Source organism: Sorangium sp. So ce131, assembly GCF_051519095.1.
In the GTDB taxonomy this organism is placed as follows: Bacteria; Myxococcota_A; Polyangia; order Polyangiales; family Polyangiaceae; genus Sorangium.
Map to the genome: position 1 here is coordinate 13337990 of NZ_CP150455.1, position 461373 is coordinate 13799362.

Here is a 461373-nt window from a genome sequence, read left to right on the forward strand (position 1 = left end):
TTCCCGTGCTGCGTTCCGTCGCGCGGGGAGCTCTCGCGAGCATCCAGCCTGCTCGACGATAGGCTTGTCCCGCGTCGCTGGCAAGCCGGAGGGACTCGACGGCCCCGTCGTGTGGTGTCGTCGCGCCCTATCGACGCCGCCGAGCGAGCCGGTCATCGCGCGAGGGTGGTCAGGCCGTAATAATGAAACGACTTCCGGGGCAGGTCCTCGGCGGCGCTCCGCGTCGCCAGCGGTGGCCGCGCTGGCGCTCTGCCCGACCGCGGCGCCCCTCAGACCCGGCGCAGCCGCTCCGCCGCCGCCTCGAGCGTCTCGTCCCGCTTGGCGAAGCAGAACCGCAGGACGGGCCCGGGCTCCACCCCCTCGAGGAACGCGGAGGTGGGGATCGAGGCGACGCCGTGCTCGCGGATGAGGCGCAGCGCGAAGTCGGTGTCTCGCTCGGTGGTGATCGCCGAGGTATCGAGCAGCTGGAAATACGTGCCCTCACACGGCAGCGGGCGGAACCGCGAGCCCTCGATGAGCTTCAGGAACCGGTCGCGCTTCGCCTGGTAAAAGGGCGCGAGATCGGCGGGCAGCGGCTCGCGCGTCACGACCTCGGCATACGTGAGCTGGATGGCCGCGTTCACCGCGAAGGTCACGAACTGGTGCACCCGCTGGATCTCCGCCGAGAGCGCCCGCGGCGCCGCGCAATAACCCACCTTCCAGCCGGTCGTGTGGTACGTCTTCCCGAAGGAGCTGATGACGACGGAGCGGTCCGAGAGCTCCGGATACCGGGCGAGGCTCTCGTGCCGGCGCCCGTCGAAGAGGATGTGCTCGTACACCTCGTCGCCGACGACGATGACGTCCCGCCCGTCCAGGACCCGCGCGAGCTCGCGCAGGTCGTCCGCCGACAGCGCCGTGCCGGTCGGGTTGTGCGGCGAGTTGATGATCAGGAGCCGCGTCCGGGGCGTGAGCGCGCGCCGCACCTCGTCCCAGTCGACGCGGTAGTCCGGGAAACGGAGCGTGACGAACACCGGGGTGCCGCCGTTCAGCCGCACGGCCGGCGCGTACGAGTCGTAACAAGGCTGGAACAGGATGACCTCGTCCCCGGGCCGGACGAACGCGGTGATCGTGCTGAAGAGCCCCTCGGTCGCGCCCGATGTGATCGTGATCTCGGTCGCCGGGTCGTAGCGGCGGCCGTAGAGCCGCTCGATCTTCATGGCCAGCGCCTCGCGCAGGGCCAGCACGCCCTGCATGGGGGCATACTGGTTGTGGCCGGCGCGCATGTGGCGGGCGACGGCCTCGACGAGCTCCGGCGCGCAGTCGAAATCGGGGAAGCCCTGCGACAGGTTGATGGCGCCGTGCTCGTTCGCGAGGCGCGTCATCACGGTGAAGATGCTGACGCCGGTCGACGGCAGCTTCGAGGGGAGCGCGGGGGTGGTCATGGTGGGTCTCTCGGCCGGTCCTGACGGCCGGGACTCTACCACGATACCGCTTCAGCCGGCGATCCGGCCACGCTCCGGCCGCTCGGCGATGATCACCGAGTTGATCACCTCGTCGTGCGGATGGATCTCCAGGAGCGGCTCGAACGGCGCCATTCCATGGATGTCGACCTCGGGGTAGAGCAGCGCGCGCAGGCGCTGCGAGCTGCGGACGAGGAGCAGCGCGCCCGGGCGCATCGCGCCGTGGAGGTGGCGGAGCAGGCGGCCCTTCTCGCGCCGGTTCATGCCGACGAGCGCGGCGAGGAACACGCAGTCGAACTCGGAGAGGTCGGAGCAGGACAGGGCGTCGGCGCAGAGGAACTCGAGCCTGTCCGACAGCCCGAGCCGCCGCGCGAGCGTGCGCGCGGCGGCGCACGCCTCCTCGTCCACGTCGATGTTGCTGACCGGGAGGCCGTGGCGCCCCGCGAGCAGGATCGAGGTGAAGGGCAGCGGCCCGGAGCCGACGAACAGCACGCGCCGCGGCAGCTCGTCGCGCACGCCCCTCAGGCTGGAGAGCTCGAGCCGGGTCAGCTTCTCGTAGTTCGCGGCGTACGGGAAGCTCCGGAGCTCGGCCGCCGGGTCGTCCGCGGCGGCGATGCGCCGCGCCCAGTGGCGCTCCAGCTCGAACTCGCCGCGCGAGCAGACGCGCCACAGGCCCTCGCGGATCTCGCGCACGACCGGATCTCCGAGCACCTCGTCGACCTCCCCCCGCGAGCGAGACATGGAGATGCTCACGAGCTCGCCGAACAGGTGGTTTACCCGCTGGCTCGGCTCGAGGGAGCCCATGCTCGCGAGCTCGTTGTAGATGCGGTGAATGCGCGTCGAAAGCGAAGTGTCAGCGACCGTGTTCATGATGGCCTCCAGATCAGCGGAGCCGCTCGTCAGGATCGGTGTGCCAGGGGAGGGGCGGGACGCTCCCCTCGTACGCGGGCGGGAGCAGGGCGCGGAGCCGCGCCGCGACGTCGCCCGGGAGGCCCGGCGGCACGTACGGCAGCCGGTCATCCACCCCCGCCCGCAGCGTGTACCGGGCGCGGACGCACTCGGGGAGATCGCGACAGGACGGGGCGTACCAGAGGCTCAGCGCGGTGCGCTCCTCGCCGCTGTCGTTCGCGTGCGTGGCGTGCAGCAGGCGGACGTCGACGACCACCAGATCGCCCGCCTTGACCGGGAGCGAGACCTCGTCGGGATAGCTCTGGAAGACGGGCGAGCTCGGGTCGCGCATGCGCTCGAGGTCCGGAATGTTGGCGCCGCGCAGCGGCTCATGCAGGGCGTGGCGCCTCCTGTGGCTGCCCGGGATGACGCGGAGACAGCCGTTGTGGGGCGTCGTGTCGACGAGGTAATAGATGAGGATCAGCTCGTGCGGCGCCGGCTCGTACGCGACCGGGTGATTCCAGTTGATGCAGTCCTGGTGCCAGAAGGTCCGCGGCGTCCCCGGCAGCTTGTTGAAGACGATGCCGTGCTCGTAACGTGGCTCGTCGCACCCGAGGCGGCGGAGCGCGGCGAGGGCCCGCGCGTGCCCGATGAGATCGACGAACCCCGGCTCTCGCAGGATGTCGAACAGGCTGCCGATGGCGACGTGCCTCTCCTGGTACTCCCTGTCCTCTTGCGGCGCGAGGATCCGCCGCGCGAGCGCGCGGTAACGGCGCACCTCGTCGAGGTCGAGGACGCCGCGGATCACGGTGTATCCGTCCGAGAGGAGGCGATCCCGCTCGGTCAGCGGCGGGGGCGGCTCCGGCAGACGGCTGGCGTGCGGCTCATTCATCACATCCATAAGGATTCCCTCCTCGGGCGGCGCGCCCCGGCAGGCCCCTTATGTGATTTCAGAAACACAAAGTCAATTGCAAATGAGTTGCGATTGCGTCGCGAGGGATCGGCGCCTGGCCTGTCGTTTCTCGTGCGCCGCGGGCCGGCCCTGGATCAGGGGGTCCGCGACGGGGCCAGGTGCGGCGCCTGGCGCCGGAGGATGCCCTCCGCCGTGTACAGGCGCGAGAACAGGTTGCGTGTGGCCGGATCCGGATCCTCCCAGAGCCTCCTGAGATAGCCCTGGTCGATGAGGCCTGCGCCGCTCAGCACGCACCCCTGGTCGAAGAGGATGGCCGCCCTCTCCATGAACGGCCGCGAGAGCCACATCTCGGCGGGGATGGGGAAGCCTTGCTTCTTGCGCGAGGTGATGACCGGCGGGACGAGATCCGCGAGGGCCTGCTTGTAGATCCCCTTCTCGTGGCCATCGAGCTGCTTCAGCTTGCTCTGGAAATCGAAGGCGCTGCGGACGAGCCCCCTGCTCGCGAGGGGCGAGCGCGCCTCGACGCTGTGGCGCATGCTGAGGAGATCCATCTGCCGGAACTCATAGACGGCGAGCCGGCCGTGGAAGTGCAGGAGCTGCACGGCCTGCAGGCTGTCGAGCGGCCAGTCGCCGTAGAGCGAGAGGATCTCACGGTACTTGCCGGTCGTCAGGCGCTCGGCGTCGTGGCGGGGCATGAGCCGCCTCATGTCGGCCGTCCCGGACCAGCAGAACGCCGCGTAGTAGCGCTCGGGGAGCTCGGCGAGGGGCACGTCCGCCATCGCCCGGCCGTAGGAGTAGCCGTCGAAGATCTCGTCGGGCCCGCTGCCGGAGAAGATGACACGCGTCTCCCGCCCTGCCTCCTCGAAGAGCCGGAGGAGGCAGGGCGCCTCCTGGGAGCCCAGCGGCTCGCCGGCGGTCTCGATCCACCGGTCGAGGTACACGCAGTAGTCGGTGTCCGACAGGGCGATCTCGGTGTGCTGCGTGGCGAGCTCCCGAGAAAGCTCCCGGGAGTACGCGAACTCGTCGAAGACGCTGGTGCTGCGCGGGAGGAGCTGACCCGTCGGGCGAAAGCCGATCGAGAACGTCCTCATGGGCAGGCCTGCGCGGCGCGCGGCGACGAGGACCGCCGTCGAGTCGATCCCGCCGCTCAGGAGGAGGCCATAGGGGACCTCCAGGTCGAACGTCCTGCGGCAACCGTCGACGACAGCGTCCCTGATCTCCTGCTTGATCGCAGGGACGTCGGTCCTCGACAGGTCCCCGCGCGGGATCGTGTAGAAGCGCCCCGTCCGCTGCCGCTCGGGCGACCTGGTCAGCCAGGTGCCGGACTCGAGCTTGCGGATCTGCCGGACGTGCGTCGCGCCGCCGAGGATGAAGCGATGTGCGGTGAACTCCGCGAGGCCGTCGAGGTCCCAGTCCTTCCTGCGGTACGGGTCCTTGATGAGCGGGTCGATCTCCGAGGCGAAGACCAGGGCGTCGTCGTCCTCCCACAGGTAGACGGTCTTCTGCCCGGTGGGGTCACAGGCGATGAGGGCGGTCTGGCTCGCGCTGTCGAAGAGGGCGAAGGCGAACATGCCCTCGAGCCGCTCCAGGCAGGCGAGCCCCCAGGCCTCGTAGGCCGCGAGGATGACCTCGGTGTCCGAGGCGGTCCGGAACGGGAAGCGCGGAAGCCGCGCGCGCAGCTCGCGGTGGTTGTAGATCTCGCCGTTGTAGACGATGGCGAGGCGCTTATCGGCCGAGGTGAGCGGCATGTCCGCGCCCGTGTTCCCCGCGTCGGTGATGCGCAGCCGGTTGCTGCCGAGCAGGGCCCAGGGCGCGCATTGCAGGGCGCCCCGCGCGTCGGGCCCGCGGTGGTGCATGGCGTCGAGGAGCAACGCCATCTCGTCGCGCTGCGCGTCGGTGATGGCCCCGTTCGTGGGTTTGTTGAAGATGCCGGCGATCGAGCACATCGAGCACGCTCCTGGAGGTGGAGGGGACGGCGGCCCGCGCGGCTCAGGCGGCGACGGGCTCTCGCGCCCGCGCCGGGAACGCCAGCGGCACGAGCCTCGGCAGCGCCAGGTGGAGATAGACAGAGCGCGTCAGGCTGAACAGGAGGAAGGCCATCCAGAGGCCGTGATTGCCCCAGCGGGTCGAGAGGACGGGCCACGCGACGAAGAACACGAGGCTGGCGGTCAGCAGCGCGTTGCGGATCGGAGCGGCCCGGGTCGCGCCCGTGAAGACGTTCTCGAGGATCATGCTCCAGAAGATCGCGACCGGGAACAGGACAATCCAGACGTAGTAGCGGCCCGTCGTCTGCACGATGGACTCCAGCGGGGTGAACATCCCGAGGATCAAAGGCTGCGCGACGACACACGCGAGGCTGATGGCCAGCGCGGACAGCGAGGCAGTCCAGAACGAGAGCCGGAGCGCGTCGTGGAAGCGCCCCCGGGACCGGGCCCCGATCGCCTGGCCGGCGAGCATGCCCGCGGCGCTGCCGATCCCGCCCAGCGCGCTGGAGATGACGATCTGCATGTGCATGAGGATCGCGTTGACGGCCAGGACCTCGGGGCCGAGGAGCGCGCTCTGGCGGGTGATCCAGCCGAAGACGCCGAGCAGGCAGGTGGTGCGCACCAGCACGTCGCCGTTCACCCGCCACATCCGGGTGATCGCCTGCAGATCGGCGACGTGCCGCCGCTCGATCCGGACGCCTCGAAGGTGGCCTCTGCGCCAGATCACGAGGCAGCCGACGAGGACCTTCGTCACCTCGGCCAGCACCGTGCCCCAGGCGACGCCGCTCACCCCGAGGCCGAGCAGCGTGACGAATCCGACGGTCAGGACGAGGTTGAGCAGGTCCGTCCCGAGGGAGAGGAGCATCGCCCAGCGCACCTCGGCCATGCCGATGAGCCAGCCTGCGACCACGTAGCCCATCAGGACCGCTGGCGCCCCCCAGATGCGCGCCCCGTAGTAGGTGGCCGCGTGGGACTCGACCTCTCCGCGGGCCCCCATCAGATCGAGGGCGACGGCGCCGAGGGGGCCCTGCAGCAGCACGAAGGCGCAGCCGACCAGGGCGGCGAAGAGCAGGGGGCGGAGCAGCTGCAAGGCCGCGTCATGGCGGTCCTCCGCGCCGCGCGCCTGGGCGGCGAAGCCGCTCGTGCTGGTCCGGAAGAAGCCGAGGAGCCAGTAGAGGGTGTTGAAGATCTGGCTGCCCACGGCGACTCCCCCCATCGTGGCCGCGTCGCCGAAGTGCCCCATGACGGCGGTGTCGGTGGCGTTCATGATGGGCCCCGACAGGCCGGCGAGGGTCAGCGGAATCGCGAGCTTCCAGTACGACCCGAAGCTCAAGGGCTCCTGGTCGGGCTTCGTGTGCTGCTGGGCCATCGGTCGACTGCTCGCGCTCAGCGCGCGTCCAGGGTGAACGAGAGGAGGTGTGTCAGGATCTTGTCGTACGGCGCGGGCCAGGTCTTCCGCCTCAAGATCTCGGGCCTGAAGCCCCGGCGCAGCGCGTGCCCCACGACGCCCCGGAGGTTGCTCGCGTTGGAGAGCACCGTGATGACCCGGCCGCCCGGCGCGAGCAGCTCTCGAGAGGCGATCTCGTCGAAGAAGCGCACCATGATCGCCGAGCCCGAGAAGTTCACCCGCGCGAGGTCTGGATCGTCCGAGCGCAGCGGGTTCGCGGGCGGGTTGAAGACGATCACGTCGGCGCGCGCCCCGCGCGGGAGCGCGGAAAAGAGATCCGAGACCAGGAAGTGGTGCCGATCGGGGTCGCGCGGCCCGGTGTGCCGCTCGAAGCTCGCGAGGCTCGACGCGACGCTCGCTTCATGGATGTCCATGGCGTGGATCTCCCGGGCGCCGCGCTGCCGCGCGAGCACGGGCTCGACGCCCGCCCCGCACCCCATCACGACGACCGACGCGCCCTGCGTCTCGACGAGCCCGTCGTGGAGCGCGTCGAAGATCACCTCGCTCGTCCCGCCCGGCACGAGGACCCCGGGCGGGACCGCGAACGCGAGCCCGCGGTAGACGTAGTCTCCTCCCTGGACCTTGGTGCCCCGGTTGACCCGCTCGATCTCCGCGGCGGAGAGCATGGGCGGCAGCGAGAGAACCAGGCTGCCGAGCGGCTCGGGGAGCGCGGCTATCTCGTCCGGACTCAAGAGCAGACCGTGAACGTCCTCGATCCGCGGTGTTCGATCATCCATGGCTCACGTCTCCCGTGCTTTCTCGTCGCGGGTCAGGAGCACATAACGGTCGCTCGGCGGCTCCTGGTCGGAGGGCGGCCGGAGGGGCCTCGTGCCCGTGGAGGTCGCCTCTTCCCGCCGAGGCGCCCTGTCGATCCGGCGGACGGCGAGCGGGAGCAGGGCGCCGAGCAGGGCGAGGACGCCGAGCAGCCCCGCGAGCGCGGAGAGCTGCACGGGCTGCGCGGCGCCCTCGAAGCGGTGGCGCGGGACGGCGTCGATGTCGAACGCCGCGAGGCCTTTGTAGTTGAAGACGAGCGGATAGAAGTACTGCTTCAGCTGCTCGTGGTAGGCGGCGATGCTGTCCCTGAAGGCGAGCTCCGTGGCCATGTCCGTGCCGGCCATCCGGTCGAGCAGGAGCTGCAGGGCGAGGGGCGGCAAGGCGAGGGCGGCGCGCGCGGTCCACTGCTCCCTTCGCGCGAGCGCCGCGTGGTAGGCCTCGACCTCGCGGGCGACGTGCACGTCGCCCATCTCGTGCATGGCGTAGTACCAGGGCCAGGAGAAGTGGTCCTCGGGGACGGGGGTCGAGGCCCACTCGGGCCGCCGCGCGAAGAACGGATCGAGCACGGCGCGCTTCGGCCGGTCCCAGCCCGCGTTCTGCTCCTGCCGCTGCGCGAGCGTGAGCTCGACGCCGCCGCGCGCTGGAGCGGCCGTGAGGATCGCGAGGTTGACCAGCGCGGGCAAGAGGACACACCACGCGATCCAGGCGCCCACGAGCGCGACGGCGTTCCACGCGGACGAGCGCCGCAGCGAGGCCACGAGGAACACGAGGAGGAACCAGAGCGCGACGTACACGAGCGAGGCGAGCGCGAAGGCGCCGGCGCGCGCGTCGAGGGGGATGCCGAGCCAGGCGACGGCGAAGGCGAACAGCGCGAGCGCGACGGCGGAGACGAGCGCGGCGCGCAGCGCGAGCCGGAGCGCGAGCAGGCGCGACAGGCGCGTCGGCTGGGAGCCGACGAGCGGCTCGGTGCCGAGATCGTCGTCGCGCGAGCGGCCATCGTAGCTCACGCCGACGATGAACAGCGGGACGAGGAAGACGAGGACGAACCCGTAATCGAAGCTGCCGGCGAGCTGCTTGAGCGGGTTAGCGATGTCGGTCTGGTAGAGCTGAGGCACGAGGCCGATGAAGCGCAGGTGCCGGCTGTACGGGTGCACGTCGCGCAGCCCGGTCGACAGCGCGGTCCACGCGTTCGGCTCGTGCGCGACGGGCATCGCGAGGTAGTAGAGGACGAGGCCGAGGTCGTCGTTCGGCGCGTGGGTCTTGCGGAGGTAGCTCTCCTCCTCTTTGAGCGCCGGCTCGAGGGCCGCGATGACCTCGCGCTCCGCGGCCACGCGGGCCGCGCCGTCCACGATGGCGGCGACGCCGGCCACGAGCAGGAGCGACGCGACGACGAGGGGCACCCGCGCGCGGAGCAGCTGCCGGAGCTCCAGGCGAGCGCGGACGAGGAACGGGCTCATGACGTTTCTCCGTGGCGGCGGGTGAAGAGCGCGACGCCGAGCGAGAGCGCCGCCGCCCACGCGAGCACGGCGAGGCCCGCGGGCGCGACGCGGGACAGCGCCCAGGCGGCGGGGGGCCGCTTGGGCTTGAAGGGGGCGAACTGCGTCCATTCCGCCCGATCGACCCGCTGCGCCTTGTCGTCGTGCCAGCGGATCTTCGTGATGTGCAGCTGGTTCAGCTGCTGGATGAAGGCATAACGGTGCGCCTCCGCCTGCTGCTCGAAGTCGACGAGGTGGTGGGCGTCGGTGCCGGCGAGCCCCATCGAGAAGGACCGGATCGCGAGCAGCGGCGTGAACAGGCCCGCGCGGAGCGCGAGCCCGTCCTGGGCGCGGTGCGCGTCGAACAGGCGCGTGGTGTAGTCGTTGAACAGCGCGGTGGTGATCCGCTCCCCCTCGCGCATCACGACGCCGCCGTAGTTGACCGGGAGGTCCTCGACCCGCGACGCGCCGTGCTCGGCCAGCGTGCGGCGCTGCAGCTCCTGGAAACGGGGGTTCTGCGGATCGTGGCTGTCTCCGACCTCGCGGATCGCGCGCGCCAGGTCGAGCTCGACCTGGGCCCGCGAGGGCGTCGGGTGGAGGCGGCTCGCGGCCTGGGTGGCGAGCCGCGGCGCGACGATCCAGAGCGCGACCCACAGGCCGAGCAGCGTCAGGAGGGCGCCCTGCGCGCGGCGGTGGAAGGACGAGGCGAGCACGCCGAACGCCGTGCAGGCGGCGAGGTAAACGGCGTAGCCGCCCGCGAGGACGAAGGCGCGAGCGAGCGTGTCCACGGAGGCGTCGAGCACGCCGGCGAGCAGCGCGGCCGCGAACGCGAGCGCGAGGACCGGCGCGAGCCACAGCGCGACGGCGAGCAGCGCCCCGAGGGCCTTTCCGGCGACGAGGACGCGGGCGTCCACGCCCTGGGAGACGGCGAGGGCCCATGTCCCCGCCTCGCGCTCGCCGGCGACGCTGCCGAAGGTCATGCAGAAGATGAGCAGCGGCAGCAGCACCTGGAGGACGAAGGCGGCGCTCGGGGTCCCGAAGCGCGCGAGCTCGCTCGACTGCGCGGCCTCGCTGAAGCTCAGGGCGTTGCGCTGGTGCGGCTCGAGGAAGAGGGATGTGCCGGCGAAGGACTCGAGGCCTGGATCGAAGAAGCCGAGGGGGCTCGGCGGGCGGAAGGCGAAGGAGCCGTAGTGGGCGGCGCGGTGCGGGTGGCGGCCGGGCTGCTCGACCCACTGGCGGTGGACCAGCTCCTGGAGGGCCGCGCGCTGGCGGGCCTCTCCGGCGTGGCGCGCCGCCTCGAGCAGGAACGCCGCGGCGAGCAGCGCCGTGACGAGCGCGGCGGCGACGCGGAAGGTGCGGTTGCGGAACGCGCGGACGGCCTCGTGCCGCGCGGCTGTGAAGAGGGCTCTCATGCGCTGACTCCCCTGAGGGTCTCGTCGGACCGCGGCGGTCGCTCAGAAAGTGAGGGTGCCAGTCACGTACGCCGAGCGCGCGTCGCCCGGGTTGTGCTGCGCCCCGACAGCGCCGAAGTCCTTGTACCAGATGGACGTGTCGTACGGCTGGTCGAGCAGGTTGTTCACGTCGACGCCCACCGAGATCGCCTCGGTGACGTCGTAGGCCGCGCTCGCGTTGATGACGACGTGGTCGCCGACCTTCCGCGCGCCGTACTCCTCGGTGGAGTTGGCCTTGTTGATATAATAGCCGCCCTGCGCATAACAGAAGAGCGAGACGAGCAGCGCCTCCACGGGGTGAACGTCGATCCCGCCTTTCGCGCTGAAGCTCGGGACGTGATCGAGCTCCTTGCCCTTGTTCGCGGCGAGCGCCGGGCCCGGCTCGACCTGCTCGGAGATGGCGCGGCTGAACGCGCCCCACACGGAGAGGAGCTCGAACGGGCGCAGCGTGAGCTCGACGTCGAAGCCGCGCCGCAGCGTCCTCCCCACGTTCTCGGAGTCGCCGGAGCCGTCGCCCTTGTCCCGCACCTCGCCGCTCGCGCGCTGCTCCCAGTACGCGAGGTGGCTCGTGAGCCAGGGGAAGACGCTCGACCTGTAGCCGACCTCCCAGCCGTCGTTGATCGACGGATCGAGCGGCGTGCCCTGGACGGCGAAGGCGCCCTTGCCCGTGCCGATCTGGAACGTGCGCCCGTAGTTGGCGTACAGGCTCTGCCCCTTCACCGGCGTGACCATGACGCTCGCCTTCGGCTGCCAGATGAGGCCGTAGTCGTTGAGGTCGTGGTCGACCATCCGGGCCGCCTCGCCCTCGGGCTGCTCCAGGAAGCTGCCGGCGCCGGCCAGGCGATCGGCCCGCAGCGCGGCCATGAGCTTGATGGGCTTGATCGGGCTCGCGCTCGCCTGCACATAGGAGCCGGCCGCGTGGAGGGCGAAGTCCTCGTCGCGGAACGCGGGGCCCTGGCGCTCGCGATCGATCGTGGGGAAGCGCTGGTATCTGTCGTCCTGAAGCTGGTAGTCGACCCCCCACTCGACGGTGAGGCCGAGCGCCCGGGGATCGCGCGCCCGGTAGGTGAGCACCGAGATCGCGCCGTAGTGCTTGTCGTCCTCGACCCGCAGCTGCTGGGAGAGGTCGGGGTCGAACCTCACCCAGCGGTCCCGCAGGAACGCCTGTCCGTAAGCCTTGAGCTGCCAGGAGAGGTCGCCCGTGATCTCGTGATCCAGATGGACGCTCCCGTGGAGGGTCGCCTGCCGGCCGCCGTCGGTCGCCGCGTAGGCGGGAGAGGTGGTGGGGCGCGAGCGCGCCTCTTCACGGGACAGGTAGCCGGGGGCGTCGGCGTCGAGGAACATGCCGCGGAGGATGAGCCCGACCCTGAGCTGCCTCGACGGCTCGTAGAACCACTTGGCAGAGCCGGCGACCTTGTCGGTCCTCGCGTGATCGCGGTAGCCGTCCGACCCGCGGTAGCCGGCGAAGTAGGTCTGGCTGAGCGCGCCGCCCTCGGTCGCGACGAGCACCTGGGGCTCGACCGTCCAGAAGCTGCCGGCGAGGAGCCGGGCGACGCGCTCGTTCCCGCTTTTGCGCGTGACGACGTTGATGTTGCCGGCGACGTTGTTGAGCCCGTAGCGCGGGTCGTTCGTGCCCTTGACGACCTCCATCCGCTCCATCTCGAGCGGGAAGACGGCCTTCATGTCGGGGAGGCCGACGTGGTGGTTGCTCGGGATACCGTCGATGAGGAGCTTCGTGTGGGCGACGTCGCCCTGCGTGTTGAAGCCGCGGAGCCCGATATCGGCGCCGATGATGCCCTGGTTGTAGGACTCGACGTAGACGGCCGGCACGCGCCGGAGCAGCTCGAGCGGCTCGGCCGTGCTCTGACTCTGGATCTGCTCGCCGCCGAGGATGTCGACGGAGGTCAGGACATCGGCGCTGTCGAGCGGGCCCACCCGGTGGCCGATGACGACGACCTCCTCGCCGAGCGTGAGGGAGGCGTCGAGCGACGCGGCCTCGGGGGCGCTCGCGGGGGGCGCGGCGTCGGGGGGCGCGGCGTCGGGGGGCGCGGCGTCGGGGGGCGCGGCGTCGGCGGCGCGGGCCGAGAGGAGCGCGACGAGCGCGGTCGCGAGGCCGGAGGTGCGCGCGCGCGGGCTCATGAGCGGGCCTCCGGCGAGGCGGCGGCGGCCGCGCCGCGGCGCGAGGGGAGGGGGGGCGCCGCGTCGCCGGGAGGGTCGAAGTGCGCGCGGTACAGCGCGAGCACGTCGGCCTCGGACAGGCCGGCTGCGCTCGCGACCTCGACGAGCCGGCCCGCCTTCATGACGCCGATCCGGTGCGCGATGCTCGCGACCGCGCCGAGGTCGTGCGTCACGATCAGCACGGCGGCGCCGCGGTCGCCCTCGCGCCGGATCGCGGCGCAGAGCTCGCGCACGGCGCCCGGATCGAGGCCCGAGGTCGGCTCGTCGAGGAGCAGGGCGCACGCGTTCTTCGCCTGCGACAGGGCGAGGACGACCTTCTGCCGCATGCCCTTCGAGTAGCCGCTCGCCGGCCGGTGCACCGCGGCCTCGGGCAGCCCGGCCGCCGTGAGCAGCGCCGAGAGCGCCGCGGCCGAGGGGACGCGCGGCTGCGAGAGGCTCAGGAAATACGCGAGGTTCTCGCAGCCGGAGAGGTGGGGATAGAGCCGCACCTGCTCCGGGACGTAGGCGATCCGCTGGCGCGCCCGGATCGGATCGGGCTCGACGTGCGCGGAGGCCACGTAGGCCGCGCCGGAGGAGGGCCTGATGAAGCCGAGGAAGAGGTTCAGGGTGGTGGTCTTGCCCGCCCCGTTCGGGCCGAGGAGGCAGAACACCTCACCCGCCGGGACATCGAGATCGAGCGCGTCGAGCGCGGGCACGCCGCCGTAGGACTTCGAGAGATTCTTCGCAGTAAGCATGACGGGATCGCCGGGGGTCGCCGGCGGCGCAACGTATGCGACCGTAGAAACTGGAAGTCAATTGCAAATGTGATGCATTAACATTCCGGTCGCAGGAGTGCCTCCAGGCCGCCGCGGCGCCGGCCGCGGGGGCGCCGGCCGCGGGAGCGCCGGCCGCCGGGGCGCCGGCCGCTCGCCGTCCGCCGGGGCGCCGTCCGCCGGGGCGCCGGCCGCTCGGCGCGCGACACGCGCGATCGCCCGGGGCGATCCGGGTGGCGCAGGCGGCCGCGCCGAGGCGCGGCGCATCGTCCGCGATCCGCCCCGGCTCCGCGCTGGCGAGCCGCGCCCGTGATACGGTGCCCGCCGCCGGCCGGGGGGTGGCGACGACGTCTGTCCTCTGCGCGCGGCAGAGGAGGAAGGACCGTGCGGCTGAAGGACAAGATTGCGCTCATCACCGGGGCAAGCAGGGGAATCGGGAGGGCGTGCGCGCTCGCGTTGAGCCGCGAGGGGGCCGTCGTGATCGGCGCGGCGCGCACCGCGGCGGACCTCTCGTCGCTCGAGCGGGAGCTCCGCGCGGCGGGCGGCCGCGGGCTGATGATCGAGGTCGACGTCACCCGCGCCGCCTCGGTCGCCGCGTGCGTGGAGCGGGCGATCCGCGAGCTCGGCCGGATCGACATCCTCGTGAACAACGCGGGCGTCGGCGGCTACCGGCCCTTCCTCGAGTGGTCGGAGGACGACTACGACCGCATCATGGCGACGAACATGAAGGGGACCTGGCTGTTCTGCCGCGAGGTCATCCCCCACCTGCGCCGCCAGGGCGGCGGCCACATCATCAACGTCGCCAGCGTCGCCGGCCTCCAGGGGTATGCGGGCGAGGCCATCTACTGTGCGTCCAAGTTCGCGCAGGTCGGCCTGACGCAGGCGCTCGACCGCGAGTTCTGGCAGGAGAACATCAAGGTGAGCGCCGTCTGCCCGGGCGGCGTCGAGACGCACTTCGCGCTCGGCGACGGGCGCACCGCCGGCTCGGAGCGCATGCAGGGCTTCTCCACGGCGGAGGACGTGGCCGAGGCCGTCGTGCTCGCCGCGCTGCCGCGGGAGCGCTCGCGCATCGTGCAGATCGTGATGCGCCCGATGAACGAGGCCACCTAGCGGCCGCGGCGCGAGGCGCGGACCGTGCCACCGCGTCGTGACGTGCGTGTAACCGCCGTGCGAAGATGCCTTATCCAGTTAAGGCAAATCCTGGGTCGAGGAGAGCCGCGCTCTCGGGCAAGCTCGACGGGCCGGGGGCGGTCGCGCGCCCGTCGCGCCGCGCGATCGCGCGAGGTCCTCCCCGCGCCGGCGCGCTCCCCGACCGCGCGCCGCGTCGCCGCGCGGCCGGGGAGCGCGCCGTTGCGGGGGCGCGCGGCGGCGGCGTCCGCGCGGCGCCGCGAATCCTGTTGCCTTTGCCTCGACCGATCGGGATGATCGGCTACCCTAGTCGCCGCCCATCGCTCCGGGCGTCGAGCTGTCCCTCATCTCGCGGAGGTCGTGTGAAGCACAACGATGTGGTGGTCTTGATCCTCGGCGGAGGCGTTGGAAGCCGCCTTTACCCGTTGACCAAGCTGCGCTCCAAGCCGGCGGTCCCGACCGGCGGCAAGTACCGTCTGGTCGACATCCCGATCAGCAACTGCCTCAACTCGGGTTTCAACCGCATCCACATCCTCACGCAGTTCAACTCGGTCTCGCTCCACAACCACATCACGCAGACGTACCGCTTCGACGTCTTCTCCGCGGGCGCGGTGCAGATCCTCGCGGCCGAGCAGACGCCGACCCACAGCGACTGGTACCAGGGCACGGCCGACGCCGTCCGCAAGCAGCTGGTCGAGGTCAAGTCGCCGAACCCGCGCGACGTCATGATCCTCTCGGGCGACCACCTCTACCGCATGGATTACGAGCCTTTCCTCGAGCGCCACCGGGAGGCCCGGGCCGACGTCACGCTCGCCGTGCGCCCCGTCCCGACCGCCGAGGTGTCCCGCCTCGGCATCGTGGCCACCGACGATGACGGGCGGGTGGTGAAGTTCGTCGAGAAGCCGAAGGACATGAAGCTGCTCGAGAACGTGCGGCAGACGTCCGACCCGAAGAACCCGTGGCTCGCCTCGATGGGCGTCTACATCTTCAGCGCGAAGGCGCTCTACGAGATGCTCGAGCGCGACAACGCCTCCGACTTCGGCACGCACATCCTGCCTCGGGCGCTCGACACCCACCGGATGGTGACGTACACGTTCGACGATTACTGGGAGGACATCGGCACGATCCGGAGCTACTACGAGGCGAGCCTCGCGCTCACCGACCCCGATCCGCCGTTCTCGTTCTACGACCCGCAGCGGCCCATCTACACGCGCCCGCAGTTCTTCCCGCCGGCGCACGTGTCGGCAGGCTCGCGGCTCGACCAGGTGATCCTCGCCGAGGGGAGCCGGATCATCGACTCGAAGATCACCCGGTCGGTCGTGGGGCAGCTCTCGTCGATCGGGCCGGGCGTCACGATGTCGAACACGGTCATGATGGGCGCCGATTACGAGTTCCTGTTCCAGGCCCAGTCGCCCGAGAGCTCGAGAGGCTTGCCTGCGATCGGGATCGGCCGGGGCTGCACGATCGACGGCGCGATCATCGACAAGAATGCCCGCATCGGCGAAGGGGTGGTGATCCGCAACATCCCTGATCGGCCGGACACGGACGCCGAGTACTACGCGGCCCGGGAGGGCGTCGTTGTCGTCCCGAAGAACGCGATCGTCCCTCCCGGGACGATCATCTGATCCGCGGGCGCGGGGCGCGTCTCGCAGCGATCCAGACAAGCGCAGACCCTGCACCCGGACAAGACCCCGGCCTACCCGACTAGGACATTCCCCACAGCCGCACCATCCTGTGAATCAGCGCGCAGGGGAATGCCCCTTGACGCAAAGGCGCTGACGTGGCAGGCATTCGTGGGATGCTCTGGAAGAGCAACGGCTGGCCTCTCGAGGAGAAGATATGCCGCCTGGCGACGTGCGACCGCTCGTGTCGCCGGTCGCGGCAGCGTGCCTTATAAGCATGCCTCCCGGGTTCAACTCCCGGCGAGCGGACTGCCGGCCAGAGTTCCTTCGGTGAGCTGGTCCGCGCGCGGTATCGTGCGAACTTGCGATCCGGCCACCCCCCTCGAGCAGCAGCAGGCGGACGCCGAGCGACGGCATACGGCCGAAGCGGATCGTAGAATGGAGCCCGCGAGACCGATGCTGCCCCTCAAGCAACACCCCACCCGGTTGCATGTCCAGGCCGGCAAGGCCCCGGCGAACGCCGCCAACTTCGCGGTGGGCAAGAGCGCCTACGTCATCGACGTCGACGACTACGCGCTGTACCGCTCGATGCTGTACGCGCTGGGCGCCAAGAGCGTCGCCAACAAGATGATGGCGCACGTCGACCTGATCGTTCACGGCGGCGCCGAGGCGCCGCCGAAGGCGCGTGCCAAGTACCCGTCCGGCGAGTTCGTGCGCGCGGACGCGGTGCTGCCGCTGTTCCACCAGGAGGTGCCCTCGTTCGCCGAGTACGTGCGGTCGCTGCAGCGCCACGGCTTCACGGTGCGCAACCCGAGCGACGAGGGCGGCGCCACGCTCGACTTCTTCGAGATGCCGCTCTGCGACGGGTCGCTCCACGCGACGCTGCTGCAGTACCTCCGTGACTCGCCGTTCATCCGCAAGTTCGCCGGCAAACAGCACTTCCCGATCGACGAGCGAGAAGACGCCTACGTCCCGTTCGAGGTCCCGGGCAGCGGGGTCACCTGGTACTACGCGTGGGTCCGCGACGCGTGGAGCCGCGTCAGCGCGCAGCGCGGCGAGGGCGACTATCCGCTCGAGATCAAGGGCGAACAGCTGATGCGCGTCGAGCCGGTGTTCTGGACGCAGAGCACGGGGATGTACTTCTATGAGTACCCCCACGTCGACAGCATCAGCGGGCTCTTCATCCAGGCGGGCGTCGACGCGCTCACGGGGCAGGTCAATGGCGCGGCCATCTCGCGCGTGTGGACCTAACGTCGCCCGGTGGTCGGGCGCGACGCGCCCGACGCTTCCGAAGGCCGTGGGCGCTCAGGAGCGGTTCGTCGCGAGCAGCTCCCTGGCGTCGCTGACGACCGCGGCGCGGCGGATCCAGCGGTCCAGCTCGGCCAGGTCGGTGCTCGCGAGCACGCGCTCCCGGACCTCGGCAGGGACCTCCAGCCCGCGGGCATCGAGGACGGCGAGCACGTCGTGCGCCTTCGCTTCGAGGAGCCCCTGCTCCCGGCCCTTCTCCACGCCCTTGGCCACGTAGCTGCGCGCGAATTCACTCTGAAACTCGTATCCGCTCTTCATCATCGCCTCCAACGTCCGCCTCGCCGCTGCGTTCAGCGAGGATAGCACCAGGTCCCCGTACACGGCGCGCCGCTCCTCATCGAGCCCGGCGGCCGCCGCCAGGAACGCCACGCCGATCGCCTCTCCCGCCTCGCCTTGCCCGTGCGCCATGGCCGAGAGCACGACCACCTCGGGCGCCGCCCTCGCCTGCTGAGCGCTCCCTCGCCCCCGAGGGAGGGCCTGCCCATCAACGTCCTTGCCTTGGGGACGGCGCCTGGCGTGTGCTCGGGGAGGGCTCCACCTCTCTCGTGCTCACCTCTTGGCATCGGAGCCGCGACTCACGTACAAAGATCGCTGTCTCCTTACCTTTGATTGCACTTCAAACCGGCTTGAACCTGGCTCAAGACCACGAGGTTTCTTGCCTTGACAGACCGCCCCTCCATGTGATGGCGTGTTATGTAATTGACTATGTCCACGAGAATGCCTGCCGCCCTGCAAAGCTCCCATCGCCCCCGCACGTGGTTCGCTCGTCGCAGACGGCGCACGCGCGAGTTGCAGGCCGGGCTGCTCGTGGGGCTCGCGTCCCTGTCCTCGGCGTCATGCTCGCCGACAGCGACCGACCACCCCGATGAGCCGACAGCGCCCGAATACCCCGAGGATGCGGTCCTCCTGGGTAGCCTCCTGCCCCTCTCCGGCAGCGAGTCGGCCATCGGCCTCAACCTCGCTCGAGCGATGTCGCTCGCGGTCGAGGACGTGAACGCCGCGGGCGGGATCGACGGGAGGCCGCTCTATATCGTGAGCCGAGACAGCCACTCGGACTCCGAGCGTGGGCTCGAACAGCTGCTCGATCTGCTGTACAACGATCAGGTCGCCTACCTGGTAGGACCCGAGGAGAACGAGCTCGCCCGCACGATCGCGCCCGACGTGGAGGCGCTCGACGTGCTCCACATGATGCCGGGTTATGCCGCGCCCGACATCCCGCGCAGCGAGGCGAGCACGAACTGGATGCGGCTCGCCCCCTCCCCGTTCGCCGTCGGCTGCGCGCTGGCGAAGATCGCCGTCCGCGACGAGATCGAGACCGTGAACAGCCTCGCGGAGCGGAACGACTACGACACCAGCGTCAGCAGCAATTTCATGACCACCTTCGCGGCGCTCGGGGGCAGGATCGTCCCGTCGGTGACGTTCACGTCGGGCGAACAGACGTACACGAACCAGATCGAGTCCGCCTTTGCGTCACACGCCGGCCGCACGCTCTTGACGGCCTCTCCCGCCAACGCCGCGACCATCGTGACCGAATGGACCGCCGCCGGACGTCCGGGCACCTGGTTTCTCAGTCCTGCGTTGCGCGCCGACGTGCTCTTGGCCAGTATCCCCGCGGGCTCCCTCGACGGATACCGCGGGGTCTCGCCTTCGCTCAGCCTGCGGAGCGAGTGCCAGCCCGTGGACGAAGCCCAGGAGACGGTCGACTGCACGACCGGCAACGCCGCCGCCTTCGTCGAGCAGTTCTCCCGCCGGTCGAACGGCGAGGCACCTGTGCCCGCAGCACACTTCTACTACGACGGCGTCATCCTCATCGCGATGGGTCTCGTGTACGCCCAGGCGACGAGCGGGACGATCCCTGCATCTGGACATGAGCTGCAAGCGATCCTCCGCGAGCTGAGCAGCCCTGACCATGAAGCGGCCTCGTGGCGGGACCTGACGACGGCGATGACCAAGCTCCGCGCGGGGATCCCTCTCCGGTACGTCGGGGCCGCCGCCGAGTACGAGTTCGACAGTGACGGGGCGAGCAAGCACCCCTTCATGCAGGAGTGGACGATCGACGGTGACGCCTTCGTCGATCTCGCCACCGTCCCCGTGACGTGCCCCGCCTTGTGACGAGCTCGCAGCACGATCGAGCCTGACGCGGCGGAATCATGAGACGGGGCGAGCTCGCCTCGGGATCGGGCGCGGCCATGCGCCGCTGGCCGGCCCCCGCCGGCTCACGACGGTTCTGCGCCGGACCGCTGACCGCCCCTCGAACGTCCGCTCCTACCCCGCCGGCTCGGCCGCCATCTCCGGCCCGACGCGCGCCGCCCGCGCCGCCCCCTCGATCGCGCGCCCGCGCGCCGCCGCCGCCGTCCCGGCCGACGCCGGCGCCGCCGCCGCCGGCGGATCCCCCGTCGCGAGGTCGATCTCCCTCCTCGCCCCCGCCGGCCACGGCGCCCTCGAGTCGAGCAGCGTGATCCGCCGGTACCCCATCGCCTCCAGCTCGCGCGCCGCGACGGCGATCTCGAACCCCATCCCGCCCTCCGCGCCGGCCTCGCCCTGCTCCGCCGCCGCGGGCACGTACACCACCGCGCCGGCTCCGGCAGACTCGATGTCTCGCAGGGCGTCGAACAGGTCGCCGTCGCCCAGCAGATCCGACACGAGCGCCGCCCGGTGGGTGTACACGATCCCCGCGCGCTCCTCCCCGACCCCCGGCGCGCCGTGTGTCAGCAGGAGCAGCTGCCTCGCGCCCCGCAGCCGGTACGTGTGCGCCTTCCACTCGCCGCTCAGCCCTGCGGGCCGGAACGGCGCCGTCCGGGCGCGCGTCGCCACGTCCTCGCGCACCACCCGGTGGCGGATGACGTCGCCGATGCCGACGATCGGCAGCCCGTGGCGCGCCCCGAAGCGGGCCAGGTCCTTGCGGCGTGCCATCGTGCCGTCATCATTCATGATTTCGCAGATCACGGCCGCCGGCACCCCCCCGGCGAGCCGCGCGAGGTCGACCGCGCCCTCGGTGTGCCCCTCGCGCTCGAGCACTCCATCCCGCCGCGCCCGCAGCGGGAACACGTGCCCCGGTGACACGATGTCGCGCGGCGACGCCCCCCGCGCGATCGCGGCGGCGATCGTCCGCGCCCGGTCGCGGGCGCTGATGCCGGTGGTGACCCCCTCGCGCGCCTCGATGCTCACCGTGAACGCCGTCGTCCGCCGGGCGCCTGCCCGGGTGGCCATGAGCGGCAGCCCGAGCCGGTCCACCTGCTCTTCCGTGAGCGCGAGGCAGATCAGCCCGCGCCCGTGGGTGGCCATGAAGTTGATGGCCTCGGGCGTCGCGCGCTCCGCGAGCACCACGAGATCACCCTCGTCCTCGCGCGCCTCGTCGTCGACGAGGATCACCATGCCCCCGGACCGGAGCTGCTCGAGGGCCGCCTGCATGCGCGCTGTGGACGATGAAACTGCCATGGCGCGGTCCGCTGAGCACAGCCCGTGCCACCGCCGCCGCCACGACGGCCGCCGGTGGCGCTGGTGCCACGTTTTTGCGGGCGTCTGCTCCCAGGGCAGCACCCGGTGCTCCTCGAGTGCTGCTGGCGCAGCGGTTCCCACGAGGCCGGCGGAGCGCGGGCGGTCGGGACCACCTCCGGTCAGGAGCGCAGCGCCTGTCGCGCAGAACACATCATCCTCTACACTCCGCGCATGTACAGGAAGACCGCCATGCCCGCCTCGCTGCTCGCGCTCGCGGCGATGGGCGCCGGCTGCAATCTCATCTTCGGCATCGAGCCTGGCGCGCAGGAGACCTCGTCGACGGCGAGCACCGGGGCCGAGGGGGGTCTCTCGGCGACGTCATCCGCCGGGGGCAACGGCGCCGCGAGCGGGGGCGGGGGCGCCGGCGGCGCGGACGGGGGCATGGGCTCGTGTCCCAGGCCGAGCTGCGTGGCCGGCGAGTGTTCCGTGACGCCGGTGATCGGGGAGTTCGGGCACAACGCCAAGGGCATGGTCGTCGCCGGGGACTTCGTGCTCCTGGCCAACAGCGACACCATCGTCTCCATCCCGCGGGACGGCGGGGCCGCGGGCCCGCTGCTCGGCACGGCCGGGTTCGGCGATCCGGCGTGGGTCGCCTACGCGGAGGGGAAGCTCTACTGGTCCAACTGGAGCAACGCGAAGGTGTTCTCGATCTCCATCGATCCGCCGAGCACGAGCGCGATCCAGGTGGCCGACGTTCCCCCGCAGGATCCCATGCCGCAGTCCGCCTTCGGCCGGCTCGCCGCGGATCGCGACCACATCTACTGGGCGACCCAGGTGCCCGAGGCCCTCTGGCGGGCCAAGAGCGACGGCAGCGAGATCTACGGCGAGAAGGTCGCCGAGGGCAGTCCCATCGGCATCGCCGTCGACGAGACGCACATCTACTGGTCGGATTACGATGGCAGGCAGATCCTGCGCACGACGAAGGACCCGCTCGGGAGCCCCGAGAGGTTCGCGGAGACGAACGGGGCTCCGGCCACGCTCGTCCTCTCGAAAGGCGTCGTGTACTGGCTGACCGAGTATACCGGCGCGATCCAGTCGAAGCGGACGGACGCGCAACTCGCGGCCCCTCCCTTCACGATCACGGTCGACCCTGACGCCGTTCCCGCGTCGATCGCGGTGGACGACGAGTTCGTCTACTGGACCGTCGCCACCAACACCAACGAGGACCAGCGGGGTGAGGTGAAGAGGTCTCCCCTGGGCGTGGGCAACCCGGTCACCCTCGCGACCGGAGCCTCGTACTTCTTCGAGATCGCCGTCGATTGCGGCTACATCTACTGGAACATCAACGACTTGAACAACGAAGAGCCGACTGCGGTGTTCCGGATGCCGAAGCCCTCGAACTGACCTCCGCGGCGTCGCCGCTCGGTGTATCGTCGGTGGATGCAGTACCGCGACGAACGAGACGCGCTGCGCGGGCGTGTCGAAGGCCTCGAAGAGCAGCTCGCGGCGGCCAAGAAGGAGCTCGACGAGCGCCGGGACGACGACCGGGCGGCGCGCGTCGAGCAGATCGAGCGCCAGATGGCGGAGGCCCGGCGCGTGCTCGACCAGCTCGGCCGGGAGCTCGACGCCGTGCGCGGCCGCCCGAAGCGTTCCCTGGCCGTGCCGCTCCTGGTGGCCGCGGGCGTCCTGGCGGGCGCCGCGATCGCGGCGATGCTGCTCGGCCGCAGCGCGTCCCAGGCGACGTACGTGCCTCCGCCGCCGATGGCCCCCACGGTGGCCCCGACGCCGTCTCCGACCCCGCAGCCCCCGCCCGAGCCGGAGCCGCCGTCGCCGGCCTCGCCGCCCCCCGAGGTCCCGATGCGGACGGCGAGCGCGACCTGGAAGGCGACCGTCACCCGCGCCACGGGCCTCCCCCTCGCGCCCGGCGCCGCGTGCACGGTCGAGGCGAAGCTCGCGAGCCCGGGCCACCACGTCGACGTGTCCGAGCTCCAGGTCCTCTGCGGCGGCAAGCCGATCTACCACTCGACAGATCCGCTGAACGGCATGTCGATGTTCCGCAGCAGCGTCGAGGAGGACTCCGGCTCGTCCCCCGGCACCTATCTCTATGCGATCTCGTACGAGGACAAGGGCGATCGCGCCGGCTCGAGGGCCGAGATCTCGCTCGACAGCATCCGTAAGGTGGGCGCGGTCTGGAGCGACTCCGCGCCCGCGTACCGCGTCGAGCTGAAGCTGCCTTACCAGAGCGCGCCCGTGCGGGGCGAGCCGCTCCTCGACGCCACCTCCAGGTCGCTGCGCCGGTCCGCGCGTGTCACGGGGGCCACCGGCCCGAGCCCGGTGAAGGCCGGTGCGCGGTGCATGTTGCGCGCCTCTCCGCTCGCGCGCGCCGGCAAGTGCCTCACGCGCCTCGAGTGCGGAGGCCGCATGATTTACGGCGAGGGCACGACGGGCGTCTCCGAGTGCACGGTGGAGTCCGATCAGGTCGTCCGTGTCCACGACGGGAACACCACCCCGAACGGCGGCGACCCGGCGTTCGCTCTCGATCTCGCGACGGGGAAGGTGAGCGTGCGGGATGAAACGAAGTCCGGCGCGTGGACGATCTCCGTGCAGCTCGATCCGACCGGCTGACCCGCTTCCCTCACGCGCTCTTCGCGCACCTCTCCGGCGGCGACCACTGCGCCTCCGCGACCCGGATCGCCCTCGGGATCAACCTCAGCTTCAAGAACGTGTCCGCCACTTGCTGCTGCGACGCCACGAGCTCCGCGTCGAGCGCCTTCATCCCGAACTTCCTCCGCTGGAGCGCCGCGCAGATCGCCGGCTTCGACATCCCTTGGTGCGACGCGAGCAGCTCCGCCGCCTCCGCCATGTTCTCGTTCGCCCAGTGCCCCACCGCCTTGACCTCCGACAGGAAGATCTGCACGAGCTCCGGGTTCTCATCCGCGAACCCGCGCGCCCCGATGTAATACGCCGTGTTCGTCGCGAGCCCCTTCCCGTCGCGCAGCACGCGCGCCCCCGTGGCGTCCTTCACCGACGACAGCACCGGATTCCAGATCGCCCACGCGTCGACCTCGCGGCTCTCGAACGCGGCCCGGGCGCCCGACGGCGGGATGAACGAGAGGTTCACGTCCTCGTACCGGAGGTTCACCTCCTCGAGCGCGCGCATGAGCAGGTAATCGACGTTGGAGCCCCGGTTCAGCGCGACCGTCTTTCCCTTCAGGTCGGCCACGCTCCGGATCGGCGAGTCCTTGTGGACGATGATCGCCTCGCCCTCGGGCGCCGGCGGCTCCGCCGCGAGGTACACGATCGGCGCGTGCGCCGAGAGCGCGAGGACGGGGGGCCCTTCGCCCACCAGCCCGAGATCCACCTCCGACGCCCGGAGCGCCTCGACGAGCTGCGTCCCGCCGGCGAACTCGCGCCACGCGACCTTCACGCCGCGCTCCGCCATCGCGCGATCGAGCGCCCCTGTCAGCTTCACCAGCATCATGAGCAGCCCGAACTTCGAGCACCCGATCCTCACCGTCCGCACCGCCGGCCGGGCGCCTCCCCCCCGGCCCTCCTCGACGTCGTCCTCTCCCTCCGCGCCTTCGACGTGGCATGGCCCGCTCGAGATCGGCCCCGACTCGGGTGGCTCCGCCCCGCCCGCGCCCCTCGCGCGCGGCGAGCCCGCGAGCTCCCTGAACTGGATGAGCCGCGCCCGCACGATGTTCCTGCTGATGCCGAGCAGCCTCGCGGTCTGCAGCTGGTTCCGGTTGCAATACCGGTACGCCGTCCGCATGAGGACCTCCTCGATGTGCTCGTGCAGGTTTGGCAGGTTCTGCTCGAACAGCGCGAGCAGCGCGCCCTCCAGCCGCGCGATCGGCGGCTCGGCGCTCGCCCGCCCGCTCGGGGGCGGCATCGACCCCGCCTTCGGCTGGAGCGCCGTCAGGCGCAGATCCGCCGGCGCGATCCGGTGCCCCTTGCACACCAGGAACGCGTGGTGGATGGCGTTCTCGAGCTCGCGGATGTTCCCGGGCCACGGGTGCTCGAGCAGCCGCTCCGTCGCCTCCCGGGTGATCTCGGGCGCGGCGACCCCGACGCGCCCCGCGTGGATGGAGAGGAAGTACCGCGCGAGCGGGAGGATATCGCCCGGCCTCTCCCGCAGCGGCAGGAGCGACACCGTCGCGACGTTGAGCCGGTAGAAGAGGTCCTCGCGGAAGCGCCGCGCGGCCACGGCCTCCTCCAGGTCGACGTTCGTCGCCGCGATGAGCCGCACGTCGATGGGGATCGGCTGGCGCGAGCCGAGCCGCACCACCTCCCGCTCCTGCAGCACCCGGAGCAGCTTCACCTGGAGCTGCAGCGGCAGGTCGCCGACCTCGTCGAGGAACAACGTCCCGCCGTCCGCCGACTCGAACCACCCCGCCTTCGCCGTCGTGGCGCCGGTGAAGGCCCCCTTCTCGTGGCCGAAGAGCTCGCTCTCCACCAGCGACTCCGACCACGCGCCGCAGTTCACCGCCACGAACGGCCGCCGCGCGCGGTGGCTCATCTCGTGGATGTGGCGCGCCACGATCTCCTTGCCCGTCCCGGTCTCGCCGGTGACGAGCAGCGTGGCGTCGCTCGGCGCCAGCTGCCGGATGCGCTCGAGCAGCACGCGCGAGCGCTCGTCCTCGAAGACCACGGCCTTGGCGCGCGCCGTCATGGCCAGCGCGCCTGGGTTCGGAAGCGTGAGCAACGGACTTGTCATGGCGATGCGCCAGCTTAGCAGATGCTCATCCTATATAACGGATGAATCTGATCCTTGACGCGATGCGACGCGGTCAGGCTGGGGCGATGTGTTCTGGTGTAGGTGTAAGTAAGGAAGCGTCGGCGATGCGAGGCCGGGATCAGGCGATCGCCGTGAGGAAGGCGGCCGGCGGCGGGGAGCACCAGGGGGAATCGCCGGAGGAAGGTGGCCGGCGGCGGGGAGCACCAGGAGGATCGCCGGAGGAAGGTGGCCGGCGGCGGGGAGCACCAGGAGGATCGCCGGAGGAAGGCGGCCGGCGGCGGGGCTACATCCCGTACGGGTATCTCTGGAGGTCGACGAGGCCGCTCGCGCGGACCTGCGCCAGGGCCTTGCCGTACTCGAGCAGGATGCCTGTCGCGTAGCGGAGGCGCTCGCGGATGCGCTCGTCGTCGGTGGACTGCGGCGTCGCCGGATCGTTGATGAGGCTGCGGACGTTGCGCACGATCACGTGATCCGGGATGTAGCAGAGATACGTGTTCTTGTAGCTGCTCATGCGCAGCTCGGCCACGGGGTAGGAACCACCGAGGCTCGCCGAGACGGCGACGATGAGCGCGGGTTTATGGGCAAGCTCCCCGCGGGAGCAGAGGAGGAAGAAGTTCTTCAGTCCCGCGGGGACCATTCCGGCCCACTCCGGCGCCACGACCACGAAGGCGTCGGACGAGGCGAGCTCGGCGGAGATCGGGGACCAGACTTGCCCCCATTTCTCCGAGCCCGTCCAGATCTCCTGGTCCCAGAGCGGGAGCGGGTTGCCGCCGAGATCGAGCAGGTACGTGGAGGACACGTCGGCCCACGACGCCAGCTGCTGCTGCATGTAACGGGCGACCTTGCCCGACTCGGACTCCGTGCGGTGACTGCCTGAGATGATGGCGAGCTTCATGAGGGTTCGTGTCTCGCGGGCGCCGCGCTGCGCGGGCGCTCCTTTCTGATGGGGTTCGATGGATTGGGTGGTGTTGCGGGATGCTACATCGCCCGCGCGCCGCGGGTCGAGGTGTTCCTTGAGCGACCCTGCCCTACGACCGAGAATTGCTGTTGCAGAGACACACGCGGCACGGTCCCGCGACATCCGCTCGTCGCATGGCCGGAGCAGCGCGTCGCGGCGCTCCCGACGCCGTGGAGCCCGCGTCCGGCGGCCGCGCGAAAAGCTGGATCGATTCGATTCGTACGCTGCCGGCGCCGCGGCGTTGATCTAGGATGCCGGCGACGCAGCGCGCGCCCGTCCGGCATGACGGCGGCGCGCCGGGGGAGGCGTCCTTTTGGGGGGCGTGGGTGGGATCGACTCGAGAACGGCGAAAGAGCGCGGAAAAAGCAGCTTTGTCCGATGTGGCCCCCGGCCCCGCGGGGGCGCGCCGCCGCCCGGGAGGGCGTCGCGAGCAGGCGCTGCGCGACGCCGGCCGCCGCAAGGACGAGTTCCTGGCGGTGCTGGCGCACGAGCTCCGCAACCCGCTCTCCACGCTCCACTTCGCGCTCAGCGTCTCGCAGATGCCCTCGGTGCCCGAGCCGCGGCGGGCGTGGGCGCGCGCGGTCATGCAGCGGCAGCTGCGGCAGCTCACGCGCCTGGTCGACGATCTGCTCGACGTCTCGCGGATCACCCGCGGCAAGCTCGCCCTGAAGAAGGAGCCGCTCGATCTCGGCCAGGTCGTCCAGCAGGCGGCGGCGGCGGTCGCGCCGCTCATCGACGCCTCGAAGCACGAGCTCTCCGTCGATCTGGGCGACGGGCCGGCCTGGGTGCTCGGCGACGCCGCGCGCCTCGAGCAGGTGATCGTCAACCTGCTCACGAACGCCGCGAAGTACACCCGCGACGGCGGGCAGATCTGGCTTTCCCTTCGACAGGAGGGCGCGGAGGTCGTCCTCCGGGTGAGGGACACCGGGATCGGGATCCCCCCCGAGGTGCTGCCCCGCATCTTCGATCTCTACGAGCAGGCCCACCCGACGCTCGACCGCTCGCGCGGCGGGCTCGGGATCGGGCTCACGCTCGTGAAGCGGCTCGTCGAGCTGCACGGGGGCGAGGTGTCGGCGGCGAGCGAGGGCGAGGCCCGCGGCAGCGAGCTCACGGTCCGCCTGCCCGCGGCGAAGGCGGCCGAGCGCCCGCGCGAGGCGCCCGCGCCCGCGCGGCGCGCGCCCGCGCGACGGATCCTCGTGGTGGACGACAACCACGACCACGCGCGCGGCGTCGGGCTGCTGCTGGAGCAGGCCGGGCACACGATCGCGCTCGCCCACGACGGCGCCTCGGCGCTCGAGGCGGCGGATCGGTTCGCCCCGGACGTGGTCCTGCTCGACCTCGGGATGCCCGAGATGGACGGCTACGAGGTCGCGCGGAAGCTGCGCCGGGAGCGGGACGACGCCGGTGGCGCGGGCGCCCTGAAGATCATCGCGCTCACGGGGTACGGGCAGCAGGAAGACCAGCGCCGATCCAGGGAGGCCGGCTGCGACGCCCACCTGGTCAAGCCGGTCGACCACGACGCGCTGCTCGCGCAGATCGCGGGCGGGTAGCGCGGCGAGGCGCGCCGCGGGCGGGCAGCGCGGCGCGGGGCCAGGCGCCGCCCGGGGCGGGGGTCACTCGCAGGGGGCCGCGCCGGACGCCGCGTCGCACGCGCCCGGGTCGACGAACGCGCGGCTGACGTGGAGCAGCCGGCAATCGAGCGCGGTCTGCTCGGCGCTCACGACCGCGTAGCCGGTCTCGGGGCCCGCTCCCTCGAGGCCGCTGCAAGCGAGCTCGCACTCGGCGAGGTCGGCGAAGTCGTAGTCGAACGCCATCTTGCAGGCCGCCTCGAGCAGCGTGCAGTACGCCGTGCAGTCGCCCGTGCTCCCCGTTTCGGGGGCCGCGGAGGACCCGCAGTGGCCGTCGCCGCCCGGCCCCGCGTGGGTGCAGTGGGTGACCGGATCCAGGAGGGCGCTGTAGGCGTGGGACTTGCGGCAGCCCACGGTGTTCTCGGTCCGCTGATCGGTGCTGCCGGGCGGGAGCGCCTCGCAGACCGCGAGGCACTGCGCCGTGGACTCGTAGACCGCGTGGTCGCCCTGGCAGGCGGCCATCACGAGCTGGCAGTATTCCTCGCAGACGGGCGCGGTCCCCGCCGGATCGGCGCACGGGGCCACCGGGACGAGGCGCGCGTGCTCGCAGTGCTCCGCGGGCTCCACCGTCGCGGAGCTCACGTGCACGAGCCGGCATTGCAGCGTGTCGCCGTCGTGGTTGGCGATGACGTCGAACATCTCCGCGTCCTTGAGCCCCTCGCACCTCGCGATGCAGTCCTCCTGCGCGGGGATCTCGGGCGAGCACGCCCCTGCGTACAGCGCGCAGTAGCTCTCGCAGTCGCTCCCGCAGAACCCGTCGCCGCCCGGGCCCGAGCGCGGGCAGTGCACCGCGAGCTCTCGGGTGCTCGCCGCCAGCGAGGCCTGGTGGGCCCGGCAGGCGACCGTGTTCCCGGCGGGCTCGAGCGGATCGCCCGGATCGAGCAGCGCGCACACGCCCTGGCAGGTCTCGATCGTGGAGTACACCTGGTGCTCGCCCGTGCAGCTCTGCATCACGGTGGCGCAGTACGACGCGCACTGCTCGCTCACGGGGCTCGTGAAGGTGCGGTCCTCGATGCCGGCGATCACCTCGCAGCCGAGCCACGAGAGCGGCAGGCAGACGAGCGATAGCCACCTTGTCATGCGCCTCATTCGAAGGTCCCTCCCACGCGCAGCCCGATGTTCCGCGCGTCGATCAGCGGCGCCACCTGGACCTGCGGCTCCTGCCGCGGCGCGCCGACGAGGTAGAGCACGACGCCGCCGGCCAGCGCGGCCGCCCCGACCCCGATCGCGACGTTCGCCACGGTGGCGGCGCTCTGGGCCTCGTCCGTCAGCGTGACGCCGCGGGGATCGTCGCACGTGTTGCCGCGCGGGCAGTAGCCTTTCGCGTCGCTGTTCTTCGCGATCGCCTTCACGCCGAAGAACGACCCGAGCCCGATCCCCACGACGCCGACGCCGCCCGCGACGAGGCCGGCCAGGCGCAGCGGATTCATCTTGGATTCCGCGGGGTTACCGCTGCCTGGCCCGGACCCTGGGCGCTCCGCCGCGCGGGCGGGCGGCGGCGCGTCGGGGGCGGCGGCCTCCGCCTCGGCGCCCGCGGGCGGCGCGCTGGCCGCCCGCTTGAGCGCGGGCACGCTGACGGTCTCCACGGCCCCGGCGCGGATCTTCACGGTCGCCGTCCAGCTCTCGTGGCCTGGGGCGCTCGCCTCGATGGCGATGTCGCCCGGGTCCACCGGGATGGCGATGCCGAACAGCGCGCTGTCCACCGCCTTCCCGGCGACCCGCACCGAGAGCCCCTCGACGGCCTTGCCCTCGGCCGCGACCTCGACCTTCAGCTTCGGCAGGGTCGGCTCCAGCTGGGTTGCCCGCGCCTGGGCCTTGCGGGCGCGCTCGGTCTGCCCCGCGGCCCGCGACTCCGACATGGCCTGTCGGAAAGTGGCCCAGGCGCTCGCCGTGCGGCCGGTCTTCTCGTAGCACTCGGCCAGGTAGAGGAGCGTGCCTATCCCCGGATCGATACGCTGGCTCTGCTCCAGCCTCGGGCACGCTTCCGCGTGGCGGCCCTCTCTCATGAGATCGAGCGCCCCGTCGAAGAGCGCCTCCGCCGCCGCCTTCTCCGCGGCGGTCGCGTCTGCCCGCGCGGGGAGCGCCCCGGCGAGCCACGCCGCGCACAGGGCGAGTCCGATGCCCCGTGCGATGCTTCGCTGCTGACGTTTCATTCGCCCCGTTTCCTCTTTCCCTGGGCCTGGATGGGCACCGAAGGCACGTGTTCCGTGCGGCGCTCTCGCTTCGCTCAGCGCCGCCCGCCGAAGTCGCTGATCTCGTTGCTCCCGCGCGGCGGCTCGACGTCGTCCCTCGGCGTCGGCTGCGGCCGCGCCGTGGGCGCGCTGGGGCGCGGCGCGGCGCCCGCCTGCGGCGCGCCCGTCCGGGCGACGGGCGTTGCGGGCGCGGGCGGCGGCGCGGGCGTGGGCGGCGGCGCGGGCGTGGGGGCGAGCGCGGCGTCGCCGGCGGCAGCCGCGGAGGACGGCGCCGCATCAGGGCCCGCCTCGGGCGGCGGGGCGGCGGCGCCGGCGCCCGCCTCGGGCGGCGGGGCGGCGCCGCCGGCGGCCGCCTCGGGCGGCGGCGTCGCGCTGGGGCCCGCCCCCGGCGCGGCGGCCGGCGCGGGGCCGGGGGGGCCTTCCGTTTTCCGTGGCTCCGCGGCGCTCGCGGCCGGCGCCACGGCGGCCGCTGCGGGCTGTCCGTCGTCGGCCAGGGTCCTGGAGCGCAGGTAGAGCACGACGCCGAACGCGACCGTCGCCAGGGCGGCGCCGACGGCGATGGCCAGGCCCCAGAGCGCGCCCCTGCGCGCCGCGCGCTGCGCCCCGCCGGTGCTGCTCCACGAGCTCACGGTCGGCCCGGCGCCCGGCTGCGGCGCGACGATCGACCCGCCGCGCGGCGCCGGGCCCTGCGCTCCGCCGGCGAGCTCGGCCTCGCCCGTCGCGCTGCCCCGGCTGGGCATCGTCGGCCGCCAGCTCATCACGGGGACCGGGTTCGGGACCGTCGGCCGCCCGTTCACGTCCACCAGGCTGGGCCTCGTCGGCCGCCCGCTGATCGCGTCGGTCTGGCTGGGCGTCCGCCACCCGGCGTCCGACATCCCGAGCACGCGGCGCGCCCGGTCGGCGTGCACGCGGCACTCGGCCGGGGCGAACCAGAGGAGCGCATACGCCAGGTCGCCGACATTGCTCCACCGCTGGTCGCGCTCCTTGGCGAGACAACGCATCACCACCTCGTCCAGCTCGGGCGGGACGTCGGAGCGCACCTGGAGTATCGAGGCGGGCACCTCGTTGAGCAGCGAGGCGAAGAGCTGCGCGACCGAGTCGCCGAGGTGCGGCGGCTTCCCGGTCAATATCTCGTAAAGGATGACGCCGAGCGACCAGATATCGGTGCGCGCGTCCACGTCCTTGGCGGAGCGCGCCTGCTCCGGCGACATGTAGAGCGGCGAGCCGATCATGGCCGCTGTCCTGGTCAGGGACAGCTCGTCCATCGACACGCCGAGCAGCGACTTCGAGATGCCGAAATCGAGGATCTTGACGGTCCGGGACCCGCCCGGCTGGCGCGCCAGAAACAGGTTTGCCGGCTTGAGATCGCGGTGCACGATCCCGAGCGCGTGCGCCTCGGCGACGGCCTCGAGGGCCTGGAGGATGTACTCGAGGGCTTCCTCCAGCGGCAGCGGCCCTCGCTGCCGCAGCTCCTGCGCGAGGTCGTTCCCCTCCAGAAACTCCATCACGATGTAAGGAAGCCCGCCCTCGAGCACCCCGACATCCAGCACGCGCGCCACGTGCTCGCTCTTGAGCCTGGCCAGCGCGCGCGCCTCGCGGCGGAAGCGCTCCGCGGCGTCCCCGCTCTCGGTGAAGAGCGGGTTCAGGAACTTCATCGCAACACGCTGATCGAGCTCCAGGTGCCACGCGGCCACGACCACGCCCATCCCCCCCGCGCCAATGATCATCTCCACGCGGTACTTGCCCGCGAGGACGTCACCTACAGCGACGGGAGACTGCGCCATCGGACGCAGGCTAGCCGAACTCTCGACAAGACACACTCAGGGAGCGGCCCTCCGGGTCGACCGAGGACGTGCAGGTCCATCCGTGCGACCCGGATCGCGCCGTCCCTCACACCGGACTACAGTGGTAGCGGAAGTGGCACGGGCGGCGTTTCGCGCGTGCTTCAGCGTGGCCGTTCGCCGCGCGGCCCGTTGTTCTAGACGTAGCGCTGCGGCGGGGTCTTTTCGGCCTGCGGCGGGGTGGCGGCGCTCCCCGCGCCCGCGGCGAGCGGGGACGTGTCGAGGTGCGCGAGCAGGTCGGCCGGGCCGTCGTAGACCGCGATGGCGCCTTCGAGCCCCGCGTCGGTCCAGCCGCCGGAGCGGAAGCCGATGGTCTTCAGCCCGGCCCTGGCCGCCGCCTCGACGTCGTAGGGCGTGTCGCCGATCATCACGACCTCCTCGGGGGGGAGCCGCAAACCGTCGAGCGCCGCCTGCACGATGTCCGGGTCCGGCTTGGACCGCTCGGCGTCGCTCGACGAGGTGGCGCCCTCGACGACCCCGTCCGCGCCCGCGATCCGGAGCAGCTCGCGGAGCTTCTCCTTCTGGGCCGAGCTCGCGATGACGAGCTTGAGGCCGCGATCGCGGAGCGCCCTGAGCAGCTCCTTCGCGCCCGGCAGGGCGCGGAGCTCGGGCAGGAGCTGCTTCATGAAGATCTCCGAGCAGCGCGCGCTCACCTTCTTCCCTTCGGGGCTGTCGCTCTCCAGCCCTCCCGTCACCTCGGGCAGGAGCTTGTCGCCCCCCATCCCGATCCTCCGCCGCACCTCCTCGAACTGGACGGTGTGCCCGAACTCCTTCAGCGCATCGACCCAGGCGCGCGCGTGCGCGTCGTTGCTGTCGACCAGCGTGCCGTCGACATCGAATATCACGCCGCGAATCGCTGTCATGATCCTGGTCCTCTCTCTCCGTCGCGCCGATCGCCTCGACCCGGCGCTGTCGGCTGCAATGGCTCGTCCGGCGCCGCGCCGGCCGCCCGCCCTCGCCGGCGGCGCGGCCGCTCAGCTGCCTTTTTCGTAGCTCCTGATGGTCAGCATGTAAGCGATGATCGCGTCCACGTCCTCGTCCGGGATCTCTCTCTCGGAGAAGGACGGCATCGCGCCGAGCCCGCTCCGGATCTGGAGCCGGATGGCCGCCGCGGGCGCCGGCTTGTTGTTGAGCCCGGGCCCGAGCCCACCTGCTCCGCCCGGGTGGCACTGGTCGCAGAATTTCGCGAAGAGGACCTCGCCCCGCCGCTCCGGGGGCTCGTCGAGCGGGGGCGGCCCGAGCACCGGCTCGCTCCTCCGGGAGGATCCGCAGCCGACCGCGAGGCCGAGGGCCGCGCCGAGCAGAACACCGAGCACTGCGCGCATCGTCATCATCCCTCCTCGCCTCTCAGCCTGCCGTCGCCGCGCGGGTGATGCGGAAGAGCGCGCCCGTGCCCTGCTGGGGTTTGGCGCCCTTCTCATCCATGAGCAGGACGCCGAAATCGACGACATAGAGCGACCGCCCCGCGCGATCGAAGCGCACGGTGATCGGCCGCTCCAGGCCGCCGTTCTTCAGCCGCGACGCCGGGCCGTTGTCCTTGCCGCGGTTGACCGCGAAATCGCGGACGACGCCGGTCTTCAGGTCCACCCGGACGACCTTGAAGCCGACCGGGTGCAGGACCTTGCCCACGTCCGGCGCCTGGTCGCCGAACTGCGCGACGAACGCGTCGCCGACGTGCCCGAACGCGGGGGCGCGCGAGATGTCGATTCCGTTCGACGAGCTGTGCACGGCGAAGAACGCGGCGGGCTGCGGCGGCGGGTTCGGCGGCGCCTCGAGCAGGGGAGGGGGCGGCTTCTGGCCGGGCGGCGCGTACCGGTCCTGCGCGACCGGGCGGCCGTCGGCGTAATCGGGCCAGCCGTACCAGGTGCCCGGCGTCACGGCCCAGAGGGCGTCGGCGTTGCCCCAGACCGGGCGGCTGCCGCGATCGTCATAGCCGTTGTCGGTGACGAAGAGCTTGCCGTCGGGCGAGAACGCGATCCCGAACGGATTGCGGAAGCCCCACGCCACGAGGTGGAGCGTGCCCCCGCGCGGCGGAATGCGCATGACCGCGCCGCTGCAAGGCACCTTGCCCGGGATGACCTGCCCTCTCTGGGTCTGCGTGCCGAACGGGACGAAGGCGCCGGTCGTGGCCTCGTCGCCGTCGTCCTTCGTGAGCGGGTTCGGCCCGGTGAGCGCGGCGCCGGTCAACGTCACGTCCTTGCAGGGGACGTCGTGGAACTCGGGGTGTCGCTTCAGCCACCCGAACTTGTAGTTGTCCTCGCCCACGACACCGGAGTTCGTGGCCGTGCCCTGGCCGAAGTAGATGTTGCCGTCGGGCCCGAGCACGGGCCCGTTCGTGTGGTGGTCGCCCAGGCTGGGCAGCCCCGCCGCGAGCGTCTGCGTCTCGCCGTTCGGCGCGATCCGGAGGATCTTGCCCCCGTCGCGCACGCCGCCCTCCGAGACGATGAAGGCGCCGTCGGCCCACGCGACCCCGGTCCACGGCGGGTTCCTGCCCGCCGCGACCACCGAGGTGGCGCCGCCCGGCTCGATCCGGAGCAGCCGCGGGGTGGTGAACACCTCGCCGTAGGAGTAGCCGGCCTCGGTGACATAAACCTGCCCGGCGTCGTCGAACGTGACGCCCGTCGGGAAGGTGAGCCCGGTGGCGACCACCTCGATGACGTAGCCGTCGGGCACCTCGATGTCCGCCGTTCGGATCACCCGGGTGGGCGGCGGCGGCGCCGTCTCGCCGCCGCCGGAGGAGGAGCGCGCGCTGAAGCAGCCGGCCTGCGCCGCGGTCGCGGCGAGCCCGAGGAGGAGCGCCGGCCTGAGCCGCGAGCGCAGCGGCCGACGGAGCGTTGCTTGGCCTTTCAAGAGATCTCCCTGGCGTCGTTGCAATTCACGTCGTGCGGCCGCCCGCTGCGTCCCTTGAAGCGCGCTGCGAGCCAGGCGGCGTGGCGTCGAGCGCGGCTCGAGCAATGCACATGCCGGACGCTGCGGCGCCGCGACGGGGCGCCGCGCCGGCTGGGGACGTGGCAACCTGGCGGCGCTTGTGGCATTTCGCCACGCGGCACGGGGGCCTCTCCGGGTGGCTGCCGGGCCGCTTGCCATCCGGCGGCGCAGCCCTGATCCTGCGGCGCGCTGGAGCTCGCCATGGCCGACTGGGATCCTGCTCAATACCTGAAGTTCGTGGACCACCGGGCGCGTCCCGCCGTCGATCTGATCGGCAGGATCGCCCTCGACCGGTCGGGCGAGATCATCGATCTCGGCTGCGGCGCCGGCAACATCGCCCGCTTGCTCGCGCAGCGCTTTCCCGACCGGGGGATCGTCGGCGTCGACAGCTCCCCGGACATGCTGGCCCAGGCGCGCGCGGCCGTCCCCGGGGCGCGCTTCATCGAGGGGGACATCGGCCGTTTCGTTCCGGACGCGCCGCCGGCGCTGATCTTCAGCAACGCCGCGCTGCACTGGCTGGACGACCATGTGTCCCTGTTCCCCGCGCTGCTCGGGCGCCTCGCGCCGGGCGGCGTGCTCGCGGTCCAGATGCCCAGGAACCACGGCGCGCCGTCGCACACGGCGATGGTGGAGGTGAGCCGGATGGCTCGCTTCCGCGACAAGCTGGCGCCCGTCGTGCGGGAGAGCCCGGTCGCGGCGCCCGGGGCCTATTACGCCATGCTCGCGCCGCGCGCCGCGCACCTCGACGTCTGGGAGACGGAGTACCTGCACGTGCTCGAGGGCGCGAACCCGGTCGTCGAGTGGACGAAGGGGACGGCGCTCCGGCCGCTGCTCGCCGCGCTCGACGGGGCCGAGCGCGCCGATTTCCTGGAGGAGTACGGCCGCCGCGTCGCCGCGGCGTACCCGCCGGCGCCCGACGGCAAGACGCTGTTCCCGTTCCGGCGGCTGTTCCTCGTCGCCCGGGCGCGGTGACGCGCCGCCCGCTGCGGCGCGCGGGGGGTGCGCCGGTCAGCGGGTGTACTCGATGCCGCGGACGCCCTCGCCCTCGGGGAGCACGGTCACCAGCGCCTGGGCCCCGAACGACTGCGACGAGAGCGCGGAGCGGACGGCGACGAGCCAGGTCCGGTCGCTCCGCTGCGCGACGACGAGGACGCACCGCTCGCCCTGCGGCGTGCCGGCGCGCGCCGCGGCCTCGTCGACCACGCGCGCCGCGGCCGCGTCGCATCCGCGGACGTCGAAGCGGCGGTGCGAGAGCGCGGTGAGCGCCATGCTCGCCGCCCGCCTGGCGGCGCCGGCGTCGGTCGCCGGCGCGGCGGGGGGCGCGGGCGCCGGGCCGCACGCCGAGGCCAGCGCCGCGAGGAGAGGGGCCCACCGGGGGATCGAGCGCGTCACGGCCCTGTCCTATCGCGGCCTCGGCGCCACGGGAAGCCCTCGCGCTCGTCTGCGATCCAGGCGGTCGCCTCGGCGCCGGGCGGGGGCGCGCGGCTCGTCGCCGTCGCGCCGTGCCGCGCTGCGCGCCGCGCTACGCGCTTCGGGCCGCGGAGGTGATGTCCGCGATGGCCGCGAGCAGCGCGTCGTTCTGCTCGGGCGTGCCGACGGTGATGCGGAGCCGATCGTGGATGCGCGGCGCGTCCCAGTAGCGGACGAAGATGTTGCGGTCGTGGAGCGCCCGGTAGAGCGCCTGCGCGGAGAGGCCGCCCTTCGGCGGCGCGGCGAGGACGAAGTTGCTCTGGCTCGGCGCGACAGTGAAGCCCCGGGCCGCGAGCGCCGCGGTGAGCCGGGTCCGCTCGGCGATCACCTTCTTCCAGCTCTCCCGGGCCTCGTCGCGCGAGCGCAGCGCGGCGACGGCGGCGGCCTGCGAGAGGACGTCGGTGTTGTAGCTGTCGCGCGCCTTGTCGAGCGCCTCGATGATCCGCGGGTGCCCGAGGCCGTAGCCGAAGCGGAGGCCGGCGAGCGAGTAGCCTTTGCTCAGCGTCCGCAGCAGGAGCACGTTGTCGAGGCCCCGCGCCGGGTCGAGCAGCGGGATCGCGTCGGACTCCGCGAAGTCCACGTACGCCTCGTCGATGAGGAGCACCCCCCGGAACGCCCGCGCGACGCGCTCGAGCTTGTCGAGCGGCTCGAGCCGCCCCGACGGCGCGTGCGGGTTGACGAGGAGCGCGAGCCGGCAGCCGCGGTCGTTCAGCTGGGCCGCGAAGTCCTCGGGCACCGACCAGTCCTCGTCGAGCGGCACCTGGCTCACGGTGGTGCCGTGGATGCCCGCGAGCACGTCGTAGAGCGAGTAGGTGGGGTACGTCTCGCCGAGGCCGCGGCCGCCGGGCTCGCAGTACACGGTGATCGCCATGCGCAGGAGCTCGTCGCCGCCGTTCGTGGCGATCACCTGTTCGGGCGACAGGCCGTGGAGCTTCGCCGCCGTCTCGCGGAACTGCTGCGCCGTGGGCGGCGGGTACCGGCGCAGCTGATCGGCCGAGACCTCATGGATCGCCTCGAGCACGGCGCGCGGCGGCGGGTACGGGTTCTCGTTCGTGTTCAGCTTGACCACGTCGGCCACGAGCGGCTGCTCGCCGGGCGTGTAGGGCGTGAGGCGGTGGATGTTGTCGCGTTCGTACACCATGACGGGTCGACCTCTCGCTCAGCGTCGCGCCGGACACAAGCGCGCCGGGCGTGTGTGCCTCGTGCGTGCAGGAGGTGATGCCGTGCCGAGGCTGCGCTGAGGCTCCGGGCCCGCGCCGCGGGGGCGGGAGCTCGTCCTGCGCTTTCCGGGTCGCGGGGGCAGGACGTGCTCAAAGCGCTCATCCTCCAAGCTGCCGGAAATCGCACGCGATCGATGACGATTCCGACACGATTGGTTCCTCGTGTCGGTAAACGCATATGGTTCGATGCGCCGATGTGGTGCAGCTCGATCGGAACGGCCCGTCTCGACCATTCCTCCATGAGCGTCTTCGCATGGATCGATGGTGGCGTATGCATCGATGATGGATTAGGGGCATTCGCCGATGCACAACCGCTCTGACCAGTTCTCGAAGAACTTGCTGCGCGATGGGCTGAGCCTCGCCTCGGCGGCGGAGACCGAGGTCGAGGTGCTGGCGGCGACCCAGAAGATCGATGTGTACAGCATTCCTGATCCAGCTCGGGAGGCCGAGCGTGCCAGGATGGGCCTGCTCGGCGAGCTCTCGGCGGAGCCGAGCCTGTTCGAGCCGTTCCACGGCACGCCGAGCCTTCGTCAGGTCCGGCGGTGCCTGCGCAAGCAGCTCACGTGGCACCACGAGCTGGAGCGCCGCGCCCGCTCCGCAGCCGGCTCCATCGCGCCGGACGAAGACGCCGACGCGCCGCCGCAGCCGGCGGTGGAGTTCCCTGCGCTGGTCGTCATCAGCCCGGGGCGTCCCGAGACAGTGCTCGACGCCTACCGGTGCGAGCCGGTGCAAGCGGGCGTCTACCACGCTGTGCCGGGCCTGGTGATGCGGGTCGTGGTGCTCGCGGAGCTGCCCCGGACGCGTGCCACGCTGCTTCTGCGGCTGCTCGGCTCAGGCCGCCGCTTTCGTGAGGCGCTGGCGGATCTGGCGGCGCTGCCGGCCGATGCCTGGGAGAAGAGCATCGCCACGCCGCTGCTGGTACACTTCCGGCTCGGAAGCCATGAGCCGACGACCGACGAGGAGGACGATGTGAGCGCAGAGATCCGGGCGTGGTTCGAGGACTACCAGCAGAAGCTTCGGGCCGAGGCGCGCGCCGAGGAGGCGGCGCGGGCCGTGCTGACCGCGCTGCGGGTTCGCGGCATCGCCGTGCCGGACGTCGCGCGGGAGCGCATCCTGGCCGAGAAGGATCCGGAGACGCTGGAACGGTGGCTTGAGCGGGCCATCGTCGCCGCGTCGGTCGCCGAGGTGCTCGACGGGCTGAGCTGAGCGATGCCGGCCAGCGACGAGCTACCTAGCTCGTCAGGCTTCGGCCGCGGCGCTCCCGAGCGCATGGTCTGCCGCGCGGATGCCACCGGATACACGACAGGCACCTGGTCCCGGCGGAATCGACGGATCGCACCGCTTCGCCACCGCCAATTCGTCCTCGGGCGACAACCTACAAGCGTGCGGCGCGAAGCCGGAGGCGGGAGATGAGGAGCTTGCGGGAGCGGCTGGCGCACGTGCCGCAGGTCGGGCGGGTCGAGTGGCTCGGCGTGCGCCCCGCGCACGGCGCGCCGATGCAGCCGCTGCGCGAGGCGGAGCTCATCGCGTCGCGCGGGGTCGCGGGCGACTGCGCCGCCGCGGGCAGGGCAGGCGGCAAGCGGCAGGTCACGCTGATCCAGGGCGAGCACCTCCCGGTCATCGCGGCGCTCGCCGGCGGGCGGGCCGAGGTGAAGCCCGAGCTCCTGCGCCGGAACGTCGTCGTGTCCGGCGTCAACCTGCTCTCGCTCAGCGCGCTGCGCTTCGCGCTCGGGGACGAGGTGGTGCTGGAGGGCACCGGGCCGTGCGCGCCGTGCGGCGCCATGGATGAGGCGCTCGGCGAGGGCGGTTTCCAGGCGATGCGGGGGCACGGCGGGATCACCGCGCGCGTGCTGCGCGGCGGCGTCGTGCGTGTCGGCGACGTGGTGCGCGCGCTCTCGCCCGGCGAAGGTGCCCCCTCCCCGGCGGAGCAGGCCGGGGCGAGCTCGCCCGGGGAGCAGGGCGGACCCGCGACCGGATGACGCCGGACGGCGCTGCCGGGGCGCTCGTCGTCCTGGACGCCCGGCCGATCGGAGTGGCGCGCCGGCCCCTCGGATCGGACTAAGATGCGCCGCATGACGACGGCCGAGCCCGAAGAAACCTACCTGGTCCTCTCCTGCCTCGGCCCGGACCGGCCGGGCCTCGTCGCGGAGGTGACCCACTACCTGACCGAACATGGCGCCAACGTCGAGGACAGCCGGATGGCGGTGCTCGGCGGCGAGTTCGGCATCCTCCTGCTCGCCTCGGGCGCTCCTGGCGCGATCGCGGCGATCGAGCGCGACGCGGGGTCGCTCACCGCGGCGACGGGGCTGACGGTCCAGAGCCGCCGGACGAAGAGCCCCGAGTCGCACCGGCGCGCGGCGACGATCCCGTGCGTCATCTCCGTCGACGCGCTCGACCACGAGGGCATCGTGCGCGCGGTGTCGCGCGCCCTGCACGGCGCCGGCGTCAACATCGTCTCGCTCGAGACCTCGGCCTACGAGGCCCCGGTCACCGGATCGCAGCTCTTCCGGATGGAGGCCCGGGTCGACGTCCCCGCCGGGGTGACGCTCGCCCAGCTCCGCAAGGCGATGGACGCGGTCGCGGACGCCGAGAACCTCGACATCGAGGTCCGCTCGCTCATCAAGGGCTGAAGCCGGCCGGGGCATCCCCGTCCCGGCTTAGCGCTCGGGGTCCGGGGGGCCTCGTGGCGAGCGCGCGCTTGCAGCAGCGCCAATGCGCGAGGTTCAGGGCGGTATCACCTGGCAGTAGGTGCTGCCTCGCTGCGCCATCTCCTTGTCGAGCGTACACAAGGGGACCGCCTCGTGAGCCGCGAGCCAGACGTAGGCGGCGTCCGCTGCTCGGAGCTTCGACAGGATCGCCATGTCTCGAATCCTACGTGCCCGCAATGGCCCGATCGTGGCGACCGTGACCGCGACCGACATCAATGCGTCCACGTAGGCGCACACGGCCGCCGACGGCTCACCGACGCGAGCCAGCGACGCGCCGACCTCGATCGGAAAGATCGCCGGCACGACGAGCTCGTCATCGCCTGCGAGCGCCCGCGTGACCCGGGCCCGCGACACCGCATGATGAGGTTCGTTCGGCCGCGCGGCGGCGACCGCGACCGAGGCGTCGAGGACGAGCTTCATCGTCGCGCCGAGAGCAGATCGTCCACCGCGCTCTCCTGGGGCGCCGCCGCGCCGAGCCCCGCGAACAGCCGCTCGATCTCCACGTCGGACAGGCGAGGCTTCGGCGGCATGGCCACCTCGACCGGCACGATCGCGGCTGCGGGCTTGCCATGCCGCAGGATCAAGGTGCCCTTCTTGTGGTGCTCCGCTTCGTCCACCAGGGCGGAGAGGCCAGCCTTCGCTTTCGCGAGCGACGCCTTGCGCATATGACCAATATGACCAGAACGCCTCGCTCGCGCAAGCGCGGCTCCCGCTCGGCCTCCGGTCGGGTCCGGAGGCGACGCCCCGCGTAGGGCTCGCGCGCGCGGCGCTGCGGGCGGCCCAGCCAGAACGCCGTCCGCTCTCCAGCAAGAACCGGTATCCTCGCTGGCATGCCCTTCAGCAATCTCAGCTCCCCCCGCAAGGTGCACAGCCTCGACGCCGAGATCCGGGGTGCCGCGGCGCTCTCGAGCCCCGGTCTCATCGCCATGCTCTCGACCGATCCGGTGCGGCTCGCGGTCATCCCGGCGGGCGGCTCCGGCGTGAAGACGACGAACCTGTCGCTGACCTCGGCCGACGACGTCGCGCTCCTCTCGAAGGACGTCGCGGTGGTGCGGAGCGAGGACGCGGTCTGGGCGCTGCTCGGCATCACGCACGGCCCGAAGCTCGATCAGGTCGCCCGCGACGCGCGGCTCCTGGCTGCGCGCCCGTCGGGCGAGACGGCGCTCGCGCTCGGCTGGGACGGCGGCGCGACGGAGCTCAAGCTCGAGAAGACCGAGGTGGCCGCGCGCCCGTTCGTGCTGCGGGGGACCGCGCGGGCGTTCGACGTGACCGAGGCCGAGACGCACGTGGTCGTGGACGGCGCGGGCGAGGGGGGCGAGCTGCGCGTGCACCCCGGCGCGACGCCGGAGCCCGGCCCGACGCTGCGCGCGCCCTTGCCGCGCGCGGCCGAGGGGCTCGACCGCGTGCGCGGCGGCCCGAAGCTCACCGCGCTGTACAAGCGCGGCGCGGGCGCGGTGTGCGCCGTGGTCCGGTCGTCCGGCAAGCTCTCGGCCAAGCTGCTCGCGCTGGATGCCCCCGCCGCGGACATCGCCGTCATCGAGTCGAGCCTCTTCGTGGCCTTCCCGGACGGCCGCGTGGCGCTGTTCGACGGTGCGGCGATCGAGGGTGCCGGGGGCGCGCCGATCGCGCCGACGGCGAGCCTCAAGCTGGGCGCCCGCGGCGAGCCCACGGTGCTCGCGGTCTCGGGCAAGGCGTCGCCGACGCTCTGGGTGGGGACGAGCGCCGGGGAGATCTGGAGCCTCGCCGTCGTGCGCAAGCAGGGCGGCTGAGGGCGCGGGGGAGGCGCGCGGCGTGATGCGCGCGGGCGCGGCGAGGCCGCTGGCGTCTCCCACCGCCGCGCCCGGGGGTGCTACCCTGGATGGCCGTGCCGCCCGCCCGCACCGGGTCCCCCCTTCCTCCCCGCGCGATGCGCCTGCCGCGCGCGCTCGTCGTCCGCGAGCCGGCTCCCGAGGAGCTCCGGGCGGTGATCGACTGGTCGGACTGGTACCTCGACGACGCGGACGGCCTCGGCGCGTGGGGCGAGCACGACGAGATCGCCCGCGTGCTCCTGTCGTCGATCGCGCAGCTCGCGCGCGAGCGCGGCGCCGCCGACCACCACGCCGGCACGGGCCGCTTCTTCGCCTGGGTGCGCGAGGAGCCGCTCGTGCGCGTCTCGCCGGACGTCTACCTCCTCGACCACCGGCCGGCGCCGCCTTTGCCCAAGCAATGGCAGACGTGGCTGCCCGGCCACCGGCCGCCGCGCTTCGCGCTCGAGATCGTCGCGAGCGACTGGCAGAAGGCCTACGAGGACATCCCGCTCAAGTACTGCCAGCTCGGCTGCCCCGAGCTCGCGATCGTCGACCCGCAGGCCGCGGCGCAGCGGCCGCCCGCGGGCCGGGTGGCGCTCCAGACCTACCGGCGCGACCCCGACGGCGCCTACGTGCGCGCGCACGCGGGCGCCGGCCCGGCGTGGAGCGCCGCGCTCGACAGCTGGCTCGTCGTCGTGGGCGGCGGCGCCGAGGCGCGGGTGCGCCTCGCGCGCGGCGGGGGCAAGGGCGAGCTCGTGCCCACCCAGGAAGAGGCGGCCGCCCTCGAGTCGCGCGCCAGGGAGGCGGCCGAGGCGCGGGTGCGCGAGCTCGAGGCGCGGGTGCGCGAGCTCGAGGGGATGGCGCAGGGATAACGGACGCCGTGGGATCGGCGGTTACGCGAGCTTCGGCCCGCTTCCGCGCGACGCGTGCCATACGGCGCGCACGTCCACGACATCGGCGTCAGCGTGGTAAGAAAAGTAGATATGATAGCGGGATCGATGCAGAATGAGGCGACGTATCGTGACGCCGCGTCGCTCCGTGTAGAGCGTTCCTAGCGTGGGTGAATCGATCAGGGACTCGAGGGCTTCCGCAAGCTCGAATGAGAACAAGTCTGGCGCTTCAGGTCGGTTCGTGCGCCACCAGGCGTCTATCTGCCGGATCTGCGTGTCGGCTTCCTCGGCGACGCGCAGCCGGCTCACCTGGCGTTTCGCTTCAAGCGAGCGATAACCTCTTCTCCCGCGACATACCGGCCCGCGCTCAGCTGATCCTCGGCGCGGTCCAGCGCCGCATGGAGGCGGGCGCGATCCAGGTCGTCCAGATTGTCACCGTCCACCGCCCTGAGCTCCACCTCTGCCCCGTCCGGAAGGTCGGTCGGCTCATCCACGCAGAGGCGGCCGTTGCGAACTCGGGCGCGCACGGTCATCGTCATGACGTGAGCTTAGCAGAAACTTGGTGCTACGCAACTCCCATGCCACGGCTGTTGGCACGCGTGGACCGCGAAATACCCGGCCCGCCATGCTCTCCGCGATTGCGGGAGGCGAAGGGTGGTTGATCGAGCACGCTACCTCTCGCGCCGCGCGGCCGCCGCCGCGCTGCTCGCCTCGGCGCCGCTCGCCGGCGGCTGCGGCGGGGAGTCCCATTTCACGCCCTCGAAGGTGACGGGCCTCGCGCCGGCGGCGCAGATCGTCGCCGGCGCGCACCATACCTGCGCGATCCTCGAGAACGGCAACACCGCGTGCTGGGGCGGCAACGATGCGGGTCAGCTCGGCGACGCGGCGCTCGGCTCGCTGAGCACCTCGCCGAGGTGGGTGGAGCTCGACGCGGACCCCGTGGGCCTCGCGGCCGGCCCGCGGCACACGTGCGCGCGGTTCGCCGGGGGGAACGTCATGTGCTGGGGGGACGACGTGGGCGGGTTCCTCGGCGTCGCGCCGGCGGGCTGCCCCGGCTCGTCGGGGGATTCCGGCGCCGTCCCCGGCGCGCGCTGCCCGGTGCCGCCGCGCGACGTGCCCGGCCTCGCAGACGTGGTCGCCCTCGCGGCCGGCGGGCTCGTGGAGGACGAGGACCCCTCGCTCGGGTTCACGTGCGCGGTGCGCGGCGGCGACACCGTGGCGTGCTGGGGCGACAACAGGAGCGGCCAGCTCGGCGCCGGCGCCGACGCCGAGGTGAAGGCCGAGCCCGCGGAGGTCTTCGACGCGGACGGGTTCCCGCTGCGCGGCGTGACGCGCGTCGCCGCGGGGGAAGCGCACGTGTGCGCGCTCGACGAGCGAGGGGACGTGTGGTGCTGGGGGGACGGCGCGGCCGGGGCGGTCCGCAAGCAGGGCGTGAGCGGCGCGATCGACGTGGCGGCGGGCGGCCGGCACAGCTGCGCCGCGCTCGGCACCGGCGAGGTCCTGTGCTGGGGCTGGAACCTCAACGGGCAGAGCGGCGGCCGGCTCGTTTCGGAGGGGGAGGATTCCGTGGGCGTGACCCGGGTCGAGGGCGTGGCCGGCGCCCGGGCCGTCGTCGCCGGGGGCCGCCATAGCTGCGCGCTGCTCGACGACGGCGGCGTGATGTGCTGGGGCTCGAACCAGAGCGGCCAGCTCGGCACCGAGGAGGCGAGCCTGAGCTCCACGCCGGTGCGGGCGGCGCTCGGCGTGCGCGCGACGGCCCTCGCCGCCGGGAGCGAGCACACCTGCGCGCTCGACGACGAAGGTGGGGTATCGTGCTGGGGCAGCGACGGGTACGGTCAGGTCGGGACGGGGAGAGAGTGATGAGGTCAGCGTGGCTTGTAGCGGCGGCGGCAGCGGTGGGAGCCGCCCTCGCGCCGAGCGAGGTTCTGGCGGATCCGGTGCGACCCTGGCAGCTGGATCTCGACGTCGGCGTGCGCGCGGGAGGCAGCGTCCTGGTCAGTGAAGGCAGGCTGTTCCTCGGCTGGTGCGGGTCCGGGGACACCGGGGCGGAGAAGGTGGCGTGGCTGCCGTACTTCTCGGCGGGCCTCTCGGCGAGCGCCGGCGCCGCCTGGGTCGACGACCCCCGCGGGGTCGGCGGCGAGGTGCGCGTCGCGCGGTACACGCTCGGCCCCGAGCTCCGCGCCGGCCTTGCCGGCGAGAGCGGCACGATGGACCATTACCTCTATCTGGCCGTGGCGCCGGTGTACGTCTTCGCCGGGACGCTGAGCGATCGGCTCCCCGAGGCCGGCGGCGCGTTCGGCGCGCGCGTGGCCTTCGGCATCGGTCTGCCCGTGAAGTGGCGAAGGATCTTCGGGAGCCCGGACGAGAAGGGGTGTGACGGAACGAGCGAGTGTCTCGTGAGGGACGTCTTGTTGTTCGTGATACCCAACCACGGCGAGCTCGCGTACGAGAACGTGGCCGGGTCATCCCATCGGGTGGGCGGGGCGATCGGGTACAGCTTCTGAGGCGCGCGCCGGGTCCGCGAGCGCCGCGGCGGCCGGCTCGGTCGACGGGCTCGAGCGACCGCCGCCGCGCCGCGGAGGCCGTCGCCCGCGCGCGCCCGCCGCGCCGCGGAGGCCGTCGCCGGCCGCCTCGCGCGCGCTGTCGCCCGCGCGCTCCGCCGCGCCGTCGCTCAGCCGCGCTCGCGCTTCAATCGCGCGAGCTCAGCCAAGGCCTCGGCCAGCCTCTGCTCGGCCTCGTCGGCGCGCCGCCGCTCCTCGTCGAGGCGCTGCTCCGTCTGATTGAGGCGCTGCCGCTCCTCGTCGAGGCGCTGCTCCGTCTCGTCGATACGCGCCTCGAGATCGCCCACCATCGCCCCGAGCCTGGTGAGCAGCTCGTGGGTCTCCGGCAGCGGCGCGAGCCCGTGGAAGAAGCGCAGCCGGTCGCCCTCCAGGCCCAGGTCCAGGCCGAGCACGGCGCTCGTGAGCCGCCCCTCCTGCGGGACGATGGGCTGGTAGCGCGCGCTGCCCGCGGCGAGGCGGAAGCCGCGCAGCCGTCGGCGCCGGCGGTCGAAAACGAAGTACTCGGGGATGCCGAGCGCGGCGTAGCGGGTGACGTTGTCCTCGAGATCCTTCTTGCTGCTTCCGCTCCAGAGGACCTCCAGGGCGAGATCGACGCCCTTGCCTTCGGCGCTCACGGACCAGACGCTGCGCTCCTTGACCTGGACGTCGAGCACCGCGATGAGGTCGGGCGCGAACATGCGCTCTGCCGGGTAGTAGACCGGCAGCTCGCACGCGAGGTAGACGCGCCGGCCGATGCGCTGGAAGTACCCGCCCAGGGTCTCCTTGGCGGCCGCCTTCGGATTGAAGTGGAAGTCGCCCTCGGGCGGGCTCGCCTCGGATACCTCGAACTCCGACGGGAGCGTATCGAGGACGCGCTGCCGCTCGTCCGGCGTCATGCGATCCCAGAGGTCCTGCGGCGGGGCCCGCGGATCGTCGGGGTCGATCACCCACGAGGAGGGAGCGCGCTGCATGGTCCGAGCATACCGGACCAGCGCGGGCGGGACCACGCCGGCGCCTCCACGTCGCCCCGCGGCGCGCGACGCCGCCGCTCGGGGGAGCCGTCCGCCGCTCGCCGCCGGGGCGCCGCTCGCCGGCTTGCCGGTCCGGACGGTCGCCCGTTCCTCGATCCCGCGGTGAGCCGGCGGGTGTGCTCTGCGGCCTGCAGGGCGGTGCTACCGAGCCGCGGAGGGCACTCTGCTTTGTGTTCCGGAGGGGTCCGGACCCTCCGCGGGCGCTCTGCTCTGCGGTCCGGAGGCGGCTCCGACCGCTCGCGGGCGCTCTGCTCTGCGGTCCGGAGGCGGCTCCGACCGCTCGCGGGCGCTCTGCTCTGCGGTCCGGAGGGGTCCGGACCCCCCTTCTGGCACAAAAAGCGGACGACCCGCGGGGCTTCTGGCACAAAAAATCGGTGTGGAACGCGAATTTTGGCACAATCTTGCCCGCGAAGGCGCTCTGTCGAGTGGTCTCGAGGGGTCCGGACCCCGGTGTGCCGCAATGCATTGCGTTTGAGCCAGTGCCGGACCCCCCCTCGCATGGCACAGATTCCGCGACCTGGCACAGTTCCGGAGGCTGCTGGCTGGGGTAGGCAGAGCAAGCGGGACGGCACCCCGTGGCGCTCGGGGCTGCCACGCGGTGGAGGCGGCGCGTGCTCTTCCATCCCGGAGCCTGTGCGCTACCCATGTCGCTCATGGAGCCGATCACCTCGACGAGCGCTCAGGCGGATCCTTCACGTCCCGAGGATGACCGCGTGCGCTTCCTTCGCGCGGTGGCACAGGGGCTCGCCGACGATGCTGCGGACCGCGTGATGGACACGAAGGCGCTCAAGGAGTCGCTGGAGCGCGAGGTCGGGCCGATAACTTGGCCGTAGTCTGGACAGAACGCGCCCGCGACGACCTGGTCGACACCTTTCGTTTCATCGCACGGGACGGCGCGGAGACGTGGCTTCACGCCGTCGAGCGAGGCGGGGTGGAGACGGGCGGGGGTGGGGGGGGAGAGGGCAGCGCCGGCAGCGAGCGTGCGGCCTGCGAGCGAGCTCAGAGGCCGGACGGCAGGAGGTCGGCGCTCGGCACGTCGGGCGGAAGCGGCGGCGGGACGTCGTCCTCGGGCTTGCCGTTCTTCCGCGCCGCGCCCCGGCCGCTCGGCCCGACGCTCCAGCCCACGAGCGGCGCGAGCAGCTTGTCGGCGAGCTCCTGCGTCTCCGGCTCGTCGGGCTCGACCGCGCCCATCACCTTGATCACGTAGGCGCGCAGCGCCTCGGTGAAGGCGTCGAGCGCCTCGCGCACGCTCGGCGGCGCCTCGGCGGCGATGGCCGCGGGCGCGGTGACGCCGAGCGCCTTGCCGTACGCGGCGTGCGCGGCCTCCAGGGCGGCGAGGAACCGCTTGCCGCCGAGCGCCTCGATGCGCACGTCGAGACCGTTCTTGCGGATGCGCTGGATCCGGAGCTCGCTCTCGGACCATTGCAGCACATACGTGAGCTGGAGGAACTTGAGCCCTCCGGGGAAGAGCGTTGCCTTGAGCGAGCTCGCCTCCGCGACCTCGGGCGCGCCGGGCGGCAGCTTGGTGAACGCGGTCAGGAAGTCGTGGAGCCCGCTCCAGCAGCCGTCGAGGACGCGGTCGCACTGGACGGCATCCTCGCTCGGCTCCCCTTCTCCCGGGAGCGACACCTGATCGCGCAGCGCCGCCGCGAGATCGCCGTGCCGCGACGAGAGCGCGGCGAGCACCCGCGCGATGCCCTTCGAGATATGCCTCTTGAAGGGCTTCGCGGCCGAGAGCAGCTGCTCGCCGAGCGCCATGGCGCCCACCGCCGTGAGGCGGGGGAGCTGGATCACTTCCGATGCGGTGTACTTGGTCATGAGAACACCCTCGTCCGCGGCAGAGCGCGGGATTGCGCTGGAATGCCAGACGGGCAAGCGTCCTCTATTCATCAAATGAGGAGATGCGTCCAGAGGGATTTTGATGCGAAGACGAGCTGTAGAAGAGGGGAGGTGTCGAATTCCTGCCGTGCCGGGGGAGCGTGGCGGAAGAATTGGTGAGAAGAATGAGGGATACTGCGGGGCTCGCTGGGCTCGGGCGGATCCGGTCAGGAGCACGAATCTGACCGGGACGACGAGATGTGCCGCCGTCCGGCGGGGGCGGGGAACCTCGGCGAGGAGGCGCCGTCGGCGGGCCAGCAGCCCGGGGTGACGCGCGCGCAGGTCGAGCGCGACGGTCCGGTGCCGTGCGGCGTGTGATGTCGAGAACGACGGCGATCCTGCGTCGCTCGGCGGCCCGCCCCCGTCGGCGCCGGGCTGCTCCGGCACACTTCCCGAGCGGAGGAGCAGCTTGGCGCCGTGCGGCGGCGGCTGGGCGGGAGCGGCTCGAGCTGCCCCAGCTTCGCCCTCCGGTGGTCGACCCTTGTTAGGCGAGCCTGGCGCGGCTACCGTGCGGTGCCTCGCGTCATGCTCGCCTCGCTCGGAAGGGGAACTCGTTGAAGCTCGAGGACGTCACGAACGGCGCGACCATGGAAGGCGTGGACCGGTCGAGCCTCGTCACGACGATCGATCGGGCTGACGAGCCACGCCTCACGGCCGCGATGGCGTTGACGGCCGGCGGGGTGCCTGAGGAGAAGGATCAGCTCGACCTGCTTGAAGGCAAGACATGATCAGGTCACTTCACGTCAAGAACTTCACCGTCTTCAGCGAAGCGGAGCTCGACTTCGGAGAGCACCTGAACGTCTTCGTGGGGGAGAACGGCACGGGGAAGACGCACGCGCTGAAGCTCGCCTACGCGATCCTCGCGACGAGCTGGGAGGAGGGGCGAAAGCCCAGCGCCGCTCCGCCGACCAAGACCGCCGTGCAGACCCGGCTCGCGGACAAGCTCGTGAGCGTCTTCCGCCCCGAGGCCCTGGGGCGCCTCGCGCGGCGACGGCAAGGGCGCGAGCGCGCTGACGTGCGGATGGCCTGCTCCAACGAGGCCTGGGATATCTCGTTCGGCTTCTCGGCGCAGAGCAAGTCGGACGTGACGATCGAGACGCTCCCCTCGGAATGGGTTGACGTCGCGCCGGCCTACCTGCCGACCCGGGAGCTTCTCACCATCTACCCAGGCTTCGTGTCCGTGTACGAGAACCATTACCTCGAGTTCGACGAGACGTGGCGCGACACCTGCCTTCTCCTCGGCGCGCCGCTGAAGAGGGGCGTCAAGGAGAAGCGCGTCCGGGAGCTCCTTGGACCTCTGGAGGAGGTGATGGGCGGGGCGATCGAGCTCGACAAGAACGGCCGGTTCTACTTTCGCAGCGGAAGCGGCCGCATGGAGATGCCGCTCGTGGCAGAGGGCCTGCGCAAGCTCGGCATGCTCGCCCGCCTCATCGCGACCGGAGCGCTGCTCGACAAGGGGTGCCTGTTCTGGGACGAGCCGGAGGCGAACCTGAACCCGCGACTCATCAAGAAGGTCGCGAGCAGCATCGTCGATCTGAGCCTCGGCGGGATCCAGGTGTTCATCGCGACGCACAGCCTGTTCTTGCTGCGGGAGATCGAGATGCTGCTCGCCGCTCCAGACCGGGAGGTCGACGCCCGCTTCTTCGGCTTGCACCTGTCGGACGCAGGCGTCTCCGTGCAGCAAGGCCCGTCCGTGGACGATATGGGCGCCATCGCCGCGCTCGACGAGGAGCTCGAGCAGTCCGACCGCTTCGTGAGCGCGGGAGGCTGAGCGATGCCGACGGTCCGCGTGGAGAAGCTGGAGTTCGAGTTTCCGAGCTCGTGGAAGGTGAGCAAGTACGACGACTGGGAGTTCTACCGGCGCCAGTTCGCCAAGATATGGAACGGAATCAACTCGCTCGACCTGCTCGTCGTCGAACCCGACCGGACGGTGTGGCTCGTCGAGGCCAAGGACTACCGATTTCACCAGCGCACGAAGCCGTCCGAGCTGCACGACGAGGTTGCGCGCAAGGTCTTCGATACACTCGCCGCGATGCTTCCCGCGAAGGTCAATGCCAGCAGCGCGGAGGAGGCGAAGATGGCCGCGGCCGTGCTCGGCGCGAAGAAGCTGCGGGTCGTGCTTCATCTGGAGCAACCCAAGAAGCACTCGACATTGCGTCCGCGTGCCATCAATCCCGCGGATGTTCAGCAGGCCCTGCGGCGTGTGCTCAAGCCCATCGACGCCCATCCGTTCGTGGCGGAGACGAGTCGCATGGGCTCCCTCGCCTGGAGAGTGACATGACCACCACGAAGCGCTGGGGAGGTTCGCGTTCGCCCGGAGCTGTGAAGGGCAACAACCTGCGCCGGCTCGGAAGACCGAGGCCTGGCGCCCGACCGGCGTCACGATAACGCGGTCTTGGAGGGGAACTCAGCACAGCCGTACAGGTGGGGCTGGCGCGATGGCCGAAGCGGAGCGCAGTCGACGTGCTCGCCAGGGCGTTCCCCTCGTGGGGTCAGCGAGCTGAGCCGGCCCGGAAGACCGAGGTGTAGCGCCCGGAAGGCGTCACGATGACGTGGTCCTGAAGGGGGACACCGATCAGGTGGGCGGCGTGCTCGACTTCCCGGGTCAGCACCACGTCGTCGTCGGACGGCGCGGGGTCGCCGCTCGGGTGGTTGTGGGCCAACACGAACGCGACGGCGCCCAGCTCGATGGCGGCGCGAAGGACATCGGCGGGGCGCATGGAGCCACCCAGGAGGCCGCCGCGGCAGACCATGCGCGCGCCGCGGACGCGATCGCGGGCGTCGAGCGCGGCGAGCCAGACCTCCTCGTGGACGAGCGGCGCGAGCGTCGCGTGGAAGAAGCGGGCGACGTCGCGCGGGCGCCGCAGGCGCTTCGGGCGGCGCGTGCGCGCGGCGTGCAGGCGCCGGCCGAGCTCGAAGGCGGCAGCGAGGCGAGTCGCCGCCTGGAGAGCGACCTCGGCGCGCTCCGCCAACGCAGCGGGGGAAAGGCGAGCGAGGGCCGGGAGGTCCTCGGCGCGGAGCGCCGGCCGGCCCAGGTCGGGGACGGCGAGCACCAGCTCCAGCAGGGCCGCGTCCGGCATGGCGGGGACGTCGACGGGGGTGAGGCTCATCGGGCGCCTCCGCGTGTCGGAGGGCGGGCGGCCGGCGCGAGCGCCTGGTGGGCGCGGCGGCGGTGGGGCTTGAAGGGACGGGGATTTTGCCGGGGATCGGGGAGTGTGCGAACGATCTGCACGTCGGACCTCGCTTGACTCGGGGTTCGGCCACGCAGCCCGGGGCGTTGGCGCGCCCGCGGGCTGCACTTGTTTGTGCGCCTCGCAGCTTACCCGGCGCGTTCGGGCGCGGTCAATGGAACACGACCTATGAGTTGTTTTTAATCGGAGCGGCTGAAGGTACGCCGACCGCATGGAGCGCGACCATGCGGATGTGGTGCTCGAGTACATCGGAGCGAACGTCCATCGTCACCGCGTGCGGCTGGGGCTCACCCAGGACGCCCTCGCCGAGGCGGCGGAGATCAGCACGGGCTTCCTGCAGCGCGTCGAGAGGGGAAAGACGAACGTCGGGGTCGTCGTCCTGGTCCGGCTGGCCGACGCGCTCGGTGTCGAGCCCGGCGTCCTGCTGCGCCGCGCCGCCCTGCCCGCGGTGACGCGCGGTAGGCCGCCCAGCACGCGAGCGAAGCGCCAGCTGCAGAGGTAGGCCGACGGCGGCCAAGCTCTGACACCCTCGCCAGGAACCGAGCGCTCGCGGCGGCTTACGTGAAGCGCTCGCCGTTGATTGTCGATTCGGTGCGGTCGTAATCTGCTCGCACCGCATGCCGACCAAACGAGACCTTCTGACCCACCTCACCCGGGACGAGCTGCTGGCCTTGGTGGCCCGCTTCGAGCTCCCCGTGAGCGATCGCCGCGTCCGCGATCAGCTCATCGACGCCATCGTCGAGGCGCGCAGCGCCGACCTGTCCGAGGTCCTCCTCGGCTACCCCCGCGACCGGCTGAAGGAGCTGTGCCGGAAGCTCGGCCTCGACGACCATGGCAAGGAGAAGGCGCCGATCGTGGATCGGTTGCTCGGCAAGACCGCGACCGCGGCGGTCGAGGTACAGGGCGCGCTGCCGTTCGAGAAGGCGCCGCCGGGACCGAAGCCCAGGGCAGCTGAGAAGGCCAAGGGGAAGGCCGCCGAGGAGGTCAACGGGAAGGTTGCCGCCAGGCCGAACGGGAAGACGGCGAACGGCCACACCGGCGCGCTCGCCGCCGAGAGTAGCGGTGGCGACCTCGGCTTCGAACGCAAGCTCTTCCAGGCCGCGGACAAGCTGCGGAACAACATGGACGCGGCCGAGTACAAGCACGTCGTCCTCGGGCTCATCTTCCTCAAGTACATCAGCGACGCCTTCGATGAACTGCACCAGCGGCTGTCGGCGCAGGTCGACGAGGGCGCCGACCCCGAGGACCGCGACGAGTACCGCGCCGAGCGCGTCTTCTGGGTCCCGAAGGAGGCCCGCTGGGCAGCAGTCCAGGCCAACGCGAAGCAGGCCAAGATCGGCCAGCTCATCGATGACGCGATGGTCGCCATCGAGCGCGACAACCCCTCGCTTAAGGGCGTGCTGCCGAAGAACTACGGCCGCCCCCAGCTCGACAAGCAGCGGCTTGGCGAGCTGGTCGACCTCATCGGGACCATCGGCTTCGGCGCCAGGCAGAACAAGTCGAAGGACATCCTCGGCCGCGTATACGAGTACTTCCTGAGCGAGTTTGCGCTCGCCGAGGGCAAGAAGGGCGGGCAGTTCTACACGCCGGGCTCGGTCGTGCGCCTCCTCGTCGAGATGCTCGCGCCGTACAAGGGCCGCGTCTACGACCCGTGCTGCGGCTCGGGCGGGATGTTCGTACAGTCCGAGAAGTTCATCGAGGAGCACGGCGGCCGCGTCGGCGACATCAGCGTCTACGGACAGGAGTCGAACCCAACGACGTGGCGCCTCGCCAAGATGAATCTGGCCATTCGCGGCATCGAGGCGAACCTGGGCCCCGAGAACGCCGATACGTTCCACCGCGACCTGCACAAAGATCTCAAGGCCGATTACATCCTGGCGAATCCGCCGTTCAACGCGAAGGACTGGGGCCAGGAGCGCCTCAAAGAAGACGTACGGTGGAAATACGGCACACCGCCCGCCGGCAGCGCGAACTACGCATGGATCCAGCATTTCATTCACCATCTCGCGCCGGCGGGGCAGGCCGGGTTCGTGCTGGCGAACGGCTCGATGTCATCGAACCAGTCCGGCGAGGGGGAGATCCGGAAGGCTCTCATCGAGGCGGACCTCGTCGACTGCATGGTCGCCTTGCCGGGGCAGCTCTTCTACTCGACACAGATCCCCGTGTGCTTCTGGTTCTTCGCCCGCGACAAGAGGAGCGGTCGATTTCGCGATCGGCGAGGGCACATCTTGTTCATCGACGCCCGCAAGCTGGGGCGGATGATCGACCGGACGCAGCGCGAGCTGACCCAAGAGGACATTGCGCGCGTCGCCGGAACTTATCATGCATGGCGCGGTGACAAGGGCGCGACGAAGTACGAAGACGTTGCCGGTTTCTGCAAGAGCGCGACGCTCGATGAAGTGCGCGCGCATCAGCACGTCCTGACGCCGGGGCGGTACGTAGGGGCAGAGGATGTGGAGGACGACGACGAGCCGTTTGAGGAGCGACTCCCGAAGCTTGTCACGAGGTTGGAGGCACAGTTTGCGGAGGCTGCGAGATTGACGACGCTCATCAGCAGCAACTTGAGGAGGCTTCCGAGATGAGTAGCGAATGGGCCCAAATGTCTGTTGCAGAGCTTCAGCGACGTGGCGCGCTTCTCGTCGAAGACGGAAATCACGGGGAATATCGCCCTCGATCCAACGAGTTTTCCACGGAGGGCGTGGCGTTCATTCGCGCAGCCGATATGCATCATGGGCGCGTGCTATTCAACACGGCCGAGAAGATTAATGACGTCGCACATAGGCGCATTCGCAAGGGCATCGGTGCGAGAGGAGATGTTCTTCTCTCGCACAAAGGGACTGTGGGCAAGGTTGCCCTCGTCCACGACGATGCGCCACCATTCGTGTGCTCACCGCAGACGACGCTCTGGAGATGCCTGGACCTAGGAACGCTAAATCCACGATTTCTCTTTGCGCTTCTGCGTTCTGCGACATTCCAGTCCCGACTCGATGCACTCAAGGGCGAGACTGACATGGCAGACTACGTGAGCCTCACCACGCAGCGAACTCTTACAATACCCGTTCCGCCGATTCGGGAGCAACGCGCCATCGCTGATGTACTCGGCACTCTTGACGATAAGATTGAACTGAATCGACGCATGAACGAGACGCTAGATGCGATGGCGCGCGCGCTCTTCAAGAACTGGTTCGTCGACTTCGACCCAGTGCGGGTGAAGATGGAGGGGCGAGCTCCCGTCGGGATGGATGCGCAGACAGCGGCACTCTTCCCTGACAGCTTCGAGGAGCATCGCGATTTAACCGTGCCGAAACGATGGCGGACTCGAAGCCTTTACAATTCGGCCACATACATCAACGGAGCAGCCTATCGCGACTTTCACTTCACCACCGAGCCCGGTGCCTTGCCGGTAATCAAAATCGCCGAGCTTAAATCGGGACTAACTCAGCAGACGAAGTTCACAAGGACCATCATTGCAGAAAAATATCAAATCAACAACTCCGACATCCTCTTCTCTTGGTCAGGAAACCCAGACACATCGATTGATACGTTTGTATGGCACCGCGGCCAGGGCTGGCTGAATCAGCACATATTCAAGGTCGTTCCTCACCGCGATAATCAAAGATTGTTCGTGCTATACTTACTAAAATGGCTGCGCCCACGGTTCGCGGAAATTGCGCGCAATAAACAGACCACCGGTCTTGGCCATGTCACCGCGGAGGACATGAGGCGGATAACTGTAGTAGAGCCGCCGGACCCCGTTCTAGATGCCTTCAACATCGTAGCCGGCCCTTTGTACCAGAGGTGGTACGCCAACCTCCACGAGTCTGAAAGCCTAGCCGAGCTTCGCGATCTCCTCCTCCCTCGCCTCCTGTCCGGCGAGCTTCGCATCAAAGACGCCGAGAAGCTCGCCGAGGCTGCCCCGTGAGCCCCTCCGCCGGTATCCCCGCCGTGACCGAGTCGGACGTCGAGGAGCTCGCCCTCCAGACCTTCGCGCGCCTCGGTTACGAGTGCCTCCACGGCCCGGAGATTGCCCCCGGCGAGCCCGCTGCGGAGCGTGCCACCTACGCGGACGTCGTGCTCCGGGGCCGCCTCGACGAGGCGCTCCGCCGCCTCAACCCCGGCGTCCCGCCGACCGCCATCCACGAGGCGCTCCGCAAGATCCTCGTCCCAGACGCGCCCTCGCTCCTCCAGAACAACCGCCGCTTTCACGGCCTTCTCCGCGACGGTATCGAGGTCGAGATCGCGACGCCGGGCGACGAGGTCCACGGCGAGCGCCTTCGCCTCTTCGACTTCGACGACATCGAGGAGAACGAATATCTCGTCGTCAACCAGCTCACCGTCATCGAGGGACAGCACAACCACCGCCGGCCCGACATCGTCGTCTTCGTGAACGGCCTTCCCCTGGCGGTCATCGAGCTCAAGAGCGCCGCCGACGAGAACGCGACGCTCCAGGGCGCGTTCAACCAGCTCCAGACCTACAAGGCGCAGATCCCGTCGCTCTTCGTCTACAACGAGCTGCTCGTCATCTCGGATGGGATAGGAGCGCGCCTCGGGACCCTCACCTCGCCGTGGGAGCGCTTCGGCCCCTGGCGCACGGTGGACGGCAGCGCCGTGGCCGCGCCGGGCACCCTGGAGCTGAAGACGCTGCTCGAGGGCGTCTTCGACCGAAGGCGGCTACTCGACCTCATTCGCCACTTCGTCGTGTTCGAGGAGGATCGCGACGAGGTCGTGAAGAAGATCGCCGGTTACCACCAGTTCCACGCCGTGTGCACGGCCGTGGAGGAGACGGTCCGCGCCACGCGCCCCGGCGGCGACCGCAAGGTCGGCGTCGTGTGGCACACGCAGGGCTCGGGCAAGTCGCTGACCATGACCTTCTACGCGGGCAAGGTCGTGCTGCACCCGGCGATGGAGAACCCCACGCTCGTGGTCATCACGGACCGCAACGACCTCGACGACCAGCTCTTCGGGACCTTCGGGCGCTGCCACGACCTGCTCCGCCAGAAGCCGGTGCAGGCGCGCGACCGCAGCCACCTGCGCGAGCTGCTCCAGGTCGCCGCCGGCGGCGTCGTCTTCACGACCGTCCAGAAGTTCCTGCCCGAGGAGAAGGGCGACAAGTTCCCCGAGCTCTCCGCGCGACGGAACGTGGTCGTCATCGCCGACGAGGCGCACCGCAGCCAGTACGGCTTCAAGAGCAAGCTCGTCAAGACGAAGGAGGGCGGCTATCTCGTGCCCGGCTTCGCGCAGCACATGCGCGACGCCCTGCCGAACGCGTCGTTCATCGGCTTCACCGGCACGCCCGTCGACGCGGTCGACAAGAACACGCGCGCCGTCTTCGGCGACTACATCTCGGTCTACGACATCCAGCGCGCGGTCGAGGACGGGGCGACCGTCCCCATCTATTACGAGAGCCGCCTCGCGAAGCTCGACCTGAACGACGACCTCAAGAAGGTCATCGACGACGAGTTCGAGGAGGTCACCGAGCAAGAGGAGGAGTCGAGGAAAGAGCGGCTCAAGTCGAAGTGGGCGGCGCTGGAGGCGGTCGTCGGCGCGGAGAAGCGCGTGAAGATGATCGCCGAGGACCTGATACGGCACTTCGAGGCACGGATCGAGACGATGGCCGGCAAGGCGATGATCGTCTGCATGTCGCGCCGCATCTGCGTCGACATGTACGCCGCGCTGGTCGCGCTCCGACCCGAGTGGCACAGCCCGGACCACGACAAGGGCGCGATCAAGGTCGTGATGACCGGCTCCGCGTCCGACCCGCCGCACTGGCAGCAGCACATCCGGAACAAGGGACGCCTCGCCGATCTCGCCGATCGGCTGAAGGACCCGAGCGACCCCCTCAAGCTCGTGATCGTGCGCGACATGTGGCTCACGGGGTTCGACGCGCCCTGCCTGCACACGCTCTACGTGGACAAGCCGATGCAGGGGCACGGCCTCATGCAGGCCATCGCGCGCGTGAACCGCGTGTTCCGCGACAAACCCGGGGGGCTGGTCGTCGACTATCTCGGCCTCGCCGACAACCTGCGGAAGGCGCTCGGCACGTACACCGAGAGCGGCGGCGAGGGCAACCCCGCCCACGACCACGCCGAGGCCGTGCCGATCATGCTGGAGAAGGTCGAGATCTGTCGCGACCTGTTCCACGGGTTCGACGTCATGGCCTTCGTGAACGGCACGCCGATTGAGCGGCTCATGCTCCTCCCGGCCGCCCAGGAGCACATCTTCGGGCTCGACGACGGGCGCGACCGGCTGGTGAAGGCCGTGACGGAGCTGTCCCAGGCGTTCGCGCTCGCGGTCCCGCACGACGATGCCCTGGCCATCCGCGACGAGGTCGCGTTCTACCAGGCCGTGAAAGCCGCCGTCGTGAAGACGTCGCTGTCGGCGTCGGGCAAGTCGGAGGCCGATGTCGAGCTGGCGATCCGTCAGATCGTGTCGAAGGCCATCTCGACGGACGGCGTGATGGACGTGTTCGCCGCCGCTGGCCTGAAGCGGCCGGACATCTCCATCCTGTCGGAGCAGTTCCTCGCCGACGTGAGCGCGATGCAGCACAAGAACGTCGCCGTCGAGCTCCTGCGGAAGCTCCTGCACGACGAGCTGAAGGTCCGGCGGCGCACCAACCTCGTCCAGTCCGAGGCGTTCTCCGACAAGCTGGAGAGGACCATCGCTCGTTACCGCAACCGCGGCATCGAGACGGCGCAGGTGATCGAGGAGCTGATCCGGCTCGCCGAGGACATGAAGGCCGCCCAGAAGCGAGGCGACGACATGAAGCTCAGCGACGCCGAGCTGGCCTTCTATGACGCCCTGGAGGCGAACGACTCGGCCGTGAAGGTGCTCGGCGACGCGGTGCTCGCGCAGATCGCCCGCGAGCTGACCGAGACGATCCGCAACTCGGTGACGATTGACTGGGCCGTGAAGGAGACGGTGCGGGCGAAGCTCCGCACCCTCGTGCGCCGCAAGCTGAAGAAGTTCGGCTATCCGCCCGACAAGACGGAGAAGGCGGTCGATACGGTGCTGAAGCAGGCCGAGCTGCTCGCGCTGGAGTGGGCGGCTTGACCGCCGTGCTCGGCCGGGGTCGCCACGGCGCCGAGGGATTCTGACGATTCGCGGTGTTGATGGGCCGGGTTCTGGTTGCCCGGGGAGAGGCGCTGGTGGAGGAGAGCAATGACAAGCTTCGCGCCAGGAATTGAAGCGTACGAGTCGCAGATCGACGCCCTCACCGCCGAATGGCGCGCCATCCGGGCCGGGGAGCAGGCGCACAGGGCGGCTGGGGTCGTAACGTACGAGTCGCAGATCGTTGCTCTTGCCGCTGAATGGCGCACCGTGATAGCCGGGGGGCAGGCGAACCGGACATCGGAGGTCGCATCAGAGGAGTCACAGATCGCTGCCCTCGCCGCCGAATGGCGCGCCATCCTGGCGTTGGAGCAGGCGAACAGGACGGCGAAGGTCGCCGCGTGGGAGGCTCGTGTCGCCGAGCTCCGCGCCGAGCACGACGCGCTCCTGCGGGATGGCGCCTGGGTCGGCGGACCGGATGACACGCTGAGCATCCTCGGGATTAACCGCAAGGAGCTGTACCATTCTGCCCTGCTGGCGTGGCTGCTCGACCCGCAGAGTCGACACGGCCTCGGCTCCAGGTTTCTCGAGGCCGTGCTCCGCCGCTGCACGTCGGATCTACCCACGTCCGACCTGCATCGCGCCCGGCCTGCGCTCGAAGTGGCCCAGGGGAACGCTCGCGCCGATATCGTTGTCACTGGGCCTGGACTCTGCCTCGTGATCGAGAACAAGGTCGATGCGGGGGAGCAGCCTCGGCAATGCGACCGGCTTTTCGAGAGCTTTGGGCGAGAGCCAGGCGCGTTGTTCGTCTTCTTGTCGCCCTCGGGACGGGCCCCGGAGACCGCCACCGACAGCGCGCAGGGAGCTTTTCATCCGATGAGCTATGCCGATATCGCCTCGATGCTCCGTGACGCGCTGGCACACGCGCCGTGGAAGGGCGCGACGGTCCACGGCCGCGAGGTGGCGTCCAACTATCTTGCAACCCTGGAGAAGGAGTTTCAATGAACCGTATCGACGATCCTCGGGCCGTATTCTATCTTCGGCATCAGGCGCTCATCGAAGAGTGGGCGGCTCTCGGCTCGTCCGCTGCCCAGCTGGCGCACTCGTTTCTGTGCTCCTGCGCGGAGGAGATCGCTGGGCTCGCCTCCGAGCTGTCTCCAGACGCCCACGTTCATAAACACCTGGAAGAAGACTGGCCGAAGGTCCTCGTGTGTTCGCCAGAATGGCTCGAGTCGAGCGAGGACGAGCTCGTGCCAAAGATCGGCATCGGCCTGGAGTGGAACTGGACGAACCGCCTGAGCTTCACGACCTCTCCTGGCTGCGCGTACACGGGGGTGTGGGTAGATACCGATCGTGACGGCGGCAAGGAACTGTCGAAGAAGCTCCGCGCCGCGTTCGTAGAGGCCGGCGTCACCAAGACGCACAAGCTCGCCACAAGCACCTGGTGGCCCGCCTACCGCTACGAGGTGGCAACGGGAGAGTACTGGAACGACCTCGCGCCTTACCGCGCACAGATCGTCCAGTCCGTGCGGCTCTTCTGGAGCGTGTTTGAACCGCGGATCCGGAAGGTGCTCGCGGGCTGAGGGTGCAGCGAGCGCCACGCGCTCCGCTTCACGAACCGCTACTTCGGGCTGTACCACCTCTCGGTGTGTACCTGGAGCGAGTACGTCCGCGGGATGCGCCTCGGCTTGGGCCTGTTCTTCATGAGCCACCAGAGATCGAGGACCGATCAGGTCAGCGCCGTCCTGGGCTTCGCCTCCCCGGTGGCGTTCTCCCATGCCCTCAAGGAGGCACGGCTCCCGTCGCCGGGAGCCGTGCGAGAGACCCTCCAGCTCATGTTGGGAGGAGGTGAATCAAGGAATCACCCGGCGATCAAGGAGCCCCCGCGCCGCCGTCGCGCCGATGGCGAATCCACGCGAGCACCGCCGGCGAGACGTCGGCCCGGGGGAGGCGCGGCGGTCGGATCGAGGCGGGCCGCCGGGGCGCGAGCGTCGAGGGGCGCGCTTCGCGATAGGCCGTCGTGTCGCCCCAGTCGTCCTCGACGCCCCACCAGACCAGGCTGGCCTCCGCGGACGCGAGCGAGAACTGGAGGGGCACGAGGTCCTCGGTACACGAGGTGTCCACGGCGCCGTCGCCGCGGAGGAAGCTCGCGATCACCAGGCCGCCGCACGATCTCGTGGGGTCCGACGCGAGCGGCGACGTGCTCGAGGGGACATGACCCGCGCCGGCCAGCATCACGAGCGGCTGGTTCTCTCCGTCATAGAGCTCCGCCACCTCCATCGCCTGCGCAAACGGCGTGCGCGTGTCGAGCTCCCCCGCGAGCCACAGCAGGGGTATGTCCGTGGGCACCGGGACCGGGAGATCCACGGCGTCGGACGGCGGCAAGGGCCAGGTGGAACGCAGGTGGACGATGGCCGCCGGATAGGAATTCCCCACCAGGAACAGCTGGGCGTCGGCCGCGGCCTCGAGGCCCTCACGGGTCGGCTCGGGGTCCTCCGGGAGCTTCCAGAGCTCCGACAGGCTGATGTTGTACTGGAGGATACCCGAGTTGAGGAACGGCTCGTCCCCCAGCGAGCCCCACGCCGCGGCCGCGTACTGCTCCATCACGTGCACGAGGGCGTTCTGATCCTCGGTGTTGCAGCGCTCCAGGCGGCGCACGAACGGGAGCACGAACGCCCGTGCCGTGACGCTCTCCATGAAGGCCGAATACATCGTGCGCGCGAGCGAGCGATCGAACACGCCGCAGGGCTGCTCCTCCAGGGCGGCCAGGACACCGCGGATCCGCTCGACGGGATCAGGCCCCATCTTGCCCGCGCAGGCGGCGTCCTTGGCGCAGGCCGCCGCGAAGCTGAGGCCTGCCTCGTTGACCCCGGCGTCGTACCGGTTGAAGGCGAAGCGCCCCGGCGTCATGAAGCCGTCGAACACGATCCCGCTGACGGCCCCCGGCTCGGCCAGCTGCAGCACCCGGTGGGCCCAGTGCGTCCCGTAGGAGCCTCCCCAGACGTACACCTCCTGGCCGGGCTCCCGCGTGGCCTCGATGCCGGCCAGCACGTCGAGGGCCGCCTGGCGCGTCGTGAACCAGGCGAGGCGCGCCAACTCCCCCGTGGTCTCGAGGTGCTCGAGACAAGCCGGCACCTGGCTCGGATCCAGGTAATACCCACCGAAGCTGTTGGGCGTGTCCTGCTGCGGACACGCCAACCGGTGGGAGTAACCCGTGCCGCGATGATCGATGACGTACAGATCAGCGTCGGGGAGCGTCGAGGCCAGCTCCGTCACCTGCTCGAAGAAGACTTGGCCGCCCTGGCCAGGACCGCCGGCAAGCAGCCAGACCTGCCGCCGTGACGCGACAGCCGCCCTGCGGCGAGCGATGTGCACCTCGATGGTCTCGCCGTCCGGACTGCCGTGATCGAGCGGCATGACGAGCCTGGCGCACTCGGTCTGGTACCCGTCGGGGCAGGCGCCCCAGGACACGGTCGGCGAAGGCGTGCTCCCCCCTGAGCCCCCCGTGCCGCCGTCGCCCGAGCCACCCGTCCCGCCGCCGCCATCGGTGCTGCCGCCGCCGCCATCGGTGCTGCCGCCGCCGCCATCGGCGCCGCCGCCGCCATCGGCGCTGCCGCCGCCGCCATCGGCGCTGCCGCCGCCGCCATCGGCGCTGCCGCCGCCGCCATCGACGCTGCCGCCGCCGCCATCGGCGCTGCCGCCGCCGCCATCGGCGCTGCCGCCGGCATCGGCGCCGCCGCCGCCATCGGCCCCCCCGCCGCCATCGGCCCCCCCGCCGTCGCCGGCGCCTCCGGCGTCCGCGGGCTCATCCCTCATATCCCCGCAGGCCAGCCCCATCGAAAGGAGAACACCCAACACCCATCCTGCGCGCCACCGCGCAGGGCCGCGTCGTCCGATCATGAACACCTCACATCAAGCAGACAAGCCCGTCCGTGTGCGCGACCCCGGCCGCTCCCCCGAATCGGCGCGATCGCGTCCATGCGACACGAGGTCTCGCTGGAATTCAACGTCTTCGGCGTCAGCCCTCGTCGGACCCCGTCACCGCCGCGTCCGTGCGCTGCTCCTCGATCGGCGCCGCCGGCGAGGCCTGGCCGAGGGCGCGCGAGGCCAGCGCGCCGGCCTCGCTGCGCGTCACCAGCCTGTCGCCGTCCTTGTCGAGCGCCTTCAACATCTCGCCGACGACCACCTCGGACGGCGTCTCGGCCGTCACCCTCGAGACCGCGGCCGTGAGCTCGGCGGCCGAGACGGCGCCGTCCCGATCGGCGTCGATCGCCTCGAAGCCCCCGAGCTGGCGCCAGAGCTCCACGGCGAACGACTCGACGAGCACGAGCTTCGGCTCACGCCCGCTGTCCGCCGGCGGCACCTTCTCCGGGTGCTCCTCCGCAAAACGCACGAGCGGCGCAATGTCATCCATGCCGCCGAGCAATCCCCGCACGACCGCGATCCGGTACTCGCGGTCTTCAACCAGCGGGCGGCCGCCGATCGCCGTCAGGACGCCCCGCGCGTCGACCGCCATCCGGTCGTCGATCTGGAGATAACCCCCGTGCTGCGTCGGGGCGCGGGACCGCGACGCGGCGACGGCCTCGCGGACGACGCGGCCGGGCAGGTCGACCACCACCACCTCGTTGCTGAAGGGGACCTCGGCCTTGAGATCCCCGTAGGTGAAGCGCTCCCGGTACACGCGGCCGCCGCGGATGCCGCCGCCGTTGAAGAGGCACCCGTCCGCCCCGAGCCCGTCCCGGAGCCGCGAGCAGACGAGCTCCCCGAGCGACGTCTGCTGCGACCGCGCGCCGACCGAGGAGAGCTCGGCCCCGGGCGGGAGCCGGAGCAGCGTGGCCGCGTCGAGGTCGCGCACGATCTGCATGTGGCGGTCGACGCGCGCGCGCATCGCCGGATCCTCGGGGTAGTCGGCCACCAGCTCGAGCCGGACCGCGACCGCGGGCAGGTCGGGCTCCCCGGCCGGCGGCGCCTCGGCCGGCCACACGAGATCGACGACGGCCGCGCTCACCGCCTCCGTGCCGGCCTTGATGACCCGGCAGCCGTCCACGTCGTCGAGCGACACCTCGTGCTCGTGGCCGCCGAGGATCACGGGAAAGCGAGGATCGCACTGCATCCGCGCGAGCGCGAGATCCTCGCCGCGGCTCTGGTGCGTTATCGGGATCACGCAGACACAGCCCTCCTCGCGGACGAGCCGGCCGGCCCAGCGGACCGCCGTCTCGTTCGCAGGCTCGATGGCGTACCCCCCGAACGCCCCCTGCCGATACAGGCCCTGCACGTGGACGAGCACGCCGACGAGGCCGATCCGGACCGACCGGCCGCCGGGGCTCGCGACCTCCATGATCTGGTGTGTCGGGAGCGCCGGAGAGAACGTGGGCATGTTGGTGTTGAGCCACGTGCCCCGGAACTCCTGCACCCGCGCCCTGAGCTCGGGCAGCGAGACGTCCGCCTCGTGGTTGCCGAAGATGGCGTGTGTGATCGGCACCGCGTTCATGCAGTCGATCATGCCCCTGCCGTGATCCAGGCTCGATAGGAGGCTCGGCGCGAGGAAATCGCCGGCCATCACCGCCATGAAGCGATCCGCCGGGCCGGCGGCGTGGCGCCGCACCAGGCTCGCGAGGCGCGGGAGGTTGTCGAGCGCGTAGACGTCGTTCACGCAGACGATGCGCAGCCAGGGGCCCCGCCGCGGACCTTGATCACCGGTGGTCATGCCAGCCAACGATAGACCATTTCCGCGGCGGGCGTCGGCCCGCGAGCGCCCCCGCGACGGGCGCCGCCCGGCGTGGGCGCCGATCCCCCAAAAGCGGCATCGCTCCCCCGGCGTGCCGCGTGGCCGGAGGAGCGATGGATCAGCCGCCCGTGAAGGACCGGCCGCGCCCGCGTGGCGGGCGCGCGCCCGCCGTCACTGCTGGATCGAGGCGTCGCAGGCCGACAGCGTGGCGCCGTCCACGGCCTGGGCCAGCGCCCAGTTGTCGAGCTGGCCGACCTGCGCCTGCTCGGCCCTGAAGGCGTAGTTGCTCGCGATCTGGACCTCGCCGCCGCCGGCCGGCTGGATGTACGCCGAGTAGCGCTTCGCCGCCACGTCGACCACCATCCGGACCTTGTACGTGGCGCCGCCGGTGTACGCGAACGTGGCGTCCGACGTGTACTTCGCGCCGTTCCGGGCGCGGACGTAGCCCTGGTTGTCGAACAGGACGATCGCGGCGAGCTTGGTCCAGGCGTCCGCGGCGCCGCTGGAGAGGCCGATCGCGCCGTCGATGCGCGAGGCGCTCGGCGTGACGTCCCAGCTCACCGTGAAGGCGCCCTGCTGGGCGGCCAGCGACGTGTTCGACCACTCGCCCGCCCCGACGACCGGGCACTCGGCCGACTCCTCGCCCGGCTCGGCCGTCTCCTCGGCCGGCTCGGTCGGCACCGCCGAGTCCGTCGGCTCCGCGGTCGTCGTCGACGTCGTGCTGTACTCGAACGCGCCGAGGTCGACCCCGCCCTCGGTGGGACGCCGCTGCGCCACGCCGGCGGGCGCGAGCGCGCCGCGCGGCGGGTGGTAGAGCGGCAGCGCCAGCGGCGTCGCGACGGGGTGCCCCGAGATGCCCGACGTCGCGCTCACCCCCACGTTCCGGAGCGGGCTCGACGCGAGCAGCGTCACGTCGCGGGCGCCCACGTTCGTGAAGCCCGGGTCGCTCACGATCTTCGTCCCCGTGAAGCCGGTGGGCACGGTCGTGCCCGTCGGCACCGCGTTGTTCACGCCCTTGATCAGCGCGCTGCCCGTCGCCCAGCTCGCGTCGTCGCGGAAGACCTGGACGCTCCCGCCGCCGACGCGGTGGAAGATGTTGTTGTGCAGCTCGATGCTCTCGATGCCGTCGAACAGGTGAATCGCCGCGCTCGAGCCCTGCATGAGCAGGAACGTGTTGTTCACGAACCGGTAACGCCCGTTCGTCTCACCGGTGCCGTCGCCGCCCACCCGCACCACGAACTGCGTGTGCGTCTTGCGGAAGACGTTGCCGACCACATCGGAGTCCTCCCGCACGAGGCCCGGATCCTGCCCGTCAGCGCCGATGAGCTCGAGCTCCTTGTAGAGCCCGCCCTCGATCCAGTTGTAATAGATCTCGTTCCGGCTCGCGCGCGACTTCACGGCGTTGCCGCCGTTCGCGTCGTGGACGTATGAATGCTGCATCCGGAACACGCCGTTCGGGTACTTCGTCTGGTCCATGCCGATGTAGATCGGGTGCTTCGTCGTGCCGGCGCCGCACTTGTACACCTCGACGTGATCCAGCGTGAGCGAGCCCGAGTCCCCGTCGGCGCCGAGGATGCCGTGCGCGGGACAGTCGCGGACCACCGTGTCGGCGATCGTGACCTCGTGGCCGTGGTGGAAAATGCAGCGGGACGAGCCGCCGGTCACCTCGAAGCCCTCGAACACGATGTAGTTCGCGTTCAGCTCGATGGTGTTCGTGCCCCCCTGGAGGAGGGGGCGCTTGCCATTGACCTTCACGCCGCGGATCGTGATCTTCGACGTGGCCGTGCCCGACTTCGTGAGCCGGATGTTGCCCGCGTAGGTCGCGTTGCCGTCGACCTCCACCACGTCGCCGGGGGCGAGGCGGCCGGCGAGCTCGCCGAGCGTCTTGATCGACCTCGTGGGGCCGACCTGGTACGTCGCGCCCGCGGCCTGCTCCTCCGCGTCGAGTTCCTCCGCGGCGACGTCCGCGTCGAGCGGCGCGCAGGCGAAACCCACGGCGGACAGCGCCAGCAGCGAGGCGGCGCGCATCCCGATGGTGAACGACTGCGACCCAAAGCCCTTGGTATTCGAATTCATGGCTTCTTCTCCCCCGGCGTCGTCAATCCCCTGCGTGAACAGGACCGTCACGGCCGAAGGACCAGGGGGCAGAAGAGGAGCCTCCCGCTGAAATCCTTCGCGCCTCGAACCTTCGGTGCAGACCGTTCAGCACCAACAGGGGCGGATACCGGCGCTCTCGTGGGTCAACTTATTCCTGGAACGGCGCGACGGGTCAAGGCGAAATAGTTTGGGAAGGCAAAAGGCTGCCAGTTTGGTCGCACAAGAGAGCTGCTTTTCACATCGAGGTTGCAAAAATTCGATGTGCGGTTGCAAGTGCGCAGTTCGGCTGCTTGGCTAAAGGGCCTTTACGGAAGACGCCGCCCGCTCGTGTGTGTGACGAAAAGCCACGATAAATTGTAGTCTGAAGCTCATTGATGCATTGATTTTCACGCATTTGGGCGGGCTCATCCGGAATGGCACCCGGCGCTCATGAGCGACGGCGGCGCCGTCCCCGGGCGCGCGGCGAGGGCTCGCCGAGGACGGGGGCGCGCAGACGCAAAGGCTCCTTCGAGTCCTCGGCGAGGCCCACGCGCCTCCGGAGAGAGGCTGTCTCGCGCGGCGCGCGACGCCGGATAAACACCCTCTTTCACCTGCTCTCGCGCCTCCGGCGCTCGCATGGATATCGCCGCACGGCGACGCCTCTGCCGTGCTCACGCCCGCGCGCGCGCCTCCCCGCGCGGGGCCGGCGCGGCGCCTGCTCCGAGGCGCTCGGCGCGGGGAGCAGGCCGCGCCCTCGCTCCGGCGAGGCGCCATGGGCGGCCGCGCGGCCGCGCGGCGCGCGCTGACGGGGGCGCCCGAGCCGGCGGCCACCCAAGCCCGCGGGCCACCGAGCCCGCCTCCGAGGCCGCCCCGCGCGGCGGAGACGCGGCGGAGGCGGGGCGGAGGCGCGGGCCCGGGCAGCCCCGGCCGGTTTGCGACGCACCGGGCTCTGTGCTGCGCCCCGCTCCCCGTGTACCCTCGTCCGGGACGGCCTCATGTCGACATGCCCTACGTGCCGGACCGAGCATGCGGATGCGGCCGCCGCTTGCGCGCAAGACGCCGCCACCCTCGAGCAGGACGCCGCGCTGCCGAGCGCAGATCCGGAGCTCGCGGCGGGCACGCTGGTCGGCGAGTACCACATCGAGGCGAAGATCGGAGAGGGGGGCTTCGGCACGGTCTATCGCGCCATGCACCCCATCATCGGCAAGGCGGCCGCGATCAAGGTCCTGAGCCGCCAGTGCTCGGCGAACCCGCAGCTCGTCTCCCGCTTCGTCGCCGAGGCGCGCGCGGTGAACCAGATCAGGCACCGCAACATCATCGATATCTTCTCGTTCGGCGCCCTCGAGGACGGCCGGCACTACTACGTGATGGAGCTGCTCGAGGGGATGACCCTCGACGCCTACCGGCGGCGGCGCGGGCGCCTCACGCCCGCCGAGGCGCTCCCCATCCTCGTGAGGATCGCGCGGGCGCTCGACGCCGCGCACGCCGCGGGCATCGCGCACCGCGACCTCAAGCCCGAGAACGTGTTCTTGGCCTTCGACGAGGACGGCTCCATCTTCCCGAAATTGCTCGACTTCGGCATCGCCAAGCTGCTCGGCGAGCCCGCGACGGCGGCGGCGCACAAGACGCGCACGGGCAACCCGATCGGGACGCCGCTCTACATGTCCCCCGAGCAGTGCCGCGGCAAGAACGTCGACCACCGGACCGACATCTACTCGTTCGGGGTCATGGCGCACGAGCTGCTCGCGGGCGCGCCGCCGTTCAACGCCGAGAGCGCGCTCGACCTCCTGATCATGCACACGTCGGATCCGCCGCCTCGCCTGTCGAGCGTGGCCGCGCACCTCTCGCCGGCGCTCGACGCGCCGCTCCTGCGGATGCTCGAGAAGGACCCGGCGAGCCGCCCTCCGTCGCTGCTCGAGGCGACGGCGGCGCTCGTGGAGGCCGCGAGGAGCGCGGGGTACGACGTGCCCGCCAGCGTGATGCGGACGGGCGACGCGGCCCTCGGGCACGGCGGCCGCGCCGCCCCGGCGGGGCCCGGCGCCGACGCGCTCGCCCCGACGCAGCCGGGGCCTGCCGCGGGCGCGGGGTCGGGGCCGCACGGGACCGAGACGGCCCTCGCGAGCCGGCTGGAGAGCACGCCGCCCGCAGCGCCGCGGCGGACCGCGGCGCTCGCCGCGGCCGCCGTCCTCGGCGTCGCGGCGGCGGCCGCGGCGATCGCGCTGCTCCTCGGGCGCGGCGAGCCGGCGGCCGACGCCCCGCGCGCGCCGGCGCTCGACGCGGGCGCCGCGCCGATCGCGGCCGCGCTGGTCCCGTCGGCCCTGCCGGCGCCCTCGGTCATGCCGGCGACCCCGGCGGACGGCGCCCCGCCGGCGCCCTCGGTCGTGCCGGCGACCCCGGCGGACGGCGCCCCGCCCCAGCCGCCGCCCGAGGTCGAGCTCCACATCCAGGCGACGCCGAAGGACGTCGACGTGTGGAGCCAGGGCAAGCTCGTCGGCAAGGCGCCCGGGCCGCTGCGCCTGCCCCGCGGGCGCGCCGCGACGCTCACCTTCAAGGCGCCCGGCTACGTGGAGCAGGTGCAGGAGGTCCCGGCCGAGGAGGACGGCGCGATCACCGTCACGCTGAGGCGGGCGGCGTCGACCAGGAAGGGCGCCGCCGGCCAGAGCGACCTGGAGAACCCGTTCCAGTGATCGGGCGGCCGAGGCGCGGCGGGAGGCCGCTCGGGCGGCCGAGGCGCGGCAGGAGGCCGCTCGGGCGGGCGATCGCGGGCGCCGCGGCGCTGCTCGGCGCGGCGGCGGTCGCCGCCGGGTGCGAGCCGCTCGACGAGATCGTCCCGGGCCGCTGCGGCAACGGCGTCGTCGAGCCGTCGCGCAACGAGGACTGCGACTGCTTCGACGAGACGGCGTCTTGCCAGGTCGAGACGGTCGACGCGCTGGGCGCGAAGGTGATGGCGACGTGTTACCCGCAGGGGAGCGAGAGCGCGTGCCGCTACGGGTGCGACGACGACGGCGAGGGCTGCCCGGGCGGGTGGGGCTGCGGGATCGACCGCGTGTGCCGCGCGCCCAAGGGCACGTTCACGCAGCTCGGCGCCGCGCAGCCGCTCGGCGCCGAGCGGCTGCTCGCCGGCGATCTCGACGGCGACGGCCGCGGCGACCTCGTGGCGGTCGGCCCGACGCACCTCGAAGCCGTCTACCACGACGCGAACGGCACGGTGGGCGCGCGGGTGTCGATCCCCTTCGCCGGCGGCCTGCCCGCGCTCGGGCGCCTCACGCCCGCGCTCGGGCGCCTTGGGCTCACGGAGGACGCCACCGCGGACCTCGCGCTCGGAGCGGGATCCGGCGTGGCGATCTTGAGCGGCCAGCCCGATCGCACGTTCGCCCCGGTGCCCGCGCTCGCGCCCGTGCTCCGCCTGGACGGGTTCGGCGAAGTGGATGTGAACAATCTTGCGTTCGGCGGCGCGCGCCTCGTGCCGGTCGGCAGCACGCGCGAGCAGGGGCAGGCGTGGGTCGCCCTGATCGCGGGGACGGACGCCGAAGGCGGCGCGGCGTCGGAGGACGTGCTCGCGGTCGGGCTGGCGACGGAGGCGAGCACGTCGCTGTCGCCCCTGGATCTCCGGCGCGGGAGGCGCGAGCTCGCCGGCCCGCCGGCGGTCGCGGACCTCGGCGGCGGTCCGTTGCACGAGGTCGCCGTCGCGCTCGCGGGCGACTCGGCCGTGCACGTCTACTCCCCGGACGACGGCGCGCACGCCGCGGTGGAGCTCCCGGGCGCCGCGCGGGTCGCGGGCGCGGCCTTCCTCCGCGACGTGACCGGCGACGGCGTGCTCGACCTGCTCGTCGGCGCCACGTGCGCGCAGCCCGACCCCGGCCTGCCCGAGGGCGCGGCCTGCTACGAGCTCGACGTCGCCGAGGGCGCGGGCGGCCTCGAGTTCGGCGGCCTGTCGCCGTACGGCGATCTCTCGCGCCGGGACGGCGGCGCGGGCGCCGCGCGCTCGTTCGGCCTCGGGCCGCCGATCGCGATCGGCGATCTCAACGGCGACGGGCAGATCGACGTCGTCGAGCCCGACGCGGTGAGGCTCGGCGAGCCCGGGCTCTCGCCCCCGTACCACGTCGCGTTCCAGCGGATCGCGCCCTCGAGCGGCCGACGCTGGACCCGCGCGGCGATCGCGGACGCGACCTTCGACGGCGTGCCCGACGTGATCGCGGCCGACGCGGCGGCGACGGGCCTCTCGTTCTTCCACGGCGCCGCCGGCGCGCTGCCCTCCGATTTCCGGCTCAACGAGCTCGTGATCCCGACGCGGGGCAACGTCTCGAGCTTCGCCATGGGGGACGTCGACGGCGACCTCCTGCCGGACGTCGTGTTCGTCGAGGGCGCCGGGAGCACGCCGTCCGGCGCGAGCCGCCCGGCGCTGTCCGTCAGCTTCGGCCGGTACAGGAAGGCGCCGGAGCCCCCGGCGCGGGTCGGCGCGCTCGAGGGGCTCCTCGACCTCGCCGCCGTCCGGCTGCCCCGGCCGGACGACGCCGTGGACGACGTCGGCCTGCTCTTCTCGCGCGGCGAGGGCGTCGCGATCGGCCTGCTCGAGGGCCATGGCTCGCGGTCGCTGCTGCCGGCGCTGCCGCTCGTCGGCGCGGGCGCGGCGCGGCAGGCAGGAGAGCGGCGCGCCTTGAGCAGCATCGCCGGCCGCTTCGAGGGCGACCGGGCGCAGGTCGCCTCCCTGACGGTCGCCGCTCCGAGCCCCGCTTCCCCCCGGGGCTCGGCCGAGCTCTGGCTCCTGCCGGCGCTTGATGCGGGCGCGGGCGCCCTCCTGAGCGAGGGCGAGCAGCCCGTCGTGCTCCCCCCGGAGCTCACCCCCTCCCGGGAGCTCGAGTGGGCGCTGGAGGGGATCGCCGTCGACCTGGAAGGCGACGGGAGAGACGAGCTCGTCCTGTCGCTGCCGGTGGAGGTCGTCGGGGACGATCCGGCCGCGCCGGCGATGCGGGGCGCGATCGTCGTGGCGCGCCACGACGGGCGCGGCGCGTTCGTCGTGACGCGGGTGCGCTCGGCGGGCGCCCAGAACACGGTGTACGCCGGGCTCCGCGCGGGGGACGTGGACGGCGATCAGCGGGTGGACGTCGTGGGCATCGCCTACCGGCTGGAGGAGGGGACACGCCGGATCACGGCGAGCAGGCTCGCCGTCTTCTGGAACCAGGGAGATGGCACGTTGTCCGGGCCGGTGGAGCTCGATCCTTCGGGCGGCGAGCCGGACGACCCGGAGAGCGCGGTCACGAGCGCCGACTTCGCCCGGATCCACGCGGGCGCCGGCGCCGGCGCGGCGCTCGTCCTGCTCACGCGCGGCGCCGCCTACACGCTCGGCGCGTGCGCCGGCGGCGCCGCCATCTGCTGGACGGGCGCCGACGGGCGCCGGTTCGCCGTCGGCAAGCTGGACGGCATCCCCGGCGGCTCCGCGATCGCGACGTGCGACGCGCTCGGCGACGGGGTCGACGACCTCGCGGTGCTCACGGACGGCGCGCTCCGCGTCTTCGAGGGGGCGCCGATCCGCCGATGAGGGCCTCCTTCTGCCTCGCGCTCACGCTCCTCGCGGCGGCCTCGCTCGCGCCGCGCGCGGCCTCGGCCGAGGAGGACGTCGAGCAGGCGAAGGCGCTCTTCAACGCCGGCGCCCAGGCCTACGCCGCCACGCGGTACGGCGACGCGGTGCAGTCCTTCGAGGCGGCGTACAAGAAGGCGCCACGCCCGGCCCTGCTCTTCTCGCTCGCCCAGGCCTACCGCCGGCTGTATGCGGTCGAGCAGAGCCCCGAGGCGCTGCGGGCGGCGATCGCGAACTACCGGCGTTACCTGGAGCAGGTCCCGCAGGGCGGGCGCCGCGCGGACGCGGCCGAGGCGCTGAGCGAGCTCGCCGTGATCGCCGCGCGCCTCGACGCGACCGCGGCGGCCGCGCCCGCGGCGCCGGCCGCGGCGGAGGTGAAGGCCGAGGCGCCGCCCGAGGTCAGGCCGCGGGCCCGCATCAGCGTCACGTCGCCGACCGCGGGGGCGCGCGTGTCCCTCGACGGCCGCCCGCCGGTCGACGTGCCGATGATGGCGGAGGTCGAGCCGGGCAAGCACCGGATCCGGATCACGGCCGAGGGGTACGTCGCCGAGGAGCGCGAGGTGGTCGCGGTCGAGGGCGACCTCACCGGCATCGACCGGGAGCTGCGCGAGATGCCGGCGCTCCTCGAGGTGAAGTCCCCCCGGGGCGTGGAGGTCACGCTGGACGGGCGCCTCCTCGGCACGACGCCGCTGCCGCTCATCCAGGTGGCCCCGGGCACGCGGTTCATCGTCGCCATGAAGAACGGCCACAAGCCATTCTCGCGCGCGCTGTCGCTCGGCCGCGGCGAGCGCCGCGTCGTCGAGGTGGTCCTCTCGAGCAGCGTGCAGCGGAAGGTGTCGTATGGCCTGTTCGCGGTGGGGACCCTGTCCGCCGGCGTCGGCGCGATGACGGCGCTCGCGAGCCTCGAGCACCAGGACGCGGCGCGCGAGATCGCGGGGAAGCGCAACGAGCGGGGGATCTCGGAGCGTGAGCTGAAGGAGTACGAGCAGCAGCTCGGCGAGCGCGACGATCTCGCGAACGCCAGCTCGGCCCTGCTCAGCACCGCCGCGACGTTCTGGCTCGGCGGCCTGGCGCTCTACCTCTTCGACACGCCGAGCCCCCCGCCCCCGCCGCTGCCCGCGCGGACGGAGCCCTCGCCCTCGCGCCCCGGCGGCCCGATGCTCGAGCTCTCCGCCACGCCGATCCTCGGGCCGGGGCTCGGCGGTGTGGGGCTCAGCGGCCGGTTCTGGTGAACCCGGCGCGGCGGATCACGCACCGAACCGGGCCCCGGCGCTGCGGCCAGGACAGGGCGTAGAGGCGCCGGGATCCGCGCGCGAGCCGCGGGGCCCTTCGTGCTAGCGTGCCCGCATGGCGACGAACGAGCGAGAGCAGGCGGCCGCGACGGTCGAAGGCGAGGTCCGCGAGATCGATGAAGGTGTGCTGAAGGATCTCGAGTCGAAGTACACCGACGTGGCGTGCCCGATCCACGGCGGCCCGCCGGCCTTCGAGCTGGCGCCCGACGGATCGGTCGTCGAGCGCTTCTGCTGCCCGGACCTGCTCGCGATCGTGCGGGAGCTCCAGGTCGCCGCGGGCGAGCGGCCCGCGCCTGCGACGGACGACGAGGACGAGGACGAAGAGGCAGGAAGCTAGCGGCGGGTCTTCGAGGCGGGCGGGGCGTGCGCCCCTGCCGCGCGGCCTTCCCGGGCGGCGCTGCGCCCGCCCGGTCCGGCGCGATCTGCTGCCGGGCGGGCGGGCGCTCGCGGTGAATCGTCAGCCGTCGATGCCGGTCTCCGGCGCGGGCGTGAGCACGCCGCATCCGCCCCACATCGAGGTCGGGACAGGCAGCGCCACCGAGGCCGCCGGCGTCTCGAGGTCGTCGAGCGCGTTCGCGACGACGCCGCCGTACGAGATCGAGTAGACGTGATCCTCGATGAAGAGGCCGCGCCGCACCTGGTAGCCGAAGTAGCCGTAGCACGGGTCGGACTCGGCGCCGAAGAACGCGCTGTGGTCGACCGCGCCGAGCCGGCTGATCCCGTCCTCGAGATCGACGCTGAAGAGCTCGAGCGTGCTCTTCATCTCGAAGGTGTCCGGCGAGTAGCTCACGAGCGGGATGGCGAGCACGCCGCGCTCACGGTCGTACGTGAACGCCTTGTGGTTGTACGACGCCTCGGAGGACGCGTACGTCGCGTCGATCGTCGCCTTGTGCAGCTGCGCCGGCTTCGCCGGGTCGCTGACGTCGAAGATCTGCAGCGCCAGGTCGGTCACCTCGCCGTCCTCGGTCCCGTCGCGGCCGATCGTCAGGAGGTGCCCGTCGTCGAGCGGGTGCATGTACTCGCTGAAGCCGGGGATCTTGAGCTCGCCCGCGACGGCGGGGGCCGCCGGGTCGGCGAGGTCGATCACGAACAGCGGGTCGACCTGGCGGAACGTCACGACGTAGCCGCGGTCGCCGACGAAGCGGGCCGACTGGATCGTCTCGCCGGGGGCCAGGCCCGTGACGGCGCCGACGCGCGCGAGATCGTCCCCGCGGGCCTCGAGCACGAACACGTTGTTGGCGGTCGTCCGCTCGGTCGCCGAAAAGAGCTGCTCGGTCGTGGCGATACGGAGCTTGCCGTCCTGCTCATCGAGCGAGAACTGGTTGCGGACGACCCCTGGCACCGAGCCCGAGGCGACGTACTGCGGCTGGCTCGGGTTCGCGGTCAGGTCGAACTTGTGCACGTGCGTGAGGCTGAGGCTCACGAGCTCCTCGCCGAAGCCCTCCGGCGACGGGGGCTCCTGCCAGCCCTGCGCGGCGACATAGAGGGCGTCCTGGCTCGAATAGACGGTCTCGCTCGCACCGATGATCGAGGTCGACGCCGGGTCGGCGCTCAGGTGCTCGAGGTCGATCGACTCGATCTGCGTCAGGCCGTAGGCCGTCGTGCCGACCGCCGGGATGTAGAAGTCCGAGCAGCTCGCCTCGAGCAGCGTGACGGCCTCTCCCTCCTTCTCGAAGCGGTGCGGCAGCCACGTCGAGACGGAAGCCGCCTCGATGATCGCCGTGTTCTCGGCGCGGAGCTGCTCGAACGCCGCGGTCCACTCCTCCTGGGTCGAGGGGTACTCCGTCAGGTCCGCGGGCCAGTAGTTGAGCGCGGGGCCGTGGGCGCCGCCGCTCAGCACCGTGCGGACGTGCTCGCCGGCGCGGCGCGACGAGGTGTAGTTGCCCTCGAAGTAGAGCTCCTTGACCACGCTGGGGCCGCCGCTGGCGAGGCTCAGCACGGTGATCTTCGTGAGCGGGGCGTAGACGTACGACTCGTCCGGACCGACGGGGACGCCGGGCTCCTCGGGCTTGTCCGGGTCGCTGGCGCCCCCGTCGGGCGGCGGCGCGTCGAACTCCCCTGCAGGCGGCGGATCGTCGCCCTCCGGCGGCGGCGGCTCGGCGCCCGGGGTCGGCGCCGGCTCGTCCGGGGGGGTAGCCGGCGTGTCGCTCCCGCTGCCGCTCGAGCTCCCGCTGCCGCTCGAGCCCCCGCTGCTGCTCGAGCCTCCGCCGTCCGCGGGCCTCGGCTCGCCCGCCGGCCCGTCCACGGCGATGCCGGGCACGGCGACCCCGCCGCGGATCACGTAATCGTAGTACTCGGACCGCGGCTCGACCCCCGCTCGTTCATAGATCGAGGGACCGTTGACATTCGAGTAGACGACGACCTTGTCGTCCGTCACGAACATCTCGAACGGATCGCCCTCGAGCGCGAGCGAGCTGCCCACCGCGAGCGACGAGGCCGGCCACGAGGTGAGCGTGACGAAGGTCTGCCCGTGGAGCAGGTAGATGTTGTTGCCGTCGGTCTTGACGATATCCGCCTCATCGACGCCGGCGACCTGGGTGTTCGTCTCGGAGTGCGACGGGGCATCGGCGTCTTCCGCTGCTCCCCCGAGGTCGCCGCCGGGCGCCGAGCTGGGATCGGCGGGGGGGGTGGGGGCGGGCGTCCCGTTGGGCTCATCGTTGACGGCCACCTCGTCGCCGCGGCCCGGGTAGTAGCCGTACGTGGCGTAACTCGCGATCATCGCGTCGATCTGGGCGTTCATCTTGGCGAGCGCGTCCTGCTTCAGCGACGCTTCGAGATCCTCGCAGGACCGAGCGCGGCGGAGGGGCGCTTGCGTGTCGTCGGTGTCGACCGGCGACGTGGTGTCGACCACGCATCCAGCGGCGAGGACGCCTGTTGCAACGAGGAGCCAGAGAGAGGAATGGGCGCGGTGTGTTCGCATGGTGCTGGCCACATTCGCAAGGACCGAGCCAGGCGCCCGAGCCCTCGGCGCCGCTCGATTTCGGCACGGATCGGCGGTGGTTCGCGGCGCGAGGCGCGACAACCATGGCGGCCCGCCGCGGCCTGGCACATGTGCCAGGGGACGAAGCCGATCTCGGAGCTCGGTTTATCCTGTCTGCAACTCTACAAATGCTTGGGCATTCGGCCTCGCGCGTTCTGATAGGCTCGCGCGGTGGACAGCAACCTGGAGGCTCCTTCGCCGCCTGATCGCCCTGCAGCGCCCCGGCGTGGTGAGGATCTCCTCGACATCGTCCCACAGAGCTCGCTCGTCAGGGTCGCGGCGCTCGCGGCCAGGTCGCTGCTCGTCCCGATCGCGCTGATCACGCGCCGCGACGGGCGCCTCGCGGGCGGCGTCGGCGTGCCCGAAGGCTGGGGGGCGGACCCTCGGGGCCCGCTCCCGCAGGCGGCCCTCGACCACGTTGCGCGCGGCGATCTGCTCGCCGTCGAGGATGCCCGGCTCGATCCCGCGCTGCGCGACGGCCCCGCGCTCCGCGAGCTCGGGGCGGCGTCCTGGCTCGCCGCGCCGCTCCGCGGGGGGGACGGGGCGTGCGTCGGCGCCCTGAGCGTCCTCGACCGCCGCGCGCGCAGCTGGGAGGAGCGGGACGCCGGCATCCTCCGCGACCTCGCCGCGCTGCTGAGCCAGGAGATGGAGCTGCGCGAGGCGGCCGCCGCGTCGGCGCGCGCGGCCGGGACCGCCGAGCGGCTCGAGGTCGTCACCGCGGCGCTCGCGGCGGCCGCGACGCTCGAGGACGCCGCGAAGGTGGCGGTCGAGCAGATCGGGGTCGCCCTCGGCTCCTCCGCGGGCGCGCTGGCCGTCCTCGACGTGGAGGCGCAGTGCCTCCGCGTCGTCGCGGGCCGCGGCCTCAGTACGGCGGCGCTCGCGCCCTACCGGGCGATCCCGCTCTCCGTACCGCTGCCGGTCACCGACGCCGTGCGCGACGCGGCCCCGGTGCTCGTCGGGTCGCCGGAGGAGATGCTGGCGCGTTACCCCGGGGTGGCGTCGACGTTGAACCTGGCGTTCCGATCGTGGGCGACGATCCCGCTGCTCGTCGAGGGGGTGGCGATCGGCGCCCTGTGGCTCTCCTTCGAGCAGCCCCGGACGTTCGGCGGCGAGGATCGGCTCCTCATGATGACCGTCGCGGGGCAGACCGCGCAGGCGATCGCGCGCGCGCAGCTCTTCGAGGCCGAGCGGCAGGCGCGCGCGCGCGCCGCGCGGCTGGAGGCCCTGGCGGCGGCGCTCTCGACCGCGACGACGCTCGAGCAGGCCGCGCAGGTCGCCGTCGAGCAGATCACGACGGCGCTCGGGGCGCAGGGCGGCGCCCTGGGGGTGCTCCACCCCGATCCCGGCGCCGTGCGGGTGCTCGCGTGGTGCGGGGTCCGCCCGGCGCGCTCCGACGGCTTCCGGGTGATCTCGCTCGACGAGCCGCTCCCGGCCACGGACGCCGTCCGCCACGCGCGGCCCATCCTGCTCAGCTCGCCCGAGGCCCTGACGGCGCGTTATCCCCACCTGGAGGACCTCGTCGAACCGCAGCTCCGGGCGTCGGCGGCGATCCCGTTCCTGCTCGAGGAGCGGGCCGTCGGCGTGGCCTGGTTCCACTTCGCCGAGCCGCGCGAGTTCACCCGGGAAGACGAGGCGCTGATGATGACCATCGGCCACCAGGCCGCGCAGGCGATCGCGCGGTCGCTGCTCTTCGAGGCGGAGCGCGCCGCGCGGGCGCTGGCCGAGAGCGCCGAGCGCCGCAAGGACGAGTTCCTGGCGATGCTCGGCCACGAGCTGCGCAACCCGCTGGCGCCCATCCTGACGGCGCTCGAGCTGATGCAGCGGAGCCAGGACGGCGGCGGAGAGCGCGCCGGCGTCGTGGGGGAGCGCGCGCGCGTCGTCATCGAGCGCCAGGTGCGGCACCTGGAGCGCCTCGTGGACGATCTGCTCGACGTCTCCCGCATCACCCGGGGCAAGATCGCGCTGAAGCCGGAGCGCCTGCGCGTGGCGGAGCTCGCGGCCAAGGCGATCGAGCTCGCGAGCCCGCTCCTCGAGCAGCGCAAGCACCGGCTCGAGGTGCTCATGCCGCCCGAGGAGCTCGTGGTCGAGGGCGATCACGTCCGGCTCGTGCAGGTGCTGACGAACCTGGTGACGAACGCGGCGAAGTACACCGACCCCGGCGGGCACATCGCGGTGTCCGCGGAGCCGCTGGGCCGCGAGGTGGTGATCAAGGTCCGCGACACCGGCGCCGGCATCCCTCCGTCGCTGCTCCCCCACGTCTTCGACATGTTCGTCCAGGGGCCGCAGCGGCTCGATCGGGAGAAGGGCGGCCTCGGCCTCGGCCTGACGATCGTGAAGCGCCTGCTCGAGATGCACGGCGGGTCCGTGGAGGCGCGCAGCGACGGGCCCGGCGAGGGGAGCGAGTTCATCGCGCGCCTCCCGCGGGCGGCGCACGGGCGCGGCGCGCCGCCCGAGCCCGCGCAGCCGGGCGCGCGGCCGCCCGCCGCGCGCAGGCGCGTGCTCGTGGTGGACGACAACGACGACGGCGCCGAGCTCCTCGCGGACGCGCTCACCACCGCGGGGTACGCCGTCAGCGTCGCGCTCGACGGCCCCTCGGCGCTCGACGAGGCGCGGCGCTTCCGGCCGGAGATCGTGGTGCTCGACATCGGGCTCCCGGTGATGGACGGCTACGAGGTCGCGCAGAAGCTCAGGGCCGAGGTCCTGACGGACGCGCGCGTGGTGCTGATCGCGCTCACGGGCTACGGCCAGGAGCAGGATCGCCTGCGCGCGCTCTCGTCGGGGTTCGACGAGCACCTGGTGAAGCCGGCCAGCGTCCAGCAGGTCCTCGGGGCGATCGCGCAGGCCACGGCGCGCCGCGACCCGGCGGCCGCCGGGGCGGGGGTCGCTCCCGGCGCGCTCGAGAGGAATGCGCCGGGCGGGAGCTCCCCGGAGCCGCGGCAGTGCTAGCTTGCCCGCGTGGCCCCATGTAAGCGCTTCGAGTTCCTGCTCAACGCCCGGCGGGCGCCGCGCGCGCTCGTGCTTCGCGATCTCTCGCCGGAGGAGGCCGGCGCCGCGATCGACTGGTCCGGCTGGTATTTGCCCGACGACGCGGAGCGCCCCGACAAGGCGGCCAGGGCCGGGGTCGTCCGCCTGCTGCTCTCGGTGCTCGCGCAGCTCGCGCGCGAGCGCGGCTGGGTCGACTGGTATGCCGGGACCGACCACGCCTTCGCCTGGGTGCGGGGCGAGCCGCTCGTCCGCGTGCTCCCCGACCTCTACGTCCTCGATCATCGCCCCGTGCCGCCGCTGCCGCGGCAATGGCAGACCTGGCTCTCGGGGCACCGCCCGCCGCGGTTCGCGCTGGAGATCGTCGCGGGCGACTGGCGCCGCGTGTACGAGGAGGCGCCGGCGAAGTACTGGCAGCTCGGCTGCCCCGAGCTCTTGCTCTTCGATCCCGAGGCCGCCGCCGCCCGCGCGCCGCTCGCGCCGCACGGCGAAGAGCGCGTGCCGCTCCAGCTCTACCGCCGCGAGCCGGACGGCACGTACCTGCGCGTGCACGCCGGCGCCGACCCCCTCTGGGTCGAGGCGCTCGACGCCCACCTCGTCGTGCTGAAGGACGGCCCGCACCCGGCGCTGCGCGTCGCGCGGAGCTCCCGCGCGACCGACCTCGTGCCCGCCGAGGAGGAGGCGCTCCGCGCCGAGGGCGAGGCGCGCGCGGTGGAGCAGCGCGCCCGCGCCGCGGAGCAGCGCGCCCGCGCCGCCGCCGAGGCGCGCGTGCGCGAGCTCGAGGCGCGCGTGCGGGACCTGGAGGCCCGCGTGGCGCGGCGGTGAGGTTATACTCCGCGCATGACCCCCGAGACGGCGTATTCCGTCGCGACGCGGGCGCGCGCCCTCCGCGCTGGGCTCGCCCCCTCGATGGATCCCGTCGCAGCGGCGACCGCGGCGCGCCGCCTGTTCGAGGACGCAGGCGACGACGTGCGGGTCCGGTGGCTCAGCCTCGAGCTCCACGGTTACGGACCCGCCATGTCGGCGATCGGCCCGCTGCCGAAGGTGCTCTGTGTTGCGCCGCACGACCGGCTCGCGGCTCACGTGGCGGCCTACCGGACGCAGCGCGCGACCCGCCCTGGCTCCCCTGACCTCGTGCACTTCTTCGTCGAGGCGCTGCCTGAGCTCGTTGCAGCACGGCAGCAGGCGAGCTCTGTGGCAGGCGCCGAGCTCGAGCTCTCTTTTGGACCGGATCCGGGATCGAGCGAGTATCCGACGACGGCGACGTTTCCACGCAACGTATTCGAGCGCGTGCTCGAGGGGTTCCTCGCGGCGCTGCACCTCCAGCTCGGCACGCTCGGATGAAGATCGACCTCGAGGCGCTCGTGGAGCTTCACCCGGGTCTGCCCGACGAGGTGGCTGGGATGATGGCGTTCGGTGCGGCGGTCGCGCTGGGGCGCAGGCACGAGCCCGGCGTCCTCCTGGCGCTCGATCTTGCGGGGAAGTCGAGCGATGACGAGCTCGTATGGCGGAAGCGGGGCGCCGTGACGGCAGACAAGATCGACGAGAAGCGCGCAACAGAGGAGGGCGCGGAGGGCATCGCGCTCGGGATCGTGGGCCATCACCGGCCTCGATGGCGGCTCGTCCGACGATTGCAGTCGGGGCGGGGTGAACGCGCGGACTGGCTCTTCGCCGGACCGAACGGCGCGTTCATCGTCCTGGAGATCAGCGGGACGGACGCCGCGGCGATCGGCCCGCGCGAGAACGAGAAGCGCGCCCAGGCGGCTTCGTCGGCCGCCGCTCGGCGCGCGGCCGCTTGCGTGGTACGGTTCCTCGAACCGCGGGCATCGTTGTGGGAGACCGAGACGGATGAACCTTGCTGAGCTGAACCGTCGCGTGACATCGGCGATCTTTCGGGCGGAGCGGTTCGCGGAGGGATCGCGGGAGGCGCAGGACGCTTACCGAGAGGTCTCCCTTCTCGAGGAGAACATCGCCAGCCAGGCGGGCCCCGCGGAGGTCGAAGGAGCGATCGCCCGGGAAGGAGCTGTCCGTGCGGCTCTCCGGGCAGGGGAGCACCTGCGCGCCCTGAGCCTGGCGACCCGCTACCTCGAGGAGGATGGCGCCGCGGAGGGGCTGCGTGCGGAGCTTGAGGCGCTTCGGGCTGAGGCGGACAAGGCCCTGCCGGACGGCGCGGCCGAGGTGAGGCCCGTTCGTTTCCGTATCGCGGCGTAACCCGGTCCCGGGCGGGCGGTAGGGTCGCGCGGGGCCACCGTGGCTCCCGGAGCGCCCCCGGAGCGCCGCAGCGATACGCAGTCCGCGCGACGCCGCCGCGGGCTCGCCGCGCTGCGCGCGCGCCGCCCGGCCTACGCCGGCCGCAGGATCTGTCGCACCGACTCCACGTCCGCGACCCGGTGCAGCACCGGCTGCAGCCCGGCGCCCGGGGCCTCGCCGAAGGCGCCGCTCGCGGCGACCGCGCGCGCCCGCGGGCCGTCCAGCACGAGGAACACGTCGCGCAGCCCGCCGGCGCCGGGCGCGTCGATGACGTCGACGATGCGCGAGCGGTCGAGGTGCAGCTCCTCGTCGCCCCGCTGGATGAGCACGCGCCGGTCCGTGATCAGGTACCGCGTCCGCGCCGCGAGCCGCGCCGGGCGCACCACCGACATGTAGAGCATCGCCGCCCCGGCCGCGATCAGCAGCACGATCGTGAGCGACAGCGACGCGACGAGCGCCACGAAGGACACGCTCTCCGGATCCATCCCCGCCGCGGTCACGATGCGGAGGCTGCGCACGGCGTGCACCGCCGTGACCACGGCGAAGCTGCCGAGGAACAGGCCGATCGCCACGGACCCGACGCCGCGCAGGCCGGTCGGGAGCCACTTGTGCCAGCCGTCGGCCGGGTGCGCCGACCAGAGCACCCGCTCGCCCTCGTCGAGGCGCTGCGAGAGCAGCCGGTGGCCGTCGCCCGCGGGCGCGGACGGCACGACGCCCCGCAGGATCGCCCAGAGGCGATCCGGGGCCACCACGCCGGGGAGCACGATCGACAGCCGCCGGCGGAGCGCGCCGGTCGGCACCGCCCGCACGAGCTCGAGGTCGCCGACGCCGGGGTGCTTCGGGTGCCAGTGGATGCGCGCGTAGCTGATCGACCGCCGCTCGATCGAGCGCCGGAGCTTCCCGCGCTGCACCACGATGTGCCGGTCGGTGAGCAGGTACTCGAGCTCCGAGCGCCACCAGCGGGGCAAGTAGCTGAACGCCACCGCGAGCGTCGCCATCCAGGCCGCGAAGGCGAGCAGCTGGGTCGGCGACGAGCCGAGCGCCTTGCTGACCACCACGGCGGACGCGGTGCTGATCGCGGCGGTCACCCCGCACACCGCCGCGCTCACGGAGTGGACGAGCGGCGTCGCGACCACCTTGGGCCGCCCCGACCACAACACCGGCTCATTGAACACCGAGTCGCGCATCTCCACGGATCTCCGTTCGGGGTGAGCTGGACCGGGGCCGCCCCCGCGCGCGAGGGCGGCCCAAGCTAAAGTGTACCTGCAGGGCGGGATCGTAAAGGGCGTCCGAGCCGCCTCGCTCTTGGACGGAAGCGCGGGCGGCACGATGCGGCGGGCACCTCAGCGCCGCTGCGGCGCCGCGGGCGCCGCCTTGCGCAGCCGTTTCACCGTCTGTTCCCGCTCCCGCTCGCACTGCGCGCGCCGCGCCTTCGCCAGCGGCAGCCAGTGGTCGCTGGCCGGGGCCTGCGCGATGTACGACTCCCACGCCGCCACGGCCTGCAGGTACGACTCGGCGCGGGCGGAGCCGAGCTCGGCAGCGCGCGCCGCGGTCCAGTGGCCGAGCGCGCTGTACCAGGCCTCGTCGTACGGGGGCACGTAGAACCAGCCTGAACCGTGGATCTGCTGGTCCGCCCGGTCGTAGGTCCTCGCGAGCCGGATGTGCTCGAGGGCGCCCTCCAGGTCGCCCGACCGATCGAGCGCCACGGCGAGGCCCCAGAGCGTCGTCACGCCGTAGCGGAACATGTCGAGCGACCCGAGCGTGGCGAGCGCGGTCCGGTACCCCTCGACCGCGGCGGTGATGTCGCCGAGCACCATGAACGCCTCGGCCTGGTTGGCCAGGAGGAGCGCCCGCGAGGCCGCGTGGGGCTCGAGCGCGAGCGCCTCGTCGTACGCCTTGATCTCGTCGTGGTACCTGCCGAGCCGCGCATAAGCGACCGCGAGCGCGTGCCACGCCGCGGCCCGGGCGGGCGCGGGCGGGTCCGTGCGCAGGAGCGCCTCGAGCGCCGCGGCGGCGCCCTGCACGTCCCCGAGGTCCTCGAGGATCGAGGCGTAGCGGAGCCGCACCGCGTAGTCGCGCGAGGTCGCGGCGCCGGCGCGCTCGTAGAGGGCGCGCGCCTCGCGCAGCCAGAGCGGGCCGATCTCCTCGACGCGCTCCAGCAGCGGCGAGCGCCGGAGCCGCTCGTACCGGGCGAGGAGCCCGTCAGCCTGGGAGAGCAGCGCGGCGCGCTCGTCGGCCTGCGGATCCAGCGCGCGGGCCCAGACCGTCGGCGCCGCGGCGCTCGTCGCGGGCGCGGCGCCCGTGGCGAGCGCCGCGAGCGCGGCGAGCGCCGCGGCGCCGAGCGGCCGGGGGAGCCAGCGCGGTCGCCGGCGGCTCATCGCCCGCCTCCGGCCCTCGGCCCGGGCGCCGGCGCGTTCTTCGTAGAGGGCGCGCGCTCGCGCGGGCCGCGTCCGGCCGCCCCCGGGCCCGCGGCGCGCCCGCCGCCGCCTGCGCCCTTCCGCAGGGCGTCGAGGCGCGCGCGCGCCGCCGCGGCCCAGGGGCCCTGGCCGCCGGCGCCCGACAGGTACGCCTCCCATCGCTCGATCGCGGCGGCCGGCGCGCTCCGCTCCAGCGCGAGCGCCTCCAGGGCGAGCCGGTCGTCCGGGGAGGCGAGGTAGTCGACCGTGCGCAGGCGCGCCGCCGCGCCGGCGACGTCGTCCGCCGCGTGCTCGCGCGCCGCCGCGCCGGCGTGGGCGTCGAGCGCGCGCGCCGGCCCCGCCTGCACCGCCGCGGCCGCGCCCTCGAGCGCGGCGTCGGCCTGCGCCCTGTCGCCGGCGCGGTCCAGCGCGAGCGCGAGCGACAGCGTCACGTCGCGGGCGAGCTGCGTCTGCGCGCGGTGTCGCGCCTCGCGCAGGTAGGCGATCGCCTCGTCGAGCCCGGCGCGCGCGCCCTCGGCGGGCGGCGAGGCCGCGGCGGCGCCCGCGGCGGCGCCCGCGGCCATCGACAGGTGCGCCGCCTCGAGCAGCACGAGCGCGCGCTGGTCCGCGGTGGCCAGGAGGTCGATCCGCGGGACGAGCGCGCGGTAGATCGCGATCGCCTCGCCGCGCTGGCCGGTCCGCGCGAGCGCCCGGGCGAGGTCGTGCAAGGTGTGCGGGTCCTCGACGCTGCGGGGGTCGATCTGCCGCGCGAGCGCGAAGGCGCGCGCGGCTTCCTCGGGCGAGCCGAGCGCCAGGGCGGCGCGCGCGAGCAGGACCTGGGGCGCGGCGTGGCCCGGGAGGAGCTGATCGGCCTGGCGCGCCGCCTCGCGCGCCGCCTCGGCGCCGCCGCCGAGCTGCGCCTGGGCTCGCGCGAGCAGGTCGCAGTAGCGCGGAAGATCCGGCGAGCGCGCGCGCTCCCACACGGTGGGCCCCCGGGCGATAGCCCGGCTCGACCGGGCCGAGCACTCGGGGGGCCGCCCTGCGGCGGCCGCGGCGGCGACGAGATCGCCGCTGCCCTGTCCGCCGTGCGCGGCGAGCGGAAAGGCGAGGAGGGCCGGGAGCAGCAGCGCGCCGAGGTGCACGCGGCGAGTGTACCAGCGCCGCGCTCTCGAGGCTCCCGCTGGCCGAGGGCGCAGCGCTGCGATCCGGTTGATCGCGCGGGCGATGCTCCGTTATGGTGCCCGAGGTGACAGCGCCGACGGGGGGCGTTCGCGGGCCGTAGTGCGCCGGACTCCGCAGCCCTCCTGCCTCGCGGCCGAGGAGGATCGACATCATGGGCGAGGTGATTCGCAAGGACGCGCCAGCGGACGACATCATCGGTGACGTGCGCGCGACGCTCCACACCGCTTCGGCGAAGGGCGGGTCCCTGCGCGAGCTCGCGGAGCAGCGGCTCGTGCCCGTGCTGACGCTCTTCGACGGCGTCGAGGCCCAGCGCAACGCCGCGCGCGCCGAGGCGGAGCCGCTGCTCGCCAAGGTCGAGGCCGAGTCCGCGCGCGCCGACGACGCGCTCGCCAAGGTGGCCGACGACGTCTGGAACGCCGTCGGGCGCCCCACCGCCGACCCCGCGCTGTCCATCCTGTTCCCCGGCGGGATGGCCTACTTCGCGGACCACGAGGACGGCGACCTCACGGGGCAGCCGGACCGCCTGGAGGTGCTCGCGCAGCTGCTCGGCTCGGGGATCCACCCGAAGCTCAGCCTGGACAAGGCGCAGGCGGCGGCGGCCGAGGTGAAGTCGGCCGCCGCGGCGCTGCGCTCGACGGTCGAGGCGACGCGGCTCCCGCTCGAGCGGCTGAGCGTGCTCGATCGCATCCGCGCGGCGGTGGCGAAGAGCGCGCACATCGAGCTCGTCCACCTGAAGCGCCTCTACAAGGCGGCCGGCTTCAGCGAGGCGGAGATCCACGCCGTCATCCCGGATCGCGGGCGGGCGCGGCGGCGGCTGTAAGCTGCCCGTCCGCCCGCTCGCGCCGGCGGCTCACGGGCGGAAGCCAGGATAACCCGGATAGGGAGAGTACGGGTACGGCGCCGGGCTGTACGGCGTGCTGCGGCCGTAATAACCATAAACCGGCGACCCGTAGGGAGAGTACGGCGCGGTGCCCCTGTAGCCGTAATACGGCGCGCCGGGCGGGGAGTACGGCGCGCCGGGCGGGGAGTACGGCACACCGGGCGAGTACCCAGGAGAGTAGTATCCTGAAGGATAACGAGACTCCGGCACGTAGCGGGTGTCGACGAGCGACAGGAGCGATGTCGCGAACGCGAGGTGCTGCGACGCGGCCGACCGGATGTCCGGAACGAGGTGGGAGATCCCGGGCTGGAGCTCGGGCCCGACGACGGCGAGCTGCTCCTGGATCTCGCCGAGGAACTCGCGGTGCACCTGGATCTGGAGGTTGATGTACGTCCAGTCGAAGGCGTCCCCCGTCAGCCCCTCGAGGCGCAGCTTGTCCTGCGTCGCCTGGTCGATCAGCGCCAGGCTGATCGGGTTGTCCAGCGGCGTCATGCCGAGCTGCGCGAGCGTGGCCGCGAGCTGCTGGCCCGCGGCGGTGTGGTGATCGAGCATCGTCTGGGCGAACTCGCGGACGTACTGGTCTGTCGCGCGGGTCAGGGCGATCTGCGCCTCCGTGATCTCGAGCGCGTGGAACGCCGTGAGCACGGCGGCGAGCTCGGGGCTCGCCAGCGTGAACGCCTGCGCGGCGGAGTCGACCGCCTCCTCCGGAACGTCCCAGTCCGCCGCCTCCGGCTCGCCGTCGTCCGCCGCGATGGAGCAGGCGCCGGCCCCGCCCACCCAGAGAGCTGCCAACCATGCAAAACGAAGAGAATCGACTCGAATGCTCATAATCCCCCCATGTCGATGACGGAAGCGGGTCCGGCGCAGGAGCGCTCGGCGGTGATGCCTGGCCCGCCCCGTCACCTATCTTGAACCAGCGCCGGGAGACGCAAGCCGCGAGCGCATCAAAGTTTCATGGCCCAGAGGCGCGCAGGATCGGCCGAAACCTCCGCCGAGCGCGACGGCCCCCCGCGGAGCTGCCACACCGCCCCGTCGATGAACGGAATCGAACGCTGCGCGCGTGGAGCGCCTGGAGCGCGTGGAGCGTGTCGAGCGCGTCGAGCGCGTATCGAACGTGGAGAGTCGCCGGCGCCGCTGGCCAGGGCGAGCGGCGCTGTCGCAGGATCGACGCGCGGGTGCGCCGGCGCTCGGCGCGCCTGGACGGGACTCAGCCCGCGTGCGGGGTGTACGCGGAAGGCGGCGCGGTCTTCGCCGGCTGGCGGGCCACGACGCCGACGGCGCCGTAGTAAATGCCCCACGCCCTCGGATCGGCCGCGAAGCGGGCATAACCGGCGAGATCTTCCTCGCTGACGAGCCCGGTCGCGAGGTACTTGTCGCGGAGCTGGACGGCCGACAGACTCATGATCTCGGCGAGCGCGTGGCCCCCATGGCACAGCGGGACCTCGGTCTCGACGAGCTCGAGGGCGAGCCCTCGCGCGGTCAGGAGCGCGGGCAGTCGCAGGCCGATCCCCGGATCCTTGCCGCCCGCCTCGAACATCGCGACGATCGACCGATTGACCCGCTCGAAGGCCTCGATATCCGCGCCGGACGCGCCTTTCGCCGCGGTGAAGTCGGGCTCCTCGACGACGAGGCGGCCGCCGGGCTTCAGCGCGGCCACCATGGCGTCGAGCAGCGCCTCGTAATCCGGGCTGTGGACGAGCACGTAGCGGGCGTGCACCACGTCGAACCGAGCCGCGTGGAGATTGAGCTCTCGGATGTCGCCCTCGATGATCCGGACGCCCGGCAGCTGGGTCGCGTCGAGGAACCCGGCGTCGAGATCGATCGCGACGACCTCGCCCTCGCTGCCCACGCGCTCCGCCATCCAGGCGGCGATCGAGCCCGCGCCCGCGCCCACCTCAAGGCAGCTCCATCCAGGACCCATCCCGGACGCCTTGAGCAGGTGCCAGCTCGCAGGATCGGCGACGTCCTCGATCCGCCTCAGGCGCTCCAGCTCTCGCTCACGCTCGGCCCCTGAAAATGTGTACGCGCTGTCTGCCATAAGAACATAATAGTCCATTCCACATGGCGAAGACGTGATCTTCGGCATGTGTTGTGATCGCGATGACATCCCGGCGGTGGTGGGCGCGGGGGAGTACACGGGGCCATGTACATCCGCAATCAGGAATCGGATGAGTGAAGCTCGCTCCGGCGCTCGCGCCGCGGCCGCCCTGGTCATACGGCGGGTGGCGCGGCGCGCGGCCGGAGGCGCGGGTCGCGGAGGACGTGGTCCGTCTCCTCGACGAGCGTCCGGAGCAGCTCGGCCGCGGGCAGCCGGCGCGCCGAGGCGGCGTTCTGGCCGGCCCAGAGCGCGAGCAGATCGGCCCTGCCGGCGGCGCCGGCGGCGCGGCGCAGCGGCGACGTGAGCCAGTTCTGCGCGGGGTAGGGGAGGATCTCGTCGAGGTGATCGGCGAGGGCGAGCATGAGCTCGTTCTCGATGCCTCGCGCGTGGCGCCCGGAGAACACCCGGGTGAGTCGGGTCACCCGCGCTCGCGGGGTCCCGAGGAGCTCCTTGTGGACCGCCGGCGCGCCGGACTCCGGCGTCGCCAGGAACGCCGAGCCGATCTGGACGCCCTCGGCGCCGAGGGCGAGCGCCGCCGCGATGCCCCTGCCATCGGCGATGCCGCCGGCGGCGACGACCGGGACGCCCACCGCGGCCGCGACCTGGGGCACGAGCGACATGGTGCCGACCAGCGACGCCTCGACGGGCCGGAGGAACGAGCCGCGGTGGCCGCCGGCGTCGCTCCCGGAGGCGACGACGACATCGACGCCGGCGTCCGCGAGCGCCGCCGCCTCCTCGACCGTGGTGGCGGTGCCGAGGGTCTTGATGCCGCGCGCCCTGGCGGCCGCCAGGATCGCGCGGTCCGGCACGCCCATGACGAAGCTGAAGGCGGGGGGGCGGGCCTTGATCAGCGCCTCCGCCTGCGCCTCGAAGCGCGGGGCGAACCGGTCGGGCATCCGCGGCTCGGCGAGGCCGAGCTGCTCGAAGTAGGGGCGGAGGCGCCCGGCGATGCGCGCGAGCTCGGGCTCCGAGACGTGCGCGTCGTCCTGGCCCGGAATGGGCACCCAGAGGTTGAGCGCGAACGGCCTCGACGTGCGCCCGGCGATGTCCTGCACCGTGCGCTCGATGTCCTCCGGCGGGAGGTTCACCGCCCCGAACGAGCCGAGCCCGCCGGCGTTCGAGACCGCCGCCGCGAGCGCGGCCGTCGAGTGGCCGCCGCCGAAGGGGCCCTGGAGGATCGGGAGCTCGATGCCCAGCGCGCCGGTAACACGGGTCTTCGTCCACATACCAGATCTCCTCTGCGGGCCGCGCGCCGGGGCGCTCTCGCCTCGTCGCGCGGGATGGCGTCGCCCGGTCTCGTTGAGAGAAGCCGAGGTGTCACGGAGGGCAGAGAGGGTTTATTTCTTTCAATCTGGAGCCCCCGCGACCCCGTGGCGTCATGCTCTTTACCATGGAACCAGGGGCGGTCAGCGGTGAACGCGCGGGCGCTCGGTCAGCGGTGAGCGCGCGGGCGCTCGGTCAGCGGTGAGCGCGCGGGCGCTCGGTCAGCGGTGAACGCGCGGGCGCTCGGTCAGCGGTGAGCGCGCGGGCGCTCGGTGGGCCGGAGGGCGTGGGCGATGCCGCTCTGCAAGGTGCCCAGCGTGATGATGCCGGAGAGGTCCGCGCCGAGCTCGACCAGGGACCTCGCCACCTCCGGGCGGATGCCCGTGAGCACCACGCGTGTGCCGAGCAGCTGGGCGGCGCGCGCGGTCTGCGTCAGCGCGTCGGCGACGTGCATGTCGATGGCGCGCACGCCGGTGATGTCCAGGATCGCGGTGTGGGCGCGCTGGCTGCTGATGCCGGCGAGCAACGTCTCCATGATCTGCCCCGCGCGCGCGCTGTCGACCGTCCCCACGAGCGGCATCGCCAGGACGCCGTCGGCGAGCGGGATGAGCGGCGTCGACAGCTCCCGGAGGGCCTCCTGCTGCGTGGCGATGATCGTCTCCTGCAGCGCGGCCCGCTCGGCCTCCGCGCGCTTCAGGGCGGTGACCTCCGTCACGATGCCGCCGACGCCGACCGCCTCCCCGATCTCGTTGTGGACCGGGAACTTGACCGAGACGAAGTGACGAGGAGCCCCGTCGATCAGCGCGGTCTCGTCGTACTGCATCACCCGGCCGCTCGTGAGCACCTCCCGCTCCTTCGCGCCGATCTGCTCGGCGACGCCGGGGATCACGGCGTTGACCTCATGGTCCGTCTTGCCGAGGACCTCGAGGATGTGCCGCCCGAGCGTGCGGGCATAATAGCGGTTGAGGAACACATAGCGCCCCTCCGCGTCCTTGACGAAGATGGTGCTCGGCGAGTTGTCCACGAGCTGCAGGAGCAGTTGATACCGCTCCTCCAGCAGGCGCTCCCTTTGCCGCGGATCGCTGGCCTCATCCACGATGGCCGCGATCTCTCGCGCGTCGCTCCCGTCTCCGCGCAGCACGGCGTAGGTCCACCGGCACGTGATCGCGTCTCCATCGCGCGTCCTGCCCTCGCTCGTGATCGTCGCGAAGAGGCCCTCGGCGCGATCGTGATCGAACGCCTGCGCCGCCCGGGGCGTCACCGGATCCGCGGCCACGAGCTCGGAGAGCCGGCGGCCGACGGCCTCGGCCTCGCTCCAGCCGAAGATGCGCGCGGCGCCCTCGTTCCAGCGCGTCACCGCTCCATCGATGCGCCAGTGGATCAGCGCCGGAACCCACGTGGCCCCGAGCGCGAGCGGCGCGAGCGCGCTCGCGGACGACACGCTCCCTGGCGCTCCGTCGCGCCCGCGGTCGCCGCGCCGACTGGCCAGCTCCGCCTCCAGCGCCTCGACCCGGGCGCGCAGCGCGGCGTTCTCCGCCCTGTAGTCGACATGGGGCTCGGTGTGCGTGGATGCCCCACCTGGCAACGCGATCCCATCGAGCTGGCGGCGCCCGTCTGCCGTGCCCGATGCTTCCCAGCCGCTGTCTCTGGACATCCAGTCCACGGCGCGCCCGCTCGGTCCGGACGTCCAATCGCTCTCGTCGCGGCTCATGCTCGCTCCTCCGCGCGTCGTCCCTACGACACGCGCTGCGAGCAGCGTAGCGGTTCTGTCAGACGGCGTCTCACAAGAAAGTGGATCAAGCCACCGAGGCCGCGCGGGCTCTCCCGCCGCGTCATCACGCGTGCCGGCTCGTCGGGAGAGGCGCGGCGCGTCGGGAGAGGCCTGTCTCCCACCGCCGCCGGGGCGCGACCCGATCGTTCCCCGGCGGGAGGCGCGCTCGTGGCGTTGCGCTGCGTGCGACAGGCGCCGTCAGGGAGACGGCGTCTCTGCTGGGGCCGTGTCTCGGGGGGCTCTCCGCGGCGCGCGCGGCCTCAGGCGGACGCCCGGCGCAGGGCGAAGAGGGCGAGTCCACCCACGGCCAACACGGTGGCCGCGCCGCTCAGGAGCCGCCGCGCCGTGGGCGGCCTCGGCATGAAGGCCGTGGCGCTGAGCGCCGCGAGCGGGGGCGACTTGCGCGGCGGGGCCGACTGGGCAGCGAGCGGCGACGCGGCGGCGTGGATCGGGGCGGCCTCGGCGAACAGCTCGAGCACCTCGCGCACGAACGCAGGCAGGTCCTGCGGCCCACGGCTCGATATCCAGTTGCCGTCGCGCACCACCTCCTCGTCGCGCCAGACGCCGCCGGCGTGCACGACGTCGTCGCGGATCCCGGGCCACGAGGCGAGCTGCCTCCCGCTCAGGAGCCCCGCCGACGCCAGCAGCCAGGGACCGTGGCAGATGGTCGCGATCGGCTTGCGCAGATCGTCGAACGCGCGCACGAGCTGGCGCGCCTCCTCGCTCTGCCGGAGGAGATCGGGGTTGATGAACCCACCCGGCAAGAGCAGGGCGTCGTATTCGGACGGATCGACCTCGGCGATCGTCCGGTCGACGCGCACCCTCGCGCCGGGCTCGTGGAGGTTCATCCCGCGGATCTTGCCGCGCCGCAGGGAGACGACGTCCACCGTCGCACCCGCGGCGCGGAGCGCCTTCATCGGCGCCGTCAGCTCGATCTGCTCGAATCCGTCCGCCACCAGCGCTGCGACGCGCTTGCCTGCAAGCTTCTTTCGTTCGCTCATTGCGACCTCAACGGTTTGTCGATTGACCTTCCTTGGACCATCACGGCGCGGCGATCCGACGCATCAGGACGGAAGGCCTCCGGGACGTCTGGCCGTCGAGAACAGCCATGCTCCGGCGATCCCGAGCTCCACCGCGGCGTCGAGGAGATAGACCTTGGAGGTGCGGGCTCTCGATGTGTACACCACGTCGACCGGACATGGCTCCTCGGGCGAACCCTAGAGCCGGTGCGGCGCTCCGCAACCGAGGCCAGCGCCGATTTCATGGAGCGCGCGCCGGTCTGCGGGCGCGCCTGGTCGAAGCGAGTGTGTCGTTTTGCGACAGCGCGATCTGGCCCCTGGCGGCGGTTGCACACGTTCGGCTCAGGCGCTGAGCCTGGGACGGAGCCACAGGAAGCCCAGCAGGGCGGGCGCGAGCGCGGCCAGACCGACGGCCGCGGCGCGCAGGAATCGCCGCTCTCTGCGCGGCTTCCATCCGCCGGTCGCGGCGGTCCCCTCGACCATGGGCGTGAACAGGTTCCCGTTCGTCGCATACGCCGTGCGGCCGTGGTGCAGGTGCAGCCTGTCCACGCTCCGCGCGAGCAGGCGCTCGGCGAGGCCGGGCGCCAGGAACGACAGCAAGGCGAGCTGCGGGGCCGAGCTCCCCACGTAGATCTCCCGCCGGGGCGTGCGTGCCAGACGAACGATGGTCCGCGCCACGCGTTCAGGGGGATACACCGGCGGCATCGCCCGGGGCGCACGTCCCGTGTAGTTGCCGGCGTGCTGGAAGAGCGGTGTGTCGATGGTCGCTGGCATGACGGTGCAGACGTGGATGTCGCGGGCGTGGAGCACCGCGAGCTCTTGACGGAGGCTCTGGGAGAAGCCGCGGATGGCATGCTTCGAGGCGACGTAGGCGCTGATGTAGGGCTCCGGGATCTTGGACACCATCGACGCGACGTTGATGAGCACGCCCGAGCCTTGTCGCCGGAACTGGGCCAGGGCGGCGCGGGCGCCGTGGATGTAGCCGAACAGGTTGGTCTCGATGACGCGCCGGTAGGGCTCGGAGGGCGTCTGCTCGAACAGGCCGAAGAGCGTGACGGCCGCGTTGTTGACCCACACGTCGAGCCGGCCGAAGGCGTCGGCGGCGCGCCGCGCGATCTCGACGACGGCGGCCTCGTTCGTGACGTCGGCGGGCACGACGAGGGCCTTGCCCCCGGCCTGCTCACACGCGGCGGCGACGTCGCGCAGCGGCTGCTCGCGCCTGGCCGACAGCACGACCGCGGCCCCGCGCTCGGCGAACGCCAGCGCCGTTGCGCGGCCGATGCCGCTCGACGCGCCCGTGATCACGACGACTGGATTCCGGTACCTCTCGCGCATGGCTCACCCCCTCTTCGACACGACCGCACGACGACCGCACGACCGCGCGGGACCGCGACCGCGCGGCGAGCGGCCGCGCTGCTGCGTGCTCCGCGCTCACAGGTCGTCCTGGCCGTATGCAAGGGGCGGGCAATGCTCGGCGCGGCGTGTCCCTTGAGCTCAGGAGGCCTGCCCGCGTCTTGACAGCGCTGCGGCGCGCGATCGGGCGTGGCCCGATGCGCCGTTGCGGCGTCGTCTCGATCCCGAGGTGCAGCCCCGGCCCCAGCATGTCGCGCGGGACGTGGCGCCGGGCCTGGGGCGGCCCTCGTGTGCACGGACGCGTCCGCATCGCCGGCGGCTCGGCACGAGCCGCGAACGCAGACGACGTGGGGGACACATCATGCGAAGCATGTTTCTGGTGGCGTTGGTCGCGATTCCGCTCGTGGCCTGCGGGGGGAGCAGGAGCGGCGAGCAGACGAGCTCGCCGGGTACCGGGCAGGCTGGCAGCGGAGAGCCGATGAACGGCAGCGGGACGCCGGGCTCGCCCGAAGGCGCGAGTCCGGGCACCGGCGCAACACCGGGCGGAGGGTCGCTCGGTGGACCTGGCGCAGGCACGCCGGGCGGCAGCCAGGAGTGGGGCTCGCCGGGCGGCGGGACCGGCACGCAGGGCGGCAGCGGCACGCAAGGCGGCAGCGGCACCCAGGGCGGCAGCGGCACCCAGGGCGGCAGCGGGACGCACGGCGGCAGCGGCATGCAGGGCGGCAGCGGCACCCAGGGCGGCAGCCACGCGACACCGCCGACCGGAGGCACGGGCACCCCGTACGGCGGTGGCAGCGGGACGCCGGGCGGCAGCGGCACCCAGGGCGGAAGCGGGACGCCGGGCGGCAGCGGAACCCGCGCGCCGGGCGGCGGAAGCGGTACGCCGGGCGGCGGAAGCGGTACGCCGGGCGGGGGCACCGGCACCCAGGGCAGCGGCTCCCGCACGCCGGGCGGCGGCTGACGCACGCCGCTTCGACACGTCCGGCGCCGTCGCCGCACAAATCAAGATGAGCGCGGGCGCGTACCCGGAACTTTCTGGGTATGAAATATCCCATGAGCGCACCGCCTCATCATCCCGTCACCGCCGACCAGATCCGCCCCGGCGACCCCTACGAACTGTCCGAGGGGCGCCCGATCGAGCTGATGCCGACGGGCCGCCGCGGCGCCCGCAGCAACCTGGTCGGCGGCGGGGTGCTGGAGACCGACCCGGCGGTCGAGGCCGCCGGCGTGGACCTCGGCGTATCGCCGCAGCCGAACATGCTGCGGGCCCCGGACATCGCGGTCGGACCCATCGCCGACGAGCCGGGCTGGGCCACCACGGCGCCGCCGCTCGCCGTGGAGTACGCGGACACGGGCCAGGACGAGGTGGAGCTGCAGCGCAAGATTGGCGAGCTGCTGGCCGCAGGGACGCGCTGGATCTGGGTCGTCCGCCTGCACGGCGCCCGGCGCGTGGAAGTCTACGAGGCCGCGCCGTCCGCGCCGTCCACGCCGGAGCGCGAGGCGCCGGCGCCCCCGGTGCCCCTCGCCCGCGGGCGCAAGCTCCAGCAGCCCACCCGCGTGGCGCTCCCCGGCGAGGCGCTGGAGGCGCCGGGCGTCCTGAAAAACCCGGTTCCCGTCGAGGCCCTCTACGACCGCGAAGCGGCGCACGAGGCGACGCTCCGCAACCTGCTGCAGCGTAAGGGGTACGCAGGCCTCGACGCCGTGCTGGAAGCCGGGCGGCTGGAAGGGCGCAACGAGGGCCGCGCCGAGGGATTGCGCGGCGGCGTGCGCGACCTCTGCGAGCTGCTCGGCATCCCCCTGTCCCCGGAGCGCAACGCCGCGCTCGACGCCATGGACGAGGCGGGCATCCTCGCCGTGCGCGATCACCTCAAGCGCGAGCGCCGCTGGCCCTGATCACCCCTCGCGCGCCCGGCGCGGCGATCGGCCCGGCCATCCGGCCGCGGCGATCGGCCCGGCCACCCGGCCGCGCCGATCGCCCGCCCCGCCGCGCCGATCGCCCGGCCGCGCCGGCGCTCCGCTGCGTCGGCGCTCGCGCGCTGCGCCCGCGCGCGCCTCGCCGCGCTCAGGCGAACGCGTTGCGCCGCACGATGGTCGCGTCGCGCTCCGCGCCGACCGAGACCACGTCCACCGGCACGCCCGTCTCCTTCTCGACGAGCTCCACGTACTGCCGCGCCGCCGCCGGCAGCTCGCTCATCGAGCGGGCGGCGTCGATCGACTCGCTCCACTCGGTCACCGGCTCGAGCACCGGCTTCGACGTCGCGAGCTCGTCGATCGGGAACTCCCGCGTCCGCCCCGACGGCGTGTCGTAGGCGACGCACACCTTGAGCTCCGGCATGCCCGTCAGCACGTCGAGCTTGGTCAGCGCGATGCCGTCGAGGCCGTTCACACGCGCCGCGTACCGCAGCGCCGGCAGATCCAGCCAGCCGGTCCGCCGCGGGCGGCCGGTCACCGAGCCGTACTCCCCGCCGACCGACCGCAGCCGCTCGCCGAGCGCGCCGCCGAGCTCCGTCGGGAACGGACCTTCACCCACGCGTGTGCAGTACGCCTTCGCCAGGCCGAGCACCCGGCGGATGCGCGTCGGGCCGACGCCGGCCCCCACACACGCGCCCCCGGCGATCGCCGACGACGACGTGACGAACGGGAACGTGCCGTGATCGATGTCGAGCAGCGTCCCCTGCGCCCCCTCCAGGAGCACCCGCTCGCCGCGGCGGAGCGCGCCGTCGATGAGCTGCGACGTGTCGGCGAGCAGCGGCGTGATGCGCTTCGCGAGCGGCGCGAGCTCCTCGAGGATCGCGTCGAGCGCGGGGGGCTCGCCGCCGAGCGCGCGCAGCGTCGGCGTCCACGCCTCGAGCGAGCGCGCGATGAGGCCCGCGAGCCGCTTCATGTCGCGCAGGTCGCCGAGCCGCGCCCCGCGCCGCGCCGCCTTGTCCTCGTAACAGGGGCCGATGCCGCGCTTCGTCGTCCCGAGCCGCTCGCCGGCCGCCGCCGCCGCCTCGCGCAGCGAGTCGACGAGCGGGTGGAACGGGAGGATCAGGTGCGCGCGATCCGAGACGAACAGCCGCCCCTCGGTCGAGCAGCCCCGCGCCTCGACCGCGTCGATCTCGGAGACGAGCACCCCCGGATCGACCACCATGCCCTGCGCCATCACGCAGCGGGCGTTCTGGCGGAGGATGCCGCTCGGGATGAGCCGCACGATGAGCTTCTCCTGGCCCACCACCAGCGTGTGACCGGCGTTCGGCCCGCCGGCGTAGCGCACCACGAGGTCGGCGCTCTCCGTGTACAGGTCGACGACCTTTCCCTTGCCCTCGTCGCCCCATTGCGCGCCGACGATCACGATCGCGGTCATTCCGAAGCTCCTCCCGGGTCCCATGGCCCGTGTTGTGCCCGCTCGTCAGCCCGAGCGGTTCCTTCCGGGTCCCGCTCGCCTTTACCCCAGGCTCGCGTGCCTAGCGAGCGTCTACTTGTCACCCGGACGACCTGCCCCCGTCTTCAGCGCGATCGCCTGGGCGGCCGCCTCGTCGTCGAGGCCCGGAAGCGCCGCGCCCGCGCCCCCGGCCCGCGCCGCGTCGCCGCCCGGCGCCGCCTCCACCACGAGCGCCCCATCCCGCTCGCGCACGAGGTGCGAGAAGCGCCAGGACGCCGCGTACCCCTCGGGATCCTGGTCCAGGGGGTGCGCCACGACCGGGACGCCGCGCCGCCGCAGGGCCGCCGCGAGCGGCTCGGCCCGCTCCGGCGCCACCGCGAGCAGCACCCGCGGCGCCGGATCGTCCGCCGCGCCTGCGGCGTCGCGCGCCCAGGCCAGCGCGTCGAGGCTCAGCGCGAAGCCGACCGCCGGGATCGGCAGGCCGAACCGGGAGAGCAGGTCGTCGTAACGCCCGCCCGCCGCGATCGGCTCCCCGGGGCCGTCGGCGAGCACATGGAAAATTGCGCCGGTATAGTATTCCAGGCCGCGCAGCTCGCCGAGGTCGACGCGGAGCGCCGGGCCGAGCTCGGGGCCCGCGCGGGCCGCGTCCCAGAGCGCGCGCAGCTCGGCGAGCGGCGCCTCGGCGGGCGTGCCCGAGAGCAGCTGCGCGGCGCGGTCGAACACGAGGGCGCCGTCCGGGTCGGCCGCGCCGCCGCCCGCGAGGTCCGGGAGCGCGGCGATGGCGGCCGCGATGCGGGGCGCGACGTCGGTGGCCCGCGGGCTCGCGAGCACGGCGGCGAGGCGCGACGTGTCCTTCTGCTCGAGCACCTCGGAGAGCTCGGGCGCGAGCCCCTTCGGGACGGCGTCGAGCAGCGCGCGCGCGATCATCGCGTGGCCGAGGTCGACCACGAACCGATCGAGGCCGGCCTCCCGCACGGAGGAGGCGGCGAGCCGGAGGATCTCGAGGTCGCCGCCGAGCGTGCCGATCCCGTACAGCTCGACGCCGGCCTGCGGGATCTGCCGGTGGCGCCGCGCCCGGCCCTGGCGCCGCCGGAGGACGGTGCCCTCGTAACAGAGGCGGATCGGCCGGGGCGCGTCGGCGAGCCGGGTCGCCACGAGCCGCGCGATCTGCGGGGTCATGTCGGGGCGGAGCGCCGCCACCTCGCCGGACTCGGGCTCGATGAAGCGCAGGACGTCCGCGGCGTCCAGGGTGCCGAGGCCGCGCTCGAGCACCTCGGCGAATTCGAACGCGGGCAGCGTGACCGGCTCGTAGCCGTAAAGGACGAAGTGGTCGAGCACGCGCTTCGCGAGCGCGCGCCGGCGCCGGGCCTCCGCCGGGAGGAGGTCGCGCATGCCGGCGGGCAGCGGGTGCGCCAGCGCGCGGGGCGGCGAGGAGGGCGAGGACGAGGAGGGCCGGGCCGCCGCCGGCGCTGGAGCGTTGCGGTCATTCCCTCGGGGGGGATCCCATCGCGGAGCGTCGCTGGACATGGTGGCCGCTTATACCGGCTGAGCACGCGGTGCGCACGCGGCGCGCACGTCCGTCGAGCTTGCCGTGGCAAGGCGTTTGCTGGTCGTCGCTGACCGAAGCGCACCAACGGGGCGCGTGCGCTGGAAGCGCACGCACCGCCCTCGACGAAGAGGATGGCCCATGGCTCTGACCGCCGTTCCGACCGATGTTCCGAGCGCCAGCACGAGGCCCGCGGCACCCGCGGCGTCACGCGGTCTCCCCCCGCCCGGCGCGGTCGGGTCGCGCCCGGCGTGCCGGACGGCGGGCGCGAGCCCGCTCGCCGAGGTGATCTGCAAGGCGAAGGAGGGCGACCGGGAGTCGCTCGACGAGCTCACGCGCGTCATCCGTCCGCACGTGGAGCGGCAGCTCGCGCGGTACCCCGTGTCCGACGAGGACCGGCTCGACCTGGTCCAGTCGACGCTGCTGCAGGTGGTCCGGACGATCCGCTCGTTCCGGGGCGACTCCAGCTTCACGACGTGGCTCTTCCGGGTGACGGCGAACGAGGCGCTGATGCTGATGCGGTCGCAGCGGCGGCAGCGGGCCCGCATCGTCGAGGGGCTCGATTTCGAGGAGCTCGGCCTCCTGCCGACGATGCGCAGCACGATCGGCGAGGACGACGCGGCGTCCGCGGCGGAGCGGGAGGCGTACGTCCGCGAGGCGCTCTGCGAGCTGCCGGACGACTACCGGGACGTGGTGCTGGCGCACTACCACGAGGATCTCGGCCTCCAGGAGATCGCGCAGAAGCTCGCCGTGAGCGAGAGCGCGGTGCGGTCGCGGCTGCACCGGGCGCGCGTGCGCCTGCGCGCGATCCTCAACGCGACCGCGTTCGGCCGCGAAATCGCCGAGGGCGTCGCGGCCTAGGGGCGCGCTGCCCGCCGCGGCCTGGGGGGCGCGCTGCCCGCCGCGGCCTGGGGGGGCGCGCTGCCCGCCGCGGCCTGTGAGGGCCACGCGACCTACCGGACGGCGGAGAGCCGGACGGTGGCGTCGCGCCAGCGGCGGAGGACGTCGCACACGTCGTGCAGGCTGCGGAGCAGCACGTCCGGCCGCGCGTCGAGCAGCACCTGCTCCGAGGCGAAGCCGCCGAGCACGCCGATCGACCTGGCGCCGGCGCGGCGGGCGCACTCGATGTCCTGGGGGCCGTCGCCGACCATCACCATCCTGCCCGGGTGGATGTCGAGGACCTGCGCGAGGTGGAGCAGCGGGTCGGGCGCCGGCTTGTTCTCGGCGGTGTCGCCGCCCGCGACGACGGCGCGGAACCGGGAGCGGACCCCGAGCGCGGCGAGCACCATGGCGGTCGTCGCGCGCGGCTTGTTGGTGCAGAGGCAGAGCGAGAGATCGGCGATGTCCGAGAGCTTCTCGAGCGTCTCCTGCGCCCCCGGCATCCAGCGGGTGAAGTCGAGCGGGTGCTCCTGGTAGTACGCGAGGAAGTGCTGGAGGAGCTCGTCGACGCCCTCCGACGACTCCGGGAGCTTGGCCGCCCGCGCGCACAGCGCCCGCGCGCCGTCGCCCACATACCGCACGATCACCGGCCCTGGCAGCGGAGCACGCCCGGTCGCCTCCAGCGCGTGGTTCACCGCCGCGACGATGTCGCCTCGGCTATCGATCAGCGTGCCATCGAGATCGAACGCGATCGCCGTGGGAGGAACCATCGTAGGAGATGGTACGCCAGCATCCTCCTCGAGGGAAGGTGCGGCGAACGCCAGGCCCGCGGATTGCAACGAACTGCAATAACGAACGTGGCGAGGGGAGGGGTCCGCGGGCGGCGCGAGGCGTCGTCGGCTTGACCTCCTGGTCGAGGCTCGGTTTCAGGCCAGCACGGTAGACTCCGGGCACCATGGATGGTGCTGGACGGGTGCTTGCGTGGTTCACGGAGGCGCTCGCGCGCCATCAGCCGGGGGACGCGCTCTCATTCACGGAGGCGCAGGCGCGGTTCATCGCGGTGCTGACGGGCCTCATCGCGGTGGAGCGCGGCGGCGGGATGCTCTTCGGGATGATCCTCTCCGGCGAGCACACCGAGGCGCTCGTGCGCGCCGCGCTCCCCGCGCTCAAGGCGTCGGTGGACGCCCATCGCGCCTCCTTCGAGCGGCGCTTCGGCGCGCGCGGGCGGAAGGAGGTCGCCCGCATCGCCGCCGAGCTCCAGTACGAGCCGCTCATCGAGCGCCGCGCGCTCCGCGCCGACCCCGCCGTCGAGGGGGCGCTCGCGCAGCTCATCGATGCCTGCCTCGACCCGGACCGCCCCGCGCCGTGGGCGGGCGCGCCGGACCCCGTGCTCGCCGACGGGCGGATCAGCCCCACGCTCCGCGGCGCGCTGGCGCGGGCGCGCGCGGCGTCCGCCGGGCAGAGGGCCGGCGCGTCCGTCGCCGTCAAGCCCATTGCCGGAGACCGCCCGCGCGAGGTGGCCGAGCTCGAGGCGAAACGCGGGCCGCTCCACCCGAAGATCGAGGCGCTTTATGCCGCCATCGACGGGCTCGCCCTCCTCGACCCAGACCCGCTGCCGTCGCGGGTCCCGTGGCCCGCGGCGTTCCCGGAGACGGGCGTCCTCCTTGTGGCGCCGCTCGCGTGGAGCAGCGTCCTCCGCAAGACGTCGCGCGGCGCGGAGGGCACGTCAGAGCTCGTGACGATCGCCCGGCTGCCGGATCACATGCTGCCGCGAGAGCGCGAGCGAGACCGCGGGCACGACGTGGAAACCACGGTGAGCTTCTTCCTCGCGTACCGGATGGGCACAGCGGAGATCTACCTGACCGACGACCGTTACGGCGTGCCACCGCGCCTGCTCGCCGACGACCTGGTGAGCTTCCTGCGCGCGCTCGGCGGCGCGGCGGCGCCCATGGAGGACATCTTCAACGAGCTCGCGCGCGAGCTCGGCGGCGGATCGCCCGGCGCCCGGGGCGCGCGCTGACGCGGGGCCCGGCGGGCGAGGCCGGCTGAAAGGGGGGCGGCAGATCCGTTATCGTGCGGAGACGCCATGGCGATCGAAACCCCCTCCGACGCGCCCGTCCCGTCGGCGCTGCCGAAGCTCGACGAGATCCGGCGCCGCATGGCCTCCCACACCGACCGGAACGACGAGCGGCGGATCCTGGAGATCCTCGCCGGGTCGACGGCCCTCGAGCTCGATCACCTGCTGCTCCAGCTCGATCTGCGCGCGTTGCTCGGCGACGTCGACGATCGCCTCTTTGGCCCCGACAACCGCGCGGCGCTGCTCGATCTGCTGACCGCGGAGCGCCTCGGCGACCTCGGGATCCCCGCGCGGGCGGCGCTCGCGGCGGCGCTGCAGCGCGGCCGCACCGGGCGCCGCGACGAGCAGGCGCTGCGCCGCATCTTCCTCGGCACGCGCGGCGAAGGGCTCACGCGGCTCAAGAACACGCTCGACCGCCGCGGCGGATACCACGACCTCCACCAGCTCTTCTATCGCGACATCGACGACGACGCCCTGCGCGAGGAGCTGCTCGAGCACATCGCCCGCGAGGCGGTCCCGACAGGCGAGATCAAGATCCTCTCCGACATCGACGACACCTTCTATGCGAACTGGAAGGACACCCGTTACCCGGCGAAGACGGTTTATCCCGGCGTCCTCCAGTTCTACGCGGAGCTCGACCGCGGCCCGGGGCCGACGCCCGGCGAGCCCGGCGACCTGATCTTCGTCACCGCGCGCCCCGGCGATCGCCTCGGCCTCGTCGAGGACGCGACGATCGCGGCCCTCGCCGCGCGCGGCCAGCCCGCCGCGACCATCCTCGCGGGCTCGTTCACGCGCCTGCTCGGCAACCGCGCCATTGCGGAGAAGAAGCTCGAGAACTTCCTCGAATACCGGCGGCTTTATCCGGAGTACCACTTCGTCTTCGTCGGCGACAGCGGTCAGGGCGACATCCATTTCGGGCAGCGCATGCTCGAGCTCGCGCCGGAGGTGGTCAAAGCGATCTTCATCCACGACGTGGTCGCGACCCCCCACGCCGCGCGGCGGGAGCTCGCGGTGGGCGGCGTGCGCCTCTTCGACACGTACGTCGGCGCGGCGAGCGACGCGCTGGAGCTCGGCCTGCTCGACCCCGAGGGCGCGGCGCGCGTGGCGGCGGCCGCGCTGACGGCGATCGACGCGCTCGTGTTCCCGTCGGACGAAGGCCGGCGGGCGCGCCGGCTCGACCTGGATCGGGACGTGGCCCGGCTGAACGCGCTGCTGCCCGCGGCCGCCGAGCCCCTCGTCCACACCGAAGCGCGGAGCTCGATAAAGACGTGACCGAAACGCGGCCGGCGGCCTGGCTCAGGCCGCCGCCGTGGCGCGCTCGCCCGGCTCGAAGCGGATCGGCAGGCGCGCCGGGCCGTGCACGTGGAGCGCCTTGCGCGGCTCCCACGGCGCGTCGGTCGCGAGCCGGAGGCCCCGCGCCCGCGAGAGCAGATCCGAGAGGGCGATCCTCGCCTCCAGGCGCGAGAGCGGCGCGCCCAGGCAGAAGTGGATGCCGTGGCCGAACGCGATGTGCGGGTTGGGATCGCGCCCGATGTCGAAGCGGCCAGGGTCGCGGAATTGCTGGGGATCTCGGTTCGCCGAGCCGATGACCGGGAGCACGAGCTTGCCGGCGGGGATCACCTGGCCGTGGAGCTGCACGCTGCGCCTCGTCGCGCGGAACATCCACTGGACCGGGGAGCGGTAACGCAGGACCTCCTCGATCGCCGCGGGCAGGAGCTCCGGCGCCGCGAGCACCCGGGCGAGCTGCGCCGGGTCCTCGAGCAAGCTCAGGATCGCGTTGTTGATCAGGTTCGTCGTCGTCTCGCTGCCGGCCACGAGGAGGAGCTGGAGGAAGCCGAGGATCTCCGCCTCGGTCAGCCGCTCGCCGTCCACCTCGGCCTCGACGAGCCTGGTCAGGAGGTCGTCCTTCGGGGCCGCGCGCCGCGCTGCGCTCAGGCCCGCGACGTACTCCCTCATCTCGGCGGTCACCGCCATGAACTCCTGCGACGCCCGCTCCGCCGCCTCGCCGCCCGAGAGCGTGTAGCTGAGCTTCAGGATCACGTCGCTCCAGCGCAAGAACCGCGGGCGGTCCTCGACGGGGACGCCGATCATCTCGGCGATCACCATCATCGGCAGCGGGGCCGAGAAGTCGGCGCAGAGGTCCATCTCGCCGCGCGGGGCGGCCTGGTCCAGGAGCTCGCGCGAGAGCTGGCGGACCCGCGGCTCGAGGCCCGCGACCACCCCCGGGGTGAACGCCCGCAGGATGAGCGCGCGCAGGCGCGTGTGGCGCGGCGGGTCGAAGAAGATGAACCACTCGGGGGCCGGGCGGCCGGCGGGCGCCATGCTGGAGCTGAAGGCGTCGTGATCGTGGAGCGACCGCTTCACGCCCTCGTAGTCGAAGATCATCCAGAGATCGGCCCGCGGGTCGTGGAGCACAGGAGTGCTCCGCCGGAGCCGGTCGTACACCGGGTAGGGATCGCGGCGCGCGTCGTCGGAGAGAAGGTCCGTCAGGCTCATGGGGATACGGTAGAGTTCCGCTGGATGGAGCGCTTGAACGAATCCCGGATCGGCGCGGTGGTGACGGAGGAGTTCGCGGTGCGCGCCTCGACGTCGACGACGTCCACCCTTCACGCGCAGCACGGGGTGGGGATCCTGGTCGGGCTGGACGCCGACGTGGTCGTGACCGAGCCCGGCGGCGGCTGCGTGCGCGGGCGTGTGGTCGTGGTGCCGCCGCACCTGCCGCACGAGGTCGCGTCTCCCGGGCCCACGGTGGGGCTGCTCTACGATCCGGAGATGGCGCCCGACGTGGCGGCCTACTCGCGTCGGCACGGCGGGGCGTTCCCGCTCGAGGGCGGCCTGCGGGCGCGCCTCGGGGAGGCGGCGGCGGCGCACCGGGCGTCGCTGGCCCACCCCGAGGTGCTGGCCGGGCTCGCGCGCGAGGCGGCGGCGTGGCTCGGGCGCGAGGCGCCGCGCCGCGGCCTCGACGGACGCGTCGCCCGCGTGCTCGAGGCGCTGCGCCATCCGGCCGCCGACCGGCGCCTCGCCCTCTCCCGCGTCAGGATCTCCGAGGCGCACCTCCAGACGCTGTTCGTGCGCGACGTGGGGCTGCCAATCCGCACCTACCAGCTCTGGCGCCGGCTCCTCGTGGCCGTGGCGGCGTCCGCGCGCCTCGACGCGACGGGAGCCGCCCACGCCGCCGGGTTCGCCGACCTGGCGCACTTCTCGCGGACCTGCCGCCGCATGCTCGGCTACTCCCCGACCACGCTGCGCAGCGGGCTGCTCGGAGAGTAGCGGGGCCGCGTGCGTCGCGCGGGCCAGGGCGGCCGGCCCAGGCTCGTTCCTGGTGACGCCCATGGGCTGTCCACGGAGGGACGTCGGCATTCCCTGTCGCCGGAGAGCGACAGGTGGAACCGTCCGGTGACAACGAACCTCCTCGACCGGTGACAACGAGAGGATCCTCGACGTCGTCTGGCGCCCTGAAGAGGCTCCATTCGAGGTCGGGTGCACCGAGCCTGGCGCGGCTCCCGGGCGGCGGCATTCCCCGTGCAACACCCGTGAAGCAGCGGAGCATCGCGATGAGACCGCGGGCTCTTCGCTTGGGAAATCCCTGGTAGCGCCCAGGCACCCATCCCGGATCCAGCGCGCAGCTCGCCACCTTGCACCTCAGGAGAGCGATCATGTCCAAGCCCAACCTCAGCATCGCAGTGGAGCCTTTCGAAGCAGGTAAAGTGACCTACCTGCCGATGACCGCGTCCAGCGCCGCGCTCAAGGCGCGAGGCCGCGTCATGCTCAGGGTCGACATCCGCAGCCACGAATCCATGGCCATCCACGTCAAGGCCGTGGATGTTTCACTACCAGGCGCTGCTCGAGAAGATGCACGCCAGCGGTTTCCGTCCGACGTGGATTGATGGCGATGAGCTCACACCCGCGCCCGGCGTCACCATGAGCTTCTTCAACGTCATCTTCAGGCCTTCCACCGGGGTGGACTACGTGACCCGGCATGGCATGAACCGCAACGAGTACCAGGCCGAGTTTGATCTCAGGGTGAAGCAGGGCTACCGGCTCTCGCACATCGAGAGCTATTACAGCGCGTCTCGCGGCTGCGTCTGCTATGCGGCGATCTTTCTGAGGTCACCGGGCCCGGGCGCGGTGGCTTACCACGACAGAAGCCAGCAGGATCACCAGGCCATGCACGACGATTTCAGGAAGAAGGGCTTCGTACCGGTGAACGTCAGCGTCGTGGTGGTGGGCGGCCAGCGCCGGTACACCGCGCCGTACGAAGCCCGCGACGCTGGCGGTTGCGAGCTAGACTCCCGCTTGTCGGTGGCCGAGTACCAGCAGAAGTTCACCGGCAACCTCAAGAAGGGCATGCACCTCGGCTACCTCAACTCCTACCTGATCGATCGTCAGATCAACATCGTGGCGATCTGGTACAGCAAGCTCCCTTCGCCGTTCGCCCAGCACCATCTCGACAGCAACGAGTTCAATGCGGTACTGAAGCAACAGAGGCAGGCGAACCTCGCGCTGCGCGCCGTCACCGGATACCAGCGCGGGGCAGCGCCGAACTTCGCTGCCCTCTGGAACCGCTGAGCCGCCTCGGATTGGCAGGACCCGGCGCGGCACGCGCGCCGGGCCCAGCAGCGCGGCGCTCAGGCCGGGACGCAGCGGCTCTGCAGGCTGAGGTAGCGCGCCCGCTGCTCGCATGAAGAGACCGAGTTCCACCGCTGGAACGGGGCGAACTCGAGGCAGGTGCCCTGGCTCGATCCGCAGGTGTAGCCGGCGCTGAAGCTGAACAGGCCCGAGTCCACGCCTGCCCAGTAGCTGCGCACGTTCTGGCCCCACCGGTCGCTGCAGGCGCTGTTCAGGCAGTGGGCCTCGAGGTCCACCGTGCCCCCGCCGACGAAGCAGATCTCGTTGCCCGTCAGGTTCGCCCGGTCGAAGATCCAGATCGCCGCGCTGGCGCATCCGGAGTCTCGCGAGATGGCGGCCGCGGCCGTGCCGAGGCCCTCGTGCTCGCCGGCGAGGCGGAGCGCGCGCAGATGCTGGTCCCCGAGCTGAGCGCCGAGGGTGACCTCGCGCAGCTCGACCGTCTCGGTCCCGTCGTCGTGCAGCGTGACGATCGTGCGGGTGAAGACCTCGGCCTCGTCGGCGGCGACGTCCAGGCCGCCGGGCTCCTCCCCGTCCACCACGCAGGCTGTGGCCGGCACGGTCATCGCGGTGATGCTGAGGAGCTTGATGAAACTGCGAGCGACGTGGGAGAGCGAGGAAGCGTTCATGGTGATCTCCGTGAGATGAAGGTCTTGTCTTCTCTCGTCCTCGCTGGCGCCATTTTGCGCTGCGCGGGACGACCTCCCTCATTGCACCCGGAGTGCCAGCAGAGGTCCGCGCGGTTCGCCCTGGTCTCTGCGGGTCAGGGCCGCGCGCCCACGGGAACGATCACGAAGGAGAGCGGAGAGCTGACGAAGCCCCGCTGCATGCCGAGCCAGGAGCCCCCGGAGACATCCCTCCGCGCATTGCCCGCGCCCTCCCGGCCCCCGCCAAAGGGCGGTACTCTGGACGGGTGGGCGTCCCGGAGCCGAAGCCGGGTGTCGTCGCTGGACAGTCCGGATCAACCCCCCTGCTCGCCGAGCAACCTCCTCGCCTGCCGGAGCGCAGGCTCGACGTCCCGCTCGAGCAGCGGATTTTCGCGCAAGGCTGCAGTGAACGCCCCTTCGGCGCTGCGAGCCGCAGCGAACCGGGCCGCGCGCTCCCGCGCCGCGCGTGCGCGCGCGAGGAGCAGGCTCCCCCTGGTGAAGAGCGCCCTCGCCAGCCGGGGGTTCAGGGCGAGCGCCTTCTCGGCCATCGCGAGCCCGTGCTCGATGGCCTTCTCCGCGCCCGTCTTCTCTCCCTCCAGGCGCCACGCGGCCTCGAGCGCGTCGATCTGGGCCAGCGCATCGTAGAGGCGCGGGTCGACGCGCTCCCTGTCGAGCAGCGGGAGGAGCGGCGCCCGGGCGGCCTCGAAGTCCCCCGCCTCCAGCCGCCGCTCCTTCGATGTCCAGCCAAGGTGGAGGATCTCGACGCGAGCACACCAAACGCGGTAACCGAGATCCCAGGGCGTCGCCTTCATGGCCTGTCGAAAGGATTCCCGGGCAACGCGGAGCGCGGGCGCCGGATCCTCCCCTCGCCGCAGCAGGTAGAGCGCCCGCGTCATTTCGAGCCTTCCGGACGCCTCGTACGCGCTCACCGACGCGGGCGCGAGCCTCGCAAGCTCGTTCGCGCACCGCATCCCCTCATCGAGCGAGGCGCTCGGATCCAGTCCTCTGTCCAGGTCGTGACTGGCCTTGAGCCAGTGAGCGTAGGATAGTATGTAATCCGCTGCCTGCCAGTCGCGGCTCAGCTTTCTCATGTCCTCGACCGACCGCCGGACGAGGTCCAGGTCGCGCTCCGGGTCTCCGCCTGTGTCGACGAGATAATCCGCCATCCACAGGTGCGCGCGGATCTTCCCGTGGCGCGGGCCCATGAAGCTGGGATCGAGCTTCATCGCACGGTCGAGGATCTCCAGCGACCTCTCCAGGGAGGCCGTGGGGTCGAGCCCGTGAAATCTCTCGTTTTGAACCTTCATCAAGTACATGACACCGAGATCGTTCATGGCCCAGAGGAACACCGGATCCAGGCGGATGGCCTGCTCGTAAGCCACGATGCCGCGGTCGACCGAGGAGAGACTGTCGAGGCCGCGGTTGTTCAGGTAGCTGGCTTCGGCGAGCAGCCCATACCCCATGACGTAGGGCGCCATGGGCTCCCGGGGGCTCCGCAGCATGACCTCCCGCGCCTGCGTGAGCGTCGCTTCGATCACCTCCCCGGGATCATCCGTGATGACCCCGGTGGCGCTCAACCACCCGAAGCTGGCCTGAACGAACGCGAGCTTGAGGTGGCCGACGTCGCGCCTCGAGCTCGCCGCGATCGCCCGACCGCAGGCGGCCTTGGCCTTGTCGAAGCTCGACCTCAGGGTCTCTCTCCGAGCGGTCGCGGCGTTCATGACCTGGGCCCAGAGCTCGCACTCTCCTTCGTGGACCCGCGGATCGCTCCTCGCGACCTCCGACGCGACGCCATAGGCCTCCGCCGCGAGCTGGAAGTGCTCCATCATCCTGTCGATATCGAACGCCGCGTCGTGGCGGAACCGGCTCCCCAGGGCGAAGCGGGCGTCGCCCTCGAGCTTCTTTGCCTCGTAGAGCCAGGGCGCCTTCCGGGAGGCCTCTCTCGCCTTCGCGACCGCCTCCTCGTACTTGCCTTCGTGGAGCGCGATGACCCCCTCCACGTACGCGGCGGACTCGACCTCTGCGCCGCGCGACCCCCGCAAGTGCTGGAGCGCAGGCTCCCTGTACTCCGCCTCGATCGCGGCGACGCGCGCCTTCTTCTTCTCTGGATCCTCGATCCGCTTCGCCTCCTCGAGCGCCCTGGTACAGAGCTCCCCGAGCGCCAGGCCCATCGCGTAGTCGAGCTCTGGCGAGGCGTACCCCGCCGCGCTCGCCAGCCGGAAATGCGAGAGCGCCTGATCCGGCTCTTGCAAGGCCAGGTACCCGCGCCCGAGCGCGTAGTGCCCGGGGCCCTCCCCCATGCTCCCCGCCGCGGCCAGTCGCCCATCGATGTCCTGGAGCCTGGTCCTCACGACGTCCTTCTCGTGCTCGATGTCGTGGAGCGGCAGCCCGTAGGCGATCCGCAGGAAGACCTCCATCGCCTTCGCGGCCTCGCCGAGCTCCCGCGAGAGGTCGGCCTGCTCCGCCGCGAGCCGCTTCCCGCGGATCCACACCGCAGCGAGGACTACCACCGCGACGAGCGCCGCACCCGCGAGCGCGACGAGCGCCTTGTGCTTCCTTGCCTTCCGGAGCAGGACGTAGCCCGTCGACAGCCGGCGCGCCCCGACCGGATCGCCGTCGAGGAACCGCTGCAGGTCCTCACCCAGGGCCTTCGCCGAGTCGTACCTCCGGTTCGGCTCTTTCTCGAGGCACTTGACCAGGATCGCCTCGACGTCCTCGGGCACCTCCGGGCTCACCCTGCGGATCGGCGGCGCCTCACGGCTCATGATCTCATCGAAGAGCTGCCAGGTGTTCGGCGGGTTGAACGGCGGGCGCCCGGCGAGGACGTCAAAGAGCGTCGCTCCCAGGCTGTAGACATCCGTGCGCCGGTCCAGCGCCCGGATCTCTCCACGGACCTGCTCCGGCGCCATGAACGCGGGCGTCCCCGTGATGACGCCGGTCGCGGTGCGCCCTTGCTCGCCGATGTCGCGGGCGATGCCAAAGTCCATGAGGAACGGCCTCCAGGAGCCGTCCTCCGCCCGCTCCACCATGATGTTGCTCGGCTTGACGTCCCGGTGCACGAGCCCGAGCCGGTGCGCCTCGTGCAGCGCCAGCGCCACCTGCCGGACGATCCGCAGCTTCTCTTCGAGCGTCGTTTGCCCCCGGATCGCGTCGAACGAGGCGCCGACGACGAGCTGCATCGCGATGTAGCGCTTGCCGTCGGCGACGCCGACCTCGTAGACCTTGCAGGCGTTCGGGTGGTCGAGGCGCGCTTGTGACCGCGCCTCCCGGAGGAGGCGCTCGCCGGGCTCGGAGTCGTCGCCGAAGACGAACTTGAGCGCGACGTCGCGCTGGAGCCGCCTGTCTCTGGCACGGTAGACCGCGCCCATGCCGCCCCGGCCGAGGATCCCTGCGCACTCGTAGCGGTCGAGGATCGAGGGCGGCAGCGCCGGGAGCTCCACGGGAGCGGGGAGCACGTCGACCAGCGCGAGCTCCAGCTTGGAGCCGCCCGCGACGGGCGCGGTGGCCGTCACGGTGAACCGATCGGCCCCTTCCGGCGCAGGGCCCGCGGGGACCGTATCGGCGTGTCCGAGGAGCGTATCGGGGGACGCTTTTTCCGAGCGATCTCCGCCGCTTTGCGAGCGCGTCGGCTTCTCCGCAGGCTGCTCCCTGGCCATGCCGCGGAGGATACCGTCATCCTGACCCGGAAGGTACGTGAGATACGTGCGCGGCGAAGGGCTCCCGCGCGGTTGTCACCCGAGGAAGACGACGGGTGGAATGGCCCTGCGACAGGTGTCGCTGGCAGAGGACACGAGGGGCGCCGGAAGGGCAAGGAGCACAGCTGGCACGAGCGTTGCGAAGTCATGCCGCACGGCCGGCTCGACTCGAGCTCTCGGTCGCTTTTTCCACCATGCGAGGGTGATTATGAGCTCAGTTTTTCTCCGGATGACGACGATCGCAGGCGTGGGTCTCCTTTCGACGACGGGGTGCAGCCTCGCGCTGGACCCCCCGAGCGGGGAGGCGGAGCGGGATCCAGCCCTGGGGACCGGTCTCGGCGCGCTCAAGCAGGACGGTACCACCACGGGGGGCGGCCCCCCGCTGGACCCCCCGATCGGGGAGGCGGAGCAAGATCCAGCCATCGGGATCGGTCTCGGCGGGCTCAAGCAGGACGGTATCAATACCGGAGGCGGTACCACCAACGGCCTCAAGCCGGAGACGTACTACCCCAACGTGGACCACATCAACGGCCTGATGCGCGAGCCGCTCAACAATCCTTGGGGTCTGGCGGGCGCTGGGAACACGCACCACCTGGGGCGGCAAAGCTGGCTCGGTACCTTCCCGCTCCCCCAGCCCCTCTCGGGCGGCTATCAGCCACAAGAATCGGAAGTCCAGAACCGCCTGCTGCTCGCGGACATGATCGGTTGCGCCTTCGCCACGGGCGAAACGTGGGACATGACCGCTGCGATCGGGGAACCCGATCCGAGCTTCCAGGGTTTCATCGGCGAGGGTCTCCTGCAGGGCCCTGGCCAGAGCTGGTTGACGTCCCCGCTCAGCGACCAACCGCTGCAGCGAGCGGTGGATGTCCACACCTGCCTCATCGCGCGCCTGAACGCGTTCGGGAGGCCCGTGCCGATCTGGCTCAAGGGGATCGGCGTGACCTCCAATCCGGCGGTCTCCCCTCCGAACCATTACTTCCGGGAGGCCGTGTGGCTCGCCGTGCCGGATCTGACCGTGGGAGCGTTGACCAAGATCGCGCTCTACGCTTTACCCCTCGACGGCCTCACGAGTCGCTGCAGTACCCCCGACGAGGCCATCCAGTGGCGGATCTGCGGCAGGCTTTCACCTGATGGCACCAGCTGGACGAAGGTCAGCGCGCCGGGCAGCACGCCGAATCAGTGCCACGTCAACGTGCTCCGGACGCCATCGGACCCGTCGGCATACCCCCGCTGCACGGAGGCGACTCCTGGGCAAGGTGACTGGACCTGCACCCTCGGCGAAGGCGGTCCAACGTACAACGCGATCGAGACGAGGCTCGCCGCGCGCGACTGGCATCTCCTTTATGACTGCGGTTCTCAATGCGCAGGACGGGCATCCGACGTCTCGCGGGGCGTCGTTCCCGCCAGCGACCACGGCCCTTGACACCCCGGGGGAACGCGCGACCATCGGCTCCACGCCATGGCCGCAAGCTCGTTTTCTACCACGACGCTGACCAACGCCGCGGGGCCCGCGGTCTCGCTTCCGTCCGTGCTCATCACGGCGACGCCCGCCCAGGGCAGCGCGGTCGAGGCTACCCTGGGCATGGAATCGTTCGTCGTCGGTACCAGCCCGGAGTGTGATCTGGTCGTCGCCGACGCCCGCGTGTCGCGCCGGCACTGCGAGCTCCGGCTGACCCCGCGCGGCATTTCCCTCCGCGATCTCGGCAGCAAGAACGGCACCTTCCTCGGCGAGGTGCCCATCGTCGAGATCTTCCTCCCCGCGGGCGTCCCCGTGACCATCGGCAGCACGCGCCTCGCCGCCCGCGCAGGCAGCGCCCCCTCTCTCATCTCGCTCTCGTCCTCGGAGCGCTTCGGCGACGCCGTCGGCCGGAGCCTCTCGATGCGCGCGCTCTTCGCCAGGCTCGAGCGCGCCGCGGCGACCTCGGAGACGATCCTCCTGCTCGGCGAGTCGGGCACCGGCAAGGAGGTGCTGGCCCACGCGATCCACGCCCACAGCCCGCGGAGAGCCAAGCCGTTCGTCGTGTTCGATTGCAGCGCGATCGCCCCGAGCCTGCTCGAGGCGGAGCTCTTCGGCCATGTCCGCGGGGCGTTCACCGGCGCGGCGGCGGCGCACGCGGGGCTGCTCGAGCAGGCGGACGGGGGCACGCTGTTCATCGACGAGATCGGCGAGCTGCCGCTCGACCTCCAGCCGAAGCTGCTCCGCGCGCTGGAAGCACGGAAGGTGCGCCGCATCGGCGCCAATGAGTGGCTCGACTTCGACGCCCGGGTAGTGGCCGCCACCCACCGGAACCTCCGAGCGCAGGTCGCGTCGGGCGCGTTCCGGCAGGACCTCTACTATCGGCTCGCCGTCGTGGAGGCGAACGTGCCGTCGCTGCGCGAGCGCAAGGACGACATCCCGCTGCTGGTGGAGCGCTTCCTCGCCCAGAAGGAGCCCCTCCGTACTCTCGACGATCTGCCCCCGCACGCCATGGCGCTCCTCGAAGCGCACGACACTGGCCCGGCAACGTGCGCGAGCTCCGCAACACGGTAGCGCGGCTGTTGCTCTTCCCCGAGCTCGGCCGGGAGGCGCTCGGGTTCGCCGCCGCGCCGCCGCCGCCCGGGCCTGCTCCGGCGTCCGGTGGCGCGGACGCGGAGCTCCGGGGGCTGATCCATCTCCCGCTGCTCGAGGGCCGGGAGGCGGTGGTCGAGCGGTTCGAGCGGAGCTACCTGGCCGCCAAGCTCCGGGAGCACGGCGGGAACGTGTCGCGGACCGCGGACGCCATCGGCGTTTCACGGCAGCTCGTCCATCGCTTGATCGACCGGTACGATCTGCGGACCGGCGAGCGGTGATGATCATCGAGCGGTGAATGAAGGGACTCGACGCTCGCGGAGCGCGGCGGTCCGCCAGCGGCGCGCGTCCGGGCGACCGCGCGTGTCGAGTACAGGGCGGGCCATGCGCGCGTGTGCGGGTCGAGCGCGACGTCCTTGAGGAGGTCCCATGCGATCACCTGGAGGGTCTCGGGCCGGCAGATCCAGTGCGCGATGTTGCGCCAGTAGGTCTTGATCTGCTCGTAGTGCGCCTGGCCCTCGGGGGACGCGAGGAACCCCTGCGCGTTGACCGGAGTAGAGGGGTCGTTTTCGCCCTGGAACTCGTGCTTGACGCCGGTCACGTTGATGTTGGCGAAGTGATGAAAGGTCGAGTCCAGGACCACGCGGCCGACGCTCGCGCGATGGCCGTTGTACGCGACGATGACGGGGAAGTAGTCCCCGTGGACCCTGGTGTTGGAATCCTTGAATGACTCGGGATCCTGGAAGCTCGGGTCGCGCTTCCTCCCGTTGGCGGTGGCCCACGCGACGACCTCCGGTGACACCCGGACGCCGCTCGCGCGCTTCGGGTACTCGTCGAGGGTCTGGCTGCCGATCTTGAACGTCGTGTCCAGCGTCTCCGGGACCTGGCAGCGTCCTTCGTGCATGTGGTCGGGGAGCACCGTGATGACGCCCTTCGGCCCGCAGAGGAGCGGGTGCGGCACGCGCTGGGTCGCCCTGAAATGGCCGCCGGCGACGCGGGTGCCGCTCGAGCTGATCGCCTGCCATTCCGGGTCGATGCGCTGCGGCACGTCCTCCGATTGATCCTGGAACTCGTAGTAGTTGTCGTGCCCCGGGGCCAGGGTGTCAAGCCGATAGGGGCCGAAGGGAGGCGGCGACTTGGTTGGGTTGGCACCGAGCGTGTCCCGGTCTTGCGTCGACGTCCACGAGTAGTCCGCGCCCCAGCGCCGCATGCTGCGCACCCGGGGCACCTTGGCGCAGAGGTCGGCGCCGAGATCGTCGTGGTCGCCGGTCGCGAACACGCCGCCGCCGCCGTTCATGAAGCTCGCGAACCGGAGTTGCTGACGTTCCCGGATCAGGTTCGGGGATTCAGAAGGTCCTTCTTCGGCGCCGCGAGGCGCCCTCAGTAGGGGTCGATCGAGAGCGCGTTGTGCGTGAATTTCGCGCCGACGATGATGCGGAAGAACCGGGCGTCGGTCACGGTCGGCGAGCACGGGCGCGCCGTGCTGCCGCGCGCGGCGTTCCGCACCTCGGTGAGCGCGAGGTCGATGGCGGGGGTGACGACCGGGGCGCCCGGCGGAGTGATGTCCCGACAGGCGTGTGGCGACAGCCACGTGGGGTCGACCATCGAGTTGTTGAGGAACCGCACGTTGCTCGACGACGTCGCCCCGGCCACCTTGAAGAAGCCGGTCTTGCTGCACTCCACCTCCGGGTGCGCCGGATCGCACTCCGACTGGGTCAGGGGCGTCACGTCGGGGAAGCCTGCGTAGTTTTGGGTGTTGGCCTCGTACCCAGCACAGTCGATGTACGTCTGGCTCCAGGAGCTGGAGTATACGGTGGGCCAGCCCTGGACTACCGGGTTGGGGTCGAGCACGTAAGAAATGGGGGTCGCCGGCCCATCTTCGTTCCATTGTGCCGTGTCCGATGACAGCATCCCGGATCTGCGAAACCATTGCCAGTGATTCCTGTAGACGTTGCCGAACACAAGGACGTGCGCCACGGCTGCGCTCCTCGTGAGGACGCTCACGGGGGCCGTGGTGTTGAGGCCGAACAGGCTCACGTCACCCTGGAAGTCGTCGATGCGGATCTGGCCCGGATGCGTGACGCCGCAGACCGGCGTGTTGTTCGTCGTGACCGCCTCCTTGCCATTGACGATCGTGAGGCGCCCGGAGGCGCCCGGCGCGCGCTCGGAGCCGAGCTGAAAGGCATGCGTGAGGCCCTCGGCGGCGAGCCCGTTCACGTAGAGGTTCCCATGATCCGTCACCTCGAACTGCGTCTCGTGGATCGCGGAGGCGACAGGCCCGAAGAACTTCACCGCAGTGACGTTGTTCATCGACGTCGCGCCGGCGCCGCCGCCCTGGACGCGGACGGCGACGTTGCCCCCGCTGACGCCGCTCTGCTCGGCCCAGACCCTGAGCTTGTCGAGCCCCGTGAACGAGAACCCGACGTTCTCGGTGCGATCCACCGGGTCGGTCGCGATGTGCGGCCGCGTGAGCGCGGATCCGACGAGCGGGGCCACGAACGCGTTCAGGTAGACGATGCCGGTGTCATCCGCCGCTGAATCGATGTGAATGCCACGGCCTTGCAAGGACGTGCCCCCGCCGTACGCGCTGTTCTCGATGCGGAGGTCGTGGAACGCTGCGCGAGAAGGGTGGTAGAGATGGAACATGTAGTCGTCGGTCGAGCCGGTCCAGCGCAGCACGGTCCCGGTGTTGCTCTCGCCGTCGCCGAAGATCTCGAACGTCTTCCCGGCCGGGACCGTGATCGTCCGCGGGATCTGGTAGGTGCCTGCCGGCAGATGCACGACGATGTGGGTGTCGCCGACGACCGCGTCCGCGGCCGCGATCGCGGCCTGGATCCCCATCGCGTCGTCATAGGGGGCGCCGTCGACGAGGCAGGGCTGGATCGGGTTCCCGGTGCCCGGGTCGTAGCACCTCGGCGTGACGGTCAGGGAGGCCGTTTTGGCCGTGGGCGCCGGGGGCGGCGCCGGAGGCGACACGGCTGGGATCACCACGCCACGGCCAGGGAAATGGTTGCCGTAGAAGTACCCTCCGCCGGGCTGGGGCCTCGCGCTCAGGGGTTCCTCCTGCGACGCTTCGCACTGGTCCTTTGCATTGATTCCGAAGTAATCGGTGCCGTCCTTGATGACGCAGAGCGTTTTGTCCACCGCGTGGTTGAACCAGTTGCCCGTGATGATCATGTTCACGTGCTCGGTGATCGTGACGTCCTGGTTGCTGTTCTTCACGACCACGATCGGAAAGAAGGCCCTCGTGTCGTTCGGGTCGGTCGTCTGCGCCTCCGTCTGGATCACGTTGTCCACGACCACAGCCGAGCCGGGGTGGCTGAGGTGGATGGCGGTCGGTGACGCCACGCGGATCTTGTTGTTCTGGATGAGCCAGTTTCCCCCGCCCTCCGCCAGCAGGAACCGCGGCGAACGTATGGAAACGTTCCCTTGCAGCGTGAAGTGATCCGAATCCGTGGTCTTGACGTCGGCCGTCGTGGAGGACCGGAAGCTGCTGTTGTAGACGTTGACGTTGCCAAAGTGGCTCAAGACGCCGATGTCGCAGAAGCTGAACGACGAGTCCCAGATATTGGTGTTGAGCGCCTGGAACCCCTCGGTACGGAGACCTGCCGACGTCATATGAGCGAAGCTCACCCGCCGGACGGTCGTGTGGTCGTCGCCCGCGTTGGTCAGCCCTCCTGCGAAGATGCCGTACTCGGCGTTCATGAGGTGGAGGTCATCGAACCCGTTCCCGGTGGACTGGAAGTTGTGGCCTTTGTCGAGGAGAAATCCCACTCGAATGAGCGAGGTCGCCGTGCTCGCCGCCCCGGCCCCGTCCAGCGTCATGCGCTTGATGTGGACATGGTCCGAGCCGTTGATCCAGAACATCGACCTCTGCGGGCATTCCGGCCCACACGCCGCCGAGGGCGGGGGGGCGTTCCACTTCAGGACCGTGCCGGTCGGGCTCTGTCCGACGAACGTGACCCCGTGAATCCCCTTGACGTTCAAGGTAGCGTCGATCAGGTACGGGGCGGCGGCGTCTGGAAAGTAGATGACCGGATTCGGCGGTGCCACCCCCGGATGGGTGTCGCGGTAGGCGAAGTTCATCGAGTCGAGCCGCGTTTGCAGGCAGGCCGTCAACGGGGCTGCGCCGCAATCCGTCGCGACGTTGAACCACGGAGAGCCTTCGCTGTAGGCGATGTCATACTCGAGCGGATCGGCGGCGCACTCGGTCGCCGCAAGAGGCTCGAGCGCCGCGTCGCCTTCCGCCTCCACAGTGCATCCAGCGAGCGAGCTCGCAGCCGCGACGTACAGCACCACGTTCATCTCACGAAGGATGGGTCTTCTACTCATGTTGATCTCCATGCGAGCTGTTGCAGAGCGGTGCGCCGGCCGACTTGCCGCGGGTTGCACGCAGGTGGAATGGCTCGCGTTCTCGACGACGCTCAACGCAACGCCCATGCCGATTGAACAGGGAGGTTCCCCTCGACGTGCGGCGGGGCATCACGTGCGCGAGCAATGCGGCCTCGCGCTCGGGGAGGGTGAGCGCCTCGGGCCAGGCGACGGAGGAGACGTCCGCGGGCCGGCTCCGGACGGACGCGCCGGCCGTCCTCGATGAGTGACAGGTGTCAACTACCGGCGACAGCCGTCACTGACCGGCGACAGCTCGGCTCAACGCCCGTGCGCATCGAGCAAGCCCGTCAAGACAGCCCGGGCACCGAGACGCGGAGCCCTCGCGGCGGAAGGGAGCTCTACCGGCGCGATGCCAGGCCATCCCGGGCGAGCGCGAGAGTTTGCGCATGCTCGGGCACACCCTCCAGGAAGCTCCGCCGCATCTCGGGGTCGTCGATCCTCTCGGCTTGCTCCAGCAGGCGGCGGTGGGCCTCGGCGAGGACCGCCGAGGCGGCGGCGTGCTCGCCGAGCGCGTGGAGGGACTCGGCATGGATGAGCCGGACGAGCGCCGCTTTCGAGCCGAGGGCGGCGAAGCCCCTGCCGTGGTCGATGACGTGCCGGGCAGTCGCGAGCGCGTCGGCGGCGCGCCCCTGCGCGAGCTGCGCGGCCGCGACGACGACGAGCCCTGGCCACAGGTACAGGGTCACGTACGTCAAGAGCGCGCACCCCGCGCGGGCCTCGGCCTCCGCGCGCCCGGCGTCGCCTCGGCGCAGCAGCACATCCGCAAACACCCATCGCGCAAGCCCCTCTTCCGCCGGGTGGTCCTTGCCGGCCGAGGACTCGACGAAGAGCACGGCCTGGCGCTCGGCCTCGTCGAGGGCTCCTCGGCCGGCGAGGATCTGGATGAGGGAGGCCGTGCGCACGACCGAGTACGGCCCGAACTCCTCCCCTCGGACCAGCGTGGCGCAAAGCTCCCGCTCCGCCTCGTCGGGTCTACCCAGCAGATGCAGGTTGAACCCGGCCAGGAGCCTGCCGAACAGCGCGCCCCGGACGTGCCCGGCTTCCTTGAAGCTCTGCTCGGCAGCCCTGGCCGACCGCAGGGCGGAGAGCGGGTGCTCCGCGCCGAAGCCGAGCAAGGACGCATGGGCGACGCTCCTCCATCCGCGCGCGACAGGATCGGTCGCCGCGATGGGCTCGACGAGGGCATCGAGACGCGCGAGCACCCGCGACGTGGTCTCGAAGCGGCATCGCAGGCGCGCCACGCCCGCAATAGCGAACAAAGCGAAGGCTGCGGTTCCGAGGACTTCAGCAGGCGTTTCGACCTGAACGACCTGCTCGACGAGACGGAGGGTGTCGGCTTCCTCCTCGGGAGTCCCGAAGACCATGGCGCGGCACACCTTGCTGGCCGCCCCGATCCACCACGTGGTGCTCCCCGGGGGTGCCTGCCGGAGCATCTCCTCGCTGTACGTGCTGCCGGTGCGGAAGTCGCCGCGCCACGAGTGGCCTTCGTCGTGGATTGCGTAAAGCTGGAGCCGCACGTCCTCCGGGATGTCGCACCGAAGGCCCCGCCGCGCGTGCGCCAGCGTGGCATCACCGTCGCCTCTGCGGTTCGCCTGGAGAGCGGCACGCAGGAAGAATGAGCCGGCGCGTGCGGTATCCTTGCCGAGCTCATAATGCTCGGCCAGCACGAGGTCGTCGCGTTCGTCCATGGCCTCCAGGTAGGCGCCAGCGGCGCGGTGCCCCACCACCCGCTCCTCGTCGGTCAGGAGGCTGTAGGCGGCGTCGCGCAGGAGGGCGTGGCGGAACCGGTACTCCAGCTCTCCCGCGAGCCGGCTGTCGCGATGAAACGCGATGACCTCCTCGGCCATGAGCGCGCTCAGGCCGCTGTCGATGGCCTCCTGGCTGGCTGCGCCGCCGAGCAGGGCGACGAGGCCGCCGCGCCAGAACGTCTCGCCGAAGACGCTCGCGGCGAGCAGGATGCTCCGTGCGCCGGCGTCGAGCCGGAGCAGCCGGCCCTGGAGCATGGCCATGAGGGCGCCGGGCAGCTCCTCGAGGTTGCCCGCTGCCGCGGCGCGGATCAGCTCTTCCAGGTACAGGGCGTTGCCGGCGGCCTGCTCGACGATGCGGCCCATGTGGGCACTGGCGAGCTGGGGGCCGAGCACCTGCTGGACGAGACGCTCACACGCGCGCTGGTTCAATCCGCGCAGCTCGAGCGTCTGCCGCCTGCGCTGCTCCCACAGCCCCGGGAAGAGCTCGGCGAGCTCCGATCGCGCCAGGGCGAGGACCATCAAGGGCTGCTCGCGGAGCTCGGCCAGCGCGTCGTCGGCGAGGCGCGCGGTGAGCGCGTCGCCCCAGTGCATGTCCTCCAGGACCAGGAGCACGGTGTGCGCGGCGCACTCTGCGCGCAGAAAGTCGACGAATGCCTGGGTGATCCGCGCGCTCATCTGCGGCGGATGGCCGCGCGCGGCGCGCAGCTCCGGACTGCCGTCGTCGGGGAAGGGGATCGCGCACATCTCGCCCAGGAACTCGGCGATGGGACGCGCCCGGGCGGCCTCGACGTGACGTCCGGTGCGCTCGATGAGGCGCGCCTGCTGCTCGGCGGGCTCGGTCCCGTCGACGACGCCGCACAGCCGGCGCAGCGCCTGGCTCAGCAGCCCGTACGAGGTCCCCGCGCTCAGGGGATCTCCTCGCCCCAGCAGGACCTCGACGTCCTCGCGCGCGCGCAGGCGCCGCAAGAACTCGTGCCGGAGGCGCGACTTGCCGACGCCCGGGGGCGCCGTGACCACGACGGCGCGCGCCGTCGGCCGCTCGATGCACTCGGCGAGCGCGACCTCGAGCGTGGCCAGCTCCTGCTCGCGCCCCACGCAGGGCGTGGGCTTGCCCAGGAGAGGCCGCGTCTCGTCCGCGAACGTGCGCTCGCCGCCGAGCATGAAGCTGCCGTCCTCCCGCCGGCGCACCTCGAAGTGCGCATCCACCAGGCGGGCGGTGACGTCATCCAGGCACACGGCGCTTGCGCCTTCGCGGAGGGGCTCGTCCGCCGCGCGCGCCCGGTGGAGGCGTCCGGCCCGGTCGGCGGCCTCGCCGAGGGGCAGCTGCTCGCGCAGCACCCCGCGCCCCGTGGCCAGCGTGACCTGGGCCTCGGGCCAGCGGGCCTGGAGGCGCATCGCGCATCGCGCGGCTTGCACCGCGAGATCGGTCGCCGCGCCGTGGGGCGACTGGACGAGGGCCGCCGCCATCGAGCCGTCCGCCAGCTCCTCGAGGCAGCAGCCGTGCGCCGACAGCGCCTCCCGCGCGGCGCTCCGCCGCAGCGGCGCCTGCGCGTCGTCGAGGTGGGACGAGGCCAGGATGACGCTGACGAGCCGCTGCTCCGAAGCCCCCACGGCGGGCAGCGCGCCAGCCGTCGGCTGCGCGGAGGGCGCCCGCTGAGCCCCGAGCTCCAGCGCGTCGATCTCGGCGAGCAGCGCGGCGGCGTCCTGCGGGCGCCGTGCGGGCTCCTTGGCGAGCATGCGCGCGACCAGCGCCTCCAGGCACGCTGGGGCCGAGGGACACACGCTGCGCAGCGGCGGCGCCTCCTCGAAGAGGATCTTGGTGAGGAGCGCCACGAGGTGCTCGCCCACGAACGCGGGCCGGCCCGCCAGGCACTCGAACAGTACACACCCGAGCGAGAAGATGTCGGCGCTGGGTCCGACGCTCGGCTGCGCCCGCGCCTGCTCGGGCGCCATGTACCCGGGCGTGCCCACGGGCGCGCGGGAGCCGGTCATCCGGGTCGACTGCGCCACGTCGCGCGCGACCCCGAAGTCGAGCACCATCACGCGCTCCAGGCTGTGATCGCGCAGGAACAGGTTGCTGGGCTTGATGTCGCGGTGCACGACGCCCTGGCGGTGCGCCTCGGTCAGCGCCTCGGCGACGCTGCGCACCAGCGCGAGGCCCTGCGCCACCGTCAGCCCCCGGTGCCGGTCCAGGTGCTGCGCCAGGTCGCACCCGTCGAGCCACTCCATGGCCAGGTAGAGCGGGCCATCGGGCGCCTGGCCGTGCGCGACATACGACACGATGCCCGGGTGGCTCAGCTTCGCCAACAGCCGCGCCTCGCGCGCGAAGCGCTCGCCCTGCGTGACCGAGCCGGTCAGGTGCAGCAGCTTGAGGGCCACGAGCGCGCCGCTCTGCCGATCCCGCGCCCGGAACACCGTCCCCATGCCGCCGCTGCCCGCGAGCGCTTCGACCTCGAAGCGCCCGTCGATCACCGTGCCGGCAGCGAGCACGACCGGGTGGAGTCGCAGCTCGAGAAGCGTTGCGCCGGGCGATCGTGAAGCGGACAGCGTGCTGGGCTGAGGCAATGCGGTAGCGAACTCTACGCCCGTCCCAGCCCGTGGATCCAGGCAACTCGGGCCCACTCGGCCGCCTCGAACGTTATCCGCGTCCGCCGCGGCGAGGAGGTCGCTCCGCGCCAGCGCGCGGGCCCCGGCGAGACACGGGGCGTCAGTCGTCGATCGCCTGGTAGACCGAGCCCTCTAACGTCGCCGCTTCCCGCTCACCAGCTCGACGGCTTCACCGTGAGGACCATCGACGGACAGGACCGCTCGTTCGGCGGCGACATCGGATCTCTCGAAGCCAAGCTCATGTCGACATCCTCCCTCATTGCGCCTCGGCGGCCTATAGCCGCGATCGTCGCAGGCATCGTGCGTGCTCCCCATCCCGCCTCGGGAGCAGCGCCCGTCTCGCGGGCAGATCTCGCGGCCGATCAGGGCGACGGCGCGGCCGGGCAGGCCGGATCCGTCGTCGCCTCCACGTCGTCCACGCGCAGCGCCTCCTCGTTGATGGGCACGTCGCACGGGCTGGGCGCCTCGATCGCGAACCTGATCCGCTGTGCCCTGCCCGCGTTGAGCGGATCGAGGCACACGGTCCGCTGCGCCCACGCAGGGCTGGGCGGAAGCGGGCCTCCCGGATCGGAGGAGGCGACGGCCGCGCTGAGGGCGCCCGTGCGGTACCAGAACTTCAGCGCCGGGCCGCTCGCGCCGCGCGGCTGCGGCACGGTGAAGAAGGTGTAGGCAAACGACGGCGAGCCGCACCGGGCGCGCGTGGACAGCGCGAGGGAGACCTCGCCCCGGTGCGCCGCGGCGGCGTCGACGAGCAGCGCTGCGCTGCCCTCCGCCGCGTCCGCCTCGCTCAGGATCCACGTCGAGGCGAGGCGCGCGTCGGCCCTCGTGTTCTCGAAGCCGGGATCGAAGAGGTCAGCGCCCGACGGGCAACGCGCATCGGAGACGAACGACAGATCGTCCACGGAGAAATCACGCCTCTTCTCCTCCGTGCACGAGCCCTCGCCGTCCTCGAGGAACTTGAAACTGAGACGGTACGCCATGCCATGAGCCCACCTGGGCAAACAGACATGATAGAGCCGCTCGTCCCCCGCGCCGTCCAGGCGCGCTATCGCGTACTTGTCCATCGTCAGGCGGAGCATGGCCCCGCGCGACCCCCGGCCCCAGACGCGCAGCGCGGGGTCCGGCACCGTGTCGGGCATGGGCAGCGACATCATGCCGGTGAGCTCGGGGTCCTGGCAGGTCTGGGTGGTGGCGAGTCGACCGCCGTAGCCGCCCTCGCGGCCCGCGCCGGGCTTGATCTCGGCGAAGCCCCGCGCCGGCGTGGCCGTCCATCCGGAGGAGCCCCGCTCGAAGTCGCCGTTCAACACCTCGCCCGGGAGCGCGCACTCGTCCGCCGGGGCGGGGCGGATCGCGATGTTGTCGAACTCCAGCGTGAACGAGCTCCCCTCCTCGTCCCTCGCGGGGCAGTGAATCGGCACGTGGGACGGCCCGAGGAACAGCTCGGTGAGGCCGCCGTGGGCCCGGGGGCCCAGGCATATGCGCGTCGGAGTCCACCGCGCGTTGAGCCACAGCCCGTCGTAGCTGTAACCTCCGTTGACCCGGACCCCGAGCGCCGGCGGGCTGAAGCACCCCGTGGGCGCGTTGCAGCTCAGCCTCGTGGAGAAGGTGAGCTGGAACGGCACGGCACACGCGGCGTCCGGCATCGTGAACGATTGGTAGATGCCGTCGAGCGCGCACACCGCGTCCGGTCCGACGACGCCCGCGCCCGCGTTGCCGTCGCCCTCGGCCCCGGGGTCGATGCGCGCCCCGCCGGTCGCCTTCCAGGCGGAAGGGCTCTGCATCGAGGCGTCGAGCAGGCCTCCCTCCCAGGTGCACGCGCCGCCTTCGGTCGTGTCGCCGCCGAGACAGCCGCACCCCGGGGTGCACACGCCCTCCGCGCAGGCGAGATCGCCGTCGCACCGGCCGTCGGGCGCGCAAGGACAGCCCTCGTCGCCGGCGGGGCACGACGCGCCTCCGCCGCCGGACCCGCCGCCGCCTCCGCCGACGCCCGGGCCGGCGCCGCCGTCTCCAGCGCCCGCGCGCATCATGTCCTCACCCAGCTTCACCATGTCGCCGCAACCGGCGGCGGAGGCCAGGAGCGCGGCTGGCCCGAGCAGCGTCGAGAGAGACGTCAAGGATGCAAACACAACACGTCGCATGAGGCCTCCGAGCGCCCGTGAGCCCGGTCCGGGTCTGCTGCCGCGCCGGGCGCAGACGGGGCGTCGATGAATCAGCGCGGGTCGTCCTTCAGCTCGGGGACGACGCCCTCGATCCTGCGGCGGTACGCCGAGCCGGGGTGGCTCTCGAGGAAGCGGCGCGCGCGGGCGCTCGCCTCGTCGCGGCGGCCGAGCGCCGCGAGCGCGGAGATCGCGATCACCTCGCGCTCCTGCGCGAGCGCCCCGCCCGGGAAGCGCGCGCGGTGGGCGTCGGTGAGCGCGAGCGCCTCCGCAGGGCGCGACGCGAGCGCGTTCTGCGCGCGCTGGAGCAGGCTCGTCTCGGTCTCGCCGTCGCGCAGCGCCGCGTGCGCCGGGGCGGAGCCCGGCGCGCCGGCCGCCGTCGCGGGGCCGCGTCCGTCGCCGGGCAGGGGCGGCGCCGCGTTCAGGGGCGCCGCGTCCGGCTGGCGCAGCGCCTCCGGCTCGATCCCGCGCGGCGCGGCTCCCGGCGCCGTAGAGCCCCCGGGCGCCTCGCGAGCGGCCTCCCGCGCCGCGGCGACGGGCGCAGGCCGGGCCGCCGGCGCCGCGCTCACGGCCACCACCTGGGCGACCGGATCCGGCGGCGGTGATCCCGACGGCGCGAGCCACGCCGCGCCGATGACCACCGTCCCCAGCGCCGCGCCGATCGCGAGGCTCGACAGCACCGACACGGGCGCCGCAGCCGCGGCGGGCGCGAGCGCAGCCGGGCCGCTCGCGCCGGCGCCGGCCGAGGTGCCCGCGCCGGCCGAGGTGCCCGCGCCGGCCGAGGTGCCCGCGCCGGCCGTAAGATCGAGCGGCACGTCGAGCGGCAGCGCCGCGGCGAGCCGCGACAGCCTCCGCCCGTCCGGACGGTCGCGCTGCGCCGCGGCGAGCCCGAGCCGCAGCGCGTCGGAGCTGCCGCGCGCGGCGAGCAGCCTGGGGGGATCGCCGGTCATAACGCCGTCCTCTCCGTCATCGGCGCCGTCCCCTGGCGAAAGGCGCCGATCTCCAGGCGCCGCATCTCCGCCTCGACCTGCATGCGCGCCGCGCGCAGCCGCGAGTACGCGGTCTGCAAGGGGCAGCCCGCCGCCTGCGCGATCTCCGCCATCGGCAGCTGCTCGATCTCGTACAGGACGAACACGGCGCGCTTCTCGTCGTCGAGCTGGTCGAGCGCCGCGTCGAGGCGCGCGAGCGCGCGGCTCCGGTCGAGCGACTCGTCCTGAGAGGCCGCGACGACCTGCTCCGGGACCGACTCGGCCACCTCCTCGCGCCGCCGGTGCGGCCGCCGCCGGTACTCCGACGCGAGCCGCAGGCAGATGCCGTAGAGCCACGTGCGCATCGACGAGCTGCCGTCGAACGTGCCGATCTTCCGGTGCACCACCAGGAAGACCTCCTGGCAGACATCGTCGACGTCCGCCTCGCGCACGCCGAGCCGCCGCAGCACGCGCCATACATAGGTCGCGTTCTCCTCGAAAATCTGTCTGAGCGTCATCGACGGGACCCGGCGCGGGCCAGGGAGCTGAGGTGTGCCGTGAACGGCGGCACCCGCGCGCGCTTCTTAAGGAAACTCTACACCGAGCAGGATTTCGACGGTGCCCCCGAGCGGCGCCATGCGGAAGACGCGGCGGTCGGCGCCTTCGGCGTCGGTGTAGTAGAATGTATCCCTCACGAACGGCACGACCAGGGCGAAGCCGCCCGCGGCGGTGAGCGGGCCGAGGAGCCGCTGGGCGGCGCGCGCCTCGAGGGCGCCGTTCACGGTGAGGCGATCCTCGGAGAGCTCGGCGTCGAAGCCGAAGCCGCCCGCGCTCAGGGCGCCGGCGCGGACGGCGGCGCACGCGGACAGCCGCGTGGCCGCGCCGACCTCGAGCGGGCACACGGAGACGAAGCCCTCGGCCCACGAGAAGCGCGCGCCGGACGGGCCGACGGCCGCCTCGCTCGGGGCCCAGAGCAGCGCGCCGAGCTCGAAGGCCGGCAGCCGCGGCGGCGAGAGGCGCGCGCGGAGCGCGGCGGCGGCGCCGAGGGCCGGCAGGAGCCCGAGCCCGAAGGCCGGCCCCACGCCGACGTCGACGCGGAGCGGATCCGGCGGGGGCGGCGGGACGAGGATCCGCTGCACGACGACCTGCGGCGGCGGGGGCGACGCCGGGATGAGGACCCGCTGCACGAGGACCTCGGGGGGCCGCTCGGCGGGCAGCGGCGCGGGCAGGGGGGCGGCCGCGACGGGCGCCGGGGGAGGGCCCGGCGAGAGCTTCGCCTCGGGGTCGATCATGAGCGCGATGGCCAGGGCGAGATCGTCCTCGATCGCCTTGCAGCGCGGCGAGCGCGTCGCGATCTCGCGCCTGCCGAGGAGCGCGCCGGACGCGTCGGCGACGGCGATCACCGCCCGCCACCCGCCGGCCCGCGCCGGCTCGATGCGCGCCTCGATGGTGAGGTCCGCCCGGCCGGCCGGGACCAGCGCCGCGCGCCCGAGGCGCGCCTCGACGGCCTGGGCGAGCGCGCGCGCCCCCACACACGCCTCGGCGCCGGGGAGCCGGACCCAGCTCAGCGCCACGGTCTCGTCGCTGAACCCGCGCGCGGGGCGCGGCGCGGCGAGGAGGACGGCGGCGGCGACGAGGGAGAACGAGGAGGCGGGCTTCATGGGGAAAAGCCGGCGAGCGCCGCGCGGCGCAGCCGGCTTGCCGGCGGTGACTCTACGTTCGGGGCGCGCGCGGGAAAAGCGCGGCGCACCCTCGCGCCGCGGACGGCGGATGCCGGAGGCGCGTCGATGCGCAGCGCGCCGCGGGCGGCGGACGCCGGAGGCGCGTCGATGCGCGGTGCGCCGCTCGCGTGAGGCCTGCCGGTCTGATGCCCCGAGGCCTCACCCGATCCGCGGCGCTGCCTGGAGCGAGCTCTACCGTGCGGCCGCGGCCGGGCCGCGCGGCCCTGGTCGCACCTCGCGCCGCTGGCACCGCGGTTGCTCGGTCGCTCGAGGCTCAATGCTCAATGCTCAATGACCGAGGCGGCTCCGCCGCGCAGACCGCCGCCCCCCCGCCCAGCGAGCGGCCTTTTCGGGCAGGCATGGAGGAACGCTTGGAAGCGCAGATCGCCGTCGACATCATCGTGCCGCGGGAGATGCGGCCGGACGAGAAACAGCCGCTGATGGAGGCGCTTTACCTCGTGCGCCGCCAGATCTTCGACGGCGTGGAGGAGAAGAAGAGCTTCGTCAACCACGTCATCCGGTCCGAGTCGGAGCACGGCGTCGTCCTTTTGCACAGGGCCGCGGACGGCCGGATCGACGGGTACTTCGCGATGCAGATCTTCGAGCGGCGGACCGGCGGCGCAGCGGTCGCGATCTTCCGCGGCGAGTGCGGGGCGCTCGGCGACGCCGGCGCCGGCGACGCCCTGGCGCGCGCCGCGCTCGAGCGTCTGATCCGCTACATGCTCGCCCGCCCCGGCCGACCGCTCTATTGCCTCTGCTCGCTGGCCCACCCGTCGAGTTATGCCCTGCTGGCGCGCTTCGCCGACATCACCCAGACGAACCCGACCGAGGGCGGGCTGGCGGACGCGGACGCGCTCATGTCCGAGCTCGCCGCCGCGTGCGAGCGCGATCCGGACGAGCACGGTGATCCGTTCGTGTTCGAGTCCCGCCAGAAGGAGGTCGCGCCCGCCAGCGCCTACGACTTCCTGCACCTCTACGAGAACCCTGCGGTCCGTTATTTCCTCGCGACGCACCCCGGCTCGACGGACCGGCAGGGGCTCATCACGCTCGTGCCGCTGAGCCTCGGCGGCATGATGCGCGCGGCGGCGCGCCGCGCGGGGCCGGAGTCGCGGCGCTGAGCGTCGCGGCGCGCGCTCGATCCAGGCGAGCCACGACGGGCTCAGGGAATCGGGCGGGAACACCCGATCTATTCCGGAGAGAATTCTCCGCTGTATTCGTGGAACACCCGATCTAACCCGGAGAGAATTCTCCGCTGCATTCGTGATGGCGGACGGCGCGCGCGGGGCCTTGAGGACGGGGCGTCACCTCGACTTCGACAGACATCCGCACGAGAGGCGTGTGGTCTCGATTGCCCAGCTCATGGGCCCGGAGACGAACACCATCGGAGGACGCGAGCCCGACTCGGGCCCGCTCTCCGGCCTCACCTGGGCGCGCGGCGAGGGCCGCCGCCAGAGCCCCGCGGCGGCCGCGCGCGAGCGCGGAGAGCTCCGCGTTCGGGCGTTTCCCAGAGAGGGACGTAGGGAAGACCCGTCACCCCCTCAGCTTGTATTTCGCGCTCGCCCAACGCTGAATGGACCGTCGTTTGAGAGTGCGCCGCCGCGCTCTTTATGTAGAATGCGCCCATGACAAAGCGAAATCTGACTTTGGCTTCCTGTCTCGCTCTCGCGCTCGGCAACGCCGCGTGCGGCGACGACGGGCAGTCCAACAATGGTGCGACCGGGACCGGATCCGGCGGCGGGAGCACCGGTTCCACAACGACGTCGACGAGCGCAGGCCCCGGCAGCGGAAGCGGCGGCGGCGGCGATACAGCGTCGGCGACCGGGACGGGCGGCGGCGGGGCGACGGGCACGGGCGGAGGGAACGTGGACCCGCCGCCGGTTTGTAATGCCAGCGCAGCGCCGGACGTCGGGAAGCTCGCGCTCGAGACCGTGGTCAGCGGCGTGGACAGGCTCGTGTACGCGGCGCAGCCGAAGGACTCGAGCGACTGGTACCTCGTACAGCAGACCGGAACGATTCGGGTGTTCACGGGCGGCGCGCTGCGCAGCGGGGCGTTCCTCGACGTGAGCAGCCAGATCGCGCTGCTCTCCGGCATGTTCGACGACGAGCGCGGCCTCCTCAGCATCGCGTTCCCGCCCGACTACGCCACGAGCGGCAAATTCTATATCATGATGACGGCCACCACGGGCACGAACATGAATCGTGACGTGGTGCTCGAGTACAAGCGATCGAGCGATCCTTACGTCGCCGACCCGACGCCCACGAAGACGATCCTGCGGCCCGATGCGTCCGCGGTGAACCACAACGGCGGCCATATCGTGTTCGGGCCGGACGGGATGCTCTATGTCGGCACGGGGGACGGCGGCGGGAGCTGCAACAGCGACAAGCCGGGAGCGCCGCAGGATCCCAGCTCGCCGTTCGGCAAGATCCTCCGGCTCGATCCGAACGCCCCCGAGCCGTACGCGGCGGCCGGCAACCCGTTCCCCGGCGAGGGGGCGCGGACCTGGCATTATGGTCTGCGCAATCCGTACCGCTTCACCTTCGATCGGATGACGGACGACCTCTTCATCGGCGACGTCGGCCAGGACTCCTACGAGGAGGTCGACTATGCGCCCGCCGGCATGTCGGGGATGAACTTCGGCTGGGCGAAGTACGAGGGCGATCACGCGGACACCTGCCGCGGGCGCACGCTGCGCGAGGGAGCGACGTACACCCCGCCCATCGTCGACATCGACCGGCGCCAGAGCGCGACGGGGCCGTTCAGCGATTACGTGTCGGTCATCGGCGGCTTCGTGTACCGGGGCACGCAGGTGCCTCAGCTCCGGGGCGTGTACCTGTTCGGCGACTACACCGGAGAGCGGATGGGCGCGATCATGCAGTGCGGCGCGGAGACGTCGCCGATCACGGTCATCAGCAAGAACCGGGATCCGAACGCGCCGAACGCCCCGGCGTTCACGCGTCCGAGCGGCGAGCCGGCGTTCCGAGACCTCACGGCCATCGTCGAGGACAACGCCGGTGAGCTGTACTTCGTCGCGAACCGCGACAGCCTGGTGAAGGTCGTCCCCGGGACCTGAACGCGCCCGCGGCTGCGGGGCGGGCGCCGGTGAGCCGGCGCCCCGCCCAACGCCCCATACCCCGCGACAGAACGATCGCACGAAGGCGCCGTCGACCTCTCTGGTCTCGGGGCGCGGCGTCTGATCTTCGAAGAGTGGATGATTCATCGCCCGGGAATCAGGGGGCGGGAGGCGGCGAGCCGCCGTCGGCTCCGCCCGGAGCCGCGCCGGGGATGGCGCGGGGCTCCGGGCGGCTCGTGTCACGGCGACAGCGTGACGGACTCCGGGTCGAGCGCGACCTCGTAGTAGCCGTGCGGATCCCAGGCCAGCGGGACGCCGTTCTGCTTGAGCGTGCCGCCGGTGACCGTCACGCGCACGTACTTGCCCGGCGGGAAGTGGTCGGGGAGCTGCCACGTCAACGTCGTGTCGCCGCCGGACTGCGTGCTGGTGGCGGCGCCGACCGCCTTTTGCCCGCGCCAGTAGGCGCCGACGTTGACCACGCTGTCGATCCACACGTCGCCGAAATCCTTGGCGTGCTGGACGTGATCGAGGAAGGCCTGGAGCGGCACGGGCTGGAAGGCGCCGTCGCTGCCGCCGGTGAAGCCGTGCACCAGGACGGTGCGCCACTTCTTGGCGCTCCGCGCGGTCGTGACCTGCTCGTCGAACACCGACGTGGAGGCGCCGGTCGGGGGGATGAAGCAGGGCAGCGTGAAGGGATCCGTGTTGTCGTTCGGGCCGATGAGGGCGTTGGCCACGCCGCGGTTGATGAGGAAGCGCGTCCGGGCGATGCCCGTGTAATCCGACGAGCCGTTCGGAGCCGCCATCGTCCACACCTTGATGCCGAACTTCGACTCGATGAATTGCGTCGCGGCGTCCGTATCGGCGCCGCCGGCGTCCTGGCTCGAGTGGCTCTTCGTGTGGTTGCCGAGCTCGTGCCCGTCCTCCAGCGCCCTCTGCCACACCGGATCGTTCGACTCGTTCTTGCCGGTCTGGAGGTAGAAGGTGAACGGCACGCCGAGATCGTTCAGCGCGTCGTAGTTCTGGATCTGGCTCGAGTTGGAGTCGTCGAAGGTGTACGACACGGCGGCCGCGAAGCCGGCCCAGTCGATGACCTTGAACCCGCCGGGCGCGCCGGACGGCCTCGCCACGCCGCCGGGGCCGGGAGGCGTGGGAAGGCCGGAATCGACCACCAGCCCGCCGCCGTCCGATCCTCCACCCCCCTCTCCGTCGTTGCCGCCGGTGCCGGTGCCGGTGCCGGTGCCCGCGCCGCCGGTGCCTGCGGTCGAGGCCGACGTCGTGCCGCCCGGATCGCCGGAGGTGACGCTCCCGGACGTGCCGCTGCCGCTCCCAGACGGCTCACCGCCGCTGCCGCCGGAGCCACCCCCACCCCCGTCATCGCTGCAGCCGGTGAGGTGCAGCGCGCCCAGCAACACCATGGCGCCGAACGCTGCGGACGATGACATTGTAAAATTCCCAAGATATTTCAATCGCGAGGGCTTCGACATGATGAGAAAGATTCCCGCAAGGCGCGCGGATGATCAACACACACGCGGATTGACGCAACGCGTGAGCACCTCGCGGGGAGCAGGGGGAGCGAGGTCCGGGTCGGCAGCGCGCTCTGCTGGATTTTTCTAACGGCGCGGCAGTCGCCGGGGCATCCCGAGCGTCGCGTCGGCGCGCTGGCGATGGGCCGCGCGGGCCCCGAGCAGCACCTCGTCCAGCACGCCCGGGTGCCGCTCCCGGGCAGGAGGCCGTCGCAGCGGAGGGGATCGAGCGCGCCTGACACGCTGACACGCTGGCACCGCGGGCGTGCCACCACGCCGCCGCCCGCCGTTCCGCCCGGTCGCCGCGCCCCTCCGGACGACGATCGAGCCAGGCGGGCGGCCCCGCGAGCGGCGTTCGCGGGGCCGCCGGCCGAGCTCTCCCCCGCCTCATCCCAGAGCCTCCCTGTACCCGCCACGAGAGCCACACGCCCGAAGGCGCCTGGTCCGGAGGTTGCTGATACGCCGTCGCACGAGGCGCCCCCCGCGAGGCGCGCCCTCACAGGACGCGTGATCACAAGACGCGTCATCTCAGAGAGTCAGCCCCGCTCCAAGCGAGGCAGAGAAGCAGCTTTGCATGGCAAGGCTCACGAGGAGGTCAGATGATGATCAAGCAGAGATCATTTCTCGTCGGCATCATGCTCGGAGCGATGGCGTCAGGCGCCATCGGCGTCAGCGCCGTGGCATGGGCCGGTGCAAAGGACACGAGCAGATCGGGGTTTCATGTCTACCCGGACGGATCCGGCTACGGCTCCGGGAGCCTCGGGGCCGCCTGGAACAGCGCCAACTCGGTCGAGCGCATCGGGTGCCACGTCGACGCCGTGCCGGACCTCGACGGAGAGCTGGTGGTCTCGGGGTTCTGCGAGGTGACAGACCAGACCGGCGCGTCGGCGATGTGCGTGACGCGGGACGAGCGGCTCATCCAGCTCATGCTGTCGGTGGGGCCCAGCACCCGGGTCGGCTTCCGCTGGGACCCGGAGGGATGGTGCACCTCGGTCGGCGTGAGCCACGAGTCGCACTACCTGCCCCCGTGACGCGGCGTCGCCGCGGCGCCGCCTCCGCCTCGTCGAGCCGCGGTCGCGCGGCGCGGGGCGGCGGCGCGCCGCGGCCCGGCCGGCCGGCGGCCGCGCCGGCGCACCACAGCCTACCTCGCGCGGCGCCCCTCAAGAAGTGTTGAGAACACCGCAGCGCCTGCGGGATACTCGCCCCATGGCGCAAGCAAGTCACGGGGCGGGCGGGGGCGCCGCCCACGGCGCGACAGCCAACCAGTCCGCCATCGAGGTGCGCGGCGTCAGCATGGTGTTCGGCACCCCCGCCGGCGAGGTGCGCGCCCTCGACGACGTCTCCGTCTCGATCGCCCGAAACGAGTTCTTCACCCTGCTCGGCCCCTCCGGCTGCGGCAAGACGACGCTGCTCCGGCTCATCGCAGGGTTCGAGCAGCCCACGACAGGGCACATCCTCCTGCACGGCGCGCCGATCGAGCACCTCCCCCCGCACCGGCGGCCCGTGAACACCGTGTTCCAGAGCTACGCGCTGTTCCCGCACATGTCGGTGGCCGAGAACGTCGGCTTCGGGCTCGAGATGAAGGGCAGGCCGCGGCGCGAGCGCGACGCGCGCGTCCAGGCGATGCTCGCCCTCGTCCAGCTCTCGGGGTTCGAGGGCAGGAGGCCGTCGCAGCTCTCCGGCGGGCAGCAGCAGCGCGTCGCGCTCGCGCGCGCGCTCGCGAGCGAGCCAGAGATGCTGCTGCTCGATGAGCCGCTCTCCGCGCTCGACATGAAGCTCCGCAAGGACATGCAGATCGAGCTCAAGCGGATCCAGCGGGAGACGGGCATCACCTTCGTCTTCGTGACGCACGATCAGGCGGAGGCGCTCACGATGTCGGACCGCATCGCGGTGATGAGCGCGGGCAAGATCCTCCAGGTCGGCTCTCCGCGGGAGATCTATGACCACCCGGCGCGCCGCTTCGTCGCCGACTTCATCGGCGAGACGAACTTCCTCGAGGCGCGCCTCTCGGGCCGCGAGGGGGGCCGCGAGGCGCGGTATCAGCTCGCGAACGGCGCGCACGTCGTTGCCCCCGCCCTCGACGGGCTGTCCCCGGGCGCCCCGGTGACGCTCGCCGTGCGGCCGGAGCGCGTCGAGCTCGGCGATCCCGACGCGCCGGGCGCGCTCGCGGGCGAGATCCAGGAGGTCGTCTACGCCGGCGTCGACACGACCTACCATGTCGCCCTCCGCGGCGGGGGCGGGCTGCGCGCGCGCGTGCAGAACCGGACGGGCGGCGCCCCGTCGCGCGAGGCGGGCGCGCGCGTCGCGGTCCTGATCGAGCCGTCCACGATCCAGATCCTGGTGGAGTGACGATGGACGAGACGTCACGCGCACGGGTCGGGCGAGCGAGGACGGACTTCGAGCGGCGCATCCGGCTGCATCAGAAGCTCCTGATCGCGCCCGTGTTCCTCTTCCTCGCGGTCTTCCTCCTGGGCCCGCTCGGGCTCATGGCCTGGGTCTCGTTCCTCGATCGGGGGCCGCACGGCGGCATCCGGTGGGACACGTTCACGACCGAGGCCTACGTCAGCTTCCTGTTCGAGCGCGACTTCGACGGGAGCCTGATCTGGAACTCCGATTACGCGCAGATCTTCCTGCGCTCGTTCTGGCTCTCGATCTCGACCACGACGCTCTGCCTGCTCATCAGCTTCCCGACCGCGCTCTACATGGCGATGCTGCCGCCGCGCCGGCGGACGCTCTTCGTGTTCCTCGTCACGCTCCCGTTCTGGAGCAACCTGCTCGTGCGCAACTACGCCTGGATCCTGATCCTGAAGAACGGCGGGCTGCTCGAGCGGCTCCTCGGGGCCCTCGGGCTCGTGAGCGGGCCGCTCCACCTGCTCTATACCGATCTCGCGGTGAGCATCGGGCTCACGTACTCGTTCCTTCCGTTCATGGTGCTGCCCATCTACACCAGCCTCGAGAAGCTCGATTTCCGGCTCGTCGAGGCGGCTTACGATCTCGGCGCGGGCCCGTGGCAGGCGCTCCGCCGCGTCGTCCTGCCGCTCACGACGCCCGGGCTCATCGCCGGCTCGCTGCTCGTCTTCGTCCCGACGCTGGGCGCCTACGTGACGCCGGAGCTGCTCGGCGGCAGCAAGGCGCTCATGATCGGCAACCTGATCCAGAGCCAGTTCGGCGCGGCGCGCAACTGGCCGTTCGGCGCGGCGCTCGCCTTCGCGCTCCTCGCGCTCGTGCTCGCCGCCATGATCGCGTATGCGCTCAGGTTCCGGAGGAACCTCCCCGGTGCGTGAGCGGCTCGACACCCGCCGTTTCCCGGGGGCGCGGGGGGCCGCGTGGCTCCTCCTCCTCTTCCTCTACGCGCCGGTCGTCGTGCTCGTCGCGCTGTCGTTCAACGCGGGCCGCACCGCGGCGATCTGGGAGGGGTTCTCGCCGCGCTGGTACGGCGTCGCCCTGGACAACAAGGACATCCTGCGCGCGGCCCAGAACTCCCTCGTCGTCGCGGGGGCGGCGACGCTCGCGTCGACCCTCCTCGCGACGGCGGCGGCGGTGGGCATGGCGCGGCGCCGGTTCTCCGGCCAGGACGCGGTGAGCGCGACCATCGCGCTGCCGCTCTTGATCCCCGAGATCATCACGGCGGTGGCCACCCTCCTCTTCTTCAACGTCGTGGGCTTCGATCTCGGGCTCACGACGGTCATCGTCGCTCACACCGTGTTCTGCATCCCGTTCGCCTACCTCCCGATCCGGGCGCGGCTCGACGGGATGGACCGGAGGCTCGTCGAGGCGGCGGGCGACCTCTACGCGGATCCGATCCGGGCGTTCCGGCGGGTGACGTTGCCGCTGCTCTGGCCCGGTATCCTGTCGGGCGCGATGCTCGCGTTCATCACGTCGCTCGACGATTTCCTGGTCGCCTATTTCGTGGCCGGACCGGGGTCGACGACGCTCCCGGTCTACATCTTCGGGATGACCCGCGTCGGCACGAGCCCGGAGGTGAACGCGGTCTCGACGATGATCCTCGCCGTGTCGATCCTCACCGTGTCGCTGTCGTTCCTCGTCGCCCGGGTGCGCGCGCGCTGAGCCGCGCGGCGGGCGGTGACCCCCTGGAGAGCAACCCATGATCAAAGACGCCACATCGCTGATCGCCGTCCTTGTCCTCGCGATGTCCGGCCTGTTCTCGGCCGGGTGCAGCCGCGAGGACGGCCAGGCCAAGCCGGAAGGTGACGCAAACCCGGAGGGTCAGGCCGCGCTTCAGGCTGCCTCGAAGGAGCTGTTCCTCTACATCTTCTCGGACTACTTCCCGACGGATCTCATGAAGAAGTTCGAGGCGGAGACGGGGATCCGCATCACCATCGACGTGTACGACTCGAACGAGACGATGCTCGGGAAGCTGCAGGCGGGCGGCACGGGGTACGACGTCGTCGTTCCGTCGGACTACATGGTAAAGACCATGATCGAACTCGGCCTCGCCGAGAAGATCGACGTGTATGCCATGGAGAACTTCAAGAACATCAAGGCGCCGCTCGAAGCGCCGAGCTTCGACCCGAAGCGCGAGTACTCGGGGCCGTACATGGTGGGGCTCACCGGCTTCACCTACGACTCGGCGCGGGTGCCGGGCGGCACGATGGAGGAGAGCTGGAGGTCGATCCTGGAGCCCGCGCCGGAGCTCAAGGGGCAGATCGGCATGGTCGACGACGAGGTCGACGTGTGGAACGCGGCGGCGTATTACCTCGGCTTCGACAAGTGCACCGAGAAGCCCGAGGAGGCCGAGAAGATCCTCGCGCTGCTCCAGAAGCAGAAGCCCAGCGTCGCCGTCTACAAGTCCGACGGCGCGCTCGAGCGCATGACCTCGAAGGAGGTGATGATGCACATGCAGTGGAACGGGCAGGCGCACCGGGTCAAGCAGAAGCTGCCCTCGGTCGTCTTCGTCTACCCCAAGGAGGGCCTGAGCTTCTGGAACGACAACCTCGTGGTCCCGAAGGGCGCGAAGAACAAGCAGAACGCGAGGACCTTCATCAACTGGATGATGAAGCCGGAGAACGCGGCCGCGGCGTCGAACTTCACCGGGTACATGAACGCGATCGAGGGCTCCGAGCAGTTCTTGAACCCGGCGCTGCGGGACGACCCCGCCGTCGTGATGCCGGAGCAGTACAAGGACCGGCTGCGCCCGGGCAAGGTCTGCTCGGCCGCGACACGCGCGCTCCGCAGCAAGGTGTGGACGCGGCTCAGGAAGTGACGGCCGCGCTCACCCCACGGCCTCGCCCCGGGTGGCGCCGTCCAGCGTGAGCAGGGCGCCGTAGAGCTCCGGCCGCCGGTCCCGGAACAGCCCCCACGAGGCGCGCTCCGCGCGGCAGCGCTCGAGATCGACGGCGGCCGTGATCACCGCCTGATCCGTCTCGTTCGCCTGGGCGATGAAGGCGCCCCGGTTGTCGGTGATGAACGACGACCCGTAGAACGTCACGTCCCCCGCCTCGGACTTCTCCGTGCCGACGCGGTTCGAGGCCACGACAGGCACCATGTTGGCCGCCGCGTGCCCCTGCATGACGCGCATCCACGGGTCGCGGGAGCTGATCGCCGGGTCGAGCAGCTCGCTGCCGATCGCGGTGGGGTAGAGCAGCACCTCGGCGCCCCGCAGCACCATGCAGCGCGCCGCCTCCGGATACCACTGGTCCCAGCAGATCGCGGCGCCGATCGTGGCGTAGCGCGTCCGCCACACCCGGAAGCCGGTGTCGCCGGGGTTGAAGTAGAACTTCTCCTGGTAGCCGGGGCAGTCGGGGATGTGGCTCTTGCGGTAGACGCCGAGCATCCGCCCGTCGGCGTCCAGCACGGCGAGCGCGTTGTAATAGGCGTTGTTCGCCCGCTCGAAGAAGCTCACCGGCAGGACGACCCCGAGCTCGGCGGCGAGCGCGGAGAAGCGGCGGAGGACGGGGTGCCCCTCGGCCGGGCGCGCGAGCGAGAAGTAGGACTCCTTCAGATCGGGGCAGAAGTACGGCGTCAGAAACAGCTCCTGCAAGACGATGATCTGGGCGCCCTTGCCGGCCGCCTCGCGGATGAGCGCCTCGGCGGTCTGCACGTTGCGTTCGGTGTCCCAGCTGCAGGCCATCTGCGTGGCGGCGAGCGTGACGGTGGTCATGAGCGCGGCTCCCAGGGCATGTCGATGCTGTTCATGGAGCGATGGTAAACGGGCTCCTCCGGGCGTTCAAGGCGGCCGAGCCGTCAGAAGGATGCCTGTCCGGGCCGCGGCCCGGCGCCGCGGCGGAGGGCGTCACGGCCCGTATTTCGCCATGAAAGGGGTGAAGACGGCGCTCTTCCGGTCCATCGTCCCGGGCCCGAACGTGGCGGCGCCGAAGAACCACCCGCACACCGCGGCGTTGCCGGGCTGATCCGGGCTCGACCGATCGAGCGCGATCGCCATCCCCGCCTGATCGCCCTCCGCCCAGTCGCCGCCGGCGTCGTCCGGGTCGTTGCCGATCCGACGAGCCCAGCGCAGCGCGCCCCGATCGCTGAACTTCGCGATGAAGACGTCGGACGTCACCGTGGGATCCGGGATCCCCTCGGCGAGCCTGTTCCCGTCGCCGAAATCGACGCCTTCGGGCTGCTCGCCTTCGGTCCGGAGGTAGCCGACGAGCCCGATGTTGGAGAAGCGGTCGACGGCGATCCCCAGCGCCTCGTCGAGCCCGACATCGCCGAAGGCCTTCTCCCATATCGGGGCTCCGCTCGGGCTCAGCTTGGCCATGAAGATGTCCCCGTCCTCGCGGCCGGCGACGACGTGCTCGCTAGGCTGCTCGCCGAACCGGATGCTCTTCTTGAAACCGCCGGTCAAGAGGATCTCTCCCGCGGGGTTCACCGCGACCGAGCTCGCCCACTGATCGCCGTTCTGCTGGGCATCGTCGTCGTCGCCCCCGATGAGCCGGCCCCACTGCGGGACGCCGGCGGCGTCGAGCTTCCAGACGACGATATCGATTCCGCCGCGAGAGTCCTCGAATTGCACCCCGTTGTTCCGCCCGAGGCCCGCATCGCTGGTGGTGCTGGCCGCGAGCACGACGTTGTCGAATCCGTCGATCGCGAGCCCCACCGCGCCGCACTGCGCGCGCTGGAACCCCGAGCCCGGCGGTGAGCAGGAGAAGCCGACCGGGAACTTCCAGCCCCAGACGACGCGCTCACCGTCGCTGCTCAGCTTGAGGACGAAGACGCCCGGCACATGCTCCTGCGTGGGGTCGTCCTGGTAGCCCCGGAACACCTCCGCGTCGAGGGGCACGCTGCCGTACCCGACGCCGGCGACGACGACGTTCCCCTCGCTGTCCACGGCGGTCCGCACGCCCCACTGGTCGTCCTCGTCTCCGAAGAGCTTGCTCCAGACGTGGGCGCCGTCCGCATCGAGCTTCGTGACGAAGATGTCGGTCGTGTCGTCGCGTCCGGTGAACACGTCCGCCTGGGGCCAGTAAGCCGACGCCATGTGGGTCCCGGTGACGAAGACAGCGCCCTCTGCGTCGGCGGCGACGCCGTTGCCCTGCTGGACCTCCGGACCCACGAGCATCGTCCACCATCGAGGCTCGCCGCGGGGGCCGTATTTCGCGACGAACGCGCTGAACGAGTCGCCGTGCTCGATAGGCGTGCTGCCCGTACCGAAGTCGGCGCTCGGGTTGATGGAGTCGTTGGGGGCGAAGACGCCGGTGAAGAGCATGTTCCCCTCGGCGTCGTACGTCACGTCGTGGGCCGAGCCGCTCACGTCCGCGGGCGAGAACGCCCAGCCGACCTTGCCCGGGTAGCTGAAGGTCTCGGCGATGTCGGTCGCCGGGCTCCCCCCTCCGCCAGCCGAGGACATCGACCCGCCGGCGCCGACCCCGCCGGACGAGGACGATGTGTCGGCGCCCGTCGAGCCCCCGGCGCCGGGGTTGCCCTGCGTGCCGGGCGTGATGCCGAAGAGGGTATTGCAGCCGGAGAGCAGCGCGCCGGAGGCGAGCAGCAGCACAGGGAGCCTCGAAGAGAGGAGTTGTCGTTGCATGGCAGATGACCTGAGGTCTAGCAGGCGCGCGCGCCGTTCCGCTTGTCAAGCACAATCCCAGCCGGCTCACCGGGGCCGCTTCAGCGTCGCCTGGTAGCGGTTGAGGAGCGGCGTCGCGGAGGCGCCGTGCAGCAGGATGCTCAGGGCGACGACAGAGAGGGTGAGCTCGATAGTACGCCGCGCGGCGCCGCCGGAGAAGCCGTGATTGAGCGCATAGGCGAGGTAGTAGAGGCTCCCGATGCCGCGGATGCCGAACCACCCCATGAGCCAGCGTTGTTGAGGCGACGTGGGCGTGCCGGCGAGGAGCAGCCGCGCGGTCAGCGGACGCAGCAGGCAGAACAGCGCGGCCGCGAGGACGAGCGCCTGCGTGTTCCAGTAGAGGCCCATCGAGACGCCGACGATCGTGACCAGGACGACCTCGAGCATCCGCTCGGCGGTGGCGCCGAACGAGATCGTCTCTGCGACGATCACGCCCGCGGCGACCGCCGGCTCCGCCATCTCCTTGGGATCGACCCACGCGCCGACCAGGTGCTCCGCCGGCGGGTGGCCCGGGTCGGACCGGGCCTCGCGGGACGCCGCGCCCGGGTGGGGCGTCCGGGCGACCACCTGGAGCTCCGCCCGGCGCAGGCCCACGCCCGCGGCGAAGACGGCGAGGAACCCCCACGCGCCGACGACGGAGGCGGCGACGTAGGAGAGGGCGATGAGCGCCAGCGCGAGGAAGTCGCTGGGCGCCTCGGTGTCGCGGTGGCCGCTCCGGAGCCGGATGGCCCAGCGGCCGACCGCCACGCCGAGGCCATACCCGAGCGCGAGCGCGGCCGGGACCGCCCAGGCGAGCTTGAGCAGCGCCCAGCCCACGATCCACGACCCCAGCCCGCCGTGGTGCATCCAGCCCAGCGCGAGCACCACGAACGGGAACGCCATCCCGTCGTTCAGGCCCGCTTCCCCGGAGAGCCCGTACCGCATGCGGTCCTTGTCGGCGGCGTGGCCGACCGAGACCGCGCCGGCCAGCACCGGATCCGTGGGCGCGAGGATCGCGCCGAGCAGCAGCGCCTCGGCCGGATCGAGCCCGAGGAGCGCGCGCGCGAGCACGGCGAGGCCGAGGATACACGCGAGCAGGACGGGGCCGGCGAGGCGGTAGGCGGCCGACCACGCGCGGTCGCGCGGGGGGAGGCGGAGCTTCAACCCGCCGATGAACAGCGACACGATGACGGCGATCTCGGTCAGCCGCTCGAACCAGGCGCTGCACGCCTCGAAGTCGAGCCGGATCCAGCCGAGCGCCTGCGGGCCCAGCAGCCACCCGAGCCCGAGGTAGATGATCGACGACGAGACCGGCAGCCGCTTCACGTGCGCGGACGCGAGCGCCATCGTGAGGAGGATCCCGCCCGAGAGCGCCAGCCACTCGAGGAAGCTCAAGCTCTCGAACATCGCGCCTGGGTCCTCCTGTGCAATCGCCGCTGTCGTGACGTGGTCTCGGTCCGCCCTCGCGCCCACGCGAGTGCGCGGGCAGGCAGGAGGAGCGCCGGGGCGAGCCGCTTGCCGGTGACCTGGAGTACAGCACACGGGGCCGAGCTCCGCTCGCCCGCGTCGGGCGCGTCGCGTCGATTGCCGCCGTGAGGAGCGGGCTCAGCGTGGCTCGCGGCCCCCGCTCACCCAAGGAACACCGCGGCGCGACGAGCCAGCGCGGCTCGTCGCGTCATCTTCGAGACGAAGCGCCACGAAGCGTCGCGAAGCGCGATTCCGCCCAGCTTGACACCTCGATCGCGACCGGGAGAGGTTGAGCGTGGCCCACGCTCCACGCGCACGTGAGCCGGCCCTTGGCGGCACATCGTCGATTCGCCTCGAGGAAGGCTCGTCGAGGGTGTCCAGCGAATCGTCCGCGCTCCGCCGGAGAGGCGAGCCTCTCGGCGGACTGATCTGTGCCCCCTGAGGATTCGATGTCAGGCACCCGACGCAGCTCAATCCTACCGGGGAAGCTCGGAGACGACCAGCGCACGTCCCCTGCGACTGCGGACCACATGGTGAAAGAGCCTCCGGCGAGCGAGCAGCGCATCACACAGCGCTGCGTGGATTGCGGCACGGCGGCTCCGAAGACGGAGACGAACTACACGCTCATCAGCTCTCGTTACGGCTGGCGGTTGACGCGGACGCTCGACGCGGACGGCCGCAGGACGCTGGAGTGGCGCTGCCCTGGCTGTTATGCGCTGTTCCGGTCCAAGCGGCCGCTCTAGCAGGCGGAGGCGCGCGGCGCCGCGCTGGTGCGATCAGGGCGTGATCTTGTAGATGTGCGCCGTGTGCTCGGCCTCGAACGAGTCGGTGAACGAGCCGCCGCTGACGTCGAGCGTGCGGCCCTCGTAGAGGACCTCGGCGGAGGCGGCGGCGAGGCCGGGCGGCAGGGTCAGCGTGTAGCTCCCGGCCGGCTTCGCGCGGCCGAGCATCGCGAAGATGTAGTACGAGCCGCCGTGCTCCTTGAGCATCGTGTCGAGATCCGCGCTGAAGGAGTGCGCGTACGACTGGGTGTTGAGCACGGGCGCGAGATCCCGGATGTGCTGGTTCGTCTCGCGGACCTTGGCGCGCTGCGCGGCGTAGCAGGGCTCCCGCAGCGCGTGCTGGGACTGGCACGGGCCGCCGAAGCTGTGGTTGAAGTAGAGGACGCCGCGGGCCTCGTGGATGATGGACGACATCACCGCGCCGGCGATCTGGTCGGGCGTGATGCTCGGGGCCGAGTCCTCCGTGAAGGGGTGGCCGACCTCGACGAAGGCCCAGATCGGCTGGCGCTCGCCGTCGATCCCGTCGAGCTGGCGCATCTTGTCCATGGTCACCCCGTAGTTCGCGGAGAGCCGGCACGTGCTCGACGGGAGCCCGAGGAAGGTCTGCATCTCCCCGCAGATGTTGGGATCGGTGTACCAGTAGAGGTCGTTCGAGACGACCTGCGTGTACGAGTTGACGAACCGCTGCGCCTGGTTGACGCTCTCCCAGAGCATCACGCCCTTGCCGTAGTTCGCGTAGCGCACGCGCCCGTCCGACGGGGTGTGATCCACGAGCGTCTGCATGACCGTGTAGCCGCACGACGCGCCCGCGGGGCTGCAGATATCGCCCTGCCCGGGGCTGTTCCCGGTCCAGGCGGCGTCGCCGGGGCCGGCCCACATGTCGGCCTCGTCCGTCAGCATGTGTCCGACGGTCTCGCTCCCCATGCCGCTGACGCCGGCGATGGCGAACATGCCGTTCTGCCGGATGAGCGCGAGGTCGCTCCCGCTGGTCAGCTCGACATAGGTGTTGATCCCGGCGTCCCTGTCGAGATCGATGTCGCCCTGGCCGTAGACGCCCTCGAACCAGACGCCGATCGGGAAGAACGCCGGGTCGTCCCAGCCCGCCGCGTCGGTGTACGGGTGCGCGCCGTAGTACGAGGGTCCACCTTCCCACGGGACGAGGGGCAGGTCCAAGCTGCCGCCCCGGGGCGGCGCGTCCTCCGGCGCGAAGAGCACGTCGACCCAGTAGTTCGAGCCCTGCCACGTGCTCGTCGGGAACTCGGCGCTCCCGTAGTGATAGACGCCGTTGCCGCCGGACTCGCCGTCCTCCAGGGCGTAGAGCGCGCCGTTCACGTGCCCGGTGGACGAGAAGTAGTTGTTGCTGGCCGCGTAGCGCCCGTCCGGCGCGAAGTAGCTCGCGACGTAGACGTGGTTCGCCAGGATCGCGACCGGGGCGGCGAACCGGGCCTCCTGCCAGCCGCTCGCGCTCTCGCCCGTGAACTCCACGGACGCGAGCGGCTCCCCCGCGGCGGTCCAGAGGTGCCCGATGTGCGCGCCGCTGTTGCCAGGGCCCTTGTAGAAGCGGATCCCGGTGATCTGACCGCCGACGCTCGAGCGGAACTTCACGCCCAGCTCGACGGCCTGGTCGTCGTCGGCCGCCGCGATGGCCGGCACGTCCGCGCTCGACCAGAGGCTGACCTCGGGGCCGGTGAGCCCCTCGGGCGCGGAGGTCGCGCCGGCCTCGGAAGCGCGTGAGTCGTCGTGGCGCCGCGGCGGCTCGCCGTCGCGATCCGGGCCGCAGGCCGCGGACGAGGAGAGGAGCGCCAGCAGGCCGGCTCCGAGGTGCACCGCTGTCCGCCGGCGCGTGGACAGATAGAATCGTCGCGTCATGTCGAGCTCCTTCTCGCTGGCTGCAGCGGCCAGCTCCGGCGCGCAGGCGCTCAGCGATTCATGGTCGGCAGCCTAGCATGGCAGAGGCGTTGTGCAGCGCTGTTCGTGATGGACGTCGCGAGGGGCTGTCATCGAGTCTTCGACCGTTCGTGCGCTGTGAAGTAACGTGAAGAAGCGTGAAGGTGAGCTCGGAGCGCTCGTGATGACGGCCGCGCCCTCGGCCACGCCGGAATCCCGCGCGAAGCTCGATCCGGCGCATGCACGAGTTGTGGACACAGAGGCGATTTGCCGTGACGGCGGACTGCCCGAGGCGCTCTCTACGAGCCGCCCCCTGCTGAAAAAAAAACGCTCATCAAAGGGGTCGACTTCACTCCACAACGTGCGCGCTCAGCACACGCCGTCGCCACGAAGAGGGATGAGGCTGTAATCGTTCGCTCGTGAGCGAACACGCCGTCGCTCGTCGAGATCCGTGATTGGTTCTGCCGCTGCGCGCCCAAGCTCCGCGTCTCCGAGCTCGTCTGGGGCAGCGTCGGCTGGCCCATCTCCGGCGGACCCTGAGCGGCCTCATCAGGAGGGGGCCTCGTCCACGCTCGCGTGCCGATGCCTCCAACAAATCTTTGCAATAACAAATCTTTGCAGTGACGGGGCTTTGCGGTAACAAACCTTTGCAATAACAAATCTTCACAGAACAACGGTTCTTTGTGTATCGGCGGATGTCTGCTCTGCCGCATCGTCGGGAATCGTTTCCCTTGATCTTCCTCCTCTGTCATCGTACACCGGTGGCGCCTAGTTCGAGGCTGCAGCGGGCCGCGTCGCCAGGAGTGATGCGCGGCGCGCGCAGCCTCAGGTACGATCTAGGCTCGATGGCATGACACGAGCGGATGCCCGGTTCCTGTGTGACCGGGTAACGAGGAGTTCACATGTCAAGAATGAAACTTGTGAGCGGCGTCGTGGCGATCCTTCTGGGTACTGGGGCCTGCACTGCGATCGGCGGAGAGGAACCGGGGGCGGAGGTCGGCGACGCGGCGCTCCGCATCACGGCGCACACCGAGACGGATTTCTCGGGCAAGCTCGACGCAGGGGGGGATCTCGTGGAGTTCGAGGCGCGCCGGACGGGGCCGCTCACCGCCACGCTGCACCTCGAGGTGAACGGTCAGCCCTTCGACGCGAGCTACGATGGCGAGGTGATGCGCGCCCACTGGAACGGCTACAACGGCGCGCTCTACCCCGAGGACCTCGCGGCCCTGAAGCGCACGCTCGCCGCGCTGGGCGATCACTTCGGCGGTGACCAGGAGAGCCTCCGCTTGCACGAGGATTTCCTGGTGCGGCGCATCTCGTTCTGGTCGGAGGCGCCGGCCGGGCTGACCATGCCCGAGCGCGAGATCGACCTGAGCGCCCCCCATGGCGAGACCCCTCGCGTGATCCCGCCCGGCGTCATCGTCCACGAGGAGGGCGGGGCGGAGACGGCGACCGACACGATCGAGGTCAACCACCAGGCCTCGAACGAGGACGGCATCCTTTACCTCACGTGCAACGCCAACGCGGCGGCGTACCACGACGCCAGCGGCCACTGCCTGCAGTTCGAGAGCATCTTCGCCGGCCCGAACGCCGACGACTGCTACGGCAAGTGCGGCAGCGGGTGCGGCTTCGGCACCGCCGGGTACACGTACGATTGCCTCGATCACGATCGCTGTGGCCGCGCCCACGGCGGCTCCTCGAATCCCTGGGACGACGAGTGTGGTGATGAGTACTGGGAGGCGGACGACGACTTCCTGAACTCGATCATCGGCAAGTGCATCTGACCGGCGTCGTCGCATGTATCTGATCGAGGCTCGGAGCGTGCGGCCGCCCCGGCGACGGGGCGGCCACGTCGGTGCGCCGCTCGCGCGGCGCGCGGGGGCGCTGGCGCTGGTCGCGGCGGGCCTGGCCGGCGGCTGCGCCGGTGGCGGTGAGCCCGCGACGGGCGACGCGCCGGCGGCGATCACCGAGGGCACGCCGACGGACGGCGATCCCGCGGTGGCGGCGCTCCGAGCTCGGCGCGCCCTGTGCCCCCAAGGGCACGGCGTCGAGACGTTCTGCTCTGCCGTGCTTGTCGCCCCCCGCGTGCTGCTCACGGCCGCCCATTGCCTCTCGTCGCGGCGCGCCGAGGAGATGGAGGCCTATTTCGGCTCGAACGTGGCCGTCCCGGGGTACCACGCGCGGGTCGTCGAGCTGCACCCGCACCCGGCGTATGATCCGGACACCCGGCAGAACGACATTGCCCTGCTCCTGCTCGCGGCGCCGCCGCCCGTCCTGCTGGCGGCGCTGCGGCAGGCGCCCCTCGAGGCCGACGCGGTGGGGCAGACGATCCGCATCGTCGGCTTCGGCGCGTCGTTCGAGGACGGCGATCCTGGCGTGAAGCAGACGGGCACCGCCGTCATCACGTCGGTCGACGCGACCACGTTTCAGACCGCGCCCGGTCCCTCGCTGGCCTGCAGCGGTGATTCGGGCGGTCCGGCGCTCCTCGTGGACGACGGGGGCGAGCGGGCGTTCGGGATCGCGCGCTCGGGCGACGCGGCCTGCGACGGTTTCGGCGTCCATACCCGGGTCGACGTGTACCTCGACGAGTTCATCGGCCCCTACCTGGAGGCGGTCGAGGCGACGCCGCCGGCGAGCGCGGACGCGCCGGATCCCGGAGAGGACTTCTGCGCGCGCACGTGCGCCGAGGACGCCGACTGCCCCGCCGGGATGCTCTGCCTGCCCGAGGCGTTCGGGAAGCGGTGCGGCTACCGGGAGCTGCGGAGCGGCGTGTTCGGCGAGTCGTGCAGCGTGTCCGCCGATTGTGACGGTCCCTGCGTCGCGCTCGGCGCCGGGGCCGAGCAGACATGCCACTGCTTCACCTCCTGCAGGGAGCTCCTGCTGCCGCCGCCCGAGCCGGAGCCGGCGCCCTCCTCCTCGGGAGGGTGTGCGCTCGCGGGGCAGGCCCGCGCGCCGTCGCCGGGCGGCCAGAGCGCTGCGGCGCTCGTGCTGCTGGCGCTGGCGTGCGTGCGCCTATCGGCTGGAGGTGGATGGCCGCACGCGGGTGTTCATGGCCACGCGGTTCGCGCTCCGCGACGAGGACGGCAAGGTCGCGGGCGTCTGCGGGATCTCGGCGGATATCACGGCGCGCGTGGAGGCGGAGGAGCAGAGTCGGCGGATGCAGGAGCAGGTGCTCCGCGTCCAGGAGGAGACGCTCCGGTCGATCTCCACGCCGCTCCTTTCCATCGCGCCGGGCGTGCTGCTGGTGCCCCTCGTCGGCAAGATGAGCCGCGCGCGGGCTGAGCAGGTGATCGAGGCTTTGCTCCAGGGGGTCTCGGGGCAGCAGGCCAGCATGGTCATCGTCGACGTCACCGGCGTGTCGGAGGCCGGAGCCGAGGTGACGGACGCGCTGGTCCGGGCCGCGCGGAGCGTGAGGCTCCTGGGGGCGGAGATCGTGATCACCGGGATCCGGCCGAGCGTGGCCCAGACGCTCGTCGAGCTCGAGGCGGAGCTCGGGGGCATCGTCACGCGGGGCACGCTGGAGCGGGGCGTGGCGCATGCGCTCTCCGCCCGCGGCCGCCCGGGCGCGTCGAGGCGCGCCTGACGCCGCTCCGGCGCTCGTGCAGACGGAGAGCGCGGGCGCACCGGGGCCCCGCGCGGCGCGTCAGCGGCCCTTCGCGAGCCGCTCGTTGAGGGCGGTGAACGCCTGATCGAGCTCCTCCCGAGAGCTCAGGCGTCCCTTCTCGGAGAACTGGTACCCGAACTCCAGCGCGCCTTTTTCGATCTGGGCGACGGCGTGGTCCGCGTATTCATCGAGGGGCACACCCGCGTCGTGCAGCCCCTTTCCGCCGAGATCCGTGTTGACCGCGGGCGGGACGACCTCGATGACGCGGACCGGGCTGTCCTTGAGCTGATAACGCAAGCTCAGGGTGAAGGAGTGCAGCGCCGCCTTGGTCGCGCAGTACGTCGGCATGAACGCGATGGGCACGAACGCGAGGCCCGAGGTCACGTTGACGATGGCGGGCGATCCTTGCTTGATCAGATGGGGAATGAGGAGCATGGACAGGTGCATCGGAGCTTCCAGGTTGATGGCGATCTCCGAGCGGTGCCTCGACCAGTCCTGCGGCTCCCGCAGGGGAGGCGGGCGATTCTGGATGCCCGCGTTGTTGACGAGCACGTTGAGCGCGGGGAACTCGCGCGTGACCCGCTCGACCAGCGCTGCGCGTTCGGCCTCGACCGACACGTCGCACTGGACCACGCGGAGCCCGGGGCACTCCCGCTGGGCCTGATCGAGCTGCTCCTGCCGCCTGCCGCAGACGACGACGGTGCTCCCGGCCCGGACGAAGCGCTGGGCCAGCGCGAGGCCGATGCCGCTGGCGCCGCCGGTGATGAGGATCGTGCTGTTGTCGATTCGCATTGGGCGAGGCTAACCTGCCCAGAGGGGCGAGAGAAGCGGATCGAAGACGCGGAGATAGGCCAAGCCCTCACAGGGCGACCTGCCCTGGGTTGGCCGTTGACGTTCGGTTCGGCGGAAGCGCTCGGCCTCGCCTCACCGGGCGCGATTGCGCATGTAGACTCCAGGGGTCACGCCGAACTCGCGCCTGAAGAGCCGCGTCAGGTGGGCTTGATCCGAGAAGCCGAGGCGGCGCGCGACGTTGAGGATGTCGGCGTCCCGCGCCTCGAGCGCCTGCCGCGCGCGCTCGAGGCGCCGCCGCAGGACGTACTGGTGCGGGGCGACGCCGAGGGATCGCTTGAACGCGCGCGCGAAGTGCGCGGCGCTCAGCCCCGCGGCGTCGGCCATCCGCTCGACCGTGAGCCCGTCGCCGAGGTCCGCCTCGATCAGCGCGAGCACGCGCTGAAGAGCGCGCCGCGACAGCCCCCCGCTGCGCGCCGCAGGGGCGGGTGCCGCCTTCACGCCGAACGATCCGGCGATCTGGACAGCCAGCGCGGTGGCGAGCGCGTCCACGAAGATGGCGCCGCTGGGGCCGCCGCGCTCCGCCTCCGCGGCCAGGGCGCGGACGAGGTGCTCCAGCTGCGGGGAATCGACCGCGTAGGCCCGCCTGAGCTCGCGGTCCTCGTCCTCCCCGAGCACACGGAGCAGCTTTTCGGGCTCGAGCGTGACGATCGCGAAGCCCGAGGGCGCGTGGACCCGGTGGGTGAACGACGCGCCCGCCGGGCAGAACCAGAGCTGCCCCGGAGCGAGGGTGATCTCGCGCGGGCGCCCGTCGATGCGCGCCTCGAACGTGAGCGCGTCAGGGTCGGTGTTCAGCGCGAGGTAATGCGCGCGCACGGTGAGATCGTGCACGTCCCACGACGGGTTGTACCCGACCTCCACGTGCACCCCTGGCCAGCCCAGATCCGCGCTGGAGGCGTCGATGCGCGCCGACGCGAGCGCGTCGACGGGCTCGGACGAGCTCGAGGCGACGAAGGGGACCGCGCTCCGACCTCTCACGCTCCGGACTTTACCCGCCTCCGCCGCTCGAGGCGAGCGGCGCAGGTTCCTTCAACGGTGCTTGCGGGGTTCGTTCAAGCGCGAGGCGCCGCGCGCGCGCACCATCACCGCAGATCTGGAGCCAACCATGACCCCCACCGGAGCCCGCGTTGTCCTCGGCGCCGCCGCCATGGCGCTCGCCGCCTGCGCCCACCCGAGCAGCGCCGTCGAACCCGGCGCGCAGGAGAACCTCATGCAGAACGAGACGAGAGACCGAGCCGCCATCCTGGAGACCATTCATAACGTCGCCCGGGGCGCCGATCTTCGCCAGTGGGACACGGTGCGCGCGGCGTTCGCCGAGCGCGTCGTGCTGGATTACGGCGTGCCCGAGCTGCTCACGCCCGAGGAGATCGTCTCCCGGTGGAAGCCGCTCCTGTCGGCGTTCGACAGCACCCAGCACACCATCCGGGACGAGCAGGTGAGCTTCGTCGAGCCCGACCTCGCGCGCGTGCGCTCGCTGTTTCTGGCGACTCACCACCTCGCCGGCGCGGCGGGCGGCGAGCTCTGGACGCTCGGCGGCCGTTACGAGCACGAGCTCGCGCGCGCGGCGTCGGGGTGGAAGGTGACCCGCATGCGCATGATCCCCGGCGAGTCGACGGGGAACGCGGCCCTGCTCGAGCGCGCGCGTGAGCGCGCCGGCCTCGCCGCGCCGCCGCCGCCCGCGTACCGCGTCGAGCACGTGCGTTTTCCGAGCCAGGGGGCGGACCTCGTCGGCCTCGCGCCTGCGCGCTCCGACGCTCATCGTCCATTCCGAGGACGGCGCCATTCCGGACGGCGCGAAGCGATTCGCGGCCGCGATGCCGGTCGCTCCCCGCGTGGTGTGGACGGCCGGAACGCAGTTCCATTTCTACGATGACCCCGCGACCGTCGACCGCGCAAGCCAGGAAGCCGCCGCGCACCTGCGCGCGACCCTGGGGGCGCGCTGAGCTGGCGGGACGCGAGACAACGAGCCGAGGAGGCACCGCCACACCGGACGACCCTGGCGGGACCGCGACCGTCCAGCGGGGCGGCGCGGGGGGGCCGGCGCGGCGGGCCGCGACTGCGGCCGGCAATACGGAGGGATTGATGAGAAACGCGCTCAATTCTATAGCCCCGCTTCTGCTTATAGCATCTACCCACGGCTGCGCCCCGCCACAGCACAGGCCACCCGAGGACGCCGCGAGCAGCGCGACCGCATCGGAGGCGCGGGAGAGGAACCGCGCCGTCGTCGAGGCCTTCTTCGCCAGGCTCGAGGCGTTCGATATCCGGGGCTTCGCCGAGCTCTTTGCGGAGACGGGGCGGCAGGCCATGCCGTTCTCGCCTGAGGGCTTCCCGAAGGTGCTGGACGGTCGCGCCGCCATCTTCAACCAGTACCGGAGCATGCCCGACAACTTCGCCGGCATGCGGTTCCCCGACCTCGTCGTTCACGACATGGTCGACCCTTCCCGGTTCTTCGTGACCTATCGTGGGGAGATCCGGCTGAAGTCCGGCGCCGCGTACAACAACACGTATGCGGGGATGTTCGTGATCCGGGACGGGCGGATCGCGGAGTACCACGAGTATTTCGATCCTATCGTCCTTCAGCGCGCGTTCGGAGGCGCGCTCGAGGAGAGCTTCAACGTGGGGCGATGAGCTGAGCTGGCCTGCCGTGGCGGTGTCAGAGGCCAATGAGGGCGCGATTCCTCTCGTACACACGAGTGCCTTCTCGTGGAGCCCCATGCCCTGGAGTCGGGGCACACGCAGGTCACACGGCGTGGCGGACCTGGGGGGCTGCCCGTAAACGAGGTTACAACCGTCGACAGATCCGTTGAGGACGTGCCGAGTCCGTGGATGGACGACGGCTTCGCCCAGCCCGTTCCCTCGGTCATCGCTCCGTGGTGGCCCGCAGCTCGCTTGAGCGGCGCACATGCGAACACATCATCTCGCCTCCGCAATGCTGCTCTCCTTCTCGTGTGCGCTCTGTGCTGCATCGTGCGCCCTGAGCCCGGAAGCGACGTGGGAGACGGATGACGACACCGAGGCCTGGATCGCGGTCGTTCCCGGCGGTGGAAGGGACAGCCATCAAAACTTGGACGGCTCGGAAAGCTTCGAGCTCGTGGCAACACCAGTGGCGACGGATGCAACACCGAATGCGGCCCCGCGCGGTAGATGCGAGGACGCCTGCATGGCCTACTGGGAGGTCATCGACAGGTTTTGCAAGCAGGTTCCAGCTAAATGGAAGTTTCGTTGTCATCTCGCGAAAGCTTCTGGAAACGCTGCATGCCACGCCCGTTGTCCCTGACGACCCGGTTGACGGGCTGGGGGGAAATCGGGTGCTATGATGCCATCATGGACATCATCGGCGAACGGAAAGTCGTCTTTCAGCCGGCCGGAGCGGAGCATGAGCGCGAAATTTCCCTTCGCGTCGGCCGACCTCAACAACGACCGGATGACGGCTGGGAGGTCCAGATCGACATCTTGGATCCAGAGAAGCCGTGGAAACTGCCGCCAGTGTGGGGAACCGATGGTATAGGCGCGGCCATCCTCGGCATCTTCGCGCTCTCCAAGTACATCGAGTGGTACACCATGCGGGGGCGTCTGACGTTGCCTGAGCATGGAGAAAGCGTGTTTCCAGAATGGGCACTCCTGCTGGAGGCGAGCACGCCGCCCGCTCCTGCCCAGGGGGCAGCGCCGGCCATGGACGGTGAGGCGGAGGGGTAGGATCGCGCTCTGCTCGCCCCCGTTCAGGTCTCCGCAGCCAGCGGCACCGTGGGAGTGCGTCCTCGCGAGCACGGACCTGGCCGAGCTGGACCGCGAGCTCCGCCGGGCCGTCCCGTGAGGCGCGGCAAGTACCGGTCCGATCCGAGGGAAAAGCCCCGGGAGGCGCTTCGGAAGTGGCTGCACGGTATCGCCTGGCGGCAGGCAGGCCACTACTTCGACAGCGCGTACGTGCGCCGCGTCAACTTCGACGCCCAGAGTCGCTCGGCCGGCTACGCGGGGTCGTTGGTCCGAGCCTGGAGGCCCAGCTGGAGGCGCGCGACCTGCTCGCGGCGATCGGCAGCCTCAGGCCGGAGCATCAGGAGATCCTCCTGGTTGTCGACAGCCCGGAGACCCTCTCCGCGTACGCGCGACGGCACGGGATGAGCCCACACAGCGCGATCAGCCGGCTGCGCATCGCGCGCGCCGCGCTCGAGCTCCGGCTCCGGAGGTGGCGCCGATGCCGGTGAAGCGACCCCCGAAGCACAAACTCGGCCTTCCTAAGGGCGCCATCGTCACGCGCTACAAGACCCACAAGCGCAAGGTGCGGCTCATGAACGGCCGGACCATCGTGCTGGTGTTCGAGGAGTCGTACACGCGGCGCCTGCTCCGCATCCCCAAGCGCGTGACCGAGCGCCACCTGCGGGAGCTCCGGCGCGCCGGGTTCGACCTCTGGACGGACGTCTTCGGCAAGCCCATCGCCAAGGCGCCCGGCGCGCCCTGGTTCAACGACGCCGCGTTCGAGATCGCCCGCTGGCGCTTCATCCAGCGGCAGAAGCGCCGTCGCAGGCGCGGGTAGGTCCCCAGCTGCGCGACGTCACCGTCGGCGAGGGCGAGCAGGTCTCCCACGTTGCCCGAAGCCTCGGGGTGCCCCCCGAGACCACCTTCGGACGAATCCGGCCTGGGCCGCAAGCACCTCGCACCTCGCGCACGTGCTCAAGCGCTCGCGTCGCTTGCGGTAGACCCTCCTACCTTCCCGGCCAGATAGGCGAGGGCGAGCTGGTGAGCGCCATCGCCCGGTGCCTCGGGGGGGGGCCATCGGGACCGCGTTCTCACGGCTACGTCGGGGCCATCTCAACCTCGAGTCCGCGGTCAAACGGCGGCGTCAGGGAAGTAGATGTGCGGTCTTGGCGGCTCGATGTCGCCCGCAGGCGCCCTGGCCCACCGACGCGACCGACCAAGCTCTGCCTCGGCACAGCGACCGCATGGACGTAATGTGTCCTAGACCACCTGTTGACGCCGCCCCTCTCCTGGGAGATCGAACGCGCGCATCCGGACCGGGAGGAGAACATGGGGTACGGCTTGAAGCTGAAGGCGGGCGCGTTCGTGCTGTGCGGCGGGTTCGTCGCGGTACTCGCATCGGCGTGCGACTTGTCCTACACGGTGTGACACGGTGGAGCCTGGAAGCGGGGACGATGAGATTCCGACAGAATCCGTAGGGGCGGGAGATTTTCTCAGAGGCGGCGACGAAGGCGAGGGCGGAGGCGAAGAAGTGGGGAGCGAGTCGCTTGCGCTGATGGCAGGGTGCTCACCAGTCCATAGCTGTACCGAGATGTATGAAAAGTGCCAAGACATTGGTGGGCGTTGCACACGCAGGAACAGCCATGGCTATACCTATTGCGAGATTTGCCGTGACGATTGTCAGCTAGATAGGCCCTACACGTATGAAATCTGCTTTCGGTGCGGATTCCACTGAAACATGACGATCCCCTCCATCCTTCTCAGCGCGACACACGTCACCTTCGACGCGCCAGCCGCAGAGCGCCTAGTGCAGCTCGGTGCAACCAACATCGTGCGTGCGCACGAGCACCTTATTATCGGTCCGAGCCGCGTGGATGCCGCTGAGCACGTTCGGACGCGTGAGGCGTGGTCTTCTTCATGTGAGCAATGTTCGGACACAGATGATGCGGGTGAAAAGTGGGATCAGCTATATTCCTCCGATGTCCGCTGGGAGCCGCCCGTCGTCTTGTGGACAACGGTGAGTCTTGATGACCGGGTGAATCTCTGGAGAGTATGTGGTTATTTGCGAAGCCTGGGGATCGAGTGCAACGACGTCCTCATCGTCGAGTTCGAGCGTGTATACGGCACAGTGAAAAGGTTTCCCGAGCCACCGAGGATCCCGCCGTTTGACTGCTCCGGATCGGTAGCCCACCATCCCAACGAGGTTCTTCTGGATCGCCTCGGCAAGACGCGACCGTGGCCGGTGGAGCGCTATGAACGCGCCATTCGCCTCTGGGAAAGCTACGCCGACGAGAACCCCTTGCCTTTCGTCGAGGCCTGCATCACTGGCGTCGAAGGCTTTCCAGAACTTGCTTCTCTGTGGGCACTCCTCTCTTACTTCTTTCCACGGAGGACCACGGAGGGGGCTCTGCGTCTCAGCAGGTATGACGACCTGATTCTCGCCATCCTGTCTGTGGACGAGTGGCAAACTCCAGTGAGAGTAATCTGCAACAAGTCGGAACTTGGGTTAAACTTGCGGGATCTCGTCTCCTGTACAGGGGACCTGTTCTTGGGAGACCGTCTCGCCCAATGGGCGAAGCACGACTTGAGCGCCACTGTGGAGCGCGCTCCTGGCCCGAAGCCCCCCAACGCTGGCTACCCGCTGCTCTCGGAGGTCTATCGCCTCACCGAGCGTGGCGTGCGGCTCCGAGACAAGGGACTCGATCAGCTCACGGATGCGCCAAGCCTGCCCATCGCTGGGACCGAGGCGTACTCAGCATCAGCTCCCTGGGTGCTGCTCGAAGACGGACGGCTGGCTCGGCTCTGAGGGCCAGCCTGTGGCAGGGAGGCCGGCCCGTGCCATCTGGCTCGGGGGGGTATGTCGGTGATCATCTCGTCCCGCGTCGGGTCGGTGAAGACCGCGGCCACATGATCGCCGGCGTTCACCGTTCACCGCCGGCCCCTGCGCCGATCTGGGCCGCGCCCGCCCCCGTGGCGTAGACGTTGCGCCCGCCGAAAAGTCGAAGGCCCGAGGGCTGCCACCCTCGAGCCTTCTGGAGCTCCGCCTTACCGGAGTGCCCCACCTTCATCACAAGCCGGGCTCCAGGTCCAGAAAACGGCGGCATGGAGCCCGTTGCCGTCGTCCGCCTACCGCCTCGCCGTCTGCACCCGCTGCCGCGTCCAGCTTCGCCTCTGCCGCCGCTGCGATCGCGGCCAGCGCAGCTGCCGCGACTGCCGCCCGCTCCGGCGTCGTGAGTCGCTCCGCCGCGCCGGCGCCGCCTAGCGCACACGGCCTCGCGCTCGCCGCCTCCATGCCGCTCGCCAGGCCCGCTACCGCGACCGGCAGCGGGCCAAGTTCTCCGCGCAGAAAGTGACGCATCACGGGGTGACGCAAGCCGCGGCCGCGTCGACGTCCCAGCTCGCGCCGGAGCTCTCCTCCGGCCGAAAGGACGACGATGACGATCGGATCCGAGATGTCGGCCGCTGCTCGCTCTGCGGAGCGCGGCTTCCGCCCTGGGCCACGCGCGAGCGGCGCGCTCGGCCAGTTCTTCACCGACGCGCTCCCCGCGTCCCTCAAGGCCCTCCGCGGTGACGGGAGGCGATGGTGATCGCCAAGGAGAAGGAGACCGAGATCTTGCGCCTCTACCACGGCGAGAAGTGGCCCGTGGGCACCATCGCCGGCCAGCTCGGGCTGCACCACACCACCGTGCAGCGCGTGCTCGGGCAGGCGGGCGTCGACCCGAAGGTCGTCGCGCCGCGCCCGTCCATGGTCGACCCGTTCGTGCCCTTTATTGTCGAGCAGCTCGGCAAGTACCCCTCGCTGCGCTCAAGCCGTCTCTTCGTCATGATCAAGGAGCGCGGCTATCCGGGCGGTCCCGATCATCTGCGCCGGGTGATCGGCCGCCTGCGCCCCAAGAAGCCGGCGGAGGCATTCCAGCGGCTGCGCACGCTGCCCGGCGAGCAAGCGCAGGTCGACTGGGCGCACTTCGGCAAGCTGGCTGTCGGCCGAGCGCTGCGCCCACTCTGGGCCTTCGTCATGGTGCTCAGCTACTCGCGGCGCATCTTCTTGCGTGTCGGCAAGACCATGATCCTCAAGAACGTCGCCCACCAAGCCGTCGTCCGCGGGCACACGGTCCGCTTCTCGACCGCGAGCGACATGCTCGCCGACCTCGCCGCGCAGGAGTCCTCGGCCGCGCTCGCGCGAAGGCTGCGCCGCTACACGGTCCCCGCGCTTCTCTGCATCGATGAAGTCGGCTACCTCTCCTACGATAGCCGCTACGCCGACCTGCTCTTCGAGGTCGTCACCCGACGCTACGACGCGCAAAAGCCGATCCTGCTCAGCACGAACAAGGCCTTCGCCGACTGGGGCCAGGTCTTCCCGCACGCCGCGTGCGTCGTCACGCTCGTCGACCGGCTCGTGCACCGCGCCGAGGTGATCGAGATCGAGGCCGAGAGCTACCGGCTCAAGGAAGCCAAGGAGCTGAGCGCCACCCGCACCAAGCAGCGCCGCACCAAAAAGCACTGAGCGACCTCTTCACCGGTGAACTTCACCGGCATCCGGCGTCGTCTTCACCGGCATCGGCTGCGGATTTCACCGGTGAACTTCACCGAATTCCCGCGGGTTGCCGCGATCATCTACAGTCGGACGCGTCGGAGCGGTATCTGAGGCCATCGAGGGCCCGATTCCTCTCGTATACCCGAGTGCCCTCTCGTGGAGCCCCGTACCCTGGAGTCGGGGCACACGCAGGTCACACGGCGTGGCGAAACCGAGGGGTTGCCCGTAATTGGCGGTCGGAGCTGCTGATGTTTCCGTTGGGGACGTGATGCTTCGGCGGCTTACGGGAGGGGTCGAGCATCGCCTGAGACCGAGCACCCTCAGCTTGGGTGCGAAGACGGCACGGACGGAATGTGACCTGGGCCACCTGTTGACGCCGTCCTTCTGCTGAGAGAACGGTGCGCCCATCCGGGATGGGGAGGACGACATGGGGTACGGCTTGAAGCTGAAGGCGGGCGCGCTCGTGCTGTGCGGCGGGCTCGCGATGGTGCTCGCGTCGGCGTGTGACTTGTCCTACACCTGCCAGACCGTGGAGCCAGGAAGTGGGGGCGATGAGATTCCGACAGAATCCGTAGGGGCGGGAGATTTTCTCAGAGGCGGCGATGAAGGCGAGGGCGGAGGCGAAGAAGTGGGGAGCGATTCGCTTGCGCTGATGGCAGGGTGCACGCCGTCTAGAACATGCACTGACATGTACGAGGACTGTGTGGCCAAGGGTCATCCGTGTACTCGTATAATTGATTTTAAGACTCTCTGTGCGATTTGCCAGAGGAACTGCATCAGCAAGCTTCCATATAAGTATTCGGAATGTTACGAGTGTGGATTTGAATGACCATGGGCGATCATCCAACCCTTCACAATGCGACCCATGTCGCCTTCGACACGCCGACAGCTGAGCAGCTGTTGCGCATGGGCGCGTCCAGCATCGTGCTTGCATCTGATTGCCTCATCATCGGCCCGAGCCGCCAAAATGCTGAGGAGCATGCTCGCGCGCGTGAAATGTTTTGGGCCTCGCCAGAAAAATTCGACATGCTATATTCGTCTGGTGTCTGCTGGAAGCCGCCAGTTGTCCTGTGGGCGTCATCGAGCGTTTACGAGCGGGTGAACCTCTGGAGAGCCTGCAGCTGGCTGTGCCAGCTGGGGATCGCGTGCGGCGACGTCTTCGTCCTCGAGTTCGAGCCGCTTCCCCTCGCGGGAGTTCCTGAGGAGCCGATGCCGCCGTTCGATTGCTCCTCATCGGTATCTGATTATCCGGACGACGTTCTCCTAGAGCGCCTCGACAACGCGCAGCCTTGGCCACGCGAGGGCTACGAGCATGCCATCCGTCTCTGGGACAGTTACGTCGATGAGAACCCCTTACTGTTCGTCGAAAGCTGCGTTCGTGGTGTTGAAGGGTTCCCTGAACTCGCTCCCCTGTGGACGCTTCTCTCGTGCTTCTTCCCAAGGAGGACGACGGAAGGAGTCCTACGTCTCAGCCGATTCGACGAGCTGCTCTTGACCATTCTGCCGATGGAGTGGCAGACTCCGGTGGCCGTATTTGCCCACAAATCGCAATCGGGCGTGGAGCTCAGGCAGTTGATATACTGCACAGGCGACCTCTTCCTGCCACGCCGGTTAGAGCATTGGGCCGACCACGATGCAAGCGTGGCCGTAGAGCGTGCGCCTGGCCCCAAGCCGCCTAACGCTGGCTACCCGATGCTTTCGGAGGTCTACCGCCTCACCGAGCGCGGGAAGCAGCTCCGAGACAAGGGACTCGATCGACTCACGGATGCGCCAAGCCTGCCCATCGCTGGAACCGAGGCGTACTCAGCTTCGGCCCCCTGGGTGCTGCTCGAAGACGGACAGCTCGCTCGGCTGTGATGGCCAGCCTTGGGCAAAAGGCCGACCTGCGCCGTCTGCCCTGGGGGTACGGGCTGGAGGTCTCCGGCCCGCGGCGGCGGCCCGCGGCGGCGCGGAAGCGCGTCCTCGCGAGCACCGATCTCGCCGAGCTGGATCTCTGAGTCCGCCGGTTCGCCATTGTCAGCGGCGCGGGAATTCCTCGCCCATGCCGGCCTCGCAGAGGGTGCTGCCCCGTACTAGCGGGATCCCTGTCGGTGATCATCTCGTCCCGCGTCGGGTCGGTGAAGACCGCGGCCACATGATCGCCGGCGTTCACCGTTCACCGCCGGCCCCTGCGCCGATCTGGGCCGCGCCCGCCCCCGTGGCGTAGACGTTGCGCCCGCCGAAAAGTCGAAGGCCCGAGGGCTGCCACCCTCGAGCCTTCTGGAGCTCCGCCTTACCGGAGTGCCCCACCTTCATCACAAGCCGGGCTCCAGGTCCAGAAAACGGCGGCATGGAGCCCGTTGCCGTCGTCCGCCTACCGCCTCGCCGTCTGCACCCGCTGCCGCGTCCAGCTTCGCCTCTGCCGCCGCTGCGATCGCGGCCAGCGCAGCTGCCGCGACTGCCGCCCGCTCCGGCGTCGTGAGTCGCTCCGCCGCGCCGGCGCCGCCTAGCGCACACGGCCTCGCGCTCGCCGCCTCCATGCCGCTCGCCAGGCCCGCTACCGCGACCGGCAGCGGGCCAAGTTCTCCGCGCAGAAAGTGACGCATCACGGGGTGACGCAAGCCGCGGCCGCGTCGACGTCCCAGCTCGCGCCGGAGCTCTCCTCCGGCCGAAAGGACGACGATGACGATCGGATCCGAGATGTCGGCCGCTGCTCGCTCTGCGGAGCGCGGCTTCCGCCCTGGGCCACGCGCGAGCGGCGCGCTCGGCCAGTTCTTCACCGACGCGCTCCCCGCGTCCCTCAAGGCCCTCCGCGGTGACGGGAGGCGATGGTGATCGCCAAGGAGAAGGAGACCGAGATCTTGCGCCTCTACCACGGCGAGAAGTGGCCCGTGGGCACCATCGCCGGCCAGCTCGGGCTGCACCACACCACCGTGCAGCGCGTGCTCGGGCAGGCGGGCGTCGACCCGAAGGTCGTCGCGCCGCGCCCGTCCATGGTCGACCCGTTCGTGCCCTTTATTGTCGAGCAGCTCGGCAAGTACCCCTCGCTGCGCTCAAGCCGTCTCTTCGTCATGATCAAGGAGCGCGGCTATCCGGGCGGTCCCGATCATCTGCGCCGGGTGATCGGCCGCCTGCGCCCCAAGAAGCCGGCGGAGGCATTCCAGCGGCTGCGCACGCTGCCCGGCGAGCAAGCGCAGGTCGACTGGGCACACTTCGGCAAGCTGGCTGTCGGCCGAGCGCTGCGCCCACTCTGGGCCTTCGTCATGGTGCTCAGCTACTCGCGGCGCATCTTCTTGCGCTTCTTCCCCGGCGCGGGGATGCCCTTCTTCGTGCGCGGGCACGTCGAGGCGTTCGCCGATTTCGGCGGCATCCCGCGCGTGCTGCTCTACGACAACCTCAAGAGCGCTGTCGTGGAGCGCCACGGCGACGCGATCCGGTTCCACCCCACGCTGCTGGCTCTGTCGGCGCATTACCGCTTCGAGCCGCGCCCCGTCGCCGTCGCCCGCGGCAACGAGAAGGGCCGCGTCGAGCGCGCCATCCGTTACGTCCGCGAGGCCTTCTTCGAGGCCCGGAGCTATGCCGATCTCGGCGACCTCAACCGACAAGCGGCCGAGTGGACCAGCTCCGCGGCGCTCGATCGCTCCTGGGTCGAGGACCGCACCCGCACCGTCCGCCAGGCCTTCGACGACGAGCGCAGCGTGCTCTTGCGACACCCCGACACCCCGTTCCCGGCCCACGAGCGCATCGAGGTCGAGGTGGGAAAGACCCCCTACGCGCGCTTCGATCTCAACGACTACTCGGTCCCCCATGACCGGACGCGCCGCACGCTCGTCGTCCTCGCCGATCTCGATCAGGTGCGCATCGCCGACGGCAACGAGATCGTCGCGACCCACGTCCGCTCGTGGGACCGCGGCCAGCAGATCGAGCAGCCCGAGCACATCCAGCGGCTCGTCGATGAGAAGCGCCGCGCCCGCGAGCACCGCGGCCTCGATCGGCTCGCCCGCGCCGCCCGCAGCAGCCAGGCCTTCCTCCGCGTCGTCGCCGAACGCGGCGACAACATCGGCAGCGCGATCGCCCGGCTTCTACATCTGCTCGATGCCGTCGGCGCCGCCGAACTCGAAGAGGCCCTCGTCGAGGTGCTCGAGCGCGACGCCATCCACGTCGGTGCCGTCCGCCAGGTGCTCGACCGCCGCCGCTCCGAGCGGAGCATGCCGCCTCCCGTCTCGATCCCCGTCACCCGCGGCCAGCACGCCGACCTCGTCGTCACGCCGCATTCGCTCGCTACGTATGACGCGCTGAAAAAGGACTCGACGCCATGCCCGACCTGACGCCCAACGAGACCAAAGACCGCCTCAAGAACCTCGGCCTCTTCGGCTTGCTCGCCTGCTGGGAGCAGCTCGCCGACAAGCCCTGGCTTGGCGAGGTGCTCGCCATCGAGGAGCGCGAGCGCCACAAGCGCAGCCTCGAACGCCGCCTGAAGAACTCCCGCGTCGCCGCCTTCAAGCCCATGACCGACTTCGACTGGTCCTGGCCCAAAAAGATCGACCGTGAGGCCGTCGACGACCTCTTTGCCCCCGGCTTCCTCGCCACCGGCCACAACGCCGTGCTCGTCGGCCCCAACGGTGTCGGCAAGACCATGATTCTCAAGAACGTCGCCCACCAAGCCGTCGTCCGCGGGCACACGGTCCGCTTCTCGACCGCGAGCGACATGCTCGCCGACCTCGCCGCGCAGGAGTCCTCGGCCGCGCTCGCGCGAAGGCTGCGCCGCTACACGGTCCCCGCGCTTCTCTGCATCGATGAAGTCGGCTACCTCTCCTACGATAGCCGCTACGCCGACCTGCTCTTCGAGGTCGTCACCCGACGCTACGACGCGCAAAAGCCGATCCTGCTCAGCACGAACAAGGCCTTCGCCGACTGGGGCCAGGTCTTCCCGCACGCCGCGTGCGTCGTCACGCTCGTCGACCGGCTCGTGCACCGCGCCGAGGTGATCGAGATCGAGGCCGAGAGCTACCGGCTCAAGGAAGCCAAGGAGCTGAGCGCCACCCGCACCAAGCAGCGCCGCACCAAAAAGCACTGAGCGACCTCTTCACCGGTGAACTTCACCGGCATCCGGCGTCGTCTTCACCGGCATCGGCTGCGGATTTCACCGGTGAACTTCACCGAATTCCCGCGGGTTGCCGCGATCATCTACAGTCCTCGCTGCCGCTACAGCTACCCCCATGGCCACCACGCTCTGCGAGGCCAGCGGAGATGCCGTCCCGTGTCAAAACGGGGCATGCGCTCGGCAGGGGGGCCGCCGGCAGGGGTGGGAAGTCAGGCGGGCATGGCCAGGATCTCCACCCGCGGCCCACATGCTCGCACAGTAGCGCCGTTCGCCTGTTCGCCCTTGCGAGCCCGGGGCGTTGCAGCCTCGGACCCGGGGTCGCCCCTGCTGGCCTGATGCCGCTCGTAGAGCTCCGTGGAGCCCCGTACCCTGGCGTCACCCGCCGCGCCCGCTTCTGGTGGTCCCGCCTACATCCATCCGTGCAGCGATCCACCCCTGCTGAACTTTGTCAGGTCACACGCAGGGCACACAAAAAGCAGAAGACACGGCTCTCGCCGTGTCTTCTGAGTGGAGGCGCCGGGAATCGAACCCGGTGCAAGATGCCGACACGGGCGCTGCGAAGGTCGCCCTCGGCGCGCACACGGTCCGGACCTCCGGCGCGATCCGGCACGAGCCCTCGGCCGGCGGTCACGACGCGAGCTCTCGCCCGAGCCGGCGCTCGACGCGCTCCTGGAGTCAACCGAGCGGCCGGCCCTCAGCGCAACCGTTCCCGCTCCCACCGCACCTGGTCCGCGTGCGCGTCGTCCGCGGCACGCACTCCCTCGACGAAGTATTTCGCATGGACCGGGTTGTTCAGGTTGAGGCCGAGCCGCAGCAGCAGGGCGCGGTCGCGCGGCGGCACGGAGCGGAGGATCTCGGCGGCAGAGCGGGGGTATCGAGCGGGACGCATGCTGCAAGCGTACCAGAGGAATCGTCGGGTGGTGCAGCCGCGCAGCAGGCTCTCGCCCGAGCCCACGAGAGCACGCCACGACCAGGGTGGGCCGCCGCGCCTTGAGCACACTGCCGGGCTGCAAGCGGAGCGGCTCTCTGGCCGGCAAACGGCTCGGGTTGGGCGTAAAGCCACGCTTCTCGGCCAGCCTGGACCTTGGGTCGTGCCAGCCGATGAAGCTCAACCCGCGCGGCCACGCTCTGTGCTGTCCGAACACATCGCCGGCGCCCGCGTCATCTAGCTGTCGCTCGACAGCCGACGATTCAGCGAACCTGCCTGAGCAGCGCTTCTCGCTCCAGAGCGAGCCACCCCTGCGGGAACTCCTGCTTGTGAGCCTCCAGCAACCGGCGCGCTTCGAGATCGGCGAAAGCGTTGTGGGCTTCCACCGCGCGCCGGGCGTCGCGGATCAGCCGCTGCTCGCGCTCGCTGACGGCTGAGGGCACGGCGCTGCCAGGCGCCCCGCTCGGGCGCACAACGCTCGCGGGCGCCGCGCGACGACGGGGAGACACGGCCGACGCCGCAGGCCCGCGATCCACGGCGGCCGACGCTCCCTCGTCGCCTCGCCCTGTCAGCGTCACGAGGTCGGCTGCGTCCGACGTGGCGAGCCCTGCGGCGGCGCTCGCGCCGTCTTCTCGGGAAGGCGCCGTCGCCTCCTGCGCCGCGGGCGGCGCATAGCCGGGCACGCGCACCGCCGCGGGCAGCAGCCACGATCCCACGCTGGCCGACGCTCCCGACAGCAGCGCGCCTGTCACGACGACGCGCGCCCCCTGCACCTGGATCCTGACGCCCAGGCGCCGCAGCGCGGCCGGCCACGACTCGCGACCGTGAAGGCCGAGCGCCACCGGGACGCAGGCGTCGCCGTCCCGTCCGCGCGTGTGTTGCTCCGCCGTCCAGCGGCGCCTCTCCTCGACCAGCCGCTCGCGCGCCCGGCGGTGCTGCGTCTTGACCGCCTCCACGTTGAGCCCCAGCTCGGCGGCGATCCGGGAGAGCGGGATCTCCTCGATGTCGTGCTTGATCAAGAGATCCCGGTGCTTCGGGTCGAGCCGGTCGATCAGGAGACGCGTGAGCGCGTGCCGCTGCCGCCTGCGGAGCAGGTCTTCTGGATTCGGGTGCTCGGCCAGGAGATCGGCCTCGTCGAACGACGTCAGGACCTCTCCCCGACGGCGCGCGGCCCGCACATGGTCGCGCGCCTGGTTGACGGCGATCGCAACGCGGTACGCCTCTGGATCGCCGTCAGGCCCGATCCGCTGATCCGCGTCCAACCCCCGCAGGAGCGCGTCTTGCGCCACGTCCTCCGCGTGGCGCGCCGGAACGCCGAGACGCCTCGCGAGGCGCCGGAAGAGCTCGAAGCTGCCGGAGATGCTCGACGGGTTGCCCACACCGGTAGCACGTCGAAGCGGCCCCCTCGGGGTCAGCAAAATGCACGAACGTGATCACTTTCGTAGGATAATGTGGTATAAAGTGTCACGCGCCGCGGGTTCAGTTACGAGATCACCGACACGGGACCGATCCAGCTTTCCGCCATCCGTTCAACAATTCTCATCTAAAGCGCAGCTCAGCTGCGTTTCCTGTCGGTTGACGTCGAGCTTCCGGCGTAAGTACCGTCACGTGCATGTGTTGCCGTGCGCACCTGCCGTTGTTCTTGCTAGCGCTTGGCGCGTCGATGGGCTTTTCCAGCGCGGCCGATGCTCAGCAGCGCTCTCCGGCCTCGGAGAGGAGCGACGGGGCGGCGGTAAAGGACCTTGTGCGCCGTGCTCGGAAAGCGCGCGACCGCGGAAACTGGGCCGCAGCCCGCGACGCCTACAAGGCGGCCCTTGATGCCGCAAACATGCCGCCCGGCGTGAAGCTGGACCGCGCGGAGCTCGGCCGCGCGGCGATCGATCCCGCGGAGCTCGCCGGCGAGCTCGGCCTCTGTGAGCTCGAGCTGCGTGAGTACCGTGACGCAGCGGAGCACCTGACCTGGAGCCTTGAGCAGGACTGGGCGCTGCCGCGCGCGCTTCAAGAGCGGTTCCAGATAGGACAGGCGAAGGCGGCGTTTTACGTTGTCGAGCTGCTGCTGTCCGTCGATCCGCCGGACGCCGAGGTGCTCATCGACGGCAAGCCCATCGGTCGGACCGCGCGGACCTACAAGCTGTTCCTCGAGCCCGGACGACACATGGTGCGGGCCCGGGCGCCGGGCCGCGAGGACGCCTTCCACGCGTTCAACGGCGAGCGAGGCGACAAGCAGGAGATCTCGATGCAGCTGCCGCGCACGGCGTCGAGCACCGCCAAGGAGCCGCCGGTGACGGCGAAGCCCGCGAGCGCTCAGCCCGCTGCGCGCGCGAAGGATCCCGGACCGTGGGCTTCCTGGCCGGGGACGCTGCGCATCGCGGGGATCGCCGTCGCGACGGCCGGCGTCTCGGTGGGCACCATCCTCATGATCCGGGCGGGCAAGATCGACGACGAGCTGACCGCCCGGCGCAACCAGCTCCTGGGCAAGCCCACTTCGAGCTCGTCGATGTGCTGGCAAGTGCCTCGGAACTCGCCGTGTGCCGAGCTGGCCCGCCTGCAAGACGCGCGCAACCTGTCCGATCGCGCGGGTCTGGCCCTCGTCATCACGGGCGGTGTGGTCGGCGCGGTGACCGCCGCGTCCTTTTTCACGGACCTCTCCTTCCTGGGATCCTCGCCGGCTCGGGATCGGCTCCATGTCTCGCCCGTTGCGACCGGGGAGGAGATCGGTGCGCGAATCGAGGGGTTATGGTGAGCCTACGCGGAGCCGAGGGAATCGGCTTGCTGTCAGGCCGGGGCGCTGTGACGTCGGTCGTCGCTGCCCTCGTCTACCTCTATGGAGCTGGCGCGCTGACGGCGTGCACCTCCTATTCCGACGATTGCTGGGAGAAGCTGGCGTGTCCTCCCGATCCGGAGCCTCCGCCCGACCCGTGCGAGGGAGACCCCGCTACGGCGCCGGCGCTCGATCAGTGCGGGGTGTTCGTCAGCGAGCACGGTGATGACAAGAACCCCGGCACGAAGGGCGCGCCCGTGAAGACACTGCAACATGCCGTAGGGCTCGCCGCGCATGGGCGAGGCCAGCGCGAGTTGCCGACGCGACGTGTGTACGTTTGCGGCGGCACATTCAAGGAGACAGTCACGCTGCCCTCTGGCGTCGACCTCTGGGGCGGGCGTCGGTGCGACGGCGGTGACCTGTCGTATGAGTGGTCGGTCGTCGGGCCGAATCAGTTCACCACCATTGCTCCGCCGATGGGGATCCCGCTGCGCGTCATCTCAGGAGAGGAGGCCGCGACGTCGACGATCTTCGGCGTTCGCCTCCTAGCGGCGGACGCGTCGGCGATGGATCACAAGTCGTCGATCGCGATGATCTTGAGCCAGGGAGCCAAGGCGAACGTCGTGTCGAGCGAGGTCGTCGCGGGGAACGGCACGGACGGTGAGGCGGGAGAGGATGCGCCTCGGGACCGGGCGACGGACGGCGCTGTGGGCAACGACGGTGCAAACGCCTGTACAGCGGAGTCCGCGGTGGGCGCCCTTCCGGTCGTTACCGTTTGCGACGACGGTAGCGAGTCGACGGGTGGCTACGGCGGTGACGGCGGGCTTGACGCCGGCGGCGATGGCACGCCAGGACAGCCGGAGCCCGCGGACGATTCAGAGCGCGACGGCCGGGCAGGGACGGGCGCGAGCAGCACGCCTTGCTCAGGTGGAATTGCCGGCGCAGATGGAGGAAGCGGTGGCCGCGCTGGCGGCGCGGTAGGTAAAGGCTACCTCACCTTCGACGGATGGATTGGTGCCCGTGGTGAGGACGGGAAAAAAGGTGCTGCAGGGCAAGGAGGCGGCGGCGGGGGCGGCAGCAAGTCGCGTGGGCCTATGGTTGCGTGCCCGGCAGGTCGCCCCCAGAGCGGTGCGGCCGGCGCCTCGGGGGGCAGCGGGGGCTGCGGCGGCAGGGGAGGCAAGGGGGGCGGCTATGGCGGTGCGAGCATCGCCATCGTTGCACTGGAGGACTCTGAGCTAGCACTCGCGGCCACGAAGATCATCGCGGGCAACGGCGGCAAGGGCGGGGTCGGCGGAACTGGCCAACCGGGGGGCGTTGGTCGACCTGGTGGTCGGGGCGGGATTGGTTTCGATGGGATCAGCGGTGTGATGTGGATGGCGTGCGACGGTGGCAGCGGCGGCTCTGGCGGCCGCGGCGGTGATGCCGGCGGCGGTCTCGGCGGCGCTGCCGTCGGCATCGCATACGTGGTCCCCAATCTGGCCATCCGGCCCGGCACGACCATCGAGGTTGGGAGCTCCGGAGAAGGTGGCCATGCAGGAAACGCCGGCATAGGCGACGAGGTGGGCAGAGGCGCGACCGGCCCGTCGGGCCAGCTGTATCGTTTCGGTGCGGCAAACGAGCCGCCTCGTTGAGTCGCTCACCGCGGCGCTGCCGTCGAGGAATGCCGATGATGCTAAAACGCACGATTGTCCAACTCGTTGTTCCCCTCGCGTTGGTTGGTTGCGAGACCCCGCCAGGCCCCATTGATGCCGGTGGACCACCGTGCGCGCTCACATCGTCGTGCCAAGACGAACCACCGCCGGAAGCGGTCTGTCTCGAACACCTCGCCGTCGATCAATTGGACGACGGCTGTGGCGTATTTGTCGCCGGGCCCTTCTTTGGCGGCGACGATGCAAACCCAGGCAAGAAAGCCAAGCCGGTCCGCTCTCTCCTGCGCGCGATTGACCTAGCACGCGTCGGTCGCGGAAGGGTGTTCGCGTGCAACGACGTCTTCGAAGGAGCCATCGTCCTACCCTCCGGCGTGGACCTCTACGGGGGCTTTCACTGCCAAGAATGGGCACGCACGGACGAGGATTTTACAACCGGCATTCTCGTCCGTGAGGATCCAATCATCACGCTGACCGTCGAGCCGGCGGGCGCCGGCGATACCGGGGCGGCGGATGGGGTCTCGACGATCGACCACATGACCCTCCTGGGCGGAATCCACATCGGCATGCTCGTTCGGTCAGGTACCGCGGTGGAGTTCATCCGGAGCGAGCTCCGCGCATCGTACGGAAATGGGGGCCGCGACGGCGAGAAGTGGGGCGGGCTGAATCAGGCACCTCATGGGGCACACGGCATGTACGGCGGGGACGCGTGCTCGGCAGCCACCGTCGCCGGCGGGCCCGCGGTGGTGAACCCGTGCGAGGGCGGGATCCAGAGCGTCGGCGGCAAGGGAGGCGACGGGCTCCCCGACGGCGCAGGAGATGGGGAGGACGGCGACCCCGTACCCACGCCGAACCCCGACCACCAGGGACAAGGAGGACGTGGCAACCGGGCAGACGGTGGTTGCTACGGCGGCGTCACCGGGATCTCCGGCATGTGGGGCGGCGTCGGCGCGCCTGGCGAGGGCATCGGGCGGCTCACCGAGACAGGATGGGAGGGCGACAAGGCAGCTGACGGCAGCCGCGGTATGCCGGGCCAAGGCGGCGGTGGGGGCGGCGGCCGTCGCGGCGGGCTCGCCGTGTGCGGCGTGGCCGCCAAGGGAGGCGCCGGCGGCGGCTCGGGCGGCGCAGGAGGCTGCGGCGGTCGGGGCGGTCAAGGGGGCGGGAACGGCCAGCCAAGCATCGGCATCGCCGCGCTCCACGCCAAGCTGACAGTGCGCGACAGCTTCATCGAGACACTTGACGCAGGGTGGGGCGGTGATGGCGGGCCCCCCGAACTGGGCGGCGAAGGCGGCAGAGGCGCGCCGGGCGGCGCCGTGGGGGACGGCACCTGGTCCTGTGGCGGGGGCAACGGCGGCCGAGGGGGCGACGGCGGCTACGGCGGTCCCGGGCGCGGGGGCGACTCGATCGGCGTCGCCTACCTCGACGAGGACCAGCTCACGCTCCAGGGCGTCACGTATGAGCTCGGACCGCCGGGCAAAGGCGGCACGAGCTGGAGCCACGATGGCAACATGGTGACGGGGGAGGACGGGCGCGCGGTCGAGACACTGCGGTTCCACGAGTAGGAAGGAAACAGGTTGCCCGTCGGCCATAGCGGCTGCCGCTCGTCGCAGGCGACAGCAGGTCCCTTACGCGACCCGCCTTCCTCCTGGAAAAGCGACGTGATGGCGCACAGCAGCTGCGGATTGACCGCTCAGGACGTCGGCACGTCCCACGCGACGTTCAGCGCGGCCGGACCGCGGTGCACGAGGTTGGGCAGGTACGAGAGCGGCGCGTCGCCTGCGAGGCGCGCGCCGCGCAGCCGCCGCGTCAGCTCCTCAAGCGCAATCGACCCTTCCATGCGCGCGAGCTGCGCACCGACGCAGAAATGCGGGCCGCGCCCGAACGCGAGGTTCGGACCGGCCGCGCGCTCGATATCGAACCGGTCGGGGTCCTTCACGCCGGGCAGGTCCCGGTTCGCGGATCCGAACAGCACAAACACCCGCGCGCCGCGCGGCACGTCCACCCCGCGGATCCGGCAGTCCTCGGTCACGGTGCGCGTCATTCCCTGCACGGGCGCATCGAACCGCATGCCCTCCTCGAGCACGCCGGGGATCAGCTCCGGGCGGTCGCGCAGCGCCTGCCAGGCGCCGGGCGCGCGCAGGATCGACACGAGCGTGTTGCCGATCATGTTCGTCGTGGTCAGGTGCGCCGCGAAGATCAGCACGCACAACGTGCCCACCAGCTCCTGCGTGTCGAGCGGGCTCTCGCCCTCCGCGCGCGCCTCGATCAGCTCGGTCACCAGATCGGGGCGAGGGGTCGCACGGTGATCCTCGACGAGCGCGCGCAGGAAATTGCGGTACGCGACGATGCTGCGCGCCAGCTCTGCGCGCTGCTCCTCGGGCAGGAAACCCATGAGGAACATGGTCTCGTCGTCGCACCACCGCTTCACCTGCTCCATCTCCGAGAGCGGGATCCCGAAGAGCTGGCTGGTCACGCGGATCGGCAGCGGCGCGGCGAAGCGCGCCATCAGCTCCGCCCGCCCGTCCTTCTCGAAACCGCCCACGAGCTCGCTCGTGATCGCGCGGATGAACGGCTCCATCCTCGCCGCGAGGCGCGGGCCCGCGAGCGCCTTGCTCACGAGGCCGCGCACCCGCGTGTGGACCGGCGGATCGCTCGACAGGAGCGGATACACGCCGCTCCGGTCCTCGCCCAGGATCGCCAGCAGCGCGGGCGAGGGCTCCTGGATCGGCGCGAGGACCTGCGCCGAGCTGAAGCGCACCGGATCCTTGACCACGGCCGCGACGTCCTCGTGACGCGAGACGAACCACATCCCGAAGCTCGGGTTGAACACCACCGGCGCCTCGCGCCGGAGCTCCTCGAAGAGGGGATAAGGATCCTCCAGGTGCGGGGGAAGTAAGTGGTTGAAGGCGCGGGTGGTCTCGATCGCCATGCTCGCGATGCTCCGGGCAGAGGGGGCAGCGAGCTTATCCGCCGGACGGCTTATCGAATACCACCTTCCGATGGGCTCGAGGTGGCCAGCGCCATCGCCCTGTCATCCTGCGCCGGCGCGTCCGGCGCGTCCGGCGCGTCCGGCGCGCTTGGCAAGCGCCCGTCTCCGGCGCAGCGCGCTCCGGTGTCCCTCAAGAGCACACACTCCGCGCGCCAGAAGATGCCCAAGTAGTATTCCACCTCCACTGCAATAGCAGCCGGATCGACGGGCGGTAGCGCGGCTCCCATCCGTCATAACGTAGCATGCATCCGCTATGGCAGACAAACGCGGCCGCGCTCGCCTCGGGGATGCCGCATCGCTCGTGGCGCGCCGTCGCGCACGTTCACGGGTACGCGACGAAGCCGGTCTTGATGTCCTTGCGGAAGCCGCACGCCTCGTAGAAATGGTGCGCGTCGCGTTGGCCGGTCAGCAGCATGACCTTGTAGCAGTTCTGCTCCCAGGCCAGGCCGAGCGCGTGCCGGATCAGCGCCTGACCGAAGCCCCGTCGCCGGTAGTCCGTGTGCGTCACGACGTTCTCGATCTGCCCGTAGGGGCGACCGCCGCGCGTGAGGTTCGGGGTGATGGTCAAGGTGCAGGAGCTGATCAGGCGCCCTTCCAGCTCGAGGCCCAGGCACCGCAACATCGGGCTTTCGACGATGCGCTGCCAGATGGCGAGCTGCGCCGGGCGCTCGGGCGGCGGCGCGTCGCGCTCGAACAGGTGTGTGTAGAGCTCGAGCAGCCGATCGAGGTCGTCGTGACCGAGCGCTCGCAGGATCACAACACCCTCACCGGCTGGTTGGCGAGGAACGCGGCGATGTCCTCGAGCGCGTCGCGGTAGAAGATGCGGTACGTCTCCTCGGTGACATAGCCGAGGTGCGGCGTGAGCACGGTGTTCGGCAGGCGGCGCAGGGGGTGCTCCGCCGGCAGCGGCTCGGTGTCGAACACGTCGAGCGCCGCGCCCGCGAGCCGACCGCTCGTGAGCGCCTCGATCAACGCGCGCTCGTCGACGATCGGGCCGCGCGAGGTGTTCACGAGCAGCGCGCCGGGCTTGAGCAGACTGAGCTCGCGCGCCCCGAGCAGCCCGCGCGTCCTCTCCGAGAGCACGAGGTGGATGCTCACCACGTCCGCGCCCGCCAGGAGCTCGTCGAGCGGGAGGAGCGTCGCGCCGTGCTCGGCGGCGCGCTCGCGCGTGAGGTTCTGGCTGTAGGCGGTCACGCGCATGCCGAACGCGAGCGCGACGCGGGCGACCTGCGCGCCGAGGCGGCCAAGGCCGAGCAGCCCGAGCGTCTTGCCGGACAGGCCGATCCCCAGGCTCGTCTGCCATTCGCCGGCGCGCACGGCGCGATCTTCGGCCGGGATGTGCCGCGCCAGCGCGAGCAGCAGACCCCAGGTGAGCTCGGCCGTCGGATAGGGTAGCCCTCCGGTGCCGGACACGACCACTCCGAGCTCGCGCGCAGCGGCCACGTCGATGGCGGCGTTCCGTGCGCCGGTGGTGACCAGCAAGCGCAGCTTGGGGAGCGCGGCGAGCACCACGCGCGGGAACGGCGTCCGCTCGCGCATCGCCACGACGGCGTCGAACGGCGCCAGCCGCTCCACGAGCGCTCGCGCGTCGGACACGTGATCGTGAAAGTACACGACCTCGACCCCCGCGCCCAGCGTGTCCCACGCCGCGAGCGAGCGCGCAACACGCTGGTAGTCGTCGAGCACGGCCACGCGGAAAGAGACGGGCGGGGTACTGGAGGGCATGTTTGCCAGGCATGCTTGCATTTTAGCGGACGCTTGTCCACTATAACGGACATGGCTCCTTCGCGTTCCGTTCGGCCTGGCCTGCTCCGCGCCGCGTTGCCTGCGACCTTCCTGCTCGCCCTGCTGGTGTTGTGCGGCGCGGCGGGCTGCTCGCGCGATGAGGCGTCGCGCGCCTCCGCCGCCGGACCGGGGAGCGAGTTCGAGACGCTCGAGCTCCGCTACCAGGGCAACAACGGCACGGTGCAGCCGATCGAGCTCGCGGAAGAGCTCGGCTATCTCGCGCCGATCCGCCTGAATTTCGTCGGCAGCACGGTGAGCGGTCCGCAGAGCGTGCAGGCCGTGGTCACCGGGGATACCGACTTCGGCGGCGCCTTCAACGGCGCCGTCATCAAGCTGATCGCGGCCAAGGCGCCCATCGTCGCGGTCGTGGGGTACTACGGTGTCGACGAGCAGCGCCAGAGCGGCTTCTACGTGCTGAACGACAGCCCCCTGCGCTCCGCGCGCGATCTGCTGGACAAGTCGATCTCCATGAACACGCTCGGCGCTCACAGCGAGTTCATGGTCAAGGAGTTCCTGTCGCGGAACCAGATCACGCCGGAGGAGGCCCGGCGCGTCACGCTGCTCGTCATTCCGCCGGTGAACGGCGAGCAGCTGCTCCGCGAGAAGCAGGTCGACGTGGCGTCGCTCGGCGACATCTACCGAGATCGCGCGCTCGAGCGCGGCGGCATCCGTCCGCTGTTCTCGGACTACGAGCTCTACGGCAAGTTCACCGCGGGCAGCTACGTGATGAAGACCAGCTTCATCAAGGAGAACCCCAACACCGCGCGGCGCTTCGTCGAGGCGACCGCCAAGGCCATCGAGTGGGCCCGGAACACCCCGCGCGAGACGGTGGTGGCCCGCTGCATCGAGCTGATGAAGAAGCGCGGCCGGAACGAGGAGGACTCGGCCATCAAGTTCTGGCGCAGCTACGGCGTCGCCGGCAAGGGCGGCTTGATCGCGGAGCGCGACTTCCAGATCTGGATCGATTGGATGGTCAAGAGCGGCGAGCTCAAGCCGGGCGAGATCGCCCTGAACCGCGTCTACACGAACGAATTCAACCCCTACGCGAACGAGCAAGCGGCGCAATAGGAGCGGCGGAAGCGGCGCTCGTCCGCGATGCCCCCGAGGCGCCGCCGGCCACGCCGATGCTCCTTGCTGCCCCCGCGGCGTCGCAGCCGCCCGTGAAGCGCGCGGCAGCGCTGCCCCCCGGCTGTCGCACCCGCCCCTGAAATGCCGCGGAGATCGCGGCGCTCCGCGCTGGCCCGAGACCTGCTGAGGGCTCTCCCGAGCGACCCGCGGCGCCCTCGAGCGCCCTCGGAGAGGTCGTCTCTCTCGCACCTCGGAGGCAGGCATGAACGGATTTCTTCTCAAGCGTCGTGGTCTCATCCTCGGTTCGATCGCAGCGCTGGTCGGCGCTTCAGGGTGCGTCGCCGACGCCGGCGACGACGCCGGAGACCTCGCCGGAGACGAGAGCGCGATCGAGGAGACAGGCACCTCCTCCGAGGCCTCGACCGTCAACGGATCCGGGTGGGCGTGGGTGCTCTCCAGCGGGTCCGTCGGAGGGTCGTACTTCTACAACTCGCGCGGCGGCAGCGTCGTGGGGACGCAGCTCGCCACAGGCCAGTACCAGGTCGACTTCAACGCCATGCGCACCGGAGGGAGCGCGCAGGTCGTCGCCTACGGCAGCAACGCGCATTGCAAGCTCTTCACCGTCCCCATCTCCTCCGGGGCGAAGACCTCCCTGTTCGTGTCGTGCCACACGGCCGCCGGGGGCTTCGCCGATAGCGCCTTCGTCGTGTTCTTCGATTCCCGCTCCGGGACCGACACGTCGCCCTACGGCGGCGCCTATCTCAGCACCGGCGGCGGGACGAGCCCTTCGCCCACCGGCGCCTCCTGGAACTCGTCGGGCGGCGTCAACTCCGTCTCGTGGAGCGCGGCGAACAGCATGTACGTCGTGACGCTCCCCGGGATGGCGTCCGCGAACGCGGCCGTCCACGTGACCGCCTACGGCGCGAACGCGAACCGATGCAAGGTCGTCTCCTGGGGCACCGGCGTCGTCAACGTGCGGTGTTATGACGCGACCGGGACCCCGGTCTCGACCAACGGATTCAGCCTGTCGTACCTCGATCGGTCGCTCATCCCCGGCCATATCGGCGGACATGCGTGGATCACCGGCGGCAGCGTCGGGACCGGCTACGCCGCCGCCGTCGGCACGTTCTCTTGCTTCGCGCCCGGCTCGTTCAGCGTCGCGCCGAACGCCTCGAACACCTGGGATCTGGACGTGTCCTTGACGGACTCGGACTGGGGAGGGGACACCGGGCCGTGGTTCGTGCCGATGATCACGGCCTACGGCAGCTCGTCGAACTATTGCTCGATCGTCAACTGGGGCGCGTCCGCGGCGACCGGGACGACGACGGTGAGGGTGCGGTGCTTCGATACGAACGGCAACCAGGTGAACGCGTCGAACACGGCGTTCACGTCGTCGATCACCCACTGGTCCTCGCCGGGGCCCTGCTGAGCGCCTGAGCTCGCAGCGGGTCCGGGATCGGATGGAAAGGGCCTCGCACGCGGCGATGACGTTGCGGGCGCCACGTTCCCGTGATGTCTTTCCCCAAGGACCCATGCCGAGCCCGGACGATGTCAGCCCAGGTCGGTAGCGTCGAGGCGGCGCACGAGCCCACTGGCCACGGAAACGCCCACCTCGGCAAGGCCGTGCTGATCACGACGGCCGTGCTCTGGCTGCTCGACTGGGTCAGCACCAGCAGGCTCGACGCCCGGGAAGCGCTGGGGATCGCGGCGTGGGTGTCGGCGGTCCTCGGCGCGCTCACGGTCGTGGCGCGCAGGCTCGACACGCAGCGCACGCCGGTCTGGCGGCAGCTGCTTACCCTCGCGCTGACGGCCGGGATAACCAGCTCGCTGACCCACCTCGCCGTCCTCCTGCTCGTCACAGCGCTGCCGGACGCCTTCGCCGATGGCCCGCGGCAGACGTTCGGGGCCACCGCCGTCGTCGGGTTCTTCGACGGCGACGCGCTGTTCGGCTTCTGGGCCCTGCTCGTCGAGCTGCCGCGCCGGATCGGCGCCGAGCGACGGCTGGAGCAGGAGCGGCACGCGCTCCGCCAGGAGGCCGAGCTCGCGCGCATCCGCGCCGCGCTCGAACCTCATTTCGTGCTGAACACCCTCAACACGATCGCAGGCCTCGTGACCGAAGAGCCGCGCGAAGCGCGCGACCTCATCGCGACGCTCGGGGACCTGCTGCGAGACGCCATGCCGGAGTCGCGACGCCACCACCACACGGTGCGCGAGGAAGTGAGCTGGCTCCGGGGCTTCGCTCGGATCCTGGAGTCTCGGCACCTCGGGCGGCTCGTGTTCGAGTGGGACGTGGACCGCTCGGCGGAGGACTACGTCGTTCCGGCGTTGCTGCTGCAGCCGCTGCTGGAGAACGCGGTTCATCACGGCGCGCTCCGCCGGCCGGGCCGCGGTCGTGTCGCCCTGCGGATCGCCCATGACGCGGACCGCTTGCGCTGCATCGTCGAGGATGACGGGCCGGGCTTCGACCCGGGCTCCGCCCGCCCCGGGGGCCGGGGGCTCGACCTGGTGCGGCGCCGCATCACCCTCGAGTCCGCCGACGCTTCGCTGCGGGTCGACGCGAGGCCCGGCCGGACACGCGTCGAGATCGTATTACCGAAGAGGACCCAATGAAGCCCCTGTCCGCTCTGATCATCGAAGACGAATGGCCCGCTCGCAACTTCCTGGTAGAGCTGCTGCGCGACACGGGGAGCTTCGGGGACATCGCCGCGGTGACGAGCGTCGAGGATGCCCGCGAGGTGCTCGAGCGCCCCGAGCTCGGCATCGAGGTCGCGTTTGTCGACGTCCGCCTCGTCGATCGGCCCGGAGATCGCTCGGGGCTCGACTTCGTCCGGTCGCTCGCCGGCCTGGCGAGCCCCCCGGCGGTGGTGCTCGCCACCGCCTCGGCGCAGTATGCGCTCGACGGGTTCGAGCTGGGCGTCGTCGACTATCTCCTCAAGCCGTTCACGCTCGATCGCATCACGACGTGCGCGGCACGGCTGCTCGAGCGGCGCCGGCCGCCGGCCCACGGCGCCGCGCGGCGGCGCCTGGTCGCCCGCAAGAACAACAGCCTGGTCTTCCTGGACCTCGACGGCATGTTGGCGTTTCAGACGGTGGATCGCCTCACCTACGTCCACCACGTGGAGGGTGTATTCTCGATGGACCTCTCCCTCAACGCGCTCGGGGCCGCCCTGGGCAGCCGCGTTCTACGCGTGCATCGCAACTGGCTCATCGCCCCCGCGCATGCGCAGGGCCTGAGCCGGCTCGGGGGAGAGCTGATCGTCGAGGTCGGCCCCACGCTTCGCGTCCCCGTGTCGCGCGATCGGGCGCGGGAGGTCCGTCAGCATTTGCTGGAGAACACCGTGGGCATTCGTCAGCCAGGCTGAGCTCGTCCTATCTCGCCGAGAGAATGAATTGGGCCAGCTCGCCCCCGAACTCATCGATGTTGAACACGTCGTACGCGTTCGTCCCGAGGACGACGCGGCTGTTCGCCTCCGGGCAGTCCGCCGCGTATCCCCCGAAGCCGTAGTCGCTGCCCCCGGCGTAGGCGTAAACCGTCTTGCCCTCGAAGGTCCCGCCCGACAGGTACAGCGTCCGGTAGGCGTCGAGCGCGGGCGGGGACAACACGTCCCCGCCCCAGACAGCGACGAGCCAGCGCTCCAGATCGGAGACCGTCGTGACCAGCCCGCCGTTGCCGACCAGCGACCAGGTGTACGGCCATGCGGCCGGGTCGTTGCCCCCGAGCGTCGCGTGGCCGTACCCGATCGCGGTGTCGACCCGCTCCCACACCGGGTCGCCGAAGAAGCCGCTGTGCTGCATGCCGGCCGGCGTCAGGAGCTCGTCGCGCACGTACTCGGTGAACCCTCGCCCCGAGACGGTCTCGACGACGTCGGCCAGCAAAGTATAGCCCGCGTTCGAGTAGTCGACCTCGCTGCCCGGCTCGAACCGCAGCTCCTGCGCGAAGATCCGCTGGCGCGCCTCGAGGCGCTCCATGGGCTCGAAGTCCCCCTCGGTGTCGTGGTACTCCTCGAACCCGGCGCTGTGCTGGACGACTTGCAGGACGGTGATCTCGGCCTTGTCGGCCGGCACGTCGTCGAAGAGCGTCGCGAGCGAGTCCGTCACGCTCAGCTTGCCCTCGCCTTCCAGCTTGAAGATGGCCGCCGCCGTGAGGTCCTTCATGACGGAGCCGAAGTCGTACGCGGTGTCGGCGACGTTGGCGACGCCGTTGTCGCGGTCCGCGAGGCCGTAGCCGCGCGCCAGCACCGTGACCCCGTCCACCGTGACCAGCGCCGATCCGGAGAACCCGGCCGTCGCCGCGGCGTCGAGGCGGCGCTCCAGCTCGTTGCGGAGGTCGTCCGGCGCGTCCGGCGTACCGGAGCTCGATCCGCATGCGGGGTTTAGAACGACCAGCGCGGCAAGGGCAGCCGCCATCGACCGAGGATCTCGTCTTGTCCGGGATGTCATGGGGCGCCCAGGCTGCCAGACGAGGCGGCGAGATCGAGCGACGGATGACCAGGCAGGCGTTTTGCCCGACGAGCGGCGGGTTCTCGGGTACGAGGCGCGGGGCGGCGCCGGCGGCGACTCGGCGGCAGACCCACGGGCGCACGCGCCGTCCGCTGGACCTCCGGCCGTCGGCCTGGCGCCCCGCGACGGCGGCGAGCGAGGGCGCTGTTCCAATCGTCCGACCGACGATGAAATGCTAAGCTCGCGGCCGAGGAGCGCCCATGCCGGATCCGTACAACCTACAACGATTCGTGGACGCGCAGGCTCCGGTCTATGACCACGTCCTGGCCGAGCTGCGCCGGGGACATAAGACCAGCCACTGGATGTGGTTCATCTTCCCGCAGATGCAGGGCCTGGGTCACAGCCCCATGGCGCGAAGGTACGGTATCACCTCGAAGGCCGAAGCCGAAGCCTATCTGCAGCACCCGACGCTCGGCCCGAGGTTGCTCGAGTGCACTCGCCTCGTGAACCAGATCGAGGGGTGTTCGCTGTACGATATCTTCGACAGCCCCGATGACATGAAGTTCTGCTCGTCGATGACGCTGTTCGCCCGCGCGGCGCCCGACAACGAGACGTTCCGCGCGGCGCTCGACAAGTATTGCGGTGGCGAGCCCGATCCGCGGACGCTCGCGCTGCTCGAGTAGCGCTGCGCGCGGAGAGGCCTTCGAGCGCCGAGGCGCTGGGCCGTCGTCGTCGAGGCGGTCGGCTCAGACGGGCTGAGCGTGCCGTGAGCGGCGGTAGACGATCTGGCCGCCTGTCTTCGACAGCGCGTAGGCGAACCCGAGCTCGAGGTTGGAGCGGGTGACGACGCCCCCGAGGTCCACGCCCTGCTCCACCATCAGCCGCGCCGCCGCCGGCGTGATGCCGACGAGCACGACGTCGGCGCCGAGCAGCCGCGCCGCCCGCGCCGCCCGCACGAGGTGCTCCGCCGAGGCGGCGTCGACCGCCGCCATGCCCGTGACGTCGACCAGCACCACGCGCGCGTGGCGCTCGGTGATGTCGCGCAGCATCGACTCGATGAAGCGGCCGGCCCGCTGGGCGTCCATCGTGCCGACGATCGGCATCACCAGGATGCTCGGCGCGATGGGGACGACCGGGCTGGAGAGCTCGAGGATCGTGCCGAGCAGCGACTCCTGGTGCCGGTTCGCCTGCTCGAGCTCGTGGGTCCGCTCGGTGATCCGCTGGACGAGCTGCACATTCTCGATCGCGACAGCCATCGTGTCCGCGACGCGCTCGATCAGCGCGAGCTCCTCGAGCGAGCACGCCGCGCGGCGCTCGCTCTCCAGGACGAGGACGCCGAAGGCGGCCCCGCCGGCGAGCAGCGGGACGCCGACCAGGGTGTGCGTCCCCCTGTCGCGCGCCTCGACGACATCGGGCGCGCCGTGGAGCTCGCTCGAGTGCGTGTCGAGGATGATGGGTCTGCCGGTGTTCAGCACCCGCCCGACCAGCGACCCCTCGTCGAGGACGGCGCGCTGCTCGTGCAGCCCTTCTGCCCCAGCGTCCATGCCGACGAAGAGGAACTCGAGCGAGCGGCCGGGATGGGCCACCTGGCGCCTCCGCTTCGCCGCCTTGCGGTTCGTGTCCAGGGCCAGGTACTCGGCGAGGGAGAGAGACCAGGGCGTGCCCTCGAGCGTCACGACGTCGACGCCGGTGTCCACGAAGCGCAGCGCGGACTTCCCCGCGGCCCCGGCGCGCACGGGCAGCCCGGCCAGCGCCGCCTCGACGCCCTTCACCGCCATGTCGTGGAGCACCCGCACCGCGCGATAACCCATGTCGTGCTCGCGCTGGACGATGGCCGCGTGGACGGTGCCTTCCCTGAGCATTGCGGTCGTTTCCATGACGAGATCGAAGGTGACGACCTTGACGTCCCCCGCCCGCCCCAGCGCCCTCGCGGCCATACCCCACGACGGGCCGTTCTCGGCGCAGACCCCGAAGGCGCCGGCGACCCCTGCCTGCACCGCCTCCCGGACGAGCCGCATCCCCAGATCCATGTCGAACAGGTCCTCGGTCGGCGGCTGCACGTCGAGGGGCGTGCCGGAGACCGCCTCGCGGAACCCCGCGACGCGCTCCACGCTGTTGATGGCGGCGAGCGAGAACGTCTGCACGCCGACCTTGCCCCCGTCCGGGAGCAGCCGCGCCATCAGCTCCCCGGCGAGCCGCCCCGCCGCCACGTTGTCAGTGCCGATGTAGGCTGGAACGCTGCTGCCCTCGACGGGCGGCGTGTCGACCGCGACCACCGGAATCCCGGCCGCCACCGCCCGCCGGAGCGCCGGCTCGATGGACTCCGGGTTGAGCGGCGCCACGGCGATGCCGTTCACTCGCCGGGCGATGCCCTCGTCGACGAGCTGGTGCTGGTCAGCGTCGCTGCCGACCGCGGCGATGCGGGCGTCGACGGTGACGCCGAGGCTGCGCCCCGAGACGAGGGCGCCGTCGGCGATGTTGTTCCAGTACGCCACCGGGGCTCGCCGCGGGACGTGGTACACGTAGGCGTGGAGCCCTCCTGCCGCGGCCTCGCCGCGCGGCGAGGCGCCCCCGCGGGAAGCGTCGCTCAGCGTGACGAGGCGCACGGAGCGCCACTGCGGCCGGAGCTGCACGCTCATGATGCCTTTGAAGATCATCTCGACGAGCAGATGCGGGCTGGTCCGCGCGGCCACCGCGTTCAGCACCATCTCGAGCAGGCGGACCTCCTGGGCCGCCCGCGCCTTGTCGTCATAGAGCTCGCGCCGCTCCAGCGCCGCGCCGGCGCTGTCGGCCAGCGAGAGGAGCCGCGCCCAGCGCTCGCCAGAGGGCGCCTGCCCGTCCGGCTGCTCGATCGCGAGCACGCCGGCCGTCTGCCCCCGCAGGCGCATCGGGGTGAGGACGACGGTCGCTCCCTCGGGCGCGAGGTGCAGCGCTGACACGTGCGGCAGGTGCGCTCGGTACCACGCGGCGGCCGCCACGACGCGAGCGCCGTCCGCGGCGTCGAGCGCCGAGAGCGCGCTGGCCGGCCCCGCGTCGGCGAGGGCCAGCTGCGGACTCGCGAGCACGCCGTCGAGGCCGTGAGAGGCCCTGTAGACAAGCCGGTCTCCTTCCCGGACAAGCAGGACCCCGCGCAGCGCGGACGGCAGGCTCTCCACGGCGTCCTTCACGATGCGGTGCAGCGTTGCGAAGAGATCCAGCCCGGTGGTCATGCGCCTCTCGCCCCGCGGCCGGCCCCGATGGCGGCGAGGGCTCACGCTAGCAGGCGCGATCGATCGGTACCCTGTCAAGGGGTACGCTCTTTCGGACGAGGAGCGGCGCGGCCTGGAGCGGCAACCGGGCGAGCGCTACGCGACCAGGGGGCGTCCCACCCTCGTCCACGGCGACGGTTTGCGCGCCCCTCCGGCGCCACCGGCCGGCCGAGCAGCCGACCTGTCGTCTCGTGGACGACGCGGGCCGACACTTTATCCCCCAGGGCGTTCAAGATGTTCGCCGCCGTTGTGGTGGGCGATGGTTTCGCTGCCATGACGAGGAGGTCTTGATGATGAGGATGACGATGATGACGCGGAGAGGTTCGAGGGAGCTCTTGGCCGTTCTCGTCGCGGCGCCGTGCGCGCTCGCGGCGGCCACGGCGTCGGCGGCGACGCTGACCGTGGGTCCGGGGAAGACCCACGCGGCGCCCTGCCAGGCGATCGCGGCGGCGAGCGACGGCGACACGATCGAGATCGACGCGGCCGGCAACTACGCCGGCGATGTCTGCGGCTGGTCGAAGGACGGGCTCACGCTGCGCGGCGTCGGCGGGCTCGCGAAGATCGACGCGGCGGGCGAGAGCTCGGGCGGCAAGGCGATCTGGGTCATCGCCGGGAACGATACGGTCGTCGAGAACATCGAGTTCACGGGCGCCGCAGTCCCGGACCGGAACGGCGCGGGCATCCGGCAGGAGGGGGCGAACCTCACGGTCCGCGGCTGCTTCTTCCACGACAACGAGAACGGCATCCTCGCGGGCGACAACGCGGCGAGCACGATCCTCGTCGAGCACACCGAGTTCGCGAGGAACGGCGCGGGCGACGGCCAGTCGCACAACCTCTACATCAACCACGTATCCAAGCTGATCTTCCAGCACAACTACTCGCACGCCTCGAACGTCGGCCACCTGCTGAAGACGCGCGCGCTCGAGAACCACGTGCTCTACAACCGCCTCACGCAGGAGGACGGGACGGGCAGCTACGAGATCGACGTCCCGAGCGGCGGCCTGACGTTCCTCATCGGCAACCTCGTCCAGCAGGGGCCGAGCACCGGCAACGGCGCGCTCGTGGCGTACGGCCTCGAGTCGAACGGGGCGAACGCGGACACCGAGCTCTTCGTCGTGAACAACACGTTCGTCAACGAGCGCCCGAACGGCGGCACGTTCCTCAACATCAGCTCGAGCGCGTCCCCCGCGGTCGTCCGGAACAACATCTTCGTCGGGCCGGGGACGTTGACGAACCAGGGCAACGCGAGCCTCGGGACGAACTTCCAGGGCGATCCCATGTTCGTCGATCAGGCCGCGTTCGACTACCGGCTTCAGGACGGCTCGCCCTGCGTGGATGAGGGCGAGGCGCCGGGGGTGGGCGGCGGGCTCGATCTGAGCCCCAAGTTCCATTACGTGCACCCGGCGGGCTCCACGGGGCGCACGACGGTCGGCACGATCGACATCGGCGCCTACGAGGTCGGCGGTGAGGGAGGCTCGGGCGGCAGCGGCAGCGGCAGCAGCGGCGGTGGCAATGGCGGCAGCGGCGGCGCCGGCGCGAGCGGAGGCGGAAGCGGCGCCAGCGGCGGAGGCGCCGGCGGGAGCGGAGGCGCGGGCGGAGCCGATGCCGGCGACACGGACGGCGGCGAGGAGGGGAGCTGCGGGTGCCGGGTCGTCGGCGGCGGCGCTCGGGGCTCGTTCGGCTGGATCGCGGGCCTCGTGATCGTCGCGGCCGCCGCGGCGCGCGGGGGCCGGCGGCGCGCGGAAATCCCGCGTTGAATCCGCGAAATGTGTTAGAATGCAGACGGTCCTGCGTCACTCCCTCACTCGAGGGTTGCCGGACGATCGCGCCGTCGCGCTGGTTTCGCGCCTGAGGTCATCGTGAGCCCCGGGGGGGCGGTCCAGGCGCGGCGCTGAAAGGAGAGCTTATGTATAGGCTTGTTGCGTTCTCGCTCGCTGGCACGGTCCTCCTTGGCGCCTCGTGGCCGGCGCATGCGCGGCGATCGACCCTGGTCGAGGGGGCGCGGATACACGGCACCAACGGGATGAACGTGGGGCCGGATGGTCGGCTGTACGTCGCGAGCTTCCTTGGCAGCGAGATCGCCGTCGTGAACCGCAGGAGCGGAGCCATCGTGGACCGGCTCGACGGGTCGGACGGGGTCGAGGGCCCGGACGACCTCACGTTCGGCCCGGATGGCTCGCTCTACTGGACCTCGCTCATCTCCGGCAATGTCGTGCGGCGCTCGCCGTCGGGCGAGCTCACCCAGCAGCACGTCGCGCCGGGGGTCAACCCCATCACGTTCTCCGATACGGGGAGGCTGTTCGTCGCCCTCGACTTCTTCGGCGACGGGCTCTACGAGCTCGATCCGGATCTGTCCGATCCGCCGCGCCACATCGCGGGCAACCTCGGCTTCCTGAACGGCATGGACTGGGGGCCCGACGGCAGGTTGTACGGGCCCATCTGGACGCAGGGCCGGGTGGTCAGCATCGATGTGGACTCCTGCACCGGCGCGGTCGACCCGGAGGTGGAGTGTGATCTCCAGACGGTCGCGGACGGCTTCTTCATCCCCGCGGCGGTCAAGTTCGACGGGCTCGGCCGGCTCCACGCGGTCGATCAGAGCGGCGAGGTGGTGCGGATCGACATCGCGACCGGCGAGAAGGAGCTCGTCGCGGAGCTCACGCCCGGGCTCGACAACCTCGCCTTCGACGCGCAGGACAATCTCTACGTGTCGAGCGCCACCGACGGTTTCATCGTCCGGATCGAGCCGAACGGGCCGGTGCACACGCTCCTCCCGGGCGGCCTCATCATGCCCGGCGGCGTGGCCGTCACGACGGAGGGAGGGGTCGAGTCGGTCTATGTGGGCGACCTCGCCTCGCTGCGGAAGTTCGATGGAGACACGGGCGCTCCGCTCGGCGTCGAGCGGCCGTTCCTCGGCGCCTCGGATCTGCACGGGCCCGCCACGGTGTCCGCGGACGGCGCGACGTTGATCGTGACCTCGTGGTTCGCCAGCGTGGTTCAGATCTACGATCCGGCGACGGCGGCCGTCCTCGATACCTACAGCGACTTCGTCTCGCCGATCAACGCGGTCCGGTTCCAGGGTGATGTCGTGGTGGCCGAGCTCGGCGCGGCGCCGGGCGCGGCGCGCGTCGTCCGAAGGACCGGCGGCGGGCCCGTGACGCTCGCGCCGATGACCGTGCCTTCGGGCCTCGCCGTCTCGGGCGGCGACCTCTGGGCCGCCGACTGGGCCACGGGCGAGATCCTCCAGGTTGCCTCTGGGGGCGCGACGCTCTCTCCGCCGCTCGTCGTGGCCGGCGGCCTGGATCAGCCGGAGGGGATGGCCGTCGATCTGGACGGCACCCTGCTCGTCGTGGAGAGCGGCAAGCGCCGCCTCCTGCGCGTCGATCCGTCGACCGGGGATACCTCGGTCGTGAAAAGGCACCTCGAGGTGGGGCTCGACGCGGTCCCGGGGACGGTGCCGACCTATGCGCTGAGCAGCGTCGCCGTAGGCCCGTCGGGGACGATCTATGTCTCTGGCGACGAGGGCAATGTGCTGTACCGATTCTGACGGTGCGGCCGCGCCGCCGGCGCCGCTGCCCGTTGATTGTTGACGGTTGGGTCCGCGTCGGGACCATCGCTTCCGAGGAGCTGCGATCCGTCGTCACGCGCTCCCAAGCCTCGCGGAAAGCTCCGGATCGCAACACTTCACCCCGGCCCTTCGCCCATGCGGTACGAGGCATGCTGCTCCTGGTGCAGGTCGACCGTCCCTGCTACCCTTGCGACCGATGCCGCGTATCTATCGAGCGATGACGCCCGATGCAGACAATCCAGCGCGCCCTACCATCGGCCAGACGGCCCGGACCTTAGGGGTCCGCCCCCCTCCCGCCAAGGACGTCGTTCCCGACGCCCAGGGAAATGTTGGACCAATCTGTAAAGGTATGTCCGTGGCGCCTTCGCTTGGGACGTTACCAGCTCACCGCTGTCCTGCTCGTCTGCGGCATCTTCATCCAGGAGCATCAGGAAAGGAGGAGGACCGAGTGTTCCGCATGGGAGATGGCGAGTTTCAGGCGGCGCCTGTCGCTCCCGGGTTGAGACTCTGTCCTGACAAGAATCCGAGCCAGATTTCAGGAGTCATTTCGCATGGAGTCGTCGAGCCGGATGAACTGATGCCGCTCCCGCAGTATGAGCAGAAACTCGCGGATACTCAAGAAAAGTGGTTCATTGACGAGGCTTAGGGGGCGATGACGCAGCAAACGGAAGCGGCACGAGCGTATGAGCGTTTGGTTGTTGCGCTCCATCGCGAAATCCGGGCGGAGCACGGCGAGGGCGCCGACGCGATCCGCGACGCGATGGATGAACCGTGGAGCGCGCTCACGACCGAGGAGCGCGCCCGACTCGGATGGCTCTCCGAAGATCTATACGAGATCGGCGGCGCGCGCCGCCCCCGCGGCCGCGTTGACGCGACGAAGCAGGAGAAGAGCGAACTCCTCCAAGAGGCGAAGGCTGCGCTGATCCAGCGCGGCTTCGCCCGCTGCGTCGAGCTTCTCAGGAAGATCGAGCCAGGCGCGATCCCCCAAGATGTTCGTATGTACATGCTCGGCCGTTGCTGGGAGGAGTTGGGCTTCCCTTATGCGGGAGCGGCGTTTTTCGACCATGCGTACGAGTTGGGGCGACGTGCCAATTATGCAGCTATGGCGATGTTCGCGCTCGCAGAGGCCGGGGAGCGGCAGCTGGTGTACGAGCGCATCGAGGCCATCGAGCAGCGGGAGGACGCCGAACCCACTCTGCTGCTGCGCGCTGCGGCGCTATTGTTCTCCGGAGCGGAAGGGGCGCCGCCGAGCGACGCTCCTGCGCTTTTTCAGCGCGTGATCGCTCTGGTCGAAAGAGGCGCCGCCAGTGAGGAGGTCGTTCCATCCCTCCGCGCCGCTGCATTAATTGCAGGTGGCTTTTCTTACGAACACCTCGGCGACAGGACCAAGGCGATCGCGGCCTTCGACATGGCTGTGCGCGTTCACGAGCACGATGCCGCCCTTGTGGCCCGCGGCATATCCCAGCTTCTCACGAACCGCAGCGCCGCGCTGGCGGACTTCCAGCGGGCGACGGACGTGGGCACGACACTTCCATGGCCGTACCTGTACCTGGCACATGACGCGCTCCTCAGCCGCCGCTTCGAGCGGCTTGAGCAGCTATGTGCCGAAGGCGTGTCGCGCGCGTCGACCGCAACGACGCGGGCCCATTTCTTCGAGTGGTCGGCCATTGCCGCTGCCGAGCTTGGGAGGCGTTCAGCGGTTGTGCTCGAGCGTTTCAGCCGGGCCATCGCCGAGGATCCGCTGGAGGTTCGGATCATGAAAAATTTGAACGCCTACAAGGCCACGTTGACGGCTGCCGAAAAGACACCGAAAGCCATTCGCCTGCCGTCATGGGAACCACCTCGCGAGCCTCCCGCTAAGAAGGTTCGCCGCTCAATGACCAAGCACATGGTTCGGACACTCGAAGCTGCATAGCGACGGGTCTCCACGCTCGACCCCGCCTTTCGTCCTTGGGGAATGTGTGAGCGCAGGTGCTGGAGGCCCTGCGGGCCGCGCCCAGGCCCGGGTCCACGTGGGCCTCGAGGGCGGCACCATCGCGCCCGGATCGGCCCAGCCTCTCCGGAATACACGCAACCACACCGCGGCGCCGCGCGGCGCCGCGCGGGGTGACGCCGGCGCGGAGGCCTGCTGAGATGGAGGCGCATGCCCCCGTGGAACGACGACGACGCCGCCTCGACCGAGCTCGTGCCCGGCCCGGTGTGCCCTGCCGCGGCCGCCGCGGACAGCTTCGCGCTGTCGGTCATGGCGGGCCCTGACGAGGGCCGCCGGTTCACGGTGTCGCCAGGGCTGCCCTCGCGCGTGCTCGCCGGCACCAGCCCCGCCTGCGACATCTCCCTGACCGACCGGCTCGTCTCGCGCCGCCACGCCGCGTTCGAGATCGCCGGCGCTCGCCTCCGCGTGACGGACCTCGGGTCGACCAACGGCACCTTCGTCCAGGGGATCCGCGTCGGCGACGCGTACCTCCAGGGCAGCGAGCTCGTCAGGATGGGGGAGACGGTGCTCCGCGTCGAGGCGCTCGGCGTCACGCAGGCGGCCCCGCTGTCGCGCGCCGTGCGCTTCGGCAAGCTCGTCGGGGCCAGCGAGGAGATGCGGCGGCTCTACCCGCTGTGCGAGCGCCTCGCGGCCTCGAGCGTGCCCGTCGTGATCGAGGGCGAGACGGGGACCGGCAAGGAGGTGCTCGCCGAGGCGATCCACGAGCAGGGGGCGCGGGCGGCCGGGCCGTTCGTCGTCTTCGACTGCACCGCGGTGCCGCCGACGCTCGTGGAGTCGGCGCTCTTCGGGCACGAGCGCGGCGCCTTCACCGGCGCGAGCGAGGCGCGCCGCGGCGTCTTCGAGGAGGCGCACGGCGGCACGCTGCTGCTCGACGAGATCGGCGACCTCGACCTCGGCCTGCAGGCCAAGCTCCTGCGCGCCATCCAGCGATCGGAAGTGCAGCGCGTGGGGTCGAACAAGTGGATCCGCGTCGACATCCGGGTGCTCGCCGCGACGCGGCGCGATCTGGAGCGCGAGATCCAGGCGGGCCGGTTCCGGGACGATCTGTTCTTCCGGCTCGCGGTGGCCCGGATCGAGCTGCCGCCGCTGCGCCGCCGGCGCGGCGACGTCACGGTGCTCGCGCACCACTTCTGGCGACAGCTCGCGGGCCGCGGCGCGCCCTTCCCGCAGGGGTTCGCCGAGCGGCTGGAGGACTACGACTGGCCGGGCAACGTGCGCGAGCTCTACAACGCCGTGGCGCGCCGCGTGGCGCTCGGCGAGGCCGCGCCGATCGAGACCACCCGGTCCGGGCTGGCCTCCCCGGGCGCACCGACGCCGCTGCCCGGGCCGGCGTCGACGCCGCAGCCGGCCGCGCCGCTCGGGCTGGCGTCGACGTCCCAGCTGGCGTCGATGCCCCAGCCGGCCGCGCCGCCCGGGCCGGCGTCGGCGCCGCAGCCGCCTGCGCCGCCCTCGTCGTCGTCGCTGCCGCCCTCCACGCCCGTGCCCCCGTCCTCGGCCGCGCTCGACGGCGCCGAGCCTGCCACATCCGGCGACATCATCGAGGAGACCCTCGCGCTCGACCTGCCCCTCGCGCGCGCGCGGGAGCGGATCGTCGAGCACTTCGAGCGGCGCTACGTGCAGCGCGTCCTCGCGCAGCACGGGGGCAACGTCCGGAGCGCGGCGGCCGCGTCGGGCATCGCGCGGCGGTACTTCCAAATCCTGCGCGCGCGGCGATCGACCTGACATGTCGCCGCGGCCCTCGCCGCCGCCATGGTATCGTCGGCCCGATGTTGCGGGCCCGGAGCCAGGGCGGCGCGTTGGCTGTCGTCCGCTACCTGCTCTTCGACGAGATCGGGGCCGGCGGTATGGCGACGGTGCACCTCGGCCGCCAGCTCGGCTCGGCCGGGTTCCGGCGGACGGTCGCGATCAAGCGGCTCTACCCGCAGTTCGTCCGGGACCCCGAGCTCGTCGGCATGCTCCTCGACGAGGCGCGGGTGGCCGCCCGCATCCGGCACCCGAACGTGGTCGCGACGGTCGACGTGGTGTCGAGCGGCGGCGAGGTGCTGCTCGTCATGGAGTACGTGCACGGCGAGTCGCTGGCGCGCCTGCTGCGCGCGGCCACGCGGGACGGCGGCGCGCCCCCGCCGCGCGTCGCCTGCGCGGTGCTCGCCGGCGCGCTGCACGGCCTGCACGCCGCGCACGAGGCCACCGCCGAGGACGGCGCCCCGCTCGGCCTCGTGCACCGCGACGTGTCGCCGCACAACCTGCTCGTCGGCGAGGACGGGGTGGCGCGCGTGCTCGACTTCGGCGTCGCCAAGTGCGCGGGGCGCGCGCAGATCACGCGCGACGGGCAGCTGAAGGGCAAACTGGCGTACATGTCGCCCGAGCAGATCGCGGGCGAGCCGCTCGACCGGCGCGCGGACGTGTACGCGGCCGGGGTGGTGCTGTGGGAGACGCTGACGGGCGAGCGCCTCTTCGAGGGGCGGGGCGAGGCGCTCTCGATCCTGCGGCTGCTGCAGGCGGGCGTGGACCCGCCGAGCGCCCGGCGTCCCGGGGTGCCGCCGGAGCTCGAGGCGATCACGCTGCGCGCGCTCGCCCGCGACCCCGACGACCGGTACCCGACGGCGCGCGAGATGGCGCTCGCGCTGGAGGCGACCGGGCTCGCGGCCTCGACCTCGGAGGTGGGCGCCTGGGTGACCTCGCTCGCGGGCGAGGCGCTGGCCCAGCGCGCGGCGCTGATCGCGGGGATCGAGCCGGGCGCGGCGACCCCGAGCGCGGCGCCGGAGCTCGCGGCGGCCGGGGCAGGCCCGGAGCTCGCGGTGGCCGGGGCAGGCCCGGTGGAGCCCGCCGCGACGGAGCCGCCGCAGGCCGCGGGCCTGAGCCGGCAGCGCTGGGGCGCGGTCGCGGCGGCGGGCGTGCTGCTCGCGATCGCGGCCGCTGCGATCGGCATCGCCCGCGCGGAGGCGCCGCTGCGCGCCCGGGCGAGGGCCGGCGTGGCGGCGGCGGCGCGCGCGCGTGCCGCGGTGAGGCCGCCGGCGGTCGCGCAGCAGGCGCCGGCCGCGCCGGCCGCTGCGAGCGCGGGCGCGGGCGGCGCGCCTGCGCAGGCGGCGCCCGCCGCGTCTGCCGCGCCGGCGGCCGGTGGCGCGCCGGCGGCCGGTGGCGCGCCGGCCGTGCCGTCGACGGCCGCTGCGGCGGCAGCCGGCTCCGGCGCGCGCCGGCTGCCGCGCCGCGCGCCCGCGCGCGACGGATGTGATCCGCCGTTCGTCATCGATGGACAGGGACACAAGCGCTACAAGCGCGAATGCTTCTGAACGAGGCCGGATGAACCAGCGCACCCGCCGCCGCTTCCTCGTTGCCGCCGCGCTCTCCGCCGCCGCGTGCCTCCAGCCCACCCGCGCGCGCGCCGGCGACGCCGAGGCGTGCTTCACGGCCTCCGAGGAGGGCCAGCGCCTGCGCGACGAGGGCCGGCTGCGCGAGGCGCGGGCGCGCTTCATCACGTGCGGCGGCGCGGCCTGTCCCGATCTCGTCCAGTCGGACTGCGCGGGCTGGCTCTCCGACGTCGAGGCGCGCGTGCCGACGCTGATCCTGAGCGCGCAGGACGAGCAGGGCCACGACGTCGCCGAGGTGCGGGTGACGATCGACGGCGCCCCGCTCGCCGCGCGGCTCGACGGCAAGGCCGTCGAGGTCGACCCGGGCGAGCGCGTGCTCCGCTTCGAGCGCGCGGGCAACGCGCACGTGGCGCTGCGGCTCGTGGTGCGCGAGGGAGAGAAGCTGCGCCGCGTCTCGGTCCGCCTCGTCCGGGCCGGCGCGCCCGGTGGAGCCGCCGCCGCGCCCCGCGAGGACCGGGCCGCGCCGCCCGCGGGCGTGCCCCTCCTGCCCATCACCCTCGGCGGCGTCGCCGCCGTCGCCGGCGGCGCCTACGCGGCGTTCGGCCTGAGCGCGCGCGCCGACGCCGACCGCCTGCGGGCGACCTGCGCTCCGCGCTGCGACGAGGCGGACGTCGACGCCGTGCGGACGAAGATCCTCGCCGCCAACGTCGCGTTCGGCGTGGGCGTTGCGGCGCTCGGCGGCGCCGCAGCCGCGCTCCTCCTGCGCCGCGCCGAGCCCGCTGCGCCCGCCGCCGCCGCCGCGGTGCACGTCGTCCCTTTGCCCGGCGGCGCCGCCGCTGCGGTCGGCGCTCGGTTCTGAGATTCCGCTCCCGCCCGGACCTGCGACAGCGGCCGGGCTCCGGGCCGCGCCGTCGCCGCCATCGAGCGTTCAGCCCACGATGGGCGGGATGCGCTCTTGCTGAAACGTCTCGTTGAAGAAATACGGATACGGAAGCTTCGGCTTGCTGGCCGCGTCCAGCTTCGCGACCTGCTCCGGCGTCAGCGCCCAGCCGACGGCCCCAAGGTTGTCCCGCAGCTGTTCCTCGGTCCGGGCCCCGATGATCACCGACGCGACCGTCGGCCGCTGCATGAGCCAGTTCAGCGCGATCTGCGGGACAGTCTTGCCGGTCTCCTTCGCCACCTCGTCGAGCGCGTCGACCACGCGGTAGAGGTAATCGTCGTCGATGGGCGGCCCGGCGTCGGCCACCTGCCGGGTCCGGAGCCGGCTGACCTCGGGCAGCGGCTCCCCGCGCCGGATCTTTCCCGTCAGCCGCCCCCAGCCGAGCGGGCTCCAGACCAGCGTGCCGACCTTCTGGTCGATCGCGAGCGGCATGAGCTCCCACTCGAAATCGCGCCCCACGAGCGAGTAGTACGCCTGGTGGGCGACGAACCGCGACAGACCGTGCTGCTTCGCCAGCCCCAGCGCCTTCATCAGCTGCCAGCCGGAGAAGTTCGAGCACCCGACATAGCGGATCTTCCCGGCGCGCACGAGGTCGTCCAGCACGCCGAGCGTCTCCTCGAGCGGCGTGAGCGCGTCGAACGCGTGGAGCTGGAAGATATCGATGAAGTCCGTCTGCAGCCGGCGCAGGCTCCCGTCGATCGCGCGGATCAGGTGGTACCGCGAGGAGCCCACGTCGTTCGGCCCCGCGCCGATCCGGAACATCGCCTTCGTCGAGATGATGACGTCATCCCGCCTGCCCTTGATCGCGTGGCCGAGGATCTCTTCCGCCAGCCCCCCGGAGTAGAGGTCGGCGGTGTCGAACATGTTCATCCCGGCCTCGAGCGAGATGTCGACCATCCGGGTCGCCGCGGCCACGCCGTTTGACCCGAAGGCCTTGTAGAAATCGTTGGACCCGCCGAACGACCCTGTCCCGAGGCTCAGCACCGGGACCTTGAACCCTGACCCGCCAAGCAACCTGAAATCCATGGCCCTGCTCCGCGCCGCGCCAGCTGGGGTGAACCTGGCAAACGCAGGGGAGGAACCTCCGCCATTGAGATTCTCGCCCCCTCCCCCGAATGCGGCGGAATAGGAGCGCGAGCGCAATGTGGAAGTCAAGATTGCCGCCGGATCCAGCGCAGCGGGCTCCCGAGGAGGGGCGCCGCGGAGCCGCTGATGCCCGCCCTCCAGGGCTTCGGCACATCCGGCGACCATCGCGGCCGAGGTGCGTGTCGTGGATACATGGATTCTCTCCACGCCGCGACGCGTGATCAAAGGCTCGTCTTCCGGGCATATCCCTGTACGCGCGGAGCTGCGTGCTCCGCGCATGGAACACTGACGTAAAGATCTTGCTTGAGCACATTGCGGATTACCTTGCGGCGCATCCGCGCCGCTCCGAGGAGAAATTTATGCGTCTTGCCAGCTTGCTGAGCTACGGCTCGGTCTCGATCGCATGCTGCTTGCTCGCTTGCAGCGGCGAACCCTACGGCGATGAGGAGATCGACGCGCTGGAGAGCGATGTCCGCAGCGCGGACTCCACGCTGGACGCGGAGCTCACGCTCCAGTCGCAGTGGGGGACGGGGTACTGCGCGAACGTGACCGTGAGGAACGCGAGCACCGACAGGCAGGTGACCGCCTGGGGCACGGTCGTCGCGCTCAACGGTTCCACGCTGGGCAGCGCGTGGAGCGCGCGCGTGACGTCGTCGGGCGGGCAGCTCAGCGCCTCCAACGAGAGCTTCAACGGTTCGCTGGGTCCGGGGGCGTCGACGAGCTGGGGCTTCTGCGGGAACGGCACCGGCAGGCCATCCCTCGTGTCCGTCACCGGCACCGTGACCGGGGGCTCGACCTCGGCGAGTTCCAGCAGCAGCAGCAGCAGCAGCAGCAGCAGCAGCGCTTCGAGCAGCAGCAGCTCCTCGAGCTCCGGCGCGGGCGGCGCCGGGGGCAGCGGCGGCGCGGGCGGCGCCGGGGGCAGCGGCGGCGCCGGAGGAGGAGGCGGCGGCGGAGGCGGCGGCGGTACCCCGGGCGGGAGCTCGGGACTCCCGGTCCCGCCTGGCGGCGGCGTGCCGAGGCCGTCGGGCTCGCCCGGGAGCCTGACCGTGGTCAACTGGGCGGGGTTCCGGGGCGCCGTCTCGTACACCTTCGACGACTCGAACTCGAGCCAGATCCAGAACTACGACGCGCTGAACGCGCTCGACGTGCCGTTCACCTTCTACCTCCAGACCGGCAAGAGCGAATCGACCAATGCGGTGTGGCAGAGGGCGGTGAGGGACGGGCACGAGCTCGGCAACCACACGAAGAGCCACTCGAGCAACGACAACGGCTCCGATACGGACGCCGCGACGCAGTTCATCCAGGATAGGTTCGGCGTGCGGGTGTGGACGATGGCGGCCCCGAACGGCTCGTCGGTGTACACGAACATCGCCCGGACGCGCTTCCTCATCAACCGCGGCGTGGCCAACGCCCTGATCGGCCCGAACGACTCGACCGATCCGTTCACCCTGCCGTGCTACATCCCCCCGACCGGCGCCTCCACGTCGGTGCTCGACGAGCAGGTCACGAGCGCGCGGTCCGCCCAGAAGTGGCGCACCGTCCTGGTGCACGGCTTCACCGGCGGCAGCGACGGCGCCTATCAGCCCGTGCCGCTCCGGGCCTTCCTCGATCACGTCCAGCACACGAAGGATCTCGGCGACATGTGGATCGACAGCGTGGTCAACGTCGGCGCCTACTGGCGCGGCCAGAAGGTGCTCTCCTCGGTCACGCCCACGACCTCCGGCAGCGACAGGACGTGGAGGTGGACGCTGCCGGCCAACTTCCCGCCCGGCAAGTACCTGCGCGTGCGGGTGAGCGGCGGGACGCTCAAGCAGGGGGGCCGCACGCTCGCGTGGGACGACCACGGCTACTACGAGGTCGCGCTCGACGAGGGCTCGCTCACCCTGTCGCCGTAGCCGGCCGCGCCCCCGCGGCACCTCCGAGGGACCGCGCGTGGTCCTGTCGACGCCCGGCCGGGCGGCGGACCCGGCCGGGAGCCCCGCCACAACCCCCCTAGCAAGCCAGGCGATCTGCGCCCTGAGATGCGCCGCCTGACGTTCATCAGGGCCGCCCCGCCCCGCGCGGAGCGCGTTCCCGCTCGACGCGGCCCGGGGGCGCGTCTATCCACGCCGTCATGGAAAGCTCGCCGCGCGCGCTCCGGTGCGGACTCGCCCTGACCACCTCGATCGCCCTCGCCTGCGTGTCGGGCTGTGGGAAGGACGCCCAGCAGCCCTCGCCGGAGCCGAGGCCCGGCGCCGCTCAGGAAGGAAAGGCCATGTCGCTCTACGACTTCACCATGAAGACCATCGACGGACAGGACCGCTCTCTCGGCGAGTACCGGGGCAAGGTGCTGCTCGTGGTGAACACCGCCTCGGAGTGCGGCTACACGCCGCAGTACGCCGGGCTCGAGGCGCTCCACGATCGGCTCAAGGACCGCGGCTTCTCCGTCCTCGGCTTCCCCTCGAACGATTTCGGCGCGCAGGAGCCCGGGACCGACGCCGAGATCGCCGCCTTCTGCTCCACGAAATACGGCGTCAGCTTCCCGATGTTCTCGAAGATCCCGGTCAAGGGGGCGAACAAACACCCGCTCTATGCCTTCCTCACGCAGGCCGCGCCCGCCGGAGAGGTGAAGTGGAACTTCACGAAGTTCCTGATCGGCAAGGACGGGTCGGTGATCGCGCGGTTCGAGTCGTCCGTGGCGCCGGACGACCCGAAGCTCACGCAGGCGATCGACAAGGCGCTCGGCGGGTGAACGCCGGCGCCGCGCGCCCGCGCCTCGAGCCGCGCCATGACATCGCGACGCGAGGCTGAGGGCGTTCAGGTCGTCTCCGGCTTGTGGGTGGCGAGAAACAGGCCCGGCAGCACCAGCGCTGCCCCCAGCCAGTGGTAGAGGGCAAACGCCTCTCCGAGGAGCAACCAGGCCATCACGGCGGTGTAGACCGGCGAGAGGTAGAGCAGCAGGCCGGTGCGGCTGGGGCCGAGGTGCTCGGTGATGTAACCGTAGGTGGCATAAGCGCCGACGCCCGGCACGAGGACCAGGGTCAGCACGGCGGCGATGGTGCGCAGGTCGAAAGCCGGCGGGCCGCGGCTGGCCAGCTCCCAGCCGAGCAGCGGCAGCAGGACGAGCACCCCCGCCAGCGCGATCACGGTGAGCCGGGCTTTGACGCCCAGCGGATCGGGCCAGCGCTTCAGCAGCACGGTGTAAAGCGCCCAGGATACGGCGGCGGCGAGGATCATCAGGTCGCCGGTGCTGAAGCGGAGCGCCAGCAGCGCCGCCGGGTCGCCGCGCAGCACGATGACCAGCACGCCGGTCAGCGCCAGCGCGGCGCCCAGGCCCTGGCGCGGGCTGAGCCGATCGCCGAACATGGCCCGCGACAGCAGGATGATGATCACCGGGGAGACGGCGTAAATCAGGCCGATGTTGGTGGCCGTGGTGCTGGCGGCGCCGTAATAGACGCCGGCGCCGCAGATGCCCATGCCGAGCAGGCCGAGCAGCGCGTATCGGGCCCAGTCGCGCCGCAGCGCGGCGCGGCCGCGCCACAGCTCACGGCCGCAGAAGGGCAGCAGCACCAGCACGACACCCAGCCAGCGCAGCTCGGCCAGCGCCACCGGAGGAATGAAGTCCGCCGTGGCGCGCGCGAGCACCATGTTGGCGGTGAACAGCGCCGGGGTGACGAACAGCAGGACGTGGGCGATGCGCTGGGCGCGGGAGTCGGCGGAGCCGAGAGGTGTGGAGGCCACGGGCGGCGGAGGGTAGGGAAGATCCGCTGCCATGGCCAGGGCGCGAGGCGCCGGTGGCGCATGGCGTGATCCGGCGCGGGCGCGCCGGGCTGCGATCGCGGGGATAGGCGCTGCTTCGAAGACGCGGGCGTTTCCCCCGCAGCTCGCGGGCCTCCTTCGATGGCCGCCTCTCCCTGGATTCCCGCGCGACGCCCGGACGGCCCCGCTGACGCTCGATGGATCGGCCGCAGGGCCGCCTCTCTGCTACCAGCTTGCCACCGCGGCGCCGGGCGCATACAAGCCTGTACCTATGCAGGTGTCGCCGTGAGGATGCCCGTCCACCAGCGCCGAGGAAGGAGCCGTGCTTGAGCGCATCTAGCCAGGCACACGCGGGGATCCGCGCCGTCTGCTTCGACTGGGGCGGAACGCTCATGTCCGAGGACGGCCCGCCGGAGCTGCCGATGGCGGAGTGGCCGCAGGTGCACGTGCTGCCCGGCGCGCGCGAGGCGCTGGAGGCGCTGCATGGCGCGGTCACGCTCTGCCTCGCCACCAATGCCACGGTGTCGCAACGAGCCATGATCGAGCGCGCGCTGGACCGCGCCGCGCTGCTCGGCTTCTTCAGCGAGATCTTCTGCTTCACCGAGCTGGGCCACCGGAAGGAGTCGCCGCTGTTCTGGGAGGCCGTGGCGCGCAAGCTCGGGCTTCCCCCCGGGCAGATCGCCATGATCGGCGACACGCTCGAGTCCGATGTGCTGGCGCCCCAGCGCGCCGGCCTGCAGGCTGCATGGCTCCAGCCCGAGGCAGATGCGACGTTGCCCTCGGCCGGTATCCGTGTGTTCACGGGTCTTCCCGATTTCGCTGCGTGGGTGCGCCAAAAAGCCTGAGCCCCGAGTGAATCCGCGAGCGAGCAAGATGAGGTTACCGCGGCGCGGCGCGCAGGCGAGGTGGGGCGCGGCTTCGATGCTCGCGCTCCCAGCGTTCTTCCTCGTGTACCTGGCCGTGGCCTTCCTGTGGAAGCCCCCTCCGTGGATCGCGGGCGCCTACGCGGGCGCGAGCCTGGTTGCCTTCATCGTCTATGCGGTCGACAAGTCCGCCGCCGAACGCGGCGAACGCCGCACCCCGGAGCGCACGTTGCACTTGCTCGCCCTGGCCGGCGGCTGGCCCGGCGCCCTGATCGCGCAGCAGCTTTTCCGGCACAAGTCGAAGAAGGCGGCGTTTCGCCTGGTCTTCTGGTGCACGGTGCTCCTCAACGTCGGGGGATTCGTGGCGCTTTGTTCCCCGTACGGCAGGCGGCTCCTGGCGGCCGTCTGAACGGGGCGACTGCCGCCCGGCGCCTCGGCTCATAGGGGACGGGCTGAGCTCGCCTACCGCGGCACGCGCACCACGCGGCCGCCGCCCGCCTCGTCGACCGCGTAGACGCAGGCGCCCTGCACCGCCACGGCCGCCGGGCTCGTCAGGCCTTCGGCGAGCACCTCGGGGTAGCCGGGGCAGCCCGCGGTCGGACAGCGCATGATCGTGCCCCCGCCGCGGTTCGCCCAGTACACGTCCGCCCCGTCGATCGCGAGCGCCTCGGGCTCGCGCAGCGGCCGCGCCGGCTCGGTCTGCGGCGCGAGATCCTCCACGGCGCACGACGCCGCGAGGTCGCAACGGGAGACGCCGCCCGCCGTCCCGCCCGGGTCGGCCCAGGTCCAGACCACCTCCGCGTCGCCGAGCGCTACCTGATCCGGGTAATCGAGCAGCACCGCGACCGGCGTGGGCGCGACGCCCGCCGAGGCGCCCTTGTCGAGGTGGAACACCTGGCCGAAGTCGGCGCCCGTGCCGTGCTGGATCCAGACGACGTCGCCGGCGTCGCCGGGGGTGACCGCCACCCCGCGCGGGTGCGACTGGCTCGGCGCGAGCAGCTCCGGCGCCGCCCCGCAGCCCTCGGCGACGGGGCAGCGCAGCAGCGCGCCGGCGGTGCCGCTCTGCTCGTCGCGCGTCCAGTACACGTGCCGTCCGTCCGTCGCCAGGCCACGCACGGCCTCGGCCTCGCCCGGCTCGAGGGCGAGCAGCGACGTCGCCCCCGCCGCGCACCCGTCGACGGGACACCACCAGAGCCCGTCCTCGGCGACCCAGACGACGAGCCCCTCGGCGGCCGCGAGCAGGCCCGGCCCCGGCGTGAACGCCCCGAGGTCCTCCACCACGTCCGTCGCGGGATCCAGGCGGCGGACGCGATCGCCCTCGCGGCTCGTCCACACCACGTAAGACCCGACCGCGGCGATCGCGGCAGGCGCGTCGGCCGCGGCGACCACACACGGGCCGTCGCAGTCCGCTGGCGCGCAGCTCCCGGGGGCGGGGGCAGGGTCGGGGTCGGGGGCGCCGGCGTCGGGGCCTTCCTCGGCCCCGCCGCTCAGACCGTCAAGGTCGATGTAACACCCCGCCAAGCCGGGCAGCAGCGCGAGGGCCAGCGCGGCCCACGCGGCCCACTGCAGCGCAGCGACGCTCGACCGGCCGCTCACCTCTCCTCCCGACATGGCGTGCTCTGGAGGAGACGCAATCGCCTGGCGGGCGTCAACCTCGGGCACCTCGACACCACCTTGTCGGCCGAACGCGCCATGGGGACGGAGATCGTTGAACGGCAGCAGACGGCGCCAGGACGCGCCGCGCTCCGGTCGACGGGCTCGCGTCGAGGACGCGCCGCTGGCGGCGTGAGCGCAGCGCCGAGCCTTGACGCGCGGGGGGGACGCGCGAACATACCCCCGCATTCATGGGCGCGGCCGAGACGAAGATCTGCACCCTCACCGACGGCGAGGAGAACACGGTCGTCCTGCCCTCGGCGCAGGTGGTCGCGACGCTCCCGCACAACATCACCCGCGAAGCGCCCCTCACCATGGACATGATGGTCGTCGGCACGGGGCCCGAATGCGACCTGATCGTCCCCGACGCGCGGGTGTCGCGCAGGCACTGCGAGCTGAAGCTCACCCGGCGGGGCGTCGTCCTGCGCGATCTCGGGAGCAAGAACGGCACGTTCATCGGTGAGATCCCCGTGATGGAGGCGATCCTCCCGGTCGGCGCGGTCGCGACGATCGGGAGCACGCGCCTGTCGATCGCGCTCGGGGGCGCCCCGTCGCTCGTGCGCCTGTCTCCCTCCGAGCGCTTCGGCGAGGCCATCGGCAGGAGCATGGTCATGCGCGCGCTCTTCGCCCAGCTCGAGCGCGCCGCGGCCACCTCGGAGACGATCCTCCTGCTCGGCGAGTCCGGCACGGGGAAGGAGGTGCTCGCCAGGGCGATCCACGCCGCGAGCCCGAGGCGGGACGGGCCGCTCGTGATCTTCGATTGCAGCGCCGTCGCCCCGAGCCTCGTCGAGGCCGAGCTCTTCGGCTACACCCGCGGGGCGTTCACCGGCGCCGTGGCCCCGCACGCGGGCCTGCTCGAGCAGGCGGACGGCGGGACGTTGTTCATCGACGAGCTCGGGGAGCTGCCGCTCGATCTGCAGCCGAAGCTCCTCCGCGCGCTCGAGGCGCGCCAGATCCGCCGGGTGGGCTCGAGCGAGTGGCGCTCGTTCGACGCGCGCGTCATCGCCGCCACACACCGGGATCTCCGGGCGCGCGTCGCCGAGGGCACGTTCCGGCAGGACCTCTATTACCGCCTCGCCGTCGTCGAGGTGCGGGTGCCGGCCCTGCGCGAGCGCAAGGACGACATCCCCGTGCTCGTCGAGCGTTTCCTCGCCTCCCAGACCCCACCCCGCGCCCTGTCGGATCTGCCTCCGAACGTGATGGATCTGCTCCTCTCGCACGACTGGCCGGGCAACGTCCGAGAGCTGCGGAACATGATCTCGCGCCTCGTGATCTTCCCCGATCTCGCGCGGGAGGCGCTCGGGGCCGCGCTCGCCCCCCCGCGGGGCGAGGCCGCGCCCCCGGGGCGCCGGTCGGACGCGCCTGCGCCGGCGGCCGCGGCGGAGCACGCGGAGGCGCCCGCGGCCGGCAGGGCCGAGGACGGCCTGAGCGCGCTGCTCCAGATGCAGCTCCATGAGGCGCGCGACGCGGTGATCGAGCAATTCGAGCGCCGCTACATCGCGGCCAGGCTCCGGGAGCACGGCGGCAACGTCTCGCGGACCGCGGACGCGATCGGGGTGTCGAGGCAGCTCGTCTACCGGCTCATCGAGCGCTACGGGCTGCGCGGCACGGAGCGGGCATAGCCAGGTTGCAGGTGCGTTCGCAGGACAGCCGGCGAGCGCTCTTCCGTGAGGGCAGCGGCGCTCTCGTGCGTTTCGTCCGGCGCCGGCCGCCGTAGAACACGCGTGCCCGGAGGCATCGTGAACCGCGCGCAACACGCATGTCCTCCACGCGCGACGAGGCGTGTGATCTGCGCGCAACAAGGCGTGTGATCTGCGCGCAACAAGGCGTGTGATCTGCGCGCAACAGGGGGCGATCCTCCTCCGGTCGTAGCGAGTTCGCCTCTCCGGCACGGCGCTTGCGCGTTCGCCGGTCACCATGAGCGACACGTCCCTTCGACAGGAACATGGAACCCGGAACGCAGGACCCGAGAGGATCGCGATCCTCGGTGGAGGCATCGGGTCTCTGGTCACGGCCTTCGAGCTCTCGTCCCACCCCGGCTGGAAGGACCGGCACGACATCACCATCTATCAGATGGGGTGGCGCCTCGGAGGGAAGTGCGCGAGCGGGGTCAACACCGAGCGCGCGGATCGCATCCAGGAGCACGGCATTCATGTCTTTTACGGGTTCTACGAGAACATCTTCCGCGTGGTGCGCGCCTGTTACGAGGAGCTGGGGCGGCACCCCGACGCGCCGCTCGCCACGTGGCAGGACGCCCTGAAGCCCATGCCGTGTGTGATGAACGCGGAGCGCGTCGACGGCAGGTGGGATTTCTGGGAGCTGCCCTGCCCGCCCAACGATCGTGTCCCCGGCGACGGCGGCGAGCTCGACGCACCCTGGCAGTACGTGGCGCGGATCCTCGGCTGGGCGTCGCTCGCGCTGCGCAAGCTCTCCCGGGCGGCCGAGCGCACCGTCGAGGGCGAGCTCGGCCGGGCAGGCTCGCTCGTGCAGCTCCTCGACCGCGGCCACGCGCTCGCCAGGAGCCTCGCGACGGCCCCGTGGCAGCACCCGTCCGACGGCTGGAAGGTGCTCCTCGGGATCCTCGACCGGCTGGCCGGCGCCCTCCGCCGCAGCCCGGCCACCGAGGCGCTGCGCCGGCTGTGGATCACGGGCGACCTGCTGATCGCCATGGCGCGCGGGATCCTCGCGGACAGGCTCATCGAGCCGCCGTACGACTGGTTCAAGATCGATCACCTGGATTTCAGAGAATGGCTCTCGCTGCACGGCGCGAGCCCCGAGACGCTGCGATCGGCCGTGTGTGAAGGGCTCTATGCGTCGGCGCTTTGCACCGGGGCGCGGCAGATCGGCGCCGGCACGTTCGCCCACGCCGTCCTGCGGATGATCTTCACGTACAAGGGATCTTTGCTCTGGCAGCTGCAGGCCGGCACGGGAGACGCGATTGTGGCGCCGCTCTACCTCGTGCTCCGGCGCCGCGGGGTGAGGTTCGAGTTCTTCCATTCCGTGAACCGGCTCGAGCTCTCCGCCGACAGGAGCCGGGTCGAGCGGATCGTGATGGACCGGCAGGCGACGCCGAAGGGGGCCGCGTACGAGCCGCTCGTCGATGTCGGCGGGCTCCCCTGCTGGCCCGCGGCGCCGCGGTACGAGCAGCTTGTCGAAGGGGAGCGCCTCCGCGCCGAGGGGCACGATCTCGAGGATTGGTGGGCCGCGTGGCCGAACGCGGGCACGGTGACGCTCGAGGCGGGGAGGGACTTCGACCGGGCGGTGCTCGGCATCGCGATCGGCGCGTTCCCGTACATCTGCAAGGAGCTCCTGGACGATCCGGGGAATCCCCGCTTCCGGGCCATGGTCGAGAACGTGAAGACCACCGCGACGCAGTCGCTCCAGCTCTGGCTCACGCCGAGCCTGTCGGGGCTCGGCTGGTCCGGGACGAGCCCGATCATGATCCCCTACGCGGCGCCGTTCGATACGTGGGGCGACATGAGCCACCTGCTCGCGCGGGAGCGGTGGGCGGCGCCGCACCCGTGCGGCAGCCTCCATTACTTCAGCGCGGCGCTCGACGACGATGAGCCGCTGCCACCGCGCGACGATCACGGCCATCACGCCCGGCAGAACGCGCGCGTGAAGCAGAACGCGCTCCGCTGGCTGCGCGAGAGCGCGGCCGGGCTCTGGCCGCGCGCGGCCACCACGGACGCGCCCGGCGGCCTCGACTGGCACCTGCTCGTCGATCCGGAGGATCGCGCGGGCGAGGCGCGCCTCGACGGGCAGTTCTGGACGGCGCCGGCCAACCCGTCGGATCGTTATGTCCTCTCCGCGCCGGGCACCAGCCGAGCTCGCCTGCGCGCCGACGAGTCCGGGTACGAGAACCTGCTCTTCGCCGGGGACTGGGTGCTCACGGCGCTCAGCATCGGGTCCGTCGAGGCCGCGGCGATGGCCGGCATGCAGGCGGCGCGCGCCATCGACGGGCGCTGCCGCAAGGCGTACGGCGACTGGCTCCCGGAGCGCGCGACGCCCGCGAGCGCGCCGCCCCGGAGGCGCACGCCGTACCTCGTGCAGGACGGGAGCCTCGCCGTGGCGGCGCCGATCGGGCTCGACATCCATGCCACCGTGTTCGTCCTCGACGCGAGCCTCGAGCGGCTCACGGCCCTGTGCGACCGGTACCTGAACCTCGGAGGAGACACCGTGTACAGGCCGCTGGGTCCGTTCGTGATCCTCTACTGCGCCACCGTCGACAACCACCCGGAGGTCGATCGCGTCGGGTGGTGCCGCGAGAGGGATTTCGGCTTCTGGGTGCCGCTGCTCGCCGGCACCGTCACGCGGGGCCGCTTCCACCCGGATCGCGTGGTCACCTACACGCCCTACATCTGGGTCGACAACGGGACGGCGCTGATCGCCGGGCGCGAGATCTTCGGCTTCGCCAAGCAGCTCGCCCGCCTGGAGCTGCCCGACGGGGCAGGCCCGGACCGGTTCAGCGTCGACGCGCTCGTCGTGCCCCGGTACTCGCCCGGCTCCCCGATGGTCGTGCGGCGCGTGCTCGAGATCGAGCGGCGCGACCCCGCGACACAGGACCGGCGGCAGGGCGGCCGCTCCCGGCTCGAGCCCGCGTCCGCCCTGGGCCTCGCGCTGGGCGCCGCGGTCCAGGGCGCGCGCGACCTGGCGCCGTTCGCGCTGACCTACGGCCAGACGGTGCGGCGCGAGGGGATGCGCATGGTGTTCCTGAAGCAGCTGCCGGACGTGACGGACGGCAGGAGCGCCTGTTATCAGGCCATCGTCGAGGCGCAGCTCCCCGTGATCGGCGGGGTCTCGGGCGGCTTGCTCGACGGCGACCACCTGGTCCACATCCGGCGGTACGACAGCCTGCGCATCGTCGAGAACCTGGGCCTCGACCCGGGCGCGGAGCGCGCCGAGGAGGCGACGTTGCGGCCGCGGCTGCAAGGCTTCGCGAGGTTCCGGTCGCGGATCGAGCCCGGGGTGGAGATCTGGCGGGCGGCGTAGGCAGCGGCGCGCGACGGCCGTGCCCGAGCGGGCGTTCTGCGCGCAGCTCGGCCTCCGCCGTCGCCCAGCCGCCGAGCTCCGTCGGCGCCACGGCCGCGCTCATCCGGCGCACGAGGGGGTGCGCCGTGTGCCCGCCTGCTCCGCGGCCCGGTCGTGGAAGAAGGCCGCGCGCGCCCTGTCCCCGCCGCGCTCGAAGTGCTTCGCGAGCGTGACGGCGTCGCGCTCGCCCATCCGCTCGAGCCACGCCCCGGCGAGCCGGTGGCCGAGCGCGCGGTCGTGCTCGGTGAGCGTCCCGTACGCCGCCTCGCGGACGAGGGCGTGGCGGAATGCGTGCTCCTCCTGCCCTGGAAGCTTGCTCTCCTCCCGCCGCACCACGAGCTCGCGCTCGACGAGCGCCGCGAGCCGGGCCCTCACGGCGTCCGCGCCCTGGGCGCCCCCGAGCAGGGCGGAGACGCCCGCGGTCCAGAACACCTCGCCGAAGACGCTGCCGGCGCGCAGGATCTGCCGCGCCTCCGCCTCCAGCGCCTCCAGGCGCGCGTGCATCATCGCCAGCACGGTCGCCGGCAAGGCGTGCTCGGCGCCCTGATCCGCGCCGTGGGCCGCCGCGCGGATCAGCTCTTCCAGGACGAGCGCATTGCCCTCGGCCTGCTCTACCACGCTGTCGATCCGCTCCTCCGGCGCGCGCCCGGCCAGCACCTCGTGCGCGAGCTGCCGGCCCGCCTTGGGCGAGAGCTTCCCGAGCCGGATTTCCTGGGCGCCGGCCTCGACCCAGAGCTTCGGGAAGGCGGCATGTACCTCGGGCCGCGCGAGCGCCATCACCATGAGGGGCTGCTCCTGGAGCGCGCCGAGCGCCGCCTCCACGAGCTGCACCGAGGGCGCGTCCCCCCAGTGCAGATCCTCGAGGACCAGGAGGACGGGGCGCGCCGCGCACTCGGCCCGGAGGAAATCCTGGAAGGCACGCCGGATCTGATCGCCCAGGAGCGCCGGATCGCCGCGCGCGGCCCGGAGCTTCGCGCCGTCGTCGTCCGGGAAGGGCGCGCCCGCGAGCTCGCCGAGGAGCTCGGTCACGCGCGCGGCGTCCGCGCGCCCGACGCGCCTCCCGACGCGCGCGGCGAGCTTCTCCTGCCGGATGGCGAGCGGCTCGCCCTCGAGGAGCTGCGCAGCGCGCCGGACGAGCTGCCCCACCATGCCGAGGGGCGATCCCGCGCGGAGCGGATCGCCGCGCGCGATCCAGATCTCCGGCGGCGCGTCCGAGGGACCGGCGGACGCGGGATCCCGGGCCGCGCCGGCGGAGGCCCGCCGGCGGAGGCCGCTCACGAACTCCGATCGCAGGCGCGATTTGCCCATGCCCGGCGGGCCGGTCACGAGGACCACGCGCGCGACCGACTCGGACACGCACTCGCTCCAGAAGCCTTCGAGCACCGAGAGCTCGCGCTGGCGCCCGACGCAGGGCGTGGGCTTGCCGAGCAGCTTGCGCGTGGCGTCCTCGGGGTCGCGCTCGCGAGAGAGCTCCGGCGCGCCCGGCTCGCCGCCGAGCTCGAAGCGTGGATCGAGCAGGCCGGCCGTCACCTCGTCGAGGCGGATCGGACGCGGGCGACGTGCGGCGCTCGCGCCCTCGGAGGCCGGGGCCTCGGCGCGCAGGAGATTGACGGCCCGATCGATCACCTCTCCGGCGGGCGGCCACGGTTCGAGCACGCATCGGCCCGTGGCGAGGACCACGGGGACGTCGGGGAGGGCGGCGCGCAGGGAGAGCGCGCACCGCGCCACCAGGACGGCCAGATCCGTCGCGCTCGCGCTCCCCGCGAACGCGGCGATCGCGGAACCATCGGCGAGGCGATCGACGCGCACGGCGAGCGACGAGGCGATGGCGCGCAGCCGGTCGAGGGGCGCGAGGTCGGCGCGCGCGAGGTCGGCGCGCGCGGGCACGGTCTCGGCGTCGACGTCGGCGTTGGCGTTAGCGTCGGGGTCGGCGTCCGCGCCGGCGTCGGCGTTGGCGCCGGCGCCCGCGATGGCCCCGGCCACGAGCACGCTCACGAGCCGCTGCTCTACGCGGCTCAGCGCGGCCGGCAGCACGCCGTCGCCGGGGCGTCCGGTCGGGCCCGCCGGATCGACGGCGGCGAGCGCCGCGGCGACCTCGGCCCCGTCTGCCGGGCGCTCGGCCGGTTCCTTGGCCAGCATCCGGGTCACCAGGTCGCCGAGCGCCTGCGGGACGTCGTCGCGGAGCTCGCAGAGGTGGGGGGGCTCGTCGAACAGGATCCTCGCAAAGACGGCCATGAGGTGCCCGCCCTCGAACGGCGGCCGCCCCGCCAGGGACTCGAAGAGCACGCAGCCGAGCGAGAAGACGTCGGCCTGCGGCCCGAGCGCCTCGTCGCCGCGGACCTGCTCGGGCGCAGCGTACGAGGGGGTCCCCACGAAGACGTTGGTCCCGGTGATGGAGCGCGTCTCGACCCGGCGGCGAGCGATGCCGAAATCGACGACCTTGACCCGCGCGACGTCGCCGCCCGGCAGGAACAGGTTCCGCGGCTTGATGTCGCGGTGCGTGACGCCCCGGGCGTGGGCCGCCGCGAGGGCCTCCGCGACCCGCGCGGCGAGCACGACGCACTCGCGGATGCTCAGGACGCCGGCCTGCAGCCGCTGGCCGAGATCCTGGCCGTCGAGCCACTCCATCGCGAGGTACGGCTCGCCGGTGCCGGTGAGGCCGTGGCCGACGTAGCGCACGATGCCAGGGTGGCTCAGCTCCGCGAGGACACGCGCCTCGCGCGCGAAGCGCTGGACCTCGGCGTCGGACGTGGCGCCTCGCAGCAGCTTGAGGGCCACCTCGGCGCCGGTGTGGATCTCCTGGGCCCGGTACACCGCGCCCATGCCGCCCTCGCTGGCCGGGCGCTCGATCCGGAAGCGGTCGCCGACGAGATCGCCCGGGCGCATCGTGATCCCACTTACCACAGCCGCCAGGCGGCAGCGGCCTCGTGGTCTACCGCCAGGCGGCAGCGGCCTCGTAGTCTACCGCCAGGCGGCCGCGGCCTCGTGGTCTACCGCGATGCTCCTGGATGCGGCGGACGCAGGCTGGATCCGCGGCCATGCTGCAGCCGGCGGGCTCGACGGGCGTGAGCAGCAGCGTTGCGACGGCGCTCGGGCGTTATCCGCGCTGGCTCAGGCCAGGTGCCACTTGAACCAGACCTGGTAGGCGCCTCCGTGGCCGCGGATCGGGGAGGTCACGAGATCCTTGCTGTCGGCGCCGCCGAACTGACCCTCGCTGTTCAGCGTCAGCATGACGGCGTACGGCGGGAACACGTCCTCGTCGCAGAAGACCGGCACCATGAGGTCGACGAAGTCCATGATGCCGCTCACCAGGGCTCCCCCGACCGGGCCGCCGTAGTAAGAGGCAAAGACCATCGCGATGGTCCGGAGCCCCTTGGACAGCGCGTGGGCGACCTCGGCGTCGTCGCTGTCCGACTCCACCAGCTGGAAGATGCAGTAGAACGTCTTCGGGTAGCTGGGCGTGGCGCGCAGGTTGTACATGCCGAGGGGCAAGTGTCCATACGTGTGGGTCCGGACGCCGTCGTCATCGAAATCGCCGCAGACCACCGAGCGGCCTTCGAAGACATGGGCGTTCGCGTCGATGAGCAGGCTGCCCAGGACCATGCTGTCCGATCCGCCCTCCGGGTTGGTCTCGTCGGCGCAGTAGAGCGAGCGGAGGAGCAAGTCCAGCCGGCGGTACTTCGGCGGCTTGGCGGCCCGCGCCGGCGCGATCTGCCGGGCGCCTGTCGAGGGCTTCAGCAGCCGGCCCAGGTTCAGATCCGGCTTGCGCAGGTCGATGTCGCCCAGCGCTCCCAGCGCGCGGGCGACGCGCGGAGGGTCCGCCAGCAGGCGCTCGATGCGCGGCCGCATCCTCTCGAACTGCGGCTCGTCGATGCCGTGCACCAGGGCGGCGGCGATGGCCTCGGGCGAGCTCGGGTCGGGCGGCACGGGGAACTCCCTCGGGTCATGGCGGTGCAAGAGCCCCTTGAGGAGCAGCGCGCTCGCGCCCGCGCCGATCTCCTGCGCGCGCCGCTGCTCTTCTGGAGACAGCCTCGCGCGATCGAAACCCTCGACCGTCACGCTGTCGGCCGCGATCGGGCGGGCCGCGTCCCCGGCCGACGTGTGGTTCTGCTGCGACTGCGGCGACGATTCCTTCACGATGTCCGTTCTGTTTGCCATGGGATCCTCTCTCTTCATTGCACGTGAATCACGACATCTGCGCCGCGGCGCATATCGCCCTTCGCGATGTCGGTGATCGACGTTGCCGAGAGACAGAGCAAGCTGAGTGCCAATCGGGAAATGGGATTGATTCATCTACCCGCACGCGCGGCAGCGGACCGTGTCGCCATCCCCCGGGACGAGTCGTTCCCCGCATTTCGCCGAGCCACCTCCGATGGTCCACGGCCGATATCGCAGGGGCGCGATCGCGCGAGGATCACGCGCGGTGTTGCGCCGGGATTACACGCGGTGTTGCGCCGGGATTACGCGCGGTGCTGCGCCGGGATTACGCGCGGTGTTGCGCCGGGATTACGCGCGGTGTTGCGCCGGGATCACCGTCCGCCAGGCGGCTGCGGTCCGGCAGCCTCCCGCGATCTCCTGGACGCGGCGGATCCAGGCGCGGACAATGCGCCCGACCATGCGCATCGGGGACATCCTGGGGGACCGCTTTACGCTGGAAGCGCTCGCCGGGTCGGGCGGCATGGGGGAGGTCTTCCGCGCGCGGGATGGCGCGACGGGGCAGGCCGTCGCCGTGAAGGTGATGCTCGCGAAGCACGCGGGCGAGCGGGCGCGGTTCCAGCGCGAGGTGCAGGTCCTCTCCGAGCTGCGGCACCCCGCGGTCGTCGAGTTCATCGCGCACGGCGAGACGCCCGAGGGCGAGCCCTACCTTGCCATGGAGTGGCTCGAGGGGGAGGACCTGCGGGCGCGGCTCGCCCGCGGGATGCTCGGTGTGGAGGAGAGCGCGGCGCTGGCGGCGCGCGTCGCGGGGGCGCTCGCGGTGGCGCACGCGCGGGGGGTGGTGCACCGGGATCTGAAGCCGAGCAACCTCTTTCTCCCGGGCGGGGACGTCGCGCAGGTGAAGGTGCTCGACTTCGGGATCGCCCACCTCGGGGACGTGACGCGGCTGACGCGCACCGGCGCCATCGTCGGGACGCCGGGGTACATGGCGCCCGAGCAGGCGGGCGGCGCGGGGACGCTCGACGCACGTGCGGACGTGTTCGCGCTGGGCTGCGTGCTGTTCGAGTGCCTGACCGGGGCGCCCGCGTTCAGCGGCGAGCACCTGATCGCGCTGCTGGCGAAGATCCGCTGCGAGGAGCCGCCGCGCGTGGGCGCGCTCCGGGTCGGGGTGCCGTGGGCGCTCGAGGAGCTGGTGGCGCGGATGCTGGCGAAGGAGCCGGACCGGCGCCCTCGCGACGGCGCGAGCGTGGCGGCCGAGCTCTCGGCGCTGGACGAGGCGCCCTCGGGCCCGCGCGGGGCCGCGGCGCTCGGCGGTTCGCCCCCGCCCCCGCCCGCGCCCACGCTGGCGGCGGGCGAGCGGCGGGTGGTCTCGGTCGTGATGATCGGCCGGGAGACCCCGCTCTGGCTCGACACCACGGAGAGCCTCGGGCCCCACACCGCGCCGGAAGAGGACGAGCTGCGCAGCACGGCGGCGTCGTTCGGCGGCCGCCTCGAGGTCCTCGCGGACGGCTCGGCGGCGGTCACGATCGCGGGCGTCTTCGTCGCGACCGACCTGGCGGCGCGCGCTGCGCGCTGCGCGCTCGCCCTGCACGCAACCTGCCCGGGCCGTCCGATGGCGCTCGCGACGGGCTGGAGCGAGACCTTCGGGGCGGGCTCGCTGGGCGACGCCATCGACCGCGCCGCGCGGCTCGTCGCGCGGCGCGGCCCCGGCGCGCCGCCGATCCTGCTCGACGAGGTGACGGCGGGCCTCCTCGACGCGCGGTTCGAGGTGGCCGCGGGCGCGGCCGGCCCCGCGCTGGTGCGCGAGCGCGAGATCGTGGCCGAGGCGCGGGCGCTGCTCGGGAAGCGGACCGCGTGCGTCGGCCGGGCGCGCGAGCTGTCGATGCTCGAAGGGCTGCTGTCCGAGTGCGTGGACGAGCCGATCGCGCGCGCGGTGCTGGTGACGGCGCCGGCCGGCGTCGGCAAGTCGCGCCTCTGCCAGGAGTTCTTGCGCGCGGTCCGCACGCGCGGCGAGCAGATCGAGATCTGGACCGGGCGCGGCGATGCGCTCCGAGCCGGCCAGGCGTTCGGCCCGCTGGGGCAGGCGCTCCGCGGCGCGTGCGAGATCCGCGAGGACGACCCGCCCGAGGCGCGCCGGGAGAAGCTCCGCGCCCGGGTCGACCGGCACGTGGCGCCGGCCGAGCGCGCTCGGGTCACGGTGTTCCTCGGCGAGATTGCCGGCGCTCCCTTCCCCGACGAGGAGAGCGGGCCGCTCCGGGCTGCACGAAGGTCGGCGGAGCTCATGAGCGAGCAGGTTCGAAGGGCCTTGGAAGATTTCTTCTTGGCCGAGTGCGCGGCGGGTCCGGTCCTGCTCGCGCTCGACGACCTGCACTGGGCAGATCGGGCGACGGTGCGGCTCGTCGACGCGTCGCTCCGGATCGCGAGGGACCTGCCGTTCCTGGTGCTCGCGTCGGCACGGCCGGAGGTCCACGAACGGTTCCCGCGACTCTGGGCCGAACGCGAGCTCCAGGAGATCCGGCTCCAGACGCTCACGCCGAAGGCGAGCGAGCAGCTCGTGCGGCAGGTGCTCGGCGACGGCGTGTCCCCCGAGACGATGAAGCGGCTGGTCGCTCGCTCCCGGGGGCACGCATTCTATCTGGAGGAGCTGATCCGCGCTGTCGCCGAGGGCCGAGGCGACACGCTGCCCGAGACGGTCGCGGCGATGGTGCAGGCCTGGCTCGAGCGGTTCGAGCCCGAGGCGCGGCGGCTGCTGCGCACCGCCAGCATCTTTGGGGAGGTCTTCTGGCAGGGCGCGGTCGCGTCGCTGCTCGGCGGCGGGCCGGCGGCGGGCGACACCGGCGCCGTGATCACCTCGCTCCTCGATCGGCTCGTGCAGCAGGAGGTGCTCGTGCGCCGGCCGGAGAGCCGGTTCGCGGGCGAGGCGGAGCTCTCGTTCCGGCACGCCCTGCTCGTGGAGGGCGCGTACGCGATGCTGACGGAGGAGGAGCGGGCCCTCGGCCACCGGCTCGCCGGGGAGTGGCTGGAGCGGCGCGGTGAGAGCGCCTCCGTCGTGCTCGCCGAGCACTTCGAGCGGGGCGGGGAGCCCGCGCGCGCTGCGGGCCTCTACCGCCGCGCCGTGGAGCAGGCCACGCTGTGGGGTGCCACGGAGGCGGCGATCACGTCCGCGCGCCGGGGCCTCGCCTGCGCCCCTTCGGACGAGCACCGGCTCGCTCTCCTGAACGTGCTCTGGGAGGCCCACCTGTGGGGCAGGGATCTCACGAACCCCGACGTTGCGCGCGACGCGGAGCAGATGATGCGCCTCTCCACGCCGGGCAGCGGGCCCTGGGCAAGGGGCGCTCTCCTGAAGCTCTTAGGGCTCATGGTCACGGGGCAGCGCGAGGCGTTCACGGCCACGCTGAGCGCCGTGAGCGCCGTCCGGCCGCTCCCCGATGCCGCCGCCGCGGTCGCCAGCACCCTCCGAAAGGGCATCGTGCACCTCCTGACGAACGAGCAGCCCGAGTTCGCGCAGCATTTCCTGAGGTGGCTGGAGGCCATCGTGGAGCATGTCGCCGAGCTCGATCCGAGGGCACGGGGGCAGCGCGACATAGCGCGCTCGCTCCACGCGATGGTCGCGGACGAAGATCCATGGTCCGGCCTGCGGTGGGCCGAGGCGGCCCTCGAGAGCCTCGAGGAGACAGGCTCCGAGGTCGATATCGCGCACGCGCGCGGGGTGGTCGCCATGGGACTCGGGTTCCTCGGCGCGTACGCTCGCGCGGAGAAGACCCTGCGAGAGGCGCCTTCTTGCACGGACGAGGACGTGTGGATTGGGGTCGCCTACCAGTCCTTCGTCCTCGGCTGGATCCTGATCGAGAAGGGGGAGATCGAGGAAGGGCGCCTCGTTGCGGAGGCCATGATCGACGCGGGCCGCGTCCGGCGCATCGCGTTCTACGAAGGGATGGGGCGCGAGCTCCTGGCGGAGGCCCTCTTTGAACGGGGTGATCTGGAGGCTGCCGAGCGCGAGGCGCTCTCCGCGCTCGGGGCGCTCGGGTCCGCGCCCACCCGGCGCGTGGCGCTCACGCGAATGCTCGCGGCCATCCGGCTCGCGCAGGGCCGCGTGGTCGAGGCGCGCGCGGACGCGGAGGAGGCGCTGACCGGGTACGAGGCGCTCCGGATGTTCGGCATCAAGGGCACCCTCGTTCGGCTCCTCCACGCCGAGGCATTGATGGCGGCGGGAGATCAGCGGCGGGCCGTTGCAGCAATTACCGATGCCCGCGCGCGTCTGCTCGAGAACGCCGCCAAGATCGGCGATCCGGAGCTACGCCGGAGCTTCCTCGAAGACATCCGCGAGAACGCGCGCACCCTCGAGCTCGCGCGGGCGTGGCTGGGCGAGGCTTGACCGCCGCGCGTGGAAGGGCGGTGAGGAGGCCGCCGGTGGGCCTCCTCGACAGCCCCGGGTCTCGGAGCCACTTCGATTGGTTGACCGCCCAAAAGGTGAGGCCCGCGGGTGCTGCTGACACCCGGGCCGCGTGGCCGAACCCCGTTCACACGAGGTCCGAAGCACTGCAGCCGCTGGGTAAAGATCTCCCGTCCGACATCGATCATAGAAGAGATCGACAATTACGAGGCGCTTCATGCACACATCCGCGCAAGGTCTATTTTACTGGGGACACACCAGGCCGAGGGCCAGCGCTCAGCGCGGTAGGGAGCGACAAGAAGAGGACCACTGAATCACCGGCTCGAAGCGGCCCGCTGGCCATTGATGTTCCGGCGCTGTATGGCGCGGGGCGCATGGATCGATCGGCAGCGCTTCGCCGTTTTCTGCGTCGCGTCAGTCTGCCCCGACCCAAGTTTTCCGTCGCTTCCTTTATGCCAGGCTCGGCTGCGCAGGATCAGGGCCACACCCTTCTCTCCGGAGACACGTGTGAGCATACGTGCTATATTCGCGGCTGTCCAGAAGCCGCCAGGTTCAGGGTTCAGGCTGGATGGTGGTCATGTACGCACAACGCCTTGAGCGCTACCTGGTGCTACGACTCTTGGCTGGTAATTCATGGTGGAACGGAATCAAGCATGCTGAGGATTCGGCGAAAAGCTTAGTGATTACAGGCACATAACCAGGAGTAACCGTATGAATCCACAAGACTCCCGCGAGAAGCCCTCGAAGACCAGCGACACCCCGGAGCAAGAGCAGCCTGCCGAAACGGCGATGCCCACGCCGGAGGAGGAGCCGGAGGCCCAGGCCCCGACGGGGGAGCGGGCGCGGCTCAAGCGACTCGGGGCGAACCCTGGTGCTGTCATCAAGATCCGTAGGTAGGCGCCAGCCATCGCCGTGCGCCCGCGTCGCACGGCGGAGGCCCGCGTTGTTCAGATCGCGTTGACTTCGCCGGCGACTGGTCTACGGCGCCTCCGTCACCAGGAGCGTATCGCCCCAGGCGATGGAGTCATGGCACACGGGGATCGCAGCTGTGCAGTCGGGCACGACGCCTCCCGTCATGCGCGGCCGGGACAGGCAGCGGGCGCCGTTCGCGTCCCACTCGGACTCGAGCTGCGAGCTCTCGGTGTCCGTCTGGATCCCGAGGTCGTCGAAGAGATTGTCATGACGGGTACGCCCATTACCGCGCCGCAGATGGGCTTCCACAGGGTCGACGCGCCCTCCCTGGGTCTGATCGGGCGAGGCCTCGTGTCGTTAAATGAAAGACAGGTTCGGCGAGAGCCCCAGCATCACGCGGCCGTGGGCCTCGAGGTTGGTCGGCAAGCAATACGCCGCGTGCTGGCAGATGGCGCGCGCGTCGCGGGCGATGCGCTGGATCGGGTTCGACAGCGCGAGCGCGCTGCCCCCGCTCGCGCCGAACAGCATCTCCACCGCCTCTCGGCACAGGTGGATCGCGAAGGCGGACTCTGTCCGTATCCTGATCAGGAACTCGACGTCCGCCGCCGCGGCGCCCTCCGCGCAGCGCTCGAGATCCGCCACCGCCGCATGGAGCAGGAGATCCGCTGCGCGCACCTTCATCGCCGCCTCGGCGAGGAGCAGGTGCGTCACGGGCGCCTCTGCCTTCTTCTCATACAGGGTGAAGGAGATCCCGCGCCCCTCCGTCTGCGCCTTGAACACCTCGAGGGCAGCCTGCGCCATCCCGAGCGCGCAGCCCGCCGCGGTGACCACGATCCCCTGCACGATGGGACAACGGTACGGCGAGCCGGTCAGATCGGGAGAGAGCATGTCGCCAGAGAAGACGGCGGACACCGGCGCGACGCGGCGGTCGGGCACGAACAGGTCGTGCGCGGCGGTGCTGTTGCTGCATGTCCCGCCGAACCCGCTCACGTGCCAGTCGTCCAGGATCTCGAGCGCGCTCACCGGGACGATGAAGAAGGCCGGCGCGGCGCCCCCGGGACCGTCCTCCACGGGCAGCCCGAGGCCGATCCACGCAATATGGCGCGAGCCGGAGCAGAACGGCCAGACCCCGTTGATGATGTAGCCGCCCGCGACCCGCTTCGCCGAGCCCCGCCCGAGCAATGCGAAGAGGATGGAGCTGTCCGGCTGGCGGAGGATCTCCTCCCGGACGCCCTCCGGCAGGGCGCAGACCATCCACATGGCCAGGTTCAACTGGCTCACGACCCAGGACGTCGACCCGCAGCCCCGCGCGAGCTGGGTCGCGACCTCGAAGGCCGTGCGCAGGCTCGCCTGGAGCCCGCCGTGGCTCTTCGGCTTGAACAGGTCGAACAAGCCGGACGCCCTGAGCTCGCCGATGGTCTCGTCAGGCAGGCGGCGCAGCGCCTCCGTCTCTCGCGCGCGCTCGCGCAGGCGCGGCACGAGCCCCGCGGCGCGCGCCACCAGATCGTCGTGGGTCACCTCTGCACCTCGGATCATGATCGCTGGTCCTTTCATGGGGAGTGGCCGGGCCCAGCCGCGGCGGCGGGCCCGGCGGTGGTCGAGACGGGCATCACGGCGCTCTTCAGCTTGCGAGCTTCCACTGGATGGATTCGTGCGCGTGAAGGAAACGCCACTCACCGTCGCGTTTGCGCGACAGAATACTCGCCCTGATCCGCGTGGTGAATTCCTGGGTGCCCATCGTGAAGGCCCAGTCGATGGAAGTGACCACATAGGCCAGGCCGCCCACCTTGCGGACGACGACATCGCCGACCCTGCCCTTCGTGACGACGAACAGGGTCGCGAGCTCGTCGTAGTAGGCATCGAGGTCCGGAGCTCCGAAAATGGGCCGCTCGACCTCCGCGCCGATGTACGTGCGGTCGGTCGCGTCCGGGTCCCAGAGGGCTTTGACCGAATCCATGTCTCCCGCGATGAAGGCGGCCACGTACCGCTCCAGGAGCGCTCGAAACTGGGTCGCAATGTCCTCGTGGCTCATAGGGTTTCTCCTGTGTACGGGGCGAGGCAGCCCGAGCGTCGTGGCCGAGCTCCGGGTCGCAGGCTCGGCGGCCCACAACGGCGAACCGCGGATGTGACGCCTCGCCATGCGTCACTACAATTCACGTGCCAGCGACGAGCTCGCGCGGCGGGCTCCACCACATCCGGGGGATCAGAGGTTGTCTCGAACCCGCATGCCCACCTGGTCCGCTTGCGCTTCTTTGCCTCCGGTCAGGTGCCCGCCCTGTCCCGTGACGCTGACAACCTTACCCCGCGCGCTACCGCGGGCTGTTGCTAAGCGGACGTCTGCGGGAGGCGGCCTCGGCGGGATGTTCACGGCGCGGGACAGCCTGTGAACCTGCGGTTGACAGGGTGTTGCGCAGGCGCAACGAACTTTCCGGGGGGTGAGCACCACCAGCCACGAGGCGCTGGCCGGGCGCTCGATCCGGAAGCGGTCGCCAACGAGAACGCCTGAAGTGTGTAACTAAAATTACATGTCCTGCCAGCCGGATGCAGTCCGCGGGCTTCCGCGATCTCCTGGACGCGGTGGATCCAGGCGCGGACAATGCGCCCCACGAAGATGCGCGTCGGGGGCGTCCTGGGAGACCGCTTTACGCTGGAAGCGCTCGCCGGGTCGGGCGGCATGGGGGAGGTCTTCCGCGCGCGGGATCGCGCGACGGGGCAGGCGGTCGCCGTGAAGGTGATGCTCGCGAGGCACGCGGGCGAGCGGGCGCGGTTCCAGCGCGAGGTGCAAGTCCTCTCCGAGCTGCGGCACCCCGCGGTCGTCCAGTTCGTGGCGCATGGCGCGACGCCCGAGGGCGAGCCCTACCTTGCAATGGAGTGGCTGGAGGGGGAGGACCTGCGGTCGCGGCTCGCCCGCGGGATGCTCGGCGTGGAGGAGAGCGCGGCGCTGGCGGCGCGCGTCGCGGGGGCGCTCGCGGTGGCGCACGCGCGCGGGGTGGTGCACCGGGATCTGAAGCCGAGCAACCTCTTTCTCCCGAGCGGGGATGTCGCGCAGGTGAAGGTGCTCGACTTCGGGATCGCCCACCTCGGGGACGTGACGCGGCTGACGCGCACCGGCGCCATCGTCGGGACGCCGGGGTACATGGCGCCTGAGCAGGCGGGCGGCGCGGGGGCGCCCGACGCCCGCGCGGACGTGTTCGCGCTGGGCTGCGTGCTGTTCGAGTGCCTGACCGGCACGCCCGCGTTCAGCGGCGAGCACCTGATCGCGCTGCTCGCGAAGATCCGCTGCGAGGAGCCGCCGCGGGTCGGGGCGCTCCGGGCCGGGGTGCCGTGGGCGCTCGAGGAGCTGGTCGCGCGGATGCTGGCGAAGGAGCCGGACCGGCGTCCTCGTGACGGCGCGAGCGTGGCGGCCGAGCTCTCGGCCCTGGACGAAGCGCCCTCGGGCCCGCGCGGGGCCCCGGCGCTCGGGGGCCCGCCCCCGCCCGCGCCCACGCTGGCGGCGGGCGAGCGGCGGGTGATCTCGGTCGTGATGATCGGCAGGGAGACGCCGCTCTGGCTCGACACCACGGAGAGCCTGGGGCCCCACACCGCGCCGGAAGAGGACGAGCTGCGCAGCACGGCGGCGTCGTTCGGCGGCCGCCTCGAGGTCCTCGCCGACGGCTCGGCGGCGGTCACCCTCTCGGGCGTCTTCGTCGCCACCGATCTTGCGGCGCGCGCTGCGCGTTGCGCGCTCGCGCTGCACGCAACCTGCCCGGGCCGGCCGATGGCGCTCGCGACGGGCTGGAGCGAGACCTCCGGGGCGGGCTCGCTGGGCGACGCCATCGACCGTGCCGCGCGGCTCGTCGCGCGGCGCGGCCCCGGCGCGCCGCCGATCCTGCTCGACGAGGTGACGGCGGGCCTCCTCGACGCGCGGTTCGAGGTGGCCGCGGGCGCGGCCGGCCCCGCGCTGGTGCGCGAGCGCGAGGTCGTGGCCGAAGCGCGAGCGCTGCTCGGAAAGCGAACCGCGTGCGTCGGCCGGGCGCGCGAGCTGTCGATGCTCGAAGGGCTGCTGTCCGAGTGCGTGGACGAGCCGGTCGCGCGCGCGGTGCTGGTGACGGCGCCGGCCGGCGTCGGCAAGTCGCGTCTCTGCCAGGAGTTTTTGCGCGCAGCCCGAGCGCGCGGCGAGCCGATCGAGATCTGGATCGGGCGAGGCGACGCGCTCCGGGGCGGCCAAGCGTTCGGCCCGCTGGGGCAGGCGCTCCGCGGCGCGTGCGAGATCCGCGAGGACGACCCGCCCGAGGCCCGCCGCGAGAAGCTCCGCGCCCGGATCGCCCGCCACGTGGCGCCGGCCGAGCGCGCCCGGGTCACGGTCTTCCTCGGCGAGATTGCCGGCGCTCCCTTCGCCGACGAGGAGAGCGGCCCGCTCCGGGCTGCGCGAAGGTCGGCGGAGCTCATGAGCGAGCAGGTTCGAAGGGCCTTGGAAGATTTCGTCTTGGCCGAGTGCGCGGCGGGTCCGGTCCTGCTCGCGCTCGACGACCTGCACTGGGCTGATCGGGCGACGGTGCGGCTGGTGGATGCGGCGCTGCGGGTCGCGAGGGACCTGCCGTTCCTGGTGCTCGCGTCGGCACGGCCGGAGGTCCACGAACGGTTCCCGCGACTCTGGGCCGAACGCGAGCTCCAGGAGATCCGGCTCCAGACGCTCACGCCGAAGGCGAGCGAGCAGCTCGTGCGGCAGGTGCTCGGCGACGGCGTGTCCCCCGAGACGGTGAAGCGGCTGGTCGCTCGCTCCCGGGGGCACGCATTCTATCTGGAGGAGCTGATCCGCGCCGTCGCCGAGGGCCGAGGCGACACGCTGCCCGAGACGGTCGCGGCGATGGTGCAGGCCTGGCTCGAGCGGTTCGAGCCCGAGGCGCGGCGGCTGTTGCGCACGGCCAGCATCTTCGGGGTGGTCTTCTGGCAGGGCGCCGTCGCGTCGCTGCTCGGCGGCGGATCGGCGGCGGGCGACACCGGCGCCGGGCTCACGCGGCTCATCGACCGGCTCGTGCAGCAGGAGGCGCTCGTGCGCCGGCCGGAGAGCCGGTTCGCGGGCGAGCCGGAGCTCTCGTTCCGGCACGCCCTGCTCGCGGAGGGCGCGTACGCGATGCTGACGGAGGACGATCGCGCGCTCGGCCATCGGCTCGCCGGGGAGTGGCTGGAGCGGCGCGGCGAGAGCTCCTCCCTCCTGCTCGCCGAGCATTTCGAGCGGGGCGGGGAGCCCGCGCGCGCCGCGGGCCACTACCGCCTTGCCGCGGAGCAGGTCGCGCGGCTCGGGGACACGGAGACGGCGATTGCGTATGCCCACCGGGGTCTCGCGTGTGCCCCCTCGGACGAGCTCCGGATCGCCTTCCTGAGTGTGCTCTGGGAGGTTTACCTGTGGGGCGGGGATCTCGCGGACCCCGCCGCCGCGCGCGACGCGGAGCAGATGATGGCCCTGACCACGCCGGGCAGCGGACCCTGGGCGAGGGGCGCGCTCCTGAAGCTCTTCGGGCTCATGGCCACGGGGCAGCGCGAGGCGTTCACGGCCACGCTGAGCGCCGTGCGGGCCGTCGGCCCGCTCCCCGATGCCGCCGCCGCCGTCGCCGACGCCCTCTGCGTGGGCGTGTCGCACCTCCTGATGAGCGGCCAGCCGACGGTCGCGGAGCCTTTTCTGAGGTGGCTGGAGGCCATCGTGCAGCCCGTCGCCGAGCGCGAACCGAGGGCACGGGGGCTGCGTGACATGGCGCGCTCGTTCTACGTGATGTACGCGGACGAGGATCCGTGGTCCGGCCTGAGGTGGGCCGAGGCGGCCCTCGAGAGCTTCGAGCAAGCAGGCTCCCCAGCGGATATCGCGCACGCACGCACGCATATCGCCATCGGCTTCTGGCTGCTCGGCGCGTACGCGCGCGCGGAGCAGGCCGTGCGAGAGGCGCCTTCTTGCACGGACGAGGACCTCTGGATCGCGGCGGCGCACCGGTCACTCTTCCTCGGGGCGTTCCTGATCGACCAGGGCAAGCTCGAGGAGGCGCGTGTCGTCGCCGAGGGCATGCTCGGGGTAGGGCGTACCCGGAGCGGCGCCGTCGAGGGGATGGGGCACAGCCTGCTCATCGAGCTCTACCTCCGCCACGGCGATCTGGAGGCTGCGGAGCGCGAGGCCTGCACCGCACGCGAGCAGCTCGCTGGCGCTCCCAGCATGCTCGCGCCGGTCATCATGTTGCTCGCGTTCATCCGGCTCTCGCAGGGCCGCGTCGCCGAGGCGCTCGCCGCCGCCGAGGAGGGAATGGCCCAGTACGAGGCGCTCCGGCTGTTCTTCGTCAAGGGCTCCCTCGCTCGGCTCATCCACGCCGAGGTGTTGATGGCGGCGGGAGACCAGCCGAGGGCTCTCGCGGCGATCGCCGATGCCCGCGCGCGCCTGCTCGTGAACGCCGCCAAGATCGGCGATCCGGAGCTCCGCCGGAGCTTTCTCGAGGACGTCCGCGAGAACGCGCGCACCCTCGAGCTCGCGCGGGCTTGGCTGGGCGAGGCGTGACCGCCGAGCGCGGCGATCCTACGGCGCCGCGTTCGGATCGAGCACCGAGGTGCGGCTCCCGCGGCCGCGTGTATCGAACGTCCTCAGCTTGACCACGCCGCTCACCGCCACCGGCCCGCTGTACACGGCCGAGGTCGCGTCGGGCTCCGCGCCGTCCGTCGTGTAGCGGATCTGGAGCCCCGGGAAGGCGACGTTCGCCACGAGCTGCCCGTCCTCGATGCGCGCCCCCGGCAGCGGCAGCCGGTAGGCCACGCCGCCGCTCAGGTGGTCGAGCCGCGGCAGCTCGCGCTGCCCCAGGCTGTTCGCGAAGCGATTCCACGCCTCGGCGAGCTGGCTCGCGCGGAGCGCCGCGTCCTCTTCCTGCGCCCACGCCGGGTCCTGCGCCCAGGCCCGCTCCGCGAGGCTGACCAGCTTCGGGAAGATCAGGTACTCCATCACGTCCTGCCCCTTGGCGTTCTCGCCCCAGAGCTGCCCCTGGATGCCGAGGATGTTCGCCCGGCCGGCGTCGGTCAGCCGCACGTGATCCTGGAACATCTGCGCCTGGTCGATCGGATTGCCCATGCGATCCTCGTGGGCGCTCCTGTAGACGTCGAGCGGCACGAACTCGTAGGGCTTGCGCGTGTCGACGAACCCGGCCCAGTAATAGCCGGGCTCCGACGGATCCTTGTCGTAGGCGAGGTCGAAGTACAGGTTCGTGGCATTGGAGAGCACCACCGGGTACCCCGCGTTGGCGAGCTTGTACCCGTTGTCTTCGTCCCCCCAGCCCCAGACGTTGTTCCAGACATACGGCCTGAAATTGCTGTTCAGGAACTCGGGGTTGGCCTCCTTGTCGAAGCCGCCTTCCACCGGCACCTTCTTCAAGGCGATCTCCTCCCAGCCTGCGGTCACAAGGTCGTGGGCCGCGACGATCGCGCCGAACTCGCGGACGAAATGGCTCGCCAGGTCCGCCGCGGAATCGAGGCCGTCGCCCGGCGCCCGCTCGAGGAGGTCCTTGCACGAGGGGGACTGCTCCCAGACGCCCTCCGGCACCTCATCGCCGCCGGTATGAATGGTGGTGAGCGTCGCGCCGGCCTCGGCGTACACCGCGACGAGCTCGTCCACGACCTTCTGCAGGAACCTGTACGTGGACTCCCGGCAGGGGTTCACCACGTTGTCGGTCCACATCTGCACGGACATGTACCGGGACGGGTCCTCCAGATCGCTCAGCAGGAACTCCTCGGCCTTCTCGAGATCGCCCTCGGCCGCGAGCCTCGCGTGACGCGCCTCCATCGCCTTGACCGCCGCGCGGGCGTGGCCCGGCATGTCGATCTCGGGGATCACCTCGATGTGGCGCTCCTTGGCATACCGCAGGATCTCCACGAGCTCGGCGCGGGTGTAATGGCCGCTTCCGCTCGACGCCGCAGCATCCGGGTCCGGACCGGAGCCGAACGAGGGCACGACATGGTCGCCGTCGTCCAGGGTATGGCCGCGCCGGGAGCCGACCGTGGTGAGCTCGGGCAGGCCGCTCACCTCGAAGCGGAATCCTTCGTCGTCGGTCAGGTGGAAATGGAACTTGTTCAGCTTGTAGAAGGCCATGACGTCGAGCAGCTTCAGCACGGCCTCCTTGCGCTGGAAGTTGCGCGCGACGTCGAGGTGCATGCCGCGGTACACGAAGCGCGGGGCGTCCTCCACCGTCACCGCGCCGATCGCGATCTCCGGCCGGGGGCTCCGGTACACCTCCACGGGCGCGAGGGCGCGCAGGCTCTGGATGCCATAGAAGACCCCGCCCGCGTCGCTGCCCACGATCTCGACGCCCTGATCGGTGACCGTGAGGCGATAAGCCTCGTCGCCCGCCTGCCTCGGCCGGCCGCCGACCTCGATCGCGCCTGTCGTGAGCGCGATCGCCGCCGTTCCCGGGGTCGGCGCGCCCTCGCGGATCGCCGGCGCGTCGCCGAGGAGGGCCCCGAGCGCCTCCGCCAGGAAGGTCGCCTCGTCCTTCAGCCCGGCGGCGTACACGATGGGCACGGCCGACGACAACCGCAGCTCTCCGGATCCGGCCTGGAAGAGCACCGGCGAGGGCACGATCCGGTCCACGTCGCCCGCCGGGAGCAGGCGGACAGCCTGGTTCTCGTCATAACGGGACTCCGTCGTCGGCACGGGCGTCACGTCGCCGGGGAACCGGTCGGTCTGCTTCTCCTGCACGAACGGCTTGACGGTCTCGGACCCGACCGCCTCCGGCGCCGAGGCCACGCCCTTGTCGTCCGTGAACACGAAGTAATACCCCGCGGGGGCGTCCGTCTCCTTGATGGCCCAGAACGAGCCGTCGAAGGGGATGACCACGCTCTGCCCCGGCAACACCGGCTCGAACACCTCCGTCGGCTCCATCTTGAAGAAATCGCCGTTGATATGGGTGATGGTCACCCCGGCCGGCAGGCTCTCCGGGAGGATGCTGCGGACGAAGTTGAAATACAACGTCCAGCCGCTGCTCCCGAGCGCGACCGTTCCATGGTTGGTGATCGTCAGCGCCGAGCCGAAGCTCACCGCCGGGTTCTTGTAGTTGTCGAGCACCTCCCAGCTCACCGCGATGTCCGCGCCCGAGGGGCGCTGCAGCGTCGCGCCGCCGCCGCCGCCGCCATCGCTGGTGTCGTCGCCGCCGGTGCCGCCACCGCCACCGCCGCCGCCGTCGCTGCCCGTGCTGGTGCTCATCGTGGTGCTCCCGGTGGACGAGGGCGCCTCGTCGTCGGCGCACCCTGCCACGAACAGGGCCGCGGCGAGCAGCCCAAATTGGAAAACAGGCCTTCGCATGACGCTCTCCTACAGTGTTTTCGTGACCTTCTTGAGCCGCCTCGGCGCGTCCGGATCCAGCCCTCGCGCCTCGGCCAGGGCAGCGGCCGCGAGATAGAACGCCTGAACCTGACAGAGCGGGTCGAGCAGCTCGTGCGGCGCCTCGGGCACCGCGAGATCCACCCCCGGCAGCCCCGCGGGGCCCACCAGGATCACCTTCGCTCCCTGGCTCCGGAACTCCTCCGCCACGCGCACGAGGCCGGCCTGGGCCGGGCCGCGCGGGGCGAAGATCAAGAGGGGGAATCGCTCGTCGATGAGGGCCATCGGCCCGTGTTGCACCTCGGCGACCGTGAACGCCTCCGCGTGGACGCCGCACGTCTCCTTGAACTTGAGGGCCGCCTCCAGCGCGATGGAGAACCCCGGCCCCCGCCCGAGCACGAGCAGGCGCTCCTCGCCGGCCAGCGCGCCCACGAGCGGGCTCACGTCACCCTCGCTCGCGGCGAAGAGGGCGTCCGGCAGCGCCTTCAGCGCGTCGAGCAGGGCGTCGTCCTCTCGCCAGCACGCCACCAGCCTGGCCATGGCGCTCAGGCTGGCGATGAAGCTCTTCGTGGCGGCGACGGCGCGCTCGGGCCCCGCGCGCAGGGGGAGCGTCGACGCGGCCGCCCGGGTGAGCGGCGAGCCGAGCTGGTTCACCAGGGCCGCCGTCACCGCGCCCGCGGCGCCGCAGGCCGAGAGCGTGTTCACCACGTCCGGGCTCTCGCCCGACTGCGACACCGCGACCGCGAGGCTGCCCGAGAGCCGCAGCGGCGCGTTGTAGAGCGTCACCACCGAAGGGGGCAGGCTCGCGACCGGACAGCCGAGCTGCGTCATCACGAGGTAGGCGAAGTAGCCCGCGGCGTGATCCGAGCTGCCGCGCGCGACCGTGACCACGGACGGCGGCGGCGCCGCGCGCAGGCGGGCGCCCAGCGCGCGGTAGGCCTCCTCGTCCTGGGTGAGCTGCGCGGCCACGACCTCCGGGGTGGAGCGGGCCTCCTCGGCCATGATCGAGCGCGTTCGGTTACTCAAGGGGCTCCCCTTCCACGAGGACCCGCCGCAGGGCGAGATCCTCGTCCAGGACCAGCAGATCGGCGAAGCACCCCGGCGCGATGCGCCCTCGCTCCGCGAGGCCGAGGTGCTCGGCCGGAAACTGGCTGCAGCGACGCGACGCCTCGGCCACGGAGAGCCCGAGGTGGACCAGGTTCTTGAAGGCCTGGTGCATGGTCAGGCAGCTCCCCGCCAGGGTCCCGTCGGGGAGGCGCACGCTGTTCTGGCACTTCGTGACCACGTGCGCGCCGAGGTGGTACTGCCCGTCCGGCATCCCCGAGGCCGCGGTGCCGTCGGTCACCGCGTAGAGCCTCGGGATGCAGCGCAGGGCGGCCCGGATGGCGCCCGGATGCACGTGCACGAGATCCGGGATCAGCTCGGCGAAGTCGCCGTGGGCCAGGGCCGCGCCCACCGCGCCGGGCTCGCGGTGGTGCAGCCCGTTCATCGCGTTGAACAGGTGGGTGAAGCCCTTCGCCCCCGCCGCGAGGGCCGCCACCACCTCCTCGTAGCTCGCCAGCGTGTGCCCGATCTGGACCCGCACCCCGAGGCCCGACAGCTCGCGGATGAGCTCCAGGTGGCCGGCGAGCTCCGGCGCGAGCGTGAGCACGCGGATCGGCGCCACCGCGTGCAGCGCGAGCGCGGCGTCGAGGTCCCCGCGCGCCACACACGCGGGCTGCGCGCCCAGCCGGCCGGGGCTCAGGAACGGGCCCTCGAGGTGGACGCCGAGCAGGCGCGCCTCGCCGGGGCGGTGCGCGTCCATGGCGGCCCGGATCGCGCGCAGGGCGGCGCCGATCTCGTCCATGGGCGCGGTCATCGTGGTGGCGAGCAGGCTGGTGGTCCCGGTCGCCGCGTGCGCGCGGGCCACCTGCCGGGGCGCGTCCCCGCCCTCCATGACGTCCCGCCCGCCGCCGCCGTGGACGTGGAGGTCGATGAAGCCGGGCAGGATCCGCGGCCCCGCCGCGGGCTCGGCGATCGGCGCGCCCTCGATCTCGTCGACCCGCGCGCCGAAGCGCAGGCGCCCGCGGATCCAGCCGTCCGGCGTGAGCAGGTTGCCTTCCAGGTCCACGCCCTTCACCCCTTGAGCTTCTGCGCGAGCGCGGCGGCGTACTGCGGCGCTTCGGGGCCGACCAGGAGGTGGATCACCCTGTCCGAGAGCCGCATCACGCCCTTCACGTCCGCGGCCTCGAGCGCCGCCTCGTCGACGGGCTGCTCGTCGGCGAGCTCGACGCGCACGCGCCCGCTCGAGAACCCCTCCACCGACCGGATGTTGGCGGCGCCGCCGAGCGCGGCAAGCCAGCGCTCGATCTGCACTGCTGGCGCTCGCGCCGCCGCCGCTGACGCGGCCCGCGCCCGCAGCCCGGCGGGCGCGTTCTCCCGCCGCGTGACCTCCTCCCTGCGGTCGCCCGGCGCGGCCGCGGCCGGCGCGCCGCCCGCGAGCTCCTTCATCTCCTTGGCGATCGACTCGGCCATCGGACCGAGGATCACCTGCAGGCTGTCGGTCCCCGGGCGCACCACGCCCTTGGCGCCGAGCGCCTTCAGGTCCGCGTCCTTCACGAGGTCGCGGTCGACCATGACCAGGCGCAGGCGGGTGATGCACGCGTCGATCTCGCGGATGTTCCCGTGGCCTCCCAGCGCCCGCAGGAGCTGCCCGGCGAGCCCCCCTTCGTCGGCGGGGGCCCCGGCGCCCACCCCGGCGACCAGCGCGCCTCCGGCCGCCGGCGCGGCGAGCGCCGGCGCGGGCTCGCGGCCCGGCGTGGCCAGGTTGAACCGCTTGATGCAGACGACGAAGAGCCCGTAATAGACGACCGAATAGGCGAGGCCGATCGGCACGATCATCCAGCCCTTGGTCGAGAGCCCGTAGTTCAGCGCATAGTCGATGAACCCGGCGGAGAAGCTGAAGCCGTGCTTGACGCCGAGCACGTCGAGCAGCGCCAGCGAGATGCCGGTCAGCACGGCGTGCACCGCGTACAGCGCCGGCGCGAGGAACATGAACGCGAACTCGATCGGCTCGGTGATGCCCGTCAGGAACGCGGTCAGCGCGGCCGAGAACATGACTCCGCCGATGGCCTTGCGGTTCTCCGGGCGCGCGGTGCGGTAGATCGCGAGGCACGCCGCCGGCAGGCCGAACATCATCACCGGGTAGAAGCCGGCCATGAACACGCCCGCGGAGGGATCGCCGGCGAAGTAGCGGTTCAGATCGCCGGTCACCGCGCCCTTCGGGCCCTGGAACGAGCCGACCACGAACCAGGCGAGGTTGTTGAGGATGTGGTGCAGCCCGGTCGGGATGAGCAGGCGGTTCAGGACGCCGAAGCTGAAGGCGCCGATCGGCCCCGAGGCCACGACCCAGCCGCCCAGCGCGTCGATGCCGGCCTGCACGGGCGGCCAGACCACGCCGAGGACGAGCGCGAGGGCGAGGCTCGCGCCGCCGGTGACGATGGGCACGAACCGGCTGCCGCCGAAGAACCCCAGGAACGAGGGCAGCTTGGTGTCCCGGAAGCGGTTGTACATCGCCCCCGCGAGCACGCCGGCGAGGATGCCGGCGAGCACGCCCATCTTGATCTTCTCGTCGAGGCTCTTCACCCCGTTCGTGATCACCAGGTAGGCGATCATCCCGGAGAGCCCGGCCACGCCGTTCGCCTCGCGCGCGAGGCCGACCGCGATGCCCACCGCGAAGACCAGCGCCAGGTTCTCGAAGATGGCGCCGCCGGCCTGCGCGATGAACGCGACGTCCAGCACGTCGGGCTGCCCCAGCCGGAGCAGGAGCCCCGCGACCGGCAGCACCGCGATGGGCAACATCAGCGCCTTGCCGATGCGCTGCAGCTCGTTGAATCCCCTCATACGAAGCTCCTTTCAATGGACGGGGCGGCCCCTCGCGCCGCTCCGGCGGCAGCCCCCGCTCTGCATGCTGCGGCAGATCGTGAATCAGCCGGGCCGCGCGCCCGGCGAGAGCAGCGCCCGCACCTCGGCGGCGGTCCCCATGTCGAGCGCGGCCCTGGCGAGCTCGCGGCACCTCCCGGCGTCGAGCTCGCGGATCTTCGATTTCACCTCCGGCATCGCCTGGACGCTCACGCTGAGCTCGGTCACGCCGAGGCCGATCAGCACGGCCACGGCGTCGGGATCGCTCGCCACCGCGCCGCAGATCCCCACGTGGCGCTCGCGCCTCCGCGCGGCCTGCACGGTCGCGTCGATGAGCCGGAGCACCGCCGGGTGCAGCGCGTCCTGCCGGCCGGCGAGCCGCGGGTGGGTGCGGTCCATGGCCAGCGTGTACTGGGTGAGATCGTTCGTGCCGATCGAGAAGAAATCGACCTCCGCCGCGAACCGATCGGCCTGGATCGCGACCGACGGCACCTCGACCATCACCCCGAGCTCCACCTTCGGCGACCCGGCGCGCCGGCGCTCCTCCTCGAGCACCCGCCGCGCCTCCTCCAGCTCCTCGAGGCTCGCGACCATCGGCAAGAGGACGCGGTGCCCCGCCGGGGCCCGGACCGCCAGGATCGCGCGCAGCTGGCTGCGCAGGATCGTCGGGTGGATCGCGCCGATGCGCAGGCCGCGGATGCCGAGCAGCGGGTTGTCCTCCGCGGGCAGGGGCATGTAGGAGAGCGGCTTGTCGCCGCCGACGTCGAGCGTGCGGATGACGAGCGGCCGGTCCCCCAGCGCGTCGGCGATCTCCTGGTACGCCGCGGTCTGTTCGGCCTCGGTGGGCGCGGTCTCGCGGTCGAAGAACATGAGCTCGGTGCGCAGGAGGCCGACGCCCTCGGCCCCGAGCCGGACGGCCTTGCGGGCGTCGGCGGCGCTCGCGATGTTGGCGAGCACGGCGACGCGGACGCCGTCGCGGGTCACCGCGCGCTCGCCCGCGGCCGCCTCCTGCCTGGCGCGCAGCGCCTGGCGCGCCCCGAGCCGATCGCGGTAGGCGTCGAGCTCGGCCTCGGTCGGGTGGAGCAGCAGCGCCGCCGCGTCGGCGTCGAGCACGGCCGTCGTCCCCGCCGGGGCGGCGAGCAGCGACGCCGGGGCGCCGACGAGGTACGGCACGCCGAGCGAGCGCGCCAGGATCGCCGCGTGCGACGTGGTGCCGCCGAGCACGCTGACCAGGCCGGCCACGCCCTGGCCCTCGAGCCGCACGACCTCGGAGGGCGTCAGGGTCTCCGCGACGACGACGCTGCCCGCCGGCGCGGCCTGCGCCTCCTCGCCGCCGACGAGGTGCCGCAGCGCGCGGCCGCCCACGTCGCGCACGTCGTTGGCGCGCGCCGCGAGCAGCGGGTTCGACTGCCGCGCGAGCTCCCGGTACGACGACATCACCGCCTCGCGCCACGCGAACGCGGCCGATTTGCCCTCCACGACGGCGACCTCGGCGCGGGTGATGATCTCCGGATCGTCGAGCATCGCGAGGTGCGCGCTGAAGATCTGGGCCTGCTCGACGCGCTTGCCCGACGCGGCGACGAGCTGCTTCAGCTCGAGCCGGGTGTGCATCAGCGCCTTCTGCAGCCGCGCGAGCTCCACCTCCGTGTCGTCCCCGCGCTCCTCCACGGCGGCGGCGAGCGGGTCGATCTTGCAGAGCGGGCCGATGGCGAGGCCGGGCGCGGCGCTCACGCCGTGGAGGCGCCGCGGGTCGTCGCTCGCGCGCGGCGCGCTGGTGAGCGCAGCGGCGCCGGCCGGCGCGGGGGCGTCGGTCGTCGCGCGCGCGGGGGCGTCGGTCGTCGCGCGCGGGGCAGAGAGGTCCTCGCCGAGCCCGCTCCGGACGAGCTCGACGAGGCGGGCCACGGCCCGCGCCGCCTCGCTGCCGCTGCCGACGATGCGCAGCTCGGCGCCCGGGCCCGCGCCGAGGTTCATCAGGGCGACGACGCTCTTCGCGTTGGCGTTGCGGCCGCCGAGCTCCACGCTGATGTCGGCGGCGAACGACTTGGCCTCGCTCGCGAGCACCGCGGCCGGCCGCGCGTGCAGCCCGTGCGGGTTCGGCACCACGACGACGGCGGACGTGACCCCGACCGTGGCCCGCGGCGGTTGCCTGGACGCGCCCGCCTCCGACGCGCTCGACCCGCGCGGCGCGTCCTCCCGGGCCTTGCGCCGGGGGGCGACGGTCATGAGGCGGCTCACGCCGGCCTTGGCCGTGCCGCGCGCCCGCTCGACGATGGCGCTCGTCTCGCCGCTCAGGACGATGACCTGCGTGAGCAGGCTGGGCGCCTTGCGCAGGAGGTGATCGGCGTCGAACTCGAGCAGCGCCTGGCCCGCGGAGACCCTGTCCCCCTGCTTCACCCGCGCCGTGAAGCCCTCGCCCTTCAGGCCGACCGTGTCGATCCCCACGTGGATCATGATCTCGACCCCGCCCGCGGCGCTCAGGGTGATGGCGTGCCGCGCCGCGTGGAGCTGGGTCACCGTGGCGTCGCACGGGGCGAGCAGCGTCTGGGTGGTCGGATCGATCGAGATGCCGTCGCCGACCACCTTGTCGGCGAAGACCGCATCGGGAACGGACTCGATCGGCACGATGGGACCGGAGAGCGGCGCGAGGAGCGTCAGCGTGTCGCTGGAGTGCATTTCGACCGCGATACTACCCCGATGTGGCTCGATGGGTTCGTGGCTGAGGGGCTCGATGGTTCCGTCCACGGATCGAGACAGGAGCAAGCGTCGTGCCCTGCATCTCGACCGCTGCTGCTCGAGGAATGCTCGAAGAAGCGCGCTGCGCCGGGCCGTGGCGGAGCGATCGCCCGGATCGCTGGGGGGTGATCCGGGAGCGCTCCTGCGATCGGGCGGATCACCGGGCGATCTCTCCGATCGCCCCCCGCGCCAGCCTGGATCGTCGGACCGATCGCGGCGCCCCTCCTCTTGTGCGGAGCTCCGAGCCGGCCGCCGCGGCGCCCTTGCCATAGGCCTTCGCGGTCCTCGCCATGGCCGGTATGCCCGTTGCTCATCCGGTCTGCAGCCACCGGATACCGGCATAGCCAAGGAGATACGCCATGAAGCTTTCCCCTCTCACGACCCTGCCGCTGTTTGCCGCAATCGCCATCGCCGCCTGCGGCGGTCTCGGGAGCGAAGATGACGTGGCGCGCTTCGGCCCCGAGGCAGAGGACATCGACGCTGCGGAGCAGCCTGTCGCCGCTGCCTGGGCGCCGTACACCGCGTATGCGGTCAACGCGCAGGTGACGTACGGCGGCGTCACCTACAGCTGCATCCAGGCGCACACGTCCCTTCCGGGCTGGGAGCCGCCGATTGTCCCGGCGTTGTGGAAGGTGACGAGCGGCACCAGCTCCAGCAGCAGCACCACCACCACCACCAGCACCAGCGCTGGCAGCGGCGGCTCGGGCGGCGGCGGCGGCTCGGGTGGTGGCGGCGGCTCGGGCGGCAGCGGCGGCTCCGGCGGCGGCGGCGGCTCCGGCGGCGGCGACAGCGGCGGCAAGAAGGTGATCGGCTATTTCGCGGAGTGGGGCGTCTACGGCCGCAACTACCATGTCAAGAACATCGACACGAGCGGGTCGGCCGCGAAGCTCACGCACATCAACTACGCGTTCGGCAACGTGGTGGGCAATCGCTGCCAGCTCGGCGACACCTACGCCGATTACGACAAGGCCTACAGCGCCGTCGACAGCGTCGATGGCGTCGCCGACACATGGGACGCCGGCGCGCTCCGCGGCAGCTTCAACCAGCTCCGCAAGCTGAAGCGGAAGCACCCGCACCTCAAGGTGCTGATCTCGCTCGGCGGCTGGACCTGGTCGGCCGGCTTCTCCGACGCCGCGCTGCCCGCGAACCGCGCCTCGTTCGTGTCCTCCTGTGTCGATCTCTTCATCAAGGACCCCCGCTGGGCCGGCGTGTTCGACGGCATCGACATCGACTGGGAGTACCCGGCCGCCTGCGGCAGCACCTGCAACCAGCGCCCCGAGGACACCCAGAACTTCACGGCGCTGCTCGCCGAGTTCCGCGGCCAGCTCAACGCGGTGCGCCCCGGCCTGCTGCTCACCATCGCGGCGCCTGCCGGCCTCGACAAGATCGACAAGATCCAGGTCGGCCAGATCCACCGGCACCTCGATTTCATCAACCTGATGACGTACGACATGCACGGCGCCTGGGAGAACACGACGAACTTCCACTCGCCGCTCTACAACGCCGCCTCGAACCCCGCGAGGTCGCTGAGGTACAGCACCGACGAGGCGGTCACGGCCTGGCTGAACGGCGGGACGCCGGCGAGCAAGCTGGTCGTCGGGGTGCCCTTCTATGGTCGCGGCTGGACCGGCGTCACCAACGTGAACCAGGGCGTGTGGCAGTCGGCCTCCGGCGCCGCCCCGGGCACGTACGAGGCGGGCATCGAGGACTACAAGGTCCTCAAGACGAAGGGGCACCCCGGCTACACGCACCCGGACACGAAGGCCTTCTACACCTTCAACGGGACGGAGTTCTGGAGCTACGACAACCCGGCCTCGCTCGGCGTCAAGATGCGTTACATCAAGGACAAGGGCCTTGGCGGCGCGATGTTCTGGGAGCTGAGCGGCGACACCACGAACGGCGAGCTCATCTCCGCCGTGAAGAACGGCCTCAGGTGACCGACCGGCGCGGCCGCGCGGCGCGGAGCGCCCGCGGATCGACGAGGACCCACGGCATGCCCGCCGCCTGCGCGGACTGGATCCCCAGCGCGGCGTCCTCGAAGACCAGGCACTGCGCGGGCGCGACGCCGAGGCGCCTCGCCGCCTCGAGGAACGGGTCGGGCGCCGGCTTGGGGTGCGCGTAGTCCTCGGCCGCGACGACCTCGTCGACGTACCCGCGGAGGCCCAGGAACTCGAGCGTCTTCTCCACCGACACGCGGGGGCTCCCCGAGACGACGGCGCGCTTCACGCCCGGGGGCGCGCCGCGGAGCGCGGCCACGACCTCGGGCACGCCGCGCACGGTCGGCATCAGGCGGTAATACGCCTCTTCCTTCGCCGTGAAGACCTCGGCCACCGGCATCCGCAGCCCGTACTTCCGGTTCAGGAGCGCGACGATGTGGTCGGTCGGCATCCCCGCCGAGCCATAGAAGTCTTCGTCGGTGAACTCGCACCCGTGCGGGGCGAGCGCCTCCATCCAGGCCTGACGGTGGACCGGCATGGAGTCGGCGATGGTGCCGTCACAATCGAAGAGATAAGCAGCGAACGTTCCGGAGGGAAACACGAGTCCAGGCATGGGCGGGTCCCTAGCACATCGGCCGGCCTCCTGGTCGCGTCGGCGCCGCTTACTTGAAGCTCTCCTGCGCCTTGCGCCGGCCGTCTTCGGCGGCCTTGCGCGCCCTCTCGGCCGACTCCTCGCGCGCGCGGACCTGCGCCAGCGCGGCCGGCAGGGCCGCGATCGCGTTGTCGATCACGGTGACGACGACCCGCTCCATCTCGTCCGCGCCGACGGAGCCGTTCTTGCCGTCGGCGATCAGGTACTGCGTCCCGTCGGCCGCGCTGAACACGCCGAACCGCGGCGGCTGCGGGTACGTCGGGTAGAGGGCGCGCTCCTCGAAGCCGACGGCGGCGCGCTCGGAGGACGGCGACGCGCCCTGCGCCGGCGGGGCGCACAGCCGCGCCTTCCTGACGTCGGAGCTCATCTTGGTGGTGCGCATCCTGTAGAACAGGTCGCAGATGTTCGCGGCGCGCAGCCGCGCCAGCGCGGCGGCGACGCCCGGGCGCCCTTGCAAGTCCGCCACGTGATACAGGCCGTTCGGCATGTAGAGGTTGTCCGCCATCAGCTGCTCGGCCGGCGTGGCGGGTCGCAGGGGGCGGCCGGAGAGCGCCACGTAGGCGGCCACGCCGCCCGCGATCGCGATCCCGAAGCCGGCGGCGGCGAAGAGGGCTGTCTTGGCGGCCATGTCCTCGCACGTCTTGTAGACCGGTCGCGGCGCCCGGACCAGCCGGATATCGGCGCTGGACGGCGCCCGAGCACGCCCGCGATGGCCCTCGCGCCCTTTCACCCGCCCCGCCCCCGCCGGCACCCAGGCCTCGCGTCCGGAGAGGGGTGGAGATGCGTGAAGATGGGTGGAGATGCGTGAAGATGGGTGGAGACATGGCACCCCCCCACCGAGCCCCTTGATCCGAGCGCGCAGCGGTGCGACAACACGGTCACCTAAATTCAACTTGGCTGTAACCGTGCGACGAGGCATGGCCGAATACAGCGTTCGACGAGGTGTTCACCATGAAGGGTCGATTCGGACGGCATGCGGCGGTTTCCTCGGCGATCCTGGCCATGATCGCGCTGGGCGCGTGCGGCGATGAAGAGGTCCGCCCGGTCGCGCCGACCTCCAGCTCCGCCGGTTCGGGCGGCGGGGGCGGCGGCGGCGAGGGCGGCGGCGGTGCGGGGGGAGCGCCGGCGACGCCGAGCGGGGCCACGGCCGACTTCGCGCTGCTCGAGACCACCGATCTCCACACCAACCTCCTCGGATTCGACTACTTCAAGCTGGTCGAGGAGCCGTCCATCGGGCTCGAGCGCACTGCGACGCTCGTCAACCAGGCGCGCGCCGAGCTGCCGAACAACCTCCTGGTCGACAACGGCGACACCATCCAGGGCACGGTGCTCGCCGACTACCAGGCGCTCGTCGAGCCGATCGCGTGCGGCGAGACGCTGGCCATCTACAAGGCCATGAACCACCTGCGGTTCGACGTCGGCGGGATCGGCAACCACGAGTTCAACTACGGCCTCGCCTTCCTCTCGCAGGTGACCCACACCCCGTTCGACGTCGAGGGGCTCGATCTCGCCGGGTCGGCGGGCTGCAAGGGCCCTGCGTTCCCGCTGGTGAACTCCAACGTCTTCAGCCTGAAGACGGACGAGACGCTCTTCCCGCCCTCCGCCCTCGTCGAGAAGACCATCACGGCGGCGGCGCCGGACGGCGCCGCCATCGAGAGCACGCTCAAGGTCGGCTTCATCGACATCACGCCGCCGACGATCCTGAGCTGGGACAAGAAGTGGCTCGACGGCAAGGTCTTCACGAAGGGCGTGAAGGAGGTCGCGGGCCCGCTGGTCGACGACCTCCGCGCGAGGGGTGCCGAGATCGTCGTCGCCATCGTCCACGGCGGCCTCGACGACTCGCCGTATGCGCCCACCCTCGAGAACCAGGCGTGGCACGTCGCCCAGGTGTCCGGCGTCGACGCGATGCTCATGGGCCACTCGCACCAGATCTTCCCGAACGCGAGCAGCACCGTGGGCCAGTTCGACCTGCCGGAGGTCGACAAGGACGTCGGCACGGTCGCCGGCGTCCCCGCGGTCATGGCGAATTTCTGGGGCCAGCACCTCGGCGTGATCAAGATGGGGCTCACCCACGACGGCGAGCGCTGGACGGTCGACAAGGCGAAGACGGTCGTCGAGGCCCGGCCGATCTCCACGAGCTGCCAGGGCGGGCTCCCCGCCGCGTGTGACGCGGGGGAGCGCTGGCGCACGGGGGCGCCCTGCGCGTTCGCGACCCTCTGCGCGACGCAGCCGGACAGGACGAAGGTCTTCGTCGAGGCCGACCCTGCCTTCGCGCCGCTCCTCGACGCCGAGCACCAGGCGACGATGGCCTACGTCAGGACGCCCATCGGCACGACCGATTTCGAGATGTCGTCGATGTTCGCCGACGTGGGGGACGTCAGCGCGATCCAGATCGTCAACCAGGCCCAGGCGGACTACATCACCCGTTACATCGAGGAGAACCTGCCCCAGTACACGTCGCTCCCGGTGCTCTCGGTGAGCGCGCCGTTCAAGTCCGGCTTCCAGGGCGGCAACGACTACACCGACGTGCCTGCGGGGAGCATCGCGATCAACAACGCGGCCGATCTCTACCTCTACGCGAACACGATCCAGGCGGTGAAGGTGACCGGCGCGGACATCCTCGACTGGCTGGAGCGGGCCGCCACGCGCTTCAACCAGATCGATCCGAGCAAGACGGAGCCGCAGCCGCTCATCAACACCTCGATGCCCGGCTACAACTTCGACGTGTTCACGGACAAGCGGATCTCGTACGAGATCGACGTCACGCAGCCGCTCCCGCCGATGGGGATGAAGGCCAGCGGCCGGATCAAGAACCTGACGTGGAACGGCGAGCCCATGGATCCGGCCGCGGAGTTCATCGTGGCGACGAACAACTACCGCGCGAGCGGCGGCGGCGGCTTTCCCGGGCTCGACGGGTCGAAGACGATCTACGCCGCGCCGGACACGAACCGCGACGTGCTCATCACGTACATCAAGGCGATCGAGGACCTCACGCGCGCCGAGAACGGCTCGGACCGCAGCTGGCGCTTCGCCGAGGTCGAGACGATGGGCCTCGTGACCTTCACCTCGGCGCAGAACGCCCTTCCGAAGGCGCAGGCCGCCGGTCTGGACAACATCTCGCTCGTCGAGCACGACGACGGCAGCGGCAAGATGCTGTCGGTCTATGCCATCGACCTGAGCCCGTGAGCGCGCGGCCCCCGGTGCGGCTCGCCGTGCTGGTCGGCGGCGCGGCCTTGCTCGGCGGCGCCGCCGCCCTCTCCCTGGTGGCTCTGGGCGGCGGTGAACGCCTCGAGGCGAGCCGCCCCGCGCTCGCCTCGTCGCCCTCGTCGCCCTCGTCGCCCTCGTCGCCCTCGTCGCCTTCGTCGCTGTCGCCCTCGTCCCCCAGCGCGCCGCTCCCGCGCGGCACGGACGCGCGAGCGCTCGGCCTCCGCCTGCTCACGCTCTCGAATGCAGGCGAGGTCCTCGCCGCAATGAAACCGCTCACGGCGGCGGCCGAGCAGGGGGACGTCGAGGCGCAGATCGCGCTCGGGAGGATTTTTTTGAAGGGTTTGCCGGCGATCCCGAAGAACGCGGCGCGCGCCCGGGACTGGCTGTTGAAGGCCGCTCCCTCGCGCCACCCGAGCGCCGCGTACTTCCTCGGCGTGATGAGCCAGAACGGCGAGGGGATGAAGGCGGACCCCGCGGAGGCCGCGCGGTGGTTCGAGATCGCGGCGCAGGGAGGGTCGCCGGACGCGATGTTCCTGCTCGCCAACGCGTACCGCACAGGCGCCGGCGTGCCGAGGAATGACAGGAGAGCCGTGGAGCTCTACGAGCGCGCCGGTGAGCTGGAGCATCCCGCGGCGCTCCAGGCGCTGGCCATGGCGTATCTTTACGGCGAGCTGGGGCTCGAGCTCAGCGAGGCCGAGAACCGCCGGTACATGATGGCGGCCGAACACGCCATCAAGCACCGGCAGGCGCCCCCGTGAACCTCCTCCGCTCGTGCCTGGATCACGGGGCTACGAGCCTCAGGTAATCGCTCACCCGGTCCGCTGTACCAGCCTCGGTGACGAGCCCCAGGTAACCGTCCGGGCGCACGAGGATCGTCGACGCGCCATGGCCGCCGTAGCCGCCGTGGATGGTTCCGTCGACGTCGATCAGGCAGTCGCCGCCGGCCGGATCCTCGGGACGCACCACCCTGTAGGCGCGCACGAGTGGTCCGTGGCGTTCGTTGACATGCGCGGCGGTCGCGGCGCCCCCTTCGCCGAGGGCGAGCAGCGTGAAGTGGGGACCACGGAAGAGGTCGAACAACCGCGCCAGGGCGCCGCTCGTGTCCTGAACGCGGGCGTCCGGCGCGCGGTCGCCGGCCTGCACGCCTCCCGGCGTTGCTCGCTCGTCCCGGGAAATGGGGCCGCCGCGGTAGCTCAGCTTCAGCTGATGGACATCGTGATCGAGCGCCGGCGCGGCCGCAGCCGGCTGGCCTTTGAACCCTCGGCGGTGCAGTTGCGTCGTGAAGCCCAGGACGCTCGCCGCGATCGGCAACCGCTCCTCTTCATAGCTGTCCAGCAAGCGCGCGGGCGCCCCGGCCAGGGCGGCGGCGAGCTTCCACCCCAGGTTGTAAGCGTCCTGGATACCGGTGTTGAGGCCCTGGCCGCCCGCCGGGGAATGGACGTGCGCGGCATCTCCGGCCAGGAAGACCCGTCCGACCCTGAAGTGGTCCGCCATGCGGACGTTGACGCGGTAGATCGTGGCCCAGCTCAGGTCGCGCAGGCGCACGTCGGTGCGACCGGATCGCTCGTCGAAGATCTTCTGGAGCGCGCCCAGGCTCAGATCGGGCACCTCGTCGGCGGCGACCGGAGCGACGAACTGGAAGACGTCCGTCTCGGGGAGCGGGCACAGGGAGACTCGATGGGACGGCGCCGCAGGGTTGGTCCACATGTGCCAGTGCTCGCGGTCAGGCCCGTCGGCGCGGACGTCGGCGATGATCGACCGGTCGGACTCCTGGGTCTCTCCCAGGAAGCCCACACCCAGCGACTTGCGCACGAAGCTCCGTCCGCCGTCGGCCCCGATCATGTAGTCGGCGCGGACCTGCTCGGTGCCGCCGGGGTGCGTCAGCGTGGCCGTCACCCCCTCGTCGTCCTGGGTGAAGTGCGTGAGCCCTGCTCCCAGCTCGACGCGACCGCCGAGCTCGGCGAGCCGGGCGCGCAGGATCTCGCCCGTGCGCCACTGCGGCACCATCCAGAACTCCGGATACGGCACGTCCGGCGTCGGCTCGAGCCTGGGGAAGCCGGCCATCTCGTAGACGGTGCGGTCCCACAGCACCGTCTCGCCCCGGTACCCGCGGAAGGGCGGAAACGGCCCTCCGGAGGCGAGCACGGCCCGGACGACGCCGAGATCGTCGAAGACCTCGAGGGTGCGCGGCATCAGCCCCTTGGCCCGCGAGCCGGAGAAGTGCTCGGCCGCCGCGTCGATGATCCGGCACCTGACCCCCCGGCGGGCGAGATCACACGCCAGGGTCAGGCCGGTCGGTCCTGCGCCGACGATGAGCACGTGGACGTCTGAACGATCCTTCATAAGACCTCGCGACGGTGGAGCGGCGGCACCGTGAACGTCGGCGGCGTCATTGCGCCTGCTCGGCGTCGCACCCCACGGTGATACACGGCATCTGCTCGGTGGACCCGGAGCCCCGCGGCAAGAGCTGGTTGTCGATGGCGAACGTCAGGCGCGCCGAAGGCCCGCGCCACGCGAACGAGGGTGGGGAGCTGGCGCCCTCGGGGCCGAGCGTCACCGAGGGGCCGATATCATACCCGCCGGACGCGTCGAGGACCATGACCGACGGCACGCGCCACTTCAGCCCGGCGGCGAGCCCCACGTGCACGAACGGCTTCTCGGTGCCCCACGCCCTCACCCCGCCCAGGCCGGCATCCCCCCGCAGGTACAGGCCAAGCCGCGTCGGGCTCAGCCAGATCTGGTAACCCCCGAAGACGTGCGCGCCGGAGCCCCCGACGCGGGCCGAGTCGCCCGTGCCCAGGAGCCAGCCGAGCCCGAGGCCCAGGATCGGTCCGTGATGCGTGCGGTACACCTCGAAGTCGACACCCAGGGAGACGGCGTTCGGCACCGACGCCCGCACTTCCGGGGCGAGCGTGAAGCTCCAGAGGGGGCCGCCGAAGAAGACGTGATCGCCGGTCGCGTAGGGCCGGTCCGGCCACAGGCCGAGGATCTCGGCGCGGCCCTCCGCCACGCGGGTGACCATGCCCGTCGTGTTCTCGTGCGCTCCGGGCCCGACGGCCCGCGCCTCGTCGCCCACGGCCGGCGAGGCCCCCGGCGCAAGCTGCACCGAGGCCCACGCGCCCGTCGTCCGGGCCACTCGGGAGCCCTGGAGCAGCCGCGTGAGCTGCGCGCCGAGCTCCTCGGGCGACACGCTCAACCTGGCCGGGAGCCTCCGCTCGACGGGCGACTCGGCGCAGACCGTTCGGGTGACGAGCTGGACGTCCGTGACCACCTCCGCGGCGGCGGGCTGGAGGCGCTGCGCTTCCGGCTCTCCCGGCGGATACTCCACCCTGTCCGAGGCGACGATCAGGAGCTCCGCGCCCGACCGCTCGAGGGCCGCGCAGAGCTCGCCCACCTCGTCTGGCAGCGCGGAAGGGCTCTCGGGGATCTCCTCGGTGTAGCGGAAGCGCGGGCCGCGGAACATCCCGTGCAGAACGGGGGTGACCGCCATCGAGCTGGTGATCACGTGAACCCGCATCGCGCCGTCGCCCAGCGCGTCGGCGACGTTCGCGGAGATGTGGTCGGGCATGGTCCTGGTGAACGTCGCGGAGGTGGCGCACGCGGCCGCCGCGAGGGGCAGGACGGCGGCGACGGCCGCGCGGGCGACGCGGCGCGCGAGGGCAGGGGCGCTCATGCAGGCTGCTCTACGACCCTGGTCCGCGCGCGGCAAACGAGAGCACGAGCGCGCCGGGGCGGCGGCGCCCCGGCGGATCACCTCAGTCGGCGGGGACGATCTGCCATCGCATTTCTTTACCGTCGCCGCTCCCCCGCTGCTCCACCGGGGCCGCGTCGGCCGTGGAGCCCTGGCGCACCCCGATCGGCTTGCCGGACTCCTTGTTCCTGATCTGGAACTCGCCGCCGCCGACGTCGGAGATCAGCCATGCCTGGTTGTCGCCGTCGTTGCCCGTCCACTGGGCCAGGGCGATCCCGTCTTCGGTGGCGTGATCCGGGACGTCCAGCACCTTGCCGCTGCCGATGTTGGTCAGCCGGAAATGGCCTTCCCCGTCGTAGTTGAACCGCCATTTCTGGTAGTCGCCGCCGCTGTCCGCCTGCTGGACCACCGCGGCGCCGTCCGCGTTCGAGCCGCCCGCCACGTCCATCACCTTGCCGCTGTTGCTGTTCACGAGCTTGAAGGTGTGGGTCGCCCCGGTGACGGTGCCGGCGGCTGCGTCGATGGTCACCGTGTTGTTCCAGCTCATGCTCATGGACGTGTCCGAGGGGAAGGTGATCGGCTGCCATACGTACGTGGAGTCGTTCACCCGCCCGCCCCACGCCCCGGCCCAGCGGTCGCCCAGGTAGAGGTACGACGTCCCCGCGTTGCCCTGGACCGGGAGCACGTAGGTGGACTGCGAGTGGAACGTCGTGCCGTCGGCGACGTTGGTCATCGCCGACCAGCCGCGCTCGAGCGATCTGGACGTCGCGTACTTCGCCTGGTTGGGCGACCAGCCCGTGGCCCCGGAGGTCAGCAGGAAGTAGATGCCGTTCCGCTTGAACAGCGCCGGCGCCTCGCGGTGCCCGCCGGGGAAGAGCACCGCGGCCAGCCGGCCGATCGACAGGTAGTCGGGGCTCAGCTCGTAGAGGTTGAGATCGTAGTTCTCGTTCGAGGCGGAGATGAAATACCCCTTCCCGTCGGTGTCGACGAACAGCCCGCAGTCGCGCGACATGTACCCGGGCTTATCGTGATCGACGACCCCGGAGCCGGCGAGCGGCCGGAAGCTGCCATGGTACGTGTAGTCGCCGTCCACGGTGCTCGAGCTCGCGACCGCGGCCCGGGCCTCGCCGTAATGGACGCCGTTCTCCCAGTGCATCCACATGACGTACTTGCCCGTGGACTCGTTGTAGACGACCTTCGGGCGCTCGATGTTGGCCGGGTCGAGCTCGGGTGACGAGTCCATGGTCAGGACATGGTTCCTGAACTCCCAGCGTGTCAGGTCCGTCGAGCGGTAGGCCGACACGGCGTAGAACGTCCCGTTCGGGTTCCGGTTCTCCCCGAACCAGTAATAATAAGGGCCCACCTTGATCATCCCGCCGCCGTGCGCCTGGATGGGTTTGCCCGAGGTGTCGGCCCACTGGATGCCGTTGATCACGGAGCCGGGCTCCGGGGTCGGCTCCGGGCCGCCGCCGCCGCTGCTGCCGCTGCTGCTGCTGCTGCTGGAGCTGGGTCCGCCGGGGCCCACGACGTCCGAGCCGCCGCTGCCGCTGGCGCTGCCGCTGGAGCCGGGACCGCCGGGATCCACGACGTCCGAGCCGCCGCCGCTGCCGCCGGCGCCGAGGCCGCCGGATGACGAGGGCGAGCCGCCGCCGCAGGACGCGAGGCCGAGCGCGACGACCAGGAGACAGGGGGCCGGGAACCACGGGAAGCGACGCATGATGTCCTCCAGAGAGAAGAGGAGCCTCACGGCGGCCTCCGAGGGTGCCGGTTCGCCTCCTCGACGAGGGTCGGGATCGTTCTCGCCCGCCGGACGGACGGACGGCAAGCAGGTTCCAGCGGGAGAGCGCACGACGGTTATCGTGCGGAGAGAGAACTGCTCTCGGAACGGTATTCCGTTGGCGGTGTTTATGTACACGCCTGGAAGGCGCCAAGGACGCCAAGGACGCCAAGGACGCCAAGGACGCCAAGAGACCAGGGAGAGAGGAGAAAGGAATCCCGGGATTGCCTATCCCTTCTCCCCTTGGCGTCCTTGGCGCCTTGGCGCCCTTGGCGTTCCTTCTGCTGCTCCGGGTCGACCCCCCCGCAGCAGCGCTACTTCTTCGCCTTCTCGTCGAGGAAGCCGGCCACCCACGCGAACGGCGCGTTCCAGTTGATCGTGATCTCGTTCACGCTCCAGGCCTCGATATGGTCCACGAAGCACCGCTGCGCGACGCACCCCTTGAGCCCGGCGCTCTGGGCGTGTGGATCCTGGATCGATGAGTTCGGTCCGCCGGACACGATGCCGGGCGGCGCCTTCGGGTACTTGCTGTTCGCCTGGTGTGCCCAGAACCGGTGGTGCGGGTTCTCGAGCGGCTTGTCGCCGTAGCCGGTCACGTACGATTGCCCGAGCGGGTTGCGCCCGAGCAGGTAATCCATGCCGAGCACCACGCCGTCGAGGTACTTCTGCTGCTTCGTGAAGTCGTGGGCGAGCGCCACCACGATCATGTTGTTCAGCACGAAGGAGTTCGACCCCCACTCGTACTTGCCGTCGCGCGTCCGCTGGACGAGCGTCCGGTAGCCCTCCTTCTCGGCGACGGCGAGGTACTGGTCGGCGGCCTTGACGATGCGGTCGCGCAGCTGCTTCTGCCAGGCGGCGTCGACGGGGCCGGGCACCACCGCCATCGAGATCTGGCCGAGCGCGTCGGTGGTCTTCCAGGTCATCGACGCGACCACCCCGTCGGCCTCCGTCGGGAACTTCGCGTTCAGGGGCGAGGCCTGGAGGAACTGCTTGTACTCCGGCTTCCCCGTCGTGACGAAGAGCTCCGCGGCGGCCCAGTAGAACTCGTCGGCGACGTTCTTGTCGTCGTACGGGCCGCCGCCCTTGTCGCCGCCGGGCGGCGCGTAGAGCGCCGGGTTCTGCTTCGCCGCCGCCCACGCGCGCTCGGCGGCCTTCAGGCACTTCGCCGAGAACGCCGCGTCCACCGTCTTCCAGATGCGCGCGCACTGCGCGGCCGTGGCGGCCACGTTGAGCGTCGCCGCGGTGCTCGGCTTGTGGACCGACCGCGCGATCTTGTCCTCGTGCGGGGCGAGGCCGAGCCCCGTCCACTCGTCGTCGTGCATCTTGTGGTGCACCATGCCGGCGAGCGGCTTGCCCTCCGGCACCTGCAGCCGCAGGAAGAGCTCGAGCTCCCAGCGCGCCTCGTCGAGGATGTCGGGCACGCCGTTCTTGTTCTCGGGGATGCTGAGCTTGCCGTCCGCGAAGTCCGCGCCCGAGGCGCCGAGGTGCTTCGTCCGCTCGTACCAGTTGAGCAGCGTCCACACCGAGATGCCGCCGTTGACCACGTACTTGCCGTGATCGCCGGCGTCGTACCAGCCGCCGGACGCGTCGACGGTGTAGTCGCATCCGCTGCCCTTCAGGCAGGGCGTGGCCTTGTCGTTCGGGTGCCCGGCGGGGCGCGCGAGCTCGGCCTTGCCCGCGAAGGGCAGCTTGATCTCGATGCCGCTCCGGTTGTGGTAGAAGTACGCGAGCGCGTCGTACTTGAGCTTCTTGTAGAGGCCGGCGCCGATGTCGAACGGGAAGCTCTTGTCGTCTCCCACCTTGAGCACGTAGCCCTCGCCCGCCGTCTTGAAGGTGGTGAAGTCGACGAGGTGCACGTGGTCGCCGGACGCGCCGTCCTTGCCGAAGACCTTCGTCTGGCCGCTCGCCACCGCCTTGCCGCCGCGGTCGAGCAGCTCCCACGCGAGGGGCGCGGTCGCCGCGTTGTTCACGCTGGCGATCTTGATCGCGTCGGGCAGATACCCCACCTGGTTCACGGCGACCTTCGGCGCCGCCGCCGCCGCCTCCGTCGCGGCGGCCTTGAACTCCGGATCATCGAGGCGGATGTCGTCGATGCAGACCTCGAACGGGGTCTTGGCCGTCGCCATCTCGCCGCCGATGTGGAACGCGAGCTCCGCCGTCGGATCGTCGGCCGAGGACATCGTGAACTTGGCGGAGTAGGCCTTGGGCGACGTCCCGAGCTCGATGGGGTTCGCCCAGTGCTCGGTGTACGGCGGCCCCGCCATGCCGACCTTCGGGCGCGCCTTCGTGGGCGCGGACGCCCACGCCTTGAACTCGACCGTGTAGGTGTGGCCCTTCTGGATCACCATCTCCCGGTGGCGAAACTGCGCGTCCCAGTTGTTGGACCCCTTGTTCGTCACGGTCACGCAGTAGGCGCCGTTCTTCACCTCGGCGCTGCCCGCGCCCGGCGCGGTGAACGACGTGGTCCACGGCAGGCTCTTGTTGTCGTCGAAACTGGACGCCTTGAGCAGGTTGGTCTGCGCCGGGGCGGCGGCGCCGGCGGGGCTCGCGGGGTCGCCCGCGGCCGCGCCCGCGGGCGCCGACGCCGCCGGGCCGGCGCCCTGCTGGGTCGCGCACCCGGCGCTCAGCGCGAACGCGCCGAGCACGAGCGAGGACGTCGTCACCGTGCGCGCCGTTCGCGAGAAGATTGACTGCTTGCGTGTGGGGTCGTTCATGGTCCCTCGGGTCACGATTTCATTGCAAGGAGGCGCCATTAAAAGCGCGAATTCCGCCTTGGATGTCAAGTTGAATCTCGTCCCCGAGCGACGTTCACGCGACGTCCGGAGTCGCGGCGTTCAGCGCTGTTCGCGCTGTTCGTCAGCAAGCGGGGACACCGTCCCGCCGCCCGCGGCGGCGAGCGACTCGCGGACGGAGAGCACGTCGAGGCGGTCGTCCCAGCGGGCCTCCGGGACGCCGCGGCAGAGCGGCGCGAGCACCTCGTCGGGGAAGGGCGGGAGCGCGGGGCACGCGCGCCGCAGGAGCGCGAGGGACTGGACGCCGAGCCCGGGGACGGGGCAACGCGCGGCCTGCGCCGCGAGCGCGCGCGCCTCCTCTTCGGGGAGGCCGCCCCGCACGGCCGCCGCGAAGCACCGGCCGAACAGCTCGGGCCAGCGGTGGTCGAGGCGGCGCCACGTGTCGGCGGCGCGCGCGGCGAGGTCGCGCGCGGCCGCGAGGTCGCCGGCGCGGTAGGCGATCGCGGCCTCGGTGCAGCAGACGAGCGCGAAGTGGTCCGGGGCGGAGAGCGCCGCGCACGCCTCGACCAGCTCGGCGTCGGGCGCGAGCGCCTCGCCCATGCGGTACGCGGCCGTGCGGCGGGTCCACTCGGCGCGCGCCTCGAAGTACGGGTGCCGGCAGCGCGCCGCCATCTCGCCCGCGGCCTGCGCGCGCGCGGCCGCCCGCGCCGGCTGGAACGCCTCCAGCAGCGCGGCGGCCTCGTTCAGCGTCGAGGCGAGGCGCAGCGGCGGCCAGGTCTCCCGGGCCACCGCCGCCGCGTGCCAGCGCGCGGCCTCCTCGAAGCGCCCCTCTGCGTAGCGGAGCAGGCCGGTCCACCCGGCGACGGCCGCCTGGGCCTCGGGGTGCCCGGTCGCCGCCGCCCACGCCTGCGCCGCCTCCAGCGCCGCCTCCAGCGCCTCGGGCCCCTGCCGGACGCCGGCGCGCACGCGCACCCATTGCCGCCACCGCTCGAGCGCCGGCTCCTCGAAGGGGCCGAGCGCGTCGGCCGCCTCGCGCGCGCGCCCCCGCCAGCTCGGCCCGTCGACGAGGATGACGGCCCGCACGAGGGCCTCGAGGCGCGCCACCTCCGGGGCGGCGCGGGAGCGCGCCCGGCACAGCTCGTAGAGCACGCGGTCGAGGGCGCGCGGGCTGCGCTCGGCGCAGGCGATCTCGACCCACGCGGGCAGGAGCCGCCGCTCCCACCGCAGGGCCGCGGCCTCGGGGCCGCGGCGGGCGGCGAGCAGCCCCTCGTGCAGCGCCGCCGCGGCCTGGCCGAGCAGGCCCTCCTCCGCGAGCCGGCGCGAGGCCGCGAGCGCCTCGCCCGCGGCGCGCTCGTCCTCGCCGGCCGCGATGAGCAGGAACAGCCGTCCGGGCGCCCCCGGGGCCAGCGCGCCGGCCACCGCGCGCTGCGCGGCGCGCCGCTCGTCCTCGGACCAGCCCCCGCCGGCCTGGACGAGCAGCTCGAAGCGATCCGCGCCGGCGCGGCGGGCCCACCCCCGGGCGCACAGCGCGCCGAGCTCGGCCTCGACGCGGAAGCGCGGCTGCCGCATCAGCCGGGCGATCTGCGCCGCGTCGAGCCGCGACCCGGCCACGCCGAGCCACGCGCAGAGCTCCTCGAGGTGCGGCTCGTCCACGGCCGGGCCCTCCGCCCCGACCTGGCCTTCCGCCCCAACCTCGGTCGGCGCGGCGATGGGGAGGCCGGACTGGAGCCGGTCCAGGGTGTCGCGCTCGACCACGAGGCGGGCGTCGTCCCAGCGCCCGAAGCCGGCGCGCACCCAGGCGTCGACCTCCGCGGCGACCCGGGCGGGCAGGCCTGCGCTCCGCTCCCAGAGCGCGCGCGCCGCGTCCTCGCCCAGGTGGAAGAGGCGATCCGGGCCGGCGAACAGCGGGCGCAGCGCCCCCTCGTCGAGCGGGGCGAGCCGCAGGGCGGCGCGGTCCGCGGCGGCGCCGTCCGTGCGCGCGTCGTCCGTGAAGGCGCGGATCACGGCGCCGGCCTCGCGGCAGCGCGCGAGCGCCGCGCTCGACCAGGGATCGAGCCGCTCGGCGTCGTCCGCGACGAGGACGGCGTCCGCCGCGAGCGCGCCGCGGACGAGCGCCTCGGCGCGCGAGAGCACCTCGTCGAGCGGGGCGCTCGCGAGGTCCTCGAGCGACCCGATCGCGGACGAGAGGCTCGCGAGCGGGCGCCGGCCCGGCGCGAGCCGGATCACGCGCCGCCCCTCGCGCTCGAGCGCCTCCGCCGCGTCCTCGAGGCAACACGTCCGCCCCGAGCCGCGGGGGCCGGTCACGTCGAGCGCCCGCCCCGCCCGCGCGGCCGCGACGATCGCCTGCACGGGCGCGTCGCCGCCCAGCCGGGGGACGGTCCGCGCCGCGCGGCGCGCCCCGGCCTGTCCGCGCAGGAGCGCGAGCGCGTCGGCGGCCGAGCGGGGGCGGTCCTCGGGCGAGCGCGCGAGCAGCCGATCCACGAGATCGGCGGCGCGCTGCGGGAGCTCCGGGACGTGATCGCGCACCGGCACGGGCGTCTGCGTGAGGCGCAGGAGCAGGAGGCCCTGCACGGTGGGGGCGTCGTGGGGCAGGCTCCCGGTGAGCGCCTCGTAGAGCATGGCGCCCACGGCGTAGAGGTCGGCGCGCGCGTCGATGGGCCCGCCGCGGATCTGCTCCGGGGCGAGGTAGGCGGGCGTGCCGACGATGAGCCCCTCCTCCGTCTCCGTCATCGCCGCGCGCGTGGGGCTCGCCGGGCCGAGGGACAGGCCGAAATCGAGCACCACCGGCCGCCCGTCGGGGCGGAGCAGCACGTTGGCCGGCTTGAGGTCGCGGTGCACGATGCCGGCGACGTGAACGCGCGCGAGGATCTCGAGGAGCGCCTCGGTCGGCGCGGCGATGGCTGAAAAATTCCAGCGAGGAGCGCGCCGGGCGGGGCGTGGCACGCAGCGCGGGCGCATCTCCGAGGCTGCGGTGACGCTGGCGGCGGTGGCGCTGGCGGCGGTGGCGCTGGCTGCGATGGCGCTGGCGGCGGTGGCGCTGGCTGCGATGGCGCTGGCGGCGGCGGCGGCGCTGGCGGCGGTGGTGCTGGCTGCGATGGCGCTGGCGGCGGCGGCGGCGCTGGCGGAGACCGTCCTGTCGTCCCGTGATGCCGGCGCGCTCTCCTCGCCGTCCGCGGCCTCGTCGGCGTCCGCGGCATCACCGACGTCCGCCGCCTCGCCGGCGTCCCCGACGAGCCGGCCGGGGAAGGGGGCGCCGTCGACGCGCTCCATCACGAAGAACGGCCGTCCCTCGTCCATCCCCTCGTCGAGCAGCCGGACCACGCCCGGCAGGCGGAGCATGCGCAGGGCGGCGATCTCGCGCCGCACCCGCGCGGACTCCGCGCCGGCGCGGAGGAGCAGCTTGATGGCCACCTGCTCGCCGAGCACGGGATCGTCGGCGCCCCAGACCTCGCCGTGCGCCCCCCGGCCGAGCAGCTCGCGCAGGTGATAACGCCCGGCGAGGACACGCGCGCCCGCGTCGCCTACCGGCTCCCCCGCCGCGGAGCCGACCCGCTGCTCCGACATCGCGAGACCGCTCTACCGCGGCCCGGGCGGGCCATCAAGCGCGCGCTCGGAGGAACGTTCGGACGAATCAGAGGAAATAGGGGGGAGGGGGCGCCGCGCCGTGGTACCAGCTGCATTGGGTGGTCTCGTGGGCACACCCCGCGGTGAACTCGTCCTTCACGAGGTTGTTCCACTCGCCGGCCGTCCTGATGCGCTTGCAGTCCTTGAAGGAGATCACCGTCTTCACCTCGGAGCTGCCGGCCGACTCGTAGCCGGGATAGAGCAGCCAGTACTCGGTGGTCTCGAAGAAGGTGGGCGGCTTCTCCGGGTACCCGAGGCCCATGCAGCGGCCGCGGAGATCCTGGCTTTGCCCCACGTAGATGCACCGGTCGCCGACGACGAGCTGCGGAATCGTGTCGGGGTCGTCCGGCGCGGCGATGTCGTGAACGGGGGTGTCCAGGCCCACGCCTGGCCTCCGCTGGCGTTGCTTCGCGACGCGCGCCGGCTTCGCGCTCCCCGGCGCCGCGTCCTCGGCGCGACGGACGGCTGCGCCGGCGTCGCGCTCCGCGCGGAGCGCGACGCCGGCGGCGCCGGCGTCGGGGAACGCGCCCGCGAGGGCCGCGAGCTTCGTGGCGCGCACCGACCGGGCCACGATGTAGAAGCCGTTCTCCACCCAGAGCCCCGCCTGAGGATCCTCGCTCCAGGCGCTCACGCGCTTCTTCTTCGCCCAAGCTTTCCAGTGCTGCTCGAGCGAGAAGCCCTGGACTGGAGTCCATTTCTCCAGCCTGTATTCACCAGGCACCTGCCAGAGGATCCAGCGCTGGAGCTGGCCCATGGGCGTGGGCTCGGTGAACGCGAACCCGATGGTGTCGTTGTTGTCCTTGTTGCGGACGCGGAGCCCTCCAGGGGCGAGCAGGGGTGCTGCAGTCATGATCGGTTCCTGTCTCCTCCGCGCGGCGGAGGCGTGCTGGTGGCGGCGGTCGCAGGCGGCCACAAGGAGCTCCCACGAGGTCGGGGAGGCGGGAAGAACGTAGAGCGTTCTTCCCGCCATCCTGTCCTCATGGTCAGATCGGACCACCCGACCGCGATGGGCGTCGAGAACAGCCGGCGTGTCCAGCGCTCACGCAACGGGCGTGCCGGCCGGCGGTGCTGGCGTGGCGTCGCGTTGCCTTCCCGTGGCGGTCGTGCGCAGGGCGGTCGCGCGCAGGGCGGTCAGGCGCCGGCAGGCGCGATGACGGTCACGCGCCGTCGCCCGCGCCGCCCGGGCGCTGCTTCCGGGCCGGGCGCTCTGCTGTGCCTCCCGGCGGCTGCGCCATCCACCGCTTGAGCTGCGTCCGGTGCAGGCCGAGCGCGCGCGCCGCGGCCGAGATGTTCCCTCCCGCCGCGCGCAGCGCCGCGGCGATCTCGTCGCCCGAAGGCCGCGCGGCGCGCGCCTCGCGCGCCTCGCGCGCCTCGGCCGGCGCCGGACCGGGTGCCGCGCCAGGGGGGGCGCTCGAGGCGGCGGGCGACGCGCCCGGGGCGTCGCTCGGCGAGGCCGCCCGGGGCGAGGGCTCCGCCGACGGCGGCGGGACGACGGCCATGCCCGCGGTCGGGCTCAGGTGCCGGGCGAGCACCGCGCCCCCTTCCTCGGTCGCGATCTGCGCCGCCGCCCGGACCTCGGCCAGGAGCTCGCGCACGTTGCCCGGCCACCGCCGGAGCAGGCACGCCTCGACGAGCGAGGTGTGGGGCCAGAGCGCCGCCTCGTCCCCGGGCCCCGCGCCCCTCGGCGCCCCCACGGCCGCGCGCACCTGTTGCACGGCGCGGTCGAGCAGCCAGGGGATCTCCTCCGGCCGCTCGCGCAGCGGCGGGAGCGTCACCGCCGGGACGCCGATCCGGAAGTAGAGATCCTCGCGCAGCTTGCCCGCCGCGACCTGGGCCCGCAGGTCCTTGAGCGTGGCGGAGCAGAGGCGCACGTCCACGCGCGCCGGCCGCAGCTCCCCGAGCGGGAGCACCTCCCCCGCCTCCAGGACCCGCAGCAGCTTCGCCTGCACCCCCGGGTCGAGCTCGGCCACCTCGTCGAGGAAGAGCGTGCCGCCGTGGGCGCTCTGGACGTATCCGAGCGCGTCCACCGCGCCGGTGTACGCGCCCCGGCGCGCGCCGAACAGCAGGCGCTCGGCCATGCCCTCGGGCAGCGTGGCGCCGTTCACCGCCACGAACGGCCCCGCGCTCGTGGGCCCGGCGGCGTGGAAGGCGCGCGCCGCGAGCTCCTTGCCGGAGCCGCTCTCGCCGGTGATGTGGAGGACGCGCCCGAAGCGGGCCGCGCGGCTGATGGTCCGGAAGGTCCGCTGCAGCAGCGGCCCCATCACCATGTCCTCGCCGCGGGCCAGCCCCGCCCGGTAGGGACGTGTGTCGGCGGCGAGCAGGAACAGCGAGGAGCCCATGCGGACGATCCGGAGCGCCTCGCCCGCGCGCTCGCCGCGCAGCTCCTCGCCGTCGACGGCCGTGCCGTTGCGGCTGTCGAGGTCCCGCACCGCGAAGCGGCGGCCGTCGAACGCCACGCGGGCGTGCTCCCGCGACATGCGTTTGTCGTCGATGCGCACGCCCGCGACCTCGCCGCGCCCGAGCACCAGCGCGCCGCCGGCGAGCGGGATCACCCCGAAGGCGGGCCGGTCCCCCGAGAAGAGCAGGACGAGGCCGGGGACGGGGTCGCCCGTGCTCCCGTCGTCGGTGGGCCCTTCCAGCGGGCCGCCGTCGAGCGTCTCCGAGGCGCGCACGGGCGCGAGTCTAGCCGAAGGGCGGACGGCGCCGCAGCCCTCGTGTCGACACAAGGCGGGGTGTGCCAGCCGTTGTGTCGACACGACGGCTGCGCGGCCGGACCGGGGTCGATCGCGCGGCTGCGCCGGGGTCGATCGCGCGGCTGCGCCGGGGTCGATCGCGCGGCTGCGCCGGGGTCGATCGCGCGGTTGCGCGGATCTCTGCGCAACTCGCGCGACCGTCCGCCCACCCGGCGCTGGCGCGCTGCGCAGCGCTCCCCGGCCGCCGGCGAAACCGGCGGGGATCCGGCCCGGTATAGCGCTTGCGAGAGCGCCCGGCCGAACCTACCGGCCCGAGCGCCGCACCTGGAGCGCACCCCATGCAAGCATCACCTGCTTTCACGAGCCCTTCCCCGTCCGCTGCGAGCACGTTGGATCTGGTGACCCGCGCCATCGCGGGCGACGACACCGCGCGCCGCGGCCTCGTCGATCAGCTCACGCCGGTCCTGCGGGCGCGGGTGACCCGCCGCCTCGCGGCGCGCGGGGCCGGGTCGCGCTCGGCGCACGCGGAGGACCTGATCCAGGACGTCCTCATGGCGCTCTTCGACGAGGAGGCGCGTGTGCTCAGGGCGTGGGATCCCGGGCGCGGCCTGTCGCTCGCCAACTTCGTCGGCCTCGTGACCGAGCGTCACGTCCTCTCGGCGCAGCGCACCCGGTCCCGGAGCCTGTGGGCCGAGGAGCCCACGAGCGACGACGAGATCGTCACGATGTCCGGCGCCGTCGACGAGACCGAGTCGGTCATCGCCGCGCGCGAGCTCGTGGCGCGGATGTTCCGCCGCCTCGCCGGCGAGCTCTCCCCGCTCGGCATGCAGCTCCTCCAGCTCATGTTCATCGAGGAGGTCCCCATCGACCGGATCGCCGCGGAGCTCGGCATGACGCGCACGAGCCTCTACGTGTGGCGCCACCGGCTCGTGAAGGCGGCGCGCCGCTGTGCCGAGGAGCTCGGCGAAGAGCCCGAGCTCCTCGCGTGATCCCGCGCGCCGCCTCCGCCCGCGCGGCCCGCGCGCGGACGGGAGAGGCGCCCGCGGCGTTCACTCGCGCTCGTTCTCGATGGTGATCTGGTCGGCGATCACGAGCTGACCCTGGGCGTTGACGACCCCGGTGCGCGAGAACGTGCTGAGGACCGCGTCGCCGTCGAGGTCGCCGCGCGCCGCGGCCTCGAACCCGCGGGGCCCAGGCGCGCTGGCGGCCGCGATGTAGCCCGAGCCCGCATTGTAGTGGTACTGGTAATAGGTCGGCTGCGTTATCGAGAACTTCAGGCACCGCCACCCGCTCGTGGCCGTCCCGGTGTCGAAGTCCACGCCGGGCGTCGACCGGGGCTGGTACTTCCTCCCGGCGACGTCCTGGATGTTCGCCGGCACGGGCTCGGCGGAGCTGCAGAGCTGATTCGCCGCCTCACCGGGGCTCGTCTCCCCGCCGAGCGCGCCTTGCACCGCCACCTCGCGCCCGTACGCCGCCACAGCCGCGCGCGAGATGGTGCCGACCGTGTTCTTGGCCTCTGCGGTCTTGGCGGAGGCGATGTACTTGGAGACACCGTAGATCGCCAGCGCCGACAGGACGCCCAGGAGCGGCACCGAGATCCCGAGGGCGATGAGGAAGATCATCAAGCAGGAGGTCTTCTCCTTCTTGGCCTGAGGTTTCCCCGGGGTCGATTGTTCAGGGGCCGTCTGCATCAGGCCACGCTAGAGGAGCTTCCGGGGCGTGGCAAACGAGAACGCGTCGCAATGCTGCGTCGATCGAGCCGCCCGAGTGGCTGGTGGCGCAATGCTCGAGAGCCGCGTGACGTGGCGGCCGGGCAGCTCGGCCGTCAGCGGCTCGGCGCCTCCCGCGGCGTGAGGCGGCGCGCGCACGGCGGCCTTTCCGTCGCGCCCCTCAGGGCGTGAACAGCCCCGTGTAGCTCTGCGCCCTGGCCTGCGTCGTCCCGTCATACTTGAACGGCGCCTCCTGCGTCTTCAGCCCCTTGTACGCGGTGACCTGGACGCTGTAGTACCGGCCGCTCTCCAGCACGCCTTCCGGCACCTGGATCGATGTCTCCGTCGTGTCGACGCTGAGCACCGAGGTCCGCGCGCTCACCACCTCATCGCCCGCGTCCTTGAGGTCATCGTAGAGGACGATCCCCACGAAATACCCGTCCGGCGTGCCCAGGTCCGGCGGCTCGAAGTGGATGACGGGCGTCGTGCCGACCTGCTCGGTCACCTCGTCCGCGGGCAGGCTCTTTCCGTCGAGCTTCAGGCTCCGCGGCAGGCCGAGCAACGGCTCCACCGCCGCGCCGTTCGCGTCCTCGGCCTTGAGGATGACCTCGACGTGGCCGCGCAGGGTCTCCGTGGTCATCTCGACGGGGTGAGTCACCCGCGTGCGGAACGTCACGATCACGTCGAGCATCTCCATGCCTCTTGCCCGGTAGGGGTTCCCGTACTCGTAAGTCCGGGCGTGATCGCCGGGGTGGAAGGTGTTCAGCGCGTCGTTGCACCCGTCCGGGCAAAGCTGCGTGTCGCACGAGCCATCGTACGGAAAGCAGGTCTCGTCGACCGGCTCCTGGTTGCTGAAGACGGCCGCGCTGAGCAGCGTCGGTGTCCACCCGTTCACGGGCACGCCGGTGCCGGGCTCCTGGACGAGGAAGAACGAGGTGAACGTGTCCGCGAGCGCGGCCGGGCCGTGCGCCGTCACCTGCGCCACGAACCGCGAGATCTTGAGGTCGACCGCGAGGCTCGACGGATCGAGCGGCGCGAACGCCCCGCCGAGGGCGACCGGCTTCCCGTCCTGCATGTTCACCTCGGCGGTCGAGAACGACGCCTCGGCGGCGTTGTAGGTGAACGAGGACCACGGGTCGTGTGGATCCGCCTCGCCCGACGCCGGCTCCACCTGGTGCTGGACGAGCTGGGTGACGTGCAGCACATCGCCCTGCGACCCATCGACGAGCGGCCGCGCGGCGTCGTCGTGGGTGGACGGCAGAACCACCTTGTGCCAATCGAACGTCCAGCCTGAGAGGGCCTTGTCCCCGTCCTCGGGGGCGCCCGGGTCGCCCTCCGCGGGGCTCGCCCCGGCGAGCGCGTCGGCGTTGAAGCTGTAGAGCTCGATGCTGTCCTGGAGCCACTGGACCGTTTCCCCGTCCTCATCGCGGGTGATCTGGTGCCAGGCGCCGAGGCCCCCGGCGGTGAGCGCGACGTCGATGGCCTGCGTCGCCGCGCCCGCGTCGGGCCGCCCCGCGAAGGTGCGGCCGAAGTCGACGGAGCGCGCGGTCATCTGCATCATGGTGACGCGCTCCGGCGCGTGCTCGGCGCGCTCGTCCGGCGGGGTGGTCGTGACGAGCCAGTACTCGCCGTCGGGCACACCCGGGATCTCCCAGCGCGCGCCGTCCTCCGACAGCGCGCCGGCGAAGGCCTGGACCGCGCCGTCCGCCGCGACCACCTGGGCCTCGACGGACGTGAACTGGGAGAGATCCCGGCTCGTGGTGATCTCGCCGCCCTCGGTGACGTACGTATCGCGGAGGTCGAGGATCACCCCCTGGAAGGGCGCGCCCGCGCGCTCCTCACCGCATCCTGCAACCATGGCGAGCAGACCTGTCACCAGCACGGAAGAGCGATGGATGGATATGCGCATTAGCCCAGTAAACGGAACCGCGCGGAAGATGCGCAAGCGGAAAGTGCGATTTCCGCCGGTGGGACCTCGGCGCCCGGGTGCGCACAGCGGATCTAGAGATGGTTTTGCCGGTCCAACGCGGAACCTCGCCTACGGAGAGCAGGTCTCCGCAGGCGGTAGGGAGCCGTGTGCCAGAACCCAGGACTCTCTACGTGCCCGCGTTCCCCGTATCCGCAGCAGGTGTCCAGGCCACCACGTTGGCTCGCAGCGCGGACCACTCGGAGTGCCATGAATGCGGCTCTGCATCGCGCGCCAGCGCGTCGAGGACTCTCTCCACGAGCTCGGGCTGGTTCTTGAGCACCGGGTCGAACCCTGCCGTGCCCTGGATCTTCGCGAAGATGTTCTTTCCGGCGAATACCTCCAGCGCATGCGCCCGGAAGCGTCCGCCGTGCAGGCAGTCGGGCAGGTGCCGCTCGAAGGCGTCAACCAGAGCGTTCTTGTCGAGGTGAGCGTGCTCGGCGTACTCATCGGCCTTTGCGCGGAGCTCCTCCGCCAGCTCCTCCTTGGTGGCGTCGAGGCGCACGTGGGTGTCGATGCGGTTCCTGCGTGGCGCACAGCAGGTCAACGCGATCCTCGCAGCGGTGGCATGACCGAGCGCATCGAACACCCCCTCGAGCTGGGCTACGTAACGGTTCTTCGCAGCAGCGTCCCACCGAAGCGCGCGCGCCAGCACGTCGGGGTCGAGAAGGTAATTCTCGACCTCCTTGCGTCGCCATGCCCATCCGAGCTGCACGCCCTTGGGCGTGGCCCACGCAGCAGGCCGAGGAGCGGCGGCCGGCATCCATGCTCCGGGATCCCTGGGGAAATCGCCGTCGATGAGCCCGCAGATCCCAGGGTTCTGTCGGCGCCTGCGCCGAATCAGGCTCGGGAGACCCTCTTTGCCGCCCCAGGGCTCGATGGTGACGCCGGTGCCTTCCAGAATCGCGTGAAGGAGCCTGACGTCCGGACTGTTGTCCTCGCCCTCGCACAGGAGAACGCTCACAGGCACGGGCGTCCCTCCGGCAGCCGGTGGATGGTATGAGGGCTGACGAGCGTCGAGATCGCGCGTGCGTGCGTGGTGAAGAGGAATTGATTGTCCTCGCCGAGGCGAGGCAGCAGGCCGAGGAGCGTCTGTGCGAGCGGCGGGTGCAGGTTCAGATCGATCTCGTCGATGAGCACCACCGATCGGTGGATCTGCTGCCTCACGAACTCGAAGAGGAGAGGAAAGACAGACTGCTCGCCGGCGGACATCTCGCTCAGCGTGTAGGTGCGGCCCCCGTCCTTCAGCACGAACCGGTCGTCCGCCGGAGTAGGGCCGTCGAACAGGGGCTCGACCCCCGCGAACCTCCGGCCCGGAAACGCCGTCCGGTAGAGAGCTTCCAGCTCGCCGAGGTAGTCGCGGTCTGGATGGGGTCCGTGCTGCTCGCGGTTTCGATGCCAGATCTTGAGGATCTTGTCGAGCCGCTCGACGGCGGTCGCGAACCGGACACCCATCTCGTTGGGCGGAGCCTGGTCGGACGACTCGCGATCCGGCGGCTCGCGCGCGCCGGACAGCGCGATGTTCCGGAACTGGTCGTACCAGAACACCCCTGGCAATCGAGAGAAGAGCGCTCGGAGCTTGGGATCGTTCCTGAGCGACGCGGCGACGTACGATCGTCCGCGGAACTGGTAGATCTCGCGCGGGGAGCCGGTCGTCCTCACCCGTGCGCCCTCGAGACGCAGCGTCACCACGCGGCTGTCGCCGGGATCCCGGAACAGGTCATGGCTCGTGGGGTGGACGATGTCCCACCATCGCCTCGCGGCCTCCTGCGTCGCCGCGATCTCGTCGTCTTCGAACTCGACTGTCAGCTCGACGACCGGGTCGCCGTGCACGAAGTAGCGCTCAGGCGCCCACCCGGTCCAGCCGAGATGACCGACATCAGGGATCTTCCGCTGCGCCAGCGACAGTGTGAGGGCGATGGCTTGCAGGATGGTCGTCTTCCCTGAGGCGTTATCGCCGAGGATCAAGTAACGATCCGCCACATCGCCGGTCGCCTTGTTCTTGAAGTCCAGCTCGATGCCGGGAGGAGCGAATTTCTTGAAGTTCTCGATCGTGGCTCGGCTGATCTTCATGGAGAGAACCTCGTCACGGCGGACCGACGGCGCGACGTCTTACCACGCTCGATCGGGGAGCAGCGTACCAGCGCAACCCTGGCGAGCATGGGGCCACGCTTCCGCCACGCCAAGGCTCCCTAGGCGACCGGCCGGAGAGCATCCCTGACCCACCCTCCGGCCGCGCGGCCATCACCCCCGGGAACGCCGCGACGGGGAGGGGGTAGCTTCGCAGGCAGATCTGTACAGTTTTTGACGTACCAGGCGTCGTCCCGCAGGCAGATGTGTAAGCCTGGTAACGGACCAGGCGTCCGCTGCTGCTTGCGAATGTATGGAAAATTACTCCGAGCGCCTCGCCCGCGTGCGTGTGTGTACGCCCCGGCGCGCTCGCAGCGCCCCCACGCGCCGACCGGAGCCTGCGCCCGCCCTCGCCCCGCCGCGGTGCTCGCCCCGCTCCGCCCCCACGGTGGCCTCCCCGCCGGCGTGCACCGCGAGCCCGGCGCCGGGATCTGGCGCTCGGCCGCAATCCTCCGCGATACTGACCGTCCCGATGAAACCCGGGGACATCGTCGCCGACCGCTTCCTGATCGAGCGCCTCGCCGGGTCGGGCGGGATGGGCTCCGTCTACCGCGCCCTCGACCGGCACACCGGCGAGGTCGCGGCGCTCAAGGTCATGTCGGGCCGGGGCCTCGAGCACGGCGAGCGGTTCGCGCGCGAGGCGCAGGTGCTCGCCGGGCTGCGGCACCCCGGCATCGTCCGGTACATCGCGCAGGGGGCGACCGAGAGCGGCGAGCCGTGGCTCGCGCTCGAGTGGCTCGAGGGCGAGAGCCTCGGCGACCGGCTGCGGCGGCGGGGCCTCACCGTCGGCGAGAGCATCACGCTCGGGTTGCGCATCGCCGAGGCGCTCGCCGAGGCGCACCGCCACGGCGTCGTCCACCGCGACCTCAAGCCGAGCAACCTGTACCTCATCGACAAGTCCGTCGAGCGGGTCAAGCTCCTCGACTTCGGCATCGCCCGGCTCGCCGCGCTCGCGCCGCTCACGATGACCGGCGTCGTCATGGGCACGCCGTTCTACATGGCGCCCGAGCAGGCGCGGGGCGAGCGCGCCATCGGGCCCCAGGCCGACGTGTTCGCGCTCGGCTGCGTCCTCTTCCACTGCCTCACCGGGCGCCCGCCGTTCATCGGCGACGACATCCACACCGCGCTCCTCCGCGTCGTCCTCGACGAGGCGCCGCGCCTGCGCGACCTGCGCGCCGACGTCCCCGAGGGCGTCGACGCCGCCGTCGCGCGCATGCTCGCGAAGGACCCGGCCGCGCGGCCCGCCGACGGCGGCGCCGCGGCCGACGAGCTGCTCCAGGTCGGCGAGATCAAGAGCACCCCCCCGGCGCCCGTCAGCCGGCGCGGCGGCGCGCTCACGACCGGCGAGCGCCGGACCGTCTGCCTCATGCTCGCGCGCGTCGGCGCGAAGGACGCGGCCTGGCAAGGGCCCACCATGCCGATGACGCTCCCCATGACCATGCCGCTCGCGCGCGCGGCGATCCCGGAGGCGGAGCTCACGCGCGTCGCCGCGCGCTTCGGCGGCGCGCTCCAGACGCTCGCGGACGGCCTGCTCCTCATCACGCTCGAGTGCCGCGGCCTCATCACCGACCAGGCCGCGCGCGCGGCGCGGTGCGCGATCGAGGTGCGCGACCTCATCCCCGGCGTGCAGATGGCGCTCGTCGCCGGCCGCGGCGCCGCCGACGACCGGCTCCCCATGGGGCCGACCATCGACCGCGCCGTGCGCCTGCTCGACCGCGCCGCCGGCGGCGCCATCCGCCTCGACGAGGTCATGGCCGGCCTGCTCGACGCGCGCTTCGACGTCGGCGGCGACGCGACGGGGCTCGTGCTCCGCGGCGAGCGCGACCTCAGCGAGGCGGCGCGCACCCTGCTCGGGCGGCCGACGCCGTTCGTGGGGCGCGACCACGAGATCGCGATCCTCGAGGCCGTGCTCGACGAGTGCACCTCCGAGCCGACCGCGCGCGCGGTGCTCGTCACGGCGCCCGCCGGGCTCGGCAAGAGCCGGCTGCGCTACGAGTTCCTGCGCCGGATCGAGGAGCGGGACCAGGGCGTGCAGGTCTGGCTCGGCCACGCCGACCCGATGAGCGCCGGCTCGCCCTTCGGCCTCCTGCGCCAGATGCTGCGCCGCGAGGCCGGGCTCTCCGGCGGCGAGCCGCAGGAGGTGCGCGAGCAGCGCCTGCGCGCGCGCGTCGGCCGCACCCTGAGCGGCGGCGACCTCGCGCGCGTGACCGAGTTCCTCGGCGAGATCGCCCGCATCCACTTCTCCGACGAGGGCCGGGTCGAGCTGCGCGCCGCGCGCGCCGACCCGATGCTCATGGGCGACCAGATCCGGCGCGCCTTCGAGGACTTCGTGCTCGCCGAGTGCCGCGCCGAGCCGGTGCTGCTCGTGCTCGAGGACCTCCACTGGGGCGACCTGCCCACGGTGAAGCTCCTCGACGCGGCGCTCGCGCACCGGGACCAGCCGCTCATGGTGCTGGCGCTGGCGCGGCCCGAGATCGAGTCGGTCTTCCCGAAGCTCTGGGCCTCGCGCGGCGCGCAGGAGATCCGGCTGCGCGAGATCGGCAGGAAGGGCAGCGAGCGGCTCGTGCGCGAGGTGCTCGGCGACGCCGTGCCGCCCGAGCTCTGCGCGCGCCTGTGCGAGCGCGCCGGCGGCAACGCGTTCTACCTCGAGGAGCTCATCCGCGCGGCCGCCTCGGGCAGGACGGAGGCGCTGCCGGAGACGGTGCTCTCGATGGTGCAGGCGCGGCTCGAGTCGCTCGACGTCGAGGCGCGGCGGGTGCTGCGCGCCGGCAGCGTCTTCGGCCAGAAGTTCTGGCGCGGCGGCGTCGCCGCGCTGCTCGGCGGCGAGAAGCGGGCCCAGCGCGTGGGCGAGTGGCTCTCGGTGCTCGTCGATCGCGAGCTCATCGCGCGCCGGGGCGAGGGCAAGTTCACGGGCGAGGAGGAGTACACGTTCCGGCACGCGCTCGTGCGCGAGGCGGCGTACGCGACGCTGACCGACGCCGACCGCGCGCTCGGCCACCTGCTCGCCGGCGAGTGGCTGGAGCGGGCCGGGGAGCGGGACGCCGCGCTGCTCGCCGAGCATTTCGAGCGCGGCGGCGACGCCGAGCGGGCGGTCATCTGGTTCCGGCGCGCGGCGGAGCAGGCGCTCGGCGCGAACGATTTCCGCGCCGCGATCCAGCGGGCCGAGCAGGGCGTGGCGAGCGCCGAGCGCGACGGCGAGTTCTTCGCGGCGCTGCGCCTCGTGCAGGCCGAGGCGCACAAGTGGCTCGGCGAGGCCGCCGACGCCGAGCGGTGCGCCGTGATGGCGATGCAGGGCTTCCCCCGGAGGAGCGCGCTCTGGTACGCGGCCGCGGCCGAGGCCGCGTCGATGCGCGTGCGCCTCGGCATGGGCGACCGGCTGGCGGACCTCGTGGAGGAGCTCCGCGGCGGCGGCGCGAGCCCCGGGGACGGCGGCAGCGGGCCCGTGGCCTACGCGGGCGGCGGCGGCAGCGGGCCCGCCGGCGGCGACCGGGCCCCCATCTACATCGACGAGGCGACCGGCCCCTGCGTGAGCGCGCTGGCGCGCATCGCCGGGTCGCTCCTGCACGGCGGCCAGTACGCCGCGGCCGAGGAGATCGTGCTGGAGCTCGCGCGCGTCGCGATGCCGCTCGCCGAGCGGGACGCGGCGGTGGCGGCGCGCATCCACGCCCTCCGGGCGTCGCGGGCGCTCTGCTACGGCGACCCGGCCGCGTCGCTGGAGTGCACCGAGCAGAGCATCCCGGCGTACCTCCAGACCGGCGATCTCCGGAACGCGTGCCTGAGCCGCGTGAACGCGGCGCACTGCCTCGTGCAGCTCGGCGTGTACGGCCGCGCCGAGGCGGGGCTGCGCGACGCGCTCGCCGACGCGGAGCGGATGCGGCTCCACAACGTCGCGGCGTTCGCCAAGCAGAACCTCGGGCTGCTCTGGATGCAGCAGGGCGACCTCGCCGCGGCGCGCACGGTCACGGCCGAGGCGATCGAGGCGTTCGCGGCGCAGGCCAACCGGCGGCAGGAGGCGCGGGCGCGCGCGTACCTCGCGGCGATCCTGACCCGCCTCGGCGGCCTCGGCGCCGCGGACGCCGAGTCGGGCGCGGCCGTGGCGATGCTGGCGCACGTGCCGACGCTCCAGGCGTTCGCGCTCGCGGTGCGCGCGCGGGTGCTGCTCGAGCAGGGGCGCGCACACGAGGCGCTCGACGCCGCCCGGCGCGGCCTCGGCCTGCTCGTCTCGGTCGGCGGGACCGAGGAGGGCGAGGCCCACATCCGCCTCGTCTACGCCGAGTCGCTCCGGGCCGCCGGGCACCACGGCCCCGCGTGCGAGGCGATCGCGGTGGCGATGCAGCGGCTCGTCGCGCGGGCGCAGTGGATCCACGACCCCGCGCGGCGGCAGAGCTTCTGCCAGGCCGTGCCGGAGAACGCGAAGACGTTCGCGCTGGCGGCGCTCTGGCAGCAAGAGGTGGAGCCCACGCTGCAGTGACCACGCGCGCGGGGCCCGCCGCCGGCTCACGCCGAGTCTCCTCCGGAATGAAGCCAGGGCGCCTCCGGCGCGTGCCGGGCCGCGCCCCGGGCGGATCTACCGCGGAAATCCTGCGCTTCCGCGCGGAATCTGCCCTGGATGCGGCCCGGCGCACGCGGCAACTTGACTGGGAATGGAAGGTCCGAGAGGATCTTTCCCAAACCATGTATGCAGCGCTCTTTCGTCACGTGCTTTTCCCGTTGTACGAAACGCGGCTCCGGGGGCGGGCCACGCTGACGTACCTCGAGGAGATGGAGCGGTCCCAGTGGCGCCCCGAGAGCGAGCTCCGGGAGCTCAACTGGCGAAGGATGCTTGAGGCCCTCCGCTACGCCGAGCAGCGCATCCCCTGGTACCGGCGCCGGTTCGCCGAATACGGGGTGCGCGTGAAGGACGTGCACGCGCCCGAGGATCTCTCGCGCTTCCCGGTGCTCACCAAAGCCGATCTGCGCGCCCACGGCGACGAGCTGCTCGCCGAGGGGTGGACAGGCAAGCTTCATAAGAGCGGTACGGGCGGATCGACCGGGGAGCCGGCGCGGTTCTATTACGACCACGCGACGTACGAGCACCGGAACGCGGCGGCGCTGCGGGCGGACCGCTGGGCGGGCGCGGAGATCGGGCAGAAGGAGCTCTACATCTGGGGCATCCCGCCGGTGGAGCCGCGCTGGAAGAAGTGGAAGCGGCAGCTGCACGAGGCGGCGATCCGGAAGAAGACGGTCAGCGCGTTCAACCTGTCCGAGGCGCGGCTCGCGGAGGTGGTGGACGAGATCTCCCGCTACCAGCCCAACATCATCGTCGGGTACACGAACCCGCTCTACTACACGGCGCGTTACGCGCTCGACACGGGGCGCAAGCTGCCGCCGCTGAAGGGGATCATCGCGACGGCCGAGCGGCTCTCGAAGCACCAGCGCGAGACCATCGAGGCGGCGTTCAAGACGCCGGTGTTCGACCGGTACGGCTGTAGGGAGATGATGCTGATCGGCGCGGAGTGTGAGCGCCACGAGGGCAAGCACCTCAACATGGAGAACATCTTCGTCGAGATCCGCTGTGGCCAGCGGCTCGCCAAGCCCGGCGAGCCCGGGGAGGTGCTGATCAGCGACCTCGTGTGCCGGTCGATGCCGCTGCTCCGCTACAAGAACGAGGACGTCGCGGTGGCGTCGGACAAGCCGTGCTCGTGCGGCCGGGGGCTGCCGCTGCTCGCGTCGGTGGAGGGGCGGGTGCTCGACATGATCGTGGGGCCTGATGGGCAGCTGCTCGCGGGCGAGTTCTTCCCGTACTTCTTCAAGGATCAGCCGACGGTGGCGCGCTTCCAGGTCCACCAGGACAAGGCGCGGGCGATCACGATCAAGCTCATCCCGGGCGACGGCTTCAAGCCCGACGTGGCGCAGCTCATCGAGCGCGATCTCCGCCGGTTCCTGGGCGATCGGGCCGTCATCCGGGTCCAGGTCGTGGACGACATCCCGGTGACGAAGGGCGGCAAGTTCCGGATGACGATCTCCGAGGTGCCCATCGAGTTCGGCCGCGAGGCCGCGGCGTGAACGGCGTCCCCGAGGTCCAGCCGGCGCCGGGGGCGGCCCCGCGCGCCCGGCAGGACCGGCCGGTGAAGGTCGCCCACGTGGTGCTCGCGCTCAACGTGGGCGGGCTCGAGCGCGTCGTGCTCCGGCTGCTCGAGCGGATGGAGCGCGGCCGGTTCACGCCGGTGGTGTGCGCGCTGCAGGAGCCGGGCGCGCTGGCCGACGAGCTCGAGCGGCTCGGCGTGCCGCTCGTCGTGGTGGCGCGCAAGCCCGGGCTCGACCCGGGGCTGTCGGTGCGCCTCGCTTCGTGGCTGCGGCGCGAGGGGGTGCGGCTCGTCCACACGCACAACCCGGGTCCGCACCTCTACGGCGCGCTCGCCGCGGCGCTGGCGCGCGCCGCGAGCCTGCCGGCGCGGGACGGGGGCGGGCCGCGCGTGGTGCACACGAAGCACGGCCGCAACTACCCGACCGACAAGCGGAAGGTGCTGGTCAACCGGGTCGCGACGGCGCTGACCGACCGGGTCGTGGCGGTGAGCGACGACGCGCGGGCGGTCGCGCTCGAGGTGGAGCGGGTCGATCCGGCGAAGGTGGTGACGATCCTGAACGGCGTCGACACCGAGGTGTTCCGGCCGGGCGACGCGGTCGCGGCGCGGTCGCGGCTCGGCGTGCCGGCGGCGGGCTACCATGTGGGCTGCGTGGCGCGGCTCTCGCCCGAGAAGGACCACGCGACGCTGCTGGCCGCGTTCGCGCGGCTGCGCGAGGTGCGCCCCGACGCGCACCTCACGCTGATCGGCGACGGCCAGCTCCGGCCGGCGCTCGAGCAGCAGGCGTCGCGGCTCGGGCTCGTCGGCGCGGTGACGTTCGCGGGGACGCGCGGCGACGTGGCGGAGCTCTTGCCGGCGTTCGACGTGTTCGCGCTCGCGTCGCTGACGGAGGGCATCTCGCTGACGCTGATCGAGGCGGCCGCGGCGGGGCTGCCGATCGTGGCCACGCGCGTCGGGGGCAACCCCGAGATCCTGCGGGAGGGCGAGACGGGCCTGCTCGTGCCGCCCGCCGCGCCCGAGACCCTGGCGGCGGCGCTCGAGGCGGTGGCGGTCCGGGACGACCGCGCCGAGATGGGCCTGCGCGGCCGCGCGCGGGTGGTCGAGCGCTTCGGGATCGACCGCATGGCGCGCGCGTACGAGGATCTCTACGACGAGGTGCTCGGGGGGTAGCTTCCGCAGCCCTCGACGCCGGACGCCTGCTCCACCTACGAACGCGGTGGCAGCGTCCGTCACGCGGAGGAGGGACGCCTCTCGTCGCTTGACCTCGGTCTTTGTCGCCGTGGATTATTGCTGAGCACGGTCGCTTCGGCGCTGAGGCCACGGAGGCCCTCGCCATGGAGCGGCGCGCGAGGTCCCATGGTGCTTCTCGAGAACAAGGTCATCATCGTCACGGGCGCGACGTCGGGCATCGGCGCTGCTGCGGCAATCGAGGCGGCCCGCCAGGGCGCGAAGGTCGTGGCGGCGAGCCGCCGGGCCGACCGGGGAGAAGAGGTCGTCGCCCGGATCCGCGCCGAGGGCGGCGAGGCGCTGTTCGTCCGCACCGACGTCACCAAGGACGACGAGATCGAGGCGCTCGTCGCGTCGGCGCTGCGCGCGTACGGGCGGCTGGACGGCGCCTTCAACAACGCCGGGATCCCCGGTCCTGTCGGCACGCTCGAGCAGATCTCGGCCGACGAGTACCGGGCGCTGCTCGGGGCGAACCTGGACTCCATCTTCGTCAGCATGAAGCACGAGATCCGGGCGATGAAGGAGACCGGCGGCGGTTCCATCGTGAACTGCTCCTCCATCCTGGGCACCGTCGGCGGTCCGAGCTTCAGCCCCTACGTCACGTCCAAACACGGGATCCTCGGGCTCACCAAGGCCGCGGCCATCGATTACGCGGCGAGCGGCATCCGCGTGAACGCCGTGCTGCCGGGGCCGGTGAGCACCGAGATCTGGGACCACGTGAAGAACTCGGATCCGATCTTTCAGGCCTTCATCGCGGGCACGGTGATGGGCCGCGCGGCGAGCTCCGAGGAGGTGGCGCGGCCGGTCGTGTTCCTGCTCTCCGACTGGGCTTCTTACATCACCGGCACGTCGCTCCTCGTGGACGGCGGGTACACGATCCGGTGAGTCACCGTTCCGGTCACATGGGTCACGAAGGGCTCGCGCGCGACGACGGCAATCGCGTTCACGCAGCCCGCGGCGGGCGTGAGCATGAGCCACGCCGGCGAGCGGCGGGGCGAGAAGATCACGTCAGGTAGACGTCACAGGCGCGAGGGCTGGATCGTCATCCTGGGGAAGGGCGGACATGCCCGTGACCCAGGAGAGCGACCGTGAGCAAAAATACAGCCGTGAGGTACGAGCAGGTGATCCCGGACGTGCTGCAGGCGCTGGCCGGAGTGCATCGCGTGATGGACGAGCACGGCTTCGATCGCAAGCTCGTATTCCTCGTGCAGCTGCGCGCGTCCCAGATCAACCAGTGCGCCTTCTGCGTGAAGATGCACACGAAGGAGGCGCGGGAGGTGGGCGAGACGAACGAGCGGCTGGACCGGCTGATCGTCTGGGAGCACGTCAGCGATTTCAGCGAGCGCGAGCGGGCCGCGCTCGCCTGGACCGAGGCGCTGACCGTGCTCGACCGGCGGACCGACTACGAGGCGCTCCGCGCGAGGCTGCGGGAGCACTTCTCCGAGCAGGAGATCGGCGTCCTGACCTCGGTCGTGGCCATGATCAACCTGTGGAACCGCATCCAGGTGTCGAGGCACTGAGATGGCGCAGCGCGACGACGGCGCCGCCTTCGAGGCGGCCAGGCCCATGCTCCTCGGCCTCTCGTACCGCATCCTCGGCTCGCGCGCGGAGGCCGAGGACGCGGTGCAGGACACGTACCTGAAGTGGCAGGACGCCGACCGGAGCGCGATCGAGAACCCGGCGTCGTGGCTCACGACGACCTGCACGCGCCGGAGCATCGATCTCTTGCGGTCCGCGCGCCAGACCCGCGTGGACTACGTGGGCGCGTGGCTGCCCGAGCCCCTCCAGACGTCGGCCGAGCACCGGACCGACGAGCACCTTTCGCTGGCGTCGTCCCTCCAGACGGCGTTCCTGCTGGTGCTCGAGCGCCTCACGCCGAAGGAGCGGGCGGCCTATCTGCTGCACGAGATCTTCGACGTGTCCTATCCGGAGATCGCGGCGGCGCTCGATCTCCAGGAGAGCGCGTGCCGCAAGCTGGTCTCTCGCGCGCGCGCCAACATCGACCAGTCGAGGGTGCGGCACGTCACCCCGCCCGACCGGCAGGAGCGGCTGCTCGCCGCCTTCCAGGCGGCCGTCGCGAGCGGCGGCACGGAGGACCTCGCGGCCCTGCTCTCGGACGACATCGAGCTCTGCGCCGACGGCGGCGGCAAGGTCCCCACCGTGCTCCACGTCCTGCGGGGCAAGGCGGAGGTGCTCGACTTCATCGGCCGCGCGCTCCGCGAGTACTGGAGCGCCTACGCGTGGGACGCGGCCGACATCAACGGCGGTCGGGGCGTCGTCCTGCGCAAAGACGGAGCCGCGACGGCGTGCGTGTCCTTCGCCTACGACGAGCGCGGCGCGGCGACGAACATCTACATCGTGCGGAATCCGGACAAGCTGGCTCGCCTGAGCGGCGAGGGGTAGCCGCGCCGCTACTCGCCGCCCGCGCACCCGCAGACGCCCTTGTGGTGCGAGCAGCATCCGCGCCGCGGGCCGTTGCAGGTGCACGAGGGAGACAGGCTGCCGTCGCAGCAGAGCAGCGGGCGATCCGGGTCGGGCGGAGGCGCCGGGGCCGGCTCGGCGGTCGCCACGGAGGCGAGGCCGAAGAGAAAACAGGCGAGCAGCGGGACGGCGCGGAGATGGCGGAGCATTGCAGAGAGGATCGCAGATCCTCGAGGTCGGGTGGAAGCCCCATCCTGTTCGAGGGGCGATCGCCGTGGTCTGCGCTGCCCACCCACACCGCCGCCGAGGAGGCCTGGACGGGCGCCGCGGCGTCGCCGGGCGCCGCGGCCGTCACCCGGTAGCGGGCCGACCCGCCGGCGGCTGCTTCTGCTGCTCTCGGCTCATGCCTTGAATGCAGAAGGCGAGGGCGGCGCGCAGGTTCCGCTGCGTCGGGATCTGCGAGAGATCGAGCCCGAGCGAGACCATCGTCTGCGCCACGTTCGGCTTGATGCCCGCCACGATGCCCTCGGCGCCGAGCAGCCGGATGGCGGTCACGAGCTGGATGATGTTGCTGGCCACGCTCGAGTCGACCATGTTGACGCCCGTGAGATCCAGGATCGCATAACGCGCCTGCTGGTCCACGATCCGCGTGAGCAGCGCATCCATGACGTCGGCGGTCCGCATGCTGTCGACGACGCCCACGAGCGGCAGCGTCAGCACCCCGCTCCACACCTCGATGATGGGCGTGGACAGGTTGCGGATGACCTCCTGCTGCTTCTCGATCTGGAGGAGCTTCGAGCGGAGCTCCTCCTCGGTCGTCCGCAGCTCGGTGACGTTGAACGTGAGTCCCGCCACCATCTCGACGCGTCCGTCGCCGCCGCGCACCGGGGAGAACCAGCTCTCCCAGTGGAGGTCGTGCACGCCGCTGTAGATGTGCATCTCCTCCCCGGCGAGCGCCCGATTCACGCCCTCGATGATCTCCGGCGCAGCGCTGTAGACCTCGAAGAGGTTCTGCCCGAGGAGCTGGCCCCGCCGGATGCCGGCCTTCTCGACCCCCTTGCCGTCGTGGTAGACGAACGTCCCCTCCGGGTTGATGGCCCAGACGGCCATGTCCACCTGGTTTGCGATGCAGTCGAGGAGAGCGCCTTTCAGCTTCGCCGTCCGCGCATCGCCGTTGGCCGCGCCGGCGGCCGGCCGCAGCGAGCCGTGGACCACGTCTCCCTCCGGCGAGCGGCGTGCGCTGTACGACAGGGTCGCGTACGCTCCACGGCCGTTTTGCCAGCGCACGTCGATCTGCACGGGATCGCCGCCGCCCTTCAGCCGGGCGAGGCTGGCCGCGACCGCCTCGCGATCGTCGGGGTGGGCGAGGGCCGTGAGCGACGTCTCCTGATCTGGCGCGAGCCCCAGCGACTGACGCAGGGTGTCGCTGCAAACCACGAGCTCACCGTCGAGCCCCGCGATGAACAGCATCTCGGGGCAGGAGGCGAAGAACGAACGGACCGACTCTGAAGCAGGAGAGATGTTTGTTTTGGCCACGCGTTTCGCCCCCCGGGAGAAGAGCAAAACGCTCAGGACATGTCAAGCCGGCGCTCCCCTGTTCGAGGTAGCGCCGCTCACCGGTGACAGAACTTCGACCCTGCCAGACGCCCCGAGATGTAGGGTCTCGTGGGTCGCGTCGAGTTCGTGGTGATCCGTGATCGCGGTGACTCGGGCGCGGTCGGCGGCGAGCGACGCGCTCGGCGGCGGGCGTCCTCTTCCATGAACGCCGGCGCCGCGTCGCTCGCGCTGGGATCTGCGGCTCAGCGCGGGCCGAGGTAGTCCATCTTGCCGATCTCGAGCCCGTTGTGGCGCAGGATCGCGTACGCGGTGGTCACGTGGAAATAGAAGTTGGGCTGGACCCAATAAAGAAGATAGTTCAGGCCCTTGAGCTGCAGGGGCGGATTGTTGCCCATGGGGATCGTGATGTCGCGATCCTCCGACCCGTCGATCTGCTCGGGCCGCAGGCTGTTCAAGAACGCGATCGTCTTGGCGAGGCGGGCCTGCAGCTCGTCGAAGGTGGCCTCGTTGTCCTCGTATTTCGGCAGGTCCACGCCGGCGAGGCGCGCCCCACAGCCCTTGGCCATGTCGGTGGCGATCTGCACCTGCCGCGCGAGCGGGAACATGTCCGGGGAGAGGCGCCCCTCGATCAGGACGCGGGGCTCGATCTTCTTGGCCTGCGCGTACGCTTCGGCCTTGGTGAGGATCGCGGAGAGGTTGCCGAGCATCCTCACGAGCACGGGAATCGAGGATTGATACATTGAGATTGCCATCTTCATCTCCTTGGCAGTTGCACGGTACGGCAGCGTGGTCCAGGTACGGTATGTGCTGCGCCGCGCGGGGGCAGCGCCGGCGAGGACGCGCGCGGCGGGAACATAGTGTCCGCCTTGCTCCCGGCGCAAGCGTTCATCGCCCGCCGTCGCGCGCTCATCGCCCGCCGTCGCGCGCCGCCCGCCGCGCGCGGTGGCCTCGCCGGCGCTCGCTGGGCGCCGCGGACTCCGACGTTGAGCGGCGCGCCGCGCAGGCGCTCTGTCTCGCGCTCGCGTCTGTGAAATAGTGCAAACCGCCTTGACGGATCGGGCTCCAGGTCCTTCTACACAGGCGCGCGTTCCGCGCGCCTGCTTCCCTGTAGCGAAAGGATCCTTGTCGATGAGCACCGCGCTGCGCCGCTGGCGCCCTCGCTTTCTGGGTTTGACCTCCCTCGCGCTCGTGTCCTGCGGCGTCGAGCCGATCGAAGAGCAGCGCTCCCTGGGCGGCGCTGCGGCCGCGCTGAGCGGCGGGATCGCCGTCGCGGGGCACGTCGGCAACGACGCCGCGAATGCGGGGATGAGCGGCGTCACCGTCCAGCTCAGCGGCCCGGTGAGCGCGTCGACGGTCACCGACAGCCACGGCAACTTCATCTTCCTCGGCCTGCCCGCGGGCGTGTATTCGCTCGCCGCCCAGAAGCCGAGCGCGACGATCACGCCGAGCTCCGTGAGCCTCGGCAGCGTCAGCGCCGACCAGATCCAGAATTTCACCTGCGCCGGCGCCTGCGGGGCGGGGCCGGCCGTCGATCCCTACAAGGAGATCGCGATCGTCGACCCGTCGGTCACGCAGGACGCGCGCGCCTCGAGCGCGACGGGCGGCCCCTGGAGCTTCCGCTACCTGATCGAGCAGATGACCCCGAGCGGCGTCGATCCTGCGGATTTCGTCGCGGAGTGGCTGGAGGGGTTCCAGCCGCTCACCATCAACGGGTATCCCACGACGTCCCGCGCGCTGTCGCCGCTCCTGGACCTCTGGCCGACGCGGCCTGACGGCAAGCTCGACCTCGCGCAGGCGCCCTTTCGGCTCCTCGGCATCTTCAACCGGACCGACCTGCACGCGAGCGGCAGCGGCGAGGCGCGCTTCGTGTTCGGCATCATCCCCCAGAACCGCCCCGTCGCCGGGATGACCGTGATCTTCGAGTACCGCCTCCCGAACAACGCGCTCGTGACGGACCGGCTCAGCTGGATCACCCGCTTTCACGCGCTCGGGCAATACCCCTTCGGCGCGCAGTACAACGAGGAGCTCCAGGAGATCACGGACCTCTTCACGCAGCGCGGCGCCGAGCGCAGCACGATGGGCAACCCCAACGCGAGCGCGCTCGGCCAGCTCCGCACGAGCGAGAGCCTGCTGGGCGGCGCCCCCTGGTCGTGGCGCGAGTTCCACCTCGTCCCGGAGCCGACCGGCTACCAGGCCTTCCTGAGGCTCTCCCTCGCCGCCCAGACCCCGGATCAGCAGCTCAACGGCGACGCGGCGCTCGAGGGCTTCCTGCTCGCGAACCGCGCCGGGATCATCGCCGGCGTGACGCCGCTCGGTGCGCAGTTCCTCGGCGGAGAGGCGGAGGGCAGCATCGTCCCCTCCGCCACGAAATGGGTGTTCCCCGGGACGGACGAGCCGCTGCGCCACGCGTTCGCCGGGCAGACCTGCAACGGGTGCCACAACTTCGAGACGGAGCAGCTGGCCACCTTCTATCACGTGGCGCCCTTCGCGGTCCCGGGCCCAGACGGCACCGGGGTGCTCTCGAATTTCGTCAAGCAGGTCGAGATCCCGCGGCGGGTGAGCTTCATGCAGAACCGGCTCACCTGTGTTCCCCTCGCGGGGAACTGCTCGCCGGGGTCCGAGTCGGTCGTCCCCTGAGCTCCCGGCGCCCGCCGCGCCGCTCCCCGATGCGACAGGGTGTCGCAGGACAACATGTCGCATGGTGAATCGAGCTCGCAGCGCGTAGAGCTGCGTGCATGAGACGTCGACAGATACTGGATCTCGCCGCGGCGAGCGCGGCCATCGCAACCCTGCATTCGCTGACCGGGTGCGCGCCGGACGACGGCGCCCCGGAGCAGACCCCTGGCACGCCGCAAGGAGAGGGCTCCCCGATGCAACACATCGCCATGCTCGTCTACCCGCGCTTCACCGCGCTCGATCTCATCGGACCCCAGACCGCGTTCACCACGCTTGAAAATGTGCAGGTGCACCTCGTGTGGAAGACGCTCGACCCGGTGACCACGGACTCCGGGATCACCCTGTTCCCGACGGCGACCTTCGAGACGTGCCCCGAGGCGCTCGAGATCCTGTTCGTCCCCGGCGGCCTGGACGGCACGATCGCGGTGATGAAGGACAGCGAGGTCCTCGACTTCCTCGCGGCGCGCGGGGAGGCGGCGACCTACGTGACGAGCGTTTGCACGGGGTCGCTGGTGCTCGGCGCGGCGGGGCTGCTCCGCGGGTACCGCGCGACGACGCACTGGGGCCTGCGCGAGGTGCTGCCCCTCTTCGAGGCCGAGCGCGTCGACGCGCGGTATGTCGAGGATCGGAACCGCATCACCGGGGGCGGCGTGACGTCGGGGATCGACTTCGGCCTCCGGGTCGCCGCCAAGATGCGCGGAGAGGCGGCGGCGCAGACGGCGCAGCTCGTCATGGAGTACGACCCCGACCCGCCGTTCCAGGCGGGCTCCCCCGATACGGCGCCCGCGGCCGTGGTCGAGGGCCTGCGTGGCCGCCTGGCGCCGTGGGTGGATGAGGCCAGGCTGGCGGTGGAGCAGGCCAGGGCGCGCTGGTGAGGGCCGCCTCGTCCGCGGGCGTGCCCCCGGCGGCTCGGTTGCGATAGGGTGCTCGCCGCAACCGCCGAAAGGACGAGGATGAAGCTGACATACTTCCCCGTGCGTGGGCGCATCGAGCCAGCGCGGCTCATGCTGGAGCTGGTCGGAGCGCGTTACGAGTTCGAGGCGATTCCGATGGAGCTCTGGGACGGACCGGACGGCAAGGCGCGGTTCCTGCAAATCACGCCGTTCGGCCAGCTCCCGGTGCTGAAGGACGGGGCGTTCGTCCTCTGTCAGTCCCTGGCGATCGACCGTTATGTCGCGCGCAAGCTGGACCTCTACGGGAGCACGATCGAGGAGACCGCGCGCATCGACGAGGTCACGGAGATCGCCAACGAGCTGCTGCTCGAGGTCGGTCTCGTTTGTTTCGGGCCAAATTTCCACGAGGTCCGCGCTGCGCACCGGACGTCGACGGCCACGAAGCTCGACCTCTTGGAGAAGTATTTCGAGCGCACGAGCGCCGACGCCGAGCACTGGGTGCTCCCTGGCCGCTACACGCTTGCCGACGCCACGATGGCGTTTGCCCTCGAGTCGATCTGGCCGCTCCAGCCCGGCCTGCTCGACGACTTTCCGAAGCTCCAGCATGGGATGAAGGCCTTCTTCGCGGCGGACGGCGTCCGCAGCTACGTGCGCAGCGACCGGCGATTCCGCACCTGGACGGTGCCCAGCGCCGCGTTCGGCGGCCGGTCCGAGGAGACGATCCACTGGTCGGATTGACCGTGCTCTCTCGCGGTCGTCGCCCCGGCGGCCGCAGGGGCGCGATCAGGCGGTGAAGCCGCCGTCGATCTTCAGGTTGGCGCCGTTGATGAAGGCGCTTTCGGGGCCGGCCAGGTACGCCACCAGGCTGGCGACCTCGTCGCTCTGTCCGTAGCGCTGCACGGCGATCTGGCCTTTGAACTGGGTGGCGAGCGGTCCGTCGGCCGGGTTCATGTCGGTGTCCACGGGGCCAGGCTGGACGTTGTTCACCGTGATGCCGCGCGCCCCGAGATCCCGGGCCCAGCCGCGGGTCAGGCCGGCGACCGCTCCCTTGGTCGCGGAATAGACGGCCATCCCGGGCGCGAGCGCCACGTCGCCGGAGACGCTCCCGATGTTGATGATGCGCCCGCCCTCGCCCAGGTGGCGGACGGCCTCCTGCGTGGCGACGAAGAGGCCCCTGACGTTGACCGCCATGAGGCGGTCGAACTCCTCCAGCGAGACCTGATCGATGGGCGCCATGGCGGCGACGCCGGCGTTGTTCACCAGCACGTCGAGCCGGCCGAAGGTCTTCACCGTCTGGGCGACGGCGCTCCTCACCGCCTCGACGTCGGCGCTGTCCGCCCGGACGGCGACTGCCCTGCCGCCCGCCGCCTCGATGGCGTGCACCACCTCGGCCGCCTTCGCGGGCGACGCGGTGTAGGTGATGGCCACGGCGGCGCCCTCGTGCGCCAGCCGCTTCGCGATCGCCGCCCCGATACCCCGCGAACCCCCGGTGACCAGCGCAACCTTGCCCTTCAATGTACCCATGGTGATGTCCCTCCTTTTTTCTGGAACGATCGTTCCTTAAATGGAAGCTAGGTAGGCTTCACCTGTCCGTCAAGGGATTTATGGAACGGTCGTTATGAAAAAAGCGACGGGGGAGCTCCAGCGTGGGCGAGGGCGGCCGCGCTGCTTCGATCAGGAGGCGGCGCTGGAGCGGGCCATGGTTTTGTTCTGGGACCGGGGGTACGAGGCGGCGTCGCTCGACGAGCTGAGCGCGGCGATGGGCATCAGCCCGTCGAGCCTCTACGCGGCGTTCGGGGGCAAGGAGCAGCTGTTCCGGGCGGCGGTCGACCGGTACCTTGCCGAGCGGGGCAGCTACATGGGCCGCATCCTCGCCGAGGAGCCGACGGCCCGGGGCGCGGTGCGGCGGCTGCTCGAGACGGCGGCCGACGAGCTCACCCGGCCCGGTCAGCCGCCCGGTTGCATGGTCGCGCTGGGCGGGACCTATTGCTCGCCCGGCGCCCGGCCCGTCCAGGACTTGCTGCGGGGGTACCGTGAGGTCTGGCACGCCGCGATCCAGGCGCGGATCCAGCGAGGCCTCGAGGACGGCGAGCTCGCGCCGGGCACGGACGCCGCCGCGCTGGCCACGTTCTACACGACCCTCATGCTGGGGATGTCGGTCCAGGCGCGGGATGGCGCGTCGCGGGAGAGCCTCCGCGCCGCCGCCGAGGCCGCGATGCGGGCGTGGCCCGGCGCCCCGAGCGGTCCGCAGGTTTCTTCGTAGTCCCGCGGAGAGCCCGGTTTGCGCCCTGGCCCTCGGTCCGTCGTGGGGGGGGAGCCGTCAACGCGGGAGGGGCATCCACGCCCCGTCGGTGGGGACGTGGATGCTCGCGGGCAGGCTCTTCGCGGAGGCTTGCTGGACGAAGGCGGCGACCGGCTCGCGGTAATGGCCGAACGTGGTGTGGTGGATCGGGATCACGTGCCGGGCGCGGAGGAGCGCGGCGGCGGCGACGGCTTCGTCGGCGTTCATGGTGCGGAGCCCGCGCGCCCCGTCGACGCCGACGGCGCCGAGGTGGGGGAGCCAGAGATCGATGGGCGCGAAGCGCGCCGCCACCGCGCGCATGCGGTCGGTGAAGACCGAGTCGCCGGTCCAGTAGATGGCGTAGGGCTTCTCGCCTTCCCAGCGCAGCACGTACCCGTTGCCCTTTCCGAGCGTCGCGTCGAGCTCCGGGTCGTGGGTGTGGTTTGCCGGCACGGCGAGGATCCGGAGGCGGCCGGAGCGCGCCGGGATCACCGTTTCCTGATCCCAGTCGAGCGGCGTCAGCCTCGTGAACCCCGCGGCGCGCGCCGCGTCGGCCGCGTCGGGAGGCAGCACGAAGGGCAGGTCCTTCGGGAGGGTCTCTTTGGCGACGGCGTCGAAGTGGTCGGCGTGGTTGTGGCTGAGGAGGAGGACGTCGAGGCGCCCGAGCGGCTCGCCGGGAGGATCCGTGTAGCGGGCGACGGGCGCGTTCTCGACCCCGGTCGACGGGTGTTTCGGCAGCACGAACGCGGCGGGGCCGCGCGGCCCGAGGACGGGATCGGTGAGGAGCCGGAGGCCCCCGAGCTCGAGGATCGCCGTCGGACCGCCGCGCCACTGGAGTCGTCCCACCGAGGTCTCGGCGGCCGGTCCGGGCGGCGGCGTGCTGGTCTCGCCGCGCGTCGCCGGCGCACACGCCATGAGGAACAGCGCGAGCGCGAGCAGCGGAGCGGCGGCCGCCCCCACGATGGCTGCCATGGGCCGCCGCAGGCGTGTCGAGCGCTCCTTGCCATCATGGTCTTTCCTGGTGCGCTGCGCGCGCTCCTCGGCACGTGGGTTCGAGCGGTTCGGGGCACTCGGGATCTGGTTCATCGTCGTCGCCTCCCTGGCCGCGCTGCGGTGAGGAGCACCTGGGCCAGGGACCGGGCGCGCGCGGCGGCGTCCGCCCCTCCTTCGCGGACGGCGGTCACCGTCGCGCCGTCGATCAGCAACATGAGCTGCGGCGCCAGCGCGTTTGCGTCCGGCACGCCGGCCTCGCAGAGGAGCGTCGCGAGGTAATCGATGAGCCGCAGCTTGTGGCGCTGCGACGCCTCGTGGGCGGGGTGGTTGCGGTTCGCCACCTCGACCATCGTGTTGAGGAACGCGCAGCCGCGGAAGTCGTTCGCGGCGAACCGCTCGGCGAGCGCGTCGAAGACGGCGAGCGGTCGTTCAGCCGGAGCGTCCGCGAGCGCCTCGACCCGCCCGGCCAGCCACTCGCGAAAGCGCGCGTCGCGTGCGTCGAGCACGGCCACGAGCAGGTCGTCCTTGGTCCGGAAGTGGCGGTAAAATGTGGCTTTCGCGACGTCGGCTTCGGCGATTAGGCGGTCTACGCCGACGGCGCGGTAGCCCTCGGCGTAGAAGAGGCGCTCTGCGACCTCGAGGATGTGGCGCCGGGCGTCCGTCACGGTCTCCGTGAGTAAGACAGACAGGTCTGTCTTGTCAAGGGCGCGACATCTGGAGGGGGAGGGGAGGGCAGGCGATGGCCGAGTACCTCGTCGACTGGTTCGTCCCTGGTGCAGGGGAGGTTGTGCCGGGGTGAACGGCCCCCGGCGGGGGTGCTCGCGGCGCGGCGCGCGGGACGGGCCGAACTCGCCCATAGAACGCCCAGTCCTTCGGCGCGGTGCGGATGCCGGGGATTGGGCGTTCTATGGGCTCAAACAACGGCCCGTCCCGCACGCCGCGCCGCGAGCACCCCCGCCGGGGGCCTGCCGTCGTCGCGAAACCAGGGACGAGCATCTAGGTCGGCCAAACGGCGTTCCGTTTCAACCGGCACCACCCCACAGCCGACGGTCGTCAGCGCACACCGCCCGTCGTCTTCCGTCTTCCGTCTTCCGTCCTCGTCTCGCGTGCTCGCTCCACCCGGCCTCCTCACCCACCTCCGCCTAATCCGACACCTTGATCAAAAGCTTCCCCACCTTGTTGGGCAGAAACAGCATCTGCAGCGCCTCAGGCGCATTCTCCAGCCCGTCCACCACCTGCTCCTTCCACTTGATCCTCCCCTCCTTCATCCACCCGTAGATCTTCTCGATCGCTTCCGGAAACCTCGCGTGATAGTCGCTGACGATGAACCCCTCCACCCTCAGGCGCTGCATCAGGATCAGCGGAAACTGCGTGGGGCCAGGCCGCGGCTCCTTGTCGTTGTACGTCGCGATCAGCCCGCACACCGCCACCCGCCCGTACAGGTTCATCTTGTCGAGCACCGCATCGAGGATCTCACCCCCCACGTTCTCGAAGTCGATATCGATCCCGTTCGGACACTCGCGCTCGAGCCCCTTCGCCACGTCCTCGGTCCGGTAGTTGATGCACGCGTCGAACCCGAGCTCCTCGGTGACGTACCGGCATCCCGCCTCGCTCCCGGCGATCCCTACCACCCGGCACCCTGCGATCTTGCCCATCTGGCCGACCAGCGATCCCACCGACCCCGCCGCGGCGGACACGACCAGCGTCTCGCCGGCCTTCGGCTTCGCCGTCTCGAAGAGACCGAAATACGCCGTGAGCCCGCCGGTGAGGTGGAGCGGGCAGAGGAACGCGGAGAGCGGCGCGTCCAGCTTGGGCAGCGGCGCGAGGAGCGGGATGTCCTCGGGTCGACCCACGTTGTAGTCCTGCCAGCCGAGGAGCCCGGTCACGAGATCGCCTGCGCGGTAGTCGGGGTGGCGGGATGCCTCGACGACTCCGGCCCCGCCGGCGCGCATGACCTCGCCCGCGCTCACGGGAGGCATGTATTGCTTCGTGTCGCTCATCCAGAGCCGGTTGGTCGGATCCACGGACAGGTAGCGGGTGCGGACGAGGATCTCGCCGTCGCCCGGCTCGCGCACCGGGCTCGTGCGGAGCTCGAAGTGGCTGCGGTCCGGCATCCCTTCGGGTCGGGACTTGAAGCGGTACTGTCGGTTCGTCAGGGGCGTGGTGCTCATGCCATGAAGCTAGACGCCGGAGGGCTCCACGGGAAGCCGCCTCGAGCCCTCTCCCTCGGCCCCTCTCCTATCGGCTGCTCGCCCCTCCAGCCGCCGCCCCGCGGCCGGGCGCAGGTGATACCATCCCCTCCATGGGGATCGAGGAAGAGCTGGCACAGCAGCGCGTTGGCACGTGGATCGGCCCGTGGGCGGTCGAGCGCGTCCTCGGCGTGGGCGGCATGGCGAGCGTCTTCTACTGCCGTCGCGCCGACGGGTGTGTGGCGGCGGTGAAGCTCTTGCACCCCGAGCTCGCCAGCATCGACGAGGTGCGCAAGCGGTTCTTGCGCGAGGGGCCGATCGGCATCGCGCTGGCGGCGCTGGCGCCGATCTGCGAGGGGCTGCCGCAGGTGCTGGAGGCGGGCGCCACGCAGGACGGCGCGGTGTACATGGCGATGGAGGTGCTCGAGGGCGAGACCGTCTGGGACCGCATGGCCCGGCACGGGACGCTCCCGATCGGCCAGGTGATCGCGCTCGCCGAGCGGGTCCTCGAGGTGCTGGCGCTGGCGCACGACCACGGCATCATCCATCGCGATCTCAAGCCCGAGAACCTGCACATCGGCAACGACGGCCGCGTGCGCGTGCTCGACTTCGGCCTCGCGCGCGTGCTCGATCCGCTGCTCGAGGACGCCGCGGGCATGCCGGAGATGACGAAGACCAGCACGGGCGTGTCGATCGGCACCGACGACTACATGGCGCCCGAGCAGGCCCTGGGCCTCATCCGCGAGATCGACGGCCGGACGGACCTGTTCGGCCTCGGCGCGACGATGTTCCGCCTGCTCGCCGGCCGCACGATCCACGGCAACCTGGAGGACGCGCGCCTGCTCATCGCCGCCGCCACCGAGAAGGCGCCGCCGCTCGCGCTGCACGCCCCCACGGCGCCGCCCGGCCTGTGCGCCGTCGTCGACCGCGCCCTCGCGTTCGACAAGCAGCAGCGTTACCCCGACGCGAGGACGATGCGCGCCGACCTCGGCGCCGTGCGCGCAGGGTACGATCCGCCGTACGCGACGGCCGCGGCGAGGGGGCGCGCGTAGCGCCGGGGGTGCGGGGGGCGGCGCGCCGGGCCGCAGGAGGCGAGGTCAGCGCTCCTCCGCGAAGCGCGACCAGCCGCCGAGCGCGACGCCCGGCGTGCGCGCCAGGAAGGTCTGCACCGCAGGCGGCGGCGACGCCCAGGCCGAGAGGCGTGCCGGCCGCTCCGTGAGCGGCACCGTCGCGGAGCGCGAGTAGGAGCCCCAGACGCCGTCGCCGCACGCGTAACAGGCGAAGCGCGCGAGCTGCGCCGTGAGCTGGAGCCGTCCGCTCGAGCCGTAGGCCGGCGCGATCTGCACGAGGTCGGGCGTGTCTTCCTGTTGCTGCGCGACCCCCGGGTCCTCTTCGGACTCGTCCAGGACCACCTCGGCCGCCTCCTGCAGCGCCGGGACGCCGGGCACCTCGGCCAGCAGGTCGACCGCCGCGCCCACCTCGGCGTTCCACACCACGAACGCCGCGCCCTCGGAGCCGTGCGCGCCGCAGCCGTCGCGGTACGTGCGCTCCTCGACGAACAGGTACGGCCCCACGCTCCCGAGCAACGTCGCCGTGTGCTGGATCTCGCGGAGGCCCTCCTCGTCCGGCGGTGCGATCACCTCCTGGCGCCCGACCTCCCCGCGCCGCACGAGCGTCGCGCGGGTCCCGGTGCCCTCGCCCGGCTCGTCCTGGGTCCCGTTCCAGGTCTCGCAGGCCGAGGTGGCCACCTGCTCTTCGCGCACCGCCCAGCGCCACGCGCCGCGCCGGGTCGCCACGACGATCCCGGGCTCCTCGCCGATCACCGCGCCGTCCTCGGCGAGGTGCCATGTCCGCGGCGGGGCGCCGCCGATGCTGCCCCAGGCCAGGATCACGCCGCCCGCCTCGGCGTCGGACGCGGCGTGCGGGTCGGACGAGGTCGCGGCGGGGGCGGGCGCGAGCACGACCTCGGTGGAAGCGAGCCGGGCGGGCAAGGGCCGGGCGGCACAGCCGGCGATCAGGGGCAGGAGAGCGAGCAGCACGGCGGAGCGGGAAGAGGGGCGGGAGGAGCGCAGCATGCCGGCCGAGAGGAGCAGGGCGTGTGCCGCGGCGCACCTCCGCGCCGGCCCGCGCGGGAGCGGGCGCCGGCGTTGCTGGCCGCCCACAACGCGTGGCAGGACGGCTTCACCGGGGCGCTGGAGCGCCGGACGGGGGAAATCTCTGCGAGGTGGCGGGAATTTGCGGGGACGTAGGGAACGAGGGCAGCTGACGATGCGGGGAAGAGGGGGTGTCTCCGCGCCGGCAGCAGGACGAGGCGGGACGGGGCGGCGGGATTGGGCGTTTGCGGACTTGCGGAGGGCCGCGGCGTCCGTTCAGGAATCGATCGTGGAGAGGAGCTCCCTGGAGTCGGTGACGACCGCGGCCCGGCGGATCCAGCGATCCAGCTCGGCGAGGTCGGTGCTTGCGAGCACACGCTCGCGGACGTCCGCCGGGACCTCCAGCCCGCGCGCTTCGAGGACGGCGATCACGTCGTGCGCCTTGGTCTTGAGGGCGCCCTCTCGCAGCCCCTCCTTGAGGCCCTCCTCCCGGCCCTCCTGCCGTCCCTTCGCCGCGTAGCTGCGTGCAAACTCGCTCTGAAATTCGTATCCGGCCTTCATCATCGCCTCCAACGTTCGCCTCGCCGCTTCGTTCAGCGAGGATAGCACCAGGTCTGCGTACAGGGCGCGGCGCTCCTGGTCGAGCCCGGGGGCCGCCGCCAGGAACGCCGCGCCGATGGCCTCTCCGGCCTCGCTCTGCCCGTGCGCCATCGCCGAGAGCACGGCGACCTCGGGCGCCGCCTTCGCCTGCTCGGCGTCGGTCACGACCGGGACGGCCTCGGGCCCGAGCACCAGCGGCGTCAGCGTCCAGCCAGGGTGGCCCGTGTCGATCGGCCGCGAGCACCACCGCGCCATCGCAGGGTTGATCGCAACCACCAGGAGCTGGGTAGGGCAGCGATGCCGGGCCCGCGTCTGGGCGACGTACACCGGCCAGGCGTACGGCTTGTCCAGGTCCACGCCGAGCTGGACCTCGACGACGATGCCCATCGCAGGCCGCTGCTGGTCGCCGACCAGCACGAGGACGAGATCCGCCCGGCGGTCGGAGGGCAGGATCTCGGTGAGGTTGGAGGACTCGACACGCGCTTCCTGGAAGGTCGGGACGGGCTGGCCGAGCGCGTCGTGCAGCATCTCGGCGGCCAGCGTAGGGCGGTTCTTGAAGAGCTCCACCAAGGCTTCATGGATCACGGAGGGCATCGGGGTGTCTCTCAGGGAGGTGCGGGCATGCTGGTTCATGCGGCATGCCGGGCTCATGCGGCGCAGGTCGCAGGGGCCGAGCAGCAGCGTCCTGAGCTGAGATTCCGGGGAGCGTTCTGATCTCGTCACGCTTTGGGGTCTCGGGGGTGCCTTGATGTGGCAGCAGGGGACTTCAGCAGAGAAGCTTCGGGAGCACAGGGCGAACTGGCGCCTTCAGGACCGCAGAGACGGTTTCGAGAGCTCTGAGGCAGTGTTCGCCGTAACTCTCGCGCACGCGCCTCGCGGATTCGACTCCGGGTTCGATACCGGGCGCCTCCACTGAGAAGACACGACGAGAGCCGTGTCTTTACTTCTTTCGTGTGCCCTGCGTGTGCCCTGACAAATTTCAGCAGAGGTGGATTGCTTCGCAGTCGGATGTAGTTGGGACCACCAGGAGGGGCGCGGCAGGTGACGCCACGGTACGGGGCTCCACGGAGCTCCACGGCGGGCACCAAGTCGGCGGGGCGGATGCCCGGGTCCGAGTCTGCGTGCTGGCGCAGCCCGGGGCCTAACGAGCGGACGCTGCTGCGCGGGGACGTAGGCGGCGGGCGGGATCCCTGCCCTGTCGGCCGGACCCCCGGACCCAGGCCGCGCCCACCCATCGAGCGCATGCCCGGTCTTGACACGGGACGGCATATCCGCTGGCCTCGCAGAGTGGGGTGGCCATCGTGGTAGCTGTATCGTCTGCAAGGACCGAGGAGATTCCCTCGGACGCGTGCGCTGAGCTGCGCGCAGCCGGCGCTCCCAAGAGCGGAAAAGCCATCTCAACCCGCAAGAAACCTCAGGCAGAGACCGAGCTGCTCGCGATCGCTAAGGAAATTCGTGTCCTCCTTCAGTCCTCCGCGACGAAGCCGCCGCTCGCTCAGAACCAGAACCCTGCCAAGAAGAAGGTTCTGTGGATCGATGACTACCCGACGAACAACGAGCATCTCATAAAGGCCTACCGTAGCCGTGGTCTCTACTTCGATCTCGTCATCGATAACGATCAAGCTGTCGAACGACTGCAGAGCAACAAGTATGATCTAGTGATCACCGACATGAAGCACGAGTCGGACAAGGAGGCCGGTCTCCATCTGCTCCGCTGGCTAAGAAAGCACCCTCCTCCCTGCGGGAGCAACGGAGGCAGAGGCACCTCCGCTTGACACGGGACGGTATATCGGATGGCCTCGAAGAAGGTGGTGGCCCTGAAGGCAGCGGGAGAAGCAGCAAGGCTCGAGCGGTGTCTCACGCACACGCGTCTTCAGGTGAACGCTTCCCCGCTCCCGCTCTCTCCTGCCTGCGTCACCGGCCATGTTGTTTCGACTATCCCAACTGAATATTCGTGAGGCAAAAGGAGCAGTGGATGAGCTTCGTAGTGATTGACGTCGAAACGGCGAATCCCGATCTGTCGAGCATCTGTCAAGTTGGTGTCGCTTCCTTTCAGGATGGCAAGCTGCACGAGTCGTGGGGTTCGTTGGTCAATCCAGATGACTTCTTTCATGCGATAAACATCTCTATTCATGGCATCAGCGAGGCCTCTGTTCGCTCTGCCCCGAAGTGGGCCGCGATTCATGAAGCACTGAGGCCTTGGTTGACCCAACGCCTTGTGGTCAGTCATACCACGTTTGATCGTGCTGCGTTGCTGCGCGCGTGTCAAAAACACGGCCTCGCCCCGCACCAATGCAGGTGGCTTGATTCGGCGAAAATCGCAAGACGTGCGTGGCCATCATTCTCTAGGTCGGGGTACGGTCTCGCGAACGTTGCAAATCAACTTGGCATCATGTTTCGCCATCACGACGCGCAGGAAGACGCACGCGCAGCCGGCGAGATCGTACTCCGCGCAGCCGCTGACACAGGGCTCAGCGTTGAACAATGGATCGAGCGCGTACTCCAGCCAATCAACCTGCCGGCTCCGCTGGAAGCAAATCCCAATGGGTCGCTCTACGGCGAGGTGTTGGTCTTTACAGGCACGCTGTCACTTCCGCGCCGTGAGGCTGCTGCAGCCGCATCGGCTGCAGGTTGTGAAGTCACTGACAGCGTAACGAAACGCACCACGCTGCTGGTCGTCGGCGATCAGGACATACGTCGCCTCGCAGGTGACGAAAAGAGTTCAAAGCACCGGAAAGCCGAGGAGCTCATCGCCAAGGGGCAGAACATTCGCATCCTGTGCGAAAGCGACTTTGAACACCTCTTGCGGTCTGCTTCGTGAATCCTGAAGATCTCCACCCTGCCTAGGTGACGGCCGGGTCAGCAGAGTCAGGACATGTACGGGTACGCCGCCGTCGGTTGAGCACGGCAGCAGGGCGGCGGCGACCTCGGCGGAGCCGCGAGAATGCTGTCCTGAAATGTATCGGCTGGATTACTCGTGCGCCGGTTGTCCCCAGCCCGAAAACGACAGCTGGAACTCTCCGCGAAACCGGGTTTGACATCCGCCCCTCGCACGATAACTTGAGCGGCATCCACGACGCTGTCCAACCCTGGGTAGTTGCGCATTTCGAGGTATTCCCATGACCGAAAACGAGTCCTTGGAACGTGCAATCCACGAAGAGGTGGCGCTCGTCCCCTATGACCCGCAGTGGCCGGCGCTGTTCGCCGCCGAGCGCGCGCGTCTCCTGACCCTGTTCCCGTCCCAGCTGCTCGACGTGCAGCACTTCGGGAGCACGGCCATCCCGGGCATGCCCGCCAAGCCGATCATCGATCTCCTGGCTGGGGTCGAGTCTATGCCGGTCGCGGACTCGCTCGTCGCCCCGCTGCTCGACTCGGCTTACACGACGTCCGCCGAGTTCAACGCCACCCTGACGGATCGTCGCTGGTTCATGCGCTGGTCGGACGGCCGGCGCACTCACCACCTGCACGTCGTCGTCCTTGATGGTCCCGAGTGGCGCCGCCGGTTGCGCTTCCGCGATGTGCTGCGCTCCGACGCGGAGCTCGCGAAGCGCTACGCTCTTCTCAAGGAGGAGTTAGCGGCCCAGCACCGTACGGACAGGGAGGCGTATACACGCGCCAAGACTGACTTCGTCCTCTCCGTGGTAGGAGACGTATAACCCGCTCCACCGATCGGACAATCCTCCAGCCGAGGGCCCGCTGGTCGCCTGCCGCTTGTACTGTGCCCCGCGGTCCCGTTGCCAGGCAGCCACGGCCGCCAGCTCCCCCGGCTCTACCTCATCCATGCACGGCTGCGGCGCCCCGCCTGTCGCCGCAGCCTCCGCCCGCCCCACGCCGCCCGCGCCTCACGCCGCCGGCGCGGCCGTCCTGAAGGCGCGGTACAGCTCGTCGCGCCACGCGATCACGTCGGCGTAGCGCTCACGCAGCTCGGGGTCGGTGAAGCACCGCCGGCTGGCGTCGCCGAGCTTCAGCTCTGCCGGCGGCCCCCCGAACACGAGCGCCTGGGCCGCCGCGATATCGGCGAACGTGAGCTGCCCGAAGAGCGTCTTCACCGCCCCTCCGGACGGCGCCTTCGCCAGCGCCGCGCGGAGCTCCTCCAGCACCTCGATCTGCGTCCGCCGGTGCGTCTCCCCGTCGGCCTCGTGCCCGCCGTACTTCCGGAGCGTGCGCCCGACGCCCATGTGCCCGATCCGCGACGCCAAGGGACCGAGCGCGCGGCGGAGCGGCGGCGGCGCCATCTCGGCGAGCGCCTCGTCGTCGGACAACATGCGGACCAGCGAGCGGGCGCGCCCGGCGGCGAGCGCGCGCTCCGACAGCTCCACGAAGCGCGCGATCGCGGCCTCGTGCTCGGGAGGGAACAGCGTCGGACCGGCGCCCTGCCCGTCGGCCCAGCGCGCGATGTTCGCCGAGTCCTCGATGACGCGCCCGTCGCCCGTCGTGAGCACCGGCACGCTGACCCGCCCCGTCAGCCGACGGACCTTCAGCCGGAGCGCCGGCTCGCCGATCAACGGCAGGTAGTGGCGGAAGGTGTACGGCACGCGCCGGACGTCGAGCGCCCAGCGCGCCTTCTCCGTCCACGGCGAGAACACGAGTCCCAGCAGCTCGGTCATGATGTCCGCAGCCTACCATCCGCGGAGGCGCGTCGTGTCGGAGAAGGCGGCGGATGCCGACGACGAAGCCTCCTCATCTCCTGCCGGAGCGACCCCGGCGAGGCGCCCGTGTGGGGTGCGCCGGTGGCGTGCCGCCGGTCCTGCCCGACCTCCGCCGCCCGTCGCGCGGCCGGCCTTGACCCGCCGTCGCACGGCCGGCGTAGAATCGCCCCGATGCTCGCCGTGCACTGCCCGCGCTGCGGGCGCCCTGCGCCGGTGTCCCTCGCCAGCCCGGATCTCATGGCCTGCGCGGCCTGCCATTACCGCGGCCCGCCGCCCGGGGAGGCCTCGCAGGGCATGCGCGCAGCGGCGCACGTGCTGTTCCAGACCGACGTCCGCCGCCGCCAGCTCTCGGAGGCGCTGCGGCGGACGCTGGCCACGGCGTCGCGCCGGCACGCGCGGCTGCTCGTCGTGTTCGCGCTCGCGGCGGTGCCCGTCACCGGGTTCTGCGCGATCATGCTCCTCGGGATGTGGGTCAGCCCCAACACCGAGGGCAACCTCGTCATGGGCGCGATGACGGTGGCGGCGTGGCTCGGCACGGTCGGCACCGGCGCGGCCGTGCTCGCGTTCGTGCGCCGCCGGCAGCGGCGGATCGAGGAGGCGTGCGCCGCGCGCCCCCCCGCCGCTCCGGGCGAGCCGGCCGCGTGCCACGTGTGCGGCGCCCCGCTCGACGGCGGCCACGGCGGCGATGGCGCGATCGCGCGCTGCGGCTTCTGCGCCGCCGACAACCTCGTCGCGCCGGCCGTCCTGGAGCGGGCGCGCGCCCGCCACGTCGTCATCCTGGAGTCCTTCGAGCGCGCCGTGAGCGCCGAGCTCGCCGCCTTCAGCCGGGCGACGTCCGGCGCCGCCGCGGCGGTCGTGGCGATCGCGCTGGCGGTCCCGGCCGCCGTGTTCGTCATCACCATGATCGTCGTGATCACGGCGGAGTCGAGGCGCGTGCCGGTGGACGCAACGGTGCGCTACGCGGTCGTCGGCACGCCCGTCGGACAGTGTGTCGGGAAAATTGCGGTGCGAGAGGACGGGAGCACGGTGGTGCTGTTCGGCTCGTTCCGGCGCGATGAGCTGCCCGAGGAGCAGGTGATCGCACCGGGGTCTCCGATCGAGGACCTGGCGCCGGGCGCTTTCGTCGGCCGCGCCGTGACCTCCAAGGGGGGCGCCGGCGTGGTCGTTGAGGTGTTCTCGTCGCCGCTCACGGGCAACACCGCCGAGGTCCGGCGCGACGATGGGACCTCGTTCAACAGCAGCATCGCCGGGCTGTGCCTCGACGCCCGGCCGGCGAGATAAGCGCCTGCGAGGGCGCTGGGAGGCCCCGCGCCGGATAACGCGCGCGCGGGCGCATGTGCTTTGTGCTTGCGGAGCGCTGTGCTTGCGGAGCGCTGTGCTGCGGCGCACGTGAGCTTGCGGAGCGCTGTGCTGCGGAGCGCGTGAGGTTGCGGCGCGCGCGTGCTTGCCGTCTGGCGCTGCAGGGGCGTTGGCCGCCTTTCCATGGATTGGCCGCCCTTCCGAGAGCCACACCTCCGAGTCCCACGGTGGATATCCTGCGGCGTGGGAGAGCCCGAACTCGAGCGTTCGATTCGTGCTTCCCTCCCGAGCGCGCGCTCGCGTCACCCTGCACGCTGGTACAGGCGGGCTCTTGGCGGCGGCGACTCACAGCGGAAACAGGCGCCCATGGGGACGCTCGGCCCATGGCCAGAAGTTAGTTGTTTCGCACCGGCGCCCTCCACGTATAGTGGAGGCCGTTGGTATCTACACCAGTGGAGACAAGATGAGCCAAGGCGGCTGGGGCGGAGGGGCAGGCGGCGGCGCGGGTGCGCCTCCTGGTGGTGGCGGTTTCGGGCAACCTCCGGGCGGTGGTGGTTACGGGCAGCCTCCTGGCGGCGCGGGCGCGCCTCCTGGCGGCGGTGGCTACGGGCAGCCCCCTGGCGGAGGCGGCTACGGGCAACCCCCTGGCGGAGGCGGCTACGGCCAACCTCCAGGCGGCGCGGGCGCGCCTCCCGGCGGCGGCTACGGCCAACCGCCCGGCGGCGGCTACGGCCAACCTCCAGGCGGCGCGGGCGCGCCTCCCGGCGGCGGCTACGGCCAACCTCCCGGCGGCGCGGGCGCGCCTCCCGGCGGCGGCTACGGGCAGCCTCCCGGCGGCGGCTACGGCCAACCTCCCGGCGGCGCGGGCGCGCCTCCCGGCGGCGGCTACGGGCAGCCTCCTGGTGGCGGTTACGGCCAACCTCCCGGCGGCGCGGGCGCGCCTCCCGGCGGCGGGTACGGCCAACCGCCCGGCGGCGGCTACGGCCAGCCTCCAGGCGGCGCAGGCGCGCCTCCCGGCGGCGGGTACGGCCAACCGCCCGGCGGAGGCGGCTACGGGCCGCCCCCGGGCGGCGGCGGCTACGGGTCGCCCCCAGGCGGCGGCTACGGGTCGCCTCCAGGCGGGGCGCCCCCGGGCGGCGGCGGCTGGGGTCAGCCGCCGGGGGGCGGCGGCTGGGGTCAGCCCCCGGGGGGCGGCGGTTATGGGCCACCCCCGGGCGGCGGCAGCTACGGGCCGCCCGGTTACGGCCAGCCGCCGGGCGGCGGGCCCGCTGGATACCCGCCGGGCTACGGGCCGGGCGCGGGCAACCCCTCGTCGTGGGGAGCGAGCGAGGCGGCATCCTTCGCCTGGGAGCACGTCAAGCGCGACCCGGTGAACCTCATCGCCGCCGTGTTCGTCGTCGGGTTCATCGCGGGCATCCCGGGCGGCATCGGCGGAGGCATCCAGTCGGCGCTCGCGCAGGACGCGCCGGGCCTGGGGTCGGCCATCCAGAGCGGCATGCAGCTGATCGGCATGGTGGTCAGCAGCTACCTGATGGGAGGCCTCTACAGCTTCGCCCTGAAGGTCGCCCGCGGACAGCCGTACGCATTCAACGACATCTTCAGCGGCGGGCGGTGGTTCCTCTCCATCCTCGGCGCACAGCTCCTCATGTCCCTGGCCATCGGCATCGGCTTCGTCCTGCTCATCGTCCCCGGCGTCATCGCCGCCCTGGGCCTGAGCATGACGATGCCGCTCATCGTCGACAGGAACCTGGGCGCCGTCGACGCGCTGAAGGAGAGCTGGCGGATCACGACGGGGCACAAGGGCGGCCTCTTCGCCTACGCCGCGATCGTCTTCGCGATCGTCCTCGTGGGCGTGATCGCCTGCTGCATCGGCGTGTTCGTGGCGTACCCGGTCGCCCTCCTCGGGCAGGTGTACATCTACCTTCGCCTGACGGGCCAGCCGACCGCGATCGCCACCCCGAAGTGATCCCTCGGGCGGGGACAACACCGCTCTCTTCTCCCCGCCTCCCCGCCTCCCCGCCTCCCCGCCTTCCCGCTCGATCCCGATCACCACGCGTAACCGGTCCTCGGCCGATCGCGCCGACGGCCAGGTAAACTGAGCCGGCTGACCGGAATGCCGGCGGCGCCGAGCTACAAGCGCGGACGGCGCGCCCGCTCGCGCGCTTCCGCCCCGCGCCGAGGCGGCTCACGCCCTCGTGGCACCGTCCCACGCCGCGCTCGTCGCAAGCTCGTCTCGCCCGTCGTCGTGGCACCGTCCGGCGCCGCGCTCGTCGCAAGCTCGTCTCGCCCCGTCCACGTCCAGCGCCGAGATCCCCGCGCGACACACGGCCTGCGCCGGACTCCGGCCGATCCATACGCCGCTCCGCGTACCGCGGCGGGCCCGACGCCGGCGCAACGACAAAGCGGCTCTGATCGGATTGCGGGTCTCCACACCGCATGTTAATCGCTGTCTGCTCAAGGACTCCAGCGCGGCGCGGCGCGGCGCGGACCGGGTGGGGATATCGAACGTCGCGCGTCGGGCCGGCTCCTCCTCCAGGCGCTCGGCCTGCGCGCGCCGTCGCGCCCGGCCCGCTCGCCCGCGAGCTCGCCCGCTCGCGCCGCCCGCTGCTCGTCCTGACCGGAACGGAGCAAGATATGTCTAATGCTGTCCTGATCACGGGGGGAGCCGGCTTCATCGGCTCGAGCCTCGCCGATAGGCTGCTCCGCGAGGGGGAGCGCGTCATCGTCTTCGACAACCTCTCGCGCGCGTTCGTCGAGCGCAACGTCGACCTCCTCCGCGAGCACCACGGCGCCGGCGTGGACGTCCTGGTGAGCGACATCCGCGATCCACAGGCCGTGGACGACGCCGTGCGGCGGGCCTCGTTCGTCTTCCACCTCGCCGCGCAGGTCGCCGCCTCGCGGAGCGCCTCGGACCCGGCGCACGACTTCGAGGTGAACGCGCGCGGCACGCTCAACGTGCTCGAGGCCCTCCGGAAGATGCAGCACCCGCCGCCGCTCCTCTTCGCCTCCTCCCGCAAGGTCTACGGCGACCTGCGCGATCTGCCCCTCGCGCGGAACGGCGAGCGCTACCTGCCCCTCTGCGAGGCCGCGCGCGATCACGGCATCTCCGAGGCGCAGCCGCTCGATTTCCAGAGCCCCCACGGGTGCTCCAAGGGCGCCGCGGACCAGTACGTCCTCGACTACGCCCGCACCTTCGGCCTCCAGGCCGCCGTGCTCAGGATGAGCTGCGTCTACGGCCCCCGGCAGTTCGGGAGCGCGGATCAGGGGTGGATCGCCCACTTCATCGCGCGCGCCATCCGCCGCGACCCGATCACCCTGTACGGCGACGGGCTGCAGGTCCGAGACGCCCTGTTCATCGACGATCTGCTCGACGCCTTCCTCCTCGCGCGCCGCGAGATGCAGCGCGCGTCCGGCCGCGCCTACAACCTCGGGGGCGGCCCGGCGAGGGCCGTGAGCCTGATCGAGCTGCTCGATCTCGTCGCGGAGCTCGAGGGGCGCCCCGCGGCCGTCGCCTGCGCCCCCTCTCGCCCGGGCGACCCGCGGTATTACGTCTCCGACTGCCGCGCTTTCCAGGCGCTCACCGGCTGGGCGCCGCGCGTCGGCGTCCGCGACGGGCTGCGCGAGCTCCACACGTGGCGCCGCGGCGTCGAGGCGCGGCTCGGGTCCGTGTACGCGGACGGGCCTCTGATGATCGACCCGGGCGAGGCCGCCTCGTGAAGGCCGCGACGGCGACCGCCGCCCCGCCGCGGCGCGCCCGCGGCGATGTCCATGTCGGCGCGACACGCGCCTTCCGCGCGCCCCGCGGCGGGGCGGCGGAGCGACGACGGAGGTGTTCCGATGGCTGACGCGAACGCGAGATCGGTTGGGAAGAGCCTGCGTGTCCTGGTGACGGGGGGCGCCGGCTTCCTCGGCTCCCATTTGTGCGAGCGGCTGCTCGGGGAAGGCCACGAGGTGATCGCGCTCGACGACTTCTCCACGGGCTCGCCGGAGACCGTGGCCCACCTGATGCGCAACCCCCGGTTCTGGCTGGTGGAGCACGACGTCGCCCTGCCGTTCGATCACGAGGTCGACAGGATCTACCACCTCGCGTCGCCGGCGAGCCCGGCGCGCTACCAGCGCGATCCGGTGCGCACCACGATCACCAACGTCGCCGGCGCGCTGCACGCGCTGGAGTGCGCCGAGCGGCACGGCGCGCGGCTGCTCCAGGCGTCCACGAGCGAGGTCTACGGCGATCCGGAGGTGCACCCGCAGCCGGAGAGCTACCTCGGCCGGGTCAACCCGATCGGGGTGCGCGCCTGTTACGACGAGGGCAAGCGGTGCGCGGAGTCGCTGGTGATGGACTTCCACCGTCAGGGGAGGGCGTCGGCGAGGATCGCGCGGATCTTCAACACGTACGGGCCGCGCATGGCGGTCGACGACGGGCGGGTGGTGAGCACCTTCATCGTCCAGGCGCTCCGGGGCGAGGACATCACCGTCCACGGCAGCGGCGCGCAGACGCGGAGCTTCTGTTATGTCGACGACCTGGTGGAGGGGTGCCTGCGCCTCATGGAGCACCCGGCGGACGTGGGGCCCGTGAACCTGGGGAATCCGGCCGAGGTGACGGTGCTCGAGCTGGCGCAGGAGGTCCTCCGGCTGACCGGGAGCGCGAGCCGGATCGTGCACCGGCCGCTGCCGGAGGACGATCCGAGGCAGCGGAGGCCCGCGATCGATCTGGCGCGCCGGGTGCTCGGGTTCGAGCCGCGGGTGGCGCTGCGCCAGGGGCTCTGGTCGACGATCGAGAGCTTCCGCCGGGCGCTCGCGGGGGCGGGGGCGCCGCGGGCGGCGGCCATGGCGAGCTGACCGCCGCCGCGGCCGGCGCCCGCCCGGCGCGCGGGCCATCGCCGTCGAGGCGCCTGCCGCCTCGTGGCGCCCCGCCGCCGCGCATGCCAGCGTCTCTCCCGTCGAGGCGCCTGCCGCCTCGTGGCGCCCCGCCGCCGCGCATGCCAGCGTCTCTCCCGTGGAGGCTCTCGCCCATGGCGGAGGTTGAGCAAGAGACCGGATCGATCCCGATCACCGGCGGCTGCCAGTGCGGCCGCGTGCGGTACCGCGCCGACGCCATTCCGGGCCGCACCGGTTACTGCCATTGTCGCCAGTGCCAGCGCGCCTTCGGCAACGTCTTTGCCGTGCTCACGTCCGTCCGCCGCGCGACGCTCGCGTGGGACGGAATCGCGCCGACCTATTTCGTTTCATCACCCCTGGCGCGCCGCGGCTTCTGCGCCTCCTGCGGCACCCCTCTCACGTTCGAGTACCCCGACTCCGAGGTCGTCGAGATCGCGGTCGGTTCCTTGGACGATCCCGGCCTCGTGCGCCCCACGAGCCATTCCGGCGTCGAGAGCCAGGTCGCGTGGCTCGCCCTCGACGACGGCTTGCCGCGGCGTTGCACCGAGGACGACCCGGCCTATCGCGCGCGGTGCGCCGCGCTGTTGCCGAGCGGCGGCGCGGCATCCGGGCGCTTCGGTTGACGGCGCGCGCGGCAGGGCCCATGGAGCACTCCATGACTCCCGGCTTGGCTTCCGTCGCTCCGGTCCGCGGCGTCCTCGCGGCCGCCCTGCTCGGCGCCGCCTTCGCGAGCGCCGCGTGTTCGCCCGCCGAGCGCGATTTCCAGAGCGCCGGCGGCGCCGCCGGCACCGGCACCAGCTCGGCGCAGGGCACCGGCGGCGCGAGCGGCTCCGGCGGCGACGGCGGCTCCGGTGGAGGCGGCGGCGACGGCGGCGACGGCGGCGACGGCGGCTGCGACGGCGCGCTGTCTCCCGCGGAGGACGTGTGTGTGCTCCAGGACCGCCTCGGCATCTTCGTGGCCACGTCGGGGAACGACCTCAATCCCGGCACCCGGGTCGCGCCCGTAAAGACGCTTTCCAGGGCCATCGAGCTCGCCGCGCAGGGAAAGAAGCGCGTTTACGCGTGCGCCGAGGCATTCCACGAGCCGATCGACGTCCGGCCCGGCGTGGCGCTCTTCGGCGGCCTCGCGTGCGCGGGCCGATGGACGTGGATGGGCGACGGCGCAAAGACCACGGTCGCCACCGAGCCCGGCGTCGTGCCGGCGATCCTGCGCGGCGGCGAGGGAACGACGCGGATCGAGGATTTCTGGTTCCAGGCCTCTTCCGCGGTGGAGCCGGGCGGCTCATCCATCGCCGTGCTGGCCCTCGGCGCGACCGCCGAGCTGACCCGGTGCACGCTCGCCGCGGGCAACGGCGCGGCGGGCGGCCCTGCCGCGCCGGTCTCGCCGGCCGAGGGGGGACCGAACGGCGCGATCGGCACGCCCGCATGCCTCGGCGCGGGTCTGTCCTCGCCGCCCACGGTGAACCTGGCCTGTAGCGAGTCTGTCGGCGGCGCCGGCGGCGCATCTACGTCCGGCGCGGGCATACCGGGGATGGCCGGTTTGCCCGCGCTCGGCGGGGGCAATGGCGGCAATGCGGGCTGCGCGCCTGGAACGCCGGGCGCGAGGGGCGAGGACGGCGGGCCGGGCAAGGGCGGGGAGGGGCTCGGTCGCCTCACCACGACCGGTTACGAGGGCGCCGCGGGCGAGCGCGGCTCGCCGGGGCGACCCGGCCAGGGCGGGGGCGGCGGCGGCAGCACCGCCGGCGGCCTGTGCGTGCCGCAGCTGCTGAACCTGGCCGGCGCGAGCGGCGGAAGCGGCGGCGCCGGCGGGTGCGGCGGCGCGGGCGGCGCCGGCGGTCGTCCCGGGGGAGCGAGCATCGGGCTCGCGAGCGTGGGCGCGGCGCTGGTGCTCACCGACGTGCAGATCACGGCGGGCGACGGCGGCGCCGGCGGCGACGGCGGCGACGGTCAGCCCGGCGGCGAGGGCGGCGCCGGCGGCCCTGGAGGACCACCCAACGGCGGGGTGCAGGGCGGCTGTCCGGGCGGCGCCGGCGGCCCCGGCGGCGCGGGCGGCCCCGGCGGCGGCGGCGTGGGCGGCTCGTCCTTCGGGATCGCCCATGCCGGCGCGATCCCGAGGCAGAAGAGCGGCGTCGACATCGATGTGGGCGCGGCCGGCGAGGGCGGGCCAGGCGGCAACGCGAACGCCGCCGGCAATACGGGCAAACCCGGCGCGGCCGCTGCGGTGCAGGAGCTCGCGGGCGGCTGACATCGGCTGACATCGGCTGACGTCATGGGGCCCGCGCTGCGGGGCATCGCGCGGCGCCCCGGGCGCGACGCGCTCCACGAATCACCGCAGAGACATGCATGAGCCCGTTGTCCCCCAAAGGACGAAGGACGGCGCGGATCAAAAGCAGCTGTAAAATACTACGAGGTCTTCTTTCGACTCCTCCACGAGGACAAACTCCAGCCATCGACTCGTCCCGACTAGGTTATCGTGCGCGCCCACGACGGGATCTCGTGCAGGAGTTTTCCATGGAACGATCACGCTCAGGCAATGTTCGCAAGCTCGGCCTCCTCGGCCTCGGCTTTTCGCTCGCCGTCGCGGGCTGCAGCGACGATGAGAGCAGCGGTAACAGCGGCAGCACCGGCAACAGCACCACCACCACCACTGCCGCGAGCAGCGGCAGCGGCAGCGGCGGCACGGGCGGCGCCGGCGGCACGGGCGGCGCCGGCGGCACGGGGGGTGGCGGCAGCGACGGCGGCGGTGGCAACGGCGGCGGCGGAAGCAGCGCGGGGCCCTCGCTCAGCTTCTTCGTGTCGAGCTCCGGGAGCACGACCGCGAACCTGGGCGGGCTCGCCGGAGCGGATCGGCGGTGCCAGGAGCTGGCCGCCGCGGTCGGCGCCGGAGCGAGGACATGGCGCGCCTACCTCAGCGTCGAGAAGGGCCCGGACGACCAGCCGGTGCACGCCAGGGACCGGATCGGCGCGGGCCCCTGGTACAACGCGAAGCTCGAGCTCTTGGCCGCGAACCTCGAGGAGCTGCACACGAGGTTCGGCGATCACACGGTGTTCCTCGACGAAAAGGGCGAGATGGTGCCGGGCCAGTGGCCGGACTCCCCCCAGCCGAACCAGCACGATATCCTCACCGGCACGAACCGAGACGGCACCCTCAAGGTCGGTCAGACCTGCGAGGACTGGACGTCCGAGGACCCGAACCTCACCGCCTGGGTCGGGCACTCCGACGGGCTCGGCCCCATGCAGAGCATGGCCGACATGTACCGGCCGTGGAACTCGGTGCACGCGAACGGCAGCTGCGCCGACACCGCTCCGGCAGGCGGCAACGGCCGCGTCTACTGCTTCGCCGCGGAGTGAGCGGACGCCGGATGGACACACCGCACCGAGCTCGCGCCGACATCGTGGGTCAGGGCGCTGCCCACCGGCCGACTCCCCCCGGGCACCACGCCCGCGCAAATCAGGCGCGGAGTGCGGCCGAGATCACCGCGACAACATGGCATTGTATTGCTGCCAGGCTTCCTGAGCGCCGGCGCTCGCCTGAAACGGAGCAGCGCCGCCCGTGGACCGCCGAGGTGGTTGCGCGGAACATGCGCAAGTTGAGCCGCGCTCGCTCGAATTGATCGCCCCGGATCTGCGGCGCCCCGACGAGCGCGGCTCCGCTCTCCGGCGCGCACGCCTGCTGGCGCGCGGGTCGGCGTGGCGCGTCGGTTGCTGTGGCGGCCTGGATGATTTTTCCTCCCGCTCACCATCGCGGTCCACGGACCGCCCTCCCGCTGCTCCTCGCCGCCGCTTGCGCCTGGGGATGCGCCGACCCGGCCGGGTCGCCTGCGGTCGCGCCTGCGGGCGCCGAGCCCGCAGGCGACGCGGCCGCGCGCCCCGCCCTCGCGGAGGAGCGCTGGGCCTCGGCGTACGTCGTGCTCGAGGGCCCCTCCGTCATCGCCTCGCTCCCGCGCGGCAAGAGCGTCGCTTCCCCGGAGTCCCGCAAGATCGCGCGGGCGCGCTTCGAGGCGCTCGCGGGCGAGCACGCCCGGCTCCGCACGCAGCTCGAGGCCGAGGGCGCCGTGATCGTGGCCGACCTGCTCCGCGTGGCCAACGCCGTCCAGATCCGCGTCCCCGCGCGGGCCCTCGGCGCGATCGCCAAGCTGCCGCGCGTGGCCCGCGTCGAGCCGGCGCTGCCCGTGCGGCAGGCGCTGAGCGAGGCGGTCCCGCGGGTGGGCGCGCCGCCGCTCTGGGAGAGCGCCGCGGGGCTCGACGGGGCCGGGATCCGCATCGGGATCATCGACTCCGGCGTCGATTACCTCCACGCGCAGCTCGGCGGCGCCGGCTCACCCGCGGCGTACGCCGCGAACGACCGCGCGGCGGTCGAGCCGGGAACCTTCCCCACCAAGAAGGTCACCGGCGGGGTCGACCTCGTGGGCGACGACTACGACTCCCTCGGCCTGGTCGGCTCGCCGACCCCCGCGCCCGACGCCGATCCGCTCGACTGCAACGGACACGGCACCCATGTCGCCGGCATCGCGGCGGGCTCGGGCGTGCTGGACGGGGCCAGCTACCCGGGGCCCTACAACGCCTCGCTCGACCCGAGCGCGTTCGCGATCTTCCCCGGCGTCGCGCCGCGCGCCGAGATCTACGCGCTCAAGATCTTCGGCTGCGACGTCAGCGCCGAGACCGAGCTGCACATGGCCGCGTTCGAGCGCGCCGCCGATCCGGACGAGGACGGGGACGTGTCGGATCGCCTCGACGTGGTGAACGCCTCGTTCGGCAGAGCCTTCGCCTACACGTCGCCGCTCGAGGCCGAGGCCGTGAAGAACCTCACCGCGGCCGGGACCCTGCTCGTCGCGGCCGGCGGCAACTACGGGCACTACTTCGACGCGTACTTCACGACCACGGCGCCGGGCTCCTTGCCGGAGGCGCTCAGCGTGGCGGCCGCGCACCGGGACGCGAGCACGTCGACGTGGCTCGCGCTGACCGTCACCGCGCCGGCGGACGTCGCCGGGACCTACCCCCTGGCCACGACCCCGAAGGGCCCGCAGATCGGCGCCGTGGGGCCGATCGCGGCGGAGATCGTCCGGGCCGAGCCCGCGGACGGCTGCGCGCCCCTCGCCAACGCCGGCACGCTCGCGGGCAGGATCGCGATGATCGACCGCGGCGCCTGCCCGTACGACGTCAAGTACACCCACGCGGCCCAGGCGGGGGCGGCGGCGCTGCTCCTCGTCGACAACGTCGACATGAACTGGATGGACCAGCCGTTCTCGGCGTCGGGCGAGCCCGAGATGCCGGTCTTCATGCTGCGGTGGGCGCACGGCGAGAAGATCAAGCGGGCGCTGCCCGGCGCGCAGGCCGTCATCGACGCCGGCGTGACGCTGGATCTCACGCGCAGCGCCGACACCATCGCCGACTTCAGCTCCCGCGGCCCGAGCGCGGCGGACGGGCGGCTCAAGCCCGAGATCGCCGCGCCGGGGGCGGCGATCGTCTCGGCCGCGATGGGGACCGGCGGCGAGGGGCTCCCGCTCGGCGGGACCTCGATGGCCACGCCCGTGGTGAGCGGCGCGGCGGCGCTCGTGCGGCAGGCGCGTCCGGAGCTCGGCCCGCTCGAGATCAAGGAGCTGCTCATGAGCACCGCCGCGCCGGTCGTGGGCGCGGACGAGGTCCTGGTCCCCAGGTCGTTCACGGGGGCCGGCCGCGTGCAGGCGGACGCCGCCGCCTCCGCCGCGGTGAGCGCCCGCGTGGACGGCGAGCCGGGCGAGGTGGCGGTGTCCCTCGGCATCGTCCTCTCCACGGGCGCCGCCGAGGCAAGCCGCCGGGTGGTGATCACGAACCGCGGGGCCGCGCCGGTGACGCTCGCGGTCAACGTGAGGCAGGCCAAGCCGATCCCGAACGTGGACGTGACGGTCTCGCCCGCCGTGATCGCGGTCCCGGCGGGCGGCGCCGCGACCGTGGAGCTGACGCTCGCCGTGAGCGGACCCTTGCCTGACTTCTTCACCGATGGCTTCACGGGCCCGCTCTCGACGGTCCGCGTCGACGCTTCCGACGCGTGGCGCCCGCGGGTGCTGCTCACGGAGGCCTCGGGGCTGCTCGAGCTGGTGCCCGAGGGGCAGGCCGCCGCCGCGGCCGTGGTGCCGTACCACGCGGTCCTCCGCGGGGCCGAGGACCGGCGCGCGGAGGCGCCGGTCGGGTGCCGGCCCGGGCTCGGCGACGGGCTGATCTCGGTGCCCGTGAGCGGCATCGGGAGCACGCCGGAGCCGGTGATCACCGCCTTCGAGCTCGGCGCGACGAGCCCCGTGGACCCGGCGCTCCCGCCCCGCAACGACCTGGTGGCGGTGGGCGCGGCGACGAACCGGGTCGCCGCCGAGGAGCGCGGCGCGCCCGGGGACACCGTCGTGTATTTCGGCGTGGCCGTGGCCGGAGACTGGACCACGCCCGCGCGCGGGTACCTGTCCGACGTCGGGATCTACGTGGACGCCGACCTCGACGGCGTCGAGGATCACCTGGTCACGGTCGAGTCATACTGGGTCTGGGGGCCGGCGCCTTCCAACGTGCTCGCCTCGGACGCGCTGTTCACGCGCGTGCTCGATCTGGCGACGGGCGAGTACCTCCAGACGTCGCTCCCCGCCAACATCGAGCTGCCGCCCGCGGCCGGCGGGGTGTTCACCACGGGGGAGAAGACCTTCGCGACGCAGCCCTACTTCAACAACGTGCTCGTGCTGCCCGTGCGCCTCGCCGATCTCGGCGTGGACGCGGCCGGCGAGCCCGTCGAGATCGGGTACGCGGGCGTCTCCCGGGTGTCGCGCCTTGGCGCGGCGCTCTCGCTCGGGGGGATCGAGCCCGCGGACAGGACGCCGTGGGCGAGGTTCAACCCGTTCCAGCCGGAGCTGGACACGGCGGCCGAGGGCCACGAGGGGCAGCCGTTCTTCCCCGCGGCGGAGGCGCTGGCGATCCGCGCTGCCGGGGGAGGGGACGTGCTGCTCCTGCACCATGCGAACGTGCCCGCGCGGCGGTACGAGATCGTCCGCCTCTCGGAGGCGGCCACGCTGGAGGAGGGCGACCTCTCCGCGGCGATCGCCGGGCCGCGGCGGGCCATCCGCGCGGGTGCGCCCTTCGAGGCGACGGTCACGGTGACGAACGAGGGGCCGACGGCCCGGGCGGGAGCCTCGGTGACGGTGGAGGTCACGGGCGCGCGGGTGGCGGCGATGTCGGGGCCGTCGGGCTGCGCCGGCGGGCGCTGCGAGCTCGGCGATCTCGCGCCCGGCGCGGCGGCGACCGTCAGGGTCGTCGCGGCGGCGACCGGGGCCGAGGTGCGGATCTCCGCGAGCGCGTCGGGCGCGAGCGCCTGCGATCCGGAGCCCGGCAATGACACCGCGGCGATTGCGCTGCCCGTGAGGCCCTCGCCGCACACCGAGCCTGGGCCTGGGCCCGGGCCTGGGCCTGGGCCCGGTGGCTCCTCGGGTCATGACGGCGGCGGCAGCGGCTGCCGCGCGGCAGCCGTCGGCGCGGCGGGCGAAAGCGCGGAGGGCGCCGGGTGGGCGGCGGCCGTGGCGGCGCTCGGCGTGCTGGCGCGGCGGCGGCGCCCGGCGCTCCGGGGTTGACCCGGCGCGCTGGCGCGGCGGCGGCGCCCGGCGCTTCGGGGTTGACCCGGCGCGCTGGCGCGGCGGCGCCGCCGCCCCTCGCTCCTTCCCAGGTGATTCCCGGCGTTCGGCCCCTGCCGCCGCGGCCGCGACCGCGACGCGGGGTCAGGCCGCGACCGCTCCGCGCAGGGCAGCCACGTGGCGCGCGAGGAAGCTCTGCACGTCCTCGGCGGGCTCGCCGGTGAGCTCCTCGACCGCGTTCGTGGCCACATCCAGCGTGCCGCGAGCGATCCCCTCGTCGAAGGAGGCGAAGAGCGTGGCCATCGCCGCGGGCAGGCCAGCCTGCCGCATGCCCTGCTCCAGCGCTTCGCGCGGGATGGGGACGTACGCGATCGGCTTGCCCGTGAGCTCCGAGGTGATCCGGGCGATCTCGCCCTGAGAGAGCGCTGCCGGGCCGGTGATATCGAGCACGCGCTTGCCGTCGAAGTCGGCCGCGAGCGCTGCGGCCGCGGCGCGGGCGCAGTCCTCGCGCGTGACGTAGCCGGTCCTGCCGTCGCCGGCCGCGGCGACGAGCTGGCCCGTCGCCAGCGCGCGTTGCAGCGAGCCGAGGAGGAGATCGGCGTAGAGGTTGTTGCGCAGGACGGTGGCGCCGAGCCCGCTCTCTGCGAGCGCGTCCTCGGTGCCCTGGTGGTCGGGCGCGATCGCGATCGGCGAGCCCGGCCCGGGGTTGGTCAGGGACGTGTAGACCACGTGCTGCACGCCCGCCTTCACCGCGGCCTCGATCGCGCTCCGGTGCTGCGCGAGGCGCCGGCCCGGGCGATCCAGCGCGTCGGTGCTGATGAGCAGCAGCCGCGCCGCGCCGGCGAACGCCTCCGCGAGCGAAGCGGGCGCGTCGAAGTCCGCGCGCCGCACCTCGACGCCGCGGTCGCGGAGCTCGCCGAGCTTCTCCGGGTGCCGGGTCGTGACGATGAGGGGACGCGCGCCCTGCGCGAGCAAGAGATCGACGACGCGCCGCCCGAGCTGACCGCCGGCGCCGGTGATGAGGAGAGGCTGAGACATGAGGAGAGCTCCTTGTGACGGGGTGCAATGGATGTTTGTGCCTGTCTCGGTTCCGGCGCAATGATACAAAATGGGCTACTATGTTCCGGAATGGGAACAATGGATTTGAACCACCTCTCCGTCTTCGCGGCGGTGGCCGAGACGGCGAGCTTCACGGCGGCGGCGCGCCGGCTGGGGGTGCCCAAGTCGACGGTCAGCCGGGCTGTCGCCTCGCTGGAGGCGTCGCTCGGCGTGCGCCTCTTGCAGCGGACGACGCGCAGCGTGGCGCTCACGACGGCCGGGCAGGCGCTCGTCGATCGCCTGGGCTCACGGCTCAGGGCGTTGACGGAGGCGCTCGAAGGGCTCCCGGAGCTCGCGGATGAGCCGTCGGGCTCGCTCCGCCTGACCGCGACGGCGGACTTTGGCACCGAGGTGGTGGCGGAGATCCTCGCCGGCTTCTGCCGCCGCTACCCGCGCATCACGGTGGAGATGCACCTGGCGACCCGGCCCGTGGATCTGGTGAAGGAGGGTTACGACGCTGCCTTCCGGTTCCTCGGGAACAAGCCCCGGGACTCGACGCTGGTCGCGCGCAAGGTGGGCGAGCTGAGCCTGCAGTTCTACGCCTCGCCGGCGTACCTGGCCGCGCGGGGCACGCCGAGGTCCGTGGACGATCTGTCGGAGCACGACTGCGTGGCGATCGCGGGGACGAGCCCGTTCGCGCGCGGCGGGGTGTCGGGCGCCGGTGCGCGGCTCCACCTCCGGCTGGTCGCGGACGACGGGTTCTTCGTGCGCGAGGCGGTGCGCCACGGCATGGGGATCGGCCTCCTCCCCGCCTTCCTTGCTCAGCAGGACGTGCTCGCCGGATCGCTCGTCCGCGTGCTGCCGCGCTGGACGACGCCGATGGGCGGCGTCTTCCTCGTGTTCCCGAGCGGCCGGCACCTGCCGAAGAAGACGATCGCGCTGCGCGATCACGTGGTGGAGGCGCTGCGCGTGCAGAAGGCGCGTGGAGGTCGCGCCGGCGAGGGCTAGAGCGTTGTCGCCGAAGCTCGTCCCCGGTTCGGCCCGTCAGAAGTCTTGGCAGGGATCACGGCGAGAGAAGAGAGATTTCAACGCGAGGACGCAAGGGCACCAAAACACAGATAAAATTCTGGTTTGCGCCTTTGCGCCTTTGCGTTGAAATCTCTTGGGATCCGAAGATAACCTCCGCCGCTGGTCAGCCGCGGGCCTGATCCTGAATGGCGTTGAACACGGCGGCCATCTCATCGGCGCCGTGGCCGAGCTGCAATGCACGTTTGAAGTAGGACAGGATGAGCTCCGGGATACGCCGGTCGATGTTGTTCTCCCGGCTGAGGCGCGCGATGTGCTCGAGGGCGCCCGCGTGAATGTCCAGCGTGCAGTCGGTCCCCTTGAAATCGCCGGTGGACAGCATCTTCTTGCACATGTCGGCGGTGATCGAGACGAGCGGCATGATCGCCTGAAGCGAGGCGAAGTACGCGTCGAGGGGAAACTTCTCCGACGCGCAGATCGCCGCCCCGTGCAGGAACGACAGCGTCGCGCCGTAATAGCTCTCCAGGAGAGCGCAGTCGAGCGTCGCCGCGGCCCCGATCGGCTCGCCGACGTGGGACGTCGCCCCGCCGAGGACGCGCAGCGTCGCCTGGTGGCGGTCGTAGATCTCCTTGGGACCCGAGTAGAACACCGGCGTCTGTTCACCACCGATGTAGCTGGGGTAAGCCAGGATGCATCCGTCCAGGTAGTTGATCCCGAGGTCCGACGTCCAGGCCGCCCCGCTGCGAGCATCGTTGGGCGTGCCGCTGGTCAGCTGTACCAGCGTCCGGCCCTTCGCGGCCTCGGCCACGAGGGGAGTGCGCAGGACCTGGTCGCTTACTTCGTAGTTGAGCAGCGAGATGATCGTCAGGTCGCTCTCGCCGCATGCCTGCTCGGGCGTCGCCGCCACCTTCGCCTGGCCCTGAAACGGCTCTGCCTTGCTGTGGGTTCGGTTCCATACCGTCACCCGATGACCGGCGTTGATGTAGGAGCGCGCCAGCGCGGCGCCCATCTGACCCAAACCAACGATGGACACGGTCTCTTTGTGCGACATGCTCTCTCTCTCTTCTTTCCTGTGGTCGCCCACGTGTATCCGAGCTCGCGCTCCTCACCCGCTGTTGGAGCACAGTCGATTCAATTGGGGGGCCGATGTCTGCTCCGGGAGCGCTGAACCAGGAAGGCGGCAGGCCCGAGGGGGGGCAGCTCTGCAACACCTCTTGCCGACACCCTACGACGCCGCGTCCCCCTCCTCGATCCCGACGCGCCGCGCGACCTCCGCGTCCCCCGGCCGATACACCGCCTCGCGGGGCGTCCACAGCGCGTCCCGATCCCGGCGCAAAATGTCGCGCTGCTCCGCCACGAAGCCGGAGATGTCCTCCACGCCCACGGTCCATTGCTCGGCGAACCTCCGCAGCGTCGCGCCCCGCAGCCCGAGCTGGATCGCGCGGCGCGTGACCGGCGCCCCCGACGGGTGGTGGTCAGGATCCCACTGGAGGCGCACGTCCGAGCGGTGGAGCGCGGCCTTCCACGCCTCCTCGCTCGGGTACAGCGCGGGCACGAAGCCCGACGGCACCGCCGCCGCGAGGATCTCGTCGAACCCCGAGCGCCGGACGCGGATGGCGAGCACGGCCTCCTGGTCCTGCTTCGTGCCCCAGCCCGAGCGGAACATCATCCAGAGGAAGTTCGGCTTGATCCAGCTCATGCGCCCGAAGCTGAACTCCGCGCCTCCGAGCCGCTGATGCGCGACCGCGTGCCGCGCGATCGAGGGGCGGTATGCCTGATACACCACCACCGTCTCGGCGTCGAACTGCGCGAGGATGTGGCGACCCGCCGCGGGCCAGCGGGCGGCCTGCTCGGCATACGGCGCGATCTCGATCGTCCCCAGCTTGCTCGACTCGGTCACCGTCACCGCCACCGCGCTCGCCCTCATCGGCCCGCCGCGTCCGCCGCCGCGAGGCCTTCCCCAGCATAACCCGTCCGTGCTACGGCGGGCGGAGGAAGACCGAAGAACCCACCGCGGAGGGAGCCGTGGACATCCTCGTTCGAATCGCGGACGCGCTGGGGCGCTTCAGCGCGCGTTACGTGCCCTCCGCCTTCGCCATCGCGGTCCTTCTCACGCTGCTCGCGTTCGTGCTCGGGCTCACGTGGGCGGGCGCGGGGCCGATGGAGGTCGTGAAGGGCTGGGGCAGCGGCTTCTGGGAGCTGCTCTCGTTCTCCATGCAGATGGCGCTGGTCATGTTCAGCGGCTATCTCCTCGCGCTCACCGGGCCCGTGCGCGCGGCGCTGGAGCGGGTGGCCGCGCTCGCCGCCACCCCGCGTCGCGCGGTGATGCTGATGGCGTTCGTCTCCATGGCGCTCTCCTATCTGAACTGGGGCCTCTCGCTGGTCGCCTCCGCGATGCTCGTGCGCTTCGTGGTCCGGCGGCAGCCCGACGTGGACTACCGCCTCCTGGTCGCCTGCGCGTACTTCGGCATGGGCGCGACATGGCACTCCGGCTTCTCCGCCTCCGCGCCGCTGCTCGTCGCCACGCCCGGCCATTTCCTCGAGAAGACCACCGGCGTGATCCCCGTCGACCAGACGTTGCTCTCCGGCTTCAACGTGGCGCTCCTCCTCGCCGTCGTCGCCGTGATGACGGTGCTCGCGGGGCTGCTCCACCCGGCGCCGGATCACACGGTGAAGGTGGATCCGAGCGTGGTGGAGGGCTTCGGCCGGTTCGAGCCGCCCGCGCGACCGCCCGCGCCGTCGCTCGCGGCCCTGCTCGACCACTCTCCCGCGCTGAACCTGCTCTTCGGCGCCGCGGGGCTGGTCTACGCGGCGACCGTGCTGTGGAGCGGCTGGAAGAACATCAACATCAACTCGGTCAACTTCATCTTCCTCACGCTCGCCGTCCTCCTGCACGGCACGCCGGCGCGGCTGCTCAAGGCCTCGGAGGAGGCGGCCGGCGTCCTGCACGGCATCGTCCTCCAGTTCCCGCTCTACGCCGGCATCTACGGCATCTTCAAGGCCACCGGGCTCACCGACCGCATCGGCGAGGCGTTCGTCGCCCTGAGCTCGCGCGAGACGTTCCCCGCCGTCGTCTACTGGTACAGCGGCATCGTCAACTACTTCGTCCCCTCCGGCGGCTCCAAATGGGCCATCGAGGCGCCGTACCTGCTCAAGGCCGCGTCCGATCTCGGCGTCGAGCCGCGCAAGGTCGTCCTGGCCTACGCGTGGGGAGACATGGCCACGGACCTCGTGCAGCCGTTCTGGGCGCTGCCGCTGCTCGCCGTCGCGCGCGTCGAGTTCAAGGAGCTGCTCGGGTTCCTGCTCCTCGCGTTCGTCGTCTACGCGCCCCTCGTCACCGCGGCGTTCCTCTTCTTCCTGTGACATCCGCGCCGCGGAGCGGATGGACCGGCGGGGCAGCATGCTAGAGCTCCGCCATGCAGGCGCTGGATCTTCACCCGGAGCAGCTCGCTGCGGCGGTCGGCGCGAGGCCGTTCCTGCTGCTCGCGCTGCTCGTGCTCGGGGCGGTGGGCTCCGTGCTCGGGCTCGTCGCGATCGCGCGGCTCGCGGATCGGCACGCCCGGGCGCTGTGGGCGCGCGCCGTGCGGGCCTTCCGGGCCGTGGCAGAGCACCCGGTCACGCGGCGGATCTCGGCCCGGTTCCCGGCGCTCGCGCGGGTGCTCCGCGGCGTGTCCGCCGACGAGTACCTCGTCCTCCACCTCGGCCTCGGGATGGCGCTCAGCCTGGCCGCGCTCCTGTTCATCGCGCTCGCCAACGCGGTGCACCAGGGCAACACGATCGTGACGGTCGACGTCGCGCTCTCGCGCGCGCTCTACGCCTCGTCCAGCGAGGCCGGCGTGGCCGCGCTCCGCGCCTTCACCCACCTCGGCAGCGGCTGGGCGCTCACCGTCCTCGGGATCGTCGTGGGCGCCGCCCTGCTATGGCGGCGCCACCGCGTGCTCGCGATCGGCTGGGCGATCGCGCTCGCCGGCGGCGGGCTCCTCAACGCCGCGCTCAAGGCCCTGTTCTCGCGGCCGCGGCCGACGTTCGACGATCCGCTCGCGGTCGCCCTCGGGTGGAGCTTCCCGAGCGGGCACTCGATGGGCACGTTCGTCGCCTTCGGCATGCTCTCGTACCTCGGCGTCCTGTTCGTCCGGACGCTCCGCGGGCGGCTCGCGCTCATCGCGCTCGCGCTCAGCTGGACCGTGGCGATGGGCTTCAGCCGCATGTACCTCGGCGTGCACTACCTGAGCGACGTGCTCGCCGGCTTCGCGGCCGGCACCGTGTGGCTGGCCGTCTGCATCTCGGGGATCGAGGTCGCGCGGCGCCGGCCCAGCAGGGTCGACGGCCGCCCGCTGCTCGACTGAGCGGTGCGAGGGGCGGCGTCACCCGGCGCCGAGGACCGTCGACCTCTCTGCCCGCCCCCCCGGCCCCCACGTCCCGACCCGAGCCCCTCCGCGCCGGCGCGCCGGCGATCACGGCGCCTCCGGCCCCCGCGGCCGCACGGTGGTGTCCGCGGGCGGCTTCTCCAGGAGGGGCGGCCCCCCGACGGGCAGCCAGATCTCGAACACCGCGCCGCCCTTCGTCGCCTTGCGGTAGCTGATCTCCCCGCCGTGCTCGAGCACGATCCGCTGCGCGATCGCGAGCCCGAGCCCCGTCCCCTTCTCCTTGCTGGTCGCGTACGGCTCGAACAGGCGCGGCACCATCTCCTCCGCCACCCCGGGCCCGTTGTCGCGCACCACGATCCGCACCCGATCGTTCGGCAGCGGGCCGACGGTCACCCCGACGCGCGGGTCGCTCCGGACCGCGCTCGCCGCGTCGAGCCCGTTCTGGACCAGGTTGGTGAGCACCTGGACGATCTGGTCCCGGTCGGCCTGGACCTTCGGGATCGGGTCGGCCGTGAGCTCCACCCGCGGCCGCCCCGCGCCGCCGGTCCCGGTCGACGTCGCCTCGCCCGGCGCCGCGTGCAGCGTCACCACCCCGCGCGCGATCGCCACGAGGTCGACCGGCTCGAGGTTCGGCGCCGGCAGGCGCGCGAACCGGGTGAACTCGGTCACGATGTTCGCGATCCGGTGCACCTCGCCCAGCACCGTCGACGTCGCCTCCTCGAAGTAGTCGTCGAACGCCGGGTCGTCGCGCTGCCGCAGCCGGCGCAGCGTCTCGACCGCGGCCCGGATCGGCGCGAGCGGGTTCTTGATCTCGTGGGCGATCTGGCGCGCCACCTCGCGCCGCGCCGCGATGCGCTCGGTCGCCGCCAGCCGCTTGCGCATCGCCGCGAGCTCGTCGATCGTCGCGTTGAACGCCGCCGCGAGATCCGCGAGCTCCCGCCCGCCGCGCCCCTCCACCCGCCGCGGCGCGCCGCCCATCACCTCGCGCGTCTCGCGGGCCAGCGCCACGAGCGGCCGCGAGAGGCTGCGCGCCAGCACCACCGCGATCCCGAGCGCGATCGCCAGCACCGTGGCGCCCGTCGCCGCGATCGCGCGATCCAGCCGGGCGAGCGCCTGCGTCAGCGGCGCGCGCGACACCGACGCGGCGACGCGCAGGCCCGGGACCTCCGCGACGTCGAGCACGCGCACGACCTCGGCCTCGCCGCCCGGCGGGGCGTCCCGCCCCTCGCCGAGCGCCGCGAGCCGCACGTGGTTCGTGGCGCCGATCCGGTCGAGCACCGGGCCGATCCGCCGCGCGCCCACGAGGCCGATCGTCACCCCGTGGCTCGTGAGGGCGCAGTGGACCTCCAGCGACGGCTCGCCGCCCGCCCTCGCCGGCCTGAGCCGCGGCGCGCCCCCGGGCGCCCGGATCAGCTCCGCCAGCCGCCGGTCGCGGGCGCCGAGCCGCGACGCGTCCTCGGCCCCGAGCACGCTCCCGTTGCCCGCCACGAGCGAGAGCTCGTCGAGGCGCAGCGCCTTCGCCTGGCTGGGCACCTGCCGGCGCAGGGCGATGCGGCTCGTCGGATCCATCGCGTCCGGGTCGCCCTTCGCCCGCTCGAGCTCGATGTGGGCCTTGTCGACGAACGTGTCGTGCTGGCAGAGCGGCGGCAGCAGATCGCGCAGCGCGTCGGCCTCCCACGCGAGCTGCTGCCGGACGCCGGTGTGCGCCGCGTCGATCCGATCGGCGAAGCCGCTCTCGATGATCTCGCGCGACGCCTCGCGCAAGGTCAGGCCGACGAACGCCGTCGCGATGATGGCGACGACCCCGAAGGCGAGCAGGAGGCGAGCGGCGAGGGGCATGGCGGGGCCGCCACGGCCGCCCGGCCGCCCCGGGCAGTCCGGCCGGGCGGCCGCCGCGGTCTCGGGCGGCGTCGACGGGAATACTAGAGCAAACCGCGCCCGCGCCGGGGCCCCGGGCGCAGATCTCCTCCAGCGTGGCCCCTGTGGATACGCCATCCGCCGGGCGCGGTCCAAATTCCCCGTCGCCGTCCGGCGCCGGCCGGCCCGCCCCTGCGCCTCTGGCCAGGAGCTGACCCTCGCTGCCCGCTGCGCCCCGCGCCGACCCCGCCGCGCGCTCTCCTTGCACCAGGGGGCTCTCGCCTCTTACGCTCGGTCGTCCTTCGGGGTCCTCGGCGCGCGCCGCGCACGCGAGCGCCGCTGAACACCTCGCTCGGAACGCACGACATGAACTCCAAGCAGCTCTCTATCGCCTTCGCCGCGGCGCTCCTCGTCGCCGGCATGCTACTGGGTTACGCGTCGGAGTCGAGGTATCTCGCCGCGCTGTCGGGCCAGCTGTTCATGACGTTCGGCATCCTCGCGATGGTGGCGGTGCTCTACACGGCCTCGACGGCGAAGGCCGGCGTGCCGCTCGGCGGCCTGCGCGACGCCCTCCGCGCGGCGGCGCGCGGCAAGCCGCCGAAGCTGCCCGAGGGCGCCCCCGTCGAGGTCGCGGACGCGTTCGAGCAGATCGCCGAGATCGCCGGCCGCCAGGCCGAGCTCGCGGAGGCCCGCCACGCGCTCGTCGAGGAGCGCGACCGGCTCGCGCGGGAGCGGGACGCGCTGAGCCGCGAGCGCGACGGCGCCGGGCGGGAGCGCGACCAGCTGGAGAAGGAGCGCGACGGCCTGAGCCGCGAGCGCGACCAGCTCGAGAAGGAGCGCGACACCCTGGAGCGCGAGGTCGCGACGCTCACCCGCAAGGTGAACGATCTCGCGCAGCGCCAGGGCCCCGACATCGACGTCGACGGGCTCGTGGACGCCGCGCTGCGCGCCACGTCCGGCGAGCGGGTGCGCGCCCCGGCCGGCACGCCGCCGGAGCTCTCGCGCCTCTACACGGAGCTCACCGGCATCGCCGAGCGGATCGCGCAGGCCGAGCAGCGCGACAAGCAGCGCCGGTCGGAGCTCGCGCAGGCCACCCTGCTGCTCGACGAGCTCCTGCCCAAGCTGAGCGACGGCGTGAGCAGCGTCATGCACGCGAGCGAGCAGGCGACCGTCTACATCCGCGAGATGACGACCGCGCTCGCGAACATCGCCCAGTCCGTCGAGTCGCTCGCGTCGAGCGCCGAGGAGTCGAGCTCCAGCATCCTCGAGATGACCGCCACGAACGAGGAGGTCGCCGAGAACGTCGGCGAGCTCGGATCGAGCGTGCGCGAGACGGTCTCGTCGATCGAGGAGATGGCGTACTCCATCCGCGAGGTCGCGAAGAACGTCGACGCCCTGGCGCTGACGGCCGAGGAGACGAGCTCCTCGATGAACCAGATGGACGTCTCCATCGACCAGGTCCAGTCGAACGCGAACGAGACGGCCCGCCTCTCCGAGGAGGTGGCGACCGACGCCGAGAAGGGCGCCGAGGCCATCCTGAAGACGATCGGCGAGATCTACCGCATCAAGGAGTCGAGCCAGGAGGCCGTGGCCGTCATCTCGAACCTCGGCTTCCGCATCGAGGCGATCGGGCAGATCCTCGCCGTCATCGACGACGTCGCCGAGCAGACGAACCTGCTCGCGCTGAACGCCGCGATCATCGCCGCGCAGGCGGGCGAGCACGGCAAGGGCTTCGCCGTCGTCGCCGACGAGATCAAGGACCTGGCCGAGCGCGCCGGCGGCAGCACGAAGGAGATCGCGGAGCTCATCAAGACGATCCAGTCCGAGTCGAAGAACGCGATCGCCGCCGTCGAGCGCGGCGCGCACAACGTCGACCGCGGCGTCGAGGTGTCGAACGAGGCCGAGCGGGCCCTGAAGAAGATCCTGGAGAGCTCGCAAAAGTCGACGAACATGGTGCGCGCCATCGCCCGCGCCACGGTCGAGCAGGCCAAGGGGTCGAAGCAGGTCACGGACGCGATCGGCCGCATCGCCGAGACGGTGCAGCAGATCGCCGCGGCGACGGCGGAGCAGGCGCGCGGCTCGGAGCTCATCATGAAGAGCGCGGAGAAGATGCGGACGATCACGCAGCACGTGGAGCGGTCGAGCCAGGAGCAGGCGCGCGGCGGGCGCCAGATCACGAGCGCGATCGAGCAGATCTCGAACCTCATCCACAGCCTCAACACCTCGCACCGCAGCCAGACGCGCGGCGGCGAGCAGCTCGTGGAGGCCGGCAAGCGCATCGAGGAGGCCGCGCGGCTGCAGGATCAGGCGGTGCGGCAGCTCGTCAGCGCGACCGAGCGGATGCGCCGCACGGCGGCGATTTGAGCCGGCGCCGCCCTGGCGCGCGGAGGCAGCATCGATGGCGCTGACGATCGTCGTGCTCGCCGGGGCGGCCCCGCAGGGCGCCGGCGACGAGCTCTCCCTGACCCTGGACGCCCCCCGCATCATCATCGGCCGCGCGGAGGGCTGCGAGGTCCGCCTCCCCGACGCGAGCGTGAGCCACCGGCACGCGTCGATCCGGCAGCGCGGCGCGACCTACCTGCTGCTCGACGAGGGGAGCGAGAACGGCACGTTCCTCGGCAAGACGCGGATCGCGCCGCGCACGGCGATGCCGCTGCGCACGGGCGACCGCATCCGGGTGGGCCGCGTCTGGCTCCTGCTCCGGATCGAGCCCGCGGTCGTGAAGGGCGCCCCCGCCGCGGCCGCGAAGGAGCTCGCCCTGGAGCTCGTCGCCCGCGGCCTCGCCGCGCAGGGCGAGGATCCCGCGCCGCGCGTGACCGTGGTCGAGGGCCCGGACAGCGGCCGCGTGTTGCGCCTCGAGGAGGCGGGCCGCCCTTACATCATCGGCCGCGCCAAGGACACCGATCTGGTCCTGGACGACTCGGACGTTTCCCGACGCCACTTGGCCATTACGCGCAGGGGCGATCTGTTCTCAGTTCAGGACCTCGGATCGCGCACTGGGGCGTTGCTCGACGGGGGCGCCGTGCCTCAGTTCGACACGCCGTGGCGGCCTGGACAGGTGCTCGCGATCTGCCGGGATCGGCTCACCTGCGCGCATCCGGCGGCGGAGGCGCTCGCGGAGATCGAGCGCAGCCCGTGCGAGCCGCTCCGTCCGGAGGTGGACATCGAGCCTCCTTTGCCGGAGGAGCCGGCGCCGGTGCCTTCCTCGCGGACGGCCCCGCCGGCCTCCACGAGCACGCTTTCCCCGCTCGCGCGCCCTGCCGCGCCCGCTGCTGCGCAGCGGGGCGTCCCGGGCGGCGGATGGGGGTTCACCGAGGCGCTGATTGCGCTGCTCGCGCTCGGTGTGCTGGCTCTCAGCATTGCAGGTTTGATGTGGCTCCTCGGGCGCGGTTAATGACTTGACGTCGCGGGCGCGCAGAGTTCAAGAGCGCTAGCCCGGGAGGGATGCGCATGCGTGCGATCCGGATGAGAGCTGACGACGAGATCGAGTGCACCGAGGCGGAGCTTCTGGCGGAGGGCATCCGGTGCGGGGCGTTCGACCCCGGCGCCGTCGAGCCCGCCGTGCAGCGCGTGCAGGCGGAGCGCGGCTGGAAGGACCAGGAGGACGTCCGCCGCGACCTGAGCAACCCTCGAGACGAGGCCGACAGCGCGCGAGAGGCGGATGAGCACTGCCACCTCGCCGACGAGGTGCGTTTGTTCCTGGAGGGCCAGGGGCTTTATGACATCCGCTGCCAGAACGACGAGTGGGTGCGCATCTGGGTCGGCGCGGGCGATCTCGTCGCGGTGCCGGCGCGGCGTTACCACCGCTTCGTGACGGGCAAGGGCGCCGCGCTCCGGTACGTGCAGCCGCACGGGGGCCGGCACCTCTTGATGCAGCTCTACCGCGTGTCCGACGACCGGACGCGCGCGTTCTGAGGAGGAGCCTCCCGATGGCGCAACCTTACCGGCTCGTCACGGCCGCGGCGCGGATCCCTGTCCCTGGCGGCAAGCTGATCGAGGAGCTCTTCGGCCGCGTGAACACCGGCACGGACGGGTTCAGCCTCGCGCACATGGTGGCCCCGCCCGGCTGGAGCGAGCCGGCGCAGACGCCGACGTTCGGCGAGCTCACGCTGATGATCCGCGGCCGCATGCGGATCGAGATCGCGGGCGAGGTCATCGACCTCGCCGCCGGCCAGGCCCTCTGGGCGGAGCCCGATCAGCGCGTCCGTTACAGCAACCCGTTCGACGAGGAGAGCGAGTACTTCGCGCTCTGCATACCGGCCTTCGCGCCCGAGCTCGCGCGCCGCGACGCCGGCTGAGGCGCGGCGCGTGTGCCCACGCCGCGCGCGGCGTGGGCACGCGCGGCGTGGGCACGCGCGCGCAGATCCTGGATCCCGCGCGCGCGAAGGCCGCGTAGGATGTCTCATGCACTTCGATCCCGCGGAGTTCCGCAAGGTGCTGGGGCAGTTCGCGACCGGGGTCACGCTGGTGACCACGGTGCAGGACGGCGCGCCGCAGGCGATGACGGTCAACTCGTTCAGCGCCGTCTCGCTCGACCCTCCGCTCGTCTTGTTCTGCGCGGACCGGCGCTCGCGCACGAGCGCGGCGATCGAGGCGTCGGGCGTGTTCGCGGTGAACATCCTGCGGGAGCAGCAGCGCGACATCTCGGACCTGTTCGCCGGCAAGGGGACGGATCTGGAGCGGCAGGCGGTGCTCACCGAGTCGCACGTGGCCGAGTCCGGCAGCCCGGTCTTGAAGGACGTGCTCGCGTTCATCGACTGCAAGGTCGAGCACGCGTACGACGGGGGCGATCACGTCATCTATGTGGGCCGCGTGCTGGCGTCGGGCCGGGGCGAGGCGGGCGCGCCGCTCCTGTACTACCGTGGCACGTACCAGGCGCTCGACGACGCCTGGCGGTGGCGTGATCGTTACGCGGCGAAGGAGCAGGCGACCCCGTTCCACGAGCTGGTCGATTTCTTCGATCGCATGCAGGCGGAGGGCCCGTATGCGTCGCTGATCGACGAGCTCGTCACGCTGGTGGATCCGGGCGTCGAGGAGCGTTGTCTGGAGCTCGGCTGCGGCACGGGCCGCCTGACGCGGGAGCTGGGTCGTCGTTGCCAGGAGGCGATCGGCATCGACGCGACGGCGGCGATGGTCGAGCGCGCCACGCAGCGGGCGAGGGCGCTCGGCCTGGACAACGTGACGTTCCGGGAGGCGCTCGCGACGCGTCTCCCGTTCCCTGACGCGTCGTTCGACGTGGTGACCTCGTCGAACCTGCTCTTGCACCTGCCCGATCCGGCCCCGGTGCTGTCCGAGGCCGCGCGTGTGCTCCGTCCCGGCGGCCGCCTGGCGCTCCTGGAGCCCGCGGTCGTGATGAGCCGCGTCGCGATGGCCGGCTACCTGCGCGGCCACCGGTACAACCCCCAGACCGCCCACGCGATGCTCGCGTGGGCCGACGCCGCCGAGGTCACCTACCGCCACACCGAGGACAGGATCAACGCCGATCTCGGCGCGCTGGGTTTCCAGATCGATCGCCGCGAGCGCAGGATGAACGGCCTCGCGCTGCTCTGGACCGCGCACAAGCCCTGAGCCCAAGCAGGCGCAGAGAAGCCCCCTTCACCCCCACAAAGAGGAGGAGAGGGCCCTCCCCCTACACAAAGCAGGAGGAGAGGAGAGGGGCCTTCGCGGCGCGCGCGGGGGAGGGCCGATGTCTGAGCAAGGCCGCTGGCTCGCCCGATCAGGGCGAGTCAGCGGCCTTGCGAGTTCGGCGGGGCCCCCGCGCGCGCCGCGAAGGCCCCTCTCCTCTCCTCCTGCCGTCGCGTCCCGGAAGCCCCCTCGTCCTCAGGCCGCCCGCCGCAGCCCCGCGTCGTCGACGAGCCGCGGCACCCAGTCTTCCGCCCCGATGGACCGCATGTGGATCCCCGAGAGCCCCGGGATATCGCGCAGCCCCCGGATCAGCTCCACCGTGATCCGGTAGCTCTCCCCCTCCGCGTCCCCGCTCTTCCGCACGCGCTCGATCAGGTGCTCCGGCACCACGAGCCCGGGCACCTTCTGCAGGAAGTTCAGCCGGTCCACCCCCGCGAACGGGAAGATCGCCGCGATGAAGTGCGCCCGCTCGTGCAGCCCCCGCTCGACGACCGCGGCCATCCAGCGGCGCATCGGCGCGAGCTCGAACACCGCCTGCACCTGGATGAAGCTCGCCCCCGCCTCGATCTTCGCCGTCAGCCGATCCATCGCCCCGGCGATCGCCTGCTCGCCGCACGGGAAGTCGATGGTCCCCACATGGAAGTACGGCGCCGGCGCGATCGCGTCGCCGTTGAACAGCTTCCCCTCGCGCGTCATCCGGCTCGTCAGCTGGATGGCCGAGTTGCTGTCCACGTCGTTCACCTCCTTGGCGTCCGGATCCGACCCGATGGAGCACGGATATCCGCCGAGCACGATGATGTTCGAGAGCCCGAGCGCCGCCATCCCGAGGAGATCGCCCTGGAGGGCGATCCTGTTCTTGTGGCGCAGCGAGAACTGGAGCACCGGCTCGACCCCCTCCTGCTTCACGAGGTGGCCGACTGCCATGTTCGCGCAGCGCGCCTGCGACAGCAGGTGATCGTTGATCTGCACCACATCCACACACGTCGCCATGTTTCGCGCGTGTTTCAGCAGCTTTTCCAGGTCGTAGTGACGCGGGGGCGTCAGCTCGGCGGACACGAGGAACTGGCGCTCGCTCAGGAGGCGCTCCATCTTCGACTTCGTCACCATCTCCTGCTCCTTCCGTCGCTCGACGAACCTTCTGTCACGCGACGAGCCTGACCGTCACTCGACGAACCTGACGACCCGGACCTTCGCCCCGCGCTGGCCGCTCCACCGCGCGGCCGCGCTCGCGATGCGCGCCGCCTCCGCCCGCGCGAGGCTGCATGGGAACCCGTATTTCTTCAGGACCCGCTCGCTCGCGATGTCGAGCGCCGTCCGGCAGCGCGCCACGAAGTCGTCGACGTCGTAGCTCTCGCCCACCTCGAGGTGGTCCTTCACGACGAGCGACGGGGAGTAACAGACCTGCTGCTCGCCGCTCGGCCACTCGATCACGAAGCGCATCTCCGGCATACGTCGCGTTATCTCCGGCGAGTCCCGAGGAACTCGCGGTAAAGGCCGGCCGCGATCCGGGCCGAGCGATCCCACGTGTAACCGGCCGCGGCCTCGAGGGCCGCGGCGCGCAGGCGCCGCCTCACGCCGTCCTCCAGGATACGCTCCATCGCGCGGGCGAGATCCGCCGTGCTCGAGGGATCGACGAGCAGCGCGCTCTCTCCGTCCCGGAGGAACTCGGTGAACGGCGGCTGGGCCGAGCTCACCACCGGCGCGCCCGAGGCCATCGCCTCGAGCAGGACGAGCCCGAACCCCTCGCGGACGGACGGGAACACGAACGCGTCGGCGAGCCGGTAGAGGGGCGGGATCAGCACGTCCGGCAGGACCCCCGCGAGCACGAGCGGCGGCGGCGTGGCGCCGCGCGGCGCCGGCAGCAGGCCGCTCTCGCGCGCGATGGCCTCGAACTCGCGCTGGTAAGGTGCGTAGTCGAACAGCGTCTCTCCGCCCGCGATGACCAGCTGGGCCCCGGGCAGGCGCCGCCGCACCTCGATGAAGGCCCGGAGCAGGTTGATCGAGTTCTTGCGCGGCTCGACCCCGCCCACGGTCACGTAGAGCGGCGACCCCGTCGCGCGGAGCCGCGCCCGGAGCTCCGCCTCCTTCCCGTCCGGCGCCGGCGAGTAGCGCCGGAGGCTCACCCCGTTCGGCACGATCGCCGCGTCGACGCCGAGCTCGGCCCGGAGCGTCTTCCGCCACGCCTCGCTGACCACGAGGCACATGTCCGCCTCGCGCACGGAGCGCTCCTGGCAGGCGCGCAGGTACGGGCTGTCGTAGTCGTCGAGGTGGTGCACCGTCCGGAGGAAGTGGGGCACGCGCCCCTCGGCGCGCAGCGTCGCGAGCGCGTTCGCGCTGATGCAGTCCTGGGCGTGCCAGACGTCGTGCCGCGCCCCCGCGGCGCGCAGCCCGACGACGAGCTCCGCGATGCGCTGCTCCACGACCGCGTCGATCCCGGCCGGCGGCGGCGCCGCGGGCACGAGGACCGAGGGGCACCGGAGCGGGCGGTAGAAGCCGCCCTGGTCCTTGTTCAGCGCGTAGACGCAGACCGACGCGCCGAGATCGTGGAGCGCCTCCGCGAGCTCCACCGTGTGCACGACGCCGCCGCGCGGCTTCGTCGAGTACGTGAGCAGCGCGACCGAGGGCGGCGCGCCCGCCGCGGCGCCGGCGCTCATCGCGCCCCCTCGCCCGCGAGCCCGGTGAGGGGCTCCGCGGCGAGATCCCAGAGCACCTGCCGCTCGCCGGAGGCCTCCAGGGTGAGCCGCCGCGAGCCGTCGACGACGCCGACCGCCGCGCTCGCGATGCCCCGGCGCTCGAACGCCGCGAGCACCTCCCGGGCGGCCTCCGGGCGCACGCTGAGCAGGAAGCCGTAGCTCGGAAACGCGAGCAGCCAGCGCTCGAGCGGGACGTCGCGTGGATCGCGCGGCACGTCCCGCGGATCGCGCGGCACGTCCCGCGGGTCGCGCGCGTCGCGGAGGCTGCGCACGTCGCGTGGCCTCGGCACGGCCTCCACGTCGAGCACCGCGCCGACGCCGGACGTCTCGAGCAGCATGAGCAGCGTCCCCGCGACGCCGCCCATGCTGATGTCCTTGCCCGCGTCGCACAGCCCCGCCTCGGCGAGCGCGGGCAGGATCTCGAGGTCCGCGCGCAGCCGCGCCGGGTCCGCGCCGGTCGACGCGTCCCAGAACGGGTGCTCCGGGTGCATCCTGCCGCGCAGGTCGATCGCCGCGACGAGCACGTCCCCGGGCCGCGCCGCGAAGCTCGTGATGAGCCGCCGGGCTCGCCCCGCGATCGCCACGGCGAGCGCGTTGTAAGGGCTGCGCGCGCTCGTATGACCCCCAACGATCGGCACCCTGTAGGCGCGCGACGCCGCGAGCATGCCCTCCCAGACCGGCTCCAGCGCGCCGGCCGACGTGCCCCAGACGACGTCGACCACGGCGATCGGTCGGCCGCCCATCGCGTAGACGTCGCTGACGTTGACCATCACCGCGCTGTAGCCGGCGAACCGCGGGTCTCCTTCGAGGAACGTCGGCCAGATCCCCTCCGCGGCGAGCAGCAGGTAGCCGTCCCCGTCCGGGATGGCCGCGCAGTCGTCGCCGAGCGCGGGGCGCGTGTAGCCGGTCGCGCCGCCCGTGCCGGTTGCGTCGTTCGCGCCGCTCGCACGGATTGCGCCGCCCTCTCTGGCGAGGTGCCGCGCCGGGATCTGCACGTCCTTCTTCGCGAGGATGCCGAGCGCGCCGCGCAGGTGATCCGCGATCCTGGCGAGCATCAGCGGAACCTCTCCCCTGGCGGCGGTCGGGGCTCGTCGCCCGGCGGGTAGCTCGCGAGGTCGGCCTGCATCAGGTGGTGCGGGTGGCCGTGGAAGCTCCGCTCCTCGAGCGAGCGCCAGTGGATGCCCTCGAAGAACGGCACGTTGGCCGCCTGCACCAGCGCGAGGAACCGGCGGCACCCCCACCCGTGGGCGGAGGTCACCGCCTTGTGCACGAGCCCTCGCCCGACCACGCCCTGCTTGCGGTGCGCCCGCTCCACGCTGAGCCGCCCGCCGTACCAGACGCCGGGCTCCGCCTCGTAGATGCGCACCGTGCCGACGATCTCCTCGCCCTCGCGCGCCCCGAGGTGCACGGCGACGATGGGATACGCCGCCGCGTCCCACTCGTCCTCGTCAGTGCTCCTGAACAGCCCTTGCTCGTCGCAGAAGGTGGACCGGCGCAAGCGGAGGTACGCGAGGTAATGCTCCCTGCTCTGCACAAGATCGAAGCGGTATGGTGGCGTCATCGGAGCTCTCCGAGGTGGGTGTCATGGCCGCGCCGGGGTCCGGCATTACCGCCGGCGACGTTGCAGACGCCGCGCGGCCTGCAGACGCCGCGCGGTCCGCCGGCTCGAAGCCCGAGAGCCCCGAGCACGCGCCGCAGCGGGCGCAGCCCGCCTTCACGTCCGTCGAGCGCAGCCCGGCCCGCGCGAGCAGCGGGCCGACGTGCGCGTAGAGCGCTCTCATGAAATCCCCGGGCGGCGGCGCGCGGTGGGCCGACGGCGTCCCCGGGATTGGCACGAGCGGGACGAGGAACGGGTAGACCCCCATCGCGATGAGCCGCTCGCTCGCGCCGAGCAGCGCCTCCAGCGAGTCGCCCAGGCCCGCGATGAGGTAGGTCGACACCTGGCCGCGCCCGAAGACGCGCACGGCGGCCTCGAACGCCTCGAAGTACCGCGCGACGCTCACCTCGGCCTTGCCGGGCATCGCGGCCGCGCGCACCTCGTCCTCGACCGCCTCGAGGTGCATGCCCAGGCTGTCGACCCCGGCCGCGTGCATCCGCTCGAACCAGGCGAAGTCGTCGGGCGGCTCGCACTGCGCTTGCACCGGCAGGTTCACGCCCGCCTTGATGGCGCGCGCGCAGTCCGCGAGGTGCGCCGCGCCGCGATCGGCCGACCGCGGCGTGCCGGTGGTCAACGTCACGTGCCGCACCCCGTCGAGCCGCGCCGCCGCCTCCGCGACCTCGGCGAGCTGCTCCGGCGTCTTCTTCGCGGTGGTGCGCCCCGCCGCGAGCGACTGCCCGATCGCGCAGAACGTGCACGCCTTCGCGGGCTCCGCGTACCGCACGCAGGTCTGGAGCACCGTCGACGCGAGCACGTCGGCGCCGTGCAGGAGCGCGATCTTGGGGTAGGGGATCCCGTCCCGCGTCGAGAGGGCGTAGAAGCGCGGCGCCTTCACGAACGCGACCTCGGCGAGCTCCTCGCCGTCGCGCTCCACCGTCCCCGAGCCGTCGCGCCCGATCCGCGCCACGAAGGGCGACGACGCCGCCTGGTCGGTGTGGATCGGGATCATCACCGTGGCGCCGCGCAGCGTCGCGGCGACGTGCTGGGTCGGCCCCGCCCCGCCGCGGCGCGAGGTCCACGCCGGGCGGGGCCCGTCGCCTTCGGCCGGCGCGGGCGCGGCGTCGCCGGGCGCGTCAGCGAGCCGCAGGCCGAACGATTGGAGCTCGGTGATCAGCGTCTGGGTATCCATGGTCCACCACCGCAGGATCGAGAGAGGGTTCCCCGGCGCCGGCCGCGCCGACGACGCCGGCCGCGCCGACGGTTATCGAGCGCTCCGCCGTGTCCATCCAGAGCCGCAGCAAATCGGGCCGGGCGTAATGCCCGACCGCGTCCATCATCCGCTTTCGCTTCGTGATCAGGGCGAAGTCGAGGTCCGCGATCGCCATCCCCTCGCCGTCGGTCACCGGCGGGCACGCGTGCGCGCCCTCCGGCGTCACGATCGCCGTCATGCACCCGCCGCGCAGCACCCCCTGCATCTGCTCGTTTGGCGCGATCTCCTTGACCTGCTCCGGCGTCAGGAAGGCCGTGGCGTTCACCACGAAGCAGCCCGACTCCAGCGCGTGGTGCCGGATCGTGACCTCCATCTGCTCGGCGAAGATCGGGCCGACCAGCGAGCCGGGGAACTGGCTGCAATGGATCTGCTCGTGCTGCGCGATCAGCGCGAACCGCGCGAGCGGATTGTAGTGCTCCCAGCAGGCGAGGGCCCCGAGCCGCCCGACCGCGGTGTCCACGGTCTTCAGCCCCGAGCCGTCGCCTTGCCCCCAGATCATCCGCTCGTGGTAGGTCGGCGTGATCTTGCGCCGCCGGAGCGCGAGCGTGCCGTCGGCGTCGAAGACGAGCTGCGCATTGTACAACGTCCCGTGATCGCGCTCGTTCACGCCGAGCACCACGACCACCCCGTGCGCCCGCGCGGCCGCCGCCACCGCCCGCGTCACCGGGCCGGGCACGGTGACCGCCTCGTCGTAGAGGCGCATGTGCTCCTTGCCCATGGCGGGCGGGGGGAGCACGAACGAGAAGTACGGGTAGTTCGGGACGAACGTCTCGGGGAAGACGCAGAGCTCGGCGCCCTCCCTCGCGGCCTTGGCGATCGCGGCGACGACACGTTCGGTCGTCCCGTCCCGGCTGCCGAGGACGGGGCTGATCTGCACCGCGGCCGCCCTGACTTTGCGGTGGTGGTCCATGGCCGCCGGGCTCGGTCTACAGCGTCCAGGAGTGGACGATGAACGCGTTGTCCCGGCGGTGGATCAGCTGGATGTCGAGCACGTCGAGCGGGCTAATCGGCTTGATGCCCGGGATCAGCGCGTGCTCGCCGTGCCCGTAGAGCGCCTGCAGCGCGAACCGACACGCATACACCTTGCCGCCCTCCTCCATGAACCGGACCACCTGCTGGTTCACCGCGAGGTGCCCCGAGAACGCCTCGTTGCCGAGCTTGGGAAAGCCGCGCTGCAGCCCGAGCGTCACGCCCGGCCCGTAAAGCAGGACCGACGTCTCAAAGCCCTTTCGCTGGAGGCGGATCGCGGTGAGCAGGTTGACGAGCCCGATGGAGCCCTCGAACGCCACCGTGTGAAAGGTGACCAGCGCCTTCTCTCCCGGCTTCGCCTTGACGTCTTCGAAGACCTTCTCTTCGTAATCGACCAGGAAGTCACCAGCGTTGTAGGCGGGATACGTCGGCTTCGGCATTGGTTATCTCTCCCCTAGAATGATTCATGTGAGACCATAAGGAATTTCCGGACGCAAGTAAAAACCAAGCCGAGTCCTCTTTTTAGCGGTCGTGTGCTCGCCGCGGAGAAGGTGCGATTGCGTGGCTGCGCGCTGCCGCGCTCGAGCGTTTTCGCCGGGACGTCGACTGAACGTTGAACGGGCGTCCGCGAGCGCGGAGCGCGACTCGAAAGAACGTTTTCTCAAACGTTTCTCGTGCGTTCCGCGAATACGCGCCACGGGCCGCGAGGTCGCGTTGCGCGGGCGTTTCGAGGTCGTTTCGCGGCCCTGTCCGCGCCGTAATCGTGTGGAGTTTGAGGGGGTTGGGCGTGCGCCCGGGGGCGGGGAGGGGCGACGGCCGCCGGGAGAGGGCAGGCCCGCTTGAGAGGCAGAGTCCGTCCGCGGGAGGAGCGCGCTGTCAGCGCTGCTTCTTGCGCACCTTGGCGGTCTTGCCGCCCTTGCCGCCCTTGCCCTTCTTGCCGGCCGTGGCGCCCTTCGTGGCCCTGCCGCCCGCGGCCTTGGTGCTCTTGGTGGTCTTGACACGGCGCTTGGCCCGTGTGTCCGCCGCGTCGCGCCGCAGGCGGTGCCGCCGCTGCCCGTCCGGCGCCTCCTCGAACTCTCCCGCGAGCCGCCGGCCGTAGATGGCGCGCCGGAGGATGGCGACGTCCTCGATCTGCACGAGCATCACGTCGCCGATGGCGATGCGGTCGCCCGACCGGAGGCCGAAGACGCGCAGCCCCTCGTCGTCGATCTCGTACTGGTCCGGGCCGAGCGACTCCATCCGGACGAGCACGTCGACGAACGGATCCTCGACGTTGACGTACACGCCCGTCCCCACGATGCCCGTGACCGTGCCCTCGAAGGTGTCCCCGAGCCGCGACCGCATCACGAGCGCGCGGTGCAGGTCGACCACCTCGCGCTCCACCTCCATCGCCTTGCGCTCGCGCTCCGACGCCGTGATCGCCGCCTCGCGCAGCCGCTCGAGGGCCTCCTCGCTCCGGTCGACGCGCTCGCCCCGCAGCACCGCCCGGATGGCCCGGTGCGCCGTGATGTCCGGGTAGCGCCGGATCGGCGAGGTGAAGTGCAGGTACGCGCTCGAGGCCAGGCCGAAGTGGCCCACGTTGGCGACGTCGTACACCGCCTGCTTCATCGCGCGGAGCAGCAGCATGTGCAGCACCTGCTTCTGCGGGTGCGCGTCGAGCTTCTTCAGGAACACCGAGAGCCGCTTCGGGTCGGTCGCGTCCTCCGGGTCGAACGCGAGCCCGAGCTCCCCGCACATGGTCGCGAAGCGCTCGAGCTTCGCCTGGTCCGGGGGCGCGTGGTACCGGAACACCGTCGGGATCTTCTGGTCGACGACGAACTGCGCGCACGTCTCGTTCGCGAGCAGCATCAGCTCCTCGATCAGCTGGTAGGCCTTCGCCACGCCCGGGTCGTGGCTGCGCTTCTGCACGTCGACCGGCGCGCCCGTCTCCGGATCGAGCACCACCTTCGCCTCGGGCAGATCGAGGTCGAGCGCGCCCCGCCGCATCCGCTTGCCGCGGAGCAGCCGCGCGAGGTCCCACATCACCTGGAGGTCGCCGCGATGCGCCTCGGCCTCGGGGCTGCGCGGCGGCTCGGCGGTGAAGCCGAGCGCGCGCGCCACGCCGGGGTACGTGAGCTTCGCGATCGAGCGGATGTACCCCTCGACGACGCGGGCCTTGCGCACGGTCGCCGCCGGGTCGAGCTCAACCTCCACGCACAGGCAGAGCCGGATCACGCCGGGCAGGAGCGAGCAGAGGTTCGACGACAGCGCCCGCGGCAACATCGGGATCGCGCGGTCGGGCAGGTAGATCGAGTTGCCCCGCGCGAGCGCCGTCCGGTCGAGCGCGCTGCCCGGCCGCACGTAGTGCGACACGTCGGCGATCGCGATCCAGGCCCGGTACGAGCCGTCCTCCTCGCGGATCACCCAGACCGCGTCGTCGTGGTCGCGCGCGTCCTCCGGATCGATCGTCGGCATCGGCAGGTGGGTGAGGTCCACGCGCCCCTCGAGCGCCTCGGGCGGCACCTCGCCGCCGAACCCCTCGGCCTCGGCGATCGCGTCGGCCGGGTGCTCCTCCTCGATCCCCTCGCGCAGCAGGATCTTCGCGACCTCGACGTTCGGGTCGCCGGGCGCCCCGAGCACGGCCTCGAGCACGCCCTCCGGGTTCTCCTCGGGCAGGTCCGGGTACCGCACGATGCTCGCGACCGCCGCGGCGCCGTCCTCCGCCTCGGGCGGCGTGAGCGGCCCGCCCGGCTCGCGTGGCACGAGCACGATCGGCCCGCGCACGCGGCCGTCGTCCGGCTCGAGCCAGGCGCTCCGCCCGCGCCGCCGGAGCACGCCCGCCACGCGGGCGTGGCGCCGCTTGATGACCCGGAGGATCTCCCCCTCCACGCCCCGCTGCGAGCGCCGCGCGATGCGCACCGCGACCGTGTCGCCGTGCAGCGCCCCGCCCATCGCCTCGGGCGAGATGTAGACGTCGTCGGCCGCCCCGCCGAGCGCCACGAAGCCGAAGCCGCGCGGGTGTACGGTGAGCGTCCCCTCGTGCTCGGCGCCGCGCGCCGCGACCTGCTGGCGGCTCATGCGGAACCGCTGGCCCGGGAGGGCGACGATGCTCCCCTCCTGCGAGAGCTCCTCGAGCAGCCGCTGCAGCTTCGCGTAGCGGCCCGGCTCCACGCCGAGCCGCTCGGCGATCTCGTTCGCGTGCAGGGCGCGCTGGAAGGAAGACAGGAGCTCGACCACCGCCTCGCGGCGGCGCGCGGCCGAGCCGGTCTTCGGGGAGTCTTCGCGGGAGTCGCGGGAGGACGATCGCATGCACCTCGACTAGCACGAGTCGTCTCGCGCTGGCTGTCCCCGCCCGGGTCCGGTATGCCTCGAACCCACTTCTTTCGAGCCGCCACGACCGATGCTGCTGAACTCGATTGCCCTGCTCCTCGCGCTCTCGCTCCTCGTCTACCTCGCCGGCAGGGGCAACGTCTTCGCGGCGCGACCGGCCGGCGACGGACAGCCCGGGCGCGGCGCCTCCAACGTGCATCGGGCGAGCCCCGACGCGCCCGTGACATGGACCGCCGACGCGCAGGCCGGGCGCGCCCGGTTCCTCGTCTCGCTCTTCCGCATCGCGCTCTTCGTGGCGATCGCGGCGAGCGCGGCGCTCGTCGTCGAGTACCAGAACGCGGGGGATCCCGCCTTCTGCGGCGTCTCGTCGGGCTGCTTCGCCGTCCGCGTATCGCCGTACAGCCGGCTGTACGGGATCCCGCTGCCGAACGTCGGCCTCATCGCGTACACCACGCTGCTCGCGGCCTCGCTGACGGCGCGCGCGCGCTGGCACCACGCCGTGCTCGCGGGGGCCTCGGCGCTCGGCGGCCTCGCCGCCGTCGTGCTCCTCGGGCTGCAGGCCTTCGCGGTCGGCGCGTTCTGCGCGTGGTGCATCGCGGTCGACCTCGCCGCGCTCGCCGCGGCCGGCGCGGCGTCGCTCGTCGCGTGGCAGGCGTGGCGCATGCCGGGCGACGCCTTCGAGCGCGCCGCCGGCAACCGCCTCGCGAGCACCACCGCGTGGGGCGCGGCGGCGGTCGCCGCGATCGGCCTGCCGTTCCTCTGGGGCAACCACCCGGTCATCCCGCCGCTCCCGCCGGAGATCGCGGCGATGCAGGCGCCGGGCAAGATCACGGTCGTCGCGTTCACCGACTTCGAGTGCCCCTTCTGCCGGCGGCTCCACCCGGAGCTCAGCGAGACGGAGGAGGCGCACGGCGATCGGGTGCGCCACGTGCGCAAGATGGTGCCGCTCCCGAGCCACCCCGGCGCGTTGCCCGCCGCGAAGGCCTACGTCTGCACGCCCGAGGACCGACGCGAGCAGGCCGCGGGGCTGCTCTACGGCGCGCCGCCCGGCAAGCTCACCGAGGAGGGCGTCGCCTCCGTGCTCGCGCCGCTCGGCCTCCCCGCCGAGGCGCTGTCGGCCTGCCTCGTCGCGCCCGAGACGGAGGCGGCGATCGGCGCCGATGTCGCGCTGTATGGGCGGATGGAGGCGCGCGGGCTCCCCTTGACGTACGTCGGGCGGCGGCTCGTCATGGGGTACAACCCCGAGCGGATCCGCGAGGCGCTGCGCCGCGAGGCCGCGGGCGACGCCTTGAGCCTGCCGCTCCCGCTCCTCTTCGTCGCGCTGTTCGGGGCGTGTGCGGTCGCGGTGATCGTGGGCGGCCGGGCGCCCGCGCGCCGCCGCCCGGGCCCGGACGACACGGTCCCGTCGCCGGGATCCTCCGCGTCGACCGAGCCGCCGCGGTGAGCCGCGGGCGGCGGCGCGGGCGCCCACGGCTCACCGCGCCGCGCCTTTCACGGCTGCTCGCCGGGTGACAGAATAGCTCATGTCAGAACATCCCGAGCACGCCCCCAAGCTCCCGCTGGAGTTCTTCCGACAGCTCCCCAAGACCGACCTGCACGTCCACCTCGACGGCTCCCTGCGCCTCGAGACGATCATCGAGCTCGCCCGCAGCCACCGCGTCGAGCTCCCCACGTACGAGCCAGCCGAGCTGCGCAAGGTGATGAACCTAGGGCAGAACTGCGGCTCGCTGGTCGAGTACCTCAAGGCGTTCGACATCACGCTGCGCGTCCTGCAGACCGAGGAGGCGCTCTACCGCGTCGCCTACGAGCTCGCGGAGGACGCCGCGCGCGAGAACGTCCGGTACATGGAGGTCCGCTACTCGCCGATGCTGCACACCCGCCTCGGGCTGCGGCTCACCAGCGTGGTCGAGGCGGTGCTCGCCGGGCTCAGGGCGGCGCACGACGCGCTGGGCATCGAGAGCAACGTCATCGTCTGCGGCATCCGCAACATCTCGGCGGAGTCGTCGCTGGAGATGGCGGAGCTCGCGGTCGCCTACAAGGGCCGCGGCGTCGTCGGCTTCGACCTCGCCGGCGCCGAGTACGACCACCCGGCGAAGCACCACCGGGCGGCCTTCCAGCTCGTGCGCCAGAACAACATCAACTGCACCATCCACGCCGGCGAGGCGTACGGCCCCGAGTCGATCGCGCAGGCGCTCCACGTCTGCGGCGCGCACCGGATCGGCCACGGGTGTCGCCTGCGCGAGGACGGCGGCCTGCTCCACTACATCAACGACCACCGCATCCCGCTCGAGTGCTGCCCGTCGTCCAACGTGCAGACCGGCGCCGTGCGCGATCTCGCCTCGCACCCGCTGAAGCTCTACCAGAGCCTCGGCCTGCGCGTGACGGTCAACACCGACAACCGGCTCGTCACCGACACGACCGTGTCCCACGAGCTCTGGCACTGCCACACGAAGATGGGGTTCGGCCTGAAGGAGATCAAATCGATGATCGTGGCCGGCTTCAAGAGCGCGTTCTTGCCGTTCCACATCAAGCAGGGCTACCTCCGCCGCGTCACCGAGGACCTCGAGCGCTTCTCCGCCGACGGCTCGATCGGCGCGGCCCAGCCGGCCGCGGCGCTCGAGCAGGACCTGCTCGCGAGGGACGGCAAGGACGGGCCCCGGCTGAGCGCCCCGGCGCCCGTCGAGAAGGCCGCCAACTGACGCGCGGGGCCGGGCCGCGGGCGCGCCCGCGCCGGCCGCGGGCTCAGCCGCCCTTCCACTCGGTCCGCTGCACCACGGGCAGCTGCAGCGCCCGCTCGCGGTCGAGGTCGAGCGACCCGAGGTGGATCGCGATCGGCGACTGCACCCACTTGAAGATCGATCGGGAGAACAGCGTCGCGAACTTCTCCGCCCAGGCCCGCAGCGCGGCGGGGTCCTTGTCGGGGAACAGGCTGGGGAGCGCCTGCCCCACCTCGTCGGCGGCGAGCTTCTCGGCGCCGTACAGGTAGAGGCACGCGTCGAGCACCTCGAACGGCATGAGCTCGGCCTCGCCCGACTGGTTCTCGGCGAGCTCCGGCCCCGCGGTGGTGGCGAGCGTCTGCTGGATCCCCTTGAAGCCGTAGCGCCGGTAGAGCCGGTCGATCAGCGCGATGACGACCGTCTTCGGCAGGTTGGCGATCACGCTGAACGCCCCCTCGAGATCGCCGCCGACCGTGGTGTAGCCGAGCGCCTTCTCGCTCATGTTCCCCGTCTGCAGGAACAGCGCGCCGCTCGTGTTCGCCCAGTTCCACATGCGCTGGCCGCGGATGCGCGCCTGCACGTTCTGCTTCGTGAGCTCGGTGAGCTGCCGGCCCTCGCCGAGCATCGACTGCGCGGCCGCGAGCTCCCGGGGGAACGCGTCCTCGATCGGGATCACCGCGAAGGACACCCCGAGATCCTCGGCGATCTGCGCCGCCGCCTTCTGCGTCGCGTCGCTGGAGTAGCGCGACGGCATGAAGAACGCGTGCAGCGAGGTCTTGAGCTGCGCGCGCAGCGCCTCGCCGTGCAGGTCCGGGTAGATGAGCTGCACCGCGCGCCAGGCGACGAGCAGCGTGAGCAGCGAGTCGCGCCCGCCCGAGAGCGCGAGGCCGATGCCCTTGAACGCGCCGATCTTGCGGTAGTAGTCGGCGACGCCGAGCGCGAGCGCCTCGTAGAACTCGTCGAGCAGCTCGTCGCGCGGGGAGATCGACGGCAGCGACGTCGAGGGCAGGAACGCGGTCGTGCCCGGCGGCGGGGCGGGGTAGGCGAGGCGCGAGCGATCCGCGGTCTCGCCGCCGACCCGCAGGGTCTCGACCATGTGCGGGGAGGCGCGGCGGAACTCCTCGAGGTCGCTGCGCCAGGTGCTGGCCTCGCGGCGGCAGCGCGTGGTCCGGTCGAGGTCGACGACCGCCGCGGAGAACCCCTCGCGGAACCTCGGCGCCTCGAGCATCGGGCGGCCGTTCTGGTTGATGAAGCCGCCGCCGTCGAACACGAGCCCGTCGTTGCCGCCGACCATGTTCGTGTACGCGATCGTGCACTGGTTGTCGGCCGCGCGGGTCGCGATCATCTCGCGCCGCGTGCTCGCCACGCCGGCGCGGAACGGCGACGCCGAGATGTTGCAGACGAGCTCGGCGCCCGCGTAGCAGCGGCGCCGCATCGGCCCGTCGGGCGACCAGATGTCCTCGCACACCTCGACGGCGAGCGTCCCGAAGTCGAAGGCGTAGATGCGGTCGCCGCAGGGCACGCCGTCGGCGTCGAGCTCCATGAACGGCATGCCGCGCGAGAACGTGCGCGCCTCGTAAAAGATGTTGTACGTCGGCAGCTTCTCCTTGGGGCAGAACGCGATCACCCGACCGCGGTGCACGAGCGCGCCCGCGTTGAAGAGGTCGCCGCCGACGCCGACCGTCACGCCGATGATGAAGACGGCGCGGAGCGCCGCGGTCTCGGCCGCGAACCGGCGGAGCTCGCGCTGCTGGCTCGCGACGAAGGCGGGCCACTGCACGAGGTCCTCGGACGCGTAGCCGCCGATCACCTGCTCGGGGAAGACGGCCACCGTGACGTCCTCGCGCGCCATGGCGTGGGCGAGCGAGAGGCACCGGTCGGTGTTCGAGCGGACGGCGCCGACGGTGGCGTTGACGTTGGCGATCCCGATCTTGACGAGGCGCATCGGCGGCAGCCTAGCGCGGCAGCACGGCGCTGAGCAGGCCGAAGAGCTTGTCGATCTCGCCCGGCGTCACGCGCCGCTTCGCCTTCACCCGGTCCCCCTCGGCGAAGAACGCGATCGGGTCGACGACGCGGACCTTCACGAACGCGATGCGGAACGTGGTCGTGCGCTCGACCTCCTCGGCGAGGAACTCCGCGTCGCGGGCGGCCTGCTCGGGGCTCTCGCTCGCGCCGTCGAGCGCGACCACGGCCCCGCCGTCCTGGGTCAGCGTCACGGCGGCCTCGAGCGACCGCACGGTCGGCGGCACCCGGGGCGCGCGCGGCTCCCTCAGCGTCCGCGCCGGGTCGAGCGCCACGGCGACGGCGGCCTCGTCGCCGGTCGGGTCGGGGAAGCCTCCGGTGCCGACGAAGCGCCGCGCCTCGCGCGCCTTGTCCACCGGCAGCACCACGAGGAAGTCCGGCTCGATGGTCGCGACCACGCGGGTCTGCCCGCGGACGGTCACGCGCACCGCCGGCACGCCGAGCCCGGCCTCCTCGGTCCCCGGCGGATCGCTGCGCGAGACGAGGGTGTCGATCCCCGCCGCCAGCCGGTCCGGCGGCACGTTGTGCTGGAGCACGGCCACCGCATCACCCCCCGCGCCCGCGCGCGGCGCGGTGATGAAGGCGCGCTCGAGGTCCCGCTCCGGATCGAGCCCCGTGCCGGCGAGCACCGGGCCCCACAGATCGAGCGCCGCGAGCCGCGCCATGATGGGGTGGCCGCGGGTCCTGTCGGCGTAGACGAGCACCGAGACCTTTCCCCCGGCGATCGCCTGCGCGATCGCGCCGGCGTTGCGCGGCTTCGGCGGCGGCGGGGCCTCCGCGCCGGCCGGCGTCCCCGGCGAGGAGCCGCACGCGACCGCGAGGAGCGCGGCGCCGACGACGAGGAGCCGCAGCGTCGCGCGGCGCGTCGCCGCGGCGAGCCCATGGTGAACGGACCACATCACCCGCCGACGTTACCTGGACCTGCCCGATCCCGGAACCGTCCTGGAAGCAGAGGAGGCAGAGGAAGCCGAGGCCACGAGGCCATCCCTCTTCCTCGCATCGAGACCTGGAGTAGGATGCGCGTTCCGCGGTCCACGCCTGCGCTCGTGCGCCGCAGGGATCCGGGGCCCGCAAGGCCGCGGACCGGAGCCCCACCCACGTTGACGTTGAAGAGGAGTGTCACCCCATGGCGGTCCGTCCTTCCGACCTGCACGCGATCCCCCTGTTCGAGAGAATCACGGAGGACCACCTCGACGAGCTGATGATGGCGTTCCAGCGCCAGGAGGTCCCGGCCGGCCATGTGCTCTTCGAGGCCGGGAGCGCGCCGGCGCACCTGCACCTCTTGATCCAGGGCGAGGTCGCGCTGGTCGAGGCGGGCGAGACGCGCTTCCGCCTGCACCCCATCTCGCCGATCGGCGAGCTCGGCGCGCTGACCGGCCTCCGGCGGATGACGACCGCGGTGACGACGCAGCCCTCGGAGATCTGGCGCATCGGCGCCGACGAGCTCCACGACTTCTTCGAGGAGCACGGCGACGTCGCGTACCCCTTCTACAACAACCTCCTCGGCGTGGTCGCCGGCAAGATCCGGCGCGACGGCAAGCGGATCGAGGAGGTCCGCGCGAACCTCATCCGCACGCAGAAGGCGATGAAGCGGCTGCTCGAGCTCGTGCTCGACAGCGAGGAGACGCCGCTGAGCAAGGTCATCTGCGCGACGCTCGAGGAGCTGATCGAGCGCAACCGGCGCTCCCACTACATGGTCGAGCCGGCGCACACGTTGAAGAGCTCGGTCCGCCTGGACAGCGGCGAGATCGTCCCGGTGCTCGAGCTCTCCGACGGCTGGCTGCGCCTCGGCGGGCTGCGCGGCGCCGCGAAGGGCGCGGACTGGAGCGGCGTGCTCATCCTGCCCACGCGCGAGATCCCGGTGATCGGGACCATCGACTCGGTCAACGATCACGGCGTGCTGGTGAAGCTCGAGCTCCTGATCGACGAGTACGCCGCCGAGCTCCAGGACTACCTGACGCGGCTCCAGATGCTCGATTTCGTGGTGTGATGTCGAGGCGTTGCGCGCGTCGCGGCGCCCCGCCTCGGCGCGCCTGGCCGCCCTCGTGGTTGCCAGGGTCGCGTCGGGTGATCTAGGGTTCCGCAGCGCGCTGACATCACAGCGCCGAGCCGAAGTGGCGGAATGGCAAACGCGGCGGATTCAAAATCCGCTGTCCTCACGGGCTTGTGGGTTCGAGTCCCACCTTCGGTACCAAGACGGATTCCCTGGACGGGCGTCAGCCGTCCATCGCGCTGGTTGATCCTGGGCGGCGTGTTCCGCCGGAACAGGCGTCGGCTCCGCGGCGCCGGGGCTGCTACGCTCGGCGCAGATGTCGCGTCGGACCGGATCCCTCGAGCGGCTGGGCGCGCTGATCCAGCGGGAGTCGTCGCTGTCGGCGCCGGCGGAGGTGGACACCGCGCCGATGCCGTTCCGCGACTGGGAGGCGGCCGTGGGGTCTCGCATCGCGGCGCGGGCCCGGCCGCTCAAGCTGGAGCGCGGCGTGCTCCATGTCCGGGCGGCGAGCTCGACGTGGGCGCAGGAGCTCTCGATGCTCGGCGACGTGATCACCGCGCAGCTGCGGTCGCGCGGCCTGCCCGTGCAGTCGCTCCGGTTCCGCGTCGGCAAGGTGGAGCCGGTCGCGCGGCCCCCGTGGCGCGAGGAGGTCCGGCCGGCGCCGAAGGAGGCGCGGCTCCCGCCCGAGGTGCGGCGAGAGCTCGGCAAGGTCGCCGACGCCGACCTGCGCGACGCGATCGCGAAGGCCGCCGCGAGGAACCTCGGCTGGCAGGAAGCGGAAGCGCAGGCGAGCGCGCGCCCTCGCTACGCCCCGCCGCCGGCGCCGCCCGCCGCCGCGTCCGCTGCGCCGCCGGCCGGCCGCGCCGCCGCGCCCGCAGCGCCGTCGGCAGCGCGCGCCGGCTCCGCGCCCGCAGCGCCGTCGGCAGCGCGCGCCGGCTCCGCGCCCGCGGCGCCGCCGGCCGGCCGCGCCGCCGCCGGGCCTGCGGCGCCGGGCGGCGAGGCGGCTACTTCGCCGCGACGAGCCGCTCGAGACCCTCGATCCGCTGCATCAAGAACCGCTCGGTCGGACCGAACGAATGCGCCATCCGGCGCAGGTCGTCGAGGTAGTTCCTGAGCGGCTGGATATCGAGCGACTTGACGCGGCGGACCACGGTGTAGAGCTCGTCGACGACGGGGCCGGGCAGCGGTCGCCGCGCGATCGTGAACAGCTCGAACGTGTAGTTGACCCACGTCCCCTTGGTCGTGGCGCCGGCGAGGCGGGCCGCGTAGCGCGCGGCGAGCTCCGCGGCCGGCATCTCCAGCGGCACGTTCGTCCGCGCGCGGCTGAGGATGTCGATCAGCACGGTCTGCAGGATGCGCTCGGCCTCCTCGCTCCGCCCCATCGCGAGCGCCTTGTCGGCGAGGCTCGCGAGCAGGCGCAGCGACTGGAAGCCCTTCGAGCCGCCGTCCCCGGTCGGGCTCGTGAGCTCGGTCGGGTCGTCCGACATCTTGCGCATCTCGGTCAGCGCCATCGCGCCGAGCGTCGCGGTCGCGCGCCGGAACTCGACCCCGTACGCGTCGTGGGGCCGCGACTCCTCCCCGCCGTAGAGCAGCATCTCCTGGCTGCCGATGATGATCCGGTCGCCGTCGGTCAGCTCGCGCTGGCCGGAGATGCGCGCGCCGTTGACGTACACGCCGTTCCGGCTCTCGAGGTCGATCACCGCGACGCCGTCGCTGCGGACCTGCAGCGTCGCGTGGCGCCTCGAGACCAGCGGATCGTCGAGCGAGAGCTGGCAGTCGCCGCTCCGGCCGATCACGAAGGGCCCTTCAGGGAGCTCGAAGTCGTGCGCCAAGTACCGGAGGCGGAAAGGCATGGTCTATTTCAGTGCGCCGAGGCGCTCGAGCCCTTCGATACGCTGGAGGATGAACCGCTCCGCCGGTGTACGTTCTCCTGCACGCTCGCGGAGCTTCTTCGCATAGCCGCGGAGGATGGACATGTCGACGGCCTTCACCTTCCGGACGACACTATACAGCTCATCGACGAGGTAGGCGGGGAGGAGGAGCTCGAGCCGCGTGTTCAGCTCAAAAATGTAGTTGATCCAGGTGCCGCGGCTCGTGGCCGCGGCGAGGCGGGCCGCGTAGGTGCTCGCCTTCTCGACCAGCTCGGGCTGCACGGCGCCGACGCCCCCCTCCCGCGCCTTCGTGAGGATGTCCGAGAGCGAGCGCTGGAGGATGCGCTCTGCCTCGTCGACGCGCCCGAGGGCGAGCGCCTTGTCGGCGACGCTGCCGATGAGGCTGAGCGCGTGCACGCGCTTGTCGGGGTGCTGCGGGACGAGCCCGGGGAGCGACCGGCGCGAGGCGATCGCCGTCGCGCCGTCGTCCTCGCCGAGGTGCGCCTCGCCCATGTCCACCGTGCGAACGTTGTGCGCCTGCCGCGTCCAGAGCGGCGCGCTCCGCGGCGACGCCGAGCTCGGCTCGATCGCCCCGAGCAGGAACATCTCCTGCCCTCCGATCGCGATCTTGTCGCCGTCGGACAGGAGGTGGCGCCCCGTGATCCGGTTGCCGTTGATGAGCACGCCGTTGCGGCTGCCGAGATCCTCGATCGCCACGCCGCCCTCGCCGACGGTCAGCAGCGCGTGGCGGCGCGACACCAGCGGGTCGTCCAGCGACAGCTGGCAGTCGGCGCTCCGTCCGATGAAGAACTCGCCGAGCGGCACCTCGAGATCGTGGGCGAGGTAGCGCAATCGGATGCCCATGATCGAGCCATACCAACAGCCCAACAGGCCGTCAAAAGCCAGCTTCTGGGCTGTGTAGCATTGGTTTGCGGGCCTACAACAAAGGCGTGGAGGTGGGGACGGAGAAGTCCGTCGTCCTCACACCCTATCGCACCTGTCCCGGGGCGGGCGGGCCGGGGCGGCGGCGCTCACGCGTGGCGCGAGAGGATGCGGAGCAGCGTGAGCACGAGCCACGGGTGCGCGAAGAGGCCGTACACCTTGAGATCCCCGCCCGCCACGAGGCGCGAGAGCTCGCGCAGCGGGGCGCTCTGGCGGCGGTGCAGGATCCCGAGCTTCGGGATCCTCGGCCAGCGGTGGAACGCGATCTCGGGCAGCCGGTAGAGCGCCTGCTCGTCGCCGCAGAACGTGACGGACGGGATGCCGATGGCGCCGTCGTGGATGGTGAGGCGCCCGTGATCGAAGCGCATCGTCAGGGACGCGCCGGTGTCCTGCGCGACCACGAGCACGGAGCCGCGCAGCGCCCGGAAATCGGCCGCGCGCTTCGCGTCGCGCGCGAGGTGCTCGCGGGTGAGCTGGTAGAAGTGCGCCGCGAGCGGGTTCTCCTCCGCGCCCGGGGCAAGATCGATGATGGGCTCCATGGCGTCGCGCCCCCCGCGTCCCGTTCAGCCGGCCGCGCGCGCCGCGTCGACCCCGATGTCGCGGCGGAGCACCTTGCCGTCGAAGTCGATCGCGCCCGCGGCGCGGAACGCGCGCTCCCGCGCCTCCGCGAGCGAGCCGCCCGAGGCGGTCACGGCGAGCACGCGGCCCCCCGCGGTCACGATCGCGCCGTCCCGCTCGGCGGTGCCCGCGTGGTTCACGAACGCGCCCTCCACCGCGGCCGCGGCGTCGAGGCCGCGGATGACGTCGCCCGTGACGGGCGCCGTCGGGTAGCCGCGCGCCGCGAGCACGACGGTGAGCGCGTGGCGGCCGGGGGCGACGCGCGCCGCCCCGGGGTCCAGCGCGCCCGCCGCGGCGGAGGCGCAGAGCTCGGCGACGTCGCCCTCGAGGAGCTCCATGAGCGCCTCGCACTCCGGGTCGCCGAAGCGGACGTTGTGCTCGAGCAGGAACGGATCCCCCTCGGGCGTGATCATCAGGCCCGCGAACAGCACCCCGCGGAACGGCCGCCCCTCCGCGCGCATGCCGTCGATGGTCGGCCGGAGGATCTCGCGCTCGACGCGCGCGAGCAGGGCGGGGCTCACGCGGGCGCTCGGCGCGAACGCGCCCATGCCGCCCGTGTTCGGCCCGGTGTCGCCCTCGCCGACCCGCTTGTGGTCGCGCGCCGCGGGCAGCACGAAGATCGCGTGCCCGTCGCTGATGGCGTGCACGCTGGCCTCCTCGCCCCGGATCACGTCCTCGAGGATCACGGCCCTGCCGGCGTCGCCGAAGCGGCCCTCCACGAGCATCTCCTTCGCGGCCGCGAGCGCCTCGTCGACGGTGGTCGCGACGACGACGCCCTTGCCGGCGCAGAGCCCGTCGGCCTTCACGACGATGGGCGCGCCGCGCTCGCGGATGACGCGCGCCGCCTCGTCGAAGGAGCGCGCGATCGCGAACGGCGCGGTCGGGATGCCGTGGCGGGCGGCGAACTCCTTCAGGAACGCCTTCGACCCCTCGAGGCGCGCCGCCTCGCGGCTCGGCCCGAAGACGGCGACGCCCTCGGCGGCGAGCGCGTCCGCGACGCCCGCGCAGAGCGGCGCCTCGGGCCCGACGACGACGAGGTCGGCGCGCTCGCGGACGGCCAGCCGGGCCGCCTCGTCGGGGGCGAGCGAGGCGAGGTCGGCGCGGCGGATCGGGGCGCGGCCGGCGCCGCCCTGCGCGTGGGTCCCGGCGTTGCCGGGCGCGACGATCACCTCGGCGACCGAGGGCGACCGCGCGAGCGCGCGCGCGAGGGCGTGCTCGCGCCCCCCCGAGCCGAGCACGAGGATGCGGCGGTCAGATCGGCGGCTGTTCGCGGTGGAGCTCACACCCGCGCGCTACCACGCGGCGGCCCTCGCTGTCGAGGCGCCTCGCGCGGTCGCCTGGCTGGCCGGGGGGCGGGCGCCCCGCGGGGCCCGGTCCCGTGATACAAGGCGCCCGCGGGAGCGCGCGGCGCGGCTCAGCCGAGGGCCCTCGGCGCGGCTCCCCGCTGGGGAGACGAGCGATGACCCACCGGGCTTCGTGGGACGAGTATTTCATGCGTATCGCCGAGGTCGTCGCCTCGCGGGCGACCTGCGATCGGAAGCACGTCGGTGCGGTGATCGTGCGCGACAAGAGCATCCTCGCGACCGGGTACAACGGTTCGATCCGCGGGCTGCCGCACTGCGACGAGGAGGGGCACCTGATCGAGGAGGGCCACTGCGTGCGCACGATCCACGCCGAGGCCAACGCCATCATCCAGGCGGCGCGGAACGGGGTGCGCATCGACGGCGCGACGGTCTACGTCACCGCGTCGCCCTGCTGGGGTTGCTTCAAGATGATCGCCAACGCGGGGATCTCGCGCGTCGTGTTCGGCGAGTTCTACCGCGACGAGCGCATCTTCCGGTTCGCCACCGACCTCGGCCTCGAGCTCGCCCCGCTCGAGAGGCGCGAGACCTCGGCGTGAGCTGAGGCGTTGCGCAGGCGGGGGCTCGATTGCGCGAGCCCTCGCGCAACTTGCGCGGCGCGCTGCGCAGCGCGCTCAGGCCTTGCGCGGCCGGGGCAGGCCGTAGACGCGGATCCGGTCCACCAGGGTGCGGCGCGAGATCCCGAGCAGCGCCGCGGCGCGCGTCTGGTTGCCCATGCATTGCTCCAGCGCCTTCACGATGCGCTCGCGCTCGTGGGCCTCCATCGCGTCGCGCAGCCGCGTGGGGCTCGCGTCCGCGCCTTCGGGCACGCTCTTCGCAAGGGCCCCAGCCGCGGCGGGCGACGCCGCGGCGGGCGACGCCGCGGCGGGCGACGCCGCGGCGGGCGCCGAGGGAGAGGGATGCGACGGGACGGGCGTGACATGCAGCGGCGGGCTGGGCTCGGGCAGCGGGGTGAGCAGCAGGTGCTCCGGCCGGATGGGCGCGCCGTTCGCGAGGATCACCGCGCGCTCGATCACGTTGCGCAGCTCGCGGATGTTGCCTGGCCAGCTGTGGCGCTGGAGGCCGGCCAGCGCCTCGGGCGAGATCGGGACGGTCATCGCGCTCGCCTCGCTCGGGAAGAGCTCCTTCGCCGCGCGCTCCGCGAAGAGCTGCGCCAGCGCCGCGACCTCCCCCGGCCGCTCGCGCAGCGGCGGGATGGTGAGCGTCACGCCGTTCAGCCGGAAGTACAGGTCCTGCCGGAACGCGCCGCGGCCGACCTCGGCGTCGAGGTTGCGGTGCGTCGCCGAGATGAAGCGGACGTCGATCTTGGTCGGGGTCAGGCCGCCGACGCGCAGCACCTTCCGCTCCTCGATGACCCGGAGCAGCTTGGCCTGGATCGACGGCGGCAGCTCGCCGATCTCGTCGAGGAACACCGTGCCCCCCTCGGCCGTCTCGAGCAGCCCCGGCTTGGCCCGGACGGCGCCGGTGAAGGCGCCCCGCTCGTGGCCGAACAGCTCGCTCTCGAGCAGCGACTCGGACAGCGCGACGCAGCTCAGCCTGAGGAGCGGCCGCTCTGCGCGTGGAGAAGCCCGGTGGATCGCCTCGGCGAGCACCTCCTTGCCGACGCCCGTCTCGCCGAGGAGCAGGATGTTGATCGGGCCCTTCGCGACGCGCTCGGCCAGCTCGTAGACGGCGCGCATGGCGCCGTCCTTGACGATGACGTCCTTCCGCGGGTCCCGGTCGCCGGGTTTCCTCGGCTCGCGGCTGCGGAGCACGACACGCGCGGCGCCGAGGTAGATGACGTCGCCGGGCGAGAGCTCGACCGACCCGGCGCTCGCGGGTTTGCCCTTGCCGACGTCGATGAGGCGCTCGGTCGCCGAGTTGCTGTGCCGGGTGCGCACGCGCGTCCCGTTGCTGCTGCCGAGGTCCTCGACGCGGAGCGGCGGGCCGAGGTGCAGCACCGCGTGCCGGCGCGACACCGAGGAGTCCGGGACACAGACGTCGGCGTCCTCGTCCCGGCCCAGGACGACGCTGCCGGAGCTCGGCAGCTGTCGCGTGCTCATCGAGCCCTGGGTGATGATCAAGAGCTCGATCGGCCCACCATCGCGGGGAAGAATCTCCGGCTCAGCCACATCGCACCCCAGCGTCGCGCCGGGCGACGAACGACGCCCTGCCACTGCACACTTGCGCTCCGTCGCGGGAACCGTTGCGGCAGCCTTCGCAGGGCGGTAGCCAGGGCCGGTGCCGAACAGTACAGCCCGCTGCGTAGCATGGACCCGCGCGCACGGCGACTGCTGTCGCGCGCGCTCTGGTCTCGCCGTTGGTCGCCATCCCGCGCGCTGGCCCCATGGCCCGGGGGGCGTCGCGTCCCCGCCGCTCTGGCGCGGGCGGTAGGATTCCCGCGGATGAGCGCGGGAGACCCTTTCGGCTGGGTGGGCAACACCATCGCCGACAAGCTGTTGATCGACGCCGTCGCCGGGGAGGGCGCGTTCGGCGTGGTCTACCGCGCGACGCACCTCGGCCTCGAGGAGCAGGTCGCGGTCAAGTGCTTGAAGCTGCCCGCGGAGCTCGCGCCCGACGAGCGGCTCTCGCTGCTCGACATGTTCAGGCGCGAGGCCCGGCTGCTGCACCGGCTCTCGCGCCGCACCACCGGCATCGTCCAGGCTCTCGACGTGTCCGCCGCGACCTCGCCCGGGGGGCAGTGGACGCCGTACATCGTGATGGAGTGGCTCGAGGGCGCGACGCTCGCGCGGCACATCGAGGACAGGTGCGCCTCCGGGCGCGGCCCATGGCCCGTCGACGAGGCGATCGACCTGCTCGCCCCTGCGGTGTCGGCGCTCGCGCTGGCGCACGAGGAGCGCGTCTCCCACCGCGACGTCAAGCCGGCGAACCTGTTCCTCGTCGGGGCGGGCGGCTCGACCACGATCAAGGTCGTGGACTTCGGCATCGCCAAGGTGATCGACGCGTCGCTGCCGCTGTCGAAGGCGCTCGTCGACACCCAGCGCGCCGTCGACGTCACGCAGGGCGGGGCCGCCGGCGCGACGACGCGGGAGCTCGCGATGTCGCGGACGGTGCACGCCTTCACGCCGCTCTACGGCGCGCCGGAGCAGTTCAACCCGAAGCTCGGGGCGACCGGGCCCTGGACGGACGTGTTCGCGCTGGGGCTCATCCTGCTGGAGCTGGCCTCCGGGCAGCAGCCGCTCGACGGGGACGACTGGGCCGAGCTCTACGCCGCCTGCGTGGATCCGCGCCGTCGTCCGGCGTTCGCCGCGCTCGGCGTGGAGGTGAGCCCCGCGCTCGAGGCGGTCATGGCGCGGGCCGTCGCGGTCGATCCGGCGGCGCGCTTCCAGGACGCCCGGGAGCTCGAGGCCGCGCTGGCAGCGGCGCGCCGCGCCGCGTCGCCGCCGCCGGGCGCGCCCCTCGGCGCGCGTCCGCTGCCGCAGCGAGGTGAGCTCGCGTCGCGCTGGGCCGCCACGGAGCCCGCGCCGCTCGCGAGGGTCGCGCCGCCCGCGGGCGAGTACCGCGTCTGCTCCGTGCTCTCCGTGGAGGTCGCGGCCGCGGGCGAGGGCCAGGCGGCGCTCGATCCAGAGCAGGAGCTGGAGCTCCGCGATGCCTTGTTCGAGCTCGTCCGCGAGCGCGCGGGCGGCCTCGGAGGGGCCGTCGCCGACCGGAGCGGCGGCGCCGTCACGGCGCTGTTCGGCGCGCCGCGCGCGAGCGACAACGACGCGGAGCGGGCCGTCCGCGCCGGGCTGGCGCTCGCGGCGGCGTCCGCTGCGCCGCGCGACGCCGAGCTGCCGCCGGGGTTCCGGGCGGCGCTCCGCGTGGGGATCAGCACGGGCAGGCTGTTCGTGAGCGGCGCCGCGGCCTCGGGCGCGCCGCTCGACGCCTCCGGCGAGGCCTTGCAGGAGGCCGCGCGGCTCCGTCAGGCCGCCTCGCCGGGCGCGGTGCTGATCGCGCAGCCCACGTTCCGGCAGGTCACCGGGCTGTTCCAGGTCGAGCCGCGCGGCGCCGATCTGCAGAGCTTCCGCGTGCTCGGGCCCGCGCGCGGCGCGTGCGCCGGATCCGACTTCTTCGGCCTGGAGACCCGCTTCTTCGGGCGGGCGGCGGAGGTGCAGCGCCTCTCCGAGTCGCTGGAGACGGTCGTCGCGGAGGGGCGCGCGATGTTCGTCTCGGTGATCGGCGCGGGCGGCATCGGGCGCAGCCGCCTCCTCGCCGAGGTCCGGGCGCGGGCGCTCGCCGAGGCGGAGCCCTGCGTCGTGCTCAGCGCGGCCTGCTCCTCGCTCGCGCGGGGCGCGAGCTACCACCTCGCCGCGTCGCTCCTGCGCGCTCACTTCCACGTTCACGACGACGATCCGCGCGACGCCGTGGTGCGCAAGCTGAGGAGCGGCGTCTGCGGGGGAGGCGACGGCGGCGCGCCCCCGTCGATCGCCCTGGAGGACGCGCTGGCCGAGGTCGCGGGCGTGCTCTGCGCGCCGCCCCCGGCGCCGGCCTCCTCGGCGACGGCGATCGCCCCCGACGAGGGCGGCGCCGACGCGAAGAAGCGGACGGCCGCGGCGGTCGCCGCGCTCCTCGGGGCGGTGGCTGCCCGCGCGACCGTCCTCGTCTTGCTCGACGACATCCACTGGGCCGACGACGCCAGCCTCGACCTCCTCGACGAACTCGTCCTGCGCCTCGCGGACGCGCCGCTGCTCGTCGTGGGCGCCGCCCGGCCCGAGCTCTACGAGCGGCGGCCCCACTGGGGCGAGGGGAAGGCGAGCCACGCGCGCCTCGATCTGGGGCCGCTCCCGCGGCGGCACATCGAGGACATGGCGCGCGATCGCCTGCGCCTCGCCGCGCGCTGCTCGGCGGAGGCCATCCGCGCCCTGGCGGAGCGCGCCGAGGGCAACCCGCTCACGCTGACCGAGACGTTGCACCTGCTCATCGACGTGGGCGCGCTCGAGCGGCGCGAGGGCGAGCCCTGGGTCCTGCACGAGGAGAAGCTCGCCGGGCTCGCCCTGCCGACGACGATCCAGGGCATCGTCCAGGCGCGGCTCGACCGGCTCGACGGCGAGGCCCGCGCGGTGCTGGCGCAGGCGGCCGTGATCGGCAGGACGTTCTGGAAGGGCGCGATCGACCATCTCCGCGGCGCGGCGCCGGAGGGCGGCGGCTCGCGGACCTCGGACGTGCTGAGCCGGCTCCGGGATCAGCAGATCATCCGGGCGCGCGACGCCTCCACCTTCCCGGGCGACAGCGAGTACGTCTTCGCCGAGGCCGCGACGCAGGAGATCGCCTACGAGACGCTGAGCCTCGAGGTGCGCCGCGCGATGCACCGCGCGGTCGCCTCCTGGCTGGACGGCGCGCCCTCGGGGCGCCCCGCGGGGCCGCGGGGGCTCGGGGAGGCCGGGGCGGCGCTCGCGGCGCTCCACCACGACCGCGGCGGCGACGCGCGCAGCGCGGCGCTCGCCTACGCGAGGGCCGCGGCGCGCGCGTCGGCCGTCGGCCAGAACGCCGAGGCGCTGCGGCACTTCGAGCGGGCGCGCGAGATCCACGCGGCCGCCGCGGGCGACGCCGCGCCGATCGCCGGGGAGCGCGGTCAGCCGGCCCCCGCGCCGGGCGGATCGGGGGCGAACGAGCGCCGGCGGTTCGCCTGGCAGGAGCGCGCGGCGCTCCTGCTCGAGGCCGGCGACGCGCTCCGGAGGGCGGGCCGCCTCGACGAGGCGGAGCGCGCCTACGGCGAGGCGCGGGCGCGGATCCTCCGCGTGGAGCGGCGCGCCTCGGCGCCGCTCGACCCCTCGGCGGCGCTGCTCTGGGACGCGCGCGTGGACTTCCGCCTCGCCCTCGCGCTCAAGGTGCGCGGCGCGACGGCCGAGGCGCGCGCGCTCGTCGAGCGGGCGATCGCGCTCGCCGAGCGCGGCGGCGCCGCCGCGGAGGCGCTGCCCATGGCTGGCCTGCTCGCGGCGCTCCACCGGCGCGACGGCGATCTCGGCGCCTGCCAGGCGGTCGCGCTCCGGAGCCTGCGCGTCTGCCGGACGCTGCCCCCCGGCGACGATCGCCGCCGCGAGGCCGCGTCGCAGCTGCTCCTGGCGCTCGGGACGGTGTTCTACTCGCGCGGCCGGCTCGTGCAGGCCGAGCGCTGTTACCGCCAGGCCGCGCGCGCGGTCGACGATCGCGCCCACCCCGGGCCGCTCAGCTTCGCGCTGAACGGCGCCGCGGCGGTGCTGTTCGCGAAGGGCGAGCTCGAGCGCGCCCGCGACGTGTTCGCCCGCGCGCTCGCGCTGATGGAGCGGCTCGGCGACCTCCAGGCGATCGCCTCGGGGCACAGCAACCTCGCGGAGGTCGAGCTCCGGCTCGCGCGCCCGCGCGCCGCGCTGGAGCACGCGCGGCGCGCGGCGAGGCTGGCCGAGCAGGTCGGCGCCGGCGCCGATCTCCCGGACACGTACCGCAACCTCGCCGAGGCGCTGCTCGCGGCCGGCCACGTCGGCGACGCGCTCGAGTCGGGCTGCGCGGCGCTGCGCCTCGCCGAGGTGGGCGGCGGGCGTGTCTACCTCGGCGAGGTGGCGCTCGGGCTCGCGCGGATCTGCCGCGCGGCCCTCCGCGACCCGGCGACGCGCCCGCGCGCCGAGGCCGCCGTCGCGCAGCTGACCGGCTCGCTGGCGGCGCATTTCCAGGACGGCGAGCTCGCCCGCAGGGCGGACGAGTGCCGCGCGCTCCTCCAGGCGTCCGAGCAGGCGTCTCGAACGCCTGATCCAGGCGTCTGAGGGGGCCGGTTGGTGGCGTTCAGCGGCGCGGCGTGGCCGCGAGGGAGACGTTCGTGATGATCGAGGTTCGGAATCAGGCAGCCCTCTTTTTGGCCGTTGCGGCGGCGCTCGGCGCGGCGGCGCTCGGGTGTGCGTCGGACCCGGAGCCGCCGAGCGCGTGCCCCCCTGACGGCCTCACCGCCTCCGGGGCGTGCGCCGGGGTCCCCGCCGGCGCGCTCTGCGGCGGCGACTTCTGCGCCGAGGGCGTCGCCTGCGCGGAGGTGATCGAGGTCTCGAGCGACGCGGCGCTGTCGTCGGCCGCCGCGGCTGCCGCCCCTGGCGCGTGCGTCGCGCTCGGTCCCGGCGCCTACGGCCCGGTCGTGTTGCCGCCCGGCGTGAGCTTGCTCGGCAGGGGCGCCGGCTCCGTGAGCGTGGCGTCGGTCTCGATCGCGGCCGGCGACCGCGCCGTCCTCCGGGGGATCACGGTCGGGGCGGGCGGCGTGCAGGTCGCGGGCGGCGCGCGGGCGCGGATCGAGGCGGTGCGCGTCCTCGGGAGCGCCTCCGACGGCGTGACGCTCGGTCCGGGCGCGTCGCTCGACGTCGCCGCGTCGGCCATCGAGGGCTCGGCCCGCTACGGTCTGAGCGCGTTCGACGCGGGCCGCGTGACCGTGGCGCGGTCGATCATCACCGGCTCGGGGGGGCCGGGGCTGTGGGCGCAGTGCGCCGGCGGCTGCGATTGCGAGGCGCCGGTGGAGCTCGACGTCGAGGACGTGATCCTCCGCGACAACAAGCTGGTCGGGGTGTCGCTCGTCGGCGCGCGCGCCGCGATGTCCGCCGTCGAGGTGAGCGGCAACGGCCTGCGCGGGTTCGATCCGAGCGGCGGCGTCTCGGCGTCCGCGTGCGCGACCCTCGACGCGACGGCGCTCCGGATCGCCGACAACAGCGGGTTCGGTCTGCTGATCGACGGGGCCAGCGCCTCGCTCGGCGGCGGCGGCGAGGGCTTCGAGGTGAGCGGCAGCCACCCCGGGGTCTGGATCCAGAACACGACGGCGGAGCAGACCGTCGAGCTGCGGGACGGCGTCGTCGAGCGGAACCGGGCCATCGGCCTCGGGATGAGCGGCGAGGCCCGCGGCATCATCATCATCGGCATGCGCGTCGCCGACACCCTCGCCGACTCGACCGCGGTGGTGGTCGACGGCAATCTCTCGCAGGAGGTCGTGGGCGACGGCGTGAGCTGGCAGGAGCGGGCGCAGGCCGCGATCTCCGGTCTGCTCCTGAGCGGCAACGGGCTCACGTCGGCCAACCCTTCCGTCAGCCCGTCCCGGCGCGCGAGCGTGCTCATCGACGGCGGCGTCGGGCTGGACAGCAGCCTCGCGGACGTGACGCTGCAGGACGGCGACGAGGCGGCCGGCATCGTGCAGCAGCGGCTGCCCGAAGGTGGCGTGAGCCCGCTGCGCGGCGCCGGCGTCCCGCCCCTGCGCATCACCCAGGACGTGCTGTTCTCCGTTCCGGTGGCGCCGGCCATCCCGGCGGCGCCTGGAGACCCCTAGCGGCTCGCGACGCCGAAGCAGCGCGGCTGTCCGCCGGGCCCGCAACGGGCGCTGCGACGCGGCGCTCGCGTTGGGGTCAGCGCACCTACAACGGCGACAAAAAGTAAGTGGGCCCGCCACACCCGCTCTCCGCTACCGTTGCTCCCTTCCGGGCCTGGCGGGGTTCACGGCGCGCTGTCGGCGGACCCATGAGGTCTCGGCGCTTTCGCCTGACGACGTGGACACTTCGTAATCGAACCTCGGCCCTCTGTCGAGCCCCCATGGAGCCCTCGGCGCATTCTCTCGGTCGGCGCCCGACGCCGCGCCGTCGCGCGTCAGGGGCAGGCGTCCCCTCGCGGCGCTCACCCCGGGACAACCGTCATGGCCAAGTGCATCGCCCGGGACTTGCCTCGTACGGGAAGGACCGTACGCTTGGAGGAGTCGTGAATCCGTTCGATTCCGAGGACGAGGGACGGAGCAGCCGGCTCATTCCGTCGCTTCTATTCATCGGCACGGCGGCGCTGGCGGCCGCCGCGCTCCGGTTCGCCTGGCAGCAGCCGTTGGCCATGGTGGTCGTGCTCGGCGGGGTCCTCGCGTTCGTCGCGGGCCGCTGGCTCGCTCGCCGCAAGCTGCGCCGGCTGCTGCGCTCGGGCGACGTGCGGTCGGTGCTCCAGCGCTGGTCGCCGACGCTGCACCGCATCCCGCACCCGGCCACGATGGCGCCGCTCATGACGGCGACGGCGTTCGCCGCGTATGGCTGGGTCGACAAGGCGCGCGCGGCGATGGCCGCTGCCGAGCGCGGGCCCGCGTGGGATGCGGCCCTCGAGCACCGGCTCTTCCTCGACACGCTCCTCTACACCTTCGAGGGCGACCGCGACGCGGCCCTCGAGCAGGCGGGGCGCCTGGAGCGCCTCCCGCTGCCGAACGTCAGCTCTCCCTTCCGCGATCGGGTGGTCACGCTCCGGGCGGCTGCCGGCGCGCTCGCCCGCGCCTTCGCCCACAAGAGCGTCCCCGGCGACCGCGCGCTGCTGGAGCGCGCGAGCGAGGCCAGCCCGCTCGTGTTCTGGGCGATGCGTTACGCCGCGGCCGTCGTCGCCATCGACGAGGGCGAGCTCACCCGGGTTGAGGCGCTCCTCGCCAACGCCCCGTCGTGGCCGCAGGAGTCCACGTTCCGCGCTTTCCACGACGAGATCGCCGACCGCGCCGGCCTTGCCCGCCCGGCGAGCGCTTAGGCCTCCCCGGTTGCGGCGCGGGACCGCGCCTCCGGTTCCGCGTCCGCTCAGCCCTCGAACAGCGCGCGGATGTAGCAGTAGGCGCGCGCGTCGGGGGCTCCGCCGGCGCTCTCTTCCGGCGGGTCTGGCACGAACGCGCCGAGCGCGCCGAGCGCGCCGCCGAGCTCGAACGTGCGCACCAGGATCCTCGCGCGCATGCCGGCAAAACACGGCTTGCGGTAGGCGATCTCCACCTTGCGGGCGAGCAGCGCCGTGCTGCGCCCGTACGCGGCCAGCTGCCGGAGCGCGGCCTCCGCGAACAGCCGCGGGTACACGAGCGAGTTCACGTGCTGGTTCCCGTCGGTGTGGTCGAGGCCGAACGCGACGGAGATCGGATCCAGGGTCGGCTCCGCGTCGAGCGGCTCCGCGCCCTCTGGCAGGCCCATCAAGGCCTCCGGCGAGCGCCACGTGTAGCGATCGGGCGGCACCGCCGGCAGCCCCGGGTGCTCGAAGCGCAGCACCTTGCGGTCTCCTGGCGCGGCGAACGGCCGCGTGAAGACGTGCTCCGCGAACACCCGCCCGACCGGGATCGGCTCGCCGGCGCCGGGCGGCGGGGGGCCGTAGGTCCGTCCGCGGCGCCCGGTGGCCGTCAGCCACATGCAGAGGACCAGCCGGCTCACCTCGGCGGCGGCGTCCTCGGTGTGCGCGAGCTGGTAAAGGCCCCGCAGCTCCAGGGGATCTCGCGCGGCGATCGGCCCTTCGCCGCCCTCGATGATGCAGCGGGTGAGGATCGGGATGACCCCCTGCGCGCTCGCGAGCTCCGCGATCGGGCTCGTGCGGATGAGCTTCGCCCAGAGCGCGGGCCCGAGGCCGTACGGCAGCGCGTCCAGCATCACGTGGCCGTTCTGGCTCACGTCCTCGAAGCGGAGGTGCATGACCGCGGCCGCCTGCTGGTGCTCCGGGACGCTCGGCTCGTCGGGGAAGTAGCGCATGCCCCCTCTCCATAGCCGACGCCGCCGCGGTCCGCACCGCCGGGCGCGCGGGCGCCGCCGGGGTCGCCACGGCCCGCGCCTGCGCCCGTGTGGTACGCTGTTCGCGTGACGCTCCTGAAAATCGCCCACATCGGCAACCCCGTCCTCAGGCAGCGCGCGCGCGAGGTCACGCCGGAAGAGCTCTCCTCCCGCGCCATGCAGACGTTCATCGACGACCTCGTGGAGACGATGCGCGACGCGAACGGCGCGGGCATCGCCGCCCCGCAGGTACACGCGCCGGTGCGCATCTTCGCGGTCGAGGTCCAGGACAACCCGCGTTACCCGTACAAGCCCAATATCCCGCTCACGATCGTGGTCAATCCCGTCATCGAGCCGCTCACGCACGAGACGTTCGAGAACTACGAAGGGTGCCTGAGCGTCCCGAACCTGAGGGGCGTCGTCGACCGCACCACCGAGATCCGGCTGACCGGCCTGGATCGCGAGGGGCGGCCCATCGACCGCGTGGTGCGCGGCCTGTCGGCCGGCACCTTCCAGCACGAGAAGGACCACGTGGACGGCGTGCTCTTCGTCGACCGTGTGAAGGATCCGCGGACGCTCTGCACGTGGGCGGAGTTCGACCGCTACCACAAGCAGCCCTTCGTCGAGCGCATCGTCCCGTTCATCCAGCGGATGGGCGGCTGACGCGCGCGGCGCGCCGGCGGGAAACGCGCTGGCCTGGCGCCAACACGTTTCCCGGCCGGCAGGGCGGGCGTCAGGAGCCGCCGCCGGTCCGCTCTTCGCGCTCGATCTGCTCCTGGTAGGCGACGCTGTAGCGCGCCCACGGGCGCAGCCGGAGCCGGCGGTAGCCGATGGGCTCGCCGGTGCCCTCGCACATCCCGTAAGTCCCTTCCTTCATCTTGGCGAGCGCGCGATCGATCTCGGCGAGCACCCGGACATCGCGCTCCAGGAGCTTCGACGTCAGGGAGGTCGCCCCTTCGGCGTTCGCCTCATCCATCTCGTCGCCGACCTCGCGCGAGACGTCGCGCTCCGCGTGCTGCCGCTCGTCGATCAGCGCGACCAGGCTCGCCCGGCGCTCCTCGAGCGCCTGCCTGAGCTCGCCGAGCTGCTCTGGTGTCAGCTCGGGCAGATCGGAGTCGTCCACATCGGGCGTCGGGCGTCGCACGGGCGGCTTCGGCATCGGGGCTGCCGCGGTGGTGCTCCCGGACGTCTCCGGTCGCGCCGGGCTCGTTCCGTCGCGACCCGCACCTTCACGATTGGTCATGGGTTTCCTCTCATCTTTATCGGGCAGGCGAGCAATTCACGTACCGGTCATGAACGTGGGCGGACGACGCACGCGCGAGGTCTGGCGACCGAAGCACACGACCGATCAGGAGCGGCCTCGCTGGGCTCCTGGATGTGATAGCGCATCGGTGAGCTTATGGCTTCGTGATGCCGGCCATCTGAAGCCCCGCCGCGAGGAGCGCGCCGATGTCCTCGAGCACGGGCTTCGACAGGTTGATCGAGATCGCGGGGCGAGGCCCGGCGCCACCCTGGTCCTGGGCCGTGACCAGCATCAGCCCTTCCCCTTTGTGGGGCAGCTTTGCCAGCGCGTCGCCGAACTGCTGGACGTCCACCAGGGGCTGCATGCCCCCTCCTGCGCCGGAGCCGCCCAGCGTCGTGAGCACGCGCTGGATGCCGCGGGTGATCGGGGCGAGCGTCGAGAAACCGCCGTAGACGAACTTCCCGCTCTTCAGCGGCTCGAGCCCTGGACGCGACGCGAGCGTCTCCGCGTCGGGCGCGCCCGCCTTCACCATGCCGAGCCGCCTCAGCAGCTCGCGCCTGTCATCCCCGAACGCGATCCAGGTCGTCTTCTCCTCGCCCATGAGCAGCAGGTGCAGCGTCACGGTCGTGGGCTTGGGCTTGGCCTTGTTGCCGGGCGGGGTCGAGCCCGCCGCGGCGCCGTCATCCAGCTTCGGGATGTCCTTGATCTGGATCTCGATGGCGAGCGCGTTCTTCCCGAGCTCCTTCGGCGCCGGCACCGTCTTGACGGTCGGCAGCTGCTTCGGATCGATGTCGACCTCCGGCAGCCGCGTGCGCAGCCCGGGCGTGTTGTAGGCGACGACGGCGTTCTTCAGGTACTTGACGATCCCGTCGGGCGCCGCGTCGACGCCGTACAGGTTCCAGCCGATGAAGCCGTCCAGCAGGCCGTCGAGGCGCTCGTTCGGCGTCGCCTGCCCGGCCTTCGCCGCAGCCGGCGCCGGAGCGGTGCGCCCGTGGGCGGACACGCTCGCGGCCGGCTGGGTCAACGGCAGCGAGAGGATGTCGGCGAGCGCCTTGCGATCGGCGGGTTTGCCGATCTTCTCCTTCTCCAGCCATCCCTCGAGCATCACCCGCAGCGTCTTCAAGATGTCGCCGTAACGCGTCGGGTCTCCTCCCTGGTCGAAGAAGGCGCCGTGGCTGTCCTTCGGCGCGCGCCAGTAGAGCGCCGGCGCGGGCCCAGCCCGGCGCGCCTCGTCGGCCAGCGTCCCCGCGAGCCAGGACGACTGGCCCCGGAGCTCCAGGCCCGCCGTGAGGTTCATGCAGGACTGGCTGTCGACGCGGACGTCGATGAACGCCTTGCCCGCGTCGTCGATCAGCGCCTCGAGCTCCCCCTGGACGGCGGTGGCCGCGTCGGTGAGCGCCCGGTCGAACTGCGGCTGCCCGATCGCGAGCTGGCTCTGCGCCAGGATCGGGAGGCCCCGGAGATCCCGCTTCGCCATCTCGCCGTACTTCGCGCTGAGCGGGACGAAGCGGACCTCGCCGTGGAGGTCGCGCTCCTCGGGCGAGAGCGTCGGCAGCGTGCGCGCCAGGTAAGGCCCGAGCGCCATCACGTCCCGATCGCGATCGCCGCAGAGGAGGCGCGCCGGCGCCGAGCCCGCGGACGCGGCGAGGAAGCAGCTCGATGAGGAGGGCTCCTTGCCGCCGATCTTCCACATGCCCGGCTTCACCTCGGTGAGGGTGGCGCCCGTCTCGAGCGCGCCCCGCGCCCGCTCCAGCGACGTGAGGCCGAGCGACACGGCCGCCACCGGCTTGGCCTGCTTCGCGCTCTCGTCGAGCGCGACCAGCAGGTGCACGGGCGCGTCGAGCGCGAGCACCCCGGCGAGCTGGTTCGCGTCGATGGACGAGCTCACGAGCTCGCCCAGCAAGGTCGAGGCGATCGCCTGCGCGCTCGCGTCGGCGACGGTCGGCGACAGCCCGGCGCACGCGGCGAGGCTCGACAGCGTGGCCGAAGGGTTGCCCCAGCGCACCACGCCCACGACCGCGGCCGGCTCGGCGACGGGGGACAGATCGAACGCGGGGCTGGCGGCGGCCTGTGACGGGCCGACCTTGACCTCACCCTGCCCGCCTGCCGGCGAGGCAGGCGTGGGGGACGGCCCACACGCGGCGGGACCGGCCAGCAGGACCAGGGTGGCGAGCGGCAGGAGGTTTCGCATGAGCGCCGGTTATACGGCCCCGGGACATCCGAGTCGACGCCCAAGGAGATCGTCGCGCTGCAAGGAGGTGGTCTGCAGCTGACCTTGCGCTGCAAACGAAAATGAGCGCGGGCGCGGAGCCGCGCTCGTGGCGCTGCAAACGAAAATGAGCGCGGGCGCGGAGCCGCGCTCGTGGCGCTGCAAATGAAAACCGGACGCGGGCCGGAGCCGCGCTCGTGGCGCTGCAAATGAAAAACGAGCGCGGCAGGGACCGCGCTCGTCGGGGGGGCAGGGGCGCGAGCGCCCCCGCGGCGGTCAGGTCAGTTCGACTCCTCGAACTCCGCGTCGATGACCGAGTCCTTCCCCTTGCCGCCGGCCGGCGGCGGCTGGCCACCCGCGGCCCCGGGAGGCGCCGCGCCCGGGCCGCCGTCCGGCGGCGGGCCGGCCTTCTCGTACATGACGCTCGCGATCCGGTGCGCTTCCTTCTCGAGCTTCTCCAGCGCCGCGGTCACGGCCGCGTCGTCCTGCTTCTCGATGGCCGAGCGCCCCTCGGCGATGATCCCGTTCAGCGCCGAGACGTCGCCCTCCGGCAGCTTCTCCTTGTTCTCGCTGATCGTCTTCTCCAGCGTGTAGCAGAGGTTATCGAGCTTGTTGCGCCGCTCGATCTCCTCGCGCCGGCGCTTGTCCTCGGCCTCGTGCGTCGCCGCCTCGTTCACCATCCGGTTGATCTCGTCCTCCTTCAGGCCGCCCGACGCGGTGATCGTGATCCGCTGGTCCTTGCCCGTGGCCGTGTCCTTCGCGTGCACCGACAGGATGCCGTTCGCGTCGATGTCGAACGTCACCTCGATCTTCGGCACGCCGCGGGGCGCCGGCATGATGCCTTCCAGGTGGAAGCGGCCCAGGGTCCGGTTGTAGCGGGCCTCGGTCCGCTCGCCCTGGAGGACGTGGACCTCGACGCTCGGCTGGCTGTCGGTCGCGGTCGAGAAGATCTCCTTCTTCTGCGTCGGGATCGTGGTGTTCCTCTGGATCATCACGGTCATCACGCCGCCGAGCGTCTCGACGCCGAGCGAGAGCGGCGTCACGTCGAGCAGCACGAGATCCTTCACGTCGCCGGAGAGCACGCCCGCCTGGACCGCGGCGCCGACGGCCACGACCTCGTCCGGGTTCACGCCGCGGTGGGGCTCCTTGCCGAAGAACTTCTTGACCGTCTCCTGCACCAGCGGGATGCGGGTCGAGCCGCCGACGAGGACGACCTCGTCGATCTGCTGCGGCGTCTTCTTCGCGTCCGCGAGCGCCTTGCGCGTCGGCTCGAGCGTGCGGTCGATGAGCGGCCGGATCATCTGCTCGAGCTTCGCCCGGGTCAGCTGCTTCTGGAGGTGCTTCGGCCCCGAGGCGTCCGCGGTCAAGAACGGCAGGTTGACCGTCGTCTCCTGCACGGTCGACAGCTCGATCTTCGCCTGCTCCGCGGCGTCCTTGAGCCGCTGCACGACCATCTTGTCGTTCGAGACGTCGATGCCCGTGTCCTTCTTGAACTCGGCCGCGAGCCAGTCCATCACGAGGTGGTCGACGTCGTCGCCGCCGAGGTGCGTGTCGCCGTTGGTCGAGATGACCTGCACGACGTTGTCGCCGACCTCGAGGATCGAGATGTCGAACGTGCCGCCGCCGAAGTCGTAGACGGCGATGACCTGCTCGTTCTTCTTGTCGAGCCCGTACGCGAGCGCGGCCGCCGTGGGCTCGTTGACGATGCGCTTCACGTCGAGCCCGGCGATGCGGCCGGCGTCCTTGGTCGCCTGCCGCTGCGAGTCGTTGAAGTAGGCTGGCACCGTGATGACGGCCTCGGTCACCTTCTCGCCGAGGTAGTCCTCCGCGGCCTTCTTCAGCTTCTGGAGGACCTTCGCGGAGACCTCGGGCGGCGACATCTGCTTGCCGCGCACCTCGATCGCCACGTCGCCGTTCTTGCCCCGGCTGACCTTGAACGGGACGCGCTTCGACTCCTCCTGCCCCTCCTCGAAGCGGCGTCCGATGAAGCGCTTGGCCGAGTAGATCGTGTTGGTGGGGTTCGTGACCGCCTGGCGCTTGGCGATCTGTCCGACGAGCACCTCGCCCTTGTCGTCCCAGGCCACGACGGAGGGCGTGAGCCGAGAGCCCTCCTCATTCACGATGACCTTGGGCTCCTTCCCCTCCATCACCGCGACGACGCTGTTGGTCGTGCCGAGATCGATGCCGATGATCTTGCCCATGACGTTTGAACCCTCCGAGAAGTTTGTAGGCGACGGCCTGTAGCCGCGGGGGGCGAGAAGACCCGACTGGCCAGCAGGGCTCGGCTGACAGCTGCCGCGAGCCCCTGCTCCAGAGCCGTCAAAAACCGCTGGAAATCCGGATACTTTCGCCTGTTTTCTCGAGCTCTCTGGCTCGCGACCGCGAAGCTAACCATGTGCGTCCGAGCGTCAACGCCGGCCCTAGCAATTGCCGTGCGAGCCATCCGTCGCCCCCCCGGACCTTGACCAGGGCGCCCCGGAGCCGCACGGTGTGCCTCCGCCCTGCGGACGGCGCAACTAGGCGTAATCACGCGTGAACACGCGCAACCACGCGGACCACGTGTGCGACGTGTAACTGAGGGCGCGGCGGCGGGCTTCTTGCGGTCCCGGACGGTCCGAGCTATAGGCGCCACCCCCTCGTAACACCCGAAGGATTCACCATGAAGGCCGGCATCCACCCCGACTACAAGGACGCAACGATCACCTGCGCGTGCGGCGCGGTCGTCGAGACCCGCTCCACCCGCGGCAGCTTCACGACCGACGTCTGCTCCGCGTGCCACCCGTTCTACACGGGCAAGCACAAGATCATGGACGTCGCCGGCCGCGTCGATCGCTTCCGCAAGAAGTACGCGACCGCCGGCAAGTCGGCGGGCTGAGCGCGCCCTCCGATCCCCCACATCCCTCTCCAGAGTTTCCCGCCGTGCCGCGCCCCCACGGGGCGTGGCCAGGCGTCCTGGTACGTCCCGAGCCGGTCGCCGCTCGGCCCGAGCGGTCGAGACGGCGGCCTTCGCGACGCCGTCATCATCCCCTGCAGCGCTGGTCGGCCGGGCCGATGCGCCAGCCGCGTTATGCGCTAGATTGGAACGCGTATGAGCGAGCAGCCTGCACGTCCGTATATCGGCGGCCAAGCGGTGATTGAAGGGGTGATGATGCGTTCGCCGACCTCGGTCGCGATCGTCTGCCGACGCCGCTCGGGGGAGCTCGTGGTGCGCGAGCAGCCGATGAGCGCGGTCGCGAAGGGGCCGCGCACGTGGCCCTTCGTGCGGGGGGTCGCGACGCTCGTCGAGTCGCTGCGCCTCGGATCGCAGGCGCTGCGCTGGTCTGCGGACCTCTACGAGCAGGATCTCTCGGCCGAAGAGGCGGCCTCGGCCAAGGGGCCGGCGTCCAAGCGGCCGAGCTCCGCCACGTCGGGCGGGGCGAGCCTCTCCTCGCTGGCGCTCAGCATGGCCGCGATCGCGGCGCAGGACGTCGAGCCTGCGGCGCTGCGCGCGGGCGGGCCCGCCCCGGGGCCCGACGGCGCGGACGCGAAGAAGAAGGGCGGAGGGATGGGCCTGCTCCCGATCGCCTTCGCGATCCTGCTCTTCGTGGCGGCGCCCCAGGCCGGCGCCGAGCTGATCAACAAGGTCTTCGGCCTCGGGCTGGAGGTGACGTCGCCCGCGTACCAGGCGATCACCGGCGTGGCGAAGCTCGCCATCGTCGTCACCTACCTGTTCCTGATCCGCCAGATCCCCGAGGTGAAGCGCGTGTTCCAGTACCACGGGGCGGAGCACAAGGCGATCTCGACCTACGAGGCGCGCGAGGAGCTCGAGGTCGCGAACGCGCGCCGAAAGACGGCGATGCACCCGCGCTGCGGCACGACGTTCCTGGTCATGGTGGCGCTCGTGTCCATCGTGGTGTTCTCGATGGCCGGCGCGTCCCTCGGCGCGCTCCTGCCCAAGCTGCCCGGCGGGCGGGTCGTCGAGAGCGTCGGCTTCTTCCTGATGAAGCTGCCGTTCCTGCCGCTGATCGCCGCGGTGACCTTCGAGATCCAGCGGCTCTTCGCGCGCTACTGCACGACCGGTCCCCTCCGCGTGCTGCTCTGGCCGGGGTTCCTGGTCCAGAAGATCACGACCGCCGAGCCCGACGACGCGCAGCTCGAGATCGCCCTCGCCTCGCTCCGCGCGACGCTCTGGCGCGAGGAGGCGGTGGCCGCGCCAGTCCAGCCGGACCGCGTGTTCCCGGACTATGCCAAGCTGCTGGCCGACCCCGGCTACGCTGGCGCCCACAGCTAACGCGCGCCGGCGCCGCCCCTCGCCCGCCGTCAACTCCGCGCCGTCTTCGGATTGCAGATGCTACCTATCGCGAAACTCGAGGCGGTCCAGCGCCGCTTTCAGGAACTCGACCACCTCATGTGCAGCCCGGCGGTGCTCTCCGATCCGGCCGGGCTCCAGCGGCTGAACCGCGAGCGCACCGAGCTCGAGCCGGTGGTCGCGGCGTTCGCCCGGCTCCGCGACGTCGAGCGGCGCATCGCCGAGGATCGCGAGGCGCTCGGCGATCCCGACCTGTCCGAGCTCGCGCAGGCGGAGCTGCCCGAGCTCGAGCGCGAGCGCGAGCGGCTGGCCGGCGAGCTCGAGGTGCTGCTCCTGCCGAAGGATCCGAACGACGCGCGGAACACCGTGATCGAGATCCGGAGCGGCGAGGGCGGGGAGGAGGCGGCCCTGTTCGCCGCCGACCTCTTCCGGATGCTCTGCCGTTACGCGGAGACGAAGCGGTGGAAGGTCGAGGTGCTCAACCTGAGCGAGGCCTCCGCCGGCGGCTACAAGGAGGTCGCGGCGCTGATCTCGGGGCAGGACGTGTACTCCCACCTCCGCTACGAAGGCGGCGTGCACCGCGTGCAGCGGGTGCCCACGACCGAGACGCAGGGGCGCATCCACACCTCGACCGCGACCGTCGCCGTGCTGCCCGAGGCCGACGAGGTCGACGTGCACATCGACGAGAAGGACCTCGAGATCTCGATCGCCGCGTCGGGCGGCCCCGGCGGCCAGGGCGTCAACACCACGAACAGCGCCGTGCAGATCAAGCACCTGCCGACGGGCATGATCGTGAAGTGCCAGGACGAGCGCTCGCAGCTGAAGAACAAGGCGAAGGCGATGAAGGTGCTCCGGAGCCGGCTGCTCGAGCTCGAGCAGCGCCGGCAGGAGGAGGCGCAGAGCGCCGAGCGGCGGACGATGGTCGGCACCGGGGAGCGCGCGCAGAAGGTGCGGACCTACAACTTCCCGCAGAACCGCGTGACGGACCACCGGATCGGGCTCACGCTGCACAAGCTCGACAAGATCATCGAGGGGGGCCTGGACGAGCTCATCGGCGCCCTGCGCACGCACCGCCAGGCAGAGCTCCTGCGGCGCGGCGGGTTCTCGGGGCCCGGCGGCGGCGCCCTGGAGCCCGCGACGTGAGGGGGGCTCCGCCGATCGATCTGGAGGCGCTGCTCGTGGCGCTCGTGCTGGCGCCGTCGACCTTCTCGCGCAACCGCTTCTTCTCGCTCTACACCGACCCGGAGACGCGCCGGGTGCGGCGGCGGGCGGCGCTGCTCAGGGGCATCGTGCGGCAGCTGGTCTCGGGCGCGGACCGCGCCGGGCTCGCGCCCGCGGCGTCCGGCGGCGCGCTGCTCACGTACGACGTGCCGTCGCTGGGGCTGAAGCGCACCGCGGCGCTCGACGCGCTCGAGCTCGCGGTGCTCCGCTTCGCGGTCGCGCGCGGAGCCCCCGCGCCGGCCGCGGAGCAGGACGGGCCGCCGTCCGGCCCGGCGGCGGGCGCCGCGTTGCCCCCGGACCTGCTCCCCGAGCCGGCGGACACCTCGCGCATCGAGCGCGCGCTCGCCCGGCTGCTCCCCGAGGCGAACGAGGGCGGGGCGCTGGACGTCCCCGGCCCGGGAGAGCCGGGGGAGCCGGACGCCGCGCTCAGGTCGCTGCCGCGCGACCGCGTGCAGCGTGATACGCAAGCTCCGTAGGAGGCGACCATGTGCATCTTCTGCAAGATCGCGAACAAGGAGATCCCGGCGAAGATCGTGCTCGAGGACGATCAGGTGATCGCCTTCCACGACCTGAACCCGCAGGCGCCCACGCACGTGCTCATCATCCCGAAGCGCCACATCGCCGGGATCGGCCAGGCCGAGCCCGGGGACGAGGCCGTCCTCGGGCGGCTGCTGCTCGCGGCGAGGCGGGTGGCCGAGCAGGCGGGGATCGCGGAGAGCGGCTTCAGGATCGTGGTGAACCACGGCGCGAACGCCGGGCAGACGGTGTTCCACATCCATGTCCACGTGCTCGGCGGGCGGCCGATGGCGTGGCCGCCCGGCTGAGCGGATCCGGAGGCGGCTAACGCACGCCGCGGGCGGCGCCCGCCGCCGCCTCGAGCCACGCCGCCTCGGCGTCGCCGAGCGGCGGCTGTCTCTGGATCGAGGTCGGCAGCGCGCGCGGGCGCGACGCCCCGTGGGCGCGCAGGTGCACGGACGTGACGGAGCCGACGCGCCCCTGCATGCCGAGGAAGAGCGCGAAGAGATCCGGGCCCACCGCGCGCCGCGGGGCCGGGCGCACCTCGAGCTCGGCGCCGGACGCGAGCCGCGCGGTGAACCCGGCGACGAGGTGGTCCACCGGGTCGCTCCACGGATCCGGGGCGCCCGGGGCGCCGGCGGCGATCCAGGCGTCGATCGTGAGCTCGGGCGAGGCGCTGCCGAAATCGATCGCCAGCGTGAGGCCGCGCTGCTCGAGCGCGCGCTCGACCTCGCCGAGGCGGGCGGCGCCGGCGGCGTGCACGAGCAGGGCGTCGCGGTCGATCACGGGCGCCGCGGGCGGCGCCGGCGGCGGGCGGCGCGGCGCGGCGGGCGAGGCCTCGCGCGGGAGCAGGTTGCCCGGGTTCATGACCCCGGCAGGGTCGAAGACGGCCCGGAGCGCGTGGACGACGTCGGCGCCGAGGCCGAGCTCGGCGCCGAGCCGCGGCGCCTTGCTGCGGCCGACGCCGTGGTGATGCGAGAGCGTGCCGCCGGCGTCGATCGCGGCGTCGAGGGCCGCCCGCCACGCGGCGTCGTACTTCGCCTCCGCCGCCGCGACGCTCGGCGCGCTGCCGGCGAACGTGAAGTAGATGCTGCAGCCGTCCGGGTACGCGTGGGACAGGTGCGCCATCACGAAGACGTGCCGCCCGAGCGCCCCGCGGACGGCGCGGTAGAGCGCGCCGAGCCGCGACCAGGGCGCGGCGACCTCCATCGTGTCGCTGAACGCGCCCGCCATGAACACGGGCGCCTGGCGGTAGCTCACGCTGTAGCGGTGCGCGAGCCAGTGGCGCGCCGGCTCCTCGCCGAGCGGCCGGGCCCCGGCGCGCCCGGCGATCGCCGCGGCGCGGGCGAGATCCTCGGCGCTCGCGCGCGCCGTGCCCTCGAAGATCAGGATGAGCGTCGCGCCGCGGAGCACGCGCGCTCCGAGGGCGTCGACCACCTGGTTGAGCAGCCCCGGCGCGCGCAGCAGGCCGCGCAGCACGGCGGCGCCGGCCCCCGGGCCTCGCGCCGCGTGCGCGCGCGCGGCTGCCCCTTCCGTCGGCTCGGCGCCGGCGTCCGGGCCGCCGTGCGCGCGCTGGCGGCGCACGGCGCCGAGCCGCGCCATGAAGGAGTCGAACGGGTCGTAGAGCCGCGAGACGGCCGGGCGGAGGCCGGCCTGGAACATCTCCCGCATCGCGTCCCAGCCCGCCTCCAGGCTCGGGAACGAGAACGCGGCGAACGCGCGCGCCGGGGGCGCCGGGTGGAGCCGGAGCCGCGCCGCCGTGACCACGCCGAGCACGCCCTCGCTGCCGATGAGCAGCGGCGTCAGATCCGGGCCGCGCACGCGCCGCTCGAAGCGGACCACCTCGCCGCGGCCGACGACGCACTCGAGCGACGCGACCATGTCCTCGATCTTCCCGTAGAGCCCCGAGCACTGGCCGGCGCTGCGCGCCGCGACCCAGCCCCCGACGGTCGAGCAGAGGATCGACGACGGGAAGTGTCCGAGCGTGAAGCCCTCGGCGTTCAGCTCCTCCTCGAAGCGGATGCCGAGGGCGCCGGCCTCGATCTCCACCGAGGGGTCCTGCCGATCGAGCGCGCGGCGGCGGGAGAGCCGCTTCAGGTCGAGCACGACCGTGCGCTCGTCCGGCAAGACGCCGCCGCACACGCCCGAGCCGGCGCCGAACGGCACCAGCGGGAGGCCCTCGTCCGCGCAGAAGCGGACCACCTGCGCGACCTCCTCCGTGGACGCCGGCCAGACGATCGAGCCGGGCCGGTGCTCGGCGATGCGGCCCTCCGTCACCGCGAGGTGGTGCCGCGGCCAGAGGTCGCGGGCGTAGGCGATCTGGTCGACAGGGGAGGAGCTGCGCGGGATCCCGGGGAGAGCGCGCGCGATCGCGGCGTCGAGGCTCATTCCCTCGCGAGCCTGCGCTCCTCAGCCCCGCTCGGCAAGGATGATGAGCCGCGGCGACTCGGAGCCGAAGAAGACCCCCGGGTGCGCAGGGTGCCCGGTCACCTCGGTCACCTTGAAGCCCGCCTCGTGCAGCATCTTGCCGAGCTCGTGCAGCCCGTAGAGGCGGATGGAGTAGTCGATCTCGCGCGAGCGGCCGTCCTCGAACATCACGGTCCGCTTCACCTTGAGCCGGCTCGTGAAGAAGTCGACCTGCATCTCATCCATGCAGACGCAGCCGTCGCCCTCGAACCAGACCAGGCTCGGCTGGCGAGACGCGACGTAGTCGCGGTTCACGATGTCGAGCAGGAGCATGCCGCCCGAGCGGAGCGCGCGGCGGATGCGGGCGAGGACGTCCGCGTTCTTCTCGTCGTCGAAGTAGCCGAAGCTCGTCGACCAGCAGTAGATGCCGTCGAAGGTCTCCTCGAACGTCATCTCGCGCATGTCGCCCTGGAGGAAGTTCAGCTTCTGGCCGCGCTCCTGCGCGTCGTCGGCGGCGCGGGCGAGCATGGCCAGCGACAGGTCGTAGCCGACCACGCTGTAGCCGCGGCTCGCGATCTCGATCGCGTGGCCGCCGGCGCCGCACGCGAGATCCAGGATCACCGCGCCCTTCTCGACGCCGAGCCGCTCCTCGATGAAGTCGACCTCGCGGCGGACCACCTTCCCGTCGATCTTGTCGAGCGTGCGCAGGAAGTCGTCCCCGAAGAGCTCTTCCCACCACGGGCGCTTCCGGCGCGCGGCGGGCTCGGTCGACGGGCCGGAGCTCGGCTCGGGCTCCACCAGCTTCGCGGCCGGCGCCGCCGGCGCTGCCGCGGGAACGGACGACCGAGCGGACACCGACGGCTCGCCCTGCGGCGGGGGCGGCACCGAGATGGGCGGGGGCGGCACCGAGCTCGAGAACGTCGCGAGGTCGGGCGAGGCCAGCGCCTGCACGCGCGGGCGCCGGGGCGGCAACGGGGGCGGCGGCGGCGGCTTCTTGGGCTGCGCCGCCGGCGCGTCGGCCGCGGCGACGTCGCCCACGTCGACCGCCTCCGCGTCGCGCTCGGGCTCGACCTCCACCAGCTCGACGTCGCTGCTCCGCGGCGGCACGGTGGTGCGCGCCGCGTCGGTCTCCTCCTGCGCGCCCTCAGCGCCCCGCGGCGAGGCGCCTCGCAGGTCGGCCTTCACCTCGTCGGTCGGCTCGGGCTCGGCCTCGGCCTCGACCTCCGCGAGCTCGTCCGCGCTCGCCCCGGGCAGCCAGGCCAGCGGGCTCGCCTCGATCAGCGGCCCCGAGACCGGCCCGTTGTCCTCCGGCGCGACGGCCTCGCCCGCCGTGTCGCGCATCGTCGGCGGGCCCTCCGAGAGGCCGTCCTGGAGCCGGTCCAGCCCGAGCCCGGCCGGGGCCTCGTCCGGCTTGATCCTGAACTGGAGCGGCGGCCAGTCGTGCTCGGTCGGCTCGGTCAAGAGCGGCGGCTTCGAGGGCTCGGAGAGCGAGGCGACCGGCGGCTTCGAGGGCTCGGAGAGCGAGGCGACCGGCGGCAGGTTCGACTCGATGCTGACGATCTGGAGCGGCCGGATCACCGCGACCGAGTCCGGATCGATCAGGAGACCCTCCGGCAGCGGCACCGGCGTCGGCACCGGCATGGGCGGCACGCTCGAGGACTTCGGTGACGGGCGGGGGACAGCCCGGGGGGCGACCAGCTCGGCCGCGGTCGGCGGCGGCGCCGGCTTGCTCACCGGCTTGGCTTCCTCGAGCCCCGGGCTGCTGGGAGGCCGCTCGGCGACGCTCGTCCAGCCCTCGTCGATGAGCAGGCTCGGGCGCGGCAGGGCGGCGCCGATCTCGTCGGAGTCCCGCTGCGCGGGGGCCGAGTCCTCGCCCTGCGCCGGCGCGTCCCCCTGCACGTTCACGAGCCGCCGCGAGCGGCGCCGCGCGGCCTTCCCGCTGTCGCCGCGCTCCACCTCCGCGGCGCGCTCCATCTCCGCGGCCAGCGATTGCCAGGCGCGCCTGGAGCTGGGGCCCGGCAGGGGGTTCGCGTGCCGCGAGCGCTCCGTGGGCGGCCCGGCGATGCGCGGGTCGAGATCGAGATCCGGGATCTCCGCCGGCGGTCCGGCGGAGCTCCCGTCCGCGATGCTCGCGACCACATCGAGGCGCGGCAGCGGCGTCGTCGTCGCGAGCATCGGGCGCGCGCTGGGCGTGCGCGCGGGGCGTGGGACGGACGACGAGCGCGCGGGGAGCGGGCCCTGCTCCCCCTGCGGCGCTGGTGCGGCCGCGCTACCTGCTTCGCCCGGCGCAGGCGCGTCGGGCTCGCCGGAGGCGCCGCCCTCCTGGGCGGGCGCAGCCAGCGGGTTGCGCGGTCGCTCGCTCGTCATTGCTTGGCACCCCCGTCGAGCGGCTCGCCGTAGAGGATCGGCCCCGGCGCCCTCGTCCACGGGGGCGCGGCGCCGCGCTCCACGAACATGACCGTGGTGGAGCCGAGGTGGAACTTGCCGATCTCCTCGCCGCACGCGACCGGGAGGGCCGGCGAGATCGTGTGCACGCCGAGCGGCACGTCGCGCCCCTCCACGGCGCTCACCGTGATCCGTCCGACGATCATGGCGCCCACCATCACGACCGTCACGCGCCCCTGACGCTCGGTGTCGATCGCGATGGCGACGCGCCGGTTGCGCGCGAAGAGCCCCGGCACGTGGCGCTCGCCGATCGCGTTCACCGGGTAGAGCTCCCCGGGCATCGAGCGGATGACGCTCACCTTCCCCGCGATCGGCGCGTGGACCCGGTGGTAGTCGCGCGGCGACAGGTAGGTCACCGCGAACTGCCCGCCGTCGTAGCGCGCGGCGTCCGCGGGATCGCCCACGAGGTCCTCGACCCGGTAGGGCTGCCCCTTGATGGTCAGGCGCCCGCCCTCGGTCACGGGGCCGAGCGCAGCGACCCGACCGTCGGCCGGGCTGGTGATGGCTCCGGGATCGGAGCAGACAGGGCGCACCCCCTCGCGGAGCTTGCGCGTGAAGAACGCGTCGAAGCTCTCGTAAGGGCTCGTGGGCACCTCGGCCGCGTCCATGTCGACGCGGTAGGCGAGCGCGTAGAGCTTGACCACCGCGTTCAAGACGGCGGCAGGTGCCCTGGCGTCGCAGAGGCGGCCAACGGCCCGGGTAATGCGCTCTCGCGGAAGCACCCGCAACAGCTGTGCGGCGGCGTAGGTAGCAACGGTCATTGTGCGGAGCGGCGGTAACAATACGGGGAAAAGAGCAGCGCAGGAATGCTAGGCCTCGGGAAGGACCCAGGTCAACGCTCGGGTCAGGCGAACCTTCCCACGGCAGCGCAATCCCCCGGTCCAGCGGAGGAGCTCAGCCTTGACGCGACGCACGACACGCGACGTACGCGACGCGAAAGGCCCGCCCCCACGCCCCTCGTTTCATCCACGATGTCGCGAGCGCGTCAATCGCGAAGCGCCGCGCCGCGCCGGAAGCGGCGGCGCCGGCGCCAGACCACCCCGGCCGCGTGCTCCATTTTGAAGCGCCGATCCGGACGCCGCGCTGCAACTTCGAGCGATCACCGCGCGTCTCGAGGAAAAAGCAAACAAATTCCGAGGCGTGCGTCCTGGCATGCGGCTCGCTGAAGAGGTCTCGAGGAGGCGCGAGACAGCGATGGAGATCAGGTTCTGGGGAGTCCGTGGGAGCATCGCTTCACCGGGGCCGGAGACAGCTTCGGTGGGCGGAAACACCAGCTGCGTGGAGGTGCGCTGCGGATCGACGCGGATCATCCTCGACGCGGGGACGGGCGTGCGCAAGCTCGGAGACGCCCTGCTGCGGGAAGGGCCGGTCGAGGCGACGGTGCTGTTATCCCACCTGCACTGGGACCACATCCAAGGCTTGCCGTTCTTCGTGCCGGCGTACCTGCCGAGCTCGCGGCTGTCGATCGTGGGCAGCGCGCACGGGATCGGGAGCCTCCGCGAGGCGCTCGCGGCGCAGATGGCGGCGCCGAGCTTCCCCGTCCGGCTGGACGAGCTGGGCGCGCAGATCGCCCTGCGCGAGGCGCGCGCCGGCGAGGCGTTCGACGTGGGCGACGTCCACGTGCGGATCGCCAAGCTGAACCACCCGGGCGGCGTCCTCGCCTACCGCGTCGAGCACGAGGGGCAGAGCCTCGTCTACGCGACCGACACCGAGCACTACGCCTGCGTGGATCCGGCGCTGCGCGCGCTCGCGGACGGCGCCGACGTGCTCATCTATGACGCGCAGTACACCCCGGAGGAGTACCGCGGCGACAGCGGGCGCTCGAAGGTCGGCTGGGGGCACTCGACGTACGTCGCGGGGGCCGAGATCGCGCGGGCGTGCGGCGCGAAGCAGCTCGTGCTCTTCCACCACGACCCGCAGCGGACGGACGCGGGCGTGGCCGAGATCGAGCGCCTCGCGCGCGAGCTCTTCCCCGCCGCGGTCGCCGCGCGCGAAGGGCTCCGCCTCAACGTCGAGGCGCTCGCGCGGGCCGCGTGATGACGCAGGTGACGGCCAGGGCGGCGCCCTCTATGCTGGAAGTTGCTCCGTTATCCATGTCGCGCCTCTCGCTGCTCGTCGATCTCGCCTCCCTTCTCGCCCGGGAGGTCGACTTCGACGCCCTCCTCGGGACGGCATGCGAGCGGCTCGCGAAGGCGCTCCGCGCGGACCGCGCCACGATCTGGCTCGTCGACGCGGAGCGCGGCGACCTCGTGACGCGCGTCGCGCTCCTGCCCGAGCTGCCCGCGCTGCGGCAGCCGCTCGAGCGCGGGATCGCCGGGCACGTCGCGCGGACGGGGGAGGTGGTGCGCGTGGACGACGCCGCGGCGGATCCGCGCTTCGATCCGTCGGCCGATCGCGCGACGGGGTACACGACGCGCTCGATGCTGGTCGCGCCGATCCGCGAGGACGGCGCCGCGCCCGTCCGCGGCGTCGTCCAGCTCCTGAACCGCGCCGGCGGGCCGTTCGACGAGGAGGACGAGCGCTACCTCGTCGCGCTCGCGACGCAGCTCGCCCGCGCGCTCGCGCTGACCACGCTGCGCGCCGCCGAGGGCGGCGGGCCAGGGGTCGTGCTGCAGGGGCCGTTCAACCGGATCGTCGGCCGCAGCGCGCGGCTCGCCGCCGTGTACGAGAAGGTTCAGCTCGCCGCGCAGACCGACGCGACCGTGCTGCTCCGCGGGGAGACCGGCACCGGGAAGGGCCTGTTCGCGCGGGCGATCCACGTCAACTCGCGGCGCCAGACCCGGCCGTTCGTGACCGTCGACTGCACGACGCTGCCGGCGCAGCTCGTGGAGAGCGAGCTGTTCGGCCACGAGCGAGGGGCGTTCACCGGCGCGGACCGCCGCGTCCCGGGCAAGGTCGAGCTCGCGGAGGGCGGCACGCTCTTCCTGGACGAGCTCGGGGACCTGCCGCTCGACATCCAGGGCAAGCTCCTCCGCTTCCTCCAGGAGCGCGCCTTCGAGCGCGTCGGCGGCCGGCAGACGCTCCGCGCCGACGTGCGCGTCGTGTGCGCCACGCACTGCGACCTCGAGCGCGCGGTCGCCGAGGGCCGCTTCCGGAAGGACCTCTACTACCGGGCCCGCGTCGTCGAGATCGACCTGCCGGCCCTGCGCGAGCGCGGCCCCGAGGACGTCGAGACGCTGGCCCGGCACTTCGCGGACGTCTACGCGACGAGGTACGGAAGGCCGCCGCCGCGCTTCGATCTGGACGCGCTCCGCCACATCCGCGCGCACACCTGGCCGGGCAACGTGCGCGAGCTCGAGCACTGGGTCGAGAGCGCGATCGCCCTCGCCCCGGACGGCCGCATCACGGCGGGGCACCTGCCGGCGCGCCGGCGCGAGAGCGCGAGGGAGCCCGCCGCCGCGGCGCCCGAGGGCGACGCGCAGGTCGCCCTGCCGCTCGGCCTGACCCTCGACCAGGTGACGCGGCGCTACGTCGAGGCGGTGGTCCGGGCGTGCGAGGGCAACAAGACCGAGGCGGCGAAGCGGCTCGGCGTCGGCAGGAACACCCTGGCGCGCGCGCTCCGCGCGAAGGAGTGAGCCGCGCGGGGGTCCCCTCGCGCCTCTGCCTGCCGCCGGAGCGGGCGCGGCGCCGGCGCCGCGCCGGCGTGCGCCCCCGCGCGCCGGCGCCCCCGGCGCGCCCCGTCACCTCGACGTATCGCGCAACGAGAGGTTCGCCCCGGCGATCATCCCGGCCGGCGCCGCGTACCACGCCGTCGAGAAGTGCTCGAGCGCGGGGCGCGCGAGGAACACGTGCAGCTCGATGAAGCCGTGCAGGCGAAAGTAACGAAAGATGGGCCACTCGAAGCCTCCCCGCGCGCCGGAGCTGAGGAGCCAGGCGACGTTGTCGCTCGGCTGCAACCCCGCGAGGGGAATGGCCTCGACGCGCCCCGCCTGGGCGAGGCCGCAGGCGAAGACCGGCCCCTTGTGCCTGCACAACGCCACGATCCCGAGCTCGCTGTCGATCGTCAGCACCTTCGTCCCTGACGCGCTGGGCTGGTCGCTCTTGATCGCGAGGGAGCGCGGCTCGAAGCAAAGCGAGACGCTGGGCCAGCGGAGCGTCAGGGACGGCGCGAGGCCCACGCCCGTCGCGGGCGCCACGCCGAACACGAACAGGGCCGTCGCGCCGACCTCGCTGCGCATGCCGTCGGGGGGATCCTGCCGCGCGTCGAGCGCGTGAGCCCGGCTCGGCAGGGCGAGGCACAACGTGGCGACCGTGGCGACCGTGGCGGCGCGACCTGCGTGGAGCATCACGCGCCACGCTAGGCGCGCGCCTCGGAGCCAGGGAAGCCGCGGAAGGCGCGCGCCCGCGGAAACCGGCGCGGAGATGCCATTCCGGACAGCGGCGCCGATTCCTCACAGGGTCGCGTTTTTTCGACGGATCTCCGCTACGGCGCCGCGCGGCGCGCGGCCTCGCAGAGCGCGGACCGGATCGGGTCCCCGGGCAGCTCGGGCGGCAGCTTCTCCTCGCAGGCCACCTCGGGGCTGAGCGGGTCGAGCTCGATGCCCGCCGAGAACGCGCGGTCCGCGCCGGGACCTTCCCCGCCGTGGAGCAGCCCGTGCAGCGACCACCACCGGCCGTGGCGGCTGTGCACGTCCTCGACCTGTTCGACGAGCGGGGCCGCGCTCGCGCGCTCGCCCGAGGCGAGCAGGGACGCGGCGAGGAAGCAGCGCACCGCCGGCTCGTTCGGCGCGAGCGCCTGCGCGCGCGCGTGCTGGATCGCCGCGGCGGCGTAGTGGCCGCGATCGTGGAGCAGCTGCCCGAGCCGCACGCGCCTCCCGACCTCCTGCCGGTGCGGCATGTCCCCGCCCGGCGCGAGATCCGGCGGCAGGTTGCTCGGCACGGTCGCGAGGTAGGCGCGCCAGCGCTTGTCCCAGGCGGCGAGATCCGCCCCGGAGATCTCGGCGATCGCCCGCTCGAGGTCCGCGTCGCTGCCCGCTTCCTTGAGCCGGACCAGGAGCCGCGGGAGCGCGTCGTCGCCCGACTCCCTCGTCCAGTACTTGATGAAGCTCGCGACCTCGGCGAAGGCGACCATCGCCTCCTCCGCGCTCGGGAGCATCGCGATCGAAGGGCCGAGCTTGTCGAGCGGGCGACCGAGCCCCTTCTGGAGGCCCACGAACGCGAGCGCGTCCGAGGACGGGACGTCGTCGAGCGGGTCGGGCTCGCGCCAGCGGACCTCCTCGCGCTTGGCCACGCCCTCCTGCAGCCACAGCGGGGCGTTGTCGCGCGTCCCGCGCGAGAGCGCGAGGTGCGTCATCTCGTGCGCGAGCGTGTCGAGCCACGGGTAGCCGTTCGGGGTCGCGCGCGGGGAGAGCATCGTGACCCGCCCCCACTTGGCGATCGCGACGGTCCCCGTCGTCCGCGCCGCCTCCTCGGGCAGGCCCGTCATGGCCGAGAGCGTGAACTGGTCGCGGACGAGGTCGATCCGCAGCGGCCTCAGGAGCTCGACGCCGAGGTCCCTCGCGAGCACGTCGCGCACCCTCGCCGCGACGTCCACGAGGAGCGGCACGAGCGCGCGATCGTCGTCGTCCTGGAGCCGCACCCAGACGCCGCGCGCCTCGTCGTTCACGACGACCGTCGCGGCGGTGCCGCGGGCGCAGCCGCGGGCGATGTCGCCGAGCGCCGCGCCCTCGGCCGTCGCCGCGAGGTCGGGGCGCCCGAGGATCGCCGCGGCGCCGTCGCAGTCGCCCTCGTAGATGGCGAGCCGCCCGCGCTCGAGCGCGAGCGCGGTGTCCGCCGGGTCCACGTCCTTCAGGATGTCCCGCGCCGCCGGGACGTCGATCTCGAGGATCGCAGCCCGCGCCCGCGCCGCGCGATCGAGATCGCCGACCGATATGCGGCCGGACGCGGTCGCCGGCAGCGAGGCGAGCGCGGCGAAGGCCGCCGCCTTGAGGCCACGCGCCGCGATCCCCGCGGCCGCCCGCGGCGGCCTGGCGGCCGCCCGCGGCGGCCTGGCGGCCGCCCGCGGCGGCCTGGCGGCCGCCCTCGCACCACCGTTGCGCCTCATTTCAGGAGCCCCTCCGCGTAACGCTTGACCGCCTCGCGCAGCCGCGGCTCCGAGGCGCCGCCGAGCCCCTCGAGCACGCGCCGCCGGAACTCCTCGGGGCCCTTGTGCTTGTCCTTGTCCGGGATGTCGGCCTTCTTCGCCATGTCCCTCTCTCCCCCGTCCGGCTCCGCGTCGCCGTCCTGGGCCTGGTCGTCGCTGCGCGACATCTCGAGCAGCCGCTGCGCGTCGCGCTGGCGCTCGTTGCCCTGCTCGCCGTCGCCCTGGGAGAGGGCGCGCTGGGCATCGCGCATCGCCTGCTCGGCCTCGTCCAGGCGCTCGAGCATCTCCTCCGGCATGCGGCTGTCGCCGCGCTCGCCCCGCTTGCGCAGCTCGCGCGCGCGGTCGGCGAGCGAGCCCTCGCGCTGGCTCGACCTCTCCAGGCCCTCCCGCGCGCGCTCCGACGCCGCCTGCCGGAGCTTCCGCAGCGCCTCCTCGGCCCAGGCCAGCTCCTCGGCGAGCGCCCGCTGCGCCTCGGCGGCCTCGCGGCCGGCCCGCTCCTCGGGGAAGAACCCGTGGCTCTGCGCCCCGAGCCGCGCCGCCTCGCCGAGCGAGCGCACCGCGCCCTCGCCGCTCTGGACAGCCTCCTCGGGGCGGCCCTGCTCCAGCGCGCCGGCCATCGCCTCGGCCTGCTCCCTGCCGGCCGCCGCGGCCGACTCGGCCGAGCCGGGCGGCGCGCCGGGCTGCGGCAGATCGCGCACCGCTTCGCGGATCGCCTCGGCGTGGCGCTTCGCCTCCTCGCGCAGCGCGGCCAGGTCCTCCGGCGTCCTCGCGCGCGAGAGCTCCTCGGCGACCGCGCTCGTCTCGGCGGCGTGGTCGCGCGCGAGCTCCTCGAGGTCGCGCTCGCCCTGCGCGACCTCCTGGTCGGCGCTCGAGGCGTCCCCGGGCTCGGGCCCGCGCGGCGCCCCGGACTCCACCCCGCCGCGGCCGCCGCCGAACGAGGGATCCGGGCGCCTGAGCCGCGCCGCGAGGTCGCGCGCCGCGAGCTCGGCGTGGTGCCAGTCGCCGGCGCCGCGGGCGCGCGCGATCCTGCGCAGGTCGTTCGCGACGATCTCGCCGAGGTCGAGGCCGAGCTCGCCGAGCTTGCGGAGCTCGATCCCGCCGCCGGCGAGGACCGCGACCGCCGCGTCGAGGCGCCCCTCGCCGCCCGCGCGATCGCCGCCGCCGAGCAGCTCCGCCGCCTGCGCGGCCTCGTCGGCCACGTCGGCGAGGCGCTGCGCGACGGCCTGCGCGTCGCGGAAGGCGAGGCCGCGCAGGCCGGCGTCGAACGCGAGCAGCGCGCCCTCGGTCTCGTCGAGCAGCGCCTGGTGCGCGGCACGGGTCGTCGACCGCCGCTCCGCGGCGAGCGCCTCGTCGAGCCTGGCCAGCTGCCCCCGGGCGAGCGACGCGATTCGCCCCCGCACGCGGAGCCCGCCGTAGTCGGCGTCGAGCGCCCGCTCGATCTCCGCCCGCGCGGCCGCCTGCGCCTCGGCCTCGTGCGCCGCGTGCGCCGCGGCGCCGCGCGCGTCCGGCGCCCTCTGGGCGATGCGGTCGGCGAGCAGATCGGTGAGGGCGTCGCGCGCCTTCGCGAGCGCGACGTAGCGCCGCGCCTCCGGCTCGCCGACCTGCGGCGGGACGACCACGATCGCCTCGCTCCTGCCCCACTTCGGGCCCTCGATGGGGTCGTTGTCCCGCGCCTCGATCCGCACCTCGATGGGCACGTACGTCCGGCGGAAGAAGGGATCGCGGGCCCGGAGCTCGTAGCCCCCGCGGTCGACCTTCGCGTCGGCCGCCGGCCGCGAGAGCACCCGCCGCTCCTCCTTCGCGCCGGCGCGCAGCACGAGATCCACCTCGCGCAGGCCGTGATCGTCGGTGACCGTGTAGCGGAGCGGGATGCTGGGCTCCTCGAGGAGCTTCACGGTGCGCGGCGCGCCCTCGAGCGTGACGCGCGGCGCGTCGTCCGGGATCGACACCACGCGCTGGGTGTCGGCCTGCCGGACGCGCACCTGCCCGAAGCGCGCGGCCGCCTGCAGGGTCGTCGAGTCGCCGAGCGTCCAGCGGGCGATCACGCCGCCCTTGCCGTCGTCGACGAAGGGGACCTCTTCGCCGCCGTCCGTCAGCACGAGCGCGCGCCCCTCCCGGATCGGGCGGCCGCGCACCGTGATCACCGTCCCCCGGGGCTGCATCGTCGTCGCGAACGGCAGGAGCACCTCGGCGCCCTGGTGCAGGTACTCGGGCGGCGTGGCCGTCATCTCGATGTCCTCGAGCCACGGCAGATCCAGCGGGGCCTCGCCGCCGCGGGCGGCGAGCACGTCGAGCCCCTCGACGACGCGCGACGGCTCGAGCGCCGCGGCCGCGAGCGAGAGGGCGCCGAGGGCGAGGCCGGCGGTCGCCCACCGCGCCGCGGCCTGCTGCGCGCGGGCGACGACGCGCGCGTGCGAGGCGCGGCCGAGCAGCCGCCGGAGGTGCAGGGCGGCGAGCTCGGGCGACCCGACCCGGTCGTCCGCGGCCGCGCGGCCCTGCAGCGCGAGCGCCCTCAGGGTCGCGGCGCCGAGCGCGGCGTCCGTGCGGCCGACGATCTCGCGCACCGTGCGCCGGGCGTCGCCGCGGCGCCGACGCGCGACGAGAGCCCGCGCGGCGATCGCCGCGATCAGCAGCGCGAGGCCGGCGCCGGCGAGCCCGCGGGCGAGCGGAGAGCCGAGGCGCGCGAGGTGCGCCGCGCCGAACAGCCCCGCGAAGGCCGCCGCCACGAGCGCGCGCCGCGCCGAAGGGCCCACCTCCGCATCCCACGCGGAGCGAAGCCGCGCGATGGAGAGCGCCGGCGCCTCGTTATCCATGGTGGCAAGGGTAATCGGCGGCCGGAGGGGGTCCAGCGGATCGGCGCGGTCCGGGGCAAAACCGCCTGGCGGTGAGCTCCCTCGGGCTCCGCCGCGCCCCGCGTCCGCTTCGCGGCCTCCGCGGCCTCCGCGTCCTGCCCGCGCGACGCGCGGTCAGGACCCGGCGCTCAGACGTCGAGCTCGCCGTCGGTGATGAACCAGCTGTTCGGGTCGAGCACCACGCGCCGCTGCTCCTCCGGGAAGCTCGCGTCGACGTGCACGACCAGCCACCGCGACCCGACGTGCGGGGGGTGGGGGCGAGCGAAGAAGCCGAGCGCCCGCAGGCGCGCGTTGAAGGAAGGCGGGGTCACGAGGAGCATCCCGACGGACACGTGCCCCTCGCGCCGCATCGCCTGGCAGAGCTCGAGGATCAGGGTGTCGAACGTCGCGCCGTCGTCCTCGGCGAACAGGTCGGACACCTCGACCTTGTTGTTCCGCACCGCGTAGACCGCGTAGCCGAGCAACCGCCCGTCGTGCCCGTCGAGCAAGCAGAAGAAGCGGTATCTGGCGGTGCCGAGCTGCGCATAACGCCAGTTCAGGAACTCCGCGCTCCGCTCGCCGACGATCGGCGAGGGCTTCGCCCGGGCCCAGAGCTCGTCGAAGCGGTGGTCGGCGGCGTCCACGAGCTCGCTGCGCACGCGCCGCCGCTTCGCGAGCAGCGCCGCGGCGTCCTTGAGCGCCATCGAGGCGTCGAGCGCGCGCCCCGCGGTGCGGATCAGGAGGTTGTCCGGCTTCACCGTCGCCCGCTGCACGAAGCGCTCCGCGGCCGTCGACAGCGCGTGCGTGAGCGGCGCGGGCGGGTCGCCCGGCGCCGCGGCCTCCCAGAGCGCGCGCCAGCGGGGGTGAGGGACAGCCCCGGCCGCCCGCTCGGCGACCCGCTGCATCACCGCGTTCACCGTGCTCTGCTGCTCTCCGGCCGACGCGGCGGCGAGCTCATTCAGCTTGTACGCGGCCAAGAGGGGTCGGACCCAGATGATGGAGTCCGCGATCTTCTTGTATCCGGCGCGCTGGAAGATGGGAAAAGAGGCCTTGTTGGGGAAGCCATAGAGGAAATCGACGCCGGCCTCGCGGCAGCCCTTCGCGAGCTCGCGCTGGATGCTCATGGCGGCCCCGGCGATGCGGTGCGCCTTGGTCACGCCGAAATCGCCGAGCACGCCCGCCTTGAGCTTCCGCCCGCCCACATAGATGTCGCGCGGGAAGAACGAGCCGCTGCCGATGACCTCTCGCCCGGGGCCGTAGAAGCCCATCCACGTCCGGGCGGGGCCGGCCGGGTTCTGCTCCTGGAACCAGCGCATCCGCCGCTCGAGGACCTCCGACGAGACCTCGCCGTGCGCGAGGTTCTCGTTCCAGAGCCGCGCGAGGGCGTCCCTGTGCTCTTCTGGCTGGATGCGGGCGGCGCTGTAGACCTTCTCCATGGCTCTCCGGTGCGCTCTGCTGACGTGGCGCGCGGTGCGCGGCCGAGCGGCGCGCCGGGGCCGTCATGGCTGAACGCGATGAGCGCGTCAATCGCGCCTGGGGCCGCTTCCCGGCGCGCTGCTCGGGACGTTAGCGGGTGTCTCGGCCGGGCGCCGCGCGGCCCCGGCGCGGCGACGCGCGCGAGAAACGGAGTAGACTCCCGCGATGATCCGCCGCGCCCTCGCCGCCGTCGCCTGGCTCTCGCTGCTGCTCGCCCTGTCGTGTTCGCCGTCCGTGCCGCCCGCGCCGGCGTCGGCGCGGGTCGCCGTGGCGAGCGCGCCGCCGAGCGCGGACGCCGCGCGGCCGCCGTATGACGACGCCGCGCTCGATCCGCTCGACGCAGGCCCGGTGCCGGTGACCCGCGTCGATCCGGCGCGCGGCAGCCGGCTCGCTCCCGTCACGATCGTCGTGTTCTCCGACTTCGAGTGTCCGTTCTGCAAGGTCCTCGACGGCACGCTGAGGGAGCTCGGGCGGCGGTACGGCCCGGATCAGCTGCGGATCGTGTGGAAGAGCTACCCGCTCCCCTTTCACAAGCAGGCCCGGCCGACCGCCGAGGCGTCGATGGCGGTGTTCGCGCACGCCGGCACCAGAGGCTTCTGGGCGTTTCACGACGCGATCTTCGAGAGCGACGAGCGGCTCTCGCCGGAGGTCGTGGCGACGGCGCTCCGGCGGGCGGGCGTGACGCCGGGCCAGGTCGGGCGGCTCGTCGAGGAGAGCAAGGCGGCGCGGAAGGTCGACGCGGACATCGCGCTCGCGGGGCGGCTCGGCGTGACGGGCACGCCGACGTCGTTCGTCAACGGCGTCCTCGTCACCGGCGTGGAGCCCGAGGAGAGCTTCGCCGCGATCATCGACGCGCAGCTCGCCGAGGCGCGGGCGCTGCGCGCCGAGGGGACCCCGCCGGAGCAGATCTACGCGGCGCTCTCGAAGAAGAATTTCGCCGCGCGCGCCGATGACGAGCGGGGCGAGGACGACGAGGAGGCGCGGGAGCGCGCGACAGTGCACCTCGTGCCCGTCGGGGACTCGCCCGTGCGGGGCAAGGACACGGCGCTCGTCACGCTGGTCATGTTCGGCGATTACCAGTGTCCGTTCTGCCTCCGGGTGATGCCGACCATCGACCAGCTCGCGGCGCAGTACGGCGACAGGCTGCGCGTCGTCTGGAAGGACAACCCGCTCCCGTTCCACACGATGGCCGAGCCCGCCGCGGAGCTCGCGCGCGAGGCCTGGGCCCAGAAGGGAATCGACGGGTTCTGGGGCGCGAACGGGCTCCTCTTCCGCGTCCAGGGCGACCTGGGCGTCGCCCCCCTCGAGGCCGCCACCCTCGACGTCGTCGCGGCGGATCTCCGGCTCAACGTGGCGGCGGCGAAGCGCGCCGTCGCCTCGCGCAAACACGCGGCCAGGATCGAGGCCGACATGGAGCTCGCGGACGACCTCGGCGCGCGGGGGACGCCGTGCTTCTTCATCAACGGCCGCCGCCTGCTGGGCGCGCAGCCGATCGAGCAGTTCCAGGCGATGATCGACGAGGAGATCGCCAAGGCGGAGGCGATGGTCGTGGCAGGGACGCCGCGCGCGAAGGTCTACGAGGAGATCCAGAAGCAGGCTGTCCCGCCGCCGCCGCCGCCGAAGGTGAGCTTGCCGCCGCCGCCCAAGGGCCACCCCGGCAAGGGCGCGGCCGCCGGCAAGGTGGTTGTGCAGGCGTTCTCGGACTTCCAGTGCCCCTTCTGCGCGCGCGGCGCGGCCACGATGGATGAGCTGATCAAGGCCTTTCCGGGCAAGGTCCGGGTGGTCTTCCGCCACCTGCCGCTCCCGTTCCACCCCGACGCGCAGCTCGCCGCCGAGGCGGCCATGGAGGCGCTCGCGCAGAAGGGGCCGGCCGGCTTCTGGAAGATGCACGATCTGCTGTTCAAGGACCCCCGCCCCGAGAACCTCGACCGCGCGGCCCTGGAGCGGCACGCCGCGAGCATCGGGCTCAACGCGGCGCGCTTCGCCAGGGCGCTCGACGAGCGCACCCACCGGGCCGCCGTCGAGGCCGACGCGAAGGTCGCGGCGGACGCCGGGATCCACGGCACGCCCGGGTTCGTGATCAACGGCTATCTCATCAGCGGAGCGCAGCCGCTCGCGAAATTCAAGAAGGTCGTGCGCCGCGCCCTCAGCGAGGCGAACTGAGTCGGGCGCCGGCGCCGCGTTGATGCGCGCGGCACGCCTGGAGCGCGCGGCGCGCCCGGAGCGCTCGGCTGCGCTCCTCTGCGCGCTTCGGCCAGGGCCCCGCGACGTCCGGTGTTTCCCGTCGACATCGGGTGTTGCCCAACTGTTAGCATGCCCCAATGCCCAAACCGCGCGGTCGGGGGACATCGGCCGAACCCAAGCGCACCGTCAAGGCATCCAACGGGCGCGCGCGAGCGCAGCCGCACGCGAAAGGGATCGTGCGCGGGCGCGCCGAGGAAGCGCCGCCGGCAGCGCTGCGCGAGCGCGCGGAGCGGCCCGTGAGCTCGAGGGCCATGCCCAGAGGGGCGATGAAGGCCGGGACCCCGCCGGTGGAGCGCGCCGCCGAGGGAACGGCGCCGCCGCGGAAGCGCGCCGCCGAGCAGGCCCGCCCCGCGCCGAAGCGGCGGGCCCGGGGCGGCGAGGTGGGCGAGGTGAGCGAGGTGGACGACGAGGCGCCGGCGCCGCCGCGGCCGCCGGAGCTCGACTGGGACGACTCGCCGACCGGCGGCGCCGCCGCGGCCCTCGCGCGGCGCTGGGCGGCGCGCGGCGAGGAGCTCTCCCGGATGCTCGCGGCCTACGGCGCCTCGCTGCACGAGCACCGCGCCGACCTCAAGGAGGGGCGCTTCGTCTGGCTCGCGCCGGGCGGCCGCGTGTCCGCCGAGGCCAGCGCGCGCCTCCTGTGCAGCTGGTCGCGGGCCACCTCGGTCCTCGCCATGGCGTGGGCCGATCCGCTCCTCTACGCCGCGGGCATCGGGCCCATCGACGGCATGCCCGCGGAGCAGGACGACGTGGACGAGGAGGCCGCCTGGCAGGCCGCGATGGCGGCGGCCGACGCCTGCGGCGCGGCGTACCTCTACCGCGTGGCGACGCCGCAGGCCTGGTATTTCCTGGCGCTCGACGCGCCGACGTTCTCGCCGGAGCGCGACTCCTTCCACCCGGGCGCGCCGGTGGGCCTCGTGCTGCGCGCCATCGCCGAGGTGCGCGAGGCGATCGCGTCGCGCGCCGAGCCCGCCGACGTCGTCCGCGACCGGCTCTGCGCGCTCGGCGACTCGCTGTTCCACCAGGCCAGGTACGCCTACCGCGAGACCGACTGGGTCGCGCGCCTCGACCGGACCGGCACGTGCCTGACGCACCTCGCGAAGCGCATCCCGCGCGTGAGCTTCAGCGCGATCGCCGCCGGCCAGCGCGTCGACGAGTGGCTGGAGCGCGATCTCGCGGTCGAGCTGATCGACGCCCTCTCGCTCATCGAGGACGAGTGGAGCCTGTTCGGCTGAGGCGCGGGCGCGGCCGCTACCGGAACAGCGTGACCGTGTAGCCGTGCGGCATGAACGGCGCGTCGTCCGGATCGAACGGGCGGCTCCGGATCATGCTCCCCGCGTTGACGCCCACGAGCAGCAGCCCGGCGAGGCCGTCGAGGCCCACGACGGTGCGCTCCGCGCGGGTGCTCCCGAAGACGCCGGCCACCTCGAGGCGGCCGGCCTCGGCGCCCTGCGTGTCCACCTTGACGATCGCCCAGCGGAACACCGCGGGCAGCTCCCACTCGGCCACGAGGTTGATCTCGGCGGCCTTCAGATCGTCCGGCGCGGCCGCGCCGGCGGCGGACAGATCGAGCCAGAGGTAGGTCGCGCCGGTCGGCTCGATGGGGCGCAGGGGCGCGACGCGCCGCGGGAGCGTGGCGAACGGCAGCGACCACTCGAAGCGCACCCGGCCGAAGTCGCCGAAGCGCTCGGCGCCGGCGAGGTGCGCGCCGTCGCTGCGGCTGCCCAGGAAGGCGCGCGCGATCGCGAAGTCGAGGAGCACGTCGCCGAGGTCCTTGCCGCGGAACCGGAGCGACTCCCGCAGCGCGTCGAACGTGTCGGGCTCGCCGACGAAGCGCGGCGCGCCCGCGGGCGTCGACTGCGCCGCGATGGCGAGCAGCGACGCCGCGATCTGCGCCGGCGCCCCGGTGCCGTGGGCCTGATCGAGGTACCACGGGAAGAGCAGGGCGCCGTCGAGCGCGCCGAGCGCGGCGCCCGTGAGCGCCCGCTCGGGCGCGCGCTGGAAGGCGTCGACCGCGGCGAGCTCCTCGGCGGCGCACGGCGCCGCGAGCGAGGCGAGGTAGCTCGCCGCCATCGCGAGCGCGCCCTCCTCCGCCCCGGCGTCGAGACGCGCGGCGACCGCGTGCCCGAGCGCGTAGGCCGCGTCGGACGCGCTCGCGCACCCGCCTCGCCCCGGCGCGGCCGGCGCCGCGACGACGGCGAACGCGCTCGCGGTGTCGAAGCGCTCCCCGAGCGCCCGCATGTCGTGCCCGACGCGGAGGGGCCCGCGGCGCGGCCCGCGCTCCAGGTAGAGGTCGTACGACGGGCCTCCGCCCCGCTGCCCGTCCGGGAGCGGCCGCGGCAGGCCGAGGGCGTCGTAGGTGCGCATCGCGGCCTCCAGGTGAGCGAGGCCCTCCAGGAGGGCGGCGCCGGGGACGCCCGCGGGCGCGTGCACGCAGACGGGCAATGTGAAGGAGCACGCGCGCTGCGGCACGTCGCGCTCGTCGGGCCGTTGCACCGGCGAGACCACGGGGCGGCCGTCGCTCGGCGCGGCGGCATCCTCGGGCGGCGCGCCGGCTTGGGCGCTCCCGGCGGGCGACGGCGGACCCGGCAGAGGCGCGTCCGGCGCGCGCGCCGCCGCCGCGTGAGGGCCGCCGAGGCCCGCGGCGAGCGCGAGCAGCGCGAGCGCGCTGGGCGCCCTGCGCCGCGGCGCGCGCGTGCCCGGGGGCCCGGGCGCGCGCTCCGGCGCCTGGGGTGGGGCGTGCGTGGGGCACGGTCTCATGGGGAGCACGACAGCCATCTGTGGGGGGCCGCTGGCGAAGATCTGCCATCGGCGATGGGGCCTTAGCTCATCGCACGAGCGGCGGCTCCTGCCCATCCTCGGGATGCGCCTTACGCCGGCGGCTCGCCGGCCGCGGTGTCGGGGCTGGAGAGCGCGCCGCGGAGGGGGTCCGGGAGCTCTTCAACGCCTCTCATTGGGAGCGGTGCCCGGACGAGGATCATGCAAAGAGATGATCGGACGGGAATGCCATGAGATGCTCGGATTGAACAGGTTGATCCGCCAACATGTCAGGGACACCATGAATACAAAATTCCGAGTTGTCCCGGGAGATGCTCGGATGGAATAGGTTGATTCGCCCACATGCCGAGGGCACCATGAATATAAAATTCCGAATTATCCCGGGCTTCGTGGCGTCTTGGCGGCTTCATCGTTCGATCGCTGTATCAGGTACAGCCGCGCACCGCGATGAAAAAGGCGCATCCGGCCGCCTCTGGCACATTCTTTGGATGTTGCTCCGCTGATTCGCGGGCTCTCGCTGGAATATTGAAGGCTGCGCACTGCCGAGCTCGCTCACGGCTTGTGGTGAATGCGCGCCGAACTCGTTTCAGTCCAGGATCATCCCCGGAATCGCATGGATCCCGCGCCCAGAACCTCTCTGGGTTCAGGCGGCGCGCGGCGCGACTTTTACTCGGAGAATTCGAGTGTTCGGCGCCGTTTTGTCTCGTGGGCATGACCTCTGCAGACGCCCGTCGTTATGAATCGTATATCCAGACGTCGCTTCGCCGCCGGCCTGGGCGCCGGCCTCCTCGCCGCTCCGTTCCTTGGGAGGATCAACCACCTTCGCGCCGACGGTGGGACTGTCCGGAATCTGGTTATATTCTTCTCTCCCAACGGAACTCACCATCATCTCTGGCGCCCGCAGGGCTCTGGAGCCAGCTTCTCTTTCCCTGCGGGCTCGATCCTCGAGCCGCTCGCGGCGCACAAATCCGATCTCGTCATCTGCGACGGCATCGACTTCAAGGGGGTCGACAACCACGAGCCCGGCATGATCAACATGCTCACGGGCGGCGGCACCGCCGGCAGCGCCAGCCGCGGCCAGAGCCTCGACTGGTACGTCGCGCAGGAGCTCGGCGGCCGGCCGGTCAACCTCGGCATCTACACGAGCCCGTGGGGGACGGGCGCGCAGACCCGCATGTCGTACAGCGCGGCGGGGCAGTTCGCGCCCGTCATCGACGAGCCGCGGACCGCCTACAACCAGATCTTCGACGGCTTCACGGGCAACGGTGATCCGACCGGGACGGGATCTGAGGAGGTCGATCCGAAGAAGAAGCGCCGGCAGAGCATCCTGAGCGTCACGAACAGCGAGATGGAGGCGCTGCGCGCCGGCGTGCCCGCGCGCGAGCAGACGAAGCTCGACGCGCACATCGACGGCCTCAAGCAGATCGCGCCCGGCGCCAGCGCGGGCGCGGGCCCCGTCGCCGCGAGCTGCAGCACGGCGCCCGCGCCCCCGCCCTCGTACAACCCGACCGACGAGGACGCCGTGCCGGACATCGCCGTCGCGCAGATGGACCTCGTCGCCGCGGCGCTCGCGTGCGGGCGGACCCGGGTCGCGACCGTCCAGTTCTCTCACACGGTCTCCCCGCTGCACCTGCGCTGGCTCGGCCTGGCCGGCTCGGACCACCACTCGCTCTCGCACGCGAGCTCGGGCGAGGACGTCGACAAGTTCCGCATCGCGGAGCGGTGGTTCTCCGAGCAGTTCGCCTACCTCCTCAAGAAGCTGAAGTCGACCGCCGGCTCCGGCGGCGGCACCCTGCTCGACGAGACGCTGGTCGTGTGGGCCAAGGAGCTCGGCGACGCGCCGCTGCACCGGTGCGAGTCGGTCCCGTTCGTCCTCGCCGGCGGGGGCGCCTTCACGCCCGGCCGCTACATCAACTTCGGCGGCGCTCCCCACCAGAAGCTCCTGGTCTCGATCTGCCAGGCCATGGGCCTCACGAACAGCAGCTTCGGCGACGCCTCGAAGGGCACTGGCCCGCTGGATGGGCTCGCGTGATGCGCGGTCCTCCGCATGTCCGTCCAACGACAGCACTTGGGATTACGAGGAATAAGCTTATGAACACTCACACGACGGGACCCCTCGACAAGGCGGATGCGTCTGTCTCCCTGCCTCCGCCGGCGAGCGACGCCCCGCGGCGCACGCTGACGCGGCGCCTGAGCCACGCGCTCGTGCTCTCGTGCGTCGCGCTGGGCACCGCGGGCGCCGGCTGCGACGGCCTCTTCGGCGGAGGCGGCGACGACGATCTCGAGAACGGCGGAAACAACTCGGGCTCCCTCGACTCGGGGTGCTCCGATGACGCCGAGTTCTTCAAGGCGAACCTCTGGGACCCGATCATGTCCTCGAAGTGCACCGTCTGCCACACCGCGGAAGGGCTCGCGAAGGGGACCCGCATGGTGTTCGACACCTCGGGCACCGACGAGGCGCTGCAGGCGAATTTCGAGGCCGTGCGCTCCGTGGCCGCGATCCAGGTGAACGGCGAGTCGACGCTCCTCCTGCGCCCCTCCGGCCGGCACCCGGACGGCCACTCCGGCGGCGCGCTCATCCCGTTCCAGAGCGACGACTACGTGATGTTCGAGAAGTTCGTCAATCGGGTCACCCTGGGCGTGGGGTGCGAGGAGCAGCCGACGGCCTGCGAGCCGAACACCGTGTCCGGGCGGCGCGTCCTGCGCCGGATGTCGCGCGTCGAGTTCGACAGGACCGTGGCCGACCTCCTCGGCGTCGACACGACGGCCTACATCCTCCCGACGGACGCGAACGTCGAGGGCTTCGACAACAACGCCGACGCGCTCCTCTACGCCGGGACCGACGTCCAGCTCATGCGGGACGCCGCCGAGGACATCGCCGCCAGGGTGATCGAGGCCCCGGGATCGCTCGTCCCCTGCGCGATCGCGACCGGAGACGACGCGTGCGCGACCGAGTTCTTCGAGCGCTTCGGGCGCCGCGCCTTCCGCAGGGCGCTCACCGATCAGGACCGCGCGCGGTACATGGAGCTCTACCGCAGCATCAAGGCCGACGAGGGCTTCGCGGGGGGCGTCCAGGCGATGATCGCCGCCGCGCTCCAGTCTCCCTACTTCCTCTACCGCCCGGAGCTCGGCGCCGTCGCGGCAGACGGCACGTACCAGCTCCTGCCGCACGAGATCGCGTCCCAGCTCTCGTACATGATCTGGAGCTCGATGCCGGACGACGAGCTGCTCAGCAAGGCGGAGTCGGGCGAGCTCGCGACACCAGCGGTCATCTCGGCCGAGGTCGACAGGATGATGCAGGACCCGCGGGCCGACGCCGGCGTCCTCAGGTTCTTCAAGACCTGGCTGCAGCTGAACGCGAAGCCGTCGAAGGACATGAGCGCGTACCCGGAGTACACGGAGGATATCCGGAAGGCGATCGAGAAGGAGACGGCGGCCTTCGTGCGCGACCTCATCCGGAACGGCTCGGGATCGCTGAACGAGATGTACACCGCGAACTACTCCTATGTGAACCCGGAGCTCGCGTCCTTCTATGGACTCCAGGCGCCGGGCGGGGCCGCGGACGAGGACGGCATGACGCGGGTCGATCTCACCGGATCGAACCGCATGGGGATCCTCACGCTCGGCAGCGTCCTCAGCACCCATGCGCACGCCGGCGAGTCGTCGCCCGTGCACCGCGGCAAGTTCGTGCGCGAGCAGCTCCTCTGCCAGCCGCTGCCGCCGCCGCCCGCGGGCCTCGACGTCAAGCCGCCCCAGCCCGATCCCACGAAGTCGACGCGCGAGCGGTTCTTCGAGCACTCCAACAACGAGGCGTGCGGCAGCTGCCACTCGCTCATCGACGGGATCGGCTTCGGCTTCGAGCACTTCGACGGCGTCGGCCGCTACCGCGACACCGACGACGGGCACCCGGTCGACGCGAGCGGCAACATCGTGGGGGCGCCGAGCACGAGCGGCACGTTCGACGGCACCGGCGAGCTCGCCCAGAAGCTCGCGGAGAGCCCCGACGCGCAGGCGTGCTTCACCCTCCAGTGGCTCCGCTTCGGCTTCGGCGCCATGGACCAGGCCGACCTCTCCTGCATGGCGGAGCAGATCACGAGCCAGCTCGGACCCGAGGACCTCACCGTCGCGGGCGTCATCAAGGCGATCGCGCAGTCGCCGCGCTTCACGAGGCGCCTCGCCGAGGCGGCGACGGGGGGGGACCCCTCGACGGATCCCGGCGGCACGACGGATCCCGGCGGCACGACGGATCCCGGCGGCTCGCCGGATCCCGGCGGCAATACGGGGCCGTCGGGCACCGACAACGACCCCCCGCCCACGAACGGGGACTTCGATGTCGAGGAGAAAGTGGACTCGGTGTGGGACGGCGGCGGCTGCGAGTCGGTCGTGGTCACCAACGTGGGCGACGCCAGGGCGGCCTGGGAGGTCACACTCCAGGTCGACGGCACGCTCAACGACGTGTGGAACGCGGTGGCCGAGGCGGGCAACGCGGGCGTGAAGTTCTCCGGCGCGAGTTACAACGCGGAGATCGAGCCTGGCGCGGCCGCGCGCTTCGGCTTCTGCTGGCGGGACTGAGCCGCGGCGGCGGATCGCCCTCCCCGCGGCCGCGCCGGCGCGGCCATTCCAGCGCGGCCGCGCCGGACTGGCCGCGCCGGGCTGTGGCGGGCGCTACGCCGCGCGCCAGTTCCCCTTGCATTCTGCTATCCTGCGCGCGCCTCGACCGGTCCCGGACGCGGCGAAAGCTCAGGACGCCTCAATGACCCATCCCCTTCACGACATCCTGCTCCCCGACAGCCGACACGACTTCTTCCCCGTCGTCATCGAGATCCCGCAGGGATCGAAGTGCAAGTACGAGCTCGACAAGAAGACCGGGCTCTTGATGCTCGACCGGGTGCTCTACTCGTCCGTGCATTACCCGGCCAACTACGGCTTCATCCCCCAGACGCACGCGGGCGACGGCGACCCGCTCGACGTCCTCGTCCTCATGCAGGAGCCCGTCGTGCCGCTCACGATCGTGAGGGCGCGCGCGATCGGCGGCTTCTTCATGCGCGACGACAAGGGCGTCGACGACAAGATCATCGCGGTCGCCGTCGACGATCCCTCCGTGGCCCACTACTCGAACCACGAGCAGCTCCCCCCGCACGTGACCCGGGAGCTGATGCGGTTCTTCCTCGACTACAAGACGCTCGAGAACAAGCTCGCCGAGGTGGATACAATGTACGACCGCAAACGCGCGCTGGAGGTCATCGAGGAGTCTGTCGCGAATTATCGGTCGATCTCCGCCTGGTCCAAGGGCTGAGGACGGCCCGGATCCGACCCGGGTACGGCCGAACCCATCCGGAAGAGCCCGCATGGATCGCAGGAGGGGTGGATCGCGCTTCCTGGACTGCACCGCGTCCACCCGGGTGTGACCTCCGAAAAAATCCAGAAACTGGCTCCAGATCTCGGAAACACCTCGAAAAGTCCCCCGGCATACGGGTTGCTTATAGAGCCCGCATGGACCGCACGTCGACGCTCATGGGGACCGAGGAGCTCGCTGCGAGCTTCGTGGTCGAAGGTGCGCTGCGATCCAGTGGCTCCCGCTCGGTGACCGCATCGAGAGCAGGCGAGCTCGCTTGCGTGTCGAATAACTTTCGCGAGTCGGCTCGACGCATTGCGTCGTAGTCCGACGCCCAGCTTGAGGAGGAGGGCGCCGCAGTGGCGCCGGTGGTTCGAGGGGTGGGCGGCGGACGGCAGACGCCGGAAAACGTCGGGTGATAGGCGATCAACTAGGTGGGCTGGAGCCCTCAAGATATCAAAGCGATATCGCATGATCGGGGCGTGATAACATGAGAGATATCAGCTTTCCTCGGGTATTGATGAGCACGCTTAGCAGCTTGGTTTCGGCGAGGGCGTGCCGCCGCTACTCCACGGCGGCGCTCCTTCTGGCTGCCCCGTTCGGTTGCCTCGGCAGCCTGGGTGATCCGGACGGCAGCTCCCCCGGCGACGACCCCGGTGGTGAGGACGACCCTCCGGTGATCGGCAAGCCGCCGGCGGTGCCCACGGAGATCCCCGAGGTGTCGACCTGCGCGGCGCCGGACAAGAGCACCCCCGGCCCGCGCACGGTGCGGCGCCTGACGGTGGAGCAGTTCGAGGCCAGCGTCCGCGATCTCCTCAAGGACGAGAGCGTCCCCTTCACGAGCATCTTCAAGGATGAGGCGGTGCTCGGGTTCTCCGTCGACGCGAACAACCTCATGATCCGCGACTCGACCGCCGCGGACATCAGGGACTGGGCCGAGGCCACCGCGGAGTGGGCCATCCCGAGCAAGCTCAACTCCATCACCCCGGTGACCTGCCGGACGATGGACGAGAGCTGCCGGCAGGAGTTCATCCGCGATTTCGGCCGCCGCGCGTTCCGCGCGCCGCTCGCCGACGAGCGCGTCCAGGCGTACGACGACCTCTTCGAGGCGGAGAAGACGTTCGAGGACGGCGCCAAGGTGGTGGTGACCGCCATGCTGCAGTCGCCGAACTTCCTTTACCGCCGCGAGCTCGGCACCCCGGATCCGAGCAACAACGGCACCTTCAACCTCAGTCAGCACGAGATCGCGAGCAACCTCTCGTACATGCTGACCGGGACCATGCCGGACGACACGCTGCTGGCGGCCGCCGACGCGGGCGCCCTCGGGACCCCGGAGCAGATCGCCCTCCAGGCGGAGCGCCTGATGACGGAGAAGCGCCCCCTGGTCGAGGCCGAGATGATGAGGTTCATGCGCGGCTGGCTCCAGCTGAACCGCGTGAGGGACACCACGAAGGCCGCGGAGGTCTTCGAGGGGTTCTCGGAAGATCTGAAGCTGGCCATGATGACGGAGACGACCAAGCTGATCGTGGACGTCGCCCTCGACAAGGGCGGCTCGTTCTCCGACCTGCTGACGGCGAACTACACGTACCTCAACAGCAGCCTCGCCGCGCATTACGGGCTGAACGGCGCCGGAGGTACCGATCTGGTCATGACGACGCTCGCCCCGGGGCAGCGCGACCCGGGCATCCTGGCTCACGGCAGCTTCCTGGCGGGGCACGCCACCGCGCGGGAGTCCTCGCCCACGCAGCGGGGCAAGATGATCCGCACCCGTCTGCTCTGCCATCCGATGCCCAAGCCGCCGCCCGGCGTGGATCCGAACCTGCCCGTGGACCCGACCCTGACCACGAAGGAGAGGCTCGAGGTCCACAAGCAGGAGGGCTGCGCCGGCTGCCACGACCAGATGGATCCGATCGGCTTCGGCTTCGAGCACTACGATCTGGTCGGTCGATGGCGGGACCAGGAGGTCGGGAAGCCCATCGACGCGACCGGCAAGATCATCAACATCCCGGAGGGAGAGTTTGCCTTCGACGGTGCGACCCCGGTGGCCGACTACCTCGCCAAGAGCGAGGAGGTCAAGGAGTGCATGGTCCGTTACTGGTCGTACTACACGTTCGGCGACACGTGGGAGCAGGACGGCTGCACGTATGACGTGGCCAACGCGGAGGCGGCTGCCAACAACTACGCCATCAAGAGCGTCTGGCTCGCGCTGGCGAAGACGCCGCATTTCACCCGCAGAGTTCAGGTTGAAGACGAGTGAGCCTCACGGCTGCAAACCGCGAGAAGATCAGTAGCTAGGAGTGAAAGGATCGGTCATGCGCAGCCACAGCCGTAGGAATTTCATGAAGGGTGTCGGTGCCAGCCTGGGCGCCAGCTTCCTGTTCTCGTCCTTCTACGATTCGGTCGCCGTCGCGGCGCCCGGACGGAAGGCGAAGCGGATCCTCGTATTCTTCACGATGGGGACGGCCCCGGAGATCTGGAAGCCCACGAGCGTCTCCGGCGAGAGCCCGACGTACAGCGATGATCACTGCATGAAGCCGCTCGACGAGGTGAAGCAGCACCTCGTCATCCTGGACGGCCTCCCGAGCGGGAGCCCCTCCAACAACCACGGTTCGGCCGACGGCCTCACCGGGATGGGCTACTTCAGCAACGGCCCGTACGGGCTCATCTCCGTCGACCAGTACATCGTGAAGAAGCTGGAAGAGGCCGGCGACACGTCGCTCCCCCGCTTCCTCCTGTGCGGCGCCAACATCGCGGCCAACGGCAAGACGGGGTTCTACAACGGGACCAACCTGGTGCCCACCGCCTCCCCGGTGTCGGCCTTCCGGGAAGCGTTCCGCGGCTTCGTGCCGACCACCACCACCACCTCGGGCGGTAACCCCGACGCCGCCCTGGAGGACATGCTGCGCCGGCGCAAGAGCATCCTCGACAACCTCAAGGGCGAGATCGCGACGATGAAGCGGGATCTGGGCAAGGAGCAGTATTACAAGCTGGATCGGCACCTCGAGTCGATCCGGCAGCTCGAGCAGGAGCTCGCGGGCCAGATGGATGGCGGGGGCAGCGTGGTCACCGGCGGCGCCTGCGCCCCGACCGAGCCCGGCATGGACCTGAGCGATCACATCACGGGCAACCCGCTCCACCTGGATATCATCGTCAACGCGTTCGCGTGCAACCGCACGCGCGTCGCCTCCGTCCAGTGGGGAACGGATCAGGAGATGAGGGTCGCCATGCCGGAGATCGGCGTGCCCGACGAGCAGCACAACGGCCTGATCCACGGCAACGACCCGGGGCACGCGCGGCTCATCAAGCTCGAGCGGTGGCTGGCGGAGCAGTTCGTCGGGGTGATCAAGAAGCTGAAGGCGACGCCGGAGCCCGACGGCTCGGGGACGCTCTTCGACAACACGCTGGTCGCCTGGTGCCGCGACATGGGCGACGCGCCGGCCCACAACCAGCAGGAGATGAAGTTCGTCCTGGCGATGGGCGACGGCGGCTACCTGAAGACCGCGTCCGGCGGCCGGTTCATCAAGAGCTCCGAGCGGCACGAGCGCGTGCTCCTCAGCATGATCGACGCGATGGGGATCACGGACTTCTCCGGGTTCGGCGACCCCGCCCTCGGCGCCAAGTCGCCGCTCCCGGGCATCGCGGCCACCTGAGCCGACCGGCGCGGCAGGCGCTCTCCCGCGCCTGCTGCGCCTCGCCCTGACGACGCGCGCTCTCCCAGGCGCGCGCCGCGCGCCACGCGGCCCCGCGACGCGCGCGGCGTCCCTTCGAAACCCCTCCACCCCCACCGATCGGTCACCTCGACGGCGCTCGCGCCTCGCAGCGCAGCGGCGTGCCGTCCACGGCGAGACGACCGTCGATCCACGCCCGGCGACCGGCGTACACTGGTCCTCATGACGACGCGCGCGCCTGCGGGGTACGAGGCGGACCAGCGGCGAGACGACCTGTCCGCGTACGCGCGGTACCTGTCCGCGATGGACGCGTCCATGCGCCAGAAGGTCGCGCTGACCGCCGCCCACCTGCTCTGCGAGGGGCGCGTCGCCGACATGGGGATGGGCTCGGGGCAGGGCAGCGCCGCGCTGGCCCAGCTCTATCCGCGCCTCGAGGTGATCGGCGTGGACATCGATCCCACGGTCGTCGATCTCGCGCGCCGCGCGCATCGGCTCCCGAACCTCAGCTTCCAGCTGGGCGACATCGCCGCCGCGGTCTTCCCCCCGGAGAGCCTGGACGGGATCTTCGATTCCTCGGTGCTCCACCACGTGACGTCGTACGGCGGCTACCGCCACGCGAACGCCGCCGACGCGCTCGCGGCGCAGGTGCAGCAGCTCTCGCCGGGCGGGGTCCTGGTGGTGCGGGACTTCGTCGATCCGGGGCCGGCGCAGGTGCTGCTCGACGTGCCCGCCGACGACGGCGACGACGGCCGCGACCCGAGGACCGCCTCGACGGCGGCGCTGATCGAGCGGTTCGCCGGCGAGTTCCGCTCGCTGTCGCCGGAGCCGGGGTTCCCGCTCGCGCGCGTGGAAGCCGGGGCCTCGGGCGCGCTTCCGGCGCCGCGCCCCGGGTGGCGCCGGTACCAGCTCGCGCACAAACACGCGGCCGAGTTCGTGTTGCGGAAGGACTACCGCGCCGACTGGGAGGCCGAGGTCAAGGAGGAGTACACGTACTTCTCGCAGGCCGAGTTCGAGGCGCTCTTCGCGCGGCTCGGCCTGCGCGTGCTCTCGTCGACGCCGCTGCGGAACCCCTGGATCGTGCGCAACCGGTTCGCCGGCCGGATCGAGCTCCGGGACGCCGCGGGCGCGCGGCTGCCGTACCCGCCCACGAACTACCTGATCGTCGGGGAGAAGGTGAAGGCCGGTCAGGGCGTCGCGTTCCGGCTCAGGCCGGCGGAGAGCCCCCAGCAGTTCCTGCGGATCGAGCACCACCTGGATCACGCGACGGGCCGGGTGTTCGATCTGGCGGCGCGCCCCCACCCCACGCTGGACATCGTGCCGTTCTTCTTCGCCGGATCCGCCGGCGAGACCGCGTACGTGCTGGCGCGGACGAGCTACCCGCGGCCGGTCGCGCACGCCTGCCGCGAGGAGACGCCGCCGCTCGACGGCAGCGGCCCTGCCGACTACCTGGCCGAGCCGCTCGCGGTCGTGCAGGGCGAGTTCCCGGTCGGGCACACGGTCGAGCGCGCGCTGGAGCGGGCGGCCGGAGTGCCCGCGGCGGCGATCCGGCGGATGATCCCGGGCACGACGTATTACCCGTCGCCGGGCGGCATCCTCGAAGAGGTGCGCTCGATGCTGGTGGAGGTCGAGCCCACGTTCGTGAACGCGCCCTTGGACAACGTGTCCAGGTTCGGCACCTCGGGCCGCATCCGCGCGATCGAGGCGCGCCAGCTGCTGCGCGCCGCGCAGGTCGGCGGCCTGCCCGACGCGCGGCTCGAGCTGAACGTCTACGATCTGCTGGCGCGCTTCGGGCTGCCGTTCGGGCCGTGGATCGGCGACGAGATCCCGCTCGCGGGCGCGGGCGCCGGGCAGCCCAAGGCGGGCGCCGCTGCCGGCGAGGACGACGAGGCGGCGGCCGTGCAGCCGACGTCGCTGAGCGAGCTGCTCGCGCGCCCGAGCCGCCGGCGGTTCTCGCGGGTGGACCCGAGCGCCAGCGCGGGGTTCCTCGAGGTGCGGCGGGCGCGCTTCGAGGAGCTCTCCGCCGCCGGCGACGTCGTGGCCGCGCGCGAGCTGGAGTACGTGGTGCCGCGGCCGCTCGGCGCGCTCACGGTCGTGGCCGCGTTGCTCGCGCGGTCGCCGTCGGGAGAGGTCGTGCTCGGCGTCGACGACCACGACCTGCCTGCCGCCCAGAGCTTCTCCGGCAACAGCGAGATCCTGGTCGCGCCGGCGTGGCGGCTGCCGCGCAGCGTGGGCACCCTGGCGGCGGCCGAGGCGTTCGTGCGGTTGCGGCTCCAGGTCGAGTACGGCGTCCGGGTGGCGGAGGCCGTCGAGCTCGGAGGCGCCTACCGCCCCTCCGCAGGGTTGACCCCGGAGCTGGTGCAGCCGCTCGCCTTCGTGGTCACCGCGGCCCCCGCCGAGCCGCCTGCGCCGAGCGCCGGCGCGCCGGCGCCGAGCGCCGTGCGGCGGCTCTCCTGGGTGCCGCTGACCGAGCTCGTCGCGGGGCGAGAGCACCTGCCGGACGGCCACCTCCGCGTCGTGGCGCTGCGCGCGGCGCACGCGCTCGGCGTGGCGATCGCGCCGCCGCGCCCGCGGTGAGCGCCGCCGCGCCCGCGGTGAGCGGAGGCGCCGCCCCCGGGCCTCACGCGAGCGCTTCCTGGAACATGTTCGTGTTGCCGGTCTGGTACGCGATCTCGAACCTCACCTTGCTGATCCTCCAGCCGCCCTCTTCCCTGGAGAGCTCATAGCGGTAGTGGCCCGCGACCATCCACTCCGCGCCGCCCGGCGCGCGCGCGAACTGATGGTAGGCGCGCACGTGGCATTCCGCGGAGGCTTGCTTCCCCCTCACCTCGATGTCGAGGGGGCCGAGGAAATGCTGTGAGCCGTCGATCGCCTCGTGGAACTTGCGCCAGCCCGCGAGCAGATCATCCACCTTCTGCAGCTGCGGCTCGCCGCCGAGCAGCGAGGTGAAGTCGTTCACCACGACGTCCGTATAGAGGCCGCGGAGCTCGGTCCAGCGCCGCCGGTCGATGTGATGGGCGACGCGGGCAATGACATTCTGGATCGCCTGCGCTTCATTCCTGTCTTCGGTCATGGTCGGCCCTTTCGTCGGTGGAGCAAGCGCGGTGTTTCGTCGTGCGCTCTCTCGATCCGTCCCTGGTTGATGGGAGCGGTGGCTAGCAGGAGTACGAGAGGGCGAGAAGGGGTTCGCTGCATCGCCCCGACGTTCGTTCTTCCGCGAGGCCGCTGCGAGCGCGTGGAGCGCCGCGAGGGCTGTGTTGAACACGCGCGAGCGCTCCCCTGCTGAGGCCTGGACCCCGCAACCGCGGGCGCTCGACGGCGGTCCCGAGGCATCAGGCCGAACCGCCGTACCGCGCCGACTGGCCGTGTTTCCGCCCACCATCCACGCGCGGCGGCGGGATCCGGGCCTCCGCGACGGCTGGCACGCCGGACGCTTACAGGGGCGCACATCGCCGGTGCGGCGACGCTGCCGCGGCGCACAGCGGAATGGAAAAACCCATGGAACTTATGAGTATTTCCCCGAAGATCCCGATGGGCGGCCGCAGGCCCACGAGCCTCTCCGTCCGGAGCGGGATGTCCGGGCGGAGCGTCCCAGTCGATTCGGGGCGGGCCAGGTCGTTCGTCGCGCTGCGCGGGCGCATGCTCACGAGCCCTAGCCTGGCCGGCGCGCTCGACTTCATGCAGGTGACGACCCGCCCGTGGGAGCCCCACGAGCTCAGGGCGTGGCTCAACCATCATGTGCTCGCTCCGGGCTGGATGAAGGCCCCGCGCGCGGTCCGCGAGCCAGGCGCAGCGACCGTGGCGCTCTGCGCGCTGGACGAGCAACCCGAGGCGGTCGCGGCGCTCACGGCGCGCGCGCGCGAGCGCGTGACGAACGTGCTGCTCGATTTCGTGGCCCCGGACCCGGGCGGCAGGTTTCGTCGCGCGGCGCTGTACAGCGCGCGCGTCCGCTGGTGCGTGGTCGGCGACCGCTCAGGCTGGCTGCCGGCGCCGGGCGAGAACGACTTCCTGAGCGACATCGTGCTCAGCCTGTTCGCCGCGGAGATCCTCTCGAACGCGGAGATCTACCAGCGCCACATGACGGTCTGCGTGGGCTGCGGGCGCGTCGCCTTTGCTCAGGACGCGCGGCCGCTCACCGCGGGGTGCCCGCGCTGCGACGGCGAGGTGAGGTGGCGCGCTCCCCAGGCCTGAGCGATTCGACGCTGCGGCAGCGACAGGCCGGGGGAAGGTCAGTTCAGGATGAACGATGAAGCCATGCTGAGCTTGACGACGCCCGCGGAGCCCCGTCAAGCTGGCTGATACGTTATGAGCCAGACCCGTTCTACGAGCGCAGATATCGATGAGCTTGCCCGTGCGGCGCAGCGCGATGGGTTCTGCATCATCAAGAATCTGATACCGAAGAGCCTGCTGCTCGCGTGGCGGGAGGCGTTTGCGCCGCTGCTCGAGGGGCACATCGCGCGCGAGGGGAACCTCAAGAATCGGGGGCCGCAGCGCTACTATGTGACGCTCCCGTTCACGGCCCCCTTCGCGGAGCCGCGCATCTACGAGAACGAGACCCTGCTCGCCGTCGTCGAGCGCCTGGTCGGCCCGGACATGACGATGGTCCAGCTCGCGACCGACACGCCCCTGCTCGGGTCCGACTACCAGGACGTCCACCGTGACACGCCGCCGCTCTTCCCCGAGACGGGGAAAGAGACGCCCGCGTTCCAGCTCGCGGTCAACTTCCCCCTCGTCGACGTCACGCCCGAGAACGGCCCCGTCGAGATCGCCCGCGGCACCCACATGCTCTCCAAGGCCGAGGGCATGCGGCTCCTGGAGGCGGGCGAGATCCGCCTCGAGCCGGTGCTGATGGAGCTCGGCGACGTCATGGTCCGCGACGTGCGCGGCCTCCACCGCGGCACCCCGAACCGCACACGCGAGCCCCGGCCCATGGTGGTCATCGGCTACAGCCGCCGCTGGCTCTTCCGCCCGGAGGTCTCGATCCGGGTGCCCCGCGCGAGCCTCGCCCACCTCTCGGACCGAGCGAAGCAGATGCTGCGCTTCAACCCGATCGTCGAGTCGCTCGACGAGCCGGTCGAGCCCGAGATCTACCAGGCCTACGCTTACTGACCCGGCCGCGGCGGCGCGCTCGCCGGGAGGCCGCCCCTCCCGGCGCGCTCGGGCCCTCTGCGGGGGGCGGACGGCGCAGGTACGTTTCCGAAATCGTTAAGGATTTGCGGGTTGGTCGAGCGCGACGTGGGCGATCGCCTGGTCCCTCAGCCAGGTCCGTTGCCGCCGCACGAAGACGCGCGTGGCGCGCACGATGGCCGCGGCGAGCTCCTCGGCCGGCAGGCGCCCCTCCAGGTGCTCCCGCACCTGCTTGTAGCCGACGGAGCCCATGGCCCGCGCGTCGCCGTAGCCGCGGGCCAGCAGCGTCTTCACCTCGTCGACCCAGCCCTGCTCCAGCCACGCGGCGGTGCGGGCCGCGATGCGGCGGTCGAGCTCCGCGCGCCCGCGGTGCACCGCGAGCAGGCGCGCGGCGTGCCGGCGCTCCCGGAAGCCGTGCTCGGCGTGCCACGCGCTCTGCGGCCGGCCCGAGCGTTCGTAGATCTCCAGGGCCCGGCTGACGCGCACGGCGTCGTTCGGGGAGAGGCGGGCCGCGCTCGCCGGGTCCACCTCGGCGAGGCGCGCGTGGAGCGCGGCGCGCCCCTCGGCCTCGACGATCGCGCGGTGCCGGGCGCGCACCTCGGCGTCCGCGGGCGGCGCGGGCGACAGGCCAAAGACGAGCGCCTTCACCCACAGGAACGTGCCGCCGCAGACGATGGGCACCCGGCCGCGGCCGCGGATGTCGGCGATCGCCGCCTCCGCGAGCTCCGCGAAGCGCTGCGCGTCGACGGGGTTCCGCGGATCGATCACGTCGACCAGGTGGTGCCGCGCGCGCGCCCGCTCGGCGGGCGTCGGCTTGCCCGAGCCGAGGTCGAACTCCCGGTAGATCTGCACGCTGTCGGCGCTCACCACCTCGCCGCCGAAGCGCTCTGCGAGGCGGATCGCGAGCTCGGTCTTGCCGCTCGCCGTCGGGCCGACCACGACGAGCAGCTCGCCCGGCGACGGCGGCGCGACGGCCTCCCACGACGGCGGCGCGACGGCCTCCCACGACGGCGGCGCGTCGCCCGCACCGGCGTCGGGCGCGTCGGCTGCGCCCGCGCCGGGCGCGTCGCCCGCGTTTGCGCCCGGCGCGCCCTCCGCGCTCGCTTCCGGCGCGAGCCCGCGCTGCGCCTCGGTCACCGCCGCCCCACGCGGTGCTCCAGCTCCGGCCACCCGACGCGCATCACCACCGGCCGGCCGTGCGGACAGTGGCCGGCGAAGTCGACCTCGTCGAGCGCCGTGAGCAGCGCGCGCGCCTCCTCCGGCGCCACCGGGTCGCCCGCGCGCAGCGAGCCGTGGCAGGCCATCGTCGCCAGCGCGAGGTCCACCGCGCCCGAGAAGGCGCGCTCGCCCGCGTGGCTCAGCTCGTCCACGAGGTCGCGCACGAGGCGCTCGGGCGCCGCGCGCCGGAGCAGCGTCGGCACCGCGTGCACCGCGAGCTGCGCCGCGCCCGCCGCGCGGACGTCGAGCCCGAGCCGCGCGACCGCCTCCTGCGCCTCCTCGATCAGCGACACCTCCGAGGCCGTCGCCGGCACCAGCACCGGGAACAGGAGCTTCTGCGTCGCGACGTCGCGGCCGTCGTACGACGCGCGCAGGCGGTGGAACGTCACGCGCTCGGCCGCGGCGTGTTGATCGAGGAAGTAGATCCCGTCCGGCCCCTCGCAGACGAAGTAGGTGTTCCGCACCTGGGCGAGGAAGCGCAGCGCCTTCCAGGCGAGCTTGCGCTCCGCCGCGGCGAGCATGGGCCCGCTGCCGGTCGGGTAAGGCAGCGGCGGGGGACCCGGCGCGACCGCAGGCTCACCGGGCTCGCCGAGCCGCTCGGGCAACACGCCGCCGGCCGCGCCGGCCCACGCGCCGCCGGCCGCGCCGGCCCACGCGCCGACCGCTGCGGATTCGGCCGGCGACGGCGCCGCGCCCGCCGGCGCCGCCTCCGGGCGCGCTGGCGCTGGCTCCGGGCGCGCCGGCGGGGCCTCGGCGAGGTCGCCGCCGAGCCCCCAGGGATCCCCCGGCGGCTCCTGCCGGCCGCTCGCGGCGCCGGCCGCGGTCGGCTCCGGCGCCGGGCCGCTCGACCAGACCCAGGCGTCTCCAGGCGGCGGCGCCGGCTCGGCGAAGAGCTTGCCCTTGCGGCCCTGGAAGCCGCCCGGGGCCGGCGCGGGCAGGCCGAACGCCGCGGACACCTGCGCGGCGATGATCTTGTAGAGCGCGTCGGCCACGGCGCGGCCGTCCGAGAAGCGGACCTCGGCCTTCTGCGGGTGCACGTTCACGTCCACGAGCTCGGCGGGCAGATCGATGAACACCGCGCCGATGGGGTACCGGCCCGGCTCGAGCACGCTGCCGTAAGCGAGCGCGACCGAGCGCGCCAGCGAGCGGTCGCGCACGTGCCGGCCGTTCACGAACATCCACAGCCAGCCGGCCCCCGAGCGCGCGCGCTCCGGCCGCGACACGAACGCCTCGACCGCGAGCGGCCCCCGCTCGCCCGCGCACGTCGCGAGCTCCTCGCCCTCGAGCACGGCGCGCACCCGCTCCGCGCGGCTCGCCGCGCGCAGCCACTCGCGCGCCACGCGCCCGTCGCGCGAGAGGACCAGCGTCACGCCCGGCTCGCCGAGCGCGATCGCCTGCCCGACCTCGGTCACGTGCGCCGACTCCGTCCCGACGGCGCGCAGGAACTTGCGCCGCGCGGGGACGTTGTAGAACAGGTCGCGCACCTCGACGACGGTGCCCACGGCGCACCCGCATGGCATGGACTGCGCCGGGCCGCCGCCCTCGATGCGGACCTCCGTCCCCTCGGCCTCGCCGTCGCGCCGGGTCCGCAGCGAGAAGCGGCTCACCGACGCGATGCTCGGCAGCGCCTCGCCGCGGAAGCCGAAGCTCCGGATGGTGCGCAGATCGTCGAGCCGGGCGATCTTGCTCGTCGCGTGGCGCAGCACCGCGAGCGAGGCGTCCTCGCGGCTCATCCCGCGCCCGTCGTCCGCGACCCGCACGAGGCCGACGCCGCCCGCCTCGATGTCGATCCGGATGCGGCGCGCGCCCGCGTCGAGCGCGTTCTCGACGAGCTCCTTGACCACGCTCGCCGGCCGCTCGACCACCTCGCCCGCCGCGATCTGGTTGGCGAGGTCGTCCGGGAGCACGGCGACCCGCCGCTCCTCGGGCTCCGCGGGCTTCGATCGAGGATCCGCGCCGGCGATCCCCCCGGCGACGCTCATGGCTCGTCGCTGGGGTCGACCGCCCGGGCGACCGCCTGGAAGTACAGCTTGGTGCGCTCGCGCGTCATCGCGAGCGTGGCCGCGCCGAGGATGCCCAGCTCGAAGAGCACGAACCTCACCCGCTCGAAGGTCCACCAGACGCTCGGGTTCATGATGCCCTCGCGCTCGGGGGTGCCCGGCGGCAAGAGCGCGCCCGCCTGCGCCACCATGTCGATCCAGGCGGCGCGGACGCCGCGCGTGAGCGTGTACTCGACCGTCGCGAAGGCGAGGTTGGCGACCAGGACCTGGAGCACGAAGCCGCGTGTGCCGGGCCGCCCGCCGAGCGCGAGCCCGCTGGCGACGACCAGGAGCGCGCCGAGGATCGCCTGCCCGATGCTGAGCGGGAAGGCGACGTCGCGGTGCAGGCTCAGCGCGCGCGCCTTCGCGGCGTCGAGCACGATCGCGAACTGGAACGGATCGGCGTGATCGCGCGCCTGCTGGGCCACGGCCGTGACGTCCGGGGCCGTGCCGCCCCGCAGGTACATGGCCGTCCCGCACCCGGCCATGAAGCCGCGCACGCCCATGAGCCAGGTGAGCAGCATGGCGGCGACCAGGTACCAGGGGCGCAGCGAGCGCGGGCGCGGAGGTCGAAACGAGTCCACGTACTGGCGCCGTGTAGCACGTTCTCCGGACCCGTGCGCTCTCTTCCTGGGCGACCCTCCCGCGCCTCACCTGCCATTGCCCGGCGTCCCCCCGCGCTGCCGCCGTCCCCCGCGCTTTGCGCGATGGGCGCCCCGGTCTACGCCCGGCCTACGCCCGGCCTACGACCGGTCTACGCCCGGTCTACGCCCGGTCTACGCCCGGTCTACGTGCGATTTACGCTCGGCTTACGCGCGGATCCGGAGCGGGTGGCCTCGCGTCGCCGAGCCTGTGCGCCGGCGCAGGTGGCGCGACGCGGCAGGGCTGTACTAGAACTTCGGAACGAGGTCCGGGTGGCGAAGAGCAAGAGCGAGCCGCGAACGAAGCGAACGAAGGGTACCGAGACACCGCAGCCCGACGGAGCCGGCGAGGCGGACCTCCGGCCCGAGGCGGAGCCCCGTCCCGAGGCGGAGCGGGCCGCGAGCCCCCGGCCCGGGCTGAAGCGCCGCGAGCGCTCCCCCGCCAAGGCGACAGGGCGCGCGCGCGGCGGCGACGCCGCGCCGGCCGCCCGCGAGCCCGACGAGGCGCGCGAGGACGAGGACGAGGCGGACGCCGCGCCCGAGAGCCAGGCGGAGAAGGCGGGCGACGACGAGGGCGACGTCGTCGAGGTGGTCGGCGAGGTCATCGACGACCCGAGCATCGACCTGAACGACATCGAGATCCCGCGCTCCTCGCGGGTCGGCGCCGGCGAGGGCCGCGGCAGCGGGGACGCGGCGCTGTCGCGCACCGATCCGCTGCAGGCCTACCTGCGCGAGGTGCAGCGCCACGCGCTGCTCACGCCGGACGAGGAGAAAGAGCTGACGATCAAGTACTCGAAGACGCAGGACGTCGCGACGGCCGCGCGGCTCGTGACGGCGAACCTGCGGCTCGTGGTCAAGCTCGCGTACGAGTACCGGCGCGCCTACAAGAACATCATGGACCTGATCCAGGAGGGCAACATCGGCCTGATGCAGGCCGTGAAGCGGTACGACCCGTACCGCGGCGTCAAGCTCTCCTCGTACGCGGCGTGGTGGATCCGCGCGTACATCCTCCGCTTCATCCTCAACAACTGGCGCCTGGTGAAGCTCGGCACGACGCAGGCGCAGCGGAAGCTCTTCTTCAACCTGAACAAGGAGAAGGCGAAGCTCTCGGCGATGGGCATCGAGCCGACGGCCGCGGAGATCGCGAAGCGCCTGTCGGTCGAGGAGAAGGAGGTGGTCGACATGGACCGCCGCCTCTCGAGCGGCGAGGCGTCGCTCGACGCCCCGGTGGGCGACCTCGAGGGGCGATCGATCCCGCGCGTCGAGCTGCTCGTCTCCTCGGGGGCGGGCCCTGACAGCGCGTTCGAGGCGAGCGAGATGGGGATGCTCGTCCAGGATCGGCTCGCGAAGTTCCGCGAGACGCTGAAGGGCAAGGACGTGATCATCTTCGACAAGCGCATGGCGGCGGACGAGCCGCTCACGCTCCAGGAGCTCGGCAACGAGTTCGGCATCTCGCGCGAGCGCGTGCGCCAGCTCGAGGCGAGGCTCCAGTCGAAGCTGCGGACGTACCTGCAGGAGGAGCTCGGCGACGCCGTCGAATCGGTGTGAGCGTGCCTCCCGACAGCGCGCAGCGCGGGGCGGGCGGCCGCGGGTGCCTCTACGTGGTCGCGACGCCGATCGGCAACCTCGGCGACATCACGCTGCGCGCGGTGGAGACGCTGCGGGGCGTCGACCGGATCCTCGCGGAGGACACGCGGCGCGCGCGCGCGCTGCTCGGCCACCTCGGCGTCGCGGGCAAGCCGGTCGACCGCTTCGACGCGCACGCCTCGGAGGCGGACGCGGCGCGGGCGGCGGCGCGGCTCGCGGCGGGCGAGTCGATCGCGTTCATGACCGACGCCGGAACGCCGGTCGTGAGCGATCCGGGGACGGCGCTCGTGCGCGCGGCGGCCGAGGCGGGGGCGCGCGTGGTCGCGATCCCGGGGCCCAGCGCGGTGATGGCGGCGGTGAGCGCGTCGGGGCTGGTGACGGGGGGGTTCCGCTTCCTCGGCTTCCTGCCGCGCGGCGGGCGCGAGCGGCGCGAGGCGCTCGCGGTGGCGACGTCGACGCCGGAGGTGGTGGTGCTGTTCGAGTCGCCGCGGCGCTTCAACGAGACGCTGGCGGAGCTCGCCGAGCGGATGCCGGGGCGGCGCGCGGTCGTCGCGCGCGAGCTGACGAAGGTGCACGAGGAGATCCTGGGCGGGACGGTGGCGGAGCTCGCGGCCCTGGAGCGGGAGTGGCTCGGCGAGATCACGCTCGTGCTGGGGCCCGCGGAGGCGGCCGCGGCGGGGGCGCGGCCCGACGAGGAGGCGCTCGACGCGCGGATCGATCGGGAGCTCGCCCAGGGGAGGCGGGCGAAGCACATCGCCGAGGAGCTGTCGGTCGAGCTCGGGCTGCCGCGGCGGGAGATCTACGCGCGGGCGGTCGCGCGGCGGGGAGCGACGCGCGAGTAGGGCGAGAGAAGGAGAAAAAAACGCAAAGGCGCAAAGAAGAGGGAGGGGAGAGAACTCGTCCCTCTGCTCGTTCCCTTTGCGCCTTTGCGCCTTCGCGTTTCTCTCTCGCTCTTCGGCCTCGGCGTTCCGTGGAGCGGCGCGGACGCGGCGCGCGCCGCCGCGCGATCACGTCAGCCGGCCGTGCCCCCGCGCCTTCAGGGCGTCGACCACGTGCTTCACGTCCTGCGCCCGGTCGCGCGGCACCACCAGCAGCGCGTCGTCGGTCTCGACCACCACGAGCCCCTCCACGCCGACGAGCGCGATCACCCGGCGACCGTCCGCGCCGCCTTCAGGGCGCGCACGCAGATCGACCACGTGGTTGTCCCGCGCGTCGACCAGCACCGTCCCCTCGGGCGCGCTGTTGCCCTGAGCGTCCTTGCCGGCGAGCTCCCAGGCGCTCTGCCAGCTGCCGAGATCGCTCCAGCCGAAGTCGCCGGGCACCACCGCGAGGCCGGCCACGTGCTCCATCACGCCGTGATCGATGCTGACCGCCGGCAGGCGCGGGAACACCCGCAGCACCGCCTCGGCCTCGGCCTCGGGGCCCTGCGCGGCGGCGCGGTCGATCTCGTCGAGCCCGTCGGCGAGCGCCGGCAGGTGCGCGCGGATCGCCGCCGTCATGTCGCCCGCGCGGAAGATGAACATCCCCGCGTTCCAGAGGAAGCGGCCGCTCGCGACGAACTCCGCCGCGCGCTCGCGGTTCGGCTTCTCGACGAAGCGCAGCACCTTGCGGGGCGACGCGGGACCAGCCCCCGCCGCCTCCTCCGCCTCGATGTACCCGAACCCCGTCTCCGGGTGCGTCGGGCGGATGCCGATGGTGGTGATCGCGCCGCCCAGGGCCGACGCGACGGCGGCCTCCAGCACCTCGAGGAACCGCGGCACGTCGGCGATGTGGTGATCGCTCGGGAGCACCACCACGACCGCCCCGGGATCCTCGCGCGCGATGGTGGCCGCCGCCCAGCCGATGCACGGCGCGGTGTTGCGCGGCGTCGGCTCGACGAGCAGGCGCCGCGCGGGCACCTCCGGCAGCGCGGCGCGCGTGGGGGCGACCAGGTGCTCGCCGGTCGCGATCCACACGCGCTCCCAGCCCGCGCTCGCCCCGCCGCCGCGCGCGCAGAGCGGCAGCACCCGGCGCGCCGTGGCGGTGAGGAGCGGCTCGCCGCCGAGCAGCGGCAGGAGCTGCTTCGGCCGCGCCGCGCGCGACGCCGGCCAGAAGCGCGTGCCCGCGCCGCCGGCGAGGATCAGGACGTGGACGGGGGGCACGGTCGAATTCATGAGTGATCCTCGGAGGCTACAGCACGCCCTCGGGACGTGGAAGAGGCCGCTCGGGCCGGCCCGGGCAGGGAGCGGGGCCGCGGCCGCGGCGCTGGCGCCCGCGGCCGCGCGCGCGTGGCCGAGCGCGCCGTCATTCAGGGTTTGCCGGCTTGCCGTGCTTCATCATTTCACCTACATAACGCGCCTGGATCTGGCGTTCTCTCGCCGTGGCGAGGGGGGTCGGGCCGAGCGAGGTTCCGTTCGATGTTGATGGCGTATGCCAGCGTGGCCGCGTTCTTCCTGGTGGCGATCGGCTTCGTCCTCGGCTCGCTGCTGTTCGGGAAGCTCTTGCGCCCGAACAACATGTACGCCGAGAAGGTCGAGACCTACGAGTGCGGAGAGGCGCCCGTGGGGCCCGCGTGGTTCAACTTCAACCCGCGTTTTTACATCATCGCGCTCATCTACATCGTCTTCGACGTCGAGATCGCCTTCATCTACCCGGTCGCGGCGGTGTTCAAGCGGTGGGTGGATCAGGGGAGCGGGCTCTTCGCGTTCCTCGAGATCCTCCTCTTCGTGGCCATCCTGATGCTCGGGTTCGTCTATGTGTGGGCCAAGGGCGATCTCAACTGGATCCGCTCGATCAAAGGGGATCCGCGGGGAGCGCAGAACGTGACCAGCCGGACCCGGCCGCGCGCCTCGCCGGCGGGAGCGAGCGTGGACGGGAGCGCGCCGGCGGCGGACGAGGGCGCGCCGGCGGTCGCCGCGGAGCGGGCGGCCGTGGCGCAGGGAGGTGCGGCATCATGACATCGAACCCGAACCTGAACCTGATGGCCCCGCCCCGCGGGTGGGAAGCGAAGTACGAGGGCGACGGCGGCGGCGTCATCACGACGAGCGTCGACCAGACGGTCAACTGGCTGCTCAACTGGGGCCGCTCGAACAGCGTCTGGTACATGCTCTTCGGCCTCGCCTGCTGCGCCATCGAGCTCATGCAGACCGGCGGCCCCCGCGGCGATCTCGAGCGCTTCGGCGCGGCGCCGCGGCCGAGCCCGCGGTCGAGCGACCTGTTCATCATCGCGGGGACGTTGACGTACAAGATGGCCCTCCGGGTGAAGCGCCTCTACGACCAGATGTCCGAGCCGCGCTTCGTCATCTCCATGGGGAGCTGCGCGAACTGCGGCGGGCTCTTCCAGTACGCGTATTCCGTCTGCAAGGGCGTGGATCAGATCATCCCCGTGGACGTCTACGTGCCCGGCTGCCCGCCGCGCCCCGAGGCGCTCCTCGAGGGGCTCCTGAAGATCCAGGAGAAGATCAAGAGCGAGCGCTTCCTCGATCGCCGCGGCGCGGCCGGCGGCTGATCCCCCGTCTCCAGAAGCCCTGATGACACCCGAAGAGATCTTCCAGTCGCTCCAGGCGAAGCTCGGCGAAGAGGCGGTCTTCGACTTCCACCCCGTGTCCGCGAAGGACCGCGACGCGTGGTTCCAGGTCGCGCCGGCGAGGATCGAGGAGGTGTGCCAGCACCTGCGCGAGGCGCCGGAGCTCGACTTCGATTACCTGGAGTGCATCACCGGGGTCGACTACCCCGATCTCAAGAAGATCGCCGTCGTTTATCATATCTACTCGTACGCGAAGAAGCGCCGCGTCGTCCTCAAGGCGCTGCTCGACCGGGAGAGCCCGGCGCTGCCGACGCTGGTCAACGTGTGGTCGGCCGCGAACTGGCAGGAGCGCGAGTGCTTCGACCTGCTCGGGGTGCGCTTCGAGGGGCACCCGGATCTCCGGCGCCTGCTCCTGCCCGAGGACTGGGAGGGGCACCCCCTCCGCAAGGACTGGCAGGAGAAGGCGGAGTACCACGGCATCCCGACGCAGCGCCCGAACCCCGTCGAGCTCTTCAGCATCAAGCTCCCGAAGAAGGACGCGGAGGCGTCATGAGCCAGGTCATCCTCAGCGTGAGCCGCGAGGGCGCGGGGCCGGGGCACGAGACGGAGGACGAGATGACCCTCAACATGGGGCCTCATCACCCGTCGACCCACGGCGTGCTCCGCTTCATCATCTCCTCGGACGGCGAGATCATCCGCAAGGCGGTGCCGGACGTCGGCTATCTTCACCGCAGCATCGAGAAGATCGGCGAGCGCTGCACGTACAGCGGCTTCATGCCGTACACCGACCGCGTCGACTACATCGCGGCGATGTTCGCCAACGAGGCCTGGGCGAGCGCCTGCGAGAAGCTGATGGGCATCGAGGTGCCGAAGCGGGCGCAGTACCTGCGCGTCATCTCGTGCGAGCTGAACCGGATCGGGAGCCACATGATCGCGCTCGGCGCGATGGCGATGGACGTCGGCGCCGTGACCCCCTTCCCGTGGGCGCTGCGCGAGCGCGAGCACATCAACGACTTCACCGAGGAGCTGTGCGGCGCGCGCCTCACCTACAACTACCACCGCATCGGCGGCGTCTCGTTCGACATGCCGAAGGGGTGGGCCGACAAGGTGAGGCGGTGGCTCGACCACTTCGAGCCGATCATGATCGAGTTCGACCGGCTCATCAGCCTGAACGACATCTTCATCAAGCGGCTCGCGAACGTCGCGGTGGTCACGGCCGAGGAGGCGAAGGACTGGGGCCTCGTGGGGCCGAACCTGCGCGCGTCCGGCGTGAAATGGGACCTCCGGAAGGAAGACGGGTACTCGGTCTATCCGGAGCTCGAGTTCGACGTCCCCGTGGGCCGGGGGCGCTACGGGACCGTGGGCGACTGCTGGGACCGGTTCTACGTGCGCGTCGAGGAGTGCCGCGAGTCGGCGAAGATCCTCCGGCAGGCGCTCGACAAGATCGACGAGCACCCGGAGGACGACATCCTGGGCAAGCTGCCGAAGAAGATGAGGCCCGAGGGGGAGGCCTACGCGCGGATCGAGAGCGCCCGCGGGGACATGGGCTGCTACGTCGTCGGGCGGGGCGCGGAGGAGCCGTACCGGGCGCGGTTCAGGACAGGGAGCTTCACCGCGATGGGGATGATCGAGGCCAAGAGCCCCGGGCTGTTCCTGGCCGACCTCGTGGCGCTCATCGCGAGCTTCGACGTCGTCGCGCCGGAGATCGATCGGTAGCTGGCAGGGTGAGCCGACGGCGGGGCGGCGCGCCGTCGCTTGCTGCGAGCGCGCTCAGGCGCCGCCGCCCTCGGAGTCGTTCGACATGAACTCGGGACACTTGTTCACGATCGTCTCACACTCCGGGGGGACGACGGCGAGATCCAGGAACGTCGACTCGCAGGTCAGCGCTTTTTGGCTCGCGGCCATCGCGCCAAAGCAGCGCTTGGCCTCGGCGACCGTGGCGCTGCACCCCTCGAACTTGCTCGTGTCGCACTCGTTGGACGTCTCCGTCACCTCGCCGTTCAGGCACTTCTGCTTCATCTCCTCGCAGTCGCGCCCGAGGAGCGTGAAACTCACCGCGGCCACCTCGCACGAGTCCTCATCCGAGAACGCGAACTGTGTGCCCACGTCTTCGCACACGGCCTGGGCCTCGCTGGCGGTCAGCTCCTGAAGCTGCTTGCCTTCGAGCTCGCCGCTTTGCCCGCCCCCCGGCTCGTCCTCTTCTTCTCCGCCGCACGCAACGATCGCGAGCCCGGCCATCAGGAACCCTGAGAGGATCATCATTCGCGTCATCTGACTCTCCGTGTGATCTGAGCCCGCGCGACGAGCGGCGCTCGCGCGGCGACAAGGCTCCTCTCGCTCTCGAGAGCAGGCCCTCCCTCGCGCGCGACCAGCTGCGCGGGCTCACGGCATCTTACGCCTTCACCTCATCCTATCTTCCCTCGGACGGAGCGCGTGGTGATCTTCGGACGCGAGCATCGCTCTGCGGGGTCGAGGGGGCTCAGGCAGAGCGCGCCGGCGCGCGGCTCAGGCCCGCACCGCCTCGAAGATGCGGAAGATGCTCGGCGTCTCGCGCACGGTCACGACGCGCAGTCCGGCGGCCTCGATCAGCGCGCGGTACTCGGGCTCGGTGCGCTCGCGCCCCCCAGTGTTCACGAGCATGTTGATGTCGCTGAAGGTGAGGACCCACTCGTGGATCGCGTTCCCGCGCTGGGTGGGCGTAGGCGGCTCCACGACGAGGAGGCGCGCCTCCGGATCCATCACGTCGCGGCACTTGCCGAGCAGCCGCAGGCTCCGCGCGTCGTCCCAGTCGTGGATCACGCTCTTCAGCAGGTAGACGTCGGCGGCCGGAGGCGCCGTGTCGAAGCAGTTCCCCGCGACGAACGACGCACGGTCGGCGACGCCGCGCGACGCGAACAGGTCGAGCGCCCCCGCGCGCGCCTGCTCGAGATCGAAGACGACGCCCTCCACGGCGGGGTGGGCCTCCAGGATCGCGCCGAGGAGCGCGCCGTAGCCGCCGCCGACGTCGACCACCCGGCGCACGCCGCGGAGGTCGAGCGCCCCGACGATGGCGGGCGCGACCCCGCGGGTGAGCTCGACCATCGCCTGGTGGAAGATCGCGGCGGCGGCCGGATCGTTCGCCTGCTCATCGAAGGTCTCGGTCCCCGACGGGGCCGCGAGGTCGAGGGCGCGCGCTGGGCGGCCGGTGCGGATGCACTCCGTGAGGCGCCCCCAGGCCCGCCAGACGCCCGATCCACCCATGAGGCGCGACCACGCGCGCCTCGAGGTCGGCGAGCGCGTCTCCAGACACCGCCCCATCTCGGTGAGCTCGAAGCGATCCCCGCGCTCGGCGAGCAGCTCGAGCGTGACGAGCGCCCGGAGCAGGCGCTCCGTCGTATCGGGGTGGGTCCCCAGCCGCTCCGCGACGGCGCCGGCCGGGAGCGGCGCGTCGGCGAGCAGATCCGCGACGCCGAGCTCCGCGGCCGCGTGGATCACCTGCGGGATCCAGAGGCTCATGATCATCTGGTTGATGCGAAATGAAGGCGGCAGGCTCGTGGGAGATCCGTTGGACATGGCGTTCGCTCCTCCGAGGCCCACCCTAGGGAGCGCGACGCCGCGGGTATTGGAAAGAATTTCCCTCGCCGCGCGGGCGGCCCGACGAGCACGATCCCGGCGCGGGCGTCCGTCGGCGCCGCGACCTCGCGCGCCGCGACCTCGCGCGGCGCCGCGCCCCTCCCGGGTGCCAGATCTCGACGGCAGCGCGGCCCCGCCGCGTCAGCCTCCGTCGCAGGCGGGCGCCTCCTCCCGGTAGGCGATCCCGCTGTCGACCGGCACCTTGCCGCCCTGATCGTGGGGCACGACGACGTGGCACTCGCCCTCGGTCACGTTGCCCGCCGCGTCGACCGCCCGGACGCCGAGGGTGTACACGCGCGCGTCGCCGTTGCCCTTCCGCTCCGCCAGCAGCTCCACGGAGTCGCAGCCGAGGTTCACGATGTCCTCCTCCGTGTTGCCGTCGCCCGTGTCGTTCCGCGGCTCGTCGCTCGCCGCGTAGGTGAACGTCACCTCGACCTCGTCGTCGCACGCGTCCTCGACGGCCACGCAGTCGTCCACCGTGATCGTGTGGAACGAGTGGTTCGGCGGCCAGAGCTCAGGGAGCCTGTCCGTGAGCTCCGGCGCGACGGTGTCGACGACGACGAGCTCCGAGGCGCAGAGCGACGCGGGCCCGGCCTCCGCGTCCTCCACCTCGACGGTCACGAGGACCTCGTGCGACCCGAGCGCGAACGGACCCTCCTCGGAGACGGTCACCGTCGCCTCGGCGCAGGTGCCCTCGGTCAGCTCTGCGTAGATCGTCGCGACGTACGCCCCGCGAGGCGTGGTGCACTCGACGACCTTCTCCTCGCCGCACACCCACTCTCCCGCCGGGACCTCGCCGCCCGGATCCACACACTCGACCACGAGGGCCTGCGCGCTGCCGCCGATCGGCTCGTCGTTGTTACAGCCGAAGAACAGCGCAGAGATGGAGACCGCGCTCACCAAACCAACGAGACTGGCTCTCTTCGTCATGCAGGCATGGATAGCAATGCACTCTCATCTTCGCGAGAGAAAAGAGGCCGAGGTGGAGAGAAACGTCGATGTCTTTCCGAGCGTTTTTGCGCTCGTCAGGCCGATTTTGTTGAGCCGTTTTCAGAACCCCCGGGAACCACAGCGCTTTCGGCCGGCCGGGAGGTGCGTTGTCCGCTCATCCGCGCCCACGCGCGCGGGAGGACGGCGAGGGTGTATGGGAATCGGCGATCCGGGCGCGGGCAGGCCGCCTCAGCGGATCGTCTTGCAGCACCGGAAGCCGAGGTGGTAGTTCGCGTGCCACGCGTTCTCCATCGGCTCCACGTGCCACCGGGGGCTGAAGGCGCAGTGATCAGGGTAGGTCTCCTGACCCTTCGGGCGCGGGGCGTCGTGCTCGCGGGCGACCTCGACGTAGAACCAGGCGCTCCCCTTGAGCTGGCTGTAGAGCTTCCCGTCGTCGCGGTCGCGGCGGGTCATGATCTCGGCCACGTTGCCGTGCTGATCGAAGACGCCGAAGCGCGAGCGGCACGCCGGGTAGGAGCCGGAAGGCTCGGTGTCGGTCGCGCAGGTCTGGTACGCCGAGCGCGCCGTGTCGCCGTCACACGACGTGCCGTCGATCTGGCGGTGCCGCGTCTGCGTGTGGCAGACGGCGAGATCGAGCTCGTCTCCGTAAGCGTACGTCCGCGGCTCGCCGCCCGCCGGGTCGCCGCGGCAGGCGAGGCTCCACTCGTCCTCCGTGCAGAGGCGTTTTCCCTGGAGGCTGCAGACCGACGCAGCCTGGGTCGGGCTCGCCCACACCATGGGCAGCTCGCACGGCTTGTTGGGGAACTCGAAGACATCGATGCAGAACTCGGCCGACTTCGGCTTCCCGCGTACGGTTTTGAAGACGGGCACCATGTTCTCGTGGCCGCCGCAGCGGGCGCGCTGCTCCTCCGTCTGGATCACCACCCCCTGCAGGCCCGCGAGGCACTGCTCCTGCGAGCGCGTGTGCCGCGCGAGCGCCTTGTTCCCCTGGTTGATCCGGGCTGGCGTGCCGCCGCCGAAGTTCTTCTCGAGGAAGAGCTCGGGGTTCTTGAAGCGGCGCTCCCGCTCGGTGAGCGGCTTCAGCGAGAAGAGCCGGACCAGGTCCTCGCGCGCCTCGTAGTGGATGGCCATCGGGTCGCCGGCCGGCGGCGGCTCGGCGCCGTCGCCGGGCAGAGGGGCGGCGCCAGGCGCGCCGGAGGCAGCGCCGGCCGCGGCCGAGGTCGCGCCGGAGGCGCCCGAGGCGGCAGGAGGCCCGGAGGCGGAGGCCGGGGCGCCAGCCGCCGGGGCCGAGGCGCTCCCGGACGGCGGCGGGCCGGCCCCGTCGCGGCCGCGGTCGGCGTCGCCGCGGGAACAGCCGAGCGCGGCGACTGCGAGCGCTGCCGGGACGAGGCGAGAGAGGCAGGAAGGTGTAGGCACCGGGAGAGAGGGTGTAGGCACCGGGAGAGAGTGTGTAGGCACCGGGGTGAGGAGGTCCGAGGGTGGCGGCGGTGATCGCCTCCGAGGGTGGCGGCGGCGATCGCGTCCGAGGTGGCGGCGGCGAGCTCGTCCGAACGTGGCAGCGGCGATCGCGTCAGAGGGTGGCGGCGACGATCTCGGAGAGGCTCTCCTCGTCGACGATGCCGGTCAGGTAGGCCGCGATCTTCCCCTGCCGGTCGATCACCACCAGGCTCGGCAGCTTGTCCACCCCGTAGCGCGCCGACGCGTCCCTCGTGACGTCGATCAGGATGGGGTACGAGAGCCCCTTCTGCAGCGCGTACTGGGCCGCCACATGCGGCGGGTCGTCCACGTTGACGCCGAGCACCACGAGCCCCTTGCCCTGGTACCGGCGCGCGATCCGGTCGAGGATCGGAGCCTGGACCGCGCAGGGACCACACCAGGTCGCCCAGAAGTCCAGGATCACCGGCTGGCCCTTCAGCTCCGCCAGCTGCATGCGCGCGCCCGGATCGCCGTTCACGGCGACGGGCAGCGTCACGTCGGGGGCCTCCGCGCCGATCATGCCCCCCACCCCGGGCGACAGCCGCGGCAGGACGAAGAGCCCGAACAGCGCGCTCAGGGCGAGCAGCACCGCGACCGCGGGGTAGAGAATCTTGCTGGAGCTGGACTCGGGTTCGGCCATGAGGCGCCCTCGGGTTCATAGCAAATCTTTGGGCCTACGTCCGAGCGGCTCTGGTACGGTCCGGCGCCTCGACCGGCCGGGCGCTCCGCCGCCTGGCCCGGGGTCGGGGGCGCAGCGCGGACCGCCGCGCGACGCCGCCACGCCGTGGGGGTCGGGGGCGCAGCGCGGCTCGTCGCGCGACGCCGCCGCCGTTCGGGTACTGTCGTCGCCCGCGCGCTGGAGGAACCATGCTCGATCGACCGAATCTTTCTCGAGAACATCCCACGGGGCGGCGCGCCCGGCGCCCGCCGCCCGGGCTCCTTCTGGCGAAGTGGCCGCCCGATGACGACGACCTGCCCGGGGCCCCGCCGGCGCCCGCCGGCGGCGGCTTCGCGGACGACGGCAACTTCAAGCGCGGCCGGTTCAGCGCGGTGTCGATCCTGATCGGCGTCCTCCTCGCGCTCGGGGCCGCGGGCGCCATCTGGTTCGGCGTCAAGGCGGACAGCCAGAAGATGACGGCGGACGCCATCGCCAAGGAGAAGAAGAACATCTTCGTCCTGCCCCAGAAGGACCAGCTCCCCCTCTGGCGCAAGTGGGCCGCCTCGAACGAGGAGCCGTCGCTCCAGCAAGAGGCGCTCATGCAGCTCGCGTGGGCCGGCGACCCCGAGGGCGTCGCGCTCGCGCAGAAGGCGCTCGCGCTCCCGGACCACCGCGTGAAGGGCCTCGCCGCGCAGGTGCTCGCCTACTACGGCTCGCCCAAGGCCGACAGCGCGAAGCCCGCGCTGCTCGAGGCGCTCAAGGTCGCGGACGAGAGCGACCGGCCCCAGATCGTCTGGGCCCTCGTCGAGCTCAAGGAGCCGGCCGCGTTCAAGGACGCGATGGACCAGTACCGCAAGGGGTTCCTCTCGAAGGTCGAGCGGCTCGGCGGCGGCATCGCGTTCGATCCCGAGAAGCTCGCCGGCCTCGTGCCGCTCGACGAGCTCGCGAAGCTCGCGGGCGACGAGAGCGCGTCGGTGCGGCAGCTCGTCGCGACGGTCCTGTCGCGCAACGCCGAGCCGAAGTGGACGAGCGCGCTGATCCAGCTCGTCAAGGACAAGGACGTCGAGGTCGCGCGCGAGGCCGCGAACGGCCTCGGGCGCATCGGCGACGAGACCGCGCGCGCCCCGCTCCTCGAGGCGCTCACGAACGCCGACAAGGACAGCCGCCAGCGCTTCCTCGAGGCGCTGCGCGACGGCATCGGCGGCGAGGGGCTCGTCCTCGCGCTCGACAGCGTGAAGCAGGAGCCGGAGGAGACGACCTGGTTCCAGACGAAGCAGATCATGGAGATGCTCCGCGACCTCGCGGATCCGCGGTCGGCCGACGCGCTCGTGAAGTGGCTCGAGAAGAAGAAGCCGTCGCTGCACTGGCAGGGCGAGGCGGGGACGCGGCTCGCCGAGGTCGGCGACATCCGCGGCGCCAAGTACATCGGCGAGCGGATGCTGGCCGACCCGCTCAAGCTCTACAAGCTCGAGAAGTTCTGGGAGGCGGACGAGGGCGGGCACCTGTCGCGCACCGATCTGCCGCGCGTCGTCGGGGCCCGCATGCTCGCCGACCTCGCCGTGATCCACACCGAGAAGGCCGCCGACCTCAAGGCCGCGGCCGAGGATCCGGTCATCCTGTGGCTCAAGGATCGCCCGCAGCCGCACGCGAACGGCCTCCGGTTCCTCGCGACGGTGCGCTCCGAGAAGATCCTGAAGTCGATGCGCGACTGGGCCTTCCCGACAGACCCGCTGCCCAAGGAGGGCCAGCAGCCGCCGTTCCCGGCGGCGTTCGAGACGGCGCAGAGCGCGCTCCGCTACATCGGGCGGATGAAGGACGAGCCCTCCTTCCCGCGGCTCATCGAGCAGTTCAGGCGCAAGAAGGACCCGAAGATGGACATCACCCAGGACGGGCTCCAGGGCGCGGGGCTCGCGATGATGGGGATGGCGCTCCGCGCGGTCGCGTACGGCGCGGCGCAGGGGCTCGCCGAGTGGGGGGATCCGCGCGCGGTGGAGCCGCTCACGAAGCTCATCGAGGACGAGACGTGGCACGAGGAGGCCCGCCAGGCCGCGTGTGAGGCGCTCGCCTGGTGCGCCGACGACAAGGCGATGGTCGAGGTCGCGAAGAAGGCGAAGGACTTCGCGAGCAAGAAGGAGCCGCGCAAGCAGCTCATCGGCGCCTGTTACGCGTCGTCGCTCGCGCTCCGCCCGGTGCCCGGCGCGGCCGGCGAGCTCGTCTCGCTGCTCGTGACCGACGTCGATCCCGGGGTGCGCATGGCGATCGCGCGCGCGATCGGCATCGGCGGCTTCGAGGGCGCGGTCGAGGGGCAGCTCTTCGAGAAGCTGAAGGACGTCGAGATCCGGAACTCCGCGGCGCTCGCCCTCATCCTCGGCGGCTCGAGCGACGTCGCGGCGCGGACGGTCGCGATGTACGCCGACTTCGACAAGGGCGCGCTGGACGACCTCAAGGACCACTACTTCCGCGCCTTCGGCTACTGGTCGGAGGAGGATTTCAAGCGCGGCAACCTCTACCGGTACGTCGCGAACGCCGAGGCGATCACGCGCGTGAAGGTCGCGGACGCGCCGCAGGAGTGGGCGCGGCAGCGGCTCCAGGCCCAGTTCGACAACCTGAAGTTCGACAACGGCCCGCACTCGGAGACCCGCGTCGTGCTGCGCTACCGGCTCTACCAGGCGGCGAAGAGCGGCGACGGCGCGCAGAAGAAGGGCGCGATCGACACGCTCAAGTTCATGAAGGAGAAGGGCGCGCTCATGGCCCTGCGCCACGAGCCGGGCGAGACCGGCGCGCTCGCGAAGCGCGCGTTCCACGAGCTCATGAACCCGAAGGCCACCGTGGCCGAGGACCTGAGCGCGCTCGCCCCGGCCAAGGCCGGGGGCTCCGACCTGTAGCCGCTTCGCTGCGCGCCGCGCCTCACGCGGCGTCGACGGAAGCGTAGAGCCCCGGACAAAACCGGACAGAAAAGGACAGGACGGCGGGAGCTCGCGAGGGGAAGGACGCCCCTCCCGGGCTTCCGTGCTCGCCGGGTTTCGTTGCGCCGCGCGGGCGAGCCCGCGCCCAGCGCGACGCGCGGCGCGCGCTGGGCCGGGCGACCGGATGTCCGGCGCGCGTCGCGCCGGGCGGGGCGACCGGGATGTCGGGCGCGTGTCGGGCTGGACAAAACGCACGTTTCGGAAGAGTGTTCGCGCCGAGGTGCACTGTGCCTACCTGGCGTGATGAGCTCATCGAGGCGGTGAAGTCGAAGGCCGAGCGCGAGTCGGAAGAGCTCGCGCGGCACAAGAAGCGGGTCGCCGAGGCGCTCGCGGCCGCGGAGTCGGCCGTGTCGCTGGGGGCCGAGTCGCTCAAGTTCGCGCACGAGAAGCTGCAGGAGAAGGGGCAGCCCGCCGTGCTCTCGCAGGAGGCGGACAAACACCGGCTCGCGCTGGGCGATTTCGCCCTGGCGCTGGAGCTGGTGCGCGAGTCCGCGATCGTCCGGGTGACCTTCGGCGACGGCAAGCCGCGCGAGTTCGACTTCGCGAAGGATCGCCACATCGCGCCCGCCGACGTGGAGGAGTACCTCGGCCGGCGCTCGCTCGAGCTGGTGCGCGCGGCGCAGAAGGCCGCGCCGTGGTGAGCGCGGGCCGCGCCGCGCCGCGGCGGGGGCGCGCGCTCGGCGCGGGCCGCGCCGCCGGCCTGCTCGCGGCGCTCGCGGTGCTCGCCGCGTGCGCGCCGCCTGCGGCGCCGCCCCGCGGGGCGAGCGCGCCGCCGGCGGCGACGCAGGCGCCTGCGGCGGCTCCGAAGCCGCTCTCGATCGATCCCGACCCCGCCGCGGAGGCGCGGATCAAGGCGGACGTCGCTTACCTCGCGTCGCCCGAGCTCGCGGGGCGCGGCACCGGCGAGCCCGGGGCGCAGCGCGCGGCCGAGTTCATCGTGCGGCAGTTCGCCGAGCTCGGGCTCACGCCGCTGGGCGGCGGCAGCGAGGGCGGCGCCAAGGCGTACATGCAGGTGTTCGAGGCGCGGGTGGGCGCCGACGTGGCGCCGGCGTCGCTCGCGGTGCAGCGCGGCGGCCGCAAGCAGGACGTCGAGGCCGTCAAGCTGGTCACGGCCGACGGGAGCTCGAGCGGCACGGCGACGGGCGGCGCGGTGCTCGTCGGCCACGGCGTGACCGCGGCGGCGGTCTCCTGGGACGACTACGGCGGCCGCGACATCGAGGGGAAGATCGCGGTCGTGCTCGACGGCGTGCCCACGCCGAGCGGCGGCGCGGCGGCGGCGGCGAGCGCCGATCCCCACCACGCGCACCACGGCGCCTCGCCGAGCCCGGCGGACGCGCTGCGCGACTTCGGCAGCACCCGGTACAAGATCCGCACGGCGCGCGAGCACAAGGCCGCGGGCGTGATCCTCGTGGCGGCGGGCGACGAGCTGCCGCCGGTGCCGGGCGACGCGGCGAGCATGGGCATCCCGGCCGTGATGATCACGCGCTCGGCGGCCCGGGCGCTCTTCCCCACGGCGGGGCTCGCGCCGCCCGCGAAGCCCGCGGCGGCGAAGGCCGCCGACGCGAAGCCTGTCGACGCGAAGGCCGCCGACGCGAAGCCTGCAGAGGCGAGGCCTGCGGCCGCCGGCGCTGCCGCGAAGCCCGCCGACGCGAAGCCTGCCGACGCGAAGCCTGCGGAGGCGAAGCCCGCGGCGGCCGGCGCTGCCGCGAAGCCCGCCGACGCAAAGCCCGCCGAGGCGAAGCCCGCGGCGGCCGGCGCTGCCGCGAAGCCCGCGGCCGCGAAGCCGGCGGCGAAGGCGCCCGGACCGAAGCCGCTCGATGGCGTCACCGTCGAGCTCACGACGAAGGTCACCCCGCGGACGGCGCCCGCCTCGAACGTGATCGGGCTCCTCCCCGCGCGCGCCGGCTCGCCTCACGCCGGCGAGTACATCGTGATCGGGGCGCACTACGACCACCTCGGCCACGGCGGCACGCCGCACTCGCGCGCGCCCGGCGTCCGCGCGGTTCACCCGGGCGCCGACGACAACGCCTCGGGCACGGCGATGCTCCTCGAGGTGGCGCGGCGGTTCGCCGCGCTCCCGGCGCGGCCGGACCGGAACATCCTCTTCATCGCCTTCGGCGCCGAGGAGATCGGCACGATCGGCTCGCGTCACTTCGTCGAGCACCCGCCGGCGCCGCTCGACGGGATGAAGCCCGTGGTGGCTATGATCAACGCCGACATGGTCGGCCGGATGCGGGGGGACAAGCTCCTCGTCGACGGCCTGGGCACCTCGCCCGACTGGAAGCCGATCGTGGAGGGCGCCGCCCGCGGGCTCGGCCTCGCGCTCCAGTTCGGCGTCGAGGGGTTCGGCGCGAGCGACCACGCCTCGTTCACCGCGGCGCGCGTCCCGGTCGCCTTCCTGTTCACCGGCGTGCACGAGGACTACCACCGGCCGAGCGACACGGCGGACAAGATCAACGCCGAGGGCGTCTCGCGCAGCGGGGTGCTCGCGGCGCGGATGGCGCTCGCCCTCTCGCAGCGCGACGGGCGGCTCGCCTTCGCCGACGCGCCGGCCGATCCTCACCGCAGCATGCGCGGCGGCTTCCGCGCGTCGCTCGGCACGATGCCGGACTACGCGTACCAGGGCCCCGGCGTGAAGCTCACCGGCGTGCGCCCCGACGCGCCCGCCTCCCGCGCCGGGCTGCAGGCCGGCGACGTGATCATGCGCATCGGTACCCATGCGATCACCAACATCCACGACTTCATGTTCGCGCTCGGGGATCTCGAGCCGGGCCGCGAGGTCGAGATCGAGGTGGATCGCGGCGGGACCCGGGTGCCGATCAAGGTCATCCCCGCCCCTGGCCGATGAGCCGGCGACCTCTTCGCGCCGCGCCGCCCGTGAAGCCGGCGCCGCGCCGCCGCGCCCGGCGCGCGCCCGGCGTCGGCGGCCTCGCCTTCCTGTGCGGCCTCGCGGCCGCGGCCCCCGCCTGCGACAGCCCCGGCCCCGCCGCGACCGACGCCGCCGTGCCCGCCGCGCCCGCCGCGCCCGCCGCGCCCGCGAGCGCCGGCGCGACGGCCGGCGCGGACGGCGCCGCGGCGCCAGCGCCGCCTGACGGCGCTGCGGCGGCGGAAGGGACGGCGTCCGATGCGGCGCCGCCCGACGCGGCGGCGGCGCTGTCGCTCGACGGCGGTGAAGCGGACGGCGGCGAGGCGGACGGCGGCGAGGCGGACGGCGGCGCGGTCGACGCGGGCGTGGCGGACGGCGGGCTGCCCGGCAGCGCCGAGGGGTGCCCGGACGACATGGTCCTCGTCGAGGGCGACTACTGCCCGGTCGTCGAGCAGGTCTGCCTGAAGCACCACAAGGAGTACGAGAAGGACCAGGCGCGGCGGGTGAAGGCCGAGGCCGAGCCGGAGGGCCCGAGCACGGTCAGCGAGCGGTGCCTCGAGTACAAGCAGCCCACCGCGTGCCTCTCGAAGCGGCGCGCGCCGATGCGTTACTGCGTCGACCGCTACGAGTGGCCGAACCGGAAGGGCGAGCTCCCCGCGCTGCTCGTCTCGTGGCGCGAGGCGGTCAAGGTGTGCGAGGGCGTCGGCAAGCGCCTCTGCACCGAGGACGAGTTCAACTTCGCGTGCGAGGGCGAGGAGATGCTCCCGTACACGTACGGCTACGTCCGCGACCCGACCAAGTGCAACATCGACCGCCCGTTCCGCCAGCGCGAGCGGACGCTCTTCCGCTACGAGCGGTGCATGAAGCACCCCGCGTGCAAGGCGGAGCTCGAGCGGCTCGATCAGCGCGCGCCGGCCGGTTCGATGCCCGCGTGTGTGTCGCCGTTCGGCGTCTACGATCTGAACGGCAACATGAACGAGTGGGTCGTCCGGCCGGGCCGCAAGTCGCCCGAGCGCAGCGGGCTCAAGGGCGGCTGGTGGGGCCCGATGCGCGGCCGTTGCCGCCCGACCGTGGGGTTCCACAAGGAAGAGGACTACGGGTACGAAGCAGGATTTCGCTGCTGCAAGGACGCGGCGCCGCGTTGACCGCGCGGCGTCGGCGCTTTTTGGAGGGCACGTCGCCGCCGACCGGGAGTACCCTCCGCCCTCAGCGGGCCCGCGACGCGGCGCTCGCCAGCGAAGGGTCCAGGTTGCCCCTCCGGGGGCCCGGGATCGGATCTCTGCGGCGGGTCGGCATCGGCCCGTCGCTCACGCGGGGGAGACCCCGCACCTGCGGGAGACGTCGATGAAGCGATCCATGTGGTTCACCAGCGCGCGTGTTGCCGCGGCGACCGTCCTTGCCCTCGGAGGCCTCGGTCTCCTCGCCTCTGCGTGCCGTGGCAGCGAAGCCGAGGATCCGTCGAACCAGCAGTACAACGCGTACAACCAGCAGCCCGGGTACCAGCAGCCTGGGCAGTACCAGCAGCCGGGGTACCAGCAGCCTGGGCAGTACCAGCAGCCGGGTTATCAGCAGCCTGGGCAGTACCAGCAGCCTGGGTATCAGCAGCCGGGCTACCAGCAGCCGGCGCAGACGCCCGCGGCGGCCACGGCGACGCCGGGCCCGCTCGCGCTCCCCTGCACGGACGACGGGCCCTGCGGCACGCACCGCTGCAACACGAGCGCGGGCAAGTGTGCCTTCCCCTGCGGCGGGGCCAACGACTGCAAGGCGGGCTTCACCTGCACGGCCACCGTCTGCTTGCCGGGCGCTGCGCAGTAGCGAGCGTTCCGGGGGGGTGAGCAGGCTCCGGGGGCTCGAGGGGGCCTCGCCAGCCGCGCGAAGGTCTCCGCCGCGGGAGGGACGGCCTCCGGCGCGCGCCCGGAGCTTCCGGCGCCGGCGTGAAGGCCTCCAGCGCGCTCCGGAAGCTTCGCGCGCGCTCTTGAAGCTTCGCGCGCGAGGGCGGGAGGCCAAATTCCCGGGAAATTCGGTCCCCGGCCCGGGCTGGAAGGCGTCGGGGGGACGGCGGATGCCGCTAAATACGCGAAATGTCGTGCTCCAGAGCGCGCGCGAAGCTTCCGGAGCGCGCGCGAAGCTTCCGGAGCGCGCGCGAAGGTCCCGAACACGTGCCGGAAGCCGCTGGTTGTGTACTGAATCACAATAAATCGAACCGCGAGGCTCAATGTGCTCCCGGGCAGCGGCTGCGTGAGCTGGAACTGGACGCGAGCGGAGGCCCCGGCGCGGGGGCTCGGCTCGGATCGCCGTGGGACCGGCGCTCGGCTACGCCCGCAGCAGCGTCACCTTCCGCCCCGATGGCGTCTCCGCCGCTTCGAAGCGGGTGCGCGTCTCGATGTCCTCGGCCTCCGGCCGCCGGTCGAAGATCACGAGCACCCCGGCGTCGAGCCCCGCCTTGTCGAGGTACCCGTCGAGCTGCGCGAGGGCCTTGTTCACCGGATCTTTCATCCTGTCGCGCCAGACCTTCAGCTCCAGCGCCTCGCGCTGCCACGCGCGCGCGCCGCTCGCGTCGCGGTAGGGCCAGCGCACCAGCAGATCGATCCGGCCGCGGCCGATGCCGTACTCGCGATCGATGAACCCGCCGCCGTTCACCACGCGCTGCAGGAACGCCATGAGCACGAGCTGCGGCGCCACCTCGTGATAGGGCAGGCCAGCGGCCAAGACGTCGCCGTGCTCGCGCCAGAAATCGGCGAACTCGCGCAGGATGCGGCCGAAGTCGAGGCGGCCGTCCGGGAGGACGAAGCTCCGCGGCTCCGTCAGGACCTCGGCCTCCACCGAGCCGGCGAGCACGCGCGCGATCACCTCGTGGTAGATGGGATTGGCGATCCGGAGCGGGTTGTCCCGCGCGAGCAGGCCGAGGTCACGGCCGTAGCGCAGATCGTCGTCGTACGCGTCGTCCTTGCCCGTCAGGGTGCCGGCGAGGACGGGCTCGACGAAGCGCTTCACCCGCGGCTCCGCGAGCTTCGCCACCAGGGAATCCAGGTGCGTGGCGCGCGCCAGGATCAGCCGCTCCTTGGCTTCATCGACGTGCGCCGCCGTGACCGTCTGCGCGGGCGGCACGGCCATCTTCTCGACGACCTCGCGCGCCAGCGCGTTCACCAGCCACGGCTGCCCTTGCGTCGCCTCGAACGCGCGCGCGATCGCCTCCTCTGCGAAGGCCTGCCCTGTATCCGCCGTGTGCTGTCCATACAGCTCTCGCACTTCATCGAGGCTGAAGTCGTCGAGCCGCAGCGACTCGAGCTTGATGTTGAACGGGCTCGCGGTGCCCAGCCGTGACGGATCACCGCCGCTCGCGGCCTTGTAGTCGCGCACGTCGCGCAGGCCGCAGAGGATCACCGAGGCGGGAAACTCGCGAGGGCGGCCTGGGAAGCCCGCCCGGAGCTGCCGGAGCACGGTCACGAGGCTGCTGTCGCGGAGCGCATCGATCTCATCGAGCATGAGCACGAGCGGCAGGGGACACGACTGCGCCCAGGCCTTCAGCGCCGTGCGCAGGCGATCGCCGGGCGGCGCATCGGGGAACGGCGGCGGCTGCTGCTCCGGAGCGAGCCTCGACTCGGCCTCGCTGCGCAGGTTCGACAGCACGATCCGCTCGGCCGCGTCGTAGTCGTCGCCGGCCGCCTGGCCGGCCTCGCACGAGAGGAGGACCGCCGCGTATTCGCCCGAGGCCGTGAGGCTGTGCGCGAGCGCCCGCAGCGCGGTGGTCTTGCCTGTCTGGCGCGGGGCGTGCACAACGAAATAGCCGAGCTGCTCCACGAGCCCGGGGGCCTCGGGCAGTCGGCGGGCCGGCGGGATCATGTAGTGAAGCCCCTCGATGCAGGGCCCGGCCGTGTTGAAGCGGCGCTTCATGCGGCGACCTTGGTCTCAACGCGGCGGCCAGCGCAAGCTGGAAGGGGTCAGCGCATCGGGGCCGGGGTCGCCACAGGGCGCGCATTACGGGCGTGGACCCGGCCGACCTCGCTTCGGGTCCGCCTCGGCGCCGTGGGGAGAGGGCTCTGCCCGCGCCTGCCCCGACCTCGGGCCGGCCGCTCGCGGGCGGCGCCCCGCTCAGGCCGTCACGCCGGGCGGGATCCCGTTCAGCGCCATCATCTTCTGCCGCTCGGCTTCCTTGTTGATGTCGCGGTAGCGCTCGTCGAGCTTCGCGATGTCGAGCCGGAGGATGCGGCCGTACAGCTCCAGCGCGATCCCGACGATCGACCGGTGGCAGGCCGACTTCACCCGATCGTCGTAATAAGGATACGCCGTCTCGTGGAAGCTGCGCAGGTTGTAGAACGGGATGCCCGGGAACTTGTGGTGCTCGTTGTGGTACGTGACGTTGTTCCACAGGAAATTCGTGAACCGCGCCTCCGTCCCGTAGGTGCGAGAGCTGTAGGCGTCCTCCCCGGGGAGCATCTCGTAATGCTCGATCATCGACGTCACGCTGGCGAGGATGGCGCCGAAGACGAACGGCAGGATGAAGAAGAAGAAGAACACCTGGAAGGGCATCACCAGGTAGAAGGCGACCATGAGCGCGTAGAAACCGACGAGCTCCAGGTTCATCCTGATGCGCTGGAGCGTCGAGAGCCGCTTCACGTAGCGCGCCATGCAGCCGAGGAAGTACAGCGGGTAAGCGAACGTGTAGACGGCGAGCAAGAGGAGCTTCGCCAGCACGGGATTCCGCGTGTAGTCCGTGACGACGAAGTTGTCGACGTCAGGGTACGTGTTCGCGATCTTGTGATGGTGAAGGTGGTAGTTCGTGTAGAGCGTCACGCTCATGCCGGTCGGCGCCCAGCAGACCAGGGCGATGAGGTACGAGACGAGCTTCGAGCGCGAGCAGCTCCCGTGCACCGCGTCGTGCGCGACCGCGCCGAGGCCGCGGATGAGGTTGGCTATCACCCACGAGCAGGCGATCCCGATAGGGATCGCCAGCGGGTGGTGCTGCGTCGCGTACAGCACCCACGTCAGCGCGGCCCAGAGGCTGAAATGAAGCGGGATCTTGAGCAGGTAGACGGGCTTGCGCCTGTAGGCAGCCTGAAGCAGCTCCCGCGGTACCGTATCCATTCCGGCCATACTGATCTCCGTCGTTCGTTCCCGCGTTCGTTCCCGCGTCGATGTCCGCGTTCGTCCCCGCGCGCGGGGCCGGAACTTCGCAAATACCCGGCGAGAATACAAGACGGCGCACACCTTTCGCCGGGCGCCGCGAACGTGCCTACGCGCCTCGGCCGGGGGCTGGCGACGGGGCTTCGCGCTCGCTTGAGACGCCAGGATCTTCCCGCTAAGACCCGGCGATGGGAACGCGCATCGAAAAGGACAGCTTCGGGCCCATCGCCGTGCAGGACGACCGCTACTGGGGGGCGCAGACGCAGCGCTCCCTGGAGAACTTCCGGATCGGCAGCGAGCGGTTTCCGCGGGAGATGCTGGCCGCGCTCGGCACCGTGAAGAAGGCGGCCGCGCTGGTCAACCGCGACCTCGGGCTGCTGCCGGAAGACAAATGCAGGCTCATCGTGGCCGCGGCCGACGAGGTGATCGACGGCAAGCTCGACGGCCACTTCCCCCTCGTCGTCTGGCAGACCGGGAGCGGCACCCAGACCAACATGAACGTCAACGAGGTCATCGGGAACCGCGCGATCGAGATGAGCGGCGGCGCGATGGGGTCGAAGTCGCCGATCCACCCGAACGACGACGTGAACCGGTCGCAGAGCTCGAACGACGTGTTCCCGACGGCCATGCACGTCGCCGCCGCGCTCCAGATCGAGCGCCGCCTCCTGCCGGAGGTGCGGCGGCTCCGCGAGACGCTGGCGCAGAAGGGCGCGGCGTTCGCGGACATCGTGAAGATCGGCCGCACGCACCTGCAGGACGCGACGCCGCTCACGCTGGGGCAGGAGTTCTCGGGCTACGTGGCGCAGCTCGACGCCGGCCTCGGCGCGATCGAGCGGGCGCTGCCGCCCCTGCACGAGCTCGCGCTCGGGGGCACGGCCGTCGGGACGGGGCTCAACACGCACCCGGAGTTCGCGGCGCGCGTCGCGGCGAAGATCGCCGAGCTCACGGGGGCGCCGTTCGTCACCGCGCCGAACAAGTTCCAGGCGCTCGCGTCGCACGACGCCCTCGTCGCGGCGCACGGCGCGCTGAAGACGCTCGCGTGCAGCCTGTTCAAGATCGCGAACGACGTCCGGTGGCTCGCGAGCGGGCCGCGCTGCGGCATCGGCGAGATCACGCTGCCCGAGAACGAGCCGGGCAGCTCGATCATGCCGGGCAAGGTGAACCCGACCCAGGCCGAGGCGCTGACCATGGTGTGCGCGCAGGTCCTCGGCAACGACGTCGCCGTGAGCCTCGGCGGGGCGAGCGGCAACTTCGAGCTCAACGTGTACAAGCCGCTCATCGTCCACAACGTGCTGCAGTCGATCCGGCTGCTCGCCGACGGGTGCGCGTCGTTCGAGGAGCACGCCGCGCGGGGCATCGAGCCGAACCGCGAGCGCATCGCGCGGAACCTGCGCGAGAGCCTGATGCTGGTGACCGCGCTCAACCCGCACGTGGGCTACGACAACGCCGCGAAGATCGCGAAGAAGGCGCACGCGGAGGGGACTACCCTGCGCGAGGCGGCGCTCGCGCTCGGGCTGCTCGACGAGGAGACGTTCGACGCGATCGTCAGGCCGGAGCGCATGATCGGGCCCGAGGCCGCGCGTTGACACCCCGTCCGCACCTGGGCTAGACGGAGCAGCGCTCGCCAGCGGCGCCGCTGCGCTTCGCAGCGGCTCTCCCCCTCGCCGCCGGCCGCCACGGACGCCGATGACACCTTGCGCATTGACCGGTCGCGGCGCGGATCCGCGGCGCTCCAGGGCACGGCGCCGCGCGGCCAGCGCGACGGGAGCCGCCGCGCGCCGCGCCGCGGCGGCCGTCGCTGCCGTGGCCGGGGCGGCGCTCTTCTGTGCGCCGGCCGGCGCGCAGCCCGCGCAGCCGCTGCCGGTTCCACCTCCGGCCGACGGCGCCGCACCCGCCGTGCCCCCCGCCGGCGTCGTGCCCTCCGTGCCGCCCGCCGCGAGCGCGGCCGCCGCGCCTTCCGTGCCGCCCGCCGCGAGCGCGGCCGCCGCGCCTTCCGTGCCGTCCGTGGCGAGCGCGGCCGCCGCGCCTTCCGTGCCGCCCGCGGCGGGCGCGACCGCCGCGCCTCCGGGATCGGACGCCGCGCCGCCGGCGCCGGACGGCCTCGGTGGACCGCCGTTCCAGCTCGCGATCGGCCGGCTCGTGCTCTCGCCGCTCGTGCTCGTGCAGGCGCAGGCCGTGCCGTTCGTGGGCGACGACGCCTTCCTGCAGGCGGGCGACGTCGCCGAAGGGCAGGGGTTCCGCCTGCGGCGCGCGCGGATCGGCTTCGCGGGGACGCTCGCCGGGTACGTGCCGTTCGCCGCCTCGGGCGACCTGGCCCTCGGCCCCGACGGCTCGGCGCGGCTCTCGGAGGCGTGGATCGGCTACGCCCATTTCCCCTTCGCGCACCTCTACTTCGGCGCGCACGACGTGCCGTTCAGCCGCTCGGCGATGACCGGCGCCGGCGAGGGCGCGCTCATCGAGCGGCCCCTCGCCGTGCGCGCCCTCGCGCCGTTCCGCCAGGTCGGCCTGCACGTCGAGGGGCACTTCTGGGGCCGGACGCTCAGCTACTACGCCGGCATGTTCAACGGCTTCCAGCGCTCGGATCAGCTCTTCGCCGGCTACGTCGAGAACGCCGCCAGCTTCGGCAACCGCTTCGACCAGGTCGCCTACGTCGCGCGGCTCGCCACCGAGCCGCTCGGCCGCATGGACCGCTCGATCCAGGACCTCGCCGGCTCGCGCTTCCGCTTCGCCGCCGGCGCGAGCTACTTCTTCAGCGACGGCGGCACGCGCGACATCCACGGCGCCGGCGCCGACGTCCTCGTGCACGCCGCGGGCGCGCACGCGCTCGCCGAGGTCCTCTGGAACCGGAGCGAGCCGGAGCACGCGCCAACCCAGCCGATCGGGCAGCTCGCCCCGGTCACGTCGGTCGGGCTCGTCGGCGAGGCGGGGTACTTCATCCGGCGCATCAAGCTCGGCGTGAGCGCGCGGTTCGAGTGGATCGACCCGAACACCCAGATCTCGGACGAGACCGACGGCTGGACCCTCACCGCCGGCGCGAGTTACCACTTCATCGACAACGTGCTCAAGGCGCAGGCCGACTTCACGCACCGGCAGGAGGTCCACGGCGTCGCGCTCGACAACGACGCCGTGGCGCTGCAGCTGCAGCTCAACCTCTAGCCAGCGGGCCGCCATGCGAACCTGCCGCTCCGCCCTCGCCCCGCTCGCGCCACGCGCCGCGCCGCCCGTGCCGCGCGCCGCGCCGCGCGCGGCCCCGCTCGCGCCGCGCGCGGCCCCGCTCGCGCCGCTCGCCGCGCCGCGCAGGCCCCGCGGCGTCCTCGGCCTCCCTGCTCCGCTCGGCGCCGCCGGCGCGCTCGGCGCGCTCGGCCTCCTCGGCCTCCTCGGCTGCGACGCGCCGAACCTCCTGCGCGCCAAGCCGATCGAGAGCCGCTTCGAGCTCGTCGGCGGTCCGGTCGCGATGGCCGATGTCGGCGACTTCATTCTGGAAAACGACGAGATCCGCGTCGCGATCCTCGGGGCGCGCCACTCGCCGGGGCCGGGCGTCTACGGCGGCTCGCTGGTCGACGCCGACCTGCGCCGCCCCGACCCGCGCTTCGCGAGCGCCGCGGGCCGCGACCGCTTCGCCGAATCGTTCCCCGTCGCCAACCTGCTCGTGCCCGACCCGGGCGCCACGGAGGTCTTCGTGGCCAAGGACGGCTCCGACGGCGAGGAGGCGATCGTCCGCGTCGAGGGCGACGGCGGGTTCCTGTTCCAGGCGCTCGGCGTGCTGAAGACGCAGGAGGACCTGCTCGGGCTCCTGTTCGACGGCATCAAGCCCGAGCTGCGCTTCCGCACCGACTACATCCTCCGCCCGGGCGAGCGGTTCGTGACGATCCGCACGACGCTCCTCCTGCCCGACGCGGTCCGGGGCTGCCCGAGCGTCGCCTCCTGCGCGCTCGAGTGCGAGCACGGCCTCGCGGCGGGGGACGACGGCTGCCCCGCGTGCGCCTGCGGGGAGCCGCTCTCGCTCGACAACTACACGGGGCCCTCGGACATCTTCAGGGGCATCCTCGGCGACGACCGCAACGACGCGCCCGAGCGGAAGGGCGGGATCGTCGCCGGCGACTTCGTCTTCTTCGGCAACCAGAACGACATCTTCGGCCCCGGCATCGGGTTCGACGAGGAGCGGGCGGTGTTCGACGCGCTCTTCGCCGGCCGGGACACGTTCCAGGAGCCGCTCAGCTTCGACTTCGTCGCGGCGGCGGGCGGCGACGTCAGCTACGGCTACTTCACGAAGGCGCCCCCCGGCGGCCCGCCCTCCACGGTCAACGTCCCGGTGTTCACGAGCGCGGCGACCGCGTTCCTCAGCGCCGGCCGGAGCTGCCTCGCCGCGGAGTCCGACGACGAGGCGTGCGACCGGAAGCGGTCGTTCACCTACGAGCGCTACTTCGCCGTGGGCGAGGGCGACATCGCGAGCGTCGCCGAGGTGGTCCACGGCGCCCGCGGCACGGCGACCGGCGCGCTCGAGGGCGCGGTGCGGTGGCGATCGACCGGCGCGCCCGTGCCGAACGCGCGCGTCCACGTCTTCCGCGACCCCGATCCGGGCGCCCCCTTCGCGAGCGTCGACGAGCTCGTCGAGGCGAACCTCGCGCGCTCGGGCGACGTGGGGCTAGAGAGCTCCATCGACGCCGACCTCGGGCTCGATCCGGTCGAGGACGGCGACTTCCACGCGCGGCTCCTGCCCGGCGGCTACCTGCTCGTCGCCGAGAACCCGGAGGGCACGGCGATCTCCGCGCCCATCCGCGTGCAGATCGGCGCGGGCGGCGCGGCGACGGTCGCGGCGGAGCTGCCGAGCCCCGCGCGGATCGTCTACCGCGTCACGGACGAGGGCGCCCGGCTCGCGCCGGCCAAGCTGACGTTCGTCGCGCTCGACGCGGCGGGGCGGCCGCGCGAGGGTGACGGGCTCCGGCGCGTGTACCTCGGCCACAGCCGGCTCGGCAGCGGCGTGCGGCAGATCGAGCGCACGGCGACGGGGAAAGGCGAGGTCGAGATCGAGCCCGGGCGCTACCGCGTGCTCGTCACGCGGGGGCCCGAGTTCGGCCGGTTCGAGGTGCCCGACCTCGAGGTGCGCGCGGGGGAGGTGCGGCGGCTCGACGCGGTCGTGCCGCGCGAGATCGACTCGACCGGCTGGATGTCGATCGACATGCACCTGCACCAGCGCCCGAGCTTCGACAGCGGCATGCCGCTCGAGGAGCGGGTGACCGCGGCGGTCGTCGAGGGGCTCGAGGTCGCGGTGGCCACCGACCACGACGTGCACACCGACCTCGGGCCCGCGGTGAAGCAGCTGGGGCTCGAGCCGATCCTGAAGACCGCGGTCGGCGCCGAGGTGTCGACGCTGGAGCTCGGGCACTTCATCGGCTTCCCGCTGCGCTACGACGAGCTCGAGGTGCCGGATCACGGCGTGTTCGACTGGGTCTGCCGCCCGGGCGGGGACGTGATCGACGGCGTCCGCGCCACCGCGGCGGCAGGGGAGGACGCGCTCGTGATCGTCGCCCACCCGCGCGACGGGTTCATCGGGTACATCGACCAGCTCGGCGTCGACCCCTTCACGCTGGACCGGACGATCCCGACGCTCGAGGCGGACAACCCGCTGTTCCAGGCGGGCAGCTGCGACTTCGACGCGATGGAGGTCTTCAACGCGAAGCGCTTCGATCTGCTCCGGACGCCGACCGTGCAGGAGGTGGTCGACTTCAACCGCTGCCTCGCCGCGATCGACGCCGCGAAGGACGAGGCGGCGCTCCGGGCGGCGTGCCCCGACCTCGCGGGCGGGGTGCCGGCGTGCAGGGACGGCGAGCGCTACGCGGTGTGCCAGCAGCGCGCGCGCTCGGCGCTCGCGTGGGAGAGCACGAAGCGGATCCTGACGAGGACGCCCGAGGAGCAGGACGCGGTCTGGGATTTCGACGGGACGGCGGCCGAGGGCGAGGCGCTGTGCCTCGCCGGCGACGGGGGCTCGGTCCCCGAGGAGGACGCGGGCCGGCCGTGCACGTTCCACGCGGGCCAGGTCGACGACCTGTTCCGTTACCTCGACCACGGCTTCACGCCGACGCAGGTCGGTAGCAGCGACAGCCACGGCGCGTCGCCGGAGCCGGGCTTCCCGCGCACGTACTTCCGCGCGCCGAGCGACCAGCCCGCGGCGGTCGGCATCGGCGAGGCCACGCGGGCGCTGCGCGCGGGCAGCGCGTTCGCGACCTACGGGCCGTTCGTGCGCGCGGGCGTGGGCGAGGCGACGTTCGGCGACGTGGCGACGGTCCAGGGCGACACGGTGCCGCTCGATCTGCGGATCGAGACGGCGAGCTGGTTCGGGGTGGACCGCGTCGAGGTGTACGTGAGCGGGCGGCTGGTCCGGGTGCTCGAGCCGTCCGCGGGGCCCGCGGCGATCGTGGACGTCGACGAGCGGCTCGCGCTGCGAGCGCCGGCGACGGACGGGTGGATCGTGGTGGTCGCGATGGGGCTGCGCGACGAGAACCTCCTCACGCCGGTCGCGCTGCCGGTGTCGTTCGGCGAGCTCCAGCTGCCCCGGGTCGCGAGCCTGGCGTTCACGCAGGTGGAGGCGCTGTCGCAGTTCTTCACGTCGTCGCCGGCGGTGCCCGACTGGTACCCGGTGGCGCCTTATGCGATCACGAACCCGATCTTCCTGGACCGGGACGGGAACGGCGTTTACGACGCCCCGCGCGGGCCGCCGGCGTTCTGCTCGCGGCCGTGTGAGCCGGGGGTGCTCGATCCGTCGCAGTGTCCGGAAGGGCAGGAGTGCCTGCAAGAGGAGGCGGTCTGCGGGATCTTCGTGCTCGGGCGGTGCGAGGACAAGCAGGCTTCGCGGTAGTCAGGGCGGCTGCAGGACGGCCAGGAGGCCTCTCGGCTGGGACGCCAGGTCGAGCGTGGGGTCGAGGAGGTCGCGCTCGGGGCCCCCGTTCAGCGAGGCGACCACCTTGGCGGTGACGATCGGGCGCACGCCGGAGGCCTCTTGCCAGCGGTCGGCCACGTGGTGCGCGAAGTCGACGAGCATGTCGGGGCGCGTGCCCATCTCGCCGAGCTGGCGGTCGGTGAGCCACTCCTCGAGATCGAGGGGCTCGCGCACGCCGGTCCTCGGGTCTACCACCGTGTAACTGAGCTCGCTCACGGACTTGTCGCGCAGCTTCATGCGCCACGAGAAGCGGTGTCCGGCCTCGTTCCAGGCCACGTCGCCCGGGTAGAGCCAGTGGCGGAGCGGCAGCAGGAGCTGCACCAGGAGGTAGCCGCAGAGCAGCGCGAGCGGCAGGGCGCGGCGCCGCTCGGGGGCGGGGGCGGAGCCAGGCGCAGGGGCGGAGGTGCCGTCGTTCGGGCGGGCCGCCCCGCGGAAGAGGAAAGGGAGACGCCGCCTCGGCCACGACGGGTCCGCGAACAGCGCCAGCGAGGCGATCATGACGTAGGGGAAGATCCCGATCTTGAACAGGAAAGCGTTGCTGAGGTTGAACGTCAGGGCGATCGCCGCGCCGATCGGGAACGTGCGCCGGGAGAAGAGCAGGAAGCCCATCGAGAGGTCGATGGCGAGCCCCGCGTACGAGAGCGCGAGTCCCGCCGCGGGCGAGGCGAGGAGCGGGCCCACGAGCGGCGCGTCGGCGTGCTCGGCGAGCCACATCGTGAGCGGCTGACCGCGCAGCCAGTCGCCGTTCAGCTTGGCGACGCCGCCGTAGAAGTAGACGATCGCGACCTGGGCCTTCAGGGCGAAGAGGTGGAGACGCGGCGCCGTCTCGGGCGGGGCGGCGGCGGACGTCGATCGGGCGGCGCGGCGCGCGAGCAGGTGATCCACCGAGAGCGCGCGGTGCGCCGGGGTGGCCGCGAGCAGGAGGCCGAGCAGGCAGACGAGGTAGAGGTGGTTGAGGTACTGCGCCTTGTCGAGCAGGAAGACATACGTGAGCGCCGCGCAGAGCAGGGCGGCGCTCGCGCGGTAAAAGAGCCCGGCGGCGACGAGGAGCGAGAGGACGAAGATCGCGCCGAAGTGCCAGTACATCCCGTCGCCGCCCCAGGGGCGGACGAACGGGACGTAGCTGAAGAAGAAGGTGGGCTCGATGTAATAGCGGGTGATCCGATCGTGGAGGGCGTACCGGACGACCTCCCAAGCGATCAGGGCGCCATACCCGACCCGGAAGACGGCGAGCGAGGCGGCGTCGACCTCGGCCGTGAGGTGCGCCGCGAAGCGGCGCGCGACGTCAATGCCAGTGCTTGTGCCGGTGCTTGTGCTTGCCCTTGTGTTTGCCGTGCACGTGGACGTGGACGTGTCCGTCGTCGTCATCATCGTCGTCATCGTGGACCACCACCACGCCTGGAGTCGTGTTGACCTTCACCACGCCCACGTTCCACGTCGTCGCCACGACGACGTTCAACGCCGGCGCGCTCGGGCCGATGACGACGTGCATGCCGGGACGATACCCGACCAGCACCACGTCGGCGTGGGTCGGGTGCGCCACGACGACGGTGAGCTTCGTGGGGTTCACCTTCGCCGTCACCGTGCCGACGCAGTAGAGGCCGCCGGGGCCGGGGTTCAGCACGATGAGCTCGGAGCCCGACCCCACGAAGCCGAGCTTGATCTTGCGATCGCCCACCGGGATCGGCTTGAGGTCCGCGTTGAGGACGTAGACGCGGACCTGCCCCGAGGCCTTGTCGGCGACCACCTCGACGACGTCGTCGCCGACCACCTGGATCACGCCGCCGTTCGGGCCCGTCTTGCCGGGGGGGAGGGGCCTCTTCTCGGCCTTCTTGGCGCCCTCCACGATGACCCGCGTGCCCCCCGCGGGCACGTGGAGGACGCCGTTCCACGGCTTTCCGGCGACGACGACGTTGTACTTCACCTCGGTGAGATCGGCCTCGAGCTTGGGCCCCGCCGCGACGAGCACGCCGGTCTTGGCGTCGAGGACCAGCGGCACCTGCCTGTCGCCGCCCGGCGCTTTCCAGGTCAGGGTGCCGCTCACGTCCTTGTCGATCGGCTTGCCGTCGGGCGTCTTCACGATCGCCTTGACGTTGCCGTCCGCCGCGATGTCCCACCCGACCGAGCCCCCGTCGTGCTCCTCGGTCAAAGGTTCTTCGATCGCCACCGGAGCCGCCGCGACCGACTCCTCGGCCACGCTGACCTCAGCCTCGCTCTTGCATCCCGCCGCGAGCGAGCTGCCGGCGATCAAGGTGGTCAGGGCTACTACAGAAAGGACGCTTCGCGCGTGCATCACAGGCCTCCAAAGGAGAGAGAGTATCGGAAAGAGGTCTGACGCGTCTTCACGAACCGTATTCGCTGGCGAAGAGGAGTGGGCCCCTGGCATGCGATGTGGTTGAGGTGGCGCCCCGCGGCACGCTGAGCGCCCGGGCCTTCCCCCACGGACCGCGCCAGGGTAGCGTCTCCTGCGAGCTCGCCCTGCCATGTCCTCCCAGCGCGTCTATGTAGGTCTCATCGGCTACGGCCTCGCCGGCGCCGTCTTCCACGCCCCGCTGATCCGGGCCGTCCCGCAGCTGCGCCTCGCCGCCATCGCGACGCGCCGGGAGGGCCAGGTCATGGCCGACCACTCGGGCGTCGCCGTGCACCCGACGCCCGAGACGCTGATCGCCGAGCCCGGGATCGACCTCGTGGTCATCGCGTCCCCCAACGAGACCCACGTCCCGCTCGCGCGCGCGGCCCTCGAGGCGGGCAAACATGTGGTCGTCGACAAGCCGTTCACGAACACGAGCGCCGAGGCCGACGAGCTCATCGCGCTCGCCGCGCGCCGCGGCCGGCTCCTGTCCGTGTTCCAGAACCGCCGCTGGGACGCCGACTTCCGCACCGTGCGCCGCTGCGTCGAGCAGGGCCAGCTCGGCGACGTGGTCGCGTACGAGGCGCATTTCGACCGCTTCCGCCCGGCGATCAAGCAGGGCTGGCGGGAGCAGGATCTGCCGGGCTCGGGCATCCTCTACGATCTCGGCGCGCACCTCATCGACCAGGCGCTCGTGCTCTTCGGCCCGCCGCGCGCGGTCACCGCCGACCTCCTCGCGCAGCGCCCCGAGGCCCGCACCGTGGATTATTTCCACGTCACGCTCGACTACGGCCGCCGGCGCGCCATCGTGCGCTCCTCGACGTTGACGCGCGAGCCGGGCCCGCGTTTCGCCGTGCACGGCGACGGCGGGAGCTTCCTCAAGTACGGGATCGACGGCCAGGAAGAGGCCCTCAAGGCGGGCAAACGCCCGGGCGCGCCGGACTGGGGCAGGGAAGACCCGCGGTGGTTCGGCACCCTCGTCACGGCCGACGGCGAGCGGCGAACGATCGAGAGCCTGCCCGGCGCCTACGAGGCCTACTACGAGGGCATCGCGTCCGCGATCCTCGACGGCGCCCCGCCGCCGGTGCGCGCCGAGGAGGCGCGCGACGTGATCCGCATCATCGAGGCCGCGACGAGGAGCTCCGCCGAACGTCGAACGATCCCGCTCGATGGAACCCCCTGATCCAGGGTAGGCCCTCGGGGAGGGGGCTCGTGGCGCGGGGTGGGCCGATAAAACCCCTGATCCTCGGTAGGCCCTCGGGGAGGGGGCTCGTGGCGCGGGGTGGGGGATGGGCCGATGTCTGAGTCTGAGATAGGGCTCCTCCGGCTTGCCGGAGTGGCCCTATCTCAGACGAGTTCGGCGGGGCCCCCACCCCGCGCCACGAGCCCCCTCCCCGAGGGCCGGGCCCTTCAGGAGTGCCTCCCGCCGTCGCCTCAGCGCGCCGCCGCCGCCGCCAGCGCCGCCTGCATCGCGACCCCCATCTCGGCCGGCGTCGCCGCCACCTTGGCCCCCGCCGCCTCGAGCGCCGCGATCTTCTCCGCCGCCGTGCCCTCGCCGCCCGCGATGATCGCCCCCGCGTGCCCCATGCGCTTGCCCGGAGGCGCCGCGCGCCCGGCGATGAACGCCGCCACCGGCTTCTTCATGTTCTGCTTGATCCACGCCGCGGCCCGCTGCTCGGCCGTCCCGCCGATCTCGCCGATCAGCACCACCCCGTGGGTGTCGGGATCCTGGTTGAAGAGCTCGAGCACGTCGATGAAGTCCATGCCGCCCACCGGATCGCCGCCGATGCCCACGCAGCTCGACTGCCCGATCCCGAGGGCGCTCAGCTGCCCGACCGCCTCGTACGTGAGCGTGCCCGACCGCGAGAGGACGCCGATGTGCCCCTTCTTGTGGATGTGCCCCGGCATGATCCCGATCTTGCACTCGCCCGGCGTGATCACGCCGGGACAGTTCGGCCCGATGAGCCGCGCCGGCTTCCCCTCGAGGAAGCGGCGCACGCGCACCATGTCGAGCACCGGCACGCCGTCGGTGATGCAGATGACGAGCTTGCAGCCCGCGTCGATGGCCTCGACGATCGCGTCCGCGGCGCCGACCGGCGGCACGAAGATGCACGAGACCTCGGCCCCCTCCTTGCGCACGGCCTGCTCGACCGTGTCGAAGATCGGCACCTTCTCTTCGAAGCGCTGGCCGCCGCGGCCGGGCGTCACGCCGGCGACGACCTTCGTCCCGTACTCGATGCATGCGCGGGCGTGCTGCGACCCGTAGGCGCCCGTGATGCCCTGGAAGACGACCCGCGTGTCCTTGTTGACGAGGATGCTCATCGCTTGATTACTCTACCTTCAACGTGGGCAGGAGAGGAGCTCGGCTATCGCCCGTCGCTCGCTGCTCCGACTGGGGTTCGTGGCACTCGCGGGCGCCTACGCGCCGATCTTCTGAGGCTTGCCGCCGGCCGTGGCGGCGACGATCTTCTGCGCGCCGTCGGCCATGGAGCTCGCCGACTGGATGGTCAGGCCGCTCTCGTCGAGCAGCTTGCGGCCCGCCTCGACGTTCGTCCCCTCGAGGCGCACCACGAGAGGCACCTTGAGCCCGAGCTCCTTCGCCGCGGCGATGACCCCGCCCGCGACCACGTCGCAGCGCATGATCCCACCGAAGATGTTCACGAAGATGCCGCGGACCCGCTCGCTCCGCAGGATGATCTGGAAGGCCGTCTTGACCTGCTCCTGCGAGGCGCCGCCGCCGACGTCGAGGAAGTTCGCCGGCTTGCCGCCATAATGGAGGATGATGTCCATCGTCGCCATCGCGAGCCCGGCGCCGTTGACGAGACAGCCGATGTCGCCGTCGAGCGACACATACGAGAGCCCGGCCCGCTTCGCCTGGAGCTCGACCGGATCCTCCTCGTCGACGTCGCGCATGCCGTTCCAGTCGGCGTGCCGGAACTCGGCGTTGTCGTCGAAGCTCACCTTGGCGTCGAGCGCGACGACGTCCCCGGAGCCCGTCACGACGAGCGGGTTGATCTCGAGCAGCGCGCAGTCCTCCGCGGTGAAGGCGGTGTAGAGCGACGACACCATCTTGAGGAACTGGCGCTGCGTCTCCTTCGCCGTGAGCCCGAGCGCGAGCGCGAGCTGCCGCGCCTGGTACGGGGCGAGGCCGAGCAGCGGATCGACGAAGAGCTTGAAGATCTTCTCCGGCGTGTTGTGCGCGACCTCCTCGATGTCCATGCCGCCCTCGGTCGACGCGATCACCGCGACCCGGCGGCGCTCGCGATCGACGAGCATCGCGAAGTAGAGCTCGCGCGCGATGTCGAGGCCCTGCTCGACGTAGAGCCGCCGGACCTTCTGCCCTTCGGGGCCCGTCTGCTTGGTGACGAGCTGCATGCCGAGCAGCTTGTCCGCGATGGCGCTCGCCTCGGCGCTGCCGCCCTTCGCGACCTTGACCCCGCCGCCCTTGCCGCGCCCGCCCGCGTGGATCTGCGCCTTCACGACGACCACCGGGTTCCCGGTCTGGGCGATCAGCCGATCGGCGATCGGCGCCACCTCGCTCGCCTGGAAAGCCGGCTCCCCTTTCGGTACCGGCACCCCGTAGCGGGCAAAGAGCTGCTTGCCTTGATACTCGTGGATTTTCATGAGAGGGGCCGCAACCCTATCACAATAGCCGGCCAGCGCGGGGCCCGAAAAAGACCGGTCGGCCAGCTGTGTTGCCGCGGGCTTGCAACACGCGCACGCGCGTGCGCCCGAGCGCGTCCGCGCCCGCGTCCAACCCGCCCTGCGGGCGCCTCAATGTTTCGCGACGGTGAACGGGCGCTCCGCTCGGTCGCCGCGCAGAGGCCCGCGCGCCGTCGCCGTCGCGGCCTCGGCCGGCGCGGCGTCCTGCTTCACGGCGTACGCCGGCGGCTCAGGGCGGCGGAGCGCCACCAGGGCAAACAGGCCGGGCAGCACGTCGCCCTCCACGCGCGACAGCTTGCCCTCGAGGCTGATCTTGAGCTCGTCGAGGGGCGCGTAGGTGAGCCCGGCGCTCGCGGAGACGTCCGGCTGGGGCGCGTACAGGAACGCGGAGAGGGCGCCCTCGGGCTCGTGGAGGCCCTGGAGCCGGAGGAGAGGATGGATGGACTCCCGAGGAAGGATGTTGGCGATGATCTCGCCCCCGACCCAGGGCCTGAGGCGCACCGTCCCGGCCTCGTCCGCAGCGCCGACCAGCCCGACGCTGCCGTCCACGGACACCGACAGCGCGTCCGCCGGGTAGAGCTCCAGCGCGAGGACCGCTGTGTAAAAATCGATCGTCGGGTAGAGCGCCACGCCCGACCAGGTCGACCAGAGGGCCTGAAGGGTGGTCAGGCCCGCGCCGAACGTCGGCGCGTAGAAGTCGAGATCGAACCCGCCAAAGATGTTGATCTCGTAGCCCCCGTCGAGCACGAGCCCCGGCTCGATACCGAGCATCCGGCCAGGGACGGTGCTGATCATCGTCGAGAAGGTCGGGAAGTAGTTGGTCCAGTTGTCCCAGTCCTCCATCCCGATGGCGTGAGAGAGGATGCCGAGCCGCAGGTGGTGATCTTCCCGGCCGATCTGGAGCATCGCCCACTCGGGGGGGCCGAGCTTGATCCCCGGCGTGAGCAGCGACCACTCGGGGTAAACGAACGCCGGCAGCCCGAACGCCGGCAGCCCGAGCGGCGCCGAGGTGGCCTGGATGTCGAGATCGAGCCGGAAGTACAGAGATCCGCTCGCGATCCTGAAGCCAGCCTCGGCCTGGGCGTAAGCGTCGAGGCGCCTCGATCCATCCGGATCGCCGTGCACGCCGGCGACGACGCTGGTCCCCCCGCCCACCCACGTGTCGATGTCGGCGGGGAGCGCGGCGAAGCTGGGCAGCAGGGGGACCTCCTGCCCGGGAAGCTAGGCGTCGGGGAGGCTCGGGATCAAGTGAAATGCGGGCCTCACCGCCGCGCGCCGGCCGTCGCCGCGCGCAGGCGCTCGACGAGCGGACGGACGGTGTCGCTCCGCAGCTTGTAGGACGCGCGGTTCGCGATGAGCAGCGTGCTCACCTCCGTGACCGTCTCCAGCACCTCGAGGCGATTCTCGCGCAGCGTGGCCCCCGTCTCGACGATATCGACGATCAGGTGAGAGAGCCCGACGAGCGGCGCGAGCTCCACGGAGCCGTGGACAGGGATGATCTCCGCCACCACCCCCTTGCTCGCGAAGTGGTCTCCGGCGATCCGCGGGTACTTGGTGGCGACCCGCGGGAGATCGGGTATCGGCGTGTCCTCCGGCCCGGCCACGACGAGGCGGCAGCGGCCGATCCCGAGGTCGAGCGGCGTGTAGAGATCGTGCCGGCGCTCGAGGAGCGTGTCGCGGCCCGACACCCCGAGATCGGCGGCCCCGTACTCGACGTAGGTGGGCACGTCGTCGGGCTTCAGGAACACGTACCGGAACGCGCCGTCGGCGGTCGGGCGGACGAGGCGGCGGTCGTTCTCCTGGAGCGGCGTGCTGTCGAGCCCGGCGCGCTGCACGAGCGGGATCAGATCCTTCAGGATCCTCCCCTTGGGCACGGCGATGGTGAGCGGCTTCGTCGTCGCCATCAGCCGTTCCGCCCCTCGACGCGGACCGTGTCGGCCCCGAGCTGCGCGAGCTTGCGCTCCATGAACTCGTAGCCGCGATCCAGGTGGTAGACGCGCAGCACCTCGGTCTCGCCCTCGGTCGCCACGAGCCCGGCGATGACGAGCGAGGCGCTCGCGCGCAGGTCGGTGGCCATCACGGTCGCGCCCGAGAGCGGGGCGCCGCCGTGCACGTGCGCGGTGTGGCCGTCGACGTCGATGTGCGCGCCCATGCGGGCGAGCTCGGGGACGTGCATGAAGCGGTTCTCGAAGATCGTCTCGACGATGCGCGACGTCCCCTGCGCCTGGCACATCAGGACCATGAACTGCGCCTGCATGTCGGTCGGGAAGCCCGGGTGCGGCGCGGTGGTGACGTCGACGGCGCGCAGCGGCCGGCCGTCGCGGCGGACGCGGACGCAGTCGCCCTCGCGGCCGACCTCGACGCCCGCCTGGCGGAGCTTCGCGGCGAGCGCCTCGAGGTCCTCGAGCGGCGCGTTCTCGATCAGCACGTCGCCGCCGGCCGCGGCGGCCGCGACCATGTACGTGCCGGCCTCGATCCGGTCGGAGATGATCGCGTGGTCGAACGGCTCGAGCGAGTCCGCGCCCTCGATGTGGATGACGTCCGTGCCGGCCCCGCTCACGCGCGCGCCCATCTTGTTGAGCACCCGGCCGAGCTCCTCGACCTCGGGCTCGCGCGCGCAGTTCACCAGCGTGGTCCGCCCCTTCGCGAGCGCGGCGGCCATCATCAGGTTCTCGGTGCCCGTCACCGTCGGCAGGTCGAACACGACCTCGGCCCCGCGGAGCCGCTTGCACTCGGCGACGATGTACCCGCGCGAGAGCCGGATCGTCGCGCCGAGCGCCTCGAGGCCCTTGAGGTGCTGATCGACGGGGCGCGTGCCGATCTGGCAGCCGCCGGGGAGCGACACCTTCGCGCGGCCGAACCGGGCGAGCAGCGGGCCGAGGACCATCACGCTCGCCCGCATCTGCTTGACGAGCTCGTACGGGGCCTCGGGCCGCACGTTGCTGCCGGCGCCGACCCGCACGATCGGCGGCGCCGTCTCGACGTCGCGCCCGAGGAACCGGAGCAGCGCCGCGGTCGTGTCGATGTCGCGCAGCGCGGGCACGTTGCGCAGGAGGCTCTCGCCGTCGGAGAGCAGCGTCGCGCAGAGGATCGGCAGCGCCGCGTTCTTCGCGCCGCTGATGCGGATCTTGCCGGAGAGCGGCTTGCCGCCCCGGATCCGGATGGAGTCCATGCCCCCGCTATCGCACAACCCGCAATGGAACGCGATGTTTCGGCCACGCCGCGCTCCCCGGGGCCGATCCTCCCGCCCGCGGCGCGCGCGGCCACGCCGGGCGGCGCGCTGGTCCACGTCGGGTGCGCGCTGTGGGCGCGCGACAGGGCCTCACTTTTCCGCTGTGCTGGTCTAGTCTCCTCCGGCCATGCGACCGAGCGCCATCGCCCTGCCCTCGTTGCTCGCCGTCTCCGTGGCCTTGCCCGCCGCCGCCCAGCCCTCGGCCGATCTCCGCGGGTTCCGCGCCTCGATCGACCCCGCCGCCGGCGTCTACCTCGAGCCCGCCGCGTCCCCGGACACGGGCGAGTGGAACGCGAGCCTCTGGGCCTCGTACGCCTACCGCCCCCTCGTGCTCCGCGATCCGGCGTCGGACGAGGCGCGGTTCGACGTCATCCGCCACCAGGTCAGCGCCGACTTCGCGGCCGGCGTGGGCGTCGCGCGGCGGCTCCTGCTCGGGCTCACGCTGCCCGTGATCCTCTACCAGACCGGCGACGCGCCGACGCCCGACTCGACGCGCGTGCTCGGCGGCACGTGGCTCCCGGCGCAGGGCATCGGCGACCTCGGCCTCGTCGGCAAGGTCACGCTCGTGCAGCCGACGGGCGGCGACCTCGGCGGGTTCGGGCTCGCGCTGCACGAGCGCTTCACGTTGCCCACGGGCGACGAGGCGTCGTTCGCCGGCGAGGGGGGCGTCACGAACGAGCTCAGGGTGCTCGCCGAGTACCGCCTCGTCGCGTTCGGCGCGCACCTCGCGGCCGGGCTGAAGCTCCGCGCCGCCGAGGCGCGCTTCGCGTGCGAGGCGACCCCGATCGGCGCGTCGGGCGCCGACGCGTGCCCGACGGTGTTCGGGCACGAGCTCCCGTTCGGCCTCGGCCTGTCGTTCCGGCCGCAGATCCTGGGCATCGATCCGGAAGGGCGCGCCGCGATCTTCCTCGAGGCGCACGGGCACCTCCCGCTCTCGCCGATCGCGCCGTTCGAGGGGCAGGAGACGGCCGCGCTCGAGCTCGGCCTCGCCGCGCGCTACGCGCTCGGGGACGTCTCTCTCCTGGCCGGCGCGCAGACCGCGCTGCTCGGCGGCGTGGGCACGGCGCCGCTGCGCGCCGTCCTCTCGGTCGCGTGGGCCCCGCGCGTGCGCGACGCGGACGGCGACGGCGTCGTCGACGACGTCGACCAGTGCGGCGAGCTCGCCGAGGATCGCGACGGCTTCCAGGACGGCGACGGCTGCCCCGAAGGCGACAACGACGAGGACGGCGTCTTCGACGACGAGGACCGCTGCCCCACGCAGAAGGAGGACGAGGACGGCGTCGAGGACGAGGACGGATGCCCGGATCCGCAGGACGGAGGCGCGCTCCAGCACTAAGCTCGAGGCCCTGCATGAGCGACGACGGCTACAAGAAGCACGGCGGCGGTCGCCACGAGGGGCCCGCCCGCACCTCGCCGTATCCCCTGAGCCGGCTCTCGGCGCCGCACGAGCTGGTCGACGTGGCCCGCGAGATCCAGCAGGCGGACGCCCTGCTCGGCGCGGTCACCGGCGGCAAGCTCGCGCTGATCGCCCGGCAGATCCGGTCGCTGCAGGAGCAGGCGCGCGAGGTCCTCGAGGCCGCGCAGCGCGACGGCGAGCTCCACCGGGCGGCGTGCAACTTCAAGAAGCGGCCCGGCCACGTCTACCACCTCTACCGGCGCGGCGACGGCGTCCGCTACCTCTCGATGCTCTCGCCCGAGGAGTGGGGCGGCTCGCCCCCGCACGCGTTCGAGGGCTCGTACCGGCTCGAGGTCGACATGTCGTGGACCCCGGCCGGCGAGATCGATCCGGGCGACGACGAGGCATCGCCGCCGCCGCCCGCGCCGCGCCTCGGCCGCGGCGCATGACGGCTCACGCGTCTCTGCCGCGGCGCATGACGGCTCACGCGTCTCTGCCGCGGCGCGTGACGGCTCACGCGTCTCTGCCGCGGCGCGTGACGGCTCACGCGTCTCTGCCGCGGCGCGTGACGGCTCACGCGCCGATCCGGAGCAGCACCTTCCCGAACGACGTGTCGCTCGCCATGTAAATGTGCGCTGCGGCGGTCTCCTCCAGCGGGAAGACGCGATCCACGATCGGCAGGACCACGCGGCGCGCGAGCCACGGCGCGATGTTCCGCTCGAGCACCTGCGCCGCCGCGATCTTCTCCTCGATCGGGCGCGAGCGCAGCACGGTGCCGATGATCTCGACGCGCTTCCGCAGGAGCTCGCGCAGGTCGAGCTCCGCGCGCGCGCCCGCCGTCAGCCCGACCAGCGCGATGCGCGCCCGCGCCGCGCACGCCTTGACGTCCTCCGCGACGTACGCGCCCCCGACGAGGTCGAGCACGACGTCGACCCCCTCGCCGCCCGTCGCGGCCAGCACCTCGCCCGCGAACTTCCCGCCCGACGGCGCGATCCCGGCGTCTAGCCCGAGCTCCTTGCAGCGGTCGAGCTTCTGCTGCGTGCGCGACGTCCCGGCGACGAAGCACCCGAGCGCGCGCGCGATCTGCAGGCCGGCCGTCCCCACGCCGCTGCCGACCGCGTGCACGAGCACGCGCTCGCCGGGGGCGAGCCGCGCGCGCGTCACGAGCGCGTCGTAGGCGGTCACGAACGCCTCGGGGACGGCCGCCGCCTCCTCGTCGGTGAGCCCCTCCGGCACGCGCGCGACCTCGCGCTCGTGCGCGACGATCTGCTCGGCGCAGGCGCCGCCCGCCACGAGGCCGAAGACGCGATCGCCTGGCGCGAAGCGGCGCGCGCCCTTCCCCACGGCCTCGACGACGCCCGCGTACTCGAGCCCGGGGATGTCCGGCGGCGCGCCGGGCGGGGCCGGGTACATGCCCGCGCGCTGCAACAGATCGGCGCGGTTGACGCCGGCGAAACGCACGGCGACGCGCACGTGCCCCTCGGGCACGTCCGGCGCCGCCACCTCCCGGAGCTCGAGCACGTCCGGCCCGCCCGGCTCGCGAATGACGATGGCCCGCATGGCGGGCCTCACTCTTCCATGGGCGGCGGCAGGACGCTCTTCCGGACGAAGTACTCGACCTTCTCCGAGTCCGGATCCGCCGGCTCGACCGGCTGCTCGGGCGGCGCCCCCGCGCCGAGCACGGCCTCGATCTGCGCCTGCTCGACCGCGTCGAGCATCGACGCCGCGTTCGGGTAGCGCTCCTCGCGGTCGAGCGCGAGCGCGCGCATCGTCACGACGTCGAGCGAGTGGGGCACCTCCGGCCGGAGCATGCGCGGGCGGATCAGCTTCACGCGCTGCATCTCGGCGAGCAGCGCCCCCGGCGTCGGCGCCTTGAACGGCAGCTGCCCGGTGAGCATCACGTAGAGCAGCATGCCCACCGAGTAGAGGTCCGCGCGCGCGTCGAGATCGCGCACGCCCTGCGCCTGCTCGGGCGCCATGAACGCGGGCGTCCCGGCCACCGCGTGGCTGCCCGCCGCGCCGCTCGTCGGAATCAGCGTCGACGGCTGCGACCCGGTGTTGAACGCCTCGGCGACGCCGAAGTCGAGCACCTTCACGGTGAGCGGGCCGCGATCGCCGCCGACGAGGCAGATGTTGTCCGGCTTGAGATCGCGGTGGAGGATGCCCTCGGCGTGCGTGACGATCAGCGCGCCGAGCACCTGCACGGCGACGTCCAGCGCGACGGGGATGGGCATCGGGCGCTCCCGCCCGAGCCGCTCGGTGATCGTCTCGCCCTCGAGCCGCTCCATCACGAGGTAGGGCGTCCCGTCGTCGAGCACGCCGAGGTCGTACACCTCGACGATGTTCGGGTGGCCGAAGCGGCCGGCGACGGCGGCCTCGTTGTGGAAGCGCGCGATCGCCGTCTTGCTCTGCGCGTACTGCCCGCGCAGCGTCTTGATCGCGACCCGGCGCCGCAGGCCGATGTGGATCGCGTCGTAGACCATGCCCATCCCGCCCTTCGCGATCACGCCGAGGATGCGGTAGCGGTCGTGCAGCAGGCGGCCGACGAGCGGCGCCTCCTTGGTCGGACGCGGCTGATCGGGATCGATGTCCGGCGGCAACGGGCCGTCGACGGGCCACCCCGACTCGCCCCGCACCCCGGGCACCCGCGTCGAGGAGGGCGGGGCGACGCTCGACGTGAGCACGACCGCCGTGCCGTGCACCGGGCACCTTTCGGTGTCCGACGGGTGCGGCAACCCGCACGCCTGGCATCGGATAAAGTGCTGCGGCGGCATCGGGGACCCGGTCAGAGTACGGGTACATCCGCCCATGCAGCAAGCTCGTTCAGGGCCGAAGCGTCCGCCGGGGGCGCCTGCCCACAGCGTGTGGTCGGGTAGACGACGCGTGCATCTTCAGCAGCTGGGTTGGATCGGCCCGCGGCTTACGGTAGGCTGGGATCAATCGTGCCGCAGCCGGTCCGGAGACCCTCCCGACGCGCCGGGGGCGGCGCCGAAGCGAGCCAGGGGCCCGGAATTTGGACCGAAATGCGAAACTGAACGTAGACCAGGATGTAAGGCGGACGTGAGGCATCGCGCGACGGGCTCGGGGTAGACTTTCCCCGACTGCCAGCAGTGGGGGCCAGCGGGAATGGGAAGGGGAAAGAGACAGAGGCCATGAGCACGGCGGAGAAGCTTTCGGACGGTGCCTCGTCGGCCAGCGGTGAGTCCGATCCGCTGCTGGGAAAGGTCTTGAATCAGAAGTTCAAGATCCACTCGCTCCTCGCGACCGGTGGCATGGGCGTCATCTACCGCGGAGAGCAGATCGCCCTGGAGCGCCAGGTCGCGATCAAGGTCCTCACTCCGACCAACTCCTCGAATCAGATCGACCCCAATTTCCACAAGCGCTTCTTCCTCGAGGCGAGCATCCTCGCGCGGCTCCAGCACCCGAACATCGTCACGGTCTTCGACTACGGCCGAGTCGAGAACATGGAGCCCGAGCGGTACTTCATGGCCATGGAGTTCCTGGAGGGCGAGACGCTCTTCCGGCGGCTGCGCAAGGCCGGCCGCCTCCAGGCGCCCGAGGCGATGGGCATCGCCCGGCAGATCGCGCGCGGGCTCCGCGAGGCGCACAAGCACGGGGTGGTGCACCGCGACCTGAAGCCGTCGAACGTGATGCTCGTCCCCGGCGAGGACACCGGCGAGCTCGTCAAGATCCTCGACTTCGGCCTCGTGAAGGTGCTCGCGGACGACTCCGAGGAGCTCACGCAGCAGGGCTCGTTCCTCGGCTCGCCGCGCTTCATGTCGCCGGAGCAGATCTCGCACGGCAAGGTCGATCTCCGGACCGACGTCTACTCGCTCGGCGTCATCCTCTACCAGATGCTCTGCGGGAAGGTCCCGTTCGAGGCGCAGAACTCGGTCCAGATCCTGATCGCCCACCTGCAGCAGCCGGTGCCGCGCCTGCGCGAGCGCACCCCCGACGTCGAGGTGCCCGAGCCGCTCGAGGCGTTCGTGCTGCGCTGCCTGTCGAAGGATCCCGAGGGCCGCCCGGCCAACATGGAGGCCTTCATCCGCGGCCTCGCCGAGTGCGGGCAGGCGATGGGCCTGTCGCCCGCGTTCGCCTCGACCGGCCTCGTCACCCTCGACTCCGGCGGGACCGGCAAGATCCCGACGCCGATGCCGCCCGTGCGCGTGATGACGGCGATCCCCGCGAGCTCGCCGTCCTCCTCGGCCGGCGGGGCGGCCGCGCCGGCGGACGACGCGTCGCTCGGCGCCGCCTCGCGCCCGGCCGACGCGGCGCCGCAGGGCCGCAAGGGCATCGTGCTCATCGCGGTCGGCGTGCTCGCCGTCGCCGGGATCGGGATCGCGATGGCGCAGATGCGCTCGGGCGAGCCGACGCCCGCCGCGCCGCAGCCGGAGAAGACGCTGGTCGCGCCGCCGCCGGCCGAGGGCGGGACGTTCGTGCTCGTCGTCGAGTCGATGCCCTCGGGCGCCGAGGTCCTCGAGGACGGCAAGCCCCTCGGGAACACGCCGCTCCAGCTCTCGGTCTCGAACAGCTCCGTGCGCAGCAGCCCCCGCCGGCTGACCGTGCGGCTCGACGGGTACGAGCCGTACTCGATCGTCCAGGGCCCCTCGGAGCAGTCCGTGCGGCTGGTCGCCACGCTCTCGAAGAGCGCCCCGCCGCCGAGCGCGCCGGCGACGACGACCGCGACGCCGAACCAGCCGGCTCCGCCCCCGCGGCCCTACTCCGGGAAGGGGTACGTCGCGCCCAAGGCCCCGCCGGCCGCTCCCGACCCGCCGCCCGCCGCGCCCGCCCCCCGGCCGCTGGATATCCAGATCGAACGATGACCCTCCAGCGCCCCGCACCCCTCACCGCCATCTCCACGTCTGTCTTCTCGGCGCGACCGCTCTGGGCGGATGCACCTGCCGGGCGAGCGGGCGTGGCGCTGGAATCTAGACCTGGAGATCTGGGGCCCCGTGATGTCGATCACACGGGTTGCGTCAGCGCTCCTCGTCTGCTGTCAGCGCACACACCCTGCCCGAACCAGGGTGTCGGTGCGCCGACATCTGCAGAGTGGCCCGGCGATCTCCGGGGCGCGCAGCGTGGTCCCGGGGTCGCGCCGCGCGGCGCGCGCACCGGGGGCGATGCGTGCGACAGGTGCGACAGGTGCGACAGGTGCGACGCGGGCGACGCGCGCGCCACGCGCGACGCGATCGATCGAAGATCCCGGTATTCATCTGTTCCCGCCGGCAGTACACTCCGGGCTCTGCGTCCCGCAGACCAGCTTCCCAGGCCGATTCCAAGCGGGATCCGTTGCTGAGGAGCAAGGAAATGAACCCGCTCGTCCCCGACTTCATCATCCAGCAAGACGCTCTCGGCAACACCGAGGGCAGCTTCACGGGGGCGGTGCTCATGATCGACATCCCCGGCTTCACCGAGCTCACGGAGAAGCTGATGCAGCATGGGCGCGCGGGCGCGGAGACGCTCGCGGGCACGCTCCGCTACTACTTCGACCCGCTGATCGCCGCGGTCCACCACGCCGGCGGCTTCATCACGAACTTCGCGGGCGACGCGTTCACGGCGCTCTTCCAGGACACGCCGGACCGCAAGGTCGCCGAGTACGTGCTCGGCGCCGCGCTCGCGATGCGCGACCTCTTCGCCGAGCACCCCGAGCGGAGCACGCCGTTCGGCAGCTTCCCGTTCTCGTTCCGGATGGGGCTCGCGTGGGGCGCGGTGGAGTGGGGCATCGTCCGCATCTCCCCGGAGCGCGCCTATTACCACTTCCACGGGCAGGCGCTCGCCGCGTGCGTCGCGATCGAGCGGCAGGCGCAGAAGGGGGACATCCTCCTCGACCGCGCGCTCTGCGATCGCATCCCGCCCGCGAGCGCGAAGTACCACGGCGAGGGCGTCTACAAGCTCGGCGACGTGCCGGCGCCGCGGCTGCCGCAGGTGCCGCGGAACCCGCCGCCCGGCGACGGCGCGGCGTTCGTCGCGCGGGGCGTCGCGGACATGCCCCCGGAGGGCGAGTTCCGCAACGTCACGAGCGTCTTCCTCTCGTTCGAGCAGATCCCGAGCTTCGCGGAGCTCACGCGGCTCCTGCACGAGCTCTCGGAGCTCTACGGCGGCACGTTCACGGGCATCGACGCGGGCGATCTCGGCATCGCCGCGCTGATCCACTTCGGCGCCCCGATCACGCACGAGAACGACAACGACCGCGCGCTCGACTTCGCGCTCGAGCTGAAGAAGCGAGGGCTCCGGCAGATGCGCCTCCGCGCGGGCATCACGCGCGACGTCCGCTACGCCGGCTTCAACGGCGGCACCGAGCGGAACGAGTTCGCGTGCATCGGCCGCGCGACGAACCTCGCCGCGCGCCTCGTCGCCAAGGCCCCCTGGTCGGCGATCTGGGCCGACGAGCAGGTCTTCCGCGCCGGCGAGACGAGCTACCAGTGGACGACGGAGAACATCTTCCGGTTCAAGGGCTTCGACCTGCCCATCCTCGTCTACTCGCTCGAGCGGCGGCGCATCTCGGTCCAGAAGGAGTTCTACGACCTCGGCCTCATCGGCCGCGAGCAGGAGATCGAGCTGCTCGCGCGCTACGTGTCGCCGATCTTCGAGCACAAGCCCGCCGGGATCATCTACATCGACGGCGAGCCGGGGCTCGGCAAGAGCTACCTCGTGCAGCGCTTCCGCCACCGGTGCGAGGAGCAGCAGAACGACCGGCCCTTCCTGTGGATCGACGCGCGCTGCGACCAGACGCTCCAGAGCTCGCTGAACGCCTTCGAGTTCGCGCTGAAGGAGTACTTCTGGGAGTCGTCGGCGCTCGGCAAGGAAGAGAAGCTCACGAACTTCGACGACGCGTTCGAGTACCTGCTCGAGCGGCTGCCCGAGAGCCAGAGCGCGCTGAAGCGCGAGCTCGACCGCGCGCGCTCCGTGTTCGCGGCGCTGATCGGCATCCGCTGGGAGGACTCGCCGTACGAGCGGCTGCACCCGAAGCTCAGGTACACGAGCACGCTCTCGGCGCTCTCCTTCGTCTTCCTCGCCGAGGCCTCGCTCCAGCCGGTGATCCTCCACCTCGAGGACGCGCACTGGGCTGACGAGGACTCGCTCGAGGCGGAGCGCGTGATCGCGCGCGCCTGCCGCGGGCTCCCGATCGCGATCATCTGCACGACGCGGCGCAAGGACGACGGCACCCCGGTGCGCATCCCGCTCGACCCGGGCATCTCGGAGAAGGTGATCGAGCTGAAGCCGCTGCCGCGCGAGCAGCTCCTCGCGCTCGCGGTCCCGTTCTTCGGCGGCCCGATGCCGGACATGCTCGCGACGCTCCTCTGCGAGACGGCGGGCGGCAACCCGTTCTTCGCGCAGGAGATCCTCGCGTACTGGCTCGAGGACGGGCGCTACGGGTCGAGCTCGAGCTCCATCTCGATCTCGAACACGTTCATGCCGCCGAAGAACGTGAACAGCCTGCTCATCTCGCGGCTCGACCGGCTCGACGCGAAGGTGAAGCAGACGATCGTCGCCGCGGCGGTGCTCGGCCGAGAGTTCGACCTGCGCGTGCTCGCGCTGATGCTCCCCGACGCGTCCGTGCTCGAGGAGCACGTGCGCATCGGCGAGGCGCAGTGCATCTGGTCGTCGATGAGCGAGCGGCGCTTCCAGTTCAGCAACGCGCTGCTCCGGAACGCGGCGTACGAGATGCAGTCGCGCGCGCGCCTGCAGGAGCTCCACCGGCTCGCCGCCGAGGCGATCGAGAGCCTCTACGGCGACGACCTCGAGGACCAGCTCGTCGCGCTCGGCCGCCACTGGCGCCGCGCGGGCAAGGTCGATCACGCGCGGCGCTACTTCCTCGCGGGCGCGCGCAAGGCGGCCGCGCGCTACGCGCACGAGGAGGCGACGCGGCTCTACCGCGTCTACTTCAAGCTCTCGCCGGAGCCGACGCCCGAGAGCGTCGTCGTGCGCTACGAGTTCGCGCGCGACGTCCTCGAGGCGCGGGGGCGCTACCAGGAGGCGCGGCAGGAGCACATCCGCGTGCTCACCGACGCGCAGAAGCTCGGCGACCGCGCGTCCGAGGCGCTCGGCTTCCTCGGCCTCGGCCGCACGCACTGGGCGATGCAGCAGCCGGACGACGCGCGCACCTACTGGGAAGAGGGGCTGCGCGCCGCCCGCGAGGCGGGCAACCTGCCGGCCGAGGGGCTCACGCTGGCGAGCCTCGGCATGGCGTACGCCGTCCAGGGCCGCTACGACGCCGCGCGCACGCTCTACTCGCGCGCGATCGCGATCGAGCGCCAGATCGGCAACCGGCGCGAGGAGGCGAGGCTGCTCGCCGAGTTCGCGAAGCTGCACCGGCTGAGCGGCCACCTCGGCGAGGCGGAGGCGCTCCAGGAGCAGGCCGCCGCGATCGAGCGCGAGCTGGCCGCCACGTGAGTGAGCGCGGGGTGTAGAGGTGCCCACCGCCCGCCCCGCGACAGCGGCCGTCTCGAACGTCGCCGCCGCGCGATGCTCTGACCAGGGCGCGCGGCTCCGGTCGCACCGCCCCGCGGCGCCGGCGAGGGTCAACCCTTGCAACGGTGCGGATTTTGCCGACAATCGGGAAAGAGGTCCGTCAACAGCATGACACGACAGGCGACCAAGGACTCATCCGAGCTGATTGACAGTGCTCTCCCCGGGAAGAGCAAGTGGTCCCGATTCACGCCTTCTCTGGTCGCCGGATTGGTCTCGGGGACGCTGGTCGTCACCTTTGATATCTCGCTCGGCGCGCTGATATTCAATCACGGCCTCGGCCAGTACCTCTCGAAGGGCATTGGCATCTTCCTCATCAGCTCCGTCGTCGTCGGCGTGCTCGTCTCGCTGCTCAGCTCCTACAAGCCGGTGATCGCGGCGCCGCAGGAGGACGCCGCGGTCATCCTCGCCTCCATGGCGTCGGCGATCGCGACGGGCATCGCTCAGAAGGACCCCGGGGCGAGCCCGTTCCCGACCATCGTGACCGCGATCGCGATCACCTCGGTCGTCGCCGGCGGGTTCTTCCTCCTCTTAGGCATCCTGCGACTCGGCATCCTGGTCCGGTTCATCCCCTATCCGGTGGCCGGCGGCTTCATCGCGGGCGCCGGCTGGCTCCTCTGCCAGGGGTCGATCTCGGTGATGTCGGGCCAGGCGTCGTCCCTGGAGGACCTGCCGCGCGTCATGCAGGACCCGGAGGCGTTGAAGCGGGTCCTCCCGGGCATCCTGTTCGGCGTCCTCCTCCTCTTGCTGCTCCGGCGGTTCTCGTCGCTGCTGCTCCTGCCCGTCCTGCTCGCCGGGTCGATCGCGGTGTTCTACGTCGCCATCCACCTCGCCGGGCTCAACGTGCAAGACGTGCTCGCGAGCGGGTGGCTGCTCGGGCCGTTCCCGACCCACTCGCTCTGGCCCCCGATCGGCCCCTCGGAGCTCGCGCAGGTGAACTGGTCGGTCCTGTTCGGCAGCGCGGGGAACATGGCCGCCGTCATGGTCATGGCCGCGACGACCGTGCTCCTCAGCGCGTCCGGCGTCGAGCTCGCGACGGAGCAGGAGATCGATCTCGACCGGGAGCTCCGGGCCACCGGCGTCGCCAACATCATCACCGGCTTCTTCGGCGGGGTGGTGGGCTACCTGTCGCTCACCGAGTCGTCGATGAGCTACAAGGCCGGCTCGAACAGCCGCCTGTCGGGCCTCGTCGCGGCGTCGATCAGCGGCCTCGTGCTCATCGTGGGCGCCGACGCGATCCTGTACTTTCCGCGCCCCGTCCTCGGCGGCCTGATCGCGTACCTCGGCTTCCACTTCCTGATCAACACCCTCTACGAGGGCTGGTTCCGGCTGCGGCGCATCGAGTACTTCGTCATCGTGCTCATCCTCCTCGTCGTCGCCGTGAGGGGCTTCCTCCTCGGCATCGCGGTGGGGCTCGGCGTCTCGTTCATCCTGTTCGCGCTCAGCTACAGCCGCATCGAGGTGGTGCGCAACGCAATCTCCGGGGTCCACCTGCGCAGCAACGTCGCCCGCAGCGACGGCGAGGAGATGACCCTGATGGGGCGCGCGAAGCTCCTCTACGTGCTCCAGCTCCAGGGCTACATCTTCTTCGGGACGGCCTACAACCTGCTCACGAGCGCGCAGCAGCGCATCCAGGGCGACGGCGACGACGACGAGAAGGTGCGGTATCTGCTGCTCGATTTCCGTCACGTCAACGGCATCGACTCGTCCGCCATCGCGAGCTTCCTCCGGCTCCGCCGGCTCGCCAAGTCGAACGGCGTGAAGCTCATCCTGACGGAGGTGCGGACGGAGATACGCAATCACCTCGAGCGCGGCGAGGTCGTCACGGGCGAGCAGGACGACGTCTGCCGGATCTACCCGGACCTGGATCGAGGCCTCGAGGCGTGTGAGAACGAGATCATCGCCGACGCGCCGCCGAGCATGCTGCCGCCGCCGATGCTGTTCTACGACCTCCAGGACGTGTTCAACGGCCGGGAGGACATGCTGCGGTTCCTCGGCTACCTCGAGCGCGTGGAGGCGCCGGAGGGGTACAACCTGTTCCGGCAGGGCGACATCTCGAAGGACCTCTACCTCATCGAGAGCGGCGAGCTCACGGCGTGGCTCGAGATCGACGGCAAGAAGGTGAAGCGGCTCCGCACGATGGGGCCGGGGTCGGTCGTGGGCGAGTCCGGGCTCTACATGGGCGAGAAGCGCTCGGCGACGGTGACCGCCAGCCGTCACGCCACCCTCTACCGGCTCTCGGAGGACGCGCTGCGGCGCATGACCGCGGAGGCGCCCGAGCTGGCCGCGGCCTTCCACCACTTCGTGGTCACGCTGCTGGCCCGGAGGATCGTGCACTCGACCGGCCCGGTGAAGTCCCTGTTCAACTAGCGCCTGCGCCCCGTCATTCGCGCTGGGTTCCCCATGGACACTCGTTCGGAGCATGGCCTTCCGTCTGGTTCCCTCCCGCGCGCGAGCGCCGCGCGGGACGGCCAGCACGGGCCTGATTTTCAGGGCTGCGCAGGCGAGCACGCCCCGCGGATCGAGCGGCCGGTGGACGGCGATTCGCTTGACAAGGAGAGTTGCGCTTGCCAACCCGGACCTGTGAGGTCGCGGCCGGCGCTGCCCGGCCCCCCGCGCGCATTGCGGCGGCTGGTTCGCGCGCATGCCGGCGGCTGGTTCGCGCGCACCCCGGCCGCCGGCCCGCGCGTCAGCGTACGACGTCCCCGAATTTGTCCAGAGCTGCCCGAGCGGTTGCCCGAGCGGTCGCCTCAGCTGTCAACGGAGAGCACGGACACACCGGGATGCGGAGCGGAAAGAGGTGTTGCCTCACATTCGTCAGGCATGTGGTATGTTGAGCCGAATGGAGGCGGCGCGCTTAATGAGGACGTACCAGCGCGTTCAGGAGATACGCCCGCGGCTGCCCTCCGGCACGCGGAGCGGCCACGGTGGTCCGCTGTATGATGCTGGCGCAGCACATCGAAGCCCGTGGGGCGCCAGCGAGCATCTGCAGCTGTCCGCCGTGACCAGCTGGAGAAAGGACGACTTATGGGATTCACATATCGACCCCTGATGGTCTTAGCCATTCTGGTGGGCGTTCTGTCGATGGCCGCCTGCGACAAATGCGGCGGCGACACGGGCACGCCCCAGGGCCCTGCAGCGACGCCTCCGGCTGGCGCCAGCGAGCTCAGTGTTCTCATCTTCCCGAACTACCTCGACGACAAGAGCCTCAAGGACTTCGAGGAGCAGAACAAGACGCGCGTGCGGCTCACCATCTACGACTCCACCGAGGAGATGGAGAGCAAGCTCGCTTATGCGGGCGCCGACGCGCAGTACGACGTCGTCGTGATGGCGAGCCACGCCATGCCGCGGCTCGCGCGCCGCGGGCTCGTCCGCCCCCTGGATCACGCGCAGATCCCCAACATCAAGAACCTCGAGGCGCGGTTCTCGGGGCCGAACTTCGACGACGGCAACAAGCACTCCATCCCGTACCAGTGGGGCACGGTCGCCATCATCTACAACAAGCAGAAGATCCCCAACATGGAGCCGACCTGGGGGATGCTCCTCGACCCCCAGAAGGTGCCTGGGACGTTCGTGCTCATCGACGAGATGAGGGACATGATCGGCGCGACGCTGAAGTACAAGGGTTACTCCAGCAACACGACGAACCCCGACGAGATCCGCGAGGCAGGCCGCATCCTCCAGGAGGCGAAGAAGCACCCGAAGTGCCTCGGCTTCAAGGGGGGCATCGGCGCGACGCAGGACGTGAAGGGCGGCTCGGTCGACATGGCGGTCGTCTGGAACGGGGACGCGCAGAAGGTGGTCTGGGAGGACAAGGATCGCCTCGCGCTCATCATCCCGAAGGAAGGCTCCGTGATCTGGGTCGACGTGATGACGGTCCCGACCAAGGCGCCTCACCCCGAGCTGGCCTACAAGTTCATCAATCACATGCTGACCCCCGACGCGGGGGTGCAGCTCTCGCTCATGACGAAGTACGCGACGCCCAACGCCGCGGCGCAAGCCAAGCTCCCGGTCGAGGATCGCACGAATCAGCTCATCTACCCGACGGGCGACCTGGCGAGCCGCCTGGAGCATCACCGCGATCTCGGCGAAGCGGCCAAGCTCTACGACGACGTCTGGACGACCGTGAAGTCGAACTGACGGATCACGAGACACACGAGCAGCGCCTCTCCGGCGCAGCGCGCAGCGCACGGCGGCGGCCGGCCGCGAGGCGATCGGACGCGTCCGCAGGGCAGCGCGCGGCCGCGGCGGTATCGGAGTGCGGCTGCTGCCGGGTCCGGCCGCAGCGGCGCTCAGGGCGCCGCGCCCGCGCGCTGCTTTCGTTGAAGTGATGGTAATTTTGCCTGCCGGGTGTCAAGCTATGCATCATTCCAATGCGGCGACCCGCGTGCGGGCGTCGCGTCGATGCGACCCAGCAGCGTGATCGAGGAACCAGGCCGGAGCGCGTCCCTGTCGAAGCGCGCTGCGCTCGGGCGCCAGACGCGCTGAGCACGGGAGCGTCGATCCGCTCGGTGGGAACCTCGTATGCAAGACCCGCGGTCCAAAGACAACCCTCGCACAACCGGCATCGCCAGAGGCCTCACGGTCGACAACGCGTTCACTGCCGAGAGTCTCTACGGCACCCGGCGCGAGCCGACCTACAGCGGCGCGCTCTCCTTCCTGCGCCGCAGGTACTCGCGCGATCTGACCGGCGTCGACGTGGCGGTGACCGGGATCCCGCTCGACACGGCGACGAGCAACCGCCCCGGCGCGCGCTTCGGCCCGCGCGCCGTGCGGGAGGCGTCCGCGCAGCTCGCGTGGAACCGGCCGTACGGCTGGGATTTCGATCCCCTCGATCGGCTCGCGGTCGTCGATTACGGCGACTGTCACTGGGACTACGGGCGGCCGGAGGAGGTCCCCGTCGCGATCGAGGAGCACATCGGCCGCATCGCCGACGCCGGGGCGTCGCCGCTCTCGATCGGCGGAGACCATTTCTTGACCTTCCCGATTCTCCGGGCAATGGCGAAACGCCGCGGAAAACTCTCGCTGCTCCATTTCGACGCCCACTCCGACACGTGGGCCGACACGGTCGGGTCTGGCCGTGTCGATCACGGCACGATGTTCTTCCACGCGACGCGCGAGGGGCTCGTCGAGCCGAGCCGGTCCGTGCAGATCGGGCTCCGCACCCACAACCCCGACACGCTCGGCTTTCACGTGCTCGACGCGCCCTGGGTCCACCGCAACGGGGTCAAGGCGGTGATCGAGCAGGCGAGGAGCGTCCTCGGCGACAACGAGGTCTACCTGACGTTCGATATCGACTGCCTCGATCCGGGGTTCGCGCCGGGCACGGGCACTCCGGTCTGCGGAGGGCTGTCGACCGCGATGGCGCTCGAGATCTTGCGCGGGCTCCGGGGGATCGCGATCGTCGGCATGGACATCGTGGAAGTGGCGCCCGCCTATGACGTGAGCGAGATCACGGCGCTTGCCGGCGCGACCATCGCCCACGAGGCGCTCGGGCTCTACGCGTGCCGGCCTGGCGCACGGAAGGGTGGAGAGGCCGGCGACGGAGAACGGCGAACGGGGGGGTAGTTCCAAGCGGGGCGCGCCGGGGGGTGGGGCCGCGCGGCGGGGGCGGGCGGGCGCTGGCCATCCGGCAAGACTGGGACGAGGGAGCTTGCGCTGGGAACACCGCCCGGCATGTCTCCCTTCGGGCCTTGCCAGCTGGGACGTTTCGTTGCGCGCCACACGAGGCGCGCCTGCAGCCTCGAGCCCCCTGGGGCCTTATGGTACCTCGGTCGGTGCTCGGCGCGCCCGCCCGCCCCCGCCGCGCGGCCCCACCCCCCGGCGCTTACCATTGGACTGGGAGGGAAAAGGGTGCGGTGGATCCGGCCGATCGGCGGTAGGCCCCCTGGGAGGGGGGGCGCCGCGCGGCGTGGGGGACGGGCTGTTGTTTGAGCCCAAATGACGTCGTGTTCCCGGAGTGCGCAGCACGGAGGGGACACGACGTCCAAGGCGAGTTCAGCCCGTCCCCTGCGCCGCGCGGCGGCCAACCTCCCAGGGGGCCCGGCACCTCGGAAAAGACCTGTCAACCGGCGACAAACCTGGAAGACGAGGTGCGCGCCGCTTCAGCGAGAGGGCCGGCGCCGCTGGATCCGACCTCGGTACGGCTCGAACACGGCTGCGGGCGAGTCCTCCATGAACTGGCGGAGAACACGGTTCAGGCCGCGCGTGCCGCGCTCGCGGACCGTCTGGACACGGTCGAGATCGAGCACCTCGCCGAGGTACTCCTCGCCGGAGCCGCCCACGAAGAGCACCCGGCCCTCAGGGTCGACCGCAATGGAGCGACCGCCGCCGACCTCCACGGCGGCGTTCACGTTGACCACATAACACTGGTTCTCGATCGCGCGGGCGCGGGCGAGGACGAGCTCCTCCTCGCGATCCGGCGTCGTGGTGAGCGTCGGGTGCAGGATCACCTCGGCGCCGCGCACCGCCAGGCCGCGCGCGACCTCAGGGTACCAGCCGTCGTAACAGATCATGAGGCCGAGACGGCCGACGCGCGGGATGTCGAAGACCGGCGCGGGCTCGTCGCCCGGGGCACAGGCCTCGAAGGGCATCCAGGGATAAAGCTTGCGGTACCGCGCAACGAGCTCGCCCTTCGACGAGAAGACCAGCGCGGTGTTGTACACCCTGTCGCCGGCGCGCTCGTAGATCGACCCGGCGCAGATCCACCTCCGCGCACGGCGCGCGATCGCGCCGAGCCGCCCCGTGAGCGGACCCGGGATCGGCTCGGCGAGGTCGCGCATCGGCGAGACGTGACGGAACGGGTGGTCCCCCGTGAGCCATAACTCGGGGAACACGTAAAGCTGCGCGTCGGGGAACGACTCCCCGAGCGTCGTCACCTCGCGCTCGAGCTTCTCTAGGGTCGCAGCGGGATCGCCGGGGACAGGCCGGGACTGGACCCCGATGACATGGAGGAGGCGAGCCATGACGCCACCTTACACCAGGCGACGGAACCTGGCGGAAGCCGCCGGCCCGGCGCGCGGAGAGCCCGCTCAGATGGTGGGTTGAACCGTGCCGGAAGCCGCCGCGATGATCTCGGCGGTGGCGAAGTGCGCCGACTCGAGGGCGCCCTGCGCCCAGCCCGTGTAGAGGCACGTGTGATCGCCGCAGAAGACGACGCGCCCCTCGCCGCGCTGGAGATCCGAGATGAGATCGGTCTGGTCAGGCCGGAACGCGGGCCAGCCGCCGCGCGTGTACGGCTGGTGATGCCACGAGAACGACAGCCCCTTCTGGAAATACTGCCGCGCGTTCGGGAAGAACGATTCCATCGTCTTCAGCCCGAACTCGATGCGGTCCGCCGCCGTGGGCAGCTCGTCGAGCGCCGCGGCGTTGCGGTCCTGCACGTACGCGGTGAGGATGCCCGAACCGCCCGGCTGCAGCGAGGTGAGATCCCACAGGCGCTCGACCGGCGTGGTCGTGCACGCCACGAGCAGCCCGAGGATGCCCTCGTCCTCCCAGAACCGGCGCGAGAACTGGAAGTTCAGGCGGGTGACGGTGAACATCGGGATCTCCGACGCGGCCCGGTGCTTGGGGGCGGAGAGCGGCGGGTCGAACGCGACCTCGAGCAGGATGCGGTGAGGGAGCGCGCACACGACGAAGTCGCCCTCGATCGACTCGTGCTCCCCTTGCCGCGTGAACTCGACGGTCACGCCGTCCTTGCGGGAGATCACCCGCTCGACCTGGGCGTTCCTGACGATGCAGTCGTCGAGATCGTCCGCGAAGGCGGTGGTCAGGCGGTCGTTCCCGCCGGCGATCGCGTACGTGTGGAACCACTTGGCGTCGAGCTTCTGGTTGGCAGACCAGGCGAGGCCGCCGAACATCTCGATCTCCGTCCCCTCGTAGGCGCGGCAGATCTCCTTCGCCGCGTGCGAGGCCCCGGTCCGGTCCAGGCTGCGGTAGAACGTCTCGCCCGAGAAGTCGCTGCGGACGGCGGCCGGCGGCCACTCCGCATTGCGAGGATCCCCGATGACCGAGAACGTCTTCGCCGCGAGCTGCAGGTTGAGGGACTCCGCGTCGATGTCCCGCTCTTCCGGGGTGAGCGGAAAATCCTCGGGATAGTGCGCCTTGCCCCGCGAGGTGCTCAGGAAGCGATGGCCCATGACGTAATAAAGCTGCGTCGCGTCGAGCGGATACTCGAGGATCGGCAGCCCGAAATGGCGCGCGTAGGCAAGCGTGAGGACGTGGGTGTCCGCGATCCGGGTGACGCCGAGCTCGGCGTACTGGTCGCCGAAGAAGTTCCGGAGCGTGTAGAAGCGGCCGCCGGTCCGGTCGTTCCGCTCGAGGATGTTCGGCTCGAACCCGGCCTTCCGCAGCGACCACGCGGTGCACAGCCCCGAGATCCCCCCGCCCAGCACGATCACGCGGCGCCCGCCGCCGACGCTCGGCCACTCGGGCAACGTGTTCCACAGGTCGGGCAGCATCTCCCCTGCGGCCGCGAGGCGACGCCGGTCGTAGACGGAAGCGAACGAGCGCTGGGGGACATCGATCGGGCGTTCGGTGAACATGGGCCTCTTGCTCGTGTTGGCTGACAACCGTCAGGTTCAGGGAAAAATGCCGTCAAGACGGCGAGCCGCGGGCGGCATACCCCGACGCGCGATCACCTCGTGGGCCACGCCTCGGCGCGGAGACCGGCGCCGATCGCGCTGCCGGCAGGAGCACGATCCGCCGAGCGGCGCGCCAGCCGCTCCGCTGTCGCTCCGGGATCCGGGGGCAAGGAGCGGAGATGCACAGGAGGCCATGATGTGGCAACCGGTGTTGCGCTTTCAAGCGAAATCTTGGCTGCATGGATTGCGCCGACAGGCGCGGTCGTCCGATAATGTGGTCATTCGGTCACTCGGCCACTCGGCCACTCGGCCGCTCGGCGCGCGCCCCTCGAGGACCACGCCGCCAGCGCGCCGCGCCGCGCCGCGCCGCAGGGGCGCGTCTCCACGGGCGGCCACGCGTGTCCACGCGTGTCCACGCGTGTCCACGCGTGTCCACGCGTGATTTGCGCCGGGCGCACGGATTGCGCCGAGCGAGAGAGCCTCTGCGAGCGCCGCGGCGCGCAGCGCGCGCGGCCCGCGTCAGGCGCAGAGTTCGCGTGAGGCGCATGACGCGCGGAGCGGCGGAGTTCGTGCCAGCGTCGAACGGCGTCCCTGGTGTGGTTTGCGTCGCGCGCGGAACTTGGCGGTTGCGCGGGAAGACGTCCGCGTGGTTGCGCAGGGTGACGCCGCGCGGTTGCGCAGGGCGACGCCGCCTGGTTGCGCAGGGTGACGCCGCGCGGTTGCGCAGGGCGACGCCGCCTGGTTGCACACCGGTTGCACACGCGGCGCAGCGTCGCGCGCGACGCTTTGCGCTGCGCTGGCCGCTCCGCGCCGCCGTTCTACGGCGGCGCGGGGGGCCGGGAGGTGGGGGCTGGGCGTGGCGGGCGCGCGGCCAGGACAGCCGCGCGATCTCAGAAGTTCAGGTTGGCCGAGAGGAGGAAGGTGCGGCCGGGCTGCGCGATCCTGGTCGCCGAGAACTGGGGCGAGATGGGGCCCTCGTACTCCCAGTCGGCGACGTTGTAGACGCCCACGTTGTAGCGGAGGCCGGCCACGTCCGCCTGGCCGGAGAGGACGACGTCCCAGATCACCGCGGGGTCGGTCTTTGTCAGCGTCTTGTCGAGGCGCGGCGCCTCGACCGTCAGGCGGGTCGCCAGCGTGAGGGCCTTCCCCAGCACCGGCACGGCGCCCTTGACCGAGACCATGTGCTCCGGCGAGTTGGGCACCGTCTCTTCCTCGTCGGAGACGTCCCCCTCCCTGAGGTACCTCGCCCGCGCGAACGAGTAGGAGGCCGAGGCCATCCAGCCCTGGCGCCACTCGCGGCGCAGCTCGGCCTCCGCGCCCACCACGAGGATCGGAACGTCGGTGTTGTCGTACCTGCCGGGTTGGTCATCCGTGAAGGCGCCGGTCTGCGCGATCATGTTCGTCAAGTAGTTCACGTATCCCGCGCCGAGCACCGACAGCGTGGAGGAGAGCCGGTGGGTGAACTCGATCTCGCCCGAGGTCACGCGCTCGGGCTCGATCGTCGCCCCCACCGTCGGATCGAACCCCGGGGCGAAGTGGCTCGCGGGGACCTGCAGGAAGAGCTCGTAGATCGGCGGCGCGCGGAACGCCTGACCGCCGATGATCTTCAGGTTGCCCCCCTCATACGGCTTCACGATGACCGCGACGCGCGGGCTGATGCCTGAGTTGAAGCTGAGGTCATCCTTCCCATAGTTGTAGTAGTCGAGGCGAGCACCCGCCGAGATACGGATGCGATCGGACGGGGTGATGTCGACCACGCCGTAGCCGGCGAGGAGCTGGTAAGGGTGCGTCTCGAACAGATCGTCGTCCTTCGCCTCATGGATGGCGACGTCATCCACGTCGACGACGCCATCCCCGTTGAGATCGTCACGATTGTCGCTGACGCCATCCTGGTTGACGTCATCTCTGGCGACCGGGACGGGCAGGATGAGCGAGTCCGTGCAGCTCTCGGTGGGGCCGCTGGGGCCGCAGACGGTCTCCTCGATGCGGTGCCTGCCGAGGAGGTGAAGCTGGCCCTCGACGCCCACGGTGACCTTCAGCTGACGGATCGGCGTGATCTCGAACCGCTGATCCGCGAGCAGCCACATGTCCTGGTACTGCTCGACATCGTGGATCCTGCCAAGGGTGTCGTTCTGCAGCCACAGCGTGTCATCGTAGAACTGGGCATCGAAGGCCACGCGGGTGATCGTCGAGAAGACGTTCGAGATCCGCGGCGCGAACGTGACCTCGGCGAACCCGCGCCTGTCGCGGTAGAACGTCCTGTCGTCGCCGACCACGGTCTGGTTGGCGCCGGTCGGGAGCGCCTTCCTGCGCTCGTTGTACCACATCTGCGCCGAGAGCGACTTGTACCAGAGCCGCCCCTGGAACGTCCCGACGTTGAAGTGGTCGGCGTCGCGGGTGTTGGGATCCCTGTCCTTCCACTTGTCCGGGTTCGCGCCCTCAGGGATCGGCAGATAGTAGTCTCGCCCCTGGCCGCGGCCCCCGGCGGCCGAAACCCACATGCCCGAGTCGCGGCCGAAGGGCACCTGCACCGAGCCGCGGCCCCGGATGAAGCCGTATTGCGCGACGCCCGCGCCGACGCCCGCGCCGACCGCCGTCGGGCGGCTCCGGGTCACGATGTTGACGACGCCGACGAACGCGCCCGTACCGTAGAGCAGCGAGCCCGGGCCGCGGACGATCTCGATCCGCTCGACGTCCTCCAGGTCGGTGCGCGCCGACTGATCGAGGAAGGCGAGGCCGTCCCACGTGTCGTTGATCGCGTGCCCGTTGAGCAGCACGAGCACGCGGTTGCTGTAGTCGCCCGGGATGCTGATCCCGCGGATGCCGCCCCAGGTATAGGTGCCGTCGTACGTCGTGTAGAGGCCGCGCACGCCGCGCAGCGCCTCCGCGACGGTCGGGTACCCCATCGCGCGGAGCTCCTGGCCCGAGATGATCGTAACGGAGCTCGGCGCGTCCTCGACGGCCTCCGCCGTACGCGACGCGGCCTCGACCTCCTCCAGCTGCCGGAGGGAGATGTCGATGCGGGTCTGCTGGCTGGCCACGACGTTCGCGGTCTGCTCCACCGGGCGGAAGCCGCGCAGCGAGACGCGCACCCGGCGCTGCCCGCTCTGCACGTTGAGCACCGCCGGCGTGAAGCCCATCGGCTTGCCGTCGACCTCGACGAGCGCGTCGCGCTCGTCCGCGTTGACGACCAGGCTGCCGGTGAGCGGGTTCAGGCGGTAACGCGCGACCACCGTGCTCGCGGCCGCGACGTTCACGTCCTGCTCCGACGGCTGAAAGCCCTCCTGCGACAGGTAGAGCCGGTGGCGGCCGGGAGGCAGCGTGAGGTCGCACGGCGCGGTGCACGCCGGCGGGCCGCTCGCGTCGTTGACGCGCACGGTCGTCCCCGCCGTCTCGCCCACCACGCGGACCGTACCGACGATGCGCTTCAGCTTGATAGCGACGTTCGTCTGCTCTCCGATCTTCGCCTCGACGTTATCCACCTCGGCCGGCTCGTACCCCTCGAGGTCGACGATGATCTTGTGCTTGCCGGGCTGGAAGCCGAGGAGGCGGGGCGTGTTGCCGCGCCCGCCGAGATCGCGGCGGTTGATGTACACGGTCGCTCCGGGCGGGTCCGTCTGCACGTTGATGACGGCGACGTTCGGCCGGATGCGCGCGAGCGCCTCCTCGATGGCGGGCCTGCGCGAAGCGTTCGGCTCGAGATCGAGCGCCTGAACGTAGTAGCGGAACGCGTCCGGGTACTCCTGGAGCGCCTCGTACGTTCGGGCGATGTTGAAGATGACGTTGCGGTTCGGCACGAGCCGGTTCGACACCAGGAAGTGCTCCAGGGCGCCCCGGTAATCGCGCGCTTGATAGCGCTCCGTGGCGATCCTGAAGTGAAGATCGGCCTCATCGGCCAGATCGTCCGCCCAGGCAGGCCGACCGGAGGATGTGAGGAGTGAAACGAGTATGATTAGGAGTACGGAGCGACGAAAGCTCATCTTTCGATCTCGATTCCCAACGGTCGATGTGGAGCGGGAGGCGCCGTCCGCCGTGTCCAGCAGTTACGCTGGAACGCGGCGAGCTTCGGACGAACAGCCGCATTGCCGGGTGAGCTTACCGTAAGCCGCGAGCCGATCCAACCTGTTCGCACCCGCGCCCGACCCCCCCGCGCCCCCGTGCACATCGCTGTGTAGGCGCGCAGCGCGGACCGCATGACACGGTGAGCTGAAACCTCGCGCGCCGCGCGCGGATCCCCGCGGCGCCGCGCTGTTTTTCGCGGCGCGCGCCGCGGGCAGGCGCCCGAGCTCGGGCGCTTGCCGGGCCCCGCCGGCGAGCCGGCGACGACCGCGGCCCCGGTCGCCCAGCGCACGAACGCGCGCGCGCTCGTGGACGCGCGCGCTCGTGGACGCGCGCGCTCGTGGACGCGCGCGCTCGTGGACGCGCGCGCTCGTGGACGCGCGCGCCCTCGTCGACGCGCGCCGACGCCGGAGCCGCGGCGCCCGCCGCGCGGCCGCCGCTCGCCGCAGCCCGTTATGGGCCGCCCTGGCCGCCCAGCGCACGAACGCGCGCGCCCCGCGGCTGACCGAGGGGCGCGCGCGTTCGTGCGCTGGGCGGCCGGGGCGCGCGGAGGCGGAGACTCACTCGTGCCGCCACCGGGTCATCCGCTCGACGACCATGATGAACACGACCACGCCGAGCACGAGGATGGTTGAGATCGCGAACAGATCGGTCCGCATGCCGCGCATCTGGGATTGATAGACGTAGAGCGGGAGCGTGACCGAGCGAGGGCCGGACGTGAAGAAGCTGATGACAAAGTCGTTGAGCGACAGCGTGAACGCGAGCATCGCGCCCCCGACGATGGCCGGCCAGAGGAGGGGGAGCGTGACCCTCCGGAAGTGGATCCAGGACGACGCATAGAGGTCCATCGCGGCCTCGCTCAGCGTCGGTCCGATCGCGATGAGCCGGCTGCGGACGATCAGCGTGACGAACGCGATCTCGAACGTCACATGCCCGATGATCATCGTCGTCATGCCGGGGTCGAACCAGGCCGACAGGCGGCGGAGCAGGTTGAACGCCATCACCAGCACCGCGGCGAACGTGATGTCCGGCGCGACCGCCGGGATGTCCACGATCGACTGGAGCAGGCGAGTCACGGAGCCCGTCCACGGGAAGCGCATCCCGAGCGCGAGCAAGGTCCCGAGGACGGTGGAGACGACCGTGGAGACGCCGCCGAGCAGCAGCGTGTTCACGGCGACCTCGCGGATCTCCCAGGCGCGCCGGTTCGTCTCGGGATCCGCGAGGAGCTCGCCATACCAGCGCACCGAGAAGCCCGTCCACAAGAGGCCCCGCTCCGCGGCGTTGAACGAGTAGGCGAAGACCGCGACGAGCGGCAGGTAGAGGAGCGCGAAGCCGAAGAAGGCCGCGACCGTCGTCAGCGCGCGCCAGGGGCCGCGATCGCTGTTCACAAGATCTCCACGGAGCGCCCGTTCCGGCGGTACAGCGCGACTCCGCCGAGGGTCAGGAAGATGAGGATCAGGCTCAGCGCCGCGCCATAAGGGATGTTCCGGCCGGGGCCGAACTGGTGCTGGATCAGGTTGCCGATCAGCCAGTGCTTCGCGCCGCCGAGCATGTCGCTCACCACGAAGACGCTCATCGCGGGGACGAACGTCAGGATCACCGCGACGCTGAGGCCGGGCAGGGTCTGCGGCAGGATCGCCGCGAGGAAGACGCGCAGCCGCGAGGCGTAGAGGTCCTGCGCCGCCTCGACCTGCGACCAGTCCAGGCGGTCGATGCTGGTGTAGAGGGGGACCACCGCGAACGGGAGGAAGGCCGCGATCATGCCGAGCGCCACCGCCACCCAGCTCGGGTAGATGTCGCGCCCGGGGTCGACCCAGCCGAGCCAGGCGGCGAGCTTCGCGGGCGGGAGCTGGGCCGAGAGCAAGAGCTTCCAGCTGAAGGTGCGGATCACGAGGTTCGTGCAGAGCGGGACGATGACCATCGCGAGCCAGAAGAACCGCCGGCGCCGCGAGCCGCGGGCGATGAAGAAGCTCATCGGATAGGCGAGCATCACCGAGGCCGTCGTCGCGGCCAGCGCGAGCAGGATGCTCCTGATGAGGATACGCGCGTTCTCGCCCGACGCGGAGCCGAAGATCCGCTCGAACGACTCCAGCGTCAGCTCCCACACGAGCGCTCCGTCCGCGTCCCGCCGCACGAACGACACGACGAGCAGCGCGAGGCTCGGCAGGAGGAGGAACACGGACAGCCAGGCGACGCCGCCCGCGATGAGCGCGCCGCCGCGCGCGAGCAATCGGCGCCGCGTCGTCAGCTGGCCATACCAGACCGTCGGCTCAGTCAAGGAGCACCTCGAGCCGCTCGGCGGGCAGCGCGAGCCAGACGGACGAGCCGGGCTTGAGCCGCGAGCGGGGGCTCAGCTGCACCCGCAGCGGGCCGGGCTCGATGATGAGCTCGACGTGGTCGCCGCGATAGAAGCTCTCCCGCACCACGCCGCGCACCCCGTTCTCCGGCGGCTCCTGGTCACACAGCTCGATCCACTCCGGGTGGATTGCGATGGTACCGAACTCCCACGCAGGCGTGGTCTGGACCCTCAGCGCGCCAACCGTGGTGAACACGAGCGTGGCGCCGACGCGCTGGGCCGAGATGAGGTTCGCCGCGCCGAAGAACTCGGCGGCGAAGCGGGTGCGCGGGCGCTCGTACACCTCGGCCGTCGCGCCCTGCTGCTCGATGCGGCCCTTGTTCATGAGCACGATACGGTCCGAGACGGTCATCGCCTCGTCCTGATCGTGAGTGACGAGCACGAAAGTCTTGCCGAGGGCGCGCTGGAGGCGGCGCAGGTCGAGCTGGACCTCGGCGCGCAGCTTCGCGTCGAGCGCGCTCATCGGCTCGTCGAGCAAGAGCACCTCGGGCTCGTTCACGACCGCCCGGGCGAGCGCGGCGCGCTGCTTCTGGCCGCCGGAGATCTGGTGCGGGTAGCGCTCGGCGAGCTCGTCCAGCTTGAGCATCGCGAGGCTCGCGCGCACGCGCTCGTGCACCTCGGCGTCCGGGAAGCTGCGCGACCGGAGGCCGAAGGCCACGTTCTCGAAGACGGTGAGGTGCGGGAACAACGCGTAATTCTGGAAGACCGTGTTCACCGGCCGCCGGTTCGCGGGCAGGTGGTCAACCGCCCTCCCCGCGAGGAGGATGTGCCCCCGATCGGCGCGATCGAGCCCGGCGATGATGCGGAGCAGCGTCGTCTTGCCGCAGCCGGAGGGGCCCAGCAGCGTCACGAACTCGCCGGCCTCCGCTTTGAACGATACGTCGTTCAGTATCTGTGTCTTGCCGAAGCTCTTGCTGACATTCTCTACAACGAGGCTGCATCCCGGGTTCTGGTCGGCCGCGCTCTCGATCGGGGGCGCCGCGCTGCGCCGCGCCGACGAGAAGAAGTCTCTCAACCTCTGGATCACCCCAGCAAACCCTTTGCTCGCGGCGCTCTCGGAGCCGCTTCCGGAGCCTCGGAGCGTACTACGCAGACCATGATGCCCTCCCGTTGTCAACTGGGGGCGCGCCGGGCCGACCGGCGGAGCGGCGCGCACCCGGCCGGGCTCTTTTGGCTCGCCGGCGCGTACGCTACCGCCCTTCTCCTAGGCGTGCCAGCTTTCTGCCGATCCTGGCCGGCGCTGCGTTCGCGTGCGATCCTGGCCGGCGTTGCGTTCGCGCCGGGCCCCGTGCGAGTGTAACGCCGGCCAGGATCGCACGCGAACGCAGCGCCGCGCGGGACTGCCGCCCCACGCGCGGCTTGCCACCGCTCGGCGCCGGTGATTTCTTGGTCGACGCATGGGCCTAAGGAGCGCGAGACCGCAGTTCGGAGGCACGCGCCGCTTCCAGGTCGTTCGCGTGGTGGGCGTCGGCGGGATGGGGGTTGTCTACGAGGCGTTCGACCGCGATCGGAAGGGGCGCGTCGCGCTGAAGATCCTCCGGAATCTCAGCGCCGAAGCGCGCCTCCGGTTCAAGAACGAGTTCCGCGCGCTGCAGGACATCCAGCACCCGAACCTGGTCAGCCTCGGCGAGCTCCACGAGGAAGAGGGGCAGCTCTTCTTCACGATGGAGCTCATCCGCGGCGTCGACTTCGTGGTGCACGTGCGGCTCCACGAGGAGGGCGACGCCTCGCCCCGGGAGGCCGGGAGCGGCGGGCCGCGCGCCAGCATGGCGTCGAGCCCCATGTGGGCTCCCGACGCGGCCCCGGACGCCGAGCCGGTCCGGATCAAGCGCCCCTTCCACGAGGCCCGCCTCCGCTCGGCGCTCGCCCAGCTCGCCCAGGGGCTCGCGGCCGTGCACGCGGCGTGCAAGGTCCACCGCGACATCAAGCCTTCCAACGTGCTGGTCACCGCGGATGAGCGCGTGGTCGTGCTCGACTTCGGCTTCGTCGCGGACGCGAGCGTGCAAGGGCGCGAGCACGCCGTCGTCGGGACCCTTCATTACATGGCCCCGGAGCAGGCCGAGGGGAAGCCGGCCGGGCCCGAGGCCGACATCTACAGTGTGGGGGTCATGCTCTACCTCGCGCTGACCGGCGTTTACCCGTTCCAGACCGCGCCGAGGGCCGCGATCGACATGATGCGGCGGGCCGAGCCGCCGCCCCCGAGCCGGCTCGTCGAGGACATGCCGCCCGACATCGACGCGCTCTGCGTCGACATGCTCCGCATCGACCCCGCCGCCCGCCCGACCGCGCGCGACGTGCTGCGGCGGCTCCGGGTGCAGGAGCTCATCGAGGAGCCGCCCGTGCTCTCGCAGCGCATCGGCTTCGTCGGCCGGCAGCGCGAGCTCGCCGCGCTCGAGGGCGCGTTCGCCGAGGCGAAGCTCGGGCGCGCGGTCACGCGGATCATCGAGGGCGAGTCGGGCGTCGGCAAGAGCGCGCTCCTGCGCCGCTTCCTGGAGCGCGTCGACAAGGAGGCGCTCGTCCTGTCCGGGCGCTGCTACGAGCGCGAGGCCGTCCCCTACAAGGCCGTGGACGAGCTCATCGACGCCCTGAGCCGGCACCTCTCGCGGCGCCCGCCCGAGGAGGTGAGGGCGCTTTTGCCCCCCAACGCGGGCCTGCTCGGCACCGTGTTCCCGGTGCTCCGGACGGTGCCCGCGATCACCGAGGCCCGCGCCCGGCGCAAGGCGATCGACCCGCCCGAGATCCGCGCGCTCGTCTTCGCCGCGCTCCGGGAGCTGCTCGGCCGGCTCGCGGCCGAGCGGCCGCTCGTGCTCGCGATCGACGACCTCCAGTGGGCCGACGCCGACAGCGTCGCCCTGCTCTCCGAGATCATGCGCCCGTGGACCGAGGCCGACCAGCTCGCGGCCGCGAGCCGCCCCGGGTCGATCCCGGGCCTCGACGCCGCGCCGCCGGGCGCGCCGTTCGACCCGTCCCGGCCGCGGGCGGTGCTGCTCGTCGCGGCGGTGCGCACCGCCTCGGAGACGTCGCCGCCGCTCTCGCGGCAGCTCGGGGTGCCGCTCGAGTCGCTCGGCCACATCGTGCTCCACCGCCTGTCGCTCGCCGAGGCGCAGGAGCTCTGCGCGCTCCTGCTCCGGGGCGCGCCGACCGGCAGGCCGCTCAGCATCGAGGCGATCGCGCAGGAGGCCGGCGGCCACCCGCTGTTCATCGACGCCCTGCTGCGGCACCGCATGGCGCAGGAGAACGACGGCGGCCCGGTGCGCCTCGACGACGTCCTCTGGGCGCGCATCAGCCGGCTCGACCCGCGGGCCCGCCAGCTGCTCGAGCTCGTCGTGTGCGCCGGCGCACCGGTGCTCACGTCGGTGGCCGCGCACGCCATGGCCGCGGACTTCGCCGAGCTCACGCGGCTGCTCTCGAGCCTGCGCGCGGCGAACCTCGTCCGGACCGGCGGCTCCGGCCAGGACGAGTTCGCCGAGCCGTTCCACAACCGGATCCGGGAGACGGTGAACGCGCGGCTCGACGAGCAGACGTCGCGCACGTGGAACGGCCGGCTCGCGCTGGCGCTGGAGGCGTCCGGGCGGGGGGAGCTCGAGGCGCTGGCCGAGCACTGGCGCGCGGCCGGCGACGCCCAGCGCGCGGCCGGGTACGCGGTGCGCGCCGGCGAGCAGGCCGAGGCCGCGTTCGCGTTCGACCACGCGGCGCGGCTCTACCGCATGGCGATCGACCTGCACATCCAGGGCGGGACGGAGCGGCGGGTCGTGCTCGCGAAGCTCGGCGACGCGCTGAGCAGCGCCGGCCGCGGCGCCAAGGCGGCGGAGGCCTACATGGCCGCGAGCGACGGCGCCCCGGAGTCGGAGGCGATCGACCTCGGGCGCCGGGCCGCGGAGAACCTGCTGCGCGCCGGCTACGTCGACGCCGGCATGGCGGGCATGCGCTCGGTGCTCGCCGCGGTCGGCATGCAGGTGCCGAAGACGCCCGAGCTCGCGGTCGCGTCGCTGCTGCTGCGGCGCGCCCAGGTGCGCCTGCGCGGCCTGAACTTCGTCGAGCGCCCGGCCGAGGAGGTCCCGCCCGAGGATCTCATGCGCATCGACGTCTGCTGGTCGGCGGCGCTGGGGCTCGCGATCGTCGACCCCACGCGCGGCGCCGACTTCCAGGCGCGCAACCTCCTGCTCTCGCTCAAGGCCGGCGAGCCGTACCGCGTCACCCGCGCGCTCTCCTTCGAGGCCAGCTACCTCGCGGTCGACGGCGGCCCGTCGGTCCCCCGCGTCGCCGACCTCCTCTCGACCGCGGGCGCGATCGCGGCGCGCATCGGCCGGCCGCACGCGCTCGGCCTCGTCGCCTTCGTCGGCGGCGTCACGGCCACGCTGTTCGGCCGGTGGCAGCAGGGCGTCGCGGATCTCGACCGCGCGGACACCATTTTCCGTGAGCGCTGTACCGGGGTGACGTGGGAGCGGAGCTGGGCGCACACGTTCGCGGTCTGGTCGCTCTGGTACGGCGGCGCGGTCCGCGAGTTCATGCGCCGGGTGCCGATGTACCTGCAGGCGGCCGACGAGCGCGGCGACCGGTACCTCGCGACGAGCCTGCGCTCGTCGCAGAGCAACGCCTACTGGCTGATCGGCGACGACCCCGACTCCGCGCTGCGGCAGGCGCAGGACGCGATCCGGAGCTGGTCCAAGGCGGGCTTCCAGCTGCAGAGCTACTTCGACCTGGTCGCCCGCGCGCACATCGGCCTGTACCGGGGCGAGGGCGAGGCCACGCACCGGCTCTTCACGGAGCAGCGGTCGGGCATCGAGAGCTCGCTCGCCCTGCGGATCCAGGCGGTGCGCATCATCATCACGCACCTCCGGGCCTGCGCCGCGCTGTGCGCCGCCTCGGCGGCCCCGCCGGCCGAGGCGGAGGCGCTGTACGACGAGGCGGCGCGCGCCGCCCGCAAGATCGAGGCGGAGCACATGCCCTGGGGCGACGCGCTCGCGGCGGCGGTGCGCGCGGCGGTCGCCGCGTCCCACGGCGAGGCGGAGCTCGCGGCGCAGCAGATCGCCGAGGCGGTGCGCGGCTTCGACGCGGCCGGCATGGCGCTCCACGCCGCGGCGGCGCGGCGCCGCCAGGGCGAGCTGCTGAAGGGCGACGAGGGCCGCGCCGCCGCCCTGGCGGCGGACGGCTGGATGCTCGAGCAGGGCATCGTGAGCCCGGATCGCATGACCGGGATGCTCCTGCCGGGGTTCCTCGGCTGACGCCGGAGGGGCCGCGCGCGGGCGCCGCCGCGCGCCGCCTCAGGGCGCCGCCGCGCGCCGCCTCAGGACGTCACGCGCAGGACGGCCGTGCCCTTCTGCTTGCCGTAGAGCTGCTTGATCTCGATCTTGTACTCCCCGGGCGCCGAGACGCTGAACTCGACGGGGGAGGCGCTCTGCGGCTTGCCGGTGGGCAGCTCGCGCAGCACGCGCTCGACGATGATCTTCCCCGAGGGGGAGCGGATCTTGATGTTGAACGGCGGGGTCGCCTCGTCGTACGCGCGGAAGACGAGGCGCACGGTGTCTCCGACCGAGACCGGGGTGGTCTGGCAGATCGTCTCGATGTCGCCTTCGTTCTCCACGCTATCCGGCCCGCCTCGCCCGTCCACGCGGTCCCGCATCGGGCGGCCCCGCGGCGCTCATTGTAGACGCGCTTGCCGTCGGTTCGCGAATTTGGCGCGCTTCCTCGCCGGGGCGGTCAGGTCTTGGTCCAGCGCAGGCGCGGCTGGCGCGCCGCCCTGGCCTCGTCGAGGCGTCCGACGACCGTGCCGTGCGGCGCCTGCTTCACGACCTCCGGGGACTCCTGCGCCTCCTTCAGGATGCTGAGCATGGCGGCCGCGAACTCGTCGAGGGTCTCGCGGGTCTCCGTCTCGGTGGGCTCGATCATCAGGGCGCCGGGCACGACCAGGGGGAAGTAGACGGTCGGCGCGTGGAAGCCGTAGTCGAGCAGCCGCTTGGCGATGTCGAGCGTCTTGACCCCGGTCTCCTTCTCGATCTGGCTGTCGGAGAGCACGACCTCGTGCATGCAGGGCTGGGGCACCGGCGCGCTGTAGTGGTCCTTCAGCTTGGCCCACAGGTAGCGCGCGTTCAGCACGGCGAGGCTGCTCGCCAGGGTGAGCCCATCGCCGCCCATCTCCCGGATGTAGGTGTAGGCCCGGATGAACATCCCGAAGTTGCCGGTGAACGCCCGGAGCCGCCCGATGCTCTGCGGCCGGTCGTGGTCCCACGCGAGCGCGTCGCCGCGCCGCACGAGCACGGGCCCGGGCTGGAACGGCTCGAGGTGCTTCTTGAAGCAGACCGGCCCGGAGCCGGGGCCGCCGCCGCCGTGCGGGGTCGTGAACGTCTTGTGCAGGTTGATGTGGATGACGTCCATGCCCACGTCGCCCGGCCGCGCGTGCCCCATGATGGCGTTCGTGTTCGCGCCGTCGCCGTAGACGAGCCCCCCCTTGTCGTGGATGAGCTTGATGATCGCCGGCAGGTGCGTCTCGTAGGCCCCGAGCGTGTTCGGGTTCGTGATCATCAGCCCGCAGACGTCGCCGTCCGACCCCTCGCGCTCGATGGCGGCGAGCACCTGCTCGGGGTGGGTGATGCCGTCCGCGGTCTTCTCGATCCGGACCGCCACGAGCCCGTTGAGCGCGCAGCTCGCCGGGTTCGTGCCGTGGGCGCTCTCCGGGATGAAGACCTTCCGCGGCGACCGCCCCTTCGCCTCGTGGTACGCCCGCATCATCATCAGCCCGGCGAGCTCGCCCTGCGCGCCCGCCGAGGGCTGGAGCGAGCAGCCGTCCATCCCGCTGACCTCGCAGAGCGCCTCCTGCAGGCGCCACATCACCTCGAGCGACCCCTGGCTGAGCTCATCGGGCGTCATCGGGTGCAGCTTCGCGAAGCCCGGGATGCGCGCGGCCCACTCGTTGATCTTCGGGTTGTACTTCATCGTGCACGACCCGAGCGGGTACATCTGCGAGTCGATGCAGAAGTTCCACTGCGAGAGCCGGACGAAGTGCCGGAAGGCCTCCGGCTCGCTCACCTCCGGCAGGCCGGCCGGCTCCTTGCGCGCGAGCGCGCCGTAGTGGGCGCCGGGGTCGATGTCGGGCACGTCGAGCGGCGGGAGCGACGCGCCGGTCCTGCCCGGCGTGCCGCGCTCGAAGATGGGGGGTTCGCGGAACTGGATGCCTCGCGGCTGCGGTTGGGTCATCGCGGCTCTCTAGCGTGTCAGGGGCCCGGAGGCCCGAAGGCTCGGGGGCTCAGAGGCTGGGCGGCTCGGCGGCCGGTTCGGTGGGCGGCTCGGGCGTGCCGGATTCCTGGTTCTCGCTGTCCCAGTCGCCGCCGCCGATGTCGGAGCTGCCGGTGCCCCCGATCGAGGCGAGGTCCGGCATCACGTTGCGCTGCTTGACGGCATCCCAGGGCTCCCCGACCTCGTCCTTGCCCTGGCCGATCTCGCCCGCGAGCGTGTCGTCGACGTTGTCGCCCGGCGGCCGCTTGTACTTCAGGTAGCCCCGGCCCTCTTTCTTCGAGTTCGGCCCGATGGCGCCGACGACATGCTCGGTCCAGTTGAACTTGATGAGGTCGCCCGTCACGCTCCCGTGGAGCTCGCCCCACCGGTCCTTGTGGGGGCGGATCCACTTGCCCTCGATGGCGGTGCCGTCCTGCACGAGGTGCAGGTAACCGTAGAGCTCGTTGTAGTAGACCCCGGTCCAGTCGGCCCCTTCGGGCATGTCCCCGGGTTCCACCTTGGCCACCTTGGGCGCAGAGCCCGATCCACAGCCGAGCGCCAGAGGCCCGAGCAGCAGGGCACCGGCGGCTGCGGCAATCCAAAGCCGTCGCGATACGTTCATGGCGGCGGAGCCTAGCACACCACCTGCCCGCACCCATACCCCCCACCGAACACGGCGGTGCGCGCGGGCATCTCCGTGCGCGACGGCGCCGCGGCGCGCCGTGGGGTGCGCGGCCGTCCACGGTTGACGGGGCGACGGATTGACGACGTCCGCCACCGCACCTGTCCTCCTGAAGGAGGAGTGGAACGTACCGTTGGGCACCTATCGCGCCGCGTGAAAAACCCGGATTGTGCCCTTCGAGGCGTGCGGGTCGGCTGGTAGGCTAGGGGCCATGATGAAGTCCTTTGTCTCTCACCGAGGTTTTGTCATTCCCGGGAGAATTGCTCTCTTTGCCAGCGCGCTCGCGCTCGCGGCCTGCGAGGGCCAGCTGGGCGACCTGTCGGGGGAGGGCGACGGCCCGGGCCCTGGCGGCCGGCCGCGCCCCGTCCCTGTCCCTGGGGGTTCCAGGCCGCTGCCGGCGGCCGCGTCGTGTGCTCCAGGCGCGAGCGGCTCCGCCGAGGTGGCGGAGCCCGTGCTCCAGCTCCAGCTGTCCGACGACGACGAGAGCGCGTGGCTCGGGTCGCCCGCGGTCGCGGATCTGGACGGCGACGGGGTGAACGAGATCCTGGTCACCCACAACGGCAACGTCGTCGCCTGGGGCCCCGACGGCCAGCAGGTGTGGCGCTTCGACGAGTCGCGGCAGTACGGCCGCATCTGGGCGAGCCCGATCGTGGCGGACTTCCGGGACGACGAGCGGCTCGAGGTCGTCTTCGCGGCGCGCAACATGATCTACATGCTCGACGCGGACGGCCAGGTGGTCGGCGACTGGCCCGTGGAGTGGAACGACGAGATCCGCGCCCTCGCCGCGGGCGACATCGACGGAGACGGCCAGCTCGACATCCTGGCCGCGAGCACCGACAGGTCCCCTGACATCCTGACGGCGTTCCACGCGAGCGGGGCGATGGTGCAGGGCTTCCCGCCGATCGAGAGCCAGTCGATCGGGTGCGTCGTGCCCAGCGACGACGTGCGAGGCGACGACGCCGAGTGCTGGATCGTGGGCGCGTACGACCAGAACCTCGCCGTCGGCGATCTGGACGGGGACGGCCACCAGGACATCGTCTCGCCGATGGACAACTCCTATGCGGG

Annotated in this window: 337 protein-coding genes, 1 tRNA gene, 1 other RNA gene and 2 pseudogenes (1 of these 341 running past the window's edge); 174 read left to right on the forward strand and 167 right to left on the reverse strand. The window is 72.0% G+C overall.

The features are described from left to right. Positions 1-269: 269 nt before the first annotated feature. From WMF43_RS48500 to WMF43_RS48545, 10 genes are all read right to left on the reverse strand, one after another. Positions 270-1421, reverse strand: coding sequence for a methionine aminotransferase (locus WMF43_RS48500; RefSeq protein ID WP_437675691.1), 1152 nt, complete (start codon positions 1419-1421; stop codon positions 270-272). 51 nt (positions 1422-1472) lie between these two features. Then, positions 1473-2309 (reverse strand): nicotianamine synthase family protein, encoded by an 837-nt coding sequence (locus tag WMF43_RS48505; protein ID WP_437675692.1) that lies wholly within the window; start codon positions 2307-2309, stop codon positions 1473-1475. A 13-nt stretch (positions 2310-2322) separates the two neighbouring features. Next, the gene (locus WMF43_RS48510) at positions 2323-3228 is read right to left on the reverse strand and encodes a phytanoyl-CoA dioxygenase family protein (protein WP_437675693.1); all 906 of its coding nucleotides are present in this window, start codon (positions 3226-3228) and stop codon (positions 2323-2325) included. A gap of 146 nt (positions 3229-3374) precedes the next feature. Continuing rightward, complete coding sequence (gene asnB / locus WMF43_RS48515) at positions 3375-5186, reverse strand: asparagine synthase (glutamine-hydrolyzing) (protein ID WP_437675694.1); 1812 nt, start codon at positions 5184-5186, stop codon at positions 3375-3377. Positions 5187-5229: 43 nt separating this feature from the next. After that, positions 5230-6594 (reverse strand): MATE family efflux transporter, encoded by a 1365-nt coding sequence (locus WMF43_RS48520; RefSeq protein ID WP_437675695.1) that lies wholly within the window; start codon positions 6592-6594, stop codon positions 5230-5232. Between the two features lie 17 nt (positions 6595-6611). Then, a complete protein-coding gene (locus WMF43_RS48525; RefSeq protein ID WP_437675696.1) occupies positions 6612-7409 on the reverse strand; it encodes a methyltransferase in 798 nt (265 codons plus the stop codon). 3 nt (positions 7410-7412) lie between these two features. Then, positions 7413-8903, reverse strand: coding sequence for a DUF3526 domain-containing protein (locus WMF43_RS48530; RefSeq protein WP_437675697.1), 1491 nt, complete (start codon positions 8901-8903; stop codon positions 7413-7415). Next, positions 8900-10333 (reverse strand): DUF3526 domain-containing protein, encoded by a 1434-nt coding sequence (locus tag WMF43_RS48535; RefSeq protein ID WP_437675698.1) that lies wholly within the window; start codon positions 10331-10333, stop codon positions 8900-8902. The genes WMF43_RS48530 and WMF43_RS48535 overlap by 4 nt, the downstream gene beginning before the upstream one ends. A 42-nt stretch (positions 10334-10375) precedes the next feature. Further along, complete coding sequence (locus WMF43_RS48540; protein WP_437675699.1) at positions 10376-12511, reverse strand: TonB-dependent receptor; 2136 nt, start codon at positions 12509-12511, stop codon at positions 10376-10378. Continuing rightward, entirely contained in the window at positions 12508-13284 is a 777-nt protein-coding gene (locus tag WMF43_RS48545) for an ABC transporter ATP-binding protein (RefSeq protein WP_437675700.1), read from the reverse strand. Before WMF43_RS48545 ends, WMF43_RS48540 begins: the two co-directional genes overlap by 4 nt. Before the next feature lie 402 nt (positions 13285-13686). Between WMF43_RS48545 and WMF43_RS48550 the strand changes: the two genes are divergently transcribed. The 3 genes from WMF43_RS48550 (at position 13687) to WMF43_RS48560 (ending at position 17303) form a co-directional block, all read left to right on the forward strand. Further along, positions 13687-14412 carry an SDR family oxidoreductase gene (locus WMF43_RS48550; protein ID WP_437675701.1) on the forward strand — a complete coding sequence of 242 codons (726 nt, stop codon included), beginning with the start codon at positions 13687-13689 and terminating at the stop codon, positions 14410-14412. A gap of 380 nt (positions 14413-14792) precedes the next feature. Further along, positions 14793-16055 (forward strand): glucose-1-phosphate adenylyltransferase, encoded by a 1263-nt coding sequence (locus tag WMF43_RS48555; protein ID WP_437675702.1) that lies wholly within the window; start codon positions 14793-14795, stop codon positions 16053-16055. A 435-nt stretch (positions 16056-16490) separates the two neighbouring features. After that, positions 16491-17303, forward strand: coding sequence for a hypothetical protein (locus tag WMF43_RS48560; protein ID WP_437675703.1), 813 nt, complete (start codon positions 16491-16493; stop codon positions 17301-17303). Between the two features lie 54 nt (positions 17304-17357). On the opposite strand, the pseudogene WMF43_RS48565 reads toward WMF43_RS48560, so the two are convergent. Continuing rightward, a pseudogene (locus WMF43_RS48565) lies at positions 17358-17813 on the reverse strand (hypothetical protein); the annotation flags it as partial. A 354-nt stretch (positions 17814-18167) separates the two neighbouring features. On the opposite strand from WMF43_RS48565, the gene WMF43_RS48570 reads away from it, so the two are divergent. After that, entirely contained in the window at positions 18168-19472 is a 1305-nt protein-coding gene (locus tag WMF43_RS48570; RefSeq protein ID WP_437675704.1) for an ABC transporter substrate-binding protein, read from the forward strand. Between the two features lie 153 nt (positions 19473-19625). Here the strand turns inward: WMF43_RS48570 and ribB are convergent, their stop codons facing one another. Continuing rightward, positions 19626-20798 carry a 3,4-dihydroxy-2-butanone-4-phosphate synthase gene (gene ribB, locus WMF43_RS48575; protein ID WP_437675705.1) on the reverse strand — a complete coding sequence of 391 codons (1173 nt, stop codon included), beginning with the start codon at positions 20796-20798 and terminating at the stop codon, positions 19626-19628. Positions 20799-21029: 231 nt separating this feature from the next. Here ribB and WMF43_RS48580 point away from each other — a divergent pair, with 231 nt between their 5' ends. Continuing rightward, positions 21030-22202 (forward strand): ABC transporter permease, encoded by a 1173-nt coding sequence (locus tag WMF43_RS48580; protein WP_437675706.1) that lies wholly within the window; start codon positions 21030-21032, stop codon positions 22200-22202. Between the two features lie 36 nt (positions 22203-22238). Next, the gene (locus tag WMF43_RS48585) at positions 22239-23423 is read left to right on the forward strand and encodes a hypothetical protein (protein ID WP_437675707.1); all 1185 of its coding nucleotides are present in this window, start codon (positions 22239-22241) and stop codon (positions 23421-23423) included. Positions 23424-23433: 10 nt separating this feature from the next. Here the strand turns inward: WMF43_RS48585 and WMF43_RS48590 are convergent, their stop codons facing one another. Both WMF43_RS48590 and WMF43_RS48595 read right to left on the reverse strand, forming a co-directional pair. Then, the gene (locus WMF43_RS48590; RefSeq protein ID WP_437675708.1) at positions 23434-25515 is read right to left on the reverse strand and encodes an aliphatic sulfonate ABC transporter substrate-binding protein; all 2082 of its coding nucleotides are present in this window, start codon (positions 25513-25515) and stop codon (positions 23434-23436) included. Positions 25516-25819: 304 nt separating this feature from the next. After that, on the reverse strand, positions 25820-26431 hold the full coding sequence (locus tag WMF43_RS48595) for an NADPH-dependent FMN reductase (RefSeq protein ID WP_437675709.1): 612 nt from the start codon (positions 26429-26431) through the stop codon (positions 25820-25822). A 443-nt stretch (positions 26432-26874) separates the two neighbouring features. On the opposite strand from WMF43_RS48595, the gene WMF43_RS48600 reads away from it, so the two are divergent. After that, complete coding sequence (locus WMF43_RS48600; protein WP_437675710.1) at positions 26875-28044, forward strand: hybrid sensor histidine kinase/response regulator; 1170 nt, start codon at positions 26875-26877, stop codon at positions 28042-28044. 63 nt (positions 28045-28107) lie between these two features. Here WMF43_RS48600 and WMF43_RS48605 read toward each other — a convergent pair whose 3' ends face one another. From WMF43_RS48605 to WMF43_RS48630, 6 genes are all read right to left on the reverse strand, one after another. Further along, positions 28108-29202 carry a hypothetical protein gene (locus WMF43_RS48605; protein ID WP_437675711.1) on the reverse strand — a complete coding sequence of 365 codons (1095 nt, stop codon included), beginning with the start codon at positions 29200-29202 and terminating at the stop codon, positions 28108-28110. Between the two features lie 5 nt (positions 29203-29207). Beyond that, positions 29208-30275, reverse strand: a complete 1068-nt coding sequence (locus tag WMF43_RS48610; protein WP_437675712.1) for a hypothetical protein — start codon at positions 30273-30275, stop codon at positions 29208-29210. Between the two features lie 74 nt (positions 30276-30349). Beyond that, the gene (locus WMF43_RS48615; RefSeq protein ID WP_437675713.1) at positions 30350-32098 is read right to left on the reverse strand and encodes a serine/threonine-protein kinase; all 1749 of its coding nucleotides are present in this window, start codon (positions 32096-32098) and stop codon (positions 30350-30352) included. A gap of 194 nt (positions 32099-32292) precedes the next feature. Beyond that, positions 32293-33018, reverse strand: coding sequence for an HAD family hydrolase (locus tag WMF43_RS48620; protein WP_437675714.1), 726 nt, complete (start codon positions 33016-33018; stop codon positions 32293-32295). A gap of 111 nt (positions 33019-33129) precedes the next feature. Beyond that, positions 33130-33480: a c-type cytochrome gene (locus WMF43_RS48625; RefSeq protein ID WP_437675715.1), complete on the reverse strand. Its 351-nt coding sequence runs from the start codon at positions 33478-33480 to the stop codon at positions 33130-33132. A gap of 22 nt (positions 33481-33502) precedes the next feature. Then, complete coding sequence (locus WMF43_RS48630; RefSeq protein ID WP_437675716.1) at positions 33503-35005, reverse strand: PQQ-dependent sugar dehydrogenase; 1503 nt, start codon at positions 35003-35005, stop codon at positions 33503-33505. A 279-nt stretch (positions 35006-35284) separates the two neighbouring features. On the opposite strand from WMF43_RS48630, the gene tam reads away from it, so the two are divergent. Then, positions 35285-36055, forward strand: coding sequence for a trans-aconitate 2-methyltransferase (gene tam, locus WMF43_RS48635; protein ID WP_437675717.1), 771 nt, complete (start codon positions 35285-35287; stop codon positions 36053-36055). Between the two features lie 36 nt (positions 36056-36091). On the opposite strand, the gene WMF43_RS48640 is transcribed toward tam, so the two are convergent. Both WMF43_RS48640 and hisC read right to left on the reverse strand, forming a co-directional pair. Continuing rightward, positions 36092-36475, reverse strand: coding sequence for a hypothetical protein (locus WMF43_RS48640; RefSeq protein WP_437675718.1), 384 nt, complete (start codon positions 36473-36475; stop codon positions 36092-36094). Between the two features lie 130 nt (positions 36476-36605). Continuing rightward, positions 36606-37694: a histidinol-phosphate transaminase gene (gene hisC / locus WMF43_RS48645; protein ID WP_437675719.1), complete on the reverse strand. Its 1089-nt coding sequence runs from the start codon at positions 37692-37694 to the stop codon at positions 36606-36608. A gap of 382 nt (positions 37695-38076) precedes the next feature. Here hisC and WMF43_RS48650 point away from each other — a divergent pair, with 382 nt between their 5' ends. From WMF43_RS48650 to WMF43_RS48660, 3 genes are all read left to right on the forward strand, one after another. Continuing rightward, positions 38077-38979 (forward strand): hypothetical protein, encoded by a 903-nt coding sequence (locus tag WMF43_RS48650; RefSeq protein ID WP_437675720.1) that lies wholly within the window; start codon positions 38077-38079, stop codon positions 38977-38979. 203 nt (positions 38980-39182) lie between these two features. After that, positions 39183-39752: an MOSC domain-containing protein gene (locus WMF43_RS48655; RefSeq protein ID WP_437675721.1), complete on the forward strand. Its 570-nt coding sequence runs from the start codon at positions 39183-39185 to the stop codon at positions 39750-39752. Positions 39753-39845: 93 nt separating this feature from the next. After that, entirely contained in the window at positions 39846-40403 is a 558-nt protein-coding gene (locus WMF43_RS48660; RefSeq protein WP_437675722.1) for a glycine cleavage system protein R, read from the forward strand. A gap of 93 nt (positions 40404-40496) precedes the next feature. Here WMF43_RS48660 and WMF43_RS48665 read toward each other — a convergent pair whose 3' ends face one another. Further along, positions 40497-40901, reverse strand: a complete 405-nt coding sequence (locus tag WMF43_RS48665; protein WP_437675723.1) for a type II toxin-antitoxin system VapC family toxin — start codon at positions 40899-40901, stop codon at positions 40497-40499. Further along, complete coding sequence (locus WMF43_RS48670; protein ID WP_437675724.1) at positions 40898-41146, reverse strand: type II toxin-antitoxin system Phd/YefM family antitoxin; 249 nt, start codon at positions 41144-41146, stop codon at positions 40898-40900. The genes WMF43_RS48665 and WMF43_RS48670 overlap by 4 nt, the downstream gene beginning before the upstream one ends. Before the next feature lie 165 nt (positions 41147-41311). Here WMF43_RS48670 and WMF43_RS48675 point away from each other — a divergent pair, with 165 nt between their 5' ends. Both WMF43_RS48675 and WMF43_RS48680 read left to right on the forward strand, forming a co-directional pair. Beyond that, positions 41312-42250 carry a hypothetical protein gene (locus WMF43_RS48675; RefSeq protein WP_437675725.1) on the forward strand — a complete coding sequence of 313 codons (939 nt, stop codon included), beginning with the start codon at positions 41312-41314 and terminating at the stop codon, positions 42248-42250. An 89-nt stretch (positions 42251-42339) separates the two neighbouring features. Further along, entirely contained in the window at positions 42340-43140 is an 801-nt protein-coding gene (locus WMF43_RS48680) for a Uma2 family endonuclease (RefSeq protein ID WP_437675726.1), read from the forward strand. Between the two features lie 21 nt (positions 43141-43161). On the opposite strand, the gene WMF43_RS48685 is transcribed toward WMF43_RS48680, so the two are convergent. Together WMF43_RS48685 and WMF43_RS48690 are read right to left on the reverse strand one after the other, a co-directional pair. Continuing rightward, positions 43162-43467 carry a type II toxin-antitoxin system RelE/ParE family toxin gene (locus WMF43_RS48685; RefSeq protein WP_437675727.1) on the reverse strand — a complete coding sequence of 102 codons (306 nt, stop codon included), beginning with the start codon at positions 43465-43467 and terminating at the stop codon, positions 43162-43164. Continuing rightward, the gene (locus tag WMF43_RS48690; protein WP_437675728.1) at positions 43464-43697 is read right to left on the reverse strand and encodes a hypothetical protein; all 234 of its coding nucleotides are present in this window, start codon (positions 43695-43697) and stop codon (positions 43464-43466) included. Before WMF43_RS48690 ends, WMF43_RS48685 begins: the two co-directional genes overlap by 4 nt. 115 nt (positions 43698-43812) lie before the next feature. On the opposite strand from WMF43_RS48690, the gene WMF43_RS48695 reads away from it, so the two are divergent. Both WMF43_RS48695 and WMF43_RS48700 read left to right on the forward strand, forming a co-directional pair. Further along, on the forward strand, positions 43813-45018 hold the full coding sequence (locus WMF43_RS48695; RefSeq protein WP_437675729.1) for an RCC1 domain-containing protein: 1206 nt from the start codon (positions 43813-43815) through the stop codon (positions 45016-45018). Between the two features lie 77 nt (positions 45019-45095). Further along, the gene (locus WMF43_RS48700) at positions 45096-45662 is read left to right on the forward strand and encodes a hypothetical protein (RefSeq protein WP_437675730.1); all 567 of its coding nucleotides are present in this window, start codon (positions 45096-45098) and stop codon (positions 45660-45662) included. A 167-nt stretch (positions 45663-45829) separates the two neighbouring features. Here WMF43_RS48700 and WMF43_RS48705 read toward each other — a convergent pair whose 3' ends face one another. Together WMF43_RS48705 and WMF43_RS48710 are read right to left on the reverse strand one after the other, a co-directional pair. After that, positions 45830-46669: a Uma2 family endonuclease gene (locus WMF43_RS48705; RefSeq protein WP_437675731.1), complete on the reverse strand. Its 840-nt coding sequence runs from the start codon at positions 46667-46669 to the stop codon at positions 45830-45832. A gap of 1059 nt (positions 46670-47728) precedes the next feature. Continuing rightward, positions 47729-48547: a hypothetical protein gene (locus WMF43_RS48710; protein ID WP_437675732.1), complete on the reverse strand. Its 819-nt coding sequence runs from the start codon at positions 48545-48547 to the stop codon at positions 47729-47731. A gap of 614 nt (positions 48548-49161) precedes the next feature. On the opposite strand from WMF43_RS48710, the gene WMF43_RS48715 reads away from it, so the two are divergent. Genes WMF43_RS48715 through WMF43_RS48725 form a run of 3 tightly spaced genes read left to right on the forward strand, consistent with a single transcriptional unit; the run spans position 49162 to position 50888 of the window. Then, positions 49162-49335 carry a hypothetical protein gene (locus tag WMF43_RS48715; protein WP_437675733.1) on the forward strand — a complete coding sequence of 58 codons (174 nt, stop codon included), beginning with the start codon at positions 49162-49164 and terminating at the stop codon, positions 49333-49335. After that, positions 49332-50378: an AAA family ATPase gene (locus WMF43_RS48720; protein ID WP_437675734.1), complete on the forward strand. Its 1047-nt coding sequence runs from the start codon at positions 49332-49334 to the stop codon at positions 50376-50378. The genes WMF43_RS48715 and WMF43_RS48720 overlap by 4 nt, the downstream gene beginning before the upstream one ends. Positions 50379-50381: 3 nt before the next feature. Beyond that, positions 50382-50888, forward strand: coding sequence for a hypothetical protein (locus WMF43_RS48725; protein WP_437675735.1), 507 nt, complete (start codon positions 50382-50384; stop codon positions 50886-50888). Between the two features lie 211 nt (positions 50889-51099). On the opposite strand, the gene WMF43_RS48730 is transcribed toward WMF43_RS48725, so the two are convergent. Then, positions 51100-51717 (reverse strand): JAB domain-containing protein, encoded by a 618-nt coding sequence (locus WMF43_RS48730; RefSeq protein WP_437675736.1) that lies wholly within the window; start codon positions 51715-51717, stop codon positions 51100-51102. A gap of 292 nt (positions 51718-52009) precedes the next feature. Here WMF43_RS48730 and WMF43_RS48735 point away from each other — a divergent pair, with 292 nt between their 5' ends. Beyond that, a complete protein-coding gene (locus tag WMF43_RS48735; RefSeq protein WP_437675737.1) occupies positions 52010-52300 on the forward strand; it encodes a helix-turn-helix domain-containing protein in 291 nt (96 codons plus the stop codon). A gap of 55 nt (positions 52301-52355) precedes the next feature. Here WMF43_RS48735 and WMF43_RS48740 read toward each other — a convergent pair whose 3' ends face one another. Next, positions 52356-52631 carry a hypothetical protein gene (locus tag WMF43_RS48740; protein WP_437675738.1) on the reverse strand — a complete coding sequence of 92 codons (276 nt, stop codon included), beginning with the start codon at positions 52629-52631 and terminating at the stop codon, positions 52356-52358. A 30-nt stretch (positions 52632-52661) separates the two neighbouring features. Here WMF43_RS48740 and WMF43_RS48745 point away from each other — a divergent pair, with 30 nt between their 5' ends. The 5 genes from WMF43_RS48745 (at position 52662) to WMF43_RS48765 (ending at position 60428) form a co-directional block, all read left to right on the forward strand. After that, positions 52662-54380: a type I restriction-modification system subunit M gene (locus WMF43_RS48745; protein ID WP_437684234.1), complete on the forward strand. Its 1719-nt coding sequence runs from the start codon at positions 52662-52664 to the stop codon at positions 54378-54380. After that, a complete protein-coding gene (locus WMF43_RS48750; protein WP_437675739.1) occupies positions 54377-55720 on the forward strand; it encodes a restriction endonuclease subunit S in 1344 nt (447 codons plus the stop codon). Before WMF43_RS48745 ends, WMF43_RS48750 begins: the two co-directional genes overlap by 4 nt. A gap of 14 nt (positions 55721-55734) precedes the next feature. Continuing rightward, positions 55735-58848, forward strand: a complete 3114-nt coding sequence (locus WMF43_RS48755; protein WP_437684235.1) for a type I restriction endonuclease subunit R — start codon at positions 55735-55737, stop codon at positions 58846-58848. Between the two features lie 108 nt (positions 58849-58956). Continuing rightward, positions 58957-59850 (forward strand): PD-(D/E)XK nuclease family protein, encoded by an 894-nt coding sequence (locus WMF43_RS48760; protein ID WP_437675740.1) that lies wholly within the window; start codon positions 58957-58959, stop codon positions 59848-59850. After that, positions 59847-60428, forward strand: a complete 582-nt coding sequence (locus WMF43_RS48765; protein ID WP_437675741.1) for a hypothetical protein — start codon at positions 59847-59849, stop codon at positions 60426-60428. The genes WMF43_RS48760 and WMF43_RS48765 overlap by 4 nt, the downstream gene beginning before the upstream one ends. 289 nt (positions 60429-60717) lie before the next feature. Here the strand turns inward: WMF43_RS48765 and WMF43_RS48770 are convergent, their stop codons facing one another. The 3 genes from WMF43_RS48770 to WMF43_RS48780 all read right to left on the reverse strand — a co-directional run bounded on the left by WMF43_RS48770 (position 60718) and on the right by WMF43_RS48780 (position 66649). Continuing rightward, a complete protein-coding gene (locus WMF43_RS48770) occupies positions 60718-62700 on the reverse strand; it encodes an alpha/beta fold hydrolase (RefSeq protein WP_437675742.1) in 1983 nt (660 codons plus the stop codon). A gap of 163 nt (positions 62701-62863) precedes the next feature. Beyond that, entirely contained in the window at positions 62864-64552 is a 1689-nt protein-coding gene (locus tag WMF43_RS48775) for a 5'-nucleotidase C-terminal domain-containing protein (protein ID WP_437675743.1), read from the reverse strand. A 192-nt stretch (positions 64553-64744) separates the two neighbouring features. Next, positions 64745-66649, reverse strand: a complete 1905-nt coding sequence (locus tag WMF43_RS48780; protein ID WP_437675744.1) for a right-handed parallel beta-helix repeat-containing protein — start codon at positions 66647-66649, stop codon at positions 64745-64747. 995 nt (positions 66650-67644) lie between these two features. Here WMF43_RS48780 and WMF43_RS48785 point away from each other — a divergent pair. The 4 genes from WMF43_RS48785 to WMF43_RS48800 all read left to right on the forward strand — a co-directional run bounded on the left by WMF43_RS48785 (position 67645) and on the right by WMF43_RS48800 (position 73856). After that, positions 67645-69336, forward strand: a complete 1692-nt coding sequence (locus tag WMF43_RS48785; RefSeq protein ID WP_437675745.1) for a protein kinase domain-containing protein — start codon at positions 67645-67647, stop codon at positions 69334-69336. Beyond that, complete coding sequence (locus WMF43_RS48790) at positions 69333-72188, forward strand: hypothetical protein (protein ID WP_437675746.1); 2856 nt, start codon at positions 69333-69335, stop codon at positions 72186-72188. Before WMF43_RS48785 ends, WMF43_RS48790 begins: the two co-directional genes overlap by 4 nt. After that, positions 72185-73459, forward strand: a complete 1275-nt coding sequence (locus tag WMF43_RS48795) for a PEGA domain-containing protein (protein ID WP_437675747.1) — start codon at positions 72185-72187, stop codon at positions 73457-73459. The genes WMF43_RS48790 and WMF43_RS48795 overlap by 4 nt, the downstream gene beginning before the upstream one ends. Before the next feature lie 115 nt (positions 73460-73574). Further along, entirely contained in the window at positions 73575-73856 is a 282-nt protein-coding gene (locus WMF43_RS48800; protein WP_437675748.1) for a hypothetical protein, read from the forward strand. A gap of 120 nt (positions 73857-73976) precedes the next feature. Here WMF43_RS48800 and WMF43_RS48805 read toward each other — a convergent pair whose 3' ends face one another. Beyond that, the gene (locus WMF43_RS48805) at positions 73977-76439 is read right to left on the reverse strand and encodes a beta-propeller domain-containing protein (RefSeq protein ID WP_437675749.1); all 2463 of its coding nucleotides are present in this window, start codon (positions 76437-76439) and stop codon (positions 73977-73979) included. Positions 76440-76670: 231 nt separating this feature from the next. Between WMF43_RS48805 and WMF43_RS48810 the strand changes: the two genes are divergently transcribed. From WMF43_RS48810 to WMF43_RS48825, 4 genes are read left to right on the forward strand one after another with little or no spacing between them, the layout of a single operon-like run. After that, complete coding sequence (locus tag WMF43_RS48810) at positions 76671-79445, forward strand: GAF domain-containing protein (RefSeq protein WP_437675750.1); 2775 nt, start codon at positions 76671-76673, stop codon at positions 79443-79445. A gap of 9 nt (positions 79446-79454) precedes the next feature. Continuing rightward, positions 79455-80306, forward strand: coding sequence for a Uma2 family endonuclease (locus tag WMF43_RS48815; RefSeq protein WP_437675751.1), 852 nt, complete (start codon positions 79455-79457; stop codon positions 80304-80306). Between the two features lie 15 nt (positions 80307-80321). Then, positions 80322-80825, forward strand: coding sequence for a hypothetical protein (locus WMF43_RS48820; protein ID WP_437675752.1), 504 nt, complete (start codon positions 80322-80324; stop codon positions 80823-80825). Then, on the forward strand, positions 80822-81343 hold the full coding sequence (locus tag WMF43_RS48825; RefSeq protein ID WP_437675753.1) for a hypothetical protein: 522 nt from the start codon (positions 80822-80824) through the stop codon (positions 81341-81343). Before WMF43_RS48820 ends, WMF43_RS48825 begins: the two co-directional genes overlap by 4 nt. Positions 81344-81823: 480 nt before the next feature. Here WMF43_RS48825 and WMF43_RS48830 read toward each other — a convergent pair whose 3' ends face one another. From WMF43_RS48830 to WMF43_RS48840, 3 genes are all read right to left on the reverse strand, one after another. Continuing rightward, a complete protein-coding gene (locus tag WMF43_RS48830) occupies positions 81824-82918 on the reverse strand; it encodes a hypothetical protein (protein WP_437684237.1) in 1095 nt (364 codons plus the stop codon). A 156-nt stretch (positions 82919-83074) separates the two neighbouring features. Next, complete coding sequence (locus WMF43_RS48835) at positions 83075-84109, reverse strand: tetratricopeptide repeat protein (protein WP_437675754.1); 1035 nt, start codon at positions 84107-84109, stop codon at positions 83075-83077. Further along, the gene (locus WMF43_RS48840) at positions 84106-85269 is read right to left on the reverse strand and encodes a hypothetical protein (protein WP_437675755.1); all 1164 of its coding nucleotides are present in this window, start codon (positions 85267-85269) and stop codon (positions 84106-84108) included. Before WMF43_RS48840 ends, WMF43_RS48835 begins: the two co-directional genes overlap by 4 nt. Positions 85270-85460: 191 nt before the next feature. Here WMF43_RS48840 and WMF43_RS48845 point away from each other — a divergent pair, with 191 nt between their 5' ends. After that, positions 85461-86129, forward strand: a complete 669-nt coding sequence (locus WMF43_RS48845; RefSeq protein ID WP_437675756.1) for a hypothetical protein — start codon at positions 85461-85463, stop codon at positions 86127-86129. A 30-nt stretch (positions 86130-86159) separates the two neighbouring features. Here the strand turns inward: WMF43_RS48845 and WMF43_RS48850 are convergent, their stop codons facing one another. The 6 genes from WMF43_RS48850 to WMF43_RS48875 all read right to left on the reverse strand — a co-directional run bounded on the left by WMF43_RS48850 (position 86160) and on the right by WMF43_RS48875 (position 93675). Then, positions 86160-86981, reverse strand: coding sequence for a DUF4142 domain-containing protein (locus tag WMF43_RS48850; protein ID WP_437675757.1), 822 nt, complete (start codon positions 86979-86981; stop codon positions 86160-86162). 415 nt (positions 86982-87396) lie between these two features. Beyond that, positions 87397-88227 (reverse strand): class I SAM-dependent methyltransferase, encoded by an 831-nt coding sequence (locus WMF43_RS48855; protein ID WP_437675758.1) that lies wholly within the window; start codon positions 88225-88227, stop codon positions 87397-87399. A 173-nt stretch (positions 88228-88400) separates the two neighbouring features. Next, on the reverse strand, positions 88401-89513 hold the full coding sequence (locus tag WMF43_RS48860) for an NAD(P)H-dependent flavin oxidoreductase (protein WP_437675759.1): 1113 nt from the start codon (positions 89511-89513) through the stop codon (positions 88401-88403). Positions 89514-89797: 284 nt separating this feature from the next. Further along, positions 89798-91261, reverse strand: coding sequence for a PAS domain-containing protein (locus WMF43_RS48865; RefSeq protein ID WP_437675760.1), 1464 nt, complete (start codon positions 91259-91261; stop codon positions 89798-89800). A gap of 320 nt (positions 91262-91581) precedes the next feature. Then, a complete protein-coding gene (locus WMF43_RS48870) occupies positions 91582-92322 on the reverse strand; it encodes a type 1 glutamine amidotransferase domain-containing protein (protein ID WP_437675761.1) in 741 nt (246 codons plus the stop codon). Positions 92323-92682: 360 nt separating this feature from the next. Beyond that, positions 92683-93675 carry an SDR family oxidoreductase gene (locus tag WMF43_RS48875; protein WP_437675762.1) on the reverse strand — a complete coding sequence of 331 codons (993 nt, stop codon included), beginning with the start codon at positions 93673-93675 and terminating at the stop codon, positions 92683-92685. Positions 93676-94054: 379 nt separating this feature from the next. Here WMF43_RS48875 and WMF43_RS48880 point away from each other — a divergent pair, with 379 nt between their 5' ends. Next, on the forward strand, positions 94055-94654 hold the full coding sequence (locus WMF43_RS48880) for a hypothetical protein (RefSeq protein ID WP_437675763.1): 600 nt from the start codon (positions 94055-94057) through the stop codon (positions 94652-94654). A gap of 92 nt (positions 94655-94746) precedes the next feature. Beyond that, positions 94747-95586: a Uma2 family endonuclease gene (locus tag WMF43_RS48885; protein ID WP_437675764.1), complete on the forward strand. Its 840-nt coding sequence runs from the start codon at positions 94747-94749 to the stop codon at positions 95584-95586. A gap of 169 nt (positions 95587-95755) precedes the next feature. Here the strand turns inward: WMF43_RS48885 and WMF43_RS48890 are convergent, their stop codons facing one another. Both WMF43_RS48890 and hisZ read right to left on the reverse strand, forming a co-directional pair. Further along, positions 95756-97039, reverse strand: coding sequence for an adenylosuccinate synthase (locus WMF43_RS48890; RefSeq protein WP_437675765.1), 1284 nt, complete (start codon positions 97037-97039; stop codon positions 95756-95758). A gap of 111 nt (positions 97040-97150) precedes the next feature. Continuing rightward, on the reverse strand, positions 97151-98584 hold the full coding sequence (gene hisZ / locus WMF43_RS48895) for an ATP phosphoribosyltransferase regulatory subunit (RefSeq protein ID WP_437675766.1): 1434 nt from the start codon (positions 98582-98584) through the stop codon (positions 97151-97153). 160 nt (positions 98585-98744) lie between these two features. Between hisZ and WMF43_RS48900 the strand changes: the two genes are divergently transcribed. Then, positions 98745-99464, forward strand: a complete 720-nt coding sequence (locus tag WMF43_RS48900; RefSeq protein WP_437675767.1) for an RNA polymerase sigma factor — start codon at positions 98745-98747, stop codon at positions 99462-99464. A gap of 92 nt (positions 99465-99556) precedes the next feature. Here the strand turns inward: WMF43_RS48900 and WMF43_RS48905 are convergent, their stop codons facing one another. After that, on the reverse strand, positions 99557-100252 hold the full coding sequence (locus tag WMF43_RS48905) for an HAD family hydrolase (protein ID WP_437675768.1): 696 nt from the start codon (positions 100250-100252) through the stop codon (positions 99557-99559). Positions 100253-100437: 185 nt separating this feature from the next. On the opposite strand from WMF43_RS48905, the gene WMF43_RS48910 reads away from it, so the two are divergent. Both WMF43_RS48910 and WMF43_RS48915 read left to right on the forward strand, forming a co-directional pair. Then, positions 100438-101502: a hypothetical protein gene (locus WMF43_RS48910; protein ID WP_437675769.1), complete on the forward strand. Its 1065-nt coding sequence runs from the start codon at positions 100438-100440 to the stop codon at positions 101500-101502. 66 nt (positions 101503-101568) lie between these two features. Further along, positions 101569-102831 carry a phosphatase domain-containing protein gene (locus tag WMF43_RS48915; RefSeq protein ID WP_437675770.1) on the forward strand — a complete coding sequence of 421 codons (1263 nt, stop codon included), beginning with the start codon at positions 101569-101571 and terminating at the stop codon, positions 102829-102831. Positions 102832-102855: 24 nt separating this feature from the next. On the opposite strand, the gene WMF43_RS48920 is transcribed toward WMF43_RS48915, so the two are convergent. Continuing rightward, on the reverse strand, positions 102856-104055 hold the full coding sequence (locus WMF43_RS48920; protein ID WP_437675771.1) for a cytochrome P450: 1200 nt from the start codon (positions 104053-104055) through the stop codon (positions 102856-102858). Positions 104056-104079: 24 nt separating this feature from the next. On the opposite strand from WMF43_RS48920, the gene WMF43_RS48925 reads away from it, so the two are divergent. The 3 genes from WMF43_RS48925 (at position 104080) to WMF43_RS48935 (ending at position 106128) form a co-directional block, all read left to right on the forward strand. After that, the gene (locus WMF43_RS48925) at positions 104080-104829 is read left to right on the forward strand and encodes a helix-turn-helix domain-containing protein (RefSeq protein WP_437675772.1); all 750 of its coding nucleotides are present in this window, start codon (positions 104080-104082) and stop codon (positions 104827-104829) included. 386 nt (positions 104830-105215) lie between these two features. After that, positions 105216-105446, forward strand: coding sequence for a hypothetical protein (locus tag WMF43_RS48930; protein ID WP_437675773.1), 231 nt, complete (start codon positions 105216-105218; stop codon positions 105444-105446). Continuing rightward, positions 105382-106128: a hypothetical protein gene (locus WMF43_RS48935; RefSeq protein ID WP_437675774.1), complete on the forward strand. Its 747-nt coding sequence runs from the start codon at positions 105382-105384 to the stop codon at positions 106126-106128. The genes WMF43_RS48930 and WMF43_RS48935 overlap by 65 nt, the downstream gene beginning before the upstream one ends. A gap of 59 nt (positions 106129-106187) precedes the next feature. On the opposite strand, the gene WMF43_RS48940 is transcribed toward WMF43_RS48935, so the two are convergent. Both WMF43_RS48940 and WMF43_RS48945 read right to left on the reverse strand, forming a co-directional pair. Continuing rightward, positions 106188-106814 carry a hypothetical protein gene (locus tag WMF43_RS48940; RefSeq protein ID WP_437675775.1) on the reverse strand — a complete coding sequence of 209 codons (627 nt, stop codon included), beginning with the start codon at positions 106812-106814 and terminating at the stop codon, positions 106188-106190. Positions 106815-107146: 332 nt separating this feature from the next. Next, the gene (locus WMF43_RS48945) at positions 107147-110488 is read right to left on the reverse strand and encodes a protein kinase domain-containing protein (RefSeq protein ID WP_437675776.1); all 3342 of its coding nucleotides are present in this window, start codon (positions 110486-110488) and stop codon (positions 107147-107149) included. A 268-nt stretch (positions 110489-110756) separates the two neighbouring features. On the opposite strand from WMF43_RS48945, the gene WMF43_RS48950 reads away from it, so the two are divergent. The 3 genes from WMF43_RS48950 (at position 110757) to WMF43_RS48960 (ending at position 113356) form a co-directional block, all read left to right on the forward strand. After that, positions 110757-111950 carry a hypothetical protein gene (locus WMF43_RS48950; protein WP_437675777.1) on the forward strand — a complete coding sequence of 398 codons (1194 nt, stop codon included), beginning with the start codon at positions 110757-110759 and terminating at the stop codon, positions 111948-111950. A gap of 36 nt (positions 111951-111986) precedes the next feature. Further along, entirely contained in the window at positions 111987-113057 is a 1071-nt protein-coding gene (locus WMF43_RS48955) for a sigma 54-interacting transcriptional regulator (RefSeq protein ID WP_437675778.1), read from the forward strand. Positions 113058-113206: 149 nt separating this feature from the next. After that, entirely contained in the window at positions 113207-113356 is a 150-nt protein-coding gene (locus WMF43_RS48960) for a helix-turn-helix domain-containing protein (protein ID WP_437684239.1), read from the forward strand. 1099 nt (positions 113357-114455) lie between these two features. Here WMF43_RS48960 and WMF43_RS48965 read toward each other — a convergent pair. The 6 genes from WMF43_RS48965 to WMF43_RS48990 all read right to left on the reverse strand — a co-directional run bounded on the left by WMF43_RS48965 (position 114456) and on the right by WMF43_RS48990 (position 126607). Further along, entirely contained in the window at positions 114456-117407 is a 2952-nt protein-coding gene (locus WMF43_RS48965; RefSeq protein WP_437675779.1) for a right-handed parallel beta-helix repeat-containing protein, read from the reverse strand. Between the two features lie 398 nt (positions 117408-117805). After that, positions 117806-121705 (reverse strand): serine/threonine-protein kinase, encoded by a 3900-nt coding sequence (locus WMF43_RS48970; protein ID WP_437675780.1) that lies wholly within the window; start codon positions 121703-121705, stop codon positions 117806-117808. A 479-nt stretch (positions 121706-122184) separates the two neighbouring features. Then, complete coding sequence (locus WMF43_RS48975) at positions 122185-123936, reverse strand: hypothetical protein (RefSeq protein ID WP_437675781.1); 1752 nt, start codon at positions 123934-123936, stop codon at positions 122185-122187. Between the two features lie 95 nt (positions 123937-124031). Further along, positions 124032-124928, reverse strand: coding sequence for a hypothetical protein (locus WMF43_RS48980; protein ID WP_437675782.1), 897 nt, complete (start codon positions 124926-124928; stop codon positions 124032-124034). Beyond that, the gene (locus WMF43_RS48985; RefSeq protein WP_437675783.1) at positions 124925-125464 is read right to left on the reverse strand and encodes an RNA polymerase sigma factor; all 540 of its coding nucleotides are present in this window, start codon (positions 125462-125464) and stop codon (positions 124925-124927) included. Before WMF43_RS48985 ends, WMF43_RS48980 begins: the two co-directional genes overlap by 4 nt. 66 nt (positions 125465-125530) lie before the next feature. Next, complete coding sequence (locus WMF43_RS48990; protein ID WP_437675784.1) at positions 125531-126607, reverse strand: hypothetical protein; 1077 nt, start codon at positions 126605-126607, stop codon at positions 125531-125533. Between the two features lie 431 nt (positions 126608-127038). On the opposite strand from WMF43_RS48990, the gene WMF43_RS48995 reads away from it, so the two are divergent. Beyond that, entirely contained in the window at positions 127039-127785 is a 747-nt protein-coding gene (locus tag WMF43_RS48995; protein WP_437675785.1) for a hypothetical protein, read from the forward strand. Between the two features lie 504 nt (positions 127786-128289). Next, complete coding sequence (locus tag WMF43_RS49000) at positions 128290-129738, forward strand: PQQ-dependent sugar dehydrogenase (RefSeq protein ID WP_437675786.1); 1449 nt, start codon at positions 128290-128292, stop codon at positions 129736-129738. 239 nt (positions 129739-129977) lie between these two features. On the opposite strand, the gene WMF43_RS49005 is transcribed toward WMF43_RS49000, so the two are convergent. Further along, a complete protein-coding gene (locus WMF43_RS49005) occupies positions 129978-131180 on the reverse strand; it encodes a polysaccharide deacetylase family protein (protein WP_437675787.1) in 1203 nt (400 codons plus the stop codon). A gap of 680 nt (positions 131181-131860) precedes the next feature. On the opposite strand from WMF43_RS49005, the gene WMF43_RS49010 reads away from it, so the two are divergent. From WMF43_RS49010 to WMF43_RS49030, 5 genes are all read left to right on the forward strand, one after another. Further along, positions 131861-132292, forward strand: a complete 432-nt coding sequence (locus WMF43_RS49010; RefSeq protein ID WP_437675788.1) for a hypothetical protein — start codon at positions 131861-131863, stop codon at positions 132290-132292. Between the two features lie 175 nt (positions 132293-132467). Continuing rightward, entirely contained in the window at positions 132468-133610 is a 1143-nt protein-coding gene (locus tag WMF43_RS49015; RefSeq protein ID WP_437675789.1) for an ABC transporter ATP-binding protein, read from the forward strand. Between the two features lie 2 nt (positions 133611-133612). Next, positions 133613-134545 (forward strand): ABC transporter permease, encoded by a 933-nt coding sequence (locus WMF43_RS49020; RefSeq protein WP_437675790.1) that lies wholly within the window; start codon positions 133613-133615, stop codon positions 134543-134545. Continuing rightward, complete coding sequence (locus WMF43_RS49025; RefSeq protein ID WP_437675791.1) at positions 134538-135329, forward strand: ABC transporter permease; 792 nt, start codon at positions 134538-134540, stop codon at positions 135327-135329. The genes WMF43_RS49020 and WMF43_RS49025 overlap by 8 nt, the downstream gene beginning before the upstream one ends. Before the next feature lie 37 nt (positions 135330-135366). After that, positions 135367-136485: an extracellular solute-binding protein gene (locus WMF43_RS49030; protein WP_437675792.1), complete on the forward strand. Its 1119-nt coding sequence runs from the start codon at positions 135367-135369 to the stop codon at positions 136483-136485. 9 nt (positions 136486-136494) lie between these two features. On the opposite strand, the gene aguB is transcribed toward WMF43_RS49030, so the two are convergent. The 3 genes from aguB to WMF43_RS49045 form a co-directional block, all read right to left on the reverse strand. Beyond that, positions 136495-137382 (reverse strand): N-carbamoylputrescine amidase, encoded by an 888-nt coding sequence (gene aguB / locus WMF43_RS49035; RefSeq protein ID WP_437675793.1) that lies wholly within the window; start codon positions 137380-137382, stop codon positions 136495-136497. A gap of 132 nt (positions 137383-137514) precedes the next feature. Further along, positions 137515-139254 carry a hypothetical protein gene (locus WMF43_RS49040; protein ID WP_437675794.1) on the reverse strand — a complete coding sequence of 580 codons (1740 nt, stop codon included), beginning with the start codon at positions 139252-139254 and terminating at the stop codon, positions 137515-137517. Between the two features lie 66 nt (positions 139255-139320). Next, entirely contained in the window at positions 139321-140667 is a 1347-nt protein-coding gene (locus tag WMF43_RS49045; protein WP_437684240.1) for a cation:proton antiporter, read from the reverse strand. Positions 140668-141269: 602 nt separating this feature from the next. Between WMF43_RS49045 and WMF43_RS49050 the strand changes: the two genes are divergently transcribed. Continuing rightward, a complete protein-coding gene (locus WMF43_RS49050) occupies positions 141270-141482 on the forward strand; it encodes a hypothetical protein (protein WP_437675795.1) in 213 nt (70 codons plus the stop codon). 33 nt (positions 141483-141515) lie between these two features. Here the strand turns inward: WMF43_RS49050 and WMF43_RS49055 are convergent, their stop codons facing one another. Beyond that, a complete protein-coding gene (locus tag WMF43_RS49055) occupies positions 141516-143390 on the reverse strand; it encodes a DUF4082 domain-containing protein (RefSeq protein ID WP_437675796.1) in 1875 nt (624 codons plus the stop codon). Between the two features lie 920 nt (positions 143391-144310). Here WMF43_RS49055 and WMF43_RS49060 point away from each other — a divergent pair. The 3 genes and pseudogenes from WMF43_RS49060 (at position 144311) to WMF43_RS49070 (ending at position 146991) form a co-directional block, all read left to right on the forward strand. Then, positions 144311-145192 (forward strand): hypothetical protein, encoded by an 882-nt coding sequence (locus WMF43_RS49060; protein ID WP_437675797.1) that lies wholly within the window; start codon positions 144311-144313, stop codon positions 145190-145192. A gap of 13 nt (positions 145193-145205) precedes the next feature. Then, positions 145206-145982: pseudogene (locus WMF43_RS49065) on the forward strand (trypsin-like serine protease); the annotation flags it as partial. Positions 145983-146643: 661 nt separating this feature from the next. Further along, positions 146644-146991: an STAS domain-containing protein gene (locus WMF43_RS49070; RefSeq protein WP_437684242.1), complete on the forward strand. Its 348-nt coding sequence runs from the start codon at positions 146644-146646 to the stop codon at positions 146989-146991. 60 nt (positions 146992-147051) lie between these two features. Here the strand turns inward: WMF43_RS49070 and WMF43_RS49075 are convergent, their stop codons facing one another. Continuing rightward, entirely contained in the window at positions 147052-147804 is a 753-nt protein-coding gene (locus WMF43_RS49075; protein ID WP_437675798.1) for an SDR family oxidoreductase, read from the reverse strand. Between the two features lie 132 nt (positions 147805-147936). Beyond that, positions 147937-148839 carry a helix-turn-helix domain-containing protein gene (locus WMF43_RS49080; protein ID WP_437675799.1) on the reverse strand — a complete coding sequence of 301 codons (903 nt, stop codon included), beginning with the start codon at positions 148837-148839 and terminating at the stop codon, positions 147937-147939. A 127-nt stretch (positions 148840-148966) separates the two neighbouring features. Between WMF43_RS49080 and WMF43_RS49085 the strand changes: the two genes are divergently transcribed. The 11 genes from WMF43_RS49085 to WMF43_RS49135 all read left to right on the forward strand — a co-directional run bounded on the left by WMF43_RS49085 (position 148967) and on the right by WMF43_RS49135 (position 161144). Then, positions 148967-149734 (forward strand): nuclear transport factor 2 family protein, encoded by a 768-nt coding sequence (locus WMF43_RS49085; protein WP_437675800.1) that lies wholly within the window; start codon positions 148967-148969, stop codon positions 149732-149734. Between the two features lie 209 nt (positions 149735-149943). Continuing rightward, complete coding sequence (locus WMF43_RS49090) at positions 149944-150489, forward strand: nuclear transport factor 2 family protein (RefSeq protein WP_437675801.1); 546 nt, start codon at positions 149944-149946, stop codon at positions 150487-150489. A gap of 696 nt (positions 150490-151185) precedes the next feature. Continuing rightward, positions 151186-151557, forward strand: a complete 372-nt coding sequence (locus WMF43_RS49095) for a hypothetical protein (protein WP_437675802.1) — start codon at positions 151186-151188, stop codon at positions 151555-151557. 496 nt (positions 151558-152053) lie between these two features. Further along, positions 152054-152392: a hypothetical protein gene (locus tag WMF43_RS49100; RefSeq protein ID WP_437675803.1), complete on the forward strand. Its 339-nt coding sequence runs from the start codon at positions 152054-152056 to the stop codon at positions 152390-152392. Between the two features lie 434 nt (positions 152393-152826). Beyond that, complete coding sequence (locus tag WMF43_RS49105; RefSeq protein WP_437675804.1) at positions 152827-152982, forward strand: hypothetical protein; 156 nt, start codon at positions 152827-152829, stop codon at positions 152980-152982. Between the two features lie 310 nt (positions 152983-153292). After that, positions 153293-154360: a DUF1835 domain-containing protein gene (locus WMF43_RS49110; RefSeq protein ID WP_437675805.1), complete on the forward strand. Its 1068-nt coding sequence runs from the start codon at positions 153293-153295 to the stop codon at positions 154358-154360. A 774-nt stretch (positions 154361-155134) separates the two neighbouring features. Then, the gene (locus tag WMF43_RS49115; RefSeq protein ID WP_437675806.1) at positions 155135-156058 is read left to right on the forward strand and encodes an ATP-binding protein; all 924 of its coding nucleotides are present in this window, start codon (positions 155135-155137) and stop codon (positions 156056-156058) included. Between the two features lie 855 nt (positions 156059-156913). Further along, positions 156914-157945 (forward strand): hypothetical protein, encoded by a 1032-nt coding sequence (locus WMF43_RS49120; protein WP_437675807.1) that lies wholly within the window; start codon positions 156914-156916, stop codon positions 157943-157945. Then, positions 157945-158085 carry a hypothetical protein gene (locus tag WMF43_RS49125; RefSeq protein ID WP_437675808.1) on the forward strand — a complete coding sequence of 47 codons (141 nt, stop codon included), beginning with the start codon at positions 157945-157947 and terminating at the stop codon, positions 158083-158085. Before WMF43_RS49120 ends, WMF43_RS49125 begins: the two co-directional genes overlap by 1 nt. A gap of 810 nt (positions 158086-158895) precedes the next feature. Continuing rightward, positions 158896-160395: an IS21 family transposase gene (gene istA / locus WMF43_RS49130; protein ID WP_437675809.1), complete on the forward strand. Its 1500-nt coding sequence runs from the start codon at positions 158896-158898 to the stop codon at positions 160393-160395. After that, positions 160383-161144, forward strand: a complete 762-nt coding sequence (locus WMF43_RS49135; protein WP_437675810.1) for an ATP-binding protein — start codon at positions 160383-160385, stop codon at positions 161142-161144. Before istA ends, WMF43_RS49135 begins: the two co-directional genes overlap by 13 nt. Before the next feature lie 721 nt (positions 161145-161865). Here WMF43_RS49135 and WMF43_RS49140 read toward each other — a convergent pair. Then, positions 161866-162060, reverse strand: a complete 195-nt coding sequence (locus WMF43_RS49140; RefSeq protein WP_437675811.1) for a hypothetical protein — start codon at positions 162058-162060, stop codon at positions 161866-161868. A 302-nt stretch (positions 162061-162362) separates the two neighbouring features. Next, the gene (locus tag WMF43_RS49145; RefSeq protein ID WP_437675812.1) at positions 162363-163478 is read right to left on the reverse strand and encodes an RNA polymerase sigma factor; all 1116 of its coding nucleotides are present in this window, start codon (positions 163476-163478) and stop codon (positions 162363-162365) included. Positions 163479-163939: 461 nt separating this feature from the next. Here WMF43_RS49145 and WMF43_RS49150 point away from each other — a divergent pair, with 461 nt between their 5' ends. From WMF43_RS49150 to WMF43_RS49160, 3 genes are read left to right on the forward strand one after another with little or no spacing between them, the layout of a single operon-like run. After that, the gene (locus WMF43_RS49150) at positions 163940-164842 is read left to right on the forward strand and encodes a PEGA domain-containing protein (RefSeq protein ID WP_437675813.1); all 903 of its coding nucleotides are present in this window, start codon (positions 163940-163942) and stop codon (positions 164840-164842) included. Further along, complete coding sequence (locus WMF43_RS49155) at positions 164836-166491, forward strand: hypothetical protein (RefSeq protein WP_437675814.1); 1656 nt, start codon at positions 164836-164838, stop codon at positions 166489-166491. The genes WMF43_RS49150 and WMF43_RS49155 overlap by 7 nt, the downstream gene beginning before the upstream one ends. Before the next feature lie 38 nt (positions 166492-166529). Beyond that, the gene (locus tag WMF43_RS49160) at positions 166530-168068 is read left to right on the forward strand and encodes a hypothetical protein (protein ID WP_437684243.1); all 1539 of its coding nucleotides are present in this window, start codon (positions 166530-166532) and stop codon (positions 168066-168068) included. Positions 168069-168196: 128 nt separating this feature from the next. Here WMF43_RS49160 and WMF43_RS49165 read toward each other — a convergent pair whose 3' ends face one another. The 3 genes from WMF43_RS49165 to WMF43_RS49175 all read right to left on the reverse strand — a co-directional run bounded on the left by WMF43_RS49165 (position 168197) and on the right by WMF43_RS49175 (position 171220). Further along, a complete protein-coding gene (locus tag WMF43_RS49165; protein WP_437675815.1) occupies positions 168197-169435 on the reverse strand; it encodes a cytochrome P450 in 1239 nt (412 codons plus the stop codon). Between the two features lie 382 nt (positions 169436-169817). After that, positions 169818-170252, reverse strand: a complete 435-nt coding sequence (locus WMF43_RS49170; protein WP_437675816.1) for a GNAT family N-acetyltransferase — start codon at positions 170250-170252, stop codon at positions 169818-169820. After that, positions 170249-171220 carry a D-2-hydroxyacid dehydrogenase family protein gene (locus WMF43_RS49175; RefSeq protein ID WP_437675817.1) on the reverse strand — a complete coding sequence of 324 codons (972 nt, stop codon included), beginning with the start codon at positions 171218-171220 and terminating at the stop codon, positions 170249-170251. Before WMF43_RS49175 ends, WMF43_RS49170 begins: the two co-directional genes overlap by 4 nt. Positions 171221-171271: 51 nt before the next feature. On the opposite strand from WMF43_RS49175, the gene WMF43_RS49180 reads away from it, so the two are divergent. From WMF43_RS49180 to WMF43_RS49195, 4 genes are all read left to right on the forward strand, one after another. Continuing rightward, on the forward strand, positions 171272-172348 hold the full coding sequence (locus WMF43_RS49180; protein WP_437675818.1) for an ABC transporter substrate-binding protein: 1077 nt from the start codon (positions 171272-171274) through the stop codon (positions 172346-172348). 262 nt (positions 172349-172610) lie between these two features. After that, entirely contained in the window at positions 172611-173777 is a 1167-nt protein-coding gene (locus tag WMF43_RS49185) for a hypothetical protein (protein WP_437675819.1), read from the forward strand. A gap of 119 nt (positions 173778-173896) precedes the next feature. Next, positions 173897-174958 (forward strand): sensor histidine kinase, encoded by a 1062-nt coding sequence (locus WMF43_RS49190; protein ID WP_437675820.1) that lies wholly within the window; start codon positions 173897-173899, stop codon positions 174956-174958. Continuing rightward, positions 174955-175710 (forward strand): LytR/AlgR family response regulator transcription factor, encoded by a 756-nt coding sequence (locus WMF43_RS49195; RefSeq protein WP_437675821.1) that lies wholly within the window; start codon positions 174955-174957, stop codon positions 175708-175710. The genes WMF43_RS49190 and WMF43_RS49195 overlap by 4 nt, the downstream gene beginning before the upstream one ends. Before the next feature lie 7 nt (positions 175711-175717). Here WMF43_RS49195 and WMF43_RS49200 read toward each other — a convergent pair whose 3' ends face one another. Beyond that, positions 175718-176755 (reverse strand): serine hydrolase domain-containing protein, encoded by a 1038-nt coding sequence (locus tag WMF43_RS49200; RefSeq protein ID WP_437675822.1) that lies wholly within the window; start codon positions 176753-176755, stop codon positions 175718-175720. Between the two features lie 293 nt (positions 176756-177048). Between WMF43_RS49200 and WMF43_RS49205 the strand changes: the two genes are divergently transcribed. Beyond that, entirely contained in the window at positions 177049-177471 is a 423-nt protein-coding gene (locus WMF43_RS49205) for a DUF1810 domain-containing protein (protein WP_437675823.1), read from the forward strand. Between the two features lie 63 nt (positions 177472-177534). Here the strand turns inward: WMF43_RS49205 and WMF43_RS49210 are convergent, their stop codons facing one another. After that, a complete protein-coding gene (locus WMF43_RS49210) occupies positions 177535-179997 on the reverse strand; it encodes a substrate-binding domain-containing protein (protein WP_437675824.1) in 2463 nt (820 codons plus the stop codon). 374 nt (positions 179998-180371) lie between these two features. Here WMF43_RS49210 and WMF43_RS49215 point away from each other — a divergent pair, with 374 nt between their 5' ends. From WMF43_RS49215 to WMF43_RS49240, 6 genes are all read left to right on the forward strand, one after another. Then, the gene (locus WMF43_RS49215) at positions 180372-181793 is read left to right on the forward strand and encodes a hypothetical protein (RefSeq protein WP_437675825.1); all 1422 of its coding nucleotides are present in this window, start codon (positions 180372-180374) and stop codon (positions 181791-181793) included. Positions 181794-181942: 149 nt separating this feature from the next. Beyond that, a complete protein-coding gene (locus tag WMF43_RS49220; RefSeq protein ID WP_437675826.1) occupies positions 181943-183580 on the forward strand; it encodes a hypothetical protein in 1638 nt (545 codons plus the stop codon). A 673-nt stretch (positions 183581-184253) separates the two neighbouring features. Next, the gene (locus WMF43_RS49225; RefSeq protein WP_437675827.1) at positions 184254-185516 is read left to right on the forward strand and encodes a hypothetical protein; all 1263 of its coding nucleotides are present in this window, start codon (positions 184254-184256) and stop codon (positions 185514-185516) included. Positions 185517-185744: 228 nt separating this feature from the next. Continuing rightward, positions 185745-187316 (forward strand): sigma 54-interacting transcriptional regulator, encoded by a 1572-nt coding sequence (locus WMF43_RS49230; protein WP_437675828.1) that lies wholly within the window; start codon positions 185745-185747, stop codon positions 187314-187316. A gap of 44 nt (positions 187317-187360) precedes the next feature. Then, positions 187361-188884 (forward strand): serine/threonine-protein kinase, encoded by a 1524-nt coding sequence (locus WMF43_RS49235; RefSeq protein WP_437675829.1) that lies wholly within the window; start codon positions 187361-187363, stop codon positions 188882-188884. A gap of 10 nt (positions 188885-188894) precedes the next feature. Then, on the forward strand, positions 188895-189761 hold the full coding sequence (locus WMF43_RS49240; RefSeq protein WP_437675830.1) for a hypothetical protein: 867 nt from the start codon (positions 188895-188897) through the stop codon (positions 189759-189761). Positions 189762-189830: 69 nt separating this feature from the next. Here WMF43_RS49240 and WMF43_RS49245 read toward each other — a convergent pair whose 3' ends face one another. Further along, positions 189831-190868, reverse strand: a complete 1038-nt coding sequence (locus WMF43_RS49245) for an aldo/keto reductase (RefSeq protein WP_437675831.1) — start codon at positions 190866-190868, stop codon at positions 189831-189833. 419 nt (positions 190869-191287) lie between these two features. Here WMF43_RS49245 and WMF43_RS49250 point away from each other — a divergent pair, with 419 nt between their 5' ends. Both WMF43_RS49250 and WMF43_RS49255 read left to right on the forward strand, forming a co-directional pair. Continuing rightward, complete coding sequence (locus WMF43_RS49250) at positions 191288-192823, forward strand: cellulose binding domain-containing protein (protein ID WP_437675832.1); 1536 nt, start codon at positions 191288-191290, stop codon at positions 192821-192823. 359 nt (positions 192824-193182) lie between these two features. Continuing rightward, positions 193183-193659: a glutathione peroxidase gene (locus WMF43_RS49255; protein WP_437684244.1), complete on the forward strand. Its 477-nt coding sequence runs from the start codon at positions 193183-193185 to the stop codon at positions 193657-193659. A 65-nt stretch (positions 193660-193724) separates the two neighbouring features. On the opposite strand, the gene WMF43_RS49260 is transcribed toward WMF43_RS49255, so the two are convergent. Then, a complete protein-coding gene (locus WMF43_RS49260) occupies positions 193725-194648 on the reverse strand; it encodes a DMT family transporter (RefSeq protein ID WP_437675833.1) in 924 nt (307 codons plus the stop codon). A 410-nt stretch (positions 194649-195058) separates the two neighbouring features. Here WMF43_RS49260 and WMF43_RS49265 point away from each other — a divergent pair, with 410 nt between their 5' ends. Continuing rightward, positions 195059-195511: an HAD family hydrolase gene (locus WMF43_RS49265; protein WP_437675834.1), complete on the forward strand. Its 453-nt coding sequence runs from the start codon at positions 195059-195061 to the stop codon at positions 195509-195511. 76 nt (positions 195512-195587) lie between these two features. After that, positions 195588-195938 (forward strand): DUF1294 domain-containing protein, encoded by a 351-nt coding sequence (locus WMF43_RS49270; RefSeq protein WP_437675835.1) that lies wholly within the window; start codon positions 195588-195590, stop codon positions 195936-195938. A 53-nt stretch (positions 195939-195991) separates the two neighbouring features. Here the strand turns inward: WMF43_RS49270 and WMF43_RS49275 are convergent, their stop codons facing one another. Beyond that, positions 195992-197125: a hypothetical protein gene (locus WMF43_RS49275; RefSeq protein WP_437675836.1), complete on the reverse strand. Its 1134-nt coding sequence runs from the start codon at positions 197123-197125 to the stop codon at positions 195992-195994. Between the two features lie 248 nt (positions 197126-197373). Between WMF43_RS49275 and WMF43_RS49280 the strand changes: the two genes are divergently transcribed. Then, positions 197374-198804 carry a sigma 54-interacting transcriptional regulator gene (locus WMF43_RS49280; protein WP_437675837.1) on the forward strand — a complete coding sequence of 477 codons (1431 nt, stop codon included), beginning with the start codon at positions 197374-197376 and terminating at the stop codon, positions 198802-198804. A gap of 295 nt (positions 198805-199099) precedes the next feature. Then, positions 199100-202174 (forward strand): NAD(P)-binding protein, encoded by a 3075-nt coding sequence (locus tag WMF43_RS49285; RefSeq protein ID WP_437675838.1) that lies wholly within the window; start codon positions 199100-199102, stop codon positions 202172-202174. 99 nt (positions 202175-202273) lie between these two features. Here WMF43_RS49285 and WMF43_RS49290 read toward each other — a convergent pair whose 3' ends face one another. Then, positions 202274-205099: a protein kinase domain-containing protein gene (locus WMF43_RS49290; RefSeq protein WP_437675839.1), complete on the reverse strand. Its 2826-nt coding sequence runs from the start codon at positions 205097-205099 to the stop codon at positions 202274-202276. A 225-nt stretch (positions 205100-205324) separates the two neighbouring features. After that, on the reverse strand, positions 205325-206371 hold the full coding sequence (locus WMF43_RS49295) for a hypothetical protein (RefSeq protein WP_437675841.1): 1047 nt from the start codon (positions 206369-206371) through the stop codon (positions 205325-205327). Between the two features lie 457 nt (positions 206372-206828). On the opposite strand from WMF43_RS49295, the gene WMF43_RS49300 reads away from it, so the two are divergent. Together WMF43_RS49300 and WMF43_RS49305 are read left to right on the forward strand one after the other, a co-directional pair. Beyond that, the gene (locus WMF43_RS49300) at positions 206829-210743 is read left to right on the forward strand and encodes a protein kinase domain-containing protein (protein ID WP_437675842.1); all 3915 of its coding nucleotides are present in this window, start codon (positions 206829-206831) and stop codon (positions 210741-210743) included. Positions 210744-211472: 729 nt separating this feature from the next. Beyond that, the gene (locus tag WMF43_RS49305) at positions 211473-211658 is read left to right on the forward strand and encodes a hypothetical protein (RefSeq protein WP_437675843.1); all 186 of its coding nucleotides are present in this window, start codon (positions 211473-211475) and stop codon (positions 211656-211658) included. A gap of 372 nt (positions 211659-212030) precedes the next feature. On the opposite strand, the gene WMF43_RS49310 is transcribed toward WMF43_RS49305, so the two are convergent. Both WMF43_RS49310 and WMF43_RS49315 read right to left on the reverse strand, forming a co-directional pair. Next, positions 212031-213209 (reverse strand): acyl-CoA dehydrogenase family protein, encoded by a 1179-nt coding sequence (locus tag WMF43_RS49310; RefSeq protein ID WP_437675845.1) that lies wholly within the window; start codon positions 213207-213209, stop codon positions 212031-212033. A gap of 85 nt (positions 213210-213294) precedes the next feature. Then, positions 213295-213705: a YybH family protein gene (locus WMF43_RS49315; protein WP_437675847.1), complete on the reverse strand. Its 411-nt coding sequence runs from the start codon at positions 213703-213705 to the stop codon at positions 213295-213297. A gap of 564 nt (positions 213706-214269) precedes the next feature. Between WMF43_RS49315 and WMF43_RS49320 the strand changes: the two genes are divergently transcribed. Beyond that, a complete protein-coding gene (locus tag WMF43_RS49320; protein WP_437675849.1) occupies positions 214270-218190 on the forward strand; it encodes a protein kinase domain-containing protein in 3921 nt (1306 codons plus the stop codon). 18 nt (positions 218191-218208) lie between these two features. Here the strand turns inward: WMF43_RS49320 and WMF43_RS49325 are convergent, their stop codons facing one another. From WMF43_RS49325 to ptsP, 5 genes are all read right to left on the reverse strand, one after another. Continuing rightward, entirely contained in the window at positions 218209-220974 is a 2766-nt protein-coding gene (locus WMF43_RS49325; RefSeq protein ID WP_437675851.1) for a family 20 glycosylhydrolase, read from the reverse strand. Positions 220975-220983: 9 nt separating this feature from the next. Then, positions 220984-221994 (reverse strand): SIS domain-containing protein, encoded by a 1011-nt coding sequence (locus WMF43_RS49330; RefSeq protein ID WP_437684246.1) that lies wholly within the window; start codon positions 221992-221994, stop codon positions 220984-220986. A gap of 16 nt (positions 221995-222010) precedes the next feature. Continuing rightward, positions 222011-223111, reverse strand: a complete 1101-nt coding sequence (gene nagA, locus WMF43_RS49335; RefSeq protein WP_437675853.1) for an N-acetylglucosamine-6-phosphate deacetylase — start codon at positions 223109-223111, stop codon at positions 222011-222013. Continuing rightward, a complete protein-coding gene (nagE, locus tag WMF43_RS49340) occupies positions 223108-224874 on the reverse strand; it encodes an N-acetylglucosamine-specific PTS transporter subunit IIBC (protein WP_437675855.1) in 1767 nt (588 codons plus the stop codon). The genes nagA and nagE overlap by 4 nt, the downstream gene beginning before the upstream one ends. 84 nt (positions 224875-224958) lie before the next feature. Beyond that, on the reverse strand, positions 224959-227565 hold the full coding sequence (gene ptsP, locus WMF43_RS49345; protein ID WP_437675857.1) for a phosphoenolpyruvate--protein phosphotransferase: 2607 nt from the start codon (positions 227563-227565) through the stop codon (positions 224959-224961). Between the two features lie 419 nt (positions 227566-227984). Here ptsP and WMF43_RS49350 point away from each other — a divergent pair, with 419 nt between their 5' ends. Continuing rightward, the gene (locus WMF43_RS49350; RefSeq protein WP_437675859.1) at positions 227985-229562 is read left to right on the forward strand and encodes a glycosyl hydrolase family 18 protein; all 1578 of its coding nucleotides are present in this window, start codon (positions 227985-227987) and stop codon (positions 229560-229562) included. On the opposite strand, the gene WMF43_RS49355 is transcribed toward WMF43_RS49350, so the two are convergent. After that, positions 229555-230175: an HAD family hydrolase gene (locus tag WMF43_RS49355; protein WP_437675861.1), complete on the reverse strand. Its 621-nt coding sequence runs from the start codon at positions 230173-230175 to the stop codon at positions 229555-229557. The genes WMF43_RS49350 and WMF43_RS49355 overlap by 8 nt on opposite strands. A gap of 49 nt (positions 230176-230224) precedes the next feature. Continuing rightward, positions 230225-230842 carry a hypothetical protein gene (locus tag WMF43_RS49360; protein WP_437675863.1) on the reverse strand — a complete coding sequence of 206 codons (618 nt, stop codon included), beginning with the start codon at positions 230840-230842 and terminating at the stop codon, positions 230225-230227. Between the two features lie 323 nt (positions 230843-231165). Between WMF43_RS49360 and WMF43_RS49365 the strand changes: the two genes are divergently transcribed. After that, positions 231166-233400, forward strand: coding sequence for a 5'-nucleotidase C-terminal domain-containing protein (locus tag WMF43_RS49365; protein ID WP_437675865.1), 2235 nt, complete (start codon positions 231166-231168; stop codon positions 233398-233400). Then, positions 233397-234179: a tetratricopeptide repeat protein gene (locus WMF43_RS49370; RefSeq protein ID WP_437675867.1), complete on the forward strand. Its 783-nt coding sequence runs from the start codon at positions 233397-233399 to the stop codon at positions 234177-234179. Before WMF43_RS49365 ends, WMF43_RS49370 begins: the two co-directional genes overlap by 4 nt. Before the next feature lie 22 nt (positions 234180-234201). Here the strand turns inward: WMF43_RS49370 and WMF43_RS49375 are convergent, their stop codons facing one another. From WMF43_RS49375 to WMF43_RS49405, 7 genes are all read right to left on the reverse strand, one after another. After that, a complete protein-coding gene (locus tag WMF43_RS49375; protein WP_437675869.1) occupies positions 234202-235764 on the reverse strand; it encodes an FAD-dependent monooxygenase in 1563 nt (520 codons plus the stop codon). 46 nt (positions 235765-235810) lie between these two features. Continuing rightward, entirely contained in the window at positions 235811-237094 is a 1284-nt protein-coding gene (locus tag WMF43_RS49380) for a hypothetical protein (RefSeq protein ID WP_437675870.1), read from the reverse strand. Positions 237095-237176: 82 nt separating this feature from the next. After that, positions 237177-238859, reverse strand: coding sequence for an RICIN domain-containing protein (locus WMF43_RS49385; protein WP_437675872.1), 1683 nt, complete (start codon positions 238857-238859; stop codon positions 237177-237179). A 344-nt stretch (positions 238860-239203) separates the two neighbouring features. Next, positions 239204-241603 carry a glycoside hydrolase family 9 protein gene (locus WMF43_RS49390; protein WP_437675873.1) on the reverse strand — a complete coding sequence of 800 codons (2400 nt, stop codon included), beginning with the start codon at positions 241601-241603 and terminating at the stop codon, positions 239204-239206. A 120-nt stretch (positions 241604-241723) separates the two neighbouring features. After that, entirely contained in the window at positions 241724-245185 is a 3462-nt protein-coding gene (locus tag WMF43_RS49395; RefSeq protein ID WP_437675875.1) for a protein kinase domain-containing protein, read from the reverse strand. 67 nt (positions 245186-245252) lie between these two features. Next, positions 245253-246095 (reverse strand): hypothetical protein, encoded by an 843-nt coding sequence (locus WMF43_RS49400; protein WP_437675877.1) that lies wholly within the window; start codon positions 246093-246095, stop codon positions 245253-245255. A gap of 307 nt (positions 246096-246402) precedes the next feature. Next, a complete protein-coding gene (locus WMF43_RS49405) occupies positions 246403-247917 on the reverse strand; it encodes a sigma 54-interacting transcriptional regulator (RefSeq protein WP_437675879.1) in 1515 nt (504 codons plus the stop codon). Positions 247918-248336: 419 nt separating this feature from the next. On the opposite strand from WMF43_RS49405, the gene WMF43_RS49410 reads away from it, so the two are divergent. After that, a complete protein-coding gene (locus tag WMF43_RS49410; protein ID WP_437675880.1) occupies positions 248337-248927 on the forward strand; it encodes an RNA polymerase sigma factor in 591 nt (196 codons plus the stop codon). 60 nt (positions 248928-248987) lie between these two features. Here the strand turns inward: WMF43_RS49410 and WMF43_RS49415 are convergent, their stop codons facing one another. The 4 genes from WMF43_RS49415 to WMF43_RS49430 form a co-directional block, all read right to left on the reverse strand. Further along, a complete protein-coding gene (locus WMF43_RS49415) occupies positions 248988-249629 on the reverse strand; it encodes a fimbiral protein pilA (RefSeq protein WP_437675882.1) in 642 nt (213 codons plus the stop codon). A 199-nt stretch (positions 249630-249828) separates the two neighbouring features. Further along, on the reverse strand, positions 249829-251505 hold the full coding sequence (locus WMF43_RS49420; RefSeq protein WP_437675883.1) for a hypothetical protein: 1677 nt from the start codon (positions 251503-251505) through the stop codon (positions 249829-249831). A 238-nt stretch (positions 251506-251743) separates the two neighbouring features. Further along, positions 251744-252577, reverse strand: coding sequence for a hypothetical protein (locus tag WMF43_RS49425; protein WP_437675884.1), 834 nt, complete (start codon positions 252575-252577; stop codon positions 251744-251746). Then, positions 252574-253686: an AAA family ATPase gene (locus tag WMF43_RS49430; protein WP_437675886.1), complete on the reverse strand. Its 1113-nt coding sequence runs from the start codon at positions 253684-253686 to the stop codon at positions 252574-252576. Before WMF43_RS49430 ends, WMF43_RS49425 begins: the two co-directional genes overlap by 4 nt. Positions 253687-254215: 529 nt before the next feature. Between WMF43_RS49430 and WMF43_RS49435 the strand changes: the two genes are divergently transcribed. The 6 genes from WMF43_RS49435 (at position 254216) to sigJ (ending at position 263438) form a co-directional block, all read left to right on the forward strand. Next, complete coding sequence (locus WMF43_RS49435) at positions 254216-258214, forward strand: protein kinase domain-containing protein (RefSeq protein ID WP_437675888.1); 3999 nt, start codon at positions 254216-254218, stop codon at positions 258212-258214. A 203-nt stretch (positions 258215-258417) separates the two neighbouring features. After that, a complete protein-coding gene (locus WMF43_RS49440; RefSeq protein WP_437675890.1) occupies positions 258418-259788 on the forward strand; it encodes a phenylacetate--CoA ligase family protein in 1371 nt (456 codons plus the stop codon). Beyond that, positions 259785-260978, forward strand: coding sequence for a glycosyltransferase family 4 protein (locus tag WMF43_RS49445; RefSeq protein WP_437675892.1), 1194 nt, complete (start codon positions 259785-259787; stop codon positions 260976-260978). The genes WMF43_RS49440 and WMF43_RS49445 overlap by 4 nt, the downstream gene beginning before the upstream one ends. Positions 260979-261164: 186 nt before the next feature. Next, the gene (locus WMF43_RS49450; protein WP_437675894.1) at positions 261165-261920 is read left to right on the forward strand and encodes an SDR family oxidoreductase; all 756 of its coding nucleotides are present in this window, start codon (positions 261165-261167) and stop codon (positions 261918-261920) included. 203 nt (positions 261921-262123) lie between these two features. Further along, positions 262124-262555, forward strand: coding sequence for a carboxymuconolactone decarboxylase family protein (locus WMF43_RS49455; RefSeq protein WP_437675895.1), 432 nt, complete (start codon positions 262124-262126; stop codon positions 262553-262555). A gap of 1 nt (position 262556) precedes the next feature. Further along, positions 262557-263438, forward strand: coding sequence for an RNA polymerase sigma factor SigJ (gene sigJ / locus WMF43_RS49460; RefSeq protein ID WP_437675897.1), 882 nt, complete (start codon positions 262557-262559; stop codon positions 263436-263438). Positions 263439-263446: 8 nt separating this feature from the next. On the opposite strand, the gene WMF43_RS49465 is transcribed toward sigJ, so the two are convergent. The 3 genes from WMF43_RS49465 to WMF43_RS49475 all read right to left on the reverse strand — a co-directional run bounded on the left by WMF43_RS49465 (position 263447) and on the right by WMF43_RS49475 (position 265765). Continuing rightward, a complete protein-coding gene (locus tag WMF43_RS49465) occupies positions 263447-263665 on the reverse strand; it encodes a hypothetical protein (protein ID WP_437675899.1) in 219 nt (72 codons plus the stop codon). A gap of 142 nt (positions 263666-263807) precedes the next feature. Next, positions 263808-264992 carry an STAS domain-containing protein gene (locus tag WMF43_RS49470; protein ID WP_437675901.1) on the reverse strand — a complete coding sequence of 395 codons (1185 nt, stop codon included), beginning with the start codon at positions 264990-264992 and terminating at the stop codon, positions 263808-263810. 263 nt (positions 264993-265255) lie between these two features. Next, positions 265256-265765 carry a DUF1993 domain-containing protein gene (locus WMF43_RS49475; RefSeq protein ID WP_437675902.1) on the reverse strand — a complete coding sequence of 170 codons (510 nt, stop codon included), beginning with the start codon at positions 265763-265765 and terminating at the stop codon, positions 265256-265258. 376 nt (positions 265766-266141) lie between these two features. Here WMF43_RS49475 and WMF43_RS49480 point away from each other — a divergent pair, with 376 nt between their 5' ends. The 3 genes from WMF43_RS49480 to WMF43_RS49490 all read left to right on the forward strand — a co-directional run bounded on the left by WMF43_RS49480 (position 266142) and on the right by WMF43_RS49490 (position 269320). Further along, on the forward strand, positions 266142-267650 hold the full coding sequence (locus WMF43_RS49480) for a carboxypeptidase-like regulatory domain-containing protein (RefSeq protein WP_437675903.1): 1509 nt from the start codon (positions 266142-266144) through the stop codon (positions 267648-267650). A 98-nt stretch (positions 267651-267748) separates the two neighbouring features. After that, on the forward strand, positions 267749-268564 hold the full coding sequence (locus WMF43_RS49485; RefSeq protein ID WP_437675905.1) for a DJ-1/PfpI family protein: 816 nt from the start codon (positions 267749-267751) through the stop codon (positions 268562-268564). A gap of 78 nt (positions 268565-268642) precedes the next feature. After that, a complete protein-coding gene (locus tag WMF43_RS49490; protein ID WP_437675907.1) occupies positions 268643-269320 on the forward strand; it encodes a glutathione S-transferase family protein in 678 nt (225 codons plus the stop codon). A 45-nt stretch (positions 269321-269365) separates the two neighbouring features. Here the strand turns inward: WMF43_RS49490 and WMF43_RS49495 are convergent, their stop codons facing one another. After that, positions 269366-270106, reverse strand: a complete 741-nt coding sequence (locus WMF43_RS49495; protein ID WP_437675909.1) for a 3-oxoacyl-ACP reductase family protein — start codon at positions 270104-270106, stop codon at positions 269366-269368. Between the two features lie 94 nt (positions 270107-270200). On the opposite strand from WMF43_RS49495, the gene WMF43_RS49500 reads away from it, so the two are divergent. Then, positions 270201-270845, forward strand: coding sequence for a TetR/AcrR family transcriptional regulator (locus WMF43_RS49500; protein WP_437675911.1), 645 nt, complete (start codon positions 270201-270203; stop codon positions 270843-270845). 57 nt (positions 270846-270902) lie between these two features. Here WMF43_RS49500 and WMF43_RS49505 read toward each other — a convergent pair whose 3' ends face one another. The 3 genes from WMF43_RS49505 to WMF43_RS49515 form a co-directional block, all read right to left on the reverse strand. Further along, positions 270903-271949, reverse strand: a complete 1047-nt coding sequence (locus WMF43_RS49505; RefSeq protein ID WP_437675912.1) for an MBL fold metallo-hydrolase — start codon at positions 271947-271949, stop codon at positions 270903-270905. Further along, positions 271946-272521 (reverse strand): TetR/AcrR family transcriptional regulator, encoded by a 576-nt coding sequence (locus WMF43_RS49510; protein ID WP_437675914.1) that lies wholly within the window; start codon positions 272519-272521, stop codon positions 271946-271948. The genes WMF43_RS49505 and WMF43_RS49510 overlap by 4 nt, the downstream gene beginning before the upstream one ends. Positions 272522-272998: 477 nt before the next feature. After that, on the reverse strand, positions 272999-274027 hold the full coding sequence (locus WMF43_RS49515) for an NADP-dependent oxidoreductase (RefSeq protein ID WP_437675916.1): 1029 nt from the start codon (positions 274025-274027) through the stop codon (positions 272999-273001). 131 nt (positions 274028-274158) lie between these two features. On the opposite strand from WMF43_RS49515, the gene WMF43_RS49520 reads away from it, so the two are divergent. Then, the gene (locus WMF43_RS49520) at positions 274159-275097 is read left to right on the forward strand and encodes a serine/threonine-protein kinase (RefSeq protein WP_437675918.1); all 939 of its coding nucleotides are present in this window, start codon (positions 274159-274161) and stop codon (positions 275095-275097) included. Between the two features lie 45 nt (positions 275098-275142). Here WMF43_RS49520 and WMF43_RS49525 read toward each other — a convergent pair whose 3' ends face one another. Then, positions 275143-276084: a hypothetical protein gene (locus tag WMF43_RS49525; protein ID WP_437675919.1), complete on the reverse strand. Its 942-nt coding sequence runs from the start codon at positions 276082-276084 to the stop codon at positions 275143-275145. A gap of 330 nt (positions 276085-276414) precedes the next feature. Beyond that, on the reverse strand, positions 276415-277332 hold the full coding sequence (locus WMF43_RS49530; RefSeq protein WP_437684247.1) for a hypothetical protein: 918 nt from the start codon (positions 277330-277332) through the stop codon (positions 276415-276417). A gap of 698 nt (positions 277333-278030) precedes the next feature. Between WMF43_RS49530 and WMF43_RS49535 the strand changes: the two genes are divergently transcribed. The 3 genes from WMF43_RS49535 to WMF43_RS49545 all read left to right on the forward strand — a co-directional run bounded on the left by WMF43_RS49535 (position 278031) and on the right by WMF43_RS49545 (position 280394). Then, positions 278031-278513: a hypothetical protein gene (locus tag WMF43_RS49535; RefSeq protein ID WP_437675921.1), complete on the forward strand. Its 483-nt coding sequence runs from the start codon at positions 278031-278033 to the stop codon at positions 278511-278513. Between the two features lie 200 nt (positions 278514-278713). Continuing rightward, positions 278714-279559 (forward strand): exonuclease domain-containing protein, encoded by an 846-nt coding sequence (locus WMF43_RS49540; RefSeq protein ID WP_437675923.1) that lies wholly within the window; start codon positions 278714-278716, stop codon positions 279557-279559. Between the two features lie 298 nt (positions 279560-279857). Then, positions 279858-280394, forward strand: coding sequence for a GrpB family protein (locus WMF43_RS49545; RefSeq protein ID WP_437675925.1), 537 nt, complete (start codon positions 279858-279860; stop codon positions 280392-280394). 186 nt (positions 280395-280580) lie between these two features. Here the strand turns inward: WMF43_RS49545 and WMF43_RS49550 are convergent, their stop codons facing one another. Continuing rightward, the gene (locus WMF43_RS49550; protein ID WP_437675927.1) at positions 280581-281345 is read right to left on the reverse strand and encodes a glutathione S-transferase N-terminal domain-containing protein; all 765 of its coding nucleotides are present in this window, start codon (positions 281343-281345) and stop codon (positions 280581-280583) included. A gap of 213 nt (positions 281346-281558) precedes the next feature. On the opposite strand from WMF43_RS49550, the gene WMF43_RS49555 reads away from it, so the two are divergent. The 8 genes from WMF43_RS49555 to WMF43_RS49590 all read left to right on the forward strand — a co-directional run bounded on the left by WMF43_RS49555 (position 281559) and on the right by WMF43_RS49590 (position 295144). Then, the gene (locus WMF43_RS49555; protein WP_437675928.1) at positions 281559-282668 is read left to right on the forward strand and encodes a hypothetical protein; all 1110 of its coding nucleotides are present in this window, start codon (positions 281559-281561) and stop codon (positions 282666-282668) included. Positions 282669-283149: 481 nt separating this feature from the next. Continuing rightward, complete coding sequence (locus WMF43_RS49560) at positions 283150-284652, forward strand: hypothetical protein (RefSeq protein ID WP_437675930.1); 1503 nt, start codon at positions 283150-283152, stop codon at positions 284650-284652. Between the two features lie 668 nt (positions 284653-285320). Continuing rightward, complete coding sequence (locus WMF43_RS49565; protein ID WP_437675932.1) at positions 285321-286403, forward strand: SDR family NAD(P)-dependent oxidoreductase; 1083 nt, start codon at positions 285321-285323, stop codon at positions 286401-286403. 120 nt (positions 286404-286523) lie between these two features. Beyond that, positions 286524-287525, forward strand: a complete 1002-nt coding sequence (locus tag WMF43_RS49570; protein ID WP_437675934.1) for a UDP-glucuronic acid decarboxylase family protein — start codon at positions 286524-286526, stop codon at positions 287523-287525. A 173-nt stretch (positions 287526-287698) separates the two neighbouring features. After that, positions 287699-288187, forward strand: coding sequence for a GFA family protein (locus WMF43_RS49575; protein ID WP_437675936.1), 489 nt, complete (start codon positions 287699-287701; stop codon positions 288185-288187). A 32-nt stretch (positions 288188-288219) separates the two neighbouring features. After that, complete coding sequence (locus WMF43_RS49580) at positions 288220-289809, forward strand: hypothetical protein (RefSeq protein WP_437675937.1); 1590 nt, start codon at positions 288220-288222, stop codon at positions 289807-289809. A gap of 266 nt (positions 289810-290075) precedes the next feature. Further along, positions 290076-290915: a hypothetical protein gene (locus WMF43_RS49585; RefSeq protein ID WP_437675939.1), complete on the forward strand. Its 840-nt coding sequence runs from the start codon at positions 290076-290078 to the stop codon at positions 290913-290915. Between the two features lie 368 nt (positions 290916-291283). Then, a complete protein-coding gene (locus WMF43_RS49590; RefSeq protein WP_437675941.1) occupies positions 291284-295144 on the forward strand; it encodes a S8 family serine peptidase in 3861 nt (1286 codons plus the stop codon). A 144-nt stretch (positions 295145-295288) separates the two neighbouring features. On the opposite strand, the gene WMF43_RS49595 is transcribed toward WMF43_RS49590, so the two are convergent. Beyond that, positions 295289-296182, reverse strand: a complete 894-nt coding sequence (locus WMF43_RS49595) for an SDR family oxidoreductase (protein WP_437675942.1) — start codon at positions 296180-296182, stop codon at positions 295289-295291. Between the two features lie 90 nt (positions 296183-296272). On the opposite strand from WMF43_RS49595, the gene WMF43_RS49600 reads away from it, so the two are divergent. Then, entirely contained in the window at positions 296273-297190 is a 918-nt protein-coding gene (locus tag WMF43_RS49600; RefSeq protein WP_437675944.1) for a LysR family transcriptional regulator, read from the forward strand. Between the two features lie 184 nt (positions 297191-297374). Here the strand turns inward: WMF43_RS49600 and WMF43_RS49605 are convergent, their stop codons facing one another. Both WMF43_RS49605 and WMF43_RS49610 read right to left on the reverse strand, forming a co-directional pair. Continuing rightward, positions 297375-298292: an NAD(P)-dependent oxidoreductase gene (locus tag WMF43_RS49605; RefSeq protein WP_437675946.1), complete on the reverse strand. Its 918-nt coding sequence runs from the start codon at positions 298290-298292 to the stop codon at positions 297375-297377. A 141-nt stretch (positions 298293-298433) separates the two neighbouring features. Then, positions 298434-299135, reverse strand: a complete 702-nt coding sequence (locus tag WMF43_RS49610; protein WP_437675947.1) for a DUF4291 domain-containing protein — start codon at positions 299133-299135, stop codon at positions 298434-298436. A gap of 98 nt (positions 299136-299233) precedes the next feature. On the opposite strand from WMF43_RS49610, the gene WMF43_RS49615 reads away from it, so the two are divergent. Together WMF43_RS49615 and WMF43_RS49620 are read left to right on the forward strand one after the other, a co-directional pair. Continuing rightward, positions 299234-300571 carry a short-chain fatty acid transporter gene (locus WMF43_RS49615; protein WP_437675949.1) on the forward strand — a complete coding sequence of 446 codons (1338 nt, stop codon included), beginning with the start codon at positions 299234-299236 and terminating at the stop codon, positions 300569-300571. A gap of 53 nt (positions 300572-300624) precedes the next feature. Further along, positions 300625-301554, forward strand: coding sequence for a phosphatase PAP2 family protein (locus WMF43_RS49620; RefSeq protein ID WP_437675951.1), 930 nt, complete (start codon positions 300625-300627; stop codon positions 301552-301554). A 108-nt stretch (positions 301555-301662) separates the two neighbouring features. Here WMF43_RS49620 and WMF43_RS49625 read toward each other — a convergent pair whose 3' ends face one another. Beyond that, on the reverse strand, positions 301663-303414 hold the full coding sequence (locus WMF43_RS49625) for a sensor histidine kinase (RefSeq protein WP_437675953.1): 1752 nt from the start codon (positions 303412-303414) through the stop codon (positions 301663-301665). A 384-nt stretch (positions 303415-303798) separates the two neighbouring features. Between WMF43_RS49625 and WMF43_RS49630 the strand changes: the two genes are divergently transcribed. The 5 genes from WMF43_RS49630 (at position 303799) to WMF43_RS49650 (ending at position 309000) form a co-directional block, all read left to right on the forward strand. Further along, positions 303799-305796, forward strand: coding sequence for a methyl-accepting chemotaxis protein (locus WMF43_RS49630; RefSeq protein ID WP_437675955.1), 1998 nt, complete (start codon positions 303799-303801; stop codon positions 305794-305796). Between the two features lie 34 nt (positions 305797-305830). Beyond that, on the forward strand, positions 305831-306826 hold the full coding sequence (locus tag WMF43_RS49635) for an FHA domain-containing protein (RefSeq protein ID WP_437675957.1): 996 nt from the start codon (positions 305831-305833) through the stop codon (positions 306824-306826). Positions 306827-306897: 71 nt separating this feature from the next. After that, positions 306898-307347: a 1,2-dihydroxy-3-keto-5-methylthiopentene dioxygenase gene (locus tag WMF43_RS49640; protein ID WP_437675958.1), complete on the forward strand. Its 450-nt coding sequence runs from the start codon at positions 306898-306900 to the stop codon at positions 307345-307347. A gap of 14 nt (positions 307348-307361) precedes the next feature. Next, entirely contained in the window at positions 307362-307730 is a 369-nt protein-coding gene (locus WMF43_RS49645) for a cupin domain-containing protein (RefSeq protein ID WP_437675960.1), read from the forward strand. A 106-nt stretch (positions 307731-307836) separates the two neighbouring features. Then, positions 307837-309000, forward strand: coding sequence for a flavin reductase (locus WMF43_RS49650; protein WP_437675962.1), 1164 nt, complete (start codon positions 307837-307839; stop codon positions 308998-309000). Positions 309001-309252: 252 nt separating this feature from the next. Here the strand turns inward: WMF43_RS49650 and WMF43_RS49655 are convergent, their stop codons facing one another. From WMF43_RS49655 to rnr, 9 genes are all read right to left on the reverse strand, one after another. After that, positions 309253-310164, reverse strand: a complete 912-nt coding sequence (locus tag WMF43_RS49655; RefSeq protein ID WP_437675964.1) for a methylenetetrahydrofolate reductase — start codon at positions 310162-310164, stop codon at positions 309253-309255. A gap of 54 nt (positions 310165-310218) precedes the next feature. Beyond that, on the reverse strand, positions 310219-310506 hold the full coding sequence (locus WMF43_RS49660; RefSeq protein ID WP_437675966.1) for an MSMEG_0570 family nitrogen starvation response protein: 288 nt from the start codon (positions 310504-310506) through the stop codon (positions 310219-310221). A gap of 8 nt (positions 310507-310514) precedes the next feature. Next, positions 310515-311711 (reverse strand): MSMEG_0565 family glycosyltransferase, encoded by a 1197-nt coding sequence (locus WMF43_RS49665; protein ID WP_437675968.1) that lies wholly within the window; start codon positions 311709-311711, stop codon positions 310515-310517. Next, positions 311708-312805, reverse strand: a complete 1098-nt coding sequence (locus WMF43_RS49670) for a sll0787 family AIR synthase-like protein (protein ID WP_437675970.1) — start codon at positions 312803-312805, stop codon at positions 311708-311710. Before WMF43_RS49670 ends, WMF43_RS49665 begins: the two co-directional genes overlap by 4 nt. Continuing rightward, positions 312805-313248, reverse strand: a complete 444-nt coding sequence (locus WMF43_RS49675) for an MSMEG_0567/Sll0786 family nitrogen starvation N-acetyltransferase (RefSeq protein WP_437675971.1) — start codon at positions 313246-313248, stop codon at positions 312805-312807. Before WMF43_RS49675 ends, WMF43_RS49670 begins: the two co-directional genes overlap by 1 nt. Further along, positions 313199-314536: an MSMEG_0568 family radical SAM protein gene (locus WMF43_RS49680; protein ID WP_437675973.1), complete on the reverse strand. Its 1338-nt coding sequence runs from the start codon at positions 314534-314536 to the stop codon at positions 313199-313201. The genes WMF43_RS49675 and WMF43_RS49680 overlap by 50 nt, the downstream gene beginning before the upstream one ends. Further along, the gene (locus WMF43_RS49685) at positions 314481-315527 is read right to left on the reverse strand and encodes a Nit6803 family nitrilase (RefSeq protein WP_437675975.1); all 1047 of its coding nucleotides are present in this window, start codon (positions 315525-315527) and stop codon (positions 314481-314483) included. Before WMF43_RS49685 ends, WMF43_RS49680 begins: the two co-directional genes overlap by 56 nt. 16 nt (positions 315528-315543) lie before the next feature. Further along, positions 315544-316026, reverse strand: a complete 483-nt coding sequence (locus tag WMF43_RS49690; protein ID WP_437675977.1) for an MSMEG_0572/Sll0783 family nitrogen starvation response protein — start codon at positions 316024-316026, stop codon at positions 315544-315546. A 436-nt stretch (positions 316027-316462) separates the two neighbouring features. Continuing rightward, positions 316463-318874 (reverse strand): ribonuclease R, encoded by a 2412-nt coding sequence (rnr, locus tag WMF43_RS49695; protein ID WP_437675979.1) that lies wholly within the window; start codon positions 318872-318874, stop codon positions 316463-316465. A 91-nt stretch (positions 318875-318965) separates the two neighbouring features. Between rnr and WMF43_RS49700 the strand changes: the two genes are divergently transcribed. After that, on the forward strand, positions 318966-320339 hold the full coding sequence (locus tag WMF43_RS49700; protein WP_437675981.1) for a vitamin K epoxide reductase family protein: 1374 nt from the start codon (positions 318966-318968) through the stop codon (positions 320337-320339). A 79-nt stretch (positions 320340-320418) separates the two neighbouring features. Then, positions 320419-321594: an adenosine deaminase gene (gene add, locus WMF43_RS49705; protein WP_437675982.1), complete on the forward strand. Its 1176-nt coding sequence runs from the start codon at positions 320419-320421 to the stop codon at positions 321592-321594. A gap of 43 nt (positions 321595-321637) precedes the next feature. Here the strand turns inward: add and nadE are convergent, their stop codons facing one another. Then, positions 321638-323557, reverse strand: coding sequence for an NAD(+) synthase (gene nadE / locus WMF43_RS49710; RefSeq protein ID WP_437675983.1), 1920 nt, complete (start codon positions 323555-323557; stop codon positions 321638-321640). A 10-nt stretch (positions 323558-323567) separates the two neighbouring features. Then, complete coding sequence (locus tag WMF43_RS49715) at positions 323568-324533, reverse strand: hypothetical protein (protein ID WP_437675985.1); 966 nt, start codon at positions 324531-324533, stop codon at positions 323568-323570. Positions 324534-324760: 227 nt separating this feature from the next. On the opposite strand from WMF43_RS49715, the gene WMF43_RS49720 reads away from it, so the two are divergent. From WMF43_RS49720 to WMF43_RS49730, 3 genes are all read left to right on the forward strand, one after another. After that, positions 324761-325624, forward strand: coding sequence for a Crp/Fnr family transcriptional regulator (locus WMF43_RS49720; protein WP_437675986.1), 864 nt, complete (start codon positions 324761-324763; stop codon positions 325622-325624). 118 nt (positions 325625-325742) lie between these two features. Next, positions 325743-325828, forward strand: a tRNA-Leu gene (locus tag WMF43_RS49725). Between the two features lie 115 nt (positions 325829-325943). Further along, on the forward strand, positions 325944-326741 hold the full coding sequence (locus WMF43_RS49730; protein ID WP_437675987.1) for a DUF721 domain-containing protein: 798 nt from the start codon (positions 325944-325946) through the stop codon (positions 326739-326741). Here the strand turns inward: WMF43_RS49730 and WMF43_RS49735 are convergent. The 4 genes from WMF43_RS49735 to purD all read right to left on the reverse strand — a co-directional run bounded on the left by WMF43_RS49735 (position 326632) and on the right by purD (position 330341). After that, positions 326632-327480 (reverse strand): FHA domain-containing protein, encoded by an 849-nt coding sequence (locus WMF43_RS49735; RefSeq protein ID WP_437675989.1) that lies wholly within the window; start codon positions 327478-327480, stop codon positions 326632-326634. The two genes, WMF43_RS49730 and WMF43_RS49735, sit on opposite strands and share 110 nt — an antisense overlap. 3 nt (positions 327481-327483) lie before the next feature. Beyond that, positions 327484-328362 (reverse strand): FHA domain-containing protein, encoded by an 879-nt coding sequence (locus tag WMF43_RS49740; protein ID WP_437675991.1) that lies wholly within the window; start codon positions 328360-328362, stop codon positions 327484-327486. A 167-nt stretch (positions 328363-328529) separates the two neighbouring features. After that, entirely contained in the window at positions 328530-328979 is a 450-nt protein-coding gene (locus WMF43_RS49745; protein WP_437675992.1) for a hypothetical protein, read from the reverse strand. A gap of 24 nt (positions 328980-329003) precedes the next feature. Then, complete coding sequence (gene purD, locus WMF43_RS49750) at positions 329004-330341, reverse strand: phosphoribosylamine--glycine ligase (RefSeq protein ID WP_437675994.1); 1338 nt, start codon at positions 330339-330341, stop codon at positions 329004-329006. A gap of 176 nt (positions 330342-330517) precedes the next feature. Here purD and WMF43_RS49755 point away from each other — a divergent pair, with 176 nt between their 5' ends. Continuing rightward, positions 330518-330958, forward strand: coding sequence for a deoxycytidylate deaminase (locus tag WMF43_RS49755; protein WP_437675996.1), 441 nt, complete (start codon positions 330518-330520; stop codon positions 330956-330958). Between the two features lie 75 nt (positions 330959-331033). Here the strand turns inward: WMF43_RS49755 and WMF43_RS49760 are convergent, their stop codons facing one another. Beyond that, entirely contained in the window at positions 331034-332461 is a 1428-nt protein-coding gene (locus WMF43_RS49760; RefSeq protein WP_437675998.1) for a sigma 54-interacting transcriptional regulator, read from the reverse strand. A gap of 342 nt (positions 332462-332803) precedes the next feature. Here WMF43_RS49760 and WMF43_RS49765 point away from each other — a divergent pair, with 342 nt between their 5' ends. Continuing rightward, positions 332804-337135 carry a protein kinase domain-containing protein gene (locus WMF43_RS49765; protein ID WP_437676000.1) on the forward strand — a complete coding sequence of 1444 codons (4332 nt, stop codon included), beginning with the start codon at positions 332804-332806 and terminating at the stop codon, positions 337133-337135. 56 nt (positions 337136-337191) lie between these two features. After that, positions 337192-338664, forward strand: coding sequence for a right-handed parallel beta-helix repeat-containing protein (locus tag WMF43_RS49770; RefSeq protein WP_437676001.1), 1473 nt, complete (start codon positions 337192-337194; stop codon positions 338662-338664). Positions 338665-338766: 102 nt separating this feature from the next. Here the strand turns inward: WMF43_RS49770 and ffs are convergent. Further along, positions 338767-338856, reverse strand: an RNA gene (gene ffs, locus WMF43_RS49775) — signal recognition particle sRNA small type. A gap of 230 nt (positions 338857-339086) precedes the next feature. Here ffs and WMF43_RS49780 point away from each other — a divergent pair. Further along, positions 339087-339875 carry a hypothetical protein gene (locus tag WMF43_RS49780; protein ID WP_437676003.1) on the forward strand — a complete coding sequence of 263 codons (789 nt, stop codon included), beginning with the start codon at positions 339087-339089 and terminating at the stop codon, positions 339873-339875. A gap of 47 nt (positions 339876-339922) precedes the next feature. On the opposite strand, the gene WMF43_RS49785 is transcribed toward WMF43_RS49780, so the two are convergent. Then, positions 339923-340846: a hypothetical protein gene (locus WMF43_RS49785; protein ID WP_437676005.1), complete on the reverse strand. Its 924-nt coding sequence runs from the start codon at positions 340844-340846 to the stop codon at positions 339923-339925. Between the two features lie 105 nt (positions 340847-340951). On the opposite strand from WMF43_RS49785, the gene def reads away from it, so the two are divergent. Then, positions 340952-341527, forward strand: a complete 576-nt coding sequence (gene def, locus WMF43_RS49790) for a peptide deformylase (protein WP_437676006.1) — start codon at positions 340952-340954, stop codon at positions 341525-341527. Positions 341528-341597: 70 nt separating this feature from the next. Here the strand turns inward: def and WMF43_RS49795 are convergent, their stop codons facing one another. The 3 genes from WMF43_RS49795 to dnaK form a co-directional block, all read right to left on the reverse strand. After that, positions 341598-342107 (reverse strand): TraR/DksA family transcriptional regulator, encoded by a 510-nt coding sequence (locus tag WMF43_RS49795; protein WP_437676008.1) that lies wholly within the window; start codon positions 342105-342107, stop codon positions 341598-341600. A 154-nt stretch (positions 342108-342261) separates the two neighbouring features. After that, complete coding sequence (locus tag WMF43_RS49800) at positions 342262-344298, reverse strand: hypothetical protein (RefSeq protein WP_437676010.1); 2037 nt, start codon at positions 344296-344298, stop codon at positions 342262-342264. A gap of 299 nt (positions 344299-344597) precedes the next feature. Further along, on the reverse strand, positions 344598-346517 hold the full coding sequence (dnaK, locus tag WMF43_RS49805; protein ID WP_437676012.1) for a molecular chaperone DnaK: 1920 nt from the start codon (positions 346515-346517) through the stop codon (positions 344598-344600). A 458-nt stretch (positions 346518-346975) separates the two neighbouring features. On the opposite strand from dnaK, the gene rpmE reads away from it, so the two are divergent. From rpmE to WMF43_RS49830, 5 genes are all read left to right on the forward strand, one after another. Further along, positions 346976-347191 carry a 50S ribosomal protein L31 gene (rpmE, locus tag WMF43_RS49810; RefSeq protein WP_437676014.1) on the forward strand — a complete coding sequence of 72 codons (216 nt, stop codon included), beginning with the start codon at positions 346976-346978 and terminating at the stop codon, positions 347189-347191. Between the two features lie 270 nt (positions 347192-347461). Then, positions 347462-348586 carry a DUF1385 domain-containing protein gene (locus WMF43_RS49815; RefSeq protein WP_437676015.1) on the forward strand — a complete coding sequence of 375 codons (1125 nt, stop codon included), beginning with the start codon at positions 347462-347464 and terminating at the stop codon, positions 348584-348586. A 57-nt stretch (positions 348587-348643) separates the two neighbouring features. After that, positions 348644-349747: a peptide chain release factor 1 gene (gene prfA / locus WMF43_RS49820; protein WP_437676017.1), complete on the forward strand. Its 1104-nt coding sequence runs from the start codon at positions 348644-348646 to the stop codon at positions 349745-349747. Continuing rightward, complete coding sequence (locus WMF43_RS49825; RefSeq protein ID WP_437676018.1) at positions 349744-350301, forward strand: hypothetical protein; 558 nt, start codon at positions 349744-349746, stop codon at positions 350299-350301. The genes prfA and WMF43_RS49825 overlap by 4 nt, the downstream gene beginning before the upstream one ends. A gap of 9 nt (positions 350302-350310) precedes the next feature. Continuing rightward, entirely contained in the window at positions 350311-350649 is a 339-nt protein-coding gene (locus WMF43_RS49830; protein ID WP_437676020.1) for a histidine triad nucleotide-binding protein, read from the forward strand. A gap of 16 nt (positions 350650-350665) precedes the next feature. On the opposite strand, the gene WMF43_RS49835 is transcribed toward WMF43_RS49830, so the two are convergent. Genes WMF43_RS49835 through asd form a run of 3 tightly spaced genes read right to left on the reverse strand, consistent with a single transcriptional unit; the run spans position 350666 to position 355836 of the window. Continuing rightward, positions 350666-352729: an FAD-binding protein gene (locus tag WMF43_RS49835; RefSeq protein WP_437676021.1), complete on the reverse strand. Its 2064-nt coding sequence runs from the start codon at positions 352727-352729 to the stop codon at positions 350666-350668. A gap of 21 nt (positions 352730-352750) precedes the next feature. Further along, a complete protein-coding gene (locus WMF43_RS49840) occupies positions 352751-355114 on the reverse strand; it encodes a methyltransferase domain-containing protein (RefSeq protein ID WP_437676023.1) in 2364 nt (787 codons plus the stop codon). Continuing rightward, a complete protein-coding gene (gene asd, locus WMF43_RS49845) occupies positions 355111-355836 on the reverse strand; it encodes an archaetidylserine decarboxylase (protein WP_437684248.1) in 726 nt (241 codons plus the stop codon). Before asd ends, WMF43_RS49840 begins: the two co-directional genes overlap by 4 nt. A 550-nt stretch (positions 355837-356386) precedes the next feature. On the opposite strand from asd, the gene WMF43_RS49850 reads away from it, so the two are divergent. Beyond that, positions 356387-357229, forward strand: a complete 843-nt coding sequence (locus WMF43_RS49850; RefSeq protein WP_437676025.1) for an MBL fold metallo-hydrolase — start codon at positions 356387-356389, stop codon at positions 357227-357229. A gap of 56 nt (positions 357230-357285) precedes the next feature. Beyond that, positions 357286-358767: a sigma-54-dependent Fis family transcriptional regulator gene (locus WMF43_RS49855; RefSeq protein WP_437676027.1), complete on the forward strand. Its 1482-nt coding sequence runs from the start codon at positions 357286-357288 to the stop codon at positions 358765-358767. Between the two features lie 105 nt (positions 358768-358872). On the opposite strand, the gene WMF43_RS49860 is transcribed toward WMF43_RS49855, so the two are convergent. From WMF43_RS49860 to WMF43_RS49875, 4 genes are all read right to left on the reverse strand, one after another. Continuing rightward, complete coding sequence (locus WMF43_RS49860; protein ID WP_437676029.1) at positions 358873-359478, reverse strand: hypothetical protein; 606 nt, start codon at positions 359476-359478, stop codon at positions 358873-358875. Between the two features lie 137 nt (positions 359479-359615). Then, positions 359616-361235 (reverse strand): hypothetical protein, encoded by a 1620-nt coding sequence (locus tag WMF43_RS49865; RefSeq protein WP_437676031.1) that lies wholly within the window; start codon positions 361233-361235, stop codon positions 359616-359618. After that, positions 361232-364087 carry a DUF4175 family protein gene (locus WMF43_RS49870; protein ID WP_437676032.1) on the reverse strand — a complete coding sequence of 952 codons (2856 nt, stop codon included), beginning with the start codon at positions 364085-364087 and terminating at the stop codon, positions 361232-361234. The genes WMF43_RS49865 and WMF43_RS49870 overlap by 4 nt, the downstream gene beginning before the upstream one ends. A 167-nt stretch (positions 364088-364254) precedes the next feature. Beyond that, positions 364255-365541 carry a GNAT family N-acetyltransferase gene (locus tag WMF43_RS49875; protein ID WP_437676034.1) on the reverse strand — a complete coding sequence of 429 codons (1287 nt, stop codon included), beginning with the start codon at positions 365539-365541 and terminating at the stop codon, positions 364255-364257. Positions 365542-365746: 205 nt separating this feature from the next. Between WMF43_RS49875 and WMF43_RS49880 the strand changes: the two genes are divergently transcribed. Both WMF43_RS49880 and WMF43_RS49885 read left to right on the forward strand, forming a co-directional pair. Further along, on the forward strand, positions 365747-367744 hold the full coding sequence (locus WMF43_RS49880) for a DsbA family protein (RefSeq protein WP_437676036.1): 1998 nt from the start codon (positions 365747-365749) through the stop codon (positions 367742-367744). 317 nt (positions 367745-368061) lie between these two features. Further along, entirely contained in the window at positions 368062-369057 is a 996-nt protein-coding gene (locus WMF43_RS49885) for a hypothetical protein (RefSeq protein WP_437676038.1), read from the forward strand. Between the two features lie 16 nt (positions 369058-369073). On the opposite strand, the gene WMF43_RS49890 is transcribed toward WMF43_RS49885, so the two are convergent. After that, positions 369074-370582, reverse strand: coding sequence for a hypothetical protein (locus WMF43_RS49890; RefSeq protein WP_437676040.1), 1509 nt, complete (start codon positions 370580-370582; stop codon positions 369074-369076). Positions 370583-371336: 754 nt separating this feature from the next. Between WMF43_RS49890 and WMF43_RS49895 the strand changes: the two genes are divergently transcribed. The 6 genes from WMF43_RS49895 (at position 371337) to WMF43_RS49920 (ending at position 382177) form a co-directional block, all read left to right on the forward strand. Further along, entirely contained in the window at positions 371337-372632 is a 1296-nt protein-coding gene (locus WMF43_RS49895; protein WP_437676041.1) for a DUF1552 domain-containing protein, read from the forward strand. Between the two features lie 59 nt (positions 372633-372691). Further along, a complete protein-coding gene (locus WMF43_RS49900) occupies positions 372692-375172 on the forward strand; it encodes a DUF1592 domain-containing protein (protein ID WP_437676043.1) in 2481 nt (826 codons plus the stop codon). 181 nt (positions 375173-375353) lie between these two features. Further along, entirely contained in the window at positions 375354-375896 is a 543-nt protein-coding gene (locus tag WMF43_RS49905; RefSeq protein ID WP_437676045.1) for an inorganic diphosphatase, read from the forward strand. Between the two features lie 559 nt (positions 375897-376455). After that, positions 376456-378192 (forward strand): DUF1592 domain-containing protein, encoded by a 1737-nt coding sequence (locus tag WMF43_RS49910; RefSeq protein ID WP_437676047.1) that lies wholly within the window; start codon positions 376456-376458, stop codon positions 378190-378192. Positions 378193-378274: 82 nt separating this feature from the next. Further along, entirely contained in the window at positions 378275-379585 is a 1311-nt protein-coding gene (locus tag WMF43_RS49915) for a DUF1552 domain-containing protein (RefSeq protein WP_437676048.1), read from the forward strand. A gap of 240 nt (positions 379586-379825) precedes the next feature. Continuing rightward, on the forward strand, positions 379826-382177 hold the full coding sequence (locus tag WMF43_RS49920; protein ID WP_437676050.1) for a methyltransferase domain-containing protein: 2352 nt from the start codon (positions 379826-379828) through the stop codon (positions 382175-382177). A 43-nt stretch (positions 382178-382220) separates the two neighbouring features. Here the strand turns inward: WMF43_RS49920 and WMF43_RS49925 are convergent, their stop codons facing one another. After that, positions 382221-382673 carry a nuclear transport factor 2 family protein gene (locus WMF43_RS49925; protein WP_437676052.1) on the reverse strand — a complete coding sequence of 151 codons (453 nt, stop codon included), beginning with the start codon at positions 382671-382673 and terminating at the stop codon, positions 382221-382223. A 425-nt stretch (positions 382674-383098) separates the two neighbouring features. On the opposite strand from WMF43_RS49925, the gene WMF43_RS49930 reads away from it, so the two are divergent. Further along, positions 383099-383791, forward strand: coding sequence for a hypothetical protein (locus WMF43_RS49930; RefSeq protein WP_437676053.1), 693 nt, complete (start codon positions 383099-383101; stop codon positions 383789-383791). A 114-nt stretch (positions 383792-383905) separates the two neighbouring features. Next, entirely contained in the window at positions 383906-384709 is an 804-nt protein-coding gene (locus WMF43_RS49935) for a phytanoyl-CoA dioxygenase family protein (protein WP_437676055.1), read from the forward strand. A 96-nt stretch (positions 384710-384805) separates the two neighbouring features. Here WMF43_RS49935 and miaA read toward each other — a convergent pair whose 3' ends face one another. From miaA to WMF43_RS49950, 3 genes are read right to left on the reverse strand one after another with little or no spacing between them, the layout of a single operon-like run. Further along, complete coding sequence (gene miaA, locus WMF43_RS49940) at positions 384806-385864, reverse strand: tRNA (adenosine(37)-N6)-dimethylallyltransferase MiaA (RefSeq protein WP_437676057.1); 1059 nt, start codon at positions 385862-385864, stop codon at positions 384806-384808. Beyond that, positions 385861-387927, reverse strand: a complete 2067-nt coding sequence (gene mutL, locus WMF43_RS49945) for a DNA mismatch repair endonuclease MutL (protein ID WP_437676059.1) — start codon at positions 387925-387927, stop codon at positions 385861-385863. The genes miaA and mutL overlap by 4 nt, the downstream gene beginning before the upstream one ends. Continuing rightward, on the reverse strand, positions 387924-388568 hold the full coding sequence (locus tag WMF43_RS49950) for a hypothetical protein (protein WP_437676061.1): 645 nt from the start codon (positions 388566-388568) through the stop codon (positions 387924-387926). The genes mutL and WMF43_RS49950 overlap by 4 nt, the downstream gene beginning before the upstream one ends. 330 nt (positions 388569-388898) lie before the next feature. On the opposite strand from WMF43_RS49950, the gene WMF43_RS49955 reads away from it, so the two are divergent. Next, a complete protein-coding gene (locus WMF43_RS49955) occupies positions 388899-390173 on the forward strand; it encodes an RNA polymerase factor sigma-32 (RefSeq protein WP_437676063.1) in 1275 nt (424 codons plus the stop codon). Then, positions 390170-391054 carry a 16S rRNA (cytidine(1402)-2'-O)-methyltransferase gene (gene rsmI / locus WMF43_RS49960; RefSeq protein ID WP_437676065.1) on the forward strand — a complete coding sequence of 295 codons (885 nt, stop codon included), beginning with the start codon at positions 390170-390172 and terminating at the stop codon, positions 391052-391054. Before WMF43_RS49955 ends, rsmI begins: the two co-directional genes overlap by 4 nt. Before the next feature lie 165 nt (positions 391055-391219). Here rsmI and WMF43_RS49965 read toward each other — a convergent pair whose 3' ends face one another. Beyond that, the gene (locus WMF43_RS49965) at positions 391220-392365 is read right to left on the reverse strand and encodes a mannose-1-phosphate guanylyltransferase (RefSeq protein ID WP_437676067.1); all 1146 of its coding nucleotides are present in this window, start codon (positions 392363-392365) and stop codon (positions 391220-391222) included. A gap of 243 nt (positions 392366-392608) precedes the next feature. Here WMF43_RS49965 and WMF43_RS49970 point away from each other — a divergent pair, with 243 nt between their 5' ends. From WMF43_RS49970 to WMF43_RS49985, 4 genes are read left to right on the forward strand one after another with little or no spacing between them, the layout of a single operon-like run. Next, on the forward strand, positions 392609-393148 hold the full coding sequence (locus tag WMF43_RS49970) for an NADH-quinone oxidoreductase subunit A (protein ID WP_437676069.1): 540 nt from the start codon (positions 392609-392611) through the stop codon (positions 393146-393148). Between the two features lie 23 nt (positions 393149-393171). Next, positions 393172-393699, forward strand: a complete 528-nt coding sequence (gene nuoB, locus WMF43_RS49975; protein ID WP_234024089.1) for an NADH-quinone oxidoreductase subunit NuoB — start codon at positions 393172-393174, stop codon at positions 393697-393699. 22 nt (positions 393700-393721) lie between these two features. Beyond that, positions 393722-394270, forward strand: a complete 549-nt coding sequence (locus WMF43_RS49980) for an NADH-quinone oxidoreductase subunit C (protein ID WP_437676071.1) — start codon at positions 393722-393724, stop codon at positions 394268-394270. Next, positions 394267-395433, forward strand: a complete 1167-nt coding sequence (locus WMF43_RS49985) for an NADH-quinone oxidoreductase subunit D (RefSeq protein ID WP_437676073.1) — start codon at positions 394267-394269, stop codon at positions 395431-395433. Before WMF43_RS49980 ends, WMF43_RS49985 begins: the two co-directional genes overlap by 4 nt. Positions 395434-395487: 54 nt before the next feature. Here WMF43_RS49985 and WMF43_RS49990 read toward each other — a convergent pair whose 3' ends face one another. The 5 genes from WMF43_RS49990 to WMF43_RS50010 form a co-directional block, all read right to left on the reverse strand. Then, complete coding sequence (locus WMF43_RS49990; protein ID WP_437676075.1) at positions 395488-395979, reverse strand: hypothetical protein; 492 nt, start codon at positions 395977-395979, stop codon at positions 395488-395490. Between the two features lie 243 nt (positions 395980-396222). Next, positions 396223-397269, reverse strand: coding sequence for a methyltransferase (locus WMF43_RS49995; RefSeq protein ID WP_437676076.1), 1047 nt, complete (start codon positions 397267-397269; stop codon positions 396223-396225). A gap of 201 nt (positions 397270-397470) precedes the next feature. Next, positions 397471-398229: a hypothetical protein gene (locus WMF43_RS50000; RefSeq protein ID WP_437676078.1), complete on the reverse strand. Its 759-nt coding sequence runs from the start codon at positions 398227-398229 to the stop codon at positions 397471-397473. A gap of 279 nt (positions 398230-398508) precedes the next feature. Beyond that, a complete protein-coding gene (locus WMF43_RS50005; protein WP_437676080.1) occupies positions 398509-399696 on the reverse strand; it encodes an SUMF1/EgtB/PvdO family nonheme iron enzyme in 1188 nt (395 codons plus the stop codon). Between the two features lie 154 nt (positions 399697-399850). After that, complete coding sequence (locus WMF43_RS50010) at positions 399851-400396, reverse strand: TlpA family protein disulfide reductase (protein WP_437676081.1); 546 nt, start codon at positions 400394-400396, stop codon at positions 399851-399853. Positions 400397-400623: 227 nt separating this feature from the next. On the opposite strand from WMF43_RS50010, the gene WMF43_RS50015 reads away from it, so the two are divergent. From WMF43_RS50015 to WMF43_RS50035, 5 genes are all read left to right on the forward strand, one after another. After that, positions 400624-403299: a HEAT repeat domain-containing protein gene (locus tag WMF43_RS50015; protein ID WP_437676083.1), complete on the forward strand. Its 2676-nt coding sequence runs from the start codon at positions 400624-400626 to the stop codon at positions 403297-403299. Between the two features lie 308 nt (positions 403300-403607). Continuing rightward, a complete protein-coding gene (locus WMF43_RS50020) occupies positions 403608-404021 on the forward strand; it encodes a hypothetical protein (protein ID WP_437676084.1) in 414 nt (137 codons plus the stop codon). After that, the gene (locus WMF43_RS50025) at positions 404015-406228 is read left to right on the forward strand and encodes a M20/M25/M40 family metallo-hydrolase (protein WP_437676086.1); all 2214 of its coding nucleotides are present in this window, start codon (positions 404015-404017) and stop codon (positions 406226-406228) included. Before WMF43_RS50020 ends, WMF43_RS50025 begins: the two co-directional genes overlap by 7 nt. 29 nt (positions 406229-406257) lie before the next feature. Further along, positions 406258-407391, forward strand: coding sequence for a formylglycine-generating enzyme family protein (locus tag WMF43_RS50030; RefSeq protein WP_437676088.1), 1134 nt, complete (start codon positions 406258-406260; stop codon positions 407389-407391). Positions 407392-407590: 199 nt separating this feature from the next. After that, positions 407591-408061: a hypothetical protein gene (locus WMF43_RS50035; RefSeq protein ID WP_437676089.1), complete on the forward strand. Its 471-nt coding sequence runs from the start codon at positions 407591-407593 to the stop codon at positions 408059-408061. A 498-nt stretch (positions 408062-408559) separates the two neighbouring features. Here the strand turns inward: WMF43_RS50035 and WMF43_RS50040 are convergent, their stop codons facing one another. Together WMF43_RS50040 and WMF43_RS50045 are read right to left on the reverse strand one after the other, a co-directional pair. Beyond that, positions 408560-410140, reverse strand: coding sequence for an AAA family ATPase (locus WMF43_RS50040; protein ID WP_437676091.1), 1581 nt, complete (start codon positions 410138-410140; stop codon positions 408560-408562). Between the two features lie 198 nt (positions 410141-410338). Further along, entirely contained in the window at positions 410339-411331 is a 993-nt protein-coding gene (locus WMF43_RS50045) for a fatty acid desaturase family protein (protein WP_437676093.1), read from the reverse strand. Positions 411332-411558: 227 nt separating this feature from the next. Between WMF43_RS50045 and fumC the strand changes: the two genes are divergently transcribed. The 3 genes from fumC to WMF43_RS50060 all read left to right on the forward strand — a co-directional run bounded on the left by fumC (position 411559) and on the right by WMF43_RS50060 (position 418226). Beyond that, positions 411559-412956, forward strand: coding sequence for a class II fumarate hydratase (gene fumC, locus WMF43_RS50050; protein WP_437676095.1), 1398 nt, complete (start codon positions 411559-411561; stop codon positions 412954-412956). 100 nt (positions 412957-413056) lie between these two features. After that, positions 413057-414526, forward strand: coding sequence for a porin (locus tag WMF43_RS50055; protein WP_437676097.1), 1470 nt, complete (start codon positions 413057-413059; stop codon positions 414524-414526). 13 nt (positions 414527-414539) lie between these two features. Next, positions 414540-418226, forward strand: coding sequence for a PHP domain-containing protein (locus tag WMF43_RS50060; protein WP_437676099.1), 3687 nt, complete (start codon positions 414540-414542; stop codon positions 418224-418226). On the opposite strand, the gene WMF43_RS50065 is transcribed toward WMF43_RS50060, so the two are convergent. Both WMF43_RS50065 and WMF43_RS50070 read right to left on the reverse strand, forming a co-directional pair. After that, positions 418227-419678, reverse strand: coding sequence for an HTTM domain-containing protein (locus WMF43_RS50065; protein ID WP_437676101.1), 1452 nt, complete (start codon positions 419676-419678; stop codon positions 418227-418229). Beyond that, the gene (locus tag WMF43_RS50070) at positions 419593-420600 is read right to left on the reverse strand and encodes a hypothetical protein (RefSeq protein WP_437676103.1); all 1008 of its coding nucleotides are present in this window, start codon (positions 420598-420600) and stop codon (positions 419593-419595) included. Before WMF43_RS50070 ends, WMF43_RS50065 begins: the two co-directional genes overlap by 86 nt. Positions 420601-420790: 190 nt before the next feature. On the opposite strand from WMF43_RS50070, the gene WMF43_RS50075 reads away from it, so the two are divergent. After that, positions 420791-421840 (forward strand): oxidoreductase, encoded by a 1050-nt coding sequence (locus WMF43_RS50075; protein WP_437676105.1) that lies wholly within the window; start codon positions 420791-420793, stop codon positions 421838-421840. 251 nt (positions 421841-422091) lie between these two features. On the opposite strand, the gene sucD is transcribed toward WMF43_RS50075, so the two are convergent. From sucD to murA, 5 genes are all read right to left on the reverse strand, one after another. Further along, positions 422092-422979 (reverse strand): succinate--CoA ligase subunit alpha, encoded by an 888-nt coding sequence (sucD, locus tag WMF43_RS50080; protein WP_437676106.1) that lies wholly within the window; start codon positions 422977-422979, stop codon positions 422092-422094. Positions 422980-423075: 96 nt separating this feature from the next. Next, a complete protein-coding gene (sucC, locus tag WMF43_RS50085; protein ID WP_437676107.1) occupies positions 423076-424281 on the reverse strand; it encodes an ADP-forming succinate--CoA ligase subunit beta in 1206 nt (401 codons plus the stop codon). Between the two features lie 150 nt (positions 424282-424431). After that, positions 424432-425475: a hypothetical protein gene (locus WMF43_RS50090; protein WP_437676108.1), complete on the reverse strand. Its 1044-nt coding sequence runs from the start codon at positions 425473-425475 to the stop codon at positions 424432-424434. A 107-nt stretch (positions 425476-425582) separates the two neighbouring features. Continuing rightward, positions 425583-426224, reverse strand: a complete 642-nt coding sequence (gene hisG, locus WMF43_RS50095; RefSeq protein WP_437676110.1) for an ATP phosphoribosyltransferase — start codon at positions 426222-426224, stop codon at positions 425583-425585. Then, the gene (murA, locus tag WMF43_RS50100; protein WP_437676112.1) at positions 426224-427492 is read right to left on the reverse strand and encodes a UDP-N-acetylglucosamine 1-carboxyvinyltransferase; all 1269 of its coding nucleotides are present in this window, start codon (positions 427490-427492) and stop codon (positions 426224-426226) included. Before murA ends, hisG begins: the two co-directional genes overlap by 1 nt. 187 nt (positions 427493-427679) lie before the next feature. Here murA and WMF43_RS50105 point away from each other — a divergent pair, with 187 nt between their 5' ends. Both WMF43_RS50105 and WMF43_RS50110 read left to right on the forward strand, forming a co-directional pair. Continuing rightward, positions 427680-428888, forward strand: coding sequence for a thrombospondin type 3 repeat-containing protein (locus WMF43_RS50105; RefSeq protein WP_437676114.1), 1209 nt, complete (start codon positions 427680-427682; stop codon positions 428886-428888). A 14-nt stretch (positions 428889-428902) separates the two neighbouring features. After that, a complete protein-coding gene (locus WMF43_RS50110) occupies positions 428903-429397 on the forward strand; it encodes a DUF2452 domain-containing protein (RefSeq protein ID WP_437676116.1) in 495 nt (164 codons plus the stop codon). 124 nt (positions 429398-429521) lie between these two features. Here the strand turns inward: WMF43_RS50110 and WMF43_RS50115 are convergent, their stop codons facing one another. Then, on the reverse strand, positions 429522-430508 hold the full coding sequence (locus tag WMF43_RS50115; protein ID WP_437676118.1) for an NAD(P)H-quinone oxidoreductase: 987 nt from the start codon (positions 430506-430508) through the stop codon (positions 429522-429524). Positions 430509-430516: 8 nt separating this feature from the next. Next, positions 430517-431650, reverse strand: a complete 1134-nt coding sequence (locus WMF43_RS50120) for a serine/threonine-protein kinase (protein WP_437676120.1) — start codon at positions 431648-431650, stop codon at positions 430517-430519. Positions 431651-432100: 450 nt separating this feature from the next. On the opposite strand from WMF43_RS50120, the gene WMF43_RS50125 reads away from it, so the two are divergent. From WMF43_RS50125 to speB, 5 genes are all read left to right on the forward strand, one after another. Next, positions 432101-433771 carry a serine/threonine protein kinase gene (locus WMF43_RS50125; protein WP_437676121.1) on the forward strand — a complete coding sequence of 557 codons (1671 nt, stop codon included), beginning with the start codon at positions 432101-432103 and terminating at the stop codon, positions 433769-433771. Between the two features lie 484 nt (positions 433772-434255). Continuing rightward, positions 434256-437342, forward strand: coding sequence for an AAA family ATPase (locus tag WMF43_RS50130; protein ID WP_437676123.1), 3087 nt, complete (start codon positions 434256-434258; stop codon positions 437340-437342). Positions 437343-437528: 186 nt separating this feature from the next. Further along, positions 437529-439787, forward strand: coding sequence for an SLC26A/SulP transporter family protein (locus tag WMF43_RS50135; RefSeq protein WP_437676125.1), 2259 nt, complete (start codon positions 437529-437531; stop codon positions 439785-439787). A gap of 681 nt (positions 439788-440468) precedes the next feature. After that, positions 440469-441557, forward strand: coding sequence for a polyamine ABC transporter substrate-binding protein (locus WMF43_RS50140; RefSeq protein ID WP_437676126.1), 1089 nt, complete (start codon positions 440469-440471; stop codon positions 441555-441557). 384 nt (positions 441558-441941) lie between these two features. After that, complete coding sequence (gene speB, locus WMF43_RS50145; RefSeq protein ID WP_437676127.1) at positions 441942-442985, forward strand: agmatinase; 1044 nt, start codon at positions 441942-441944, stop codon at positions 442983-442985. A 536-nt stretch (positions 442986-443521) separates the two neighbouring features. On the opposite strand, the gene WMF43_RS50150 is transcribed toward speB, so the two are convergent. From WMF43_RS50150 to WMF43_RS50175, 6 genes are all read right to left on the reverse strand, one after another. Beyond that, positions 443522-444382: a carbon-nitrogen hydrolase family protein gene (locus tag WMF43_RS50150; RefSeq protein WP_437676129.1), complete on the reverse strand. Its 861-nt coding sequence runs from the start codon at positions 444380-444382 to the stop codon at positions 443522-443524. 66 nt (positions 444383-444448) lie between these two features. Further along, the gene (locus WMF43_RS50155; protein WP_437676130.1) at positions 444449-445960 is read right to left on the reverse strand and encodes a flavin monoamine oxidase family protein; all 1512 of its coding nucleotides are present in this window, start codon (positions 445958-445960) and stop codon (positions 444449-444451) included. A gap of 929 nt (positions 445961-446889) precedes the next feature. Beyond that, the gene (locus WMF43_RS50160; RefSeq protein WP_437676131.1) at positions 446890-449811 is read right to left on the reverse strand and encodes a TonB-dependent receptor domain-containing protein; all 2922 of its coding nucleotides are present in this window, start codon (positions 449809-449811) and stop codon (positions 446890-446892) included. Between the two features lie 807 nt (positions 449812-450618). After that, positions 450619-451446, reverse strand: a complete 828-nt coding sequence (locus WMF43_RS50165; RefSeq protein WP_437676133.1) for an ABC transporter permease — start codon at positions 451444-451446, stop codon at positions 450619-450621. Further along, the gene (locus WMF43_RS50170) at positions 451443-452336 is read right to left on the reverse strand and encodes an ABC transporter permease (RefSeq protein WP_437676134.1); all 894 of its coding nucleotides are present in this window, start codon (positions 452334-452336) and stop codon (positions 451443-451445) included. Before WMF43_RS50170 ends, WMF43_RS50165 begins: the two co-directional genes overlap by 4 nt. Then, entirely contained in the window at positions 452329-453441 is a 1113-nt protein-coding gene (locus WMF43_RS50175) for an ABC transporter ATP-binding protein (protein WP_437676136.1), read from the reverse strand. Before WMF43_RS50175 ends, WMF43_RS50170 begins: the two co-directional genes overlap by 8 nt. 370 nt (positions 453442-453811) lie before the next feature. Between WMF43_RS50175 and WMF43_RS50180 the strand changes: the two genes are divergently transcribed. Next, a complete protein-coding gene (locus WMF43_RS50180) occupies positions 453812-457639 on the forward strand; it encodes a serine/threonine-protein kinase (protein ID WP_437676138.1) in 3828 nt (1275 codons plus the stop codon). Between the two features lie 62 nt (positions 457640-457701). Here WMF43_RS50180 and WMF43_RS50185 read toward each other — a convergent pair whose 3' ends face one another. The 3 genes from WMF43_RS50185 to WMF43_RS50195 all read right to left on the reverse strand — a co-directional run bounded on the left by WMF43_RS50185 (position 457702) and on the right by WMF43_RS50195 (position 460143). Next, on the reverse strand, positions 457702-457998 hold the full coding sequence (locus WMF43_RS50185; protein ID WP_437676140.1) for a hypothetical protein: 297 nt from the start codon (positions 457996-457998) through the stop codon (positions 457702-457704). Between the two features lie 116 nt (positions 457999-458114). Continuing rightward, positions 458115-459608 (reverse strand): aminomethyl-transferring glycine dehydrogenase subunit GcvPB, encoded by a 1494-nt coding sequence (gene gcvPB / locus WMF43_RS50190; protein WP_437676142.1) that lies wholly within the window; start codon positions 459606-459608, stop codon positions 458115-458117. 49 nt (positions 459609-459657) lie between these two features. Further along, positions 459658-460143, reverse strand: coding sequence for a hypothetical protein (locus tag WMF43_RS50195; RefSeq protein ID WP_437676144.1), 486 nt, complete (start codon positions 460141-460143; stop codon positions 459658-459660). A gap of 376 nt (positions 460144-460519) precedes the next feature. On the opposite strand from WMF43_RS50195, the gene WMF43_RS50200 reads away from it, so the two are divergent. Next, on the forward strand, positions 460520-461373 hold the 5' end (the start) of the coding sequence (locus WMF43_RS50200; RefSeq protein ID WP_437676145.1) for an FG-GAP repeat domain-containing protein. Its footprint extends 865 nt past the window's final position; only the first 854 of its 1719 coding nucleotides appear in the window; it begins with the start codon at positions 460520-460522; its stop codon lies beyond the right edge, outside the window.

Coding starts and splice junctions, on each gene's coding strand:
- WMF43_RS48500 (WP_437675691.1), bottom strand. CDS start 1,421: ATGACCACCCCCGCGCTCCCCTCGAAGCTGCCGTCGACCGGCGTCAGC.
- WMF43_RS48505 (WP_437675692.1), bottom strand. CDS start 2,309: ATGAACACGGTCGCTGACACTTCGCTTTCGACGCGCATTCACCGCATC.
- WMF43_RS48510 (WP_437675693.1), bottom strand. CDS start 3,228: ATGGATGTGATGAATGAGCCGCACGCCAGCCGTCTGCCGGAGCCGCCC.
- asnB (WP_437675694.1), bottom strand. CDS start 5,186: ATGTGCTCGATCGCCGGCATCTTCAACAAACCCACGAACGGGGCCATC.
- WMF43_RS48520 (WP_437675695.1), bottom strand. CDS start 6,594: ATGGCCCAGCAGCACACGAAGCCCGACCAGGAGCCCTTGAGCTTCGGG.
- WMF43_RS48525 (WP_437675696.1), bottom strand. CDS start 7,409: ATGGATGATCGAACACCGCGGATCGAGGACGTTCACGGTCTGCTCTTG.
- WMF43_RS48530 (WP_437675697.1), bottom strand. CDS start 8,903: ATGAGCCCGTTCCTCGTCCGCGCTCGCCTGGAGCTCCGGCAGCTGCTC.
- WMF43_RS48535 (WP_437675698.1), bottom strand. CDS start 10,333: ATGAGAGCCCTCTTCACAGCCGCGCGGCACGAGGCCGTCCGCGCGTTC.
- WMF43_RS48540 (WP_437675699.1), bottom strand. CDS start 12,511: ATGAGCCCGCGCGCGCGCACCTCCGGCCTCGCGACCGCGCTCGTCGCG.
- WMF43_RS48545 (WP_437675700.1), bottom strand. CDS start 13,284: ATGCTTACTGCGAAGAATCTCTCGAAGTCCTACGGCGGCGTGCCCGCG.
- WMF43_RS48560 (WP_437675703.1), top strand. CDS start 16,491: ATGGAGCCCGCGAGACCGATGCTGCCCCTCAAGCAACACCCCACCCGG.
- ribB (WP_437675705.1), bottom strand. CDS start 20,798: ATGGCAGTTTCATCGTCCACAGCGCGCATGCAGGCGGCCCTCGAGCAG.
- WMF43_RS48580 (WP_437675706.1), top strand. CDS start 21,030: ATGTACAGGAAGACCGCCATGCCCGCCTCGCTGCTCGCGCTCGCGGCG.
- WMF43_RS48585 (WP_437675707.1), top strand. CDS start 22,239: ATGCAGTACCGCGACGAACGAGACGCGCTGCGCGGGCGTGTCGAAGGC.
- WMF43_RS48590 (WP_437675708.1), bottom strand. CDS start 25,515: ATGACAAGTCCGTTGCTCACGCTTCCGAACCCAGGCGCGCTGGCCATG.
- WMF43_RS48595 (WP_437675709.1), bottom strand. CDS start 26,431: ATGAAGCTCGCCATCATCTCAGGCAGTCACCGCACGGAGTCCGAGTCG.
- WMF43_RS48605 (WP_437675711.1), bottom strand. CDS start 29,202: ATGACAAGGTGGCTATCGCTCGTCTGCCTGCCGCTCTCGTGGCTCGGC.
- WMF43_RS48610 (WP_437675712.1), bottom strand. CDS start 30,275: ATGAAACGTCAGCAGCGAAGCATCGCACGGGGCATCGGACTCGCCCTG.
- WMF43_RS48615 (WP_437675713.1), bottom strand. CDS start 32,098: ATGGCGCAGTCTCCCGTCGCTGTAGGTGACGTCCTCGCGGGCAAGTAC.
- WMF43_RS48620 (WP_437675714.1), bottom strand. CDS start 33,018: ATGACAGCGATTCGCGGCGTGATATTCGATGTCGACGGCACGCTGGTC.
- WMF43_RS48625 (WP_437675715.1), bottom strand. CDS start 33,480: ATGCGCGCAGTGCTCGGTGTTCTGCTCGGCGCGGCCCTCGGCCTCGCG.
- tam (WP_437675717.1), top strand. CDS start 35,285: ATGGCCGACTGGGATCCTGCTCAATACCTGAAGTTCGTGGACCACCGG.
- hisC (WP_437675719.1), bottom strand. CDS start 37,694: ATGGTGTACGAACGCGACAACATCCACCGCCTCACGCCCTACACGCCC.
- WMF43_RS48650 (WP_437675720.1), top strand. CDS start 38,077: ATGCACAACCGCTCTGACCAGTTCTCGAAGAACTTGCTGCGCGATGGG.
- WMF43_RS48655 (WP_437675721.1), top strand. CDS start 39,183: ATGAGGAGCTTGCGGGAGCGGCTGGCGCACGTGCCGCAGGTCGGGCGG.
- WMF43_RS48660 (WP_437675722.1), top strand. CDS start 39,846: ATGACGACGGCCGAGCCCGAAGAAACCTACCTGGTCCTCTCCTGCCTC.
- WMF43_RS48665 (WP_437675723.1), bottom strand. CDS start 40,901: ATGAAGCTCGTCCTCGACGCCTCGGTCGCGGTCGCCGCCGCGCGGCCG.
- WMF43_RS48670 (WP_437675724.1), bottom strand. CDS start 41,146: ATGCGCAAGGCGTCGCTCGCGAAAGCGAAGGCTGGCCTCTCCGCCCTG.
- WMF43_RS48675 (WP_437675725.1), top strand. CDS start 41,312: ATGCCCTTCAGCAATCTCAGCTCCCCCCGCAAGGTGCACAGCCTCGAC.
- WMF43_RS48680 (WP_437675726.1), top strand. CDS start 42,340: ATGGCCGTGCCGCCCGCCCGCACCGGGTCCCCCCTTCCTCCCCGCGCG.
- WMF43_RS48690 (WP_437675728.1), bottom strand. CDS start 43,697: ATGACGATGACCGTGCGCGCCCGAGTTCGCAACGGCCGCCTCTGCGTG.
- WMF43_RS48705 (WP_437675731.1), bottom strand. CDS start 46,669: ATGCAGCGCGCTCCCTCCTCGTGGGTGATCGACCCCGACGATCCGCGG.
- WMF43_RS48710 (WP_437675732.1), bottom strand. CDS start 48,547: ATGACCAAGTACACCGCATCGGAAGTGATCCAGCTCCCCCGCCTCACG.
- WMF43_RS48720 (WP_437675734.1), top strand. CDS start 49,332: ATGATCAGGTCACTTCACGTCAAGAACTTCACCGTCTTCAGCGAAGCG.
- WMF43_RS48725 (WP_437675735.1), top strand. CDS start 50,382: ATGCCGACGGTCCGCGTGGAGAAGCTGGAGTTCGAGTTTCCGAGCTCG.
- WMF43_RS48730 (WP_437675736.1), bottom strand. CDS start 51,717: ATGAGCCTCACCCCCGTCGACGTCCCCGCCATGCCGGACGCGGCCCTG.
- WMF43_RS48735 (WP_437675737.1), top strand. CDS start 52,010: ATGGAGCGCGACCATGCGGATGTGGTGCTCGAGTACATCGGAGCGAAC.
- WMF43_RS48740 (WP_437675738.1), bottom strand. CDS start 52,631: ATGGTCGTCGAGGCCGAGCTTCCGGCACAGCTCCTTCAGCCGGTCGCG.
- WMF43_RS48750 (WP_437675739.1), top strand. CDS start 54,377: ATGAGTAGCGAATGGGCCCAAATGTCTGTTGCAGAGCTTCAGCGACGT.
- WMF43_RS48760 (WP_437675740.1), top strand. CDS start 58,957: ATGACAAGCTTCGCGCCAGGAATTGAAGCGTACGAGTCGCAGATCGAC.
- WMF43_RS48765 (WP_437675741.1), top strand. CDS start 59,847: ATGAACCGTATCGACGATCCTCGGGCCGTATTCTATCTTCGGCATCAG.
- WMF43_RS48775 (WP_437675743.1), bottom strand. CDS start 64,552: ATGACCACCGGTGATCAAGGTCCGCGGCGGGGCCCCTGGCTGCGCATC.
- WMF43_RS48780 (WP_437675744.1), bottom strand. CDS start 66,649: ATGAATTCGAATACCAAGGGCTTTGGGTCGCAGTCGTTCACCATCGGG.
- WMF43_RS48785 (WP_437675745.1), top strand. CDS start 67,645: ATGTCGACATGCCCTACGTGCCGGACCGAGCATGCGGATGCGGCCGCC.
- WMF43_RS48795 (WP_437675747.1), top strand. CDS start 72,185: ATGAGGGCCTCCTTCTGCCTCGCGCTCACGCTCCTCGCGGCGGCCTCG.
- WMF43_RS48800 (WP_437675748.1), top strand. CDS start 73,575: ATGGCGACGAACGAGCGAGAGCAGGCGGCCGCGACGGTCGAAGGCGAG.
- WMF43_RS48805 (WP_437675749.1), bottom strand. CDS start 76,439: ATGCGAACACACCGCGCCCATTCCTCTCTCTGGCTCCTCGTTGCAACA.
- WMF43_RS48820 (WP_437675752.1), top strand. CDS start 80,322: ATGACCCCCGAGACGGCGTATTCCGTCGCGACGCGGGCGCGCGCCCTC.
- WMF43_RS48825 (WP_437675753.1), top strand. CDS start 80,822: ATGAAGATCGACCTCGAGGCGCTCGTGGAGCTTCACCCGGGTCTGCCC.
- WMF43_RS48830 (WP_437684237.1), bottom strand. CDS start 82,918: ATGCGCGACTCGGTGTTCAATGAGCCGGTGTTGTGGTCGGGGCGGCCC.
- WMF43_RS48835 (WP_437675754.1), bottom strand. CDS start 84,109: ATGAGCCGCCGGCGACCGCGCTGGCTCCCCCGGCCGCTCGGCGCCGCG.
- WMF43_RS48845 (WP_437675756.1), top strand. CDS start 85,461: ATGGGCGAGGTGATTCGCAAGGACGCGCCAGCGGACGACATCATCGGT.
- WMF43_RS48855 (WP_437675758.1), bottom strand. CDS start 88,227: ATGGCAGACAGCGCGTACACATTTTCAGGGGCCGAGCGTGAGCGAGAG.
- WMF43_RS48860 (WP_437675759.1), bottom strand. CDS start 89,513: ATGTGGACGAAGACCCGTGTTACCGGCGCGCTGGGCATCGAGCTCCCG.
- WMF43_RS48865 (WP_437675760.1), bottom strand. CDS start 91,261: ATGAGCCGCGACGAGAGCGATTGGACGTCCGGACCGAGCGGGCGCGCC.
- WMF43_RS48870 (WP_437675761.1), bottom strand. CDS start 92,322: ATGAGCGAACGAAAGAAGCTTGCAGGCAAGCGCGTCGCAGCGCTGGTG.
- WMF43_RS48875 (WP_437675762.1), bottom strand. CDS start 93,675: ATGCGCGAGAGGTACCGGAATCCAGTCGTCGTGATCACGGGCGCGTCG.
- WMF43_RS48880 (WP_437675763.1), top strand. CDS start 94,055: ATGCGAAGCATGTTTCTGGTGGCGTTGGTCGCGATTCCGCTCGTGGCC.
- WMF43_RS48885 (WP_437675764.1), top strand. CDS start 94,747: ATGAGCGCACCGCCTCATCATCCCGTCACCGCCGACCAGATCCGCCCC.
- WMF43_RS48890 (WP_437675765.1), bottom strand. CDS start 97,039: ATGACCGCGATCGTGATCGTCGGCGCGCAATGGGGCGACGAGGGCAAG.
- hisZ (WP_437675766.1), bottom strand. CDS start 98,584: ATGTCCAGCGACGCTCCGCGATGGGATCCCCCCCGAGGGAATGACCGC.
- WMF43_RS48900 (WP_437675767.1), top strand. CDS start 98,745: ATGGCTCTGACCGCCGTTCCGACCGATGTTCCGAGCGCCAGCACGAGG.
- WMF43_RS48905 (WP_437675768.1), bottom strand. CDS start 100,252: ATGGTTCCTCCCACGGCGATCGCGTTCGATCTCGATGGCACGCTGATC.
- WMF43_RS48910 (WP_437675769.1), top strand. CDS start 100,438: ATGGATGGTGCTGGACGGGTGCTTGCGTGGTTCACGGAGGCGCTCGCG.
- WMF43_RS48915 (WP_437675770.1), top strand. CDS start 101,569: ATGGCGATCGAAACCCCCTCCGACGCGCCCGTCCCGTCGGCGCTGCCG.
- WMF43_RS48920 (WP_437675771.1), bottom strand. CDS start 104,055: ATGAGCCTGACGGACCTTCTCTCCGACGACGCGCGCCGCGATCCCTAC.
- WMF43_RS48925 (WP_437675772.1), top strand. CDS start 104,080: ATGGAGCGCTTGAACGAATCCCGGATCGGCGCGGTGGTGACGGAGGAG.
- WMF43_RS48930 (WP_437675773.1), top strand. CDS start 105,216: ATGTCCAAGCCCAACCTCAGCATCGCAGTGGAGCCTTTCGAAGCAGGT.
- WMF43_RS48935 (WP_437675774.1), top strand. CDS start 105,382: ATGTTTCACTACCAGGCGCTGCTCGAGAAGATGCACGCCAGCGGTTTC.
- WMF43_RS48940 (WP_437675775.1), bottom strand. CDS start 106,814: ATGAACGCTTCCTCGCTCTCCCACGTCGCTCGCAGTTTCATCAAGCTC.
- WMF43_RS48945 (WP_437675776.1), bottom strand. CDS start 110,488: ATGGCCAGGGAGCAGCCTGCGGAGAAGCCGACGCGCTCGCAAAGCGGC.
- WMF43_RS48950 (WP_437675777.1), top strand. CDS start 110,757: ATGACGACGATCGCAGGCGTGGGTCTCCTTTCGACGACGGGGTGCAGC.
- WMF43_RS48955 (WP_437675778.1), top strand. CDS start 111,987: ATGGCCGCAAGCTCGTTTTCTACCACGACGCTGACCAACGCCGCGGGG.
- WMF43_RS48965 (WP_437675779.1), bottom strand. CDS start 117,407: ATGAGTAGAAGACCCATCCTTCGTGAGATGAACGTGGTGCTGTACGTC.
- WMF43_RS48980 (WP_437675782.1), bottom strand. CDS start 124,928: ATGACCGGCGATCCCCCCAGGCTGCTCGCCGCGCGCGGCAGCTCCGAC.
- WMF43_RS48985 (WP_437675783.1), bottom strand. CDS start 125,464: ATGACGCTCAGACAGATTTTCGAGGAGAACGCGACCTATGTATGGCGC.
- WMF43_RS48990 (WP_437675784.1), bottom strand. CDS start 126,607: ATGAAGCCCGCCTCCTCGTTCTCCCTCGTCGCCGCCGCCGTCCTCCTC.
- WMF43_RS49000 (WP_437675786.1), top strand. CDS start 128,290: ATGACAAAGCGAAATCTGACTTTGGCTTCCTGTCTCGCTCTCGCGCTC.
- WMF43_RS49005 (WP_437675787.1), bottom strand. CDS start 131,180: ATGTCATCGTCCGCAGCGTTCGGCGCCATGGTGTTGCTGGGCGCGCTG.
- WMF43_RS49010 (WP_437675788.1), top strand. CDS start 131,861: ATGATGATCAAGCAGAGATCATTTCTCGTCGGCATCATGCTCGGAGCG.
- WMF43_RS49015 (WP_437675789.1), top strand. CDS start 132,468: ATGGCGCAAGCAAGTCACGGGGCGGGCGGGGGCGCCGCCCACGGCGCG.
- WMF43_RS49020 (WP_437675790.1), top strand. CDS start 133,613: ATGGACGAGACGTCACGCGCACGGGTCGGGCGAGCGAGGACGGACTTC.
- WMF43_RS49030 (WP_437675792.1), top strand. CDS start 135,367: ATGATCAAAGACGCCACATCGCTGATCGCCGTCCTTGTCCTCGCGATG.
- aguB (WP_437675793.1), bottom strand. CDS start 137,382: ATGACCACCGTCACGCTCGCCGCCACGCAGATGGCCTGCAGCTGGGAC.
- WMF43_RS49040 (WP_437675794.1), bottom strand. CDS start 139,254: ATGCAACGACAACTCCTCTCTTCGAGGCTCCCTGTGCTGCTGCTCGCC.
- WMF43_RS49050 (WP_437675795.1), top strand. CDS start 141,270: ATGGTGAAAGAGCCTCCGGCGAGCGAGCAGCGCATCACACAGCGCTGC.
- WMF43_RS49055 (WP_437675796.1), bottom strand. CDS start 143,390: ATGACGCGACGATTCTATCTGTCCACGCGCCGGCGGACAGCGGTGCAC.
- WMF43_RS49060 (WP_437675797.1), top strand. CDS start 144,311: ATGTCAAGAATGAAACTTGTGAGCGGCGTCGTGGCGATCCTTCTGGGT.
- WMF43_RS49075 (WP_437675798.1), bottom strand. CDS start 147,804: ATGCGAATCGACAACAGCACGATCCTCATCACCGGCGGCGCCAGCGGC.
- WMF43_RS49085 (WP_437675800.1), top strand. CDS start 148,967: ATGACCCCCACCGGAGCCCGCGTTGTCCTCGGCGCCGCCGCCATGGCG.
- WMF43_RS49090 (WP_437675801.1), top strand. CDS start 149,944: ATGAGAAACGCGCTCAATTCTATAGCCCCGCTTCTGCTTATAGCATCT.
- WMF43_RS49095 (WP_437675802.1), top strand. CDS start 151,186: ATGGACATCATCGGCGAACGGAAAGTCGTCTTTCAGCCGGCCGGAGCG.
- WMF43_RS49100 (WP_437675803.1), top strand. CDS start 152,054: ATGCCGGTGAAGCGACCCCCGAAGCACAAACTCGGCCTTCCTAAGGGC.
- WMF43_RS49110 (WP_437675805.1), top strand. CDS start 153,293: ATGACGATCCCCTCCATCCTTCTCAGCGCGACACACGTCACCTTCGAC.
- WMF43_RS49115 (WP_437675806.1), top strand. CDS start 155,135: ATGGTGATCGCCAAGGAGAAGGAGACCGAGATCTTGCGCCTCTACCAC.
- WMF43_RS49120 (WP_437675807.1), top strand. CDS start 156,914: ATGACCATGGGCGATCATCCAACCCTTCACAATGCGACCCATGTCGCC.
- WMF43_RS49125 (WP_437675808.1), top strand. CDS start 157,945: ATGGCCAGCCTTGGGCAAAAGGCCGACCTGCGCCGTCTGCCCTGGGGG.
- istA (WP_437675809.1), top strand. CDS start 158,896: ATGGTGATCGCCAAGGAGAAGGAGACCGAGATCTTGCGCCTCTACCAC.
- WMF43_RS49135 (WP_437675810.1), top strand. CDS start 160,383: ATGCCCGACCTGACGCCCAACGAGACCAAAGACCGCCTCAAGAACCTC.
- WMF43_RS49140 (WP_437675811.1), bottom strand. CDS start 162,060: ATGCGTCCCGCTCGATACCCCCGCTCTGCCGCCGAGATCCTCCGCTCC.
- WMF43_RS49155 (WP_437675814.1), top strand. CDS start 164,836: ATGGTGAGCCTACGCGGAGCCGAGGGAATCGGCTTGCTGTCAGGCCGG.
- WMF43_RS49160 (WP_437684243.1), top strand. CDS start 166,530: ATGCTAAAACGCACGATTGTCCAACTCGTTGTTCCCCTCGCGTTGGTT.
- WMF43_RS49165 (WP_437675815.1), bottom strand. CDS start 169,435: ATGGCGATCGAGACCACCCGCGCCTTCAACCACTTACTTCCCCCGCAC.
- WMF43_RS49175 (WP_437675817.1), bottom strand. CDS start 171,220: ATGCCCTCCAGTACCCCGCCCGTCTCTTTCCGCGTGGCCGTGCTCGAC.
- WMF43_RS49180 (WP_437675818.1), top strand. CDS start 171,272: ATGGCTCCTTCGCGTTCCGTTCGGCCTGGCCTGCTCCGCGCCGCGTTG.
- WMF43_RS49185 (WP_437675819.1), top strand. CDS start 172,611: ATGAACGGATTTCTTCTCAAGCGTCGTGGTCTCATCCTCGGTTCGATC.
- WMF43_RS49190 (WP_437675820.1), top strand. CDS start 173,897: ATGTCAGCCCAGGTCGGTAGCGTCGAGGCGGCGCACGAGCCCACTGGC.
- WMF43_RS49195 (WP_437675821.1), top strand. CDS start 174,955: ATGAAGCCCCTGTCCGCTCTGATCATCGAAGACGAATGGCCCGCTCGC.
- WMF43_RS49200 (WP_437675822.1), bottom strand. CDS start 176,755: ATGGCGGCTGCCCTTGCCGCGCTGGTCGTTCTAAACCCCGCATGCGGA.
- WMF43_RS49205 (WP_437675823.1), top strand. CDS start 177,049: ATGCCGGATCCGTACAACCTACAACGATTCGTGGACGCGCAGGCTCCG.
- WMF43_RS49210 (WP_437675824.1), bottom strand. CDS start 179,997: ATGACCACCGGGCTGGATCTCTTCGCAACGCTGCACCGCATCGTGAAG.
- WMF43_RS49220 (WP_437675826.1), top strand. CDS start 181,943: ATGTATAGGCTTGTTGCGTTCTCGCTCGCTGGCACGGTCCTCCTTGGC.
- WMF43_RS49225 (WP_437675827.1), top strand. CDS start 184,254: ATGACGCAGCAAACGGAAGCGGCACGAGCGTATGAGCGTTTGGTTGTT.
- WMF43_RS49230 (WP_437675828.1), top strand. CDS start 185,745: ATGCCCCCGTGGAACGACGACGACGCCGCCTCGACCGAGCTCGTGCCC.
- WMF43_RS49235 (WP_437675829.1), top strand. CDS start 187,361: ATGTTGCGGGCCCGGAGCCAGGGCGGCGCGTTGGCTGTCGTCCGCTAC.
- WMF43_RS49240 (WP_437675830.1), top strand. CDS start 188,895: ATGAACCAGCGCACCCGCCGCCGCTTCCTCGTTGCCGCCGCGCTCTCC.
- WMF43_RS49245 (WP_437675831.1), bottom strand. CDS start 190,868: ATGGATTTCAGGTTGCTTGGCGGGTCAGGGTTCAAGGTCCCGGTGCTG.
- WMF43_RS49250 (WP_437675832.1), top strand. CDS start 191,288: ATGCGTCTTGCCAGCTTGCTGAGCTACGGCTCGGTCTCGATCGCATGC.
- WMF43_RS49255 (WP_437684244.1), top strand. CDS start 193,183: ATGTCGCTCTACGACTTCACCATGAAGACCATCGACGGACAGGACCGC.
- WMF43_RS49265 (WP_437675834.1), top strand. CDS start 195,059: ATGTCCGAGGACGGCCCGCCGGAGCTGCCGATGGCGGAGTGGCCGCAG.
- WMF43_RS49270 (WP_437675835.1), top strand. CDS start 195,588: ATGCTCGCGCTCCCAGCGTTCTTCCTCGTGTACCTGGCCGTGGCCTTC.
- WMF43_RS49280 (WP_437675837.1), top strand. CDS start 197,374: ATGGGCGCGGCCGAGACGAAGATCTGCACCCTCACCGACGGCGAGGAG.
- WMF43_RS49285 (WP_437675838.1), top strand. CDS start 199,100: ATGAGCGACACGTCCCTTCGACAGGAACATGGAACCCGGAACGCAGGA.
- WMF43_RS49290 (WP_437675839.1), bottom strand. CDS start 205,099: ATGCGCCCGGGCGATCTCGTCGGCGACCGCTTCCGGATCGAGCGCCCG.
- WMF43_RS49295 (WP_437675841.1), bottom strand. CDS start 206,371: ATGGCAAACAGAACGGACATCGTGAAGGAATCGTCGCCGCAGTCGCAG.
- WMF43_RS49300 (WP_437675842.1), top strand. CDS start 206,829: ATGCGCATCGGGGACATCCTGGGGGACCGCTTTACGCTGGAAGCGCTC.
- WMF43_RS49305 (WP_437675843.1), top strand. CDS start 211,473: ATGAATCCACAAGACTCCCGCGAGAAGCCCTCGAAGACCAGCGACACC.
- WMF43_RS49310 (WP_437675845.1), bottom strand. CDS start 213,209: ATGATCCGAGGTGCAGAGGTGACCCACGACGATCTGGTGGCGCGCGCC.
- WMF43_RS49315 (WP_437675847.1), bottom strand. CDS start 213,705: ATGAGCCACGAGGACATTGCGACCCAGTTTCGAGCGCTCCTGGAGCGG.
- WMF43_RS49320 (WP_437675849.1), top strand. CDS start 214,270: ATGCGCCCCACGAAGATGCGCGTCGGGGGCGTCCTGGGAGACCGCTTT.
- WMF43_RS49325 (WP_437675851.1), bottom strand. CDS start 220,974: ATGCGAAGGCCTGTTTTCCAATTTGGGCTGCTCGCCGCGGCCCTGTTC.
- WMF43_RS49330 (WP_437684246.1), bottom strand. CDS start 221,994: ATGGCCGAGGAGGCCCGCTCCACCCCGGAGGTCGTGGCCGCGCAGCTC.
- nagE (WP_437675855.1), bottom strand. CDS start 224,874: ATGAGGGGATTCAACGAGCTGCAGCGCATCGGCAAGGCGCTGATGTTG.
- ptsP (WP_437675857.1), bottom strand. CDS start 227,565: ATGCACTCCAGCGACACGCTGACGCTCCTCGCGCCGCTCTCCGGTCCC.
- WMF43_RS49350 (WP_437675859.1), top strand. CDS start 227,985: ATGAAGCTTTCCCCTCTCACGACCCTGCCGCTGTTTGCCGCAATCGCC.
- WMF43_RS49355 (WP_437675861.1), bottom strand. CDS start 230,175: ATGCCTGGACTCGTGTTTCCCTCCGGAACGTTCGCTGCTTATCTCTTC.
- WMF43_RS49360 (WP_437675863.1), bottom strand. CDS start 230,842: ATGGCCGCCAAGACAGCCCTCTTCGCCGCCGCCGGCTTCGGGATCGCG.
- WMF43_RS49365 (WP_437675865.1), top strand. CDS start 231,166: ATGAAGGGTCGATTCGGACGGCATGCGGCGGTTTCCTCGGCGATCCTG.
- WMF43_RS49375 (WP_437675869.1), bottom strand. CDS start 235,764: ATGAAGGATCGTTCAGACGTCCACGTGCTCATCGTCGGCGCAGGACCG.
- WMF43_RS49380 (WP_437675870.1), bottom strand. CDS start 237,094: ATGAGCGCCCCTGCCCTCGCGCGCCGCGTCGCCCGCGCGGCCGTCGCC.
- WMF43_RS49390 (WP_437675873.1), bottom strand. CDS start 241,603: ATGAACGACCCCACACGCAAGCAGTCAATCTTCTCGCGAACGGCGCGC.
- WMF43_RS49395 (WP_437675875.1), bottom strand. CDS start 245,185: ATGTCGGAGCAGCGGGTCGGCTCCGCGGCGGGGGAGCCGGTAGGCGAC.
- WMF43_RS49400 (WP_437675877.1), bottom strand. CDS start 246,095: ATGACTGCAGCACCCCTGCTCGCCCCTGGAGGGCTCCGCGTCCGCAAC.
- WMF43_RS49415 (WP_437675882.1), bottom strand. CDS start 249,629: ATGCAGACGGCCCCTGAACAATCGACCCCGGGGAAACCTCAGGCCAAG.
- WMF43_RS49420 (WP_437675883.1), bottom strand. CDS start 251,505: ATGGTTGCAGGATGCGGTGAGGAGCGCGCGGGCGCGCCCTTCCAGGGG.
- WMF43_RS49430 (WP_437675886.1), bottom strand. CDS start 253,686: ATGAAGATCAGCCGAGCCACGATCGAGAACTTCAAGAAATTCGCTCCT.
- WMF43_RS49435 (WP_437675888.1), top strand. CDS start 254,216: ATGAAACCCGGGGACATCGTCGCCGACCGCTTCCTGATCGAGCGCCTC.
- WMF43_RS49440 (WP_437675890.1), top strand. CDS start 258,418: ATGTATGCAGCGCTCTTTCGTCACGTGCTTTTCCCGTTGTACGAAACG.
- WMF43_RS49450 (WP_437675894.1), top strand. CDS start 261,165: ATGGTGCTTCTCGAGAACAAGGTCATCATCGTCACGGGCGCGACGTCG.
- sigJ (WP_437675897.1), top strand. CDS start 262,557: ATGGCGCAGCGCGACGACGGCGCCGCCTTCGAGGCGGCCAGGCCCATG.
- WMF43_RS49465 (WP_437675899.1), bottom strand. CDS start 263,665: ATGCTCCGCCATCTCCGCGCCGTCCCGCTGCTCGCCTGTTTTCTCTTC.
- WMF43_RS49475 (WP_437675902.1), bottom strand. CDS start 265,765: ATGGCAATCTCAATGTATCAATCCTCGATTCCCGTGCTCGTGAGGATG.
- WMF43_RS49480 (WP_437675903.1), top strand. CDS start 266,142: ATGAGCACCGCGCTGCGCCGCTGGCGCCCTCGCTTTCTGGGTTTGACC.
- WMF43_RS49485 (WP_437675905.1), top strand. CDS start 267,749: ATGAGACGTCGACAGATACTGGATCTCGCCGCGGCGAGCGCGGCCATC.
- WMF43_RS49490 (WP_437675907.1), top strand. CDS start 268,643: ATGAAGCTGACATACTTCCCCGTGCGTGGGCGCATCGAGCCAGCGCGG.
- WMF43_RS49495 (WP_437675909.1), bottom strand. CDS start 270,106: ATGGGTACATTGAAGGGCAAGGTTGCGCTGGTCACCGGGGGTTCGCGG.
- WMF43_RS49500 (WP_437675911.1), top strand. CDS start 270,201: ATGAAAAAAGCGACGGGGGAGCTCCAGCGTGGGCGAGGGCGGCCGCGC.
- WMF43_RS49505 (WP_437675912.1), bottom strand. CDS start 271,949: ATGAACCAGATCCCGAGTGCCCCGAACCGCTCGAACCCACGTGCCGAG.
- WMF43_RS49515 (WP_437675916.1), bottom strand. CDS start 274,027: ATGAGCACCACGCCCCTGACGAACCGACAGTACCGCTTCAAGTCCCGA.
- WMF43_RS49520 (WP_437675918.1), top strand. CDS start 274,159: ATGGGGATCGAGGAAGAGCTGGCACAGCAGCGCGTTGGCACGTGGATC.
- WMF43_RS49530 (WP_437684247.1), bottom strand. CDS start 277,332: ATGCCCTCCGTGATCCATGAAGCCTTGGTGGAGCTCTTCAAGAACCGC.
- WMF43_RS49540 (WP_437675923.1), top strand. CDS start 278,714: ATGAGCTTCGTAGTGATTGACGTCGAAACGGCGAATCCCGATCTGTCG.
- WMF43_RS49545 (WP_437675925.1), top strand. CDS start 279,858: ATGACCGAAAACGAGTCCTTGGAACGTGCAATCCACGAAGAGGTGGCG.
- WMF43_RS49550 (WP_437675927.1), bottom strand. CDS start 281,345: ATGACCGAGCTGCTGGGACTCGTGTTCTCGCCGTGGACGGAGAAGGCG.
- WMF43_RS49555 (WP_437675928.1), top strand. CDS start 281,559: ATGCTCGCCGTGCACTGCCCGCGCTGCGGGCGCCCTGCGCCGGTGTCC.
- WMF43_RS49560 (WP_437675930.1), top strand. CDS start 283,150: ATGAGCCAAGGCGGCTGGGGCGGAGGGGCAGGCGGCGGCGCGGGTGCG.
- WMF43_RS49565 (WP_437675932.1), top strand. CDS start 285,321: ATGTCTAATGCTGTCCTGATCACGGGGGGAGCCGGCTTCATCGGCTCG.
- WMF43_RS49570 (WP_437675934.1), top strand. CDS start 286,524: ATGGCTGACGCGAACGCGAGATCGGTTGGGAAGAGCCTGCGTGTCCTG.
- WMF43_RS49575 (WP_437675936.1), top strand. CDS start 287,699: ATGGCGGAGGTTGAGCAAGAGACCGGATCGATCCCGATCACCGGCGGC.
- WMF43_RS49580 (WP_437675937.1), top strand. CDS start 288,220: ATGACTCCCGGCTTGGCTTCCGTCGCTCCGGTCCGCGGCGTCCTCGCG.
- WMF43_RS49585 (WP_437675939.1), top strand. CDS start 290,076: ATGGAACGATCACGCTCAGGCAATGTTCGCAAGCTCGGCCTCCTCGGC.
- WMF43_RS49590 (WP_437675941.1), top strand. CDS start 291,284: ATGATTTTTCCTCCCGCTCACCATCGCGGTCCACGGACCGCCCTCCCG.
- WMF43_RS49595 (WP_437675942.1), bottom strand. CDS start 296,182: ATGTCTCAGCCTCTCCTCATCACCGGCGCCGGCGGTCAGCTCGGGCGG.
- WMF43_RS49600 (WP_437675944.1), top strand. CDS start 296,273: ATGGGAACAATGGATTTGAACCACCTCTCCGTCTTCGCGGCGGTGGCC.
- WMF43_RS49610 (WP_437675947.1), bottom strand. CDS start 299,135: ATGAGGGCGAGCGCGGTGGCGGTGACGGTGACCGAGTCGAGCAAGCTG.
- WMF43_RS49620 (WP_437675951.1), top strand. CDS start 300,625: ATGCAGGCGCTGGATCTTCACCCGGAGCAGCTCGCTGCGGCGGTCGGC.
- WMF43_RS49625 (WP_437675953.1), bottom strand. CDS start 303,414: ATGCCCCTCGCCGCTCGCCTCCTGCTCGCCTTCGGGGTCGTCGCCATC.
- WMF43_RS49630 (WP_437675955.1), top strand. CDS start 303,799: ATGAACTCCAAGCAGCTCTCTATCGCCTTCGCCGCGGCGCTCCTCGTC.
- WMF43_RS49635 (WP_437675957.1), top strand. CDS start 305,831: ATGGCGCTGACGATCGTCGTGCTCGCCGGGGCGGCCCCGCAGGGCGCC.
- WMF43_RS49640 (WP_437675958.1), top strand. CDS start 306,898: ATGAGAGCTGACGACGAGATCGAGTGCACCGAGGCGGAGCTTCTGGCG.
- WMF43_RS49645 (WP_437675960.1), top strand. CDS start 307,362: ATGGCGCAACCTTACCGGCTCGTCACGGCCGCGGCGCGGATCCCTGTC.
- WMF43_RS49650 (WP_437675962.1), top strand. CDS start 307,837: ATGCACTTCGATCCCGCGGAGTTCCGCAAGGTGCTGGGGCAGTTCGCG.
- WMF43_RS49655 (WP_437675964.1), bottom strand. CDS start 310,164: ATGGTGACGAAGTCGAAGATGGAGCGCCTCCTGAGCGAGCGCCAGTTC.
- WMF43_RS49660 (WP_437675966.1), bottom strand. CDS start 310,506: ATGCCGGAGATGCGCTTCGTGATCGAGTGGCCGAGCGGCGAGCAGCAG.
- WMF43_RS49665 (WP_437675968.1), bottom strand. CDS start 311,711: ATGAGCGCCGGCGCCGCGGCGGGCGCGCCGCCCTCGGTCGCGCTGCTC.
- WMF43_RS49670 (WP_437675970.1), bottom strand. CDS start 312,805: ATGCTCGCCAGGATCGCGGATCACCTGCGCGGCGCGCTCGGCATCCTC.
- WMF43_RS49680 (WP_437675973.1), bottom strand. CDS start 314,536: ATGGATACCCAGACGCTGATCACCGAGCTCCAATCGTTCGGCCTGCGG.
- WMF43_RS49685 (WP_437675975.1), bottom strand. CDS start 315,527: ATGGACCACCACCGCAAAGTCAGGGCGGCCGCGGTGCAGATCAGCCCC.
- WMF43_RS49690 (WP_437675977.1), bottom strand. CDS start 316,026: ATGCCGAAGCCGACGTATCCCGCCTACAACGCTGGTGACTTCCTGGTC.
- rnr (WP_437675979.1), bottom strand. CDS start 318,874: ATGCGATCGTCCTCCCGCGACTCCCGCGAAGACTCCCCGAAGACCGGC.
- WMF43_RS49700 (WP_437675981.1), top strand. CDS start 318,966: ATGCTGCTGAACTCGATTGCCCTGCTCCTCGCGCTCTCGCTCCTCGTC.
- add (WP_437675982.1), top strand. CDS start 320,419: ATGTCAGAACATCCCGAGCACGCCCCCAAGCTCCCGCTGGAGTTCTTC.
- nadE (WP_437675983.1), bottom strand. CDS start 323,557: ATGCGCCTCGTCAAGATCGGGATCGCCAACGTCAACGCCACCGTCGGC.
- WMF43_RS49715 (WP_437675985.1), bottom strand. CDS start 324,533: ATGTGGTCCGTTCACCATGGGCTCGCCGCGGCGACGCGCCGCGCGACG.
- WMF43_RS49720 (WP_437675986.1), top strand. CDS start 324,761: ATGGCGGTCCGTCCTTCCGACCTGCACGCGATCCCCCTGTTCGAGAGA.
- WMF43_RS49730 (WP_437675987.1), top strand. CDS start 325,944: ATGTCGCGTCGGACCGGATCCCTCGAGCGGCTGGGCGCGCTGATCCAG.
- WMF43_RS49735 (WP_437675989.1), bottom strand. CDS start 327,480: ATGCCTTTCCGCCTCCGGTACTTGGCGCACGACTTCGAGCTCCCTGAA.
- WMF43_RS49740 (WP_437675991.1), bottom strand. CDS start 328,362: ATGGGCATCCGATTGCGCTACCTCGCCCACGATCTCGAGGTGCCGCTC.
- WMF43_RS49745 (WP_437675992.1), bottom strand. CDS start 328,979: ATGGAGCCCATCATCGATCTTGCCCCGGGCGCGGAGGAGAACCCGCTC.
- WMF43_RS49755 (WP_437675996.1), top strand. CDS start 330,518: ATGACCCACCGGGCTTCGTGGGACGAGTATTTCATGCGTATCGCCGAG.
- WMF43_RS49760 (WP_437675998.1), bottom strand. CDS start 332,461: ATGAGCACGCGACAGCTGCCGAGCTCCGGCAGCGTCGTCCTGGGCCGG.
- WMF43_RS49765 (WP_437676000.1), top strand. CDS start 332,804: ATGAGCGCGGGAGACCCTTTCGGCTGGGTGGGCAACACCATCGCCGAC.
- WMF43_RS49770 (WP_437676001.1), top strand. CDS start 337,192: ATGATCGAGGTTCGGAATCAGGCAGCCCTCTTTTTGGCCGTTGCGGCG.
- WMF43_RS49785 (WP_437676005.1), bottom strand. CDS start 340,846: ATGCGCTACTTCCCCGACGAGCCGAGCGTCCCGGAGCACCAGCAGGCG.
- WMF43_RS49795 (WP_437676008.1), bottom strand. CDS start 342,107: ATGACCAATCGTGAAGGTGCGGGTCGCGACGGAACGAGCCCGGCGCGA.
- WMF43_RS49800 (WP_437676010.1), bottom strand. CDS start 344,298: ATGCGAAACCTCCTGCCGCTCGCCACCCTGGTCCTGCTGGCCGGTCCC.
- dnaK (WP_437676012.1), bottom strand. CDS start 346,517: ATGGGCAAGATCATCGGCATCGATCTCGGCACGACCAACAGCGTCGTC.
- rpmE (WP_437676014.1), top strand. CDS start 346,976: ATGAAGGCCGGCATCCACCCCGACTACAAGGACGCAACGATCACCTGC.
- WMF43_RS49815 (WP_437676015.1), top strand. CDS start 347,462: ATGATGCGTTCGCCGACCTCGGTCGCGATCGTCTGCCGACGCCGCTCG.
- prfA (WP_437676017.1), top strand. CDS start 348,644: ATGCTACCTATCGCGAAACTCGAGGCGGTCCAGCGCCGCTTTCAGGAA.
- WMF43_RS49830 (WP_437676020.1), top strand. CDS start 350,311: ATGTGCATCTTCTGCAAGATCGCGAACAAGGAGATCCCGGCGAAGATC.
- WMF43_RS49835 (WP_437676021.1), bottom strand. CDS start 352,729: ATGAGCCTCGACGCCGCGATCGCGCGCGCTCTCCCCGGGATCCCGCGC.
- WMF43_RS49840 (WP_437676023.1), bottom strand. CDS start 355,114: ATGACGAGCGAGCGACCGCGCAACCCGCTGGCTGCGCCCGCCCAGGAG.
- WMF43_RS49850 (WP_437676025.1), top strand. CDS start 356,387: ATGGAGATCAGGTTCTGGGGAGTCCGTGGGAGCATCGCTTCACCGGGG.
- WMF43_RS49855 (WP_437676027.1), top strand. CDS start 357,286: ATGTCGCGCCTCTCGCTGCTCGTCGATCTCGCCTCCCTTCTCGCCCGG.
- WMF43_RS49860 (WP_437676029.1), bottom strand. CDS start 359,478: ATGCTCCACGCAGGTCGCGCCGCCACGGTCGCCACGGTCGCCACGTTG.
- WMF43_RS49865 (WP_437676031.1), bottom strand. CDS start 361,235: ATGAGGCGCAACGGTGGTGCGAGGGCGGCCGCCAGGCCGCCGCGGGCG.
- WMF43_RS49870 (WP_437676032.1), bottom strand. CDS start 364,087: ATGGATAACGAGGCGCCGGCGCTCTCCATCGCGCGGCTTCGCTCCGCG.
- WMF43_RS49875 (WP_437676034.1), bottom strand. CDS start 365,541: ATGGAGAAGGTCTACAGCGCCGCCCGCATCCAGCCAGAAGAGCACAGG.
- WMF43_RS49880 (WP_437676036.1), top strand. CDS start 365,747: ATGATCCGCCGCGCCCTCGCCGCCGTCGCCTGGCTCTCGCTGCTGCTC.
- WMF43_RS49890 (WP_437676040.1), bottom strand. CDS start 370,582: ATGAGACCGTGCCCCACGCACGCCCCACCCCAGGCGCCGGAGCGCGCG.
- WMF43_RS49895 (WP_437676041.1), top strand. CDS start 371,337: ATGAATCGTATATCCAGACGTCGCTTCGCCGCCGGCCTGGGCGCCGGC.
- WMF43_RS49900 (WP_437676043.1), top strand. CDS start 372,692: ATGAACACTCACACGACGGGACCCCTCGACAAGGCGGATGCGTCTGTC.
- WMF43_RS49905 (WP_437676045.1), top strand. CDS start 375,354: ATGACCCATCCCCTTCACGACATCCTGCTCCCCGACAGCCGACACGAC.
- WMF43_RS49910 (WP_437676047.1), top strand. CDS start 376,456: ATGAGCACGCTTAGCAGCTTGGTTTCGGCGAGGGCGTGCCGCCGCTAC.
- WMF43_RS49915 (WP_437676048.1), top strand. CDS start 378,275: ATGAAGGGTGTCGGTGCCAGCCTGGGCGCCAGCTTCCTGTTCTCGTCC.
- WMF43_RS49920 (WP_437676050.1), top strand. CDS start 379,826: ATGACGACGCGCGCGCCTGCGGGGTACGAGGCGGACCAGCGGCGAGAC.
- WMF43_RS49925 (WP_437676052.1), bottom strand. CDS start 382,673: ATGACCGAAGACAGGAATGAAGCGCAGGCGATCCAGAATGTCATTGCC.
- WMF43_RS49930 (WP_437676053.1), top strand. CDS start 383,099: ATGGAACTTATGAGTATTTCCCCGAAGATCCCGATGGGCGGCCGCAGG.
- WMF43_RS49935 (WP_437676055.1), top strand. CDS start 383,906: ATGAGCCAGACCCGTTCTACGAGCGCAGATATCGATGAGCTTGCCCGT.
- mutL (WP_437676059.1), bottom strand. CDS start 387,927: ATGAGCGTCGCCGGGGGGATCGCCGGCGCGGATCCTCGATCGAAGCCC.
- WMF43_RS49965 (WP_437676067.1), bottom strand. CDS start 392,365: ATGAATTCGACCGTGCCCCCCGTCCACGTCCTGATCCTCGCCGGCGGC.
- WMF43_RS49970 (WP_437676069.1), top strand. CDS start 392,609: ATGTTGATGGCGTATGCCAGCGTGGCCGCGTTCTTCCTGGTGGCGATC.
- nuoB (WP_234024089.1), top strand. CDS start 393,172: ATGGCCCCGCCCCGCGGGTGGGAAGCGAAGTACGAGGGCGACGGCGGC.
- WMF43_RS49980 (WP_437676071.1), top strand. CDS start 393,722: ATGACACCCGAAGAGATCTTCCAGTCGCTCCAGGCGAAGCTCGGCGAA.
- WMF43_RS49985 (WP_437676073.1), top strand. CDS start 394,267: ATGAGCCAGGTCATCCTCAGCGTGAGCCGCGAGGGCGCGGGGCCGGGG.
- WMF43_RS49990 (WP_437676075.1), bottom strand. CDS start 395,979: ATGATGATCCTCTCAGGGTTCCTGATGGCCGGGCTCGCGATCGTTGCG.
- WMF43_RS49995 (WP_437676076.1), bottom strand. CDS start 397,269: ATGTCCAACGGATCTCCCACGAGCCTGCCGCCTTCATTTCGCATCAAC.
- WMF43_RS50010 (WP_437676081.1), bottom strand. CDS start 400,396: ATGGCCGAACCCGAGTCCAGCTCCAGCAAGATTCTCTACCCCGCGGTC.
- WMF43_RS50015 (WP_437676083.1), top strand. CDS start 400,624: ATGCTCGATCGACCGAATCTTTCTCGAGAACATCCCACGGGGCGGCGC.
- WMF43_RS50035 (WP_437676089.1), top strand. CDS start 407,591: ATGAAGCGATCCATGTGGTTCACCAGCGCGCGTGTTGCCGCGGCGACC.
- WMF43_RS50040 (WP_437676091.1), bottom strand. CDS start 410,140: ATGAAGCGCCGCTTCAACACGGCCGGGCCCTGCATCGAGGGGCTTCAC.
- WMF43_RS50045 (WP_437676093.1), bottom strand. CDS start 411,331: ATGGATACGGTACCGCGGGAGCTGCTTCAGGCTGCCTACAGGCGCAAG.
- fumC (WP_437676095.1), top strand. CDS start 411,559: ATGGGAACGCGCATCGAAAAGGACAGCTTCGGGCCCATCGCCGTGCAG.
- WMF43_RS50055 (WP_437676097.1), top strand. CDS start 413,057: ATGACACCTTGCGCATTGACCGGTCGCGGCGCGGATCCGCGGCGCTCC.
- WMF43_RS50060 (WP_437676099.1), top strand. CDS start 414,540: ATGCGAACCTGCCGCTCCGCCCTCGCCCCGCTCGCGCCACGCGCCGCG.
- WMF43_RS50065 (WP_437676101.1), bottom strand. CDS start 419,678: ATGATGACGACGACGGACACGTCCACGTCCACGTGCACGGCAAACACA.
- WMF43_RS50070 (WP_437676103.1), bottom strand. CDS start 420,600: ATGCACGCGCGAAGCGTCCTTTCTGTAGTAGCCCTGACCACCTTGATC.
- WMF43_RS50075 (WP_437676105.1), top strand. CDS start 420,791: ATGTCCTCCCAGCGCGTCTATGTAGGTCTCATCGGCTACGGCCTCGCC.
- sucD (WP_437676106.1), bottom strand. CDS start 422,979: ATGAGCATCCTCGTCAACAAGGACACGCGGGTCGTCTTCCAGGGCATC.
- sucC (WP_437676107.1), bottom strand. CDS start 424,281: ATGAAAATCCACGAGTATCAAGGCAAGCAGCTCTTTGCCCGCTACGGG.
- hisG (WP_437676110.1), bottom strand. CDS start 426,224: ATGGCGACGACGAAGCCGCTCACCATCGCCGTGCCCAAGGGGAGGATC.
- murA (WP_437676112.1), bottom strand. CDS start 427,492: ATGGACTCCATCCGGATCCGGGGCGGCAAGCCGCTCTCCGGCAAGATC.
- WMF43_RS50105 (WP_437676114.1), top strand. CDS start 427,680: ATGCGACCGAGCGCCATCGCCCTGCCCTCGTTGCTCGCCGTCTCCGTG.
- WMF43_RS50110 (WP_437676116.1), top strand. CDS start 428,903: ATGAGCGACGACGGCTACAAGAAGCACGGCGGCGGTCGCCACGAGGGG.
- WMF43_RS50115 (WP_437676118.1), bottom strand. CDS start 430,508: ATGCGGGCCATCGTCATTCGCGAGCCGGGCGGGCCGGACGTGCTCGAG.
- WMF43_RS50125 (WP_437676121.1), top strand. CDS start 432,101: ATGAGCACGGCGGAGAAGCTTTCGGACGGTGCCTCGTCGGCCAGCGGT.
- WMF43_RS50130 (WP_437676123.1), top strand. CDS start 434,256: ATGAACCCGCTCGTCCCCGACTTCATCATCCAGCAAGACGCTCTCGGC.
- WMF43_RS50135 (WP_437676125.1), top strand. CDS start 437,529: ATGACACGACAGGCGACCAAGGACTCATCCGAGCTGATTGACAGTGCT.
- WMF43_RS50140 (WP_437676126.1), top strand. CDS start 440,469: ATGGTCTTAGCCATTCTGGTGGGCGTTCTGTCGATGGCCGCCTGCGAC.
- speB (WP_437676127.1), top strand. CDS start 441,942: ATGCAAGACCCGCGGTCCAAAGACAACCCTCGCACAACCGGCATCGCC.
- WMF43_RS50150 (WP_437676129.1), bottom strand. CDS start 444,382: ATGGCTCGCCTCCTCCATGTCATCGGGGTCCAGTCCCGGCCTGTCCCC.
- WMF43_RS50155 (WP_437676130.1), bottom strand. CDS start 445,960: ATGTTCACCGAACGCCCGATCGATGTCCCCCAGCGCTCGTTCGCTTCC.
- WMF43_RS50180 (WP_437676138.1), top strand. CDS start 453,812: ATGGGCCTAAGGAGCGCGAGACCGCAGTTCGGAGGCACGCGCCGCTTC.
- gcvPB (WP_437676142.1), bottom strand. CDS start 459,608: ATGACCCAACCGCAGCCGCGAGGCATCCAGTTCCGCGAACCCCCCATC.